Here is a 440,160-nt window from a genome sequence, read left to right on the forward strand (position 1 = left end):
AGTGCGCCATAGAGCGGATAGGCCTCGTCGACCGCCTTGGCCTCGACCAGCGCCTGGTCCGAGCCGTCGGCAAGCCGCGCCATCGAGCGCATGCTGGCTGTGCGTGAAACGACGCCCAATCCTTCGAGGAAACCGCGCTCGGCCTGGCTGGCATCGCGCTGGTTGATCTGGAATCGGAGGTCGCCGCCGAGCAGCGTCTGGCCCTGGTCGGCGACGCCGGCACTGATCGAACGGGCAACCGAATTGACGCCGCCGATCGCCGCGACACCGAGCGCGATGCAGGCAAGGAAGATCAGGAAACCGGACAGGCCGCCGCGCATTTCCCTGAGCGAGAAGCGGACCGCGAGCTTCAGCGTCTGCGCCAGCGGCATCAGGCGGTGACCTTCAAGGGCGCCGGCGCTTCGATCCGGCCGGAGCGCATCGACACCTGGCGCGAGCAGCGCGCCGCGAGTGCGGGATCATGGGTGACCAGCACCAGCGTCATGCCGCGTTCGGCCGCTTTGGCGAACAACAGGTCGGCGACCTGCCGCCCCGTCACCTGGTCGAGATTGCCGGTCGGCTCGTCGGCGATGAGGATGCGCGGCGACGGCGCCAGCGCCCGGGCGATCGCCACGCGCTGCTGTTCGCCGCCGGAGAGCTCGCCGGGATAATGGGTGACGCGGTCACTCAGGCCCACCGCCGCCAGTTCGCGCGCCGCCACCGAAAACGGATCGGCATGGCCGGCCAGCTCCAGCGGCACCGCGACATTTTCGAGCGCCGTCATGTTGGGGATGAGATGGAAGGACTGGAACACAATGCCAATGTTTCGGCCACGAAACGAAGCAATCTGATCCTCGCTTTTGCCGTTGAGCAACTCGCCAGCGATTCGTACCGTACCCGAATCGACCCGCTCCAAGCCTGCCAGCACCATCAGGAGAGTCGACTTGCCGGATCCCGACGGGCCGACGATGCCGGTGGCCTCGCCGCGCGCCACCTCGAGGCTGACACCCTTCAGCACGTGGACGGACGAAGCGCCTTCGCCGAGCGTCAGCGATACGTCTTTCAGCGCGATGACGGCTTCTGTCAAAATGAAAGCGTCCTATATCAGGGATGAAGGCTCTGCTTGCCGGAAGCCGTCGCCCGGAAGAATGTTTTTGTCATATGGGGCCTGCCGCATGTCTTTCAAACGCCAGATAGCCGCAGGGCTCATCCTTTTCCTCGCCCTTTGCGGCGCCATTTCGTCGGCACAGGCCAGGCCCTTCAAGATCGTCGGCTTCGGTGACAGCCTGATGGCGGGCTTTGGCCTCGGGCCCGGCGAGGGTTTCACCGACAAATTGCAGGCCGCGCTTCGGGCCAAGGGCCATGATGTGACCGTCGCCAATGCCGGCGTTTCCGGCGACACCACCAGCGGCGGCCTGGCGCGGCTCGACTGGTCGGTGCCGGACGGCACCCAGCTGGTCATCCTTGAACTCGGCGCCAACGACATGCTGCGCGGCGTCGCGCCCGATATCGCCAGGAAGAACCTCGACGAGATGCTGGGCAAGCTCAAACAGCGCAAGATCGCCGTGCTGCTCGCAGGCATGCGCGCCGCGCCCAATCTCGGGGCCGACTATCAAAACGCCTTCGACGCCATCTTTCCCGACCTGGCGAAGACATACGACGTTCCGCTCTATCCGTTCTTCCTCGATGGCGTCGCCGGCCAGCCCGGCCTGCGGCTCGAGGATGGCCTGCACCCGAACGCCAAGGGGGTCGACCAGATGGTCGAGCGCATCCTGCCGACGGTCGAGAAGGCCATGGCGGCGGTGCCCGGAGGTTCGTGAGGCGGGATAAAATGTCTTCCCCAGCGGAAACTTTTAACAAAGCGTGTGACCAATAAACCTCTTGCTCCATTCGACTATCGATGATTCGCTAGGGATGAAAGTTCGATTCGAGGAAGGGAGGCTCTTCATGCCGCGTCTTTTCACCGCCCTCGAAATACCGCGTGATGCTGCCCTTTCGCTGTCCCTGCTCCGGGGCGGCCTGCCCGGGGCCCGCTGGATCGATGTCGAAAACTACCATCTGACGCTGCGCTTCATCGGCGATGTCGAGGGCCATGTCGCCGACGAGATCGCCAACGCGCTGGACCGCGTCCACCGCCCCTCCTTCTCGCTGACCTTGTCCGGCGTCGGCGCTTTCGGCCAGAAAAAGCCGCATGCGGTCTGGGCCGGCGCTTCCGCCTCGCCCGATTTGGCCGCACTTCAGGGCGAGATCGAGCGCATCTGCCAGCGGCTCGGCATTCCCGCCGATCCGCGCAAGTTCATGCCGCATGTAACCCTTGCGCGGCTGCGCAATTCGACCCCGCTGGACGTCGCCCAGTATCTGTCGGCGCGCGGCAATTTCTCGACGCTGCCCTTCCGCATCGGCCGCTTCGTCTTGATGTCGTCGCGCGATTCGGTCGGCGGCGGCCCCTATATCGTCGAGGAAGCCTGGCCGCTGTCGGGCACCGACGCCCGCGCCGCCAGCCGTGTCGCCAGCGCCTCCGACGCTTCGCGGATCATGCGGTAGACCTCGGCAAAAGCCTCCGGCCCGTCATAATAGGGATCGGGCACGTCGCGCGCCTGTCCATGCGCGAACTCTAAAAACAGGTGCACTCGGTCCCGCGCCGGCGCCAGCGCCTTGAGATCGGCGACATTCGAGCGGTCCATGCCGAGGATCAGGTCGAAACGCGAGAAATCCTCCGGCCTGACCTTGCGCGCCCTCTGCCCGGAAATGTCGATGCCGTGGCGCAAGGCAACCGCGATCGAGCGTGGGTCGGGCGCCGAGCCGACCTCCCAGCCGCTGGTGGCGGCCGAATCGAGCAGTATGTCCCGGCCCCGGCCACGCTCGGCCCAGACGCTGCGAAACACGCCTTCGGCCAATGGCGACCGGCAGATGTTGCCGAGGCAGACGAAGAGTATGGAATTTATCGGCTTTTTGCTCATGCGATATGCGCCGTTTGTGCATTTGAAGCCCCAAAACCGCAAAGCACTTTTGGGCGATTTGCAGTATGGTGAGGGTCAAATTCGAAATAGCACGGGAAATCATCATGACGAGAGAAAAACTCAGCAAGGACGCCATCACTGCTGCCCTTGCCGAACTCGGCGGCTGGTCGCTGGCCACGGACGGCGCCTCGATCCAGCGCAGCTTCGTCTTCAAGAATTTCTCCGAAGCCTTCGCCTTCATGACCCGCGTCGCGCTGGCGGCCGAAAAGATGGACCATCATCCCGACTGGTCAAACGTCTACAAGACCGTGGACGTGACGCTGAACACCCATGACGCCGGCGGCGTCACGGCGCTCGACATCGCGCTGGCCAAGAAGATGAACCGCTATTTCGGCGACTGAGTGTACGCTTCGCCGTCAGCGGCGACCCCAAATCGGCACCCCGCATCTTGCAGCCGGGTCCGGCTTTCACCACATTTTCCCAGCGAGACATGCGCCAGGACGCGCACGCAAGGAGTGATTGATGGCGCAACAACCCGGTTTTGATTTCTTCGGCTTTGGCGACAGGTTGGGCGGCGAGGGCGAGGTGCGCGAGAAATTATGGCGCACGGCCAAGAAGGCCGCGCGGCAGATCCCGTTCATGGAAGAGGTCGTCGCCGCTTACTACTGCGCCATGGACAAGAACACGCCGCTGCGCGCCAAGGGTATATTGGTGGCGGCACTCGGCTATTTCGTGTTGCCCTTCGACCTCATTCCCGACTTCGTCTTCGGGATTGGTTTCACCGACGACATAGCCGTGCTGACCGCCGCGATCACCGCCGTCAGCGCCCACATCACGCCGGCGCATCGGCAGGCCGCCAAGGACGCCATCGCCGACAAGGGCTGAGCACCTTCAAAATGGTACGCGCCCTGTGGGCAGGGCGTTTGGAGGCCAAGCTGAAAAGTCAAACTCTTGCCGCTTTCGTGGCCTCCAAGTCGCCGAAGGGACGTCGCGCCGGCCGCTGACAAGGCGACGGCGCGGGAATGGCGGCGGTTTCCTGGGGTGAGCGTCCTTTTGTTGAGGGAAATTCACCGTTTGGTAACCCAGATTAAATCAAAATGAAGCGACGGCAGGACGCCATGCGGCCCGCCTCCGCACCATTTGGAATACGGGAAAGACAATGCGCGGATTGATAGCACTCGTTTCGAGCCTGGTCCTGGCGGCCTCGGCAGCGCCGGCACTGGCGCAGCAGGCGACCAAGATCGGCCAGCACAATGCCTGGGGCACCTACAGCTATCAGGCGCAGGGCGGCAAGGTCTGCTACGTGCTCACCGTGCCGACCGACAAGCAGCCGCCGACGCTCGACCATGGCGACATGTTCTTCTTCGTCAGCCAGCGGCCCGGCCAGCAGGTGTCCTACGAGCCGCAATTCATCGCCGGCTACAATTTCCAGGAAGGCTCCAAGGCCACTGTCACCATCGACAAGAAGTCCTTCTCGATGTTCACGCGCGGCAAGTCGGCCTGGGTCGAGAACGCCGCCGAGGAACCGGTGCTGATCGCCGCCATGAAGACCGGCACCGACATGAAGGTGACGGCGAAGTCCGGCCGCGGCAATCCCACCTCCTATGTCTTCTCGCTGAAGGGCATTTCAGCCGCGCTGACATCGATCGCCAAGTGCAAATAGGCGAAACCCGTTTTTAGACGAAAGGCCGGGCCGCAAAGTCCGGCCTTTTTGCTTTTCAGCCGTGGCCCGATTCTGGCGCTGTCTCTGCCCGACGCCGCCGGATCGCCTCGGCCATGAAGACGCGCGACAGCGCGGGATAGAGCGGCTCGTGCGAGATCATGCGTGCCGTGCCATAGCCCAGCATCGAGGCCAGCATCAGTGCAATGACATTGTCGTGATTGCCGGTCATCTCCAGGATGATGACGAAGGCCGTCATCGGCGCCCGCACGACGCCGGCGAAATGGCCGAAGCCGCGAATTGGGCTCAGCTAGGCTAGAGGTCATGGTCACCTGGCACTCGCATGCGGCCGATCTGTGAGGTGAGATAGCTGCCGCGCGTCCGACTCGCGCGCTTGCTCGGGCCGAAGCCACGTGGGGCCGGCACCGGACGCCCCGCCGGCTCTCGCCGACGGGGCGGTGGCATGACTACATGGCCATTTTTTCACATTCGGCCTGGGCCTTCTTGGTCGACGTATCGATCATGTAGGCCTTGCCCTTGGCGTCGGTGATCATCATCATGCAGTGCTTGATCGGCTTTGCCATCTTCATCATCTCGGCGCCCATCTTTGCGTCCGGCATCATGGTGCCCATGTGTCCATCGGGCATGATTGCCATCACCTCCCCGCCTTTCATCATGGTCATTGTGCCCATTGCGTCTTCGGCAAAAGCCTGCGGGGTGGACAAGCCGACGAGGCCGGCAATGACAGCGAGCTTGATCGAGTTCATTCAGCATACTCCCATTTTGCAAGGGCGTGGTTGCCCCCTTCAGCCTTCGAAGGCGGCAAGGGAATCGTTACGTCAACACGACTATGTGATCGGCTCGCGCGTGGCGGGAAGATTGGGCGCAAGGCTGCCAGTCGGTCGTAGCGGGCTGTTGTCGTGTGACAAACTGGTTGGTCCGATGAACTCTCGGTTTAAACGGCAGAGACCGTCTGTCGATCAGAACATTCGCGATCGAAACACTGACGGCCCACTCGGGGTTGTGTTCGCCACCGCATGACTCCGCCCTCAACCTGTGCTATGCGCCGCGCTTCAGTTCCCGGCACGATGGATGAAATCGGCCGCAAACAGCTTATATCAGTGCGACCATGACCCTTTCCTTCGACCTCACCACTGAGGGTGCCCGCGACGCGTTGCGCGCCCGCGCCACGCCCGAGAAGCCGTCGCTGATCGGCCTGACCCGCGCCGAGCTTGGCGAGGCGCTCGTCGCGTCCGGCATCGTGCCGGAGCGCCAGGCAAAGATGCGCGCCCAGCAGCTCTGGCACTGGATGTATGTGCGCGGCGTCTCTGACTTTGCCGGCATGTTCAACATTTCCAAGGACCTGCGCGCCGAACTCGACAAGCATTTTACCGTCGCCCGGCCCGAAATCGTCGAGGAACAGATTTCTTCCGACGGCACCCGCAAATGGCTGTTCCGCTTTCCGCCGCGCGGCGCCGGCCGGCCGGTGGAGATCGAGACCGTCTACATTCCCGAGGAAGGCCGCGGCACGCTCTGCATCTCCTCGCAGGTTGGCTGCACGCTTACCTGCTCGTTCTGCCACACCGGCACGCAGAAGCTGGTGCGCAACCTCACCGCCGAGGAAATCCTGGCGCAATTGCTCACCGCCCGCGACCGGCTCGGCGATTTCCCCGACCGCGACACGCCGGACGGTGCCATCGTTCCGGCCGAGGGCCGCAAGGTGTCCAACATCGTCATGATGGGCATGGGCGAGCCGCTCTACAATTTCGAAGCGGTGAAGAAGGCGCTGCTGATCGCGTCCGACGGCGACGGGCTTTCCTTGTCGAAGCGGCGCATCACGCTGTCGACCTCCGGCGTCGTGCCCGAAATCTTCCGCACCGGCGAGGAGATCGGCGTCATGCTGGCGATCTCGCTGCACGCCACCAATGACGATCTGCGCGACCTGCTGGTGCCGATCAACAAGAAGTATCCGCTGAAGGAACTGATCGCCGCCTGCCGCGCCTATCCCGGCCTGTCGAACGCCAAGCGCATCACTTTCGAATATGTGATGCTGAAGGACGTCAACGATTCCATCGAGGACGCCAAGGGCCTGATCAAGCTGCTCAAGGGCATTCCGGCCAAGATCAATCTGATCCCGTTCAACCCGTGGCCCGGCACCAACTACCAGTGCTCGGACTGGGAGACGATCGAGAAATTCGCCGACTACATCAACAATGCCGGCTATGCCTCGCCGATCCGCACGCCGCGCGGCCGCGATATCCTCGCCGCCTGCGGCCAGCTGAAGTCGGAATCCGAGCGCATGCGAAAAGTCGACCGGCTGGCGCTGGAAGCCATGATGATCGCGGGGCACGGCGAGGCGTGAGCCGTCTCGTCGCCGGACTCAAGCGCTTCATCGTCATAGCCGTCGGTTATATCGCCGGCGTGCTGACCTCTATCCTGGTGCCGGTGCTGCTGATCACGCTTCTGGAAGGGATCGAATACGGCAACTGGTCCATGGTATACACCTTCGACTGGCTGGGTTCCTTCCCGCTCGCCGTGTTGACCGTGGCGGTCTGCGCGCTGCTGATCGTCGGTCCGGCGATCCTGGTCGCCGAATGGCTTGCGCTGCGGGGATGGTTCTATTTCGCCGTCATGGGGGCGGTCACCTCCATCGCCTTTGGTGTTCTTGTCCCGGGCTCGGCCGGAGGCTTTGTTTTCAATCCGGGCTTTCTCGGATTCCTGGCCACGGCCGGCACCGCCGCCGGTTCGGTCTACTGGCTTCTGGCCGGGCGCAGGTCAGGCCATCTTGCCAAGCGAAATCCCCGATGACCCGCATCGTTTCCGATCTCGTCCGCTTTGCCATGATCCTGTTCGGCTATGCCGTCGCGTCGCTGGCGGCGAGCGCTTTCCTCAACATCCTGTTCCTGGCCTCGCTCGGCTATACGCCGGACCATACGCACCCGACGGCGACGGCATCACTGTATTTCTCGATACCCTTCGTCGCCTTGTTCGTCGCCTATTTCGCCTTCCTGCCTGCGGTGATCGTCATCCTGGTTGCCGAAATCCTCGGCCGGCGCGACTGGTTGTACTATGCGCTGGGAGGAGCGGTGGTGGCAGCCGTCTTCCTCGGCCTCGTCGACCACGCGCCCGATTCCACCTTCGCGGTCACCGACACCAGCGCCATGATGGCGGTGATCGGCGGCGGCATGGTTGGCGGCATCTTCTACTGGCTGAGCGCCGGCCGCTGGGCCGGAAGCTGGTGGAAGGACGACAGCGCTTCTACTTCGCCTGGGCCGTCAGGATCTTGAGCGCGAAGGCCGAAAACACGCCGGCGAAGAGATAGTCGACCACACGCGTGACGCGCGGGCTGGCCTTCATCGCAGCGGAAAACTTTTCCGCAGCCAGCACCATCGGCGCCGTCACCGGGATCGACAGCACGATGAACATCGAGCCCAGGAAGAACAGCTTGCCCGGCGCGTGCGGATCATGCGCGGAGACGAACTGCGGCAGGAAGGTCATGAAGAACAGGATGATCTTCGGGTTGAGCAAATTCACGCCAAGCCCCGCCGCCCAACTGCGCAACAGCGAGATTTGCGGGCCTGTCTTCTTTTCCGGCGAAAACGCCGAGCCCTTGGCGATCGCCTGCCAGGCCAGGAAGACGAGATAGCCGGCGCCAAAAATCTTCAGCACGAAGAAGGCCATCGGCGAGGCGACGATCAGCGCCGAGACGCCGACCACCACCAGCGTGGTGTGGATCAGCGTGCCGCACAGCGCGCCGGCCATCGAGGCAAAGCCGGTGGCACGCCCCTGGCTCAGCGTGCGCGAGACGAACAAGGTCATGTCGGGACCGGGCGTGATCGCCAGGATGACCGTGGCGATGGCGAACTGGATCAACGTAGCGGTGTCGGGAATGAAGGACATGGACGGCTCCGGGGAACGCGCGAGCCTATACAAGATGCGCTGTGCCGGCGCCAGATGAAGCGGTGGTCCAGCATGGCAATCGCTTCGGCACTACAGTTTCCAGCTTGTTGCGGACCACAATGTCGAAGGCGTTCGGAAAGGGCGAGACGAGAGCATCAGCCGGCGGCAGCCAGCACCCTGACAGGTTCCTCGAAGGCGGGCGGGCCGTCCTGAGGGACAGGACCCCCGATGAGCAGGATCTGATCGATCGGCTTGGGGCGGCCGAGGAAATAACCTTGCGCCTCGTTGCAGCCCTCGACCTGCAGGATGGTAAGCTGGACGTGGGTCTCGACGCCTTCGGCAAGCACGGGAATGTCGAGGCTGCGCCCCAATGTCAGCACGGCGCGGATGATCGCCTTGGCCTGTGGGCTGCGTTCGACATCGGCCATGAAGGAGCGGTCGAGCTTGATCTTGTCGAACGGGAACGAGCGCAGCGTGTCGAGCGAGGAATAGCCGGTGCCGAAATCGTCGATCGCGATCGTGACGCCCAGCGCCTTGATCTGGCGCAGCACGTGCAGCGTCCGCACCTTGTCGGCGACGATCGTCGATTCGGTCAGCTCGAGCTCGAGACGCTTCGGCGACAGGCCGGTTTCGACCAGGATCTGATGGACGAGCGTGGCGAGATCGGCATGGGCGAACTGCACCGGCGACAGATTGACCGCGATCTTGTGGCCATTGTCCCAGGAGGCCGCCTGACGGCATGCGGTGCGCAGCACCCATTCGCCGATCGCCAGGATGGAGCCGTTCTCCTCGGCGATCGGAATGAATTCGGCGGGCGGAACCATGCCGTGCACCGGATGGGTCCAGCGCAGCAACGCCTCGTAGCCGCAGGTGGCGCCGGTCTGAACCGAGGTCTGCACTTGATAGTGCAGCGAGAGCTCGCCGCGGTCGATCGCCTGGCGAAGATCGGTGGCCAGCGCCCGGCGCGCCCGCGCAGTCTCGTCCATGGCCGATTCGTAGAAGCAGACGGCCCGCGTCACGTCGTTCTTGGCCCGGTACATAGCCAGATCCGCATTGCTGACCAGCCTTTCCCGGTCGGCCCCGTCACGCGGATAGACGGCGACGCCGATGCTGGCGCCGGTGATGGTCTCGAAATCGTCGATCTGCAGGGGCTCGAACAATGATTTTTCCAGCCGCGATACCAGGCCGAGCAGGTCGTTCTGGTCCTTGAAGCGCTTGATGGCAGCAAACTCGTCGCCGCCGAGCCGGGCGACGAATTCGCCGTCACCGGTCAGCTTCGCCAGCCTGCGGGCAATGATCTTGAGCGCCTGGTCGCCGGCGGCATGTCCCCTGAGGTCGTTGATTTCCTTGAAACGGTCGAGATCGATGACGATGACGGCGGTCATCGTCTCCTCACCCTCGCGCGCCCGCTCGATCTCGTGGTCGAGGCGGTCGTTGAAGGAGACCCGGTTGGCAAGGCCGGTGAGCGCGTCGTTGAGGGCAAGATGCTGCAGCCGCTCGAAGCTCTCGAGCCGGCCACGCTCGTCGATCAGATAGCTGGCGAAGCCGGTGGCCGCGACGATCAGGCCGACCACGGCGACGGCGACGGCCATGGCTTCGAGGATATCGGGATTGGTGCCCGTGGTGATGAAGGAGAGCGGCGTCACCGCCACCGCCGCCATCGCCGTGAAATGCAGGCCGACGATCGCCAGCACCAGAAGCCCGATGCCGAGATAATGCGACCAGCGGTAAGGCCGGCGCACCGCATGGCCGACCGCCACGGCCGAGAATGCCATCGCGATCAGCACCGAAGCGACGACATAGCGGGCGTCCCATTCGACGATGCCGGCCACGTGATAGGCCATCATGCCGGTATAGTGCATGGCCGAAATCGCCAGGCCGACGGCACAGCCGCCCCATTCCGGCGCCAGGCCGCGGCCTTTGTCGAGCGCAAGGCCGAAGCCCGCCCCGGTTCCGACCATGGCGATGACCAGGGATATCATGGTGAGCGCCGGATCGAAGGTGATCGGCGCGCCGGGCTGATAGGCCAGCATGGCGATGAAATGCGTACACCAGATCGAGGAACCGGCGGCGACCGCGGTCAGGAACAGCCATCCCCGCATCTGCACACCGACGGTTTTCCTGGCGCGGTCCAACAGACCGATCGTCACCCAGCAGCCGGTGACGCACATCAGCGCCGCCAGCAGGACAAGCCACAGATTATGCTCCGTGACGATGCATGAGATAACGCGCATCAAGAATGGTCCAAGCCCGAGGACACCCGCAATGAGCGGGCAAAGCTGCATCGGCCGGTTGCATGGCCGTGCAGTTCTGTCCCGCTGGTTTAGCGGCAGGACATGAAAACTTGCTTAAATCCAGGGCAAAAATGCAGCCCATGATTGTAGCAGGTTGTTTCCCCAGGGGCATAATCCCGAACCAAAGGACCGCGCCAGCGAAAGGTGGGAACCGGTTTTCTCGGACGGATGGTTTCGGTTTGTCCAGAGATTATGCCCAACAAAGAGATGGATCGCCGCCTGCCGCGCGCTGGATCAGCAGTCTGGCGCCGCGCGTGCTTGCTCGCTTTGCCGTTCCTGCTAAAAGGCGCTCCGACAATGCGTGACGCCCGTGCCCAGGCGTCCGTCACCGACGGAGCAGAAATGTCCAAGACCAAAGACGTCAAGAAAGTCGTGCTCGCCTATTCCGGCGGCCTCGACACATCCATCATCCTGAAATGGCTACAGACCGAGCTCGGCGCCGAAGTCGTCACCTTCACCGCCGATCTCGGCCAGGGCGGCGAACTGGAGCCGGCGCGCCAGAAAGCCGAGATGATGGGCATCAAGGACATCCGTATCGTCGATGTGCGCGAGGAATTCGTCTCCGACTTCGTCTTCCCGATGTTCCGCGCCAACACCGTCTATGAAGGCACCTATCTGCTGGGAACCTCGATCGCGCGGCCGCTGATCTCCAAGCACCTCGTCGAGATCGCCAAGGAGACGGGCGCCGACGCGATCGCGCATGGCGCCACCGGCAAGGGCAATGACCAGGTCCGTTTCGAGCTGTCGGCCTATGCGCTGAACCCGGACATCAAGGTCATCGCACCGTGGCGCGACTGGTCGTTCAAGTCGCGCACCGACCTGATCAACTTCGCCGAGCAGCACCAGATTCCAGTGGCCAAGGACAAGCGCGGCGAGGCGCCGTTCTCGGTCGACGCCAACCTGCTGCACTCATCTTCCGAGGGCAAGGTGCTGGAAGATCCTTGGAGCGAGCCGCCGGAATTCGTCCACCAGCGCACCGTCTCGCCGATGGATGCGCCGGACAAGGTCACCGAGATCGAGATCGAATTCCTGAAGGGCGATCCCGTCGCGCTCAACGGCAAGAAGCTGTCGCCGGCGACCATGCTGGCCGCGCTTAACGATCTCGGCCGCGACAATGGCATCGGCCGGCTCGACCTGGTCGAGAACCGCTTCGTCGGCATGAAGTCGCGCGGCGTCTACGAGACGCCCGGCGGCGCCATCCTGATCGTGGCCCACCGCGCCATCGAATCGATCACGCTCGACCGCGGTGCCGCGCACCTCAAGGACGAGTTCATGCCGCGCTACGCCGAGCTCATCTACAACGGCTTCTGGTTCTCGCCCGAGCGGCTGATGCTGCAAGCGATGATCGACAAGAGCCAGGAAGACGTCGAAGGCACGGTGCGGCTGAAGCTCTACAAGGGCAATGTCATGGTCACCGGCCGCAAGTCGAAGAAGACACTCTATTCCGACGCACTGGTCACCTTCGAGGACGACCGCGGCGCCTACGACCAGAAGGACGCCGCCGGCTTCATCCGCCTCAATGCGCTCAGGCTGCGCACCCTGGCCGCGCGCAACCGCAAGGGCTGATATCGAGACAGCAGCCAAACGCTATCAATCATACCTAAGAAACCCGACGGAGACGTCGGGTTTTTATTTGGTTCTTCTAATATAAGAAAAATGAAGTCGCCCGAACTCGGTTCGTGTTTGACCTTTTGGCGGCATCATCTAAGTTCGCTTGTGGGTTTAGGGGGTTTTTGACGGTGAAGAATAGTATTTCTCTTCTGCTTGGCGTGGTCGTCGTCTTGGCGGTATGCCAGTCCTCACAGGCTGGCGCGAAGCGTGACCCGAAGGCGGATATGAACGAATGTATCGCCTCCGCCCGCACGCGGGACCTTACGTTCAAGCATGACATGGCTTTGTTCATGGGCGTCTCGCAGGAGCGCATGCCGGCTTTGTTCTGCCAGCGCCTCGCCGATGGGATACGCAGCGGCCGCATCAGCTATTCCGACATAAACAGGCTGCAGCTCGACCAGCCGACCGAGATATGGAAGGTCATAAAGGGCAGGTGACGGTTGCCGCATCGGAACCGCAGGTGGGAGCCGGTTTTTCTGCGCCCGAGCGGGGTGCGCCTTCCCGGCAAATGGCTGGCGGCGCTGCTTCTGCTGCCGAGTCCGGCGACGGCCTCGGCCGAAGATTTCGCGCCGGCCTCGCTCGACCTCGCAGCGCTGATCCAATGCAAGGCAGACGTGCCGACCTATAACAGCTTTGCTCTTTGGCTGGCTGGGGAGCCCGCCGCGGCGGGCACGCTTGGCTGGAAGGAGGTTGCATCGGGCAATCCATTCCTCAGCCAGTATCAACTGCCTGCCCCGATCCATGTCTTCGGGCGTGAGACGGGGACAATAGTCTTCACCGCGACAGGGCCGATGGCCGTGCTTGACGGCATTGCCCCGCTCGACCTCGCCCGGCAGCTCGACGTCCCGACGACGGTCTCAACGCCGGACAAATTCTTGGGCGAGAAGGTCGTGGCTGAAAGCACCGAGGATACCGGCGGCGTCAGTCTTGCCACGCGCATCACGCTCAATGTCTCGACCGTCGATACCCATCCCGGCAAGACGCTAGCCGGCTGCTCCTACGCGATTGACGTGAAATAGGGACCAGACCCGGCGGTCCCGTTCCATCAACAAAAAGCCCGGCGCATGGCCGGGCTTTTCGTCGAACAGAGGCTTCAATCAGCCGCCGTCGATCGCGTCGGCGATGCGGGCGATGGCCTGCTGATAGACGCTTGCGGAATTCCAGCCGGCAATCGCGCCCATATTCGCGCTCGCGCTCGCGCCGGCCCGCCAGCCATGGCCCTTGAGGAAGTTGGCGGTGGAAGCCAGTGCTGTCGCCTTGTCGCGCAGGTTTCCGCTGCCGACTGCATATTTCAAGACATTTCCAGGCAGGAACTGCGTATGGCCAACCTCGCCATGCATGGCGCCGACCGACGAGGCGGTCAGCGCGCCGCGATCGACCAGCTTCAGGGCCGCAATGGCATGTGGGTGGAAGTAGTCTGGACGGCGGCAATCATAGGCAAGCGTCAAGATGGCCGAGACCGTATTCTGGTTGCCCATCGAGGCACCGAAGCCGGTCTCCATGCCCCAGATGGCAAGCAGCACACCCGGCGACACGCCGTAATTGGCTTCGATCTGGCTGAACAGCGCCGCGTTCGACTTCTTCAGCGACCGGCCCTTGGAAATGATCGCCGCCCCGCCACGACGCTTCATGAAGTCTTCCACCGAGCCGCTGAAGGCCTTGTGGATGGCGCGGTCGGCCGAGATCGTCCTGGTTGCATAGGTGGCGCCGGCCAGCGCGGCCAGCCCCTTCGAACCGACACCTTCGGACTTGGCGTCCGCGGCAAAATCCTGTTTCCAGGCATCGAAGCCAGCGCCGGTCTTGCCGCAACTGGGCGCCGCCAGTGCACCCGTCGCCAGCCCAAGCACAGCCACCACCGCTGCCGCTAAAATCCTACCGTTGGCAAGAAATGCCATGTTGTTCTCCTGGTTGCCTGATTCACGTCCCATCTGCGAATTTGCCAGCGAAACGCGCATTTGTCACCGTCTGCGCCGCAATGCTGGCGAATGCCGGGGAATTTGCCTACGATCAAGTGATTATTGTGGCGGGGTCGAAATAGCCATGGGACCTGCGGCGGCGAAGCGGTCGCAAGACAGGTCGCCGCCCAGCTTGCGGCGAATTGCTTCGAGACATGCGGAACACCGGCCGGCGATTGGCGTTAGGCACTGCCGCCGCACACTTATATGCTGGCTCTGATGGTTTGAGACCGACATGAAACTCTTCGACTGCCCGCATTGCGGCCACCGTCTCTACTTCGAGAACGCGCAGTGCCTGAATTGCTCAAGCCTCGTGCTTTACGATCCCGAACATGCCCGCTTTGCCCTGTCGGGTGTCGACGGCATCTTCCAGTGCACCAATGCCGATGAATGCGCCTGCAACTGGATGGCCGAACCGGGACATGGGTTTTGCCGCGCCTGCGGGCTGAACCAGCTGATCCCCGATCTCTCCGTCGACGGCAATCGCCGCCGCTGGATCCGGGTCGAGGCGGCGAAGAAGCGCGCCATCTATTCGCTGCTCGCCTTTGGCCTGCCGGTGGCGCCCAAGCAGAACTCGACGGACGAGGTGGGCCTCGCCTTCGACTTCCTCGCCGACCCGATCGGCGGCGGCCCTGGCGGCGAACGCATCCTCACCGGCCATGACAACGGCCTGATCACGCTCAATGTCGCCGAGGCCGATTCCGCCGAGCGCGAGAAGCGCCGCATCGAGATGGGGGAGAATTATCGAACGCTGCTCGGCCATTTCCGCCACGAACTCGGCCATTACTACTGGGACCGCCTGATCCGCGATAATCCGCAAAGGCTGGACGCTTTCCGCGCTTTGTTCGGCGACGACCGCGCCGATTACGAACAGGCGCTGAAGGCCTATTACGCCAATGGCGCCGCGCCCGACTGGCAGCAAAACCACATCTCGGCCTATGCCACCTCGCACCCCTGGGAGGACTGGGCCGAGACCTGGGCCCACCATCTGCACATCACCGACACGCTGGAGATGGTCCATGCGCTGAACTTTCCGCTCGGCCGGCTGGAGACGGTGGAAGCCAACGAGTTGCCCAGAGGCGACACCGGCGGCGAACTGCAGGCCGCCCCTTCGGAGCCCGCCAACGCACCCGAGCCGTTCGAAAAGATCCTTGCCCGCTGGCTGGTACTGTCGGAGGCCTCCAACTCGATCAACCGCTGCATGGGTCTGCCCGACCTCTATCCCTTCGTCATTTCGGACGTGACGGCGCGAAAACTGGCCTTCGTTCACGAGCTTCTGACCGGTCTGCCGAAAGACGCGCGAACAAATCGTGAGTTGGCGCAGGCGTTTTAGCCGGAACGCATGCGCCGCTGCCCCGTTCTCACCCCCGAGGGACCATGAAAACGGAGAGAAAACCATGAAATCCCTATTGTTTCCCGCGATCGCCGGGATGATGACCGTGATGTCGGGTGCCGCATTTGCCGACACCGCCGTCTCAGCCGTCACCGATCTCAACGTGCGCGCCGGCCCCGGGCCGCAATATCCTGTCATCGGCGTGCTCGCCGCTGGCCAGTCGGCGACGCTCAATGGCTGCATCGAAAACAGCAAATGGTGCACCATCGCCGAAGCCGGCGGCCAGGGCTGGGTCTATTCCGACTATGTGACGGCCGATTTCAGCGGCAGCCGGGTGGTGCTGACGCAGCGCCCGCACGGCTCCGCCGTCGCCATAGTCTCGCCGCCGGAAGACATCGGCAGCACTTCGAACGACTATACCGGCGCGATCATTGCCGGCGGTCCGGTCGAGGGTGATTTTCCCCCGCCGCCGGCCGAAGTCCGCACCTATGTCGACACGCATCGCCTCGACCCCGTCTATCTCGACGGCGAGGTGGTGACCGGCGCGACCTTGCCCGACACGGTCGAGCTGCGCGAAATTCCCGACTACAACTACCGCTATGTCTATGTGAACGGTCAGCCGGCGCTGATCGATCCGCAGACGCGGCGCATCATGTACGTGGTGCGTTGACGGAGACCCGCGGCACCCGAGCAGCGCCCGGGTGCCGCACGGCGTCTATTCGCGCATTGATCCCTGACGAATAAGCCTGTGAACTATTTTTTACGCATAACTTGACATATCAGCATTGTGAACTATAGTTCACAGGTGATCGAGGTTCGCCAAACAACCGCTTTTCGCGACTGGCTCAATGGCCTGAGGGACAAGCGAGCCGTCGAAAAGATTGCTATCCGCATCGCCCGTATCCAGTCCGGCCTTATGGGCGATGTGAAGTACTTCGATGGCATCGGCGAACTTCGGCTGGATTTTGGGCCAGGATACCGGCTCTATTTCGTCAGACGCGGCAACGAAGTCATCATCCTGCTTTGCGGCGGCGACAAGTCCGGCCAGGATCGCGACATCAAGAAGGCCATCCAGATGGCCAAGGAGCTATGATCATGGCGATCGAAACCATTCCCTTTGATCCCGCCGAACATCTTGGCAGCGCCGAAGGGCAGGCTGAGCTGCTGGCCGACGCTTTTGCGAGCGGCGAGCCCAGCTATATCGCGAACGCGCTTGGCATCGTTGCTCGGGCGCGGGGTATGACTGCGGTTGCAAAGGAAGCGGGCGTCACCCGTGAAGCTCTCTACAAGGCACTGAGGCCCGATGGCGACCCACGCCTTTCGACGCTGCTGGGGGTCACCAAGGCGCTCGGGGTGAAGATCACAGCCAAGCCGGCCAGCTGATACGGGCGTCTTGGCGGGACGCCTTGTCAGGCAAAATCGGCATCCAGCAAGCCACTGCCATGGTTGCCATACGCCTTGTTGACCGGCCCTTGTCTTGACTCCGCGGTCGATTTCCTGTCTACACGCCTCGAATTCCGCGACGAGTATCCCTCCGAGCAAGCCGACCAGGACGCCGAAGCCTCTTTGAGGCCAAGTGCTGTAAATCGATCCTGGAGGCCAACACCCGGCAGCGCTGAGCGCCCCCGGGTGCTTTTTGGTTTTGGGCTTTGCTTTTGATTGGACAGTTGGCGCGAACGCATTACCTCTCGGGCACCATCCGGGTGCCAGGGAAAAAGGAAACAGAATGTTTGAATCGCTGCAGGAGCGCACAAGAGGCGTGGAGGGCCATCGGCCCGACAGGGATCGCTATGAATCCAAGGCGCTCTCGCACGGCGGGTTGACCAATGTTTGAGTCCCTACAAGAGCGCCTTGGCTCCATCCTGAACGGCCTCACCGGCCGCGGCGCGCTGTCGGAGGCTGATGTCTCGGCGGCCCTGCGCGAGGTGCGCCGTGCGCTGCTCGAGGCCGACGTGGCGCTGGAAGTGGTGCGGTCCTTCACCGATAAGGTGCGCGAAAAGGCTGTCGGCGCCGCGGTGCTGAAGTCGATCAAGCCCGGCCAGATGGTCGTCAAGATCGTCCATGACGAACTGGTCGACATGCTGGGCGCCGAGGGCGTCGCCATCGACCTCAATGCGCCGGCGCCGGTCGTGATCATGATGGTCGGCCTGCAGGGCTCCGGCAAGACGACCACTTCGGCCAAGATCGCCAAGCGGCTGAGCGAGCGTCAGAACAAGAAGGTTCTGATGGCCTCGCTCGACACGCGGCGTCCCGCCGCGCAAGAGCAGTTGCGCCAGCTCGGCGAGCAGGTCAAGGTCGCGACGCTGCCGATCATATCAGGCCAGAACCCGGTCGACATCGCCAAGCGCGCCGTCCAGGCGGCCAAGCTCGGCGGCCATGACGTCGTCATCCTCGACACCGCCGGCCGCACCCATATCGACGAGCCGCTGATGGTCGAGATGGCCGACATCAAGAAGGTGTCGAGCCCGCACGAGATTCTGCTGGTCGCGGATTCGCTGACCGGCCAGGACGCCGTCAACCTGGCGAAAAGCTTCGACGAACGCGTCGGCATCACCGGCCTGGTGCTGACCCGCATGGACGGCGATGGCCGTGGCGGTGCCGCCCTTTCGATGCGCGCCGTCACCGGCAAGCCGATCAAGCTGATCGGTACCGGCGAAAAGATGGACGGGCTGGAGGAATTCCACCCCAAACGCATCGCCGACCGCATCCTCGGCATGGGCGACATCGTTTCGCTGGTCGAGAAGGCCGCGGAAAACATCGACGCCGAGCAGGCGGCGGCGATGGCCAAGAAGATGCAGTCGGGCAAGTTCGACTTGAACGACCTCGCCCAGCAGCTTCAGCAGATGTCGAAAATGGGCGGCATGGGCGGCATCATGGGCATGATGCCCGGCATGGGCAAAATGAAGGACCAGATGGCCGCCGCCGGTCTCGACGACAAGATGTTCGGCCGCCAGCTCGCCATCATCTCCTCGATGACCAAGGCCGAGCGCGCCAACCCTGATATGCTCAAGCACTCGCGCAAGAAGCGCATCGCCGCCGGCTCCGGCACCGATGCCGCCGAGATCAACAAGCTGCTCAAGATGCATCGCGGCATGGCCGACATGATGAAGGCGATGGGCGGCAAAGGCAAAGGCGGCGGCCTGATGCGCGGCATGATGGGCGGCCTGGCCTCCAAGATGGGCCTCGGCGGCATGATGCCCGGCGGTATGGGCGGCATGGGTGGCATGCCCGATCTCTCCAAGATGGACCCCAAGCAGCTTGAAGCCTTGCAGAAGCAGGCGCAGGCCGCCGGCCTCGGCGGCATGAAGGGCCTGCCTGGCGGCCTTCCCGGCGGCGGTGGCCTGCCCGGCCTGCCCGGCGGCATGAAAGTTCCGGGGCTTCCCGGCCTCGGCGGCGGCGGACTGCCTGGTCTCGGCAAGAAGAAGTGAGGACGCTATGAACGAAGAAAAGGACATGGCCGACGCCCGCGCCATCCTGGCCGGCTACCGCGCCTCGATCGACAACATCGATGCCGCCCTCATCCACATGCTGGCCGAGCGCTTCCGCTGTACCAAGGCGGTCGGCGTGCTGAAGGCCGAGCACGGCCTGCCGCCGGCCGACCCGGCGCGCGAGCAGCAGCAGATCGCCCGTCTTCGCCAACTGGCCAAGGATGCGCATCTCGACCCCGATTTCGCGGAGAAATTCCTCAACTTCGTCGTCCGCGAAGTGATCCGCCACCACGAACAGATCGCCGCTGCCAACGGCGTGATGAAAACCGGCTGAAAATCTCAGTCAAACATATCAAACCAAATCAGAGCTTTAGGAGATAAAGAAATGGCACTGAAGATCAGACTGGCCCGTGCGGGCTCGAAGAAGCGTCCTTACTACCACGTCGTCGTCGCCGACGCCCGTTCGCCGCGCGACGGCCGGTTCATCGAGTCGCTCGGCTCGTGGAACCCGCTGCTGCCGAAGGACGGCGAGCGCGTCAAGGTCGATGCCGACCGCGTCAAGCATTGGCTGTCGCATGGCGCCCAGCCGACCGACCGCGTGCTGCGCTTCCTCGATGAGGCCGGCCTTGCCAAGCGCGACGCCCGCTCCAACCCGAAGAAGGCCGAGCCGGGCAAGAAGGCGCAGGAACGCGCCGCTTTGCTGAAGAAGGCTCAGGAAGACGCCGCCGCCGCCGTGGCGGCCGCTGCCGCGGCTCCCGCCGAGGCGGAAGCCGCTACTGCCGAATAAATATTGCTTCATCGCATCGACAAAACGGCGGGCCTGTGCCCGCCGTTTTGCTATTCCAGACTTCGCGTAGCCTGATCAGTAGCCGCTCGGGCAGCGGTCGACATAGACACGGCCGTGACGGTCTCGGTAGCGGCATTGGCCGCTTTCGCTGGCGTGCCCAATCAGGGCACCCGCAACGGCGCCAACCGCACCGCCGACGACTGCACCCTGGACCGGATCTCCGGCCACGGCTGCGCCGATCGCGGCACCACCAAGGCCGCCCACAGCAGCGCCTTTCTCTGTTTGCGAGCATGCGCCCAGGGCCGTCGCCAATACCAGAATGGTCAAGATTTTCTTCATTATCATTCCTCTCACACGCGGGTCGCCGTCTCGCCGCCAAGTGCTTAACTCGCAGCCGGCTAATTTGATCCGAGAGAGGATGAAGATAGCGACGCCGCTCGCTCAGGCGACTTCCGGCGAGCGGCTGTGTGCAATCGGATCATGCCTCGGTGTTGCGCTTCAGATTGGCGAGGCCGACCTCGAAATCCCGGCCGATCAGTGTGTCGAAATTCATGAACAGGCCCATCAGCTTGGCGATGAAGGGCCGGCTGCCGCGCATCGCCCAACTGACGGCGGTGTTCTCGCCCGATGGCGTCAAGGTGAAGTCGACACTGTTGTTGGCGCGGAACGGCTTCTCGAAATCGAGCTTGAGTGAAACCAGCGACGACGGCACCGAATTGACGATCTCCATGCGCCCTTTGCCGGCCTTGCCATTGCCTTCCCAGGCATAGACGGCGCTCTTGCCGCTTTGCGCGCCGGAGAGCGTGCGCTTCATGTCGGGGTCGAGTTTTTCATAAGGCGACCATGTCGGCCAGCGGCTGAAATCGTTGATCAGCGGGAAGATCGCTTCCGGCGAAGCCTTGATGGTGGCGGTGCGGGTGGTGACGAAGTCATTGGGCCGGGTTGCGGCATAGACGAGGACGGCGGCGATGATGACGACCAGGATGATGAGGATGGTGCTGAACATTTTTCTCTCCCTAAGCAGAAAAGTGTGAAGCGGTTTTCCCGGGAAAAGCGCATAGCGCTTTCCCTAGGGAATTGCGTCAAAACAGTGAAACTATCGGCTGAATGGGATCAGCTCGCGCACCCTGGGGTTGCGCAGATAGAGGCCACCCCACAGGATGATGCCGAGATAGACGCCGAACAGCGTGTGCGAGAACAGCGGATTGCCGATCCGCGCATTGGTGGCGATGGCCCCGCCCATATAGGCGGTGAGCAGGATGGCGCCGAACACCGAAGTGCGCGGCAAGGCGTAGAGCGCCGTTGCGGTCAGGCCTATGACGCCGAGCAAGCGCGCGACATTCGGATCTGCCGGCCAGCCCAGCGGCACCATCGTCTGGGTGACGATGTCGAGCGGCGGCAGCTTGATGGCGCCGTCGAAGATCATGAACAGGATGATGAGGCCGCTGAGCACGCGGCCGGTCCACAGGGCGCCGGACGAGACAAGCGCGGTTTCGGAAATGCTCATTGGTGGTCCCTCCTGATGGTTCGAACCCCTTTCGCCGGGGTCAAACCAAGGACGCGGCATGAGGCGGCAATCCTACAGGGGGCTGGGCTTTTTCGGTCCGTCCTTTGGCCGGCAGGCAAGCCGGACCGGATTTCAGGAGAAATAAAACTTCTCGGCCGGAAGCATTTTTGGCGGCGTTTCCCCCAGCGCCTCGAACACCGAGATTTCGCAAACGCGGCACAGGCCGTCGAGCGCGAGGTCGTTGGCTTCGGTGCCGAACGGGTCCTCGAGCTCCTCCGAAAGTGCGTCGAGGCCGAAGAAGGTGTAGGCGATCAGCGCCGTGAACAGCGGCGTCGCCCAGCCGGTGGTCGAGATCAGCCCGATCGGCAGAAGCAGGCAGACGATATAGGCCGTGCGGTGCACCAGCAGCGTATAGGCGAAAGGCAGGGGCGTACCGGCGATCCGCTCGCAGCCGGCCTGGATAGCTGACATCGACGCCAGCCTTTCATCGAGGATGCGGAAGCCGATCGGATCGACGTCGCCCGAGCGCCGCTGCGCATTGGCGCGGCGGCCCATGCGCCTAACCATCTCGTCGGCCGGATTGGCGAAATTTGCGACCGCCTCCGCCTCAGTGTCGATGAAGGCGCGGGCGTCCTTGATGCTGTCGATCTTGCGCAACTGGCCGCGCAGGAAGTGGCAGAAGGCCAGCGCCTCCATCAGCAAGGCGCGCTGTTCGGCCGGGTCGGGAATGAGACTGGTCGTGGCGCGCGCCAGATTGCGGATTTCGAAGACCAGCGCGCCCCACAGCTTACGCGCCTCCCACCAACGGTCATAGGCGGCGTTGTTGCGGAAGGACAGATAGATCGACAGCGTCACGCCGACCAGGCCGAACGGCGTGATGTTGAAGACGCCGAGATCGAGCTCGAACCATCGCGCCAGAGCCAGGATGACCGCCGAATAGATGGCGAACCCAAAAATCTGCGGCAGGATGCGCGGCACCACGGAGCCGCGCATGATGAAGAACAGCTGCAGGAAGTTTGGGCGCGGGCGAACGATCATGGACGGCCTTTCACGGACCGGCGTCGGCCCTCAGCTTCTGTATTGTGCGATGCGACAGGCCCGCAAGCCCAGCCGCCAGCGACATCGCCATGTCGTGCGCGTTGCGCCGGCTATCGGCATGTGCGGGTTGCGGATATTAGGGAGCCTGCTGACCATTCCCATTCAGGCGAGAGAAATGACCGGCGAGACCGATCTGAAGACATTGTTGGCATCCATGACGCCGGAATTGCTCGACGGCATCCATGTCTTCGCCACGCTGGCGCCGGGCATTTCCCCACCCGATGGCCTCGACCCGGTGATGGTGTTTCGCGAGCGCGAGGGCACGACGCTGATCGTGACGGAGGACGCGGCAAAGACAGCCGGGCTGGCCGCCTCGTTTCGCTGCCGGATGATCACGCTGAACATCCACTCATCGCTGGAAGCCGTCGGCTTCCTCGCCGCCATCACCACGCGCCTCGCCGCCGCCGGCATGGGCGTCAATCCGGTCTCGGCGTTTTATCACGATCATCTGTTCGTTCCGGCGGAGCGGGCGGAGGAGGCGTTGGGGCTGCTGCGCCAGCTCGCCAAGGACAGCGCTGGCTGAAATTAGAGTCTGCGGACATACAAGATATCAGGCAGACCTTCCTCGTTGGTCGTGCCGTCGCCGAACGCTTCCGCGCGAAAGCCATGGCGCTCGTAGAAGCGCCGGGCTCCGGTGTTGGATTGGAAGCAGTGCAGTTTCGCGACCGGCAGGGCAGCGGTGGCGTCGATCAGCAACCGGCTGCCGATGCCTTGTCCTGTCCAGGTCGGGTCGAGATAGAGTTGTTCCACCCATTCGTCGCTGACGGCGATGAAACCGATGATCTGCTCGCCCGCTTCGGCGACTGTCGCCTGCTGCCGTGGCAGCACGATATCGCGGATGAAAAGAGGTCTTCGACCGGCGTGTGGATGACCGGCATCCAGTCGAAGGAAGCAAGTGCTGCCCGCATGATTTTTGCAATGGGAGCAGCGTCCGAGCCGATGGCCGGACGCAGAGTGACAGGCCGAGTACCGTTCATAAGTAAGCTCAATCTGAGGGGCAGGTGCGCGCTTTCCCTTCTCCCCTTGTGGGAGAAGGTGGCCTCACGAAGTGAGGTCGGATGAGGGGTGTTCCAGCTTGGCAATGACGGCACTCCGTCACGCACCCCTCAACCGTCTCGGCGCTGCGCGCCGATCCACCTTCTCCCACAGGGGGAGAAGGAAAGGGCGCCATAAGCCCGCGACTGCGGGCCGCCGGTCGTCCGGCGCCCTCGCGGAGGGCCCGCCGCGGCAGCGGCGATACCGCCCGTGAGCGAAAGCTAAACCGCCGTCAGGCCGCCTTCTTCTTCGGCTGGATCAGGCCGCGCTCGACCAGGAGCTCGGCGATCTGCACGGCGTTCAGCGCCGCGCCCTTGCGCAGATTGTCGGAGACGACCCACATCGACAGGCCGTTGTCGACGGTCGAATCCTCGCGGATGCGCGAGATGAAGGTGGCATCCTCGCCGGCCGATTCCAGCGGCGTGATGTAGCCGCCGTCCTCGCGCTTGTCCAAGACCTGGCAGCCGGGCGCGTCGCGCAGGATATCGCGTGCCTCGTCGGCGGTGATCGGCTTCTCGAACTCGATGTTGACCGCTTCCGAATGGCCGATGAACACCGGCACGCGCACGCAGGTCGCCGTCAGCTTGATCTTGGGATCGAGCATCTTCTTGGTCTCGGCGACCATCTTCCACTCTTCCTTGGTGAAGCCATCGTCGAGGAAGACGTCGATATGCGGAATGACGTTGAAGGCGATGCGCTTGGTGAACTTCTTGACGTCGACCTGGTCGGCGACGAACACCGCGCGGGTCTGCGTGAACAGCTCGTCCATGCCTTCCTTGCCGGCGCCCGACACCGACTGGTAGGTGGCGACGACGACGCGCTTGATGGTGGCGAAGTCATGCAGCGGCTTCAGCGCCACCACCAGCTGCGCCGTCGAGCAGTTCGGGTTGGCGATGATGTTCTTGCGCGTGAACAGCGAGATCGCGTCCGGGTTCACTTCCGGCACGATCAGCGGCACGTCCTGGTCGTAGCGGAAGGCCGACGAATTATCGATGACGACGCAGCCCTGCTTGCCGATCTTCGGCGACCATTCCTTGGAGACGTTGCCGCCTGCCGACATGATGCAGATGTCGGTGTCGGAAAAATCATACTGGTCGAGCGTCCTGACCTTCAGCGTGCGGTCGCCGAACGACACTTCCGTGCCCTGGCTGCGCCGCGACGCCAGCGCCACGACTTCGCTTACCGGAAAGCCGCGCTCTTCCAGTATGTTGAGCATTTCCCGGCCCACATTTCCCGTGGCGCCGACGACTGCAACCTTGAAACTCATAAAGATCTCCTGTCCCTCTCCGCTTGGTTTGTTGGAGAAAACCCGCCGGCCAATGCGGGTTCCGTCCCCCGGGCCGAACCCGGGAGAGGGTGGTTAGGCCAAGGGAATCACACCGTTTTGGTGGTGGTTTTGGTGGTGGTTTTGGCCATGGTTTTGCTGGAACGGACGGACACGTCTAAGCGCCCGGCCCAATGCTTTACATTGTGGCTGGGGGCGTCGAATGCAAGAAGAGCCATCAAAAGGCCGCGCATCGAAAAACGATCCCGTTCGAAGCGGGCTTTTACGCGGTTTGCGGCAGGAGTCAATTGGCGGCCTCTCTTCCTTCTCCCCTTGCGGGAGAAGGTGGCCTCGCGAAGCGAGGCCGGATGAGGGGTGCTCCAGCTTGGCGCCGACGGCACTCCGTCACCCACCCCTCAACCGTCTCGGCGCTGCGCGCCGATCCACCTTCTCCCACAAGGGGAGAAGGAAGAACCGGTGCGGCTCTCCCTGTACAAGAGCGACGCCAAGAAGTACGAACGGCCAAGATTGTTTGGCTGGCGCGGCGCCGGCCCCGGCTCGTGCTCCATGATGAGCGCAGACCCCTGAATTCCGAAAGAGCGAGATGTCCAACTTTGAAGGTATCGTCCCGGCGCTGGCACAGGCGCTGGAAAAACGCGGCTATTCCGAACTGACGCCGGTGCAGAAGGCCGTGCTGGAGCTTGGCCAGGCCGATGCGCTGGTCTCGGCGCAGACCGGTTCGGGCAAGACCGTGGCCTTCGGCCTTGCCATGGCGCCGACGCTGCTCGACGGCGCCGAGCGCTTTGGCGCGGCCACGGCACCACTGGCGCTGGCGGTGGCGCCGACGCGCGAGCTGGCGCTGCAGGTGACGCGTGAACTGGAATGGCTCTACGAGCCGACCGGCGCCACCGTGGCGTCCTGCGTCGGCGGCATGGACATGCGCACCGAGCGCCGCGCGCTGGAGCGCGGCGCCCATATCGTCGTCGGCACGCCCGGCCGCCTTCGCGACCACATCACACGGCAATCGCTCGACATGTCGGCGCTCAGGGCCGTGGTGCTCGACGAGGCCGACGAGATGCTCGATCTCGGTTTTCGCGAAGACCTTGAATTCATCCTCGACGCCGCCCCGGCCGAACGCCGCACGCTGATGTTCTCGGCCACTGTGCCGCGTTCGATCGCCACGCTGGCCCAGGGCTATCAGCGCGATGCCGTCCGCATCTCGGCCGCCGGCGAGGAAAAGCAGCATCTCGACATCGAATACCGGGCGCTCAGCGTCGTCCAGGCCGACCGCGAGAACGCCATCATCAACGTGCTGCGTTTCTATGAGGCGAAGAACGCGCTGGTGTTCTGCAACACGCGCGCCGCCGTCAACCATCTCACCGCGCGTTTCAACAACCGCAATTTTTCCGTCGTCGCGCTGTCGGGCGAGCTCAGCCAGAACGAACGCAGCCACGCCCTGCAGGCAATGCGCGACGGCCGCGCGAAAGTCTGCATCGCCACCGACGTCGCCGCACGCGGCATCGACCTGCCCAATCTCGAACTGGTCATCCACGCCGACCTGCCGACCAATCCGGAAACGCTGTTGCACCGCAGCGGCCGCACCGGACGCGCCGGGCGCAAGGGCGTCAGCGCGCTGATCGTGCCGGGCAGCGCCCGCAGGCGCACCGAACGGCTGCTGCAGAATGCCGGCCTCAAGGCAACCTGGGCAAGTCCGCCCTCGGCCGACGACGTGATCCGCCGCGACGACGAGCGCATCCTCGCCGACCCGGCTTTCGGCGAGCCGGTGAAGGACGATGAGCGCACCTTCATCGACGCGCTTCTCGCCAAGCATGGCGCCGAGCAGGTGGCCGCGGCCTTCGTGCGCCAATGCCGCGCCAGCCGCTCGGCGCCCGAGGATCTGATGGACGTCGCGCCGTTCGCGCCTTCGCGTGAAAGGCCGGCGGGCGACAAATTCGCGCCGCGCGACGAGGCGCCGAGCCGCCGTGACGATTTCGGCGCCAGCGTCTGGTTCTCGCTGTCGGTCGGCCGCCGGCAGAATGCTGAGCCACGCTGGCTGATCCCGATGCTGTGCCGCACCGGCAGCATCTCGAAGCGCGAGATCGGCGCCATCAAGATGCAACCGGAAGAAACCTTCGTGCAGATCGCCGCGGACTGGGCCGAGCGTTTTCTCACCGCCATCGGTCCCGACCGCAAATTGCAGGGCAACATCGTGGTGAAGCGGCTGGACGACACGCCGGACCTGTCGCGGGCCGGCTATCAGCCGCCGAGCCCCGACAAGAAGCCGCATCGCGGCAAGGCGCCGTTCGACCCGAGCGCGCCGAAGCGCAAATTCGAAAAGCGTGCACCGGCTTCAGCCGACCAGCGCCCGGCAGCCGCGCATGAGGCAAAGCCGTGGGCGAAAAAGCCGGGTAAGCCGAAATTCGACAATGCCGGCCCGCCAAAGCACAAGAAGGCGAAGCGGCCCTCGTAAGATCTACAAGCGTCGGGACGCGCTCGCCTGCAAGCCGGCCTTGATGGCGGCCCAGCTTGCCGATGCCGGTGTCGGTCGGTGGTTTTGGGCGATGCGCTCCACCAGCGAGGAGCGCCAGGCATGGTCGTCGGCCATCTTGCGGATCGCGGCGTACCAACCCTGCTGGTCTTCGGAACCGATCGCCGGCATCAGCCCGCCGCTCGCCTCGATCAGCGACGGTGTGGTCGAGACGATGACCGGAACGCCGAAATCGAGACATTCCGAGGCGCCGTAGCCCCACCCCTCTATATGCGAGGGAAAGACGCCGAACGTGGCGCTGCGGTAATATTGGATGAGCTGCTCGTCGCTGACCAGTCCGGTGAATGTGACCGACTGGAGCAGCTCGGGATGCGCCTTCAGATAGGCGCGCAGCGGCTCGATCATCCAGCCCCAGCGTCCGGCGCAGACAAGCCTCGGCAGCTTAACGCCTTCCTCCCTTGCCTGCTGCCAGATCCGTGCCAAGAGGATGTGGTTCTTGCGCACTTCGATGGTCGAGCAGTAGAGCACGAACGGCTCGGCGGCCTCGATGCGCGAGGTCTTGCCCATGCGCGATGCCGTCTCGTGCAGGATGGATGGCATCGGAAAGCGATACACCACCGGTGCGGCGATGCCCGCCTTGCGCATATGTTCGGTCAGCGTCGCGCCGACCTCGTCGGAGGCGCAGAACGCCGGGGCACCGCTGCGCACGAGCTGCTCGAGATAGGAGCCGAAGCGGCGCTCGCTGGTGCTCGAGCCGAGCAGGTCAGGGCGCAATGCCGGGATGATATCGTGGCACAGGAAGGCAAGCTTGCCGGCGGCGCCAGAAACGGCGGACCGGTCCTCCTGCGTCAGGATGTGATGACTGATCAATACAAGGCCGGGTTCCGTCTCGGGGGCCTGGCTCGGAGCGTCCTGGCGTAAACCCGACCGGATCCTCGCCCGCTGGTACAGACGATAGGCGCGGATCAACAGCCGCGTCGCCTGGTAAGTGGTCCCCTTGCCGCCGTTGGTCACCGTCTTGGCCAGGTGGCTGTCCGTCTCAGGCCTGTCCCAAGGCTGCTGCCGTACCGCCTCGAAGGCCTGCGACAGCGCCGCGCGCTTTCCCGGCCATGGTTTGACACGATGCGGGGAAATCTCGCCCGCCGCGACATGGTCCAGTTCATAGGGAGCAAGCGGCCGGAACCGGCCTTCCCAGGGCCTGAACGCCACCACCTGCACAGCCGGGTCGGGATCCACCAACGCCGCGTTGACGAGAAAGCTTTCCACCCGCGGAATGCCCGCCAGGCCCTTGCCGGGCGGCCAGAACATCAGGCCGGTGGCGTCGATGGCTAGTGTAGGAGGATTGACAACCTGCCCGCCCTCGGTCGCGGCGCTGGCATCAGAATGCTCGACTGTCATTGTCTGCCTTGGCGAAGACGGCTGCACGTGAACCTTATGCTTGATTTGCCGCTGATATGGTAGCCACGGCGCGGGGCCTTGCCCGCAGGCTCGGCCTTGTGCCACACCTTTGCAGGGACGTGGCGATAAAGGGGGCGGGTGATGCGCGGCGAAGTGCTCCACTATGACGAGGACCAGGGTTTCGGCTTCATCACCGGAGCCGACGGCAACCGCTACACCTTCACCCGCGAGAACCTTCGCCGGCAAACTACGATGCCCAAAGGGACGGCGGTCGAATTCCAGGCGGGCGGCGGCCAGGCGCGCGACGTTTTTCCGATCGCCGCCCAGGCCGCAAGTCCGGCCGCCGACGCCGCCACCAGCGCCGCACCGGCGCAAGCCGGCCCCGCACCTGCGTCCGGCGCAGCGCAGGCACAGAATTTCGGCCGGGCCGCCGAGCCGGCCGAGCCTACCGATCTCTGGGGTTACTTCTGGCGCGGCGTGACGCAGAACTACTTCAATTTCGCCGGCCGCGCCCGGCGCAAGGAATATTGGGGCTATTGCCTGTTCTGGACGATCGCGTTGCTGGTGATCATCGGCGTCGGCGTTTTCACCGATGCCGAGATCGGCAATTTCGACAGTTCTGAGGTGCCGGCGATGACGGTCGGGCTTTTCGGCATGTTCCTGCTGGCCACCTTCCTGCCCAGCCTGGGCATGATCGTGCGCCGCCTGCACGACCTCGGCCTGACCGGCTGGCTCTGCCTGCTCATCCTGATCCCGACCTTCGGCAGCCTGATCATCCTGGTCTTCGCACTGATCCCGACACAGGGACGCGAAAACCAGTGGGGGCCGGTGCTGGCGGGGGTCAGGGTTTAGCGACGTCGGCGGCATGCCGTTCGGAACTGCATAAAAACAATGAGTTGATACCATCCAGGCGGAGCAGCAAGATTCCTATTGCAATTTAGTCTGTGCACAGATAATCTGTGCGCAGATCGAATAATCGGTCGACCAGGATGAATGGAGCCAAGACAATGTGGAGCAATGAATACACCGCGATTTCCTCGCTTCCCGCAGCCGCCATCTGGAATGCGCTGAAGGCCTTGCATGAAGGTCGCCTGACCTATGAAGGGTCCGACACTTTCGTGCTGCATGGCCCGTTCGCCAAGGGCACCCGTGTTTCGGTGACGCCGGTCGGGCAAGACACGTTTGAATCGACCATCGTCGATCTCGTCGATAACGTCACCTATGCCGACGAGACCACGTTCGGCGACACGAAATTGCTGTTCAGGCATACGCTGGTCCCCGTCGAAGGCGGCACGCAGGTGACGCACCGGCTGGAAATTTCCGGCCCCTCGGCAGCCGAGGTCGGACCCGAACTCGGCCCGCAGATCAGCGGCGATTTCGACGTGTCGATGGCTAAATTGTTCGAGCAGGCGAAGGAGTTGGCGAACGGTGGCTGATGGACAGGATTTGAAGACGCGTTTCAACGGACCTTCGGAGAGCCCCGGCTTGTTGCTTTGGCGAACCACCATGCGCTGGCAGCGCGTCATGACGGCGGCATTGGCGCCGCTCGACCTGACGCATGTCCAGTTCGTGCTGCTGGCCTCGGCCATGTGGCTCGGCCGCAATGGCGAGCCGCCCAACCAGGTGCAACTCGCCGCCCAGGCCGGCACCGAGGTGAAGATGACCTCGGATGTCGTTGCCCGGCTCGAGGCCAAGGGGCTGATCGCACGGGAGGCCGACCCCGGGGATTCCCGCGCCAAGGTGATCCGCGTCACCCCGACAGGGGCGGCCGCCGCACAGCGCGCCATCGTCGCCGTCGAGGCCGCCGACGCGGCCTTTTTCGAACCGGTGGACGAAGCGCAACTGGTCGGCCTACTGCGGCAGCTGGCCGGCGAGATACGCTGAGCGGGCCGCCCTGGAACTATCCCAGGAACTTGGCGATGATCGCGTCGCCCATTTCGACCGTACCGACCTCGGTCATGCCCGCGGACAAAATATCCTTGGTGCGCAGGCCCTGGTCGAGCACGGCGGCGATGGCGCCTTCGAGCCTGTCGGCTTCATCGACCATGCCGAAGGAATAACGCAGGCACATGGCGAAGGAAGCGATCATGGCGATCGGGTTGGCGATGCCCTTGCCGGCAATATCGGGCGCCGAGCCGTGCACCGGCTCGTAGAGCGCCTTGCGCTTCTTGGTCTTGACGTCGGGCGCGCCGAGCGAGGCCGACGGCAGCATGCCGATCGAGCCGGTCAGCATGGCAGCGATATCGGACAGCATGTCGCCGAACAGATTGTCGGTGACGATGACGTCGAACTGCTTTGGCCAGCGCACCAGCTGCATGCCGCCGGCATCGGCCAGCATGTGGTCGAGCTTGACGTCGGAATAGCGCGCCTTGTGGGTCTGGGTGACGACCTCGTTCCACAGCACGCCCGACTTCATGACGTTGCGCTTTTCCATCGAGGTGACGTGGTTCTTGCGGGTGCGCGCGAGCTCGAAGGCGACGCCTGAAATGCGCTCGATCTCGAACGTGTCGTAGACCTGAGTGTCGATGCCGCGCTTCTGGCCGTTGCCGAGATCGATGATCTGCTTGGGCTCGCCGAAATAGACGCCGCCGGTCAATTCGCGCACGATGAGGATGTCGAGGCCTTCGACCACCTCCTGCTTGAGCGAGGAGGACGCCGCCAGTGCCGGATAGCAGATCGCCGGGCGCAGATTGGCGAACAGCTCCATGTCCTTGCGCAGCCGCAGCAGGCCGGCCTCGGGGCGCATCTCGTAAGGCACCGCATCCCATTTCGGCCCGCCGACGGCGCCGAACAGCACCGCGTCCGCCGCCATCGCCTTGGCCATGTCGGCATCGGAAATCGCCGCACCATGCGCATCATAAGCACAGCCACCGACCAGGCCCTCATCGGTGGCGAAGCCGCTGCCGAGCTTTTCGTTCATGGCCGATATCAGCTTCTTGACCTCGGCCATGGCCTCGGGGCCGATGCCGTCGCCGGGGAGCAGGAAAAGATGCTTCGTTGCCATGGAGAAAACCGTCCTGGAAAGATTTGAACCGCGGCCTTGCTAAACGCCAAGCGCTTGCGGCGCAAGCCTGCGCTTGAGAAGCGCATTCACCGATGCGAGAGAATGTTGACCAGCCGGCCCAGCGGATCGCGCACATAGAAGCGCCGCACCCCCCATGGCTCATCAGCCGGGCCGTATTCGATGGCGAAGCCGGCGGCCTTCATGCCTTCGAGTGCTGCCTCGACATCGTCGACCTCGATCGAGAGATCCGGCACCGGCGTGCCGGAGCCGCCTTGCGCCATGAAAGAGACCTGCACCTGCATCTGTTCCCCGGAACCGTAGGTGGCGATCCAGCCCTGATCCATCAGCACGTCGAGGCCCAGCACGTCATGGTAGAAGCGTCTCGCCGCTGCCGCATCCTGCGTCTCGATATTGGCCACGATGCGCCGGACCTTCATGGCCTTGCTCAGCCTCCCGCAGCCGAGCGCCGCAGCGCCGTGACTTCGATCTCGATCTTCATTTCCGGCTTGTTGAGCTGGCAGACGATCATCGTCGCCGCCGGCCTGATGTCGCCGAATGTCTCGCCGAGGATCGGGAAGACCACATCCACGAAGGCCTGGTCGGTGATGTAGTAATGCGCCCGCACCACGTCGACCATGTCGAAGCCGCCATCGGCCAGCGCCTTGCCGATCGTCGCCAGGCAATTGCGCGTCTGCGCCTCGACCGTCTCCGGCATCGTCATCGTCGCGTAGTCGTAACCGGTCGTGCCGGACACGAAACACCAGTCGCCCTGCACCACCGCGCGCGAATAGCCGGCGGTCTTTTCGAAGGGCGAACCGGTGGAGATCAGTTTGCGCATGAGGGCCTCGCAGTTGTTTCGGCCATTCTGAAACGCGCGAACGATCCCGTCGTGAGCCAGGGAGCATAGACTGGCGGTGCAAGACTTTGATGTTGGCGGGACAGCACCCCCCTCTGGCCTGCCGGCCATCTCCCCCACTTGGGGGGAGATCGGACATCCCGCCGGCTTTCGCCAATCTCATATGTTGAAGAATGTGCAGAGCGCCCGAAACAGCCAATCTCCCCCCTCGTGGGGGAGATGTCCGGCAGGATAGAGGGGGGCGCGAAGGATCGCGGCCTCGCGGAAGGGGCTTAGGCTAATTCCCCGCCCCCTGCGCGTCGTCGAGCGCCTTCTTGATATCCGCCGGCCAGTCCTTCACCGGCGGCCAGGCCTGCGGCTCGCCATTGTCGCCGCGGCGGGCGAAGTAGAGCTTGTGCTTGGCCGGGTCGACCGCCATGAAGCCGTCATTGCCGCCGCAGTCATGTGGCACGCAGCCGCTGGCGTAGAAGGCGCCGGAAGCGGTCTTTTCCGTGCCGCCGCCGACCAGCAGGCTAGTCGCCATGTCGGGCATGTCCTTGCCGAGCAGTTTTCCGGCTTCCTTGTAGACCGCCTCGTTGTGGAAGGCGTCGATGATGTTGTCGTATTTCGACGGGTCGATGTCTTTCCAGTCGGTCCCGGGTTCCGGCATATAGGTCAGATTGCCGGAGGTGGTCAGCCCACCCGTCGGCGACCATTGCAGCGCCGGCTTCTCATCGCCCGGCAGCAGATAGGGCACGAAATAGATGGCGTCGTCGGCGATAGCGGCCGGCGGCGCGCCGCATTCGTCCTGCTCGACCGTGGTGGTCTGGATCGCGCCGTCTTTCGGCTTCCACACGATGACCTTGGCCGGGCCGCATTGGTTGCCGCCGTCGCCGACGTCGACCAGCGCGACGTTGACGTCGCCGATCTTGACCACCTTGTCGAAAAAGACGTCGTAGTTGCTGGCCAGTTGCTTGCCGTCATAGGACAGCACCTTCTCGCCATCCTGCTCCGGCTGCGTGATGGTCAGCTGGCCGCCCTCGAACGCTATCGGCCCCTGATTGCCGTCGGCGGAGGCAGTGTCGCTGCCGGCCTCCTGATCCTGCGCACCCTGGTCGGTCGCTCCTTGGCCAGCCGCCGGCTGGTCGGCCGGCTTCTGGGCTGCTGCGGGTGTCTGCTGGGCGGCAGGCGTTTGCGTCTGTGCAAATGTGCTCGCGACGGGCACCAGCAACAAGGCCAGCCCGCAAACCCCAGCAAGAAGCGAACGTGCCATGACTGTCCCTCCTTCAGTCGCCACGAGCCCGGCCTGAAAGAGCCGGGCCTATCCGTCAGACGGTGCCGTTCAGGCCCAGGGGCGCTGTTCGGCGTTCTTCTTCTCGAATGAGGCGATGGCGCCGGCCTTCTCCATGGTCAGGCCGATATCGTCGAGCCCGTTGAGCATGCAGTGCCGCTTGAAGTCGTCGAGGTCGAACTTGACCACGCCGCCATCCGGCCCGCGGATTTCCTTGGCTTCGAGGTCGATCGACAAAGTGGCGTTGGAGCCGCGCGAGGCGTCATCCATCAGCTTCTCCAGATCCTCGGGGCTGACGGTGATCGGCAGCACGCCGTTCTTGAAGCAGTTGTTGTAGAAGATGTCGGCGAACGAGGTCGAGATGATGCAGCGGATGCCGAAATCGAGCAGCGCCCACGGCGCGTGCTCTCGGCTCGAGCCGCAGCCGAAATTGTCGCCGGCGACGAGGATCTGTGCCTTGCGGTAGGCCGGCTTGTTGAGCACGAAATCCGGGTTTTCTGAACCGTCGTCCTTGTAGCGCATCTCGGCGAACAGGCCGGTGCCGAGCCCGGTGCGCTTGATCGTCTTGAGATAATCCTTGGGGATGATCATGTCGGTGTCGACATTGACGATCGGCATCGGAGCGGCGACGCCGGTGAGCTTGGTGAATTTTTCCATGGCTTTGGCCCGTGTTTTCGTTGCGGGGGATTTGCTGAAGCTCCGTTTACACAAAGCCGAGGGCAAATAAAAGGCAACTGTTCGTGCGCGCTGGCACAAGGGCACTACGCGAAAGCGGCTTCGAATTCGCGGGCTGATGGTGCACTCTTGCTGGCATGGCTGAAAACTCCCACATTCTCTACGCCCGCGAGACCGCGCTCGGCATCGCCGAATTCCGCAAGGTGCTGGTGGAATCCGGTCTCGGCGAGACACGGCCTGTCGATGATCCCGCCAGGCTGCAGGCGATGCTTTCCGGCGCCAATCTTGTCCTGACCGCCCGTCTCGACATCGAGGGCAAACCGCTGATCGGCGTGGCGCGCGCCGTCACCGACTTTGCCTGGGTCTGTTACATATCCGAGCTCGCCGTCTCCCAATCGGCGCAAGGGCTCGGCATCGGCAAGGGCTTGATGGACGAGGCCCGGCGGCAGCTTGGGCCGTCGGTCGCCATCAGCCTGATCTCCATGCCTGATGCCGTCGGCTTCTACGAGCGCATCGGCATGAAGCGCATGGCCGACGCCTTCTGGTTCTCCCGCAAAAGCTGATTTTTTCTCCTGGCCGCGTCAGGTGGCGCGGTCTTGCCGCTTGACATGCAACCAAATGGTTGCATATTAAAGCCATGAGCATGGATGACGTCTTTCGCGCCCTGGCCGACCCGACGCGCCGGCAATTGCTGGACAACCTCCATGCCCGGAACGGGCAGACGCTGAACGCGCTTTGCGCGGAGATGGACATGACGCGCCAGGCGGTGACCAAGCACCTGGCGATCCTGGAGGAAGCCAACCTCGTCACCACGCTCCGCAAGGGACGCGAGAAGCAGCACTACCTCAACCCGGTTCCGATCAACGAGATCGCCGAGCGCTGGATCGGCAAGTTCGAGCGCCATCGGCTGGATGCATTGAGTGATCTGAAGAAACGCCTCGAAAGGGAAGACTGATGAGCAACAGCTTCGTTTACGTGACCTACATCCGCACCACGGCCGAAAAACTCTGGGAGGCGCTGACCGACCCGGAATTCAACCGGCAGTTCTTCCTCTGCTCCTATCAGGAGAGCGAGTGGAAGGTCGGCTCCAGCTGGAAACTGATCTTCCCCGACGGCCGCGTCGCCGACTCGGGCGAGATCCTCGAGATCGACCCGCCGCGACGCCTGGTCATCAAGTGGCGCAATGAATGGATGCCGGAGATCAAGGAAGACGGCTACACGCGCTGCACCTTCGCCATCGAACAGGACGGCGAGTTGATGAAGCTTGCCGTCACCCACGAGGCCGACGGGCCGCACCGGCTGATCCCGAATGTCAGCAAGGGCTGGCCGCTGGTGCTGGCGAGTCTCAAGAGCCTGCTCGAGACCGGCAAGGGTTTCGAGCGCCCGCCGTCGAAAGGGTGAAAGGCTCGTTTCGATACCGAAACAAGTTTTTGATCGGAGGCGTCGATGATGCACGTTCGCAATGTGCAGAGCATGACCAATGGCGAGACGATCATGGCATCCGCCGAGATCGAAGCGCCTGCGGAACGCATCTTCAAGGCGTTGGTCAGCAACGAGGTCGAGCAATGGTGGGGGTCCTCCGACACCTACCGGATGGCCGACTGGTCGGCCGACCTCCGCGTCGGCGGCCGCTGGACCGTTGTCGTCCGCACGGCCGACGGCAGGGACCTGCCGGCCGGCGGCGAATTCCTCGAGATCGAAGCGCCGCGCCGGATCGTGCAGACGCGGGCCTATGTTTCGGACCATCCGACGCTTGGCCGGCGGCAAACCACGGTCGCCTGGCTGCTGCAGCCGACCGCCACCGGCACGCGCCTCACCATCTGCCATGGCGGCTTTGCCGGGCTAAGCGATGCGGCGGCCGAGCATGCCGAGGGCTGGGGCCGGGTGCTGGTCTGGCTGCAGGACTATGTCGCGGCTGGGAGGCTGGCGGCGGCTTAGACGCCTCTTCCTTCTCCCCTTGTGGGCCTGTTGCGTAATTCGCTGGTTGTGATTCTCTGAGAGGGAGCTCGGAGGAATCGCGATGGCGGTGAAGCAGACTGGACAGTTGAGCTTGGCGGAGGCCTTTCTGGGCCACAAGCTGACGGGGGGTTCTTCGCCACTCGACCGTCTGTCGGGTCTGGTGAAGTGGTACCGGTTCGAGAAGCTGCTTAATGCGCTGCGCGATGGTGGACCGGGTCGAGCTGCCTGGCCGCCGCTGGTGTTGTTCAAGGCACTGTTGCTGCAATCGCTCTACGGACTGTCGGATCGCGAGTTAGAGGAAGCGCTGGGCGATCGGCTGTCGTTCCGGCGCTTTGCTGGGCTGGGGCTGGACGATACAATCCCCGACCACACGGTGCTGTCGCGTTTTCGCAATCTGCTTGTCAGCGAAGGGCTGATGGAGAAGCTGTTTGGCGAACTGGACCGGCAGTTGGAGAAGGCCGGCGTGATCCTGAAGCGCGGTACGATGCTGGATGCCACGCTGATTGATGCGGTCTCGACGCCGCCGACACCCGAGCGGCCGTCGCAGGATACGGACGCCCGCGTCACAGCACGCAAGGGCAAGAGCGGCCTTACCTTCGGCTACAAGGCTCATGTCGGGGTGGATGAAGGCTCTGGCCTGATCCGCACGGTGATCACGACACCGGCCAACGTCAACGACACGGTCGTGGCTGATCACTTGATCTGCGGTGATGAGAAGACGGTATGGGCAGACGCAGCCTATGACACCCATGCCCGCCGTGCTCGGCTCAGGGCGGCCGGCAAGAAGGTGCGCATTGCACGGCGCCCCAACAAGCATCATGCGCTGCCGCCGCGGCTCAAGCACTACAATCGCCTGATCGCCAGACGGCGAGCAGCGGTGGAGACCACCTTCGCCACGCTCAAGAACCGCATGAAGCTGACCACGATCCGCTACATCGGGTTGGCCAAGGCTGCTGGTCAGGTGACAATGGCGGCCATCGCTTTCAACATGCGCCGATGGGCCGCCATCACGGGATAGGTGCGTCCACAATCCGGCCAGCCAAGGCCGAACCGCCACCTCAAACATCGAAACCAGACCTCAACCCCTAAGAACCAGCAATAGCCCGCTGATCCTGTTCCCCCGCCGTTCCTCCCAGTAACTGCGCAACAGGCCCACAAGGGGAGAAGGAAGAGCGACCGCCGCTCAGGGCGTCCGAATGAACTCCGCGAAGGCCGTGAGCGCATTGCGCATCGCCAACACGTTTCCCGGCTCAGCCAAAATAGCCTCCACCTCCGGCGGCCTCTTGCCGAGCAGGGCAATTTCCAGCCCGTCCTCATACATCGCAAACGACATCGTCCGCATGATCTCGGCCAGCGCGGCGCGGGCATAGAGCGAGCGCGGCGAGGCGTGCACTGGCATGGCGGGCTTGGCGACGGCGGCGTCGCGCGAGACCAGCCAGTCGAGTGCATTCTTCAGCCCGCCCGGCACACCATGGGCATATTCGGGACAGGAGACGATGATGCCGTCGGCGGCGGTGACGGCGTCGATCAGGTCGGCTGCTTCGCGCGGCGTGCGCTCGCCCTCGTCGTCGGGGTTGAAGATCGGCAGGCGGCCGAGCCCGTCATAGACGGTGACGCGGCAGCCTGCCGGCGCGTTGCGCGCCAGTGCTGCGACCAGGGCCGAATTGGTGGAGGCCGCGCGCAGGCTGCCGGAGATGGCGAGGATGTTCAGCAAGGTGGGTGAAGCCAGTTCGGACGAATCGCGTCCGCAAAAGCCTACCACATGGTCTGCTTGTAATCGTCGTCGAGCCAGCGATCGGTCGCCTCGACGGAATCGGCGAGCGCCAGTTGGTCGCGCAGGATCTGGCCGAGTGTCGGCAGCGTCGCGCGGTCGTACCAGGTGTCCGGCTTCCACAGATCGGAGCGCATGAAGGCCTTGGCGCAATGCATGTAGGCGGCCTTGACCGTAACCACGACGACGCTCTGCGGCTCCTTGCCGTCGACGGCGAGGCGCTCGCGCAAACCGGCGTCGACGGTGATGCGGGCATCGCCGTTGACGCGCAGCGTCTCGTTCATGCCGGGGATCAGGAAGAGCAGCCCGACCGAAGGATTGCGCAGGATGTTCTCCAGCGTATCCAGCCGGTTGTTGCCGGGCCGGTCGGGGATGGCGATGGTCCTGTCGTCGAGAATGGCGGCGAAACCGGGCTTGTCGCCTTTAGGCGTCACGTCGGCATTGCCTTCGCCGTCTGATGAGCCGATCAGCACGAAGGGGCTCTTGCCGATGAAGGAGCGGCAATGGCCGTCAAGCGCCTTCAATTCCTTGCGGATCGAACCGTCGGTGGGCCGGGGCGTCTTGTAGATCGTCCGCAATTCCTCGCGCGTGGTGATGAAGTCCATCTCGCCCCTCTTCATCTGACGCAATCCCAGACGGAAACCGCTGGCTACTTTTTCTGGAATTGCTCTATTCGCCGGCCTGCTCTTCCTCGGGTTTTTCCTCAAGCGAGTGACGCATAATCAGCGGCATCTGGCTGAAGGTGAACAGCAAGGTGATGGGAACTGTGCCCCAGAACTTGAAATAAACCCAGGTCTCTTCCGAAAAATTGCGCCACACCACCTCGTTGAGCACGGCCAGGAATAGGAAGAACAGCCCCCACCGAAAACTCAGCTTGCGCCAGCCCTCGGCATCAAGCTGGAAGGCGGAATCAAGGACATAGCCGAGCAGCGACCTGCCGAAGGCGAGCCCCCCGAGCAGCGTGACGCCGAACAACGTGTTGATGATGGTCGGCTTCATGAAGGCGAAGGTCTTGTCTTGCAGGTAGAGCGCCAGCGCGCCGAACCCGAAAACGACGATCGCCGACACCAGCGGCATGAGCGGCAGGCTGCGCGTCAGCGCCCAGGACGCGCTAAGCGACAGTGCCGTCGCGACCATGAAAAATGCGGTGGCGATCAGGATTGGCTCGCCGAGATGGGTCAGGATCGGGAACTTTTCGGCCAGCCATTCACCGCGGATCGTGGTGAAGAAGAACACCAGGCCGGGCCCAAGCTCAAGCAGCAGCTTCAAGCCGGGGTTGATCGGCCTGCGGCGTGGGTCTGACGGGTCGCGTTCGAGGATGTTCATAAAAGTCCTTCTTGCGCATGATCTGGCCGAAAACTAGGCCGTTTCAAGAGATCATGTCTTGTTTCAAGCCACTCCAGCGATCGCCCTGGCGAATTCGCTTGCGGAGAAAGGTTCGAGGTCGTCGACCTGTTCGCCGACGCCGATGAAATAGACCGGCAATTTGTGCTTTGCCGCGATCGCCACCAGAATACCGCCGCGCGCCGTGCCGTCCAGCTTGGTCATCACCAGGCCGTTGACGCCGGCGATGTTGCGGAAGATTTCGACCTGGTTGAGCGCGTTCTGGCCGGTGGTGGCGTCGACCGTCTGCAGCACGGTGTGCGGCGCTTCCGGATCGAGCTTGCCGAGTACGCGAACGATCTTTTCCAACTCCGCCATCAGTTCGGTCTTGTTCTGCAGGCGGCCGGCGGTGTCGATGATCAGCACGTCGGAGCCGGCTTCTTTTGCTCGTTCGAAGGCGTCGTAAGCGAGGCCGGCAGCATCGGCGCCGATCTTGGAGGCGATGACCGGCGATTTCGTCCGCTCGCCCCAGATCTTCAATTGCTCGATCGCGGCGGCGCGGAACGTGTCGCCGGCGGCGAGCATCACCGACAGGCCGCCGTCGGTCAGTTTGGCCGCCAGCTTGCCGATGGTCGTCGTCTTGCCAGTGCCGTTGACGCCGACCACCAGGATGACATGCGGCTTGTGCGAGAGGTCGAGCTCCAACGGCCGGGCGACCGGGGTCAGCACCTTCTCCACCTCGGCCGCCATGACGGTGCGGACATCCGTATCGGAGACGTCCTTGCCGTAGCGGCTGGCGGCCAGCGCGTCGGTGATACGAAGCGCAGTTTCCATCCCCAGGTCGGCGCGGATCAGCACGTCTTCCAGGTCCTGCAGCGTTTCCTCGTCCAGCTTGCGCTTGGTGAAGACGCCGGCAATGTTGCCGGTCAGCTCGCGCGACGAGCGGGCAAGCCCGTCCCGCATGCGCTGGAACCAGGAGCGCCTCGGCGCCGGCTCCGGCGCCTTCACCGGCTCTGCCTTCTGCTCGACTTTCTTGGTGACGATCACCTTGCCGGCAGCGGGTTTCGGCTCCTGCAAGGGTTGAGGAGCCGGTGGCGGGATGGGATGCGGCTCGGGCGCGACCTCAGCGATGACAGGCTGCGGCGCGACCGGTGCAGGCTTTACCTCCCCCTCGATGGGGGAGGTCCCGAGCGTAGCTCGGGGGTGACTGGCGCCAGCGTCGGCGCCATCACCCCACCCCAACGCTTCGCGTCGACCCTCCCCATCGAGGGGAGGGTGAGGAGCTCTTCCTTCTCCCCGTCTTTATACGGGGAGAAGGTGCCGGCAGGCGGATGAGGGGCGGCGCTAGCCTCGGAAGTTGGCTGCACGACAGGTGAAGCCGGTGGCGGCACCTCGATCGGTGTTGGCGTCTCCGTTGGAACCTCGGGTGGCGCGGGCACTTCGATCGGCGCCGGTTCCGGCTGCCTTTCCGGACGCGGCGGCGCAATCTCCGGCTCGGCTGGCGCGGGAGCCGGGACTTCTTGCGGCTGCGGCTCAGGGACGGGTTCCGGAGCGGCCGGGGAAGCGGAATTTCCGCGGGTGCCGGCGGCTCCGGAGGCTGTGGCGCGGGTGCCGGCTCCTCGACCGGCGCCGGCTCAGGCAGCGGTTCCGGTTCAGACGGAACGGCCGGCTCCGGCTGAGCCGGAATGGTCGGCGCGGGCTCGGGTGTTGGCTCTTCGGGCGCCGGCTGAGGCGCGCCCTTTACCTCCCCCTCGATGGGGGAGGTCCCAAGCATAGTTTGGGGGTGGGGGTGACTGGCGCCGGCGTCGGCGCTGTCACCCCTCCCCGCCACTTCGTGGCGACCCTCCCCATCGAGGGGAGGGTGGGGTGCTGGTTCTGGCTCGGTCGGCGCTATCGGCGCAAGTTCCGCCTCAGGCTGCGCCTCGTCGCGCTTCAAGAACTCCGGAACGACCTGTTCGGCTGCCGGCTTCAGCGCATCGAGCTGGTCCCATTTGATGGGCGGCAGCGGGGCGGTCTCGTCAACGCGCTCCTCGACGACCTCTTTCTTGCCGAACGAAAATATCTTCTTGAAAAAACCAGCCATGCTTTGCGTTTCTCAGGCGGCGCGTGCGGCAAGCGGGGCTGCGGTCAGCCTGATACCATCGTGGCCAGTAATTGTCGCTTCGACGATCTCGCCCGGCGCGCCCGTGCCGAGCGCGGCGAGCGTGAAACCTTCGGTGCGGCCAAGCCCATCGCGCTCGATCAGGATCGACTGGCGCGTTCCGGGCAGCGAGGACAGATGGCGCCGATACGCGGCTTCGCCGGCGGCGCGCAGCCGGGCAGCGCGCTGCTTGACCACCTCGCGGCGGACCTGCGGCATGCGCGCGGCGGGCGTGCCTTCGCGCGGTGAAAACGGGAAGACGTGGAGGTGGGTCAGGCCGCATTCCTCGACGATTTTTAGCGAGTTCTCGAACATGTCGTCGGTCTCGGTCGGGAAACCGGCGATGATGTCGGCGCCGAAGACGATTGCAGGGCGCAATTTGCGCACGTCCTCGCAGAAGCGGATCGACTGGTCGCGCAGATGGCGGCGTTTCATGCGCTTCAAGATCATGTCGTCACCGGATTGCAGCGACAGATGCAGGTGCGGCATCAGCCTGGGTTCGGTGGCGATGGCGTCGAGCAAATCCTCGTCGGCCTCGATCGAATCGATCGAGGATAGCCGCAGGCGCTTCACGTCGGGCACCTGTTTCAGAATGGTCTTGACCAGTCGGCCGAGCTTGGGCGCCCCCGGCAGATCGGCGCCGAAGCTGGTCATGTCGACGCCGGTCAGCACGATCTCGGCGTAGCCGTTGCCGGCCAGCCGCTTGACCTGCTCGACCACGGCGCCCATCGGCACCGAGCGCGAATTGCCGCGGCCGTAAGGGATGATGCAGAAAGTGCAGCGATGGTCGCAGCCATTCTGCACCTGGACGAAGGCGCGGGCCCGGCCCTCGATGGCGTCGACCATGTGAGAGGCCGTCTCGCGCACCGAAAAAATGTCGTTGACGCGGGCCTTCTCGGTGTCGTTGACGCCGAAATCCGGCAGCGCGCGGTACGAATGCGCCTTAAGCTTCTCTTCATTGCCAAGGACGAGATCGACCTCGTCCATGGTGGCGAATTTTTCAGGCTCGGTCTGGGCGGCGCAGCCGGTGACGATGATGCGCGCCTGCGGATTGTCACGGCGCGCCTTGCGGATCGCCTGCCTGGCCTGGCGCACCGCCTCGCCGGTGACGGCGCAGGTGTTGAAGATCACGGCGCCACCTTGCAGCGCGCCGAGACCGGCACTTTCGGCCTCGCGCCGCATCACTTCAGATTCATAGGTGTTCAGCCGGCAGCCGAAGGTCACCACGTCAATGCGGCTGGGGGCATCGGAAAGGGAGCCGTCGACATCAGGGCTCTTGGACAGAGCAACCGACATCAGGCCGCGCTTTCGGTGTCGCGGGCCCAGGCGCCGGTCGAGGGATCGAAACTGCCGGAAAATTCCCATTCGGCCGCACCCGTCAGGATGACGTGGTCATCGTCGCGCCATTCGACATGCAGCGTGCCGCCGCCGGGGGTCAAAAGGTTGACGCTGCGGCCGGTGCGCCTGGTGCGGGCCGCGGCGACCACGGATGCGCAAGCGGCTCAGCCGCAGGCCTTGGTCAGGCCGGCGCCGCGCTCCCAGGTGCGGATGATCATGGTTTCGGGCGAGGTCACCTGGGCGATGGTGATGTTGGCGCGCTCGGGAAAGATCGGGTGGTTTTCGAGCAGCGGGCCGAAGCGTTCGAGTTCGTAGGACCAGACGTCGCGGTCGACCCAGAAGATGGCGTGCGGATTGCCCATCGAGACAGCGGAAGGCGAATGCAGCACCGGCGCGTCGATCGGGCCGATCTGCAATTCGATCATGCGGGTGTCGCGGAATTCTTCGGCCAGCGGAATCTCCTGCCAGCCGAAATGTGGGATACCCATGTCGACTGAGATCGAGCCATCGGCATGTTCCCTGGCATTGAGAATGCCGGCGCGGGTTTCGAAGGTGAAGGTCTTTTGCCCGGTCTCGGCGGCGAGCGCCTGGACGACGCAGCGCATGCCGTTGCCGCAGGCCTGTGCACTGGTGCCGTCGGAATTCAGGATGTCGACATAGTAGGCGGTGCCTGCTGTCTTCGCATCATGGATCGCCATGATCTGGTCGAAGCGGGTCGCGGCATCTCCGTTCAGCGCAAGGGCGGCGGCCGCCGTTACCTGATCGGCACGGCCGCGCATATCGGCAACGATGATCTCGTTGCCGATGCCGTTCATCTTGGCGAAAGGGGCAGTGCTTGCCATTGCTCCGCGAAATTCCGTGTCTGTTTGGCGCTATATGGCGGAAACGGGCGGGAATTACCAGTGCGCAGGCATGTTCAGTCACGGCGAAGGTGCCGGACCTAGTCACGGCGGAGATGCCGGACTTAGGTCACGGCAAAGATGCCTAGCACCACCAGCAGGAAGATGACGAGAACGATGCCTAAAGCGCGTCGCGTTGAAACGGATTCATGCGACGCGCTTTAGATCTCTGCATGTCGTTCTCCAGATCTCTGCATGTCGTTCTCCCAAAACCGAGATCACTTTTGGGCGACATGCATTAGCCGGCGATCTCGATATCGGTGCTGAACGGCGCCGTCTTGGTCGAATTCTGGTCATGCATGAGGAAGTTGCACTTGTATTTCCCTGCCGGCAGGCCATCGAGGGACAGGTCGAGTTTGAAGAACAGTTCGCGGTTGTGCGAGCGGGAAGCGACCTGAACGCTGCCGATCTTCTCGAAGGTGCCCAAAGCTTCGCCCGTGTCCGAAAGCACGGTGAGGTCGACGGAAAGCGCGATCTGGCTGTTGCCGAGGCCGTCCGAGCCATAGCCATAGCCGACCGGCTCCATATAGAGCACGACCTTCTCGCCGGGTTTGTAGATGTGATTGGCACGCTCGCTGTAGATGCCGAAGCCGCCGGCCGAATCGACCTGTTTGACGTTCTCCACGGCGAGCGGCATCGCTTGCCACAGCGCCTCCTCGGCGCTGTGGAATTTCTCCAGTGCGCCGGCGCCGTCGCCCGCTTGCAGCGCCTTTTCGGCATCGGCGGCGCGATCGGCGATTTCACCCGCGAAGGCCGCCGGCGCCGAAATTGCCAGTGCCATCAGTGCTGCAACGATCGATTTCATCTCAGGTCCCCTTTTTTGCTGGCCGGACCATCGGCGAAAATGATGGTGCCGTAAATGGCCAATGCGCACTTCAGCCGTGCTCGATCTCCGGGACGTCCCAGATTTCGCCGGGCCGCAAGGCGCGAAAGCGCTCCTGTGGCAGCCCCTCTGCCTCGAGCGCCTCTGCCAGTTTGCGGGCCGGCTCGTCCATCGGTTCGTCGGTGAGCTGGAAACTGCCCCAGTGGCAGCCGGCGGCGAAGGCGGCCTTGCACAGCTTCATGCCTTGTACCGCTTCCTCGGGATTCTGGTGCTGCGGCGCCATGAACCATCGTGGCTCATAGGCGCCGATCGGCAGGATGGCGAAGCGGAAGCCGCCATGTTTGTCCGCCATCAGCCGGTAGTTGATGCCGTCGTGGAAGCCGGTATCGCCGGCGAAATAGAGTTTGCCGCCCGGCGTCTCGATGACGAAGCCGGCCCACAGTGCCATGCGGCGGTCGCGGGCGCCGCGCGCCGACCAGTGATGCGCCGGCTCGATGTGGATAAAAAGGCCATTGCCGATATCGACCCTGTCACCCCAGTCATGCGCCGACAGCCGCATATCGGGAACCGCCTCCCGGATCAGCACATCGTTGCCGAGCGGCGTCACCACCAGCGGATCGTGCTTTTCCTTCAACCGCTTCAACGTGGCGAGGTCGAGATGGTCGTAATGGTTGTGGCTGACCAGCACGAGGTCAATCGGCGGCAGGTCGCCGAAGGCGATGCCTGGCGGATTGACGCGTTTTGGCCCGGCGAAGGAAAACGGCGAGGTGCGTTGCGACCAGACCGGATCGGTGAGGATGTTCAGCCCGGCGGTCTGGATCAGCAGCGTGGAGTGACCGACCATGGTCACGATCAGATCAGAGCCGTCTACCCGCGCGGCCGGCTTTACCTGCGGAAAGAGGCTCGGACTGGTCGCCGGCCATTTCGCGCGCTGGCCGTTGAACTGCCATTTCAGCAGATCGGTGAAGCGGCCGGGCATCTGGCCGCCGGGATTGAAAAACAAGGTGCCATCGAAATGGTCGCTGGGCGGACCGCTGTAATAGCGGTTGGTGGCTCTCTTCTCGCGACCAAGGTCTGTGCTCCAGCGGATTCCGGCAGCTAGACATAGGTTCTGAGCCGGTTGGCGCAAGCATTTGCGGGGCGAAAGCGGAAACGAGCGCTGTAGTGGCCGAGATCCCCGGACTTGAGCGACGAGGCAGATACGGCAGGTCGAGATTGCGATAAATTTGCAACAATCTTGCCGCAAACCCTATTTTAACCATATCGGGTTGAAATTTCGCCACCTTCTCCATCTTGGTGGAGGGTGATATTGCGCGGACGGCATCCCCCAAGCCGGATCCGACGGAGGTTGTAATGAATTTTTCGAAAAGCGGTCTGGTGGCCGTATCGCTGGCTGCGCTCGTTGCGAGTGGCTGCTCGACCACACGCTTCTCGTCGATGGACGACCAGCAGCCGGCGCCGCTGCAGCCGGCGCCGGCCGGCCAGGTGACCTCCAACCAGCTGCCGCCGCCGGCCGCGCCCGGAACCACCGACCCGTCGAAATTCCCGACCGCACCGGCAAACACGCAGGTTGCGTCCTTGCCGCCTGACGGCGCGGCGCCCGCCGGCGCCTCGGATCTCAACGCGGCAGCCGTCGCTGGCGTCTGGAACGCCAGCGTTTCCGGCCAGAACTGCAAGATCGCGACGCCGCAGACGAAGTTCGGCGCCGGCTTCCGCGCCGGGCCGCTGCATTGCCCGGCACCGATCGACGGCATCAAATCGTGGAACGTCGCCGGCAAGCAGCTGACGCTTTATGATGAGAATGGCGGCTCGCTGGCGCGGCTCTATTCCTCGGGCGGCTCGAAATTCGATGGCCAGACTTCCAACGGGCAGCCGATTTCGCTTACAAGGTAAGCCAGATATGCCGATATTCAGGTGATGCCGGCCTGCGAACGGCGGGTTTCCGCTCCGGTTCTCGAAAGCCGCCATTCTCGACTCGGCCTGACCTGAATCTCAACACACCTAGTCCTCCCCGGAGCATCCTGTTCTGAACAACGACGTGACCGATGCATCTGCGTGACGGCCTCCAGACCCATGCGACCGTCAGGCAGCGCTACGACCATCTGGTGGAAACCGGCGCGGTCGAACGCGACTTGGCGCAGGAACGCATCGCCGCCGCGCTCGACCGGCTGACCGATGAAATCTCGGCCAAACGGCTGGCGCACAAATCGAGTGCGCTGGGCTGGCTGTTCGCCCGCAAGCGCGAGACGCGGGACATCGTCAGGGGTCTCTACATCCATGGCGGCGTCGGTCGCGGCAAGACCATGCTGATGGACATGTTCTTCGAGCTGCTGCCAGTCCGGCGCAAGCGCCGCGTCCATTTCAACGACTTCATGGCCGATGTGCAGGACCGCATCCAGAAACACCGGCAGGCGCGCAAGAATGGCGACGCCAAGGAAGATGACCCGATCCCGCCGGTGGCCAAGGCACTGGCCGAGCAGGCCTGGGTGCTGTGCTTCGACGAATTCTCGGTCACCGACATCGCCGACGCGATGATCCTGTCCAGGCTGTTTTCGGCGCTGTTCGCCAATGGCGTGGTACTGGTCGCCACCTCGAACGTGGCGCCGGAAAATCTCTACCGCGACGGGCTCAATCGCCAGCTGTTCCTGCCGTTCATAGGCATCCTGGAACGGCACACCCACATTCTGTCGCTCGACAGCGACAAGGATTACCGGCTGGAAAAGCTCGCCCGAACGCCGGTCTATGTCACGCCGGCCGACGACGCGGCCGACCGGGTGCTCGATGAGGCCTGGCGGACGATGACGCGCGGCGCGCCGACAGCCGCGACCTCGCTGACCCTGAAGGGCCGGCCAGTGGTGGTGCCGGCCGCGGCCGGCGATGCGGCGCGGTTTTCCTTCGCCGATCTCTGCGAAAAACCGCTCGGCGCACGCGATTTCCTGGCCATTGCGGGGCGCTTCTCGACTGTCTTCATCGATCACATCCCGGTGTTGGGCGAAGGCAAGCGCAACGAGGCCAAGCGTTTCATCCTGTTGATCGACACGCTCTACGACCACCATATGCGCCTGGTGGTGAGCGCCGAGGCCCCGCCGCAGGAGCTTTATCTCGCCAAGCGCGGCGTCGAGGTGTTCGAGTTCGAGCGCACGGCATCGCGATTGATCGAGATGCAGAGCCGCGACTGGCTGGAAGACTGGGCGGAGCGGCGGAAGGCGAAGGCGACCGAACCGGAAGGCCGGTACGGCGAGCCTCCCGTCGCCAGAGCCTGAACCCTTCAGGCGGTCGGCAAACTGCCGGCTACAACTGTGTAGTGATCGACGAATTCGGATTTCTCCAGGAGATAGCGATCATCTTCCGGGTAGTAGCGGGCCAGTTCCGGCGCGTCGCCGGCAAAGCCTCGGACGGCGTCCATTGATGACCACCAGCTCAACGTGACGATCTCCGTCGTGCCGTCGCCACGATCACGCATAAGCATCTGGAAGCCGCGATTGCCTGTCGTGGCCGCGTAATCGAGGCCCCCGGTCCTCCCAACATAGGCGGCATAGGCAGCGCGATCCTGTGTGCGGATGATGGATGACCAGCGACGCAGAATGAGAGGTTCTGTTTCGGTCATGGCTAAACTCCTTGTTGTCGTGGCCGCAAAGCGACCCATCTGCATGGTCTAGAGCCTGTAAACGTACATCACGAACGGCTCGGCCACTGAATCGCGCGATTCGTAGAGCGCTCGGGCCGCGAGATTATCTGGCTCAGTGCCGACCCAGGCCTCTTCGCAGCCATGCTCCCTGCCGATCGCGAACATCGCGTCGAGCATCTTTCGCGCAATGCCCTGGCGCTGGAATGCGGGCGATACGCCGACCTCGTCGATGTAGAGTTCGCTGACCTTGTCGGGATGGCGGTGGATCACCGCCGCGCATTGTCCGACAATCAGGCTGTCAGCCAAGGCCACGATCATGAAATGGCCTGGTTGCCTGAGATAGGCTGCCAATCGATCTGGCCTGACCGGCTCGTCGAACACATCCTCGGCAACCGGCATCACAAGGGCGTCATCACCTTCTGATTGACACGGTCATTGTGTAAATTCTCCCAAGTCGGCTTACAAACTTTGACGTTTACGTAAATCCCAAACCATCTAACCGATTGAAAATGCTCACTCCAAAATAATCGTTTGAATTTATCTTGCACCGGGGCTATTGGGTGCGGCGAAATCTCACGGGTTTCCGCAGCATTCCGGCCTCTTCCTCGATGCCGTCATCAAGTCGCTAAAGACTTGAGGCACCGTAACAGACAAAGGGAAAATATCCTCACATGGCACGCAACAAGATAGCGCTTATCGGCTCGGGCATGATCGGCGGCACGCTGGCCCACATGATCGGCCTCAAGGACCTCGGCGACGTGGTTCTGTTCGATATCGCCGAGGGTATTCCGCAAGGCAAGGGGCTCGATATCGCGCAGTCGTCGCCGGTCGATGGTTTCGACTCCCGGCTGACCGGCGTCAACGACTATGCCGGCATCGAGGGTGCCGACGTCTGCATCGTCACCGCGGGCGTGCCGCGCAAGCCAGGCATGAGCCGCGACGACCTGCTCGGCATCAACCTCAAGGTCATGGAACAGGTCGGCGCCGGTCTGAAGAAGTACGCGCCAAAGGCCTTCGTCATCTGCATCACCAATCCGCTCGATGCCATGGTGTGGGCGCTGCAGAAGTTTTCCGGCCTGCCCAAGACCCATGTCGTCGGCATGGCCGGCGTGCTCGACAGCGCGCGCTTCCGTTATTTCTTGGCCGAGGAATTCAAGGTTTCGGTCGAGGACGTCACCGCCTTCGTGCTTGGCGGCCACGGCGATTCCATGGTGCCGATGATCCGCTATTCCACGGTCTCGGGCATTCCGTTGCCCGACCTCGTCAAGATGGGCTGGACCTCGAAGGAAAAGCTCGACCAGATCGTGCAGCGCACCCGTGACGGCGGCGCCGAGATCGTCGGCCTGCTCAAGACCGGCTCGGCCTATTACGCACCGGCCGCCTCGGCGATCCAGATGGCCGAAGCCTATCTCAAGGACAAGAAGCGCGTGCTGCCCTGTGCCGCCCACCTCTCCGGCCAGTATGGCGTCAAGGGCACCTATGTCGGCGTTCCCGTGGTGATCGGCGCCGGCGGTGTCGAGCGCATCATCGAGATCGACCTCAACAAGAGCGAACAGAAGATGTTCGACAGCTCTGTGGCGACCGTGCAGGGCCTGACCGAGGCCTGCGTCAAGATCGCGCCGCAGCTCGCCTCGAAGTAAACCCCAGCCAAAAGACAACCCCGGCAAAAAAGACTTGGAGATCGTTCCCAATGAACATCCATGAATATCAGGGCAAGGCGCTGCTGAAGAGCTTTGGCGCGCCGGTGGCCGAAGGTGTGCCGGTGTTCAAGGCAAGCGAGGCGGAAGCCGCCGCCAAGGCGCTGCCCGGCCCGCTTTATGTGGTGAAGAGCCAGATCCATGCCGGCGGCCGCGGCAAGGGCAAGTTCAAGGAACTGTCGCCCGACGCCAAGGGTGGCGTGCGGCTGGCCAAGTCGGTCGCCGACGTCGTCGCCAACGCCAACGAGATGCTCGGTCACACGCTGGTGACCAAGCAGACCGGCCCGGCCGGCAAGCAGGTCAACCGCCTCTATATCGAGGACGGCGCCGACATCGAGCGCGAGCTCTATCTGTCGATCCTGGTCGACCGCTCGGTCGGCCGTATCGCCTTCGTCGTCTCGACCGAAGGCGGCATGGACATTGAGGCGGTCGCCCACGACACGCCGGAAAAGATCATCACCGTCGCCATCGACCCGGAAAAGGGCGTCACATCAGCCGATCTGAAGGCGCTCAACGGCGCGTTGAAGCTCGACGGCGACGCGGCCAAGGACGGCGATACGCTGTTCCCGATCCTCTACAAGGCCTTTGTCGAGAAGGACATGAGCCTGCTCGAGGTCAATCCGCTGATCGTCATGAAGAACGGCCGGCTGCGCGTGCTCGACGCCAAGGTGTCGTTCGACAACAACGCGCTGTTCCGCCACCCGGACGTGCTCGAACTGCGCGACACCACCGAAGAGGACGAGAAGGAGATCGAGGCGTCGAAATACGACCTCGCCTATGTCGCGCTCGACGGCAATATCGGCTGCATGGTCAACGGCGCCGGCCTTGCCATGGCGACGATGGACATCATCAAGCTCTATGGTGCCGAGCCCGCCAACTTCCTCGATGTCGGCGGCGGCGCGTCGAAGGAGAAGGTGACGGCGGCGTTCAAGATCATCACCAAGGATCCGGCCGTCAAAGGCATACTGATCAACATCTTCGGCGGCATCATGAAGTGCGACATCATCGCCGAGGGCGTCATCGCCGCGGTCAAGGAAGTCGGCCTGAAAGTGCCGCTGGTGGTGCGCCTCGAAGGCACCAATGCCGAGCTTGGCAAGAAGATCATCAACGACAGCGGCCTCAACGTCGTGTCGGCCGATGATCTCGACGACGCGGCCAAGAAGATCGTGGCGGCGGTGAAGGGCTGAGCCTGTGCCCCCGCGCAAGATAAACCTCGTCGAGGCGGCGGACGCGAAGATCAAGAAGGTCTTCGATCCGCATATCGCCGGCGACGTCAATGACAGCCAGGCGAAGGTTGCCAAGTTCGGCGAGATTTTCGACTGGCATGCGCATGATCATGAGGACGAAGCTTTCCTCGTGCTGCGCGGTCGCATTGCTATCGATTTCCGCGACGGGCCGGTCGAGCTTGGCGAGGGCGATTTCATCGTCGTGCCGCGCGGTGTCGAGCACCGGCCGCGTTCGCTCACCGCCGAGCCTGTGGTGCTGATGTTCGAGCCGTCGACGACGCTCAACACCGGCAACGCCAAGAGCGATCTCACCGTCACCGATCTGAAGCGGCTCTGACCGATGAACGCTGCGTCCTTCTCATCGCTTTCCGCCGATCACCAGCGCCTGCAGGCGCTGGTCGGCGCGTGGCGCGGCGAAGAAGAGGTGGCGGACACACAATGGGCCGACGGCGGCCCGGCGACTTCCGAAGTGCTGGCAGAGGCTCAGTTCGGCGGCCTGTTCGTGGTGCAACGCTATCGCCAGCGCCGCGACGGCACGATTTCCTTCGGCGCGCACAGCGTGTTCGGCTTCGACCAGCAAAATGCCGTCGTCACCATGCATCAGTTCGACTCGATGGGCTTCGTGCCGGCCTCGCCGGCCACAGGCACGTGGACCGGCAGCGAGCTCAATCTGGAGCGATCGTCGCCGCGCGGCTCCGCACGCGTGACGTATATTTTTGACAATGCCGACACCTACCGCATGCGACTGCATTTCAAACCCGCCGGCAGCGATGGCTGGCAAGACATGGTGAGCGGCGTCTACCGGCGCGTCTCGCCTTCCTCGATCAACAGTCTTTAGAAAAGGGCTCCGATGTCCATTCTCGTCGACAAGAACACCAAGGTGCTGGTGCAGGGCCTGACCGGCAAGACCGGCACGTTCCACACCGAACAGGCGCTGGCCTATCACGGCACCAAGATGGTGGGTGGCATCCATCCCAAGAAGGGCGGCGAGACCTGGACCGGGTCGAAGGGCGAGAGCCTGCCGATTTTCGCCACCGTCGCCGAGGGCAAGGAAGAGACCGGCGCCAACGCGTCGGTCGTCTATGTGCCGCCGGCCGGTGCCGCCGAAGCGATCCTGGAAGCGATCGAGGCGGAGATACCGCTGATCATCTGCATCACCGAAGGCATTCCGGTGATGGACATGATCAAGGTCAAGGCGCGGCTCGACCGCTCGACTTCGCGACTGATTGGCCCGAACTGCCCGGGCGTGCTCACCCCCAACGAGTGCAAGATCGGCATCATGCCCGGAAACATCTTCCGCAAGGGCTCGGTCGGCGTTGTTTCGCGCTCGGGAACTCTTACCTATGAGGCCGTGTTCCAGACCACCAATGTCGGCCTCGGCCAGACCACCGCCGTCGGCATTGGCGGCGACCCGGTCAAGGGCACCGAGTTCATCGATGTGCTCGAGATGTTCCTGGCGGACGACGAGACCAAGTCGATCATCATGATCGGCGAGATCGGCGGTTCGGCCGAGGAAGACGCCGCGCAGTTCCTCAAGGACGAAGCCAAGCGTGGCCGCAAGAAGCCGATGGCCGGCTTCATCGCCGGGCGCACGGCGCCGGCCGGCCGCACCATGGGCCATGCCGGCGCGGTCATCTCCGGCGGCAAAGGCGGCGCCGAGGACAAGATCGCGGCGATGGAATCGGCCGGGATAAAAGTATCGCCCTCGCCGGCACGGCTGGGTACGACCTTGGTCGAGGCGATCAAGGGTTAAAGTGAGTAGCGAGTAGTGAATAGCGAATAGGGAAGAACAGGGTAACGAGGCGAGCACGGGAAATCCCTACTCGCTATTCGCTACTCCCTATTCGCTCCAACAGGAGACGGAGCGCGGCTCCGCTGAAACGACATGGCAAGACAAGATCAGGCCAACGACCAATTTTCGCTCACCTCATTCCTCTATGGCGGCAACGCCGATTACATCGACGCGCTCTATGCCGCCTATGAGGACGACCCGGAATCGGTCAATCCGGAGTGGCAGGAGTTCTTTGCCGGGCTGAAGGACGATGCCGGCGATGTGCGCAGGAATGCCAAGGGCGCTTCCTGGGCCAAGCCCTCCTGGCCGCTGCAGGCCAATGGCGAATTGGTGTCGGCGCTCGACGGCAATTCGGGCATTGTCGAGAAGCATCTGGAGAAGAAGGTCAAGGACAAGGCGGTCACCAACGGCGTCGTGCTCTCCGATGCCGACGTGCACCAAGCGACGCGCGATTCGGTGCGCGCCATCATGATGATCCGCGCCTACCGCATGCGCGGCCATCTGCACGCCAATCTCGACCCGCTCGGCATCGCCAAGCCGCTCGAGGACTACAACGAATTGTCGCCGGAGAATTACGGCTTCACCGCAGCCGATTACGACCGGCCGATCTTCCTCGACAATGTGCTCGGCCTCGAATTCGGCACCATCCGGCAGATGCTGGAGATCCTCACCCGCACCTATTGCTCGACGCTTGGCGTCGAATTCATGCACATCTCCGATCCCGAGGAGAAGGCCTGGATCCAGGCGCGCATCGAGGGCGCCGACAAGGAAATCTCCTTCACCGCCACCGGCAAGAAGGCGATCCTGCAGAAGCTGGTCGAAGCGGAAGGCTTCGAGCAGTTCATCGACGTCAAATACAAGGGCACCAAGCGCTTCGGCCTCGACGGCAGCGAAGGCCTGATCCCGGCGCTGGAGCAGATCATCAAGCGCGGCGGCCAGCTTGGCATGAAGGAGATCGTGCTCGGCATGGCGCATCGCGGCCGGCTGAACGTGCTTTCCCAGGTGATGGCGAAGCCGCACCGCGCCATCTTCCACGAGTTCAAGGGCGGCTCGGCCGCCCCCGACGAGGTCGAAGGCTCGGGCGACGTGAAGTACCATCTCGGCGCCTCGTCGGACCGCGAGTTCGACGGCAACAAGGTGCATCTGTCGCTGACCGCCAACCCGTCGCACCTGGAAATCGTCGATCCCGTCGTGATGGGCAAGGCGCGCGCCAAGCAGGACTATCTGTTCGGCCGCGGCCGCGAGGAAATCGTGCCGCTGGAGGAGCGGGCCAAGGTGCTGCCGCTGCTGCTGCACGGCGACGCCGCCTTCGCCGGCCAGGGCGTGATCGCCGAAATCCTCGGCCTGTCGGGCCTGCGCGGCCACCGCGTCGCCGGCACGCTGCACTTCATCATCAACAACCAGATCGGCTTCACCACCAATCCGCGCTTCTCGCGCTCGTCGCCCTATCCGTCGGATGTGGCCAAGATGATCGAGGCGCCGATCTTCCACGTCAATGGCGACGATCCGGAAGCCGTGGTCCACGCCACCAAGGTGGCGATCGAATTCCGCATGAAGTTCCACAAGCCGGTGGTCGTGGACATGTTCTGCTATCGCCGCTTCGGCCACAATGAGGGCGACGAACCGGCTTTCACCCAGCCGATCATGTACCGCAACATCCGCACCCATAAGACGACGGTGCAGATCTATGCCGAGCGGCTGATCGCCGAGGGCCACATCACTCAGGCCGAACTCGACCAGATGAAGGCCGACTGGCGCGCGCATCTGGAATCCGAATGGGAAGTCGGCCAGCACTACAAGCCCAACAAGGCCGACTGGCTCGATGGCGCCTGGTCTGGCCTGCGCACGGCCGACAACCAGGACGAACAAAGGCGCGGCAAGACCGCCGTGCCGGTCAAGGTGCTGAAGGAAATCGGCAAGAAGCTGACCGAGGTGCCGAAGGGTTTCGAGGCGCACAAGACCATCATCCGCTTCCTCGAAAACCGCCGCGAGGCGATCGAGTCCGGCGAAGGCATCGACTGGTCGACGGCCGAGGCGCTGGCTTTCGGCGCCATCCTGCTCGACGGCAATCCGATCCGCCTGTCGGGACAGGATTCCGAGCGCGGCACCTTCTCGCAGCGCCATTCGGTGCTCTACGACCAGCGCGACGAGACCCGCTACATCCCGCTCAACAACCTCTCGGCGGCACAGGCCGGCTACGAAGTCATCAACTCGATGCTGTCGGAAGAGGCGGTGCTGGGCTTCGAATATGGCTACAGCCTGGCCGAACCGAAGGCGCTGACCTTGTGGGAAGCGCAGTTCGGCGACTTCGCCAACGGCGCCCAGGTGGTGTTCGACCAGTTCATCTCGTCAGGCGAGCGCAAGTGGCTCAGAATGTCGGGCCTCGTCTGCCTGTTGCCGCATGGCTATGAAGGCCAGGGTCCGGAACATTCCTCGGCCAGGCTCGAGCGCTTCCTGCAGCTTTGCGCCGAAGACAATATGCAAGTGGCCAACTGCACCACGCCGGCCAACTACTTCCACATCCTGCGGCGGCAGCTGAAGCGCGACTTCCGCAAGCCGCTGATCCTGATGACGCCGAAGTCGCTGCTGCGCCACAAGCGGGCGGTGTCGACGCTGCCGGAAATCTCGGGCGAAAGCTCGTTCCACCGGCTGTTGTGGGACGACGCCCAGCTGTTGCCCAACCAGGCGATCAAGCTCACCAAGGACAGCAAGATCCGCCGCGTCGTGCTGTGCTCGGGCAAGGTCTATTACGACCTCTATGAAGAGCGCGAGAAGCGCGGCATCAACGACATCTATCTGCTGCGCGTCGAACAGCTCTATCCGTTCCCGGCCAAGGCGCTGATCACCGAACTGTCACGTTTCCGCAACGCCGAGATGGTGTGGTGCCAGGAGGAGCCCAAGAACATGGGTGCCTGGTCGTTCATCGACCCGTATCTGGAATGGGTGCTGGCACATATCGACGCGAAGCATCAGCGGGTGCGCTACACCGGCCGGCCGGCGGCCGCGTCGCCGGCGACCGGCTTGATGTCCAAGCACCTTGCCCAGCTCGCCGCCTTGCTCGAAGACGCGCTCGGCGAATAAAGAACAGAACCGACAAGAACGGACAGGCACAATGGCTACCGAAATCCGCGTTCCCACTCTCGGCGAATCCGTCACCGAGGCGACCATCGGCAAATGGTTCAAGAAGGTCGGCGATGCCATTGCCGTCGACGAGCCGCTGGTCGAGCTCGAAACCGACAAGGTGACGGTGGAAGTTCCAGCCGCCGCCGCCGGCACGCTGGGCGAAATCACCGCCAAGGAAGGCGAGACGGTCGCTGTCGGCGCTTTGCTGGGTTCGATCTCGGCAGGCGGCGCCGCTGCCCCGGCGACCAAGCCGCAGGCGGTGTCGCAGGCCTCGTCGCCGGATGCGGCGCAGACCACCAAGCAGGCCGCGGCCGAGACAGCCAAGATTGCCGGCGATGCCGGAGCGGTCGAGCCGCGCTCGATGCCGCCGGCGCCGGCCGCGGCAAAACTGATCGCCGAGAACAATTTGTCGGTCGACCAGCTTTCCGGCTCGGGCAAGCGCGGCCAGGTGCTCAAGGGCGACGTGCTCGACGCCATCTCCAAGGGTGCTCCGTCGCAGCCGGCCGAGACGCCGAAGGCGGCTCCGGCACCTGCACCGATCGCCTTGCGTGCGCCATCGTCCGGCGACGATGCCTCGCGCGAAGAGCGCGTGCGCATGACCAAATTGCGCCAGACAATTGCGCGCCGCCTGAAGGAAGCGCAGTCGACCGCCGCCATGCTCACCACCTTCAACGAGGTCGACATGTCAGCGGTGATGGCGCTGCGCACCAAGTACAAGGACGTGTTCGAGAAGAAGCACGGCGTGAAGCTCGGCTTCATGGGCTTCTTCACCAAGGCCGTCACCCACGCGCTGAAGGAAATCCCGGCGGTCAATGCCGAGATCGACGGCACCGACATCATCTACAAGAATTTTGCTCATGTCGGCGTCGCCGTCGGCACCGAGAAGGGCCTCGTCGTGCCGGTCGTGCGCGATGCCGACCAGATGTCGATCGCCGAGATCGAGAAGGAAATCGGCCGGCTGGGCATCGCCGCGCGTGACGGCAAGCTGTCGGTCGCCGACATGCAGGGCGGTACCTTCACCATCTCCAATGGCGGCGTTTACGGCTCGCTGATGTCGACGCCGATCCTCAACGCGCCGCAATCGGGCATTCTGGGCATGCACAAGATCCAGGACCGGCCGGTCGTGGTCGGCGGCCAGATCGTCATCCGGCCGATGATGTATCTGGCGCTGAGCTACGATCACCGCATCGTCGACGGCAAGGAAGCGGTGACCTTCCTGGTGCGCGTCAAGGAAAGCCTGGAGGATCCGGAACGGCTGGTGCTTGATCTCTAGTCGGAGCTGATCCGCAATGGGCGGCTGGCCGGGATGGTTCAGGTTCAGGTTGGGCCGCCTGCTACGAGTTTTTCGACCAGCTGCCTCGACCGCTGTTCCTTCGCCGGCGACATCGACTGAATGGGATTCGGAGCCGGCGAGCAGCAATCTCGGTGTGTTCGCTCTCAGCGAAGCTGAGATGGCGGAACGGAAAATCATTGTCACCGTGATCGGCGAACTTGAGCTCCCGACTGGCGAAATCGTCGCTTGCGATCCACTGATTACAGGACTGGAACGGCCTGTGTTTAGCCGCAAGGTCAGGCCGGGACGCTACCCGGTCACGTTGCTTGAGGCGCGGAGTTACGTTGCTGCGGCGGTCTTACGGTTTGGCCCCGGCCTACCGGTGAGCTGGGAATTGGCCACCTTCACCAGCAATGGTGGATCGGCCTGGAAGTCTGGATTTATTGTCGATGACGCTGTTGCTTCGTTCATGGACAGGTCGTTTCTGACGCTGATGTCCGACCCGGAGGAACTCGACGGCTATCTTGCTGACGTTGCATGCTCGTTCGACAGGTTCCGCATGGATAATCCGGTTGATGAAAATCCGCTTAATGTAGCCATGTTCAACACGGGCTGGGGTGATGGGATTTACTATTCCTTCTGGGGACTGGACGCGGCCGGCGAGCCGCTGGTCTTGATGACCGATTTCGAAGTGCTCGAAGACGCCGATGGCCGGGGGAGCGATCAAACCAACTGATGACAAACGTTGCTCCGCCCATGATTGGATTTATAGCAGGCTCGCTGGCTTTTCTGGCAGCGTGTTCCGCGGCTTATGCCGCCTGCCCGATCGAGCTCGCCGTCTATGGCGATACCCAAAGCGGCAGCGAGATCGATTTTACCCCGACCGGCACATCGGCTCTCGTCACTAACAGCTTCCGCATGATCCTCGACAACAATGTGGTGCTGAACGGCATTGTGATGTGGAGCTCGGGTGAAGCGCGGCCGAACGGTTCCTTGATGTACAAATGCCCCGAGGGCGACGTCACTGGCGGCGAACTGCCGCCTGCACGCTGTGGAACGGTGTGATCTATACGTCGGATGACAAGGGCGATATCGGGCTTTTGCCGGCGCAAGGCGTCGATGCGCCGAAGACACTGATCCTTCCAGACCTCGGGCCGTCATTGCGGCATTCGGTGGCCTATGGCGGCAGCGGATTCTCGAAAGTGCCGTCGGATGTGTTTACGCTGAAGGGATGCCAGGAATGAGCGAGGCGCAAAAGGTGCTGCTGGTCACCGGCGGCAGCCGCGGCATCGGCGCCGCCGTCTGCCGGCTGGGGGCGAAGGCCGGTTATCGCGTGGTGGTCAACTACGCCTCGAACCAGGCTGCTGCCGACGCGCTGGTCGGCGACATCAAGGCCGCCGGCGGTGACGCTTTTGCGGTCAAGGGCGATGTCGGCAGCGAGGCCGATATCCTGGCTATCTTCGAGGCGGTGGACCGCAACTGGGGCCGGCTCGACGCCTTCGTCAACAATGCCGGCATTGTCGACGCCAAGGCGCGTGTCGACGAGATGAGCGCCGCACGGCTCGAGCGGATGATGCGCATCAATGTCGTCGGTTCCATCCTGTGCGCCCGCGAGGCGGTCAAGCGCATGTCGACGCGCCATGGCGGCAAGGGCGGATCGATCGTCAACATCTCCTCGGCGGCGGCGGTGCTCGGCGCACCGGACAATTATGTCGACTATGCTGCCTCCAAGGGCGCCATCGACACGTTCACCATCGGGCTCGCCCGCGAGGTGGCGCTGGAAGGCATCCGCGTCAACGCGGTGCGGCCGGGCATCATCGACACCGACATCCATGCTTCCGGCGGACAGCCGGACCGGGTGGCGCTGATCCAGGACACGCTGCCGATGAAAAGAGCAGGCACCGCGGATGAAGTCGCGGCAGCGATTCTCTATCTTCTATCCGACGCCGCATCCTATACGACAGGCGCGATCCTGAATGTCAGCGGCGGCCGCTGAGCGCCAAGCAAAGGGAAACAAACATGGCTTATGACGTCGTTATCATCGGATCGGGACCCGGCGGCTATGTCTGCGCCATCAAGGCGGCGCAGCTTGGGCTGAAGGTTGCGGTGGTCGAGAAGAACGCCACCTTCGGCGGCACCTGCCTCAACATCGGCTGCATCCCGTCGAAGGCGCTGCTTCATGCCTCCGAAATGTTCGCCGAGGCCGGCCATTCCTTCGACACGCTGGGCGTCGAGATCCCGGCGCCCAAGCTCAATCTCAAGAAGATGATGGCGCACAAGGATGCGACGGTGGCGTCCAACGTCAACGGCGTCGCCTTCCTGTTCAAGAAGAACAAGATCGACAGCTTCCGCGGCACCGGCAAGGTGGTCGCGGCGGGCAAGGTCTCGGTCACCTCCGAGGACGGCAAGGTTGAGGAGATCGAGACGAAAAATATCGTCATCGCCACCGGCTCGGATGTTGCCGGCATTTCCGGCGTCAAGGTCGATATCGACGAGAAGGTCATCGTGTCGTCGACCGGCGCTTTGTCGCTGGAGAAGGTTCCCGGTCATCTCGTGGTGGTCGGCGGCGGCGTCATCGGGCTCGAGCTCGGCTCGGTCTGGGCGCGGCTCGGCGCCAAGGTCACCGTCGTCGAGTTCCTCGACACCATCCTCGGCGGCATGGACGGCGAGGTCTCGAAACAGTTCCAGCGGCTGCTCTCCAAGCAGGGCTTCGAGTTCAAGCTCGGCGCCAAGGTCACCGGCGTCGCCAAGGCCAAGAAGGGCGCCAGCGTCACCTTCGAGCCGGTGAAGGGTGGTGCTGCTGCCGAGACCATCGCCGCCGATGTCGTGCTGATCGCCACCGGCCGCCGCGCCTATTCCGACACTCTCGGGCTGAAGGAAGCCGGCGTCGACGTCGATGAGCGCGGCCGGGTCAAGACCGATGCGCACCTCAAGACCAACGTCCCCGGCATCTATGCCATCGGCGATGTCATCGCCGGGCCGATGCTGGCGCACAAGGCCGAGGACGAGGGCGTGGCGGTGGCGGAAACCATCGCCGGCCAGGCCGGCCATGTGAACTACGAGGTCATTCCGAGCGTCGTCTACACCAGCCCCGAAATCGCCTCCGTCGGCAAGACTGAGGAAGAGCTGAAGAAGGCCGGCATCGACTACAGGATCGGCAAGTTCCCGTTCACTGCCAATGGCCGCGCACGCGCCATGCTGCACACGGACGGTTTCGTGAAGATCCTCGCCGACAAGCAAAGCGACCGCGTGCTCGGCGTGCACATTGTCGGCTTCGGCGCCGGCGAGATGATCCACGAGGCGGCGGTGCTGATGGAGTTCGGCGGCTCGTCCGAAGATCTCGCCCGCACCTGCCACGCGCATCCGACGATGTCGGAAGCGGTGAAGGAAGCGGCGCTGGCAACCTTCTTCAAGCCGATCCACATCTAAAGGCGTCCAACGCTTCGTCATCCCATGGCGGAGCAAGGAGCGAAGCGACGCGGCGCAGACCCCTGGAGCTGCTCCGCAGCCCAAGGGATCCATGCCGTGACTTCAGAGCGTCGCGGCGGTCCAGAGTTCTACTCCGCTGCATTGGTTGATGTCGCGGCATGGATCCTCGGGTCAAGCCCGAGGATGACGAATGTGCGGAGTGCCTGGCACCAGAGCTTCCAACGGCCATCGCCCCAAAAACAAAACGGCCCGCCTTTCAGCGGGCCGTTCGTATTCGATATCGCGCCGATCAGTTGGCCGGAGCAGGAGCCGGTGCTGGCGCAGGAGCCGGTGCCGGTGCCGGTGCCGGTGCCGGTGCGGGCGCAGGTGCCGGAGCGGGTGCTGGGGCAGGTGCCGGAGCGGGCGCAGGTTCGGCTGGCTTCATCGGTTCTGCCGGCGCGGGCGCCGGAGCCGGTGTGCTGGCCGCTGGCGGCTCGGCGGGTGCCGGATGTTCGCCGCTTCTGCCGAAAACGTAATACGCGACAATCGCCAGGATAACGACGACCAGCGCAATCAGCCAGGGGCTGCCGCCCCCGCCGCTTGGCCTGGGAGTGTCGTTCGATGGATTCGCCATAAAAGTGTCCTCCGTGGATGAAAATGATCAATCAACAGCCATCAACGCGCAACCGTTGAATGGGTTTCACGCTAGCGAAGGAAAGCGCCGGAAACGCGGCGTTTTGGTCCCCCCGCTGCCATCCGACTCAATTGACGGCGGAGACAGTATAGCCGGCTTTGCGTAAATCTCGACAAGTCCCTCAGGACTGAAAGGTGGCGCCTCCCGCCAGCTTGATTCGAGCACTGATGCCTCGCCGGACTGGCGGCGTTTCGCCACGCAGCGAGCCAAACCAACCGATGCTATCGTTGGTTGTGAGGGAGTTGCCGCTATGACACCCACTGCACAGCCTTTTCCTGATCCCCAAGGCGCTCTTGCCGGCGCTCAGTTCGCCGATCGATATGTGCTGACGACCGAGGGTCTTGCCCTGACTGCCATTGGCGCGGCCGAGCGCGCCCTGGGGCGAACCCCGCTGTGGGTCGGCCGGCTTACGGCGCTGCGCAACCTCGCTGTCAGGCCATTTGGGCTGAAAGGCGGGGCTGACCCCGACGCACCGCCGGAAAGCAGGATCGGCATATTTCCGCTCATCAGCCAGGCGCCCGGCAGGGTCGTCCTTGGCCTGGACGACCGGCATCTCGATTTCCGCATCCTGGTGGAGGTGAACGACCTCGGCGCGGGCCGGCAGGAGGTGGCTGCGTCGACGATCGTGAAGACGCACAATCTGTTTGGGCGGACCTATCTCGCCATCATCATGCCGTTTCACCGGATCATCGTTCCGGCGATGCTGGCTCAGGTCTTGATCAAATAGGGGTTAAAGCCCGACTGCCGTGACAGTATAGCCGGCCTTGCGGAAATCCTCGACCAGTCCCTGCGGACCGGGAAGGTGCAGCGCGCCGACCGCCATGAAGGCATTGCCTTTGGCCAGGATCGGTTCGGCATGATCGACCATCACCTTGTTGCGGCTGGTGATCATGGTCTCCTCGAAGGCGGCATAGCCCGAGGGGTCGTTCTGCTCGTCCGGCATGGCGGCGCGGAACAGCGGCCAGAACATGCCGGTATCGCCGCGCTGGTAGAGCACGATCATGGTCTCGTTGATGTCGTTGACCTTGTCGCCGAGCTTCAGCGTGTCGACCAAGCCCTTCATGTGAAAGGCGAGCGGCAGCGAGGCCATGGCGCGCAGCTGGCTTTCGGCCGTTTCCAACCCTTCCACCGGCTTGCCGGCGGCCTTGGCACTTTCGGCCAGCTTGACGTCGAGCACCGGCTCCCCGCCAGACTGGCGGGCGAGTTCGCAGGCCGGAAGCGCCATCATCGCCGACAGCATCCACGGCTTCATCTTGGCGACCGTCGCCGGCGGGATGCCACGGGCGTCCAACGCGGCATTCATCGCCGCCGCTTCATCCGGCGTCAGCAAGGACGACAGCGTCGTGGAATCGGTGAACATCATCAGGTCCGGCTCTTTCAGCATCGCCGTCATCATCTTCTGCTTGTCGAGCACGTCGGTGGTTTCGATGATGAGGGTGCCGGCGGCGTTAAAGGCCTTCTGCGCTTCTGGCGGCAGCGTGGTGACGCGCGGGTCGGTCATGTGCATGGTGCCGAACAGATAGGATGGCTGTTCGCCCGATTTCTCCAGCTTCCACAGCAGGCCCTTGCCATTCAGCGTCGCGGCGGCTTCGGCCTCGATCTTGCTGTAGGTGGCAGGGTTGCTCTTCTGCAGGGCCGACAGCATGTCGGCGCCGCTGCAGGTCGGGACTTCCGCATGCGCCCTGCCGGCCGCGAACAGCAGGACGGCAAGGAATGACAGGAAAAACAGCACGTTGAGCGCGACAAGCAGCTTCAGCGAGATGGAAGCTGCGCGGTCGGCGATGGCAATGACACGTTTCATGGCCCCTTTCTAAGGGTGAAAAGCGGCAAAACGGTTAATTGGTAGGTCGAAATTGAAGGGGTTACGCCCTTGGATGGGCCGATTCGTAGATTTCGAGCAGCCTTGCGGTGTCGACGCCGGTGTAGATCTGTGTCGTCGACAGGCTGGCGTGGCCGAGCAGTTCCTGGATGGTGCGCAGATCGCCGCCGCGGCCAAGCAGATGGGTGGCGAAGGAATGGCGCAGGGCGTGCGGTGTCGCGGTATCGGGCAGGTTGAGCGCCGAGCGCAGTTTCGCCATGTCGCGCTGGATGATGGCCGGATTGAGCGGGCCGCCGCGCGCGCCGCGAAACAGAAGTTCCTTGGGGTCGAGATGGTAGGGACAGAGCCGGCGGTATTCGGCGATTGCCCTGAGCGCCACCGGCAGCACCGGCACCAGCCGCGTCTTGCCGCCCTTGCCGGTGACGCGCAGTACGGTATCGGCCTCCGAGGCCAGATCGGCGGCCGACAGGCCGAGCGCCTCGGAAATGCGCAGGCCCGAGCCATAAAGCAGCGTCAGCACGGCGGCGTTGCGGGCGGCGATCCAGGGTTCTTCGGCCAGTTGGCCCTCCACCGACACGACCTGTTTGGCGTCGCTCGCCGTCAGTGGTTTTGGCAGCGATTTGGGCTGGCGCGGCGCGCGAAGTGCTGCGGCACCAGCCGCATTGGCGAGACCTCGCCGTTCGAGAAACCGCAGCAGCGAGCGGATGCCGGCCAGCCCACGGCCAAGCGTGCGGGCACCGGCGCCGGCGTTGCGGCGGGCGGCGAGGAAGCCGCGCAAATCGGCCGGACGCAGATTGGCGATGTCGGAAATACCGGGCGAGCCGCCGCAATGGCCGGTGAGGAAATGCAGGAACTGGCGCGTGTCGCGTTCATAGGCCTCGACGGTCTCTGGCGACAGCCGGCGCTCACGCGCCAGCATCTTCAACCAGCTTTCGCGCGCCGCCTGGAGATCGGGTTTCGCCGGGATGAGGAATTCCTGCATGGCGGCATTTTCGGGGATTCGGGTTAGGAAGCGGTGAAGAGCGCGTCATTGAAATGACAAGGGGTGATCATTGAAATGACGCCGGGCTGGGGCTAGAGCAGGCCAAAGGATATTTCGCCATGAGCAAGCCGCAAAACCCAGTCCAGATGGCCGTGATCGGCGCCGCCCACGGCATCAAGGGCGAACTCAGGGTGAAAACCTTCACCGGCGAGCCGATGGCGCTGGCCGATTATGGGCCGCTCTATGCCAGGGATGGCCGTGCCTTCCAGATCATAGACATCAGGCCTGCCAACACGGTCGTCGTGGTGCGTTTTAAGGGCATCAGCGACCGCAATGCCGCCGAAGCGCTCGCCGGCACCGAACTGTTCGTCGACCGTTCGATGCTGCCGGACGATGGCGAGGAGGACGAATTTTACCATGCCGACCTGGTCGGACTGGAGGTTCGCGACGACACCGGCACTGCGCTAGGCAAGGTGGTCGCGGTGCATAATTTCGGCGGCGGCGACATTCTCGACGTGACGCTTGCCGGCCGCAAGGGCGTGCTGATCCCGTTCACGCAGGCCGCCGTGCCTGATGTGTCGATCGCCGAGGGCTTTGTCCGCGTCGACCCGGCGGCGGCCGGACTTATCGAGGACGAGGACGGCGATGCGCCGCGCGACGACGATTTCGACCCCAAGGGCAGGCCGCGCGGACCGCGCGACGCCGGGGGTAACCGGTGAGTTTTGCCGCGTCGGTACTGACGCTCTATCCCGAAATGTTTCCCGGCGTGCTCGGCCTGTCGCTGGCCGGGCGGGCACTGGAGGCCGGTACATGGTCGCTTGCAGCGATCCAGATCCGCGATTTTGCCACCGACAAGCACCGCACCGTCGACGACACGCCTGCCGGCGGCGGCGCCGGCATGGTGATGCGCGCCGATGTGCTGGCCAGGGCAATCGACCATGCTTCGCCGGCAGGCGATGCGCGTCCGCGGCTTTTGATGAGCCCGCGCGGCAAACCGCTGACCCAGGCGCGGGTGCGCGAGCTTGCCGCCGGGCCGGGCGCCGTCATCCTGTGCGGCCGCTTCGAGGGCGTCGACCAGCGGCTGATCGAGGCCCGTGGCCTGGAAGAGGTCTCGATCGGCGATTTCATTCTCTCCGGGGGCGAGCCGGCAGCACTTGTGCTGCTCGACGCCGTGGTGCGGCTGTTGCCCGGCGTGATGGGCAATGCGGTGTCCGGCGAGGAAGAAAGTTTCGAGAATGGCCTGCTCGAACATCCGCACTACACGCGGCCGCAGGAGTTCGAGGGGCGGGAGATTCCCGAGGTGCTGATTTCGGGCAATCACAAGAAGATCGCCGCATGGCGGCGGGAGCAGTCCGAGCGGCTGACCAGGGAGAGACGGCCTGACCTCCTCAGCGCTCAGCCCTTGCCGAAGTAGTAAAAGGCGAGAAACAAGCCGACGGCGACGACGAAGCCGCGCACGACGTTTTGCGGCACGCGCTTGGCGATCCACACGCCGGCATAGCCGCCGAGCGCGCCGCCCGGGATCATGACGATCGCCTGCGGCCAGGCGACGACGCCGCCCGAGACGAAGACGATGATGGCGACCGCCGCGATGACCACGGCCAGCATGTTCTTCAGCGCGTTCAGCCGGTGGTAGTCGCCGGACTGCGTCAGGCCGAGCGTCGCCAGCATCATCACGCCCATGCCAGCGCCGAAGAAACCGCCATAGATGGCGGTGACGAACTGCGCCAGCGAACCGGCGAGCGAGCCGACCGCCGCCTCATGGCCGGGCTTTGGCGCTGGCTTCAGCCACGGCCCAGCGGCAAACAGGGCGGTTGCGCCCAACAGCAGCCACGGCACCAGGGCGCGGAAGGACGGGTTGGACAGCGCCAGCAGGATCAGCGCGCCGGCCAGTGCGCCGATCGCTGATATGGCGCAAAGCAGTAGGGCACCGCGCCAGAAGTGACGGATGTCGGTCCAGTAGGCGAGTGTCGAGGTGATATAGCCCGGGAATTGCGTGACCGAGGAGGTGGCGTTGGCGACGATCGGCGGCACGCCGGCCAATGTCATGGCGCCGAAGGTGATGAAGGTGCCGCCGCCGGCGACCGCGTTGGCGGCGCCTGAAAGAAAGCCTGCAAGGAACAGCAGGATGGCGTCGAAGACAGACATGGAATGCCACCGCGGAAAACTGTGCTATGTCAGGCTTAGAAAGCCCCAGAGAGCGGCGCAACCCGGCACGAAGCGATTACGATGGTGCCATGCCGGCAAAAAAGACTCGTGCGCGGGCGTGACAAAGCGCCGAAATAGCTGTATGTCGCCGCCGAACCGGAAGAAGAATCTGCCGGACCCGTCAACAATGACGGTGTAGTCGCCCCTGTCCGATGTCTTGGAGACAAAATGTCTCAGGGACAAAGGACATAGCCGAGCGGTCAATGGAACTGCAAGGCGAGTGTCGGACGCTCTGACTGTCGGAAGAACAAGAAGTGGATTACCCAAGATGGATATCATCCGTCAGCTCGAGGCCGAGCAGGCCGCCAAGATCGAAGCCAAGCGCAAGCTCCCCGAATTCCAGCCCGGCGACACCGTGCGCGTCCAGGTCCGCGTGACCGAAGGCACCCGCACCCGCGTCCAGGCCTATGAGGGCGTCGTCATCGCCCGTGCCGGTTCCGGCTTCCAGGAAAATTTCACCGTCCGCAAGATCTCCTATGGCGAAGGCGTCGAGCGCGTGTTCCCGGTTTTCTCGCCGATGGTCGAGGGCGTCGAGATCGTACGCCGTCGGCAAGGTGCGTCGCGCCAAGCTCTATTACCTGCGCGATCGTCGCGGCAAGTCGGCCCGTATTTCGGAAAACACCGGCGTGCGCGCCCGCAAGCTCAACGATGAGGAGCGCGACGCGCTGAACGCCGAGAAGGCCCGCATCGAGGCCGAGAAGGTCGCCGCTGCCCAGGCGCTGGCCGCCGAGACGGCCGCCAAGGAAGCCGCCGAGAAGAAGGCAGCCGCCGAGGCTGAGGCCGCCAAGGCTGCGGAAGCGACTCCGGCCGAATAAGACTTCGGAAATCCCATTCAAAAAGGCGGCTTCGGCCGCCTTTTTTCGTTTCACCAGACTGTGAACGCTTTCATGCCTGGAAACTGGATCAGGGTGTTGACGTCATATTATCTTGTGTACTAAATAATCGTGCACAAGATAATTGGAGATTTGATATGGCACTCTACACCACACAGGCTCACGTCACCGGCGGCCGCGCCGGCCATGGCGAGACCAGCGACGGCCTGCTCAAGGTCGATCTGGCTTTGCCCAAGGAACTCGGCGGGCCAGGGGGCGCCACCAATCCCGAGCAGCTTTTCGCCATCGGCTACGCTGCCTGCTTCGAAAGCGCCATTCGCTTCGTCGCGCGCAAACAGAAGCTGCCGCTCACGGATGCGGGGGTAACGTCGACCGTTAGCCTGCTTCCCAATGGCGAGGGTTTCAAGCTCGGCGTCGCCCTCGCGGCGGAGACAAAAGGCCTTGATCAGGCGGCGGCGGAAGCGCTTGTATCGGAGGCACACAAGATCTGCCCTATTCGAACGCCATCAGGGGCAATGTCGAGGTGGCGCTTTCGGTAAAGGCGGCATGACGGGAAAGACCACAAACAGCGCCAGCGACGTCCCGGCGGAGGCCGCCGGGACGGTGAGGGTTCCGCGACTCGACCAGCAGCTCTGCTTTGCGCTCTATTCGGCGAGCGGGCTGATGACCAAGCTCTATCGGCCGTTGCTCGATCCGCTCGGCCTGACCTACCCGCAATATCTGGTGATGCTGGCATTGTGGGAACGCGCGCCGAGCACGATCGGCGCGCTTGGCGAGGCGCTGGGTCTCGATTCCGCGACGCTGACGCCGCTGCTCAAACGGATGGAGGCGGGCGGGCTCCTTACCCGTCGCCGCGACGCCGCCGACGAGCGCCGCGTGCTGGTCGAGCCGACGGCCAAGGGCCAGGCGTTGCGCGCGCGCATCAAGGATGTGTCATCAGCCCTTGCTTGCAGCGTGCCGCTCGAGCCTGGCGAAGCGAAAGCCCTGCACGCGACACTCACCCTGCTCGTTGCCGGTATGCGCAACGCTGTGGCGGAAGACGCCTCGGCGGATGCGGAAGCGCTGGTTCCTGGCTCGAGATAAGCAGATCATCCGGAAATCCTTGGATTGAGGGCATTGGAATCCCTTTTCGCGCGCGCTGACGCAGCGGACCGTCTTGCATGACGCATGCGGAAAGCTAAAGTCGGCGCCGGATTTTCCTGTAAGCCCATCCGGGCGCTTTCAATTTTCGGGAGTGTGTCATGACCAAGTCGAAACTGCTGCTGGCCGGCCTGCTTGCCCTTGTGCTGGCGCCCGTTGCCGCCTTTGCGCAGGCGCTGCCCGATCTCGGTGGCAAGAAGGTCGTGGTGGTCACCGAAAACGCTTATCCGCCGCTGCAGTTCATCGATCCCAAGACGGGAAAACAGATCGGCTGGGAATATGACGCGATGAACGAAATCGCCAAGCGGCTGAATTTCAAGGTCGAGTACCAGAACACCTCCTGGGACGCGATGATCCAGGCGGTTTCCGACAACCAGTACAACATCGGCATGACCGGCATCACCATCAAGGACGACCGCAAGGAGAAGGTCGATTTCTCCGACCCCTATATGCGCTCGGAGCAGTTCATGCTGGTGCGTGGCGACGAAAGCCGCTTCACCGACGCCAAGACCTTCGGCGCCTTCAAGGACGGGCTGATCGGCGCGCAGCCCGGCACCACGCCGTTCTACACCGCCGTCTACAGCGTGCTCGACGGCAATGAGCAGAACCCGCGCATCAAACTGTTCGAGACTTTTGGCGCGACCGTGCAGGCGCTTAAGGCGGGCGACGTCGATGTCGTGCTGACCGACGGCACCGCCGGCAAGGGCTATGTCGATGCATCCGAGGGCAAGCTGAAGCTGATCGGCGGCCCGCTCGGCACCGAGGATTTTGGCTTCATTTTCCCGAAAGGGTCGGACCTGGTGAAGCCGGTCAACGCCGCGATCGCCGCGCTGAAGGCGGACGGGACGCTCGATGCGCTGAACAAGAAGTGGTTCCTTGACTACAAGATGGGGCAGTAGGTCCTGTTGTTGACGGGAGTGCCCGTGCGGGAAATCACGCTGAGTTTGCCCTTGAGCACCCCCCTCTGCCCTGCCGGGCATCTCCCCCGCAAGGGGGGAGATTGGCTGTTCGGCCGACGGCGCGCTCCAGTCGACGTTGATGGTTGGCGAAAGCCGATCAAACATCCGATCTCCCCCCTTGCGGGGGAGATGGCTGGCAAGCCAGAGAGGGGTGCCTTAGCGCTACCCTTTCGAGACTTCCATTCCGGCGACATCGCCTGATGGCACCGCCTTCGTCCTCCACCACCAAAGCCGAATTCCCCTGGTGGCTTGCCGTTGCCGCCGTCCTTGCATTGGCGGCGGCCTTGTTCATTGCGGCCAGCGATCTCTATGCCCAGGTCTTCGCCACGGTCGCCAAGGGCATCGGCATCACCGTCTTCGTCACCGTGGTGGCTTTCGCGCTGGCGTCGATCATCGGTCTCGGCATCGCGCTGATGGGCTTGTCGGGCTCGCAGTGGCTGCGGCAGGTTGCGCGTTTCTATGTCGAGATCATTCGCGGCGTGCCGATCCTGGTGCTTTTATTCTGGATCGCCTTTGCCGGCGCGCCGGCCTTCGTCGCGGCCTGGAATGCGCTGACCGCGCCGTTGCAAAGCGCGGGCTATTTCGGTGAGCTTCTGGTGCGCGACGTGTCGCTGTTGTGGCGCGCCATCATGGCGCTGACGATCGGCTACTCCGCCTTCATCTCCGAGGTCTTTCGCGCCGGCATCCAGGCGGTCGAGAAAGGCCAGATCGAGGCGGCCAAGGCGCTCGGGCTGAGCCGCGCGCAACGCTTCCGGCTGATCGTGTTTCCGCAGGCGATCCGCACCATATTGCCGCCGCTCGGCAATGATTTCGTCGCTTTGGTCAAGGATTCCTCGCTGGTCTCGGTGCTCGGCGTCGCCGACATCACGCAGATGGGCAAGGTCTATGCCGCCGGCTCGTTCCGCTTCTTCGAGACCTATTCGATCGTTGCCTATATCTATCTCATCCTGACCGTCGGCCTGTCGCTGGCGCTCAGGGCGCTGGAGCGGCGCCTGCGCCGCCAGAACGAGGAATAGTTTTTGGGCAAAGACAGGGTTACGATCCTGTCCGCATGGAGGGAGGTCTCATGATCGTCGACCAGGCCAATGCGGCGCTGGATTCCGTCTATGGCGCCGACACGCCGGAAACGCTGGCGCAAGCCTATGCCGCCTGGGCCGCGACCTATGACAGCGAGACCGCTTCGCTCGGCTATTTGCTGCCGTTCCTGATCACCGCGTGGGTGGCGCGCCATGTGCCGGCCGGCGAAGGGCCGCTGCTCGACGCCGGCTGTGGCACCGGGCTGTCAGGGCCGTCGCTGAAGGCGCTGGGCTACGGCGCCATTGCCGGGCTGGATCTCTCGGACGACATGCTGAAGATCGCCGGCAGCCGCAATGCCTATAGTGAGCTGAAACAGGCGATGCTGGGCGGCCCGCTGCCCTGGCCGGACGGGTATTTCCGCGCCTTCTTCTCGACCGGCGTGTTCACCATCAGCCACGCGCCGGCGTCGGGCCTGCACGAACTGGTGCGCATCACCAAAAAGGGCGGCCATGCCATCTTCACCGTGCGCGACCAGGTGTTTGAAAGTGGCGGTTTTCAGGCTGTGTTTGATGAGCTGGAGCAGGCAGGCAAATGGCGTCTGGTCGAGCAAAGCCCGTGGTTCAGGTGTTACGCCATCGCCGAGCCGGATGCGCTGGTGAAGACCTTTGTGTTCGAGGTGATGTGAGCGCAGAGTTTCTCGACCTTGGCTCCTTTCCTCTCCCTCCGGAGGGGGGAGAGGTGGCGCTGCGAAGCAGCGACGGAGTGGGGGAAGCCGGCCCTCAAATGCGCTGCCGCCGACAACTCGCCACAGAGCCTCGATCAAGCCGAGGCATTGCCCGACTTGAAATAACAATGGCCGTGCCAGGTCGACCCCCACTCCGTCGAGCTTCGCTCGACACCTCTCCCCCGATCGACGGGGGAGAGGAAAGGCGCGAGTTTGCCGACCTTGGTGCCCTTCCTATCCCCCGAAGGTGCGAGGGTGAGGAACGCGGATTATGCGAAGCCACGCCGCAATTGCCGAAAAGCCAAAACATTGGTATGAGCCACGCCATGGAAGAGCTTTTTGGCGATCCGGCTTACAAGGGGTTCGTGCTGCAGGACAGAAAACGCCTGCCGTCGCGCTTCTCCGCGCGCGTCAGCGGCGCTTTGACCAGCCGACTTAGCTAGGCCGACCTGTCCAGGTCGTTGCGCCGGACCAAGACCTGCCGGCTTCTGCTCTTTCCCATTCTCATATCGACGGATTTACGCACATGAGCGCACCGCGCACCCTCTACGACAAGATTTTCGACGACCACGTCGTCGACCGCCAGGACGACGGTACCTGCCTGCTCTACATCGACCGCCACCTCGTCCATGAAGTGACCAGCCCGCAGGCCTTCGAAGGCCTGCGCATGAGCGGCCGCAAGGTTCGGCATCCGGAAAAGACGCTGGCCGTGGTCGATCACAATGTCTCGACCTCGCCCGAGCGCAAGTTCGGCATCAAGAACGAGGAAAGCCGCATCCAGGTCGAGGCGCTGGCCAAAAACGCCAAGGATTTCGGCGTCGAATATTATTCCGAGAACGATATCCGCCAGGGCATCGTCCACATTATCGGCCCCGAGCAGGGCTTTACCTTGCCCGGCATGACCATCGTCTGCGGTGACAGCCACACCTCCACGCATGGCGCGTTCGGCGCGCTGGCTCACGGTATCGGCACGTCGGAAGTCGAGCATGTGCTGGCAACGCAGACGCTGATCCAGCGCAAGGCCAAGAACATGCTGGTGCGCGTCGATGGCCAGTTGCCGGAAGGCGTCACCGCCAAGGACATCATCCTTGCCATCATCGGCGAGATCGGCACTGCCGGCGGCACCGGCTATGTCATCGAATATGCCGGCGAGGCGATCCGCGCGCTGTCGATGGAAGGCCGCATGACGATCTGCAACATGTCGATCGAGGGCGGCGCGCGTGCCGGCCTGATCGCGGCCGACGAGACCACCTTCGCCTATGTCAAGGATAAGCCGCGTGCGCCGAAGGGCGCTGCCTGGGATGCCGCGCTCGCCTACTGGAAGACGCTGCAGTCCGATGAAGGCGCGCATTTCGACAAGGTGATCGTGCTCGACGCGGCCAAGCTGCCGCCGATCGTCTCCTGGGGCTCCTCGCCCGAGGATGTCGTCTCCGTGCAAGGCATCGTGCCGAACCCGTACGATATCACCGACGAGAACAAGCGCACCTCCAAGCAGCGCGCGCTCGACTATATGGGCCTGACGCCGGGAACCAAGATCACCGACATCGCGCTCGACCGCGTCTTCATCGGCTCCTGCACCAATGGCCGCATCGAGGATCTGCGCGCCGCCGCCAAGGTGATCGAAGGCAAGACCGTCAATCCGCGCGTCAACGCCATGATCGTGCCGGGCTCCGGCCTCGTCAAGGAACAGGCGGAAGCCGAGGGTCTCGACAAGATCTTCCTCGCCGCCGGTTTCGACTGGCGCGAGCCGGGCTGCTCGATGTGCCTGGCCATGAACGACGACCGGCTGAAGCCGCATGAACGCTGCGCCTCGACCTCGAACCGCAATTTCGAGGGCAGGCAAGGCTTCAAGGGCCGCACCCATCTGGTGTCGCCGGCCATGGCGGCGGCGGCGGCGATCGCCGGCCACTTCGTCGACATCCGCGACTGGAAGTAACCTCCAGCCAGCACGCTCCGATGATTGCCAGACCCCGGACCGCCTTGCGGTTCCGGGGTTTTTCACGCGTGCGGCCGACATATTCGCCCGCGCTTAACCGCTTGTTTGGGCTTGCGCCCTAAGCTCTTCCCTGACGTCAAGCGAGGGGAAGTCACCGTCTTTTGGACACCGGCCTGTTCATAGCGCTGCTCAATCCGACGATCGCGCTGGCGCTCGGCTCGGCCTTCATCGTGCTATGGGCCTATCAGCGCCACCGGCCTTACCTGGCCGTGCTGGCACTCAGCTATTGTGTTTCGGCGCCCGGCTTTCTGTTCCAGTATTTCACCTTGCCCGTCGGCATGGTGCTGACCAAGCTGGTGTCCAACATCTGCTTCACCATCGCCGGCTGCTGCCTGTCGGGCGCCATCGTCGCCCGCTATGGCCGCAAGGTGCCCTATGTGGGGATCGGCGTGTTGGCCGGTGGCGGGCTGGCGTCGCTGTGCTGGTTCCTGTTCGTCGCGCCGGATCTCACCTGGCGTATCCTGGCGATGAATTTCGCCTTCGGCGGGCTCAGCCTTCTGGTCGGCGCCGAACTCAGGCCGGTGCGCAACAACGGCCCGACCGAGAAGATCCTGTTCGTGCTGTCGCTGCTGTCGGGCCTCAACTTCTTCGTGCGCACGCTTGTCGTCGTCATCGCGCACGGGCCGTTCACCAGCTATGACGGATTCTATGGCTCGTCCTACTGGACGACGGCGCTGCTGTCGCATGCGCTTTTGTCGCTGCTGATCGCGCTTTGCCTGTTCAGCGCCGCGGCGCTCGACGTGATGAAGGCGCTGAAGGCCGAGACATATACCGATCCGCTGTCGGGCCTGCTCAACCGGCGCGGCTTCGAAGAGCGCGCCGAGCTCCTGTTGCAGCGTTGCGCGGCGGCGAAGTTTCCGGTCGCGCTGGTACTGGCCGACCTCGATCATTTCAAGGCACTCAACGATGTGCACGGGCATGCGGCAGGCGATCGGGTGATCGCCGACTTCGCCGCCAAGCTGCAGGCGGCCACCGGCGCGCGCGGGGCCGCCGGGCGCATCGGCGGCGAGGAATTCGCCGTGCTTCTACCGCTGAGCGATCTCGCCGCCGCGCGGCTGTTCGCCGAGGCGGTGCGCACCCTCTACTCGGCCGGCGGCGTCGACGGACTTCCCCCCGGCACCAAGGTCACCGCGAGTTTCGGCGTAGCGGCCCGCAGCGGCGAGGAAGCGCTGCAGCCCTTGATGCGCCGTGCCGACGAGGCGCTTTACAAGGCCAAGAAGAACGGCCGCGACAGCGTGCGCCTGTCCTACGAACGGCCCGAAACGCTGTTCGTGCCGGAACAGCCCAAGACCGCCTGACACCGGGCTTTCCAGCCCACGTTAACGTCTTTTTCGCCCGTCGATGTTTAGCTGCGGCACGGGGTGCGAAAGAGATGAGCGGCGCGAACTTCATCCTGCTGATCAATCTGTCGGTTGCCGGCCTGCTGGCGGCATCCTTCATGGCGGTCGCGTTCCACGATGTCGGCCGCGTCCCGGCTCGCTGGCTGGCGTCCGGCTATCTCCTGGGCATGGTCTATTTCGCCATCGAATTCAGCATTCCCGCCTTTACGGATGCGCGGCCGGCGGTGGTCGCCGCCTTCGCCGTCTTCCTTGGTGCCACCATAGCCTTCAATGTCGGGCTCGCCCGCAAATACGGCATCGCGACGCCATGGCCGCCGATGCTGTTCTTCCTGCTCGCCGCCACCATCGCCGTCTATTTTGTCCAGGACCTGCCGCGCCAGTCGCTGGCCCGCATGATGGCCTACCAGCTTCCCTATGCCGTCATGCAATTCGTCGGATTGGCCATCGTCTGGTCGTCCAGGCAAAGGCGTGGCCGGCTCGATCGCATCCTGATGGCGGTGCTGGCCGCCAGCGGTGTGCAATTTGCCTCAAAGCCGTTCATCGCGCATGCGCTCGGCGGTTGGGGCGCCAATCCGCAGGCCTATCTGCAAAGTGGCTACGCGCTGGTGTCGCAGTCGCTCGGCACCGTCTTCGGCCTGGCGCTGGCGTTGCTCATCCTGGCCATCCTGGTTCGTGAGGTGTTGGCCGACGTGACGTCGAAGTCGGAGACCGATACGCTTTCGGGACTGCTCAATCGCGGTGCTTTCACCCGCCAGGCCGAGCAGGCCGTGCTTGGCGCGATGCGGCAAGGCGTTCCGGTCGCGCTGGTCATCGCCGATCTCGATCATTTCAAGAGCATCAACGACAATTTCGGCCATGCCTCCGGCGACCGCGTGATCGAGACCTTTGCCGGTTTCCTGCGCGAGGCCGCCGCCAGGCACCATGTCGCGGGCCGTATCGGCGGCGAGGAATTCGCCATCATCCTGCCGGGGGCCAATCTTGCCGCCGCCCGGCTGTTCGCCGAGGGCACGCGCAGCGCATTTGGCGCGCTGCCCATCGATGGTCTGCCGCCGGACAATCGCTGCACCGCGAGTTTCGGCATCGCCGAACTTCATCCCAGTGAAACCATTGCCGACCTCATGCGGCGCGCGGATGAGGCGCTTTATCTGGCGAAGAATGCCGGGCGCGACTGCGTGCGCGCTTCAGCCGGGCTGGGAGGCGAGTGGCCGTCCAACGCGATCATCATCAACTCCAGATCGGGATGACGTTGGTTGAATCGTCATCCTGATCTAACTCTTTCTTGGAGCATGATCTCTTCCGAAAACCGGTTCCCACTTTTCGGGATCATGCTCTAGCGGCAGGGGCTGAGTTCCGGCATTTCGCCGTCGGAAAGCCCGTACATGTAGCTGCGGCCTTTGACGAACACCGGCGGCCGGTAGCAATCGCTGTAGCCTGATATCTCGTCGGATTCGTTCTGGTAGATCACCTTGGGCTGGCCGGCACTGGTGTAGTCGGACAGCTGCTTGGCCAGCTTGCCCTCGCCGACGATGATGCGCTTGTAGCCGGCGGCGCTGTCGATGACGAGATTGCCGAAGGAATCGGCGTAGACGCGATCCTGGTGGCGTCCATCGGCCAGCGTGGGCGTCGCCAGGCCGGCGACCGAGGCCACCACAATGAGCGCAGCAAGGCGCAATCTGCTCGAGTTTAAACGCATGGCGTTTTCCTTCTTTGAGGCCAAAGCGCGTCGCGACGCGCTTTTATCTCTTGTTTGGATGCATGTCGTTTGTCCCAAAACCGCTGACGCACTTTTGGGCGACATGCATGGCTCCTCGAATCAGAAATTAACCTTTTCTTAACCTTTGTTAAGAGGCCGGCGCGCTGCGCGGCGATGTCTCGGTAAACATGGTTAATTTCCGACTGGAGGGAAAACCCGTCGGCCATCATTCGGCCATGCTTGGACGCACCATCGCGGCCGGCATCGAATGGATTCACAAGGTGGCGTTGGGGCAACCTTGATCTTGGCGCAGCATCGTGGCTAGTCTGCCGCGCGGGAGGACAGCATATGGCGTTACGCCGGACGGTTTGGGTGTCCGTTTTCCCGTTTCTGGCCATCGTTGCTGCCTGTGTGCCGCAGGATGGCGCGCCAAAGGCGGCCAGTACCGTCTCGCCTGCGCCGGCGCAGCAGCCCATCGCGGCCGCCGCTCCTCCGGCATCCGCGCCTCCAGCACCGGCAACCAAGATCACCACCGATCTCACCGCGCCGCGATCCGGCATAGGTACGGCCACCTACAGATGCGGCAACAACGGCATGATCACCATCCAAAATCTCGGCACGGCGTTGCGTGTGGTCGGGGCCGACGGCGCGACCGAGGAGTTCGCAGCGTCGCCCGCCAATCAGTCCAGCCGCTACCAGGAGGCCGCCACGCATGACGCAATCGTGATCGACGGGCGTGAGGCGCTGGTGATGAAGAGAGGCTCGACGCCGCAGACCTGCAAACGATAGTGCGAATCGCAACACAGCCGGGCTCTGGACCAGACATGCTGCACTGCAGCGATATAGAGCCGGCTGCAAGCCATCAACCCCTAATCGATTGAAGCCCGAGCCTGCCTTTTTGTCAGACTAAATGACTTTTCCAAAACGATTTTCTGGCTTTGACGCGGTGCAAAAAGAGCATTAGAAACCGGCTGTCCGAAGTCGCAACCGGAAGCGGCAATGCCGCATTCCCACCTGAGGCTCCAGAGACGCCGAACCTGGGGGAGCCATGAGCAAATCACCAGCCACCCGCGAATTCGCCAGACGTGAACGGCCGCTCTCGCCGCACCTGACGATCTACCGGCCGCCGATCACGATGACGATGTCGATCATCCATCGCATCACCGGCGGGGCGCTTTATTTTGGCACGCTGCTGGTCGCCGTCTGGCTGATGGCGGCGGCAAGTTCGCAACCGGTTTTCGACGGGGTCAACTGGGCCTTCGGCACCTGGCTCGGCCGGCTGATCCTGTTCGGTTACACCTGGGCGCTGATGCACCACATGCTGGGCGGCGTGCGCCACCTGGTCTGGGACACCGGCACCGGCCTCGAAAAGCACACTGCCTCGAAGATCGCCTGGGCGACACTGGTCGGCTCGGTCCTGCTCACCCTGCTGATCTGGATCGCCGGCTATATGGCGCGAGGAGCCTGACCATGAGCGGCAACAAAAATACCGACATGCGCACGCCGCTGGCGAGAGTCCGCGGTCTTGGTTCCGCCCGTGAGGGCACGGGCCATTTCTGGCGCCAACGCCTGACGGCTATCGCCAACATTCCGCTGACGCTGTTCTTCGTCGGGTTCCTCATCGCGCTCAACGGCGCCGGCTATACGGAAGTGCGCGCGGCACTTGCCAATCCGTTCGTGGCGCTGATGCTGGCCCTGGTGCTCATCTCAGGGCTGATCCATATGCGGCTCGGCATGCAGGTGATCATCGAGGATTACGTGACCAGCGAAGGCCTGAAGCTGGCGACGATCGCGCTCAACACATTTTTCACAGTAGCGGTCGGCGTCGCCTCGATCTTCGCCCTGCTCAAGCTGGCATTCGGAGGCTGAGTTGGCCAAGGACGCGAAATCAGCCAACAAAGCAGGCTATAGCTTTGTCGACCACAAATTCGATGTGGTGGTCGTCGGCGCCGGTGGTGCCGGCCTGCGCGCCACGCTCGGCATGGCCGAGCAGGGCCTGCGCACCGCCTGCATCACCAAGGTGTTCCCGACCCGCTCGCACACCGTTGCCGCGCAAGGCGGCATTGCCGCTTCGCTGTCCAATATGGGTCCCGATTCCTGGCAGTGGCACATGTACGACACCGTCAAGGGCTCGGACTGGCTCGGCGATGTCGACGCCATGGAATATCTGGTGCGCGAAGCACCGGCGGCGGTCTACGAGCTCGAGCACTATGGCGTGCCGTTCTCGCGCACCGAAGAGGGCAAGATCTACCAGCGGCCGTTCGGCGGCCACATGATGAATTACGGCGAAGGCCCGCCGGTGCAGCGCACCTGTGCCGCCGCCGACCGCACCGGCCACGCCATCCTGCACACGCTCTACGGCCAGTCGCTGAAGAACAACGCGCAGTTCTTCATCGAGTATTTCGCGCTCGACCTGATCATGGAGCCGGACGGCACCTGCACCGGCGTCGTCGCCTGGAATCTCGATGACGGCACCATCCATCGCTTCTCGGCCAAGATGGTGGTGCTGGCGACGGGCGGCTATGGCCGCGCCTATTTCTCGGCAACTTCGGCGCACACCTGCACCGGCGACGGCGGCGGCATGGCGGCACGTGCCGGCTTCCCGCTGCAGGACATGGAGTTCGTGCAGTTCCACCCGACCGGCATCTATGGCGCCGGCTGCCTGATCACCGAAGGCGCGCGCGGCGAGGGCGGCTATCTCGTCAATTCCGAGGGCGAGCGCTTCATGGAGCGCTACGCGCCGTCGGCCAAGGACCTTGCCTCGCGCGACGTCGTCTCGCGCTGCATGACGCTGGAAATCCGCGAGGGCCGCGGCGTCGGCAAGAAGAAGGACCACATCTTCCTGCATCTCGACCACCTCGATCCGGCCGTGCTGCATGAGCGGCTGCCCGGCATTTCGGAATCGGCCAAGATTTTCGCCGGCGTCGACCTGACCAAGGAACCGATCCCGGTGCTGCCGACGGTGCACTACAATATGGGCGGCGTGCCGACCAATTACTGGGGCGAGGTACTCGAGCCCGACGGCAGAGAACCCGGACCGGGTGTCGCCCGGTCTGATGGCGGTGGGCGAGGCGGGCTGCGCCTCGGTGCACGGCGCCAACCGGCTGGGCTCGAACTCGCTGATCGATCTGGTCGTGTTCGGCCGCGCCGCGGCGATCCGCGCCGGCCAGGTCATCGACCGCAAGTCGGCGATCCCTTCGCCCAACGAAGCCTCGGTCGAAAAGATCATGGATCGCTTCGACGGGCTGCGCCACGCCAATGGTTCGACGCCGACGGCGGTGCTGCGTGAAAAAATGCAGAAGGCGATGCAGGAAGACGCTGCCGTGTTCCGCACGCAGGAATCGCTGGAAAACGGCTGCAAGCGCATTTCGGAAATCTGGGCGAGCTCAAGGACATCAAGGTCTCAGACCGCTCGATGATCTGGAACTCCGACCTGGTCGAGACGCTGGAGCTGGAGAATTTGATGGCCAATGCCATCACCACCGTCTACAGCGCCGAGGCCCGCAAGGAGAGCCGCGGCGCGCATGCGCGGGAAGATTTTGCGTCGCGCGACGACGCCACCTGGCGCAAGCATACGCTGGCGCGGCTCAGCGAGGACGGCAAGGTGACGCTCAGCTACCGGCCGGTGCACACCGAGCCGCTGCTGGCCGAAAAGGACGGCGGCATCAGCCTCGCCAAGATCGCGCCGAAGGCCAGGGTGTACTGACGATGGCGCTGGCGGCCACGGGATATTCCGGCAAGCCCCTTCCGGCCAAGCTTGGCCTGAAGGATGGCATGACGGCCGCCTTCATCGCGCTGCCGCCGGAGCTCGATGAATTGGTTGACGCCGTCGATTTTGCCGAGGTCGACCGGCTTGCCGAATGGTCCGACATTTCGGGCAGCCATCAGAGATACGACGCGGTGCACGCCTTCACCCGGCATCGCGCCGAGATCGAGGATCGCCTCGGCGATGTCGAGGCGGCGATCAAGCGCGACGGCATGGTCTGGGTGTCGTGGCCGAAGAAGGCGTCGAAAGTGCCGACCGACGTCACCGAAGGCGTCGTGCGCACCGAAGCGCTGAAGCGCGACCTTGTCGACGTCAAGGTCGCCGCCGTGAATGAAATCTGGTCCGGGCTGAAGCTCGTCATCCGAAAGGACCTGAGGTAATGGTCGAACTGACGCTCCCCAAGAATTCGAAGATCCAGCAGGGCAAAACCTGGCCAAAGCCGGAAGGCGCCACCAATCTGCGGGAATACCGCATCTACCGCTGGTCGCCGGACGATGACGAGAACCCGCGCATCGACACCTATTTCGTCGACATGGACGATTGCGGGCCGATGGTGCTCGACGCGCTGCTGTGGATCAAGAACAAGATCGACCCGACGCTGACCTTGCGCCGATCCTGCCGCGAAGGCATTTGCGGCTCCTGCGCGATGAACATCGACGGCTCGAACACGCTGGCCTGCACCAAGGGCTGCGACGACATTTCCGGCGCCGTGAAAGTCTATCCGCTGCCGCATATGCAGGTGGTCAAGGACCTGGTGCCCGACCTCACCAATTTCTACGCCCAGCATGCCTCGATCGAGCCGTGGCTGAAGACGGTGTCGCCACAGCCGGCCAAGGAATGGCTGCAGAGCCATGAGGACCGCGAGAAGCTCGACGGGCTCTATGAGTGCATATTGTGCGCCTGCTGCTCGACCTCGTGCCCGAGCTACTGGTGGAACGGCGACCGCTATCTCGGCCCGGCGACGCTGCTGCAGGCCTATCGCTGGCTGATCGACAGCCGCGACGAGGCCAAGGGCGAGCGGCTCGACAATCTCGAAGACCCGTTCCGGCTCTACCGCTGTCACACCATCATGAATTGCGCCCAGACCTGCCCCAAGGGCCTCAACCCGGCCAAGGCGATCGCGGAGATCAAGAAGATGATGGTGGAGCGCCGGGTCTAACCGCGATCGCTTTTCCTTTTGCGCGCCTTCGGCGACGCGGCTGCGGAGATCAAGAAGATGATGGTGGAGCGCCGAGTCTGACGCCGAAACTACCCGCTGACTTTTCGCCGGACGCCGTCGCGGCCCTCCGCGAGCGCCTCGATCTGGTGCGAAGCCAGGGTGTAAAAATCCTGTTCGCCGTCGAAAGCGGCAGTCGCGCCTGGGGCTTTCCGTCTCCGGACAGCGACTATGACTGCCGCTTTGTCTATATCAGGCGCGTGTCGGATCACCTCGTGCTGCAACAGCCGCGCGACGTCATCGAGTTTCCGATTGAAGGCGAGATCGATGCCGGGGGCTGGGATCTGCGCAAGGCCTTGCTGCTGGCGCTCGGCGGCAATGCGGTCATCGTCGAATGGGCAAAGTCACCCATCGTCTATGAGGAAGTCCCGGGATTTCGCGCGCGCCTTCTCGACCTGCTGGCCGAGATCGTCGATCCGGTAAAGGTATCGCAGCACTATCTCGGTCTGGCGCGCTCGCATGTCGCCAAGATCGGCAGTTTTTCCGGCGAGGTGAAGCTGAAGAAGCTGTTCTATCTGATCCGGCCGTTGGTGGCCCTGGACTGGATGGGACAGCGCGGCTTTGCCGGCCTGCCGCCGATGAACCTCGGCGAATGCCTCGACCAGACGGACGTGCCGGTGCCGGCAGCAGAGGAAATCCGCGGCCTGATCGAGCGGAAAAGCCAGACGCGGGAGATGGGGTCCGGTCTCATCCCGACCGCCATCGCGCGCTATCTCGAAGCCCGCTATGGTCACCACGCAATGAACCTTGCCGCCACGGTCAGGGACGATGCCCGCCAGGCACGCAAACATGCCCTTGCAACCGCGTTTTACCGCCGGGAGGCTGAACACCTTCCATGAGCGATCTTCCCATCCTCTCCATCGAACCGGGTGTGCTCGGCTGCCTGATCCAAAGAAGGAACTGACGCCGGATCCGCTGACGCTCAATGCCGAGCGGGCACCATGCAGAGGATGGTGCGAGCCGGGGATGGCAACCGACGGAGATTCACCAGGCGCCCGAGCTGCTTGAGCAGAAGGGCTGGTGTCGCCGTTGTTCGGCTCGCATGTCGAACGCCATCCGTTCAGATGGCTCTGCAGTTCTCGCTGACTGCGCCTTGCCTGGCATGCTCTTGTTGGGTGGCGGCCGACCGCGCCTGATCGTTGTTTCCAGACATGCCGCTCGCCATGGTCGAGGCTTTTTCGGCGACCTTATATTAGAAATCGTGCAAGCAATTGATTGCTTTATGCGCGAAGCCTGCAGCATTGCCTTAGTATAGTCTTAAGTGGTTCTCGATATTCACTTGCGAGATTGTCGCTCGAGAGCAAAGTGATGCACGGCTTTATCGTGAATCGGTACTCAGTATCCGGACCATTGATCAGCGTAGCAACCGTGGGATCGCTCACCTGGCTTGTGTCGCTGATCCATTTTCAAGAGAAGGGGCTGCTTGCGGCTGTCGGCTTGGGAATCTTAATTGCGCTTGTCTTGATGGATAGGTTCCGGGACAAGGGGGCGGATCAGCAAAAAACCGGGTGGTTCAGGCTCTATTTTTCGCTTTTCCCCGGCCTTCTATTCCTTGTCTATATCTATATCGAAAGCGCCTTCGGCTATTTTGACTGGGGTGCGATGTTGATGCATGTCGATGCGGGCATCCTGACGCCCGGTGTCGTTGTTGAATATCTGATGCATACCGGCAGCACGATACTGGTCATTGCGGTCGTTCTTTTCGGCCTAGCCGCATTGAAGGCGCGCGGCACGCTGACACGAGGATTGGACGTCGCCTTGATGGCATTCTTCCTGGCGGCGAACCCGATGCTAACGCGCCCGATCGTGGCGGCGATGCATTCCAATCCGTTGCATGATTTCCTCGCCACGCGGTTCGTCGATATCACGCCGTTGACAAAACCGGAGGCAGGAACGGCGTCCGTGCCGGCCGCGCCAAAGAACCTCGTCCATATCTTCGTCGAGAGCGCCGAGCGCACTTACCTGAACAAGGCGGAGTTCGGCGACGTCATGGATCCGCTGCTCGAATTCGACAGACGCGGTCTTTCGGCGACGAACATGGTGCAGCTTGCCTACACCAACAATTCCATGGCCGGGATGGTGGCGGCGAACTGCGGAACGCCGTTGCTGATGACCTATTTCACAACGCGCCAATATCTGGAGGAGAATTCGCAATTCCTGCCGGGCCTGACATGCCTGGGTGATGTTCTAAGGGCACGAGGCTATCGGCAGAATTTCATTTCCGGTTGGCCGCTCGGCTTTACCGGTCAGGGGGCGTTCTACGCCTCCCATGGCTACTCGTCACTTTTTGGGGGAGCCGAGGTGGTGGCCGGTGTCGGCGGGCCTGGCAGTTCATTCGGCGCCGATGACGCCCAGGTTCTGGATATGAGCTTCGACGTTTTGCGGCGTGCGCAGCAAGACGGCCGGCCGTTCTCGCTGACGATCGCCGTCAGCGGCGGGCATGCGACGGATGGCTACCTGACCGACAAATGTATCGGCAAGACGGGACTTTCCCCACAGGCCCCAAACATTCTCCATGCCGTGAAATGCACGAACATGCTGATCGCGGACTTCATCCACAAGGCCGAGGCCGAAAGTCTGATGGCAGACACCGTTCTGGTGCTGCAAAGCGATCATCTCAGTGCGCCAAGCACTGTGACGGATCGTTTGAACAAATATGAACGGCGCAACTTTTTCTCCCTGTCGGGCGCCGGCATTCCTGCCAAAGCGTATGCCGGGCTTTCGGGCACAATCGACATATTTCCGACCATTCTGGACGCGATGGACGTGCCGCTGGCGAATGACCAGGCTGCCTTTGGCGTTTCGCTACTCGGGGATCGACCGACGCTGACCGAGGTGTTTGGACAAGCCCAGTTCGACGAAGCGATCTATGCCGAGGACGTGCTCGTCAGATCATTCTGGAAGCTGAAACCGTCACGGACGGACGTCGCGTCCGAAGTTGAGTTGGACTAGCGCGTTTCACGGGCCGTGAAACGCTCTATCTCCGCTACGCACTTCTCCTGAAATTGCTGTAAATGCCAAGGCGCGCGCCATGCATATGCGCCGGATGCCGGATCGCACCTTGAAATCCGCGGCTGATCGAGCGGAAAAGGCAGACGCGAGAGATGGGGTCCGGTCTCATCCCGATCGCCATCGCATGCCATCTCGAAGCGCGTTATGGTCACCACGAAATGAACCTTGCCGCCATGGTCGGGGATGAGGCACACCAGGCACGCCAACACGCCCTTGCAACCGCGTTTTACAGCCAGGAGGCCAAACAACTTTCATGAGCGAAGACCTTCCCATCCTCTCCCCCATCGAAGCGCGCGTGCTCGGTTGCCTGATCGAGAAGAAGGAGCTGACGCCCGATGTCTACCCGCTGACGCTCAACGCAGCACTTGCCGCCGCCAACCAGAAGACGGCGCGCGAGCCGGTGATGGCGCTGGAACCGACAGAGGTGCACCGGGCACTGAAGCTGCTCGAGCAGAAGGGGCTGGTGCGGCAGATGTTCGGCTCGCGCGTCGAGCGCTATGAGCACCAGATGGCGCAGCGCTTCTCGCTGACCACGCCGCAGACCGCGTTGCTCGGCCTGCTCTTGCTGCGCGGGCCGCAGACCGCGCATGAGCTCTTGGCGCGCGCCGAGCGCATGGCGCGGTTTTCGTCGATCGAGGATCTGCGCGCTGAACTCGACATGCTGATCGGCCGCCGGCCGCCGCTGATCCAGGAAATCCCGCGCGGGCCGGGCCAGCGTGAGGATCGCTACGTGCATCTCCTCGCAGGAGCTGTGGACGTTGCAGCCCTTTCGGCCCAGCGCAGTGCGCCGGCCATGCCTCACTCCGAGCTGGATGCGAGAGTGGAGGCGCTGGAGCAGGAAGTCGCCGCTCTGCGCGCCCGGCTCGACGCGCTGGGCGGTTGAGGCGGCCAGCGATCCAGACGTAGCCGCGCCGGGGCGATTGTCCGTAACGAAAACGCCGGCTCTCAGGCCGGCGTTCGTCACTTCAGGGCCGCCTTGCTCAGCCGAGCTTGGCGTCGAGCGACACCTTGATCGCACCGAGCGCCTTGGAGACCGGGCATTCGGCCTTGGCCTTCTCGGCCAGTTCCTTGAATTTCGCCGCATCGATGCCGGGCACCTTGCCGACCAGCGTGATCGCGCTGCCGGTGATGCCGGTGCCTGGAACCAGTGTCACCACGGCCTTGGCGTCGAGTTCGGCCGCGGGCGTGCCGTTCTCGGCCAGGAAGTGCGAAAGCTGCATGGCGTAGCAGCCGGCATGAGCGGCCGCGATCAGCTCTTCCGGATTGGTGCCGGATTTGCCGCTTTCATCCTCAAAGCGCGCCTTGAACGAATAGGGCGTGCCCTTGAGCGTCCCGCTCTGGCTGTCGAGCGTGCCTTTGCCTTCCTTAAGATTGCCTTTCCAGACGGCGGTTGCGGTGCGGTCCATGAAGTCCTCCTTGGTTGTCTTGAACTTGGCCTGAGTGGCATCCGGTCAACTATAGCGCGGGCGCGCTCGAAGACCACTGCGCTGTTTGGACCACGGCACGATGACGGCTCATCGCTTCCGGAAAAATATTCGGGGCCTCAAAAAATATCCGGGCAAAAATGTCGGCTTCCATCCGGCCGGGCGTCCTGCGGGCGGTCACGGGATTGTGGCCGGATGGAGGTTCACATGGACAATCTGTTTTTCGCGCTGTGGAAGAGGCCAGGCCGCAGGCCTGAGCGACAGGAAGACTTCTGGCTGGATCCGCCGGCGCCCGTCTTCGGCAGGCTGCTGGCGGCGGTCGCCATCATCGGCGTCGCGGCATGCCTTCTCGACCATGCGGCGGCGGTCGAAGGCAAGGCTGACACGCTCGTTGCCGCATCCTATGGTTCGTCGCAGCAGGGGAGGCCGCAATGAAATATGTCTGCCTGGTCTATGGCGAGGAGAACGACCTTTACGCGCTCACCGCCGAGAGGGGGGCCAAGCTCGATGCCGATTCGCTGGCCTATAACGAGGTCCTGGACCAGGAGGGCAAGTTGATCATCGCGCAGGCGCTGCAATCGGTGAGGACGTCGAAGTCGGTGCGACGGCGCGAGGGCAAGCGCCTTGTCATCGACGGCCCCTTCGCCGAAACCAAGGAACAGCTGCTTGGATTCGTCATGGTCGAAGCCGACACGCTCGACGAAGCGCTGGACATCGCCGCCCGCATTCCGCTGGCTGAACTCGGCACGATCGAAGTGCGGGCGATCTACGACATACCGGGGTCATAGGCGGAGGCTGGCTTGGCGGCGTGAGCCGACTTGTTTAATCGCCTAAGCTTCACCAGCCGCAAATTGAATTTTCTTGGCCAGGTCAACTCTCGCGTGTTGAAGCAAGGCGACAGTTCTCTTATCGTCGCGCGGGTTCCTGGGGGGATTTCGACATGCCTTTCCTGATTGCGATCCTTGGCGCGCTCGGAGCGGCGGCGTTCTGGTGGTACCGGATGAAGGCCATGAACGACGCCGCGCGCGAGGTCGCCGATGTCGTCGGGCGCGTGCAAGGCAACATCCGGCGCAAGAAGCTACGCAAGCAGGCCGCCCTGTCGCCGCTGACGGCGATCGACGATCCGGTTGTGGCTGCCGCGACGCTGATTACGTCAATCGTCTCCGAAAATGGACCCATCCTGCCGCAGCGCGAGGCTGTCATCCGTGCTGTCATTTCCGAGATCGCCGACAAGAAGAAGACCGATGAAGCGGTGATCTATGCCAAATGGGCGGCGTCACAGATCGACGACACCACCGTCGTCATCGACAAGCTGGCGCCGTTCCTGCGCGAGCGTCTCGATGTCGGCGAGCGAAATGACCTGCTGCAGATGGTCAACCGCGCCGCCCAGGGCGGCGAGAAGCGCCTTGAGATCGCCGATCAGCGCATGCTGCGGCTGCGGCAGAAGCTGGGTTTCGAGGTGAACTAGGGTGTGCTGATATTCAGGTGAGGCCGGCCTGCAAACGACGGCCTCCTGCGCGTCCGGTGCTCACGTACTTAAGTACGCTCCGCTCCGGTTCTCGGAAGCCATCGTTTTCGACTCGGCCTGACCTGAATCTCAACACGCCCTGGCGTGTGCGTGAGACAGCTAGATCGCCTCGCCCTTCAGCAGCCGCGGCGTGCCGGCGGACAGCCCCGATGCCTGCCGGATAAAAAACGCCTTCAGGCGCGGCATGCGCTCGACGAGGCCGAGGCCGATGTCGCGGACGGTGCGCAGCGGGGTGATGTCGTTGGAAAACAGCCGGTTGAGCACATCCGTGGTGACGCCCATCTGCACCGTGTCGAAACGGCGCCATTGCTGGTAGCGTTCGAGCACGTCCAGCGCGCCGATGTCCTGGCCGAGCCGGTCGGCCTCGACGATCACCTCGGCAAGTGCCGCCACATCCTTGAAGCCGAGATTGAGGCCCTGGCCGGCGATCGGATGGATGCCGTGGGCGGCGTCGCCGGCAAGGGCCACGCGCGGCGCGACGAAGGCGCGCGCGATGGTGAGGCCGAGCGGCCAGGCGCGCGGCTTGTCGGCAACGCGGATCTCGCCGAGCTTCAGGCCGAAACGCTGTTCGAGTTCATGCTCGAAGACGAGATCGTCGCCTTCCACCAGCGTTTTGGCATCTTCCGCGCGTTCGACCCAGACGATCGACGAGCGGTTGGTGCCGTCCTCGTCGGGTTTCAGCGGCAGCGTGGCGAAGGGGCCGGCGGGCAAAAAGTGCTCCTCGGCGCGGCCATTGTGCGGGCGTTCATGCGCCACGGTGCAGACGATGCCGGACTGGCCGTATTCCCATTTCACCGTCTTGATGCCGGCCATGTCGCGCAGCTTCGAGTTGACGCCGTCGGCGGCGACCAGGAGCCGCGCCGTCAGCGCGGCGCCGTCGGCCAGATGCACCGTAATGCCGGCGCCATTGGTCTCGAAACCCTGCACCGCGACGCCTTCGATGATGTCGATGCCGAGCTTTTCGGCTCTGGCGCGCAAGGCGCCGTTCAGCGACTTGTTGGCGACCATATGGGCGAAGGGCTCGCCCGGCGCCACTTCGCCGCCGAAGGTCAGGAAGACCGGGCGCACCGGATCGGCGCTGCGCGAATCGGTGATGATCATCTCGGTGATCGCCTGCGCCTGCGGCGCGATCTCGGCCCAGACGCCGAGCTGGTCGAGCATACGGCAGGCGGCCGCCGCAATGGCCGAGGCACGGCCATCCCGTTGCCACGCGCCGGCGGGCGCGGCATCGACCAGTGCCACGGCCAAATGCGGCCGCGCCTGCTTCAGCGAGACGGCGGTGGCCAGGCCGACATAGCCGGCGCCGGCGACGAGAACATCGAGCCCGGATCTGGTCTTGGCGTCCGCCTTGCGTTCCATTGTCTTGGCTCCTTGCGCGCCGGCCGCGGCTGGCGCCCTTGACGGCTCGTTCTTCCTGTCGGAAACCGCCATAGCAATTTTGCGGCGAGGTCACAAAACATGACGGCGGCGATCGACGAGCTTCTGCGCATTCTCGACCTCGAGAGGCTGGAACACAATCTGTATCGTGGTCGCAGCCCCCAGGTGGAGTGGCAGCGCGTGTTCGGCGGCCAGACCATCGCGCAGGCGCTGGTGGCGGCGCAGCGGACGGTGGAGCCGGACCGCTTCGTGCATTCGCTGCACGGCTATTTCATGCGACCGGGCGACATCAGGGTGCCGATCATCTACGAGGTCGACCGCATCCGCGACGGCGGCTCCTTCACCACCCGCCGCGTGCTGGCGATCCAGCATGGACAGGCGATCTTTTCGTTGGAAGCCTCGTTCCAGGTCGATGAGAAGGGGCTGGAACACCAGTTCGCGCTGCCCGACGACGTGCCGCCGCCGGAAGGGCTGCAGACGCAGCGGCAGCTGCTCGAAAGGGCCGAGCGTGTGCCGGAGGCGGTGCGCCGCTTCTGGGCGCGCGAGCGGCCGCTGGAGCTCAGGCCGGTCAATCTTCAGCACTATGAAAGCCGCGACAAGCTGCCGCCCCGGCAGAATGTCTGGATCCGCCTTGCCGGGCCGGTTCCCGACGATCGCGCGCTGCAGTCGGTGCTGCTCGCCTACCTCTCCGACATGACGCTGCTCGACACCTCGACCTTCGCGCATGGGCGCGGCCTGTTCGATCCCGACATCCAGGCGGCGAGCCTCGACCATTCGATGTGGTTCCACCGGCCGCATTCGCTCGACGGCTGGCTGCTTTATGCGCAGGACAGCCCGTCGAGTTCGGGATCGCGCGGCTTCAGCCGCGGCACGCTCTATGCGCGCGACGGCACGCTGATCGCTTCGATGGCGCAGGAAGGGTTGATCCGGCTCAAGCGTTGAGCACTCCGAGTCTTGTTTGAGCAGGAACACTGGACAAACGAAAACCGTTTGTCCGAGAAAACCGGGTTCGCCTTTTCGGGACCATACCCAAAGCCGGCAAATTAGGCATTTTCGAAAAATTGCATAATTTTTAAGCATGTGGCGTGCCGCAGGCACCGGCACCGGCTGGCTTCGGCCACCCCATTCCCTTTGTTTACAACAGGTTAACATGCTGCTTCGGCACTTGGCACGGAGCTTGAATCCTTGGGGGCACTCTCCGGCTCTTTGGGATCGGTGAAGTCGTGCAAACGCGGGGGACCGCAACAGCAAAGGGTGAAACCTTATGAAAATCGTGATGGCAATCATCAAGCCGTTCAAGCTGGACGAGGTACGCGAAGCGCTTACCGCCGTCGGCATCCAGGGCCTGACCGTCACCGAAGTCAAAGGCTACGGGCGTCAGAAGGGACATACGGAAATCTATCGCGGAGCGGAATACGCGGTCAGTTTCCTGCCGAAGATCAAGATCGAGGTCGCGGTCAGTGCCGACACGGTCGACAAGGCCGTCGAAGCCATCACCGCCGCGGCCAAGACCGGCCAGATCGGCGACGGCAAGATTTTCGTTTTCGGCATCGACCAGGCGGTGCGCATCCGCACCGGCGAAACAGACACCGACGCGCTCTGAGCGGCGAACACGTATTCCAATGGAGAGTTCAATGAATATTTCTTCCACCTTGAAGACGACGGGACGGGCGGCCCTTCTGGGCTCGCTTGCTCTCGCAGCATTGGGCAGCGTCGCCGCCTTCGCGCAGGAAGCAGCTCCGGCCGCCGCCGCTGCCGCGCCGGCTGCCGCTCCCACCCCGGTGCTCGACACCGGCAACACCGCCTGGATGCTGACCTCGACGGCGCTGGTGCTGATGATGACCATCCCGGGCCTGGCGCTGTTCTACGGCGGCATGGTGCGCAAGAAGAACGTGCTCGCCACCATCATGCAGAGCTTTGCCATCACCTGCCTGGTGACGGTGCTGTGGTTCATGTTCGGCTATTCGCTCGCCTTCACCACCAATGATTCCGCCAGCTTGAACAACTACATCGGCGGCTTCTCGAGATTCTTCCATCACGGCATCACCGTCTCCACGCTGTGGCTTCCAGGGGTCTCCAACATCCCTGAATTCGTCTTCTCGATGTTCCAGATGACCTTCGCCATCATCACGCCTGCCCTCATCGCCGGTGCCTTCGCCGAACGCATGAAGTTCTCGGCGCTGCTGCTCTTCATGGCGCTGTGGCTGGTGTTCGTCTATTGCCCGATCGCGCATTGGGTATGGGGCGGCGGCTTCCTTGGCGCGGCTGGCGTTCTCGACTTCGCCGGCGGCACGGTCGTCCACATCAACGCCGGTGTCGCGGGTCTGGTCTGCGCGCTGGTCCTGGGCAAGCGCGAAGGCTACGGCACCACCAACATGGCGCCGCACAACCTGGTCTATTCAGTGATCGGCGCTTCGCTGCTGTGGGTCGGCTGGTTCGGCTTCAACGCCGGTTCGGAACTGGCGGCCGATGGTCTTGCCGGCGCCGCGATGATGAACACGCAGGTCGCCACCGCTGCCGCGGCGCTGGCCTGGATGTTCGCCGAATGGATCGTCGCCAAGAAGCCGTCGGTGCTCGGCATCATCTCGGGTGCCGTCGCGGGCCTCGTCGCGGTGACGCCGGCTTCCGGCTTCGTCAACCCGACCGGCGCGTTCATCGTCGGCATTCTCGCCGGCGTTATCTGCTACCTCTCGGCGGTCAAGCTCAAGCATGCGCTCGGCTATGACGACTCGCTCGACGCCTTCGGCGTTCATGGTATCGGCGGTATCGTCGGCGCACTGCTCACCGGCGCGCTCGCCGATCCGGCGATCAATGCGCTCGGCAAGGACGCTTCGGTCGGTAAGCAGCTCTATGGTATCGCCTTCACCATCCTGTGGACGGCGGTTGCCACCTTCGTGATCCTCTACATCGTCAAGGCGCTGGTCGGCCTGCGTCCGACGATCCAGGATGAGGTCGAAGGCCTCGATATCTCCCAGCATGGCGAAGTGGTGCCGTAAGGCCAGCCTCGCCAACGGGGCCGGCGGAACCCTCCTCCCGCCGGCCCCATGATTCCCTCACGCAATTCCAGGAAACCCGCAATTTGGCTTTCCCTGGAACTGCTCCAAAGATCCCGTCGTGACGTTCTCGAAAGAGGCTCACGCATTGAGGCCCGGAGCGATCCGGGCCTCTTTTTTGGCAAATTCGTCCTGATTGAGATCAACTTTGCGCAGTCACGTTCGCGTGAGGACGCTGTTCGAGGAAACATCGACCGGCCTAGCCCCGAACTGTGGATGCGATCGTCGTTCTGACGCTCGTGTGTAAAAAACACAGGGAAGGAACTTCTTATGAACTTCAAGAACATCTGCCTCGGAGCACTTGCTCTTTCCATGGTCAGCGGCGTTGCATTTGCCGGTGCACTCGATGAGCCGGACAATATGGCGCCGTTCTTCACCGATTCCAGCATGAAAACCATGAAGCCGATGGCGGAATTCAAGGCCGCCTTCATGGCCATGCCGATGGAAAAGCAGGAAGCAATGAAGAAGGAATGCCAGGATGCAGCGATGAGCAAGCCGCACGCCGAGTTCTGCGCCAACGTGCATATGCTCGGCGGTGCGAACTGACATAAACCTAGACCGGCTCCAGTCAGTTCGGTCTTTCGTCATCCTATTAGTGAGATGGTGGGCTTTCTAGCCCGCCATTGCTTTTTCCAGTTCTATTATAGTCGGACCTTGCCTTAAGTTGCTTAGAATCCTATTATTGGACGGCACGTATTTTTGAGGCAATCAGATGCCAAAATATTCGACGCTCATGATATTGCTGTCTAAGCTGTTTATCGCGATTAGTTTTAGTGCGTTTTGCGTTCTTGCTTCCTATATAGCCGCCAAGTTCGTGTACTCGGGGCAAATGGAATTCCAACTTTTGGAAAAATTTGGACTTGATCTGAGAGATAGATCTCGAGAAGATCGCTCTTACGATTTGATATATTCCGATCATAATTCGGTAACTTCATGGCTATTAAATTGTGTTGGTGCTTCGAAATTCGATGACCTTCCTGAAGAATCTAAACAATTTCTTACGCCATTTATATTCCTTAGTTACAACGATGAAAACACTTCTAAATTGAGGCCATTCTTTGCTGGAGAGCGTGTCTTGGGTGCTTTGAGCAAGGATATCACCATGAAGAGAGTTTATTGGAGTGCGCAGGCCAACGGCGCATATTCTCAGTGGCAATTTGCGACTTGGATTACGATCTCGATCGGTATGTTAACAACGATTTTCGTTAGTTTAAGCACAACCGAATTTGGTCGAGGCGAGGGCACTACGCAGCGCGTAGTTCGCACACTTGCTGTCGTTTTTCCGGCGCTTGGCACCGCAGCCGCAGCGATTGTGGGGTTCTATGGCCCTCAAGCTGATTGGAGCCAAGCATCGAGATCACTTGCCAGTCTCTCCCAACTGCATGGCCAGTTGGCGATAGAGATTTGGAAACAGAATTGCATCAAATCGCCTGGTGATCAAAACGAAATAGATCTTAAGCCACTATTGGAAGGATGGTCTAAGCGGTACATCGACATAGAGACGCTTTCCAACACCTCTAATACCGCGGCTACTACGACACCAGGAACCTCTGACAATTCATCAGACAAGTCACGGGTTGCTCCGTAAGTTTCTATTTGAGTTAGATAGGAGGCTCCAGGCGGCTGCGGTAGCCATCCTCATACACTTGGCCCTCTGGCTTCAATTCGGATTTGCATGCGGATGTTGGCGATAGGCCGATCCGAAATATCCTCGAAATCCGAGGCGATTGGTATCGAGTCTTAGTGGGTAGAGGCCCTTAGGGTTCCCAACCTCTTATAGTTAATGCGCCCTTAACCTTCCCAACGATAGTCTGGCATCCGAATCTGCCGGAGTGCGTCATGTGCTGCGGCCAGGCAATCACTGACGGGGAAGAGCATGCGTTCAGGGGCTTCAGCACCGCTCGCGCTGACCGATACGGGGCACGGCATCCAGGCTTTCGCACGGCGCCAGGTCGGCCGGCTGGTCGGCGCCGGCCTGTTCCTGGCCGTAGCCTTCGGGGTCGCCAGCCTCGCCACCTGGAACGTCGCCGATCCAAGCTTCTCGCACGCCACCAGCAACACCGTCACCAACGCCATGGGCTATGCGGGTGCCGTGTTCTCCGACCTTGCCATGCAGTTCTTCGGCCTCGCCGCGGTTGCGGCGCTGGTTCCGGCTGTGATCTGGGGGTATCTCTTGTTTTCGGCGCGCGGCGTCGACAGACTGCCCAAGCGCGGACTGTTCTGGTTCGGTTTCGCGCTGCTCGCCGCCGCGATCGCCGGTTGCATCGTGCCGCCCAAGACATGGCCGCTGCCCACCGGCCTCGGCGGCGTGTTCGGCGACATGGTGCTCAAGATTCCCGGCGTGCTCATCGGCGGCTATCCGACCGGGCTGATCGCCAGCGTGCTCGCCGTCTTGCTGGCGGCGCCGACGCTCTGGCTTTTCGCCTATGGCTCGGCGCTGATCGGCCGCAAGAACGGCTTCGCCGTGATGGAAGAGCCGGCGGCGGCGGATCCGCGCGAGGACGATCTTCTGTTCGACAATGACGAGGATGAGGGCGACGAGGGCATATTAGCGCTCGGTGCCATCACCCATTGGTGGCTGTCGCTGCGCGCGTGGATGCATCGCCGTGCGGTGCGCCGTAGGCAGGAGCGCGACGAGTACGAGCCGGAGATGGAGCCGCGCTCCACCGCTTGGCGGCGCGCCGCCGAACGGGTCGAATCGGCCGAGTTCGCCGAACAGCGGATGAGCCCGGATGGCCGCGCTCGCGTCGAACCGGAATTCTTCGCCGCCATGGTCAATGACCGCAGCGTATCTGTCGATCCGGACGATGACGATATCTTCGACCGCGACGACGTGGATTTCGACGACGAGCCCGTCACCCAGCGCCGTGGGGCCCCCGCGGCCAAGGTGCAGCAGTTCCGCTCCGATGCCGCAACCCGTGTAGAGGCGCCGGCGCCGCGCCCGGCTCCAGGCGCCCGCGTCCAGCGCGAGGCGCAGACCTCGCTGATCGGCTCGGACAAGTTCGAGATGCCGTCGCTGCATTTCCTGTCCGAACCGAAGAACGTCGCGCGAGACCCAAGTCTCTCCAAGGATGCGCTGGAACAGAATGCGCGCCTGCTTGAGGGCGTGCTGGAGGATTTCGGCGTCAAGGGCGAGATCATCGCCGTACGTCCCGGTCCGGTGGTCACCCTCTATGAGCTCGAACCGGCGCCCGGCATCAAATCATCGCGCGTCATCGGCCTTTCCGACGACATCGCCCGCTCGATGAGCGCGATCGCCTGCCGCGTCGCCGTCGTGCCGGGCCGCAATGCCATCGGCATCGAACTGCCGAATGCAAAGCGCGAAACCGTCTACCTCCGGGAGATCCTGGCCAGCCGCGATTTCGAAACCACCAAGTCCAAGCTGGCGCTGGCGCTGGGCAAGACCATCAATGGCGAGGCGGTCATCGTCGACATCGCCAAGATGCCGCACGTGCTGGTCGCCGGCACCACCGGCTCCGGCAAATCCGTTGCCATCAACACCATGATCCTGTCGCTGCTCTACAAGCTGACGCCGCAGGAATGCCGGCTGATCATGATCGACCCGAAGATGCTGGAACTTTCGGTCTATGACGGCATCCCGCATCTGCTGACGCCCGTCGTCACCGACCCGAAGAAGGCCGTGGTGGCGCTGAAATGGACCGTGCGGGAGATGGAGGACCGTTATCGCAAGATGTCCAAGGTCGGCGTGCGCAACATCGACGGTTTCAACGCCCGCGTTCAGCTGGCCGAAAAAAAAGGCGAGAAGATCTCGCGCACCGTGCAGACGGGCTTCGATCGCCAGACCGGCGAGGCGATCTACGAGACGGAGGATCTCGATCTCGAGCCGATGCCCTATATCGTCGTCATCATCGACGAAATGGCCGACCTGATGATGGTCGCCGGCAAGGACATCGAGGGCGCGGTGCAGCGCCTGGCGCAGATGGCGCGCGCCGCCGGCATCCATGTCATCATGGCGACGCAGCGTCCGTCGGTCGACGTCATCACCGGCACCATCAAGGCCAATTTCCCGACCCGCATCTCCTTCCAGGTGACGTCGAAGATTGACAGCCGCACCATTCTGGGCGAGCAGGGCGCCGAGCAGCTGCTCGGCATGGGCGATATGCTCTACATGGCCGGCGGCGGGCGCATCCAGCGTGTGCACGGCCCGTTCGTCTCCGACGACGAGGTCGAGAAGATCGTCGGGCACCTGAAGCTGCAGGGCGTGCCCGAATATCTCGACGCCATCACCGAGGATGACGACGAGGATGATGACGAACCGTCCGGCAAGGGCGGCGGATCCGGTGGCGGCGGCGGTGGCAATTTCGAGGATTCCGACGATCCGTACGACCAGGCGGTGGCGGTGGTGCTGCGCGATGGCAAGGCGTCGACCAGCTATATCCAGCGCCGTCTCGGCATCGGCTACAACCGCGCCGCCTCGATCATCGAGAAGATGGAAAAGGAAGGCATTGTCGGCCCGGCGAACCACGCGGGAAAACGCGAGATCCTGGTGCCGACCGAAGACGACAAATTCTGATGGGAAGCCGGCCGCAACTTTGAACCCTGCGGCGCGTTGAACCTGAACTTTGCAGCGCGTTGACGTGAGTATCCGCCAAACTTCAGCCCAACTGGGGGCTCAGGACAACGATAGATACAGGAATCACCACGAGAGTGACCGCCATGAAAAACGATCTTTCCGCACTCGGCAATTTCGCCCTGACCCGCCGCCAGCTGCTTGGCCTCGGCCTTGTTGCTGCGGGTGCCACCGCCCTCAATGTGGTGCCCGGCTTCGAATTGCTGGCCTCGGCGCAAGCCGCCGTGCCCGCCGCCGCGCAGAAGATCGCCGACCATTTTTCCTCGGTCAAATCGATGAGCGGCGAATTCGTCCAGTTCGGCCCCAAGGGCGAGCAGACCGGCGGCAAGTTCTTCCTCGAACGGCCGGGCAAGATCCGCTTCAACTATGACGGGGCGTCGAACTTCAAGGTGATCTCGGACGGCAAGTCGGTGGTCATCCTCAACAAGAAAATGAACACGTCCGATCTCTACCCGCTGTCGAAGACGCCGCTCAAGCTGCTGCTCGACGACCGCATCGACCTCTCCGGCGACCGCGTCAAGAGCGTCAAGGAAGAGGACGACCTCACCACCATCAAGCTTTCCGACAAGTCGGTGTTCGGCAATGCGATGATCACCATGATGTTCGATCCGAAAACCTACGATCTGCGCCAGTGGACCATCACCGACGCACAGGGCAAGGACACCACGGTGATGATCTTCAACACCAAGGAAGGCGTCAGCTTCGCGCCCGACACTTTTGCGATCGATTACACGGCGAACCGCGAGCTCAACACCAAGACGCGGTAGACCGATCGCTCCAATAGCTGTGGAAAGTAATGGGCCGCGACTCGCCGAGCGCGGCCCGGCTTGTATTTGCAGCCTTCGGCTGGCAGGTTCCCGGGACTGACTCCGTCAATAGGCGTCTTCTCCGCCAGAGCCCACCGGTCTGGCCGGACACACGCTGTCCTGGATTGCGAATGCCCTTTTCGATTGCCACCTGGAACATCAACTCCGTTCGCCTGCGCATGCCGATCGTCGAGCGACTGCTCGATGAATACGCCCCCGATGTGCTCTGTCTGCAGGAAACCAAAGTTCCCGATGAGCTGTTTCCCGAAAAGGCGTTCCGCAGGCTCGGCTACCAGCACATCGCCTTCCATGGCCAGAAGGGCTATCACGGCGTCGCGACGGTGGCGCGGCGGCCGATCGAGGTGGTCGAAAAGCGCCGCTTCTGCGAGATCGAGGACAGCCGGCATTTGTCGGTGACGGTGCGCGCCGGCGGCAAGACGATCCTGCTGCACAATTTCTACGTTCCGGCCGGCGGCGACGAACCCGATCCCGAAATCAACAAGAAATTCAAGCACAAGCTCGATTTCGTCGCCGAGATGAACGCCATCCGCGCCGAGCATAGCGAGGTGTCCGCCTCGGTGCTGGTCGGCGACCTCAACATCGCGCCGCTCGAGCATGACGTCTGGTCGCACAAGCAATTGCTCAACGTGGTCAGCCACACACCCATCGAGACCGAAAACTTCGAGGCGATGCGGCTCGCCGGCAACTGGGTCGACCTGATGCGGCTCGACGTGCCGCTAGACCAGAAGCTCTACACCTGGTGGAGTTATCGCGCGCAGGATTGGGAGCTGTCCAATCGCGGCCGGCGGCTCGACCATGTCTGGTCGTCGCCCAACCTGGTGCCTGATTTCGCCGGCTACGAGATCCTGCGGGCGGCACGCGGCTGGGAGCGGCCGTCGGACCATGTGCCGGTCATCGCGCGGTTTGATCTCGATTAGGTATGTCGAAGCTCCTGCAATTCGTCATCCCAGGGTCTCCGCGACGGAGCTTCGCTCCTGCTCCGCCCTAGGATGACGAAGGCATCGGTGCCTCAGCCGGAAAACCGCGGCCCCAGCTCTTCGATGCGACGGATCATGGCCTGGAATTCCTCGGAGATGCGCTTGTGCAGCTTCACCGCCACTTCCGGATATTCCTCCAGGATGCGGCGGAACATCTTGCGGCTGAGCCTGATCACTTCCGAGTCGATTTCGGCCGACGCGCTGGTCAGCCGGTTGGTGTCGGCGATCAATGCCAGTTCGCTCAGGATGGTGCCGGGGCCGGCGCTGCCGATCGGGATGCGTTGGCCACCCTGCTCGCGATAGAGCACGATGCGTCCGCTGACCACGACATAGGCCGAATCGGCCTCGTCGTCCTCGCGGTAAAGCTTGTGGTTGGCCAGCAGCAGGGTGTTCTCGGCGCCGAAGGCGAGCAGGCGCAGCTGTTCCTGCGTGAAACCCTGGAAGAGGGTCACGGCGGACAGGATGCGGATGTCGTCATCCAACGCCATCTCTAGCTGCGTCCCCGAACGGTCAGTCCAATCCCTCCTTCACGAGCAGATCCCGAAAATCTCCTCCAACAGGATCGCACCCGAAAGCGGCCCCGCCCTGACCGCGCATTGGATAATGAAATGTTTAAGGAACCAGCTTGTAGCCACCGCTTTCTGTCACAAGAATTTCCGCATTGGAAGGATCGCGCTCGATCTTCTGGCGCAGCCGGTAGACATGGGTTTCCAGCGTGTGCGTGGTGACGCCGGAATTGTAGCCCCAGACTTCCTCCAGCAGCACGTCGCGCGTCACCACCTTCTGGTCGGCGCGGTAGAGATATTTGATGATCGAGGCTTCCTTCTCCGTCAGCCGCACCTTGGCGCCACGCGGGTCGATGAGCAGCTTCTGGCTGGGCTTGAAGGTGTAGGGGCCAACCGAGAAGGTGGCATCCTCGCTCTGCTCGTGCTGGCGCAGCTGGGCGCGGATGCGCGCCAACAGCACCGCGAAGCGGAACGGCTTGGTGACATAGTCGTTGGCGCCGGCCTCGAGACCCAGAATCGTGTCCGAATCGGTGTCGTGGCCGGTCAGCATGATGATCGGCGCCTTATAGCCGCCCTTGCGCAGGATCTTGACGGCCTCGCGGCCATCCATGTCGGGCAGGCCGACATCCATGATGAGCAGGTCGATGAGGCCGCCGCGCGCCGCAGTGACGCCTTTTGCCGCAGTCGCTTCCTGCAGCACGTCGAATTCCTCATAGAGGGCGAGTTGCTCGACCAGTGTGCCGCGCAGGTCGTCATCGTCGTCGACGATCAGGATGGTGCGTGAAGTCATGGATCAATCCGTTGTTTTGAAAAGTGAATTCATTTGACCGCTGCGTATTTATGCGGAAGCTGGCCAACACAATAGCCGATCACAGTGATTTGTTCCGTGGCACGATCATACAAGAAAAAACGCGATCGCAATGCAGCCGGCGCAATTTTGCCAAAACGGCTGCGTGTGCTCATCGTGCGGGCAAGGCCCGGCCATCCAACACAGGGCCTGCTGCAGGCCGGAAAAACAGTGTTTGCCTGCGCGCTGGGGCGCGGCGGCATATCGGCCGACAAGCGCGAGGGCGACGGCGCCACGCCGCTTGGCTCGATGCGGATCCTGTCGGGTTATTTTCGGGGAGATCAGTTTGCCGATGGCCGCAGGACCCGGCTGGCGATGACGCCGATCGGACCCGATCTCGGCTGGTGCGAGGTGCCGGACGACCGCAACTACAACAGGCCGGTCAAGATCCCCTATGGCGCGAGCCATGAACGCATGCGGCGCGACGACCGGCTCTACGACGCCTGCCTGGTGCTCGACTGGAACATTTCGCCGCGCCGCCGCGGGCGCGGCAGCGCCATCTTCTTCCACCTGGCACGCCCAGGCTTCACCCCGACGCAAGGCTGCGTCGCGGTGACCGCGCGCACAATGGCACGGCTGTTACCGCTGCTTTCGGATAGGACGGTGGTGAGGGTGGTGAGGTAGGGAATAGGCAGTAGGGCAGTAGGGCAGTAGGGCAGTAGGGCAGTAGGGCAGTAGGGCAGTAGGGCAGTAGGGCAGTAGGGATTGTCTTCCGGTGCCCTGACTTTTCCTACTGCCGTACTGCCCTACTGCCTTATTCCCCTATCTCCGCCCCGGCTTCTGCCAGCCTGTGCCGAGCAGGCCGATTTCGCGGAGTTCCCGGTCCATCACCTGTGCGATATCCCGGCGTTCGGCGCCGATGTCGCGCAACTGGCTCTCGGAGAGACCCTCAACAGTCTCGTGCGGAAGCCGGGCGGCGACCCGCGCCTGGCGCAGCCAATCGATCGCGGCGGACAGCCAAGCTGCAATGCCGGCGTGGGATTTGAGGGTGGTGTGGGACTTCAGAGCGATGTCGGTCATGGCTTTATCCGGTTTCTCCAGATATCAAATCTGGTTTGAAGGTGTTTCGATGGTCCAATCATGCCGGATTGAAAAATAAACGGGAAACGAGTAGTTCTTTTCAGATCATCAAGTTTTATTTGGAGATCGGATGTCTCGCCTCCTGCCCGGAACGCGCGCATTGAGGACCTTCGAGGCGGCGGCACGTCACCTCAATTTCACCCGCGCCGCCGACGAGCTTGGGCTGACGCCCGCCGCGGTCAGCCATCAGGTCAAGGAGATCGAAGATCAGCTCGACCTGGTGCTGTTCACGCGCACCAGCCGCACCATGCGGCTGACGGAAGCGGGAAACGTGCTGTTCGAAGCGTCGATCGACGCCCTTGACCTGCTCAACCGGGCGGTGTCCCGGGCCCGCAAGATGACGCGTGGCACAACGCTCTTGAAAGTGACGCTCGACGCGCAGTTCGCGACGAAATGGCTGATGCGGCGCATCGACGATTTCCGCCGTCAAAAGCCGGGCATCGAATTGCGCTTCGACATCACCTACGATGTCAGGGATTTCGAGCGCGACGACGTCGATATCGGCATTCGCTTCGGCACCGGCAAATATCCGGGCCTTCGCACGCACCGGCTGTTCGACAACATCATTATCCCGGTGTGCAGCCCGGCGCTGCTCGCTTCAGGCCCGCCGCTCAATGAACCGCGCGACCTTTTCCGGCACACACTCGCGCATATCGAATGGTCGCGGCAAGGCGTTACCTGGCCGAACTGGAGCATGTGGATGCAGGCAGCCGGCGTCGACGATTTCGATGACAGCCGCACCCTCGTCTTCGGCTCCTCGACCGACGCCACGCAGGCGGCACTCGACGGCAATGCCGTGGCGCTGGCCGACTTTGCCATGGTGGCCAACGATTTGTCGCAGGGGCGCCTCGTCCGCCCCTTCGAGCTCGGCATCAAGGTCGCGCCGGAGTTCGCCTATTTCCTGGTTTATCCGGAAACTGCGAAGGACGACGCCCGCATCGTCGCGTTTCGCGAGTGGCTTCTCGAGGAGGCGGCAAAGCCGCATAGCACGGAGGCATGAGCCGGCCGCGCCGAGCCCGGTCTTTCGGTCACGACCGGGCGTTGTGGCCGAAGATCATGCGGGTGTATTTCTTCCATCTCCATTTCACGGTTTTGTACAAACGCGGATAGTTTTTCGCCGAAATGGACGTCTGGAAGGCGCCGTTTTCGCTGCCTTGTTCGACAATGGGCCGTTCGAACCACAGCATCTCGATGCCGAGCTTCTCGTCCATCTGTTCGACCTGGTGGTCGATCGAGGTGTATATCTTGTTCTGCTCGATCCAGGCGCAGCGGGCTTCGGCGACCGGACGGGTGATGAGGTAGGAATCGGTGCATCTGGCGTGCAGTGCCGGGTAGAGCCTTTGACCCTTCCGCAATTTCCAGCTCGGCGTGTAGTAGTTGCTGCCATTGCCGAGATAGATGACGGCCTTGCGCGCGGGGCTGCCGAGTTCGGCAAGCCCCTGCCGGAACTTGGCGACGAAGTCGCGGGCGAGGAAGACGTCGTCCTCGAACACCAGGCAATAGGGCAAGTCGGTCTCGAGGAAATCCCGCCATATGCCGACATGTTCAGCGCCAGCGAGACGGCTGGCGGGTGGGTAAAGGCGGGGGCGACCAGCTCGTCGCGGATCTCCGGGGTGATGTCGGGCCGGTCCCAGTCCGTGTAGAAATAGACCGGCACGCCGCGCCGCTCGAATTCGCGGACAATGTGGCGGCGCCGGTCGTCATAGCCCTGCTTGACGTGGCAGATCCGGGTGAACACCTGGTCGCGTGGAAATCCGGATTCGTCTGCCATCGTCAATGCACCGCCTCAGCTTGCCGCGGCGCCGAACCAGCCGATCACCGCGCCGATGATCAGCAAGACACCGAGCCAGTGGCCGCCGTCGATGAGGGTCAGGTCCCAGCCGAAATTCTCGTAGCGGTGGTTGACCGAAAGCGTCGTGGCGACGAAACCCAGCCAAAGCACGAAGCCGAAGACAAGTCCGGCGAGCAATGTCGGCTCACCGCCGGTCATCGCGCCGACAACCAGCGCCATGATGTAGGCCATGACCAGTTCGGCGATGAAGCTGATGACGAAAGGCAGCGGTGATTTCTTCATCGTCGCCGGATCGAGCTTGGCGGCCTTCAGCCACGGCTTGCTCAGCGCCATGTACCAGGCCGCGCCGAACAGCCAAGCCACGACGGCGGCGGCGATGACGGCCAGCCAGTTCACTGCAGAAAAATCCATGAGCTTCCCCCTCCTGACGCAGGCCATGTGACATCTTTTTTGTTTTGACGCAATTCCGGACGGAAAACCGCTAAGCACTTTTCCTGGAATTGCTCGATGCACGTTGTATCAGGCGCTTCGGCGATGGCGTCAAGCAAAGCGCCAGACGGTGGTGCGCTTGACCAGGGAATCCTCCAGCGCCCGGGTGACTTCCACCTCATAGACAGCAAGCGGCTCCAGCCCTGTCTTGGGCATATAGGACCGGCCGGGATCGCCGACGAAGATCTCGGCGCCGCGCGCCTTGAGCGCCGCAAACCACGGCATCAGGCTATCTGCGAAGGATTTGTCGTAGAAAACGTCACCGGCCAGCACCACGTCCCAGCCCGCATCGGTGCCGATGCAGTCTGTGCCGAGGAAGCCGATCCCGACGCCATTGGCCTCGCTGTTGAGGCGGATCGCGGTGGCGCAGAACGGGTCGATGTCGGCGGCGATCACCCCGGCAGCGCCCGCCTTGGCGGCAGCGATGGCGACGAGACCGGAGCCCGAGGCAAAGTCGAGCACGCGCTTGCCCAGCACCGTGTCGGGATTGTCGAGGACATAGCGGGCGAGGCCCTGGCCGCCGGCCCAGGCAAAGGCCCAAAAGGGCGGCGGCAGGCCGATCTCGACCAGCTCGTCCTCAGTCCGCTGCCAAAGATCGTGTGCCTCATCGGCAAGGCGCAGCAGAATCTAGGCACATGCGGCGGCGCCATCAGCGCCGTGTTGTCGAGGATGAATTGCTTGGCGCTGTGCGGGGTGAGGGCCGTCACGGAGCAGGCGTCAGGCCGCCCATGCGGCAGACTTCCTTCCATTCGGCCGGGGTGACCGGCTGCACGGAAAGCCGCCCAAGCCGCACCAGCGCCATCTCAGCAAGCTTCGGATTGGCTTTTACCTGTTCCAGCGTCGGCGGGTTCGGCACATCGCGAACCGCGCGGATGTCGACGCATTCCCAGCGCGGATCGTCGGAAGTGGTATCCGGATGGGCCAGCGCGCAGACTTCGGCGATGCCGACGATGTTGAGCCCCTCATTGGAGTGGTAGAAGAAGCCGAGATCGCCGATCTGCATGGCCTTCATATTGTTGCGGGCGGCGTAGTTGCGCACGCCGTCCCATTGCGTGCCGGCCTTGCCCTTGGCTTTCAACGCCTCGAACGAGAAAACCGAGGGTTCTGATTTGAACAGCCAGTAGTTCATGTTTTCTCCTCCTTGCGGTCCAGGTGCGGACGACCGGAATTAACTAGCCGCCGGCTTGTTGAACGTCCAGTTCCACTGGCGGATTTCGACGCATTCGAACAGCCCGGCCTTGGCATAGGGGTCGGCTGCCGACAGGGCCTGCGCCGCGGCCAGGTCCGGCGCCTCGACGACCACGAGGCTGCCATTGGGCTTGCCGTCGGCATCGAGGAACGGACCGGCAAAAGCCAGTTTCTTCTCCGCATTCAGCCCTTCGAGAAAGGCGACATGCACGGGCCGCGTGTCGAGGCGGATCTGCAGGCTTCCGGGCTTGTCCTTGCAAACAAAAGCAAACAGCATGGTCTTCTCCTGGTTCTTGGGATTGAGGTTGGGGGGATCAATCGTTGGTTTCGGTCTTCAGCGGCCGGGTCATCAAGGTGGTCACGGCCTGGCGGATGGTGATGGTGCCGTCCAGTATGGCCGCCACGGCGGCTATGATCGGTGCGTCTATGCCGCGCTCGGTGGCGATGCGGGCGGCGATCGCCGCTGTCGGCACGCCCTCGGCCAGCGGCAGCCCGGCAAGCGCCTTGCCTTGCCCGAGCGCCAGCCCGTAGGCGAAATTGCGCGATTGCGCCGACGAGCAGGTCAGCAGCAGGTCGCCAAGGCCGGAAAGCCCCATCAAGGTCTCGGGCCTGGCGCCGAAGGCGGCACCGATGCGGCGCAGTTCGACGAAGCCGCGCGTCACCATGGCGGCCTGGGCGCTGGCGCCGAGCCCGGCACCAGTGACGGCACCGGCAGCGATGGCAAAGACATTCTTCAAGGCGCCACCGATCTCGACGCCGATCAGGTCGTCGCTCGAATAGCAGCGCAGGTTTTCCGCCGAAAAGCGCGCGGCGAGGCCGGCCGCCAGGCGCTCGTCGCCGGCGGCCACCACCACCGCCGTCGGCAGGCCGCGGGCAACGTCGGTGGCAAAACTCGGGCCGGACAGCGCGGCGACGGGGTTTCGCGGCAGAATCTCTTCGACGATTGCCGACAGCAAGTCGCCGGTGTCGCGCTCGATGCCCTTGGCGCAGAGGACAAGTGGGATGCCGGTTGGCACATGATCCTTCGCCGCCGTCAGCGTCGCCCGCAGCGATTGCGCCGGCGTCACCGCCAGCACGCAATCGGCCCCGGCGAGCGCTGCCGCAATGTCGGATGTCGCCTCGATGCCTGGCGCAATGGCAATGCCGGGCAGGTAGCGCGGATTCTCGCCACGGCCGATCGCCGCCACGGTTTCCGGGTCGCGCGCGAACATGCGCACCGCATGGCCGGCGCGCAGCATGGCCAGCGCCAGCGCCGTGCCCCAGGCGCCGCCGCCGAGCACAGTGACGCGCCAGCCGCTTTTGCCCGGATTGCTGTTGGTCATGCCTTGGCTCCGCGCCGGCCGGAACCGACCATCGGCGCCGAGATGCTGTCCAGTGGCCAGCGCGAGCGCGGCACGAAATCGAAGCCGTTCTCCTGCGCCATGCCTTCGCGCAGCCGTTCGATACCGGCCCAGGCGATCATCGCCGCATTGTCTGTGCAAAGCTTCAGCGGCGGCGCGACGAAGGTGAAACCGGCGTCAGTGCAGAGCCGTTCCAGCGTCGCCTTGATGGTGCGGTTGGCGGCGACGCCGCCGGCGACGACCAAAGCCGGGTTTTTCGTGCCGGGGAATGTTTGGCTGAATCGTGCCAGCGCGCGCGAGACGCGGTCGGCGAGCGCATCGGCGACCGCCGCCTGGAACGAGGCGCAGATGTCGGCGACGTCCTGGTCGCCCAGCGGCTCGATCGCCGTTGCCGCCTGGCGCACGGCGGTCTTCAGGCCGGAGAAGGAAAAGTCGGGCTGCGCCGAGCCCTTCATCGGCCGCGGGAAAGCAAAGCGTGAGGCATTGCCCGTCAGTGCCGCCTTCTCGACATCGGCCCGCCGGGATAGGGCAGGCCGAGCATCTTGGCCGTCTTGTCGAAGGCTTCGCCGAGCGCGTCGTCGATGGTGGTCGCCCAGCGCTGATAGTCGCCGACGCCGCGCACGGCCAGGATCTGCGTGTGACCGCCGGAGACGAGCAGCAGCAGATAGGGGAAATCGAGCCCGTCGGTCAACCTTGCGGTCAAGGCGTGGCCTTCGAGGTGATTTATGGCGATCAGCGGCTTGCCTGCCGCCGCGGCGATCGCCTTGGCCGTCATCAGCCCGACAATCAGCCCACCGACCAGGCCGGGGCCGGCGGTGGCGGCGATGGCATCGATATCGGCAAGGGTCGTGCCCGAATCGGCAAGGGCCGCCTCGATAATGCCGTCCAGCGCCTCGACATGGGCGCGCGCGGCGATCTCGGGCACGACACCGCCAAAGGCGGCATGCTCCTCGATCTGGGAAAGCACGATGTTGGACAGGATTTTCGGCGCGGCGTCGCCCTCCAGCGCCACGACGCTGGCGGCGGTCTCATCACAACTCGTCTCGATGCCCAGAACGCGGATCAATTCGTCGCTATCCCAAGAGATTGTTTATCGAGCCTTTCCCCTTTAGGAGAAAGCCCGGAAAAGGCCTCGGTTATTCCAGCCGCATTTCTGCGACGCCAAGTGGCTCCACTTGGCTGCAAAATGCTCCGGCCGGGGGTTATCACGGACCGCGCGTCATGCAAACAACCTTGAAAATCGGAACACGCGGCAGCCCGCTGGCGCTGGCACAGGCGCATGAAACACAGGCGCGGCTGATGGCCGCGCATGGCCTGCCGGCGGAGGCCTTCGAAGTGGTCGTCATCTCGACCAGCGGCGACCGCATCCAGGACCGGCCGCTGTCGGAAGCCGGCGGCAAGGGCCTGTTCACCAAGGAAATCGAGGAAGCGCTGCTGGCGGGCGCGATCGACATCGCCGTGCATTCGTCGAAGGACATGCCGACGCAACTGCCGGACGGCCTGGAGCTTTCCGCCTTCCTGCCGCGCGAGGATGCGCGCGATGCCTTTGTCGGCAAGGCGGCGAAGACGATCGCCGAACTGCCGCGCGGGGCCAAGGTCGGCTCGTCGTCGCTCAGGCGGCAGGCGCTGATCCGCCGCATGCGGCCGGATCTCGACGTGGTGATGTTCCGCGGCAATGTGCAGACGCGGTTGCGCAAGCTCGACGAAGGGGTCGCCGCCGGCACCATCCTCGCCTATGCCGGGTTGAAGCGGCTGGGCCTAGAGCATGTCGCCACCGATCTGATGCCGCTCGACATTTTTCCGCCCGCACCCGGACAGGGCGCGATCGGCATCGAGACCCGGATCGGTGATCGCGCTGTCGAGAAGATGCTGGTGGCCATCCACGATGTGCCGACCGGACAGGCGCTCGCCTGCGAGCGCGCCTTCCTGGCGGCGCTCGACGGTTCCTGCCGCACGCCAATCGCCGGCTATGCCTTGATCGAGGCCGGAAAGCTCTCTTTCGCCGGCCTGATCATCTCGCCCGACGGCACGCAGTCGCACACGGTCGAACTGCAGGGACCAGCGCAGGATGCCGCCCGCATCGGCGATGAAGCCGCACGGACGGTGCGGGCCAAGGCCGGCGAAAAATTCTTCGACGGCTGGCTCTGAACATGCTTCGCGTCCTGGTGACCAGACCCGAACCGGGCGCCTCGCGCACGGCCCGGCGGCTTCAGGAGACAGGCTTTCAGCCGATCGTTCTGCCGCTGACCGAAACCGTGGCCTTGCCTGTCGATACCAGGCTGATTCCAGATGACGCTGTCACCGTTGCCGTCACCAGCGCCAACGCTGTGCGCCATGCCTCAAAGGAGGTGATCGCGGCGCTGGCTGCTCTGCCTTGCCATGCCGTGGGCGCCAAGACCGCCGAAGCGGCGCGCAAGATGGGGTTCTCTTCGGTCCTTGAAGGCTCCGGCGATGCCGAGGTGCTGGCCGATGGCATTGCGGCCGCGGTTCCCGGCAAGGCCATCGTCTATCTCTGCGGACGCGTGCGGTTTCCGGTGTTCGAGCAGAGGCTGGAAGCGGCTGGAGTCCAGGTCCGCGCCGTGGAGACGTATGACACGCTGCCGGTGCGGCATTCGGACGAGACCATCCTTGCGCTTCTGTCCGGCCAGCCGGTCGATGCGGTGCTGCTCTATTCGGCCAAGGCGGCCGCCGCGCTCCAAGCCCTGGTCAACCGGCCTGCCCTGCAAGGAGCCTTTGAAAAGACACAGGTTTTCGCTCTTTCCGCGCGCATCGCGGCTGCTTTCGACGACGGTGCCGGCAAAGCAATCCGTACCGCCACGCAGCCCGATGAGGAGGCGCTGCTGGCGCTTTTGCGGGTGCTGCCCTGAGCCGCGTCATCACACCGCCCCTTTTCACCGCTTGGTGATGTGCTAGACCCTTTCTGAACCATCACGCGCCGGCAGGCGTTGAGACGAAGCGAAGTTTGCGGAGCCCAGGCATGGTCAAGACGCCGAAGATGCGACACTCGAAAAGCCGCCGCGAGCCGGTGACCATCGATCTCGAGCCCGGTGCCGTCTCACGCGTCGTTGACGAGGATGCCGCCAAGGATGCAGCCCAGACCGATGAGGCGAAGGCCGAGGACACCGCTGATGCCTCGCAGCCCGAGAACTCCGGAAGAGCCGGTGCATGCCGACCAGACCGACCTTGAGCCTTGGGAGCACACCGATGCCGCCGCAGGGCAGGCCGGGGCAGGGCCGTCTACGGAGGCCAAAGCCACTGAACCTGAGCTGCCCTATCCCGGTTCGGATGCGCCAGCCGATCGCGCCACGGCCTCCGATTACAATTTCGAGGATGCCTCGGCGAAGCGCGCCGATGACAGCAAGGCAAAAACCGGGACACGCGACGAAAGGATGGCGCCAACACCGCCTCCGGCAAAGCGTGGCGGCCTCAATGGCATCGCCGCCGGCATTGTCGGTGGTGTCATCGCGCTCGCCGGTGCCGGCGGCCTGCAATTTGCCGGCCTGCTTGGTGCGCCGGGCTCCGGCGCGGGCGTCTCGCTCGACGGCGTCAATGGCGAGATCGCTTCGCTGAAGAGCGAAATCGCCGGGCTGAAGGAAACTGGCGGCAACAACGATGCAGCGGCCAAGGTGGTCGGGCTTTCCTCTGGCCTGGAGCAGGTAAAGGCCGATGTCGCGGCGCTGAAATCGGCGGTTGAAAAGGGCGGCGCGGGCGACAATGCCGGGCTTGCCGCCCTCGGTGACAAGGTCAAGCAGATCGAGACCGCGGTCGCCGCCCTCGGCAAGGCCGGCAGTGCGGCGCCGGTCGATCTCGGCCCGCTCAACGAAAAACTCGCCAGTCTCGACGCGCTGGTGAAATCGACAGGCGAGGCGGCGAAGGTCTGGGATGGCCGGCTGACCGCGCTGGAACAGTCGGTGTCGCAGCTTTCCGGCAAGGTCGACGCGCAGGCGTCGCAGCCGAAGATCGCGCTCGCCATCGCCGCTTCGGCCTTGAAGTCGGCGCTCGAACGCGGCGCGCCATTCTCGGCCGAACTCGATACGCTGGCCGCGATTTCGCCCAATGCGCCTGAGATCGCGACCTTGCGGCCCTATGCCGAAAAGGGCGTGCCGACCCGCACCGAGATCGCTGCGCAGATGGACGCCGCCGCCAATGCCATGGTCGCCGCGGCCACGCCAGTCGATGAGAATGCCGGCTTCCTGCAGAATCTGATGTCGAGCGCCGAATCGCTGGTCAAGGTGCGGCCGATCGGCGCCGTCGAGGGTCCCGGCGCGCCGGAAACCGTGGCGCGCATGGAGGTGGCGGTCACCCAGGGCGACTATGCCAAGGCGCTCAGCGAATACAATTCGCTGCCTGAAGCCGTGAAGGCTGCAGGTGCCGATTTTGCCGGCAAACTGAAGGCGCGCATCGAGGTCGAAACCCAGGTCGACGCGCTGATCTCCGGCGCGATGAAGGCATGAGGGCAAAACGATGATCCGCCTGCTCGCCTTCCTCATCGTCGTTTTCGCGCTCGGGCTGGGTTTTGCCTGGCTGGCCGACCGGCCGGGCGACATGGTCGTCACCTTCAACGGCTATCAGTACCAGGTCAGCCTGATGGTGGCGGCGGTTGCGGTCGTTGCCGTCGTCGCCGCCGTGATGATTCTGTGGTGGCTGATCAGGTCGCTGTGGAACAGCCCCTACACCATCTCGCGCTATTTCCGCGTCCGCCGCCGCGACCGTGGCTATCAGGCGCTGTCGACCGGCATGATCGCCGCCGGCGCCGGCGACGGTGCGCTGGCCCGCAAGAAGACCAAGGAAGCGGCCAAGCTGATCCGCTCCGACCAGGAGCCGCTGATCCATCTGCTCGAGGCACAGGCATCGCTGCTCGAAGGCGACCATGAAGGTGCGCGGCAGAAGTTCGAGAGCATGCTCGACGATCCCGAAATGCGGCTGCTCGGCCTGCGCGGGCTTTATCTCGAAGCCGAGCGTCTCGGTGACCGCAACGCTGCTCGGCACTATGCCGGCCGTGCCGCCGCCGTTGCGCCGCAACTGGCCTGGGCGGCCGAATCGACGCTGGAGGAATTGACCGCGCGCGGCGACTGGGACGGCGCTTTGAAACTGGTCGATGCGCAGAAGTCGACACGGCAGATCGAGCGCGACGCCGCCAACCGCCGTCGCGCCGTGCTGTTGACCGCCAAGGCGCAATCGCTCGCCGACAGCGATCCCACCGCTGCCAGGACAGCGGCACTCGAGGCCAACAAGCTCAGGCCGGATTTCGCTCCGGCCGCCGTTGCCGCCGCCGCGGCGCTGTTCAAGCAGAACGATGTGCGCAAGGGCTCCAAGGTTCTGGAGACGGCGTGGAGGGCCGAGCCGCATCCGGAGATCGCCGAGCTCTACACCCATGCAAGGCCGGGCGACGCGGTGCTCGACCGCCTCAACCGGGCGAAAAAGCTGCAGGAGATGAAGAAGAACCACGCCGAATCGTCGATGACGGTGGCGCGTGCCGCGCTCGACGCGCAGGACTTTTCGACCGCCCGCCGCGAGGCCGAGGCGGCGATCCGGATGGACCGCCGCGAGGGCGCCTATCTGCTGCTGGCCGACATCGAGGAGGCCGAGACCGGCGACCAGGGCAAGGTGCGGCAGCTGCTGTCCAAGGCGGTGCGGGCGCCGCGCGATCCTGCCTGGGTCGCCGATGGCGTCGTGTCGGAGCGCTGGGCGCCGGTGTCGCCGGTCACCGGCCGGCTCGACGCCTTCGAGTGGCGCGCGCCGATGGAGCGGCTTGGCCAGTTGATCGACAGCCGCGACGATGCGCCGGATGCCGCCGTTGTGGCTATCGAAGCGCCGGCCAGGCCGGTGTCGGAAAAGCCGATCGCTGTCGTCGATCCTGCGGTCTCGGGCAGCGAGACAACGGGCAAGGGAACCGATAGAAGCGAAGATCAGGTCACGCCGGTGACTGCGGCTGCGTTCGCGGCGGTGCCGGCTGATGCCGAGGCGGTCGAGCCGGCGGAAGAACTGGCGCGCTTGCCGGACGATCCCGGCGTCGATCCGGACGAGGAAGCGGAAAGGTCGCCGCGCCGGTTCCGGCTGTTTTGATTTTGGCCTTCGGGTGATTGACTTGGCCCTTGGGCCGTTTGGGAATGGATTGATGTTCGAACGCGTTCTGTCGTTTCTCAGGGATTTGCCGGCCGGCGCCGGCGCGCAGGCCAGCACGGACGATCCGCGTGTCGCCGCGTCGGCGCTGCTCTACCATGTGATGAACGCCGACGGCGTGCGCCAGGATGTCGAATGGGAGCGGTTCAAGGCGGTGCTCTCCGAAAGTTACTCGATCAGCGGTGCCGAACTCGAAGCGCTCGTCGCCGCCGGGGAGCGCGCCGACAATGAGGCGATCGATCTCTATGCCTTCACCAGCGTGCTCAAGCGCCATCTCGACGCGGACGGGCGCAAGGCCTTTATCGGCCTGATGTGGGAGATCGTCTACGCCGATGGCGAGCTGCACGAGCTCGAGGACAATACGGTCTGGCGCGTCGCCGAGCTGATCGGCGTCGAGCGTCACGACCGGGTCGAGGCGCGCCGCAAGGCGGCGGCGCATGCCCCGGGCGCGCGTGGAATTTCGAGCGACGAATAGACGGGATCTCGCCTGACGATGCCGCGCAGAACGAGTTCGAAGCCAAAAATCCTGATCGTGCTGCATCAGGAGAATTCGAGCCCCGGACGCGTCGGCCACATGCTCATCGAAGAGGGTTTTGAGCTCGACATCCGCCGCCCGCCGCTGGGCGACGCCTTGCCGGAGACGCTGGATGGCCATGCCGGCACGGTGGTGTTCGGCGGGCCGATGAGCGCCAATGACGAGGATGAGTTCGTCCGCCGCGAGACCAACTGGCTGGAAATTCCGCTCAGGGAGAACCGCCCATGCCTCGGCATCTGCCTTGGCGCACAGATGCTGGTCAACCATCTCGGCGGCAAGGTCGAGGGTCACGGCGAAGGGCTGGTCGAGATCGGCTGGTATCCGCTCAAGGCGACCGAAGCCGGCAGGAAACTCATGCACTGGCCCGAAATGGTCTACCAGTTCCACCGCGAAGGCTTTTCGCTGCCGCGGGACGCGACGCTGCTGGCGACGGCGGAGACCTATCCCAACCAGGCCTTCCGCTATGGTGACAATGCCTGGGGCATCCAGTTCCATGGCGAACTGACCCGGGTGATGATGCAGCGCTGGGTGGTGCGCGGTGAGCATCGTTTCGAGTTGCCGGGCGCCCAGCCCGGCCGCGATCACCTCGGCGGCCGGCTGATCTGGGACATGCATCTGAAGCGCTGGCTGGACGAGTTTTTGCGCATGGTGTTCGGCAGGCCGGCGGTGCGATAGCTCCATCGCAATTGCGGACGGAGAACCGTTTCGCGTTTTTCTAGGGTTCGAGCACCGGCCGCAGAAAGCTGCGCTCATAGCTGAGAATGCTGCGATTGCGCTTTTCCGTTTCAAACACCTCCTGGCATTCCGGGTCGGCCGCCATCCGCTTGCGATACTCTTCGTAGTCGGCAAGGCTCGGAAAGCTGAACATGGCATAGGCGACATTGTTCGCTCCTTCGCTCGGAAGGAAATAGCCGTGATGGTTTCCGCCGAGGCGATTGACCAGACCGATCCAGCGGCGGCCATATTCTTCAAACTCGGCAAGCTTGTACGGGTCAATGACATATTTCAGGTAACAGGTGATCATGGGAGTTCCTGTGACAGGGTGATGTATCTTGCTGACCGTCAGCGAGCGTCAGTTCCGGCCGTTGAGGTGGCGTACTTTGCGCAGTTGCGGGAACAGCACCATCCACAGCCCGGCAACCGCGATCGCGCCGATGCCGCCGATGACGACGGCCGGAACCGTGCCGATCAGCGCCGCCATGGTGCCGGCGCGGAATTCGCCGACTTCGTTGGATGCGCCGACGAAAACCTGGTTCACGGCGTTGACGCGGCCGCGGACATGGTCGGGCGTCCACAACTGGATCAGCGTTTCCCTGATGTAGACGCTGAACATGTCGGTGGCGCCGAGGAAGACAAGTGCCGCGATCGACAGCCAGGTGATGGTCGACAGGCCGAACAGCACGGTGAAGGCGCCGAACGACGCGGCGGCGGCCAGCATGATCATGCCGGCGTGGTTGCGGAGCGGATGGCCGGCCAGCCAGATGGCGACGCAGATGGCGCCGACGCTGGGCGCAGAGCGCAGCAGGCCGAGGCCCCAGGGGCCAAGCTGCAGGATGTCGCGCGCATAGACCGGCAACAGCGCCGAGGCGCCGGACAGAAGCACGGCGAAGAGATCGAGCGAGATGGCGCCGAGCACGATCTTCTCGCTCCAGATGTAGCTGAACCCGCCAAACAGGTTCTGCAGCATCGGCTTCTCGGTCTCTGTGCGTTGCGCAGGCTTTGGGATGGTGAAGATCAGCAGTCCCGACGCAAGCATCAGCACGGCGGCGGTGCCATAGGCCGCCTCCGCCGACACGCCGTAGAGCAAGCCGCCGGCGACCGGACCGACGATGGTCGCCGTCTGCCAGGCGGACGAGTTCCAGGCGATGGCGTTGGCGAAATCCTCCGGCGGCACCAGATTGGCGAACAGCGAGGCCGATGCCGGGCCGAAGAAGGCGCGCGCCACGCCGAACATGGCCAGCACGCAGAAGATCGGCAGCGGTCCGCTGATGCCATGCAGTGTCAGAGCGAGCAGCGCCAGGGCGCAGGTCGCCTCCACCACCACCGCCAGCGCCATGATCAGGCGGCGGCCGAAGCGGTCGGCGACGACGCCGGTGACCAGCACCAAAAGCAGCGAGGGCAGGAACTGGACGATGCCAACCAGGCCGAGGTCGAAGGGATCGCGCGTCAAATCATAGATCTGCCAGCCGACGGCGACCGAGACCATCATGGTGGCGAAGGTGGTGAGGAAGCGCGCCGCCCAATAGCTCAGGAAGGAGCGGTGGCGAAACGCGGCATAGCGCTGGTCCGGCGAAGTTTGTGCGGCAGTCATGAAATGAGGCCCCGTTGCGATGGCATTGATCGGCGGGGCACTTCCCGAATGGGCGCTGGTCCGACCAATGGAACGTCTAACAAAGTTCGCGGCGGGATGTGCGTTAAAATCAGGCCTGGATCAAGGGATTTTCAGCCTGCTCCGCCCGTCGCACAAGGAAGTTACTGCCGAAGTGCTGCCGAAATGGCTTCGAGCCCGCCTCGCAACTCGGCTTCCGTCGGCCAGCCGAAGCCGACGCGGAAGAAGCGCTTTTGCATTTCGAACCAGTGGCCGGGCCCGACATAGGTGCCGTGGTCTTCCAGCAGGTTGACATAGAAGCGGTCGAGGTCGAAACCGGGTTCGACGTTGAGGCGCGGGAAGCCGACGACACCGCCTTCGGGCCTGATCCAGTCGACCAGCGGCTCGCGATCGATCCAGGCCTGGACGATGTCGCGGCGCTTGGCCATTTCGGGCAACAACGTCGCCAGGAACGCGTCCCGCCGTTCCAGCATGCCGCGGGCAATGCCTTCGTCGATGACACTACCGCAAATGCCGATCTGTTCCTTGGCGGCGAGGAATGTCTCCTGAAGCGCCGCATCCCTGGTGATCAGCCAGCCGATGCGGATGCCGGGAATGCCGAAGGCTTTCGACAGGGACGAGACGCTGATCGCCTTCTTGCTGAGCGAGGCCGCCGACGGCAGGCGCCGGCCATAGGAAAGGTCGCGATAGGTCTCGTCGACCAGCAAATGGCAGTTTCTGGCCTCCGCGAGCGCCACCAGCGCATCGAGATCGGTGCGCGACATCATCGTGCCGGTCGGGTTGTGCGGACAAGTAACGCTGATCAGTTTCGTGTTCGGCCGCATCGCCGCCTTGATGGCCTTGACATCGATGGCAAAGCCGTCCTCGAAAGCGAGATCGACAAAGCTGATGGCGCAACCGATCGCGCGGGGGGTTTCGATGTTGGTGGCGTAGTTGGGCCTGATGACGACGAGGTGATCGCTGGCCGACAGAAGCGACGTCGAGATGATGAACAGCGCGCCGGCGGCGCCGGCGGTAACCAGGACATCACCGGGCGAAACGCCGGCATCCTGCGCTGCGATCAGCGCGCGCAACTCCTTGTCGCCGCGATGCTCGCCATAGAACAGCGTCAGATCGGGCAGCGACAGGCCGATGTCGGAAAGCTTCTGGTCGGCGATCGAGCTTTCGGAGAGATTGAAGCGGATGCGGTCGTAGCCGTATTCCTCCGGCGCTTCCTTCTCGATCACCATCCTGGTGTAATTCATGGCTTCCCCCGCATCACCTTTGTCTGGGGTATCCAAGCCATAAAAACATGAAGCCTGCCAAGGCGGTTTCGCCGGCAGGCTTCTGCTCCAGTCGTCCTAAATATTGGCTCAGGCCGAATTGCTCAGGCCGCAACCTTGGCCTTCCGGCCCTTGGCCTTGACGGGCACCACCTCGACGGCCTTGCGGCCGAGGCCGATCGACTTCGCCAGTTGCGAGCGCGAGGCCGCGTAGTTGGGGGCAACCATCGGATAGTCCGCCGGCAGGCCCCATTTGGCGCGGTAGGCGTCCGGCGTCAGGCCGAAATGCACGCCGAGATGGCGCTTCAGCGATTTGAACTTCTTGCCGTCTTCGAGGCAGATGATGAAGTCCGGCGTCACCGACTTCTTCGGGTTGACCGCGGGAACCAGTGGTGCTGCCACCGGCACGGCCGGCTTGCCGAGCCCGCCGATCGAGGTGGCGACGCTGGCGATGAGGTCGGCCAGACCGGAGGCGGGCAGGCGGTTTTTCTCAACGTAAGCGGACACGATGTGGGCGGTCAGTTCGAGAAGGTCGATGCGGGCGTCGTTGCTGTCGTCGGTCAATGTTTCCTCCGTCTATGGTGCACGGCCTCGAAAATCGGGAGCGTTTTCGAAAGGACGAGGCACAAAAATCAAAAAATGCTGAAGCGTCTTTAGCGTGTTCCGCGGAGCACGCCGGACAGTGCGCAAAATTCCTAGTCGGCAAATCTGCGCAACGCAATGATTAAGCGCGGCGACACACATTATTTTGAACAACTATACTAAACTGTAATAATATCAGACGATCAGGGCCTTGTCTCGCCACAGACGAAATCCGCCTTCGAAGGCGCGTGTGTTGTCACCGCGCCTGGAGTCGGCCGGTAACTCGTCGAGCTTGTCGACATTGCCGCCACCAATGACGACATAGTCTGGCTGCAGGGCGGCGCGCAGCCGGCTGACGACGTCGAAGACATATTTGCGCCACTTCTTCTTGCCGCGCTTTTCCAGGCCGCGCTCGCCGACATAGTCCTCGAAGCTTGCGCCCTTCTTGTAGGGAAGATGGGCGAGTTCCATCGGCTGGCCGACATTGTCGAGGATCATCGCCGCACCGAGGCCGGTTCCCAGCCCGAGGAACAGCATGCGCCCGCCTTCATAGCTGCCGATGGCCTGCATCAACGCATCATTGACCAGCTTGACCGGCTTGCCGAACTGCGCGGCGAAGTCGTAGCCGGCCCAGCCCTTGCCGAGATTCATGGGGTCGAGCACCGGCTTGTTGTGACGCACCGGGCCGGGATAGCCCATCGAGATGACGTCATAGGACAGGCCTTCGGCGAGCTTCTTCACCGTGTCGATCATCTGCTGCGGCGTCAGGTCCGGGCCGGAATCGGCCCGGCGCTCGGCGCCGCCGTTGCTGGTCAGGATCTTGACGTGCGAGCCGCCAATATCGATCGCCAACACGATCTTCTCGGCATCGGATGCTGTCTGCCTCACCGCCTTGGCCATCGCGTCCCCTCCAGTCATGCCACTGGGTCGATCCAGCCATTGGGCGGTCCGAAGCCGGCCATGGCGTCCGCAGGCCCCCATGTCTTGGGCTCGTAGAGATGCGGCGGCGTGGTGTCGCCGAGGACCGGCCCGACAATGCGCCAGGCGAGCTCGGCCGCGTCCTGGCGCGTGAACAGTTGGCCATTGCCGTTCATGGCGTCGCCAATCAGCCGTTCGTAAGGCGGCATGTCGCTCTTGCTGTCGTCGAGCGCCGTCAACTCCACCTGCTCGCCGACCATGTCGTCGCCAGGCGCCTTGCGCTGGGCGCCGATGGCGATCACCACCTGCGGGTCGATACGGAAGCGCACGTAATTCTGGTCGGCGGGCTTGATAGGGTCGAAGACGTCGAGCGGCGGCCGCTTCAGCCGCACCACCACCTCGGTGACATGCACCGGCATGTTCTTTCCGGCGCGGATGAAGAACGGCACGTCCTGCCAGCGCCAGGTGTCGACGAAGAAGCGCACCGCCGCGAAGGTCTCGACCGGCGAGTTCGGCTTGACGCCGGGCTCGGCGAGATAGCCGGTGAACTGGCCGCGCACGACATCGTCCTTCGTCAGCGTCCGGATCGCCCTCAGCACCTGGACCTTCTCGTCGATCAGATCGTCGGCGGAACGGCCGACCGGCGGCTCCATGGCCAGCAGCAAAAGGATGTTGAGCAGGTGGTTCTCGATGACGTCGCGGATGCAGCCGACATCGTCATAGAACTTACCGCGCCCTTCGATGCCGAAATCCTCGGCCATGGTGATCTGCACGCTCTCGACGAAATTGCGGTTCCAGATCGGTTCGAGCAGGGAATTGGCGAAGCGGAAATAGAGCAGGTTCTGGATCGCTTCCTTGCCGAGATAGTGGTCGATGCGGAAGATCGACTGTTCGTCGAACACCAGATGCAGCACCCGGTTCAGCCAGCGCGCCGATTGCAGATCGTGGCCGAACGGCTTTTCCACCATCAGCCGCGCGCCATGCGCGGTGCCGGATTGCTCCAACCCTTGCACGACCGTCTCGAACATGGTCGGCGGCACCGCCATGTAGTGCAGCGGCCGCTGGGCGCTGCCGAGCGCTGTCTTCAGCTTCTCGAAAGTGGCCGGATCGCGGTAGTCGCCGCTGACATAGCGCAGCTGCGAGGCGAATTTGGCGAACACCTTCTCGTCGATCTTGCCCAGCGCATTGACGATGCCGTCGCGGGCGCGGTCCTGCAACTGCTTCAAGTCCCAGGCGTCGAAGGCGACACCGATCACCGGTTCGGTGAGTGTGCCCTTGGCCACCATCTGGTACAGCGCTGGAAATATCTTCTTGTGGGCGAGGTCGCCGGTGGCCCCGAAGAGCACTAGTGTGTCGGACCGTTCCTGGCTCATGCGTGCGTCTCCCGCTGTGGCGTCACTTGCCGGCCTTCGGCTTTTCGACATGGCCGCCGAAGGCGTAGCGCATGGCGGACAACAGCTTGTCGGCGAATTCTGATTCGCCTTGCGAGGAGAAACGGTCGAACAACGCCGAGGACAGCACCGGCGCCGGCACGCCGGTGTCGATCGCCGCCTTCAGCGTCCAGCGGCCTTCGCCCGAATCCGAAACCCGGCCGCCGAACTGCGCCAGGCCCGGATCGCTCTTCAGGGCGCCGGCGGTCAGGTCGAGCAGCCACGAGCCAATGACGCTGCCATGGCGCCAGACCTCGGCCACCTGCGGAAGGTCGATGTCGAACTGGTAATATTGCGGGTTTTCCAGCGGGCTGGTCTCGGCGTCCGCCGTGCGTTGCCGCTTGCCGGCATTGGCCGATTTCAGGATGTTCATGCCTTCTGCATAGGCGGCCATGACGCCATACTCGATGCCATTGTGCACCATCTTGACGAAGTGGCCGGCGCCGCTCGGTCCGCAATGCAGATAGCCGAAGGGCGCGGTGCCTGCGGCCTTGTCCGGGGTCGGCGCGCCGGCATCGGCGCCCGGCGCCAGCGTGGCGAAGACCGAATCGAGGTGCTTCACCGCTACGTCGGGACCGCCGATCATCAGGCAGTAGCCGCGTTCCAGGCCCCAGACACCACCGCTGGTGCCAACATCGACAAGATGGATGCCCTTGGTGGCCAGTTTCGCGGCCTGGTCGACGGCGTCGTGATAGTAGGAATTGCCGCCGTCGATGACGATGTCGCCGGGCTCCATCAGGGCCGACACCTGATCGATGATCTTGCCGGTGATGGCTGCCGGCAGCATCAGCCAGACGCAGCGCGGCTTGGCGAGTTTGCCGACGAATTCCGTCAGCGATGCCGCCCCGAGCGCACCGTCGCTGACCAGCGCGGCGACGCTTGCCGCGTTGATGTCGTAGACGACGCATTCATGGCCGTCGCGCATCAGGCGGCGGACCATGTTGGCGCCCATCCGGCCCAGTCCCATCATTCCGATCTGCATGGTTTCGTCCCGATTGCTTGAGGAAAGAACAAATCTATCGGCCCCGCTGCTTCAGTCATGACGCGTCAATGCCGACGCTGAAGTCGACATTCTCCCAACGCATCGCATCGGGCCAGAAAAAAGTGAAGACGAGGGTGCTTCCCGGCTCCAGTCCGGCGACCGGCAGGTCGGCCAGATGGACGCCGAAAGCGTTTTCCCTGGTCTTGTGGTCCTGGATCGTCAGCCAATTGTCGCTGCTCCAATGGACAACGCCGGGCGCCGAAAGCTCGACGCGCAAAGCCTTGCCGGCCGGGATGGAACGGATCTTGCTGTTGAAGCGCCATATTCTGAGCGGCGAGCTTGTCTTGCCCTTGATATAGCGCTCGACGCCTTGCGGCGGCATGTCGAAAACCGTGCCGTCGCGCAGCGATCGCAACAGCTTGATGTGCTCGGCATGCGCCCAGACCAGCGGCATGGCGCTGCCGGACGGTTTGCCAAGCCACAGCTCGCGGTCCGGCACGTCCAGGCTGTCCCAGACCTGTTCCGGCAGCAGCCCGCCTATACCCGCCGAGCGCTCGAAGGTCTCGAGAAGCTGCGCGGCTTTCTCCTTGCGGCCAGCCGCCAGCTCATAGTGCGCCCGCTCGCCGGTGAGCAGGGGCCAGGCGCGGCCCTGGCCGGTGCCGTCAAAAGGCGTGCCATCCTCGTGCTCGCCATAGCCGTCGCCGGTGTAGCGGTACCAGACCGGGCCTTGCGGCAGGTCGCAACGCAAAAGGGCGTCGACGGCCTTGACGGTATCGACGATGCGCGGATCGTCGGCCGCCCTGAGGCCAAAGCGGACCAAGGCCAGGGCGTCTGGGCTGATGATGGCTTCCGCCGGTTTGTCGGTGTCGCCCGGCGGACGATTCTTGATCGGCACGAAGCCGTCCTTCGGCGCGGCGGCGCCCGCATCGTCCGGCGGCGCGATGCGGACATAGTAGCCTTCGACGCCTGTCTCGATGCACCCCTCAGTGCCCGTGACGTACGTCCAGCGTTCGACCTGATCGTTCCAACAGTCGGCGATTTCGCGCAGGTAGTTTGCCGGCTCACTCTTTCCGACGACATCCAGCATGTCGGCGGCGGCAAGCAGCGCGGCGATCTCGACGGCCAGCGTGAACGGGCTGTAGCCGGCGTCTTCCTCCCAGCGGTCCTCGCCGGTGACGGGGCCGTTGCGCACGACATAGGAGGCCGCGCTTTCGATCATCGCCAGGAAATCGGCGAGTTTTGTGCGCGGCAGGTGGCCGGCGCGGCGCAAGGCGTCGGCCAGAAGCAGCGGAAAGGCGCATTCATCCATCTGGATGCCGGGCCAATAGGCGGTGCCGTTTGACCAGACATTCTGCGGCCAGTGGCCGTCGGGCTGCTGGATCGAGCGCAGATAGGTCAGGATCTGCAGCGCCTGCTTGCCGTCGCCGGCGGCAAGGAAACCGCCGGCGGTCTCGACCAGGTCGCGCGGCCAGACCAGATGGTAGCCGCCGAGATCGTCGTCGCCCTTGTTGAAGCCCCAGGGGATCGACAGGCTGGCAACGGCGGCACCCGGTCGCGCGACCGAGAGATGCGAGGCCAGAACCGCTGTGCTCACACGATAGGTGTTCAGCCCGGAGGCGGTGTGGCGGTCGAGCTTCTCGAGCCCGGCCTGAAATGTCCGCCAGTTCTCGACATAGGTCGCGGCGGCGGCTTCGAAACCCTGCTTGAGACTGGCCAGCGCCAGGTCGGCGGCTGCTTCCGGCGACGCGCCGAAGCCGAGCGCCAGCAAGGCCGTGGTTTTGTCGGCCGAGAAGCCGATCTCGCCGGTCAGCGCGACATTGCCGTCTTCCGCCCGTTGGCAGGAGGGATCGAGCGCACCGCCGTTCTGCAATTGCTGCCATCCGTCGGAAAAGCCGACATAGCCGGCCGAACAGCTATGCCAGGGCAGCGAGGAGGCCAGCGCCAGGGAGACGCCGCGCCCCGTCGCGAAGAGCATGCGCTGGCCCTTGTGCTCGCCGGCCCAGGCCGTGTTGCCCATGCCGGCGTTGACGAGGTGCGGCGCAAGCAGCGCGTAGACCTGGTAGTCGGCCGCCGGACCTTTCAGCGGTACGAATGCAATCTCCTGCAGCAGGACAGGCCGGTTCGGATCCGTAATGATGCGCTTTTCGATACGGTAGGCGCCGTCTGTCGCGGTGTTGGTCAGCCTGTAGCCCGGCACACCGTCCTCGAAGGGCGCGACTGCGTGCGCGGCGTCGCGCTTTTCTTCCGAGAAATAGCCACCGGGGCCGGTGACGATCAGCTCCATGTCGCGCGTACAGGCGCTGTCGAGACGCGGATAATAGATCTCGTTCAAGATGCCGTGACTGATCGTGAACCACAGCGGGCTCTTGGCTGAAAACGCGGTGCCGACGCCACTCTTGGCGCTTGATGTCCAGCGGGCCGGTATTCCGGGCGCGCCTTTGGCAACGGTCGGCGTTTCTGCCATCAATTGGCCTCCTGTCGTGCTCCTAGACCATGTGCCGGCGGCTTTTTCAATCATTGCACCGCAAGTTGATCGAAGGCATGCCAGCCTTTGCAGTTGACGGCTTGCGGTTCGTCTGAATTTGTCTGACAATAGATAAAAAACAGGGACTGCGCGTAATCATCATCAGGCAAAACTAGCAACTTTGGGAGGAAATCATATGAAGAAACTGCTCGTTCTGGGTGCGCTGGCGGCTATGCTCGCCTCGGGCACGGCACTTGCCGACACCAGTGGCAAGAAGATCGCATTCTCCAACAATTACGCCGGCAATTCGTGGCGGCAGGCGATGCTCGACAGCTATGGCATCGTCACCAAGAAGGCGGTTGAAGACAAGATCGTCGGCGCGGCCGACATCTTCACCACCGCCGACAAGGAAGTGCCGACGCAGGCGGCGCAGGTGCAGAACCTGATCCTGCAGGGCTATGACGCCATCGTCATCAATGCCGCCTCGCCGGACGCGCTCAATGGCGCCATCAAGCAGGCCTGCGATGCCGGCATCACCGTCGTCTCCTTCGACGGCACCGTCACGGAGCCCTGCGCCTACCGCGTCGTCGTCGACTTCAAGGATATGGGCAAGCAGGAAGTCGAGCAGATGGCCAAGTTCCAGCCCAAGGGCGGGAACCTTCTGGAAATCCGTGGCCTGGCCGGCACGTCGATCGACGATGCCATCCATGCCGGCATCCTCGAAGGCGTCGCCGCCCATCCCGAGTTCAAGATCGTCGGCTCGGTGACCGGCGACTGGGACCAGACGACGGCGCAGAAAGCGGTTGCGACCATCCTGCCCTCATTGCCCGACATTGTCGGCATCGTCGATCAGGGCGGTGACGGCTATGGTGCCGCACAGGCCTTCGCCGCCGCTGGCAAGCCGCGTCCGACCATCATCATGGGCAACCGCCAGGACGAACTGAAGTGGTGGAAGGAACAGAAGGACAAGGACGGCTACAAGACCTGGTCGGCTTCGATCGCGCCCGGCGTGTCGTCGCTCGCCTTCTGGGTGGCGCAGCAGGTGCTCGATGGCCGCAAGGATATCCCGCACGACCTGCTGGTGCCGTATCTGGCCTTCACCCAGGACGATTTCGAGGCAGCCCTGCCGAAGATCAAGGAAGGCGGCGTCGCCACCCACGAATACACGCAGGAAGACGCCCTCGCGGCGATCAAGGCCAACATTAAGTGAATGTCGCGCCGGCGTTGCCCTTCGTACCATCGCGCGGATATCTCTAGGCATGCCTGAAGGGAACGCTGACATCATCAGACTGAGCGGCGCCGAAAAACATTTCGGCGCCGTTCGCGCGCTGGGCGGTGTGGACTTCCATGTCCGGCCCGGCGAATGCGTCGGCCTGGTCGGCCACAATGGCGCCGGCAAATCGACGTTGATGCATATGGTAGCGGGCACGCTCACGCCCGACAGTGGCACCATCGGCGTGCATGGCGGCATCGAGGACAACTACTCGGTGTCGCGGGCGCAAAAGCTCGGCATACGCTGCGTGTTCCAGGAACTGTCGCTGTGCCCCAATCTCAGCGTCGCCGAAAACACGCGCATCAACCACGCGTCACTCTCGGGCCTCGGCTGGCGGCGCAAGGCGGCAGCACTCATCACCGCCAAGCTTGACGAAATCTTTCCGGATCATGGCATCTCAGCCTGGGACATTGTCGGCAACCTGTCGATCGGCCGGCGCCAGATGGTCGAGGTGGCGCGCGCCTTCACGGTGACGCAAGACCGGCTCGACCTCGTCATCCTCGACGAGCCGACGTCATCGCTGGACGCGCACACGGCCGGCCAGTTGCTGGCCTTCGTGCGCCGCTTCGTTGCCGGCGGCAAAAGCTGCATCCTGATCTCGCATGTGCTGGGCGAGGTGCTGAAAAATGCCGACCGCATCGTGGTGATGCGCGACGGCAAGGTGGTTGTCGCTGATGCGGCAAATGCCTTCGACCGCGACCGGCTGGTGACGGCGATGGGCGGGGCGGAGGCACGGCAGAAGATCGCGGCGGCGATTGCCGCCGCCAAGCCGGCGGCCAGTCCGCTGCGGGTGCGGGCGCGTCCCGCCGCGCAGAAGGACGGCGCCGACCTTGTCGCCCGCGCCGGCGAGATCATCGGCCTTGCGGGGTTGGCGGGACACGGCCAGACCGACCTGCTGCTGGCGATTTTCGCTGCTGCTTCCCGCGCCAGGACCGGCATCGAAGTGACCGCGCCAGTGGCGCTGGTGGCCGGCGACCGCCAGTCGGATGGCATTTTCCCGCAATGGTCGATCGCGCAAAATATCGGCATCCGTTCGCTGGCGCGTTTGCGCAATGGCCTGTTGATCTCGCCGCGGCGCGAGGCCGAACTCGCCGAGGCCTGGCAGAAGAAGATCGGCATCCGCACGCCCGACATGAACAACAACATTTTTTCGCTGTCGGGCGGCAACCAGCAGAAGGCGCTGTTTGCCCGCGCGCTCGGCTCGGATGCGGAAATCGTGCTGATGGACGATCCGATGCGCGGCGTCGATATCGGCACCAAACTAGAAGTCTACGACCTCGTGCGCGAGGAGGCTGGCCGCGGCCGCACCTTCCTCTGGTACACCACGGAAACCGAGGAACTCGACAATTGCGACCATGTCTATGTCTTCAAGAACGGCCGCATCGTCGCCAATCTGGGTCGCGACGAATTGACCGAAGAGAAGATCATCCAGTCCTCGTTCGGCGACGCGGCCTGAGATGACCGCCGCCAGTCTCGACACCACTGCCAGGAGTTCCGCCGAGCGCGGCGCGCTGGCCCGTGCCCGCCTTTTGCGCGGGCTCTTGCCGGCGCTGTCGCTGGCATTGGTGCTGCTCGCCATTGCCTGGCTCAACCCCCGCGCCATCAGCTACTTCGGCTTCAGCCTGATGCTGAACCTGGCGATCCCGATCGCACTGGCGACGATCGCGCAGATGTTCGTCATTGCTGGCAATGAGCTCGACCTGTCGATCGGCACCTTTGTCGGTTTCGTCGGCTGCGTCACCGCGACCTGGCTGAAGGAGGCGCCGCTCATCGGCGTCGCCATCCTGCTTGGCTCGATCGGCATCTATGCGCTGCTTGGCGCGCTGATCCATCTGCGCAATCTGCCGTCGATCGTGGTGACGCTCGGCATGAGTTTCGTCTGGCAGGGGCTCGCCATCCTCGTCCTGCCCAAGCCCGGCGGCAAGGCGCCGGACTGGCTGCTGGCGATCATGTCGTTCAAGCCGCCTTTCATTCCCTTCCCGATCATCGCGGCGCTGCTGATCGGCCTCGTCGTCCATTTCGGCCTGATGCGCACCTCCTATGGCGTGATCCTGCGCGGCTCCGGTGGCAATCCGGCCGCGCTCAAGCGCGCCGGCTGGTCGCTGCTCAAAACCAAGATCGTGCTGTTTGCGCTGGCCGGCCTGTTCGGTGTGCTGTCGGGCATGGCGCTGATCGGCATCACCACCTCGGCCGATGCCAATATCGGCAATGGCTATACGCTGCTGGCGATTGCCGGCGTCATCCTCGGCGGCGGCGAATTCGTCGGCGGGAGGGTGTCGCCGATCGGCGCGGTGATCGGCGCGCTCACACTGGCGCTGGCGGCCTCGCCGCTGCTCACCTTCATGCACATTCCGCCGGACTGGCAGGTGGCCGCCAACGGCGCCATCCTGATCATCGTGCTGGCGGCGCGGGTGCTGATCAGCCGCAGGGAGAGGTGAGCGATGATTTTGGTGAAATCGCTGGCCGGCAAACCCTGGATCTGGTCGTTCATCGGTGCGCTTGTCGTGTGGTTGGCGACGATCATCTTCACCGGCGGCTATGGTGCCGGCGGCATGGTCACGGCAGCCCTTTCGTTGGCCGTGTTCACGGTCATCGTCGGCGTCGGCCAGATGTTCGTCATCACGCTTGGGCCGGGCAATGTCGACCTGTCGCTGCCGGCCAACATCGGCCTCGCCAGCGCGGTTGCCATGAAGGTGATGGCCGGCAGCGATTCCATGATCGTCGTCGGGCTGCTGGCAGCACTCGCCTGCGGTGCAGCGATCGGCGCGGTCAATTACCTGCTGATCTGGGCGCTGCGCATTCCGCCGATCATCGCCACTCTGTCGGCGAGCTTCATCATCCAGTCGATCGACATCAGCTATGGGCGTGGGCTGCAGATCAAGCCGCCGCCGGGCTTTGCCGATTTCACCAATTGGCAGATACTGGGCATTCCCGTGCTGGCGGTGCTGACCGTGCTGTTCACCATCGGTGCGGCCATCGCCTTGCAGCGCATGATCTACGGCCGCTCGGTGCTGGCGATCGGCCAGAACATCCGCGCTGCCTGGCTCGCTGGCGTCAATGTCGGCCGCATCCGCTTCATCACCTACACGCTGTCGGGGGCGCTCGGCGGCATCGATGGCGCGCTGCTTGCCGGCTATTTCCGCGGCGCCAATGTCGATATCGGCAATGAATACCTGCTGGCCTCGATCGCCGTCGTTGTCATCGGGGGCACGTCGGTGGCCGGCGGCAAGGCCAATGTGCCGGGAGTGTGGGGCGCGGCGCTGTTTCTGGTGCTGCTGCTCACCATGCTCAACACATTCGGCGTCAGCGCCGGCGTGCGGCTCCTGCTGACGGGGCTGATCATTGTCGGGGTGATTACGGCGGCGGGTGGCGAGAAGGCGGTGCGGTAGTGTGAAGGATCACGACGCGTTCACGGAGCCCCCGGACAATCGTTAGGCCAGCCCAACAGCGGGTTCCCATTCGCGGCGGAGCCTAGTAAACCCTTCCGCGATCTCAGTCGGTCCCGGGAGGGCTCTGCTTGTCCAGTTCTGTCAGCGTCGTGAACGACAATGGCGTCGCCATCGTCACCATCGACAATCCGCCGGTCAACGCGCTGAGCTTTCATGTCCGCGAGCCGCTGATGCAGGCGCTCGTTGCCTTGCGCGATGACGCGTCGGTGGCGGCCATTGTGATTGCCTGCGCTGGACGGACCTTCGTCGCCGGCGCCGACATCACCGAATTCGGCAAGCCGGTGCAACAGCCCGATCTGCGTGCCATCGTGGCGATGTTGGAAACCATCGCCAAGCCGACGGTTGCCGCCATCCACGGCACGGCGCTCGGCGGTGGGCTGGAACTGGCGCTCGGCTGCCATTTCCGTGTCGCCGATGCCGGCGCCAAGCTCGGCCTGCCCGAAGTCAAGCTCGGCATCTTGCCAGGCGGTGGCGGCACGGTGCGGTTGCCGCGTCTTGTCGGCGCGGTGAAGGCCCTGAAGATGATTGTCTCGGGTACGCCGATCGGCGCGACCGAAGCGCATGCCGGCGGTCTGGTCGATGCCGTTTTCGAAGGCGATCTGACCACGCACGCCGTGAACTTTGCCCGCGAAATCGCCCGCAAGGGTGGTCCGTTCACGCCGGTGCGTGATCGCGATGACTTGCTTGGCGAAACGGATCTCACGGCTTTCGATGCCGAGGCGGCGGATCTCGCAAGGAAAGCGCGCGGGCTCGAAGCGCCGGTCGCCTGCGCGCAAGCGGTGCGCAATGCCGTCACGCTGCCCTTCGACGAAGCGCTGGCGGCGGAGCGCGTGCTGTTCGCAAAACTGGTCGCCAGCGACCAGTCGCGGGCGCAGCGCCATCTGTTCTTCGCCGAACGTGAGGCGGCAAAGCTTCCCGGCAAGGACACGCCCAAGCGCAGGATCGCGCGCGTCGGCGTCATCGGCGCCGGTACGATGGGCGGCGGCATCGCCATGGCCTTCGCCAATGGCGGTTTCTCGGTCACCTTGCTGGAGACCAGCGCGGAAGCGCTGCAGCGCGGGCTGGGCACGATCGAGAAGAACTATGCCGTTTCCGTTTCGCGCGGTTCCTTGACCGAAGACGCCAAGCATCAGCGGCTCGCCCAGTTCAAGGGCTCGACCGACTATGCCGATCTCGCCGAATGCGACCTGATCATCGAGGCGGTGTTCGAGGACATGGCGGTGAAGAAGGAGGTGTTCGGCAGGCTCGACGCCGTGACCAAGCCGGGCGCCATCCTCGCCACCAACACCTCCTATCTCGACATCAACGAAATCGCCGGCTCCATCTCGCGACCGCAGGATGTGCTCGGCCTGCATTTCTTCTCGCCGGCCAATGTCATGAAGCTGCTGGAGATCGTGCGCGCCGACAAGACCGCGCCGGATGCGCTGGCGACCGTCATCGATCTGGCACGGCGGATCGGCAAGGTGGCTGTCGTCGTCGGCGTCTGCCACGGCTTCGTCGGCAACCGCATGCTGGCCGCGCGCGGTTCGGAATCGGAAGCGCTGCTGCTGGAGGGCGCGACACCCAGCCAGATCGACAAGGCCTTCACCGATTTCGGCTGGCCGATGGGGCCGTTCCAGATGGGCGATCTCGCCGGCCTCGACATTGGCTGGCGCAACCGCAAGGCACGCGGCCTGACGGCCGTCATCGCCGACACGCTGTGTGAGCAGGGGCGTTTCGGCCAGAAGACCGGCCGGGGGTTCTACCTCTACGAGGCTGGCGCGCGGGCAGGCGTTCCCGATCCCGAGGTGGAGGCGCTGATCCGCGCCAAAGCTGCCGAGCGCGGTATCGCGCCGCGCGCGATCAGCGCGGACGAAATCATCGAGCGCACGCTCTATCCCCTGGTCAATGAGGGGGCGAAAATCCTCGAAGAGAAGATCGTGGCGCGGGCCTCGGACATCGATGTCGTCTGGGCCAATGGCTACGGCTTTCCGATCGGCAAGGGCGGGCCGATGTTCTGGGCTGGCCTGGAAGGGGCGGCAAAGATCGTCGAACGGCTCGAGCATTGGCACCAGCAGACCGGCAAGGATGTGTTCAGGCCGGCACCGCTGCTGAAGCGGATGGCCGAGACAGGTTCCTGGGATGGCGACGCGTCAGCCTGATCAAACGACCGCTGAAGGCCGTGGCAATTACCGGATCCGCGCGTCGATGATCTCGACGAAGCGGGCGAACAGGCCGGCCTGCGACTTGATCTTGAGCTTGCGGTAGATGTTGCGGCGGTGGACTTTTACCGTGCCCGGCACGATGCGCATGGCCCGGGCGATCGATTCCGTCGAGTGCCCCTGCAGCACCAGGTCGACGACATGCTTTTCGCGCGGCGTCAGCGACAGGCTCTTCCAGATATGGGCGCGGTCGAACTCGTTGACCGGAGCGAGTGTCTCGTCCTGCTTGGCTTCAGCCGGCTCGTCGGCGGGAAGGGCGGGCCAACGCAACCTGATGAAATTGATCACCGCCGGCGCCATGTCGCGCAGCAGCCTGGCATCGGCGGTGCCGAACGGCCCTGAAGCGTGCAACCGCATCAGCGACAACACCAGCGCGTCCTTGCCCGGCAGCGGCACGAAGAAGCCGACCTCCTCGGCCAGTTTCGTCTGGCTGTAATAGGAGCGAAAATACTCGCTGGCGTAGAAGCGATCCGGTGCCAGTTCACGCATGCGCCAGAACCCTTCCTTGCGCTCGACCGCCGCGTGATGGAACGGGTCGAGCAGATAAGGTCCTTCCTGGTAGAGCGCGACGAAGACATGGCTCTCCGCCGGCGAAAAGGTTTCGAACAGCAGCGGCGGGCGCGAGGCGCCGCGATAGCCAAAGATCACGCAGTGGTCGAAGCCGACATGCTGGCGCAGCCAGTCGACCATCGCCTTGCCGAACTGATCGCCGCTCGCCTCCCGTGTCGCAGCGACAAGGGCGGCGAGCCGGCTGTATTCGTCGCTGCGCGATGCGCTCAATCCATACCCCCTTAAACGAGAAAATAGATCAGATATACCACCTGCGAGGTATATACTACCAGCCATTGGCTCTGGTAGCGTTCTCAAATTGCCCTGTTGCTGGAGCCACAGCCTTTGACCGCAGTGCCCGACATCGAGTTTCGCGGCGTCACCAAGCGGTATGGCGCGGTGACCGCGGTCAGCGGCATCGATCTCGCTATTCCACCCTCCGCCTTTGTCGCCCTGCTCGGACCGTCCGGCTGCGGCAAGACGACCTGCCTGCGCATGATCGGCGGCTTCGAGCAACCGAGCGAAGGCCAGGTGTTCATCCGCGGCCAGGACATGGCCGGCACGCCGCCCTACAGGCGGCCAGTCAACATGGTGTTCCAGCAATATGCGTTGTTCCCGCATCTCGATGTGGCAGCCAATGTGTCCTACGGGCTGCGCCAGGCACGACCGCGCCTGTCGTCGCAGGAGATCGACCGGCGGGCCGGCGAAGCGCTCGAAATGGTGCGGCTTGCCGGCTATGGCGGCCGCAAGATCCACGAACTGTCCGGCGGCCAGCAGCAGCGTGTCGCGCTGGCGCGCGCTCTGGTCAACAAGCCGGCCGTACTGTTGCTCGACGAGCCGCTGGCGGCGCTCGACAAGAAGCTGCGCACCGACATGCAGATCGAGCTGCAGAACCTGCAGCGCGAGATCGGCATCACCTTCGTGCTGGTCACCCACGACCAGGAAGAAGCGCTGTCGATGAGCGATTTCGTCTGCGTCATGAATGGCGGCCGCATCGTCCAGCTCGGCCAGCCGAGCGAGATCTATGACGAGCCGGCCGATCTGTTCGTCGCCGATTTCGTCGGCAAGACCAATCTGCTGAGCGGCACCGTCGCCGGGCATTCAGGCGATCTGGTGGACGTGGCGCTGGCCGACGGCACCGTCATTACGGCGCGCAAGCGGACCGCCTTGCGGCAAGGCGAGACCGTTTCGGTCAGCCTGCGCCCGGAATCGCTCAGCCTCGGCGCTCCGCAAAGCGGCCCGCTCAAGGGCATCGTTCGCAACCGCATCTTCCTGGGCTCGACCGCGGAATACGCCATCGAGGTCCAGGGCATCGGAACGCTGCTGGCCAAGGCCGATCACCTGATCGGCCAGGGCAATCTCTTCAAGCCGGGCGAACCCGTCGCCATCGGCTATGCCTTGGGAACGCCGCTGGCGTTTCCGGAGACCAAGAACAACGGGACCAACCAGAGGGTAAACCAAAATGTCGAAATCATATCGTGACGGACTGCCGATAAGCCCCGAAAAATTCGTCGACCAATTGATGCGCCTCAAGCGCGGCTCGATCGGCCGCCGCGACTTTCTTGGCCTCACCGGCCTTGGCATTGCCACAGCGGTGATGGCGCGCGAGATCGGCATCATGCCGACGCCGGCCTTTGCCGCCGAAAACCTTGGCGACCGCATGTCGATCGCCACCTGGCCGAACTATCACGACCCGCAGACCTTCGAGAATTTCAAGAAGGACACCGGCGTCGCCGTAGAGGTCAACGTGTTCGGCTCCAATGAGGAGATGCTGGCCAAGCTGCAGGCCGGCGCCTCGGGCTGGAGCCTGTTCGTGCCGACCAACTATACGATCTCGACCTACAAGAAGCTCGGCATCATCGAACCGCTGGATATGGCGAAGCTGCCGAATTTCGACGGCACGCAGGAAGACCCGCGCTTCACCTCCGAAGGCACGATCGACAAGGTGATCTACGCCGTGCCGAAGAACTGGGGCACGACCGGCTTTGCCGTCAACACCAAGAAGCTGGCCAAGCCGATGACGAGCTGGAAGGAGTTCTGGGACACGGCCATGGCCGAAGGCGACGGCCGCACCATGGTGCACGACTATCAGCTGACCACGATCGGCAATGCGCTGAAATATTATGGCTACTCGTTCAACTCGCTCAAGCAGGACGAGCTCGCCAAGGCCGAGGAACTGCTGCTGAAGGTCAAGCCGCATCTGTTCGCGGTCTCGTCGGACTATCAGCCGGGCATGCGCGCCGGCGACGCCTGGATGACCATGTGCTGGACCAATGACGGCGCGCAGCTCCATCGCGACATCCCGGAGATCGCCTATGTGCTGGGCAAGGAAGGCGGCGAGATCTGGACCGATTTCTACGCCATCCCGAAGGACGCGCCGAACAAGCCGGCCGGTTATGCCTTGCTCAACTACCTCATGAACCCGCAGGTCGCGGTGAAGGAGCATCTTGCCAACGGTGCGCCCTCGACCGATGCGCGCGTCAACAAGCTGCTGCCCAAGGAAGTGCTCGACAATCCGATCCTCTATCCGGCGGCGGATTTGTTGACGCCGCTCGAATTCGGCGCGGCGGCAACGCTGACCGATCCGGGCCGCGCCGAACTGATGGCGCGCTTCAAGTCGGCCTGAGGATCGGCCTGACGCAGACAGAAAACCGGCGGGCACGGGTCCGCCGGCATCGGGGCGGTTTTCAATGCACGGCAACAGATTTCGTCACAATTTCCTGACCGCCTTGCTGCTCGCTCCGGCAACGGCGTGGCTGGTGGTGTTCCTGGTGCTGCCGTTCATCGCCATAGCCATCTTCAGCGTCGGCGAGCGGGCGCCGGAGGGCGGCTATCAGGCCGCCTTCACGCTGGCGCAATACGCCAATTTGCCGGCGCGGGCGACCGCGTTCTGGAACACGATGGTGCTGGCGCCGGTGGGCGCGCTCGCCTGTCTGCTGGTCGCCTATCCCGTCGCCTACTACCTTGCCTTGCGTGCGCCTGCGCGCTGGCGGCTGATCCTGCTCGCGCTCGTCGTCATTCCGTTCTGGACCAGCCTTCTGATGCGGACCTATGCCTGGATGTACATTCTAGGCGGACGCGGCATTCCCGCTCTTCTCGCCTTTGTCGGCATCGAGGATGTCAGGCTGATCAACACGCCGGGCGCTGTCCTGCTCGGCATCGTCTATGGCTATCTGCCGCTGATGATCCTGCCGATCTATGTCAGCCTCGAGCGGCTCGACCGCAGGCTCTTGGAGGCTTCCGCCGATCTTGGCGCGACGCCGCTGTCGACCTTTCTGGGGGTGACCCTAAAGCTGTCGCTGCCGGGTGTGATGACCGGTTTCTCGCTGGTGATGATCCTGCTGCTCGGCGAATATCTGATCCCGACGCTGCTTGGCGGCGGCAAGGTGTTCTTCATCGGCAACGCGCTGGTCGATCTGTTCCTGCAGTCGCGCAACTGGCCGTTCGGCTCGGCAATCGCGATCACGCTGGTGGCGGTTTCGGTGGTGGTGCTGATTGCCGCCAACCGCATCTCGACCCGGGTCTCGGGCGCACGCCGGGTGGATCTGATCTGATGCGCGCCTTCGTCACCGCCGTCTTTGCCTTCCTCTATCTGCCGATCGCGCTGGTCGTGCTGTTCTCCTTCAATGCCGGCCGCCATGCCAGCGAGTTCACCGGTTTTTCGGTGCAGTGGTATGGCACGGCACTGTCGAACCCGTTCCTGGTCGAAGCGCTGAAGAACAGCCTGTTCATCGCCACCACCAGCGCCTTGCTGGCGGCGGTGTGTGGCACGGCGGCGGCACTCGGCCTGGCGCGCGTTGGTGTGCGAACCCGCGCCGTCTTCGACGCACTGCTCGGTGCTGCGATAGTCGTCCCCGGCGTCGTCATCGGCATCTCGACGCTGGTCGCGCTCGTTCAGCTGTTCGGCGTGGTCAACCCGTTCCTCGCCTCGATCTGGCCGGGCGATCAGCCGCCCAAGCTGTCGCTTGGCTACGGTTCGATCATCGCCGCGCACGGCCTGTTTTCGATGGCGCTGGTGACGATGATCGTCAGCACGCGGCTCGGCAGTCTCGACCGCAATCTGGTTGAGGCCTCCAGCGATCTCTACGCGACGCCGCTAACGACGTTCCGCTCGATCGTGCTGCCACAGATCATGCCGGCGGTGGTTGCCGGCTTCCTGCTCGCCTTCACCTTCTCCTTCGACGATTTCATCGTCGCCTTCTTCGTCGCCGGCGCGCAGACGACGCTGCCGATCTATGTCTTCGCGTCGATCCGGCGCGGGGTGACGCCGGAAATCAACGCCATCGCGACGATCGTGCTCGTCGCTTCCGTGCTGCTCGTGGTGCTTGCCCAATGGCAATTGCGCCAGCGCAAGCCGTCCAACTGAAAGCCACATCATGATCCTCAAAAACCGCATCGCCGTGGTGACAGGCGCCGGTTCCGGCATCGGCCGCGCCGGCGCCATGATCATGGCCAGGGAAGGCGCGATGGTCGTCATCGCCGACAGGGATCAGGCCAGCGGCGAGGCGACGGCTTCGGATATCCGCGCGGCGGGCGGCAGTGCCGAGGCAATTGCCACCGACGTTTCGGATGACACGGCGGTGGACGAGTTGATTACCGGCGCGCTCGGCAAATACGGCCGCATCGACATCCTGCACAATCACGCCGGCATCCAGGTCGGCGGCACGCTGACCGAGGTCGGGACCGACGGCATGGACGCCTCCTGGCGGATCAATGTGCGGGCGCAGTTCCTGGCGGCGCGGATCGTCATGCCGTCGATGATCGCGCAAGGCGGCGGCGTCATCCTCAACACGGCTTCCAATTCGGGGGTGTTCTACGATCGTGAGATGATCGCCTATGCGACATCGAAACATGCGGTGGTGGCGATGACGCGGCAGATGTCGCTCGACTATGCCCGGCACAATGTGCGCGTCAACGCGCTCTGCCCGGGCTGGGTCGACACGCCGTTCAATGAACCGTTCATCGCCCAGATGGGCGGACGCGAGGCGATCGAGACCTATGTCCGCACCAAGATCCCGATGGGGCGCTGGGCGAGTGCGGAAGAGATCGCCGAGGCGATCCTGTTCCTGGTCTCCGACCGCTCATCCTTCATGACCGGCCAGGCGCTGGTGATCGACGGCGGCGAAAGCATCGGCTGAGGTGGCGTCTCGGCTTTGGTCAGACGTGCTTGCGGCCGCCGGTCTCGCGGAACCAGCTGTCGGGGTAGGGATACCACCATTCCTGGATCGCCGGCTTGTGGTCGATGATGACCATTTTCGAGCGGCGGAAGGCGTCGAGCCCCTGCCGTCCCAGCTCGCGGCCGAGGCCTGATGCCTTCCAGCCGCCGAACGGCAAGGCGTCATTGTCGATCAGCGGATTGTTGACCCAGACCATGCCGGCCTCGAGCCGTTCGGCCGCCTCATGCGCTTCGGCGAGATCGGTGGTGAAGACGGAAGCGCCGAGGCCGAACGGGCTGTCATTGGCAAGCCGGATCGCCTCGTCGAAATCCTTCACCCGGCAGATGGCGGCGACCGGGCCAAAGCACTCTTCGCGCACGATCGCCATGTCAGGGGTGACGCCGGTCAGGATTGTCGGCTCGTAGAACCAGCCTGTGTTGTGCATCGGTGGGATGCGCCCGCCGGTGACCGCCTTGGCGCCGTGAGCAATGGCGTCATCGACAAGGCGCATCACCTTTGTCCGCGCGCTTTCACTGACCAGCGGGCCGATCTCGGTCTTGTCCATGCCGTTGCCGATGCGCAGCGCTCGCGTCTTCTCGGCGAACAGCTCGACAAAGCGGTCATGCACGGCATCGACGACGAAGAAACGCTCGGCCGAGGTGCAGACCTGGCCGGTCAGATGGAAGGCGGCGGTGACGCTGCCGGCCGAGGCGACCTCCAACGGGGCGTGCTCACTGATGATCAGCGGATCGCTGCCGCCGGCCTCGATGACGCAAGGCTTCATGCGCTCGGCGCAGGCGACCGCCACCGCCTTGCCGGCGGCGACCGAGCCGGTGAAGGCGACCGCGTGGGTGCGATCGGAAGTGATCAGAGCCTGCGCCGTGGCCGCCCCACCGGGCAGGCAGGAGACGAGGCCTTCGGGCAGGGAGCGGAACACGGCCATGTAGTCCAGTGTCGACAGCGTCGTCGCCTCGGCCGGCTTGACGATGCAGGCATTGCCGGCGGCAAGCGAGGCGGCCACCGTCCAGCACATCAACAGGATCGGGAAATTGTAAGGCATGATGTGGACGGAGACGCCATAGGGCTCGTAGCGCGCATACTGGAACGAGCCGGCCTGCGTCGTGCCGGCGATCTTGCCGGCATCGTCCCGCGCCATCTCGGCATAGTAACGGAAGATCGGCGCGCAATTGGCGATCTCGCCGATCGCTTCGGGATAGGGCTTGCCCATCGCGCGCACCATCAGTTCGGCGCAGCGCGTGAAATCGGCCGCCTCGATGGCGTTGGCGACGACATGGAGGTGTTTTGCCCGGCTCTTGGCATCGAGCTTTTTCCAGGCGGCTTGCGCCTTGGTTGCCGCAGCGACCGCCGCGTCGATCTCGCCGTCGCTGGCCGCCGCGATCGCGCCGACCGTTTCCAGCGTCGCCGGATCGATCACCGGTTTGCTTACGCCGGCCATCGGCCGGTAGTCCGGATTGACGAAGAAGGTCGGCCGGTCAGGGGAGAAATGCATTTTCGTCCTCCTCCACGTATGGAGCCTTTTTCGAGAATTCGCCCTGCCGAGGCAGATGGCGCGGCTTTCGGGGTCGACACCGTCGACGAGCGCAGCGGACATTTAGGTCCGTGAGCACCGGAAGCGCAGAAAGCCGCGTCAGGTGTCCGGCAGGGTAGAATTATCGGAAAGGGTCAGCGGATCATGTAGACCTTCTTGATCGTCTCGTGGACGGTGCAGACGCCCTTCCAGTCCTGCGGAAAGAACGCTGCCGTGTCCGGCTCGATCTCGATGACTTCGCCCGACTCGTGCACATAGGTGCAGCGACCTTCGAGGAAGTGGCAGAACTCGTCGCGGGTGACGTGGCAGTGCCATTTGCCCGGTGTGCAGACCCACAGCCCGCATTCCGAGCGGCCTTCCGGTCCCTTGTAGAGCAGCTTGCCCGAGGTGTGGGACTGGCCCTCGATCATGGTCGGGATGACGCCCCAGTCGACGAGGTCGGTGACTGCGAGCGGCGATTGCATGATTGGCGTGGTCATATCGATTTCCTTGAAAAATGCTCACCGGCACATGAAAGCCTTGGTCAGCGTTTGCGTGATGATGGAGATGCCGGTCCAGCCGGCGGGAAAGAACACCAGTGTGCCGGCCGTGACCCGAATCTCTTCGCCATTGTCATGGACATAGCTGCCGTGACCCGACAGGAAGTGGCAGAATTCGTCGGCGGCAAATGTTACCTTGCGGGTGCCTGGCGTGCAGGACCACAGGCCGCACTCGCTCGATCCGTCCTGGTTCTGCGACAGGATCTTGCCGGAGGCGCGCGGCTCCCCGGCAAGCGTGTTGCTGCCCGCGCCCCAATCCTCCAGTTCAACGGCCGAGGCCTGCGGCCAATGCGGTGTCGACATGTCGTGTAGCTCCGTTGCTGTTCAGGCCAGCATGTAGACGTTGCGCATGGTCTCATGCACAGTGCATTCGCCCGTCCAGCCGGCGGGGAACAAGACCACGGTCCCGGCCGACACTTCTATCACTTCGCCGACATCCGAGCGGTAGGTCGCCCGGCCGGCGACGAAATGGCACAATTCGTCGCGCGGGATCGAGAGCCGCCAGCGGCCGGGCGTGCACACCCAGATGCCGGATTCCGGCTGGTTGGGTCCCTTGTGCACAAGCCGGCCGGTCGAGTGCGAGGCGCCTTCCAGTGCGTCGGGCTGGGCGCCCCAGTCGACGAGATCGGTGCGGGTGGAGGCCTGGTGGAGGTGCGGAGCGGAAGAGGTCACAGCAGCGCCTCCAGCAGCCCTGCAGCCTTCTCAGGCCCATTCTGCGCGTGCATCTGCGCCGAAGTCTTCGCCAGCTTCGCGTTCATTTTGGGATCGGTCAGGCAGGCTTCGATCTTCGCGACCAGATCGGCATCGCTCCAGTCATAGCGCGGCATGCCGAAGCCGTGGCCGGTCTCCTCGACGCGGGTGGCGTTGTCGTGGCCGTCCCAGACATAGGGCATGATGATCGCCGGCTTGCCGAAATAGAGGCACTCGGTGAACGAGTTGTTGCCGCCATGGTGGATGACGGCATCGACCTGCGGGATCACCGAAGGCTGCGGGAACCAGCTCTCGACGATGACGTTGCCGGGCACATCCGTATACTGGTCCTTGTAGCCGCCGACATTGACCAGCGCGCGGTAGCGCGTCTTGCCGATCGTGGCGATGATGCGCTTCAACAGCTCGACATCGCCCGCACCCAGGCTGCCGAAGGAGACATAGAGCAGCGGCCCGTCATTGTTTTGGGCGAAGGTCGGTATCGCATAAGGCTTCTCCTGCCGCACGCAGCCTTCGAGGTACTGGAACTTTGCCGGATCAAGCGGATGACGGCGCTTGAATTTTGCCGCCTCGGGATAGAGCAGCAAATTGAGATAGGGCGACGCCTCGAAGAACTGGCCGACCGGATAGGCCGCCTCGTTGTTGGCCTTCAGGAAGGCATTGAAGTCGTCGTGGATCGGCTTGATCACCGCGTTGAAGTGGTCGCGGTAGCGCTGATGTCCGGCATGGTCGTTCTCGCCGCAGCCTGAGAGATGCGGCGGGATGTCCTCGTCCTCGATCTCGTTTTCCGAGCAGGAGATGACGCGCACCCATGGCTTGCCGAACTGTTTTATGGCCGGAAACAGGATGACGTTGTCGACGCAGATCACGTCGGGCTTGATGGCGGCCAGCACGCCCGGCAGGTCCTTCTGCGCCCATTTGGCGCTGTCGACGATCGCGGTCCAGCAATCCTTCACATAGTTGTCGACCTGGTCGTAGGGCGATTTGCGGAAATTCGGGATGTGGCCGTTGATGAAATCCTCCCAGAACTTCGCCATCTGTTCGGGCGGCATCGGTTCGGACAGGTTCACCGGATGCGCCTCGAAGCCGTAGCCCCTGTAGACCTCGACAAAACCGGGATCGGAGAGGAACACAGCCTTGTGGCCGCGCGCCTCGACGGCTTGCGCGATGCCGACGGAATTGAGCGCCGGGCCGTAGGCCGCTTCGGGAAAAAACGCGATCGTCTTCTGCGCCATCAAGCTTCTCCTCTATTCCTCAAAAATTCTGACATCGGTGGCATCCCAGCCGAGTTCGATCTGGTCGCCTGACGAAACCGGCCTGCGGTCGGCGGCATCGGCAGTGACGCGCACCAGGAACGGTTTTGGCGACAGCGGTGTGCGGACATGCAGCTGCAGGTCGAGGCCGTGATAGGCCAGCGCCTCGACGGTGCCGGTCGTGCGGTTGGCGGTCTGAGCCTCTGGAAACAGTCGGATGCGCTCGGGCCGCACCGAGGCAACCGCCGATGTGCCCGGTGTGAGCGTGGCGGGCACCTTGCCGGCAATGCGCGCGCCGTTCGCGGCCAGCACGCCATCGGCCGACGCCTTGCCGGGGATAAAATTCATCACGCCGATGAAGTCGGCGACGAAGCGGTCGGCGGGATGCTCGTAGACCGCGTGCGGCGTGTCGCATTGCAGCAGCTTGCCGTCTTTCAGCACGGCCATGCGGTCGGCCATGACGAGCGATTCTTCCTGGTCGTGGGTGACGATGACGAAGGTGATGCCGACCTCGTGCTGCAGGCGTTTCAATTCCAATTGCATGGCGCCGCGCAGCTTCTTGTCGAGGGCGCCGAGCGGCTCGTCGAGCAGCAGCAGGCGGGGCCGCTTGACCAGGGCGCGGGCGAGCGCGACGCGCTGCTTCTGGCCGCCCGACAGTTGTTCCGGCTTGCGGTCGGCGAAGGGGACGAGTTCGGTGGTCGCCAGGATGGCGTCGACGCGCGCGCGGATTTCCTTAGCCGGCAGCCGTTCCATTTCCAGGCCATAGGAGACATTGGCGCGCACGCTCATATGCGGAAACAGCGCGTAGGACTGGAACATCAGATTGACCGGCCGCTTGTTGGGCGGGGTCCTGGCGATGTCCTTGCCGTCGAGCAGGATGCGGCCGTCGCTCGGCGTCTCGAAACCGGCGAGCATGCGCAAGAGCGTGGTCTTGCCGCAGCCGGAGGGGCCGAGCAGCGCGAAGAATTCGTTCTCCCGGATATCGAGCGAGATGCCGTCGACGGCGGTGACGCGGCCGAAATTCTTCGACACATGATCGATGGCCAGCAGCGTGCGCGGTTCGCTCATTGGCCGATCATTCCCCGGTTAAGCCGCTGCGACAGGGTGAGCGCGGTGATCGAGACCGCCATGACGATGGTCGCCAGCGCGTTGATCTCCGGGGTGATGCCAAAGCGGATCATGGCGTAGATCTGCATCGGCAGCGTGGTCGAGGCGCGGCCGGCGCCAGCGGTGAAGAAGGCGATGATGAACTCGTCGACCGACATCGTGAAGGCAAGCAGCGCGCCGGCGATCACCGCTGGCAGGATGACCGGCAAGGTCACGCGCCGAAACGTGGTGAGCGCGGAGGCGCCGAGATCGGCGGAGGCCTCGACGATCGACCAGTCGAAGCTCTTCAGCCGGGCACGCACCACCGAGCAGACGAAGGCGAGGTTGAAGACGACATGGGCGAGGATGATGGTGTGCAGCCCCATGGTCAGGTTGAGCATGGAAAAGAACGACAGCAACGCGATCGCCAGCACGATGTCGGGATGATCATCGGCGCGAAGATCAGGGCTTCGAGGCCCTTGCCATATTGCCGGCGCATCTCGACGCCGATTGCCAGCAGTGTGCCGAGCAAGGTTGCGATTGCGGTCGAGACCAGGGCGACGATCAGCGTGTTGAGCGCGGCGGACAGGATCGCGGAATTGTGGGCGAGTGAGACATACCATTTCAGGGAGAAGCCCGACCATGCCGTGGGCAACCCGCCTTCATTGAAGGACAGCGCCACCAGCACGGCGATCGGGATGTAGAGGAAGGCGAAGACGAGGCCGAGCACGAGCCAGAGCGTGCGCCGCGTGGCAGGGGAGCGCTCAGCCATCGGCGTTACCTCTTGCCTCAGCCGCACGCCCAGCGGCGCGATTGGCAGCCATCGCCTGCGCCATCAGCACCAGCAGCATGATGGCGATCAGCGCCATCGCGAGTGCCGCGCCGAACGGCCAGTCATTGGCGGTCAGGAACTGGTCGTAGACGAGGTTGCCGATCATCTGGAAGCGGCCGCCACCGAGCAGCGCCGGTGTGACGAAATTGCCGATCGACAGCACGAAGACGAAGACCGCGCCGGCGGCGATGCCGGGCACGGTCAGCGGCAAGATGACACGACGGAATGTGGTGGCGGCGGAAGCGCCGAGATCGCGCGAGGCTTCGGCGAGTTCCGGGTTGAGGCGCGACAGTGGCGCGTAGCAGGCGAGGATGACGAAGGGCAGATAGTTGTAGACCAGGCCGGCGATGACTGCGCCTTCCGTATAGAGCATCGACGGCGGCTCGCCGGTGTAGCCGAACCAGCGCAGAAGCTGGGTGATCAGGCCTTCGCGGTTGAGCAGCACGATCCAGGCATAGGTGCGGATCAGATAGTTGGACCAGAACGGCAGCACGGCAAAAAACAGGAACACCGGCTGCCAGCGGCGCGGTGCCGCAGCGATGGCATAGGCGGCGGCATAACCGATCACCACCGCGATCAGCGTGGCCGTGCCGGCGATACGCGCCGATTTCAGGAAAATGCCGGCATAGAGCGGGTCGAAGACCAGCCCGAAATTCTCCAGCGTGAAGGTGTAGTCGATGCCGCCATATATGCCGCGCCGGAAGAAGGCGAGCGCCAGCACCAGCGCGCAGGGAATCACCATCAGCGCGGTCAGCCAGACCAGCGCCGGGGCCATCAGCAGGGAGGAACGAAGTCGGGTCTGGGACAATTTCTCGGGTACCGCTCAGGGCCGGCGGCAGAAGCACCGCCGACCGTGATGTCTACGCCGCCTACTGCGCGGCCTTGATCTCGCTGACGATCTTGGAATAGTCGCGCTGGGCTTCGCCGACATCACGCAGCTGCTCGAACTTGACGAGGTCGGCTACCGGCATCGCCATGTTGGGGAATTTGGCCAGGAAATCGGCCGGCAGGCTTTCCATGGCCGGCTTGTTCGGCACCTTGTAGTCGATGTTCTGCGCCGCCCAGGCGTGGTTCTTGGCGTCAAGCATGAAGTTGATGAACTTGAAGGCGTCGTCCTTGTGCTCGGATGCCTTCATCACGACCATCGTGTCGACCCAGAGATCCGAACCTTCCTTCGGAATGACGTATTTGATCTCCGGCTTTTCAGCGATGCCGTAATTGCACCAGCCGTCCCAGGCCTGCACCATCAGCGCCTCGCCCGACACCAGCTTCGAATAGAAGGTGGTGTCGTCATAAGCGAGCAGGGTTTTCTTGGCCGAGATCAGCAGGTCCTTGACCTCGGCCATCTTGGCCGGGTCGGTCTCGTTGACGGAAAAACCCTTGTCGAGCTGGCCGGCGGCCAGCAGCCAGCGATCGGTCGCCAGCATGGTGGTCTTGCCCTTCAGTGCGTCTGAAGGCACGAGCAGGTCGCTCCAGCTCGTCGGCGCTGTCTTGACCAGGTCCGAGCGGTAGCAGAGGCCGGTCGTGCCCCAGGTGTAAGGCACGGAGAAGGTGTTGCCGACATCGTGCGGCAGCTTGGTTGCTTCCGAGTAGAGGTTGGCGAGGTTGGGGACCTTGGCGTGGTCGATCGGCTCGGTCAGGCCGAGCTTGTTCAGCACCTCGGCGAAGGGCGAGGAAACGAAGACCACGTCATAGCCCTTGCCGCCGGCGGCGATGAGCTTGCCCATGATCTCTTCATTGGTGGCGTGCACCACCACTTCGCCGGAGACGCCGGTGGCGGTCTTGAAGGCGGCCATGGCGTCGGGCGCCATGTAGCCGTCCCAGTTGGAGATGACGAGGTCGGCGGCCATCGCCGGCGCCGACAGCGCCAGGGCAAGGCCGACAGCGATTGAAGAGACCTTGAGCGCACGGCGCCGCGGGCTGGTAGCGGTCATGGCAAACTCCCATTCCGGTTGATCTTCGAATTCTGTGCTGGACCGGGCGCGACCCATGCCGCTGCTTTCGATCCTGTTCCCTCGGTCTTTTTTCTCGCCGATTGCATAGACAGTACTATTGCAGAAAAAAGTACGTCAATCCATAATTTGTCAAGCGACCGAGGAATCTGGCCGATTGCGTCCGCGAGGCCGATCGGTCAAATCATGTAGGTCACGTCCGCCCACCGAGATTTGTCATGCAAGCCGCAGCCCGACGACCTCGCACCAACCATCTCGATCTGGCGCAGCGCATCCTCGATGTGGCGCGTCAGCGCGGTTTCGAGCCCGGCGCGCGCCTACCTGAGCAGCAGATCGCCTCGCTGTGCAATGTCTCGCGCACACCGGTGCGGGCCGCACTCAGCCTGCTCGCGGAGCGGGGCGTCGTGCGTTGGGAGGCCGATACCGGCTATCATCTGGCTGTGGACCTTACCGCACAGTCGGCCCTATCAGCCGAATTGCCTGCCGCGGAGGAAGACGAGCTCGCCGAAGCGATTCTGCGCGACCGGTCGGCGCGGCGATTGGACCAGACAGTGACCGCCGCAGGCTTGATGCGACGGTACAGTGCCGAGAGAAAGACGGTACTAAAAGCGCTTAATAAACTGACGGAAGAGAATCTTCTGGACCGCGCGCCCGGCCAGTCCTGGCTTTTCCGGCGCACCCCCGACGATCCCGAGGCGCAAGGCGAAAGCTATGAGTTCCGCTTGCTGCTGGAGCCGGCGGCGATCCTGACGCCGGGGTTCCGGCTGGACGGCGCGCGGGCGGCGGCGTTGCGGCAGGGCATGGACGCGCTGTCGGCGCAGCCGGATGCGGCGTTCGACACGCGCGAATTCCAGCGGCTGGACATGGATTTCCACGGCATGATCGCCGAGGGCTGCGCCAACCGCTTCATCGCTGACGCGCTGGCCGATCACTTGAGGCTGCGCCGGCTGCCGGGCATCTATGCCGGGGTCAACGTCTTCCGGCTGCGGCAATCCTTGCGGGAGCACCTGAACATACTCGACCATCTCGAAAGCCGGCAGTATGAGGTGGCTGCCGATCTGCTTCGCATCCACCTGCGGCTCTCCCGCAACCAGCGACCGCAAGCGGCCAGCCGCGGCGCCCCCGCGCTGTTCGGCATGATCAGCCGGCCGGAATGACGAGGATTAATTGACGCGTAAAGCCAGCCCGACCATCGCGCTGTTTCCCGAAGCAAGCTTCGGCGCTGCGTTGAATTGCGTCGGCATTGCGCAGGCCTTGCGTGCCCGGGGCGCCCGGCCGGTCTTCATCTGCCATGCCGGTTTCTCCGGCGTCTTTGCCGACTATGGTTTCCAGGAATACCAGCTGCCGACCGACGAGCCGCTGAGCGACAGCGAGCGCCAGAGCTACTGGCAGGCTTTCGTGCGCCGGCACCTGCCGCATTTCCGGCTGAGCCCGATCGACCAGCTCGAAACCTATGTCGCGCCGACCTGGCAAGCGATCGTCGACACGGCGGTCAATGCCGAGGCGCCGCTGCGCCAATTGCTGGCGCGACTGAAGCCCGACGCGGTGGTGCTCGACAATGTCATCATGTTCCCGGCTATCGCCGCCGCCAGCTGTCCCTGGGTGCGCGTCGTCTCCTGCGCCGAGACCGAGCTGCCCGACGCTGAAGTGCCGCCCTACCTTTCAGGGATGGGCGCGGACGACCCGCAACGCTCGGCGTTCGAGGCGCGCTATCTCTCGGCCTCGTCGCCGGCGCATGACCGCTTCAACCGTTTTCGCGTCGATGCCGGCCTGGCGCCATTGCCGAAAGGCCTGTTCCTCGAAAGCTCGCCCGATCTCAATCTGCTGTTGACGCCGGCGATCGTGCGGCGCGAACGGGCCGAGCCGCTTGATCCCCAGCGCTTCGTCTATCTCGAAGGCTGCGTGCGCTCGGAAGGGCCGTTCGAGGTGCCGGTGTTTCCGCGCAACAAGGGACCGCTGGTCTATGTCGCCTTCGGCAGTTTAGGGGCCATGGATGTCGGGTTGATCGAGCGCATGCTTGCCGTGTTCGACCGGCTGCCGGCGCGTTTCATCGTCAATGTCGGCGGCCTGCGCGACGCCTATCGCGCGGTGCCCGACAATGTCTATCTCGACGCCTGGTTTCCGCAGCCATCCGTGGTGGCGAAGTCGGACCTGTTCATCCATCACGGCGGTAACAACAGCTTTTGCGAGGCGCTGCGTTTCGGCGTGCCGTCGCTGATCATGCCCTATTGCTGGGACGGACATGACAATGCGCGCCGCGCCGAAGAGACCGGCACCGGCGACCATATCGGCCGTGACGGCTGGACCGAAGGAGTATTGGAGAGAGCCATTCTCGGCCTGCTGGCCGACGACGCCATGCGCGCCCGCCTGAGGGACAATGCAGCCCAGATGGCGCTGAAACCCGGAACGGACGTGGCCGCGCAAGCCATACTCTCCCTGATACGGACTTGAACGAAATGCTCGACAAGAACACGAATACCGCGACCAACGATCCCAAGGCCTGGCTGGCACAGCACGGCATCAACGAAGTCGAATGCCTGGTGCCCGACATGAACGGCGTGCTGCGCGGCAAGGCGCTGCCGGCGGCCAAATTTCTCAAGGCGCTGGAAGACCGCGCGCTCTATCTGCCGAGCAGCGCTTTCCTGGTCAGCATCGACGGCCGCTATTCCGGCTCGATCGACGAGGGTTTTGCCTATTCGGACCCGGACATGCGCATGGTGCCTGACGTTTCGACGCTCTGCCTGGCGCCGGGTGCCGGGGCGGGGAAGGCCTATGTCTTCGCCGACGCCTTCCACATGGACGGCAGGCCATGGATGGCCTCGCCGCGGCATGTGCTGCGCGCCGTGCTCGATCTCTACCGCCAGCGCGGCTGGCGCGCGGTGGTGGCGCCGGAGGTCGAATTCTATCTCACCGCGCCCAACCCCGATCCGGACCGGCCGCTGACCGCGCCGGTCGGCGCCAATGGCCGCGCCGAGGGCGCGCAGCATCCCTATGACATGGTGGCACTGGAAGAATTCGAGCCGGTGATCCGCCGCGTCTATAACTATGCCGCGGCCGCCGGCCTGCCGCTCGACACGCTGATCCATGAATCGGGCACGGCGCAGCTGGAGATCAACCTCCTGCATGGCGACGCGCTGCCGCTGGCCGACCAGGTGCTTTTGTTCAAGCGACTGACGCGCCAGGCCGCGCAGCAATGCGGCATGCACGCCACCTTCATGGCCAAGCCGATCGCGGCGCAAGCGGGCAGTTCGATGCATCTGCACATGTCTGTTGTCGACGAGGCGGGCAATGCGCTGTTTGCCAGCGCTGACGATGCCGACACCGAGATGTTCGGCCATTTCATCGGCGGCCTGCAGAAATACGTGCCGGAGATCATGCCGCTGTTCGCGCCCAACGTGAATTCGTTCCGCCGGATACGGCCGAACCACAGCGCGCCGGCCAACATCGAATGGTCGCATGACAATCGCTCCTGCGGCCTGCGCGTGCCGGCCGGTGGCCGCGCGGCGCGGCGCGTGGAGAACCGGCTGCCGGGTGCCGATTCCAATCCCTATCTGGCGATCGCCGGCTCGCTGCTCGCCGGCTATCTCGGCGTCGAGCAGAAACTGGCGCGCTCGGCCGAGGCTTTAGGCAACGCCTACAAGATCAAGAGCACGCTGCCGAAAACCATGGAGGAGGCGCTCGACCGCTTCACGGCTTGCGAGCCGGTGCGCAAACTGCTCGGCGAGGACTTCTTCCAGACCTATCTGCGCGTCAAGAGCGTCGAACTCGACCTGTTCCAGAGCGTGGTGACGAGCTGGGAACGCGACCATTTGCTGCTGAAGGTGTGATCATGGCATCTTCAACGGGTTTCAATTCCGGCCTCGATATCGGCAAATCCTATTATGTCGCCACCGCCAATCCGGCGCCGGACCATCCGGCGCTTGTCGGCGATGTCGAAGCCGACCTGGTGGTTGTCGGCGGCGGCTGCACCGGCCTGTCGGCCGCCCTTCACGCCGCCGAGCGCGGCCTGAAGGTGGTGCTGCTCGAAGGCGGCAAGATCGGCTGGGGCGCATCGGGCCGCAATGGCGGCCAGATGATCCCCGGCCTGCGCAAGGGCGCCAAGGGCCTGGTCAAGCTTTACGGCCCCGAGCGGGCGAAGGTGCTGTTTGACCTTGCCTTCGAGGCGCGCGGCCTGGTGCTCGACATCATCGAGCGCCATGCCATCGACTGCGATCTGCGGTTGACCGGCCATCTGGTCGGCGCCGTCAACGGCTCCGATCTCAAGGATTTGGAGGAAGAGGCCAAGTGCCTCGAGAGCGTGATGAAATTCCGCGATGTCGAGATCCTCTCGGCGGCGGACGCCCGCGCCAAGGTCGACACATCATATCACGGCGCGATGTACGAGCCGCTTGGCGGCCACATGCATCCGCTGAACTACACGCTCGGCCTTGCCCGTGCGGCAGTGGCCGCCGGCGTGGTCATCCACGAGAATTCGGTGGCTGTGAAACTGGAGCGCGAGCCTGCGATCCGGGTCTCGACCTCAAAGGGGTCGGTGCGCGCCAAACATGTCGTGCTGGCGGGCGATGCGCTGCTGCATGGGTTGGAGCCGCGCGTCAACAGCCGCATCATGCCGGTTGGCAACTATATCGTCGCCACCGAGCCGCTGGAGGGCACGCGCAACGTCATCCCGGCCAATGTCGCGGTGTCGGACACGCGCTTCGTCGTCAATTACTACCGCATGTCGGCAGACGGCCGCCTGCTGTTCGGCGGCGGCGAGCGCTACACGCCATCGCCGCCGGCCGACATAGCCGGCTTCGTGCGGCCGCATATGGAAGCCACCTTCCCGCAACTCAGGGGTTGCCGCATCGATCATGCCTGGGGAGGGCTGGTGTCGGTGACGACATCACGGCTGCCGCATGTCGGGCACTATGGCGAGGTCTATTTCGCGCATGGCTATTCCGGCAAGGGCGTCATCCTGTCGACGCTGTCGGGCAAGCTGCTCGCCGAAGCGATCACCGGGGATGCCTCGCGACTGGATCTGTTCTCGACGCTGACCCCGCTGCCGTTCCCCGGCGGCACGGCCCTGCGTGGGCCGCTCTATGTGCTGGGCATGTTGTGGTACGCGATGCGGGATCGGATCAAGCATTGAGGTCGCGAGAAGCGACCTAAACCACGAAGAAATCCTCGATGCGCTCTCTGGCCCCAAGCAGCGCCGGCAGGATTTCCCGTTCCATCTCCGCGACCGAAAATCGCGCCGACTGGGTCGAGACATTGATCGCCGCGACCGTGCTGCCAGCGCGGTCGCGGATCGGCACGGCGATGGAGCGCAGGCCGAGCTCCAGCTCCTCGTCGACGATCACAAAGCCGTTCGCCTTCGCCTTGCCGATGGCCTCGGCCAGCAGCCCGATGTCGGTGATCGTCTTCGGCGTCCGTCTTTCGATGGTCGCCTGGTGCAGGAATTTGTCGAGGTCCCCTGGCGCCAGGCCGGCGAGCAGCATGCGCCCCATCGAGGTGCAATAGGCGGGCAGCCTGGTGCCGACATCGAGCGACACGCTGAGGATGCGGCGGCCGGGGATGCGGGCGACATAGACGACATCCTGGCCCGACAGGATTGCCGCCGAACAGGCCTCGTTCAGTTGTGCCGCAACGGTCCGCATGATCGGCGCGGCGAAGCTCCACAGCGAGCCGCCACCGAGCCAGGTGCGGGCGACGGTCAGCAGGCGCGGTGACAGCGAGAACATGCGGCCGTCCTGGGTGGCATAGCCGGTGGCGACAAGCGTCAGCAGGAAGCGGCGGGCGCCGGCACGGGTCAGGCCGGCTTCCTCGGCCATCTCGGTCAGCGTCATGCCCTGGGGGTGGCGGGCGAGAATCTCCATCACGGCAAGGCCACGCTCCAGCGAGCCGACATGGTCACGGGAAGCAGCCTCTTCGTCCATCTCACCTCCGCCAAACGGCATCGTCGCCAGGATTGACTCCGCGTCCTCACTCAGCGTAGAAAGTTTCGCATACAATACATAAGTTCGCAATACGAACTTTTTGAATCCGGAGCCCGATCGATGGTCAAGTTCCTGCCGCTCAAACAGGCCGTGGCCGAGAATTTGAACGATGGCGACTCCGTCGCCTTCGAAGGCTTCACCCATCTGATCCCGACAGCCGCCGCGCATGAGGCGATCCGCCAGGGCTTCCGCGACCTGACCCTGATCCGCATGACGCCGGACCTGATCTACGACCAGATGATCGGCATGGGCATGGCGAAGAAGATTCTCTTCTCCTATGTCGGCAATCCCGGCGTCGGCCTGCTGCGGCGCGCGCGCGATGCCATCGAGAACGGTTTCCCCCGGACGATCGAGGTCGAGGAGCATAGCCACGCCGGCATGGCCAATGCCTATGAGGCGGGTGCGGCCGGCCTGCCCTGCGCGGTGTTCCGCGGCTATCGTGGTGCCGGCCTGGCCACGGTCAATCCGAACATCAAGTCTGTCACCTGTCCGTTCACTGGTGAGGAGCTGGCAGCCGTGCCTTCGATCCGGCCCGATGTCACCTTCATCCATGCGCAGAAGGCCGACAAAAAAGGCAATGTGCTGGTCGAAGGCATTATCGGCATCCAGAAGGAAGCTGTACTGGCGGCCAAGCGCGCCGTGGTGACGGTGGAGGAAGTGGTCGACAATTTCGACGATCTGCACCCCAATCTGACCGTGCTGCCGCGTTGGACGATCGCGGCGATTTCGGTGGTGCCTGGCGGTTCGCATCCGTCCTACGCGCACGGCTATTATGCCCGCGACAACGCCGCCTATCTCGAATGGGACGAGATCGCTGCCGACCGCGGGAAATTCCAGGCCTGGATGCAGGCAAACGTCATCGAGAAGAACGCCGGTGACTTCGCGGCCCGAGTCGACCATCTGAGGAAAGCGGCATGAGCGAGTTCGGCTTCACCCCCAACGAGATGATGACGATCGCCGCCAGCCGTGCGCTGCGGAATGACGATGTCTGCTTCGTCGGCATCGGCGCGCCGTCCGCCGCCTGCAATGTGGCGCGGCTGACGCATGCGCCTGATATCACGCTGATCTACGAGAGCGGCACGATCGGCACAGCACCTGACGTGCTGCCGCTGTCGATCGGCGATGGCGAGTTGTGCGAGACCGCCGTCACCACCGTCGCCGTGCCGGAAATGTTCCGCTACTGGCTGCAGGGCGGCCGCATCTCGATCGGTTTCCTCGGCGCCGCACAGCTCGATAAGTTCGGCAACATCAACACCACGGTCATCGGCGACTATGTCCACCCGAAGACCAGGCTGCCCGGCGGTGGCGGCGCGCCGGAGATCGCGACCTCGTCGAAGGAGATCTACATCACCATGGCGCAGACCAAGCGCGGCATGGTCGAGAAGATCGACTTCTTCACCTCCTTCGGCCATGGCGAGGGCGGCGATCATCGCCAGCGGCTGGGTATCGATACCGCCGGCCCGACGCTGCTGATCACCGATCTCGCCATCTGGAAGCCGGATCCGGTGACGAAGGAATTCACCGTTGTGTCGCTGCATCCCGGCGTCACCCGCCAGCAGGTGCAGGAGAGCTGTGGCTGGGTGGTTAAGTTCGCCGAGGCGCTTGACGAAACGCCGGCGCCAAGCGAACTCGAACTCAATACATTGCGCGACCTGCAGGCCCGCACCAAGGCGGCGCATGAGGGAACCGGAAAAGCAAAGGCTGCATGACATGGCCGAGGCCTATATTTGCGACTATATCCGCACGCCGATCGGCCGCTTCGGCGGCTCGCTGTCCTCGGTGCGCGCGGACGATCTTGGCGCCATCCCGCTGAAGGCGCTGGTCGAGCGCAATGCCGGCATCGACTGGCAGGCGGTGGACGACGTCGTCTATGGCTGCGCCAACCAGGCCGGCGAGGACAACCGCAACGTCGCGCGCATGGCGCTGCTGCTGGCCGGGCTGCCGAAGGAAATCCCGGGCTCGACCGTCAACCGCCTGTGCGGATCGGGCATGGATGCGCTGACCATCGCCGCCCGCGCCATCAAGGCCGGCGAGGCGGAGTTGATGATTGCCGGCGGCGTCGAATCGATGAGCCGGGCGCCCTTCGTCATGCCCAAGGCCGATACGGCGTTTTCGCGCAATGCCGAAATCTACGACACCACCATCGGCTGGCGCTTCGTCAACCCGCTGATGAAGAAGCAGTATGGCGTCGATTCGATGCCCGAGACCGGCGAGAACGTGGCAGAAGAATTCGCCGTCACCCGCGCGGCCCAGGACGCCTTTGCCGCGCGCAGCCAGGACAAGGCCGTTGCCGCCCAGGCCAATGGTCGGCTGGCGAAAGAGATTACGGCGGTGACCATCCCGCAGCGCAAGGGCGATCCGGTCATTGTCAGCAAAGATGAACATCCGCGCGCGGGAACCACGGTGGAGGCGCTGGCCAAGCTGCCGACGCCGTTCCGCCCGGGCGGAACGGTGACAGCCGGCAATGCCTCCGGCGTCAATGATGGCGCGGCGGCGCTGATCGTTGCTTCGGAAGCGGCGGTGAAGACATACGGCCTGACGCCGATCGCCCGCATCCTTGGCGGCGCTGCCGCCGGCGTGGCGCCGCGCATCATGGGCATCGGTCCGGCGCCGGCGACGCAGAAACTGTGCGCGCGGCTTGGCCTGACGCCGAAGCAGTTCGATGTCATCGAGCTCAACGAAGCCTTTGCCTCGCAAGGCATCGCCGTGCTGCGCCAGCTCGGCATCGCCGAGGATGCCGAGCACGTCAACCCGAATGGCGGCGCCATCGCGCTCGGCCATCCCCTGGGCATGTCGGGCGCCCGCATCTCCGGCACGGCGGCGCTGGAGTTGCGCGAGCGCGGCGGCCGCTATGCGCTTGCCACCATGTGCATCGGCGTCGGCCAAGGCATTGCCATCGCGCTCGAACGGGCCTGAGCCATCGCTCTCCTGACTGGGCCAGGAGAGCGGACACGATCGCAAATTTGACCATGTGGACAAAAGTCCACACCCGTTCCATAGTTCCTCGTCTGACATTTCTAGGAACAGCCGGCTCGACACGGCTGTCGAACAGAGGGGAATGCAATGGAAAACCGGAAGAACAAATTCCAGATAAAACGCGAAGGGATTTCGCGTCGCAATGTGCTGGAGCTGGGCGCGCTTGGCCTGGCAGCCGCGATGCTGCCGGGCGCCGCCTTCGCCAAGGACAAGAAGCTGAAAGTGGCGGCGATCTTCGCCACGCCGATCGAGGAGCCATGGGACAACCAGATCCATGTCGCCCTGCAGAAGGCGCAGAAGGAACTCGGCATCGAATACAAATGGTCGGAAAAGGTGCAGACCGCCGACTTCAGCCGCGTCATGCGCGAATATGCGCAAGGCGGCTACCAGCTGGTGCTGGGCGATGCCTTCGCCGCCGAACGCGAGTCGCGCCGCACGGCAAAACAGTTCCCGAAGACCGCCTTCCTGTTCGGTTCCGGCGCCGGCCCGGCTGAACCCAATTTCGGCGTCTTCGACAACTGGATCCACGAGCCGGCCTATCTCTCCGGCATGATCGCCGGCAAGATGTCGAAATCGGGCACGGTTGGCGCCGTGGCGGCGATGGGCATTCCGGAAGTGAACCGGCTGGTCAACGCCTTCTTTGCCGGCGCCAAGGAGGTCAATCCGAACGTCAAGAAGAAGGTCGCCTTTATCGGCTCCTTCTTCGATCCGCCCAAGGCCAAGGAAGCGGCGGTGGCGCAGATCGATGCCGGCGTCGACGTCATCTATGCTGAGCGCTTCGGCGTCATAGAGGCGGCGGTCGAGAAGAAGATCCTCGCCATCTCCAACATGTCCGACCAGTCGAGCCTCGGACCCGATACGGTCATCACCGGCCCGGTCTGGGATATGTATCCGACGGTCGAGCAAGCGATCAAACTGGTCAAGGCCGGCGTCTACACGGCGCAGGACTATGGCGACTTCTCGCGCATGGCCAAGGGCGGTTCGTATCTCGCCCCCTACCACAAATTCGACAAGACACTGCCGGCCGAGGTCAAGGATCTGGTCGAGAAGAAGAAGGCCGAGATTCTGGAAGGCAATTTCCGGGTGGATGTCGACGAGAACACGCCGGTTTCGGATTAGGGCGGATATCCCTCCCCCTTGAGGGGAGGGTGGCCCGCAGGGCCGGGTGGGGTCCGCCGCGCCGCGCTCCATCTTGTTAAGTCATAGGTTGAGGCAGCCGAGGTGACCCCTCCCGCCTCGCTTCGCTCGGCACCCTCCCCTCGAGGGGGAGGGGCATCTCCGCAGGAGTCCCCTTGCCCGCCCCACTCATCGAAATGCGCGGCATCACCAAGAGCTTCGGCGCCGTCAAGGCGAACGAGGCTGTCGACCTCAGCGTTGCGCCGGGTGAGATCCTCGGCCTGCTGGGCGAGAACGGCGCCGGCAAGACGACGCTGATGAATGTGCTGTTCGGCGCTTATGCGCCGGATGCCGGCGAATTCTTATCCAGGGCAAGAAGGTGCGGATCACAAGTTCGGCCGATGCGCTGGCCGCCGGCATCGGCATGGTGCACCAGCATTTTCATTTGGCGCCAAGGCTCACCGTACTGGAGAACCTGCTGATCGGTATTCCCGGCAAGAGCGGCCGTATCGACCGCGCCGGCGGGCTGGCGCGGCTGGCAGAAATCGGCCGCCAACATGGCCTCACACTTGATCCAGACTTGCCGGTTTCGGCACTGTCGGTCGGCGAGCAGCAGCGGCTCGAAATCGTCAAGGCGCTGTTTCGCGGCGCGAAGCTCCTGATCCTCGACGAACCGACCGCGGTGCTGGCGCCGAGCGAAGTCGACGGGCTGTTTTCGGCGCTGCGGTCGATGGCCGCGCAGGGCCTTGGCATCATCTTCATCTCCCACAAGCTCAATGAAGTGCGGGCGCTGACGCATCGCTGCACGGTGCTGCGGCTTGGCCGTGTCGCCGGCCGCGTCGATGATCCCGCCAACACGACATCGGCCGCCATGGCGCGACTGATGTGCGGCCACGAGATCGTGCCGCCGGCGCGGGGGCCATCGACGCCTGGCGAAGCTGTGCTGACGCTCGACGGCATTTCCACCTCGCACCACTCGGGCACGGCGCTGCGCGACGTGTCGCTAGCCGTCCGCGCCGGTGAAATCCTCGGCATCGCCGGTGTGTCGGGCAATGGCCAGCGGGCACTGGCGGAGGTGATCTCCGGCGTGCGCGCACCCGATGCCGGCCGGATGACGATTGCCGGCCGGAAGGTCACGCGGTTCTCGCCGCGCGAGGTGCAGGCGCTCGGCCTCGGCCGCATCCCGGAAGACCGCATGACCACCGGCTTGGTGACCAATCTGCCGCTCGCCGATTCCATGGTGCTGCCGCGCATCGGCACGGAGGCGTTCAGCAGCAAGGGCCTGCTCAAGCCTGACGCGATCCGCGCCTTCGCCGAAGAACAGATCAAGGCCTATGATATCAGATGTCCCGGGCCGATGACGCGGGCCGGAGCGCTATCGGGCGGCAATCTGCAGAAGGCGCTGCTGGCGCGCGAGCTCGCCTTCGATCCGAAGGTTCTGATCGTCTCGCAGCCGACGCGCGGCCTCGACATCGGTGCAGCGCGCTTCATCCACGAAAAGTTCCTCGACATGCGCGCCAAGGGCTGCGGCATCATCGTCATCGGCGAGGATCTGGAAGAATTGCTGGTGCTCTGCGACCGCATCGCCGTGATGTATGAGGGCCGCATCGTCGGCACGCTCGACAGCGCCGATGCCACGATCGCGCGGCTCGGGCTGCTGATGACCGGGGCGGAGGGCCGTAGCTGATGTTTCGCCTGGAAGTCCGGACGTCAACGCCCGCCTGGTTCAACCTGGCGCTGCCGCTGCTGGCGATCGCGGCGACGCTCATCCTGTGCAGCGGCCTGATCGCGCTGGCCGGCGCCGGTGTGCTCGAATCCTACGGCGTGATGTTCACGGCTTCGCTCGGCGACAGTTACGCCATCACCGAAACGCTGGTGCGCGCCGCACCGATGATCTTCACCGGGCTGGCTGTGGCCGTCGCCTTCCGCGCCAAATTCTGGAACATCGGCGCCGAGGGCCAATTGCTGGCCGGTGCGGTGGCGAGCTGCTTTGTCGGCGCCATCCCGATGCCGGGAGCGCTCGCGATGTTGTTGATGGCAATCGCCGGCGCCGCTGCCGGGGCCGTGGTCGCCCTGGTGCCGGCGACACTGCGCGTCAAATTCAAGGTCGACGATGTCGTCAGCTCGCTGCTGCTCAACTCGGTCATCTACTATGCGCTGATGGCGCTGATCGAGGGGCCGTGGAAGGACAGTTTCAGCGGCTATCCGATCTCGCCGCCGATCGAGGATTCGGCCAATTTCCCGGTGCTGATCGAAGGCACGCGGCTGCATCTCGGCGTCATCGTGGCGCTGATCGCCGCACCGTTGATCTGGTTCCTGATCGCGCGCACGACGCTCGGTTTCCGGATCAGGGTCACCGGCGAGAATCCGGAAGCCGCGCGCTATGGCGGCATCCATGTCGAGCGGGTGCTGCTCTCGACCGCGCTGCTGTCCGGCGCGCTGGCGGGGCTCGCCGGCGTCGGCGAGGTCGGCGGCGTGCATTTCCAGGTGATGAGCGACATTTCGCCTGGCTATGGCTATTCCGGCATCGTTGTTGCCATGCTGGCGCGGCTCAATCCGCTTGGTGTCGTGCCGGCGGCTATCTTCCTGGCCGCCGTGATGACAGGGGCCGAAGCAATGTCGCGCGCGACCGGCGTGCCGGCCTTCCTCAGCGATGTCATCCAGGGCACCGCACTGCTTGCCATGCTGGTGGCGCTGCTGTTCACCGCCTATCGCATTCGCCGCGTCGGGGCTGCCCGATGAGCGCGGTGTTCGAACAGATCTTTCAGGTCGGCTTTTTGGCCGCCATCATCCGCATTGCCACGCCGCTGGCCTTTGCCACGCTCGGCGAAATGTTTTCCGAGCGCGCCGGCGTGCTCAATCTCGGCATCGAAGGCATCATGCTGCTCTGCGCCATGACCGGCTTCACCGCCACCAGCCTCAGCGGCAGCTTGTGGCTCGGCGTGCTGGCGGCAGTGCTGACCGGCATGCTGATGGGCGCACTGCATGCGCTGTTCACGGTGGCGCTGGGCTTGAGCCAACATGTCTGCGGCATCGGCGTGACGCTGTTCTCGTCGGGCCTTGCCTATTTCCTCTACCGTCTGATCTTCGGTCAGCAATCGGTGCCGCCGAGCATCAAGGGGTTTCAGACGCTGCCGATACCCGTCCTCTCCGACATTCCGGTGCTTGGGCCGGCGGTGTTCAACCAGTTTGCACTGGTCTACATAGCGATCATCGCCATACCGCTCGCCGCCTTCGTGCTTTACCGCACGCCCTGGGGCCTGTCGGTGCGCATGGTCGGCGAGAACCCGCGCGCGGCAGACTCCGCCGGCGTCAGCGTCATTGCCACACGCTTCCAGGCCGTCATCCTCGGCGGTGCGCTGATGGGGCTGGCCGGAGCCTTCCTGTCGATGGCGCAGTTCAACGCCTTCACCTTCGGTGTCGTCTCCGGGCGCGGCTGGGTGGCGATCGCGCTGGTGGTGTTCGGCCGCTGGGACCCGTGGCGCTCTGCGGGTGCGGCGCTGCTGTTCGCCTTCGTCGATGCCTTGCAGCTGCGCATGCAGGCGAGCGGGCTCGGGCACATCCCCTACGAAGCGTTCCTGATGCTGCCGTTCATCTTCACCATTGTTGCGATGGCGGTCATGTCGCGCAACGCGGTCGCGCCCTCGGCGCTGTTGAAGCCGTTTCGAAGGGAAGAGCGGTAGTCGAGTAGGACTTGACGGCCTTTCCTCTCCCTCCGGAGGGGGGAGAGGTGGCGCTGCAAAGCAGCGACGGAGTGGGGGAACCACTGGGCAACCAAGGCGCAAGAGTCTTCCTGCACTGCGCCAAGGGTCGACCCCCACTCCGTCGAGCTGCGCTCGACACCTCTCCCCCGATCGACGGGGGAGAGGAAGGGCGCCAAGCTGTCCTTGGTACGCCTCACATCGCCGTAAAGCCATTATCCACGAACAGATGCGCGCCGTTGACGAAGCTCGACTCATCGTTCGCCAAATACAGCGCGGCCTTCGCTACCTCCTGCGGCTCGCCGATCCGCCCCTGCTGCGCTGCGAGTGCCGCATCGGAAACATCGACGCCGAGCTTGCCGAGATCGGCGACCTCGCGCAGGCCGTGCGGCGTCCTGATAAAGCCAGGGCAGACGGCGTTGCAGCGGATGTTGCGGTCGCGGAATTCGACGGCGATGGCGCGGGCGAACATGTGGCAGGCGCCCTTGGTGGTGTCGTAGAGCACCTCCATTGGTGTGGCCGCCACCGCCGAGATCGACGAGGTGCAGACGATCGAGCCGCCGCCGGCCGCGATCATGCCGGGCAGTACGGCGCGCGTCATCAGGAACATCGAGCGGACATTGACGGCGTGCAGCCAATCCCATTCCTGCACCGTCGTCTCCAGGAACGGCTTTATCACGATGGTACCGGCATGGTTGAACAGCACCGTGACCGGTCCGAGTTCTCCGTCGCGCCTTTCACTGCCGCTTCGACCTGCGCTTCTTCGGATACGTCGGCGACGAAATGCTCGGCTATGTGTCCCCGCGCACGTATCGCCGCCGCGGTGGCGGCGGCCGCATCGCCATTGCGGTCGATGATCGCGACCTTGGCGCCTTCGGCCGCGAAGAGTTCAGAAGCCGCGCCGCCCATTCCCGTTGCGCCGCCCGAAATGATGGCGACCTTGCCGGCCAGTCTATCGCCCATGCTTTTTACTCCCCTGTCGACCCATTTCGCGTTTGGACGATGCTACCGCGCCCGCATCAGGCGGCCAATGGACGAATTGGGTGCAGCGGAAACAAGGGCATAGGTCCATTCGACGTGCCTGGGGGCAAATGCCAATGGCCCGCCGATCGATCGCACGACAGGCGATCCCAGCAATTCACAACCAACTTAGCCCGAAAAGTGAGAAAATTATTCTGCCTATCGCTCAAAAATAGCAATCGACAAAGTCTACAAGTTTTATAGATTAACCAGCGAGACGGAGGTCGATATGTCCTATATCCAGAACGCTCAGACTGACAGCAGCGGCCAGAGGCTTGCCAATGCCCAGACCTTTCGCCCGGCCTATGCCGGAGCGTTCGCCTATCTCGTCTTTGCCCTCGCGTTTGTGTTCACCGGGGCCGTCGTTCTGGGCCTCATTCCCTAAGGCGCAAGATCGACAGGGGTTAGTTGCCCCGCTGTATCAAGGCAATCGGAGTTGAATGAACCGGATCCCGGTGCGTTTGCGCGCGGCCGTGGTTCGAATTTCACCGCATCCATGATTCCAGCGATGGAGGAGATGACAATGCCGATCGAATTCACGCATGTCCCCGGCAAGACCGCCGATGCCGCCGTTCCCTTCTTCTACGACTTTGCCGAGACGGCGATCAAGCTCGGGCTGATCGAGGACGGCGGCTTCCAGAAGATCGTCGTCGACGATCCGGCCGGTCTGCTGACCAATATGGATCTTGGCGCCCAGGTGCTCAATCGCACCGCGTCGCTGGAAGTCGTGCTGACCCATTGGGCCGGGGTGATCGAACCGACGGTGGCGGCGCGCCAGCTGGCATCGATAGATCGAAAAAGCGGCGGACGGCTGGCGCTTCGCATGATCAGCGAACCGTTGAACGATGACGACGCCGAGACACGGCCGGTCGGGCACACGGTCGTCTGGCAGCGCATCGATGAGTATCTGGTTCTGCTCAAGCGGCTGTGGTCGAACGACCGGCCTTTCGATCACGAAGGCGCGTTCTACAGCATCAAGGGCGGCTATGTGCCGCGCAAGGGTCCGCACGGCGCCGACCTGACCATCCGCATGGGCGGGCAATCGGGAACGGCGCTGAAAGTGGCCGGCCGGCATGCCGATGTCTTCGAACTGGCGCCGGGCTCGATCGACGAGGTCCGGCAGTTGATGGAGCGGGTGCGCGGTGCCGCCGCCGAACATGGCCGGGCCGGCAAATTGCGCTTCGCGCTTCCGGTGCGGATTCACCGGGGCGCTTCGGCCGCCGGCCACAAGGCGGTCGACCTGTCGGGGCCGCCGGCTCAGGTGGCGCTGTCGCTGCTTGCCTATGCCGGGCTCGGGATCGACGAATTCATGATCGTCGGCGTCGACACGCCGCGCGAGATCGCGACGGTCGGCCGCGAAACGATCGCCCTGCTGCGCAATTCGCTGGCGCGCCGCGAACATGATGCCTTCCAGCCGGGGGCCTATGCGCCTCGCGCCGGGCTGGGGACGCGGGCAACCGGCTGAAGCCCGTCGATCTCCTGTGGTCTAACGCCTGTCGCCAAGCCGCGACAGGCCGTCGATGACGGCGGTTGAATCAGCCAACACGCCGAAGACACCGTCCTCGACCGTCACCATGTGCAGCGCCGCCTCGTGGGCTCGTCTGTCGCCGCTGGCGCAAGCGTCCGAGATTGTCAGGCACTGAAAATTGCGGTCGCAGGCCTCGCGCAGCGTGGTGTGGACGCAGACGTCTGTCGTGCAGCCGGAAAACATCAGATGCGTGATGCCTTGGGCGCGCAGCACAAGCTCGAAATCCGTATAGGTGAAGGCGCTGTTGCAGGTTTTGTCGACGATGATGTCGTCAGGCGCGACATCGATCTCCGGGACGATCTGGAATCCCGCGCCTGAGCGCAGCAGGATGTCGGTGCCGTCGAGACCGGAGCGCTTGCGGCGCCATTTCTCGTAGGGCGTCATGTCGGCCATGTCGGCGCGATAACCCTGCCTGGTGTGGATGATCCTGACGCCGGCTTTGCGCGCGGCTGATATCAGACGGTTCACGGTGGGCAGGATCGCCCGCAGCGGCGAGGGATCGTAACCCTTTCGGGCGAAATAGCCTGATGTCGACAGGAAATCCTGCTGCAGGTCGATGACGACGAGCGCCGTGTTTTCGGCCACCAGTCTGCCGTCATACGGGAAGTCGAAGGGCGTTGCCTTGATCATTGGTGGCTCCCTGTTCCCGGGTCACGCTAACTCTTTGTTTAGGCGCAATTCCGGACGGAAAACGTTTCACACTTTTCCTGGAATTGCTCTAGCGATTCCGCATCAAGACGACGAGCCGCAGACGTGGTGGTTCGGCCGGCGCCTGGTGCCGCGGCGCGGTTCGCTGTGTGATCGACGATTCCCTCGGCGCTACGGCTATGGTGCGATCGGTGCCATCAGGCTTTGAATGCGCGTCAACAATTTGTTGAGTGTTGTAGTCATCTTCAATGTTGACTAGTAAGGTCATGTTTCATAGTCAAACCGGCACCTGCCTGCCGCAGCCTGAACCGGAAATGCGGCCGCACCGGAGAAAACCATGACCGTGGCTGGAGCCGAGACTGCCTTTCAAATCGACGCGGTGCGGTTTGCCGTCGGCGAGCGGACGCTGCTCGGTCCGGTTTCGCTCGAACTGCAGCGTTCGCGCGTCTATGGGCTTATCGGCCACAACGGTTCGGGCAAGTCGACGCTGATCAAGCTCTTGGCCCGGCAGCAGCCGGCAAGTTCGGGCGCCATCACCTTCGCCAGGCGGCCGCTGCCGCAATGGGGCGCCCGTGAGCTCGCCCGGGCGCTCGCCTATCTGCCGCAGACGACGCCGGCGGCAACGGGCCTCACGGTGCGCGAACTCGCGACGCTCGGGCGCTATCCCTGGCATGGCGCGCTTGGCCGCTTCAGCGCGGAAGACAGGCGGCATGTCGAGGAGGCGCTGGTGCTGACCGACATGGAAGGCTTCGCCGACCGTCTGGTCGATGAACTGTCCGGCGGCGAGCGGCAGCGCGCCTGGCTTGCCATGCTGGTGGCGCAGAATGCCGGCGTCATGCTGCTCGACGAGCCGATCTCGGCGCTCGACATCGCCCATCAGGTCGAGGTGCTGGGGCTGGTCAAGGAGCTCAGCCGCAAACGCGACCTGTGCGTCGTCGTCGTGCTGCACGATCCCAACATGGCGGCGCGCTATTGCGACGAGCTGATCGCGCTCAAGGACGGCAAGCTGCTGACCCGCGGCACACCAGGCGAAATCATGCGGGGCGACGTGCTCAAAGGCATTTTCGGCGTGGAGATGGGCGTGTTCGCGCATCCCCTCACCGGCCAGCCCGTCGGCTACGTGCAGTGACGAGATTTGATGCGGTGGCGGAAGCGGCTGGCCGCTGTCAGAACAAGGAAGAAGCTGTTGTCTAGAACTCGTTTGTTGGCGGCGTTGGTCGCATCGGTGATCTTGGCATGCGGCAACGCCTTGGCCCAGGAGCAACCGGCTGGCGCCGCCCCGGCGGCACCCGCCGCGCCCGCGCCGATGGCACCTGGTGCTCCACCCGCACCAGCGCCTGTCGTATCGGCACCCTCTACACCAGCGCCCACCACACCGGCTGCAGCACCAGCCACGATGGCACCGGCGCAGCCAGCCGGCCAGCCGGTCACGGCGGCGCCGGCCGGAGCCGCACCAGCGGGGGCGATGGAACTGAACCTGCCGCACGATTTGTCGCCATGGGGCATGTTCATGGCCGCCGACATCATCGTGAAGGCGGTGATGATCGGACTGGCCTTCGCCTCGCTCGTCACCTGGACGATATGGCTGGCCAAATCACTGGAGATTTTCGGCGGCAAGCTGCGTATCAGCCGTGCCGTCCGCGCGATCGGCGATGCCGCGACGCTGAAACAGGCGAGCCGCGCGCTCGACCGCAGCGGCGGCCCGGGCGCGCTTCTGGTGCGGGCGGCCGAGGAAGAGACTGCGCTCTCGGCCGGTGCGCTCGACCATGTCGGCGGCGACGGGCTGAAGGAAAGGGTCTCTTCGCGCCTGTCGCGCATCGAGGCGGCGGCGTCGCGGCGCATGTCGCGCGGCACCGGCGTGCTGGCGACGATCGGCTCCACAGCACCCTTCGTCGGCCTGTTCGGCACGGTCTGGGGCATCATGAACGCCTTCATCGGCATTTCGCAGGCGCAGACCACCAATCTCGCCGTCGTCGCGCCGGGCATCGCCGAAGCGCTGCTCGCCACCGCCATGGGCCTCGTCGCGGCAATTCCGGCGGTGGTTATCTACAACGTCTTTGCCCGCTCGATAGCCGGCTACCGGCAGATCCTCGCCGATGCCTCGGCGGGCGTCGAGAGGCTGGTCAGCCGTGACCTGGATTTCCGCACGGTCGCGCCGGCGACGGCGCTGGCGGCGGAGTAGCGTCGCCATGGGAAGCCGAATCCGACAGACCATGGACGACGATCTCGAGGAGAGCCACGAGATCAACGTCACGCCCTTCATCGACGTCATCCTGGTGCTGCTGATCATCTTCATGGTCGCCGCACCGCTGGCGACAGTGGACGTCAATGTCGACCTGCCGGGGTCGACGGCGACGCCGGCGCCCCGGCCCGAAACGCCGCTGTTCCTGACCCTGAAAGATGATCTCACGCTGGCGATCGGCAACGATAGCATGCCGCGCCCGGCCTTCGCGGCCACGCTGGAAGCCAAGACCAAGGGCGACAAGCAGACGCGCATCTTCCTGCGCGCCGACAAGGCGGTCGCCTATGGCGACCTGATGGAGGCGATGAACCTGTTGCGCGGCGCCGGCTATCTGAAGATCGCGCTGGTCGGCCTGGAGACGGCGCCGGCTGCCGATGCACCGGCACCCGCGCCAGCGGGAACCGCCGCGCCATGACGCCGTCCGCCGCCTTGCCCACGCTACAGCTGTCGCGCTTCGGCTGGCGCGATCTTGGCCTGTGGACAGGTGCGGCGGCGCTGGTGCTTGGCGCCCATGTCGCGGTCGCCTATGCGGTGCAGAGCTTCAGTCCGATCGAGATGGATGGCGGGCCGCCGCCGGCCCCGGTGATCGAAATGGCGCCGATGGTGGTGACGCCGGCAGTGCCCGTACAGGCCGCGATGCTGGATGCGGCGATGCCCGACCAGACCGAACCCGTCGAGGAGACCGAAAAGATCGCCGAAGCCGAGCCCGAGAAGGTGACCGAACAGGCCGAGCCGACCGCCGAACAACCGGAAACGGTGCCGCCCGACGAGACGCAGCCGACCCAGACAGCCGGGGCCGAACCGGTCGATCAGCCGCCACCGGATGCGGTCATTCCCGACGTTGTCGAGGCCGCCGCGCCGGAGGTTGTCGTTCCGCTGCCGCAGCCGAAGCCGGTCGAAGAGCCCAAAGAAAAGAAACTGGTCCAGGCCAAGGCGAAAAGGCCTGTCGAAAAGCCCAAGCCACGGCCAAAGAAGGAAAAGGCCGAACCGGCAAAGACCGTCGCCACCGCAAGCGCTGAGACAACGCCGGCGGCCAAGACGGCAGCGCCGAAATCGGCGGCGGGGGTTTCGGGCGTCAGCCCGGCCAAGTGGGAAGCCCGGCTGACGGCATGGATCAACCGGCACAAGCGTTATCCCAGTGCTGCGAAATCCAGGGGCGCGCAGGGCAATGTGAACGTGACCTTCACGGTGGATACGTCCGGCCGGGTGATGTCGGCCCGCGTGGCCCGTTCTTCAGGCGATCCCGACCTCGACCGCGCCGCGCTCGCCGTGCTGCAGGGCGCAACGGTGCCGGCACCGCCGCCGGAACTCGGCGCGCGCGTCAGCCGCACGGCGCCGTTCGTGTTCAATTTGCGGAATTAGAGCAAGGGCTCGGCCTGACCAAAGACTGGTATTGTCCGACCTTCGTAAGAAACCGCAGTCAGTGGCTCATCGACTGGCACAGCGCTTCGACCTGCTCCAGATAGAAGCGGCATTTCGTGCGCAGGATCCTGAGGTTCGGATCGTCGGCGCCGTTGATCTCGATGGTCTGCATCATGAAGTCGAAATGGACGTGAAAGGCATCCGCCGCGCCCCAGAGGCTGTCGGCCTGCCAGGTGTCGGCCATCGCCATGGAAATCAGCTGCCGGGCCTCGACGCACGCGGCATCCGGCGATGCCGGCCGGCTGGCGATCAGGACCTGGAGCCGACCAAAGACGCTGTCCCTGGCGTCGGCGCTCCTGATGGGTGCGATCATGTTCATCGGCGGGTCCCCCTCGAATCTCTATGCATAATGTCCTTTTGCGGGCTGCTGGCGATCAAGGCAGGGATCGCGGCGGTGTCGGACGGCCGGCCCCTGATGATGTTGGCAGTTTCAGCGTCGGCCTGCTCCAGCCAGTAGACCATGTTGGGGCGGTCAAGGTCGGCTGCGGCCTTTTTCAGGGGCGGCAGCAGGCTTTGCAGCGCACAGATGGTCTCCCACCGGTTCGGCCGCGAGCCGGCCGGCGCGCACAGAACCGACGGTTGCATTCGCTACGCTCTCCTTGGCAGAGCGTGGCTTTCCTTTGCATTCGGCTTGGGATGCATCGGGTTGCCGCTGAGCTGCGCATGCCTTGCCGGCCGCGCGCCGCGCAGGACATCGAAGGCTTCGGCATAGGCCATGCCCAAGAGATAGGAGATCATGGGAAAACGGCTTGCTTCGGCCATCTGCACCAGCTCATTGCTCATCGATGCGATATATTGAAGGCTATCGATCTCTGACTGACGTAGGGTCTGATTTGGCACGTTCTTCTCCTGTCATCTGGTGGAACTCAGGGAACGCGTACTGGTTGCACTGGACATTATAAGATGGCTAATTAATTGACTGACCCACCGAATGCGGGCTTGGTTCCGGGGTTGAAAGTGTCAACGCATAGATGGGTGCGTCGGTAAGGCGGTCGAGGCCGAGAAGGCGCTTGATCGCTGAATGGCTGAGCGCTGCCGTGGGGCAGGCCGACAGACCATGCCTGGTCGCCGCCAGCATCATGTTCTGGCCGATATGGCCGGCCTCGATCAGCACGACGCGATAAGCGTTGGCATCCTCATATTTCCACATGGTGCGGTCGAGCCTGGCGCAAAGCAGGATCAGGCAAGGCATGGCGTCAGCCCATTCTTGCCCGCCGACCAGCTCGGAGATCTTCGGCAGATGGTTGGCCGAGATTCTGCCGAGGTCGTGATCGGCGGCCGAATAATGATAGACGCCGGGCTCCAGACCCTCGACGCCAAGCGCAACCACATAGGCCTCATAGGGGTTCCGGGCGCCGCCAGAAGGGGTCATGCCCAGCGGCAGGGTGCCGACGCAGTTGCTGGTCTCGCCGGTAATGCCCATGCCGGCGAACAGGCAATCGGAAAGCTGCTGCGCAGTGATGGTGGGGGCGGCCGCGGTGCGGTTGGTGCGGCGCCGCGCCATCAGCGTCAGGAGTTCGTTGTCGTCGAGTGCGTTGGGCAGCCGTATGGCGCCGGCGACATTCTTGAGCATGAGGTCGGGTTGCGCGACATGGCCGGCGCGTTCGATCTGGCGTGCCTCGGCCTGTTCAATGGTCATGAACTCCGCGTCCTGGACGCAGAAGTGCATCAGCGCGGTCGGGATGCCCCAGCTCCACTGTCCGGAGAATTTTGTTTCCTGTTCAGCCAGCGGCGAACCGGCGGTGACCAGGGCGGAAAAATCAAGCAATTGCGGGACGACGGCATTGAGGTCGGATTTCGACCATCCGTGGGTGCGTGCGATTTCGGCTGTGGAGGCCCATTCGTCCCAGGATGCAAGAAGGCCGATCACCTCGGGGCTGCATTCGAAGACGCTTCTGGTCAGGAAGTTGCAGGCCGTGACCTTATTGGTCCCGGGGTAGAAAACAAGCGTTTTTGAAGAGCGCATTTTCATGATGCTGAATGCCGTTTTGTGAATGTGAGGCGCCGACAAGCGAGAGCCGATCGGCGCCGAACGACTTCAGCGCTTGTTGTAGTGCATGCCCTGCGAGAAGAAGACGGTCTGCGTGCCCGCGGCAACCGTCAGCTTCGGGGCATTGTTCACTTTCTTGGCCATTTTCGTCCCTTTCCCGACCCCCCAATGGGATCTGTTGAAAGATCCCCACAGCGGGATCCGCATGAAGAAAGGTAAGGTCGAAAGAGTTAATGGTTTGTTAAAATTGTAGTAAAGCCAACGTGATCTAAAATATCTTTCTTGGTGGTAAAGTCTAAAAAATCGATTTTGCTCAAATATGGAGTAGGCAATCGCTAGCATACGCTTTTTCGGGATAATCTTATTCTTATTTAGCGTAACCGATCCGCTAGCCCAGCCCGTCCCGGGCAAGGCTGACGACGAGCTGATCGATGCCCGGGTCGTCAAGCTTGATGACATGCGCCATGCGGATCGCATGGCGTGGCCGAATACCGGACATATCCTGCCGCATGATGACTGATACGAATGCCGGCCCAGCCTCGGTCAGAAGCATGGCCTTGCCCGTCAGCACCGGTTCGGAGATGGGCGCCCACTGCACGGAGATTAGCGACGGTTCGCCGGTCTGGCGGCGGTTGACGCCGCTGAAATAGATCCAGTTCAGGCGTGAGATCGCCACGCCATAGTGGTTGCCGCGTGCCCGCGCCCATGTCGAGCCACGGCGCTCCGACCATCCGGTCACCCTGCGGAATGTGACCAGTTCGGCCTCGCGCCGCACGAAGGTCACCGACCGCATCAAGAGGTCGGAACGGGTGGGGATGGAAAAGTAGGTGAAATAGGTGCCGCCCGCGATCGATGGGGCGGGTGGGCGGATCATCTGGTTGAACAGGCTTTCGGAAATCGGCGGCAGGCCGGGATCCCTGGGCTCGGGGGTACCAGGATCCTGGTAGAGTTCCGCTTCGTCGATGCGGAAGTAGTCGCAGATCAGCTTGGCAGTGGCTTTGTTCGGAACGGTCTGCCCCTGCAGGTAACGCTCGAACTGCGTGCGGTTGATCCCCAACTCACGGCATACCGCGCTAACGGAGGCATGGTCCTTGCAGAGCCGTCTGAGATTTGCAGCGAGGTTCTCGCGAATGGACACGTCTTTGCTTTCACAGGCGAATTCTTCATTTCGACTCAGGAATCCATATAGCGCCTTCGGTCGCCCCCGCCGAAACGCCTTGTCACAACACACAGAAAAAACTGATTTGGGAACGCCAGTCTAATGGGACGGCTTTCAAAAAAAATAGCGCCGATTCCGGCAGCGGCCATCGCCATAAGTCCAATTGACAATTGCCTTGCCGCGGAGATGGCGAAATCACCCATGGCTTTTTCCGGGGGGCTTTGGCGCCGAACGCCGCATCGCGGTGTATAGGATGGTGCTTGCGCCCTGGTGGCGCAGCAGAACGGCGGAAAAAACCGATTGTTCCGATGGTGGAGCTGAGGTCCACCGAACTAGCGTTTCCGGGCGTCCCACACCGTCTCCGCTTCCATTGAAAATAATGTGCTTTTCCCGTTGAGCGTCTAGGACCGTCCCATATTGTATTGTACTATCCCCACTTCGAAATGGGGATAAAAGTGGGGATGGATGGCCCGGACGCTTCACAAACTCTCTGATGTCGCCGCGAAAGCTGAAAAGGCGCCTGGTCGTCATAGCGACGGCGGCGGCCTCTATCTGTGGGTTTCCCCTACCGGCTCCAAGTCCTGGCTTTTCATGTGGACCAAGGATGGCAAACGGCGTGAGATGGGCCTGGGCGCCTATCCCGTCGTCACGCTTGCTAAGGCCCGAGGTAAGGCTAGCGAGTGCCGCACTGCGGTTGAGGAAGGCCGCGATCCAATCGCAGAGAAGGCGAAGGAAGCAGAACCGACTTTTGGCGAGTGCGCCGACAAGTACATCGCCACCGTGAAATCCGAATGGCGAAACGCGAAACACGAATATCAGTGGAACCAGACACTCACTAGCTTCTGTGGCAGTCTGAGGCCTAAGCGCGTCTCCACCGTTACAACCGAGGACGTGCTGAAAGTCCTGTCGCCGATCTGGCAGCAGAAAGCCGAAAACGGCATCGAGGCTTCGCGGTCGGATAGAGCGCGTTCTTGAATTCGCGAAGGTGAAGGGTTGGCGATCGGGCGAAAACCCCGCAGCATGGCGCGGCAATCTGCGAAACCTCTTGCCTAAGCGCCAACGGCTTCAGCGCGGTCATCAGCCGGCAATGCCCTATCAGGATATCCCCGCATTCGTGACACGGCTCAAGGCGCTTGAGGCAACTTCGGCTCGGGCCTTGGAGTTCACCGTCCTGACTGTTGCAAGATCCGGCGAGACTCTTGGAGCGAAGTGGAACGAAATCGACTTCAAGGGCAAGCTCTGGAACGTGCCCAAGGAGCGCATGAAAGCCGGTGAACCGCATACGGTACCGCTGTCTACGCGAGCTTTCGCGATCCTGGAGGCGCTGTACGAGCATCGGGGGGAGGGCGAGTATATTTTCACCCGAGATGGTGAGAATGCGCTTTCCGACATGTCGATGATGATGCTGTTGCGCCGAATGAAGCTGACCGAGATCACGGTGCATGGCTTCCGATCTGGCTTCCGCGATTGGTGTGGTGACGCCACCACGTTTCCAAGAGAAGTTGCCGAGGCGGCCTTGGCTCACAAGGTGGGGGATGCTGTGGAGCGGGCGTATCGCCGGTCCGATGCGCTGGAGAAGCGCCGCAAGCTCATGCAAGCATGGTCGGATTATCTTGCTGCGGCCAAAACCGGAAACGTGGTGAAACTAACTCGGGTCCGAAAGGGCTAGAACGAACCCGCAGGGATAGGACGGCCATCCGACAAGCCGGTAACACCACCGGTTTCCCTGCGGCCTCTGTGGTGCATTCGCAAAGGTGTTGCGATGACGGCCGACCCACTATCGGATGACCAAGAACGAGAGCGCCTCTTGGAAGCGGTCCTTCACGGCAAGAAGCCCAAGGATGCTGAGGCTGAAGCGGCGCGGCTCGGGATACCTCCGCTAAAAGCCTTTCCAGATCCAAAGCTGTTCGACCCAATGTCCCAGCAGACCTGGACATTAATTATGGCGATCGCTTGGATCTCGTGGAGAACGCCGGCAGCAGTTCGCGAATGCTGGGACGAATACCGAGAGAATTGCACTGTCTGGGAGCGCCACGATTGGAGGGTACCTTCCGAAACGGGCGAGCCAAAATTGATCAGGGGATGGTCACTCGTGCCCTGCAAAATGATGACGCTTCTCCGGTTAAGGACAATCGTTCAAACCATAACCAATCAGCGATACGCGAATCCGCAAACTCCCACGACGGCATGGTTTAGTGGATTGCCTGAAGACGCAGAGCATTCTTTGAGTGTGGCCGAGGCGGAGAATGAGCTTTGGCGATATCTGGGCGATGAATCACTTTCAGCGACAGCCGTTGGTAATTCTTCCGCAGGCCGCCCGATCCCAATACCGTCTTACGAATGGGCGTACCTTAAACCAACGACTAATGGAGATTTGAGCTTTAGAGATGCCGACGTGGGTGAGCGGAGTGTCGCACCATCTCAAGTCGAGTATTATGATGTCAGGTTTCGTCGCGCGGACCTTTGCCGTCTGTGGCCCAACCCGATCCTGCCGACTGCTAGCACCAAGACCCGGCGGCATTCTGCTGGCGCTCTTCAGGCGTGGTGCAAAGACAAAGTAGATTGCTTCCTGGCGCGAAATCAGAAGTCGTGGAACCAGGAGGAGCTTTGGCTTGAGGTGAAAACTAAGCTTGGGGACGTGCCGCGTCCTAAATTTCGCGCGGCTTGGAAGGCTGAGGCCATTAGATTGCCCAACTGGAATAAAAAAGGCCCTAGAGAACCGCGAAAATCTAATTCGGCCAAATAATTCAAGCGGCCGATTTGCCGAATTCGACGGCCGAATTTCCGGCCTCAATATTCTCCGTATGCACCAACGTCCCGGTGCGATTACGGAGAAATAAATGACCAAGATCGCAGTTTCAGTAGAGGAAGCCGTCGAAATGTCCGGCATCAGCCGGAGCGGCCTCTACAAGATGTTCCAGGCGGGCAAGCTTAAACCCCGCAAGAACGGCAAGCGCACTCTGGTACTAGTTTCTGAACTCAGCGCCCTCATCGAAAATCTGCCGGTGGCAGCGTAAGAGGGCGCGTCAAATGATCAAAGAAAAAGCCGCCGGCTCGTCGAGCCAAAGCGGCTTGGTAGTCAATGATGTAGCAATCAACTTCTACCAAGCCCCCACTGGAACTTCAATTGAAATCGACGATGGCTCGTATGCCATTGCAACGGTTGCCGCCCGCTTTTCGCTCTCGGCGAGCCTCGCATTCGATGTCTGCCGCATGGCAGGGCTAGGGGTGCGCGGATGAGCCGGAAAACAAGCATTGCCGAGTATCGGAAAAGACAGCCGGCACTCACTGCAGAACGCGCTCGTGAATTGCTGATCTACGATCCCGAAACTGGCGCGCTCCGGTGGCGCGTCCCGAGAGGCGTCGCAAGCGGCGCCCTGGCAGGAACCAGGACCGCTGACGGCTATACCCAGGTCGAAATCGATTACCGGCTATACCGTGCTCACCGCGTCATCTGGCTGATGATGACGGGCAAATGGCCGAAGCATCTTGTCGATCATCGAAACGGCAGGCGAGCCGACAATCGGTGGAAAAACCTGCGTGAAGCCACCCCCTTGCAAAATGCCAGGAACCGCAAGCTGGGGAAGTCCAACACGAGTGGCATTGTCGGCGTGTCCTTCATCGCTAGCCGGAAGAAGTGGCAGGCGTTTATCGGTCTCGACAACCAGATCGTAAAACTGGGCCACTTCGAAGACAAAACCGACGCAATATCAGCTCGGCGAGAGGCAGAGCGCCACCATTATGGCGAGTTCGCCTCAGAGCTTTCATGCGGAGGTGCCGTCTGATGAGCGGTCGCACCTTCACCAAAGTCGCGCCGGCCGTTTGGCGGTCCCGCCGTTTCATCGGGCTGCCTGACGAAGCAAAGGTCGGCTTCCTCTACCTGCTGAGTAATGCGCATGTGACCAGCGCGGGGGTTTACGAACTCCCGCGCGGTTACGCCTGTGCTGATCTCGGCTGGACAGAAGCAGCATACGAGAGCGTTCTCAAGGAACTCATCGAGGTGGGGCTGATCGACCATGATCCCGATCGCGATGTGATTCTGATTGAACGCTGGTTCCGCCACAATCCGCCGACAAATGATGACCACGCCACCGGCACGCGCCGCCGGCTCCAGGCAATCGAAAGCGACAAGCTGCGAGAGAAGGCGGTGGCCGCGTTCGATGAGGCCAACGAGGTCAGAATTCAGCGTGAGTCGCAGAAGGCGGCTGAGAAGGCTGCTAAGGCCGCAGGCAACGCCAAATCGGTCTCCCAGATCATCGGCAACACGTCGCGGCTGATGGGCACGAGGATCATGCAGGGTGGCTCATGACACCCTGTAGACACCCTGTAGTGACCCTGTCCACACCCTGTATAGGGGTGGTTTCACACCCTGTGACACCCTGTCCACACACCAAGACCAAGACCGAGACCTTAGACCGAGACCTTAGACCGGGAGGAAATCGCGAAGGCCGAGTCCGTCACCAACGTCGCAGGGCTTTGGAGGGAAGAGGTGCCAAGATCGAACGTCAGCGCCCTCCCATCGAAACTAGGCGTTTCGTCGGTAAGCGGTCTACCTGGCGTAAGCTAACTACCGCCGGCCAAGCGGTCGACGGCGTCGACCACAGTTCTTATCCTGCTGCGCAAGGCGAGATTTTCGGCCAACATTTCTTCGGTCCGTTTGAGCGCGAGCTCGGTTCGCTCGATGCGCTCCCTGGCATTGGCGAGTTCAGCATCGGCCGCCATCCCGTGGCCGTGGGTTTCCAAGTTGTACATCATGAATAGCTAACTCATGGCCGAGCGGTTCGTTCCCCTTGACCAGGCTTCTCACATTGCAGGTAGGCTTGTGGCTATTGGGAAAAGACGGTTAGATTGGGAATGAGACTTTTGCACTTCAGCGCCATAACGATAAGCACCCTGGGACTTGGTGTCGTCGCTACCGAGGCGAAGCCGGTTCAACTGACCGCCGATCAAATCGGAGTCGTAGAGCAGACCATAAGATCCCTGCTGAAAGACCAAACGAACGTAACATTCGGCAAACCCGGTGCGACTACATCTTCAACCGGGTCAGTCATCGTTTGCGGTAGGTATAATGCAAAGAGCGGCTTTGCAGGCTATTCCGGCGAGACTGCCTATAGGGGCCAGTTCGATAGCGCTGACACCGGGACAAAATACCTGCCAGCCTTCGACATTATCACAATGCCTGAAAATCAATCAGAAACCGACGATCTGATAAAGCGCTGCGCCAGTTTAGGCGTCGATGTGCCGCCGATCGGCAAATAGCCTTGTCTCATCGGCCGCAACCGCAGAGCCGTTCAGGCACTTTCTTGCATATGCTGGGGCTCTCGCAGGACATAACCCCGCCCCCAAACGGTCTCGATGAAGTTCTGGCCGCCGGAAGCAGCGGCAAGCTTTTTGCGCAGTTTGCAGATGAAGACGTCGATGATCTTCAGTTCCGGCTCGTCCATGCCGCCATAGAGGTGGTTAAGGAACATTTCCTTGGTCATCGTGTTGCCCTTGCGCAGCGAGAGCAGCTCCAGAATCTGGTATTCCTTGCTAGTCAGGTGTACGCGCTGGCCGCCGACCTCGACGGTCTTGCCGTCCAGGTTCAACACCATATCGCCGGTGGTTATGACGGACTGGGAATGCCCCTTCGAACGCCGTACAACTGCATGGATGCGGGCCACCAGTTCGTCCTTGTGGAACGGCTTGGTCATGTAGTCGTCGGCGCCGAAGCCGAGGCCACGCACCTTGTCTTCTATGCCGGCCATGCCGGACAGTATCAGGATCGGGGTCCTCACCTTGGAAAGGCGAAGCGTCCTCAAGACTTCGTAACCCGACATATCGGGCAGAGTCAGATCGAGCAGAATGATATCATAGTCGTAGAGCTTGCCGAGATCGACGCCCTCTTCACCCAGATCAGTCATATAGATATTGAAACGTTCCGACTTCAGCATCAACTCGATGCTTTGTGCAGTTGGTCTGTCGTCTTCAATCAGCAGAACGCGCATCTTATTGCCTTCTGGGGTGACGGCGGCTCGTGGACTGCCTGAGACCGTGAGCGCTGAGTAGTGGCCGAAGCTGACATCGAATGGTTAACAAATCCTCACTTCGCGCAGTGCCCTGCACCAATCGTTAACGATAAGTGCATTGGCCAGAGGATATGCCGTGCAGACAGTTTCCCTAATTCCCGGTGCTCCGGACGCTAAACCATTTCTCAAGGTGGTGTCTGGATTTCGAAAATTATTTGCGAGTGCGTGTGATTTTAGGAATATTTTTGCGTTTTTGACACCGCGCGCCCAAGGCTGCCGTTCAAAATGGACACCCGGAGATACGGTGGGATACCCGGGGACGCACTAGGACAAATCATTGAAATTATTGGCTAAATTTGCGCCAAAGGATGCTTTCGGCTAGGGTGCTGTCACTACATTTGCGGCTGATTTGGCCGTTCTGAACCCTAGGATTGGCCAAGTGCTGGTTTGCATTCGAAGAAATGGGGAGCACCGGGCCGTGGCCCCTGGCTACGTACCCAGGAGAGGCGAGCGCCTTAAGCGAACCGTTCTGAAATCGACGGTCCAGGACAGGGTTATTGCCGCCGGCAAATGGCCCGAAGCATTTGCCGTGCTGATGGCCAATCCAGTCCTGTTTGCGCGCTGGTTCGTACCGTGTCGGCCGGCAGTCTATTCCGACGATCCGGACACGGTGAAGGTGATCCAATCTCTCGGCCTAGACCCCGCAGAGATTCTTGCGCCGGAGACGGTGTAGCAATGCCCCGCAACGGATCTGGCGTCGCGACGCAGCCACCCGGCACAGCCGGCGTGCCCAATACCCCCATCCAATCCGGCCCTTACAACACATTGACAGCCGACGTTTATAACGAACTGACCAACAGCTTGCCGATCGCCGGAACGAAAGCGATGGGTGCTAATCTTCCAATGGGTGGGAACCAGGTCGTCAATGCCGCCGACCCGACATCGGCTCAGGCGCTTGCAACGAAAAATTACGTCGATACGACATTCGTTGCCAAGGCTACCGCCCGAGAAGTCCTTACTGCTGCTCGCACCTACTATGTCCGAACCGACGGCAATGACAGCAACACCGGTCTTGTCAACAGCGCGGGCGGCGCTTTCCTGACCATCCAAAAGGCCGCCAACGTTATCGCTGCGCTTGATTGCTCTACTTTTCAGGCGTTCGTACAGGTTGTTGACGGGACATACACTGCCGGTACTTCCCTTCCTCCCTATCTCGGTTCCTTGCCGCCAGTAATTAAAGGCAACAACGCCACCCCCGGAAATGTGATTATCAGCACGACCGGCGCAAATTGCTTCACCAATGCCAGCGGGCAAACGTGGAGTGTCCGCGACATGGAATTGCGGTCGACGACGACGGGCATCCATCTGTCATCGACGAGCGGGCTTATCCAGTATCAGAATATTCGCTTCGGAACGTGCGCCGAGGGTCATATTTTCGCCTTCGGCGGCAAATGCCAGGCTACCGGTGCATATTCGATCGTCGGCAATGCGCAGTTTCATATGGCTGCAGTAAACGGCAGCGTTGTGGCTAATGGCATAACCGTCACGCTATCAGGCACGCCAGCATTCTCCGATGTCTTTGTCCGAGCCGGGCGGGCTGGTGATATCGATTGCTTCTCCAGCGCTTTTTCTGGGTCCGCAACGGGTCAGAGGTATGACGCCCTCACTGGCGGCGCGATCTTCACCAATGGCGCCGCCATTACTTATTTCCCCGGGAGCGTTGCCGGCGTGGCTAGGCTTGGAGGGAATTACTTCTAATGGGCGCCTTCAAATCAGACGACCTCGCCGGCTTCTGGATCAAGGCCACGGTTTCCGCTGGCGTGCCGACGAACGCCGCTAGCTTCAATGTTGGCAGCATCACCGATACTGGCTTAGGCATTCTGACCGTCACACTGACGACGGCCTTTTCGACGGCCAACTGGTGCTGTCAATGCGCGGCCGAACTTACGGCGACAACCTACGCCGTTGCCAATGCGCGGCGCACCAATATCAGAAACGCAGCGCAGGCGGCGGGCAGCGTGGCAATCGACTGCATCGATAACACGGCAACAACCAACTTGGCCGCCGATCCTACGGCTTGGCATGTGGCCGGATGGGGGACGCAATGATGGATGCTTCGGCAATAGTCGCGGTCAGCTTTCAGGACGGAAGCGTTGGCCGGATGCAGCTTTCGGCGGATCGGCCGATGAGGAGATCCAGGTGCAAGTCGACCAAAATACCGAGACCTGGGCCGCCATCGGCCTGAAGGCGGTTTCGTGGCATCGCTGCGAGTTGACCGATTTCCCGGTTGATCACCATGATTTCCGCAATGCATGGACTGTCGCTGACGGTAAGATTGTGGTCGATCTGGAGAAGGCCAGGGAAGTCACCAGACAGCGCCTACGGGCGGAACGTGCGCCGGTCCTCGCAGAAAAAGATATCGACGCGTTCAAGGCCATGGAAGCCGGGGACACTGCAGCATTGGCCGTGGTCTCTGCCGAAAAGCAGCGCCTGCGCGACATCACCCAATTGCCGGCGATCGAGGCCGCAAAAACCATCGCTGACCTGCGAGCGGTAAAGCTCGGTGGTCAGCAGTCCCCGGCGCTCGACCTCAACCCCTCAACTATCCTCGCGCCGTAAGGAAACACCTCAAATGCGCCTGACTGATCAGATCATTGTGCGAATGTCCCTGAGGAAAAGCGCCACCTTTTCGCAGTCGCCCGCTCTCGTCACATGACGCTAAGCGAGCTGATCCGCCGTGCTGGCAAATTGTGCGAAACGGGCGCCCTCTAAGATGGCCAACTGGTGGGACTCTTCGCCTGTTGTAGTGCCGCAGGTGCCGACAACTCCGGCGTCGGCGAATGACAGCGATCAGTGGTGGAGCGGGTCTCCTGTCGTCGGCTCTCCCAGGCTTGTTCCGGTCGACCACGACCCTTGGGCGCCGCAAAATATTCCCGCGCCTCCGCCCGGCTTTGTTCTCCAGTCGGCGCCTGCCGATGGCAACTCGTCGAGCGGCCAAGGTCCGGACATTCCTGCTCCGCCTCCCGGCTTCAAGCTCGTACCAGTCGACCATGATCCGTTTGCCGAGCCATATGGTGCTCCGCCTCCGGGCGTCATCATCCATGGCGCTACCACGGACTCAATCTCCGATCGGCCGGACCTCTCAATCGTTCGTCCGAGCGACAATGGCGGCGACCGAAACACGGCTATTCAGGATATGGCGCTGCTCAAGCGAGCCAGTTCTGGGCTCGACAGTACGCGCGCCCTCGCCCCCACATTCCAGGGCGTTTCCCTTGGCGGCGGCGACGAGGCGGTTTCAGCTGCTGCTGCGGCTATCGCGGCGGCCAAAGGGAACAATTTTCAGGATAACTACGATGTAAATCAAGCCGCTCAAAAACAGGTGCTGGATCGCCAGTTTGCGGAACACCCTTATCTTTCAGCAGGTGGACAGTTGGCGGGCGCTTTGCTTCCGGGTCTTGGCGGTGCCGCACTGGCGTCCTCAGGCGCGCGGATCCTTGGCGGGGGCATCTTGCCGGTGCTGGGTGCAAACGGCGTTGTAGGTGCCGGCATGGGCGCTATCCAAGGCGCTCTGAGTGCCGACCCCGGCAATCGCCTGGCAGGCGCGAAGACAGGCGGCGAATGGGGTGGCGGACTCGGCGTTGCAGCTGTTCCGGTTGGATCTGTCGTAGGAAAACTCGTCGGCGCGGGCGCGCGAAAGGTCATCGACGCTTACTACGGCTTGATGCACGGGGGAATTGTCCCGGGACAAGCCGCGAAATCCCTTGTGGCCAACCTTGCTCGACAAGGCGACACCGTGTCCTCCGCTCTACAGAAACAGGCGGATCTCGGGCCGGGTGCAGTGTTGGCTGACACCGGGCCAGCCGCGCAAGGCCTCGCGGCTCGTATGGCGACGACTGAGACCGACGTTTCGCCTCAGATGGCTCAGAACCTCGCGGCCAGAGCGGACCAATTCGCACCACGCATCAATTCCGCGGTGGATTCCGCAGCTGGGCCGGATATCAACGCTCCTGCGCAAATGAGCGCCCTCAAGGCGACCACGGCGGCAAACGGCGCGGCAAATTACGCGAAGGCAGCAGCGAATACGACGCCGATCGATGTAACTCCTGTGATCGCGCAGATTGACTTCGCAGGTTGTTCCAAGCCAGATGGCGGGGAATGCGATGGATCCTATTTCCAGCGCTCTCCTGAAGGCTCGCAGCTACATCGCCGGCAATAACTTGAGCAAAGGCAGCCTGGAGGTCCTGCACCGCGCACAGGACGCGATTGATGATGCGGCTTCGTCTGCCTTCCGCAGCGGCGACAACGCGCAGGCGCGCGCCCTGTGGGGCGTCAGGACGAAGCTCTTGAACCAGATGGACGCGGCGAATCCCGAGTATGCTGCGGCCCGCTCTCAGTATGCGTCCGACAAGAGCATCGAAAACGCTTTCGAAAATGGCCGCTCGATCTTTGCCCCACGGGTGGATGGCAAAGTCTACGATCCAGATTTGCTTAAGTCCCGCCTGGCCTCGATGTCTCAGCCCGAGAAGGACGCTTTCCAACTCGGCACGCGCAAGGCGCTGACGGACACCATGGGCCAAGCGCGAACCGATGCGGCCGGCGTCAAGACGCGCCTTGCGAACGAAAACGGCTATGCCACTCAGAAGCTGAGGCAGGTAATCGGCGATCCGCAGACCGATAGCCTACTCAAGGAACTCGACAGCCAAGCCGCAATGCAGGCGACGAACAATGCCGCTTTGAACGGCTCAAAGACCGCGATGGCCACTGCGGCCGATGCGGATATTCCGCAACCGAAGTTGCTCAACCAGGCAGGAGCGGCAGCGGGCGGACATGGCGGTGGGGCTCTTTCCGGTGTCCTCATTGGCGAGCAACTTGCAACCTCCCTCGGTTTGCCACCGGTTCTAGGATCTGTGGCCGGCCTTCCGGTGAGTTGGCTTGCCGGGAAGGGCTCCCGCATGGTGGCAGATGCAATCAACTCCGGACGCGCGGCAGCCAATACCGTCGCTAGGTCGAGCATGGCGCAGGTTCTTACGTCACCAGCACAAAAGAACGTTACGGACGCGCTCCTCGCCTATGAACGGTCGTCGCCTGTAGCGTCCGCTATGAGCGAGAAAGCCAAGATGATTGCGCGGGCTATGATGATGGAGGGTGGCGCAAATGGGCAGACACTAGCGCCCGCTATCGTGCCTCGCCCGACGCGCAGCTTCCAATTGCCATGGTAGGTGGCCGGCACGTCGATTGCGGATATAGCCAACAGCCATCATGGCGACGAATGCCGCAATCATCACGCCGAAACCGGGCCAGCCAAACGCCTGGGAGGTCCAATTGGTGATGGGCCGAAGGACAAGCCCGACGACCCACATCATCGGAATAAAAACGGCAAGGCAGAGCGCGTAGTAAAGCCATCTCGGGATCATGGCCGAGAACATAGGAGAGAATCGATGAAATCGGAAAGAGATGAAGGTGATCCAGTCAACGCGGCCCAATGTTGTTTTCAGTGAAGTTTCAGCGGATTGCCGTTTTGCGACCCGACATGCTTCACCAGCTTTTCTAGGAAGAATCCGTGCGGCCCTGCTCGTAGTTCTGACGGCATATCGTCCAATATGACCTGCAAGCTTCCTTTCAGTTTCTGCTCGTCGATCGCCCCCTGTTCGATCAGCGAAAAGATTATCGCGTATAGCGCCCCGAAGAGCCCCGCACCTTCGTCGGTCGGTTTCCAGTCCATTCGCTTCTCCTGAAAAGAGGATCATGCCGTCAGGATTTGGAAGAGTCGAGAACGCGCGTTTCAATACTCCGTAAAGGCGACAAGGAACTGAGAATGGCCAGACCAAGTGAATTCACCAATGAGATAGCCACCGCAATCTGCGAAAGGTTGGCGGAGGGGAAAAGCCTTCGTTCGATCTGCCTTGCGGACGACATGCCCTCTAAGACAACAGTGCTGCGCTGGCTACTCGATCCAGATCGCTCCGAATTTTGTGACCAGTACACGCGTGCGCGTGAGATCCAAGCCGACATTCACGTCGATGACATGGTGGATATCGCCGACGATGGCAGCAACGATTTCAGCACCAAGGAAAATGCGGACGGATCGACCTATCAGCAGGTCAACAGCGAGCATATCCAGCGGTCGCGCCTCCGCGTCGATACTCGCAAATGGGTTGCGGAGCGCATGCGGCCCAAGAAATACGGCAACAAGGTAATGACCGAGCTGTCAGGCACGGTCGAAACTTCAATCGGGAGTCTGCTCGCAGCCGTGGACGGAGCCACAAGGGGCCTCCCGGGCGGAAAGTGACACACCTCACGTCAAAATGATTGGCCTTCACGGAGATACGTCTTTGAACACGGTCGTTCCGCTCAAGAAACAACCCGCCGCCTCGCCCAGAATGGCGCCGATATGTCAGTGCCGGCCATCTCGCCCGAGAAGGCTGAGCGCGAAAAGGCAACACTGGCCAAGCACTATGCTCGGCGCAGAAAGGCGCCCGTCGTACCCCGGATCAAGGTTTCCGGCATCCAGATAACGAACGACCATCCCGACCAAGATGTCGGCTGCGCTCTGCTGAAGGAAGCAATGGGCACCACCAGCGACGATTTCGCAAAAGGCATGATCGGGCAACTGGTCAACATCGGCAGCCAAGGCCAGGTAGTGGACGAATCCGGCACCAACTTCGCCCTTGCAATCGTTGGCGGCATTGCACCTCAGGACCAGGTCGAGGCGATGCTGGCCGCCCAGATGGCAGCGGTGCATATGGCGACAATGACCTTCGCCAGGCGGCTTGCGAACGTAGACACCATTCCGCAGCAGGACAGCGCAGAGAAGACGTTCAACAAGCTCGCACGCACCTTCTCCGCCCAGGTAGAGGCGTTGAAGCGCTATCGCAGCAAGGGCGAGCAGCGAGTCATTGTGGAGCGCGTCACCGTCGAGAAGGGTGGGCAAGCCATTGTTGGCAACGTCGCCCACGGGGGTGGGGTGGGTCAAGAAAATGACCGGTAACCGCATGCAAAGCGCCCACGCTGCCCCGAGGTGCCACGCCAAGAGCAAGCGCAGTGGCGTGAAGTGTCAGGCTCCTGCTGTTCGGGGAAAACAAGTCTGCCGCATGCATGGAGCGCGAGCTGGAGCACCCAAGGGGTCCGCTCACGGCCAGTACAAGCACGGTCGATACACGTGCGAGGCAGTGGCCGCCCGGCGCGCTTATGCCGATCTCGTGGCCTGCGCAAACGAAACGATCCGCAACATTACCGGAGGCGCTTATGAATGACGAGCTTCAGCGACCGACTGCCAGCGGAGATCTTCGACGGGCAACCAGCGTAGCGCAGGAGATGGCTTCGGCGGTTCGGCTAAATTCCCTGGGTGCGCCAACGCAGGGCGATCACCTGCTGAAGTTGCTGGTTAGCCTGATTGGTTCACGATCTGAAACCCCGGCCGACGCACTGGCCTTTGCGGCCACGGCGCGCGCCTTGCTACCGTTGGCATTCGCATCTGTTAATGATGCTGGCGAGCGCATGGCGACCGAGTGCGTCCACCACCTGATTGATCGCACTATTGAAACCCTGGAGAGCATTTCCGGCCTTCGGGCCGAAACATTCACCGGAGCGGGGCCGGCGGTGAATTAAGGTTGCTGTTTACTTGTCAAAGCCTGACATTTCGGCCCCCGCTAGCGCCGTTCGCACCCTGCTCAGGAGATATCGGATCAACGCATTTCGAGGGCCTGGCGCTCGCCGAACGACGCGTTGCTCCGATAATATGACTGGTAGGTGCGACAGCGTTCGTGATCATGGAAAGTTGTGTAGACCGCATATTCGCCTGTGAGTTTAAACACGATGCCGTTTTCATTCTCAGGCGTAAAACTCGCAGACCTAAGCCTGAAAACCGATACATCACCCATGTCGAATTCTGGTCGCGGCGCATTGGTCGCGCCTGGGCTCTGATCATAACCCGACGAAAAAGCATAGAACCGAGCCATGGCATGTTCTATTTTCGCTCTGAAAGCTCGGTCCTTTTGCGCCCTAACGGACTTGGACAGGACTTCATATTCTTGGTCATCAAACACCTGATTCGTCTTTTCTCCACCGAATATCGTACGGCGCAAGATCAACATTTTTGAAATCTCAACGTACCTATCCGCCACCTCGTCTTCAGAGAATGAGAACATTGCTGCCTCGTACGGCACAAAATGTCTGGTCCCCAGTAATTCGAACTCTCGGTAGTATTTGAATTTCTGGGTTATCGAATGGAGATCCGCATTGCGCCGCTCGGGATCGGCGGCGACAATCTCCCTCTGATATCGCCACGCCTTGTCATAGGCCGTGAGCATCGTATCCGGGTTGCTTACCATAAGAATATTCGCCATCTCGCGGCGTAGAACCTCAAGATAACGGCCTTCTGCCTCTTCAACGTTTCGCTTGAGTTCGTAAGTGGACGGTTGTTCCAATTCCGCCTTGTCTTTCCTGGCTACCCAAGCGGATCTACCGCAAAGCACGCCAACGCAGAAACCACCAATCAAGCCTATTCCAACGGCGTCGATCATTTGGTCTGTTCCTGTGGACTAAATTATTTCTGGCTAGTAGACATCAAGCGCAACAGCACAGCAAGAACGTTTACAGCGGGCCCGCGATCGGCGCCCGGTGTTCTTCACATGCATTCCTGACTACGAGGGCCAGCAGCGGGAGCGGAACCGCGACTGGAAGCCGGCGTTCGATCGTTAGTTCGATAATAATTCCAACTTGTTGCAAAAGTAGCGCAGACTCTCGGCTAAAAAATGGGCAAAGCTGTACCTGGTCATTGGAGACGACGGCATTGAAACTCGCTCTCATCTGTTCCGCTGCGTTCCTGGCAGCATCTTCGCCAGTCTTGGCGGCCGACCTCGTTGAGCCGGTGGCCGCAATGCCATACTCATGGACCGGCTTCTATGTCGGTGCTCAAGTTGGAGGCGCATGGAATAACAGCCGTTGGTCGCCAGTAAGCACTCCGGGCTTCGTTCCCTTCAATACAAACGGGTCGGGAGTCGTGTACGGCGGCCAGATCGGCTACAATTATCAGATCAACCAATTCGTTATTGGCATCGAGGGTGACTTCGCAGGCTCGACTGTCAAGGGCGACGACCAATGTTCGACCACCGCAGGTACAAACTGCGAGACCAAGCAGGACTATCTGGGTTCGGTGCGCGGACGCCTTGGCTACGCAGTTGACCGTTTCCTGATCTACGGCGATGCCGGTGTTGCCTTCACGAAATACAAATTCGCGGAGACCGATTTTCCGCAGTCGTTTGGTGGCGGGGCAAGGGTCGGCTGGACGGCAGGCCTCGGCGCTGAATATGCTTTCACCGACCATTGGACCGCTGGCGTTGAATGGAACTATTACGATTTCGGCTCGAAAGATGGCGCGAGCAGCCTGATTCCGGCCAACGTGCTCAGCGCTCGCGAGACCGAGAACACTGTCGTCGCCAGAATTAACTACAAATTCTGAGATACGTGTCGGACACTTAAGCCGAGTTCTTTCGCCAGGCGATAGTGCAGGCGAATTCTTGCCCGCACGCTCCAACGGACGCACGAAGCGCTGTTGAAGACTGTAACATCACCGGCGACGATGCACCGTTCATCCGATGGAATGGGACAGGGGCCGGCGCGGCCGCCTAGATGACCCGCCACGGATCTTCGGTTCGCAACCAACCCCTCCGCCGCTCGTTGCTCGTTGACCTATGCTGGCTGATCCTAGCACCCAGACCATGGCCCGCTGCCGAAAGATGGCGGCAATTTTAGCGTTAGCTTGACAACCGTCATGGGCCGAAGGCACCTTGGTGCAGAGGGAGAAACACAGGGGATAATCGTGAAGAAGTACGAGAAGCCGACACTCATCAAGCATGAGCGCCTTTCCGAGGTCACTGCGCAGGTAGTGACATCGAGACCCGTCGCCTAACGACAATCTGACGGACTATCTGACGCGCCCGCTGGCTCCGGCCGGCGGGCTTTTTTATTTGCTCGGCCGTCGCGCAGGGAATTTGAGAATCGTGGCGTCCGGTGCCAGCTCCAGCGGATCATGCCCCGGCTCTTCGTGCCAGAAGACCTGCCTGCGCGGAACAAATTTCGCGCATTGAAGTTAGGTAGGGGCTGGTTAAGGGGGACTCCGCGATGCTTCTTGCCTTGGACGACGCGTTATCGACGGCTGTGTTGGCCGGCAGAGGAGCGGATGCGGAAATCTTCGGCGTGATCGATCTCACCAGTAAAACCGAAACCCGGATCAGCGCCATCAGCTTGGGGCGGGCCATCCAGTTCGTCGCCAACGCATCCGTGCTTGGCTACGATGTTCGCGGCGCAATGGTCGTGTACGGGGAACCTGGAACGCCTAGCTTGAGGGTCTGGGACTGCGAACATCTATGGACGCAATATGGTGGCGCTCTGCTCCAGCCTCCCGAGCACAAGCGTTAAATTCGCTTATCCGTAAGGCGAAGGTGCTTATGCCGTGGCGGGGGACCATTATTCACCACCCGGGGCGACTGTCCCGGAGACAATGCCCGGCTCTAAACTCGGCCCAGAACGGGGCACTCGGGATTCTTCGGCGATCATCAGAAGCGCCTCCAATGTGACTGCGATTCCGGACATCAGCGCGGAAATATCAGTGTTCCCACCGGGCAACGCTAGTTCGTTCGCCCTACATTGCATGCTCGCGCTCAGTTCCTTGAGTTTCAGGCGCAGGTCGTCGTCCATAGTCACTCTCCGGTTTTAGGCCCGCAGAGGAACGCTCCTACGGACAACCAGTTCCGGGCGTTGTGATCGTGGTCAGCTATTCAAACCCGCGTATTTCCAACGGTGACGCCTGGGCCTGAACAGGTCAATGTGATGGGCAGAGGATGCCCAGACGCATAGACCGTAGGCCGTCGCGAAGGAGATCAGAAGGGCGGTCGCGATAGGTAGACGGTGCATGGCTGGGCTGGTCCTCTTTGTTGCAGACCCGCCTACAACCCCCTGCAACCGGATGAGTTCTCCATAAAATGTTTACCTTAGCCGCATGGTTAAAGAACGGGGTAGGCGATCGGCCGCGTGCTAGCTCGCCCACTCCGTTCGCCACTTCAAGTCGATGCCCTGGGTCAAGACCTCGGCTTCATAACCATGTGAGGCGGCAATTCTCGGAGCCTTGCCAACACATCATCGCTTTTGGAATCGTACGGGTATTCCTTCCCGTCGTAGCGGACGTTCCAGCGATCACCTTCCTTGAAGACGTAATACTTCGCACCCGCCATCGGATCTCCCACCGAACACGCGTGGGACATTGCTTAATTAGCAAACCACGGCGGTGACCTCTCTTCAAGCTTGCACCCGTTCAGAGGGCTTGGCGCCCTGGGCGTCACTGGCATGGCCGCCGCCGCTCCGGCGTCGCTGGTCACCGCCTACTGGACAGACATTTGGCGCATGCTGCGCGGCGGTGAAGGAAGTTAAATTCTTGACGTTCTAGTCCACGCTATATCCCGAGGGTCAGTGCAACACACAGAGCCGGCACGACAACAAGGCCGATCGCCATGACTACTACAAAGACAACGCCAAGTCGCTCCGTTCGTCTGACAAGATCCTCAATCTTGTCGTCCTCCGCAGAAAAGACGTGGCCCAGCACCGACGAGGTATCTGGAGCAGGGGTATTGTTATCATTTGCGGCATGACCTGCGCCGTCATGGGCTGTGGTTCTGTCGACAAAGGTCACTGCCTGCCTCGCTTCTAAGGAATCCACTAAGAGTCGCATCCATGACAGGGCGCGCGCCGTCCTCCAAGGGCGGCGCCAAGGGTGCGGTCGTAACGTGCTTGCCGGGCTTCCGTTGCGGGACAGGGACTTCAGTCGGGGGCTCCCCGGACCTTAGCCTCACAGCGGAACGCAAATGCGTGGGCGCCGTTGCTCAACCGTCATAAACTGAAATTGGAGAGCAAAATCATGGCCGACGGCCCTACAGTTGTAAATTCGGGAGGTGGCGGCGGCACTGCGGTCGCCATTGTTCTCGCCATCATAGCAATCGTCGTTTTGTTGATATTCACCGGCGTTATCAACGTCCACGGTGGTGGCGGACAGGACATCAACGTAAAGGTTGAAGCGCCCAAGGTTGAGGCGCCCAAAGTCGAGGCGCCCAAGGTTGAAGCTCCTGCGAAGCCAGCAGCTCCGGCACCGGCTGCCAATGGCGGCTAAAGATTACACAGGGCCGCCAACTAGTTTTGTGCGGCCCGACGCCTATCGCCGCTAATGACAGGAGTGAGGGATAGACAGCCCGTTGGGGTGGTATGAAAGCCGATGAAGCTATTGCTCTGCGCCTTTGCAGTCCTGCTTTTCACGGCCATCGGTTTTTGGCTGGTGGCCGAATTGCTGATTTCCGGACGGTCGTTTTCTTGAGATCGTTATCTTGAGACGGCAGGGAACATGATGATCTTAGCGCCGTCTTCAGGGTCCAGCGGTTTGTGCCCTGGCCCTTCATGATAGAGAACCTGCCGCAAATCGCGCTGATCAACCGACTGTCCGCAGTGGGGACAGGCCCGGCGCGCTGCCCTGGCGCTTGCGGGGAATGGGCGGGCCAAGGTCTGATAGCTTCGTCATTTTGCAAAGTCTTTCCGTGTTTCGGCCACGCTAAACTCGTAGATCGCCCCTTCACGCTCCTCGACGACGCGATACCAGTACGGTTGTAAGCCTCGACGTGAGACGGGCCGGCCGGCGATCCTTTCGGCTGCCTTTGGGGGATTTTCGTCCTCCACACTTTCGCAGGATAGAACTTCGTCACCGTACATTTTTTCTACCTGATAGACCGGCATGACTACCCGTCCTTAAGTGCTTTGGCTTCCCGCTCCAGGGTGTCGCGATCATTGCCGTGCTTTGCGATCAGCTCCCGGACCTGTGGGATAGACAGGCCGAATTTGCTGGCGAAATAGCCGACCTCGTATTCCTGGTCCCCGCTCACTTGGCTTCGGTCCTGATAGCCAAGCTTGTTCTTGTCGTCAGTCATCGTGGTTCTCCCAGCCTGCCATCGACCGCAACGTGCGCCACGCCGATTTGTTTCGCTGGGCATTTCCAATGTCGGAACTATTTTAGCAAAGGCTTATTTAATGGCTTGGCTTGTGTGAGTTCCGTATATGCGTTTGAAGTTCGTCGCGCCGTTGATGCCGACCCTTGTTGAGCAGCCTCCCGAAGGTGACGGCTGGATTCACGAGGTCAAGTTCGACGGATATCGCTCGCAAATGATCATCGACGAAGAGGGGACACGCATCTACACGCGCAACGGCCACGACTGGACGGCCAAATATCGCGACCTGGTGCAGGAGGCGAAGACCCTCGGCGCCGAAAGCGCCATCGTCGACGGTGAGATCATCGTGCTGAACGAAGCCGGCCTGTCCGACTTCGGCGAATTGCGCAAGGCGATCACGCGGCGGCAGCATGACCTGTATTTCGTCGCCTTCGACCTGCTGCATCTCAATGGCCACGATCTGCGCGACTTGGCGCTCGAGGAGCGGCGCGAGATCCTGGCCAACATGATCGAGCCCGGCGGCCGCATCCAGTTCAGCGAGCCTCTGCCCGGCGAAGCCAAGGCGATCTTTCATCTGCTCGACAAAGCCGGCCTTGAAGGAATGGTATCGAAGCGGCGCGGCAGCAAATACCGCAGCGGCCCGTCGACGAACTGGTTGAAGGCGAAATGCTATTCCGTTGATGAGTATGATCTGCTCGGCGTCGAACGCGAGGCGGGAAAGCCTGCCTTCGCCTTGATGGCGGATCGGGTGACCGGGCGCTATGTCGGTTCGGCCTTCATCAATCCCAGCCGCGCGATCCGCGAACGGCTATGGCAGCGCGTCCAGGAGCACGCCGGCTCAGCGCCGAAGGGGATGAAGCGGCCGGCGACGCAATGGGTCAAGCCGGGCATCATCGGCCGCGTGAAGCACTTGCGCGGCGAGGAGGATTTGCGGCACGCTTCGTTGCAGGATTTTCGCGAGGAATGATAAGATGAGCGGCAATCCGGATGATTCACCAATTGAACGACGCTCGCATCTCCGGACGGCTGTTCTAAAAGATGGGGCCATCATCACCGAAGATGTGAACATCGCTTGCTCCGTCAGAAATCAGCACGCCCATGGTGCGGAGCTACGAGTGGAGCCGGGCGTGGTTGCTCCCGAGCGGTTCGTCCTGCACGTCCATGCAGATGGTGTCGAATATCGTGCCGTGGTGCGGTGGAGAAGGAACGAACGGCTTGGCGTGCAGATTTATTGAAGGATGCTGGCACCTCCGGCGCAAGGGTAAGGGCTAGTCCGCCAAGAACGGCTTTCCTTGACCGCTGGTTTGACTCGAACCTGTGAGCAATTCACGGACCCAGTTGAGAAGGTCGAGGCGGTCCGAGGTATTGGTGTCGTCGTCCTGTACCGCGCTATAGGCCCGCTGGAAGCGTTCCAGAACGCGGTCCGTGAATTCGGGATCGGTTGTGCTGATCTCTTGAATTAGACAGGTGACCAGGATCGCAATCCCCACCTTGGTGTCCTGCAATTGGTCGTCGATCGTGCTGTTGGATGCCATCATCACTTCCTTGGTGCCCAGCGCGATTTGAGCAATTTTGTAAAAGCTCAGCAACATTAGAACACTCCGCCTCGGGTTTCAGCGCTGATCTCGGCTACGCGCGCCAAAGGCTTTCGCTCGATCCGCAGAAGAATCCGGCGGGGCGGAGGATGGTCGTCACCGGTTAAGCGAAAGCGCCGAGCTTCACGCATTTGCGCAATATTTTGATAGCGCAGCAATTTTATGAAAACTCCGGCCCTACGGTTGCATCAGGGCAGGACCGTACTGGGCCACAACTTCTCGCAGTCTTTTGCCCTCAGGCTGGGGTGCCCGGTTCTGAAGGAGGACGAAACGTGAGCACGCGCGGCGTGGATGGAACGAGTTGTCGTTTCCTTCGTTCGCTTGGACATCGAGGGCCAAGGCATGCGCGATCCGTTCTTTGGGGAACCCGTGATCATTGAGGCGGCGACGCCGGGCGCGTATCGCACAATCGTCAGCGTGTCTGAGGCGGCGATTTTTATGATGGAGCGATGGCCCGCCGAGCACGGGTCGCTCTACCGAGCTGCGCTGCAAGCCTGTACAGGTCAGATCAATACCTCAGAAGAGATCGAAATGGCCCGCCAGGCCTTTCTCGCTGCGGTACAAGAAGCCGGCATGGTGGTCTTGCAATCTGAACCAAAGCCACAGGCAACGCGTAGAACTCCATCAAATCTAAACTTAGCTGGAAACGGTAAGCGGAAGAACCGGGCGAGGATGGAAGAAGAGGAGGCCTTTCTTGTCCGGTTCCTCGCGCGCGAGACGGGAATTACCGAGGCGCAGGCCAGAGAACTCATCAACGTGGTTGGCACCGACCGTTCGTCCTTGCTCCGCGAGGCCAGGCTATTGAAGGGGCAACATTAGGCCAAATGAGCACGCGCGGCGTAGACTTCCTCGACAAATGGCTTGCCAACAACGTCCCCGAGACGACGAAGGCAGATGTCATCTCGGTTGACGAGCTTACCAACCAGCTGTTGGCCGACGCCGGAGCGATCGGTATCAAGCGCATAGAGATAGACGAGGAAGTCGACAGCCTCTACCGCACGATCCTCGATGCTATCGTGCACTACGACCCGGGACTGCCCGAATGAGCGCCCGTGGGATGGACTTCCTCAACAATTGGGTGGCGGAACATTTGCCGATTGCCAGCACAGGCGACCCAATCGCCGCCAGCGACTTGGCAGATCAAATGATGAAAGCCGCCCAGGAAGCAGGGATCAAGCCTGACGAGATCAATGAAGAGGTCTGGAGCGTTTTCGAAGTCATCTTCGAGGCGTTACATCGACACGACGGCAGCCGAACGGGTTGACTCGTTCCCAGTCCGTTCCGAGATGTGATGGTTTATGCACAGATTCGACGCACCCATAAAACTGTCAGGGTGTAATTAAGGTCTCGCTCACGGCCCAAGCGCATCATCGCCATGTGGCCATCTCCATGGCCCTGTCCCTACGCTTTAGCCCGACGCCATACCCTCGGCGGCGGGCTTTTTATTGACTGGCAGTGCAGCAGTAGGAATATTGTCCTTGGGTGGGGCGACTCTCAAAAGGTGTCGCGATGGCTAGGACGAAACTTTCAAAGGAACTCTCTCAAGAAGAGATTGACCGCTTTCCTGGTGGCTGCGGAGGCGCTACACAAAAGCATCGTACAACCGCTGCTGTCGCCAAGCCCCACTTCAACACCGCCTGTAAGAATATGTTATTATATCAGCACGTTAGGCGCGCGCCGGCGCGTGTTACCACTACATTTTGGGGATGATCTCAGGCGAGTTGTTCGTCGAGGTTGTGTGGCAGAGCGATGCCAGCTGCCTTGAAGACGTTGCCCACTTGGCCCGTAACGTGGGTTCTGGTGGTGACGATGCGACCATCCTTTTCGATGGTGGCTTCCTGGAGGCGGTCGAGATCGCGTAGAAGCGGCTGCCATTCGGGCGTCAGGCCTTTGGCCCGGCAGAGGCGGTACAGTTCCTTGCTGAGTACGAGCCCCAGGAACGAGCAAAACACATGCCCGCGGATGGCGGCATCGGATTGGTGGAAGATCGGCCGGGTATTGAAGGTTGCCTTGGCGGCGCGGAACAGGCTCTCGACCTCGAGCAAATCGCGATACCGCAGCACGGCCTGGAGCGGGGTCACCTTCGCGTTGGTCCGCACCACGGTGATGCCGTCGTACCGGGCTTCCTCGGCAAGCTTGCCGACATCGATCTTGAAGTTCTTGCCGCTGGCCTTGAGGTAACGCCGGTAGGCCGAGTTGCCGACCAGTGCCTTGTCGCCCTTCTTGAGCTGTGCCTCGAGGCCGGCGATGATCGCCTGGCGGTCGGCCTTGTCCTTCTCGGCCTCGGCGTCATTGCGGCTGACGATATAGCGGTCTTTACCGACCTTGACCTCTTTGACCCACAACTGAGTTTCACCGCGCTGGCGCTCGAGAACGAGCGGAACCATCGGTGCCGCGTCATTGAGCACGACGTTGTGGATCACGCTGCTCGAGCGTTCGCGGGCCCCCAGAATGTATTCCATGCCCAGCTTTTCGAGCGCGGCGATGGTATCGGCGCTGATCATGCCGCGATCGGCGACAACGCAGGCGCGTGTGACGCCGAAGCGCGTTCGCAGCCGATCGACCACCGGCAACAGGACGGTCACGTCAGCGGTGTTGCCAGGCACCATCTCGGTGCAGATCGGCCGGCCCTCGGCATCAACGACCAGCGCCAGGATCATTTGCGCCAGATCGGGGCGGAAGTCCTTGGAATGCCCGCGCTTGCCCAGCGTCTCGCCGCCCGCGCCGTAGAAGGACAACGAGGTGGTGTCCATGAACACAAGGCTGAGGTCGGTGAACAGGTCCTGCCGGCGCGCGAAGAGCTTTTCCTCGATCGCGTCTTTCACGCAGCGCGCCACCAGCGCGCCTTGCGCCTTTTCGCCGAGTTCCTCGCCCAGCCACGCCATTGCCCGGTAAAAGTGATGGAGCGCCAGACCCTCGGCGCCCTCGATACCATAATCGGCCATCCAGTTCGCGCAGTCGCGGTCCGAGCCCGAGACGAACAGCCGATGCAGCGTGCCAACGAACACCGCCCGTTCCACCGCAAAGCCGAACTGGCGCCCTTCCAGCACCTCTTCCAGCACCCCGCCGATCCCGAGCCGCTCCCACAGCCGCCCGAACAACAGCGGACCGCCGATGCGGCGAGAGGCAATTCGCCCCGCGTCAATGTCGGACAGGATGAGGCTGCGTTCGCCATGGCGCGCAATCGAAGCCGCCAATCTGTCAAGTTCGCCGCTGGCAACCAGCGCATCCTTGCGGCCCAGCGCCTTTATCGTGCGCTGGCGAACGGTTTTGCCGTCGCGGACACTTTCCACGAGGTAGAGATAGCGGTGGCCGCGCGCGACTCTCTCGACGACAAACATGCCAGCGTTGTTAGTGAATAAATGCCGTCAAATCCATACAGAACCGGGATGACAGCACAAATGTTGTTACCACACATTTTCGCGCCGAAAACTCAAGGCGAGTGAATTCAATAGCTTAACGGACAGCGTTCGCCATCCGTTCACCTCCAACTGTTCAAGTCGGGCCAAGCAGCGCTCATTACCGTGCCCTTCAGTCCGCCCACGAAGCGCTGTTGAAATCGATCGTCGTGGTCACCGGCAGGGATGCTCCGTTCATTCGATGGAACCTCACGGGACCTGCGCAAAAGCATATCGGAACCTAACCGCGTGCGTGCTAGCCTTGCCCGATGGCCACGCGGCGCTACGATATCAAAGAAGAACACGACGGATCGTGGGCTGTCGTCGACGTATTCACGGGCCTTCCGTATGAGCGCGGCGCGCTGGCGCTAGAAGGAATGTCGCTTCTGCAGGCTATCGACCTGGCCGACTTTCTAAATTCCTTGGACAGAGGACGGCGAGCGTCACGCGGTGATTTCAGGCGGTAGGGCCAGACGGCCCCTACCGCACGTTTCGCAGCGCCAGCACCGCTTCGACTAATGTCTCGCGATCATTGCCAAGTACCCTGATCAGATCGCGCAGTTGTTCACGAGTGATGCCGTTTTCCACGGCAAAAACCGCATCCTCATGAACCTCGACGACTTCGCGCTTCGGCTGCTTTTTGGTCATGAACCCCACCCCTGGTTGCGACCAATTTAGCGCAAAGGCGATATTTCGTCGACCACAAATAACGAAGCGGCCCGGCAGTCGTCGTTGGGGTGTTGTATTGACTGGCCGCCGGGCCTGGCCGACTCATCCGCGGCGAGCCGACCAGCGCGACCGTAATATTAGCAGGTCTGCAACATAACCCCGCGCTGGCGTTTTCCCCCGGTATCGTCCCATTTTGGGACGGGCGTTCTGGCATTGCTCTTGCGTCGGACAGTGTGCCGGTTGATCCCGGTCCTGATCGCGTACACTGATCAGGTTGTAGGCTCGCCGGGCTTGAGGTTGTTGGGGTCTTCGTCCGGCGAGCTTGCCGTCTCAGGGCTTTTGTTTTGAAGCTCTGTACTCAGCTTCCCACGGCAACGCGTCGAAGTCGGGCTTGTGGCCTCCGGCTCGGTATGCGTCCTGGGCGATGTAACTGGCTTTGGCCCGCTCCACGATGCAGGCAAACGGTGGATTCCCCGGGCATCGGTAAAGGCCTACTGCTCTTTCCATACGAGAAGGTGTCCCACGGATGCTCACGCATGTCGCCGTTCATTGTGATGAAGGCAACAGGAAGACGATTGCAGCGGCCCGGCGCGCACTTGTCGGGCAGTAGCGCACCGGACCTAACCGGCGAGGCTTCGAGGGGCGGGCGCCGGCTGGCAAATATATGTGCCAATGCTAATATATAAGAAGCATGCGAATGAAGGAACCAAGGGCAAAGGCCAGCGGATGACCGATAGGCCCGTCACTAACCTACATCGTGGGCGTGTTCCGCACTTCCCCGTCCCGAATTTGAAGTGAAGGGCGCCGCCCGGTCCCCGGACGACGCAGCTTCAAATGCTAAGCGACCAAACGGATTGTTGTGCGCCGCTTTTTTGTGCTCCGAAACCATACAATGGCAAGCGCTTTGAAGAACGGCAGCTTGTGCGCGTGCGCGTAAACCTTGGCGTCCTCTTCGGCGGTAAGATAGAGGTTTGCCATGGTCTTGGTAAGCTCCTCAGGATCGAACCGCTGGTTGAATTCTTTGTGGGTCATTAGCAACTCAGCAGCTCTGATCTGGGGGCTGGTGATTGGCGCAAAATCCGCGTTCGCTAGAACCTCCAATATCCGGCGCGCACCCACTGCCGTTTGGCGGTTAACGAGGCCGCTGATTGTTGCAATGGCGATTGTTTCACGAGCGCGATATTTCGAGGCGGCCGGCGGCGTAGTGATAACCTTTATGCCGGCTCTGGCGCACACCAATTCAACCGTCATGGCATCCTCGTCACCAGATACGACTGCTGCCTGATGAAGCTGAAGCGGGGTAATTCCGACCCGCTGGGTATTCTGGCCAACGAACGCGGCCGCCTGCGCCTGGTTGTCAGGTGCATCGACAATCATCACCGCTATCATGCCAACATGCGGATTGCTCGCCGCTGCAATGGCGGTGTGCTGGCCATCGAGGACTTTCAAAACTGTCGCACCGTTTTCGTCGAGAGCGTAGGCGCATACCGGAGGCTTGAATTTCGTCCAACAGAACTGCTCGACGATCTTGCGGATTTGCTTACGTCCGCGCTCGCTCACTTGGCGCTGGTAGCTGTGATCTACGTAGAGCGTTGTCGGGTCTACGCGCTCGCAAATCGGCTCGCCAGTCTGCGGTAAATTCGGCGAAAGGTCTGTGATCTTGATAGCGAGTATCGGCTTCAACTTTTCCATGGGAACTGCCTTCTGCGAACGCCCTTCCTGGGCAGGACCGCACACTCACGAGCGGGTAAGAAAGGGTTCGCAGGCAGGCGGACCAATCGCCACTTTACCAAAGTCGACCCCACAGAATCCTTGCTAACAACCCACGGATGGCCGAAAATTTGGTGAAGGAATGGTTGAAGGCCATTGCCAGCATGGTCTTTTCCGGCACAGTTTCGTGAGCCTTCCAAGCGGGTAAAAACTCACCTTGGCCGATATCAGCCGCTTCGCGAGGAGATGGACAATCAGGACCTTCATCAACGGAACAGAGGATGAAACCGTACGTTCTGTGTTGAACAAGGGAGCAAACGAAATGATACGCAAAATCGCAATCGCTACGGCGCTTATCAGTCAGTTTACTATGTCGGCTTTTGGGGCCACCGAACAGTGGTGGGTGGCGAAAGACGCTGTCTCGAAGCAGTGTGAGGTTGTCACGAAGAAGCCAGACGGGACCCTTGTGATCGACCTGGCGAAGACCACATACAAAAGCGAGGCGGAAGCGAATGCTGCAATGAAAAAAATGCCACGCTGCAAGAAATAATTATATTCGACGAATTATCTGACCAGTTCGAACGATCTTGAACGTACTATCGTCGATCTGTACGATGTCAAAGCCTTGCAACGTGCTGTACTTTTTCGACCCCTTTGCCGATTGAGGCGGCCCGCTTACCGGCCGCAATTCTACAATCGTAAGGCGCTCGATAACGGTATGCGCAGTCCCGTAATCGGCTTTCGCTTGGAAGCGGCCCGATTCAATAATCCTCATAAGCCTCACTCCCTATCGGGTGGGCTGAATTCTCTAGCTACCCGGACCCGCGTTGTCGCCGACTTGAAAAACAATTCCTCGTTGTCATTGTCATAAACAGTCATTTCCCACTGCATCCTTTTCGGCGGTATAGGACAGCGGCCAGCCGAAACGCGCGCTGGTGAGCAGTTCAGAGATAGCGCAGACCGAGGCTGTCGAGCCGCTTCTTCTGACGTCGTAGCCGGCGGAGCAAAAGCCGCAATGGACGCGAAGGGCGGTTAGGATCACAACGGCCAGGACACAGCCGCCGCCCAATGCCGCAGTCCCCGCAGAAGGAGCCTCCGTCCGGTAGATGGCATATACGACGATCCCGATCGCCCAGGCAGCGGCTATCACCGCGTAGGCGACGAATCCGCCGCACTGATCCTCAAGGTGAAGTTCCTCGTACATCATATGGCGGGAAACCTGCTCGATCGCGTAGTCATCCCAAGGGTCGCGCTTCGGCGGCCCTGTAGGCCTCGCTGGCATCGGAGCATTCAACTGAGCCTCGACATCATCCCAATTTGGCTCGTCCATACTAGGCCCTCCCTGTTCATTTCGGGCAACGTGTCACACGATCCCTATCCGAAGCCGGCAAAGGATGGAGTATTCGCAGTATACGCGCAAGCTTCGCCCCGGAAGGGCGCAGATCATGCTGCGTAATGTTACGCGGCGGCTAGAACATCACTCAATGTCCCATCGTCAGGATTTATCACGTCTACTCGACCAGAGGATCCTAAAGAGATTTCGCAGACGATATGCGCCCGATCGCTTGAGAATAAAGCATTCAAAATCAGCGCTGTGCCGGTTGGCAGTGGCGGCTCGGCATCTTCCCTCATTCTCTGAACGTGCGGCGTCGAGGAGAGCATGCTCGATAGCAGACCTTTTACGGGCCTCAGGAACAGCAATTCCAAAGTACATTGCCGCAACAGCAAGACCAGTTGCGAGCGTAGAGATCGAGATCACCATCGGCACCGTGACCTCCTTCATTTCTTAAGCCTCACCCCGGCGCCGCCGCCGTTTTCTGGGATGAAGACGACGCCAGCCGTCTCCAGCGCGCTCTGTACTTTTGAAACGGTGTCGAGCCCGCTAACAAGAATCTCGGCGCCTCGCGCTTCCATATTGCGGATCGTATTCACGTTGACGCCGGATCGGACTGCAAGCTGTTCCTGATTGAGAGACGCCAGCGCCCGCGCCGCCTTCAACTGATTGCCCGTTCGAAGGCTCATTGTGTTTTTTACCTATTCCAGTGTTGACGTCACCTAATGGCGATGGTACATAATGCATTAGGTGAAATACACAAGCAATAGGTGCCGCCTTGGTTAATCGCTCGCAGATCATGAAGGCAGCCTGGGCCAAGTGGAGCGCCCATTTCTCGGCGCGCCCTCACCTGGTTCGCAAGCTCAACCGGTCTGACTTCGGCTTCTATCTGGCTCAGGCGTGGAGGGAAGCCAAGGTGACGAGGATGACCGAGACAGAAAACCGCGCCGAGCGCATCGCCGTCGAGATCGATCGCCTGAAATACCAGTCCCTCCGGGTCAATATCGAACCACGTCGTCGTCAACTCCAAACAGAGCTTACCGCGCTCGCCGGATAAGCGAGCTAACCGCAAAATCGTCAGGAGACCCCAAATGCCGAACACCTCTGTTCGGCAACCGCCGAAGGCATGCCCACTCTCAACCGTCGCACCGCCCTTGCCGTCACCAGCGCAGGGATCGTCTCTGCGATCACCGTTCTTTCGACGCCTGCCAAGGCTATGCCCGCCGAGGCCGCGCCAGTCTCCACCGAATTGCTGGCGTTGATTGATGCCAAGCATGCCGCATAGGCCCGTTTCGAAGAGGCGATCGATCGCGCCACCCCTCTGGAAGACGCGTATTTGCCAAAGGGGAAGGAACTGTATGTTCCGCTGTCGATCGGAGGCGGGCAGTCGCACAGCCTTCGCTATTCGGAACTGGAGCGGGTGGAAGACGATCTGCGCGACGACATCAAGCGCCGCTACCGTGAGCAGGCGCAGAAATTGATCGCGTTGCATAAGGTCGCCCCCGATCTTGCGAAGCAATCAACCGCAGCGCTCCGAAACGCTGAGCAGTTCGATCTGCGGGCATTGAAGCGCCTCATCAAGGAAGAGCGCGCAAGGCGCACCGCTGTCGGCCTTGAGCAGGCTCTTCAAGAGCGCGACGCGGCTTCCGACGCCGAGCGCAGTTCGATCAACGCCGTCTGCGCCTACCGGTGCACCAGCATGGAAGAACATCGGATCAAGGCAGAATTCTTGCTGGAATTCTGCACTGGCCGATATGGCGACCTCCAGTCTGAAGACATTGACACGCTGCTCTGGTCGTTCCTGCCGGTCGAGGCATTGGAAGCTGCCATTAAGGCTTCGGAAGGCGGTGCCGCATGAGCGCCGCCCCAGCCCGCAATGAGAGTTTCGACGCGGTCAGCAGCATGGAAAAGCCGTTGGCGGTCGCCAAGGATTTGGCGGTCGCGCTTGCGATGCTCGCGGAGACAATGGGCGACGACCAAGGCGGTGTTGTCCAGCGGCTTGCATGGCTGGCGGGGAGAGCATCGCAGCAGCCGAAGCTCTTCGCTGCGACTTGTTCCGGCTGACGCACCCCAGGCGCGAGCACTTCGAAAAGACTGGATGGCCAGGCGACGAGAAAGTCGGGAGTGCATGAAGATGAAGACCGTTCTCAATCCCAAATATCCCGGCTCGGAAGCGGTCGACGAGGTCGATCACGCCCTAGATCTCCTACGCGTGGCGCGGCTGGCGATCTGCGCACATGACACCGATCCGTCCAACGTCTCGAACGAGGACATTGCGTCAATCGGCTACGTGCTGATCTATGCGATGGATATCCTCAAGCCCGTCCGCGAAATGCTGAACACGCAAGGGGCGGCGGATATGAAGGCGTTCCGCGCCGCCGCTGGCAACGCCTGAAAGTCAACACTCTGTTGGCTCTTTGGCCCGCTGCTTCGGTGGCGGGTCTTTAAGTTGGACGCCGTCGGAACAAAGAGAATGGCTATTTAGTTTCAGGTGACGGAGGAACTGATGCCAAATCAAGCCAAAGAGCCACGGCCGGCACCCGACCCAAATAACAGGCCGGTCGTTCGATGACGAAGCAGCCCCGGAGCCTAAACATATCGATCCGCCTCCGCGAGACGTGCTAGAGGCGAGGCACCGGTGCCAATCCAAACGGCAGATAAAATTCCTAGCCGCGTTTGAAATTACACGGCGCGCTTGTCGCGTTCGGCCTCGCCGTCCTATAGCTTACCGGAAAAGCATGTGCCGGGGCGTGCGTATGGCAGAGTCATTGATCTTCATCGCTCCCGATCCCCTTCCATGTCGCGTGGACCTGCCGATAGTCGCAGGAAACCTTGGGCCGGGAGTTCATCCTAGTTCGAGGGGTTTCCGCTCACTAAAGGATGCGTTGCTGTACTAGATCCCACAGCCACTTGCGCTTGTCGCCCTTCATTGTGATGAAGCTTTCAGCCTCTAGGAGCGTCACGGGCGCGCGTTTCTGCCGGCCGCTGTCCTACACCGGCGAAGCGTCTTCCGCGGCCTGGCGCCCGCCTACGCCTGGCTCGGCTCTTAATTGTGGTTGTCCAACAAGAGAGCAAGCTTTCTGGTTGCGGCGCTTTCTAAGATCAGTTCCTCCAAACCGCTGTCGCCGACGTGCGATTTGTTGACGCGACGCCTGATTACACGGAGCGCTTCAGATATCGAAACTGCGGTGGTCTTCGCGTGATCATCCAGATATCGGCCGACTTCAATCACGGCATCTGCATCGATGTCGAATGGTAATTCTCGCATGGCACCCTCCCGCGGCGAACCTTACGAGAGCGTACAACTGCCAGCCGAAACACAGCATCATCAATAAGGATGAAGCCCGCGCTTCAATGTTCCACTGTCTTCAACAAAGCCACGCCAGCACCTCTCGCGCCATCGGAACAAAGACCGCCAACCCGCTGCCTCAAGGTGGCGGGCGTTCGCTATTTTTGGGGGCTATCATCGGGATCAGCGGGCGCTTCATCCTGAAGGGCGATCGCTTCGCCGACTATCGAGTCGCGAAGAGCGTTGCGCCGTTGAAGTCCCTAAAGTAATAGCTCTCCGGCGAACAAGGGACCAATCAGCCTATGACCGACGACACTGACAACAGAGCAGCGGAACTCATCGAGCTAACCGCAGATATTGTCTCCGCCTACGTAAGCAAGAACCCCGTGCCGGCTACTGGCCTGCCGGACCTAATTGCATCCGTTCACTTGTCGCTGTCCGGACTTGGCGGACCGATCGCGCCTGCAGTCGAAGCGCCCACCCCTGCGGTAAACCCCAAGAAATCTGTGTTCCCCGATTTCATCATCTGCCTCGAAGACGGCAAAAAATTCAAATCCCTGAAGCGCCACCTACGGGTCGATTTCGGCATCACGCCAGACGAATATCGATCTAAATGGAGCCTGCCGCGCGACTATCCGATGGTGGCGCCAAATTACGCGGCGGCACGCTCCGCGCTTGCAAAGGCTAGCGGTTTGGGCCGCAAGGCTGCTCCCCTTAAAGCACCTGCCAAGCGGAAGGCCAAGTCGTAGTCCATCACCACATGACGTCGCGGAAAGACTCAGATATGTCCGAAAGGCGCGACGGACCTATACCGTCTGGCCCGGCGCTGCGCCTTCCGCTCCCACTTGGTGCTGCCGAGCACGTTCGATAAGCGCGAACAGTGCACCGCCGCCATAACCGAACATCAGAAACAGCCGACCCCGACAGGCTGGTCGCTGCAATGCATATCAGCGCCTCACCGTTCACCGACAACGGGTCAGCAGAGTAGGCAGTGAGAGTGCAAAAAAAGGCCCGTACCTAAAGTACGAGCCCAATCACTACGGGACCCGGCAAAGGGCGTGAGAGCTACCGGGCGCCACATCACGTTATTCTCAGCCGCCCATCTTCTTCGCCATCGCGCAGAAATCCGCGTGCGACTTGTTAATCGTGGTATCGCCGCAGTCTTTCAGCACCGCTTTCTGCTCGTCGGGTTTCATGGCCGTCCATGCGGTCTTGAAATCCTTTTCCGACCTCAACGTTTTCATGCCGGCATCGGTGAAAAATGGCGACATCTTTGCCGGATCGTCAAGCGCGGATGTATTGCCAGCGGCGAGCGCTGAGCCAGTCATCATTGCAAGCGCAATCACGCCCATCGTGAGCATCTTGATGTTCATTTGAATATCTCCCTTGGTCCACACAAACGTGACCGCAAGAGCAACGTGCCTCCCCGACCCCAGTTCCAGCGCCAGCAAGGCTTATTTTGCAAGGTCTTGACGAAGGCGAATGGTTGGTTCGCGGTGGCGCCCCGAAAAGCCACCTAGTTCCCAACTGGCGTTGACTATTTTCCCAGAATAGCGAAAAGCCCGCGCCTCTGGCGGAGAACGCGGGCCGATCGGAGGCCCGATCTTCGGCAGGCGATGGAGGGCACCACCTTACCGCCAATGCACAATTAGAGATGACTAATGTTCCGTCAAGCTGCGGCAGCGCATATCCACCGCGCTCGTCAGTCAGCCAAGCCGGCATCGCTTGCGGGGCGGTTCAGCGGTGCTAAAATGGACACGCGGCGGTACCCCTATTGACAGGACAACCCCTGTTGACGATGTCGCAGTGACCGACGCGGGCACTGTCGTCACCGGAGTCCGCGTCGGTCATTTGATGGCCAGCTAGCGCCGCCATCGACCAACCGAAATGGCCCGCGCCCATTTGCAGCGGACGCGGGCCGACCAAAGATCATGCCGAATTTTTGGCCAGCGGCCGGAACCGGTCAGAACCTCCCGCCGGCTATTCAATTAGCTTGCGCTGAAATAGTTCCGGGAACTTTACTTGGGGCCTTTTTGACCCGCGCCCCTGTTGCAGGACGCGGGTCGACCAAAGGAGGGACCTTGGCCGGCGCCAGGACCGCTGAAGAGCCCTGCCACCGTGGCTCAACCTGCCCTGAGCGTCGAGGTTCCGGACCCCAAACGAAAAACCCGCCGTCCCATTCACGGCAATGGCGGGCCGTCCCTAGGGATTAACGGGACTTGCGAGGGCGTTGGTGGACCCCTGCCGGTGAAAAGAACTATTAGAGATGACTAATGTTCCACCGGCTTATGAAAATGGGCCTTCTAGACTAGCGCGTCTTCGGCTATCTAACGCCCGTCCTTTGCCGTGCCCGTAGGCGTTCGGGCTAAGCGTCGGCGAATAGATCAGCCCGACCCGCTTCCCCCCGATTGCGCTTCCATTAGCTTGCGTGCATATTTTGAAGGGCCGGGTATCTCCATTCCCGGAAGGCCCGGTTGACGTTCCCCCTGTGTCACCCATAGCTGTGCGGCAGCCGGGCCACTCCGGTCATTCCGCCACGCCGGCCACACGATGAACGATCGCGTCCAGGATCGCTTCATAGGCGCTGCCAATGTCTTCCTCGATTTCAACGCTCCCGATTCCTAACGCTTTGGCGTCGGCGAATAGCTTTTGCGTCAACTCGGCAACCGAGATAACGTCGGCGCCGACCGTGTCGGGGACGTTGGCCACAGCCCATTTGTACAAAAAGTCTGTGCCGCGCGTGCTCATCCAAACCAGCCAAACGTTACGCTGACCATCAACACCGCAAACAGGATTGAGAGTGGCACTGCGACGAACAGTCCTACCTCCAGAAATCGAGTCTCTTTGTCACTGAACATTAGGCGCGCCTTATGGATTCTTCGTTGAAACCACAAGGCGCGAACCCCTGTTTCGGTTCCGCCCACTTTCATCGACAATGGCTCTGCCGAGTAAAAATGCTGTCGCCAGGCCAGCCCGCTGCGGGGGGGCATCGGGCTGTTGGGTGTTCATACCCAATGAGCAGCGAAGGGCTAAGAGAAGTCGTTGCTCTTGATCAGCCTATGAGACCGACCGCAGGTGCGCGACTTACGGATTCGTAAGAAGATTCCTCAAGCCCACCCGTGAGGGGCGAAGCTTGCGCGCGGTTGCCTTGCGCTTCCATTAGCTTGAGCGCATATTTCGTCACCCGGTGAACCTGCGCCGTAAGCCGGTCAGGCGACCCCCGCCCGGAGGCGAACCATGGCCATGTATCTCACGCGATTCAGCTACACGCCCGAGACCTGGGCGCGCTTGATCAAAAACCCCGAGGATCGACGCGAGGCGGCTCGTTCGTACATCGAGTCGGCGGGTGGAAAGCTTCACGGGTTCTGGTACGCCTTCGGAGAGCACGATGGCTGGAATCTGTGGGAGGCGCCAGATAACGTTTCGATGGCATCTGTCGTGCTTGCCATCGGTGCGGGCGGAGCGCTCAGCGCATGCGAGACCACCGTCCTCCTAAGCGTCGAAGAGACGATGGAAGCCCTTGGGAAGGCGAAATCAATCCGGTATCGCCCGCCGGCATCGTAAATGGCGGCCCAGAGCCCCGCCAGCGCGCGTGCAGCGAGTGAACGTGCGCCGGCGCGCGTTCGCTGGCCACCTCTACACCGCCGAAGCGTCCCGCGCGTGCGTGGCGTATAATAATCGGACACTAGTTGCATAAAGATCGTTGCGCGAGTGACGCATTTCTCGCTCGATCTCAAAAGGGAGGCTGGACATGAGGCCCTTCACAACCGTTACCGTTGTCCTCCTCATTTTGATGGCCCTAATGCATGCGCTACGGCTCTGGTTAGGCTGGAAGGTCACTGTAAGTGGCATCACCATCCCCATGTGGGCGAGTGCGGCAGGCTTCTTTGTCACTGCAGGACTGGCGATAGGGCTCTGACGCGAAAGGCAATAGAGTTCGGTCGGGAATCGCTGTGGGCACCAAGTGTTAGGCTCCATTCACTAGGATGCGATCTCGGCATCCTGCATCGCCAGAAGGTCGAATGGCTCGGCGAAGCCGGGCAATGCCTCAATGCGACCGGCCCAGGCAACGATGCTCGGCCACGCCGCGAGATCCCTGTTGCTCAGGCGCGCGAAAGCGACCTCGCCGTAGCAGCAGATATCGGCAATCGTCGCCGTGTCGCCGACGAGGAAGCGATGGCCCGAGAGATGGGCGTCGAGGATGTCCAGAGCAGCCCTACCCTTGCGGTCAAACTCTGCCACGAGCACCGGATCGAACGAGAGCGGCAACAAGTTGCGACGGCCCAGTTCGATGCTATACCAAGCATAGAGCGGCGGCATCAGCCGGTCGGCGTCCCAAAACAGCCACTCCCGGACGTGTTGGCCCGCTTCGACATTGGCCGCGCCAAAGCAGCCGAGCGTGTCCGCCAAGTATTCCAGGATTGCCGCCGACTGTACGAAGACCCGGCCGTCATGCTCGATCACCGGCACCTGACCCCAGCGGGATAGAGCACGGAATTCGGGAGTCAGGTGCGTGCCGCGCTGGAAGCTGATGTATCGAAACGTGAAGCCGGTGCGGCACAGGCGCAGCATCAGCGCGATCCGGTAGGTCGGTAGGGAATGCGGGCTACCATGTAGCGTGAACCTGCCGCTCATCGCCTCCTCCTGCGCTCATGACATGATCAAACGGTCGAGACCATCATAACGCGGGTATTTTCGGGCGTCTTGTCGAGCGGAGCCGGGCACCAAATGTTAGATTCCTACCACTAGACGAGGTAACGCATAGGCCGAACAGATGAAGGAGAAAGCTCTGGTCACCTTTCGGCAGCGGGCATGGTGGTCTGCCCGGTCTGAGCGGTAGCGAAGATCTGGGCAGGCATTGCAGCGGGTTCGCTACCGTGGTTTGCTGAGCCGGGGCGTGGGTGGGCACTATTGGCAAACATTAGATACTACGTGTCGAAAGACGCGGACCGGTGGAAGATCCGGTACGAGGACAAAGAATATCCTTATGACACGCACACGGCAGCGTTGATCGCCGCTATCAAGGCTGCGAAAGGCGCCGTCTCCCATGGGTATGCTGCCGAGGTCCTGGTGCAGGGCATCGACGGCAAATGGCGCACAGAATGGTCTGACGGGGATCAGCGCTGAATCCTCGCACAGAGTATTCCGAAAATTGCTGAGCTTTTACAAAATTGCTCAAATCGACATGGCCGCCGGCGCCAGGAGGCCGGTACTCGCCGAGGTAGAACCGTCCGTCAATGGGATGCGAGGAAATTTGACAATGTTGCTGTGCTATCAAAAAATTGCGCGATTACGCGCTTCGGCGCTTTCGCTTAAGTCCGGGCGACGACCACCCTCTGCCCGCCGGATCCTTCTTGGGATCGAGCGAAAGCCCTTGGCGCGCGTGGCCGAGATCAGCGCTGAAACTCCGGGCGGCCTCGACGCTGGATCGTCAGCCGCGATCATCTAAAGTGGGGATAAAAGTGGGGATAGAATGACTCCTTGAGAAATCATTCTTTAGATTCAGCATCTTGGGATGTTCCGATGGTGGAGCTGAGGAGGATCGAACTCCTGACCTCGTCATTGCGAACGACGCGCTCTCCCAGCTGAGCTACAGCCCCGTCCAACGGATGGCGCATTTATCGGGCGCGACAGATTTCTGTCAAGGCGGCGTTTTGCCGAAATTTCCCCCTCACCAATCGCCGCCTGCCGTGCGGAACATGGCCGGCCCTTGCCGGTCGGGCCGGCAGTGGCTACATGTCGCGCATTCGCAAGGAGCAAGAGATGATCGCAGTTTTTTACACGCTGCATACCGCAATCAACATCTATTGGTGGATCATAATCGGCGCGGCCATCTTCTCCTGGCTCTACGCTTTCAACGTTGTCAATTCGCGCAACCAGGCCGTCAATTCGATCGGTACCATGCTATATCGGCTGACCGAGCCGGCGTTACGGCCGATCCGCCGGTTCCTGCCCGATCTCGGCGGCGTCGATATCTCGCCGATCGTCCTGCTGCTGGCGCTGACATTCATCAGCGTGTTCTTGAATTACACCGTCCAGCCGCTGTTTGGCATCGGCCCGATGTGAGCTCCGCCGCCAGTTCATGCTTTCGTACCCGCGAGAACGGGATTGAGCTGTTTGTCCGGCTGACACCAAAATCCTCAGTGGACAGGTTGGAAGGTGTCGAAACATCGGCGGACGGGCGAAGCCATTTCAAGGCGCGGGTCCGTGCCGTGCCGGAAAACGGCGCCGCCAATCAAGCGCTGCAGAAGCTGGTCGCCAAGACGCTGGGCGTGCCGGCATCGGCTGTTTCGGTGGTCGCCGGCGGCACGGCCCGGCTCAAGACGCTGCGCATAGCGGGCGATCCGAAGGCGCTGGCACGGAGCATCGAAGCGCTCAGCGGCCAATCCTCCGGCTGACGTTCAATCGCCCAACGGCAGCCTTGGATCATCGACCTTCAGCGTGTTCACGCTCTGCTTGATGCGGCGCAAATTCTCCAGCACCTTCGGGCCGCGCGTCTCGGCAACCGATGTCACGATCATGTCAACGATCGCCAGCAGCGCGTAACGCGACGATGTCGGCTTGTAGATGTTGCCGTCCTCGAGCGGCTGCAAATGGATGACTGTGTCGGCGGCCTTGGCCAGCGCCGAATCGGGCGCGGTGATGGCGACCGTGGTGGCGCCATATTGCTGGGCAACCTGCACCGCCTCGATGACCGAGCGGGCATAGCCGGACACCGAAAAAGCGACCACGGTTGTGTCCGGAGTGGCGACGGCGGCGTACATGCGCTGCAACTGGCCGTCGATCTGCGCCAGCACCGGCAGGCCGAGCCGGAACAGCCGGTTCTGCATCTCGGTCGCCATCATCGAGGAGATGCCGCCGGAGCCGATGCACAGCACATTGCCCGATGTCGCAAGCCGCTCGGCGACGGCGACCAGCGTCGTCATGTCGAGGTTCTCGCTGGCGCGCTGGATGGCCGAGATCGCCGCTTCGGTGATGGCCGAGGCGATGCGCTGCTCGCGCGCATCCCGGCTCAGCGGTTCGGGCGACAGATACTGGCCGCCAATGGCGATGGCCTGCGCCAGGTAGAATTTGAAATCGCGCAGCCCCTCGCAGCCGAGATTGCGGCAGAAGCGGGTCACCGTCGGCTCGCTGACGCCGACGCGCGCGGCGATCTCGGAGATTGCTGCCTTGGAGGCAAAGTCGAGATCAGAAAGCACAAGGCTGGCCAGTCGGCGGTCTGACTTGGTGCCGTCCTGCGCCATCAGCTGCAGCCGCGTGATGATGTCGGCCGGCGTCTTCATTTTTGTCGCTTCGTATTCATGCCATTGCCTTCGCAGGGGTAGGCGTTATAGCGGCAGGCCGGTCGTCTTGTCGAACAGATGGATGTTGCCGGGATCGACCGAGACCGGCAGCAGGTCGCCCGGCCTGACCGGCACCCTGTCGCGGAACACGGCGCGTACCGTATCCGTGCCGATCGCGCCATAGACATGGGTTTCGGAGCCGGTCGGCTCGACGACATCCACCTTGAGCGCCATGGCGTCGGCGGCCGCGCCGATGATGAAGTGCTCGGGCCGGATGCCAGCCTCCACGGCACTGTCCGCCGGCACCGCCTTGCCGGCAAGCGCAAGCCGCCCGCCACCGGCCGATTCGAACCAGGTTTTTTCAGACGTTGCCTTGAGAGCCCCGGAGACAAAACTCATCGACGGCGAGCCGAGGAAGCCGGCGACGAATTTGTTGGCCGGCCGGTCGTAAAGCTCGAGCGGCGCGCCGACCTGCTGGATCCGGCCACGGTCCATCACGACGATGCGGTCGGCCATGGTCATGGCCTCGATCTGGTCGTGGGTGACGTAGACGATGGTGGATTTCAGCCGCTGGTGCAGCGCCTTGATCTCGACGCGCATCTGCACGCGCAATTGCGCGTCGAGATTGCTGAGCGGCTCGTCGAACAGGAATACCGAGGGTTCGCGCACGATGGCGCGGCCCATGGCGACACGCTGGCGCTGGCCGCCCGAGAGCTGGCGGGGATAGCGGTCGAGATAGGAGAAGAGGTTGAGCACCCCGGACGCCTTCTTGACCTTGTCGTCGATCGCGGCGCGGCTCTCGCCGCGGATCTTTGGGCCGAAGCCGATATTGCCCGAGGCTTTCAAATGCGGGAACAGGGCATAGGACTGGAACACCATGGCGATGTTTCGCTGCTGCGGCGGCAAATCGTTGGCGCGTGTGCCGCCGATGAGAAGATCGCCCGAACTGATCGTCTCCAGGCCGGCCAGCATGCGCAGCAGGGTCGACTTGCCGCAGCCGGACGGGCCGACCAGCACCACGAACTCGCCGCTCTTGATATCGAGATCGATGTTCTCGAGAATCTTGTGCTGGCCGAAGGATTTCGACAGGTTGCGAAACAGGACGTCGGTCATGGTCACGCTCCCAATATATCGTCGATGAACGGCAGGCAGCCGGCGGTCAGTCCGGCGTCCACCGGCATCACCACGCCTGTTACGCCCGACGCGCGGTCCGAGGCAAGGAAAGCCACCGCTTCCGCCACTTCCGAGGCATTGACGATGCGGCCGAGCGGATAGAGCCGCTTGAGCTTGCCGAGGATCTCCGGGTCCTTGGCCAGGCGATGGTCCCAGGCAGCGGTGCGGATCGATCCGGGACAGACGACATTGGCACGCACGCCGCTGCGGCCAAGCTCGACGGCGATCGATTTGGCATAGGCGTTGATGCCGGCCTTGGCCGCGGCATAGGCCGGGTTGCCGAAATGCGCGATGGCGTTGACGGAGGAGATGAAGACGACGCTGCCTGAACCGCGCGCCGCCATCGCCTTCACGATCGGGTCGGCGAAAATCATCACCCCGGTCAGATTGAGGTCGAGTTCGTGTTCGATCTTGTCGGCGTTGAGCGCGGAAATCGTCTCGGCGCGCGTCCAGCCGGCATTGTTGATCAGGATGTCGGGCACGCCGTCCTGGTCGAGTATAGCGGCGATGCCCGCCTCGATCGAAGCCCGGTCGAGAAGGTTGAAGACATGGCGCGACGCAAGCTGCGGGCTTGCCAGCGCTTCCTCCGACCGGTCGCAGCCGACCACGCGGGCGCCCCTGCCCGCCAGCAATGCGACGATCGCCGAACCAAGGCCGCCGCCGGCACCGGTGACGACGACAGTGCGGCCTTCGAATTCGGCTTTCGAAACCACGGCGCTTGCTCCTCCCGCAGGTCAGGCAGATGCCGGCAGGCTACTGAAAGGAATGTAATTAAGCAACACGATAATCCGCTTGCATGCCGCAAATTCCTCGATAATGTAGGAAAGTCACATAAATCTTGTGCCCGCCATCGGCACAAGGAGCGCAAATACTGGGAACAAATGGGAGAGATCAGATGAGCCTTGCCAAATGGACTGTCGGCCTGATGGCCGGAATGAGCATGCTGGCCTTCGCGGCGCAGGCGAATGCGGGTGAAGTGCGCGTCACCGTCGCCGAATACAGCGCCAAGACCGGTCCGTATTTCGAAGCGGTCAAGAAGGAATTCGAGGCCAAGAACCCCGGCATCACCGTCAAATTCGAAGTCGTGCCGTGGGATGTGCTGTTGCAGAAGCTGACCACCGATATCACCGCCGGCACCAATGCGGATCTGTCGATCATCGGCACGCGCTGGCTGATCGACTTCGTCCAGCAGGACGTCGCCGAACCGCTCGACGGCTACATCACGCCTGACTTCAAGGGCCGCTTCATCGACACTTTCCTGTCGCCCTCAATCATGGGCGGCAAGACCTACGGCCTGCCGATCGCGGCCTCGGCGCGCGCCATGTATTACAACAAGGAGCTGTTCGAGAAGGCCGGCATCGCCAAGCCGCCGGCAACCTGGACCGAGCTGCAGGACGATGCGCGCAAGATCAAGGCGCTGGGAACCGGCGCCTTCGGCTTCGGCCTGCAGGGCAAGGAGATCGAGACCGACGTCTATTACTACTACGCCATGTGGTCGCAGGGCACCGAGATCCTCAACAAGGATGGTACGTCGGGCCTCGGCACGCCGGGCGCGCTCGAAGCCGCCAAGCTCTACAAGTCGATGATCGACGAGGGGCTGACCGAGCCCGGCGTCACCTCCAACAACCGCGAGGATGTGCAGAACCTGTTCAAGCAGGGCAAGGTCGGCATGATGATCACCGCGCCCTTCCTGTCCAACCAGATCAAGGACGAGGCCCCGACCCTGAAATATGGCGTGGCCGCCATTCCGGCCGGCCCGACCGGCGCGCGCGGAACCTATGGCGTCACCGATTCCATGATCATGTTCAAGAACTCCAAGAACAAGGATGAGGCGTGGAAGCTGATGGATTTCCTGTTCACCACGGAGCAGCGCGCCAAGTTCACGCAAGGCGAAGGCTTCCTGCCGGTGAACAAGGAAGAGGCCAAGATGGATTATTACGTCAACAATGCCGATCTCGCCGCCTTCACCGCACTGTTGCCCGACGCCCGCTTCGCGCCGGTCATTCCGGGCTGGGAAGAAGTCGCCCAGATCACCTCGGACGCCATGCAGAAGATCTATCTCGGCGGCGACCCCGAGGCAGGTCTGAAGGACGCGGCGGCGAAGGCCAATGCAGTGCTGAAGAAGTAGCTCAACAAATAGGGCGTATCTCCCTGCGCCCGTGGCGCGCCCCAGACTCAGGCGGGGCGCGCCACTCCCTTGCAGACTTGAGCAGAAAGATAGATCGGCGATGTCAGCGCCGCCTCAGCCAGGCTCCTTTCCTCTCCCTCCGGAGGGGGAGAGGTGGCTCGGCGAAGCCGAGACGGAGTGGGGGAACCACCTGGCAAATGCCGCGAACGGACATAGGAAAGGTACTAGGCACAAGCATCGCCTCGCCTTACGCCCAAGGGTCGACCTCCACTCCGTCGAGCTTCGCTCGACACCTCTCCCCCGATCGACGGGGGAGAGGAAGGGCTCCCTTCCGCAACTGCTGCGGAGGACGGGCAGGCAGGTGAGGGGCGGCGCAAACGCCGGGAAAGAGTTTGAAGCCGAGAGCCTAAGAAGACCAAGTCAGTTAGCCAGGCTGGCAAGCCAGCACTACGGATGCCTCGCAACGCGGTACAAACCAGCCGATGCAAAATCGTTTCCTGCCCTATCTCCTGACCTTGCCCAGCCTGTTCCTGGCGGCGGTGGTCATCTTCTGGCCGGTCTGGGACCTGATCCAGATCTCGACGCATGACGTCAACCGCTTCGGCCAGCTGCGCGAGTTTAGCGGCCTTGCCAATTTCGCCGCCCTTGCCGCTGATCCCGATTTCGTCGCGGCACTCTGGCGCACCGGCCTTTGGACCGTGCTGGTGGTCGGCGGCGCGCTGCTTTTGTCGGTGCCGGTGGCGATGATCCTCAACACCGATTTCTACGGCCGCGGCATCGCCCGCGTCATCATCATGCTGCCCTGGGCGGTGTCGCTGACCATGACGGCGGTGGTCTGGCGCTGGGCGCTCAGCGGCGAAAGCGGCATGCTGAATTCGGCGCTGCTCGGGCTTGGCCTGATCGACCACAACATCCAATGGCTGGCCAGTGCCGAGACGGCGTTCCCGATGCAGGTGGTGATCGGCATATTGGTGACGGTGCCGTTCACCACGACGATCTTCCTCGGCGGCCTGTCGTCGATCCCGGACGATCTCTACGAGGCGGCGGCGCTCGAAGGCGCGACGCCGCTGCAGCAGTTCCGCGAGATCACCTTTCCGCTCTTAAAACCGTTCATCAACATCGCCATCGTGCTCAACACCATCTATGTCTTCAATTCCTTCCCGATCATCTGGGTGATGACACAGGGCGGGCCGGCCAACTCGACCGACATCCTGGTCACCCACCTCTACAAGCTCGCCTTCCGCATCGGCAAGCTGGGCGAGGCCTCGGCGGTGTCGCTGGTGATGTTCGCCATATTGCTGGTCTTCACCATGATCTATGTTCGCCTCGCCATGCGGGAGCAGCGCGCATGACAAGCAAACTCAAACGCACTGTCATCGCCTGGCTGCTGCTGGCGCCTTTGATCGTGGTGACGATCTTTCCCTTCGCGGTGATGTTCCTCACCGCGGTCAAGCCAAGGCAGGAGGTGCTGTCGCCGACCTGGTGGCCGAGCGAGTTCCGCTGGTCGAATTTTGCCGACATGTGGGTGGCGACCGGCTTCGGCCAGGCGCTGGCCAATTCGCTCTATGTCTCGGTCATCGCCACGGTCGGCGCCATCCTCATCTCGGTGCCGGCGGCCTACGCCATGTCGCGCTTTCGCTTTACCGGCTATGGCGCCTTCCGCCAGTTCCTGCTGATCTCGCAGATGATCTCGCCGATCGTGCTGGTGCTCGGCCTGTTCCGGCTGATGGCTGCCTGGGGGCTGGTGGAAAGCACCACGGCGCTCGGCTTCATTTACATGGCCTTCAACGTCGCCTTCACCGTGTGGATGCTGCAGAGTTATTTCGACACCATTCCGCGCGACCTCGAGGAGGCGGCCTGGATGGAGGGCGCCGGCCGCTGGCTGACCTTGCGCAAAGTGTTCCTGCCGCTCTGCCTGCCGGCGATCGCGGTGACGGCGATCTTCACCTTCATCAACGCCTGGAACGAGTTCGTCGTCGCGCTCACCATGCTGCGCAGCCAGGAAAGCTACACGCTGCCGATCCAGGTGTTTTCCCTCGTCGCCGGCCGCTACACGATCGAGTGGCACCACGTCATGGCGGCGACGCTGCTGGCGACGCTGCCGGTGGCGATCCTGTTCATCTGGCTGCAGCGCTACCTCGTGCGCGGGCTGGCGCTCGGGGCCGTTAAATAGACTTTGCATCCCACGGAGCTTACATGCGCATCTTCACCGCCTCGCTGGCGACGGAAACCAACACCTTCTCGCCGGTGCCGACAGACCGGGCCTCGTTCGAGATGGCGTTCTATGCCGGGCCGGGCAAGCATCCGGACACGCCGACGCTGTGCTCCTCGCCGATCGTCGCCTTGCGCCGGCGCGCAGCCAAGGAAGGGCTGACCGTCATCGAAGGCACCGCGACCTGGGCCGAGCCCGGCGGCCTGGTGCAGCGGCAGACTTTTCGAGGCGCTGCGCGACGAAATTCTAGACCAGCTCAAGGCGGCACTGCCGGTCGATGCGGTCATCCTCGGCCTGCACGGCGCCATGGTGGCGCAAGGCTATGACGATTGCGAAGGCGACCTGCTGGAACGTGTGCGGGCAATCGTCGGGCCTGATGTGGTGGTCGCCTCGGAGTTCGATCCGCACAGCCATCTGACGCCCAAGCGCGTGGCGGCGTCCGATGTCATGGCCTATTTCCTCGAATTCCGCACACCGATTTCTACGAGCGCGGCGAGCATGTCGTTGAGCTTGGCCTGGCCGCCGCGCGCGGCGAGATCAAGCCCGTCATCTCGACCTTCGACTGCCGCATGATCCAGGTGCTGCCGACCAGCCGCGAGCCGATGCGCTCCTTCGTCGACCGCATCAAGGCGCTGCACGGCAAGGACGGCGTGCTGTCGGTGTCCGTCGTCCACGGTTTCATGGCCGCCGACGTGCCCGAAATGGGTACGCGCATCCTCGTCGTCACCGACAATGACAAGGCCAAGGGCGACGCGCTGGCGGAGCGGCTGGGGCGCGAGCTTTACGCACTGCGTGAAAAGACGGCGATGACGATGCTGGATACCGCCGACGGCATCGACCGGGCGCTGGCCGTGCGTGCGGAAAGACAGGACAGACCGGTGATCATTGCCGACATCTGGGACAATCCCGGCGGCGGCGTTGCCGGCGACGGTACGGTCGTGCTGCGCGCCATGCTGGAACGTGGCCTGAACAATGTCGGTGTGGCGACGATCTGGGATCCGATCGCCGTGACCTTCTGTCAGGCGGCGGGCGAGGGAGCCGTCATCGATCTGCGCTTCGGCGGGAAGGCCGGGCCATTGGCCGGCGAGCCGATCGATGCCCGCGTCAAGGTGCTGAAGGCCGTCTCTGAGGGATGGCAGAGTTTCGGGCCGAGCCGGGTGACGCTCGGGCCGACAGCACTGGTCCGCATCGAAGGCACCGAGATCGACATCATCCTCAACACCAACCGCACCCAGACCTTCGAGCCGGACATCTTTTCAAACATCGGTGTCGATCCGCTTAGCAAGGATATCTTGCTGATCAAGTCGACCAACCATTTCTACGCCGGCTTCGAGCCGATCGCGGCGGAGATCATCTACGTCACGGCGCCGAGTTCGTATCCGAGCAATCCGGCGATGACGGATTACAGGAAGCTGACGCGGCCGGTGTGGCCGAGAGTGGCGGATCCGTGGAAGGCGTAGGGTTCTCCCTTCTCCCCTTGTGGGCCTGTTGCGTAATTCGCTGGTTGTGATTCTCTGAGAGGGAGCTCGGAGGAATCGCGATGGCGGTGAAGCAGACTGGACAGTTGAGCTTGGCGGAGGCTTTTCTGGGCCACAAGCTGACGGGGGGTTCTTCGCCACTCGACCGTCTGTCGGGTCTGGTGAAGTGGTACCGGTTCGAGAAGCTGCTTAATGCGCTGCGCGATGGTGGACCGGGTCGAGCTGCCTGGCCGCCGCTGGTGTTGTTCAAGGCACTGTTGCTGCAATCGCTCTACGGACTGTCGGATCGCGAGTTAGAGGAAGCGCTGGGCGATCGGCTGTCGTTCCGGCGCTTTGCTGGGCTGGGGCTGGACGATACAATCCCCGACCACACGGTGCTGTCGCGTTTTCGCAATCTGCTTGTCAGCGAAGGGCTGATGGAGAAGCTGTTTGGCGAACTGGACCGGCAGTTGGAGAAGGCCGGCGTGATCCTGAAGCGCGGTACGATGCTGGATGCCACGCTGATTGATGCGGTCTCGACGCCGCCGACACCCGAGCGGCCGTCGCAGGATACGGACGCCCGCGTCACAGCACGCAAGGGCAAGAGCGGCCTTACCTTCGGCTACAAGGCTCATGTCGGGGTGGATGAAGGCTCTGGCCTGATCCGCACGGTGATCACGACACCGGCCAACGTCAACGACACGGTCGTGGCTGATCACTTGATCTGCGGTGATGAGAAGACGGTATGGGCAGACGCAGCCTATGACACCCATGCCCGCCGTGCTCGGCTCAGGGCGGCCGGCAAGAAGGTGCGCATTGCACGGCGCCCCAACAAGCATCATGCGCTGCCGCCGCGGCTCAAGCACTACAATCGCCTGATCGCCAGACGGCGAGCAGCGGTGGAGACCACCTTCGCCACGCTCAAGAACCGCATGAAGCTGACCACGATCCGCTACATCGGGTTGGCCAAGGCTGCTGGTCAGGTGACAATGGCGGCCATCGCTTTCAACATGCGCCGATGGGCCGCCATCACGGGATAGGTGCGTCCACAATCCGGCCAGCCAAGGCCGAACCGCCACCTCAAACATCGAAACCAGACCTCAACCCCTAAGAACCAGCAATAGCCCGCTGATCCTGTTCCCCCGCCGTTCCTCCCAGTAACTGCGCAACAGGCCCCTTGTGGGAGAAGGTGGCCTCGCGAAGCGAGGTCGGATGAGGGGTGTTCCAGCTTGGCGCCATCGCTTGCAAAGCCACGACCGGGTTCCTCGCCAACGCCTCACTCCGCTGGAACACCCCTCATCCGCCTCGGCGCTGCGCGCCGATCCACCTTCCCCCACAAGGGGGAAGGAAGAAGGCGCTACACCAGCCCGCGCTTCACCATCATCGCTTCCGGCGACGGCATCTTGCCGCGAAACGCGGTGTAGAGCTCTTCCGGGTCCTTCGAGCCGCCGGCGGCGTAGATGTTCTTGCGCAGCCGTTCGGCCAGCGCCGGATTGAAGGGATCGCCGGTCTCTTCGAAGGCGGCGAAGGCATCGGCGTCGAGCACTTCCGACCACATGTAGGAATAGTAGCCGGCGGAATAGCCGTCGCCCGAGAAGACATGGCCGAAATGCGGGGTGCGGTGGCGCATGGCTATGGTGTCGGGCATGTCGAGCTTGTCGAGCGTTTCGGCTTCGAAACGAAGCGGCTCGGCAGGAGCATCGGGCCGAGCGTGATAGGCCATGTCCATCAAGGCGGAAGACGTGAATTCCACCGTGGCGAAACCGGCGCCGAAGGTGCGCGTGGCCAGCATCTTGTCGAGCAGCGCCTTCGGCATCGGCTTGCCGGTCTTGACGTGCAGCGCGTGCTTTTCAAGCACCGCCGGCACCGTCAGCCAGTGCTCGTAGAGCTGCGAGGGCAGTTCGACGAAATCGCGGCTGACGGAGGTGCCTGACACCGATGGCCAGGTGACATCGGTCAGCATGCCGTGCAGCGCATGGCCGAATTCGTGGAACAGCGTTTTTGCCTCGTCGACCGACAGCAGTGCCGGCTCGCCGGCCGGCGGCTTGGCGAAGTTCATGATGTTGTAGATCACCGGCTTCGAGCCGTGGCCAAGCTTATAACCGGACTTCAGCGCACTCATCCAGGCGCCGGAACGCTTTGAGGGCCGCGCGAAATAATCGGCGAGGAACAGGCCGCGCTCGCTGCCATCGGCATTTTTCACGACGAAGACGCGCGCGTCCGGGTGCCAGGCGACGATGCCCCGTTTCTCCTCGAAGGTGATACCGAAGAGCCTTGTCGCCACGTCGAAGCAGGCGTCGATGACGCGGTCGAGCTGCAGATAGGGCTTCAGCTCCGCCTCATCGAACGCGAATTTTTCCGCGCGCAGCTTCTCCTGGTAGAAACGCCAGTCCCAGGCGGCGAATTTCTCGTTGCTGCCGGCTTCCGCCGCCAGCCGCTCCAACTCCTTCTGGTCGGCTGCGGCCTTCTCCAGCGCCTTTTCCCAGACCGGATCGAGCAGATCGTGCACCGCCTTCGGCGTCTTGGCCATGGTGTCGTCGAGCTTCAGCGCGGCGAAGGAGGCGTAGCCGAGCAGTTTTGCTTTTCGGCCCGCAGCCGCAGCATGTTGCGCACCACTTCGGTGTTGTCGCTGGCGCCGCCATTCTGCCCGCGCATGGTGAAGGCGCGGAAGGCGATCTCGCGCAGGTCGCGGCGTTCCGAGAAGGTGGTGAACGGCTCGTAGATCGAGCGCGACAAAGTGACGGCATAGCGACCCTTCTGGCCGCGCATCTCAGCGGCTTCGGCCATCGAGCTCTTCACAAAGTCCGGCAGGCCGGCAAGGTCGGCTTCGTCGAGGAACAGCGCCCAGTCGCGTTCGTCGGCGAGCACGTTCTGGCCGAAGCTGGTGCCGAGCGATGACAGCTCTTCGCTGATCTTCGCCAGCCGCTTCTTGCCTTCGGCATCGAGCTTGGCACCGGAACGGACGAAACCCTTCCAGGTCTTTTCCAACACCCGCAAGGTCTCGGCGTCGAGACCAAGGCTTTCGCGACGCTGGTAGAGGTCGTCGATGCGGGCAAACAGTCTCTCGTTCATCGAGATCGCCGAGAAGTGCCTCGACATCTTTGGCGAGATGTCGCGCTCCAGCGCCTGGATGGTGTCGTTGGTGTAGGCGCCGGCCCGACACCAGAAGATCGACGAGACATGATCGAGCGCTTCGCCGCCGAGTTCCAGCGCGGCAAGCGTGTTCTCGATGGTCGGCGCATCCGTGTTGCCGGTGATCGCCTCGATTTCCGCCTCATGCGCTTTCAGCGCCGCGTCGAAGACCGGGGAAAAATCGTCGTCGCCGATATGGGCAAAGTCGGGCAGGCCGAGCGGCCCTTGCCACGTGGTCAACGGATGGGCGGCAAGGTCGACGGCTTTCGTGGAGGGCATGGAGGGTCTTTCGCTAGGCATCAAGGAGGGAGGGTGTCACCGATGTAGGGCGCGGTCCGCCGGCCCGCAATATGGCAGTTGGCCGATCCGGCTCAATAGGCTTCGCAGTTTTCGGCGATGGCTGCCTGCGAGCTGGCGGTGATGCGGTTGTCGGCCACCGCGAAGGTTTCCTGCATCAGCATGTCATTGTCAGGGAAGTCGTAGCAGGCGATCACCGTGGTGACGCCGCCCTCGCTCTTCTCGATCCGGTGGCGGATCGCGGCGCCCGCAACCGCGCCTTTCCATTCATCGAGCGAGGCGATGAATTCCTGCTTGCTCTGGACGACGCCGAGGTCGTCGAGCTTGATGCGGACGTCGTCGGCAAGCAGGTCGGTGAGTTCGGTGCGGTCGGCGACCAGCAGCGCCGAGTACCAGCGGCTGATGATGGCACCGTCATCGGCGCGGGCGGCAACGATCGCTATCAGCAGCGCGACGGCGGTGAAGACGACCGAACGGACGTTCCCCACCTGGCGCGCCTTACCGTTCATTCCAGCACCGGCCGCTCGAAATCGCCGGTCTCCTTGTTCATCACCCAGAGTTCGCCGGTCGAAATGTCGAACCAGGCGCCGTGCAGCGACAGCCGCCCCTTGCCCTCGAGGATGGAGACGCAAGGGAAGGTCCTGAGGTTGGCGATGGAATAGCGGATCGAGATGCGCTCGAGGGCCGTCTGGCGCTCCGTTGCCGTCATGAAGGTGCTGGAAGAGACCGTTTCAGCTGCCGGCGCGATCAGGCTCATCCATTTGCCGATGAAGTCGCCGGGAGACAGCGGCGCGGCATTGGGGTCGAGCGCGGCGCGGATGCCGCCGCAACGGCCATGGCCCATGACGACGATGTTCTTGACCTTCAGGCTCTGCACCGCAAATTCGAGCGCCGCCGAGGTCGAATGGAACTCGCCATCCGGCTCGTAGGGCGGCACCAGATTGCCGACATTGCGCAGCACGAAGAGTTCGCCTGGCCCGGCATCGAAGATCGCTTCGGGGGCCGAGCGGGAGTCGCAACAAGCGACGATCATCGTCTCCGGGGCCTGCCCCTCGCGGGCGAGTTCGCGATAGCGGCCGCTCTCGGTGAGGTAGCGGCCATTCATGAAATTGCGGTAGCCGGCGAGGAGGTGATCGGGAAGATGAGGCATGGGCGGCTAAGGCCTTTCCGGGGTTGGAGGCGGCAGCTCTTTGCGGTCGAGAAGGCTCTAACGGTAAAAGCCTGTCGCGAGCAATGCAGAATTGTGGGGGCTGGCTATAAATGCCATGCGCATAAGCGGGACGTCCGCCGATACTGTCATGCCCAGATGGCGACCGGTATGCCAAAACCGTCAGTGAGCGGCGGGTCCGGAAACGACCTGGCCTTGCCGCTGGCGATGCGGCCGGCGATCAGCATCATGACGGCCGCATCGAGTAAATCATCCGCGGCGGCACCGCGCGGCGGTGGCTGGTCGAGGAAGCCCATGTCATAGCCGTGCCGGCACAGCAGCGCCTTGCGCTCCGCCATGCCGGCCGGATCGACGGCGCCCTTTATCTTCTTCGGCAACTGCATGGCCCGGTCGGCATTCAGGCGGTAGAAGGCGACTTCCGGATGCGATTCGAAGATTCGGCCGCGCAGGTCGGGCCGAGCGATCAGCAAGGTGTCGATCTCGCGGATTTTCGAGAAGATACCGAAGGCCTGGATGGAAACGCCGCGCGGCGGGTCGGATGTCGCCCTGGCCACCTCGCTTGCCCTGCGATGCGCGGCGTACCAGGCTTCGACGGTGGTGAAATCGCTCGTGTCGGCATAGAGCGCGGCGCGGGACGGGATCGAGAAAACGCTGGATTGGCGTGCCCCGAGCAGCGGCCTGACCAGCGCCTCCGGTCCACGCCCGCCTTTGCTGGAAAATTCGGCAAGCCAATCGGCATGTCGACGGCGACGATCGCATCGTCGGGGCAGGCCGCAAGCAGCGCCGCGAAACTGGCGAAAACCTCGACGGAGGGCGTTGAGCCGGGTCCGCGCCGCACGGCGATCCAGCCGGCCTTGCAGCCGTCGGCGCCGACAAGCGCGACCTCAGAGATCACGCCCGGCGGTCCCGCCCCGGATGCGTGAGGTGGCGCAGCTGCACCATGGCCATCGGGTGCGACAGGCTCTGTGCGTCGGTTTCGAGCTGCAGCTCGTCGCCGCCGCGTTTTGCCGTGCGCGCCAGGATCTCGTAGACCGCCGCCGTGGTCGACTGCAGCGCCTTGATCGGCGGCTGGCCGGAGAGGATGCGGGCGAGGTAGACGGCAGCCGTCAGGTCGCCCAGGCCGTTCGGCGGCTTGTCGATCAGCCGGTGCTCGGCGAGCAGCGCCTGGGTGCCGTCGAGCAGCAGATTGCCTGTGCCGCCAATCATCATCGACTGCGCCGAGGTGACCAGCATCGTCGACGGTCCGGCATGGAGTGCGGCCGAGATCACCGATTTGAGGTCGGGCAAGGGAACACCGGCCATCCATTCCAGTTCGTAGCGGTTGGGCGTGGCAATGTCGGCGATCGGCATCAGCAGGTCGCGCATGGCGGCGGCGGTGGGCTCGGGCACGTAGAGACCGCCGGAATCACCCATCACCGGATCGCAGATATAGACGGCATCAGGCGTCCTGGCCTTGACCGCCGCGACCAGCGAGGCGACGGCCTCAGCCTGGCCGGCCTCGCCGAGATAGCCTGACAGCACGGCGCCGACCTCGCCCAGCCATGACGCCCGCTCCAAATCGGCCATCAGCGCCTTGAACTGGTCGAGCGGCGGCACGATGCGCGTCGCCCGACCATGGCCGGGATGCCAGGGCAGGATGACCGTTGGCACCGCCCAGACCGGAAAGCCCAGCGTCTCCAGTGCGAAGACAGCGGCGCGATTGCCGACCGAGCCACGCGCGACATGGCTGGAAATGACGATGACCGCACGCGGCGCGTCGGGTTTTTCGGCGCTCATTGTTTTTGATTCCTAGCTGCCCCGGGTGAGGAAAAGCACGAGCCAGACCATCAGGCCCAGCGCCAGAAGCAGGCCGAGTATCCTGCCAATGCGCGTGCCCCAGACTTCGATCGGGTCGGTACGGTCGGCGTCGGCCGCGCCAACATGGTCGCGCATGCCTTTCGTCGTCCGCGCCACGAAGGAGGTGCCGGCCGGATCGGTCTCCTGCGCGACGCGCTCGAGGATACGGCGCGATTCCCTGTCGCTGTCCTGGCGTTCCGCCATGATGATGTCCCGTTTTGACCAGACCTTATCGCGTTCGCGCGGCCAATCACAGGGCCTTGCGAGGCGCGGGGCGATCCGGGTCGGCAGTTGCCGCCCGTGGCCGTTTTCTTGCGCGCTCATTGTGGTAATGCTTCGCATGCAACTTCTACCGAGGGACCCCATCATGCTTGCCCAGCGCCTTGCTCGACCATCGACATTCCGCACGCTGCCCGCCTTCCTGATGATGGCAATCGTGCTGCCGCTGCTCGCCGGCTGCGGCTACAACACGATCCCGACAGCGGAGGAAAACGCCAAGGCGGCATGGAGCGAGGTGTTGAACCAGTACCAGCGCCGCGCCGACCTCATCCCCAATCTGGTCGAAACGGTTAAAGGCTACGCCTCGCATGAAAAGGACACGCTCGACGCGGTCGTCGAGGCGCGCGCCAAGGCGACGCAGATCACGGTGACGCCGGAAACGCTGAAGGATCCCGAAGCCCTCAAGAGGTTCCAGGATGCCCAGGCCGGGCTGACCAGCGCGCTGTCGCGGCTGATCGCGGTGTCGGAGGCCTATCCCGACCTCAAGGCCAACCAGAACTTTCTCGCGCTGCAAGCCCAGCTCGAGGGCACCGAGAACCGCATCGCGGTGGCACGGCGCGACTACATCCAGGCGGTCAGGGACTACAACCTCACTCTGAAGACGTTCCCGTCAGTGCTGTGGGCGACCTTCTGGTTCCGCAGCAACGAGCCCTTCGCCAATTTCACCGTCGACGAAGACAAGATGCAGCCGCCGAAGGTCGATTTCGGCACGAAGCAGGGCGGGTGATAGCCGGAGCCAACCGTCGTGATCTTGCGGGCCGATGAGGGACGGCGTCTGGGTCGCCTTGTCGCCGTTGTGCTGTTCGTCCTGGCGCTTCCGTTCGCGGCCCTCGCCGCGGACCTGCCGGCGCTCACCGGCCGCGTCGTCGACAATGCCGGCATCATCGATGCTGGCACCAAGGCGGCGCTGACGCAAAAACTTGCCGCCTTCGAGACCAAGGGCTCCGACCAGATCGTCGTCGCCACCATCCCCAGCCTCGGCGGCGAGGAGATCGAGCCCTACGCCAACCGGCTGTTCCGCTTCTGGAAACTCGGCCAGGCCAAGGAGAACAACGGCGTCCTGCTGCTGGTCGCGCCGAACGACCGCAAGATGCGCATCGAGGTCGGCTATGGGCTGGAAGGCACGCTGACCGATTTGCACACCAAGCTGATCATCGAGAACGACATGGTGCCGGCGTTCCGCGCCGGCGATTTTTCCGGCGGCATCTCCAAGGCCGTCGACGACATGATCATGGTGCTGGAAGGCAATCCGGAAGAGCTGGTGGCGCGCGGCGAACGCAACCAGCAGCCACCCATCAACACCGACAATTTGTTCTTCGCGGTGTTCATCGGCATCTGGGCGATCATCTTCTTCGGCAGCATCGCGGCCTCCATCCTGCCGCCGATCTTCGGCCAGAAGCTCGGACCCGGCCGCTATCGCTGGCTCGGCATGACCTTCGAGCCTGGCCGGCGCTCCTCATCCGGTGGCTGGTCCTCGGGCAGTTCCAGCGGTGGCTGGTCTTCAGGTGGCAGCGGTGGTGGCTTTTCCGGCGGTGGCGGTTCGTCCGGTGGCGGTGGCTCCTCGGGAAGCTGGTAAGGGCATGACGACACGCATCATCAGTCTGTTGAGACCTGGCTATCTTAAGCGGGCGATCCATGCGCTCCTGGCTACGCTGGCGCTGCTTTTGTCCTGCTTCGCGGTTTTCGCCGCCGAGTTGCCGGCGCTGACCGGCCGCGTCGTCGACAATGCCGGCATCATCGATTCCGGCACCAAGGCGACGGTGACGCAGAAGCTTGCCGACTTCGAGAAAAGGGCTCCGACCAGATCGTTGTGGCGACCATTCCCAGCCTCGACGGCGAGGAGATCGAACCCTACGCCAACCGGTTGTTCCGCTTCTGGAAGCTCGGCCAGGCGGGTGAGAACAACGGCGTGCTGCTGCTGGTGGCGAAGAATGACCACAAGATGCGCATCGAGGTCGGCTATGGGCTGGAAGGCACGCTGACCGACCTGCACACCAAGTTGATCATCGAGAACGACATGGTGCCGGCCTTCCGCGCCGGCAATTTCTCCGGCGGCATCTCGAAGGCTGTCGACGACATGGTCATGGTGCTCGAAGGCAATCCCGAGGAGCTGGAAGCGCGCGGCAAGCGCAATCCCGCCGACAGCAGCACCCCCATGGACCCGATCGTTACGATTTTCCTGATCCTGTGGGCGACGATGTTCTTCGGTGGTCTGGCGATGGCGTTCCTGCCGCCGATGTTCGGCACAAAATTGTCGCCGGGCGTATACAAATGGCTGGGCATGACGTTTCGTTACGGCCGGGGGCCGAGCGGATCGTCGTCGGGCTCCAGCAGCTGGACATCGGGTTCGTCAAGCAGCGGCTGGTCGTCGGGAAGCTCCGGCAGCAGCTGGTCGTCCGGGTCGAGCAGCAGCGGCGGCGGGTTTTCGGGCGGCGGCGGCTCGTCCGGCGGTGGCGGTTCTTCAGGAAGCTGGTGAGACAATGGCAACACGACCGATCAGTCCCGAAGATCACGAACGCATCGCCGACGCGATCCGCGCCGCAGAAACCAAAACCGATGGCGAGATCTACTGCGTCGTCGCGCATGCCAGCGACGGCTATTTCGCGCCCGCCGCCTTGATGGCGACGCTAGGCATGCTGATCGTCAGCCTCGCCGTCGCCTATGGGCTGGAGGCGTGGTGGCTCACCATCCGGCTGCCGCATTTCGTCATCGCGCAATTGTTGGCGCTGGCCTGCGTGATGGCCCTGTTGTGGGCGATCCCCGGCCTGCGCATCCATATGGTGCCACGGCGGCTGCGCTATCAGGCGGCGCACGCCAATGCGATCAAGCAGTTCCTCGCCCGCAACGTCCACCGCACCACGGCGCGCACCGGCGTGCTGGTCTTCGTCTCGATCGCCGAGCGCTATGCCGAGGTGGTCGCTGATTCGGGTATCGACGCCAAGGTCGGCCAGCATGTCTGGGACGGCGTGGTGCGTGACCTGACGGCGCATGCCGGCGACGACCGGCTTGCCGACGGTTTCGTCAAGGCGATCGAGCAGGTGGGCGCGGTGCTGGCCGAGCATTTCCCGGTCACCTCGGGCGATACCAATGAGCTAGACGACCATCTGGTCGAAATCTGAAAAGCCCGCCTGCAAACGCTACTCAGCCGGACGCCTGACGCGGCTTTCTGCGCTTCCGATGCTCACGGACCCAAAAGTCCGCTGCGCTTCGGTTCTCGAAAGCCACGCCATCCGTCTCGGCTGAGCGCGTTTTCAGACGGGCTTTGCGTCATGTTAGCAATGTCAGGATCGGCTGTGAGAAAGCGTTTGGCGGGCCACGCGGACTCTTGCAATCGGGCGATGCGGGTTTATGGTTAACAAATCATGAATACGCTGACGATCGACATCCGGAAAGCCGACCCGCGCGATGCAGGCGCCATTGCCGAAGTGCATCTGGAAGCCTGGCGCGGCGCCTATTCCGGCATCATTCCCCACCGCACGCTAACGTCGATGATCAATCGTCGCGGCGCCGACTGGTGGGCGAATGCGATTCGCCGCGCCGCCACCGTGCTGGTGGTCGAAATCGGCGGCACGATTGCCGGCTATGCGACGATCGGCAAGAACCGGGCCCGGGAGCTCAAGCAGCAAGGCGAGATCTACGAATTGTACCTGCGCCCGGAATATCAGGGCATCGGTCTCGGCCGGCGGCTGTTTTCGGCAGCCAGGGCGCGTCTGGCCGACCATGGCCTGAAAGGCATGGTGGTCTGGGCGCTGGAAGACAACCAGAACGCACTGGCCTTCTATGCCGGCGCCGGCGGCCGCGATGTCGCCGAAGGTGTCGAGATCTTCGAACAAAAAGCGCTGAAGAAGGTCGCCTTCGTCTGGGAATGACAGCCCGGGGATGATCGCGAACCGCAAGGTCGGTACGCGGTGCGTGTCCCAGTGAAATCACGACGCTGAAACATCTTGTGCCGATGATTGAACGCATCGGATCGTATCGCGTCTCGCCTGACGTCCGGGAATACGATTCGCCGCATTGCGCCATTCTGCGCCGCCCGCTATCTCCTCCCCATCGAGAGAGGGACAAAGCCATGCGCATTGAAGCCATAGCCATCGGAAAGAATCCGCCTGAGGACATCAACGTCATCATCGAGGTGCCGATCGGCGGCGAGCCGATCAAATACGAGATGGACAAGGAGGCCGGCACACTGTTCGTCGACCGCTTCCTGCACACCTCGATGCGCTACCCCGGCAATTACGGCTTCGTGCCGCACACGCTGTCGGGCGACGGCGATCCGATCGACGTGCTGGTCTGCAACACGCGTGCCCTGGTGCCGGGCTGCGTCATCAATGTCAGGCCAATCGGCGTGCTGGTGATGGAAGACAATGCCGGCCAGGACGAGAAGGTCATCGCCGTGCCGTCGCCGAAGCTGACGCTGCGCTACGAGAACGTCACCGAATACACGCATCTGCCCGAAATCACGCGCCAGCAGGTGCAGCACTTCTTCGAGCACTACAAGGATCTCGAACCCGGCAAATGGGTCAAGATCGAAGGCTGGCACGATTCCAAATATGCCAAGAAGATGATCGTTGACGCGATCGAACGGGCGAAGAAGAGCAAGTAGCGGTCAGTTATCGACGCGGCCAAAGGGCGGCACGTTGCCGATGACGGTGTGCCTGTCCTTACCGCAGGCGAAGGTTCGCGCCTTCTCGTCGGCGAGTTTTCGCGCCTGATCGTTGGCTTGCGGGTTGCCGGTAGCCAGCACGAGGCCGACCGTGCAGCTTTCTCGCGCGTCCATCTGGCCGACCTTGGCAACGAGCAGCACGTCGGTCGATTTGTTCTCGTCGTCGCCATTGCTGATCGTGCGGCGGTGGATGACCGCGAAGGGCACGGCCTTGTCGCCATTGGTTTCAATGCGCCATTCGACCTTGGCTCCGGACGAATTGAAGCCTGAAAAACTCTCCCAGACGGACGTCATGTCGCCGCCGGGCGGAAAACCGTAGAACAGCGATTCACGGGCGTCGTCATAGGTGATCAGCACGGGATAGCCGCGATAGCCCGAGCAGGCGAGATCGGCCCAGTCGCCATCGCCTTCTCCGGCCTGTGCGTAGGTCACGCAATCCTTCTTCGAGTCGAGGTCGGTGTAGGCGCTTGAAATGTCGCCGGCGTGAGCTGCCTGGCAGAGACCGGCAATCGCAAGCGGGATCAGAACGGCACGCATGGCGGACACCTCCGGTTCGGCCGGAGGAGCGTACCGCCAATCGCTATTTCTTCAAGCTCGCTTCGATCAGCAGATCGGCGTTGCGGGCGACCGACTGCGCCGGACCGCCGAGGCCGAACAACTGGCCGCTGATATAGGCGCCCTCGATCAGGAGCAGCAGCCCGTCGCCCAGCGTGTCGGCGTCTTGTGCGCCCATTGCGGCGGCCATGGCGCGCAAGCGCCGGCGCAGTTCCTGCTTGTTGTTCTCGCTGACGACGCGCGCCGGATGGCCATGCTCGGGATATTCCACCGCCGCATTGGTCATGCCGCAGCCGCGATAGTCGGGTTTTTGCGTGCGCTTGCCGACCCGGGTCAGGAAGGCGCCGATCTGCGCACGCGGATCGCCGGGATGGGCAGCCACGGCCTCATCGAAACGCTCCCAATATTCACGGTCGTATTGCCGGAGGTAGGAAGCGGCCAATTCGTCCTTGGAGGGAAAGCTGCGGTAGAGGCTGGGTTTGGTGACGCCGGCGCGTTTGACGATCTCGTCGACGCCGATTGCCCTGATACCGCGCCGGTAGAACAGGTCATACGCTACGTCGAGGATCTTCTTGGCCGCCTTCGGCGGCGTCGATGCATGATCGTCGCTGATGGTCAGTTCAATATTTTTGTCAGTTGGCATCATGGAACTCGATTGACAGTGTTACCGATCGGTACGTATACAGGCTCCCATCTTGCAACGTACCGGTCTGTAACATGATAGCTCAGTCCCGTCCCTTTGGCCAGCGCTACGCTTTCGTCGTGGTCGGCGTCATCTTTCTCTGCCTGCTGGTCGCGGCGGGGCTTCGCTCCGCACCCTCGGTCATGATGTTGCCGCTGGAAAACAGTTTTGGCTGGCGGCGCGACGTCATCTCGCTGGCCGCCGGCGTCGGCATCCTGCTTTATGGTCTGACCGGTCCGTTCGCCGCCGCGCTGATGGAGCGGATCGGGCTGCGCCGCACGCTGATCGCATCGCTGGTCGTGATGTCGGGCTCGACCGCTCTCAGCCTGCTGATGACCAAGCCCTGGCATCTCTTCATCACCTGGGGTGTCTTCTCCGGCATTGGCTCGGGGGCTGTCGCCAGCGTTCTCGGCGCCACCATCGTCAATCGCTGGTTCAAGACCAATCGCGGTCTCGTCATGGGTCTGATGTCGGCCTCCAGCGCGTCGGGCATGCTGGTGTTCCTGCCGCTGATCGCCGCGTTGGCGCAATCGGGTGGCTGGCAGCCGGTTGCCGTTGCGGTCGCGGTCGCCACCGCGGCTATGATACCGCTGGTCTGGCTGCTGGTGCCGGAGCGGCCGGCCTCGATCGGCATGGTCCGTTATGGCGCCGAGGCCGATGACGTGCCGCCGACATCGCCGGCCTCGCAAGGCAATTTCCTGGCGCACACGCTCAACACGCTGCGCCGCGCCGCCGGCACCAGGGTGTTCTGGTACCTGTTCGCCACCTTCTTCGTCTGTGGTTTCACCACCAACGGTCTGGTCGGCACCCATTTGATCGCCTTCTGCGGCGACATGGGCATCGGCGAGGTGCAGGCCGCCGGTCTGCTGTCGATGATGGGCATTTTCGACCTGATCGGCACGACGCTGTCGGGCTGGCTCACCGACCGTTTCGATCCGCGCAAGCTGCTCGGCGTCTACTACGCCATTCGCGGCCTGTCGCTGATCTACCTGCCCTATTCCGGCTTCTCGGCAACCAGCCTGATCATCTTCGCCGTGCTCTACGGCCTCGACTGGATCGCCACCGTGCCGCCGACGCTGCGGCTCGCCAATGAAGCCTTCGGCGACCGCAGCGGCCCGATCGTGTTCGGCTGGATCGTCGCCGGCCATCAGGTGGGGGCTGCCACCGCGGCAGCCTTCGGCGGCACGATGCGCGAACTGCAGGGCAATTACGAGTTGGCCTTCCTGATCGCCGGCATGACGGCGATCGCGGCGGCCTGTATCTCGCTGCTGATCAACACCAGCCGGCCGGCCTTCGACCCGGAACCACAGCCGGCTTGAGGCTGCTCTTTCCCTTCTCCCCTTGTGGGAGAAGGTGTCGCCGAAGGCGACGGAGAGGGGTGCTCCAGGGAATACCAACGCCTCACTCCGCTGGAACACCCCTCATCCGACTCGGCGCTGCGCGCCGATCCACCTTCTCCCACAAGGGGAGAAGGGAGGAGGCTAGCCACCTGTCCACTGTTATAAAAACTTCATAGTTCCGAGATGCGGCTGAAACATTGAGGCCGGACCTTGATGGCGACGTTCAAAGCCATCCAGGAGACAGCCATGAACAAGCTTTCCATGACCCGCCGCGCCTTCGTCACCTCCGCAAGTGCTGCCGGTCTGCTTGGCGCCTCGGGTCTCGCGCTGCCCTACTATTCCCGCGCCAGCCAGCGTCCGGCCTTCACCCATGGCGTCCAGTCCGGCGATGTCGATGCCGCCAGCGGCATGGTGTGGACGCGCACGGATCGACCGGCGCGCGTCATGTTCGAAGTCTCGTCGACGGAAAGCTTTGCCAATGCGACGCGTCTGGCGCCGCTCGATACCTCGCCCGCCAGCGACTACACGGTGAAGCGGCTGCTCACCGATCTCGCCTCCGACCAGGACATCTTCTACCGCATGGTCGCCGCCGATCTCTCCGACATCAATGCCGTCTCAGAGCCGATCGTCGGCCGTTTCCGCACCGCGCCGTCGTCGAAGCGCGATGTCAAGTTCGCCTGGTCGGGCGATACTGCCGGCCAGGGCTGGGGTATCGACGAGACCGGCATGAAAACCTACGCCACCATCGCCAAGCACACGCCGGACTTCTTCCTGCATTCGGGCGACACCATCTATGCCGACGGCGCCATGAAGGACGAGGTCGACCTGCCCGGCGGCGGCAAGTGGAAGAACGTCGTGCTCATCGACGGCAAACGCAAGGTTGCCGAGACGCTGGACGAATACCGCGACCAGTGGAAGTACAACATGATGGACAAGAACGTGCTGGAACTCAGCGCCATCTGCCCGACCTTCTACCAGTGGGACGACCACGAGGTGCTCAACAACTGGTCGGACTCGAAGGACCTTAGCAAGGACGACCGCTACAAGGAAAAATCCATCCACGTGCTGGCGGCGCGGGCGGCGCGCGCCTTCCACGAGATGACCACCATCCGTTACGAGCCGGCGGAACCGGGCCGGGTCTACCGCAAGATCTCGCATGGGCCGCTGCTCGACGTCTTCTTCCTCGACATGCGCTCCTATCGCGGCCCGAACGGCGCGAACCTGCAGGAAACCCTCACACCGCAGTCGCGCATGATCGGCGAGGAGCAGTCGAAGTGGCTGAAGCGGGAACTGGCCAACTCCAAGGCGACCTGGAAGATCATCGCCGCCGACATGCCACTCAGCCTCGTGGTCTGGGACGACGCGGCGAAGAAGGTCGGCTTCGAAGCCGTCAGCAACAACGACAACGGCAAGCCGAAGGGCCGCGAGATGGAATTCGCCGACGTGCTGCGCTTCATCAAGACTGTCGGCGTCACCAACACGGTGTGGCTCACCGCCGACGTGCACTATACGGCCGCGCACTACTACAACCCAGACAAGGCGCAGTTCCAGGATTTCAATCCCTTCTGGGAATTCGTCTCCGGCCCGATCCACGCCGGCACCTTCGGCCCCAACGATCTCGACATGACCTTCGGTCCGGAGCTGAAATTCATCAAGGCGCCGACCGCCGAGCAGGGCCAGAACCTGCCGCCGTCGGCCGGCCTGCAGTTCTTCGGCCTTGTCGATATCTCAGGCGCGACCGAGCAACTCACAGTGCGGCTGATGGATCGCGACGACAACGAACTCTACAAGGTCACACTCGATCCGGTACGATCGGCGTAAGCGCCCGCAATCATCAGTCCGGGTAGCAGACCATCGGAATGTTTGGCCACACGGCACTGTCGCAGTTGGCGCTGGCTTGTCTCTGCTTGAAGGCGGTGCTGACCGGTCCCGTCACCATCGGGTCAACGCCATCAGGCGCATCGGCAAAGGCCTGCTCCGCGGTCTGGGTGTCGGACTGCGCAACGGCGCGCGCGCCCTTCTGCGTCGCGGCAGCCGACTGCGCGGCGTTGGCCGCCAGCAGCAAGGCAAAGGCCACCGAAGCGATGAGTGGCCAAAATCGGTTGAGTTTATCGGTCATGATGGTCGAACTGCTCGGGCCCTGAATGGTTCCCGCCTTGGTTAACAAAATCATCTCACACGCAGATGCTTAAGATTTGATGAGTATTTGGTGTCGCGCGTCCCCTTTCGCAACTGCGAAAAACCCTGTATGAGCCGCGCAACCGAAAGAGGCAGCGCCTTTGGCCTGCTGCCTGCAACGCTTCCGAGACCCAGAACATGAAACTCCGTAATATCGCGATCATCGCGCACGTCGACCATGGAAAGACCACCCTTGTCGACCAGCTTTTGAAGCAGTCCGGCTCCTTCCGCGACAATCAGCGCGTCGCCGAGCGCGCCATGGATTCCAACGACCTCGAAAAGGAACGCGGCATCACCATCCTGGCCAAGGCGACCTCGGTCGACTGGAAGGATACCCGCATCAACATCGTCGACACGCCCGGCCACGCCGATTTCGGCGGCGAGGTCGAGCGCATCCTGTCGATGGTGGATTCGGCCATCGTGCTGGTGGATGCCGCCGAGGGCCCGATGCCGCAGACCAAATTCGTCGTCGGCAAGGCGCTCAAGGTCGGCCTGAAGCCGATCGTCGTCATCAACAAGATCGACCGCCCGGACGCCCGTCATGTCGAAGTGGTCAACGAGGTGTTCGACCTGTTCGCCGCGCTCGACGCCACCGACGAGCAGCTCGACTTCCCGATCCTCTACGGTTCGGGCCGTGACGGCTGGGTTTCGGAAAATCCGGAAGGCCCGAAGGACCAGCAGCTGGCGCCGCTGTTCGATCTCGTCATCAAGCATGTGCCGGCGCCGACCGTCCATCCCGGCCCGTTCCGCATGATCGGCACCATCCTGGAAGCCAACCCCTTCCTCGGCCGCATCATCACCGGCCGTATCGAGAGCGGCACGCTGAAGGCCAACCAGGCGGTCAAGGTGCTGCACCATGACGGCACCCAGATCGAAACCGGCCGCATCTCGAAGATCCTGGCTTTCCGTGGCCTCGAGCGCCAGCCGATCGAGGAAGCCCAGGCGGGCGACATCGTCGCCATCGCCGGCCTGTCGAAGGGTACCGTCGCCGACACGTTCTGCGATCTGGCGGTGACCGAGGCGCTGCATGCGCAGCCGATCGATCCGCCGACCGTGACCATGTCCTTCCTCGTCAACGACTCACCGCTCGCCGGCACCGAAGGCGACAAGGTGACCAGCCGCGTCATACGCGACCGCCTGCTGCGCGAGGCCGAAGGCAATGTCGCGCTGAAGATCGAGGAATCGCCGGACAAGGATTCGTTCTTCGTCTCCGGCCGTGGCGAATTGCAGCTCGCCGTGCTGATCGAGACGATGCGCCGCGAAGGTTTTGAAATCGCCGTGTCGCGTCCACGCGTCGTCATGCAGAAGGGCGAGAACGGCGAATTGCTGGAGCCGGTCGAGGAAGTCGTCATCGACGTCGACGAGGAGCATGCCGGCGTCGTCGTGCAGAAGATGTCGGAGCGCAAGGCCGAGATGGTCGAACTGCGCCCCTCCGGCGGCAATCGCCAGCGCATCGTCTTCCATGCGCCGACGCGCGGCCTGATCGGCTACCAGTCGGAACTTCTGACCGACACGCGCGGCACCGCCGTGATGAACCGGTTGTTCCATGCCTATGAGCCCTACAAGGGCGAACTGCCCGGCCGCACCAACGGCGTGCTGATTTCCAACGAGCAGGGCGAATCGGTCGCCTACGCCATGTGGAACCTCGAAGATCGCGGCCCGATGGTCATCGATCCGGGCGTCAAGGTCTATCAGGGCATGATCATCGGCATCCACTCCAGGGACAACGACCTCGAAGTGAACGTGCTGAAGGGCAAGAAGCTGACCAACATCCGCGCTGCCGGAAAGGACGAGGCGGTCAAGCTCACCCCGCCGATCCGCATGACGCTGGAGCGCGCCCTGGCCTGGATCCAGGACGACGAGCTGGTCGAGGTGACGCCGAAGACCATCCGGCTGCGCAAGCTCTATCTCGATCCGAACGAGCGCAAGCGTTTCGAGAAGTCGGCCAAGGCGGTCGGCGCGGCGTAATTTTTTCTTCTGACGATTTCTGAAAGGGCGGAGCATCAAGTGCTCCGCCCTCTTTCGTTCATCCGCCGGCCGCGCGGATGATGGCTTGGTGATCCGGTTCGCCGGCCAGATCGATGCGGACCGTCATTCCCTGACGGGCCGGCTTGCGCAAGGCTTTGACGCCGTCCGGATCGACGGCCAGCCGGCGCCGTTCCTCCAGCATCTGAAGCCGCGAGCGCGAGATGCCGAGTTCATTGGCAAGCAAGCGGTCGAGCCGGAGCGATGTCGGCATTTCCATCCCAAGCAGGAGTTCCAGGGCCGCTGCGTTGTCCCTGGCGCCGCCAAGCAATCGCTTGTGCACGGCGACATCGGGAAACTCCTCGACACGCCCCACCTGGCTGCGCAGGGCGACGGTGTCGAAGGCATGGCGCCGCGCCAGCCCCGGATCGTTGCTTTCGAGCGCCTGCAGCAGCGCCGGCTCGATGTCACGGCGGTTGCAGCGTTCGAAAATGCCGAAATTCCAGGAATTGTCGCAATCGACGCAGCGGTAGATCAGCCAGACGTCGATGCGCTTGCCGTTGGCGTTGACGCGGAATTTTCCGCTGCAGCGATAGGCCTTCACGCCGCCGCAGCGATTGCAGTTGATGAGCGGTTGAGGTGCGATTTGGGGCGCGATCGCCCAGTGGATGCACAGAGTAGAAGACATGCCGGTAAGCCCTTCCCGTCGGGAAGTTCATCAGGTCGGCACGATCGAGATGCCCATGCGGGCGCGGCGTGGCGGTAGGCTGCGGAGATGGTGAAGTCAGATGTCGCTGGCGGGAAGCGCGCGACAGCGGTTCAGCAGTGCCAAACCGGTCTCGAACCGCCGCCCAGAGGAACACATGAAAATGAAACAGGCACCGCGAATACGGCGCCATGCAGTGTCGGGGGAGTTGACGAGACCGGCGGTTACTGAGGCAAAGTGAAGCTCGAAATTGTTTCGCGGCGGGTCTTCTAGCCGCAGCCAATGAGGACTGCAAGGGTGCCAGTGGCTTCAAACGAATGACGGCTTCCAACGTGTCTGGAGACGGGGAGGCGTGACTGGCGGCGACGCCGGCGATCGGTGCTGGTGACATGTCCAGCGCGAAATTACCGTCGGCTCCAGACACTTGCGATCACCCTTCTGATGACGCTGGTGCCCAAGGGGGGTATGCTCTCTATGTCTTCAATGGTCCGCAAGACCGAATAGTGGTCGATCTTTTCGGAGTAACGTCCTGGTTCGATTCCAGAACCGTAGAATACAGTAAATATATGATTCTCTGTATGGTAGTCGTCTTCATCGAAAGTTACTATCAAAAGGCTGTTGTTTTTCTTCGCCCAGGCGGCATAACCACCGAGGTGAGTTTTCAACCAGGTGTCAGCCGTCTCTATTGTGCCGTCATGCATGTCATTTTCGAGATTGGGGATCACGAAACTGACGGATGGCAGCTTCGCGTAGTCGCGAGGGAGGTGGGCAAGAGACTTCTCAAATCCCTTCGCGTCGGCAAACGATTCCCAGGGATTATGTTTTCGCGGCGATCCGGCTTCGACGTAGCCCGTAAATGTCTTGCCGTGAGCCCGAAGACGAGCGGCCAGGTTCGGCGCAGCAAAGCCGTGCATGCCGTCGTCATGGACGCCTTGTGTCAAGCCGCTGAACAGCGCGAAGTAATTGGGTTGGCTGGGGTGAGCAACCCCGTAGGATCGATCGAACAGCGCGCCGCCTTTTGCCAACCTATTCAGATAGGGAGCCGCTCGTCCCGCCAGGGAAATCTGCTCAAAGGTGTGGTTCTCCATGATCACGACAACGACGTGATCATATTTCGGCGGCTTCCTTGACGATGCTACGGCCTGGGGCGCTCCGCTCAGCGCCATGCTGGCTACTAGGACAGCCGGCATGGAGAATCGTCGAAACTCCGTGCGCCAACTTTGCACAACCACGAAAACTCCTCCTCCCGCCTGCTCGGCAAGATCAACCTGACTGCAAGTCAGGCATGGCAGTCAAGGGCATGGCCGAATGCGGAGCCGGTCTGGGATCTGCTGGCGCCGACGTTGCAAGCGGTGATGTCGATCGGATATCCTCCGCCCTTCAACCGCTTGGAAGGCAGTGCCATGCACCTCACCTCGCTCCTGATCTTCGCCGCCGCCTTGTTTGTTGCCGCCGGTTCGCCCGGCCCGTCGATCGCGGCCCTCGTCGCGCGCGTCATTTCGAAGGGCTTTCGCGATGTGTTTCCGTTCCTGCTCGCCATGTGGATCGGCGAGGGCATCTGGCTGTCGCTGGCGGTGTTCGGACTGGCCGTGGTGGCGCAGACTTTTCACTTTGCCTTTGTTGTCGTGAAATGGGTTGGTGTCGCCTATCTCGCTTACCTTGCCTGGAAGATGTGGACGGCGCCTGTCGATGCCAAAGAAGGCGAGATGCCGCGCGAGGATTCGGCGATAAAACTGTTCTTCGCCGGCATGGCTGTCACGCTCGGCAACCCCAAGATCATGATGTTCTACCTGGCACTGCTGCCGACCATCATCGACCTCGCTTCGGTCAGCATCGTCGGCTGGATCGAACTGACGGCGACCATGGCGGTGGTGCTGATCGCCATCGATCTCGCCTGGGTGCTCGCCGCCTCGCAGGCGCGCAAGCTCTTAAAAAGCAAGCGCGCCATGAAGATCGCCAACCGCGTCAGCGCCACGACCATGGCCGGTGCCGCGGCGGCGATCGCGGCACGGTCCTGAGGCGAGGCGTCAGCCCATCATATTGATGATCGGTGCGATCTCGACGTTGCAGTTTGGCATGGCCAGCATCGGGCAGCCCTTGGCCTTCTCGGCGGCATCGTTGATATCCCTGGCCTCGATGATGGAGTAGCCGCCGGTCGGGTTGCTGCCGCCGTTGTTTTCTATCTTGCCGCCAGGCAGGACAGTCTTCGACATGCCGACCGGATTGCCTGGGTCGACAACGGCCGAACCGAGCTTTCCAAACCAGCCTGTCCAGGCGTCGGTCATCGCCTTTTGCTCGGCTTCGCTCGTCGGCATCTTGCCGGAGCCATGATAAACGTAGAGAAATTTCGCCATGTTCTCCTCCCTTGATGAGCGGCATCGAACCGGCATGCGGTCATGCCGCCTGCCGATCATCGGACCAAACTGGCAAACAAGCAACGGGAATGCGTGGCCGCTAGATACGGCGTGATGGGCCATTGGATGCGATCCCTTATCGCGCCATCGCGTGGTATTCGTCGTTCGGCCGCATATCGATCGCCGCTGCCACCCGGTTTGACATGTTGAAGAAGGCGGCGGTGGAGGCGATGTCCCAGATGTCGCGGTCGCTGAAGCCTGCCGTGCGGAGCGCGGCCCGGTCGGCCTCGATAATCTTGGCCGGCTCTTCGGTCAGCTTGACGGCGAATTCGAGCATTGCTGTCTGTTTCGGGGACAGATCGGCGGCGCGGAAATTCATCACCATCATCTCGCCAAGCGCCGGGTCGCCGGACAGCTGGCGCACCGCGGCGCCATGCGCGGTCAGGCAGTAGTAGCAATGGTTGATCGAGGAGACGGCGACCGCGATCATCTCGCGCTCCAGCTTCGACAGATCTGACTCACCCAGCATCAGGTCGTTGTACATGTCGGTGAAGGCGCGCAGCTTCTTGTCGTCGAAGGCGTAGGCCTTGAGCACGTTGGGAACCAGGCCGAGCTTCTCCTCGCATTTGGCGAAATAGGTTTTCGTCGCCTCGCTCAACTCTCCCGGGGCCAGATCGAGTGCGGTGATTTTGCCGGTCATGGGTCGTTTCTCCTCTTTGGGCGGCGGCTTGCCGCCGAATTCGGATAATTCTTGGCAAGCCGTCAAACCTTTGTCGCCAAACAGCGGTCATCTGCTACGATAGTCGTAAAAGCATTCGACGGGAGGGAATAGCGTCATGGCCAGCGTGAAATCCGCAGCGAAGCCGAAGAAAAAGCCACATCAGCGGCAAAGACCGAGGAAAAGCCATCAAGGCTTGCCGATTACCTGCTCGCCCGCGCGCCGGCCGAAGACATTGCCGCCTATGACGTGTCCGCCCTCGAACGCGCCGCCGACCTCGCCGGCCAGGCGGTGGCCGGCCACAAGAAGGGTGAGTGCGTCGTTGCCGTGGAGACCGATTCGGGCGTCGTTCGCGAAGGCCGTCCGGTGACGGTCATAACCGTCGTCAACGACAACATGCCGTTCCTGTTCAATTCCATCCTCGGCGAGATCACCGAGACATCAGGCGAGCCGACGCTCGTCACCCACCCGGTCATCACGGTGCGCCACGGCAAACGCGGTGTCGAGGAAATCCTCGGCGACGGCAATTTCGCCAAGGACGATGGCAATCATGACCGGCTGAGCGTCATCCACGTCCATATACCGCGGCTGACGGCGGAGGCGGCGAACGGCTTGACCGAGCGGCTGCGCAAGATGCTCGGCCAGGTGCACGCCGCCGTCAACGATTGGAAGCCGATGCTGGCCCGGCTTGACCAGGCGATCTCGGAATTCCGCTATTCGGCGGTGCCGCTCGACAAGAAGAGCGTCGCCGAGGCGATCGCCTTCCTGGAATGGCTGCGCGACGACAATTTCACCTTCCTCGGCATGCGCGAATTCAAATACACCGGCGGCGAGGAAAGCGGCAATCTGGAGCGCGCTGACAAGCCCGGCCTCGGCATTCTCTCTGACCCCGACGTGCTGGTGCTGCGGCGCGGCACCGAAGCGGTGACGACGACGCCAGAGATTCGCGCCTTCTTGCATGGACCGGAGCCGCTGATCGTCACCAAGGCCAATGCCAAGTCGTCCGTGCATCGCCGCATCTATCTCGATTACATCGGGGTCAAGACCTATACCCCGAAGGGCGCGCTTGCCGGCGAGTTGCGGATCGTCGGCCTGTTCACATCGACCGCCTACACGCGCTCGGTGATGAAGATCCCGTATCTCCGGTCGAAGGCCGAAACCATCATCGCCAAGTCCGGCTTCGATCGGCACGATCACTCCGGCAAGGCGCTGATCAACGTATTGGAGAGCTATCCGCGCGACGAGTTGTTCCAAGTGCCGGTGCCGATCCTGCGCAAGCACGCCGCGGCCATTCTCGGCCTGATCGAGCGGCCGCGCGTTCGGGCGCTGGTGCGCGCCGACCAGTTCGATCGCTTCGTCTCGATCCTCGTCTTCGTGCCGCGCGACCGCTATGACAGCGTCGTGCGCGAGAAGGTCGGCACGTATCTGAAAACCGTGTTCGAGGGCCGGCTGTCGGCCTATTACCCGGCCTTCCCCGAAGGCGGGCTGGCGCGCGTGCATTTCATCATCGGCCGCTCCGGCGGCAAGACGCCTAAGGTCGAGCAGGCGACGATCGAGGCGGCGATCCGCGACATCGTGCGGACCTGGGAGGATGCCCTTTCCGACGCGGCGGATGCCGATGGCGGCGACCAGGCGTTGAAGGCCATCGCCGCAAGGCTGCCGGAAAGCTACCGCGATTCGTTCAGCGCCGCGGTAGCGCTGGTCGATGCCGGGCGCATCGCTGGGATCAGCGCCGACAATCCGATCGCCATCGACTATTACCGCCACGCCGAGCAGAAGCCGCATCAGGCGGCGCTGAAGATCTATCACCATGGCAGCCCGGTGGCGCTGTCGCGGCGCGTGCCGGTGCTGGAAAACATCGGCTTCCGCGTCATCAGCGAGCGCACCTTCGAGGTCGGCGACGACCAGTCCGGCATGGTCTTCATCCACGACATGGAGCTGGAGAACAGCTACGGCAAGCCGATCGACCTTACCGATGGCGGCGCGCTGTTCGAGGATGCGTTCCTGTCGGTGTGGCGCGGCGATGTCGACAATGACGGCTACAACGGGCTGGCCCAGACCGCCGGCCTGTGGTCCGGCGAAATCACCATCCTGCGCGCCTATGGCCGCTATCTGCAGCAGGTAGGCATTCCGCAAAGCCAGGATTTCATCGCTGCGGCACTCAACCGCTATCCCGAGATCGCGCGCGGCCTGCACGCGCTGTTCATCGCCCGGCTCGGGCCGACGGCCGAGACGGAAGGCGTGGTGGCGGCAAAGCACCTCAAGGCCAAGATCAAGGACGCGCTGGAAGATGTGCCCAACATCGATGACGACACCATCATCCGCCGCTACCTCAATCTGATCGAAGCCTCGCTGCGCACCAATCATTTCGTTGCCGACACGAAGCAGAAGGGCCAATCGCTGGCGATCAAGCTCGAATCGCAGGCGGTCGAGGGCCTGCCGGCGCCACGGCCGTGGCGCGAGATCTTCGTCTACGGTTCCGAGGTCGAAGGACTGCATCTGCGCTTCGGCCCGGTGGCGCGTGGCGGCCTGCGCTGGTCGGACCGCGCCCAGGACTACCGCACCGAAGTGCTCGGCCTGGTCAAGGCGCAGCAGGTCAAGAACGCCGTCATCGTGCCGGTCGGCGCCAAGGGCGGCTTCTTCCCCAAGCGCCTGCCGGCGGGCGGCAGCCGCGACGCTATCTTCGAGGCCGGCACCTCGGCCTACAAGAATTTTGTGTCCAGCCTGCTGTCGATCACCGACAATATCGGGCTGGATGGTGTCATTCCGCCGGCTGGCGTCATCAGGCGCGACCAGGACGATCCCTATTTCGTCGTCGCCGCCGACAAGGGCACGGCGACCTTCTCCGACACCGCCAACGCCATCTCCGAGAAGCATGGCTTCTGGCTCGACGATGCCTTCGCCAGCGGCGGCTCGGCCGGCTACGACCACAAGAAGATGGGCATCACCGCCAAGGGCGCCTGGGAAGCGGTCAAGCGGCATTTCCGCGAGATCAACCGCGACATCCAGACCTCGCCCTTCACCGTCGTCGGTGTCGGCGACATGTCGGGCGACGTGTTCGGCAATGGCATGCTGTTGTCGCCGCAGACAAGGCTGATCGCCGCCTTCGACCATCGCGACATCTTCATCGATCCAGATCCTGACATGGCGGCCTCGATGGCCGAACGCGAGCGCATGTTCGCTTTGCCACGTTCGAGCTGGCAGGACTACGACAAGTCGAAGCTGTCGGAAGGCGGCGTCATCGTCTCGCGCAGCCAGAAGTCGATTACCTTGCCGCCGGCGGCAGCGGCGGCGATTGGCCTGGCGAAGACCACCGCCACGCCGGCCGAGATCATGACCGCCATCCTCAAGGCGCCGGTCGATCTTCTGTGGTTCGGCGGCATCGGCACTTACTCGAGGGCCTCCACCGAAACCAATGCCGAGGTCGGCGACCGCGCCAATGATGCCATCCGCATCACCGCGCTCGACGTGCGCGCCAAGGTGATCGGCGAGGGCGCCAATCTCGGCGTCACGCAGCGCGCCCGCATCGAGTTCGGCATGAATGGCGGGCGGTGCAATTCCGACGCCATCGACAATTCCGGCGGCGTCAACTGCTCCGACGTCGAGGTCAACATCAAGATCGCTTTGGCGTCGGCCATGCGCAAGGGATCGCTGACGCGCCCGGCCCGCAACAAGCTGCTGGCGGAGATGACCGACGAGGTCGGCGGGCTGGTCCTGTCGAACAACTATCAGCAGACGCTGGCACTTTCGATCGCCCGCAAGCGCGGCCTTGCCGACATTGCACATCAAAGCCGTTTCATGACGGCTTTGGAAGCGCGGGGCCTGCTCGACCGCGTGGTCGAGACGCTGCCGTCACCGGCCGCACTCGCCGAGCGCGAGGCGCGCGGCGAGCCGCTGACCCGGGCCGAGCTCGGCGTGTTGCTCGCCTATGCCAAGATCGTGCTGTTTTCCGACATCGTCGCCAGCGACGTGCCGGACGACGCGCATTTCGACCGCGACCTGATGGGCTATTTCCCCGACCGGATGGCGAAGAAATACGCTGCCGAGATCCATGGCCACAGGCTGCGCCGCGAAATCATCGCTCGAGTCGTTGCCAACGACCTCGTCAATCGCGGCGGCCCGTCCTTCGTCAACCGGCTGCAGGAAGCCACGGGGCGCACCGCCGCCGATGTGGTGCGCACCTTCGCCGTGGTGCGCGACGGCTTTGCGCTGCCGGCGCTCTACCGCGAGATCGACGCGCTCGACAACCAGATCGATGGCCAGGTGCAGCTCGATCTCTACCAGATGGTCAGCCGGCTGATCTATGTCACCAGCGGCTGGTATCTGAAGAACGATGCCGGCACAGCACCTCTCGGCCAGCGCATCGCCGAACTGCAGGAAGCCCGCAAAGCGCTGGAGCCCAAGCTCGTTTCGCTGCTGCCGGCTTTCTCGCGCGAGCGGATCGAGGAGAAGCGGCACGGGCTGTTCAAGGCCGGCGCGCCGGAGCAGCTGGCCGAGCAACTGGCACTGAGCGAGGTGGCGGAACTGATCCCCGACATCGCGCTGACCGCGCGAATGGCAAATGCCGACATCGTTGCCGCGGCCAAGGCGTTCTTCGCCGTCAGCGATGCCTTCCGCATCCCGCGTGTTGAAGACGCGGCGCGCTCGATCACGCCGTCGGACTACTATGATCAGCTCGCGCTTTCGCGCGCCACCGACACGATTGGTGCTGCACGGCGCGGCATTGCGGTGGCGGCACTCACCGGCCATGCCAAGACGGCCGATCCGGTGGCGGCCTGGCTGGAAGCCGGCGGCGAGCGGGTGGCACGCATCCGTGAGCGGCTGCAGGCGCTGACCGAAGGCGGCGACATCACCGTGTCGCGGCTGTCGGTGGCGTCTGGGCTGATGAGCGATCTGACGGGGATGTAGAGACGGGATGTCATTGGGCAAGCTTTGGGGCGAGCGGTCAGTTGGGCATTCCTTGCGGCCGCTCGGCCTTGAGATGACCCCCCGGCCATGAGCGAAGACATCTACGACCCACAATTCGTCAAAGGTGTCTTCGACCGCTGCTCCGGCCAGTACATCACGTTCAGCTGGATATGTTCATTCGGCTTTACCGAGCGCTGGCGCCGACAATGCGTCGAGTTGATGCCCGAGCCGCCTGCTCCGGAGCCGAAGGGCTACGACCTGATGGCCGGCACCGGCGAGGTCTGGCCGCATCTACTCAAACGCTTTCCCGGCATAGGGGCGATAACAGCCGTCGATATCTCATCGGGCATGCATCACCGCGCCATGGAGCGCCTGCACGCGCATCGCGCCCACAAGATCGCCTTCATCGAGGACGACGTTCTGGCCAGCGACCTGCCGAAAGAAAGCGCCGATTTCATCATTTCCACGTTCGGACTGAAGACCTTCAATGGGGAGCAGCATGCGAAGCTCGCAAAGCTGGTCGCGCACTGCCTCAAGCCCGGCGGCGTCTTCTGCATGATCGAGGCATCCGACCCTCGGGGATGGTGGCTGAGGCCGCTCTATCTCTTCCATCTGAAGGTCATGCTGCCACTGGTCGAAAGAACGCTGCTCAGGGGGGCGCAGGATTTCGCGAGGATCGGCACGTATTCGACGAATTTCGGCGACGCCTCGGCTTTTGCCGAAATACTGAAAGGCCAAGGGCTGGACGTCGCGTTTAAACGCTTCTTCTTCGGCTGCGCTACAGCGGTTGCGGGCAGGAAGCCGGCCGCATTTGCGCCGTCATAAAAAAAATGCAGACATGGCGCCCGATACGGGCGCGGCCGGGGGAATCATCATGGCGGTAGAGACAGTGCAGCGTGCGTCCGGGCGCGGCATCTGGGGATGGATGTTCTTCGACTGGGCGGCGCAGCCGTTCTTCACGGTCGTCACCACCTTCATCTTCGGCCCCTATTTCGTTTCGCGCATGGCTGGCGATCCCAACACCGGCCAGGCGGTCTGGGGCTATGGTATCGCCGCGGCCGGGCTGGTCATTGCCGTGCTGTCACCGATCCTCGGCTCGATCGCCGATCAGACCGGGCCGCGCAAGCCGTGGATCGCCTTCTTCGCGGCGATCAAGATCACCAGTCTCGCTCTGCTCTGGTTTGCCGCACCCGGCTCGAACCTGTTCCTGATTGTGGCTTTGTTCTCGCTGGCTTCGGTGGCGGCGGAATTCTCCACCGTGTTCAACGATTCGATGATGCCGCGGCTGGTGCCGAAGAGCGAGATCGGCCGCATCTCCAACACGGCCTGGGGGCTCGGCTATCTCGGCGGGATGATCGCGCTGATCTTTGTCGTCACCTGCCTCGCCGGCTCGCCGGAGACCGGCAAGACGATCATCGGCATCACCCCGCTGTTCGGGCTCGACCCGCATCTGGGGGAAGATGCGCGCGCCACCGGGCCGCTGTCGGCCGGCTGGTATTTCCTGTTCATCCTGCCGATGTTCTTCTTCACTCCCGATGCGATCAAGGGCATTCCGATCGGGCCGGCGGTGCGCGAGGGCCTGTCGGAGCTGAAATCCACGCTGGCCGAGGTGCGCAAGCGCGGCGGCATCTTCCGCTTCCTCGTCGCCCGCATGATCTACCAGGACGGCGTCAATGCGCTGCTGGCGCTCGGCGGCACTTTCGCGGCCGGCATGTTCCACTGGTCGATCACCGAGATCGGCATGTTCGGCATCATCCTCAATATCGTCGCCATCTTCGGCTGCTGGATCGCGGCCCGCCTCGACACCGCGCTCGGCTCCAAGGCGGTGGTGATGATCGCGCTGGTCATGCTGTCCATCGCCACCATCGGCGTCATCTCGACCGGCCCAGGCTTCACGCTGCTCGGCCTGATCCAGCTCTCGACCACCGATTCCGGCGGCCTGTTCGGCACGGCGGCCGAGAAGGCCTACATCCTATACGGCCTGCTGATCGGCCTCGCTTTCGGCCCGGTGCAGGCGTCGTCGCGCTCCTACATGGCACGCAGTGTCACGGCGGCGGAATCCGGCCGCTATTTCGGCATCTACGCGCTGGCCGGCCGGGCAACCAGTTTTCTGGCGCCGTTCCTGGTGGCGACGATCACCGCGCTCAGCGATTCGGCACGGCTCGGCATGGCGGTGATCATCCTGTTCCTGGCGATAGGCATGGCGATTTTGGTCAAGACGCCATATCCGGCGGATCAGCCGGTGGAATAGTAGCGCCTCTTCCTTCCCCCCTTGTGGGGGAAGGTGGATCGGCGCGTAGGCCGAGACGGATGAGTGGTGCGTGACGGAATGAGGCGGTGGCGATTTTGACCTTATCGCCAAGCTGGAACACCCCTCATCCGACCTCGCTTCGCGAGGCCACCTTCTCCCACAACAAGGGGAGAAGGAAGAGGGCGCGCTCAGTGCCGGAAATGTCTCACGCCCGTAAACACCATGGCGATGCCGTGCTCATCAGCCGCCGCGATGACGTCCTTGTCGTTCATCGAGCCGCCCGGCTGGATCACGGCGGTGGCGCCGGCTGCGACCGCGGCAAGCAGGCCGTCGGCGAAGGGGAAGAAGGCGTCGGAGGCGACCACGGAGCCCTTGGTCAGCGGTTCGGCCATGCCCGCGGCATCGGCCGCGTCGAGTGCCTTGCGGGCGGCGATGCGGGAGGAATCGACGCGGCTCATCTGGCCGGCGCCGATGCCGACGGTGGCGCCGTCTTTTGCGTAGACGATGGCGTTTGACTTGACGTGCTTGGCGACGCGGAAGGCGAATTTGAGATCGGCCATCTCGGTCGGCGTGGGCGCGCGTTTGGTCACCACTTTCAGGTCGAGATCGTCGACCACGGCGTTGTCCCTACCCTGGACGAGCATCCCGCCGGCAACGGACTTGACCGTCGTGCCCGCCGAACGGGGGTCGGGCAGGCCGCCGGTGACCAGCAGGCGCAGGTTCTTCTTCGCGGCCACGATGGCCGCGGCTTCGTCGGTCGCATCGGGCGCGATGATGACCTCGGTGAAGGTCTTCACGATTTCTTGCGCCGCTTCCGCGTCGAGGGTGCGGTTTAAGGCGACGATCCCGCCGAAGGCCGAGACCGGGTCGCAGGCGAGCGCCTTGGCATAGGCTGCTTTCAGCGAGGCGCCCTCGGCTACACCGCAGGGGTTGGCGTGCTTGATGATGGCGACGGCGGCGGAGCGGGCAGGATCGAACTCGCCAGTCAGTTCGAAGGCGGCGTCGGTGTCGTTGATGTTGTTGTAGGACAGCTGTTTGCCCTGTAACTGCCGCGCCGTGGCGACGCCCGGGCGCTTGTCGCCATTGACGTAGAAGCCGGCGCCCTGGTGCGGGTTTTCGCCGTAGCGCATCACCTCGGTCAGCCTGCCGCCGAAGGCGCGCCAGGTCGGATGCTCGATCTCCAGCGCCTCGGCGAACCAGCCGGAAATCGCCGCGTCATAGCTGGCGGTGCGGGCAAAGGCCTTGGCCGCCAGCTTCTTGCGGAAATCCAGCGACAGCGAGCCGATATTCATCTCCAGCGCGTTCAGCACCGAGGCATAGTCGCCGGGGTCGGTGACGATGGCGACATAGGCGTGGTTCTTGGCCGAGGCGCGGATCATCGCCGGGCCGCCAATGTCGATGTTCTCGACGATCGATGCGTAATCGGCGCCGGAGCGGCGGACTTCCTCGAACGGATAGAGATTGGAGACGAGGAGGTCGATCGGCTCGATGTGGTGTTTGCGCATTGCCTCAGCATGTTCGGGGTCGTCGCGCACGCCAAGCAGCGCGCCGTGCACGGAAGGATGCAGCGTCTTGACGCGGCCATCCATGATCTCGGGAAAACCGGTGAGCTCGGAGACGTCGCGCACCGCCAGGCCGGCCTCGGCGATCGCCTTGGCGGTGCCGCCGGTCGAGACCAGTTCGACACCGGCCGCGGCCAGGGCCCTGGCGAAGTCGATGAGGCCGGTCTTGTCGAAAACGGAGAGCAAGGCACGGCGGACGGGAACGAGATCCGGTGCGGGAATGTTCTTGGCGGCGACGGCCATGGGCTGGCGGCCTTTCACGGCTGGTGTGGTGGATGCCGCGCCGTAGCACATGACATCGTGAAATCAAACTGGCACTGGGCCGCCTCAGTTGTTTTCGGGATAACCGGCGATGCTGGTGCGCGTCAGCTGCCAGTGGACTTCGGACACGTCGGACGCCTTGAAGGCAAGCACGACCTGCCGGCTGCGGCGCGGGCCGCCAAGACCGGCGAAATAGATCGATTCCTCGACCTCGGGCACCACTTCGCTTGCCGTGAATACCCAGCTGTCGGCCTGATCGGCGGTCAGCACCAGCCGGTCGTGCTCGTCCTGCAAAAGGTTGATGTCGGGATGGACATGGAAGCGTACGGTGATGAAGTCGCGGCCATTGTTGCGGATCGCGGCATTGCCGGGGCGCTGGAACCGGTCCCTGCCGGCCAGCACATTGCCGTTCGTCGACAGTTTCAGCTCGCGCTCATGCAGGAAGCCGAAACGCGGGACATAGCCGTCATGGCGGGCGATAAAGCCCTGGACGCCCTTCTGGTCGATGCGCTTGCACTGCACTTGCTGCGGGCCGCCGATCAGCGGCGAACCGAGCAGGTCGTTGACGCGTAGCGAATGGCTGAACCGCGCCGACGAGGTGTCGTTGATGGTGGCGGTCGAGTGCGCGGCGGTGGCGCGGGCCAGCGGCCGAAACTCGGCGGCGCCATAGGTGTCGATGCCGGCATTGACGATGTAGTGCTGGCGGCCGGACGACAGTTCGAAGGCGAGGCAGCCGGCGTGCGCGGCGTTGGAAACGTCGACCGGCGGCGGCAGGCCGGTGTCGGCGATGACGGTGACGCCGCCCATCGACAGCCGCTCATAGCCCGAATGCGGCGCGTGCAGCAGCGGCGCGCCGGCGGTGTCGTCATGGCGCAATATGGTGGCGATGCGGTCATGGATGGTGGCGCCCATGCCGTTGAAGCGGGCGAGGCTGCCATCCTGGTGGCGGAAGAAGCGTAGCGCCGGCAGCATGCGGTCGATGGCGCCGATCAGCGCCTGCGGCGGGGTTTCCGCCTGGTTGGCGTAGGTCTGGCGCAGTGGCAAAAGGTCGGCGAGGATTTCCAGCACCGACATTGGATTGCGCGAGATATGGCCGCCATCGGCGAGGATCTGGCGGTTGAGTTCCTCGGCGAGATTGCGGGTGGCGCCGCGCAGCGCCGAAGCCGGCGCCGGCAGGGACAGCGCCGCGAAGGCAAGTGCGATGCGGGCACGCAGTCTGTCCTTGCCGTCGGGCATTTCACGCGCCATCGACCTGAGATAGCGGATCTGGACGGCCAGCGACTTCAGGAAGGCGCGGTAGAAGGGGAACTCGGCGCCCTGCAGCACGACGGAGGAATGCTGCAACCAGGCGATGATGCGCTTCGCCGTCGTGCCGGGCTCCCAGGCAATGCCGGCAATGTTGTTGCCATGCATGGCGATCCAGTCGGACACCAGGGCACGTGCATTGGCAGCGGCAAGCTCGGTGCCGGCGGCACGCATGTGGCGCAGCCAGCGAAAGCCATGCAGCGTCTTTTGCCAGCCATGGTTGGGCACGTTGATCTGGAAAGGCGACTTACCGCCGGTCTCGACCAGATGCCCCGACAGGGGATAGCGGCCGTAATAGATCTCGAGCGCGATCTGCGGGTCGGCGAGGCGCAGGTCCGGCGGCGCGATCAGGACGCGTTCGGGCGTGCGGCCGGAATAGCGCCAGCGATAGACCGGCCCGGCACGCAGGCGCCGGCGCGTCTTGCGCCAGAACTCCTTCGCGACCAGCGTCCATAGACGCGTCGTGTTGCCGGCAGCAAGTGCCAAAAGCCCTCCTGATCGTCCTCTACCCCGGTGCGGAGTTTACATGATTGAACGAGTCGTGCGAAGGCGAATTCCTGGGAACGGGTCTGGTGCCCCATACCCTCCCTAAAAAAGTCAGCAAATACGGATGGTTAATTCGTTAGTCGGCTCGTCGCATGCGTGCGGCGAAGAAGCCGTCCAGGCCCGAGCGCTCCGGCGCGCCGAGGTCGAGATCGGCGGGCGTGGTGCGCAGCGTGCCTCGTGCCGTCAGGAACGGATCGATGCCGGCGACCTCGCTCTGCCGCAACGGATCGTCGACGACACCAGGCGTCCCTTTGAGGAAGGCGCGATAGAGATCCTCGCCTTCGAGCGGGTCGAGCGAACAGTTGGAAAAGACGATGCGGCCGCCGGGTTTGACCAGTGTGACGGCGCGGGCGAGCAACCGCGCTTGCAGGTCGGCGAGCTTTTCGACATCGGCCGCTGTCTTGGTCCATGGCACGTCGGGATGCCGGCGCACCGTGCCGGTCGACGAGCAGGGCGCATCGAGCAGCACGGCGTCGAACAGCTCCGCCGGCTCGTATTTGAGGAGATCCGCCTGGACGATGTTGGCCGACAGGCCGAGGCGGGCGAGATTCTGCGTCAGCCGGGCCAAGCGGTTCTTCGAGGTGTCGACCGCCGTGACCCTGGCGCCGGCCAGGATCAGCTGGGCGGTCTTGCCGCCGGGCGCGGCGCAGAGATCGGCAACGCGCAATCCCCTGACATCGCCGAACAGTTTTGCCGGCAGACTGGCCGCCGCATCCTGGACCCACCAGGCGCCTTCCGCGAAGCCGGGCAGTTCGGTGACGGCCCCGGCAAGGTTTTCCACGCGCACCGTGCCGGTCGGCAGCACAATACCGCCGAGTTTTTCAGCCCAGAGTTCGGGATCGGCCTTGACCGAGAAGTCGACCGGCGCCTCAACGCGATGGGCTTCGAGAATCTGCCTGGCCTTATCAGGGCCATAGGAGGCTTTCAGCCGGTCGGAAAACCATTTTGGCGCTTCGTCGGTGGCGGCAAGAGCCTTCGGCAGTTCAGTGACCTTGGCACGTGCCAGGGTGCGCAGCACGCCATTGACCAAGCCGGAAAAGCGCTGCGTGCGCGGATCGGACTTGGCGTGTGTCACCGCGAGGTCGACAGCGGCGCTGTCGGGAATGTCGAGGAACAGGATTTGCGCCGCCGCCACATGCAGTATGTGCGACAAAGCGGTGGCGTTGGGCGGCAGCGGCTTTTCCAGCCTGCGCGCCAGCAGGCCTGATATGGTCATGCGGAAGCGCAGCGCTGTGACCAGAATGGCGCGCACCAGGCCACGGTCGCGCAAATCGAGCGCCTTGTATTGCGGGTGGCCGTTCTCGTGGTCGGTCAGGCCGTCGAGCGGCGTCCTGGCGTCGATGACGGCGGCCAGCAGCCGCGCTGCCGCCTTGCGGGCGGCGAGGCCGGCGACGAATTCGCCGCCGTCTCTATGATCCTGATCGCCTGAACCTGTGCGTCGGGGTCCCGCCACGCTCACGACCATCGGCCTTTAGGCCCGGTCGGGTTGCGTCCCCATGGGTTGGGCTTCGGCGCGGCCGGCTCCGCCGGCTGTTCTGCTTGAGGCGCCTGACCCCACGGGCCGGACGGCTGTTGCTCCTCGGCCTGCCGAGGCGCCGGCGCCGGGCGCGGAGCGGCCTGGGTGCCGCCGCCTGCCATCTGCCGTGCCATCTCCTGCAAGGCGGCGATGCGGTTGTCGGTGCTCGGATGGGTGGAGAACAGATTGTCCATGCGCTCGCCGTGCAGGGGATTGATGATGAAGAGATGCGCCATCGCCGGATTGCGCTCCGCATCGGGGTTGGGGATGCGTTCTGCTCCACGGGCGATCTTGTCAAGCGCCGATGCCAGCCACAGCGGGTGTCCACAGATTTCGGCGCCGCGCCGGTCGGCCTCGTATTCGCGGGTGCGGCTCACCGCCATCTGAACGATCATCGCGGCAAAAGGCGCCACGATCATCGCCGCCAGCACGCCGACAAAGCCGAACGGGTTGTTGTCGCGATTGCCGCCGAGGAAGAAGGCGAAATTGCCGAGCATCGAGATGGCGCCGGCAAAGGTGGCGACGATGGTCATGGTCAGCGTGTCGCGGTGCTGGACGTGCGCGAGCTCGTGCGCCATGACGGCCGCGACCTCTTCATGGCTCAGCCGCTGCAACAGGCCCGTGGAGGCGGCGACCGCCGCGTTCTGCGGACTGCGGCCGGTGGCGAAGGCGTTGGGCTGCGGATTGTCGATCAGATAGGCTTTCGGCATCGGCAGCCCGGCCTGCTTGGCCAGTGCCTGGACGATGGCGTAATATTCAGGCGCGTTCTTCTCGTCGACCTCGACGGCGCGGTTCATCGACAGCACCATCTTGTCGGCGTTCCAGTAGCTGAACAGATTGGTACCGGCGGCGATCACCAGCGCGATCATCATGCCGCCCGAACCGCCGATCAGGAAGCCGACGCCCATGAACAGCGCCGTCATCGCCGCAAGAAGCATAGCGGTGCGAAGGGTGTTCATCGTCTGCTCCTGTCGTGTCGGTGGCAAAAAGGGGTCGATCGTCTTGGGTTCATGGCTATATGATGGGAAACGCCTGCCCCTGTTTCAATCTTCGGGGAATATCGCATGACCGACGAAACCAGTAAAACGCCCGCCGGCCGGGATGACGGCGCGCCGTCAAAAGAACTGACGCCCGCCGCCCGCCGCGCGCTGGCGGAAGCCGATGCACGGCGGCAAGACTATCGCCAGAAGGAAGCCGCGCTGCCCCGGGAAATCGGCGGCCGCGGCGGCAAGGAACCCGGCCGCTACGGCGACTGGGAAGTCAAAGGCCTCACCAGCGATTTTTAGAGTGTGCCGATATTCAGGTGATGCCGGCCTGCAAACGGTGGTTGCCCGCGCTCCGGTGCTTCAAGCAGCGTTGCGCTGTGGTTCAAGCGCAATCCAGCCGCGTTCGTCGATGGTGATGCCGACATTGTCGTAGCCAGCGATCGCGGCATGCTGCGTTTGCATCGGGTGCGAATGCGTGGCGTTGATCACCATGACCGCGGCTTGCGCAGCCTCGGCCGCCGCGATGCCGGCCGGAGCGTCCTCGAACACCAGGCAATCGCGCGGGTCGACGCCGAGCCGTTCGGCGCCAAGCCGAAAACAATCGGGGGCCGGCTTGCCACGGGAAACGTCTTCCGCCGCAACGATGACCGCGGGGACAGGAATGCCGGCAGCCTCCATGCGTGCAAGCGCCAAGGAGCGTGGCGCCGAGGTGACGATCGCCCAGCTTTCGCCTGGCAGCGCCTTGAGAAAGGCCACGGCACCGGCGATCGGGACAATGCCGTCCAGATCGGCGGCCTCGGCCTTCAGCAGCAGGTCGGCCTCATGCGCCGGGTCGACGCCTGGAAGGGCAAGGTTCGTGATGGTCTCGATCGCCCGCACGCCGTGGATTGTCGGCAGGAAGGCGGCGACGTCGAGGCCATGGCGGCGCGCCCAATCGCTCCACACCCGCTCCGCCGAGGCGATGGAGTTGATCAGCGTGCCGTCCATATCGAAAAGGAAGGCCGCGAATTTTCTGCCAGCAAACATGATTTTCCTTGAAATCCGGGAGAGTGTGTCGAGGGAGGGTGCAACCGTAACGTCAAGGTGCGGCCATGGAAAGGCACGCGGGCGTATTTTGCGGGCGATCCAGGGAACCACAGCCAGCTTGCGGCGTTTGAGCAAAACCGTTTTTCAAAACGATCGAAGGGGGACTGCGATGCTGATCCGGCTCGGCTACGAAATCGCCATTGAATGCACCGAGGCCACTCCGGTGATTTCGCTGCTCGAGATCCACAAGGACAGGCAGGCCGACATCAAGCGGCAGACGCGTGTCCTGACCTCGCCATCGGTGCCGACCAGGCTCTATCATGACCTGCATGGCAATGGCTGCCGCCGCTTCACTGCACCAGCCGGCACCTTTCGCATCCTCTACGATGCAGTGATCGAAGACAGCGGCGAGACGGACGAGGTCAACACGCTGGCCGGGGAAATGCCGGTGGCCGAACTGCCCGACGAGGTGCTCGGCTATCTCCTCGGCAGCCGCTATTGTGAGACCGATCACCTCAGCAGTCTCGCCTGGCAGCTGTTTGGCCATCTGCCGCCCGGCTGGGCGCGGGTGCAGGCGATCGTCGATTATGTCCACAACCGGCTGTCGTTCGGCTACGGCTATGCCCGTTCGACCCGCACGGCGGCGCAGGCGCATGAGGAACGGGTCGGCGTCTGCCGCGACTTCGCCCATCTGGCGATCACGCTCTGCCGCTGCATGAACATTCCGGCGCGCTATGTGAACGGCTATCTCGGCGACATCGGCGTGCCGATCGATCCGGCGCCGATGGACTTCTCGGCCTGGATGGAAGTGTTCCTCGACGGCAAGTGGTACACGTTCGATCCACGCCACAACCAGCCGAGGACCGGCCGCGTCGTCATCGCGCGCGGTCGCGACGCCACCGACGTGCCTTTGCTGCACAGTTTTGGCCCACACCGGCTCAGCCTGTTCAAGGTGTGGACCTATGAGCAGGAGGGCAGATTGTTCAATCCGCCCCATCACGGCATCGACAGGACGGTCAGCGCACAGATGCTGGCGTAGTCCTTGGCCGTTTCGCGTTCCACAATCGCGGGTGGTCCGCTTCGGTACATAGACCTGTGCCGCAACAGGACGGCGCGGAGCATTCCGCGATTGCTTCGGTTCGAGCATGGTAAGCGGTTGGTAGACACCGCAGAATCAGCGGTTTGCCGTTTACCAGTCGTTCACCTTTGCACGCGGCGAAATCCAACAAAAACAATGCCTTGAGATCAGTCGTCCGGTTCTGGCGGATAAACGGCGTCGTCCGGCTGGAATCCTGCATTGCCCTCATTGCGGCGACGAGGCCGAGGCATGTGGAGGCTGTTGGATGCGAAATTACGGGGGTCTTGTTCACGCGGTCGGCGGGTTCGCCAGACACAGCGGTGGAAATTTCACAATCCTGTTCGGCTTTGCTGCCTCGGTCTTGGCGCTGGCCGCCGGCTTCTCGGTCAACATCTCGCAGCTCTACAACGCCAAATCGAGCCTGCAGGGCGTTGTCGACGCCGCGGTGACATCGACGGCGCGCGACCTGACGACCGGGGTCATCAAGGAAGCCGATGCCAGCAAGGCTGTGCAGGCCTTTCTCGTGGCCAACAGCATGGCGGGCATTCTGCAGCCCGACCAGATCGTGCTCGACAAGCTTGTCGTCGACAGGACCGCCAACACGGTGCAGGCGGACGTCCATGTCGATGTCGCCATGTTCTTCCCGGTCTTCGGCATGGGCGACACCAAGCGCGTCACCGCGTCGACGACATCGCTTTATTCGGACAAGACCATCGAAGTGGCGATGATGCTCGATGTGACCGGATCGATGGCCGCCAACTGGTGGGCCAAGACCGACAAGATCGGCGATCTGAAAACGGCTGCTTCAGCGGCTGTCGAGGACCTGCTCGACAACAACATCGACCCGAAGAATCCGCGCGTACGCGTGGCCATTGTTCCCTATGCAGAAGCGGTGAATACAGGCGGCCTCGCGGACAGCGTTTTCGTCGAGCAGAAGGGTGGGTCGGATCTGCCGCCACCAGTGGACACGCCGATCCAGGTGGACTCATCCACGCCCACGCGGCCCGACAACTGCGCTACCGAGCGCAAGGACAAGGACGGCTATGCCGATTATTCGTCCGACGGGCCGTCGGCGCCGCGCCTGAACAATCAGGGCAAGACCTATCTCGCCAAGATCAATCGTGACGATCGCATGGGAAGCTGCCCGAAGCCGGAGCTCATCCCGCTCTCGGCCGACAAGCAGAAATTGCTGAACACCATCGCGAGTTTCAAGGCCGGTGGCGTGACCGCAGGCGGCATCGCCGTGCAATGGGGCTACTACATGCTTTCACCTAGCTGGCGCTCGACCATTGTCGACGTCAGGCTGGGTGCCGGTCCCGCCAATTTCGACAGCAGGAAAGTCGGCAAGGTCGCCATCCTGATGACGGACGGCCAGTTCAACACAGCCTTTGCCGGTGGGCGCGGTGCGCCCAGATCACAGAACGCCGGGCAGATGTCGCGAAGCAATGCCGAAAACATTTGCGACAACATGAAGCGCGACGGCATCGAGATCTTCACCATCGGCTTCGACCTCGACGATCCGTCGATGACATCGACCGAGCGGGATCAGGCGAAAAGCGTGCTCCAGGATTGCTCGACGGCGGACACGTCCACTCTGAAACATTATTATGAGGCGGCCACGGGTTCCGAGTTGAACGACGCGTTCAATGCCATCGTGCAGAACATCGAGCGGCTGACCATCGCCAAGTAAATCCTGAACGCCAGATGGTCCTTGCCGTGTTGGCTAAAAGGAAAAGGCCGCCGCTTCTTTCGAAGCCGGCGGCCTTCCGTGTTTCCGTCCATGGCGCGGCCTGTGGCGGCAACCCCTTCGGGTTACCTGCCGCGCATCTCGCGCCTTAACGGGAAGACTGCTTCCCGAAAGTGCAATCCGCTGAGGCCACGTTCTGGAAAACGAAATCACTCGACATCGGATCACCTCCTTTCGATTTGTTGAACACATCCTCATGATGGGGTGCGTTGCAGCAAATGACAAGATGCCGGGCTGAAAAAGGCGCGCCCTGCCGGATCAGCATGCTTCGGCTTGCGATCCACGGCTCAAACGGACAACATGGCGCTATCGGGTCACGGGAGGGACCATGGACGCCACCGAAAGAGCCGCGCGCATCGTTCGAACCGTGATCGAGGCGCTGAAGCCGGGCTTTGCCGTCCGGCTGTGGACCGGGGAACGGATCGGTCCCGCCGGCGGTCCGGTGCTTGCCATCAACGATCAGGACATCGTCTGGCAGTTGGCCCGCCGGCCCAACTTCACGACGCTGCTGGAGATGTGGGTTTCCAGGACCATCGACGTCGAGGACGGGTCGCTGTTCGATCTCTACGCCTTGCCTTCGAAGGGAAAGCTGAGGTTGAAGGCGTTGCCGAAACTGGCGATCCTGCGCGACCTGCCCGCCGTGCTGTTCTCGCGACGGCAGATGACGAAACGCGCCGATCTGGCTGGACGCAATCCCTTCGTCAGCGGCTCCAACAAGCAGGCGATCGAACATCATTACGATATCTCGAACGCCTTCTACCGGCTCTTCCTGGACGAGCGCATGGTCTATACCAGCGCCTATTTCACCGATTTCACCAATGGCATCGACCAGGCGCAGAGGGACAAGCTCGACCATATCTGCCGCAAGCTCAGGCTGAAGCCGGGCGACCGGCTGCTGGACATTGGCTGCGGCTGGGGCGCGATGCTGATCCATGCCGCCAAGCACTATGGCGCCATCGGTCAAGGTGTGTCGCTGTCCGAGGAACAGACCCGGCTGGCGCGCGAGCGCATCCGCGCCGAAGGGCTGGAGGACAGGATCACCATCGACATAAAATCCTACACCGAGCTTGACGGCAGCTATGACAAGATCTCGTCGATCGGCATGTTCGAGGCCGTCGGCCTCGCCAATCACGCCACCTATTTCTCGACCGTCCACCGGCTGCTGAAGCCGGGCGGCATCTATCTGCACCACGCCATCACAAGGCGTGGCAAGGGCGGCACGCGCAAGACTTTGCGCAAGGGCGCGGAATACAAGGCGCTGATCAAATACATCTTTCCCGGCGGCGAGGTCGATACGATCGGCATGACGCTCGGCAATCTCGAGGCGCACGGCTTCCTCGTCGCCGACGTCGAGAATCTGCGCGAACATTATGCCCGCACCTGCAGGCTATGGGCCGAGCGGCTGCAGGCCCGCTTCGACGAGGCGATCGCCGAGGTCGGCGAACCCAAGGCGCGGCTGTGGCTGCTGTATCTCACCGGCTGCTCGATCACCTTCGATCGCGGCTCGGCGCAGATTTTCCAGACCGTCGTCACCAAGCGGGCGCGGGGGCCAAGTGGCCTGCCGCCGACGCGGGCGGATCTGTATCGGTAGCGGGAGCCCCTTTGTTTTGACGCAATTCCGGACGGAAAACCGCTTCACACTTTTCCTGGAATTGCTCTACTCGGCGATGCCAAGTGAGGCGATGTAGGCCGCCGAGGCCGGGATCTTGGACTTGTCCCTGATCTCGATGATGAGGCGCGGATTGCTGTCGAGCCTGGCGAGCGCGGTAAAGACCGAGCGCCATGGAAGCATGCCTTCGCCGAGGCTCCAGTGACGATCGGCGTAGCCATCAGCATCTTGCAGGTGGATGTGCTGCAGGCGATTGCCGGCGGCATGTACATAGTAATCGACCGGCGGAGCACCGGTCGAGCCATGGGCATAATAGGCGTGGCCGGTGTCTATCGAGACGGCGACCGCCGGGGAGTTGAAGCTGTCTGCCAACGCCACGCGGATATGCGGATCCTTGTCCTCGATGTTCTCCAGAACCATCGTGCAGCCGATGTCCTCGGCCCGCTTGACGGCATCGCGTAGAGTGCGTTGGCAATAGTCGATGATTTTCTCGCGCTCGCCGGGATTGTTGTCGAGATTGTTATAGGACCAGGTCGTATAGGGGCTGTGGACGACCATCTGCGTGGCGCCGATGGCAGCGCAGACCTCGATGCCCTGGACCAGACGCTTGCTGACGACATCGCGAATATCAGGGTCCTGCGAAGCAATGGTGAAGCCCCAGAAAGGTCCGTGAATTCCGAGGCGCCCCTGATGGCCGTCGAGAAGTTTTCTGGCGCGGGCGGCGAGCGGTGCCCAGTCGCCGTTGAGAACGCTCGCCTCGGCAAAGCTCTGCAATTCCAGGTCACGCTGTTTTTCGAAGAGCCAGTCGCGATGGATTTCGAGGTCGTCAAGGGTCATGGCAGCGCCAAGAACGGGCAGGGAAGTCATCGGGACTCCGATTGGTGGGATTTCAAGGTGTCGGGCAGCAGGACGGGATCGCGTCGGGGGCTGTATGACGCCGTTTTCTGTCAGGCGTATTACACGTTGCACCAAGCTTGCAGGGAGGTGCAGAGATCATACCGTCGCTACACGGCGCGGCGTTGGCGGTATGATTTAGATGAAGCGCATCGGCGCGCCGATCTCGACGCGGGCCGGTCGGTCGACCGTGCAATAGACGCCGAGATTGTGCGCGTTGTGGCGCACCAGATTGCGCAGGATACCGGGATCGGTGTCGAAGCCGTCCTGGGCGATGATGGTGAAGCCGCAGCGGCGGCATGGTTCGGAGATGGTCAACAGCAATTCGCCGATGGCGAGCTTGCGGCCGATCCATTCCGTCTCCGGAAACGAGCCTTCGACCGCCGTCATGTCGACGACGATGTTGGGCCGGAAGCGGCGCGGGTCGGCGGCGCCATCCGGATGCAGCGCCTTCAGCCGCGCCAGCGACGCCGTGGTCAAAAGGTGGATCGGCGCCTTGGTGTAGCGGGCGGCGGTGACCGGACCGGCATAGGCCGGCGGCGCATTCTCCTGGCCGAACGGCCGGATCGAGGCGGCGAAGCCGAGATAGGCCGATAGGGCGCGGTCGCATTCGGCGCCGGGTGCGCTCAGCCAGTCGCCGTCAGGGACGGCGATCTCCAGGTCGCGATCATTGGCCAGCCGGGTGCGGATGCGCGGCACCTTGTGCCATTTCGCTTCGCGGTCGGGCCGGGCAATCTCATTGTCCGAGCTATCGACGAGGCCGAACATGCGGTCGCCGGCCATGCCCGTCGGTCCAACCACGACGGCGTCCTGACGCTCGCCGGCGAGCGAACTCGCCGGATAGCGCCACAACTGGATGACAGCGCCCAATGCCGCCCCGTCCCGCATCAGCCCTTCTTGTTCTGCCGGTTGGCGATGAGGTCGTCGACGACGGCCGGATCGGCAAGCGTCGAAGTGTCGCCGAGGGCGACATAATCGTCCTCGGCGATCTTGCGCAGGATGCGGCGCATGATCTTGCCGGAGCGGGTCTTGGGCAGGCCCGGCGCGAACTGGATCTTGTCCGGCGAGGCAATGGCGCCGATCTCCTTGCGGACATGGGCGACGAGCTCCTTGCGCAGCTCCTCCGTGGGTTCCTCCCCCTTCATCAAGGTGACGTAGCTGTAGATGCCCTGGCCCTTGATGTCGTGCGGATAGCCGACGACGGCGGCCTCCGAAACCTTGTCGTGGCTGACAAGTGCGGATTCGACCTCGGCCGTGCCCATGCGGTGACCGGAGACGTTGATGACGTCGTCGACGCGGCCGGTGATCCAGTAATAGCCATCGGCGTCGCGGCGGCAGCCGTCACCGGTGAAATACTTGCCCTTGTAGGTGGAGAAATAGGTTTGCACGAAACGGTCGTGGTCGCCATAGACGGTGCGCATCTGGCCCGGCCAGGAATCGGTGATGCAGAGATTGCCGTCGGCGGCCCCCTCCAGCACCTTGCCTTCGCCATCGACCAGCTGCGGCTTGACGCCGAAGAAGGGACGCGTCGCGGAGCCTGCCTTCAAGTCGGTCGCGCCGGGTAGCGGGGTGATCAGGATGCCGCCGGTCTCGGTCTGCCACCAGGTGTCGACGATCGGCACCTTGCCGTTGCCGACGACGTTGAAATACCACTCCCAGGCTTCCGGGTTGATCGGCTCGCCGACTGAGCCGAGCACGCGCAGCGATTTGCGCGACGTCTTCTTCACCGGGTCGTTGCCGGCGCCCATCAGCGCGCGCAATGCCGTCGGTGCGGTGTAGAAGATGTTGACCTTGTGCTTGTCGATGACTTCCCAGAAGCGCGACTGCGACGGGTAATTCGGCACGCCCTCGAACATCAGCGTGGTGGCGCCGTTGGCGAGCGGCCCATAGACGATGTAGCTGTGGCCGGTGACCCAGCCGACATCGGCGGTGCACCAGTAGATGTCGCCGTCATGGTAGTCGAAGACATATTGGTGCGTCATCGAGGCATAGACGAGATAGCCGGCGGTGGTGTGCAGCACGCCCTTCGGTTTGCCGGTCGAGCCCGATGTGTAGAGGATGAACAGCGGGTCTTCCGCCTTCATCTTTTCGGGCTTGCACTCGGCCTTCACCGACGCGACCTCGTCGTGATACCAGACGTCGCGGCCATGTGCCCAGCCGATCTTGCCGCCAGTGCGGCGCACGACGACGACATTCTTCACCATCACGTGCTGCCTGGCGGCGATGTCGATGGCCTTGTCGGTGTTGTCCTTCAGCGGAATCGGCTTGCCGCCACGCAGGCCTTCATCAGCGGTGATGACGAAGGTCGATTCGCAATCGACGATGCGGCCGGCCAGCGCGTCCGGCGAGAAGCCGCCGAAGACGATCGAATGGATGGCGCCGATGCGCGTGCAGGCCAGCATGGCATAGGCGGCTTCCGGGATCATCGGCATGTAGATGGTGACGCGGTCGCCCTTCTTGACGCCGTGCTTCTTCATCACATTGGCGAGCCGGCAGACATGCTCGTAAAGCTCGTTATAGGTGATCTTCTTGTCGTCGTAGGGGTTGTCGCCTTCCCAGATGATGGCGGTCTGGTCGCCGCGCTTCTTCAGGTGGCGGTCGATGCAATTGTAGGAAACATTGGTCAGCCCATCCTCGAACCATTTGATCGAGACCTTGCCGTCGAAGGAGGTGTTCTTGACCTTGCTGAAGGGCTTGAACCAGTCGATGCGCTTGCCGTGCTTGCCCCAGAACTTGTCCGGGTTCTTGATGCTGTCGGCATACCATTTGAGATACGTGTCGTTGTCGATCAGCGCATTCTTCTTCCACGCCGGCTGGACGCGATGGACATGAACCTCGGACATTCCTGATTTTCCTCCCGAACCAATCCGCCGGCTTGAAACGCCAGCGGGATCGCGGCGAAGCAGCCGCGAATTCGGCGGCATTATTACCAGTTCCGCCGTGACGGCAACATTAGACGTTGGATTCGCGCGGCTGGATGCCGCAGGGAGCTTTTCCACGGCTGTCAGCACTCGGGCAGGTCCGCTGCTAACTGTATGTTTTCGCGTCGAAAAGTCTGTTTCGATCAGAAAAAATCAATAGACAGTTAAGCAACAGCGCGCACAATGTTGCGTTGGGAGGCGAGGTTAATCAACCTGGGGACCGCAATGCGCGACCATGCCGAAATGGACCTGATGCTTAGGGGTTATGGCCTAACTACGGCCAAGATTCTCTATCACTTTCCCGATCATCCACATCTGCTGCAGAGCTTCATCTGGCAGGACTACGACCTGGCGCCAGAGTTTCCGGTGCTGATCCGGTTCATCGATTTCTGGAAGGCCAAGCTGGACGGGCCGTTGCACTCGGTCGTCTACACGCACCAGAAGCTGATCGCGCCGAATGAATGGCGCAAGGTGGATGGGGAGTTCGTGCTGCATTAGGGCATGCCGATATTCAGGTGAGGCCGGCCTGCGAATGGCGGCTTCCTGCGCTTCCGGTGCTCACGTACTTTAAGTACGCTCCGCTCCGGTTCTCGGAAGCCACCATTCTCGACTCGGCCTGACCTGAATCTCGACACGCCCTAGCTTCGGCGCGCGGTGGTCACACCGCCGGCGGGTTCAGCCGGGCAAAGCCTTCCTGGCGGCGATAGGGGAAATACGGGTAGGGCGCGGTGACTTCGCTTGTGGCGTCGAGTTTTTTCACCTGTTCCGGCGTCAGCGACCAGCCGACGGCACCGAGGTTCTGGCGCAGTTGTTCCTCGTTGCGGGCGCCGATGATCACCGACGACACGGTCGGGCGCTGCAACAGCCAGTTGATGGCGATCTGCGGCACGGTCTTGCCGGTTTCCTGGGCCACCGCGTCAAGCGCATCCATCACCCGGTAGAGATGTTCGTCCTCGACCGGCGGGCCGAAGCTTGCCGTGTCATGCAGCCGGCTCTTTTCCGGTAGCTTCTGGCCGCGGCGGATCTTGCCGGTGAGCCGGCCCCAGCCGAGCGGGCTCCACACCAGCGCGCCGACGCCCTGGTCGAGGCCGAGCGGCATCAGCTCCCATTCATAGTCACGGCCGACCAGCGAATAGTAGACCTGGTGCGCAGCGTAGCGGGGGTAGCCATGCTTGTCGGCCTCGGCCAGCGACTTCATCACTTGCCAGCCGGAGAAATTGGAGACGCCGACATAGCGCAGCTTGCCGGCGCGCACGAGGTCGTCCAGCGTCGACAGCACCTCCTCGATCGGCGTGCCAGCATCGAAGGCGTGCAGTTGCAAGAGGTCGATGTAATCGGTGCCGAGGCGCTTCAGTGCGGCGTCCACGGATTTGATCAGCCGCGAGCGGGAAGAACCGTAGTCGGCCGGCCCGTCGCCCATCGGCAAGGACGTCTTGGTCGAGATCAGCACGGCATCGCGGCGGCCTTTGATCGCCTCGCCGAGCACTTCTTCGGATGCGCCGTTGGAATAGACGTCTGCTGTGTCGAACAGATTGACGCCGGCGTCCAGGCAGATGTCGATGAGCCTCCGCGCTTCGACGGCGTCGCTGTTGCCCCAGGCGCCAAACAGCGGGCCGGAGCCGCCAAAGGTTCCGGCGCCGAAGGAAAGTGCAGGCACCTTGAGGCCCGATGCGCCCAAACGTCGATAATCCATTTTCTTACTCCTGGTGGTTTGGAAAGAGGTGTCGAAAAAATTCGGTCCGCCGACGAGCGTCAGGACCGGACGGAGACAGGCGCGCCGAGCGCGTTGGTGCGATCGAGGCGCAGGGCCAGTCCGGCCACGGCGAGCGCCGCGACCGGCAGCAATGCGGCGACCCAGGTGAGCGAACCCAGCCCCATTCCATGGGCGATAACCGCGCCGCCAAGCCACGCACCGGCGGCATTGCCAAGATTGAAGGCGGCGATGTTGAAGGACGAGGCGAGGCTCTGGCCGGCGCCTTGCGCCTTTTCCAGCACCCACATCTGCAGCGGCGCCACGGTGGCGAAGGCGGCGGCGCCGAGCAGGCCGACATAGATCACCGCCATGACCTGGCTGTGGATGGCAAAGCTCATGGTCGCCAGCACCAGGGCCAGCACCACGAGGCTGCCGAGCACCGCCGGCACCAGCCAGCAGTCGGCGACCTTGCCGCCGGCGAGATTGCCGGCGATGAGGCCACCGCCGAAGACGAGCAGGATCGGCGACACGGCCGCTTCCTTGAAGCCGCTGATCTCGGTCAGCAGCGGCGCGATGTAAGTGAAGACGGCGAAGATGCCGGCATAGCCGAGCACGGTGGTGGCAAGGCCGAGCAGAACCGGCGTGCGGCGCAGCACGGCAAGATCGGCGCGCAGGTCGCTCTTCTCGGGCGCTGCCTGGCTGCGCGGCACCAGCGCCAGGATAACGGCGAAGGCCGCCAGGCCGACCGCGGTCACGGCCCAGAAGGTCGCGCGCCAGCCGAAGGCCTGGCCAAGCCAGGTGCCGAAGGGCACGCCGAGGATGTTGGCGATGGTGAGCCCCGTGAACATCAATGCAATCGCCGAGGCCTTCTTGTTGGGCGCGACCAGGCCGGTGGCAACGACAGAGCCGACGCCGAAGAAGGTGCCATGGGCAAAGGCGGTGATGATGCGGGCGCCCATCAGCGTCCAGTAGTCGGGGGCCAGCGCACAGGCGAGATTGCCAAGCGTGAAGATCGCCATCAGCGCCAGAAGCACGGTCTTGCGCGGCCAGTTGCCGGTGGCGATGGTGAGCAGCGGCGCGCCGATGACGACGCCCAGCGCATAGCCGGAAATCAGCTGGCCGGCGGCCGAGATCGAGACGCCGAGATCCTTGCTGACATCGAGCAGCAGACCCATGATGACGAATTCGGTGACACCGATGCCGAAGGCGCCGGCGGCGAGGGCATAGAGAGCAAGAGGCATGGCGGTTCCCACTTCGAAGACGGGCCGTTAAGGCGACGAGCGCCTTGTCCAATCCGCGCCCCGACCCGAAAGATCGTGTTGCCACGCTCTGTGAACCAGACTTGCATTGGGCACATTTTCTGTGAAATAGATTCACAGATGGCCAGGCCCGACATCAACCGCTCCGGCGAGATCGAAGTTTTTGTCCGCGTCGTCGAGGCGGGCAGCTTCTCGGCCGCGGCACGTGCGTTGCGCATGACCCCGTCGGCCGTCAGCAAGCTGATCGCGCGGTTGGAAGCCAGGCTCGGCGCGCGGCTGGTCAGCCGCTCGACGCGCAAGCTGCAGCTGACGCCCGAGGGAACGGCCTTCTACGAGAGCGGGCTGCGCATCCTGGCCGATATGGCGGCGGCCGAGCACGAAGCGGCCGCGGGAGCGGCGCCGCGCGGGCGGCTGCGCGTCAATAGCTACGTGCCCTTCGGGGTTCATCGGCTGATCCCGCTCTTGCCGCGCTTCCTCGAGCGCTATCCCGAGATTTCGGTCGATCTGGTGCTGACCGACAGCGTCATCGACCTAATGGCCGAACGCGCCGATGTCGCCATCCGCGCCGGGCCGCTCGGCGAATCACGGCTGGTGGCGCGTAAGCTCGGGCAGAGCCCGGTGGTGGTGGTTGCGGCCCCGTCCTACCTTGAGGCGCATGGCACGCCGCTGACCCCGGCCGATCTCGACAGCCACAACCGCATGGGCTTCGGCTTCGTCAGGCATATCGATGGCTGGCCGTTCCGCGACGCGGAAGGCCGCGCGGTCATAGTCCCGATCACCGGCAACACGCTGGTCAGTGACGGTGAGGCGATGCGGCTGATGACGCTGGCCGGAGCCGGCATCTCCCGGCTGGCGCGCTGGCATGTCGCGGCCGATATCGCCGCCGGGCGGCTGGTGGCGCTGCTGGAGGATTTCAATCCGGGCGACGAGGAGGCCACGCACGCCGTCTATGTCGGCCAGGGCCAGCATCTGCCGGCACGGGTGCGGGCCTTTCTCGATTTCCTGGCCGAGACTGTGCGGCTCTGACGAAGCGCGGTTTTCAAGGCCTGTTCGACAACCCGGCAGGGGCAGGATATGGAATCCTGTCCGGTCGTCGCGGGCGCCTCGCGTCAAGGCACCGGGAGCGTTGGCAATTCAGGAGGCGTGAATTGATCCGCTTGTCCTTGGTCACGGCATCGCTGCTTGCCATAGCGACAGGGCTGCATGCCCCGACGATCTCCGAGGCTGCCGAGGTCTCGAAAGCAGGCGTGTCTGCTGCAAGCGCCGGAAATGACGACGTCAAGCAGTTCGTCTCGGTGGTTCTGGCGGAAACGGAGGATTTCTGGGGCGCCACCTTCAAAGCCGGCGGATCGACCTATGAGGAGCCCAAGCTGGTGCTGTTCACCGGCTTCATCGCTACAGCATGCGGTGCTGTTTCCGGGACATCATACTGCGCGGCAGACCACAAGATTTATCTCGATCCGGCGTTCCCCGAACTGCGAGAGGTCGGTTTGACAGGAGATTTCGCCAAGGCGTTGATTGTCGCCCGAGAGGTTGCGTACCACGTGCAGAACATCTCGGCCGTTTCGCCATCGGCTGTAACCGACGGGGACCAGCAAGCCGCCATCATCCGATCGGAACAGGTCGAACTGCAGGCCGATTGTTTTGCCGGACTGTGGAGCCGCTATGTTCAGGACAAGGGGTTGTTAGAAGACACCGATCTGGCCCAAGCCAGGGATCTGCTGCGATCTCTCGGCGACGATCAACCCGCCAATGCCTCCGGAAATTCGACGACCAAGAGGTACGGCACCTCAGAACAGAGGATCCGCTGGTTTGATCGAGGCCTTGCCGGAAAAGCGATCGCGGACTGCAACACTTTTGACAATCCGCTTTGATACCGAGCCTATCCACCTCCGGGTGAGGTGCGCCATCATCAGGGGATAGCCTTCAAGGCTTTCCTGATCTTTTCAATGACGGTGCCGATGTCCGATCGCCCAGAAGTGTATTCCCCATCCGGGTCATAATATGCGTCCCGCAGCCGCTCCAAACGAGCAATGACGGCGGCTCCGTAGTCATGCGCCGTACCAGCGACGATGACCTTTTCAAATTCGTCTCGCGCGGCACTGACCGCACCGACGCAGACTTTCCAATCGTAAGGGCTGGCGGAAGCCGCCGCCTGGCGATCAGCCATGATCGCGACAATCCTGTCTCGAAATTCCTCGGCGGATGGTACCATCATCGCCCCTGATGCTGCTCCGGTGTTATGATGGTAGCTGCGAATCCGCATCCGGTACAAGCGACGCGTGCGGCTTGACGAGCGTGAAAAAGCCGCGTGCCCCGAGGGACACGCGGCTTTCCTGAAAATCGTGTGGAGCCGGTTAGGCCTTCGGCGTGAAGGGGGCCGGGCGGCGGCCAGCTGCCTGGCGCTCCAGCATCCAGCCGGGATATTCGGCCGGCAGCGCGCTGACCTCGTCCAGTTTCGCGAGATCGTCCGCATCGAGCTTCACGTCAGCTGCGGCAAGGTTCTGCTCCAGCTGATCCATGCGGCTGGCGCCGATGATCACGCTCATCACGAAAGGCTTGGCCAGGACATAGCCGAGCGCCACGGTGGCGACGCTGACGTCATGCTTCTTTGCGATCTCGCGCATGACGGCGACCGCCGCCCAGGCGCGGTCCTCGTTGATTGGCGGGAAGTTGAAGGACGCGCGGCGGCCCTCGCCATTGCCGGGCGCGCCGGGGCCGTATTTGCCGGAGAGCAAGCCGCCGGCCATCGGCGACCACACCATCAGGCCGAGTTTTTCCTCATTGATGAGCGGAACGATCTCGCGTTCGAGATCGCGGCCGGCGATCGAATAATAGGACTGGATGGTTTCGAAACGGGCGAAGCCCTTGCGGTCGGCGATGCCGAGCGCCTTGGCGATGCGCCACGCCGCCCAGTTGGAAACGCCGACGTAACGAACCTTGCCGCTGGCAACGAGATCGTCGAGCGCCCGCAGCGTCTCGTCGATCGGCGTCACCGCGTCGGTACCGTGCAGCTGATAGAGATCGATATGGTCGAGCTGCAGCCGTTCGAGGCTGGCATCGACCGAATCCATGATGTGGCCGCGCGACGAGCCGCGTTCGTTCGGACCCTGGCCCATGGCGCCATGCACCTTGGTGGCGATGATTACGCTCGACCTGGCGACGCCGAGATCACGCAACGATTGGCCGAGCAGGCGCTCGGACTGACCGAAGGAGTAGACGTCAGCCGTGTCGAAGAAATTGACGCCGGCGGCGATCGAGCGGCCGACAATCTCATTGACGCCCTTCTGGTCGAGGCTGGCGATCAGGCCCCATTGGGCATTTTCGCCGGCGGCACCGAAGGTCATGGTGCCGAGGCACAGTTCGGAGACGAACATCCCCGTATTGCCAAGCTGGTTGTAGCGCATGGTGAAAGCTCCAGGAGAATTGTGATGACACAAAACAAATAGGAACGGAACGTTTCGTTTCCAGTGGTGGCGCAATGATGGACCGGTGCTGGCTCAAAACCGTCGCCAATCCCCAACACCGGGTCACCAGCATCGTTGCGGGCGGGGGCAGGCTTTCCAGGGATTAGGATCGAGTGTCGAAGGCGTCGAGTTTCAGCCGCGCGGCATGGTTTTCAGACCAACGAATAATCTCGTCGAAAACGGGGCGAAGGGCGAGTGCGACGGATGTGAGTTCATACTCCACACGCGGCGGCACTTCGGCGTAGCAGGTGCGGATCAAAAGACCGTTTTGCTCGAGATCGCGCAACTGCGCGGTGAGCATGTGTTGCGTGATGCCTGGTATTGCTCGTCGCAACTCGCCGAAGCGCCGCTTGCCGTGAACGAGCTGCCAGAGAATCTCGCCTTTCCACTTCCCCGTCAGAATCCGCATCGCGGCGTGGAAGCGCTCCATCGGCTGTCCGCGACACTCTTCGGCAGGCGCTGAAGCCGTCATTTCCTCAATAGTCTGCATTTTCATCCTATATCATAAAAATCATCGTACTTGCCAATTCAATATTAGATCACAAAATTTGCGGCGGTAAAGGGATTGGCTCTGCCGTCCTCATTTAACGAGCGAACAGGTGAAAGACGTGAGCGTGGAAGTGGCAAACGAAGAGCGTGTCGGGGAGCGAAAGGTTGGTGACGTCGTCATTTACGGGGGCGGCATTGCAGGGGCTCTCCTCGCGCAGCAATTGTCCGCCACTGCCAAGGTGATCCTGGTCGATCCGCTCGATTATTTCGAAGTGACGATGGCTGCACCGCGCAATCTGGTAAAGCCCGATTTCTCCAGGCAGTCCATCATGCCCTTTGCAAAGGCTCTTCCTCGAGTCGATCATGTCGCCGCTCGCCTGACGGAGCTTACCAGCGAGGGCGGTATCGTCGAAGACGCTTCCGGCCGGAGGCTTCTCGTCACTGGGAAGGCTGCCGTCCTGGCCACGGGGAACCGCTTCGCCAACGAACTGGTGCGCGGCCAGGAGGGGAGCGGTGCCGACCGCCATGCGTTCTATCAGAGGTTCCATGACCGCCTTGCAGGCGCCAAGCGCATTCTTCTAATCGGCGGCGGGCCTATTGGTGTCGAAGTCGCCGGTGAGATTACCGAAGCATGGCCGCACAAGCATGTCACATTGGTCGAGTCCCAGCCACGCATCTTGCGAGGCACTTCCGAAGCCGCCGCTGCTCGCGCCGCTGCCATTCTGGAAAGGCGGGGTGTGACTATCCTGACGGGACAGCGCATCGATGGGCTTTTGTCCAATTTGCAAGACGTGTTTGCTGGCAGTGGCGAGGTTACCACCGACGCCGGTCAGGTCATCGCTTACGACCTCGCAATACTGTGCATTGGAGGGCGGCCGAACACCGCCTTCATGAAGCAAAACTTTGCGAGCCGGCTCACACCAGACGGCCACGTCAAGGTGGCAGCGGACCTCCGGGTGAAAGGAGAAAGAAGCATCTTTGCGCTCGGTGACATTACTGATCTTGCTGAAAACAAGATGGCGTTTCACATCAGGGGACACGTCAAGGTCGCAGCCACCAACATTCGCTCCATTCTGGCTGGCAAGTCGCCCTCTCTGCCCTACAAACCACGAACCGGCGATCCGACGATGGTCGTAACGCTGGGTAGCCGAACCGGCGTTGCGCACCTTCCCCTGTTTGGCCACACGCGGTGGTCATGGCTTGTCCGCAAAGTAAAAGCCGAGCACATGCTGGTGCCGAATTATGCGAAAATATTCTCGCGCTAACGCGATCTACCGGCTGCCGAAGATCGCCGAGCCGACCCTGACGCTGGTGGCGCCGAAGGCGATGGCTGTCTCATAGTCGCCGGACATGCCCATCGACAGCTTTTCGACGCCTGCTTCGCGCGCCAGTTTTTCCAGTAGGGCGAAATGCGGGCCGGGGTTCTCGTCGGCCGGCGGGATGCACATCAGGCCTTCGATGACGAGGCCGTGGACATCGCGGCAGCGGGCGACGAAGGCCACCGCGTCGCGCGGTTCGATGCCGGCCTTCTGCGGCTCCGAGCCGGTATTGACCTGGACATAGAGTTTTGGGGCGCGGCCTTGCCGGGCGATCTCCTTGGCGAGTTCGGCGGCGATTTTCTCGCGGTCGACCGTCTCGATGACGTCGAACAGCGCCACCGCCTCCTTGGCCTTGTTCGATTGCAGCGGACCGATCAGATGCAGCTCGATATCGGCAAAGGCCTGCTTCAGCTCAGGCCATTTGCCTTGCGCCTCCTGCACGCGGTTCTCGCCGAAGACACGCTGTCCGGCGTCGATCACCGGCTGGATGTCGGCGGCATCAAAAGTCTTGGAGACGGCCACCAGTGTCACCGCGCCGGCCTCGCGGCGCGCCTCCTGCTTGGCGGCGGCGATCTTCGCCTTGACCGCGAAAAACTGCTGAACAGTGTCACCCATATGCAAATCCCGCTGTTTTGACCCGCGTTTTTAGCCGCCGCGATGCCCATATGGTTGACGGGTTTGCCAAACCATGGTGAACACCCGGACCACATTCCCTGAACCGCACAGCCAGTCGCCCGCGGTTCGCGCCTGCTTTTAAGTGAAAAACGTCCAATGGCAACCGAACGATACAATCCGCGGGCGTCAGAGCCCAAATGGCAGAAGGCCTGGGCCGAGAAGAAGCTGTTCGAAGCGCGCAATGACGACCCGAAGCCGAAATACTACGTGCTCGAGATGTTCCCCTATCCGTCGGGGCGCATCCATATCGGCCATACCCGCAACTACACGATGGGCGACGTGGTGGCGCGCTACAAGCGGGCCAAGGGGTTCAACGTGCTGCACCCGATGGGCTGGGACGCCTTCGGCATGCCGGCCGAGAACGCGGCGATGCAGAACAAGGTCCATCCCAAGGAATGGACCTACCAGAACATCGCCACCATGCGCGAGCAGCTCAAGGTCATGGGCCTGTCGCTGGACTGGGCGCGCGAATTCGCCACCTGCGACGTCGACTATTACCACCGCCAGCAGATGCTGTTCCTCGACTTCGTCGAGAAGGGGCTGGTGACGCGCAAATCCTCCAAGGTCAACTGGGACCCGGAGGACATGACGGTGCTCGCCAACGAGCAGGTCATCGACGGGCGCGGCTGGCGCTCGGGCGCGCTGGTCGAACAGCGCGAACTGACGCAGTGGTTCTTCAAGATCACCGATTTTGCGCAGGACCTGCTGGATTCGCTCGACGGCCTCGACGAATGGCCCGAAAAAGTGAAGCTGATGCAGCAGAACTGGATCGGCCGTTCGGAAGGCCTGCTGATCCGCTGGCCTCTGGCCTCGGATGTTGCCGGCGAGCATGAGCTGGAAGTCTACACGACGCGGCCCGACACCATTTTCGGCGCGTCTTTCATGGCGATCGCCGCCGATCATCCGCTGGCCAAGAAAGCTGCCGAGACCAATCCAGAACTGGCGAAGTTCATCGAAGAGGTCCGCCATATGGGCACCTCGGTAGCCGCACTTGAGACGGCCGAGAAGAAGGGCTTCGACACCGGCATCCGCGTCGTTCATCCGTTCGACGACAGCTGGACGTTGCCTGTCTATGTCGCCAATTTCGTGCTGATGGAATATGGCACCGGCGCCATTTTCGGCTGCCCGTCCGGTGATCAGCGCGACCTCGACTTCGCCAACAAATACGGCCTGCCGGTGATACCGGTGGTGATGCCGGAAGGCGGCGATGCGAAGACCTTCCAGATCATCGAGGAGGCGTATGACGGCGACGGCGTGATGATCAATTCACGCTTCCTCGACGGCATGAAGCCGGACCGCGCTTTCGACGAGGTGGCGAAGCTCTTGGAGCAGAAGACCATCGGCAACCGGCCGATGGCCGAGCGCAAGGTGAATTTCCGCCTGCGCGACTGGGGCATTTCGCGCCAGCGCTACTGGGGCTGCCCGATCCCGATGATCCATTGCGAGGATTGCGGCGTGGTACCGGTTCCCAAGGCCGACCTGCCGGTCAAGCTGCCGGACGATGTCGATTTCGACCGGCCGGGCAATCCGCTCGACCGGCATCCGACCTGGCGGCATGTGAAGTGCCCGCAATGTGGTGGCGATGCGCGCCGCGAAACCGACACGATGGATACGTTCGTCGATTCGTCCTGGTATTTCGCCCGCTTTACCGCACCCTGGGCGCATGAGCCGACCGATCCCAAGGCGGCCAATGAATGGCTGCCGGTCGATCAGTATATTGGCGGCATCGAGCATGCGATCCTGCACCTGCTCTATTCGCGCTTCTTCACCCGCGCCATGCGCGAGACCGGCCATGTCGATCTGGCCGAGCCGTTCAAGGGCCTGTTCACACAAGGCATGGTGGTGCACGAGACCTATCGCGCCGGTTCGGCTTCGAACGGCCGTTGGCTGGCGCCGACCGAGGTGCGGCTGGAGGGCGTCGACGGCGAACGTCGTGCCTTCGATATAGCCACCGGCGAGCCCGTCACCATCGGCCCGCTGGAGAAGATGTCGAAGTCGAAGAAGAACACGGTGAGCCCGGAAGACATTACCGACGGCTACGGCGCCGACACGGCGCGCTGGTTCATGCTGTCGGATTCGCCGCCCGAGCGCGATGTCGAATGGACCGATGATGGCGCCGCCGGCGCGCATCGCTTCATGCAGCGCATTTGGCGTCTGGTGTCGACGGCGGCCGAGACGCTGACGGGCGTCAAGCCAGCCGCGGCTGACGCTGGCGAGGCGGGAGCGGTCTCGAAGGCCACGCACAAGATCCTGAAAGCGGTCGGCGAGGACATCGAGAAGCTCGGCTTCAACCGTGCCATCGCCCGCATCTATGAGCTGGCCAACGTGCTGACCACGCCGCTCAACCAGGTGGCGGAAGGCAAGGCCGATCCGGCACTGCAAGGCGCCTGCCGCCAGGCGGTCGAGATCCTGGTGCATCTGATCGCGCCGGTGATGCCGCATCTGGCCGAAGAGTGCTGGGAGACGCTCGGCGGCACCGATCTGGTCGCCGAACGGCCATGGCCGGTCTTCGATCCGGCGCTGGTCGTCGACAATGAAGTGACCTATCCGGTACAGGTCAACGGCAAGAAGCGGGGGGATTTGACAATTGCCCGCGACGCGGACCAAGGTGCGGTCGAAAAAGCGGTATTGGCTCTCGACTTCGTGCAGAAAGCGCTCGAAGGTAAGGCTCCGCGCAAGGTGATCATCGTGCCGCAGAGGATCGTCAATGTCGTTGCCTGATCGGGAAAAGACGGAGCTGCGCCGCTTGCTGCGCCGCGTGGCGCTTGCCGGCCTTGTCGGCGCGCTGGCGTTGGTTTCGGCCTGCACGGTGCGGCCGCTCTATTCCAACGCGCCGTTGTCGACGGGCTCGACCGCCAATACCGAACTGGCGTCGATCGCCATCAAGCCGGTCAAGACGCGTTATGCCCAGCAGGTGCGCAACAATCTGATCTTCGGCTTCGGGCGTGGCGCCGGCGAACCGGCTTCGCCGCTTTATTCACTCGATCTCACGGTGACCGAAGCCGTCGATTCGGCAGCGCTCGTGCAGGTTGGAACCGACGAAGACGAGCCGACCGCCGGTTCTGTGACGCTGAACGCCAGCTATGCGCTGACCGATATGAAAACCGGCGCCGTCATCACGGTCGGCAAGCGTGCGATCACCTCGTCCTTCGACAGGCCGCGCCAGGAATTCGCTTCGTACCGGGCGCAGATCGATGCCGAAAATCGCGCCGCGCGCGAACTGGCCGAGGCCCTGCAATTGTCCATCGCCCAGGATCTGGTCCGGCACGGCAAGGCGGCCAGCTAGCGCCGCTTTCGTTTAACGGAAGATACCCTCTCGATCCTGATGTCTGGCCGCCTTGCAGTGGTCGGATTTTCAGCTCACCTTTTAGCGCGACGCATTGGACGTGCGAGTGATCGCCGAATGACGATCGGCTGCTCGAATCCGGATCTCCACACATCGCTACGAAAGATGCGTTTCGGTCGCTCCAAAGGGGCCGACGGGAAGCAACTGTTAACCACTCGCTCCCTATGTCTCAGCAGACATTTCAGAGTGAGTCTTGAGAATGGAATCCAAGCGTTTTCCTCGGGTCAATTCATTGAAGCCAGCTTCGCCCGACGACCCCGAGAGAAAGCGTTTCAACGGTCAGCAGCCCGGCGCGACCAAGGCCAGCAATCTCCCGCCACCTGTTGATCTCGGCGGCAATGAAAGCCCTGCCTGGCAAGAGTATTTCTTCCTGGCGCCCAATGTGCGGTTTACGCGTACGCCGGATTACGAAGCCAAGACGCACCGCCCGGAGCGCGACCAAATTGCCGCCGAGCAAAATGAACCACTGGCGCCGCCGGCGCCGTCGGCGATGGCAAAATCCACCACGGCGTCCCACGCCGCCTTGCCCCCGCAGACGAGCCGCCGCCCTCCTGCCTCGTCCGTGCCATCTATTCCAGCCGGGCATACCAGCGAAAAGGCACGGGCTGTTGCGCCGATTGGTCCGAGGACGGCCGCGCCGGTACGGACATCCGCATCGGCGGCGTCCGCCCAGGGAATGGCTGCGCCGGTCAAGACACCAGGCCGCGACAACGTGCGCTGGCCCTTTCTGTCGGATCACGTTTTCTTCGAACTGATGGCGCCCTACATGATCGAAGGTTCGTCACCGGCGCCGCGGGCTGCCCCGGTTCCGCGCGCGGCCACGTCGATTGCCGCGGGACGGGCCGGCGTCCGCGCCGCGCCCACTGCCGATCCGACCGCGTTGTTTCGTGTGATCGAATGCCTTCCAGGCCAGCAGACTCCGTCTGTTCTGCCGGAGGTGCGGCCGGCCAACTCGAACGAAGCCGTGGTCCAGCCGGTGGCGAGCAGCGCACCGCGACGGGCCCAGGTGGCGGTTGCAGTTCCCGCCATTGCCAGCAACGGCGCACCGGCGCAGGTCGCGCAGGTGGCGCAAGGCGCGGAGGAGCGTGTGCAGGCTCCGGCCGTGCGCGTGTCAGCGCCACTGCCCAAGGCCGGCAAGATCGTGCCGGCCACGACAGGCGAGGCGTACGAACTTCCCTCGGAAGAGCTGCTGCAGCAGCCGCCGGAAGGGCAGGGCTTCTACATGTCGCAGGAGCGGCTCGAGCAGAATGCCGATCTTCTGGAAAGCGTGCTCGAGGATTTCGGCGTGCGCGGCGAGATCATCCACGTCCGCCCGGGTCCGGTCGTCACCCTCTATGAGTTCGAGCCGGCGCCGGGCGTCAAATCGTCCCGCGTCATCGGTCTCGCCGATGACATCGCCCGCTCCATGTCGGCGGTTTCGGCGCGCGTCGCCGTGGTGCCCGGCCGCAACGTCATCGGCATCGAGCTTCCGAACGAGACGCGAGAGACCGTCTATTTCCGCGAGCTGATCGAATCGCAGGGTTTCCGCAAGACCAGCTGCAAGCTGGCGCTTTGCCTCGGCAAGACAATCGGCGGCGAGCCTGTCATCGCCGAGCTGGCGAAGATGCCGCATCTGCTGGTCGCCGGCACCACCGGCTCCGGCAAGTCGGTCGCCATCAACACCATGATCCTGTCGCTGCTCTACCGGCTGAAGCCGGAAGAATGCCGGCTGATCATGGTCGATCCCAAGATGCTCGAGCTCTCGGTCTATGACGGCATTCCGCATCTGCTGACGCCCGTCGTCACCGACCCGAAGAAGGCGGTCACCGCGCTCAAATGGGCGGTGCGCGAGATGGAGGACCGCTATCGCAAGATGGCGCGGCTCGGCGTGCGCAACATCGACGGCTATAATGAACGCGCCGCCCAGGCTCGCGACAAGGGCGAGGCGGTCGTCATGACGGTGCAGGCCGGCTTCGAAAAGGGCACCGGCGAACCGCTGTTCGAGCAGCAGGAAATTGATCTGGCGCCGATGCCCTATATCGTCGTCATCGTCGACGAGATGGCCGACCTGATGATGGTCGCCGGCAAGGAGATAGAAGGCGCCATCCAGCGCCTGGCGCAGATGGCGCGCGCGGCCGGTATCCATTTGATTATGGCGACGCAGCGCCCCTCGGTCGATGTCATCACCGGCACGATCAAGGCCAACTTCCCGACCCGGATTTCCTTCCAGGTCACCTCCAAGATCGACAGCCGCACCATCCTGGGTGAGCAGGGCGCCGAGCAGCTGCTCGGCCAGGGCGACATGCTGCACATGATGGGTGGCGGGCGGATTTCGCGCGTGCACGGCCCCTTCGTTTCCGACGCGGAGGTCGAGCATGTCGTGGCGCATCTCAAGGCGCAGGGCCGCCCGGAATATCTGGAAACGGTGACCGCCGACGAGGATGAGGAAGAGGTCGACGACGACCAGGGCGCGGTCTTCGACAAGGGATCGGTCGCGACCGAGGACGGCGATTCCAGCTATGACGAAGCGGTCAAGGTGGTGGTGCGCGACAAGAAGTGTTCGACGTCCTACATCCAGCGCCGCCTCGGTATCGGCTACAACCGCGCCGCATCCCTGGTCGAACGCATGGAGAAGGAAGGGCTTGTCGGCGCGCCCAACCATGTCGGCAAGCGCGAGATCATCATGGGCCGGCGCCCGCAGGCAGCCGCGCCTGAAGACGAGGGCACCGATTGATCGACCGCCCCTCGGCGGCGTGGCTTCTTCCGACTCGCAATAAAAAAGGCCGGTCGCCCGGCCTTTTCTTATTGAAGCGATGCGACCTCAGCCGATCTTCTGGCCGGTCTTGGCCCAGTCGGCGAGGAACTGTTCCAGGCCCTTGTCGGTCAGCGGGTGCTTGACCAGCGCCTTCAGCGTCGCCGGCGGCGCGGTGATGACGTCGGCGCCGATCAGCGCTGCCTGCTTGACGTGGTTCACCGTGCGCACCGACGCGGTCAGGATCTCGGTCTGGTAATCGTAATTGTCGTAGATCTGCCGGATCTCCTGGATCAGCTCCATGCCGTCCGAGCCGGTGTCGTCGATGCGGCCGACGAAGGGCGAGATGAACGAGGCGCCGGCCTTGGCGGCGAGCAGCGCCTGGTTGGCCGAGAAGCACAGCGTGACGTTGACCATGCGGTTCATCTGGGTGCGGATCGTCTTGCAGGCCTTCAGGCCGTCCAGCGTCAGCGGCACCTTGATGCAGACATTGGGCGCGATCTTGGCCAGCACCTCGGCCTCGGCCATCATGTCCTTGTACTCGGTCGCCACGACTTCCGCCGAGACCGGACCGGCGACGATATCGCAGATCTGCTTGGTGACGTCGGCGATCTTGCCGCCGGATTTGAGGATCAGCGACGGATTGGTGGTGACGCCGTCGAGCAGTCCCAGATCGTTGAGTTCACGGATATCCTTGATGTCGGCGGTGTCGACAAAAAATTTCATGACGGGTCTCCTGAAGATTCTTATGTGCATGCCATGCACATTCGGGGTCGGCCTTTGATCTAGACCAAAGTCAGGGCAAGGTCACGCCTCATGATCGAAGATTCGCCCTTTGTCGCAGCCGCACCGGTGCTGGTGCCGATGCCTGCCGAACGCCCCTACACCTATGCCGTGCCGGCCGGCATGCGCGTGGTGCCGGGGTCGATCGTGCGCGTGCCGCTCGGGCCGCGCCAAGTCGCCGGCATCGTCTGGGACGGCGCGGTCGAGAATATCGATGCGAAAAAGCTGCGCCCGATCGAACAGGTTTTCGATTGCCCGCCGATCGACCGTTCGATGCGCCGTTTCGTCGACTGGGTGGCGCAATACACGCTGTCGGCGCCGGGCATGGTGGCGCGCATGCTGCTCCGCGCGCCGGAGGCCCTTGACCCGGAACCCTGGATCGAGGGGCTGCAGCGAACGCTCCTCGTTCCCGACCGGATGACGGATGCGCGGGCGCGCGTGCTGGAGACGGCCGAGGGCGGGTTGGCCTGGACACGCTCGGGTCTCGCCCATGCGGCCGGCGTGTCGTCGACAGTGATCGAGGGGCTCAAGGCGCAAGGTGTGTTCGAGACGGTGATGATCCCGCCGCGACCGGTGGTCGCCGCACCTGACTCGAGCTACGCCGTGCCGGAACTGATGCCGGACCAAAGCGAGGCCGCATCGATGCTGCGCGCCAATGTCGCGGCCGGCGTCTTCAATGTCGCGCTGCTCGATGGTGTCACCGGGTCGGGCAAGACGGAGGTCTATTTCGAGGCGGTGGCGGCCGCGCTCGACCAGGGCAAGCAGGTGCTGATTCTTTTGCCGGAAATCGCGCTGACCCACGCTTTCCTCGAGCGTTTCCAGCAGCGTTTTGGCGCCAAGCCGGGCGAATGGCATTCGGACCTGCCACCCAGGATGCGCGAAAAAGTCTGGCGGCAAGTGGCTGAGGGCACGGTGCGTGTGGTTGCCGGCGCCCGCTCGGCGCTATTCCTGCCGTTCAAGGAGCTTGGCCTGATCGTCGTCGATGAGGAGCACGACCCCGCCTACAAGCAGGAAGACCGTGTCTTCTACAATGCGCGCGACATGGCGGTGGTGCGTGGCCATATCGGCAGCTTTCCGGTGGTGCTGGCGTCGGCGACGCCTTCGGTCGAAAGCCGGGTCAATGCGAGCCAGGGTAAATACAACAGGGCCATTCTCTCCGCCCGTTTCGCCGAGGCCGCACTTCCGCAGCTGAAGTCGATCGACATGCGACGCGCGCCGCCGGCGCGTGGCGGCTTCCTGTCGCCGGTGTTGATCGACCATATGCGCAAGACGTTGGAGAAGAAGGAGCAGTCGCTCTTGTTCCTCAACCGGCGCGGCTATGCGCCGCTGACGCTGTGCCGCGTCTGCGGCCACCGTTTTGGCTGCCCGGTCTGCTCGGCCTGGCTGGTCGAGCACCGCTTCCGCGGCCAGCTTGTCTGCCATCATTGCGGGCACAATGAGCGCCGCCCCGAAGCCTGCCCGGAATGCGGCACGCTCGATCATCTGGTCGCCTGCGGGCCGGGCGTCGAGCGCATCGCCGAGGAGGTCGTCACGCATTTTCCCGATGCGCGCACCATCGTCTTGTCGTCCGACCTGATGGGTGGGGTGCGGCGGCTGCGGCTGGAACTGGAGGCGATCGCTGATGGCGAGGCCGACATCGTCATCGGCACGCAACTCGTCGCCAAGGGGCACAATTTTCCCAACATGACGCTGGTCGGTGTCGTCGATGCCGACCTCGGCCTTGCCAATGGCGATCCGCGTGCCGCCGAGCGCACTTTCCAATTGCTGAGCCAGGTCACGGGCCGCGCCGGCCGCACAGGCAAGAAGAGCCTCGGCCTGCTGCAGACTTTCCAGCCCGACCATCCGGTGATGCGGGCGATCGTCTCCGGCGATGCCGAAGCTTTTTACGAGCGCGAAATCGCCGAGCGCGAACGGGCGGCCTTGCCACCGTTCGGCCGGCTGGCCGGCGTCATCGTCAGCGGCGTGACGCGAGCCGAAGCCGAAGGCCATGCACGCGGCCTGCGCCGCGCCGCGCCCGAGTCGTCAGACCTGTTCGTGCTAGGCCCCGCCGAGGCACCGCTGTCGCTGCTCGGCGGCCGCCACCGCTTTCGCCTGCTGATCCAGGGCGAACGGCGCGCCGACATGCAAGGCTTTATCCGCGCCATGCTGGCCAACGGGCCGAAACAGCGCGGTTCGGTCCGGGTGCAGGTCGATATTGATCCGCAGAGCTTTTTGTAAGGTCGCGATATCGGCGATACGCTGCAGGCCAGCGAGAAACGGAAGATCACATGAAAACCCTTGGCCTTCTGGGCGGCATGAGCTGGGAATCGACCGCCATCTATTATCGGCTCTTGAACGAGATCGTGCGCGAGCGCCTCGGCGGGCTGCATTCGGCCAAACTGCTGCTCTGGTCGTTCGACTTTGCCGAGATCGCCGAGCGGCAGCATCATGGCGATTGGGATGGTGCCGGCGTGCTTCTGATTGAGGCGGCGCGGAAGCTCGAGGCGGGCGGTGCGGAAGGGCTGGTTCTGTGTACCAACACCATGCACAAACTGGCCGACCAGGTGCAGGCGTCCGTATCTATCCCGCTGATCCACATCGCCGATGCCACCGCGATGGCGATCAAGCGTGCCGGCATGCAGCGCCCGGCGCTGCTGGCGACGCGCTTCACCATGGAGCAGGATTTCTACAAGGGCCGGCTCGCCGACAAATACGGCCTGTCGCCCATTGTGCCCGATGCCGCCGGGCGCGACATGGTGCATCGCGTCATCTATGACGAGCTCTGCCAGGGCATCGTCACCGACGCTTCGAAGGCGGCTTACATAGAAGAAGCCGAACGCCTGCGCCGCGAAGAAGCCGCCGACAGTATCATCATGGGCTGCACCGAGATCACCATGCTCATCGGCCAGGACGATTTCGACATTCCGGTCTTCGACACGACGCGCATCCATGCCGAGGCGGCCGTGGAATTCGCGCTGGGTTGATGCGCCCTCCTAAATTGCCGGCCACCATCTGGCGCGCTTCTTTTCCTCCGCTAGAATGCCCGGGATTTCAAAACAGGCATTTCGAGGGGACAAGATGGATTTTGCGCTTCCATGGCCGACGAGCCAGGGCGAATGGCTGGCCTGGTCGAGCGCCGTCTTCACCGTGCTGCTCGGCCTTCTGTTCTTCTTGGCACCTAGCCTCGCCTTCCGCATCCTGCGCCTGCAGGCCAAGCCGGAGAAAGCGGCGGCGATCGCCGAGGGGCGCGGCAGGATGTCGGGCTTTTATCTCGGCGTCGGCCTGTGCTGCATCCTCTTGGCGCAGCCATTGGTTTACATGGCGCTCGGCTTCTCCTGGTTGTTCACCGCCTTCGGCCGGCTGCTGTCGATGATGTCGGATGGCGCCAACACACCTTTCAATTGGGTTTCCATTGTGGTGGAATTGGTCTTGGCGGCATTGCCGCTCGCCTTTGCCTTCGGCTTTGTGCCCTGAATCCAAGGGTATTCCGGCGCATAAGGCGCGAGTCTTTCGCCGGATGCGACAATAGTGCCTGAAAAGCATGCGGAACGACGCATTGCGGTCTTAAAATGCCTGTGCTAGACGGCAATCGACTTTCGGCCGGGGATAGCGGAAGCCGCGCCTCCGTGCTTGAAAAAATGCAGTAAGGTCAAAGATTTAGCCAGAGTTTTTGCTCGCGCCAACAATCTGCGGCCTGTCAGACAAGAGAAAAGACGGTCCGTGGCTCAATCGTCATCGCCAATCTCAGGTGTCGCAGAACGCTATGCGGGTTCGCTGTTCGAACTCGCCCTGCAGGCAAATTCCGTGGCCAAGGTCGAGGCCGACCTCAACAGTTTCGAGGCTATGCTCGCGGGCAGCGCTGACCTGACCCGGCTGATCAACAGCCCGGTGTTCTCCAGCGAGGACCAGGCCAAGGCCATCGCGGCGATCGCCGACAAGGCCGGGATCACCGGTCTCGCCGGCAACTTCCTGCGAGTCGTCGCCCAGAACCGCCGGCTGTTCGCCGTGCCCGGCATGATCAAGGCGTTCCGCCAGATATCAGCCGAACATCGCGGCGAGACCTCTGCCGAGGTAACGTCGGCTCATGAACTGACGGCTGCCCAGCAGACCGAACTCAAGGCTGCGCTGAAGAGCGTTGCCGGCAAGGACGTGGCCATCTCCGTCACCGTCGATCCGTCGCTGCTCGGCGGGCTGGTGGTCAAGATGGGCTCGCGCCAGATCGATACGTCGCTCAAAACCAAACTCAATTCGCTCAAGCTTGCACTGAAAGAGGTCGGCTGATGGACATCCGCGCCGCGGAAATTTCCGCAATTCTGAAAGACCAGATCAAGAATTTCGGCAAGGAGGCCGAGGTCTCCGAAGTCGGACAGGTGCTGTCCGTCGGTGACGGTATCGCCCGCGTCTACGGCCTCGACAATGTCCAGGCTGGCGAAATGGTCGAATTCCCCGGCGGCATCCGCGGCATGGCGCTCAACCTCGAAGCCGACAATGTCGGCGTCGTCATCTTCGGCGCCGACCGCGACATCAAGGAAGGCGACATCGTCAAGCGGACCGGCGCCATCGTCGACGTTCCGGTTGGTCCGGGCCTGCTCGGCCGCGTCGTCGACGCGCTCGGCAATCCGATCGACGGCAAGGGCCCGATCAAGGCGACCGAACGCAAGCGCGTCGACGTCAAGGCGCCCGGCATCATCCCGCGCAAATCGGTGAACGAGCCGATGTCGACCGGCCTCAAGGCCATCGATGCGCTGATCCCGGTCGGCCGCGGCCAGCGCGAGCTGGTCATCGGCGACCGTCAGACCGGCAAGACCGCCATCATCCTCGACACGATGCTCAACCAGAAGTCGGTGCACGACAACGGTCCCGAGAAGGAAAAGCTCTACTGCGTCTACGTCGCCGTCGGCCAGAAGCGCTCGACCGTCGCGCAGTTCGTCAAGGTGCTGGAAGAGCGCGGCGCGCTCGAATATTCGATCATCGTCGCCGCCACCGCTTCCGATCCGGCGCCGATGCAGTTCCTGGCGCCGTTCGCCGGCGCCACCATGGGCGAATATTTCCGCGACAACGGCATGCACGCGCTGATCAGCTACGACGATCTGTCGAAGCAGGCTGTCGCCTATCGCCAGATGTCGCTGCTCTTGCGCCGCCCGCCGGGCCGCGAAGCCTATCCGGGCGACGTTTTCTACCTGCACTCGCGCCTGCTTGAGCGCGCCGCCAAGCTCAATGACGATCTGGGCGGCGGATCGCTGACCGCGCTGCCGGTCATCGAGACGCAGGCCAACGACGTGTCGGCCTATATCCCGACCAACGTGATCTCGATCACCGACGGTCAGATCTTCCTCGAAACCAACCTGTTCTTCCAGGGCATCCGTCCTGCGGTGAACGTCGGTCTGTCGGTCAGCCGCGTCGGCTCGGCCGCGCAGATCAAGGCGATGAAGCAGGTTGCCGGCTCGATCAAGGGCGAGCTCGCGCAGTATCGCGAAATGGCGGCCTTCGCGCAGTTCGGCTCGGACCTCGATGCCGCCACGCAGCGCCTGCTCAACCGCGGATCGCGCCTGACTGAACTCCTGAAGCAGCCGCAGTTCTCGCCGCTGAAGACGGAAGAGCAGGTCGCGGTGATCTTCGCCGGCGTCAATGGCTATCTCGACAAGCTGCCGGTCAACCAGGTCGGCAAGTTCGAGCATGGCCTGCTCAGCCACATGCGTGCGGCCGGCAAGGACGTTCTCGACGCCATCCGCAAGGAAAAGGCGCTGTCGGACGATCTGCGCGCCAAGCTGAAGGCCGAGATCGACGCTTTCGCCAAGACCTTCGCCTGAGCGAAGCGCCAGTCCGGATGAGACAAGACGGGATCAGGTTTGAAGCATGCCTTCATTAAAAGACCTTCGTAACCGTATCGCCTCGGTCAAGGCGACGCAGAAGATCACCAAGGCGATGCAGATGGTCGCCGCGGCGAAGCTGCGCCGTGCGCAAGAGGCCGCGGAAGCGGCGCGCCCCTATTCGGAGCGCATGGGTTCCGTGCTGGCCAACATCACCCAGGCGATCGGTGGCGGCGGCGATGCCCCGGCGCTGATGACCGGCACCGGCAAGGACGACGTGCATCTGCTCGTCGTCTGCACCGCCGAGCGCGGCCTGTGCGGCGGCTTCAATTCGCAGATCGCCCGTCACGCCCGCGACCATATCCGCCGGCTTTTGGCTGACGGCAAGCAGGTCAAGATCATCTGCGTCGGCAAGAAGGGTTTCGACATACTGCGCCGCGACTATGCAGCGATGATCCTCGATCGTATCGACCTGCGCGAGGTCAAGACGCTCGGCTTCGTCAACGCCGACGCGATCGCCAAGAAGGTCATCCACCTCTTCAACGAAGGTGCCTTCGACGTCTGCACGCTGTTCTATTCGCAGTTCAAGTCGGTGATCAGCCAGGTTCCGACCGCGCAGCAGATCATTCCGGCCGGCGTCGCTTCGGCTCCCGCCGAGGCGGTGGATGGCGGCAATGCCGTCTACGAGTATGAGCCGGAGCCGGGTGAAATCCTGTCCGACCTCATCCCGCGCAACATCTCGGTGCAGGTTTTCCGGGCGCTGCTCGAAAACGCGGCCGGCGAGATGGGCGCCAAGATGAGCGCCATGGACAATGCGACGCGCAACGCCGGCGAGATGATCAACAAGCTGTCGATCACCTACAACCGCCAGCGGCAGGCGCAGATCACCAAGGAACTGATCGAAATCATTTCGGGCGCCGAGGCGCTCTAGACGCGGTTCGCGGGTCAATCTGCCCGCGACCGGACCGCGTGAGAAACAAAGGACGAAAAGGGTAAAGACGATGGCGAAAGCAGCGACCCCCAAGACGGCAGCCCCCAAGGCCGCAGCCGCGAAGACCGCAGCCCCCGCGAAGGCGGCCAAGGCTCCAGCCGCAGCCGCTAAGGCAGATCCGGCCAAGACGGCGGCAGCGCCCGCCAAGGCCGCCGCGGCCAAGACCTCGGCCGTTGCCACCAAGGCAACCGGCGTTGTCGGCAAGGTCCGCCAGGTCATCGGCGCCGTCGTCGACGTGCAGTTCGGCGATCACCTGCCGCCGATCCTGAATGCGATCGAGACCACCAATGTCGGCAACCGCCTGGTGCTCGAAGTTGCCCAGCATCTCGGCGAGAACACCGTGCGCTGCATCGCCATGGACTCCACCGAAGGCTTGGTGCGCGGCCAGGAAGTGCGCGACACCGGCGGCCCGATCTCCGTGCCGGTCGGCCCGGGCATGCTCGGCCGCATCATCAATGTCATCGGCGAGCCGGTCGACGAAGAAGGCCCGGTCGACGCGACCGAGATGCGCTCGATCCACCAGCCGGCTCCGGCCTATGTCGAGCAGTCGACGGAAGCGCAGATCCTGATCACCGGCATCAAGGTGCTCGACCTGCTGGCGCCTTACGCCAAGGGCGGCAAGATCGGCCTGTTCGGAGGCGCCGGCGTCGGCAAGACCGTGCTGATCCAGGAACTGATCAACAACATCGCCAAGGCGCATGGCGGCTATTCGGTGTTCGCCGGCGTCGGCGAGCGCACCCGCGAAGGCAACGATCTCTATCACGAGTTCATCGAATCCGGCGTCAACAAGAAGGGCGGCGGCGAAGGCTCCAAAGCCGCGCTGGTCTACGGCCAGATGAACGAGCCGCCGGGCGCCCGTGCCCGCGTCGGCCTGACCGGCCTGACGGTTGCCGAATATTTCCGCGACCAGGGCCAGGACGTGCTGTTCTTCGTCGACAACATCTTCCGCTTCACGCAGGCGGGTTCGGAAGTGTCGGCTCTGCTCGGCCGTATCCCGTCGGCCGTCGGCTATCAGCCGACGCTCGCCACCGACATGGGCGCGCTGCAGGAACGCATCACCACCACCACCAAGGGGTCGATCACCTCGGTGCAGGCCATTTACGTGCCGGCCGACGACTTGACCGATCCGGCGCCGGCGACCTCGTTTGCCCACCTTGACGCGACGACGACGCTGAACCGCGCCATCGCCGAGAAGGGCATCTATCCGGCCGTCGATCCGCTGGATTCGACCTCGCGCATGCTTGACCCGCTGGTTGTCGGCGACGAGCACTATGCCGTCGCCCGCCAGGTGCAGTCGATCCTCCAGCGCTACAAGTCGCTGCAGGACATCATCGCCATCCTGGGCATGGACGAGCTGTCGGAAGAGGACAAGCAGACGGTCGCCCGCGCCCGCAAGATCGAGCGCTTCCTGTCGCAGCCCTTCTTCGTCGCCGAAGTGTTCACCGGCGCGCCGGGCAAGTTGGTCGATCTCGCCGACACCATCAAGGGCTTCAAGGGCCTCTGCAACGGCGACTACGATCACCTGCCGGAAGCCGCCTTCTACATGGTCGGCGGCATCGAGGAAGCAGTCGAGAAGGCACAGCGCCTGGCGGCTGAAGCGGCATAAGAAGCGAATAGCGAATAGGGAGTAGCGAATAGGGCAAGGTGAGCCGAGCGAGTTTCTTCCCTACTCGCTACTCACTATTTCCTACTCGCTAAAGTGATCATGGCTGAAGCTTTCAAATTCGAACTGGTCTCGCCAGAGCGCCTGCTGGTTTCCGAGCAGGTCGAATCCGTCGTCATTCCCGGCGCCGAAGGCGAGATGACCGTGATGGCGCATCACGCGCCGGTCATGACCACCATCAAGCCGGGTGTCGTCACGGTGAAGACCGCCTCGGGCGGCGAAGAACGCTATGTCGTGTTTGGCGGCTTCGCCGACATCGTTCCGGCCGGCTGCACGCTGCTGGCGGAATCGGCTGTCGCGGTGAAGGATGTCGATCGTGCCGATCTCGCCCGCCGCATCCAGGAAGCTAGGGAAGACGCCGCCGACGCCAAGGACGACCAGGCGCGCAGCAAGGCCGAGCAGTTCCTTAGCCAGCTCACCACGCTGGAAGGCGCGATCATCCCGGCCTGAAATCCGCACTAAATGACTTGATGAAAAGCGGGGGTTGCCCCGCTTTTTGTTTATATGCCCAAGGCTGCGAAGGCCAGTGTCGGACCATCGCGTCGCAGGTGGACCAGATGCACCGCCGTGAGTTCAATCAGCGTCTGGCGCTCGGCGTGGTCCCCAGCGAAGCCGGCAAGGTCGAACACCGCCGTCACGGTCTCGTTCGCCGGTAGCTGCTGGTCCAAAAGCGCCGTCAACGCTACATCGAGCGGATCGGTGAAATGGCTTTCGGGCAAGGTTTTTCCACGCGCGGCGCAGGCAGCGATCCAGGCCGCCACCACCAGCGTGAGATGTACGAACTCGGTGCCAGCTTCGAGGCACTCGATAGCGGACGCGATGATGCGCTGTGGCAGTTTCTGGCTGCCATCATTGGCGATCTGGGCGGTGCGGTGGGCGAGTGCGGTGTTTGAAAAGCGCTCGGCAAGCTCGGCTGTGTAGGTTGATGTATCGAGCCCGGCATCCTCCGGCAATGTCGGGATGGCCTCGGCCCACAGCCCGTCGACAAATTGCCGGATCGCCGGATCGGCGAAAGCGCGGTCCACGGTGTCGTGGCCGCTGAGCAGGCCGAGATAGGCGATGCCTGAATGCGCGCCGTTGAGCAGCCTGAGCTTCATGTCCTCGAAGGGGCCGACATCGCCGACCATTGTGACGCCAAATTTTTCCCAGGCCGGCCGTCCCGCCGGAAAATTGTCTTCGACCACCCATTGGCGGAAGGGCTCGGTCATCACAGGCCAGGCATCGTCGATGCCGAGTTCGCCGGCGACGCGCGCCCGATCGACGTCCGTGGTTGCCGGCACGATGCGGTCGACCATGCTGGAAGGAAAGGCGACCTGGTCGGTGATGTAACCGACGAGGGCGGCATCGCCGGTCGAGCCAAGGCTGGCGTCGCGCAATGCGGCGAATTCAGTCAGCAGCCGATGCAAAGTTGCGCCATTGGCGGGCAGGTTGTCGCAACAGAGCACGGTGAACGGAGGGGTACCGGCGGTCCGTCTCCGGGCAAGCGCCTCGGAGAGGAAACCGTGCGCGGTTTTCGGCATTTGCGGATTTGCCAGATCGTGGATGATGTCGGGATGGGCGGCGTCCAATCCGCCGCCCGCGGCCCTGAGATAGGCCTTTTCGGTGATGGTCAGCGTGACGATGCGGGTGCGTGGATCGGTCAGCGCGGCCAGCACCGCACCAGGGTCTTCCGGCGCCACCAGCATCGACTGAATCGAGCCGATGACGCGCAGCTCCTCCTCGCCACTGCTGCGGATCGCCAGCGTGTAGAGCCCGTCCTGCGGCGCCAGTGCATCGCGCGTGTCGGGGCTGCGCAAGGAGACGCCGATGATGCCCCACTCCGTTTCGCCCGCCGCCAGGCACTCGTCAACATAGGCGGCCTGATGGGCGCGATGGAAGGCGCCGACGCCGAGATGCACGATGCCTGGGGCAACCTTGCCGCGGTCATATACGGGGATTTTGGTCCCGGCGGGCAGCTTCTGAAGCGTGGCGTCGGACAGATGGCTTCTGGTCATCACCATACCGGGAACTGGGGACTTTGGATAACAGGCGGCGTAACACCTGTTTGCGGCAGCCGCAAGGATGCCGCTTTGCCAGCACACATTGACTTCGCCTTGGCCCGAACGTACCGGTATCCAGACTGGAAGGAGCCGCTTTCCCATGGTCGCGCTGACCGATCCGGACCTGCTGTTTCCCTCCGAAGCGCATTCGCGCTCGCTTGCCCGCGACCTCTACGCCGGCGTCCAGAACCTGCCCATCGTCAGCCCGCATGGTCACACCGATCCGCGCTGGTATGCGCTGAACGAGCCGTTCCCGGATCCGGCGCAATTGCTCATCGTGCCCGACCACTACATCTTCCGCATGCTGTTCAGCCAGGGCGTGCGGCTGGAAGATCTCGGCGTGGCGAACCTGGATGGCGCTCCGGTGGAGACCGACGGCAGGACGATCTGGCGGCGCTTTGCCGAGCACTATTACCTGTTTCGGGGCACGCCGACCCGGCTGTGGCTCGACCATGTGCTGGCGCATCTGTTCGGCATCGAAGAGCCGCTGAATGCCGCGACAGCCGACCGCCATTACGACACGATCGCGACGGTGCTGCAGTGGGAGAATTTCCGTCCCCGCGCCTTGTTCGAGCGCTTCAACATCGAGGTCATCGCCACGACCGAAGGCGCGCTCGACGATCTCAAATGGCATAAGATGATCCGCGACAGCGGCTGGGAGGGCCGCGTTGTCACCGCCTATCGTCCAGACGCGGTTGTCGATCCCGATTTCGAGGGGTTTTCGGCCAATCTCGATCGGCTCGGCGAGATCACCGGCTGCGACACCGGCAGCTGGGCCGGTTATCTCGACGCGCATCGCCAGCGGCGTGCTTTCTTCATGAGTTTTGGCGCGACCTCGTCCGACCATGGCCATCCGACGGCCGAGACCGCCAACCTTTCCGACGCGGCGGCGCAGGAGCTGTTCAACCGCATCCGCCGCGGCTCGGAGGACGAGCGCGAGCATAAACTTTTCCGCGCCCAGATGCTGACCGAGATGGCCAAGATGAGCCGGGATGACGGGCTGGTGCTGCAGATCCATCCCGGCTCCTGGCGCAACCATTCGCCTGACGTTTTCCAAAAGTTCGGTCGCGACAAGGGGTTCGATATCCCGACGCGGACCGACTATGTGACGGCGCTGAAGCCGCTGCTCGACTGCGTCGGGCTGGAGCGTGACCTGACCGTCATCCTCTTCACGCTCGACGAGAGCAGCTATGCGCGCGAACTGGCGCCGCTGGCCGGTGTTTACCCGGCGCTGAAGCTCGGGCCGGCCTGGTGGTTCCACGACAGTCCGGAAGGCATGCGCCGCTTTCGCGAGATGACGACGGAGACGGCCGGCTTCTACAACACTGTCGGCTTCAACGACGACACGCGCGCCTTTCCCTCGATCCCGGCTCGCCACGATGTGGCGCGTCGCGTCGACTGCGCCTTCCTCGCACGCCTCGTCGCCGAACACCGGCTGCGCGAGGACGAGGCGCATGAGCTGGCAGGGGAATTGGCCTATACGCTGGCGAAGAAAGCCTACCGGCTCTGACGCATGCGTCCGCGATGAGGAGATGACGATGACGAAGATCTTCGCGCATGCCGGCGAGGGTGCTTGGACGCCGACGCCGGATGGCAACAGGCGGCGCGTTCTCCTCTCCATCGATGAGTTGATGCTGGTCGAATTCGGCTTCGACAAGGGCGGCGTCGGTGCCCTACATTCCCATCCGCATGTGCAGTCAAGCTATGTCGCCGAAGGCCGCTTCGAGGTGACCATCGACGGGCGGACGGAGATTCTTGAGGCCGGGGGCAGCTTCATCGTGCCGTCCGGTCTGGTGCATGGCGTCAAGGCGCTGGAAGCGGGGCGGCTGGTCGACAGTTTTACGCCGCACCGGGCGGATTTTCTCGCCTGAGGGCAGCAGCGGCCGACTTCGCGCTCTCTTTCGAAATGAAAAACCCGCACCTCCAAAGAGGCGCGGGTTTGTTGCCTGGGCGCCCGTGGCGCCGCGGTACTCAAAACATCACCGCAGGATCGGAACCTGCTGGATCATGGTGAATATAAACTTAATGCGCGGAGGTCACGGCGGTTGGTCAGGTGATCCGCTGAAGCAGGCCGAAAAGCCGCTCGAACGCCTTGCCATAGGGCGGGCGCAGCAGGGCGCCGGCGCTCAGGCGCGACTGCAGGAAAACCGGCTTCTCCTTGCTGAAGGTGCGGAACCCCCATTCGCCGTGATAGGCGCCCATGCCGCTGGGGCCGACACCGCCGAAGGGCTGGTTCTCCTGCACCAGATGCAGCATGCAGTCGTTGATGGTGACGCCGCCGGCGATCGTCTCGCGCAGGATGCGCTGGCGGTTGGTGCTGTCGTTGCCAAACCAGTAGAGCGCCAGCGGCCGGTCGGCCTGGTTCACATGGCTGATTGCCTCATCGACGGTGGCGTATTCGACGATCGGCAGCACCGGACCGAAAATCTCCTCGCGCATCAACCGCAGGTCCGGGCCGGCGTTGCTGACCAGGGTCGGCAGCAGCTTGCGGCTCGCGGCGCCGAATTCTTCGCCGGCCGGGTTGATTTCGGTGATTTCGGCGCCGGCGTCACGGGCTTCCGCGATCATGGCGCGCAGGCGCTGAAAGTGGCGGTCGCTGATGATGGCGGTGTAGTCGGGGTTGTCGCGGAGCGTTGGGTAGAGCCGCGCCACCGCGGTTGCGAGCTTGGCCGCGACCGTGCCGGCCTGCCCCTTCGGCACCAGCAGATAGTCCGGCGCGATGCAGGTCTGCCCGGCATTGAGCAGCTTGCCGTAGGCAATGCTGGCTGTCGCCGCATCGAGATCGCAGGAGGGGTCGAAGATCGCCGGCGACTTGCCGCCGAGTTCGAGCGTGACCGGGGTCAGGTTGGCGGCAGCGGCGATCGCGACTTGGCGGCCGACCGCGGTCGAGCCGGTGAACAGCAGATGATCGAACGGCATCGCCACGAAGGCCTTGCCCATCTCGGCATCGCCGGTGATGACGCTCAACTCGTCCGGGGCGAAATGCTCGCTGGCCAGTCTGGCGAGCAGCTCGGAAAAAGCTGGTGTCAGTTCGGAAGGCTTGACCAGCACGCGGTTGCCAGCGGCGAGCGCTGCCGTGACCGGCGCGACGGCAAGCTGGAAGGGGTAGTTCCAGGGCGAGACGATGCCCACGAGACCAAGCGGCTGCGGCAGCAGGCGATTGCGGCCCGGCAAGAACGGCAAGGTGGTGGCGACACGACGCTCCCGCATCCAGCCTTTCAGATGAGACAGCGTGTGGCGGATGCCGGCGCGCACGACGAACAGTTCGGCAAGGCGCGTCTCATGCGCCGAGCGGCCGCCAAAGTCGGCATCGATCGCCGCGCAAATGTCGGCCTCATGCTGCTCGGTCAGCGCCAGCAAGCGTTTCAGGCGGTCTTTCCGCACACCCAGATCGGGAAAGGGCTGCTTCTCGAAGGCCGTGCGCTGCAGCTGAAACCGTTCGCCGAGGACATCCTGTCTCACCTGCAGCATCGTGCCCTCCCTGGCTCGCCTGGCCAAGCTTACATCCTGACGTGAAGGAATCCAGCGGGGGTGGAGGTGTCGCTGGGGAAGGTGTGCCTTCGCCAGCCACGACCAATCAGTCCGCCGTCAACATGGGAGGACCGTTCCGGTTGTGTTCCGAAGGCAGCTGCGCTACTCCGAAGCATCACGCGGAGAGTCTCTTGATCGATTCCCATATTCTCTCCAATTCCGGAAAATTTGCTTCCGATCCGGTGTCATCCTGATGTCGGCGCAGACAGCCAGCATTCGGGCCGAGGATCCCAAGCGGCGCGTCCTGAAGGACGTGTTCGGCTTCGACGATTTCCGCCCCGGCCAGGCCGATGTCATGGATGCGCTGCTCGGCGGGCGCCATGTGCTGGCCGTCATGCCGACGGGTGCCGGCAAGTCACTCTGCTACCAGGTTCCGGCGCTGGTCATGGGCGGGCTCACCCTCGTCGTTTCGCCGCTGGTGGCGCTGATGCAGGATCAGGTCGCCGCCTTGCGGCTGGCGGGCGTCGGCGCCGATACGATCAATTCCTCGCTCGACCGTGAGGCCAATGTCGCCGCCTGGCGACGCGTGGCATCAGGCCAGACGCGGCTGCTCTACCTGGCGCCGGAGCGGCTGATGACCGAGCGCATGCTCGAGGCGCTTTCCAGGCTCGAAATCAGCCTGATCGCCATCGACGAGGCACATTGCATCTCGCAATGGGGGCCAGCGTTTCGGCCCGAATATGAAGACCTGTCGCGTTTGCGGCACATCTTCCCCAACGTGCCGATCATCGCGGTGACGGCGACGGCGGATGAAAGCACGCGCAGCGATATCGAAGCGCGGTTGTTCGCGGAGCGGGTGGAAACGCTGGTGCTGGGTTTCGACCGGCCCAACATCAAGCTCGCGATCGAGTCCAAGCAAGACAGCAAGCGGCAATTGCTGCGTTTCATCGAGCGCCACTCGGGCAAGAGCGGCATCGTCTACTGCCTGTCGCGCAAGAAGACGGAAGAGATGGCGGCCTTCCTCGAGAAGAACGGCGTCACCGCGCTCGCCTATCACGCCGGCATGAGCAAGGAGGCGCGCGAGGCGAACCAAAACGCTTTCATGACGCTGTCCGGCGTCGTCATGGTGGCGACCATCGCCTTCGGCATGGGCATCGACAAACCTGACGTCGCCTATGTCTTCCACACCGATATGCCGGGCAGCCTGGAGGCCTATTATCAGGAGATCGGCCGCGCCGGCCGTGATGGGCGCAAGGCCGAGGCGCACATGCTTTACGGCCTTGGTGACATCCGCATGCGGCGGCTGTTCATCGACGACGAGGATGCAGCGGTGGAGCACAAGAGGCGTGCGCACCGCCGGCTCGACACGCTGATCGGTTATTGCGAGACGGCACAGTGCCGCCGCCAGGTGCTGCTTGGCTATTTCGGCGAGGAAGCCGAGCCTTGCGGTAATTGCGACAATTGCGTCGACCAGGTGCCGCGCGCCGATGGCGCTGCCGAGGCGCGCATCATCCTGGCGGCTGTCGCGCAGAGTGGCGAGCGCTTCGGCGCCGCCCATGTCATCGACATCCTGCTCGGCCATGAGACCGAGAAGATTTTGGCCAGGAGCCATCAGAGGCTCGCCTGTTTCGGCAGCGGCGCGGCGCATAAGAAGGATTTCTGGATGTCGCTGATCCGACAGCTCGTGGCGAACGGTTTCCTGGAGCCGGATCCGAGCGGCCATGGCGGCCTTGCCATCGCCGAGAAGGGCCACGCGCTTGACCGTGGCGAGGAGCCGTTCCACTACCGTGTCGAGATGCGCAGCCGCGCCTTGCGCAAGATGCGAGCGGCCGAGGGTTCGGGTGCCGAAGGCGTCGACGCTTCGCTGCTGGCCACGCTGAAATCCCTGCGGCTGCGCCTGGCCAAGGAGCGCCAGGTGCCGGCCTATGTGGTGTTCTCCGACCGCACGCTGATCGACATGGCCGAACGCCGCCCGAGTGATCTCGACGCTTTCGCCGAAGTGAATGGCGTGGGGGCTGCCAAGCTCAAGGAGTTTGGGGCGATTTTTCTGAGCGCTATTGCGGCGCATCGGTCCGACTGAAGTCGAGGCAAGGAATTTTCCAATAGGTTCTCTATGCGAGGCCGTATCTCAAGATTAATATTGCTTTTTTTATTTTATATTGAGTATAGTTACTTTGTGTGCAACCGAGCTGATATAGACTGGCGCTATAGAGCGTTAGATATTGGAATGTCGACGATGGCAGGCAAGTTCGATATCGCGAGTCTTTGCGCGCTTTACGACCGCGGACGACTGGTGCCGTTTGTCGGATCGGGCATGAGTAGCCCAACTGTGCGAGTTGGGAAGAATTGGTCACGGGGCTGGAGCGGCTAGCCAAGATCAAAGTCGCTTCACAGAGGAAGAATTTCATTCGGCGTGCCTCGATAGCGCTGCAGGTGCTTCGGCAGCAGGGGGACGATGTTCCCAAGGCGGTGTCGAAGTCCATCTATCGGTCTGGCGTGGAGATCGTCCCGTCGCAGACGAAAGAGTTAGCGTCCCTGTTCTGGCCGTTGGTGTGCACGACCAATTACGATGATCTGTATCTCCGAGCCAAGCTGGAAGCGAAGGGTTATGTTCCAAGGACTTTGGGTCGTTCGGAGGCGCACTGCCGAGAACTGCTGGAGCACTTGAGTTTTCCGGCCAGTGAAATCGTGTGGGCGCTTCAGGGTTTCCTGCCGCGGCTGAACGGCTCTCTTAAGGAGAAGATCGGTCAGGACGTCCCGCTCGCTCAGTTCGCCGAGGAGCTGGTGGTCGGACACGATGAGTACCGGAAGGAGGCTCATCGAGCGCCGCATTTCCGGCGCAGCTTCGCAGAGTTGTTTCGGACCCGGTCGCTGCTCTTTCTGGGATCGGGACTCGGCGAGCCTTATTTCCTATCACTCTTTGACGAAATCATCGAACTCACCGGACCGCCGGCGCAGCCGCACTTCGCGCTTATCCAAGAAGGCGAAGTGGATTCGGAATTCCTGCAAAAACAATACCACATTCTCTGCAATACCTACCCAGAAGGCCGGCACGAGTACGTCGTCGATTTTTTGAAAAAGCTTTCAAGGCGGGTGGATGCGTCGCGCGTTCGGCCGAGCCGTTGGGGGTTCCGTCTCGCTTCGCCATCAAAGATCAAGCGCGGAAACGAAGTAGATGATCAATTTACCTGCGTCCGAGGCAGTCTGCCCAGCAAATCCAAAATCCCCAAAGATGAAGTGCTAGCGATTAGCTGCGGGCGCGGCCCAGCGAAGGCCGACGCAACGAGCGATTCGGATCGTGGCAGACCTCTTTTCGGCAAGGTTGGCGAGAAGATGCGGGGCCTCAAAAGTACCTGGGAGAGTGATTGGATCGTTACATGGGAGGGCTTCCCGCAGGTCTACGGAATCGTCGCACGAGACATGGGCCCCGACGAGTCATCAAGAGATAAAAGAAGCGCAGAATCGATCCTGGTCGCATTTAAAGATTTTCTTCTGCGGATGCATGAAAAGCGGGTGCGGCAGGTTCATGTTCAGCTTCTGAGCGCCGGTCGTGGCCGGGTGTTCAGCCCTGGGTCTCCATTAGTCAGATGGCGCGCGCCTATGGGGAGGTCTTTCGCGATATCCGAAAGAGGACACCCGGCGACCCGCCCCGGGTTACGGTCTACCTGGTTGACCCGGGGGTGGTCGCACTGCTTCAGGGCGGGTACCTTGACCTGGTTCAACAATTGCAAGGCGCGCCACTGCGGATCACTGTAGAGGTTATCGACGCGTTCGGGCGCGCGGAACGCCATCACCAGATCGTTCCGGCTACGGCTCGCCTTAAATCCCTGATCGGCCCCGTCGGTTCGCGTCAGCCGCTGGTTAGTGCCCGCCCGCTTCCGCGTCTGCGGTACGCTCCGGAGCCGCTTGATAAGGTGATCAACCTCAACGTCCGCGCTTTCGGGCTCGTTAGTGGCAGCACGCTGTTTTTGGACTATCGGAGATGATTCGTAGGGCACCAGCCCAACGCTCGGCCTGAATACCCGCCCTCGCAAATCGTCACATCTGTATCGACATGCCGCCATCGACGGTCAGGACATGGCCGTTGACGAAGGAAGCCGCGTCGCTGGCGAGGAAAAGGGCGGCGCCGGCGATCTCCTGCGGCCGCCCCCAGCGCTGTAGCGGAACACGCTGGCGCGCGAAGGCAACCAGATCGGGGTTTACCGCCATCGCGGCATTGGTCTCGGTGGCGAACATCCCCGGCGCGATGGCGTTGCTGGTCACGCCGTGGGCGCCATATTCGACGGCGATGCTGCGCATCAAGCCGGTCAGTCCTTGCTTGGCGGCGGGGTAGATGGCGTCGCCGGGCCGCGCCATCTCGCCGACGATCGAGGTCACCGCGATCAGCCGGCCATGGCCCTGGGCCTTCATGATCTCCGCCGCATCGCGCGACAGCGAGATCGCCGACAAAAGATCCGTCCTGATCAGGTCAAGGATGTCGTCGTCGTTGAAGGCGGCAAGCGGCCGCCTGTCGCGGGCGCCGACATTGTTGACGAGGATGTCGAGCCGGCCTCGGGTCTTACTGATCTCTGCGATCATCGCGCGGCCCGCCCCGATGTCGGCCACGTCGAAGACCGCAGCCTGCGCACTGCCGCCATTTCCGGTGATGGCGGCGACGGCGCCGTCGAGCGTCGCTTCGGTGCGTCCGCTCACCACGACATGGGCTCCGGCTTCAGCAAAGGCGCGCGCGATCTCGAAGCCGAGGCCGCGTCCGCCGCCGGTGATCAGGGCCACACGCCCCTCCAGGGAAAATCGATCGAAAATGCTCAAAACAGGCGGCCTCTGCGCACATGGGACGGGTGCCGATCCCATGCGGCAATCGGCGGCTTGTTGTCAGCCTATCGTTCAATCGAAGCCGGTCAAATGAACTTAATGCGCGGGCGAATGCGTTTCGCAAGGGAGTTCTGGTCCCATGTGATGGTCTCCGATCGCGCGCTGATCGACATGGCTGAACCACCCGACGTCAATGGCGTTCGTGTCGCCACGCTTAAGGCGTTGGGCGAGGTTTTTCCGGGCGCGATCGCGGCGCATGAATCCGAAGCTCGACGGCACTATTTTTTGCAGACTGTGCCACTTTTTTATGCACTACTTGGTTCATATGGTCGGTTACTTCTATGATCCTGTTGCCGGCAAGCAACAACCCAAGATGAAAAGCCCGCGGCGCGAATGCCGCTCTTGCTCTCCCAGATGTCTGGGCTCTCTACTGCAAGAGGCGCACGGATTCTCGTTCAAAGCCTTCATAATCATGATGAGACATGCCTTGGGTCGTTGCAGTCGGCGCACCTGGCCGATGTTGTTGTGCCGGTAGGGCGCGCGACGGTTTTTTGAGGGCAAGGCATGTCTGGCGTGACATTTCCGGGGGCGGCTCGTCGATCGGGCCGTGTAAAAGTTCTTCTTGCCACAACGTCCGTAACGGCTCTGCTGCTGGCCACGCTGCCAGCGGCAGCCGATAGTCTGCTGGTCGGCAGTGGCGGCGACGGCGGCACTAGCGGCTGGGGCAATGGCGGCGGTGGCGGCATCGGCGGCGGCGGCGGCGGCATTGGGGCACAATTTTCCGGAGGCACTGGCGGCGGTATCAGCGGCGTCGGAGGCGGTGGTGCAACGGCTGCCGCGGGCGGCGGCGGCGGTGCGCTTGGCGGCGCCGGCGGTACCGGCGGGCACCCTGCCGGCGGCGCGGGCCCTGCTATCGTCAACCCCGGTGGCGCTGCTGGCGTCAACCCGGATGGATCGGGAGCCAACGGTGCTGGCGGCGGCCTTGGCGGTCTCTTGGGTGGCGGCGGTGGTGCAAATAACAGCGGCGGCGGCGGCGGCGGCGGCAAAGTGGTCGATGGTGACGGCAACGACATTTCGGGCAAGACGCCGGATGCCGGTGCGAGTGGCCCCTCTTCGCTTATTCTGACCAACAGCGGAAGCTACGAATTCGTCGGCGTGGGCGGCGGCGGCGGCGGCGGTAGCTGGGACCGCACTGGCGGTGACGGATCCGCGGGTGACCTTACCGTCTTTGGTGTCACGCTGACCGTGAACCGCTCGATTCTGGTTGGCGGCGGCGGCGGCGGCGCGGGCGCCTTCGGTGTCGGCGGGGTTGGTGGTGCCGGCACGGTTTTGCTGGAGGACGGCGCCAGCCTTTCTGTAGGCGAAACGCTGCTGGTCGGCGGGATGGGCGGCAGCGGCGCCTCATGGTACACTGCGGTAGCCGGGGGCGGAGCGGGCGGCAGCGGTGCCGTTACGGTCGACTCCACCTCATCCATCGCCATCGGCAGTGGGGGCGCAATTATCCTGGGTGGCACCGGAGTTCCGGGAGTTCTCGTCGGTTCGTATCTTGGACCCAGTGGCGCCGGTGGCGCAGGCACGCTGAACCTCGCGGGTGCGTTGAATTTCCAGAGCGGCGGCAGCTTTACCATCAATGCCACAGGCACGTTCAATCTCGGCAATGCGGTTGCGAATGGGACTGTCGCCGGGACGATTTCGGGCCTGTCCAGCCTGACCAATAACGGCGCGATCAATTTCAACCAATCGAACGCCGTCACGTTCTCACCCGCCATAAGCGGCGACGGCACGGTGACCCAGAACAGCGGCGGCACCGTTCTTGATGGTGCCAACACCTACACCGGCGCGACGACGGTGAATGGTGGCGTCCTGTCGGTGAACGGGTCGATTGCATCGTCCGTGCTGACGACGGTCAACAGTGGCGGCACGCTGGGGGGTACCGGCACGGTTGGCAACACAACGATCGTGGGCGGCGTTCTGGCGCCAGGCAATTCGATCGGCACCATCACGGTCGCCGGGAACCTCGTGTTCGGCGCGGGCTCCACATACAGCGTCGAGGTTTCGCCTGTTACGGCCGACCGCACCAACGTTACCGGCACGGCCGACCTCTCGGGCGGCACGGTGGCGGTGACCTACCTGCCGGGCACTTTCGTGGCCAAGAGCTATACCATCCTCCATGCCGACGGGGGACTGGGCGGCACTGCATTCGCGGGTATCGACGCCCCGACGCTGCCGGGCCTTACAAGCAGCCTCGTCTATGACTACACCGCGAACGACGTCTATCTGCAGACGACCGCCGTGCCGACCATGGGCGCCGGGCTCAACGAGAACCAGAAGAGCGTCGATACGGCACTCCTCGATTACTTCGACCGGACCGGCTCATTGCCCGGCGCGTTTGCCGGGCTTGACGCGAACGGGCTTTCCCAGGTGTCGGGCGAGGTGGCGGCCGGTGCCGCCAATGCCGGCATCGACAGCGCCGACCAGTTCATCAATGCGCTCGATGCCCAGGCAGGCCAGGGCGCGGCGGGTCCGGCCGGTGGCGGCGGGGCGACGGCCTATGCGGAAGACAGGGCAGCCGGCGACAAGGACCAGTTTGCCTCGCTCGGCATCAAGGCCAGCCACAATGCCGACCTGGTGGGGTCTGTCTTCGCCAGCCGCTGGCAGGCATGGGGCGCCGTCTATGGTGGTTCGCAGAAGATCGGCGGAGATGCCGGCGTCGGCTCGCACGACACGAATTCGGATATCTTTGGCATCGCCGGCGGCATCGTCAGGAACTGGGGCGACACGCGCCTTGGCGTCGCCATCGGCGGCGGTTCGTCCAGCTTCTCATTGTCGGATGATCTCGGCTCCGGCCATGCCGACACTTTCAATGTCGGCGTGTTCGGCCGGCAGGGTTTTGGCGATGCCTATATCGGCGGCGTGCTGGCCTACGGGTTCAACGACACCAACACCAGCCGGGTGGTGCCGGGCGACACGCTGGAGGCGTCCTTCAACGCGCAGACCTGGTCGGGACGCGTCGAGGGCGGCTATCGCTTCGCCACGCCGGTTGCGGTGCTGACACCCTACGCCGCCTTCCAGGCCACGGCCTATCATTTGCCGGCTTATTCCGAGACCAGCGCCGGTTCCGGCGACTTCGCGCTCGGTTACGGATCGCAGACGACCACCGCGACGCGTTTCGAACTGGGCCTCAACCTCGACAAGGACATCCCGCTGCGGGATGGCGCGAAGCTGACGCTGTCGGGCCGCGCCGCCTGGGCGATCAACGGCGGCACCGACCGCAGGGTGACGGCGACGTTCCAGGGCCTGCCCGGCGCAACATTCACCATCGACGGGGCCGAGCCGGACACCAACGCCGCTCTCCTCAACACCAGCGCGACATACACAACAAGCTCCGGCCTGTTTGCTTCGCTCGGCTTCCAGGGTGAATTCTCCGGCAATGTCCAGAGCTATGCCGGCAAGGCAAAGATCGGGATCAACTGGTAAGCGATCGAGATCAACTGGTAGCCATCGGGATCAGCTGGTCGTCCGCAACCCGGCATTTGCGGAGTTCGCCATGAGCGGCCCAGGCCAAGCCTCACGGCCAGGCGTGTTGCATTGAATTGACCGACAGCCAGGCCATTAGCGGCAGCGCCAGCACGAGCGCCAGGCGTAGCGCTGCCGATCGAGCTTTGTCGAAATCACCTCGTCTCAGCCGCAGCCATGCCTGCACGGCGGCGCCAAGCGGGAGCAGGGCGTAGAGGCCGGCCAGAGCCCACAGGAGTTGCTCGCCGGTCACCGGAACGCCGCCCTGTCTGAGCGCGTCGCCGATGGTTGCTCCCGGTACTGCGACGAAGAAGGCTCCGGCGATCGCAAACAGGAAGCCGATCATCGACCCGGAAACGCTGTCGCCGACAGCGCGACCGCCACCGCCAGCAGGATGAGCAAGATGATGAAGGCGCGCTGGGTCACTGCCTGGAAGCTCCGTCCGTCGGCAAACCGATAGCAACAGAGGCTTAGAAATCCGTTCGCGCCAATCGGTTCGGACGGCCTGCACGGCTCGTCATCTATCCCGGTAGAGGATCATGCCGGCGTGGTGCAGGATCCCGTCGATGAACTCGCCGTCCGCTGTGAAGCCGGTGTCGTCCCAATAATCGATGTGATTCCCCGTGACGAGATAGCGTCCCAGATAAGCACGCTCGCGTTTGCCCCTGGCCTCGACATAGCGGCGGTCGGCTAAAAGTTCGTGGCGGATGGTGCGGTCGGCCGTGACCCACATGCCGACATAGGGATGGTTGTTCATCTGGTCCTCTGTGGTTGTGACGCCGAGCGGCGCCATGCTCAGTGCGCCGCCCGTGTCGGACGCACGACGATCTCGTTGACGTCGACGTCATCGGGCTGCTCGATGGCGAAGCGCACCGCCCTGCCGATGGCATCCGGTTGCAGCGCGATCGCGCGGTACGTTTTCATCGCTTCAGCGGCAATCGTATCGGTGATGGTGTCGGCCAGTTCGCTTTCGACAACGCCGGGATGGATGCAGGTGACGCGGATGTCATCCCTCTCCTGGCGAAGACCGTCGGAGATCGCCCGCACCGCATATTTGGTGGCGCAATAGATAGCCGCTGTCGGCGAGACGGTGAGCGCACCCACGGAGGCTATGTTGATGATGTGGCCGGCTCCGCGCGCCGTCATCTGCGGCAGCACGGCGGCGATCCCGTGCAGGACGCCCTTGATGTTGACGTCGATCATGCGGTCCCACTCGTCGACCTTCATCGACGCCATCAGCGACAGCGGCATGATGCCGGCATTGTTGATGATGACGTCGACCTGCCCCCAGGCCTGGCGCGCGGCTTCCGCGAAGGCGGCGACATCGGTCCGGTCGGTCACGTCGAGCCTGCGGGTCATCACCTCCCCACCTTTCGCGCGGATCTCGCCCGCCAAGTCTTGCAGCCTGTCGATGCGGCGTGCACCCAGCATCAGCCTGGCGCCGGCAGCCCCGAGTTCGCGGGCAATGCCGGAGCCGATCCCGCTGGAGGCTCCAGTGATGAGAACGACCTTGTCGAGAGCCATTGCAAAAATCCTTTCGTCTTCAATGGGATCAAGATTGCCAAGGATTTACGTCTCCGCCACTGTCGCGATAAGACATCCAATTGTTGTCGCCATGGAAAGCTGAGGTAACCAATGCTGCCCGATTTCAATATGCTTTCGGTGTTCGCACTCGTTGCCGAGGAACGCAGTTTCCGCGCGGCGGGCGAGCGGCTCGGTGTCAGCCGGTCGGCCGTCAGCCAGACGATCCGGCGGCTCGAGGAAAACCTCGGCATCGCGCTGGTTTCGCGGACGACGCGCAGCGTCAGCCTGACCGAGGCTGGAGAGCAATTGTACGAAGACGTCGCGCCGGCCATCGCCGACATGCGTGCAGCGCTCAGCCAGACCGAACAGTGGCGCGACCGGCCGCGCGGGCAATTGCGGCTGGCCGTCTCCTCGATCGCCGAGCGCTTCCTGTCGGGACCGTTTCTCGCCGGCTTCACCGAGGCCAATCCCGAAATCCAGCTTGACATCATGGTGACCGACGAGGAGTTCGATATCGTCGCCGAAGGCTATGATGCGGGCGTGCGGCTGGGAGAGGTCATCGAACAGGACATGATCGCGGTGCCCGTAGCGGGTGACGAGCGGCAACTGACGGTCTGCTCGCCCGCCTATCGCGACCGCTTCGGCATTCCCGCGCATCCCGCCGACCTTGCCGGGCATCGCTGCATCGGCTGGCGGCCCTCACCCAAGGCGGTTCCCTACCGCTGGGAATTCGCCGAGGACGGCAAGGATTTCAGCGTCGCGGTCGCGCCCGAAATCACCACCAACGACATGGCGCTGATGATCAAGCTGGCCGTGGCCGGCGCCGGCATCACCTTCGGCATGGAGGAGAGTTTTCGGCCGTTTGTCGAGCGGGGAGAACTGGTCCCGCTGCTGGAGGACTACTGTCCGCGCTTTGCCGGTTTCTATCTGTATTATCCAAGCCGGCGCAACGCCGCGCCGAAATTGCGCGCGCTGGTCGAGCATCTGAGGCGCTGCAAAGGATGACCGCAATGGCATCTGGCGGCGAGATACGCGCAGCCAACTTTGACAAACTTTGCCAAAATATGCCATATTGTAGTGACTGGAGACCGCTATGGCGACGATGAACGTGTCCTTGCCTGATCCCATGAAAGACTGGGTCGAGGCGCAAACCAAGACAGGTCGCTATGCCAATGCCAGCGACTATGTGCGGGATTTGATCCGCCGGGATCAGGAGCGCAATGACAAGATCGCGGCCATGCAGCGCTTTGTCGATGACGGTCTGAAAAGCGGCATCGGCACTCGTTCCAAAGACGCGCTTTTTGCGGAGGCGCTGACGCGTGCCAATGCGCCGCGCGGCAATGGGTAGTGGGATTCCGCCTTTCCCTGGCGGCGGAAGACGACATCATCGCCATTGCCGAACAGGGCGTGCGCCTGTTCGGCGCAGCGCAGGCCAGACTGTATCATGAGCAGTTGTTTGCGATGCTCGATCTGATCGCTGCGAACCCTCGCATGGCCCGGGAGAGGTATGAGATATCGCCGCCTATGCGCATCCACCCGTTCAAGGCCCACCTTGTCGTCTACCGGATCGAAGCGGATGGCGATATTCTCATTGTCCGAATACGACACGGACACGAGGATTGGGCGAGCGATATTCTCTAGGTCGGCTCAGGTCAAAGACTGCCGCCCGGAGTCGGCTAACGCCAAAGGCACACCCGGACGTCATTTCCAATATAGCACGCGCCTTCGCGGTGAAGTGCCCCCCAATCTTGTCCGTCGCCGTGGGTGTCGCGAATATCCCCGTTCGCGTAGCCTGCCCAAGAATCTCCGTCCTTGTACACAACCGCCCAGTAATCCTTGGACATTTCACCGGCCCCACTATGGGTGTCGGGATAGTCGATACCTGCGAAAACCTGATGAGGCCCCTGAATATTGAAATCGCCGCCCTTCTCGATTTGATAGGAGCATTTTCCGGATATGCGGGTCTCACCCTGAACGACAAGCAGGCAGCGGCCCCATTTATAGCCGCTCGGCAAACGATGCTGTGCTTGCGCATGCGAAGGCGAAAAGGAAGCCGCAATTGCAAAGGCAGTCGCTATAGTTCGCCCGAGCATCTGATCACCCGTTGTGAAACAGCCGATCCAGGGAGCGACCGGACACTGTTGGATTCCACCTGCAGCGCATGTCGAAACGGTCCCGCGCAGGTTGGGTCCCTTAGAGATCCTGTTATTTATCGATCATAGTCGGATTTTTGTCACGTGACATGTGCGCTGCCACACGGCGGGGTACGGATCGTTTGTCGATCCGACATAGATATCGCCGTTACGGAGGTGCAGGAAATAGACGTACCACATGGTCCCCCTACGCTACTTCGCAGCTTCGGGCGACACTCCTACGCCCGATTGCGGTTTCGGGTGGCCTGCCACCCGAAACCCACAGGGCGCAGGGTGGCGGAGAGGGAGGGAAACTCTCCCCGCATCATTGTACTCCTTGCAGGCCTTGACTTTCATGCCGTTGCGCCTCCCTAGTGGGGGACCAGAGTGGGGGACCGATGGCCAATCCAAGGCAATTCGTAGAGTGGCACGGCCAGCAATGGCGCGTTGTGGTGAAGGTTCCGGCCAAGCTACGCGACATCATCGGCAGGACCAAGCTCAAGCAGCCGCTGCATACGGCGGACCTCAAGCAGGCCAACGAGCGGAAGTGGGCCGTTGTGGAGCGCTTCAAGGCCATTCTTGCGGCTGCCGACCGGGCGCTGGCCACCAACGATCCGCTTGAGGCCGAAGCGCTCCGCAACCGCCTGCATAAGGATGAGCAAGGGACGCAGGATCACATTCATGACCGTGCCACCCAGCTAGAGGCAACACATGGCCTCGACCGCGCCAAGGCATTCTATGAGGTGGCCAGCGGACAGGTGACCCCGCTCGACCACCACGCCGACGCCTTCAAGGCGTACAAGGCGACTTACAGCATGGCCTCGACCCAGGACTTCGAGCGAGTGCTGGGCTGGCTTGCGGATTGGCTCAAGACCGACCACCGAGCCGCCAGCATCGAGGCCGTGACGAGGCAGACAGCGGGACGCTTCATTGACGGGCATCTCACCATCGGCAGAAGCCGCGCCAAGGCCGCCGCCTATCTGGGCTTCCTTCGGGAGTACTGGAAATGGCTCAAGCAGCGCGGCCATGTGAGTGATAACCCTTGGGTTGGCCAAGACCTCCCAGCCGCGCTCCGCCCAAGCCGGGACGCCGATCCAGATGGCGACAAGCGGGCCTATACCGACACCGAACTGGCCAGGCTCATCTATGGCCCATCCAGCGACCGCCTTGCGGACCTCATGCGCATTGCTGCCTTGAGCGGAATGCGGATCGAGGAGATATGCCAGCTTCGCGTGGTGGACTGTGAGGGCGGCTTCAACATTCGAGCCGGCAAGACGGATGCGGCCAAGCGCCAAGTCCCCATCCACACCGCGCTTGCGGAGATCATGGCGAGGCGGACCAAAGGCAAGCAGCCCAGCGACTTCCTGATTGACGGACTGCCTGATGTTCCCGCCTCAAGGGAAAGCCGCTCCGATCCCGCCTCCAAAGAGTTCACGCGGTATCGCCGCAAGGTGAAGGTGGATGAGCGGCCCAACGGCAAGGCCAAGTCCAACGTAGACTTCCATTCGTTCCGCCGCTGGTTCATCCGCAAGGCCCGCAATGCCATGCAGGAGGGCAACGCCGGGTTTGACGAATGGACGTTCCCAGCCGTGATCGGCCACACCGAAAGCGAGCGGCCCAAATCCCTCGACCTCGCCATGATGGGCTACGCGGGGAAAGACCCAGAGAAAGCGAAGCGGGCCTTGGTGGAGGCCGTCAAGCTGCCATCCCATCCACCGCCAGAAGGAGCCGACCACAATGACCACTGACACACTGCCGACCGCCACCGCTTTGGCCGATCCCGCCCCCGCCATCAGCTTCGCGCTGGACCATCTGGAGCCCTTCGAGCTTGCCGACTTCCTGCGCGATCATCGAGACGGAAAAGACCTTGAGCCATGGCTGGACGGGGTTCGCCGTGATCGCCTGATGGCCCCCGATATGGCCGCGTAAGGCGAAAAACCCAATGAAAACAGCAATCAATTCCCTCGTACTTAGACCCCCAGGTTCCATAGGGTAGAGGACTAGAGGGCACCCGGTCTCAGTCCCGAATAGCCCACGTACTTAGGGGGCCGCCTTTAGGTAGAGAGGCCCATGGAGGCATCTGCCTCAGGCACTCAGGGCGAATAACTCAATGAAATCAACAATCAATGCCCTTGTACTTAGACCCCAAGGTGTTCCATAGGGTAGAAGCCTAATAGGGGACGTACTTAGACCCCCAGGTGTTCCCTAGAGGGGAAGGGGAGGGACTGCTCCTCCTCTCCCCTTTAGCCGCTCGGGTCTCTCTCCGGGCATAGTGCTCAAAGTGACTGCCTTGAGTACCGGCATGTTAGCCATCGGGTAGTAAGGGGAGATGAGGGAGCAAGGCCGCTCCCCTCTTCAAGGCCACCATGAGGTACGCTCACCGCCCGCTCCGGGTAGCTCACTGGACGCCATTCGGGTGCCGATCACGCGAGCGCTCCAATATACGTGACAGCAGACGCGATTTCCCCCCATGGCCCGCCAGATGGGACCCTAAATGAATGGTGGGTGGGTGGCTCTCTGGCACCGGGCAGCGGCGCATCGGGTTCCGCTTCCGGGCATCCATTCGGTCGCAGGGGAGATGATGGAAACCAGCCCCCTTCCTGATGGCCCGTCTCATTAGGGCAAGCCCATATGAGTCTCGCAAAGAGCCGTCTAAACAGTCTCACATAAGTAGTCTCTTGACATTTCGGCGGTTAGTCTCACATAATAGTCTCACATGATCGCCTTTGGGAGACACAGTGTCATGACCACCTCCGCACTAGTCGGCTACGCCCGCACCTCCACCACTGACCAAAAGGCTGGCCTTGAAGCCCAGCTTCGCGACCTTGAGCAAGCGGGATGCACCAAGGTGTTTCGCGAAGAGATTTCCTCTGTAGCGACCAATCGGCCACAACTTGCCGCCGTCCTTGAATGGGTGCGTGAAGGCGACACGTTGGTTGTGACTAAGCTGGACCGGCTAGCACGCTCCGTGGCTGACCTCGTGTCGATCACAGCGGCCTTGAAGGCAAAGGGGGCAGGCCTTCGCATCCTGGCTATGAACCTTGACACCGCCACTCCCACGGGAAAGCTGATGTTGAACTTGCTGGGCTCAATCGCGGAGTTCGAACGGGAGCTAATGCTTGAGAGGCAACGCGAGGGGATCGCGAAGGCCAAGGCGGATGGCAAGTATGCTGGCAGGCAGCCCACCGCCCGCGCAAAGGCAGGCGAGGTGATGCGACTGCGTGCGGACGGGAAGTCAGTGGGGGACATCGTGGCGGCCCTAGAGATTAGTAGGGCTTCTGTCTTTAGGATATTCGCGGAGAACGGGGAGAAGGCCGGTGAAGGGAGCTAATCATGTCCCAGTCCTACTATGGGTCGGTTGAAGTGGGGCCGCACTGGTGTGGAGATGTTCTTTTTGAGAGCGTTGCCGAACGGGAAAAGTTGGCTGGAGAGGTGATTGCCCATTCACAAAAAAGCTCGGCGATTAGAGCCCAGGTTATGCGTGACAATCCCGGTCTCGACCTAGACGAGGAGCCGTCTCTAGCCACCGTAACGGCGATTGCGGAAGAGAATCGTCGAGACGCTTTGCGCTCTCACGAGAGGGCGGCGGAAATCTGGGAAGAGATTCTCCCCGCGACTGGCCAAATCATGGCGCTACTGCACGCGTTGCCGGCTGATCGAAGGCTGTGGGCTCTGGCCCAGGTTGTCGGCGATACGGTCTCGCAAATGTCTGAGACAAAAAGGACGCTATCGTCCGGCACCAATATCTCGATGATTGCACATGCCAGAAGATTGGCGAGGTCTTTGGGAGACGTGAGAGCAAAGGGGCTATGCGGGTGGCCTAGCAATGGGCGGGTCTTTGGGCCACATTTGAAGCCATGTGCAACCTCTACAACATCACCACGTCGCAAGAAGCCGTCCGCCAATGGACCCGGACTTTGCGGGACATCTTGGGCAACCTTGAGCCGTCCATAGACATCTATCCCAATCGCCCTGGCCCCGTGGTCCGCAATGCGCTGGACGGGAAGCGGGAGCTGGCAAACTTGCTGTGGGGCATGCCGACTGAGCCCGATCAGGTCAAAGGCAACGCCGACTCCGGTAGGCAGAACATACGCAAGACGAACTACTTTTACTGGCAGCAATATTTGGGCGTCGAGCATCGCTGCGTGGTGCCTGTGACGAGCTTCGCGGAGCCCAGCCCCGTTGACATGAAGGACCCCGAAACCGGCGTCAAAAAGAACTACTGGTTCGCCATCAACGAAGACCGCCCATTGTTCTTCTTCGCTGGCCTGTGGACGCCTTGGCATGGGGTCCGCAAGGTGAAAGACGGTCCCGGCGACCATGAGGTTTTTGGCTTCCTCACCACCGAACCCAACGCCCTCATCAAGCCGATCCACGAGAAGGCCATGCCGGTTATCCTTAGGACGCAAGAGGAGACCGATGCGTATTTCAGTCGATCGTGAGCACGGATTTCACCGCATCGTGAGCGCGCATTTCGCGGGATCGTGAGCAGCGATTTCAGACGATCGTGAGCAGCCTCCTCGAAGGTTGTGGACGCTTCGGCCGACATCTCAACCGGGCTACAGGTTGCCTCGTCAATGCAACGAGGAAGCCTGATGCCAACCCAGAGATTGTCGATGCGCCGGATCAGAGAAGTTTTACGTCTAAGGCATGTCCAGGGCCTGACCGAACGCGTCATCGCGCGCACGCTCGGGGTGAGCAATGGCGTCGTGCATGGTTACCTGCGGCGTGCCCGTCTTGCGGGGCTGAGCTGGCCGTTGCCTGAAGGGATGGATGACGAAGGCCTTGAGCTGCTTCTCTTTCCGGCACCGAAGGCGGCGTCGCAAAGCCCTCGGCGGTCCGTTCCCGACTGGAACTATGTGGAGAAGGAGTTGCGCCGCCGCAGCGTCACGCGGGTGCTGCTGTGGGAAGAGTATCGTGCCGCCAATCCAGACGGCTTTGGCTATACCTGGTTTTGCACGACCTTCGAGGCCTGGAAAGGGCGCGCGCGCCCGACGATGCGCCAGACGCACCTGGGCGGCGAGAAGGTGTTTGTCGATTTCGCTGGCGATACCATCGACATCTTCGACCCCATCACCGGCGAAGCGCGTCCCATGAAGCTGTTCGTCGCAGCGATGGGCGCCTCGAACTATACCTACGCCGAGGCGTGCCCGAGCGAGAGCCTGCCCGACTGGATCGGCCTTCACACCAACCTGTTCCGGTTTCTAGATGGCGTGCCGAAGTTCGTGGTCTGCGATAATCTCAGGGCCGCCGTCACCAACCCCGACCGCTACGACCCCGGTCTCAACCGGACCTATGCGGAGATGGCGAGCCATTACGGCACCGCAGTTCTCGCAGCCAGGCCGAGACGCCCGAAGGATAAGGCAAAGGTCGAGGTCGCCGTGCAAATTGCCCAGCGCTGGGTCCTAGCGCGGCTGCGCAACCAGCGCTTCTTTTCCCTGGCGGAGCTGAACGCAGCCATCCGCCTGCTCGTCGCCGAACTCAACGCCCGCCAGATGCGCGGCTTCGGCTCCAGCCGCGCCGAGCTCTTCGCCGAGATCGACAGGCCGAAGCTGGGAGAACTGCCGGACCAGCCATACGTCTTTGCGCGCTGGAAGCGTTGCCGCGTCGCGCCCGACTATCACGTCGAGGTCGACGGGCACTGGTATTCCACGCCCTACCGCCTCATCCGCGAGCTCGTCGATGTGCGCATCGCCGACAACACCGTCGAGATATTCCACAAGGGGCAGCGCATCGCCAGCCACGCCCGTGCGCCCAACCGGCGCGGCCACACCACCGTTGCCGATCACATGCCGAGCGCGCATCGCCGCTACGGCAAGTGGACGCCGGGGGACTGATCGCGGCCGGCGAGAAGATCGGTCCCGCCACCGCCGCCTTCTTCCAGGCTGTCATCGCTGACCGGCCGCATCCCGAACAGGGCTTTCGCACCTGTCTCGGCATTCTGGCACTGACCAAGAGCTACGGCAACACGCGCGTCGATGCAGCCTGCCAACGCGGCGTCCTAATCAAGGCACGCTCCGTCGCCTCGATCCGTTCGATCCTCAAGAACGGCCTTGATCGGGCCTTCCTCGACGAGACGCCCGACCACCAACCCCTGCGCCACGGCAACATCCGCGGTCAGGGCTATTTCCACTGAACCATGGAGTTCTCAATGCTCGCCCATCCCACCCATGAACGGCTGATCGCACTCGGCTTGACCGGAATGGCCAAGGCCTTCGAGGAGCAGCGACGATCACCGGATCTCGATGCCCTGTCGTTCGAGGAGCGCATCGGGCTTCTTGTCGATCGCGAAGCCGCCGAGCGCGACACCAAACGGCTCACCACACGCCTCAAATTCGCCGCGCTGCGCCAGAGCGCGTGCGTGGAAGATGTCGATTTGCGCACCCCGCGCGGCATCGACCGCGCCGTCTTCGCCCGGCTCGTCGCCGGCGACTGGATCGATCGCCATGAGAATCTGCTGGTCACGGGCGCAACCGGCTTGGGAAAGAGTTGGATTGCCTGCGCGCTCGGCCACAAAGCCTGCCGCGACAATCGATCGGTGCTCTATCATCGCGTCCCGCGCCTCTTCGAGGCGCTCGCGCTGGCTCGAGGTGACGGACGCTATGGTCGCCTGCTCAAGACGCTCGGGCGCGTTCAACTCCTCCTTCTCGACGACTGGGGCCTGTCTGTTCTCAACGCGTCCGAACGGCGCGACCTCCTGGAGATCCTCGACGATCGCCACGGCCGAGCATCGACCATCGTCACGAGCCAAATTCCCGTGGAACTCTGGCACGACGTCATAGGCGATCCCACCCTCGGTGACGCGATTCTGGATCGCCTCGTTCACAACGCTCACCGCCTTCAACTCACCGGAGAAAGCATGCGGAAACACAGTGCCCGCGCCCGCCCTCTTGACGGCGCCTCAAACACCTGAATCAATGAACACGTCGGTCGAAACGGCAGCTCATGATCGCGCGAAATACCTGCTCACGATCAAATGAAACGAGCGCTCACCATCGCCTGAAACGGCTGCTCACAATCAGCGAAATGCGCAGAGACCGAGACGTGGCTTACCGCACCTTGGTCGGAAGCGAAGCGGCTACAGCGCACGGCCCCGGACGATGCCCTTGTGATTGTCGAGAAGCCGGCCACACAGATTAAGTTTCCGCAACAGGGACCGTCACAGGCATCGGGCGGGCAGATGTCGCTGTTGTAGAGTCGCGAGATTTCTGTCGCCGCTTCTTAAATTCCTCAAATCGATCTCTGTATGAGAACAGATAGTCCATGATGGCATTCGTGAATTCCAAGATATCTTTTGCGTCATTCTGCTTGATCGATAGTCCCACTCCATGGGCGGCCTCATTGCCAGCTGCCCGCATCAATTCGGACCACTCAAATAGCCGATCATCAATCATCTTCTCTGTGTGCATCTTTTGAAGTGATTGGGCCAAGGTGCGCTCCGTGACACCGTGAGCCGCACAGATGCCCTCTAGTGACTTGCGGCACATGATCGCCGACGCCGTATAGGCGCTTGCTCTGTAGCAATTGCACGCTTCATCAAATGCCAGCCGGATGTCCTGTGGGGCATTCGGATTGACGCGCAGATCGGTCGTTGGGAAGATCAACTGCGGAGTATCCCATATGTCTCCCGCTGCCATGTTTCCTACGTTTGTTTGCCGCACCAAGATGGGAGACAGGCATTCGGAACACGCAAGCATCGAAAAAAGAGACGACGGGCCGCTGCCATCCGATAGACGCTCGAAGCACCCGCAGACCTTTGCATCGACGTGTCTTCGGCATTCCATGCACTCAATGATCATTGCTTTAGATCCCAGACATTCACTGTTCTTCATCCCGCCAAACCACCTTACGCACCATGCGGATTTCAACAAGGCGCCTCACGCGTATCTTCATGCTCTCCGAGGCGCTTGGGAGTAGGATATCCACGTCAAGGTCTCGGCGGCTGCACCGCTCGCAACGCATGTGCCGGTCAACGTCCCAAAATGGAATGTCCCCCACCAGCTTGGCAAGGTCCCCAGGCAGATAGTGGCGCGTGATGTTGCAGTTGAAGCATCGGACGCGGATCAGTTGACCAACCTCATGCGCTCGGCACAGCGTTTGCACAAGGCGGCGGGGTTTTCTTGGCTGCTCTGGCATGAGCAAAAATAGGAATGAGTTCCTCGCCGAGTCAATTCGCTCTTGACATCCGTGTTCTCTTTTTGTTCACTGTGGCCATGCAGCGTTGGGAGTAATTGCCATGGACCGCATAGTGACACTCAACAATCGCCAAGAAGCCGCCCTCCAGGCCCACGCCGAGGATTTCGTCGCAGTCCACAAGGGCGACGTGATGAAGGCCCTCAAGGAAATGATCGTGCTCAACGGGCACCTTCAAGAGCGGCTTGACGCGCTTACCTCACCACGCCGCGCGACCCGCTAGGAGGAACCGCAATGGGAACGATGCACTTTGACGCCGAGGCCAAAGCCGAGTTGCATTCGGAGGCCGTGAAGCTCATCGCCCGGTACGATAGCCCCCTTGAGACCGTTAAGGCGCTCATGGCCTACAACTGCGAGCTTGAGACCCAAATACTCGCCATCGCCCACCGGCATCCGGGGATAGTTTCCATTGGGTACGACGATACGCCGCCTGTTGTAGGATGATGGTTGTGGATTTGCGAACGGCGCCTGTGCGACCTGACACCCGGCAGCTTGAGCTATTCGCGGCCTAAGCAGATGACTCCTAAGCGAGACAACCCACCTCCGCCGTCCGATAGTTGGGACCTTGCCGCCGATGCAGCCATTGCGTCCCACGGTGGAGACCCTAGGGAGACCGTGAAGACGCTTCTTGCCACCAATGCGGCGTTGGAGCGTGAGGTGGCTCTATGGGCTCCTGCGGTGAGCTATGGCTTCAGCCGAGGGTGGCATAGACGCCAGCGCGGCGGGACCGAGCAATAAACCTCTCAGGAAGGGCACCTCCATGTCGGATAGCCTGCTACCGCAACAGAAAGCCCCGAAGCTGATCGTCGTCACCGCCTTTGACCGCGATGAGACCGGCGACCTCCAGCCTGTCTTTGGGCCTGCCGAGCAGCAGACCGAGGAGCGGGCAATAAGGACCGCAAAAGGCCTCGCGACGAAGCATGCCGGCGTCATTGCGTGGTCGCGTGATGCCAATCCCTCGCTTGGCGAATACGGGGAACCCACGACGCTCTTTGTGGGCGGCGACGTGCCGGACATGGAGTGATGGACGAGTGGACGAGTGGACGAAGGAGCCTAACATTGGCCCTACTTGACGTTGTCCAATAACCTTTGAAATTCCTCGTCGGAGATTTTCTTCTGAGGCTTTGCAGGGGGTTGGCTAGGCGCTGGTTGGTTGGCTTGCCATTGAACTGTTGTGATGGCCCAAGGTCCGCATACGGGCCCAACTAGAATTTCACCGCCTCTGCACAACGATACGTTGCCCGTCAACGTGTTGACCCGCCAAACAAACCCATTGCCGGCGGATGACACTGCATAGCGAGGGAGAAATGCCACTCCCATTATGGCAATCACTGCGCAACCCGCTATTCCCTTCCAAATGATTTGACCTCTGGATATCACAGCCATCCTCCCAACTCCGCCTGCGGTTCGCCCCCGCAAACTTCCTTGACCCGAGATCGGGGAGTTGGAAAACCAAGCCTAGGCCGGTCCCTACGGCCTTTAGTTCCGAAGAACCTGGACATACGCCGCAGGCTCCCCGACCCAAAAGTCGAGGTCGGCATCATTCCGGTCGATGCCGTACCGCTAGGCTCAGGGTTTCCACGCCCCGGAACGCCGCGTCTGCGCTCAGGAGGAGGCTTACCGAAGTTTGGAGTCGCTGCCAACTGTGTGTGCGGCTGTTGTCCCTATGGTGAGCCGGAAGTGCTCTGAGTCCTGTGTTCCGTGATGGCCTCGCTCTCCCATCGTCAAACATGCCGGTCACACCCATGTCGATGCTGGGTTGGGCCTGCTGCTTGTCGAAGGCTGGCGATGAACCGTCCGGTCAGCGGGAGCGCCGACACCCTCGCGCAAGCCCGGGAACTGGCTGACCCCTCGGGGGCGGACGGTGATGCTGCCCGCTGCCATGCAGGTGCCGTGCCCCGTGCGCGATGTTCTACGACTCCCTGCGCCAAGCGGAGGATAGGGGGGTGGGCATGGGGGTCTTCGAGAGGTGGTCTCTAGGGGGATGGTCGGGAGTGCTCTTGGGGGGTGCTCTTGATGGGTGCTCTTAGGGGGTGCTGTTGGGGGGGTGCTGTTGGGGTGAGACTAAGTATAGACCATGGCGCACCCCTTGGTAGTGACTATGCTGTGCCAGTTGGTGCCCTTAGGGAGGTGCATACCTGAGGTTAATGGGGTGTGTTGCCTTGAGGTGCAGCCCACACCTTCTCTATATGGTGGACAGTGATGGGCGGTATCCCGGCTTTTTACTGAATAGATCAGAAATTCTCTCGAAAACGACCTTAATTATGACTTAATATATTGCTTTCTGGAGGGTCCACCCTCCATAAGAAAGGAAATTCATTATGGAATCTAACGTACCGGTCGCGACCTTCAGGGACGCGCCATTAATTACCCTCGACCGTCTCAAAGCTGGCTGGGCGCAGGCTCTGGCAATCCTTCCAGAATGGGCGAGCTTTCATGTTTTCCTGCCCGACCGTGTGGCCGTTGTCGTGGGCAACAAGCATCGAATCCCAATGCTTCTGCCGCCCCTAGAACTGGCGGTGCTCGCGGAGACGACACGCCTTGGCCACGGCGTAGTGACCAATGCAAACGGCAACCGTCCGGGTGCCCGAACATACGCAAAGTTGTCCTTGAAGGATGCGGCGGACCGCAACCCAACCGTGAGGCGGTATCTGTCCGGTGCGGACGAGGGCAGTGCCGTAAAAGCTCTAGAAATCGAAACCGACTACAGCGCCACCAACGGCTACTTTGTGCCTGATGGTCATGCCAAACGGGCTGCTCGTGACGAAGTCATGGTGCATGTCAAAGCCCTCGCGCAATCTCGCCTTTCGGCGCACGAGGCCGAAGCATACCTAGCAAATCTTGCCGAACTACTCGAAGCCCTGGACGCTGGTGAGCAGGTTTGGCAGGACGCCGCCGAATAGCCTTGAGTATCGCGAGCGGACCTTTTGGCGATGGCGTCGCCCATTGTTCGGTTCCGGGATGTCGGCGGCCAACAGCGCTGGCAACTGGGACCGGACGTGCGTCGTTTCATTGTCGCTACCACGTGCAGCACAAGGCCCGTCATGGGTCCCATTGGTGCAAGACCTACCTAGCGAGGGACCTTAGACCGTATGCCATAGCCGCATCCGACTGGCTTCTTGACCCACGAAACGCTTTTGCAACGGCAACAGCATGGGCCGAGCTTAGCCGGGCATTAGCGTTCTCGGGTCGAGTTGACCCCGCTATGAACTTGCGTGGGCAGCCAGCCGCCTACAGGGCGCATGTCGCATTCGCGCGGCTGCGTGAGGCAGGCATTGAGCCCCGCCGCCTGTTGGCCGTCTATCTGGGCGTGAGTGCCCTTATTGAGGATGACTTTGGGTCTCATCGCACTCGCGAGTTCAGAATCGTCCAGGCGGCCAAGGCGGTCCATCGGTTAGCGAGCGGCACGCATAGGCGGTGGGAAATGTTCAACCCGTTGGGTCCTGCGGTCCATACGGAGCTTCATGCTTACCCGCGATCATCCGGCATCGTGCTCCGAAAGATTGGGGAAACACTGGAAAAGGCTGGGGAGCCACTTGCTCGCGAAGCAGTCCCGGAAATCATCGCCATTAAGGCAAACCGGTTTGGCGTTCATCCCTCTCATCTTCCCGATTGGCGGCCACCTTGGGACACGCGAGCGCGGTAGCGGATGGTGCGCGAATGCAAACAATCGAGTGATGTGGTTGAGCCATCCGGGTGCTCACATGTTGGAAGCCAACGGTTGCCCAGAGTGAGCTTAAGTCCCCCCATATGCCTTGTGGCTCCCTGATGCCTCCTCTCAGCAGCCGAGCAAAGGCAAGACTTAGAGCCAAGGGAGATGGAGATGGATCAATTGCTCCCCTCACCACCCCAGACATTTTGTTTGACCCTTGGGCAACTTCAAGCGGCCCTAAGCTTTCCGCCATCGCCGCCGAGGTGACGCAAGCCGTTCTTGATGCCACCTCCAAGGAAGCCGGAAGCCGCGTAAGGAAACCTAAGGCCGAAGTGGTGGAGAGGACGGGAATGGTTGTCTCCTCCATCATAGCCAACCTAATGCTCCTCCATGTCGACCACAGGTGGGGGCAGTATCTCGCCTTGCCGATGAAGCACTCCGCATTGACCCGCTATGATCGCCTTGGCTTCGGCATCATGCCCAAGGTGGTGGAGGGGATGGAGAGGGCCGGGCTCATCATGCAGCATCCACCCGTGACCCATGTGCGGAGGACAGGCATTGAGGCCGCTGGGTGGCTTAGGACTGCCATCAAGGCCCCTTGGGTCCATGTTGCGGACATAGGGCGGTCGGAGGGCGAGGAGGTCATCAGGCTCTCAGCTAGGGCAGGCAGGGACTCTTACGGCAACAGGCTGCCTTCCGTCTTGGTGGACTATGAGGACACTGAGGAGACAGTAAGGCTGAGGGGGGAGATGGATGAGATCAATGCCTTCCTCGCCACCCAACGCATTGAGGTCCATGGGGAGCCTCAGGCTGCCTACAAGCTAACTCGTCGCTTCCTCTTGCGGTCGCCATCAGACCCCACCGCGTTCAACCTCCATGGGCGGCTTTACGGTGCCTTCTGGATATCGATGCCAAAGGCCCAGAGAGGTGGCCTTACGATCAACGGGGAGCCCATCGCGGACCTCGACTATGCCAGCATGTTCCCGAGACTAGCTTATGCCCGCGTGGACACCGAGCCGCCTACAGGGGACCTCTACGCCATCCCAGGTCTTGAGGGGCATCGAGCAGGGGTCAAGGCGGGGCTTTCCGCTCTCCTCTCGACTGAGACCGAGATGACCCGGTTGCCCCCCAAGGTGAAGGAGATGTTGCCGACTGGTTGGACAGCTTCAAGGTTCCGCGAAGCCATCGCCGAGAAGCATTCTGCCTTGGTGCCGCTCTTCGGCAAGGACATTGCCATTGACCTGATGTTCGCCGAAAGCACCATCTTGGTTGCCGTCTTGCTGCGGCTGGCGCGGATGGGGATAGCGGCCCTCCCGATGCATGACGGAATGATGGTGTCACGGAGCAATGCCGAGCGAAGCGAGTTCGAGATGCGGCATATCGCTTGCAACATGGTTGGCTTGGAGATGCCCACCGTAAAGAAGTAGTTTTCACACAGTGAGCAAGCAATAATGGGGCGAGGCAATTCGGATCGACTCAGTTAGAAGAATCTAGCGTGAGAAGTGAAAAGGATGCGGTGTTAATCCAATGGCAACAATGACTGCATTAGGAATTCTGGGCGTGCCTGCCTGCCCACGCTGCAACAGGGCGAATCCCGCATTCACAATCGTTGGCCAGATAGCCAGTCTGAGAATGGCTAACCACGCCCCCGGCCAGGGAGTTATCTTCGCTGGACTCTACCGCTGCACCACGTGTGGACTGACAGTTTTGGCCGAGAGCGGCGTTGTAGCAGAACAGCAACCACCTGCACAGATTCAGATTCAAAACTTGCTGCCGGAAGCTCAGGATATTGATGCCCATGTCACTGGCAAGCCAAGGCAGTTTCTTTCGGATGCTCTTTCATCATTAAACGCTCCCACCGCCTCCATCATGGCTTCATGCAGCGCAATTGATGCGATGCTTAAAGAGAAGGGCGTGGGACGTGTCGATGCCAGCGGCAAGGAGCGCAGTCTCTATAAACGAATTGAGGATGCAGTGACTGTCGGCGTGCTAACGGCTGATATGGCGCAATGGGCGCACAAAGTTCGCCTAGACGCAAACGATCAGCGCCACGCAGATGACAACGCGCCAATCCCAACCCAAACACAGGCGAAAGATATATTCGAGCTCGCTGAAGGGCTGAGCGAGGTGCTGATAGTTTTACCGGCAAAAGTAGCAAATCTTGGTCAGCCCCCTAACAGCGGAACGCCCTAATTTGGGGCACCAGTGTGGGGCACCGACGCTTCCGGGAGACTGCGTTACCACAATAAAATCAATTGGTTGTGGCGAGTTATGGAAAGTGGCGGAGAGGGAGGGATCGAACCCCCGATGGGCTTGCACCCATGCCGCATTTCGAGTGCGGTGCATTCGACCACTCTGCCACCTCTCCGCGGTCATGGTCGGCCGTTGCCGGCGCGGCGCACTAGATAACGGCTGAACGGGCAGGTTACAAGGCCAAATCCGCCGATATTTGGCTTGCCGGACAAGTGGCGGATTCAAGGCGGTGTTTACCGTCGAGCCCATACGGTTTCACGGCCAGCCATGCCTCCCATCTCCAGGCGACGGTAACGCTGGGTCGTCATGTTGACACGACAAGTGGTTGCCCGCCAATGACTAGGCCCGGCAACGGCCGTTTGCCTTGACTCCAACTCAACCTTCGGTTAGGGACAGCGCGCAATCGGCGTGGAGGGTTCTTCCGCGCCGCTTGTTTTTTGAACCCGCAGACTGACAAAAAGACGGCCGAACCGCCTCAGGCGGTTCATCGAGGCCGACCGAACAGCGAAAGGCAAAAAATGTTCGCAGTCATTAAAACGGGCGGTAAGCAGTATCGCGTTGCCGCCAACGATCTCCTGAAGATCGAAAAAGTCGAAGCCAATGTCGGCGATATCGTCGAGATCGGCCACGTGCTCGCGCATGGCGAGGGCGAGAATGTCACGTTCGGCGCGCCGTTCGTCGATGGCGCTCTGGTCACCGCCGAAGTCGTCGAGCAGGGCAAGAACCGCACGGTCATCGCTTTCAAGAAGCGCCGCCGCCAGAATTCGCGCCGCAAGATCGGCCATCGCCAGCTTCTGACCACCGTGCGGATCGCCGAGATCCTGCTGGGTGGCGCGAAGCCCGCCAAGAAGGCCGCCGTGAAGGCGGAAGCCAAGGCTGAGGTTGCTCCCGAGGCTAAGGCCGAGGCCGCGCCGAAGGAGGCCAAGGCCAAGAAGGAAGCTGCCCCCAAGGCAGAAGTGACGGCCGAGACGGCCGCCGCACCGCTGTTCAAGGCGCCGAAGGGCGAGCCGGACGACCTGACCGTGATCAAGGGCATCGGCCCGGTCGCCGCCAAGGATCTTAACGAGCAGGGCATCATCACCTTCGTGCAGCTCGCCAAGCTGACCGACAAGGATGTCGCCAAGATCGACGAGCACATGCCGTTTAGCGCCGACCAGATCAAGGACTGGCGCGAACAGGCCAAGGAACTGGCGAAGAAGTAATTTTTCCGGCGAAACATCCGCCGGATCGGACTTGAAACGGAACGCGAACGCGTTCATAAGGCCTTTTAGGCGCCTTGCGGCGCAACGGAGTTAGTTAGATGGCACACAAGAAAGCTGGCGGCTCGTCGCGCAACGGGCGCGACTCGCATTCCAAGCGTCTGGGCGTGAAGAAGTTCGGCGGCGAAGCCGTCATCCCGGGCAACATCATCATTCGTCAACGCGGCACGACCTGGCATCCCGGCGTCAATGTCGGCATGGGCACGGACCATACCCTTTTCGCGCTCGAATCCGGCGCCGTGACGTTCAACAAAAAAGCCAACGGCCGAACCTACGTATCGGTCAACCCGATTACCAAAGCCGCGGAGTAGCCGGTTCCGCACTAGAACACCGGCGCCCATCTCGGGAACCGGTGTCTGGCAACGCCAGGAAAAGGATCAGGGGAGATGGGTTTCCATCTCCCCTTTTTCTTGTGCCTGGAGGACTTTGAAATGGTTGCCGAAGCGGAAGACTCAGAAGACGAAAGTTACGCGATAGACTGCCCGGTGCTGGTCACCGAGCGGCTGGTGATGCGGGCGCCGAGCGAGAGCGACATCGCGCAACTGGTCGAGCTTGCCGACAACCGTCATGTCGCCGAAATGCTGGCGCGCATGCCGCACCCCTATGGCGAGGCCGAGGCCCGGGCTTTCCTCGCCATGACAAGGTCGCGCCGCGCCGGCATCGCCTATGCGCTGACGCTGGCCGGCACCGACACGTTCGTCGGCTGCGCCGGGCTCAACACCACCGATCGCGGGCTGGAGCTCGGCTACTGGATCGGCGAACCCTACTGGAAGCGCGGCTATGCGACGGAAGCGGCCCACGCGCTGGTCGACCTCGCCTTCCAGAAGACGTCGGTCCAGGTGCTGCATGCCTCGACGCGGGTCATCAATCCGGCCTCGCGCCGGGTGATCCACAAGTGCGGCTTCCAGTATGCCGGCCAGGGCATGCTGAATTCGATCGTCGCCGGCCAGGTGCCGGTCGAGCGCTACAGGCTGGATCGCAAGACGTGGATTAGCCTGCGCAACTGGGTGCATTTTTGATCGATGACGTCGGTCAAGCCAATGGTCGATGACAGCAACGATATTGAAACGATCGCGATCGCGCCGATAACGCCGGATCATATCGAAAGCTTTCATCGCGCGCTTGATCTCGTTGCGCGTGAGCGGAAGTACCTGTCTTTCCTCGAGGCGCCACCACTGGATCAAACCCGGCGATTCGTATTGGACCGTATCGCGGCAGGCGATCCAGGTTTCGTCGCCGTGGTTCGTGGCGGGGTTGTCGGTTGGTGCGATATCTCACGCCATGACCGGCTCATCCATGCCCATCGCGGCAGCCTCGGAATGGGGATTGTTGCCTCCCATCGCGGGCGTGGCCTCGGACTGCGGCTTATCAACGCGACCTTGGCGCAGGCACGCAAGGTGGGCTTTGTCCGCGTCGAGCTGTCCGTGCATGCCGACAATGCCCGCGCCATCGCTCTCTACGACAAGGTCGGGTTTGTCAGGGAGGGTGTGCAGCGCGACGCTATCTGTATCGACGGGCAATACGGCGATACGATCATGATGGCGATCGTCCAGCGCGAAAACGCAGCCGGATGAAGAGCCATCAGCCCAGTTCGGCCCACACCGGCAGATGGTCCGAACCGGTTGCCTGGTGGTCGACCCACAGGCGCTGCAGCGATCGGGCAAGCGACGCGCTGGTGAAGACATAGTCGATGCGCTTGTGGCGGCTGGCGTTAGCGGGGTCCTTGGGGTCGGCCCAGCTGGCGAGATCCTCGCCGGTGGCATTGAGGCGCACGGCGGCATCGACGGCGAAGTCGGCGGTCAGCGGCATGCCGAATTGGTGGTCCGGCCGGCCGGCGAGTTCGACATATTCGGGCGAGCCGGCCAGCATGTTGAAATCGCCCATCGCCACAAAGGCCTCGGGATGCGGCAATTCCGGCAGGCCGATCTCGGCGACGCCGGACAGCGCGCCGCCTTCAAGCGCATAGTTCAACAGGCGCCGGCGCAGGAACTGGATCTGGCTGGTGCGTTCGACCGGACTGCGGTGATCGAGATGAATGGAATAGAAGCGGATGAAACCAAGCGGCGTCTCGATCAGCGCTTCCAGCGCGCCGCGCTGGAAGTTCATCATCTCGAAGCTGCGGCTGCGCGGCAAAAGCAGGTTGCGCGACAGATGAATGGGCGTTTTCGACAGCATCATGTTGCCGAGCTGGAAGGTCGTGGTGATGGCACGGCCGTTCTCGATGCGCGAGCCGATATTGGCCTCGAAATTGCTGCCATAGACGGCGAAATAGTCGGGCAGTGCCTCGCCGATCTCGGCGACCATGTCGCGCCCGCCGTTTCTCGGATTGTTGCGGGTGACCTCCTGCAGCGCGATCACATCGGCGCCGCGCACCGCCTCGGCAATGCGCGCGACATCATAGTGGCCATCAAGACCGATGCCGTACTGGATGTTGTAGGTTACAAGCTTCATAGCAACATCTCTCCGGCCGGCCCCACGCGGCCATTGTCACAAAACGGTCTCGCCCTTGACCGCGCCTTGGTTTAGAGCAAGGCCCAAGGTTTAGAGCAATGCCGCAAGGCCAATAAAGAAACTGCAATCTCATGAAATTTCTCGATCAAGCCAAGGTCTATGTCCGCTCCGGTGACGGGGGCGCCGGTTCGGTGTCGTTCCGGCGCGAGAAATTCATCGAGTTCGGCGGGCCGGATGGCGGCGATGGCGGGCGTGGCGGCGATGTCTGGCTGGAAGCGGTCGACGGGCTGAACACGCTGATCGACTATCGCTACCAGCAACATTTCAAGGCCAAGACCGGGGTCCACGGTATGGGCCGCAACATGACCGGCGCCAAAGGCGCCGATGTCACGCTGAAAGTGCCGGCCGGAACGCAGGTGTTCGAGGAAGACAATGAGACGCTGATCTGCGACCTCACCGTGGTCGGCCAGCGCTTCCTGCTCGCCAAGGGCGGCAATGGCGGCTTCGGCAACCAGCATTTCAAGACCTCGACCAACCAGGCACCGCGCCGCGCCAATCCCGGCCTTCCCGGCGAAGAACTCAACATCTGGCTGCGGCTGAAGCTGATCGCCGATGCCGGGCTGGTCGGGCTGCCCAATGCCGGCAAGTCGACTTTCCTCGCCGCCGTCACCGCAGCCAAGCCAAAGATCGCCGACTATCCGTTCACGACGCTGCATCCCGGCCTCGGCGTCGCCCGTATCGATGCGCGCGAATTCGTCATCGCCGACATTCCAGGTCTCATCGAAGGCGCGCATGAGGGGGTGGGCATCGGCGACCGGTTCCTCGGCCATGTCGAGCGCACACGCGTGCTGCTGCATCTGGTTTCGGCGCAGGAGGAAAATCCGGGCAAGGCCTACAAGACCGTGCGCGCCGAGCTCGATGCCTATGGCAATGGGCTGATCGAGAAGGTCCAGATATTGGCCCTTTCGCAAGTCGACACGCTCGATGCCGATGCGCGCAAGAAGAAGGTCGCTTCGCTGAAGCGCGCCGCCGGGCGTGCGCCGATGCTCCTGTCCGCCGTCACCGGCGAAGGCGTCGAGGCGGTGCTGCGGGCGCTGATGACAGTGATTGCCGAGGCGCGCGCGGAGGCTGCGCCCGTGGTCGAGACGCGCTGGGAAAAGTAAGGCCATGCAGTCGCTGAAAAAATACCGGCGCATCACCGTCAAGATCGGCTCGGCATTGCTCGTCGACCGCGCGAGCGGCCTGAAGCGTGACTGGCTGGCTTCGCTCGCCGACGACATCGCCGTGCTGGCTCAAGGCGGCGCCGAAATCCTCGTCGTGTCCTCCGGCGCCATTGCGCTTGGCCGCACCATTCTGGGGTTGGGCAAGCGCGCCTTGAAGCTCGAGGAGAGCCAGGCGGCGGCGGCCGTCGGACAGATTGCGCTGGCCGGCGCCTGGTCGGATGCGCTTGGCAAGGGCGCGCTGAAATCAGGCCAGATTCTTTTGACCCTTGGCGACACCGAGGAACGCCGGCGTTATCTCAATGCGCGGGCGACGATCTCGACGCTGCTCAAGATGAAGGCGGTGCCGGTCATCAACGAGAACGACACGGTCGCCACTTCCGAAATCCGCTATGGCGACAATGACCGGCTGGCCGCGCGTGTCGCGACGATGATGGGCGCCGATCTTCTGGTTCTGCTGTCCGATATCGACGGGCTCTATACGGCGCCGCCGGCGCGCGATCCGCAAGCCAAATTCATTCCGGTGGTCGACCGCATCACGCCTGACATCGAGGCGATGGCGGGAGCTGCCGCGTCCGAACTGTCGCGCGGCGGCATGCGGACAAAACTCGATGCCGGCAAGATCGCCACCGCCGCCGGCACCGCGATGATCATCACCTCGGGCACACGGCTGTCGCCGCTGATGGCGATCGAGCGCGGCGAGCGCGCCACCTTCTTCCGGCCGAGCGCCAATCCGGTCAAGGGCTACAAGACCTGGATCGCCGGCCAGCTCGAACCGGCCGGCCGGCTGACGGTCGATGCCGGCGCCGTTGGCGCGCTCACCTCGGGCAAATCGCTGCTGCCGGCCGGCGTCAAGCTGGTCAGCGGCAATTTTTCGCGCGGCGATACGGTGGCGATCCTGTCACCCGAGGGCCGCGAGATCGCGCGCGGGCTGGTTGCCTATGATGCCGCCGATGCCGTAAGGATCGCAGGCCTGAAGACGGCCGAGATCGAAACCGTGCTCGGTTACGAAGCGCGCTCGGCGATGATCCACCGCGACGACCTCGTGGTGAGTCACGCCGGAGGCGACATAAGCGGAGGATGAGCCATGCTGAAGCTGCATGAACAATCCGGAGACGACACAGTGGCGCTGATGGCCGATATAGGCCGCCGCGCCCGCGCCGCTGCCCGACCGTTGGCCGTCGCGTCGACCGCAGCCAAGAACGCCGCTCTTGCCGCCATGGCCAAGGCCATAATCACCCGCGAGCAGGACATTCTCGACGCCAACGCCATCGACGTCTCGAATGGCGAGGAGTCCGGGCTGTCCGCGTCCTTCATGGACCGGCTGAAGCTCGATCCGGCACGTATCCGCGCCATGGCCGACGGCATCCGCGAAATCGCCGAACTCAGCGATCCGGTCGGCGACGTGATCGCGGCCTGGGAACGGCCGAATGGCTTGCAGATCGAGCGCGTGCGCACGCCGCTCGGCGTCGTCGGTGTCATCTACGAAAGCCGGCCGAACGTCACTGCCGATGCCGGCGCGCTCTGCCTTAAGGCCGGCAATCCGGTGATCCTGCGCGGCGGCTCCGATTCGCTCAATTCATCCGCCGCTATTCATGCCTGCCTGGTAGAGGGGTTGAAGGAAGCCAGCCTGCCTGAGGACGCCATCCAGCTGGTGCCGACCACCGACCGCGCCGCGGTCGGCGAGATGCTGAAGGGGCTAGGTGGTGCGCTCGACGTCATCATTCCGCGCGGCGGCAAAAGCCTGGTCGGGCGGGTGCAGAGCGAGGCACGGGTGCCGGTCTTCGCGCATCTCGAAGGCATCTGCCATCTCTACATCGACCGCTCCGCCGATCTCGACATGGCGGTGAAGATCGCCGTCAACGCCAAGATGCGGCGCACCGGCGTGTGTGGTGCCGCCGAGACGCTGCTGATCGACCGCTCGGTTGCATCAACCCATCTGGTGCCGATCCTTGATGCGCTGCGCGCCGCCGGCTGCGAGATCCATGCCGATGCCGAGGTGCTGAAAGTGTTTTTCGACGCCAAGCCGGCGACCGATGCCGACTGGGTGACCGAATATCTCGACGCCATCATCGCGGTGAAGTTGGTCGACGGCATTGGCGGTGCGATCGAACACATCGAAACCTTCTCCTCGCATCACACCGAGGCGATCGTCGCCGAGGACGCGAAGGCCGTGGAGCGGTTCTTCAACGAGATCGATTCGGCGATCCTGCTGCACAACGCCTCGACGCAGTTCGCCGATGGCGGCGAGTTCGGCATGGGCGCCGAGATCGGCATCGCCACCGGCAAGATGCATGCGCGCGGGCCGGTCGGCGTCGAGCAGCTGACCTCGTTCAAATACCGCGTGCGCGGGTCGGGACAGGTGAGGCCTTGACGCTTTTCGTCGCTAGAGCCTGAGGCGATGCTGGCATCTTCCGAACCGGCGGTCCCCTCTCGTTACCTGAAAATGCCGCATGCCGAAAAAGGCCTGGCTGTCGGTCTGTTCGGCGGTTCGTTCAACCCGCCGCATGCCGGCCATGCGCTGGTCGCCGAGATTGCGCTGCGGCGCCTGGCGCTTGACCAGCTTTGGTGGATGGTGACGCCGGGCAATCCGCTGAAGAGCACGCGCGAGCTGGCGCCGCTGGCTGAACGGCTGCAGCTGTCGGAGAAGATCGCCAGGAACCCGAAGATCAAGGTCACCGCCTTCGAAGCCGCGCATCATGTGCGCTACACCGCCGACACGCTGGCGCTGGTCAAGGCGCGCAATCCTGGAGTCGAGTTCGTCTGGATCATGGGGGCGGACAGTTTGCGCGATTTCCACCGCTGGCAGCGCTGGCGCGAAATCGTGCTGACCTTCCCCATCGCGGTCATCGACCGGCCGGGCGCGACGCTGTCGTTTCTGTCGTCGGTCGTCGCCAAGACCTTCGATTATGCCCGCATCGACGAAGGCGACGCGCCGCTGCTTGCCCGCATGAAGGCGCCGGCCTGGACCTTCATCCACGGCCCACGCTCCTCGCTGTCGTCGAGCGCGATCCGGAAAATGGCGAAAGGGTAGGGCCTCCACGCCAAGGGGAAGGGCCGCGTTTCGCCCGCCCGCCTATGTCGTTTTTACAGCGGCGCCCGCCCGACGGATCGGCGATGCTGGCCCGATATGGCAATTCAAACCAAGACCCAACCCGCAATCGAGCCGGAGCATGGCAGCGCGCCGACGCCGCTGATCGCGATTGCCAGCGTCATCGTGTCGATGGCGCTGATCGCCATCGGCAATGGGCTGATGTTTGCCTACATCCCGGTCCGGCTTGGCGTCGAGGGTTTCGATCCGACCTGGGCCGGGCTGATCGTCACCGGCCTCTCGGCTGGCGGTCTTGCCGGCTGCATCCTGACCGGGCCGCTGGTGCGCAGGGTCGGCCATGCCCGTGCCTTCATGGTGCTGTCGGCGCTGATCGCGCTTTCCAATGCGGCCATCGGTGCCGGACCGCATCCCTTGCTGTGGATCGGCGCGCGCGCCCTCTACGGTTTTGCCATTTGCGGCCTGTTCATCGTCGCGCAGAGCTGGCTGAACGATGCGGTCGCCAATGCCATACGCGGCCGGGTGATGGCTTTCTTCTACGTCGCCTATGTCGCGGGGCTCGGCGTCGGCTATGCGACGCTGGCGTTGGTCGACATCAAAACCGCGGACGCACCGTTGATCGGCATTGTCTTTACCGCTCTGTCGATCCTGCCTGTCGGCATGACGCGGCTGGCGCAGCCGCCAGCGCCGCAGGCGGCCTCGGTGGCGCTGCGCCGGGCCTGGCGGATTTCGCCGGTCGGTGTTGCCGGCATGCTGGCGGTCGGCGGCCTGTCCATGTCGATTTCCGGTTTCGCGCCGATCCACGCCACGGCCAAGGGCTACAGCCAGGCCGATGTGGCATTGCTGCTTTCGGTGATGCCGCTCGGCACGCTGATCCTGCAGCTTCCGTTGGGCTGGATCTCCGACCGCACCGATCGCCGTTACGTGCTGATCGGGGCGTCCGCACTGGCCGCCGCGGCCGGCATGTTCGCGCTCGGTTTCGACGGCGGCGCGCTGCCGGCGCTGTTGGTGATCTATGTCTTGTGGGACGGCGCCTCCGAATCGATCTATTCACTGTCCAGCGCGCACGCTGCTGACCGCGCAGGCAAGGACGACATGGTGGCGCTGTCCAGCTCGCTTCTTTTCGCCTGGTCGCTGTCGGGCTTCATCGTGCCGGGCATCGTCACCGCCCTTTCGGCCGCCTTCGGCACGCAGGCCTTCATCTATGTGGCTGTTGTCATCGCCTGCGCCTTCTGCCTGTTCGTGCTGTTGCGCGTGTTCACAACACAGGCCGTGCCGGCCACTGAGACCGGCAGTTTCGCACCGATGACGGCGCAGGCGCCGCTGCCGGTCGAGCTCGCCTATGCGCCGGACGATACCGCCGGGAAACCGGGCTGATCCCTTGCCGACGGGCTTCATTTCTGATGCCTGGCGAACCTGCTTCTGCGGCTGCGTCTTGAAACTGCAACGGAACTCTGCCTATCTAAGTGGTGTCACCTGCTTTTGGGGGTGATTTGGTTGTTCTTGCTGCGAAAGGAAATACACTGAGAACAGCACTGCGGAAGAAGGCCGATATCATGCCTTCGCCGGCCAGGATCAGCGTAGACGACGCCGTGTCCCGTGCCATCAAGACAGTCCTTGCCAGTCTGGAAGACTCCAAGGCCGAAAATATTGTCTCAATCGACATTCAGGGGAAATCGAGCCTCGGCGACTACATGGTCGTCGCGTCGGGCCGATCGCACCGTCATGTCTCGGCTGTCGCCGACCATCTCCTCAAGGCGCTCAAGGATGCCGGCCTCGGCACCGCGCGCGTCGAGGGACTGTCCGGCGCCGACTGGGTCCTGATCGATTCAGGCGACATCATCGTCCATGTCTTCCGTCCCGAAGTCCGCGAATTCTACAATCTCGAAAAGATGTGGCAGGCGCCGGATCTCGAGGAAGAGACCCTTCATTAAGCTGCCCTGTGTCGTTGCCCAAAACCGGATTTCACCTTTGGGTGACATGCACTAACGGCTTATAGAGGCGGGATGAAGATTTCAGTTCATGCCGTGGGCCGAATGAAAACCGGTCCCGAGCGGGAGTTGGCCGACCGCTATTTCGAACGCTTCGCCAAGAGCGGGCCCGCCGGTTGGGCTCGAATTCGCCGGGATTACCGAGATCGCCGAGGGCCGGTCGCAGAGCGCTACCGAGCGCCAGCGTGACGAGGGCTCGAGGCTGCAGGCGCAGCTGCAGCCGGGCACGGCACTGATCCTGCTCGATGAGCGCGGCAAGAGCCTTTCCTCGCAGGATTTCGCCAATCGTATCGGACAGTTGCGCGACGGCGGGCGCAAGGCGCTGGTGCTGGCTATCGGTGGCGCCGACGGCCACGATCCGTCGCTGCGCGACCAGGCCGAGCTGGTGCTGTCGTTCGGTGCGCTGACCTGGCCGCATCAGCTGGTGCGGGTGATGCTGGGCGAGCAGCTCTACAGGGTAGCGACGATCCTTTCCGGCCACCCCTATCATCGCTCCTGAGCCTGCCGCTACAGTTGCCGCCAGCGGTGATTCGTCGCCCATTGCCCGGATTTCCGCCCCAATGCCGCGCAAGATCGAAAATCTCTAGTTTTATGCATGTCGTTTTCCCAAAAAGGGGACCACTTTTGGGCAACATGCAGTCGGGGACGGGCTCTTCGAATATGGTTGATGATTCGTTAACGAAGCCGCGGATAGTATAGATCGCGAATGTCTGAAGGCTGGAAATCGACACTGGGCCCAACAGCGGGCTCATCAACCGGGCGCTTTGGGCGCGCGCGCTGCGGCATCGCGGCGGTGGCGGTGCTTTTGTCGTTGCATGCCACCCGGGCCGAGAACGCGCTCGACATGGCGCCCGATCCGGACCAGAGCCGCGCCGAGTACGAACAGGTTTCCAAGGAAATAACGCTGTCGTCGGAACGGCTGGCCAAGCTCGCCGCCGATATCGCCGCGGTCAAGAAGGACCATGCCTCTATCACCGCGGCGCTGATCCAGTCGGCGATGACCGAGCAGAAACTTGGCCAGGACATCGAGGACATCGGCGCCAAGCTGGAAGGGCTCAAGGGCCAGCAACAGAAGATCCGCACCTCTCTTGTGGCGCGGCGCGACGTGCTGGCCGAAGTGCTGGGCGCGCTGCAGCGCATGGGCCTCAACCCGCCGCCGGCGATCCTGGTCAAGCCGGAGGACGCGCTGTCGTCGGTGCGCAGCGCCATCCTGCTCGGCGCCGTGGTGCCGGAATTGCGCCAGCAGACCGATAGCCTGCTGGCCGACCTCAAGGAGCAGACCCGGGTGACGGCCTCGATCGAGGCCGAACGGGCGCGGCTGACGGAAGCGGTCGGCGAGCAGGTGGCGGAAAAGAAGCGGCTCGGCATGCTGCTCGAAGCCAAGCAGAAGCTCGAGGCCGATACGCAGGCGCAAATGACGGCCGAGCAGCAGCGCTCCGAGCAGTTGGCGGCCAAGGCTTCCAGCCTGAAGGACCTGATCTCCTCGCTCGAAGCGCAGGCCGACAAGACCCGCAAGGCCGCGGAAGCCGCAAAGGCAGCCGCCGCGGGCCAGCCGGCTGACGATCAGACGGGCGACAAGACGGCATCGCTGGCAGCACTGCCGGTCCCCGAAGGCAACCGGCTCACCGCAGCAGCTCCCTTTTCGGCGCTGCAGGGGCAGATCGCGCTGCCGGTCACCGGCCGCATCAAACGCCGCTTTGGCGCCGATGACGGTAACGGCGCAGTGATGCTTGGAGACATGCTTGCGACACAATCGGGAGCCATCGTCACCGCGCCGGCGGATGGGAATGTGCTTTATGCGGGGCCGTTTCGCTCCTATGGTCAACTCTTGATCCTCAATGCCGGGGACGGCTATCATGTCGTTCTGGCGGGGATGAGCAGAATCAGCGTCGTGACTGGCCAGTCGGTGCTCGCAGGAGAGCCGGTCGGCGCGATGGGAGAGGCCCGGGTGGCAAGCACCTCGGTTTCGAAGAATGGAAATGCCACGCCGGAACTTTATGTCGAGTTCCGCAAGGATGGAAAACCCGTCGATCCGGCCCCATGGTGGGCGGACCGTTTTTCTGGAAGGACGTGAAATGATGCGGAAACTGTCGCTTCTGTTTGCCGGTGCGCTGATGGGCGCCTCCGCCATGAGCCTTGTCTATGGTGCTCCTGGCTCGTCGGCGAACGCTGCGGGATCGGAGACCTACAAGCAGCTGGCGATCTTCGGCGACATCTTCGAGCGGGTGCGGGCACAATATGTCACGCCGCCCGACGACAAGTCGCTGGTCGAGAACGCCATCAACGGCATGCTTTCGTCGCTTGACCCGCACTCCTCCTACATGAACGCCGAACAGGCGCAGGACATGCGCGTGCAGACCAAGGGCGAGTTCGGCGGCCTCGGCATCGAGGTCACCATGGAGAACGACCTGGTCAAGGTGATCACGCCGATCGACGACACGCCTGCCGCCAAGGCTGGCGTGCTGGCCGGCGACTATATCGCCAAGATCGACGGCGAAGAGGTTCGCGGCCTGACGCTCAACGACGCGGTCGACAAGATGCGCGGCCTGGTCAACACGCCGATCAAGCTCACCATCCTGCGCCAGGGCGCCGACAAGCCGATCGAGCTGACGGTTGTGCGCGACATCATCAAGGTCAAGGCGGTCAAGTTCCGGGTCGAGAAAGACATCGGTTATATGAAGATCACCTCCTTCACCGAAAAGACCTATGACGACCTCGAGAATGCCATCGACACCATCAAGAAGCAGGTGCCGGACGACAAGCTCAAGGGCTATGTGCTCGATCTGCGCCTCAATCCGGGCGGTCTGCTCGACCAGGCGGTGAGCGTGTCCGACGCCTTCCTGAAGCGCGGCGAGATCGTCTCGACGCGCGGCCGCGATCCGAAGGACGTCACCCGCTTCGACGCCAAGCCGAAGCAGGTCGACGATGTCAACGGCAAGCCGATAATCGTGCTCGTCAATGGCGGCTCGGCCAGCGCTTCCGAAATCGTCGCCGGCGCGCTGCAGGATCTGCGCCGCGTCACGGTGGTCGGTACGCAGTCCTTTGGCAAGGGTTCGGTGCAGACCATCATTCCGCTCGGCGAGAATGGTGCGCTCAGGCTGACGACGGCGCTCTATTACACGCCGTCCGGCAAGTCGATCCAGGGCAAGGGCATCACGCCCGACATCAAGGTCGACCAGCCGCTGCCGCCCGAACTGCAGGGCAGGGATTTGACGCGCGGCGAGTCCGATCTCAAGGGTCATATCAAGGGCGCCGACGAGAGCTCGACCGGCTCGGGCTCGGCCGCCTATGTGCCGCCGGATCCGAAGGACGATCTGCAGCTCATCTATGCAGAGCAGCTGCTGCGCGGTCAGAAGACCGATCCGGCCTTCCCGCCCAATCCGGAAAAGGCCGTGCTCAACCAGTAACGGCTTGGCCGGCCAGGTCTGGCCGGCTGAACGAAGCAATGCGATGCTGCCGGGACCGAAAGGTTCCGGCAGTTTGATTCGGGGAGGCAAGACAAGGCCTCCAGATTCGGCGCCAGTGGCGCGCCAGGGTTGATGAATTCGCGCATGTCGCCGAAGGGGGTCGCCTTCGGAACCATGCGCTCCGGGGACAGCGCTTGGCTGATATCGGCAAGGACATCGAACGCCCGCTTGGACAGACCGTCCAGGCGCCGCGCGCCGCCGGCAAGGTCAGTGCGGGCGTGATCGTGTCGACAATTGTCGTGCTGGCGGTGGTTGGCGTGTCCGCCGCGATCGCGCTCCGGGAAAAGCCGTTTCGCAAGCCGCAAGAGGTCGCAGTTTCGACGCCGAAGGTGACGGCGGCGGCCGAGCCCGCTGCCGCGCCATCCGCTTTGGCCCCTGTCGCGGCACCAAAGGTTGAAACGCCAACCAAGACCGGTGGTCCGCAGATCATCCATGTGCAGAAGGAGGAGGGCGATGGTCCGCCGCAGGCGGCTATCGTCATTCGCGATCCGTCGAGCATTGGGCAGAACCTGAAGATTGCGCATCTTCCCGACAAGGCGCTGATCGAAACCAGCGACGTCGGACCCTTGCCGATACGCTCCGCCGATGGCAGGCGGCCGTTCGATGTCTATGCACGGCCGTGGTCCGGCGCGCGCGGTGCGCGGGTGGCAATCGTCATCGGTGGACTTGCCGTGTCGCAGACCGGCACCCAGGCGGCCATCGCCAAGCTGCCGGCGGAAGTGACGCTGGCTTTCGCGCCGCAAGGCAACAGCATCGGCCGCTGGATGCAGGCCGCCCGGCAGGGCGGCCACGAGATCGTCATGCAGGTGCCGCTCGAACCGTTCGACTATCCCAACGTCAACCCCGGCCGCAACACGCTGACGGTGGCGGCGAGCGCCGAAGAAAACCTGAAAAACCTGCACTGGGCGCTGTCGCGGACGACGAACTATACCGGTGTCATGAACTATATGGGCGCACGCTTTTCCGCCGACACGGCGGCGATGGAGCCGTTCATGGCCGAACTCGGCAAACGGGGTCTCGCCTATATCGACGATGGCTCGTCGGCGCGCAGCCTGGCGCCCGACCTGGCGCTGAAGGACGGCGTGCCCTTCGTCGCCGGCGACATGGCGATCGACGCGGTGCAGGATCGCGGTGCCATCCTGAAGAAACTGGACAGTCTCGAAGCCACCGCGCGGGCCAAGGGCTCTGCCGTCGGCATCGGCTCGGCCTTCGACCTGACGGTCGACACGGTCTCATCCTGGATTGCCGAGGCCAAGAAACGCGGCATCGAGATCGTGCCGATTTCGGCGGTGGCCATCGATCCGCAAAAGGGTTAGCCATCGGAAGATGGCTGGAGAGACTGACTGATGCCGAAGACGAAGATCGTCGACCGTGAAACGCTGCCCTACCGTCCCTGTGTCGGGCTGATGATCCTCAATGGCGATGGCCTGGTCTGGGTCGGGCATCGCATTGCCGAGCCCGACAGCGAATTCGCGGGCACGACGCAGCTCTGGCAGATGCCGCAAGGCGGCATCGACAAGGGCGAGGAGCCGCTGCAGGCGGCCGAGCGGGAGCTCTACGAGGAGACCGGCATGCGCAGCGTCTCGCTGCTCGCCGAGGCGCCGGACTGGATCAATTATGATCTGCCGGACCACCTCGTCGGCATTGCCTTCAAGGGGCGCTATCGCGGCCAGACGCAGAAATGGTTCGCCTTCCGCTTCCATGGCGATGTGAGCGAGATCCAGATCAATCCGCCGCCGGGCGGCCACACCGCCGAATTCGACAAATGGTCGTGGCGGCCGATGCGGGATCTGCCCGACCTGATCGTGCCGTTCAAGCGCAAGGTCTATGAAGACGTGGTGGCGGCGTTCAGCCATCTGGCGCGCTAGTCCGCAAAACGTTGGCCAAGGTTGCCGCGCCCGTGCGGTGGTCGTATTGATGGCCGATGCAATGAGGGTCGCCAATGAACGACGCCGTCAACCCGACTGCAGCGAAAACCGTCACCGATTGGCCGGTCAGCGAAGCGGCGGCTGGCGCGATCCTGACCATCGATCTCGGCGCGATCCGTGAAAATTACAGGCGGCTGAAGGCACGGCTGGGTGGCGTGCGCTGCGCTGGCGTGGTCAAGGCCGACGGCTACGGCCTCGGTGCCGCCCAAGTGGCATCGGCACTCATCAAGGATGGTTGCGATATCTTCTTCGTCGCGCTGCTGGCCGAAGGCGTCAAGCTGCGCAAGGCGATCGGGGGCGGGCCCGACATTTACGTGCTGAACGGGCTGCCGCCGGGTTCCGAACCGGAAGCGGTGGCAGCCGGCCTCTGCGCGGTCGTCAACAGTGTCGGACAGTTGAAAGCCTGGAGTGCTGCGGCACGCGCTGCCGGCCGAAAGCTGCCGGCGGCGGTTCAGGTCGACAGCGGCATGTCGCGGCTCGGTATGGCGCCGTCCGAAGTCGAGGCACTGGCCGGAGATGCCGATGCTTTCGAAGGCATCGACATCCGGTATGTGATGAGCCATCTGGCCTGCGCCGACGAGCCGCGCCATTCGGCCAATGAACAACAGCGGCAGGCCTTCGAGCGGCTGCGCGCCATGCTGCCCGAGGCGCCCGCCTCGCTTGCCAACTCTTCCGGCATTTTTCTCGGGCAGCCCTACCATTACCACCTCGCCCGGCCGGGAGCGGCGCTCTACGGCATCAATCCCACGCCTGGCGAGCCCAATCCGATGCTGCCTGTCGTGCGGCTGCGGGCCAAGGTGGCGCAGACGCGCCGCGTCGAAAAAGGCACCGGCGTCGGCTACGGCCATACCTATCACGCGGAAGGCCCGCTGAGCCTGGCGACGATCTCGTTCGGCTATGCGGATGGCTGGCTGCGTCGCTCCACTTCGGCGGCGTGGTTCGAAGGGGTGCGCCTGCCTTTCCTCGGCCGTGTGTCGATGGATTCGATCATTCTCGACGTCTCCGCCTTGCTGCCCGGCAAACTGCGCGAGGGCGATCTGGTCGAGCTGCTCGGTCCTTCGCAGAGCGTCGACGATGCCGCCGGCCATGCCGGCACCATCGGCTATGAAATCCTGGCCAGCCTCGGCCCGCGCTTTCATAGGCATTACGTCAATGGATAGCCCTTTGGGCTAGCCTCTTGGCGGGCGCGGCAAAATCCGGCAGACAGGGAATGGCATGCCCGGTGTCCGTGGCGGCGTGGAGCGTGATGCGATGAAGATCATGGTGCTGGGCGGTGGCGTCATCGGGGTGACCACGGCCTATTATCTTGCCAGGGCTGGTCACGAGGTGACGGTGCTCGACCGCCAGAAAGGCCCGGCGCTGGAAACCAGCTTCGCCAATGCCGGCGAGATTTCGCCCGGCTATGCCTCGCCCTGGGCCGGGCCCGGCATTCCGCTGAAGGCGATCAAATGGCTGTTGATGAAGCATGGGCCATTGGTGGTGCGGCCGGCCTTCGACCCGCATATGTGGACCTGGCTGGTCAAGATGCTGCGCAACTGCACGGCCGAGCGCTATGCGATCAACAAGTCGCGCATGGTGCCGCTCGCCGAATACAGCCGCGACACGCTGAAGGCGCTGCGCGAAGCAACCGGCATCACTTATGACGAGCGCACCCAGGGCACGCTGCAGCTGTTTCGCACGCAAAAGCAGCTCGACGGCACCGGCGGCGATGTCGAGGTGCTGAAGAAATATGGCGTGCCCTACGAGATCCTCGACCAGGACGGCTGCATCGCGGCGGAGCCGGCGCTGGCCGGTGTGCGCGAGAAGTTCGTCGGGGGGCTGCGGCTGCCGCATGACGAGACCGGCGACTGCAAGATGTTCACCGAGAAACTGGCCGAACTCTGCGTCGCGCGCGGCGTCACGTTCGAATACGACACGACGATCTGGCGCGTCATCCGCAGCCGCAACCGCATCGCCAATCTCAGCACCAGCAAGGGGTTCAAGGCTTCAGAAGCCTATGTGATGGCGTTGGGCAGCTACTCGGCCGGCTTCATGCGTCGGATGAAACGGTCGATCCCGGTCTATCCGGTCAAGGGCTATTCGATCACCGTGCCGATCAAGGATGCCGCCCTGGCGCCGGTGTCGACCGTGATGGACGAAACCTACAAGGTGGCGATCACCCGGCTTGGCGACCGCATCCGCGTCGGCGGCACGGCCGAGATTTCCGGCTTCGACCTCAGGCTGCATGAATCGCGGCGCCGCACGCTCGAACACTCGGTCGGCGATCTCTTTGCGGGCGCCGGCGCCATGCGCGAGGCGACCTTCTGGTGCGGACTGCGGCCGATGACGCCGGATGGCCCGCCGCTGATCGGCCGCACCGAGCTTTCCAATCTCTTCCTCAACACCGGCCATGGCACGCTCGGGTGGACCATGGCCTGCGGCTCGGCCAAGGTGCTGGCCGACATCATGTCGAACAAGGTGCCCGACATCGATGCCCGTGCGCTGGCGCAGGAACGCTACCTGAAATAGGGGGCGATGGGTCAGAACGCCTGCCTGACCCAAGCCTCGTCAAAGAGCAGCCGATAGGCCCATGGGATCGTTACGTTGGTGGCGACCGGGTTCGAGTGGGCGAGGTAGTCGTCATAGATCGGCTTCATCCTGACGTAGAAGGCGGGATCGAGCACCATCATGCCATTCTCCGAATCGTGGAAGAAGCTGCGGTTGTTGAGGTTGACCGAGGAGATGGCGACCAGCCTTTCGTCGATCATCATGATCTTGGAATGCAGCACCACGTCAGGCGCCTTGAACTCGCGGATGTTGATGCGGTCGCCATATTTCTCGACGAACAGCTTGTTGAGCGCGGTCAGGAACCTGCCGCCAATATCGCCCTTGAGATCGATGCGGCCGACAATGTCGATCCTGACGCCGCGCGCAAGCGCCCGGTCAAAGGCCTGGGCGAGGCTCGGCGTCAAATTGAGGTAGGGGTTGACGATCTGGATGTGGTGCCGGGCGGCATCGACCAGCTCGACGAAATAGGCCTCCAGCGCATGGTCGTCCTCATAGGGCACCGAGATGAAATGCCGGGCATTGCCTCGGGGGCGGCCATTGCCGCGAACCGGGATGGAAAAGGGGCGCGCCAGATTGGTGTCGGCGTCGCGCAACCATGTCGTCGACAGATGCGCGGCAAGCATCTCGACCGTCGCCTTGTCGGCGAACTCGATGTCGAAGTCGCTCCAGTTCGAATAGTAGTTCAGCGAAAGCCCGTCGGTCTTGCCATATTGCTGCAGGTCCGGATAGCGCGACAGGTCGATCGGCTGATGGAACAGGAAGCCATCATGGATGTTACGGCCGCCGATGATGACGCGCGAGCGCGCGGGATCCTCAGCCAGCGTCGCCAGCATCTTGATATGATGGGTCTTGTGCAGTTGTGAGATCTGCTCGTCGATCGGCGCGCCATGATCGGCGCGCCAGCGGTATTCCTGCAGTTCGACATTGGGGAATTCGGCCGCCAGCCGGTGCAGCATGGCGTCGTCCTTCTCGCGCTCCAGCACGTCGGTGACCAGGATGCGCACCTTGGTGCCAAGGGCGGCATGATAGCGGATCAGCCGCTCCATGATGCAGCCGGAGAAGTCGGCCTTGAATTCGAGCGAAGACAGATAGATCAGCTTCAGCCTTGGCGCCCTGGAGAAATCGAGCGGCAGCTCCGGATCGCCTTTGTCTATTGCCGCATCGGACAGTGGCTCGCCCATCAGCGCCTCGACCTTGGCGTTGAAGCCGTCGCGCGACTTGCGCAGCAGCCTGGGCTGGCCGATCGGCAGGGCGCAGGTCTGCGACAGCCAGCGGCTGGCATAGAAGGCGCGCTCGAGGGCGTCGAGGCCGGCGCTGTCGGGGACCGGGCAACGCTCATAGCGGCTGTCGAAGCTGGCGAGTGCGGGATCGGCGGTCTCTTCGCGCCGGATGGTGAGCGGCGCGCCGGCCGGGGCAAGGCCGGAGCGGATTCTTGCCGTGCAGCGCTTCAGGCTGTCGCTGGGAAACAGGCTGACCGTGTCGTCCTCGCCGGATAGGCGAAAGCGAAACGCCGCGCCGGCGGCGATGGTGCGTGAGGCGCCGGCGGCGCGGATCGCCAGAGGACCGTCGCAGGTGGCCTCGATGTCGGCAGGCTGCTGGCCGGCCTGGCGCATGACGATCTCGGTGCTGCGCGCCTGCAGGCCGGAGAAATCGAAAGTCTTGGGGGCCGACGGCCGCGCTGCCGCGTCGATATAGAGCGTCTGCCGCGACACGCGCCAGCGGCCGTCGAAATGGCCCTCGCCGCTGTCGCCACTGGCCGGTGGCAAATGTGGCTTGGCGACCGGTCCTGCCAGTTGCTGCAGCGTCGAATAGGTCGCCTGGAAGTCACTGTTCTGCACGTCGCGGCGGTTGCGCCCGAATGGGCCGGTGCCGTTGGCGCGATCCATGGCGCCGAGTTGGTTGTGGGCGAGCAGCGCCAGGAAGCGTCTTTCGTAGTCGCTGGCGCCGGCATCGCCGAAAAACTGCGACGCCGCGACCTGTGGCCCGGGCGTGCTGGCCGATAGAGAGGGCCGCGTGCAGGCTGCCTGTCCCGGCAGAAGGTCGCAGGCATCGCGGCCCGCGCCGGCGCAGCCGACAAGGGCGATGAGCACCAACCCGAACAAAGCGAGGATGATGGATGCGCGGCGGTTCAACCGGCGGCTCCGGCCTTCATGGCGGTCAACTGCGCCGGATCGCGCGGCGGCATGAAGCCCTGCGGAAACACCCTGCAGACGGGGATGGCGAAGGTGGCGATCAGCAGCTCCGCCTCGCCGCGCATCTTGCGTGGCGCTGTCTTGTCATCGCGGATTGCCCTGGCCGAGGCGACAAGCGCGCCGTCGCAGTCGCAATGATTGTGGCGGGCGATGTAGCAGGCGTCATGGGTCTGGCAGACCGCGTCAAGCCGGTCGACCGGTCGGGCCGACAGATCGCCGGTGCGAGTGCCCGGACCGCAATAATTGCCAATGACGAAAGGCGAGGGGCGCGCCATGGCGTAGCGGATCGGCTTAGGCAATTCGGCTTCCGGCACTTTGGTCCATGGGTTGGCGCAGGCAGACACGAACAGCAGCGGCAGGATGGCAAGAACGGCTCGCATGTCTATCCGCGCCAGCTTTCTGAATGATTTCCCCACCGGGCGATCTAGCCCACGGCTCGGGATCGCACGCCCTGATGCCACACTGGCCGGTTTTGTGGCAAGGAAAAGGCGGCGCGCGTGGCTACCGCGTTGTTGTAATATTGGCATAGTCTAGCTTAAGGGGCGACCCGCCCGGCATTCGGAGGACCAGCACCGGCGATGCGTATCTGTCTTCTCGTTACGACTGTGGGATTTCTGTCCTGCGCAGCGGGGGGCAAACGCCGCCGACAATACGGTTCATGACCGGGATAACTGGGTCTCGTTGACCGTTCCTCAGGAATGGACCACTGAGCTGCCTTCTGGCGAGGCGATGTTGCTGGATATAAAATCCACTGATGAGGGCCTTGACTGCATGGTGTCTGGCTCGCTCTACAACCCCCTCGCACCGGGTTCGCCGTCCGATCCGCGCAAGTTCATCGAGGACTGGTCTATGGACACCTGGACGAGGATGATGGGCAAATCGTTCAGCACGGCCGATTTCAGCAATGACCGGCTTGCAAGGTTTCCAGACGGCTACCCAGTGCGCCATGCTGACTTGGATTTCACCGTTAGCGACGAGAATATCAGCCTGCACGGCCATTCCAGGATTGCGTTTTCAATCCGGGGTGCGCGCTACGGTTATGTCAACTGCTCGTTGATGGCCGGGAGCGCAGAGGAGGTCGCGCAGAGATGGGCCCCATTGGCGGACACGGTCGAGCGTGTGGTGAATTCATTCGTTCTCGACCCGCCTTGAACGGCGCATTGCGGCTGCCGGTTTGCGAAATCAGGTAAAGAGGCTCCGCTCCCGCTCCACCGCCTTGGTGATGAAGCCGGCGACGAGTTGGACGCGGCGCAGCGGCCTGACCGATTCGTGATAGACCAGCCAGTAGGCGCGGCGGATCGGTGCGACCACATCGACGGGCACCAGTTCGGGCATCGACCGGGCGACGAAGGTGTGCAGGATGCCTATGCCGGCGCCCGAGCGCACCGCTTCGGCCTGGCCGAGGGCCGAGGAAATGGCGAAGCTGGTGCGCCAGTCGGCGCTGAATTCGGCGGCGTAGTCGAGTGAAGGGCTGACGATCAGATCCGGCACATAGCCGATGAGCGTGTGCCGAGCGAGTTCGGCCGCCGTTTTGGGCAAGCCATGCGCGTCGGCATAGGCGCGTGAGGCGAACAGGCCGAGCGAGTAATCGACCAGCTTTCCCGCCACCAAGCGACCCTCGGTCGGCCGCTCGACGGTGATGGCGATGTCGGCCTCGCGCCGGGACAGCGAGAAGGAGCGCGGCACCGGCACGAGCTGGATCGTCAGCTCGCGATGCAGCGCGGTCAGTTCGCCGAGGCGCCTGGCGAGGAAGGCGACGCCAAACCCGTCCGGCGCGCCGATGCGCACGGTGCCGGAGATATCGTCACCTTCGCCCGATATGGTCGAGCGCGCGGCGATCATGTCACCCTCCATGCGCTCGGCAATGTCGAGGAAGCGCTCGCCGGCGGGCGTCAACTCGCTGCCGGTGGTCAGGCGGCGAAAGAGTTTCGTGCGCAGCGCGTCCTCGAGTGCTGCGATGCGGCGCGAGACGGTGGCATGGTTGAGCTCCAGCCGCCTGGCGGCGCCGAGGATCTGGCCGGCGCGCGCCACGGCGAGGAAGATGCGGACGTCATCCCAGTTCATCTTACCCTCCCCCTTGTGGGGAGGGTCGATCCGCGTAGCGGAGCGGGGTGGGGGTGACGCTGGCGCCAGACCCCCACCCCGTCGAACGATCTCCGCTTCGCTCCGACCGCTCGCCGACCCTCCCCACAAGGGGGAGGGTGAAGGCTGGGTCCGGCAGGACAGGCGTGACGAAGCTCAACGTTGAGCGTTCCTGGGATGGCATTTGCGACAATTAATGCACAGTCGATGGCTGTTGTCTATTCTGCGCACAACGGTTGCGTTCTCCCTCACGTTGCCTTCGCCCCTGCAAAGGCGGACAATGCGCCCATCACAAACAAGGGAGAGACATCATGATCGAATACGGTCATTTCATCGGCGGCAAGCGTGTCGCCGGCACCAGCGGCCGCAAGCAGGACGTCATGCAGCCGATGGATGGTTCCGTGCGCGGCACGGTGGCGCTGGCCTCGCAGGCCGAACTGCGCGCGGCCGTCGAGAATGCCAAGGCGGCGCAGCCGAAATGGGCCGCCACCAACCCGCAGCGCCGCGTGCGCGTCTTGATGAAATTCCTCGAACTGGTCGCCCGCGACTATGACGAACTGGCCGACATACTGGCGCGCGAGCACGGCAAGACCATCGCCGACGCCAAGGGCGACATCCAGCGCGGCCTCGAAGTGGTCGAGGTCTGCATCGGCGCGCCGCATATGATGAAGGGCGAATTCACCGATGGCGCCGGCCCCGGCATCGACGTCTATTCGATGCGCCAGCCGCTCGGCGTCGTTGCCGGCATCACGCCGTTCAACTTCCCCGCGATGATCCCGCTGTGGAAGATCGCGCCGGCAATCGCCTGCGGCAATGCCTTCATCCTGAAGCCGTCGGAGCGTGACCCGGGCGTGCCGATCCGCATCGCCGAACTGTTCCTCGAGGCCGGCCTGCCGGCAGGCATCCTCAACGTCGTCAATGGCGACAAGGAAGTCGTCGACGCCATCCTCGACGATCCCGACATCAAGGCCGTCGGCTTTGTCGGCTCGACGCCGATCGCCCACTACATCTATTCGCGCGGCACCGCGGCGGGCAAGCGCGTGCAGTGCTTCGGCGGCGCCAAGAACCACATGATCATCATGCCCGACGCCGACATGGACCAGACCGTCGACGCGCTGATCGGCGCCGGCTACGGCTCGGCTGGCGAGCGCTGCATGGCTATCTCGGTGGCTGTACCGGTCGGCAACGACACCGCCAACCGGCTGATGGAAAAGCTGGTGCCGCGCGTCGAGAGCCTCAAGGTCGGTCCGTCAACGGATTCGGGCGCCGATTTCGGCCCGCTGGTGACGGCGCAGGCACTGGAGCGCGTGAAGGGCTATGTCGACACCGGCGTCAAGGAAGGCGCCACGCTCGTCGTCGACGGCCGCGGCTTCAAGATGCAGGGCTATGAGGACGGCTACTATATGGGCGGCTGCCTGTTCGACAATGTGACGGCGGACATGCGCATCTACAAGGAAGAGATCTTCGGGCCGGTGCTCTCGGTGGTGCGCGCGCCGACCTATGAGAGCGCGATCAAGCTCGCCAACGACCACGAGATGGGCAATGGCGTCGCCATCTTCACCCGCGACGGCGACGCCGCGCGTGACTTCGCAAGCCGTGTCCAGGTCGGCATGGTCGGCGTCAACGTGCCGATCCCGGTTCCGATCGCCTATTACACCTTCGGCGGCTGGAAGGCGTCGTCCTTCGGCGACCTCAACCAGCACGGCCCGGACGCGTTCCGCTTCTACACCAAGACCAAGACGGTGACCTCGCGCTGGCCGTCCGGCATCAAGGATGGCGCCGAGTTCGTCATCCCGACGATGAACTGAATTCATCGAGTTAAGGGCGCGGTTTTGGCCGCGCCCTTATTTTTTAAGCGGCATCACACCGTTGGAATCGTGCCACCATCGATGACGTATTCGGCGCCGTGGATCGATGCCGCTCGGTCCGAGACAAGGAATGCCACAAGTTCTGCAACCTCCTGCGGCCATGCCGGCCGGCCGATCGGGATGCCGCCCAGCGCATCCATGATGCCCTGGCGGGCGGTTGCCTCATCCGAACCCGAGTGGGATGCCAGTCGCTTCACCATGGCTTCCGAAGCGGTGGTGTGGATCCAGCCCGGCGCGACGGCGTTGACGCGGATGCCTTTGGCGCCGAGCTCCTTCGACAGCGCCTTGCTGTAGGTTGAAAGAGCTGCCTTGGCCGCCGCGTAGGCGATGGTGGATTCGTGCAGCGGCAGGCGGCGCTGGATCGACGATATGTGGACGATCGCGCCTGCGCCTTGCTCGATCATATGCGGGACAAGCAAGCGATCGAGACGCACCGCCGCCAGCAGATTGAGGCTGAGCTCGTCCTGCCAGAGCTGATCGGTCAGTCGGGCAAATCCGCCGCCGGGGCTTTTCGACCCGCCGACGCTGTGCACGATGATGTCGATGCCGCCAAGCCGTTCCCTGATGGCCGCGGCAACTGTTTCGGTACCCGCCAAAGTACTCACATCGGCCTGCACGAACAACCTCGGCTGGTATGCTTCGGTCGTTGAGCGAGCGGTCGTGAGAACGATCGCGCCTGCCGCAGAGAGCCTGCGCACAATGGCTTCGCCGGCACCCTTGGTACCGCCGGTGACCAGAACGCGCTTGCCGGCGAATTCCCGGTCGTCGATTGCAAATTTCTGAACGATGGTCATGCGCCAATCTCCAGTCGGGCGATCCGGTTGTCGGCCAGCGTGAAGACGTAGTGAAGCGTCGCAGGGCTGCCCGGGAAATTCCCCGACACGATGCCGGCAACCCGCCATGCATCGCCATGGACCGCCGCGTCGGCGACCTCGACGGTCACCCGATATTTGCGTGTCGTCTCCTCCATCCAGGCGCGGATGGCGGCCGGACCCCCATGGGTTTCGCCTTCGTCCTTGACCGTAGCGTCCGACGAGAAAGGCACGAGCATGGCGTCGATGTCATGCCTGTTCTTGGCGGCGAAATAATCGGCCAGCGGCTGCGGAAGGGTTGCGGTCATGGTCTCGTCTCCGGTGCGGGTTGCCGCCTCCAGCCGAGGCCGGCGGCGCTTGTCCGGCTTCTAAAATGAGATATGCTGGGAAAATGACAAGAACCAACGAAAAAGTAAGGTACTTACCTGAAGGTAAGGCTCGGCCCGAAAGTAAGCCCGAGACGCTGACGCCATTGTCGGCGGCAAGCGGCGTCGAGAATGTGCTGCGTATCCTCGAAGGCCGCTGGAAGCTGGTGATCCTGTTTCACCTGTTCGGCGGCAAGGTGCTGCGCTTTTCCGACCTCGAACGGGCGATCCCGGCGATCTCGCAGAAAATGCTGATCCAGCAGTTGCGACAGATGGAGGCCGACGGGATCGTTCGCCGTATCGTGCACCACCAGGTGCCGCCAAAGGTCGAGTACTGCTTGACCGATTGGGGCCAGGCACTGTGCCCGGCTCTCGATGCCTTGCTGAAATGGGCGGCCCTTCGCGAACCCGCGGAAGCTTGATGCGGGTTGTCGTCCTGCAACGCGCCGCGCGCTCCGAAATGCCGCTTGTTTTCGGATCGGGGCCTCACCATATCGATTCCAGGGAATGATAAAGTTCCCCTGACGACAGACCGGAAACCAGAAGGAGTGACGTGATGAAGACGTCGAACCCGGCCTGGAGCGTTTCGGTATATTGAGGCTGCCTCATGTGCCTCCCTTTGCCGGAACGCGAAGGCGAAGGAGGTGCCAGATGGCACACAAATTTTCGTTTCGATGGATCAGGATAGCCGCGACCGGCATCGCGCTGGCGCTGTCGACGCTATCGGCACAGGCGCAATTCATCTGCGGCGGCCACAGTGACCTCGTTGCGGCATTGGCAAAGGCCTTGCAACAAAAGCAGATCGGCTACGGTGTGGTTGGCCAGGCCGCCATTGTCGAGGTCTATGTTTCGGCAAGTGGGACCTGGTCGATGCTGGTGACTGACGTGCAGGGCCGGAGCTGCATTTTCGCGACCGGTGACGGGTGGGAGAATACCGCCGTCACCGCGGCGCAAGGGATTTGATCGCCGGTCAGCGCGTCGCGGCGACCTCGGCATGGCCGCGCAGCAGTGCCATCAGCCGCTTGGCGTCCTTGGCGGCTGCCTCCTCGTCGCCGTCGAGGATAGAGCGGATCAGCGCGACGTGATGCTCGGCTGATTCGGCCAGGCCCGTATCCGCCTTGTAGCGGAACCAGAAGCGGCGGCTGTGGGTCTGCAAGGGGGCGGCCAGCCGGGCGGCGAACGGGTTGTCGGCGGCCAGCGCCAGGGCCTCGTCGAGCGCCTTGTCGGCCTGGATGAAGGCAAGCACATTGCCCGAGATGACCGCCTTCTGCATGGCAAGGGCCGCCTCGTGAAACAGGTCGGCGGCCTCGCGGGTGACGAAGCGGGCGGCCGAGCGGGCCAGCACCACTTCGACGCCACGGCGGGCGTCGAGCACGCGCAGCCAGTCGCCTGGATGCAGCGGCGCGATCGCGATGCCGGCGCGTGGCCGGATATCCAGCAGCCCTTCCCAGGCCAGCCGCTGGATCGCCTCGCGCACCGGCGTGCGGCCGAGCGCCAGCTTTTCGATGAGCGCGCCTTCGGTGACGAAGCTCGCCGGCGCCAGTTCCAGCGTGACGATCATATGCTCGAGCACGCGGTAGGCCCTGGCAGCCGCTGGCTCGGACGTCATGGTTGCTTCCATGGATATCAAAGGCGATCTCCTGATATATCCGGGATATATCATAACAGATTCCGCATTGACAGTGGGTTTCTTAACAGATATACGACTGATATATCAGATGGAGACACGACTATGTGGACTGGAGTTTTCCCCGCCGTCACGACCAAATTCACCGCCGACGACCGGCTCGACCATGCCGAGATGGAGCGCTGCTTCAGCCTGCAGATGGAGGCCGGTTGCGACGGCATCATCGTCTGCGGCTCGCTCGGCGAAGGGCCGATGCTGTCGCCTGACGAGAAGATCGAGGTGCTGAAGACCGCGCAGAAAGTCGCCGGCAAGAAGCCGGTGCTGCTGACGGTCAATGAGGCGGGCACCCGCGAGGCGGCCAGCATCGCCAGGCGCGCCGCCAAAGAAGGCGCCAATGGCCTGATGGTGGTGCCGAGCCCGATCTACCACACCAACGTGGAAGAGACCGTGGCAGCTCTGCGTGCGGTCGCCGAGGCCGGCGACCTGCCGGTCATGATCTATTCCAACCGGCTCGCCTACCGCGTCGACGTCACGGTCGACCAGATGGAGGAGCTGGCGTCGGACAAGCGTTTCGTCGCCATCAAGGAATCCTCCGACGACATCAGGCGCTCGACCGAGATCATCAACCGGCTGGGCAGCCGCTACGACCTGTTCACCGGTGTCGACAACCTAGCCTTCGAGGCGCTGTCGGTCGGCGCCATCGGCTGGGTGGCCGGCCTGGTCACCGCCTTCCCGCGCGAGACCGTCGCCATCTTCCAGCTGATGAGAGAGGGCCGCCGCGAGGAGGCGCTCGCTATCTACCGCTGGTTCCGACCCTTGCTCGACCTCGATGTCTCGACCTATCTGGTCCAAAACATCAAGCTTGCCGAAGTGCTGGCGATTGGTACCAATGACCGCGTGCGCATGCCGCGCCAGCCGCTGTCGGGCGAGCGCCGCAAGGCGGTGGAGAAGATCATAGGGGATGCGCTGGCGGTGCGGCCGAAGCTGCCGTCGCTGCAGACGTCTCCTCGATCGGCGGACGAACTGGTGGCAGCCGAATAAGGGACAGCACTGACGTGCCAGGAAATTCCAAATCCCCGGAACAGGAGCGACGCTCCGCTACTGGGGCACCTTCTCCCCGTTCGCGGGGGGAAGGCGAGGACATCGCCATCATCGGCGGCGGCATCATCGGCATCTGCGCGGCGGCCTTCCTTGCCGAGGCAGGGCGGAACGTTACGGTTTTCGACCGAACCGGCATCTGCGAGGAGACGAGCTCCGGCAACGCCGCCGCCTTCGCCTTCTCGGATGTGCTGCCGCTGGCGCACAAGGGCATGATCAAGAACCTGCCGAAATGGCTGGCCGATCCGCTCGGCCCGCTCAGCATTCCGCCCGCCTACCTGCCGAAGCTGCTGCCCTGGCTGATCCGCTTCTGGCGCGCCGGCGCGGCGGCGAAATACGAGACCAGCCTCGCCGCCCAGGCCGGCATGATGAAGCTCGCCGAAGCGGAGTGGATGGGTCTGCTCGATCGCTCCGGCACAAGGCCGATGCTGCGCGAGGATGGTTCTCTCGAACTTTACGAAAGCGAGGCCGAGTTCCGCGCCGCGCTGCCGGGCTGGTCGGCGCGCGAGCGTTTCGGCATCGGCTTTCGCCATATCGAGGGCGAGAGCCTGGCGGGTTTGCAGCCGGGGCTGTCTCCGCGCTTCATCAAGGGCACCTTCGTGCCGGGCTGGAAGACGGTCGCCGACCCAAAGCTGCTCGGCAAGGCGGTGTGGGCCTACGCCGAGGCCAAGGGCGCCCGCTTTGAAATGGCCAGGATCGACCGGGTCGCGGCGGATCAGGATGGTGCGACGCTGACCCTGGCTGACGGCACGACCAGGCAGGCCAGGCAGCTTGTCGTCGCCGCCGGCGCCTGGTCGCACCTTTTGGCGCGGCAGCTTGGCGACCGCATTCCGCTGGAGACCGAGCGCGGCTACAACACGACCTTGCCCAAGAGCGCGTTCGACGTGAAGCGGCAGCTGATCTTTTCCGGCCATGGCTTCGTCATCACGCCGCTGGAGACGGGCCTGCGCGTTGGCGGTGCCGTCGAACTCGGCGGCATAGAGCGGCCGCCCAATTTTGCCCGCTCGAAGGCGCTACTGCAGAAGGCGCGGCAATTCCTGCCGGGGCTCGATCCTTCGGGCGGTCGCGAATGGATGGGCTACCGGCCCTCGCTGCCGGATTCGGTGCCTGTCATCGGCAGGGCGTCGGGAAGCCTGCCGGTGATCTATGCTTTCGGTCATGGCCATCTCGGCCTGACCCAGGCCGCGGCGACCGGACGGTTGATCCGGGAAATCGTCCTGGGGCAGGTTGCGTCTGTTGATCTCGCCCCCTTCAGTCCACAACGGTTTTGAATTTTTCGAGGAACGACATGGCCAAGAAATCCTTCTTCTGCATCGACGGCCACACATGCGGCAATCCGGTGCGGCTGGTCGCCGGCGGGGGCCCGCTGCTCAAGGGCTCGACGATGATGGAACGGCGCGCGCACTTCCTCGCCGAATATGACTGGATCCGCACCGGCCTGATGTTCGAGCCGCGCGGCCATGACGTGATGTCGGGTTCGATCCTCTACCCGCCGACGCGCGAGGATTGCGACATCGCCATCCTGTTCATCGAAACCTCGGGCTGCCTGCCGATGTGCGGCCACGGCACCATCGGCACGGTGACGATGGCCATCGAACACGGGCTGATCAAGCCGAAGACGCCAGGTGTGCTGAGGCTCGACACGCCGGCCGGCCTGGTTATCGCCGAGTACAAACAGGTCGGCGAGTATGTCGAGGAGGTGCGCATTACCAACGTGCCGTCGTTCCTCTATGCCGAGGGCCTGACCGTCGAATGTCCCGGGCTCGGTGAGATCACCGTCGATGTCGCCTATGGCGGCAATTTCTACGCCATCGTCGAGCCGCAGAGGAACTATCGCGACATGGCTGACCATTCCGCAGGCGATTTCATCGCCTGGAGCCCGGTGGTGCGGCAGCGGCTCAACGAGAAATATTCCTTCGTGCATCCGGAAAATCCCGGCATCAACAAGCTGTCGCACATGCTGTGGACCGGCAAGCCGACAGTGGAAGGGGCCGACGCCCGCAATGCGGTCTTCTACGGCGACAAGGCCATCGACCGCTCACCGTGCGGCACCGGCACCTCGGCGCGCATGGCTCAACTTCACGCCAAGGGCAAGCTCAAGGCCGGCGACGCCTTCGTGCATGAATCGATCATCGGTTCGCTGTTCAAGGGCAAGGTCGAAAAGAGGTCACGGTGGCGGGCAAACCGGCGATCATCCCCTCGATCGGCGGCTGGGCGCGCATGACCGGACTGAACACGATCTTCATCGACGACCGCGATCCGTTCGCGCATGGTTTCGTGGTCAAGTGATCCTGGCAGGCTGCTGATCATCAGCATCGACCGAGACCGCCCGGCGAAACCAGTCGGCGAAGGTGCGCGCGGCTGATGAGGCATCTACCGACATCGTCAGAAAATAGCTCTTGTCGCGGTTGGTCGAGACATCGGACAGAACCACCAGGTCGCCGCGCTTCAGTTCGTCACGAAAGACGTCGACCGGACAAAGCGCGACGCCGTGGCCGGCAATGACCGCCGTTGCGAGAATGTTGAAGTCGGCGAAGACGGGGCCGTTGCCGACATCGACATCGGGAAGGCCGGCCTCGGAGAACCATTCGCGCCAGCCCTGGCGGTTCTCGTCATGCAAAAGGTCGGCGGCAGCGATACCCGAAGCTGTTCGCAGCTGCTGCCTGCCAGCGAGGTAATGCGGACTGCACACCGGTCGGTTGAGGCGTGAAAACAGCTTGAGGCTGGTGACGCCAGGCGTCGGATCGGCTCCGAGCGTGATCAGCACATCGTTCTCGTCATCTCCGAGCCTGTCCTCGGCCTTGGCATAAGCGACCCGCATGCCGATGTCGGGATGGCTTGATGTAAAGTCCGGCAGGCGAGGAACCAGCCAGCGGCTGGCGATCGATGGTATGCAGCCTACGGACAGTGTCACTGATGCCGCATTGCGGCGGACGCGCCGGCATGTGGCGCCGAGTTCGGCAAGGGCGCCACTCGCCGACGCTTGCAGGATCACGCCGGCATCCGTCAGCCGTACTTTGCGCGCGTCCCGATGAAACAGAGGCACGCCCAGCCACTCTTCAAGCCGCCTTATCTGGTGGCTGATGGCCGGATGCGTGACGTGAAGCTCTTCGGCGGCCGCCGAAAAGCTCAAGCGACCGGCGGCGGCCTCGAAAGCGCGGATGGCATTCAGCGGGATATAGTCCATCTGTAAAATTTACTAACACATCAGCTGAGAAGCAATCATTTGAATGTCCATACACATTGCGGCACTCCTGCATCCATTCCATGGCCCTATTGGCATTCCTGGCTCGGGCCACGATCTGCAGGGAAAGAAAGCATGTTCACCAGACAATTGGCTGATGTAGAAAAATCTGACTTCTTCGTGGATTGGGGCAATGGCACCAGCCACCGCCTGCTGACGCAGCGGGACGGCATGGGCTTCACCGTCTGCCACACGGTCGTGCGCGCAGGCAGCGAATCGCGACTGCAGTATCGGCGGCATTTCGAGGCCTGCTATTGCATCGCCGGCGCTGGTGAGGTCGAAGACATGTCCGGCGCGGTGCATCGCATCGAGCCCGGCACGATCTATGTGCTCGACGAACATGACGACCACTATCTGCGTGCCGACGCCTCCGGCGACATGATCCTGGTGAGTGTCTTCAATCCTCCCCTTCAGGGCACGGAACGGCATGCGCTGAGCGAGGACGGGGGATCGGCGTACTGATCCGGAGAGGGCAATTTTCCTTGATCGGCGGCCAGGCAGGCACAGTCGCTTGAATGCGATGCGCACCGACGACCGCGATCCTTTCGAGCATGGCTTTGAGGTCGGTCAGGAGGAATCCTGACCTAGGGGAAAGGAGTGTGGCGAAAAAACGAACCGTGTCAGGAACGCAACGATTCTTCTTATCACCTAATTTTGACGGTGATTTCTTCGAAACGCGGCGCATGATACGGCCGAATCGTCAAAGACATTGCGTTATGCCAATGATAGGGTCCGCGATAGTCCAGGGGTCGGGTGCAAAAAACGGGCGGTCGAAACGACGTGAATCAGAAACACGCGGGGCGGTCAAAAAAATCACGTTGCAATCCGGGCTCGAAACTTTACGACTAGGGGAAATACGAAAAGGAATGCGTCTGCATGGGCGACATTCCAGGGGAGCCATGTACACATGCAGTACTTTGTCCAGCAGCTTATCAATGGGCTGACGCTGGGATCGATCTATGGGCTGATCGCAATCGGCTACACGATGGTCTACGGCATCATCGGCATGATCAACTTCGCCCATGGCGATATCTTTATGGTGGGCGCCTTCTCGGCGCTGATCGTTTTCCTCATCCTTACGGCGCTGTTTTATTCGGTGCCCGTGGTCATCGCGCTGCTGATCATGATGATCGTGGCGATGCTGCTGACCAGCCTCTACAATTGGACGATCGAGAAGGTGGCCTACCGGCCGCTGCGCGGTTCGTTCCGGCTGGCGCCGCTGATCACCGCCATCGGCATGTCGATCGCGCTGTCGAATTTCGTCCAGGTGACGCAAGGCCCGCGCAACAAGCCGATCCCGCCAATGGTCAGCCAAGTCTACAGCATCAACGGCGTCAGCGTGTCGCTGAAGCAGATCATCATCGTCATCGTCACCGCGCTGCTCCTGGCGCTGTTCTGGTACCTGGTCAACAGGACCTCGCTTGGCCGCGCCCAGCGCGCCTGCGAACAGGACCGCAAGATGGCGGCGCTGCTCGGCATCGATGTCGACCGCACCATCTCGATCACCTTCATCATGGGCGCCGCCCTTGCCGCCGTCGCCGGCACGCTGTTCCTGATGTATTACGGCGTCGTTGCCTTCTCCGACGGCTTCACACCTGGTGTGAAAGCCTTCACGGCGGCGGTGCTCGGCGGCATCGGCTCACTGCCGGGTGCCGTGCTCGGCGGGCTGATGATCGGCTTCATCGAGAGCATGTGGTCGGCGTATTTCTCGATCGACTACAAGGACGTCGCGGCGTTCTCGATCCTGGCGATCGTGCTGATCTTCCTGCCTTCCGGCATTCTGGGCCGGCCAGAAGTCGAAAAGGTCTGAGATCATGGCCGTCACCGTATCTCCCGAGCGCGACACCGTCGCCACCCCTGTCCAGCGCGCCCTCAAGGAAGGGTTCTATGCCGGCGCCATCTCGCTTGGCCTGTTCGTGCTGTTCATCGGTCTGAAGACCGGTCAGAACATGTCCAATGAACTGGTCGTGACGACGCGCTGGGGCCTGCTCGCCGCCGTGGTGATCGCCACGGCCGTCGGGCGCTTCCTCTATGTCGCCTATGGCCAGCCCTTCATGGCCAGCCAGAAGATAACCAATGTTGCCACCGGCCTGTTGCCGGCCAGCGTGGCGTCACGATTCTTCCAGTTGCCGTGGTTCGTCGCGGCCGTTGTCGTAGCGGTGCTGCTGTTCGTGTTCAACAGCTCGCTCGCCGGATGGGTGGGAGCAGAACCGGCCGGCTATCTGCAATTCCTGCGCGCCCTGGCGATCATCTATGTGCTGGCTTGCGTGATTTACTACTTCCGCGCCTTCATCCATGCCAACTTCACCAGATTGGGCATCACGGCGCTTGTGCTGTACCCGATCCTCGTGGTCGCGGTGCTGTCGCTGAACGCCTGGTCCATCACCGGCGGGCTGCAGGGGTCGCTGAAATGGGTCGACAATTTCGGCATCCAGATCCTGATCTATGTGATGCTGGCCTGGGGCCTGAACATCGTCGTCGGCCTCGCCGGCCTGCTCGACCTCGGCTATGTCGCCTTCTATGCGCTTGGCGCCTATGCCTATGCGCTTCTTGCCACGCAATACGGCCTGTCGTTCTGGATCCTGTTGCCGGCCGCCGGCGCCATGGCTGCTCTCTGGGGGGTGCTGCTCGGCTTCCCCGTGCTACGCCTGCGCGGCGACTATCTGGCGATCGTGACACTGGCTTTCGGCGAGATCATCCGCCTGGTGTTGATCAACTGGCGTGAGGTCACCAACGGCTCGGCCGGCATTTCCGGCATTCCCAAGGTCAGCTTCTTCGGCCTGATGTCGTTCAACGTGTCGGACCCCAACTACATCGCTAAGGTGCTGGGCATCGCCCAGTCGGGCGCCTACTACAAGATCTTCCTCTACTACCTGATCCTGGGCCTGTGCCTGCTCACCGCCTTCGTCACCATCAGGCTGCGCCGTCTGCCGGTCGGCCGTGCATGGGAAGCCTTACGCGAGGACGAGATCGCCTGTCGCTCGCTCGGCATCAACACCACCACCACCAAACTGACCGCCTTTGCCACCGGCGCCATGTTCGGTGGCTTCGCCGGCTCGTTCTTCGCCGCGCGGCAAGGCTTCGTCAGTCCGGAATCCTTCGTCTTCCTGGAATCGGCCATCATCCTGGCGATCGTCGTTCTTGGCGGCATGGGCTCGCTGGTCGGCATTGCAGTTGCCGCGATGGTGATGATCGGCGGCACCGAGGCGCTGCGCGAACTCGACTTCCTCAAGGAGATCTTCGGGCCGGACTTCACGCCAGAACTCTACCGCATGCTTCTCTTCGGCATGGCCATGGTCATCGTCATGCTGTGGAAGCCGCGTGGCTTCGTCGGCAGTCGCGAACCGACCGCTTTCCTGAAAGAGCGAAGGGCCGTCTCCGGTTCCTTTACCAAGGAAGGACACGGCTGATGAATGCGAACTCGATTCAGAAAGCCAATCCGGGCATGAACGACGCCATCCTCCAGGTCCAACATCTGTCGATGAAGTTCGGCGGCCTGGTCGCCATCGGCGATCTGTCCTTCGCCGCCAAGCGCGGCGAGATCACAGCGCTGATCGGCCCCAATGGCGCCGGCAAGACCACCGTGTTCAACTGCATCACCGGCTTCTACAAGCCGTCGGAAGGCATGATCACGCTCAACCGGAACGATGGCACGAGCTACCTGCTCGAGCGGTTGCCCAACCATGAGATCCCGGCGCGTGCCAAGGTGGCGCGCACCTTCCAGAACATCCGCCTGTTCTCCGGCATGACGCTGCTGGAGAACCTGCTGGTCGCTCAACACAACAAGCTGATGAAGGCATCGGGCTATACGATCCTGGGCCTGTTCGGCTTCAGCGGCTACCGCAAGGCTTCGGCCGAATCGATCGAGCTTGCCAGGCACTGGCTGGAGAAGGCCGATCTTATCGATCGCGCCGACGATCCGGCCGGCGACCTGCCCTATGGCGCACAGCGGCGTCTCGAAATCGCACGCGCAATGTGCACCGGGCCAGAGCTTCTGTGCCTCGACGAGCCGGCAGCCGGCCTCAATCCGAAGGAATCAGCGGCGCTCAATGAACTGCTGATCGACATCAAGAAGACATCGGGCACCTCAATCCTGCTGATCGAGCACGACATGTCCGTGGTCATGCAGATTTCCGACCATGTCGTGGTTCTGGAATATGGCCGCAAGATCTCCGACGGCAGCCCGCAGTCGGTGCGCACCGATCCGCGCGTCATCGCCGCCTATCTCGGCGTCGACGACGAGGAGGTCGAGACCGTGCTGACCGAAGTCGGCGACGAAGACGTCATCGAGCAGCTCGACATAGGCCGGATGCCGCGCATGGCCCGGGGACATCGTCGTCATACCTGGCCGGACCGGTGAGCGACACCGTCGGGCACAGCGAGGGCGAGCGTGTCACCGTGTCGAAGGGTGCTTCGAAGGCGGCGCAGGTCGATGCAAAGGCCAACTTGCCAAGAAAGCCCTCCGAGCGGGCCACGGCCAAGCCGACCGGAAAAGCCTCGACAGCCAAGCCGCGTGGAGGGCGTAAATAATGGCCGGGACAACGCTGCTCGACATCAAGGGCGTGCAAACCTACTACGGCAACATCCGGGCGCTGAACGGAGTCGATGTCACCGTCAAGGAGGGTGAGATCGTGGCGCTGATCGGCGCCAACGGCGCCGGCAAATCGACGCTGATGATGACCATTTTCGGGGCACCGCGCGCCCGCGCGGGCACCATCACCTTCGCCGGCACCGACATTACCCAGTTGCCGACGCACGAGATCGCACGCATGCGCATCGCCCAGTCGCCGGAAGGTCGCCGTATCTTCCCGCGCATGACGGTGATGGAAAACCTGCAGATGGGCGCCAGCCTGGACAACCTCAAGCACTATGACGAGGACGTCGAGAAGGTGTTCGCGCTGTTCCCGCGGCTCAAGGAGCGCATCGCCCAGCGCGGCGGCACGCTGTCGGGCGGCGAGCAGCAGATGCTGTCGATCGGACGCGCACTGATGGCGCGGCCGAAGCTGCTTCTGCTCGACGAACCATCGCTGGGCCTTGCGCCACTGATCGTCAAGCAGATATTCGATGCCATCCGCGAGTTGAACCGCACCCAAGGGCTGACCGTGTTCCTGGTCGAGCAGAACGCGTTCGGCGCGCTGAAGCTCGCCACGCGCGGTTATGTCATGGTCAACGGCAATGTGACGATGAGCGGCACCGGCAAGGAGCTGCTCGCCAATCCGGAAGTGCGCGCCGCCTATCTCGAAGGCGGACACCACTGAGTTTGGAGCGGAATGTGTGCATCCGGTATTCCGCTCCAAGTTGTTTGTTTGTCGCATGACCTTTGTCCGAAAAGTCTGCACCTTTTCGGGATCATGCTAGGGAGACTTCATCATGCAGGGCATTCTCTATGAGGAACCCTCGATCTGGCAGTTCTTGTTCGTCACCTGCCTGCTCGGCGGCTGGGCGGCCTGGATGACCGGCAAGGCCAGCGCCCAGACGTGGCGCAGCTTCATCCAGCTGTTCGCCTATCTGCTGGGTCTCGGCATCGGCATCCGCTTCATCCATCACGCCCTGTTCGGCGGCACGATGTTTTCGCTGCACTACTATATCGTCGACACCATCGTGCTGATGATATTGGGCTTCGTCGGCTATCAATACACACGAACAAACCAGATGGTCACACAGTATAATTGGCTCTACGAAAGAGCTTCAATCTTGAGCTGGAAACCAAAGGGTTGACGTTCATCATTAACGCCGCGTCAGGGATGAATCGGCGTGACAAGTGCCTGAAAATCGGCAAACTATGCTTTCTGCGATAAGGGTGGGCATCGCATGAAAGCTTCATCCACGCCCACTCCGTTAATGGGAGCGTTTAAATGAAAAAGACACTTTTGTCCGCCGTCGCCCTGACCGCGCTGGTCGCGTTCGGTGGCAGCGCGTGGGCTGATGTAATGTTCGGCGTTGCCGGTCCGATCACCGGTCCGAATGCGGCCTTCGGCGCACAGCTGCAGAAGGGCGCCGAAGCGGCCGTCGCCGAGATCAATGCCAAGGGCGGCATCAACGGCGAGCAGATCAAGCTCGAAATCGGCGACGACGTCTCCGACCCGAAGCAAGGTATCTCGGTTGCCAACAAGTTCGTCGGCGACGGCGTCAAGTTCGTGGTCGGCCACTTCAACTCGGGCGTGTCGATCCCGGCCTCGGAAGTCTACGCTGAAAACAACATCGTCGAGATCACGCCGGCCGCGACCAACCCGAAGTTCACCGAGCGTGGCCTGTGGAACGTGTTCCGCACCTGCGGACGCGATGACCAGCAGGGCAGCATTGCCGGCGCCTATCTCGCCGCGAACTTCAAGGACGCCAAGATCGCCGTCGTGCACGACAAGACCACCTACGGCCAGGGCCTTGCCGACGAAACCAAGAAGGCGATGAACGCCGCCGGCGTCACGGAAGTGATGTATGAAGGCATCAATGTCGGCGACAAGGACTTTTCGGCGCTGATCGCCAAGATGAAGGAAGCCGGCGTTACCATCATCTATTGGGGCGGTTTGCACACCGAAGCCGGCCTGATCATCCGCCAGGCGGCTGACCAGGGCCTCAAGGCGACGCTGATTTCCGGCGACGGCATCGTGTCGAACGAACTGGCTTCGATCGCGGGCGACGCGGTTGCGGGCACGCTCAACACGTTCGGCCCGGATCCGCGCCTGATCCCCGCCAACAAGGAACTCGTCGAGAAGTTCCGTGCGCAGGGCTTCGAACCGGAAGCTTACACGCTCTACGCCTACGCTGCCGTGCAGGCGCTTGCGGAAGCAGCAACTGCTGCCAAGTCGAACGATCCGCAGGCCGTTGCCAAGGCGCTGCATGCGAACGGCCCGTTCAAGACCGTGCTCGGCGACCTGTCCTATGACGCCAAGGGCGATCCGACGCTGCCCGGCTACGTCATGTACGAGTGGAAGAAGGGCGCCGACGGCAAGTACACCTACATCCAGAAGATGTAAGCCTGTCGACATCGATCACTATGAAATGCCCGGCGCTTCGCGCCGGGCATTTTTCGTTTCACGGCATGTCGTCCAAAAGCGGCCCCGGTTTTAGGCCGGACGATATGCGGCTTAGCCGGAAAATGATCGCGCCTTGAACGACAGCTCCGGCGCTTTTATGCGCGTTCGAATGAATGCGACCGGCTTTGTCGCAAAGATTCGATTTAAATCGATTGAATCATCTGTCAATTTTGTTTGCGCTGCAGCATTTTCACGCTAATCATTGCTCCGATTTCCCGTTCCTTCCGCTGCTGGAGCCCAGTCCTTGGCCATCACGAAGATCCTCGTCGCCAACCGGTCAGAAATCGCCATCCGCGTCTTTCGCGCGGCCAACGAGCTGGGCCTCAAAACCGTGGCGATCTGGGCCGAGGAGGACAAATACTCGCTGCACCGCTTCAAGGCCGACGAAAGCTACCAGGTCGGGCGCGGCCCGCATCTGGCCAAGGATATGGGGCCGATCGAGAGTTATCTGTCGATCGAGGAGGTGATCCGCGTCGCCAGGCTTTCGGGCGCCGATGCCATCCACCCGGGCTACGGGCTTCTGTCCGAAAGCCCGGAATTCGCCGAAGCCTGTGCGCAAGCCGGCATCACCTTCATCGGCCCGAAGCCGGACACGATGCGCCGCCTCGGCAACAAGGTCGCGGCACGCAACCTCGCCATCGAGGTCGGCGTGCCGGTCATCCCCGCCACCGACCCGCTGCCGGATGATATGGATGCGGTCAAGAAACTGGCCAAGGAGATCGGCTATCCGGTGATGCTGAAGGCCTCCTGGGGCGGCGGCGGGCGCGGCATGCGCGCCATCCGCGCCGAGGCCGATCTCGCCCGCGAGGTCACGGAAGGCAAGCGCGAGGCGAAAGCCGCCTTCGGCAAGGACGAGGTCTATCTCGAAAAGCTGATCGAGCGCGCGCGCCATGTCGAGGTGCAGGTGCTTGGCGACACACATGGCAATGTCGTGCACCTGTTCGAGCGCGATTGCTCGATCCAGCGCCGCAACCAGAAGGTCGTCGAACGGGCGCCCGCGCCCTATCTCGAAATGTCGCAGCGCGAGGAGCTTTGCGGCTACGCGCTGAAGATCGCGCGCGAGACCAGCTATATCGGCGCCGGTACGGTCGAGTTCCTGCAGGACGCCGATACGGGGAAATTCTATTTCATCGAGGTCAACCCGCGCATCCAGGTCGAGCATACCGTCACCGAGCAGGTGACCGGCATCGACATCGTCAAGGCGCAGATCCACATCCTCGACGGCTTCGCCATCGGCACGCCGCAATCAGGCGTGCCGGCGCAGAAGGACATCAGGCTGAACGGCCATGCCTTGCAGTGCCGCATCACCACCGAGGACCCCGAGCACAATTTCATCCCGGATTATGGCCGCATCACCGCCTATCGCGGCGCCACCGGCTTCGGCATCCGGCTGGATGGCGGCACCGCCTATTCCGGCGCGGTCATCACCCGCTTCTACGATCCGCTGCTGGAGAAGGTGACGGCGTGGGCCCCGACGCCGGCCGAGACGATCGCGCGCATGAACCGCGCGCTGCGCGAATTCCGCATCCGCGGGGTCGCCACCAACCTCACCTTCCTCGAAGCGATCATCAACCACCCGAGCTTCGCCGACAATTCCTATACGACGAAGTTCATCGACACGACGCCGGAGCTGTTCCAGCAGGTCAAGCGGCAGGACCGCGCGACCAAGCTCATCAACTATCTGGCCGATGTCAGCGTCAACGGCCATCCCGAGACACGCGGCCGGCCGATGCCGAAGGCCGATGCTGCCGCACCCGTCGTGCCCTACCTCAACGGCAACGTGCCCGGCGGCAGCAAGCAGAAGCTGGACGTGCTCGGTCCGGAAAAATTCGCCGGCTGGATGCGTGAGCAGAAGGAAGTTCTGGTCACCGACACGACGATGCGCGACGGCCACCAGTCGCTGCTCGCCACGCGCATGCGCACGCACGACATCGCCAACATTGCCGGCACCTATGCGCGCGCCCTGCCGCAGCTTCTGTCACTGGAATGCTGGGGTGGCGCGACCTTCGACGTCGCCATGCGCTTCCTCACCGAGGATCCGTGGGAGCGGCTGAGCAAAGTGCGCGAGGCGGCTCCCAATCTGTTGCTGCAGATGCTGCTGCGCGGCGCCAACGGCGTCGGCTACACCAATTATCCCGACAATGTCGTGCAGCATTTCGTCAAGCAGGCGGCCGCCGGCGGCATTGACCTGTTCCGCGTCTTCGACTGCCTGAACTGGGTCGAGAACATGCGCGTCGCCATGGACGCGGTCGGCGCCGAGGGCAAGCTGTGTGAGGCGGCGATGTGCTACACCGGCGACATTCTCGATCCGGCGCGGGCCAAGTACGACCTCAAATATTATGTCGGGCTCGCCGGCGAATTGCAGGCCGCCGGCGCCCACATCATCGCGGTCAAGGATATGGCCGGCCTCTTGAAGCCGGCCGCAGCCCGCGTGCTGTTCAAGGCGCTGCGCGAGGCGACCGACCTGCCGATCCATTTCCACACCCACGACACGTCCGGCCTGTCGGCGGCGACCGTGCTGGCGGCGGTGGAGAGCGGCGTCGACGCCATCGACGCGGCGATGGATGCCTTCTCCGGCAACACGTCGCAGCCTTGCCTGGGCTCGATCGTCGAAGCGCTGAAGGGCACCGAGCGCGACCCGGGCCTCGACCCGCAATGGATCCGCAAAATCTCATTCTACTGGGAAGCGGTGCGCAACCAGTACGCTGCCTTCGAAAGCGACCTCAAGGGGCCGGCCTCGGAAGTCTATCTGCACGAAATGCCGGGCGGGCAGTTCACCAACCTCAAGGAACAGGCGCGCTCGCTCGGGCTGGAGACACGCTGGCACGAGGTGGCGCAGACCTATCACGACGTCAATCTGATGTTCGGCGACATCGTCAAGGTGACGCCGTCGTCCAAGGTCGTCGGCGACATGGCGCTGATGATGGTGAGCCAGGATCTGACCGTCGCCGATGTCGAGAACCCGGCCAGGGACATCGCCTTCCCGGACTCGGTCGTCTCGATGCTGCGTGGCGATCTCGGCCAGTCGCCCGGCGGCTGGCCGGCGGCGCTGCAGAAGAAGGCGCTGAAGGGCGACAAGCCGATCACGGCGCGGCCGGGCTCGCTGTTGAAGCCGGCCGATCTCAAGGCCAGCCGCAAGGAGATTGAGGAGAAGCTCGAGCGCAAGCTCTCGGAATACGAATTCGCCTCGTGGCTGATGTATCCGAAGGTTTTCACCGACTTTGCCGGCGCGCAGGAGACCTACGGCCCGGTCAGCGTGCTGCCGACGCCGACCTATTTCTACGGCATGAAGTCGGAAGACGAGATCTTCGTCGACATCGAGAAGGGCAAGACGCTGGTCGTGCGCTGCCTTGCGATCGGCGATGTCGACGACAAGGGCATGGTCACCGTGTTCTTCGAGCTCAACGGCCAGCCGCGCCGCGTCAAGGTGCCGGACCGGGCGCACGGCGCCTCCGCCGTCAAGGCGCGCCGCAAGGCCGAGCCAGGCAACGAGGCGCATGTCGGCGCGCCGATGCCGGGCGTGGTCTCGGCACTTTCGGTCGCCGCCGGCCAGGCGGTGAAGGCCGGTGACGTGTTGCTCTCCATCGAAGCGATGAAGATGGAGACGGCGCTGCATGCCGAGCGCGACGGCACCGTCGCCGAGGTGCTGGTCAAGGCCGGCGACCAGATCGATGCCAAGGATCTGCTGATCGCGTTCGCTTAAGCGCCTCGCAAGGAACGGCCAGGCTGTCGGCTTCTGTCGGCAGCCCGTGGGGAGCTGTTCGATAACAGCTTGACCCGCCGCCGCCGGTCGGGCATCGAACCGGCTCAAATTTGCCGCCGCCTCTGCCCGAGTCGCGGCATAGAACCAATCTTTGGAGAAAAACATGGCCGACGATATCACCGAGACCAGCCAGACTGTTGCCGCCGGCCAGCTGCGTGCCCTCATCGAGCGCATCGAACGGCTCGAGGAAGAGAAGAAGACGATCGCCGACGACATCAAGGAAGTCTTCGCCGAGGCCAAGGGCACCGGCTTCGACACCAAGGCGATCCGCACCATCATCCGGCTGCGCAAGAAGGACCAGGCCGAGCGCCAGGAAGAGGACGCCATCTTAGATCTGTACATGGCCGCGCTCGGCATGGAATAAAGAGACTGTTTGGAAATTCTACTCCGGCGGCCATCTGATGGCGTTTTCTGCGCTTCCCCGTTCTACTGCGGCGGCGCAGTAGAACTGAGCTCACGTACTTAAGTACGCTCCGCTACGGTTCTCGAAACCACCACCATATGACTCGCCAAGAGCGAATTTCGAAACAGCCTGAGCGTGATGCTTGGAGCGGGCATCGAACCATGAGCGAATTCGACTTTGGCGGTCGCCGCGCCTCGGAGTTCCGCCATCGCGGCTTCTGGTCGCTGTTCGCTGAACGGCATCCGGAAGAAAGAACCCGGCTGGCGCGGCGCGGACCCTGGTTCTGGCAGCGCGGGCTGCCCGACTTCGCCCTGGTCCTTTCCATGTATGTCGCGCCAGCGCAGAACCATGTCGGCGTCTTCTTCGGCCGTAACGAGAAGTTCGGCGCCACGCAAAGCTGGTCGCGGTTGAAGCCGTTCCAGCCGGCGATCGAAGACAGGCTGAAGCTCAGGCCGGAACAAAGCTGCGAGGGCCTCGGCATCAATTCGATGTGGCGGGTCAACTGCTATGCCGAGGACAACTGGCCGGCCATGACCGACTGGCTGGTGACGGAATGCTCGCGCGTCGAGCGTGCCGTCATTGCGGCGGTCGGAAACGCCTGGTCGCAAGTCTGACGGCTTCGCCCGACATGCCGGCCCCGGATTCAGTTCGGCGATGGCTCGCCCCTGCCGATAACGTCCAAATGTTCCTGCAGGGCCAGACGATCAAGCGACCCCATCGGCAGATTGGTGAACACCGCGATGCGGTTGTTCAGCATGCGATAGGCGTCGGCGAAAGCGAGATGCCGCTCGGCTTCCGTGCCACTGGCCTTGGCGGGGTCGGGCACCGCCCAAAGTGCCGTCATCGGATGACCGGGCCAAACAGGGCAGCTCTCATCCGCAGTGTTGTCGCAGACGGTGAAGATGAAATTCATCTGCGGCGCGTCGGGCCCGGAGAACTCATCCCAGCTCTTCGAACGGGCAAAGGACGTGTCGTAGCTCAGGCTTTCCAGCAACTGAAGCGCATAGGGGTTGACGCTGCCTTTCGGTCGCGCGCCAGCGGAATAGGCTTTGAATCGGCCGGATCCGATCCGGTTCAAGATGGCCTCTCCGATGATCGAGCGGGCGGAGTTGGCGTTGCAAAGAAAGAGAACGTTGTAGACATGATCGCTCATTCCGAACCCCTCCATGTTTGCGCAAATGACAGAATGCGATACGGATCACAGCTATGTGATCATACATGGTATGACGACAGATTTCTGCGCCGTCCGAGGTGCTTTTTCGAGACATGCTGAGTTAGCGAAGGCTCGACCGATGGACGATCTCGATGCGCTGGGCGCGGCGCCCGAAGGGGCCAAACGCAACGCCGGCTTCTTTCGCTCGCGTTGGCTTGGCGAGGTCCCGATCGACCGGCTGTTCTGGCGCGACATGATGCTTGTCGGGACGGCCCTCAACATAGCCTCTTCGGCGCTGGCTCTGGTGCTGCTCGGGCTGAAGCTGCCGCTCTGGGCGGTGCTGGCGGTGCATTTTCTGCCGGTGCCCTACAACATCTTTCTCACCATCGCGGTCTGGCGGACGGCCGAGAAATCCGGTGGCGCCAAGGCTTCGCTGGTGATGCTGGGTTCGGCGCTTTGGCTGATCGCGACAGTTGTTGCCTGAAGCGCTCAGCCTGCGCATACGAAAAAGGGCGGCCGAAGCCGCCCTTTGCCGAAAGCTATAAGATGCCGATCAGGCGGCCGGCTCGAATTTCAGCGCCACGCCGTTGATGCAGTAGCGCAAGCCGGTCGGCGGCGGGCCGTCTTCGAAGACATGGCCGAGATGGCTGCCGCAGCGCGCGCAATGGCACTCGGTGCGGACCATGCCGTAGCTGCGGTCGATGGTGTTCTCGACCGAGCCGGGCACCGGGTCGTTGAAGCTCGGCCAGCCGGTGCCGCTCTCGAACTTTAGCTTGGATTCGAACAGCGGCTGGTCGCAGCCGACGCAGGAAAATGTGCCGGCGCGCTTCTCGTAAAGCAGGGCGCAGCTTCCCGGCCGCTCGGTGCCGTGGTTGCGCATGACCGCATATTGCTCCGGCGTCAGCCGGGCGCGCCATTCGGCATCGGTGCGGGTGACGGGTAGGTGTGGGTGTCCATTTGATCTCCTCAGCCTTGCCGGCTCGTTGTTGGTTGCAACCTCATATTCGCACCAACATAGGCATTTGTTACCGGATTTTCTCGCATTTTCGATCGCCTGTCATGAGATGGCCGCGAGATATCGAGCGACCGAGGCGTTGAACGCCGCCTTCCCGCCGCTGATAATATTTAGGTCCCACCATGCGCCGCGAATGTCGTCGAAGTCGAAGGGTTCCAGTGCCGCCGCGATACGGCGCACGGCCGTCGCGTTGAGCGGTATCTGGTTCGGATAGCTGTACATGAAGCTGACATGGCGGCGCGTCGGCGTCACCTGCACGGTGTCGCCGGTCAGCAGGGCGTTGCCGCCCTCGCGCTGCCAGTGCAGCACCTGGCTGCCGGCAAAATGGCCGCCGCAGCGGATGAGTGTCAGCGACGGGTTTATGGCAAGCGTCTCGCCTTGCCAGCTGACGATCGAGGGATGTGGCCGCATGATCCACTGGCGGTCATCGGCATGGAGATAGACCGGCACGCCGCCAAACGCCTCGCTCCATCCGGCCATCGCCGAGTAGAAGTGGCAGTGCGAGATGGCGATGGCCGCCAGGCCGCCGCGGCGGTTGATCTCGGCCACCGCCTCGTCGCTCACCATCGGGATGCAGTCCCACAGAACGTTGCCGTGCGGCGTCTGCACCAGTTGCGCCCGCTGGCCGATGGCGAAGCGCGGCTCGATGCCGAAGCCGAGCACGCCGGCGTCGTCCCTCATCACCAGCCTGTGCCCGGCGGCAAGCTCCTGTGGCATGGTCCAGGCCTGGCCTTCCCAGCGCACAAACTGCCGTTCGTCCTCGCAGATCGGGCAGTGTTGTGGCGGTGTCTCCGTCGCCGCGAACTGGACGCCACACTGCAGGCAGAGGAAGCAGGTCATCGGATCTCCCGTCGATCTCTAACTTTTGTTTTGACGCAATTCCTGTGTGAAAACCGCTTCACACTTTTCCTGGAATTGCTTCAATGTTTTCGAGAAAGCTGCTTCGTCGCGGCTTCGAGCCCGGCGAGCGTCAGCGGGAACATGCGGCCGCCGAAGACGTCGCGGATCATGGCGATGGAATGCGTAAAGCCCCAGTCCTTTTCACTCTCGGGATTGAGCCATACCGCATTCGGCCATTGCTGCAGCAGGCGGCCAAGCCAGACGGCGCCGGCCTCCGGATTCCAGTGTTCGACCGAGCCGCCGGGGTGGGCGATCTCGTAAGGGCTCATCGAAGCGTCGCCGACGACGATCACCTTGTAGTCTGGACCGTATTTGTGGAGAAGGTCGAAGGTCGGGATCACCTCGGCGTGGCGTCGCCGGTTGTCCTTCCACACGCCCTCATAGAGGCAGTTATGAAAGTAAAAATATTCGAGCTGGCGGAATTCGGCCCGCGCCGCCGAAAACAGCTCTTCGACGCTCTTGATGTGGTCGTCCATCGAGCCGCCGACATCGAAGAACATCAGCAGTTTCAGGGCGTTGCGCCGTTCGGGCCGCGTCCGCACGTCGAGATAGCCGTGCTCGGCGGTGGCATGGATGGTGCCGGGCAGGTCGAATTCCTCCTCGGCGCCCTCGCGCACCCAGCGGCGCAGCCGCTTCAGCGCGATCTTGATGTTGCGGGTGCCGAGCTCGACGGCATCGTCGAAATTCCGGAACTCGCGCTTGTCCCACACTTTCACCGCACGCCGGTTGCGGCTTTCGTGCTGGCCGATGCGCACGCCTTCGGGATTGTAGCCATAAGCGCCGAAGGGCGAAGTGCCGCCGGTGCCGATCCATTTCGAGCCGCCCTGGTGACGGCCTTTCTGTTCCTCGAGCCGCTGTTTCAGCGTCTCCATCAGCTTTTCGAAACCGCCGAGCGCCTCGACCAGCTTTTTCTCTTCCTCGGTCAGGTGCTTTTCGGCAAGGCGGCGCAGCCATTCCTCGGGAATATTGGCGACATTGACCGCATCCGCTCCGCCCAGCGCCTCGATGCCCTTGAAGGCATGCGCGAACACCTGGTCGAAGCGGTCGATATGGCGCTCGTCCTTCACCAGAGCAGCCCGGGCCAGGTAGTAAAAACCCTCGACGTCATAGTCGACCAGTCCGGCTTCCAACCCTTCCAGCAGCGACAAATATTCCCGCAGCGAAACGGGGACACGTGCGGCCTTCAGTTCGAGGAAGAAGGGGATGAACATGGTCAGTTATCTATGGCCCTCGATCTTCTCTCGAGCAGCGCTTGCAATGAAGGCGGAACGTGTCAAGCCACGCCGGCCGGCTTCCTCGTCGATCGCCGCCAGGAGACCGGCGTCGAGCGATAGATTGGCCCGGACGGGGCGGCCGGAGTCGATCAGCACCGGTATCATCACGGCGGATTCACCTGAGGCGCTGTCGATTTCACCCTGTTTGAGCAGCTCGGCAACTGTACTGGATCCAGGCAGAGGCAGATGTTTTGCCAAGCGTGCTTCGGCCCATTCGCGCACGGCGGACGTCGCGTCGGCAATGGCCTCTTCGGGGCTTGCGCCGCCACCATGGCAGCCGGGAAGATCAGGCACCCGCACCCCCCAGACATCCCTCGCGCCATCTAGAATTCCGACATAATGCGTCATGCGGTCCGTCCTCAAATCCATCCAGCCAGTCGGGCGATCGACCGGGCGACACCGGGAGATTGTTCACGATGCCGAGGCACGATGATTATCACCTCGGGTCGGTCCGAATGCTCATACTTGTCGTGCTTGCCGCCGCCGACACTTAGCCAACCGTCGCGCAAAAGCCTTGTGACGATCTTGCGCGTATTGGTCTCGATCAGTGGCATCCACACTCCTGATCATGCGCAATATATTGCGCAAAAGCTGCTATTTCAATCGTCAACTTTCTTCACAGCAGGTCGTACTCGATGAAGCCGGTGCGGCGCGCTACGTGGTCGTAGAGCTTGCGAGCCGTTGTGTTGGTCTCGTGCGTCATCCAATAGACGTTCTTGACGCCGTTTTTTTCTGCAGCGTCCTTCACCGCCTTGATCAATGCCGCACCGATGCCCTTGCCGCGCACGTCTGGGTCAGCGAACAGATCCTGCAGGTAGCAATTGTTTTTCTCGGACCAGCCTGAGCGGTGGTAGAGATAGTGGGTGAGGCCGACCGCCTTGCCGTCGAAGGTGGCAATAAAACCTTTCGGCTCGAACTCACCTTCCGTAAACAGCCGCTTCCAGGTGACGGCGTAGACCTCTTCCGGCAGCTTGGTCTCGTAGAAGGTGAGATAGTCGGTCCACAGGCGCTTCCAGTCGGCATGGTCGGACTGCGCGAGCGGGCGGACAATAATTTCAGACATTTCATCTCCTCCGAAGGTTCTGAGCCGAAGCTGCCTTCCTGTCCGACTGGCAGCAACGGTCCACAGAAGGGGAAAGCGCTATTGCTGCCGCCTCGCCATGAAGGCCAGCCGCTCGAACAGATGCACGTCCTGTTCGTTCTTCAGCAGCGCACCGTGCAGTTTGGGCAGTGCGTTTTTCGGGTCGGCGCGCAAATCCTCGGGTGCGATGTCGTCGGCGACCAGTAGCCTTATCCAGTCGAGCGCCTCGGAGGTCGACGGCTTCTTCTTCAGGCCTGGCACCTCGCGGATCTCGTAGAACTGGGTGAGGGCCGCGCGCACCAGGTTCTGCTTGATGCCGGGATAGTGGACATCGACAATCCTGTGCAGCGTGTCGACGTCGGGAAAGCGGATGTAGTGGAAGAAGCAGCGGCGCAGAAAGGCGTCCGGCAGTTCCTTCTCGTTGTTGGAGGTGATGATGACGATAGGGCGGACGGCGGCGCGGATGGTCTCGCGGGTTTCGTAGACGAAGAACTCCATCCGATCGAGTTCCTGCAGCAGGTCGTTGGGGAATTCGATGTCGGCCTTGTCGATCTCGTCGATCAAAAGCACGACTTTCTTGCCCGCCGCGAATGCCTCCCAGAGCTTGCCGCGCTTGATGTAGTTCTTGATGTCATTGAACCTGGCATCGCCGAGTTGGCTGTCGCGCAGCCGCGACACGGCGTCATACTCGTAAAGGCCTTGCTGTGCCCGCGTCGTCGATTTGACGTGCCATTCGATGAGATCGAGGCCGAGTGCCGCCGCCACCTGGCGGGCTAGCTCGGTCTTGCCGGTTCCGGGCTCGCCCTTGACCAGCAAGGGCCGCTCCAGCGCGATCGCCGCGTTGACGGCCACCATCAGATCCTTGTCGGCGACATAGGCCGCCGTGCCTTCGAAACGCATTTTTGCTCCTTGGTTCATTCCGTGAGCGTAAGGACGCCGCCCGGCCTGTGCAAGGGCGCGACGCGGGAGGCGAATAAAGCCGCCGAGGCCACCTGCGTCACTGGCGCTTGACCGATGAGCGGCCTATATTGGGGAGGACGGTCTGTGCTTCCCGGCAGGAGAACATTTTCCCCGGGGCCTTAACGATCCTTAGGGAGCTGTCCCTGGGAAGACCCGTGGGTTTTCTCACACGGCGCCCACCTACTTTGTAGGTTCCCGGGATCGCTCTCTCCACCGGTTGTGTGGATCGTCACTTCTTGCAGCGCATCCATGCATTGCGGTGGATGATGCGGTAGAAAACGTCGCTCCCAAAACGCCATCCGTATCCGGCCTTTTCTATCGTCCGCGCATGACATCTCTCAAAGACCAGAAAAAACAGCTGCGGCTCCAGGCGCTTGGACGCCGCGATGCGCTCGACGAATTCTGGCGGGTGGAGATGGCGCTCGAAATGGCCGAGACGGCGCGCGATCATCTTGCTATCGAGCCCGGTCAGATCGTATCCGGCTTCTGGCCGATGCGTTCGGAAGTCGACGTCAGGCCCTTGATGTTTGCCCTGCGCGAACAGGGCGCCAGGCTTTGCCTGCCGGCCATTCTCGACAAGACCACGATCGTCTTTCGCGAACTGGTGCGCGGCGCGCCGATGGTGGACATGGGCTTTGGCACGGTCGGGCCCCATGAAGAGGCCGAGGTGCTTGATCCCGAGGTGATGCTGGTGCCGCTCGCCGCCTTCGATGCGCGCGGCCACCGCATCGGCTACGGCGCCGGCTATTACGACCGCGCGATCGCCAGGCTCGTCGACAAGGGGCATACGCCCAGGCTGATCGGCATCGCCTTCGACTGCCAGGAGGTGGCGCAGGTTCCGGACGAGAACCATGACGTGGTCATCCCGGAAATACTCACCGAGAGCGGGTTGCGCCGCTTCGGCATCGCTTAAAATATCGCGATCTGCTTAACGCGTTTCCAAGACATACCGGATAGTATTCCTGCAATACAGTCCGGGCCGATGGCGACCATGGTTTTTGTCTTTGCACGCTTCCTGCTGATGCCGTTCGTCCTGATCGCGGTGACGTTGCTGGCGATGGCATTGCACATCATCGGAACCTCCCTGCATCACCAGGCCGCCTGGCAGCAGACGGTTGCCACCGTGACCTCTGTCAGTCCCTACAGCGAAAAGCAGGAAAGCGGCCTCACCACGGATGGCATCAATGTAGCCGTCGCCTATGTGGCCAATGACGCGCCGATGAGCTGGTCCGGCAAGGGAAAGATCATCGGCCTTTACAAGGCAGTCGTGGGCGACAAGGTGGAGTTGTACTACGACCCTGCCGATCCTTCGAAGCTCGATACCGCCGCGATGAAGGGCTGGCGCGGTGGGCTGTTGCTTGTTGCCGTTACGGGCGGTTTCATCGTCTTCTATGTCTGGTTTTTCTGGTTGCGCGGACGGAAGCCGCCGTCGCCGTCGTCGCCTGTTCGCGTCATTGGCGCGGTCGCAAAGCAGGGCCAACAGCAGCGTGGTACTTTCGGTCGGCGTTAGAGGCAGAAGTGCTGACCGAGAGCGAATTGCGCCGGTTCACGGCTTGACGTTTATGCCCGTCTGGCAATACTACTGAATTCCAGTAGGTTGGCATGCTTGAATTCGAGTGGGACGACGAGAAAGCAGCGAGCAATCTTGCCAAGCATGGTGTGGCATTTTCCGATGCCAAGCGCCTGTTCGATGACATTCATGCGCTGCACTATTCCGATCGCTCCATGGGCTACGAGGAGGAGCGGTTCATCGGCATCGGCATCGTCAACGGATTGGTGCTGACGGTGGTTTACACCGAACGCGGCGACCGAATAAGACTGATCTCCGCCAGAAAGGCGACGCGCCATGAGCAGAAAGCATATGACCAAGCACGCAGGGACTGAATCCGAGACCGATTGGGACCGCCTGCGCACGATGAGCGACGCGGATGCGGAGGCTGGCGCTTTGGCGGACAAGGACAATCCTCCGATCGCCACGGATCGGCCGGGCATGGCACCTGTCGCGCGTGTCAAAGTGATCCGCCGGGCTTTGCATCTCACCCAGGAGGAGTTTTCGGTCCGCTATCGCATTCCGCTCGGTACGCTCAGAGACTGGGAGCAAGGAAGAACCGAGCCGGACCAGGCAGCACAGGCCTATTTGCAGGTTATCGCGAAGGAGCCGGAAACGGTATCGCGGGCGCTCGGCACGCGTAGCGCCGCATGAGACTTCTTTTCCTCGGCGACATGGTTGGCAAGACGGGACGCACGGCAGTGTGGGAACAACTGCCCGGGTTGATCTCGGATTTCAAACTCGATTTCGTCATCGTCAACGGCGAAAATGCCGCCGGTGGCTTCGGCATCACCGAAGAGATCTTTCGCGAGACCATCGCGGCCGGCGCCGATGTTGTCACCACCGGCAACCATGTCTGGGACCAGCGCGACGCGCTCGCCTTCGCGCCGCGCGAAGAACGCTTCCTGCGCCCGTCGAATTTTCCCAAGGGCACGCCGGGGCGCGGCTCTGGCGTCTATATCGCCAGGAGCGGGGCTAGGGTGCTGGTCGCCAACATTATGGGCCGGGTGTTCATGCATCCCGAGCTCGACGATCCGTTCCAGGCCGGCGAGCGTGAGCTTGCCGCCTGCCCGCTCGGCGAGCAGGCGGATGCCGTAGTGATCGACTTCCACGCCGAGGCGACCTCGGAAAAGATGTGCTTCGCGCATTTCGTCGACGGCCGCGCCAGCCTGGTCGTCGGCACCCACACGCACCAGCCGACCGCCGACCACCAGATCCTCAATGGCGGCACCGGTTATCTGTCGGACGCCGGCATGTGCGGCGACTACGATTCCTCGCTCGGCATGGACAAGGAAGAACCGCTCAACCGGTTCCTGTCGAAAGTGCCGAAGGGGCGTTTCGAGGCGGCGACCGGACCGGCGACATTGTGTGGGGTTGGCGTCAATATTTCCGATCGTACAGGACTGACCGAGAAGATCGCGCCGTTTCGTCGCGGGCCGAGACTCGAAGAAACGGCTCCATCCTTCTGGTCATGACATTGATATAGGCGCACGCAGTACCTAACTGCCGACGACATCTGCTTCAGATCGTTAAACGAGGGGAAAACGACCTCCATGCAGCTTATCGAATTTCTTGCGCCGCATTTTCAATTCGTCTCCGATCCAACGGCATGGGTCGCCTTGCTGACGCTGGTGGTGCTGGAGATTGTGCTCGGCATCGACAATCTGATCTTCATCTCGATCCTGACCAACAAGCTGCCGGAAGCGCAACGGGCCCGCGCCCGCCGGCTCGGCATTTCGGCGGCGCTGGTCATGCGGCTGGTGCTGCTCGCCACCATCTCGATCATCGTCCAGCTGACGACGCCGGTGTTCACCGCTTTCGGTCACGGTTTCTCCTGGCGCGACCTGATCCTGGTCGCCGGTGGCCTGTTCCTGGTCTGGAAGGCGACCAAGGAGATCCACCACACGGTCGATCCCGACGATCATCAGGACACGATGTTGGGCGGGACGCTGCAGATCAGCCTTGCCGGCGCGATCTTCCAGATCCTGCTGCTCGACCTCGTCTTCTCGATCGATTCCATCATCACCGCCGTCGGCATGACCGACGAGATCGCCATCATGTATATCGCCGTGATCGTGGCCGTCACCGTGATGATGCTGGCGGCGGGGCCGCTCGCCAACTTCATCGCCAAGAACCCCAGCATCGTCATGCTGGCGCTGGGGTTCCTGCTGATGATCGGCATGACGCTGATCGCCGACGGCATGGGCTACCACGTGCCCAAGGGCTACATTTACGCGGCGATGGGTTTCTCGGCGCTGGTCGAAGGGCTCAACATGCTGGCGAGGCGGCGCAAGAAGGCGAAGTCAGGCGACGGGCATTGAATATGACTATCAATGATCTCAGCCAGGATCAGCGCGATCAGTTAGCCAAGCTGGCTGATTTGCCTGACCACAAGATCGACACTTCGGACATTCCGGAAGTGCCGTCCGATAGTTGGTCTCAAGCTCGCCGAAGCATCCATGTTGGCCGCAGGCAGGAAAAGCGACGATCCTGAGCGCCTGCCCGCAGCACAGCGCGGCTGGACGAATTGAGCCGATTTATCTATAAGCCGGCCATTCCGACAGAGACCGCCGTGCTTCCACGGGTTGCACCTGGGACGCTCTGAATTTTGAATTCGAGCATTTTGCAAAAGCGAGGTGATCCACCTGGCCGCGAGATGCTCTAGCTGAGAAGACGACAGGGGTGCCATGGCTGGCCATTCACAGTTCAAGAACATCATGCACCGCAAGGGCCGTCAGGATGCGGTGCGGTCGAAAATGTTTTCCAAGCTGGCGCGCGAAATCACCGTGGCCGCCAAGAGCGGCACGCCCGATCCGTCGATGAATCCACGCCTGCGACTGGCGATCCAGAACGCCAAGGCAGTGTCGATGCCGAAGGACAACATCCAGCGCGCCATCAACAAGGCCTCGATGGGCGATGCCGAAAACTACGAGGCCGTGCGCTATGAGGGCTATGGCCCAGGCGGCGTCGCCGTCATCGTCGAGGCGCTGACCGACAACCGCAACCGCTCGGCGTCAAATGTCCGCGCTGCCTTCACCAAGGCCGGCGGTGCGATGGGCGAAACCGGCTCGGTGTCGTTCATGTGGGACCGTGTCGGTGAGATCTACTACCCGGCATCGGCCGGCAGCGCCGACAAGGTCATGGAAGCGGCGATCGAAGCCGGCGCCGATGACGTGGAGAGCGACGAGGAAGGCCACACGATCTATTGCGCCTTCGAGAATCTCGGCGAGGTGTCGAAGGCGCTGGAAGCCGCGCTCGGCGAGGCGGAATCGGTGAAGCTGATCTGGCGGCCGCAGAACAATGTTCCGGTCGACGAGGAACGGGCGCAATCGCTGATGAAGCTGGTCGCCACGCTTGAGGACGACGATGACGTGCAAAGCGTCTACGCCAACTTCGAGGTCGACGACGAGACCTTGGCCAAGCTCAGCGCGGCGTGATCGGTTGGGATATGAGCAGAGCTCAATCCGAAATGAGCGAGAAGCCGTTGCCCGCCATCCGCATCACCTATTGCACGCAGTGCCAGTGGCTGCTGCGCGCCGGCTGGATGGCGCAGGAGCTGCTCTCCACCTTCGGCACGGATCTCGGCGAAGTGACGCTGGTGCCCGGCACCGGCGGCATCTTCACCGTCTCCTGCAATGATGTTCTCATCTGGGACCGCAAGCGCGACGGTGGCTTTCCGGACGCGGCAAAGCTGAAGCAGCTGGTGCGCGACGTGATCGACCCGGATCGCGATCTCGGCCATTCCGACCGCAAGGGTCACACGTCGAAGGGCACACGCAAAAAGACCCCGCCTGAGCGGAGTTTTTTGCGTTTCGGAAGGCCTGCTCAGAGCAATGCGAAGATAAAGCAGGCCATCGCCACGATGGCGGTGATGGTGCGGACGTGGTTCCACATCACCCATTGGCTCAGATGGTTCGCCCACACGGCGGCGCCGGTGCCGCTGACCGGGTCGACGGCGGCAAGCGCATCGTTGAGCGGCACGTTGAAGACCATGGTCACGATCGGGTTGCCAATCACGTAGATCACCGCGCCGGCGAGCAGCCAGTACGAACCGGACTGGGCCCAGCCCATGAAAGCGGCGGCGATAAGCACCAGGCAGATGAGGCCGGTGCCGAAAAGTGCCGTCATGAAAGTCGGCGTGATTACCGTGATGTTGATCGAATTCATCGCCGCGATGCCTTGCGGGACGGGCAGCCGGGCAAGTGCTGCCATGACGAAGTTGGAAAAGGCGAAGAACACACCGCCGACGACGCCCGAGCCGATCGCGGCGATGATGGTGAGGGCGGGGACAAGCTTGATCATCTCAGTTACTCCAAATGCCGGTTGCGGCGGTTTCGGTTGCGTAGGCGAAAAAGTCTTTCGGTGCACGCCGAGCACGCGCTGGACGCCGTCGGTGAGCGACTCGTTGCGGCCGTCGAGTACCTGGGTGAACAGCTCATCGAGCAGCCAGACGATTTCGGGTGGCAGTTCATGCGACGCGACAGAGGCCGTGAACTCGTCATGCGAAATTCTGACAAAGCGGATGTCGCGCCCTGCTGCCTTGGCAATTTCGGCGACCGCGCCGGCGAAGCTCAACAGCCGCGGCCCCGTGAGCTCATAGAGCTGGCCGACATGACCGGGCTCAGTCAGCACCGCTTCGGCAGCGTCGGCGATGTCGTCGACATCGACAAAGGGTTCGCCGACAGGCCCGACCGGAAGTGCCACCTCGCCCGCCAGCAGCGGCTCGATAAGAAAGCCTTCGCTGAAATTCTGCGAGAACCATGCGCAGCGCAGGATCGTCCAGTCGGCCCCGGAAGCCTTCAGCATCTCTTCGGCGCGCTGCGCCTCGTGCTCGCCGCGGCCCGACAAAAGCACCAGCCGGCGAACGCCATGCCGCACCGCAAGGCGGGCGAAGGCAGCGATCACTTCGGCGGCGCCCGGCACGGCGATGTCGGGGTAGTAGCTGATGTAGACCGCGCTGACGTCCTCGAGTGCGGGGGCCCAGCTTGCGGGGACTTCCCAGTCGAAACGAGGCGCGGCGGAACGGGAGCCGATCCGTACCGGAATGCCGCGCGCCGTCAGCCGCTCGGCGAGACGGCGGCCGGTCTTGCCGGTGCCGCCGAGGATCAGGATTGGTTTGGTTGTCGTGTTGGTCATCTCTGGTTTCCTTGTCTAAAACATGAGCAATCCTCACATTTGCAAAACGTGATAAACCCTCGTATTTTGCGAGTCAAGCCATTACCTCGGCGATTTTGCCGAATGCGTTGTTGGAGACAGTCCATGGAAGGCACGCCGGCCAATGAGCAGATCGCTTCGCCACGGCGGGCGCCAAGCCAGCAGCGCAGCCGCGAGCGGGTGGAGCGCATGCTGGCCGCAGCCTCGGCGCTGATCACCGAGCAAGGCAGCGACGCTATGCGCATGGGCGAAGTCGCGGAACGGGCAGGGGTGTCGATCGGCTCGCTCTACCAGTTCTTTCCCGACAAGCGGGCGATCATCTGGGCACTGGCCGAGCGCTACACGGCCGAAAGCCAGGCCTGTATCTCGGCGGCACTTGCCGATGTCAGTGATGTGGAAGGGCTGAACCAGGCCTTTTCAGAGCTGGTCGATATTTACTACGGGCTGTTCCTGGCCGAGCCGGTGATGCGCGACATCTGGTCGGGCACGCAGGCGGACAAGGCGTTGCGCCAGCTGGAACTCGCCGACAGCCGCGCCAATGCCGAATTCCTCGTGGCGGTGCTGAAGCGCTTGCGTCCCGGCGCCGATCCCGTCGCCTTGGAGACGACGGCGTTTCTCGTCTGGCAAATGGGTGAGGCCGCGGTACGGCTGGCGATCTCGGTCGAGCGGCAGGAGGGCGACAGGCTGGTCGCCGCCTACAAGCGTATGGCGCTCAGGGAACTGGCCGGAGACTGAGTGGCGTTGCGCCTGTTCATTTTCCTCCCGCCGGCAAAGATGTGGCTGGCAAGGATGTGGCCGACATCGCACCGCCTGGCGGCTGGTGCTCAAGCCGCCATGCCTTCGGGCTCAGGCCGGTGATGCGCAGGAACTCGCGATTGAAGTTCGATTTGCTGAGGAAACCGGCGTCGAACATGATGCGGGTGATCGGTTCGTCCGTCGCAGCCAGCAGCCGGCGCGCCTCGTCGATCCTGTGGTTGTTGACATATTGCGACACGCTCGATCCGTGGATGCGATTGATCGCCGACGACACTTGCCGAGCCGGCAGGCCGAGCCGCCTGGCGATGCGCCCAAGGTTGAGATCGACGTCCTTGTAGAGTTCCTTCGACCGCATCAGCGCGTCGACCGCCGCCGCGATCGCGGAATCTTCGCTGGTTGCCTGTGGTGTTTCCACCTGAGGCCGATCCTCTTCGTCCTCGTCCGAAGCAGCGGCTTCGCTGGCGACCGCGGCAGCGCCGCCGAGCAGCAACAGCGCCAGCACGTTGCCGCCGGCAATGACCGCGCCGGAATGAGCACCGCCAGTCCACTGCAGATCGAAACTGATGATGATGTCGGTGATCGGCGACACGAGGATCGCCAGCGCCGTCACCCACAGCGATCGGTAGGATCGCAAGACGCCGTCGAGGCGCGATTCGACGAGGATATCGGGGCCGGCCAACGCAAGCCAAAGAAGTGCCAGCCCATATGACAGGAACACCAGGATGATCACCGGCCCGACCGGCTCGCGCCAGAAGATCAGCAGCAGGGCAACCAGCCAGGCCGGCAGCAGATGCGGCCACAGCCGTGCCAGCCGATGCTCCGAGCGTTCCTTCGTCAGGCTGGTGAAGGCGATCCAGGCAAGCGGCGCGATCAGCGTCGCCATCACCGACAGGAACGGCATGACGACCCTGGCATCATAACCCCAGCGGATGCCGATCAGCACCGACTGCAAGGCGTAGACCGCCATCAGCAGCATGAAGGCGATGTTCTCGCGCAGGTCGGCCTCGTTTCGGCGGATCATCTGTATGAGCAGGATGACGAGCAGCAGGGAGACGACGAACGGCAGGGGAATGAAGATCATGATCGCAAGCGTGGTTCCAGGGCTGGCAGCGACCGACGATGACCTGGATTGCGTTCACGGTCGTCCCGGATCGCGATCGAGGTCGCGGAAATCGACATTCCCGGCCACTCCGACAACGCCACGGTCCAGCCGGGACCGCCACACATGATCGGAGATATCAATGAAATCCGCAATTCTTGGCCTGCTGTCATTTGCCAGCGTAGCGCTTGCGTCACCGGCAAGCGGAGATGCCGGCAAGACGCTCGATCTCACCGGCGTGAACGCCGTCGTCATCTCGGGCGAAGCCAGTTCCGTCAGGCTCACCACTTCGGCCTCGGCGCCGTACCAGGCGACGATCGGCAGCCGCCGCGAAGGCTGGTTCGCGCGCTGGTATTCGAGCTGGTTCGCCAATGACTGCAGCCTTGCCAGCGACATGAAGCTGGAGGCTTCGACATTGCGGATCGACGTTGCCCCCTCCTCATGGCCGGATCCCTCCGACTGCAGGGTCGAGATCAACGCCAATATTCAGCCCGAAAGTTCGGTGTCGATCGACCAGGCGGCGCTGCAGGCCAACATGGCGGGGAATTTCTCGAGCATCGCCATTACCAGCAAGGCGGCCGATGTCTCGCTGAACGGGCATGCCTCGACCGTCGACCTCAAAGGCGACGCGCTGAAAGCCAGTCTCGCTATTGGCAGCGTCAGGCAGGACGAAAACATCGCCATCACCGGCAAGGCACTGGATGCCACGCTGTCTTTCGGCCAGGGGGTTGCGATCAGTTATTCGGTCACCGCCACGGCATCCTTCGTCGACAGCACCATCGCCAACACTGCCGGCGCCAGGCCCTCGGTCATCATCAAGGGCGACTTTGTTCGCGCCACCATTCGTTAAGCAAAAAACCCGCCTCGGAGGCGGGTTTTTGATCTGCGACAATGCCGAAGTTGGCTTAGAGGCCGAAACCTTCGAAACGCTTCTTGAACTTCGACAGGCGGCCGCCGCGGTCGAGCAGGGTCTGCTGGCCGCCGGTCCAGGCCGGGTGCGTGGTCGGGTCGATATCGAGGTTCATCGTATCGCCTTCCTTGCCCCAGGTCGAACGGGTCGTGTATTCGGTGCCGTCGGTCATGACGACCTTGATGGTGTGGTAGTCGGGATGAATAGCGCTCTTCATGGCTCGGTTCCTGGCTTGCCGGCGCGGCTGACGGGCATAAGCCTGCGTCGATGCGCCTCTTTTAAAACTCGAAGCCGCAGCTATTGAGGAGCCACGGCTTCTAAAACGGTCGGCGAGCCTATACATCAGGCGGAATTGAATCACAAGGCCGCGGCAAGCGCATATTGAAGCGCATAAAGCTTAAGCGGCTAGAGGAAACATCGAGATGGCGCAAATCAGCAGCGCAGACGAGCGCCGACGCTCGCTCAAGCCGCTCAGGCGCCTGTTCCCCTATATCACTGGATATCGCACGCTGGTCGTCGGCGCCCTCATCTCGCTGGCCATCGCGGCGGCAACGACATTGGCGCTGCCGCTGGCCGTGCGGCGCATGATCGACCATGGTTTCTCGTCGGCCAGCACTACCTTCATCGCTGAATATTTCGCCGCGTTGGTGGCGATGGCCGCCATGCTGGCGGCGGCATCGGCCTGCCGCTACTATTTCGTCATTACGCTGGGCGAACGCGTCGTCGCCGACATCAGGCGCGATGTCTTTGCCCATGTGACGACGCTGTCGCCTGCCTTCTTCGATACGGCCCAGTCGGGCGAGATCGTGTCGCGGCTTGCCGCCGACACCACGCAGGTCAAATCGGCGGTCGGCGCCACGGCCTCGGTTGCGCTGCGCAACGTTATCCTCGGCCTCGGCGCGGTCGGCATGATGGTCATCACCAGCCCGAAACTGTCCTTCCTGGTCATAGCCGCCATTCCCGTCATCGTGCTGCCGCTGGTCGCCTTCGGCCGTTCGGTGCGGCGCAAGTCAAGGCAGGCGCAGGACACGCTTGCCGAGGCGACAGCCTATGCCAGCGAGCAGATCGGCGCGGTGCGCACCTTGCAGGCCTTCACCAATGAGAAACTGGTCACCGGACGGTTTTCGGGTGCGGTGGAAGCCGCCTTCGAGGCGGCGCGCGCCTCGATCTTCGCGCGCTCCTTCCTCACCTTCTTCGCCATTTTCACCATATTCTCGTCTGTCGTCGCGGTGCTGTGGTTCGGCTCGCGCGACGTGCTCGAGGGCACGATATCGCCGGGCACACTTGGCCAGTTCCTGCTCTATTCGGTGTTTGCCGCCGGCGCGCTCGGCGCGCTCTCGGAAGTCTGGGGCGAGCTCGCACAAGCGGCGGGTGCTGCCGAACGGCTGACCGAGATCCTGGCCGAAAAGCCGGCGATCCAGGCGCCGTCCAATCCGAAGCCGCTGCCGGCGGTTGCCAAGGGCGCGATCGTCTTCGACGACGTCTCCTTCTCCTATCCGGCGCGGCCCGACCGCGCCGCCGTCCACGGCTTGAGCTTTCAGGTCATGCCCGGCGAGACGGTGGCCATTGTCGGCCCCTCCGGGGCCGGCAAGAGCACGGTCTTTTCGCTGATCCTGCGTTTCTACGATCCCGAGACCGGCAAGATCCTGATCGATGGCGTCGACGTGCGCGAAGCCGATCCGGTTTCGGTGCGCGAGCGCATCGCCATCGTGCCGCAGGATGTCACCATCTTCGCGGCGAGCGCGCGCGACAATATCGGCTTTGGCCGGCCAGGCGCCGGCAATGCCGAGATCGAGGCCGCGGCCAAGGACGCGCTGGCTGATGAATTCATCCTCAAGCTCGAGAACGGCTATGACAGCCAGGTCGGCGAGCGCGGCGTGACGCTGTCCGGCGGCCAGCGCCAGCGTGTGGCGATTGCCCGCGCTATCCTGCGCGACGCGCCGATCCTGCTGCTCGACGAAGCCACCTCGGCACTCGATGCCGAAAGCGAGACGCTGGTGCAGATGGCGCTGGAGCGACTGATGCAGGGCCGCACCACCATCGTCATCGCCCACCGCCTGGCGACGGTGCTGAAAGCCGACAGGATCCTGGTGATGGATGGCGGCCGCATCGTCGAGGAAGGCACGCATCAGAGCCTGGTCGCCAAGGGCGGCATCTATGCCAGGCTGGCCAAGCTGCAGTTCGAGACCGGCGCCAGCGCCTTCAGAGGCGCGGCCGAATAGGCTTTCCCGAGCGGTTTCCGGTCGGAAAACCTTTTCGCTGGAATTGTCTTGGCGGGTTAATTCGCCTCGGTTTCGGCATAGCCGAAATTGTAACTCCAGGAGGAATTGTCGCTCATCTTCCTGCGTGACCTCAGATAGGAACCGATATCCTTGGCCGGAACCCGATCGCCGATCGTCTTGAGAAACCAGTCGACCTGAAATTCGGTCGGTGTGCTCGACCAGCGCGCCTTGAAGGCGACATAGGGCGTGATCACGTCGTCGGATTTTTCGGGACCGACAAACGCCGCCTTCAGGTTTTTGACGATGCACTGATGGTGCTTGAAGATCGGGCTGCCAAGCCAGATTGGCCCGGTCCTGCCAACCATGTCCGGCTCCGGCAAATTGTTGATGCCGACATCCGCCTTCAACGGAAAATTCTTGATGAGATCATCGGCGTCGAGGTCCTCGGCCGGCAGCTCGTAGGATTCGACCGTGGTGACGACATTGCCGTCGCGATCGTCATGTGTCGACAACGGCGCCAGGCTGGTCATCCCCGGATACTGCCGGTTGTAATACTGGAGATAGTCGTCGGCGAGCTTGGTGGCCGATTGCGAAACCAGCCTGTAGCGCATTGAGTCGGCATCAGCGTCCCGATAGGTCGTGCTGACCGTCAGCTTGAGCGCCTCGCCTTTGAGTTTGGGAAAATCGAACGCCTCGCTGACGAAGGTGGTCGGCTGGAAGAGCTCCTTGCGCTCCATCCGTTCCATCCGCGCGCTGCCGGCGACGATCGGCAAGGCAAAGCCATAGTCGGGCGGAACAAGGTTCTCGGCGCGGCCACCCTGCAGGTAATTGGTCGCGTCGATCCAGTAGGTCTGGCTTTTGATCGTCGCCTTGACGATGACGTGGTCGAAGGCGCGGATCGTCGGCAGCATGTCGCCAAGCGCCAGTCCGTCATCAAGATCGGTCAAGGCCGGGTCAGCCTGAACGCCGAGCCGGCGCAGGCTGGAGGCAAGAAGCAGCGCCTTGTCCTTGCAGTCGCCGAAGCCACTGGCAATCACGGTGCTTGGGCTGCGGGGAATATAGGATCCACGGCCAATCGACAGGCTGACATAGCGGATGGTGTCCTGGACCAGCCGCATCGCCTCGATCATGCGGTCTTCCGGGTTGGTGTATCTGGTGGCGATGTCATCGAGCTTCGACGCGAAAGCGGCCGGCAATTCCTGGTCGAGCCGATAATAGGGCAACATCGCATCGACGACGTCCTGCCATTTGGCTGTCGAGGAGATCTGGACCGTAGGATAGGTCAGGAAATCCGCGGGCAGGTTTTCCTCGGGCTTGACCGGCGTAGGATTGATGCTTTGCCAGGTATAGGTTTTCAACGCGCCGTCGGTTTTGACATCCGGCTGGATGTCGGTGCGCACCTGGCGGATGTTCAAGGGCTGGTTTGCCGGCCAGACGACCTTCTCGCGGATGAGCGCGATGGGTTCGCCCCAGGCCATGGCGACCGAGTGGAAAAACAGGTCGGCGCCGACGATCGGTGTCCTGACGGTGGTCTTGCCATAGTCGATGATGTCGCCGACACGGACATCGTCGACATTCACGTAAGCCGTGAGCCAGCCGTCGAACAGGCCCTTCTCCGCATCCTTTTCGCGCCGGAACACATCGAAAGTGGCTCCGGGCAGCCGGTCGATGACCACGCCGTCGCGGATGATGTTCAGCCAGTTCATCGTGACCTGCGATGTCGCCGGGTCGAACTCGAAATTGATAGCGGCGCCGCGCTCAAGCCCGGTGCGGTCGACGATCCTGTAGGCATAGTGGTCGAAGGCCTCGATGCCACCGGGCAGCTGCCGGATCTGATATTCCGAGACAAGATTGGAGATGCCGCTTTTGATCCGGCTGTCGAGATGCGGGTCCGCCTTCGGAAGCTCGATCCGGTCGATCCAGCCGCCTGGGCTGCCCTTGTGGATTTCGGCGTCGGCCATGGCCGGGGCGCAGAAAAGCGTAAAGGCAATCAAGACGAAAAGCCGCGTGATCGCAGAAGATGTCACCGGAAGTACCCGCCCTCATGATCCGCACGTCTCGCAATTTCGTCGGATACCACCAGTGATAGAAAAGTAGTGGCGATCCTGCAAGATCGCCGCCAGGCGATGACGCTTCACAGCCAGCCATCCTTGTTCACTGCCGCCGGTCACCCAAACGGGACGGCCGATGTCATCCGCCGTAGCGCTGCTTCAGGTGATTGACGAAATACACGGCGTTGAGCTTTTCGCCGGTGGCGCGTTCGAGCAGCTCCGGCGTCGACCAGCGCGACCCCTGCGACCATATCTTCTTGCGGCGCCAGTCATTGATGGCGGCGAAATTCCCTTTCGCCAGATCGTCATCGGCGGATGGATGCTCCCGCGTCAGCGCCGCCCATTGCTGCGCCGCCATCATTGCACCCAGCGTATAGGACGGGAAGTAGCCGAAGGCGGCACCCGGCCAGTGCACGTCCTGCATCGGCCCGTCGGCCGGGTTGTCCAATGTGGAGAGGCCGAGATAGTCACGCATCTTGGCGTCCCAGGCTTCCGGCAATTCGGCAACTTCCAGCCGGCCCGAGACCAGTTCCTGCTCCAGCTCGTAGCGCAGGATGACATGCAGCGGATAGGTCACCTCGTCGGCGTCGACGCGGATCAGGCCGCGCTCGACGCGATGCACATGCGGCAAGAGATCGTCGAGCGACCAGGCCTCGCCGAGATGCTTTTCCACCACCGGAAGCGCCCAGCGCCAGAAGGCAGGATTGCGGCCGATCTGCTTTTCGACGAACAGGCTCTGGCTTTCATGCACGGCCATGCCGCGCGCCTTGCCGAGCGGCCAGTGCGACCATGCCTTCGGCAGGTTCTGCTCGTAGAGCGCATGGCCGGTCTCGTGCAGCACGCCCATCAGCGCCGACAGGAAATCCGATGTCTTGTAGCGGGTGGTGATGCGCACGTCGCTGGGCACGCCGCCGCAGAAGGGATGGTGCGACACCGACAGCGAGCCATGCGTCAGGTCGAAACCGACCGCCGCCATCATGGCAAGGCCGAGTTCGCGCTGCTTCTCGATCGCATAGGTGCCCGAAAGCGGCTTCAGCGGATGCTTGCGCAGCCGCGCTTCCTGGATCGCCAGCGCCTCCGGCACGAAGCCTTTGAGGAAGGCTTTCAAATCGGCGAAGACAGGGGTGATGTCCACGGTGCGGTTGCCGGGGTCGAATTGCTCCATCTGCGCGTCATAAGGGGCGAGGCCGAGTACGTCGGAGCGCAGGGCCGCCTCTTCGCGCACCAGCGCCACCACGCCCGCGAGCGCCGGCTGGAAACCCGCCCAGTCGTTCTTGGCGCGCAGGTCGCGCCACAGCTGCTCGCAACGCATGCGCGCCGTCGTCTGGCGTTCGACGAATTCGACCGGCAGGCATGTCAGGTTGGTGTATTGCCGCCGCAGTTCGGCGACAGCCGCGCGCTGCTCGTCATCGAGCGCCTCGCCTTCGGCGGCGGCGATCCAGTCGGCGATTTCCGGGGCGGTCGCCCTTGTGTGGTACATGCCGGCAAGTGCCGCCATCGCCTCGGCACGCTTCTCGCCGCCGCCGACGGCCATATGCGTCGCTTCATCGGCGCCGAGGATGGCCAGCGCATGCTCAAGCGCTTCGAGCTTGTGGCCGAGGTCGTCGAGTTTCTGAAAGGACATGGCGGCTTCCGTGATTGAGGACGGCGCGAAAAGACACCAACGCAAAAGCGTTGGCAACCCTAAGAGCAGTTCACCGTTTCACGGAAACGGCAACCTGCTCTGACTCTTTGTTTTGACGCAAATTCCGGACGGAAAACCGCTTCACACTTTTCTTGGAATTGCTCCAGATACCCTCCGGCAGATGCACCTTGCGCGGACGGCGCCACACATGAAATGCTTGCCGGCGACGCATGAAGGGAGAGCAAATGATCGGCAACGTCCTGGTCGGGCTGGTGGCCTTGATCCATGTCTACATCGTCTATCTCGAGATGGTGCTTTGGGACACGCCGCGCGGGCACAAGACATTCCGCCTGACGCCGGAATTCGCCAAGGCCTCGAAAGTGCTCGCCGCCAATCAGGGCCTCTACAACGGATTTCTCGCCGCCGGACTGATGTGGGGGCTCACCCTCGGCACCGCCGGTTTTCAGGTCAAGGTCTTCTTCCTGTTGTGCGTGGCAATTGCCGGCCTCTATGGCGCGGCAACGGTCGGCCGAAAAATCCTGTTCATCCAGACCGTACCGGCAGTGGTCGCCCTGATCGCCATCTGGCTCGGTTGGTAGGCAGGCCGGGCTGATGAGGAAAAAGGACGCCCGCGGATTGGGGTCCCGAAGGCGCCAGGTGGTCCCTTCCTCCTGGACCGTTTCCAGGTGGGATCGCCTCAGCCGTTCGGATAGTTTCCACCGTCGGAGCCGTCACCCATCAGGAAACCGCTGCCGGTGTTGACCCTCAGCCGCTGCTCGACATGGTCGAGATGACGCAAAAGGTCATGATATTGCGCGGCCGGTATTCTGCCGTGATCCGATGCGGCGATCTTCTCGGCGCCCTGGCTGATCTGGTTGGTGCGCATTTCCAGGTGTTCCGCTACGGCCGGGGTAATGTTGTTGGCCTGCCTGGCGTCGACGATGCCCTGGTGAAGACCCTGGGCCTGTTGAATGAGGGCCTCGACACGCGGGCCGGTCATGTCGGTCGGATCGGACGCGTCGAGAGCGCCCTTGTGGTGGCCCGCGGCATAGGCGCCAGCGAGCGGGGCGACAATAAGAATTGCGGCAAGCGTTGCAGTCTTGAGAGATGCTGATGTGCGCATGGGGCGCTTCCTCCTGCTAGGAAGGGAGCGGCCTTGCCGCCTCGCCTTCCGACCGTTTGGGTCGTCCAGTTCCGTCGCGTCGCGATGGGAGGCATCGCCGGCGGCTCTCGGCCCTGCGCAGCAAGCTAGGAGCGCTCCGGTGCGAAGTGTAATTAAAAAAAGATAATGTTTTCAGGCCTTGCTGGTCTCGGCCTGCGCCCTAGAGTTGAGCCGGCGAACAAATTCGCGTGAGTTCGCGTGATGAGAAATCAACGTTCGGTGAGCTTCAGTTCAATGCGGCGGTTCTTGTTGCGCGCCTCGTCGGTATCGGCGGGGTCGAGCGGCTGGAACTCGCCGAAGCCGGCAGCGACCAGCCGGTTGGCCGGCACGCCGTTCTCGATCAGGAACTTGACCACCGAGGTCGAACGCGCCGTCGACAGTTCCCAATTGTCGCGATAACGGCCGGTGCCGGAGAGCGGCTTGTTGTCGGTGTGGCCGTCGACGCGCAGCACCCAGTTGATCTCTGGCGGGATTTCCTTCTGCAGTTCGATGATGGCGTCGGCGAGCTTCTTCATCTCGACCTTACCGGCATCGTTGATCACCTCGGAGCCGGTCGGGAACAGCACTTCCGACTGGAAGACGAAGCGGTCACCGACAATGCGGATGTTCTCGCGGTCGGCGAGGATCTCGCGCAGGCGCCCGAAGAAGTCGGAGCGGTAGCGGTTCAATTCCTGCACGCGCTGCGCAAGCGCCACGTTCAGGCGGCGACCGAGATCGGCGATCTTGGTGTTGGAATCGCGGTCGCGGGTCTCGGACACGTTGAGCGCATCCTCGAGCGCCCCGATCTGCTTGCGCAGGGCGGCGATCTGCTGGTTGAGGATCTCGACCTGGCTCAGCGCCTGCTGGCTGATCTGGCGCTGGTTGTCGAGTTCGCCGCCCAACTCCGCAGCCCGCTGGTTGGCGGCATCGCCAGCACCGGCACCTTGCGCCAGCAACTGTTCGAGCCGGCTCTTCTCCGCCTCGGCCGCCGATAGCGACGCCTGCAGATTGGCGAGCGAATCGTCCTTGTCCTGCGCCGTCGAGCGCTCCAGTGCCAGCAACTGGGTCAGTTCGTTGATTTGCGAGTTGAGCCGGTTGAGGACGGTGTCCTTGCCGGAGATTTCACGGCCGAGCAGGAACTGCGCCAGCACGAACACGGTGAGCAGGAACATGATGGCGAGCAGCAGCGTCGACAGCGCGTCGACAAAGCCCGGCCAGTAATCGATGCGGCGATCAGTGCGCCGGCCCCTGGCAAGCGCCATGTCAGTGCACCCCGGGCTTCTTCAGGGCGTCGGCGATCTTTTCCAGCGTGTTGCGCATCGCCTTCTGCTCATCGGACTGGGCCTCGACCCAGTCGCGCATGATCTGCTGCTCGGAGCGCATGTTCTTGACCAGGCCGGAAATGCCGTCGGCGAGATTGGCCATGGCGGTGGCGACGCGCGGATTGGAGCCGCCGCCATTCTCCTGCATGCTGCGCAGCCGTTCCGACAGCACACGAATCTCGTCGGAGGATTCGGTCTTGGCCGTGTCGGAGACGACGATGTCGGAGGAGAGATCAGTGACCGAGGACAGCCAGTTCTCAAGCTCGGTGTAGAAGCGCGTCTGGGCGCGGCCGGCCTGCAGGTCGAGGAAGCCGAGGACAAGCGAGCCGGACAGGCCGAACAGCGAGGACGAGAAGGCCGTGCCCATGCCGGCCAGCGGCGCCGACAGGCCCTGCTTCAGCGAATCGAGCACCGCCGCCGCGTCACCGGTGCCGGGGTCGAGCGATTCGATGGTCTCGCGGATCGAACCGATCGTGTTGAGCAGGCCCCAGAAGGTGCCGAGCAGGCCGAGGAACACCAGGAGGCCAACCAGATAGCGCGAGGTGTCGCGGCTTTCGTCGAGGCGTGTGGCGATGGAATCGAGCATGGTACGCATCGAGGAGGTCGAAAAGGCCATCGACGATGAGCGGCCGATCATCGCCTTCATCGGCGCCAGCAGAACCGGTTCGGTGGTCTCGGAGCCGGCGCGGAAGGAGTTGACCCAGCGCACCTCGCGAAACAGCCGCCCGACCTGGGCAAAGGCAAGCAGGATACCGACCACGAGCACGCCGATGATCAGGCCGTTGAGCCCGGGATTGGTGACGAAAGCCGTTGAGATCTGGCGGGTCAGGATGGCGGCAATAAAGGCGACGATGGCCAGAAAGATGACCATGGTCAGCAGGAAGACCTGCGGACTCGACAATTTATGCGGATCGTAGATCAGAACGTCGGAGCGTCTGCCCATGCCGAAGGATCTGAGAAAAGCCATCCGTGCCCCGTTTCCGATGCTCTATTTGCCTTTACGCAATTCCGAACGGGAAACCGCTCACACTTTCCCTGGAATTGCTCCAGCGCCGCCGATCACGTAGTTCGCGACTCTAAACGGAATTGTGACCAAATTGAATGGCGCTTGGCAATATTGCCGTGGGGCCGGTGTGCCGCGCGTCCGATCGGCGATCGAAACCCAAATCAGAACCGGTTGATGACCAGACAGTCGACCATCGCCGCCAGATGCAGGCCGGCGCCGGTGACGACGAAGCCATGCCACAGCGCGTTGTGGAAGCGCAGTCCCTTCCAGGCGAAGAAAATGACGCCGCAGGAATAGACGATGCCGCCGGCGACGATGAGCACGATCGAGGTCGTCGGCAGCGTCTCGACGAGCGGCTTGACCAGGACGATGCCGCTCCAGCCGATGGCAAGGTAGAAGACGATCGCCAGCCGGTCGAAGCGGCCGGGGAAGAACACCTTGATGGCGATGCCCGTCGCGGCCGCGATCCAAACCAAAACGATCATCCAGCTTGCCAGCGGGGAGCCGTCGAGCTGGGCCAGAAAAGGCGTGTAGGTGCCGGCGATGAGAAGGTAGATCGCGGCGTGATCGAAACGCCGCAGAACCCATTTAGCCGGGGAGGACACCGGCCACAGATTGTAGGCCAGCGACACCGACAGGACCGTAAGCAGCGAAACGACATAGAACGCGGCGGCGATGTATTCGCCCGGCCCGACCCGAAACGCCGCCAGCGCCAGCAGTGCCGAACCGGCCGCGATCGCCAACACGATGCCGACAGCATGGACGATACCGTCGGCGATCAACTCGGCGCGCGAATAGTGCCAGCGCCCGATGAACGGAATGTCGAGTTGCGGCGGTGTGTTGGTCATCGATCGTCCTGCGGTCACCTTTAATCTGTAACCGCCGGATAGTATTTCAAGCTTTGGTTGCGGTTTTGCGACTGCGGCCCTTCAGCGCGCCGAGAGAGGCTTCTTCACGGCCTTCAGCAAAGCGCGCTGTATGACCTCGTTGCCGGCGACCACCGAGCCGTTGTCGAGCATGTCCTGTCCACCGTCCATGTCCGAGACGAAACCACCGGCTTCGCGGATGAGCAGCAGGCCGGCGGCGATGTCCCAGGCCGACAGGCCGGTTTCCCAGAAGCCATCCATGCGGCCGGCCGCGACATAGGCGAGATCGAGCGAGGCCGAGCCAAGCCGCCTGATGCCGGCGACCTCGGCCATGACGTTGCGCAGCTCGACCAGGAAATTGCCATGGTGGCCGCGTCCCAGATGCGGCATGCCGCATCCGATCACGGTGTCGACCAGCTTGATGCGGCTGGCGACGCGCAACCGGCGGTCGTTCATGAACGCGCCGCCGCCGCGCTCGGTCGTATAGAGCTCGTCCATGGCCGGATTGTAGATGACGCCGGCAACGATCTGGCCCTGGCGTTCCAGCGCGATCGAAACGGCAAAAAGCGGAATGCCATGCAGGAAATTGGTGGTGCCGTCGAGCGGGTCGACGATCCAGCGGTGCTGGCTGTCGTCGCCTTCCACCACTCCGCGCTCTTCCATCAGGAAGCCGTAGCCCGGACGTGCTTTCGACAATTCGGCAAACAGAATGTCCTCGGCCTTGCGGTCGGCCTGGCTGACATAGTCACCCGGGCCCTTCAGCGAGACCTGCAAGTTCTGGACCTCGCCGAAGTCGCGCGACAGCGAGCGGCCGGCCTTCATTGCGGCCTGGACCATGACGTTGAGAAGGGCTGAGCGTGCCATCGTTTGTCTTCCTGTGCCCGCGCGTCAGTCGGCGCGGCGCACGTAAGTGATTTCGTTGGTGTCGACGATGATGCGTTCGCCGGCACCGATGAAGGGCGGCACCAGCACTCGGATGCCGTTCTCCAGCACTGCCGGCTTGTAAGAGGATGCCGCCGTCTGGCCCTTCACCACCGGGTCGGCCTCGGTGATGGTCAGCGTCACATAGTCGGGCAGCGAGATGCCGATCGGCCTTTCCTCATAGAGCTGAACCGTCACCATCATGCCGTCCTGCAGGAAGGCGGCGCGGTCGCCGACGAAATCCTTGTTCAGTTCGAGCTGCTCGTAGCTTTGGGTGTCCATGAACACCAGCGCGTCGTCCTGCTCGTAGAGGAAGGAAAAATCCTTCAGGTCGAGGCGGATCTGTTCGACCGTCTCGGCCGAGCGGAAGCGCTCATTGAGCTTGGTGCCGTTGATGAGGTTCTTCAGTTCGACCTGGTTGTAGGCGCCGCCCTTGCCGGGCTTGACGGTGTTGGTCCTGACCGCGACCCACAGGCCGCCATCGTGCTCGATGACGTAGCCGGGACGGATTTCGTTGCCGTTGATCTTGGCCATGATGATGGGATCCGGAATGAGATTTTCGCCTGGACAAGCGATTTAGGGGCTCCCAAGACCACAAATCGCCCGGAGAGGCAAGGGACGCCGGATCGGCTCCAGCCGGCTGGCCGGCATCAGACCTCGATCTTGATGGCTTCGCCGACGGCCTTTGCAATGGCCTCCACAGCCTTCGCCAGCCGGTTGAGGTGCGGGGAGCGCAGTGCCACGACCTGCAATGAAAGGTCTACATTTTCGATATCGACAAGCATGAGGCCGTCGGGAAGTCCGCGCGCCGCGAGCCGCAACGGCATCAGGCTGAGGCCGTGGCCCCGACGGACCCATTCCATCTGCATCGCCGGGTCCTGGATTTCCGCCACCACGACGAACCGATGCCGTTCGCCGCTCAGACTGGAGAGGAGGCTCTGACGCGCGTCGCAGGGCTCGGGGCTAAGAACCCAAGGCATGCGAGTGTCCGTGACATGGGGTTCGGTGCCGCCAGCCTGGGCTATGACGCAGAGACGTTCGGTGCCGAGCGCGTCCGGGCCTTGATGATCGGCAGGTCGCAGAATGATCGCCATGTCGAGCTGACCGCGTTCGAACTGCTCGACCAACTCCGCGCTCCAGCCGGTCTTGAGCCGCAACGAAATTTTTGGAAACGCAGCGGCCGCGCCGGCGATAGCGCCGGCAACGCTTGCATCGGACAAGCCATGCGCCAGGCCGACACGCAGCACGCCTTGTGGCTCGGCGTCGGCGGCGAACGCTTTCAGAGCCTCGACCGAAGCCAGTATGGCCTTTGCCCGCGCCAGCACCTCCAATCCTGCCGCGGTCAGGCGTGGCGGCTTCTGCCGGCGATCGAGAAGCGTTGTCGCGAGCATGTCCTCCAGCCGCTGCATCTGCCGAGTGACGGCAGGCTGCGTCAGCGGCAGACGCTGCGCGACTTTCTGGATAGAACCTTCCTCGGCGAAGAGAACGAGCGTGCGCAATTCTTCCAGCATTCCGAAAATGCTCCAGGTGCATAATCACTCTGATTATTATGAATTTGAAATCACGACGCCGGCAAGCGATTTTCCTTTCGACGGATCTCGAAAAGGAAAGAGAAGACAATGCAAGCAATCGAATTGCAGGCGCCCGGCGGCATCGACAATCTCAGACTGGTCGAGCGGCCGATGCCGGAACCGGGCCGCCAGGAGATGATCATCAAGGTCAAGGCAACCGCGCTCAACTACCGCGACGTGGAGATCGCCCGTGGCAGCTATCACACTGCCTTTGCCCTGCCGCTGATACCGCTTTCCGACGGCGTCGGCGAAGTGGCGGCGGTTGGTGCCGAAGTGACCCGCTTCAAGGTTGGCGACCGCGTTTGCGGCACGTTCTGGCAGCGCTGGGTCGGCGGCAGCTTCGCCATGGCCGAACCGTCCTATCAGCGCGGCGGTCCCATCGATGGGCTGCTCAGCGCGTTCGCGCGGCTGGACGAACAGGCGGCCGTGCTCGCGCCGCCCCATCTGAGCGATGTCGAAGCGGCGACATTGCCTTGCGCCGCGGTCACGGCCTGGCACGCGCTGTTCACCGAAGGCCAGTTGAAGCCGGGCGAGACGGTGCTCAGCCTGGGCACCGGCGGCGTCTCGCTGTTTGCGGTGCAGTTCGCCGCGACCGCCGGTGCACGGGTCATCGTCACGTCAAGCAGCGACGACAAGCTCACACGGGCAAAGGCGCTTGGCGCGCATGACGGCATCAACTACCGCGACAATCCCGATTGGTCGTCGGCCGTGCTGGCGCTGACCGAAGGCCGAGGGGCCGACCACATTATAGAAGTCGGCGGACCACAAAGCTTCGAGCAATCGTTGAAGGCGGCGGCGCGTGGCGCCCAGATCAACGTCATCGGCTATCTCGGCGGCAGCGAGGGAGCGATCAATCCGCTCGACATCTTTCGCCGCCAGGTCACGGCACGCGGCATACCGGTCGGTTCGCGCGAATCCTTCGAGGCGATGAACCGGGCGCTCCTCGTGAACGGACTGCGGCCGGTGGTCGATCGGGTCTTTCCCTGGCTGGAGGCAGCAGAGGCCTACCGACACCTCGAGCACGGATCGCCCTTCGGCAAGGTCGTCCTCGATCACATGCAATAAATCGAGCAGCGGTCGTCAGGGCAGGCGATTTGCCTTCTGCAGGGCCTGCTTGGTCTGGTCGTCGCCCAGCCCTTGCAGGAAATCGTCCATGTCGGGATCGATGAGACCGGCGCGGCGGGCGACGATGTACCAGGCGCCGGCGAGCACGAGGTCCGGGTCGGTGCCGATGCCTTGCATATAGAGCTTTGCCAGGCGGTTCTGGGCGGCGACATTGCCGCCCTCGGCTGCCTGCTTCGTCCAGCCGAAAGCCGATTTCAGGTCGCGGGCGCCGCCGCGGCCCTCGATCATCCAGGCGGCGAGATCGATCTGCGCGGTGTCGTAGTTCTGCCGTGCGGCCTGCGCCAAAAAGCGCCTTGCCTGCACATCGTCGCGCGGCTTGCCGCCGACGCCGTTGGCGTAGATCTGGGACATGGCGTATTGCGCGTCGGCGAGGCCGGTCGCGGCAGCGCGCTCATAATAGGCGGCTGCCTTGGCCAGACCCGCCTCGCCGGGATCCTGCTGGACCAGCATCTGTGCGAAATTGAACTGCGCCAGCTGGTTGCCGGCTTCGGCGGCGGCCTGCATCAGCGCATAGGCCTCCTTCGTGTCCTTCTTCACGTAACGCCCATCGAGCAGCATCAGCGCGTACTGGAATTGCGATTCCGGCACGCCCTGCTCCGCGGCGCTAGCGTACCATTTCGCCGCTTCCGCCGCGTTCAACGGCACGCCAAGCCCACGCGACAGGATTTCGGCCACCAATGTCTGCGCGGCCGGGTCGCCATTCTGGGCGCGCACCAGCGCGAGGTTGTAGGCCGTCTTGTAGAGCCCGCGCTGGAAGGCGCCATAGGCCGCGTCCGCGGGCTTGGCCCCGAAACGGTCTGGATTGATGCTGTCGGCCGAGGGCAGGGGTGCGGGCTCCGCCGTGGTGGCGGGCTGCGGCAGCTGGTTTTCGATCGGCTTGTCGGTGTGCACACCGGCTTCAGGCTTGGGCTGCGGCAAGGGTATGGTTTCGGCGGCGGCGGCCTGGATCATGGCCGCTGCAAGCAAGGCCTGAAGGAGAAGCCTCACCGGAGCCACATCAGTCCTCGAAGCGCGGCGCGGTTTCGTCGAGCAGCGCGTTGGCCTGGCTTACCGCCGCTTGCGGATCGACGCCATCGGCGAAGACTGCGCTCGACAGCGCGACGAACTCGGCGCCGGTGGCGGCCACCTCCTCAATGGAGGCCAGATCGGATCCGGCCATGACGATGCAGGGGATCTGGATCATGTCGGCCCACCATCGCCCCAGCGACAGGTTGCGCGGATGCGGCTCGGGCTTGTTGTCATAGCCAAAGCGGCCGAAGAAGATGTAGTCGGGCCGCGTCTCGCCAAGCTCAAGCGCATCGTCACGTGTCTTGGCGCCGCCGGCGCCGACCATCATTTTCGCCTGGAAATGTTCGATCGTCTCGGCGAGTTCGGCCTTGGAAACCTCGACATGGATGCCGTCGGCTTGGACACGCCCCGCGATGCGGGTGTCGCCGGCGATGACGACCGCCACGCCCGCGGCCTGAGCCGCCGGCACGATCTGCTCGGCAAAAGCCTGGAAGGCGGCTTCGTCCATGCCGTTCTCGGGCAGGATCAGCGAAGCGACGTCGCCACCGTCGAATGCGGTGGCTATACGGGCGGCCGGCACGCCGGGCGGCGCGATCAGCACGATGCGGCAGCGATTTGGGGGTGTGGCGTCGTTCATGGTTCTTCGATCCCGGATTTCGCCTATGCCGGGCGAAGATGGTTGGATTGCGGCATAGAGCAAACTGCCCGCTTTGAACAGGCGGACAGTCGGGATCGCGTTTCCAGACCGCCGGGCGGCCGGTGTGCTGCCCTACTTGACCGGCTCAGGGCTCGCGGCGGACGGTTTCGACTTCCACAAGGTCCAGCCGAGATTCATGCCGGCAGCCGCCGTCAGGATCAAAGCGGCGCCGACGATCTGGCTGAGATGCAACCGATGGCCGAAGGCGGTGACGTCGACCAGGATGGCAACGACCGGATAGATGAAGGACAGCGATCCCTGCAGATGCGTCGGCAGCTTCTGGATGGCGCCGTACATCAATATGTACATCAGGCCGGTGTGGACGATGCCGAGCGTCGCCAGCATGGCCCAGCTCCATGGGTCGGCGGGAAGATGCGAGAGACTGGCGAAGGGCGCCAGCATGACGACGCCGACGCAGACCTGGATCAACGCGATCAAATGCGGCGGCGTGCCCTTGAGCTTCTTGGTGACGACGGCCGCGACGGCCCAGAAGAAGGCCGCGGCCAGCGCCATCAGGATGCCGGCAAAATAGTTGGTGCCGACATCGCCGGCGTCAGGCGCGGCCTCGACGATCAACACCATCCCGGCGAAGGCAATCGTCAGCCATGTCAGCTTGGTCAGCGTCAGCCGCTCGGCGAAGAACAGCGCGCCGAAGCCGACCAGCATGAAGGGCTGGGTGTTGTAGACGGCGGTGGCGATCGAGATCGATGCGCGTGAGAAGGCGCTGAAGAGCAGAACCCAGTTGATGACGATGGCTGCGCCGCCAAGCGCAGCGAGGCCGATGATGCGCAAGGACAGCCTGTCGCGCAGCAGTCCGAGGCAAGCGCAGATGATCAGCAGCGTCATCGCGCCGAACGCGCAGCGCCAGAACACGACATCCATGATCGGCTGGCCGGACATGATGACGAACCATCCGATCGTGCCCAGGATCGCCATTGCGGCCGACATTTCGACCGTGCCGCGTACCGTATCGTTCATGATAAACCTCTGAGTCAGTTGAGGTGACATAATCTCATGCGGAGTGAGCACTTTCCATCTCGTGGAAAAGGCGATATGGGAAATCAGCCTAATTATATTAGGTGACTTTTGCGGATTGGTGAGAAATCTGAAATGCTTGACGATCTTGACCGAAGTCTCCTCGAAATCCTGGTGCGGGATGCACGGACCTCGCTGAAGGAACTGGCTGCCCAGGTCGGTCTGTCGTCGCCGAGCGTTTCGGAGCGGCTGCGGCGGCTCGAGGAGCGCGGCGTCATTCGGGCGTTCACCGTCGAGATCGATCCGCTGGCGCTCGGCTACACCTTGCAGGCGATCGTGCGCATCAAGCCTTTGCCGGGCAAGCTGCACATCGTCCAGAAGCTGATCGAGGAGATTGCCGAGTTCGGCGAATGCGACAAGGTGACGGGCGATGACTGTTTCGTCGCCCGGCTGTTCGTGCGCTCGATCGGCGACCTCGACGGCATTCTCGACCGCATCGCCGACAAGGCCGAGACCAGCACCGCCATCATCAAGGCGCAGCCGATCCGGCGGCGGCCGCCGCCGCTCGGCGCGCCATCAGCTTCATCGTCTTGATCAAAATGCGCTGCAAGCGATGAAGGCGCCGCTGGCCAAACGCGCCGCTGCTTGCATTTGCTGTCGCTCCGCTTGGAATTCTGGGCTATTCAGGCGTTGACGCGCTTTCCCTCCAGACCAGTCCCTCCCCATGTCAGGCCTGCTTCTCGATCCGTGGTTCTACGCGGCCGCAATACCGGCGGTCATTCTGGTTGGCCTGTCCAAAGGCGGCTTCGGCGGTGCTGTCGGTTTCGTCGGCGTGCCGCTGATGGCGCTGACCATCCCGCCGGTGCAGGCGGCTGCCATCCTGCTGCCGATCCTGTGCCTGATGGACATCGTCTCTGTGTGGACATGGTGGGGCGTGTATGACCGCAAGATGCTGGTCGACATGATGCCGGGCGCCGTCATTGGCATCGGCCTCGGCTGGCTGACGGCGGCACTCGTCACCGAGGAGGCGGTGCGGCTGATCGTCGGCGCCGTCGCCATCATCTTCGTGCTGCGCTGGCTCTATCTGCAATTCCGCCACGGTTCCGACCACGCCGCCGAACCCAACCGCGTGGCTGCCGCGATCTGGGGTGCGGTCGCCGGTTTCACCAGCTTCGTCGCCCATGTCGGTGGCCCGCCCTTCCAGGTCTATGCCTTGCCGATCCGCCTCGACCCCAAGGTCCTGTCAGGCACCGCCGCGATCTTCTTTGCCGCGACCAATGCGTTGAAGCTCATCCCCTATTTCGCGCTCGGCCAGTTCGACACCGCCAATCTGACGGCGTCCGCGGTGTTGATGCCGCTGGCGCCGCTGTCGACCATCGCCGGCGCCTGGCTGGTGCGGCGCATGCGGCCCGGATTTTTTATCCGTTCACCTACGCGACCGTGGCGGTCGTGGCGCTGAAGCTTTTGTGGGACGGCATTGCCGGCCTGCTGTAGCAGGCCGGCGGCTTTACTGCCGCATACACCTCATCGCCAGCGTCAGACGGCACTTTCCACCAGCCGGCGGCTTCCGCCGAAGGCCAGCGTGGCACCCGCCACCAGGACCAGGATCATCCCGGCGAGGATGCCGATGTCATGCGTTGTCGGCTTGAGCACCATGTCGGCGACGATCACCAGCATCACCGCATAGTCGAAGCGCGCCGCGCTCATCATGCGCTGGCCAATGGCAAGTACGGAAGGCGTGACGCCCTCCTTGGCGATCATGGCGCCCATGCGCTCGCCGGTCGGCTTGAAGATGAACATACCGATCGAGAAGGTCGTGGCGTAGCCTGCCAGGCCGATGATGATCCACAGGTCAGAGAAACCGACCCAGAAGGCGCACATGATGAGGCCGAAGAGGAGTGTGAGCATCGACATCGGCGCGAAGAAAAGCCCGCCCAGCTGCCCGCTGGCTCGCATCGCCTGAAGCTTGTCCTCGATATTGCCGGCGCGCTCGGCAAGCACACCGAGCAGGAACAGCACGAAGCCGCCGCCGACCCACAATGTGGCTGAGACGATGTGGAGAAATTTGACGATCGAATACCAGTCCATCGGTTGCTCCTGGATATTTCCGGGGTTTCGCGGCGGAGCGGATATGCGCCAGCCGTCAGAGGAGCGGCCGTTTAGCGTGGTGGCTGTTTCGGAACGATGTCGCGAAAAACAGTTTCTGTTTCGGCAGTTTTCTACTGGCGCGGGTCCGAACAACAAGCCGATGCGCGGTTTCATTTTCTGCTATTGTCGGATGCGTCAGGGGAGCGCGACATCGTCTGGAAACACTGCCGATGCTAGTGCGCCGACGCCGGGAGCCCGGCGGCGGCGACAATCGCCTGACGATCAACCCATTCCCGAAAACGGGAAAAGGCAATTCGAGGGGACAAGCATGCAAGGGGTAGCACGGAATTTCTTCACACTGGCCATCATCTATGCGCTGTGCGGGATGGCGCTCGGCATCCACATGGCGATCAGCGAAGACCATGGCCAGATGCCGACCCACGCCCATATCATGGTGGCCGGCTGGCTGATGTCGGCGGTCTTCGCCTTCTTCTATCACCTGTTTCCAACCGTCGGGCAAAAGACGATCGCCGTCGTTCACTTCTGGCTGACCGCGATCAGCGGCATCGGACTCATGATCGGCCTCTTCATTCTGCTTGCCGGCACGCCGGCAATCGAACCCCTGCTGGGAATCGCCTCGATCGGCTTCTACGCAGGCATGCTGCTGTTTGCCTTCATCGCGCTGCCGGTGGTCTGGAAAAAGGCCTGAACTTGATGCCGGCCGAGGTCTCGAGACTGTGCTGTTACGGCACAGGAATGGGGCGTTCAGTCAAAAAACATCGGCGCCGTTAAAGGTTCATTAAGCTTTACAGGCGTTTACTATGCGCATCCAGTGATCTGGATTCTTACCGAGTGGTTGGAGCCACTTTGTTTGACGCCTCCCTGTTAAACTCCTGAGAGCCGCCTTATCCGCGGCTTTTTTTTGTCCGCATTCCGGTGGCACGCCGGGTGTCGGTCCGCTGTTAACCTTCTGTTAAACATGTGCTTGCCTTCACCCCCGGCGAAGCGCATTTTCAAGCTTCAGTTATATAGGGTGCCGGGTGTATCGGCAGTGAACCGAATCGGCCGGTTGCAAGTGCAGGGGCGTAGCAATGAACGAGCCTTCGAAGGGCAGTGCGAAAACCGTTAAACTGGCGGAGCGTCGGGTTTTTTCGCATTCCTTCAAACCGCTTTACCAGGAAGGCATGGGGCTGGTCGAACAGGCGGCTGAATATCTCGACGGCAAGGGCCGGGCCGAGGCCAAGAAACTGTCGCGGCTGGCGGCCACGCTCTACGCGGCCGAATCGATGCGGCTGACGACCAGGCTGATGCAGGTTGCCTCCTGGCTGCTTTTGCAGCGCGCGGCCAATTCCGGCGAAATGACCCGCGACCAGGTCGCTTCGGAAAAATCCAAGGTGCGCCTCGATACCGCTTCCGCGCATGACGAAGCCGCCGGCTGGGCCGAACTGCCCGAGGATTTTCTCGACCTCGTCAACCGCTCGCTTCGCCTGCAGGCGCTGGTGCGCCGCATGGACGACGAGATCTACGGCGCCGGCGCCGTGGTCGACATGCAGCCGATGGGCCGCCGGCCCAATCCGGTTTCGGACCAGATCAGCCTGCTCAACACCGCTTTCGCCCGCAACTGAGCGGCTTCGGAATATTTCCCGGCTCGATAGGGTTCTGTTTCCGGTTTGTTCACATTTCGCTGGCATCGCTGTCCGCCCAGGGGGTAAAGTGACGGCATGGGGGAAGCGATTCGCATCATCGGTATCGATCCGGGGCTCAGGCGCACCGGATGGGGCATCGTCGAGAGCCTCGGCAATTCCTTGCGCTTCGTCGCGTCCGGCACCGTGCGCTCCGAGGACAAGGCGGCGCTGGCGACACGGCTCTGCCAATTGCATGACGGACTCGCCGAAGTCCTGCATGCGGCAATGCCGCATGAGGCGGCCGTCGAACAGACCTTCGTCAACAAGGACGCCGTGGCGACGCTGAAGCTCGGCCAGGCGCGCGGCATCGCCATGCTGGTGCCGGCGCGCGCTGGCCTGGTCGTTGCCGAATATGCGCCCAATGCGGTGAAGAAGGCGGTCATCGGCGTCGGCCATGGCGACAAGAAGCAGATCCACATGATGGTGAAGGTGCTGCTGCCGAAGGCGACGTTCGACACCGAACATGCCGCCGACGCGTTGGCCATCGCGATTTGCCATGCGCATCACCGCCAGAGCGCCGCCTATCGCATGGCGCTTGCCGGCTAGGGATGTTCTTGACTTGTTCACATAGTTGGAATATTTCTTACTTGTAAGAAAGGCGTGTTTGATGCGTGTGACGAGCAAGGGCCAGGTGACAATCCCACGGGATCTGCGGGAGACATTTGGGATTGGCGCCAACAGCGAAGTCATTTTCGGCATTGAGGGCGGCAAGATCACGATCACGCCGAAACATGACAAGGGGCGGCTGGCTGACCGCGAAAGACTAGATCGTTTTCTTGCCGCGCTCGATCGGCTTGAGGGCAGCGGCGATCAAACAATGAATGCCGATGCCGTCATGGCTTTGACCCGGGATCGCTGATCTTGGCGACGCTTGTGGACACCAATGTACTTATCGATGTGGCCGTTCGCGATCCCGCCTGGTCAAAGTGGTCGTGGTCCAAAATGGTGTCTGCTCTTGAGCGGGGCAGCCTGGTCATCAATCAGATCATCTACGCCGAGTTTTCGATGCGCTATGAGGCGATAGACGACGTCGATGATGCCTTGCCTGAAGATGAGTTCCGGCGCGAAAGTCTCCCGTTCGAAGCGGCCTTTGCGGCGGCGAGAGCGTTCTCTGTCTATCGGCGATTGGGCGGACCTCGAGAGAAGGTGATGCCCGATTTCCTGATAGGAGCCCATGCCGCCATCCGAGGCTATCCCATTCTTACTCGCGATCCCGCAGGTTTCAGAAAGTACTTTCCAGATGTCGAGCTCATTACGCCCGATACTCATCCCTAACGGGGGCTGCGTCCAATGATCGGCAAGCTCAAGGGCACGTTGGACGAGATCGACGAGGATCATTGCCTCGTCGACATTCATGGCGTTGGCTATGTCGCCTATTGCTCGGCGCGCACGCTGGCCGCGCTGCCTTCGCCCGGCGAGGCGGTGGTGCTGTTCATCGAGACCTATGTGCGCGAGGATATGTTGCGCCTCTATGGTTTCCAGTCGCAGCTTGAGCGCGAGTGGTTTCGATTGCTGATGAACAATGTGCCGGGTGTCGGCGCCAAGGTGGCGCTGGCCATCCTGTCGACGCTGGCGCCGGCCGACCTCGCCAATGCGATCGCGCTGCGCGACATCGCTATGGTCAGCCGCGCACCCGGCGTCGGCAAAAAGGTGGCCGAGCGCATCGTTACCGAATTGAAGAACAAGGCGCCGGCCTATGCGGGCGCCGCCTCCGGCACCATCGGCCTGAAGCAGGAACTCGGCGAAGGCGTGGCCCCGGCGCCAATCACCGACGCGGTCTCGGCACTGGTCAATCTCGGCTATTCGCGCGACACCGCCGCCAATGCGGTGGCTGCGGCGCTGAAGACCGCAGGCGAGGACGCCGATGCACCGAAGCTGATCCGCTTCGGGCTGAAGGAACTCGCGCGGTGAGGGCTCGCTTGTCCGTTTCCCTGCCATATGCGAGGAAGACAGCATGAGCCTGTCGCCCCGCCTGATCGCCCCCGACAAACGCGGCGAGGATGCCGAGCAGACCTTGCGGCCGCAGACGCTTGCCGATTTCGTCGGCCAGGCGGCTGTGCGGGCCAATCTCAAAGTGTTCATAGAGGCCGCCAAGGGGCGCAACGAGGCGCTCGACCATGTGCTGTTCGTCGGGCCGCCCGGGCTGGGCAAGACGACGCTGGCGCAGATCATGGCGCGCGAACTCGGCGTCAATTTCCGCTCGACTTCCGGGCCGGTCATCGCCAAGGCCGGCGATCTCGCCGCGCTGCTCACCAATCTCGAAGAAGGCGACGTGCTGTTCATCGACGAAATCCATCGGCTGAACCCGGCGGTGGAGGAAATCCTCTATCCGGCGATGGAGGATTTCCAGCTCGACCTGATCATCGGCGAGGGACCAGCGGCGCGCTCGGTCAAGATCGACCTTGCCCGCTTCACGCTCGTCGCCGCCACCACGCGGCTTGGCCTGCTGACCAATCCGCTGCGCGACCGGTTCGGCATTCCGGTGCGGCTCAATTTCTACACGGTCGAGGAACTGGAACAGATCGTGCGGCGTGGTGCCCGCATCCTGCAAATGCCGCTCGGCGACGACGGCGCGCTGGAGATAGCGCGGCGCGCGCGCGGCACGCCGCGCATCGCCGGCCGGCTGTTGCGCCGCGTGCGCGATTTCGCCTCGGTCGCCGGCGATGGTCATGTCGACCGTCTCATCGCCGACGAGGCACTGACCAGGCTCGAGGTCGACGCGCTCGGCCTCGACGCGCTCGACCGTCGCTATCTCTCTATGATCGCCCGCAATTTCGGCGGCGGGCCGGTCGGCATCGAGACCATCGCCGCCGGCCTGTCCGAGCCGCGCGACGCCATCGAGGACATCATCGAACCCTATCTGATCCAGCAGGGCTTCATCCAGCGCACGCCGCGCGGACGCATGCTGACGGCCAATGCCTGGCGCCATCTCGGCCTCGATGCGCCAAAGGACCTGACGCAGCAGCAGATCAACCTGTTCCAGGAAGAATAGCCGCCAAGCGATCAGGCGGGGGTTCCCGGACCAATGATCAAGCATCCGTGAACGGTTTGCGCAAAATCTGCTCGTCTTTGCCGATTTGCCGGCGCAATCCTGGATTTTATCGGCGCTGTCTCGCGGCATGCCGCCGCGATCCACGTGCCGGGGCCAAAGAATGATAACCAGACGCGGGTTCCTGCGCTTCATCGGCGGGTCGTTCCTGACCGCCGCCGCGCTCGGCGCCTATGCGGTCGGCATCGAACCGATGCTGCTGACGCATGTGAAGCGCTATGCGCTGACGCCGCCGCATTGGCCTGATGGCCTGAAGCTGAGGGTTGTCGCGCTCGCCGATATCCATGCCTGCCGGCCTTGGATGACGCAGGAGCATATTGCCTCGCTCTGCGAAGACGCGAATGCGCTACAGCCGGACCTGATCGTGCTGTTGGGTGACTATATTGCGGGCATGCCCCTGGTGACGGGGCCGGTGACGCCATCGCAATGGGCCTCCGCCCTGTCGGGCCTCAAGGCGCCGCTCGGCGTCCTGTCGATCCTTGGCAATCATGATTGGTGGAGCGACGGCTTCGCGCAGCGCGCCGGGGCCGGCCCGATAATCGCGCGCAAGGCCCTCGAGAAGGTCGGTATCCCGGTGCTGGAGAACGATGTCGTGCGCCTGGTGAAGGATGGCCATGGCGTCTGGATCGCTGGCCTGGCCGACCAGCTGGCGCTGCTGCCGACCCGGAAGGGCGACGACTGCAAGGGGTTCGACGATCTCGACGGCACGCTGGCCAAGGTTAGCGATACCGCGCCGATCATCTTGCTTGCCCATGAGCCCGACATTTTTCCGACCGTGCCGTGGCGGGTTTCGCTGACCCTGTCGGGCCACACCCATGGCGGGCAGGTGCGGCTGTTCGGCTACTCGCCTGTCGTGCCGTCGCGTTTCGGCAATCGCTTTGCCTATGGCCATGTCGTCGAGAACGACCGCAACCTGATCGTCTCGGGCGGGCTTGGTTTCAGCATCATGCCGGTGCGTTTCGGCGTGCGGCCGGAGATCCTGCAGATCGATCTCGGTTGATATGAAGGATCGCTTGTCGCCTCTAAGGGAGTGACCGGATCACATCCATCACGTCAGGCTCGGCCTTGTCGCCATTGAAGGCATCGACAATGCCGAAGGCACCGCCATAGCTCCACACCGACCATGAGAAGCCGTGCGCCTCGGCGCGCGCGATCATGTCCTTGACATAGGCGGCGCGGTATTCGGCCGGCATCACATAGGCATTGCCATATTCCTGGCGGATCATGCCGAACTCGCCCAGCGTGATGTTTTCCGGCTTGATGCCATTGGCCTTCGCCCATGCCTCGACCTTGTTGAACGGCGCCTCCATCAGGCCAAGCAGCTTGCTGGGACTGTCCATGCTGGCGACCTGTTCGTCGAGATAGGCCAGCAGGCCGCTCTGCCGCGTCCATGGCGCCTCGGCCTTGATCCGGGCGCGGATGGTGTCGAGTGTCACGTCGAGCTGCGCCTTCGGCACTGATGTCAGCGGATAGGGCAGGCCGGTCACGTAGGGAATAAAATCGCCGGCCCAGGTCGCGCCCTGGTGGGTGAGCAGGAACGGATCGTAGGAATGGAAGGTCCAGATGACGTTGTCGTCGGGGATCGCCTTCGGATCGATCTTCTGCAGGGACGAGGCGGCGGAATAGCAGGCGCCGGTCAGCACCAGCGTCAGCTTCGTCGCCGACGATCGCGCCGCGGCGAACAATTTGCGCTGGCGGTCCGGCCACAGGCTGGTGCCGTCGCTGTCGCAATCGACGATCGGTTCGTTCATCAGTTCGAACGCGACTTGTTTGGGGTCCTCGCCGGCCAGGGTACGGGCCATCGTGCGCACCATGTCGACGTAGCGGTTGAAGGTCTGCCGATCGTCCATCACCTCAGCCATGCCGATCTTGCGGCTGCCGCCGGCCGGGATCAGGTGCATGTCGACGATCACCTTCAGGCCGGCGCGGTTGATCATGCGCACTGAATCCAGCACGCTGGCATAGAGGTCGTCGCGCAGGGCCTCGGTCTGGTCGGACAGGAAAGGCGAGGGGTCGACCGGCATGCGCAGGAAATCGAAACCCGCTTCCTTGAGCGCTCTGAGATCGTCATCCTTGAGGAATTTGCGCCATTCCGGATAGGGCAGGATGGCGTTGCGATCACCCCACTGATCCTCACCGGGCCAGGTGACCCACTGGTCAAGATTGAGGCCGCGCTTCATTGTAAAAGTCGCTGCCTGGCCGGGCAGCGCCAAAGCCACCAGCACCAACAGCGCCGCCATCAAGCTCTTGATCATCGCCGTCAACAGTGCCATCCGATGCTTTGTCGCGCGGGGAACAGGTGCCTCTTCAGGACTTAAAAAGGAAGCGCAATGGGCGATCATGGTGAATCGGCGACGTTGCTGGCCGGGCTTTCCGGCGCGCTGACGGCGTTCGGGCACCGGCTGATGGCGCGGGTCTATTATGCCGACACCGATTTCTCCGGCGTCGTCTACCACGCGCGCTATCTCGAATTCCTCGAGCGCGGTCGCTCCGATTATCTCAGGCTCACCGGCGTACATCACACGGAACTCGCCGACGGCAAGCATGGCGAGAAGATCGTGTGGGTGGTGCGCCGCATGGAGATCGATTTCCGCAGCCCTGCCCGCATCGACGACATCCTGACCGTCGACACCCGCACCGACAGCATTTCCGGCGCGCGCATTTTCATGGCCCAGCAGCTCAAACGCGGCGACGAGGTGCTGGTCGAGGCCAAGGTCGAAGCGGCGATCATCGGCGAGAATGGCCGGCCGAGGCGTTTTCCCAGGGAATGGGTCGCGGCATTCATGCCCAAGTCTGGTGCTTCGGCTGATTGAACGGATTTGCCCGACAGCGGAGCTCGCGCGCATCCGGGAATAGTATGACAGTGTCATACATTGTGCTATAAGGGGTAGGACAAGGAAGACATCGCCATGAGAACCAGCAAACCCATAAGCGTGACGCTTGGACGCCAGCAAAGCAGCCTGGATGCCCGCCTGGCGTCCGGAGCGTACGATTCCGCGAGCGAGGTCATGCGTGCCGCGCTTCGCGCTCTTGACCGCGAGGAGCAGGTCATCGCCGCCATCATGCGAGCCAAGGTGCAGGAAGCTCTAGACGATGCGCGCCCGGATATCCCGGCCGAGGACGTGTTCAAGGCATTGCGCGAGCACCATGCAGACCGCATGAAGGTCGCCAAGCGTGACACATAAGGTCGTTTTCAGACCTTCGGCGCGGTCCGACCTCTTTGCCATCTACAATTACATCGAACAGGAAAGCGGTGCCGCGCGTGCCGGCACCTATATCGACCGCATCGAGGCGGCGTGCATGGCGCTATCGACGTTCCCGGAACGCGGCTCCGTTCGCGACGCCGTCGGCCCCGGAGTCCGCGTCGTTGGCTTTGAACGTCGTGCGTCGATCCTGTTCCGGGTCGACGCAGAGCAGGTGCTCATCCTGCGTGTCCTCTATGGCGGGCAGGACTACCCTCACCACGTGGACGAGACGGACTCCTAGCCTGCGGAAGCGCGTCGGTCCCGCCACCAGGCGCGGCAATGCGCCGCGCCTTATTTACTAACTCATCCTTAACCATAACGGTTCATGAAGAGATTGGTGAAGATTGACGCCATCCAGCGCCTTCCTTTCACCAATATTTGCCCCGAAAAGGCCGCTAACGGCACGGTTGGGGGCGTCCGGTAGCTTCGTGCGAACCGACCACAAGGGATGCCAGGGGCCAGCCGCCAGCTTCGCCCGGAAAATCTTAAGGACGTAACGATGGAAAATATCGCACTCGCCGAACCGGGCGCGCAATTGTCGATTTGGGCGCTGTTCATGCAGGCCAGTTGGGTGGTCAAGCTGGTCATGATCGGGCTGCTCTGCGCCTCGGTGTGGACCTGGGCGATCATCATCGACAAGCTGGTCGCCTATGGCCGCATGCGGCTGGCGCTGAACCGCTTCGAGCAGGTCTTCTGGTCCGGACAGTCGCTGGAAGAGCTCTACCGCACGCTCGCCGACCGCAAAACCTCAGGCATGGGCGCCATTTTCGTCGCCGCCATGCGTGAGTGGAAGAAGAGTTTTGAGAAGGGCGCCAAGACGCCGCTCGGGCTGCAGACCCGCATCGACAAGGCGATGGACCTGGCGCTGACCCGCGAGATGGAGAAGCTGGAGGGGCGTCTCGGTTTCCTCGCCACCACCGGTTCGGCGGCCCCCTTCATCGGCCTGTTCGGCACGGTCATCGGTATCATGACCTCGTTCCAGGCCATTGCCGGCTCCAAGAACACCAGTCTCGCGGTGGTTGCGCCCGGTATCGCCGAGGCGTTGCTGGCGACGGCCATCGGCCTGCTCGCCGCCATCCCGGCGGTCATCGCCTACAACAAGCTGTCATCGGATGCGAGCAAGATCGCTGTGCGCATGGAAGGGTTCTCCGACGAGTTCTCCGCCATACTCTCGCGCCAAATCGATGAAAAAGTCGCGCCGAAGGCCTGAGGAGTAGCTGATGGGTATGTCCGTAGGCATGGTGGGACGCGGCGGGCGCGGCCACAGGCGGCGCGGCCGTCACCATGCGCTGATGTCCGAAATCAACGTCACGCCGATGGTCGACGTGATGCTGGTGCTGCTGATCATCTTCATGGTCGCGGCACCGATGTTGACGGTCGGCGTGCCGATCGACCTGCCGGACACGCAGGCCAAGGCGATGAACGCCGACACGCAGCCGATCACCGTCTCGATCGATGCCACGGGCAAGATCTTCCTGCAGGAAACCGAGATCCCGATCGAGGAGCTGGTGGCCAAGCTGCAGGCGATCTCGAAGACCGGCTACGAGGAGCGCATCTTCATCCGTGGTGACAAGTCCACCGACTACGGCACGGCGATGAAGGTGATGGCCCGCATTTCGGCCGCTGGCTACAAGAACATCGGCCTGGTTTCGCTGCAGGAACAGGATCAATAGACGCGAGATGAAGACCGGCCTCACCACATCGGTGATACTGCATACGGCGGTGCTGGCCTTCGGCCTGTTCACCCTGTCGGCGCCGGCCGCGCTTCCGTCCGCCGATGTCGAGTCCGTCGCGGTCGACATCGTGCCGATGGAAGCCATTGCGCAGACGCTGCAGGGCGACAAGAAGGCCGTGATGCATGAGAAGCCGGCGCCGCTGCCGACGCAGCGTCCGGATATCGTGCCGGCTTCGCAGAAGGTTGGCGAGAACAGCGTCGATACCGACAAGCCGATAACGCCGGAGGCTAAGCCGAAACCGGTCGACACGACCTCGGCCCCGCCGCCAGCGCCGACTCCCAAAGAAAAGCCGAAGACCGAGGACGTGCCTAAGCCGCAGGAAAAGCCCAAACCCATTCCGGCGACGGAAGTGGCGCCTGCGCCGACGCCCAAGGAAGAGGTCAAGCCCGAGCCGGTCAAGCAGACCGAGCCCAAGCCGACGCCGGCCAAGCCGGCGCCGACCCCGCCGCCGCAGGACAAGACCGCCGCGATCGATCCGACGCCCGAGGTCAAGCCGGATGCTGTCGCCGAGGCCATAGCCAAGGATCCGCCGACCGAAGAGACGCAGTTGCCGAGCTCGGCGCCCGCACCGGAAGCGCGGCCGAAGCCGCAGCCGGCACAGGCGGAAAGCGCCAAGGCGCCGGAACGCAAGGACGCCGACAAGCCGGTCAAGGAAGCGTCGTCGAAGCCGAAGTCCGACGACAAGCAGTTCAACGCCGCCGAGATTTCCGCTCTTCTCGACAAGCAGAAGCCGTCGGGCGGTGGCGCCAAACGCTCGACCCAGCAGGCGTCGCTCGGCGGTGACAAGGATCAGGGCCAGAAGCTTTCGAAGTCGGAGCAGGGCGCCCTGGAAAGCCAGTTGGGCGGTTGCTGGACCTTGCCGGTCGGGCTGGAAGGTTCAGAGAATTTCGTCGTCGTCGTGCGCTTCAACCTGGACAACTCCGGCAAGCTCGACGGACGCCCGTCCGTCGAAAAGTCGAGCGGCAACCGGCAGTTCGATGAAAGCGCGGTTCGCGCGGTTCAGAAATGCGACGTGGCCGGCCTGCAGGTTCCTGCCGGCAAGCAGGACATCTGGAACGACATCCGGGTCACTTTCGATCCAAGGGAGATGCTCGGCCTTTAGGCCTGGCGTCCACCAATCAAAGAAGAGAAGCGAGAAGATATGAGATCTTTCCTCAAGCCGCTCCTGACGATTGCAGCCATGGCGCTGGGCATGACGGCCGTAGTCCCCATGCCGGCATGGGCGCTCGTCGAGCTCAACGTCAACAAGGGCAATGTCGAGCCGCTGCCGATCGCCATCACGGATTTCCAGGGTGGCGATGCGCTCGGCGCGCAGATATCCCAGATCGTCACGGCTGACCTCAAGCGCTCCGGTCTGTTCGCGCCGATCGACAAGAGCGCCTTCATCGAAAAGATAACGAACCCGGACGCCGCCCCTCGCTTCGACGACTGGAAGGTGATCAACGCGCAGGCGCTGGTCACCGGCAGCGTCAGCAAGGAGGCCGATGGGCGCATCCGCGCGCAGTATCGGCTTTGGGATACGTTTGCCGGCCAGCAGATGGCCGGCGAGCAGTTCTTCGCCAACGACGCCAACCAGCGCCGTGTCGCCCACATCATCGCCGACGCCATCTATGAGCGGCTGACCGGCGAGAAGGGCTATTTCGACACGCGCGTGGTGTTCATCGACGAGTCCGGCGCCAAGAACGCGCGCAAGAAGCGCCTTGCCATCATGGACCAGGACGGCGCCAACGTCCGCTATCTCTCGGATGGCCGTTCGATCGTGCTGACGCCGCGTTTCTCGCCGAACCGGCAGGAAATCACCTACATGTCGTATGAAAGCGGCCAGCCGCGGGTCTATCTCCTGCAGATCGAGACCGGGCAGCGCGAACTGGTGGGCAATTTCCCCGGGATGACGTTTGCGCCGCGCTTCTCGCCCGACGGCCAGAAGGTGATTATGAGCCTGCTGCGCGACGACGGCAATTCCAACATCTTCGCTATGGATTTGCGCAGCCGCTCGACGACGCGGCTGACCAACTCGACCGCCATCGACACCTCACCCTCCTATTCGCCCGACGGCAGCAAGGTGGTGTTCACCTCCGACCGCGGCGGCCGTGCGCAAATCTATGTCATGGGCGCCGACGGCTCGGGCCAGACCCGCATCTCCTTCGGCGATGGCGTCTATTCGACGCCGGTGTGGTCGCCGCGCGGTGACCTCATCGCCTTCACCAAGCAGACTGGCGGCGAATTCCAGATCGGCGTCATGAAGACCGACGGCTCCGGCGAGCGCATCCTGTCCTCCGGCTTCCAGCAGGAAGGACCGACCTGGGCACCGAATGGCCGCGTCTTGATGTTCTTCCGCGACTCCAATGGCGGCCCAAAGCTGGTTTCGGTCGACCTCACCGGCCGTAACGAGCAGCCAATCCCGACCTCGAATTTCGCGTCCGACCCGGCCTGGTCGCCGCTTCTTGAATAGGAATTGAAGAACTGACGAGCTGAGGAACTGAGGAATGGAGAAGCCGGGGCGCTTCGTCGAGCGTGCGCGAGACTTAGAAGTCTACAAGCGCGCTTACTCAGCTTCTCTCGAGGTGCATCAAGCCACTCTTGGTTTTCCGAAAATTGAGTAGTATGCACTGGCTGATCAGTTGCGCCGCTGGAGTAAAGCGATCTGCGCCAATCTGGCTGAAGGATTTGCCAAACAGAGCCACTCCAAAGCCGAATTTGCTCGTTTCGTTTCGATGGCGATCGGGTCATGCAGCGAAGTGGAGACGTGGATATCCTACGCGTTCGATCTTCAATACATCACGCCGTCCCAACTCGACGCTTGGCGACAATCCTATGCCCAAATCCATGGGATGCTCGTGAGCCTTAGAGAGAGGCTGACCTGAACCCTTTCTTCAATTCCTCAGTTCTTCAGTTCCTCAATTCCTCTTTCTTTCATGTTTTGGCCGCATTTCCGCCTAGGGTCCGCGCCAACTGTGGCTTCATGCCAAACGGCTGCGGACGGGCAGCTAAACCAAATTTTAACCGTGTTTCTTGAATGCCGGTTAACCCAAACGTGGTTACTGGGTGATCAACGAAATCACTCGAATACGATCACTCGAAATACGAAGGAGAGGCGGCATGGGCCGTATCGCAGCACTTACCAGAAACCCGGTCATGATCGCGCTGGTGGCGATGCTCGCCATCGCCGGTTGCGCCTCGAAGAAGACACCGAACAATGCCGCTGACCTTGGCCTCAATGGCGCGGGTGCTGCAACGCCCGGTTCGGCGCAGGACTTCACCGTCAATATCGGCGACCGCATCTTCTTCGACACGGACTCGACCTCGATCCGGGCTGACGCACAGCAGACGCTTTCGCGTCAGGCGCAGTGGCTGAACCAGTACAAGCAGTATGCCATCGTCGTTGAAGGTCATGCCGACGAGCGCGGCACGCGCGAATACAATCTGGCGCTCGGTGCCCGCCGTGCAGCCGCCACCCGCGACTTCCTGGTCTCCAAGGGCGTCGCCTCCAGCCGCCTGAAGACCATTTCCTACGGCAAGGAACGTCCGGTCGCTGTCTGCGACGACATCTCCTGCTGGTCGCAGAACCGCCGCGCCGTCACCACGCTCAGCGGCGCCGGTTCCTAATCGGCAAAAATACAACACAGCTTCGCGAAAGGCGGCCTCCGGGCCGCCTTTTTCATATCCGGATGCTCGAACAAAATTTGGCCGAAGTCTCGCGCCCTGCTATGAGCCGAGGGCGCTTGGCTGGTCCTACTCTGGTTGGAAGGCGCGAAACAGACCAACGACACACGGCGAGAGGCACATGCATTTGAGATCGGTTCTGAGCGGCACGCTTGCGCTGCTGCTCCTTTCAGGCGTCACAGCCCTGGGGGCTAGCGGCACGGGGCAATCAACCGACAGCGGGTTTTCCTTCCATCTGCCCAGCATCGAATTGCCGAAGCTTTTCGGTGAAAAGAAGAAGCCGGATCAGGTTCAGATGGTGCAGTCCGATCCTACTGCCGTCACCAGCCTGGAAGACCAGCTGCGGCAGATGAACGGCAAGATCGAGGAACTCAATTTCCAGGTCTTGCAGATGCAGGAGCAAATCCGCAAGCAGCAGGAAGACAACGAGTTCCGCTTCCAGCAGCTGGAAGGCGGCTCGCAGGGCGGACAGACACCGGCGGCACCGAAGAAGAAGTCCGACGCAACCACCGACACCAACACAGACGTGGCTGCGGCCCCGGCAACCCAGGCGCCGGCCGATGCCGGCGCCGCGCCCGGCAGCGATCAGTCGACGGGCGGCAAGACGGTCGAGGATGTTATCGTCGAATCACCCGAAGGCGATCCTGGCAAGGTGATCCCCGGCACGGGAGCACCGGAAAAGACCTTTGGTTCGATCACCGTCGACAAGAACGGCAATGTGATCGATGCCGGCGGTAACACCCAGTCAACCGCGCCGACGCAAGACGCGGCCCCGGCCACCAAGGCACCGGCCAAGGCCGGCAAGTCCGAGGGCACGGTCGTCGCGGCGCTGCCTTCCACCAAGGACCCGGAAGAACTCTACCGCAATTCCTATCAGTTCATCCTGTCGGGCGATTACAGCACCGCCGAACAGGGTTTCCGCGATCATATCTCCCGCTTCCCCAAGGATGCCAAGACGGCGGACGCGCATTACTGGCTGGGTGAATCGCTGCTTGGCCAGCAGAAATACCGCGACGCGGCCGAAGTCTTCCTCGCCGCCAGCAAGGACTACCCGAAGGCCAAGAAGGCGCCCGACATGCTTTTGAAGCTCGGCGTGTCGCTGGTCGGTCTCAAGCAGCACGACGTCGCCTGCGCCACCTTCAGCGAAGTCGGCAAGCGCTACCCCGATATTTCCAATGCGCTCAAGGAACGCGTCAAGCAGGAGAAGGCCCTGGCTGCGTGCTGATCTTTCTCCCGCATGTCTTATTCCCAAAACCGGGACCACTTTTGGTCGACATGCGTTGATGCTCGAAACCGAGCCTGATCTTTCGACCAGACTTTTTTCGCATATCGATTTTACCCACGGCGCCGTTGCGGCCGTGTCCGGCGGCAGCGACTCGACCGCCCTGCTTCTTCTTCTCAAACAGCATCTCGACCGAACCGCGCCGTCCGCGAAGCTGCTGGCTGCGACGGTCGACCATGGCCTTAGGCACGGTTCGGCAGCCGAAGCGCATGCCGTGGCGCAGCTCTGCGCGGAACGGGGCATTGCCCACCGCACCCTGGTCTGGGCCGGAAGCAAACCATCGACCGGTCTGCCGGCGGCGGCGCGGGAAGCGCGCTACCGTCTGCTGGCCGAGGCGGCGCGCGCGGAAGGCATCGGCCTGATCGCGACCGGCCATACCGCCGACGACCAGGCCGAGACGGTGCTGATGCGGCAGGCGCGGGATGAGGGCCGAGAGTTTGCCGACATGGCAGGCCGCGGGATTGCCGGCATGGCGCCGGCCACCCTCTATGACTGGCGCGAGTGGATCGTCCGCCCGCTTCTGGGCACACGGCGCTCGGCGCTTCGCGATTTCTTGCGGCGCGAGCATGTCGGCTGGGTCGATGATCCGACCAATATAGACGAGGCCTTCGAGCGGCCGCGCGTGCGCGCCGCTCTGGCCGGCGAAACTGTCGGGCGCATCGAGGATGTGCTGCTGCTCGCCGGGCAGGCCGCCGTCGAACGCAAGCAGCTTGGCGCCGGCGCCGCCGATCTGATCCATGGCTTCGCCAGCCAGCCGGGCACGGGCCTCATTCGCCTCGATCCCGCTCTGCTGACCGTGGACGACAATCGGGCGGCCATCTACGCGTTGCGTATCCTGCTGGCCACCGCTGGGGGCGTTGCCTTTCTGCCGGACCAGGCGCGCAGCGAGGCGCTGTTCGGCCGGCTGAAGGCCGGATTTCTTTGCGCCACATTGTCGCGGACCGTGGTCGATTTCCGGCGAACCGGCCTCTTCCTGCGCCGCGAGGCGAGGGGTTTGCCGCAGGCAGCCATGGTCGCCGGCAACACCGTCTGGGACGGCCGCCGCCACATCACATTGAACGACAGGTCAGGCGCATTGTTGATCGCCCCGTTGGGTGCGGCAGCAGCGAAGCGGCTTGCGATCGATGATGGAGCAGCGCCGGCAAGCCTGATGCGCGCCGCACTGGCTGCGGAACCGACATTGCGGCAAACCCTTGAAAACCCTGCTTTGCAGCGGGGCGAACCGGGTTCGCCAGGGTTCGCGGTACAGCCGGTCGTGTCGCCTTTTTCCCGCTTCCTGCCGTCCTTCGATCTGGCGCCGGCGCGGGCCGTCGCCGGGTTGATCGGCGCGTCACCGCTTCCCGCTCTGCCATTGCGCGGCCATAGTGCCGATTGATGGTTGGTCGAAAGCTTAACCCAGACGTGCTGTTCTGCTTGGCAAGGGGAGGCGCTCTCCCTATGTTAGGCCCAAGTTTCCTCTCATGATGCTGTCCGTGTGCGGACGCCAACGGGACAATTGATGAATCCGAACTATCGCAACCTCGCGCTCTGGGCGATCATAGCGGTCCTGCTCATCGCGCTTTTCAATCTGTTCCAGACGCCGCAGACGCGCGGGGCTTCGAGCGATGTGCCTTATTCGCAGTTCCTGCAGGATGTCGCGGCCGGCCGGGTCAAGACGGTGACCATTGCTGGCGCCCGCATCACCGGCACCTACACCGACAATTCCACAAGCTTCCAGACCTATTCGCCCGGCGATCCCCAGCTGGTCTCGCGGCTGCAGGACAAGAACGTCACCATCAACGCGCGGCCTGAAACCGACGGTTCCAATTCGCTCTTCGGCTATCTGATCTCGTGGCTGCCGATGATCCTCATCCTCGGCGTCTGGATATTCTTCATGCGCCAGATGCAGTCCGGATCCGGGCGTGCCATGGGTTTTGGCAAGTCGAAGGCCAAGCTTCTGACGGAGGCGCATGGCCGCGTCACCTTCCAGGATGTCGCCGGCGTCGACGAGGCCAAGGAAGATTTGGAAGAGATCGTCGAGTTCCTGCGCGATCCGCAGAAGTTCCAGCGCCTCGGCGGCAAGATTCCGCGCGGCGTGCTTTTGGTCGGCCCTCCCGGCACCGGCAAGACGCTGCTGGCCCGCTCGGTTGCCGGCGAAGCCAACGTGCCGTTCTTCACCATTTCCGGTTCGGACTTCGTCGAGATGTTCGTCGGCGTCGGCGCATCCCGCGTGCGTGACATGTTCGACCAGGCCAAGAAGAACGCGCCCTGCATCATCTTCATCGACGAAATCGACGCCGTCGGCCGCCATCGCGGCGCCGGCCTCGGCGGCGGCAATGACGAGCGCGAGCAGACGCTGAATCAGCTGCTGGTCGAGATGGATGGTTTCGAATCCAACGAAAGCATCATCCTGATCGCGGCCACCAACCGCCCCGACGTGCTCGATCCCGCGCTGCTCAGGCCGGGCCGTTTCGACCGCCAGGTGGTGGTGCCGAACCCCGACATCGTCGGCCGCGAGAAGATCCTCAAGGTGCATGTGCGCAACGTGCCGCTGGCGCCCAATGTCGACCTCAAGGTCGTCGCGCGCGGCACGCCGGGCTTCTCCGGTGCCGACTTGATGAACCTGGTCAACGAATCCGCGCTGATGGCGGCGCGGCGCAACAAGCGCCTCGTCACCATGGCCGAGTTCGAGGACGCCAAGGACAAGATCATGATGGGCGCCGAGCGGCGCTCGTCGGCCATGACACAGGCCGAGAAGGAGCTGACCGCCTATCACGAGTCCGGCCACGCCATTCTGGCGCTCAACGTGCCGTCGGCCGATCCGCTGCACAAGGCCACCATCATCCCGCGTGGCCGGGCGCTCGGCATGGTCATGCAGTTGCCGGAAGGCGACCGCTATTCGATGAGCTACAAATACATGATCTCGCGCCTCGCCATCATGATGGGCGGCCGCGTGGCCGAGGAGTTCAAGTTCGGCAAGGAGAACATCACCTCGGGCGCGTCCTCCGACATCGAGCAGGCGACCAAGCTGGCGCGCGCCATGGTTACGCGCTGGGGCTTCTCCGACAAGCTCGGCCATGTCGCCTATGGCGACAACCAGGAAGAGGTGTTCCTCGGCCATTCGGTGGCGCGTACGCAGAACATTTCGGAAGAAACCGCGCAGATCATCGACGCCGAAGTGCGCCGCCTGATCGACGAGGCCTATTCGACGGCGAAGTCCATCCTGACCAAGAAGAAGAAGGAATGGATCGCGCTGGCAGAGGGGCTGCTCGAATACGAGACGCTGTCCGGCGACGAGATCAAGCAACTGATCGCCGGCGAGAAGCCCGCGCGCGACCTCGGCGACGACACGCCGCCCAGCCGTGGCTCGGCCGTTCCGAAGTCCGGCGGCCGCCGCAAGAAAGGCCCCGAGCCTGAAGGCGGCATGGAGCCACAGCCGTCGAGCTAGACCAGGGCGGTTGACCGTTTCACCGAACGCAGAAGCGCTCTTACCATTTCGTTTGACGCTATTCCCGACGGGATTCAGGCGAGGCGCTTCAAGTCTTTGTTTTTATGCATGTCGTTGTACCCAAAACTGAACCACTTTTGGGCGACATTGCCTCAGGAGACGCGCCGGACGTACGTTGGAGCGTCATCCTCGGGCTTGTCCCGAGGACCTGCCAACGCAACCGAGTTGACGGTTGCCAACTCATACCGGGGCCCAGATGTCGCCCGACAGCAGATCCTCGGGACAAGCCCGAGGATGATGGCTCAACGTCTGCAGGAAAAACGGTGAATTGTTTATCTGCTGTATTCGATTTTTATGATTCAGCTTTCAGCCGCGCATTGCACAGGCTGTAATAACCGCCGCCCTTCTGGATCCAGCGAAGGCCGTTCAACGTACCCGCCTCCTTGTTGCCGTGGTAACCCTGCAGGCAGGTCTTCATCCGCGCCTTCGCGGGCTTTTCGGTCTTGAACTCGGCGGCGAGGGTGGTCGGGAATGTCACGCCCGCCGGCGCTACAGTGGGGGCGACCGCCGCGTCGGTTTCCTTTTTCGGCTGCGACGCGGTTTTGACGGTATCCGAGCTGACACTCTCCGCAGCGGACGTCGCGCATTTCTCCTTGCGGAAAGCGGCCCAGTCCATGCCGTTCAGAGTGCCGCCTTCCTTGGCTGTCCGATAAGTCTCGCCGCATTCCTTCATCGTCAGTGCGCTTGCAGGGGCGACGCCCCACGCAACCAATGCCGTCACAGCCAATACCGCCAATTTCAAACTGGACATAAGACCCTCCTGGTTGATAACGAGTTCGATGCCTTTCTGTATACTGTTTGTTCCGTATATGTTCAATCGGAATCTTTGCGAGCTACTTGTAAAGCCTGCCGGTGGGAAGTGTGGGCGGGTTGATGATGCCGATCGCTCCCGACAGATGCAGATGCGAGCGGAACCGCAAGCGTCTTCGCGCGCAACAAACGCGCAACAAAAAGGCCCGCGCATCTCACGATGCGCGGGCCTTCTTCTTCAAATAACTAGGCGATCAGCCCTTCAGCTTGGCATTGCACAGGCTGTAGAAGCCGCCGCCTTTCTGGATCCACTTCAGGCCACCAAGCGCGTTGGCGTCCTTGAGGACATAGTACTGGTCGAGGCAGGTGTGCATACGGCCCTTTCCGGGGCTCTCGCTGGCATATTTTGGCGAGATCGCGGACGGGAAGGTGACGCCCTTGGGCGCAACCGTCGTCGGCTTTGCCGGCTCCTTGGTGTAATTTGCCTCGCTTGGAGCAGGCACGCTGTCGTCATCCGAGGCAGCGGCGCCGCATTCGGCCTTGCGGAAGTCGTTCCACTTCTGGCCCTTCAGCGTGTTGGCCGTCTTGGCAGCCTGGTACTTGGCGCTGCACTCGGCCATCGTCAGGCCCTTGCCGGCGGCGGGAGCCGCGGCAGCCTTGGTGGTTGCCGGCTTGGTGGTGTCAGCGGCGGCGGCAGATGCGCCGGCGGCGCATTCAGCCTTGCGGAAGTCGTTCCACTTCATGCCGTTCAGCGTGCCGGCGGCCTTAGCCGCCTGGTACTTGGCGCTGCATTCCTTGGCCGTCAGGCCCTTGGCCGTGCTGTCAGCCGCAGCGGCAGCTGGCTTGGTGGTCTTGGCCGGCTTGGTTTCAGCAGCCTTCTTCGTGTCGGCCGGCTTGGTGTCCGTGGTGGCGGCGGCATCGGTGCCGCACTGTGCCTTGCGGAACTGGTTCCAGGTCTGTCCGGCAAGTGTCCCCGCATCCTTGGCGGCGTTATATTTCGTGCTGCATTCGGCCATCGTCAACGCGTTGGCTGGCGCAGCCAGGAACAACGTCGCTACGGCAAGGCCGGTCAAAGTGGCAAGTCGGTGGATGAGCATAGCGTTTCTCCGTTGCAGCAGCCCATTATACGTTCCTGCGAATCAATAACGCTCAACGATCGGTTGCGCCAGATGCTAAGTGAGGTATATATCGCCGGAAGCTCGGTCCTCCCGATAAGGTGATGAAATCATTGTCCCTTACCGGGTTAAAAACAAGATTTTCCGCGTGCATCTGCGCCGAATAGCTCGCAGAACTGGTATATTGCAGTGCCACAGTGCCAGCATGTTGGGTTGCGGCCTTGTTGTGTGCAGCGCACAACAATGATTTTCTAAGGATTGGTAACATATAATCACACAATGTGATCATGGCGCATCGGCCAATTGTGGCATGAGATGCCGGCAAAAGAACCGTCAGGGACTCTAACTAGCATGGCAGGAAATTACTTCGGCACCGACGGCATTCGCGGGCGCGCCAACAAGTTTCCGATGACCGCTGAGATCGCCATGCGCGTCGGCATGGCCGCAGGCCTTTCGTTCCAGCGTGGCAGCCACCGCCATCGTGTCGTTCTCGGCAAGGACACCAGGCTTTCCGGCTACATGATCGAGAATGCGATGGTGGCCGGTCTTTGCGCCGCCGGCATGGACGTGTTCCTGCTCGGCCCGATCCCGACCCCGGCCGTTGCCATGCTGGTGCGTTCATTGCGCGCCGATATCGGCGTCATGATCTCGGCTTCGCACAACCCCTATTACGACAATGGCATCAAGCTGTTCGGGCCGGACGGCTACAAGCTTTCCGACGAGATCGAAGAGCGCATCGAGAGCATGCTCGACAAGGATATCGATCTGGCACTCGCCGATTCCGACGGGCTTGGCCGCGCCAAGCGCGTCGACGGCGTGCATGACCGCTATATCGAATTCGCCAAGCGCACCTTGCCACGCTCTATGTCGCTCTCTGGCCTCAGGATCGTCGTCGATTGCGCCAATGGAGCCGCCTACAAGGTGGCGCCCGAGGCGCTGTGGGAGCTTGGCGCCGAAGTCGTGGCCATCAATGTCGAGCCCAACGGCTTCAACATCAACAAGGAATGCGGGTCGACCCATCCGGCCGGCCTGCAGAAGAAAGTGCACGAAGTGCGCGCCGATATCGGCATTGCGCTCGATGGCGATGCCGACCGCGTCGTCATCGTCGACGAGAATGGCGCGATCGTCGATGGCGACCAGATCATGGCGTTGATCGCCGAGTCCTGGCACCAGAGCGGACGGCTTGCCGGCGGCGGCGTGGTTTCGACGGTCATGTCCAATCTCGGCCTCGAACGCTTCCTTGGCGACATGAAGCTGCAGCTGCACCGCACCAAGGTTGGCGACCGCTACGTCGTGGAGCATATGCGCGCGCATGGGCTCAATGTCGGCGGCGAGCAGTCGGGCCACATCGTGCTGTCGGATTTCTCGACCACCGGCGATGGCCTGGTGTCGGCGCTGCAGGTGCTGGCCTGCATCAAGCGCCAGGGCCGTCCGGTCAGCGAACTGTCGAAGAAGTTCGAACCGGTGCCGCAACTCCTGAAGAATGTCCGCATCGCCGGTGGCAAGCCGCTCGAGGAAGCTCCGGTCAAGGCCGCCATCGAGGATGCCCGCAACCGTCTCGGCAAGGCCGGGCGGCTGGTCATCCGTCCGTCGGGCACCGAGCCGCTGATCCGTGTCATGGCCGAGGGCGACGATCCGCAGCTGGTCGAGGCGGTCGTCAACGACATTGTCGAGGTCATTTCGGAGACCCGCAGCGCCGCCTGATCTCCAGCGCGCCCGCAGGGCGCGCCTCGCCGCTCCGGTTGCATCGAGCCCGCCCTTCCGGCGGGCTTTTTGTTGGCCGGGAGCCGCCCTCGACTTGTCGAAATCATTCCTGGATTCCTCGAATTTTAGAGATTCGTGGTTAATCGACAGGGTTAAACGCCTTTTAACTTTTCCAATTCATTATCCACGCCTGAAAGCCAATCTCATTCGGCCGCGATCGCGTTCCGAGGGTTCCTAGGGGTGACAAGCATGTTCAATACAGCAAGAAAGGCCCTGTTCGCGCTGCTGTTCGCGGGCCTGGCCTGGCCAGTGTTCGCAGCCGACCTGCCTGAGCCGCAGGTCGAAGAAGCGCCGCCGCCGGTCTATGAGCAACCGGTCGATGTCGGCGGCTGGTACATCCGTGGCGACCTCGACTACCACAAGTCGTACGTAAGCGGCATCGACTACATGACCTACACTGTCGATCCCTGTAACTGTTCGGTGACGCCCGGCGGCAAAAGCTTCGACTACGGCAAGCTCAAGGGCGGCTTCTCGCTCGGCGGCGGCGTCGGCTACAAGATCAGTGATCATCTGCGCGCTGACGTGACCGCCGACTACTGGTTCAAGTCGAACTTCAACGGCGGTACTTCGGATCTCGTTTCGACCTCGACCGAAGTGTCGAAGATGAGCGCCTTCCTGCTGCTCGCCAACGCCTATGTCGACATCGGCACCTGGCACGGCATCACGCCCTATGTCGGCGCCGGTATCGGTGGCGCGCACGTCAAGTGGGATACCGTCAGTGACCCGAACACCACCGAGACCAACCCCGGAGCATCCAACTGGCGCTTCGCCTATGCTCTGATGGCCGGTGCCTCCTACTGCCTGACCGATAAGATCATCCTCGACGCTGGCTACCGCTTCTCCCATATCCAGGGCGGCCGCATGTTCGAATGGGATGTGAGCAGCTCCGGCCCGGGCTTCGACCGTGGCATCAACACCCACGAGGTACGCGGTGGCCTGCGCTATCAGTTCGGTGGCAACAATGGGTGCGCGGCACCGGTGGTGGCCTACCAGCCCGAACCTGAGCCGATCTACACCAAGTAAGAACTTTGCAGCCGCAAATGTAAGCGAACCGCCCGGCTTGACCGGGCGGTTTTCGTTTGTGCTGTCGCCAATGAAGTGCCTGGAAACGAAGGCCAATCTCCGGCGCCGTGCATTAGCTGAAATGAATTCGCTAACGCTCTGTTAGCCTTAACTGCGACTTAACCACTATGGTTAACAATGCTCTCTGAAACGACGGCTGCTGCGTTGATTGTGTTGATTGCAGATGTCGCCAAATCCGGGAGTCGGGGACCATGACACTCACATCGCGTATTGTGCTGGCGCTTGCCGGACTCGGCCTCTTGCCGCTGACACCGGCATTCGCCGCCGACTACGATCCGCCGATCTACGCCGATCAGGCGCCCGACTATGTGCCGGTCGAGGTCGGCTCGGGCTGGTATCTGCGCGGCGACGTCTCCTATCTGGTGCAGAAGAGCTTCAAAAATGGGGATTTCACTTTCCCGTCGGCGATCAACAACGAAAGCTTTAGCGAGAGCGACAACGCGGCCTTCGCGAGCATCGGCTTCGGATATCATTTCAACGATTACCTCCGCGCCGATCTCAACTTCGGCTATTTGCCGGGTAACAAGGCCAGCTTCAGCTATGACGATTCAGCCGTCGTTACACTGCCGACATTGCCGACCCAGGGATCGGGATCGCTGAAGAACTATGCCTTCTCGGGGATACTCAATGGCTATGTCGATCTCGGCACATATGTCGGAATCACGCCTTACCTCGGCGCCGGCATCGGTGTCGTCCGCAGCACGCACAAGCTTTCGGCGAGTTACACGGACAACAATGTCCCCGCCAACAGTTTCGAGCTGCAGGACAATAAGACGCAATACTCCTTGGCCTATACGCTGAATGCGGGCCTTGCGTATCAGGTGACGAAGAACGTTTCCGTCGATCTCGGCTATCAGTATTTCTCCGCCCCGGATGCCGAATATGTGACGGCTGAAAGCCTGACCTCCTTTCCGGTCAAGAAGGGAATCAGCAATCACCAGGTCAAGCTCGGGCTGCGCTACGATCTCTGGTAGGCCTGAGGCAAATCGGGACCTTAGCGGCGGATCCCTGCGGTCCGCCGTTTGCGTTTGAAATCACGCGATCCTGATCGCGGACCGCCGGTATCCCGGCAGCGACAGAAACTTTCCTCTTGACGCCCGAGGTTTGAACGCATATCGCCGTCCGTGGGCCACCCCTCCCCAACGAGGGGCCACTATCTGGAAGGATAGACCACGATGACGACGCATACGAAGCCCGGACTCCGTCCGGCAAACCCCAATTTCTCTTCAGGTCCCTGCGCAAAGCGTCCCGGCTGGTCGGTCGAGGCGCTCAAAAATGCTGCGCTCGGCCGTTCCCATCGCGCCAAGATCGGCAAGACCAAGCTCGAACAGGCGATCGAGCTGACGCGCGAAATCCTCCAGGTTCCGGCGGACTACCGCATCGGCATCGTGCCGGCGTCGGACACCGGTGCTGTCGAGATGGCGCTGTGGTCGCTGCTCGGCGAGCGCGGCGTCGACATGGTCGCCTGGGAAAGCTTCGGCTCCGGCTGGGTCACCGACGTGGTCAAGCAGTTGAAGCTGCCCGACGTGCGCAAGCTCGAGGCCGGCTATGGCGACCTGCCGGATCTGGCCAAGATCGACTTCGACCGCGACGTGGTCTTCACCTGGAACGGTACCACGTCGGGCGTGCGCGTGCCGAACGGCGATTTCATTCCTGCCGACCGCAAGGGCCTGACCATCTGCGACGCCACGTCGGCGGCGTTTGCGCAAAGTCTCGATTTCGAAAAGCTCGATGTCGTCACCTTCTCCTGGCAGAAGGTTCTGGGCGGCGAGGGCGCGCATGGGATGCTGATCCTGTCGCCCCGCGCTGTCGCGCGGCTGGAGAGCTACAAACCGGCCTGGCCGCTGCCGAAAATCTTCCGCCTGACCTCGGGTGGCAAGCTGATCGAGGGCATCTTCAAGGGCGAGACCATCAACACGCCGTCGATGCTGTGCGTCGAGGACTATCTCGACGCGCTCCATTGGGCGAAGTCGATCGGCGGCCTCGATGCGTTGATTGCCAGAGCAGATGCCAATGCCGCCGTGCTCGACGGTTTTGTCGACAGATCGTCATGGCTCGGCCACCTCGCCGTCGATCCGGCGACGCGGTCGAACACGTCCGTCTGCCTGTCCTTCACCGATCCCGATGTGGCGGCGCTCGACGCCGACGGGCAGGCGGCTTTCGCCAAGGGGCTGGTCTCGGCACTCGACAAGGAAGGCGTCGCCTATGACATCGGCTCCTACCGCGACGCGCCTCCCGGCCTGCGCATCTGGTGCGGCGCGACGGTCGAAAGGTCAGATCTCGAAGCGCTGCTGCCCTGGCTCGACTGGGCCTTCGCCGCGCAGAAGGCGTCGCTGAAAGCGGCGGCCTGAGACTCTCCGTGGCGGCCTGCGGGCCGCCCATTCCCGGATCAATCCCCTTTTCAAGGAGGCCGCCATGGCGCCCCGCGTTCTCGTCTCTGATAAACTTTCTCCACCGCCGTGCAGATCTTCAAGGATCGCGGCGTCGAGGTCGACTATCTGCCCGACCTCGGCAAGGACAAGGAAAAACTGCTCGAAGTGATCGGTCAGTATGACGGCCTCGCCATCCGCTCGGCGACCAAGGTCACCGAGAAGCTGATTAACGCCGCCCCGAACCTCAAGGTCATCGGCCGCGCCGGCATCGGCGTCGACAATGTCGATATACCGGCGGCGAGCCGCAAGGGCATCATCGTGATGAACACGCCCTTCGGCAATTCGATCACCACGGCCGAACATGCGGTCGCGATGATCTTCGCGCTGGCGAGACAGATCCCGGAGGCCAACGCCTCGACCCATGCCGGCAAGTGGGAGAAGAACCGCTTCATGGGGGTCGAGATCACCGGCAAGACGCTGGGCGTCGTCGGCTGCGGCAATATCGGTTCGATCGTGGCGACGCGCGGCGTCGGCCTGAAGATGCATGTCGTCGCCTTCGACCCGTTCCTGTCGGACAAGCGCGCCGAGGAGCTCGGCGTCGAAAAGGTCGAGCTCGACGAGCTGTTCGCGCGCGCGGATTTCATCACGCTGCACACGCCGCTGACCGACAAGACGCGCAACATCATCGATGCCGCGGCAATCGCCAAGATGAAGAACGGCGTGCGCATCATCAATTGCGCGCGCGGCGGGCTGGTCGTCGAGGCCGATCTGATCGCGGCGCTGAAGAGCGGCAAGGTGGCCGGCGCCGGCATCGACGTGTTCGAGGTCGAACCGGCCGAACAGAACGCGCTGTTCGGCATGGAAAACGTGGTAGCGACGCCGCATCTCGGCGCCTCGACGGCGGAGGCGCAGGAGAATGTGGCGCTGCAGGTCGCCGAGCAGATGGCCGACTATCTGATCAAGGGTGCGGTCTCCAACGCCATCAACATGCCGTCGATCACGGCGGAAGAAGCGCCGCGGCTGAAGCCCTTCGTCAAGCTCGCCGAAGTGCTCGGCGCCTTTGTCGGCCAGGTCACCGAGGATCCGATCAAGGAGGTCGAAATCCTGTTCGACGGTTCGACCGCGACGATGAACACGCGCGCGCTGATCAGTGCCACCCTTGCCGGATTGATCAGGCCGCAGGTCGCCGACGTCAACATGGTGTCGGCGCCGATCATGGTGAAAGAGCGCGGCATCATCGTCGCCGAGGTCAAGCGCGACAAGTCGGGCGTCTTCGACGGCTACATCAAGCTCACCGTCAAGACCGAGCACATGACGCGGTCGATCGCCGGCACCTGCTTCTCGGACGGCAAGCCGCGCTTCATCCAGATCAAGGGCATCAACCTCGACGCCGAGGTCGGCCAGCACATGCTCTACACCACCAATGCCGACGCGCCCGGTATCATCGGTCTGCTCGGCACGGTGTGCGGCGAGAACGGCGTCAACATCGCCAACTTCCAGCTTGGCCGCAATCGGCCGGGCGGCGACGCCATCGCGCTGCTCTATCTCGATGCGCCGTTCCCGGAAAAGGTGCTGGAGCAGGTGCGGGCGCACAAGTCGATCGACTCGGCCAAGCGGCTGCAGTTCGACGTCGGCGGGATCTGATCCCGGCCGTTTGTGAAGATCAGAAGGCGCGGCCTATGTCGCGCCTTTTGCTGCTCAGCGCGCCCTGGCCGGCGGGGTCATCGCCATCTTGCGCCCGCTGTATTCGGCAAGACCGATGCCGCCCAGCACGAGCACAAGCGCCAGTGCCTGATAGAGCTGGAACGTCTCGCCGACGATCAGCACCGAAAGCAGTGTGCCGAAGATCGGCACCAGATTGATGAACAGGCCGGCGCGGTTGGCGCCGATCAGTTCGTTGCCCCTGATGTACGTTATCTGCGAGATGACCGAGGCGCCGATCGCGGTGTAGACGATGACCGTCCAGCCGCGCGCGTCTGGCACGATGACCTTGCCGGCAGCGACCTCCCACATCAAGAAGGGCAGCGAGGTGATGAGCGCTGCGATCGACATGGCCAGCATCAGGCTCTGCCAGCGCATCGCCGGCTTCAGCCGCAAGCCGACCGAATAGCCGCTGTAAAGGATGACCGCCACCAGCATGATGGCGTCGCCGAAATTGAGCCCGAGTGTCAGCAGCCGGCTCGGATCGCCGTGGCAAGCGGTCAGGATGACGCCGGCAATGGTCAGCACGACGCCTGCGATCTGCGCCCAGTTCACGCGCAGCCGGAAGAAGATGAAATTGGCAACGATGATCAGGATCGGCATCGCCGCCTGTTCGATCGAGACGTTGATCGCGGTCGTGTAGTTGAGCGCCGTGTAGAAGATCACGTTGAACAGCGTGAAGCCACTGGCGCCGAGTGCCGCCAGGATGAGCCAGTGCCTGCGCACCACCGGCCAGTCCTCCTGGATCGTGCGCCAGCCGATCGGCAGCAGGATCGCCACCGCCAGCACCCAGCGCAGGAAGACCAGCATCATCGGCGAGACATGATCGACCGCGAGCTTGCCGGCCACCGAATTGCCGCCCCACAGCAAGGTGGTGAGCAGCAGGAATAAGTAGGCGTGTCGATGCATCGCGCGATTCCGGCCGCGGCGGATGCGCTGCGGTGTTTGCCGGCCTATTGCCCCCGTCAGTCCAAGTAAATGATGTCAAAGCCGAAAATTGTTGTGCCTCAGGGCATTTTCGGCGGCAAAGAAAGGTCGCACTCGCGAGGTCTTGACGCTATAGAGGCCTGTCGTTTCGAACCATATCCAAGCCGCTCGGCGGCGTCTCAAGGGAAAAGAAACATGGCCAATGTGGTGGTCGTCGGCTCGCAATGGGGCGACGAAGGCAAGGGCAAGATCGTCGACTGGCTGTCGGAGCGCGCCGATGTCGTGGTGCGTTTCCAGGGCGGCCACAATGCCGGCCACACGCTGGTCGTCGACGGCAAGGTCTACAAGCTGTCGCTGTTGCCGTCCGGCGTCGTGCGGCAGGGCAAGCTGTCCATCATCGGCAATGGCGTGGTCTTTGACCCGCATGCTTTCGTGGCGGAAGTGGCGAAGCTCAAAGCGCAGGGCGTCGAGGTGACGCCGGATCGCCTGAAAATAGCCGAAAACACAGCGCTTATCCTGTCGCTGCACCGGGAGTTGGACGGATTCCGCGAGGACGCCGCCTCAAATTCCGGGACAAAGATTGGCACGACCCGCCGGGGCATCGGTCCGGCCTATGAGGACAAGGTGGGGCGGCGTGCGGTGCGGGTGATGGATCTGGCGGATTTGGAAACGCTGCCCCTGAAGGTCGACAGGCTGCTGACGCATCACAATGCGCTGCGCCGCGGGCTTGGCCATGCCGAAGTCACGCATGACGCGATCATGGCGGAATTGACCTCGGTCGCGGACGAGATCTTGCCCTATATGGACCGGGTCTGGAAAATCCTCGACGACAAGCGCCGTGCCGGCGAGCGCATCCTGTTCGAGGGCGCGCAAGGCACGCTGCTCGATATCGATCACGGCACGTATCCGTTCGTCACCTCGTCCAACACGGTGGCCGGCCAGGCCGCCGCGGGCTCGGGCGTCGGTCCAGGCGCCATTGGTTATGTCCTGGGGATCACCAAGGCCTACACGACGCGCGTCGGCGAAGGTCCGTTCCCGACCGAACAGAAGAACGAGATCGGCGAGTTCCTCGGTACGCGCGGCCATGAATTCGGCGTCGTCACCGGGCGCAAGCGCCGCTGCGGCTGGTTCGACGCGGTGCTTGTGCGCCAGGCCGTCGCCGTCAACGGCATCAAGGGCATCGCGCTGACCAAGCTCGACGTGCTCGACGGGCTGGACGAGATCAAGGTCTGCACCGGCTATCGCCTCGACGGCGAGATGATCGATTATTTGCCGGCAAGCCAGGGTGCGCAGGCCCGTGTCGAACCGGTCTACGAGACGCTGGAGGGGTGGAAAGGCACCACTGCCGGTGCGCGCAGCTGGAACGATCTTCCGGCCCAGGCCGTCAAATATGTCCGGTACATAGAGGAGTTGATCGGCGCGCCGGTAGCCCTCCTCTCCACCAGCCCGGAACGGGACGACACGATACTTGTGACCGATCCGTTTCAAGACTAGTTTCTGAAGCCCTTCCGGGCATCGCGGCTGATTTGCGGGGGCCGGCGCGGAAGCAAAATACAGGTCGACTGAAGCATGGCAGATTTCGTTGCTGTTCTGAAAAAGGCGCTCGACAAATACGGCGAGCCGACGCCCGAAACGCGCACGCGGACCTACGATGGCGCCCGTTCCGCGCTGGCAAAGAAGCTCGCGGAATATTCGCCGCCGCTGGCCGCCGAGGTCATAGCCAAGCAGAAGCGCTCGCTGGAAGACGCCATTGCCAGCGTCGAGCGCGACTATGCCAAGAGCGTGCCGGAAACGGACCCGCTCGCCGAGCTGGAACACATCTTTTCCTCGATCGACCGCAACAAGAACCAGCCGAGCCACACGCGCCAGCCGGTGAAGGCAGAGCCCGCGTGGCCGGCGCCGCCGGCCGCGAAGCCCGAGCCCTATCGGCCCGCGCCGCCGCCCGTCGCCAAGGCCGAGCCAAGCTGGCAAAAGCCTGTACCGGTGCAGCCGGCGGCCCCCGACCTTGCCGATCATGCCTTGCCGGGCATGGATGCAGACCAGGACGATGACCGCGCCGATGTTTTCCCGAACGATGACGAGCCGGTCGCGGAGGCTGACGCTTTCCCGCGCCTGCGTCCGGCCGAGCGCAAGCGCAGTTATGGCGGGCTGATTGCCGCCGTCGTCGCTCTGCTGATCGTTGCCGGTGGCGGCTATGGCATCTGGCTGAACAAGGATGCCTTCGGCAAGATGCTGGGCCTGGGCGGCAGCAAGGTTGTCGCCAAGACCGAGCCGGTGAAACCGGCGCCGGCCAAGCCCGCGACCGACGCCGCGTCGACGCCACCGGCACCTGCGGCAGGCGCCGAAGCGACGAAATTCACGCAACGGTTGACGCCTGAAGGCGGCGAAACCGACCCCGGTCCGGCGGGTGGACAAACCGGCATAGGCGAGGGTGAATCCGTCGCCGCGCTGACGACGCCGCCATCGGCGACGAATGCGCCGGCCGCGCAGCCACCGGCTGCAGCCACGCCCGCCGCGGCGGCACCAGCCGCGGCCACACCTGCCGCGGCCGCACCCGCGGCAGGCACCGCGCCCGCCGCAACTCCGCCTGCCAACGGAACCGCGCCGGCGGCGCCGGCCGATGCTGCTGCCACGCCGCCACCCGCACCGGCAGGCGCTACGCCACCCGCACCGGCAGGCGCTACGCCCGCAGCACCGGCGGCCGCCGCTCCAGCGACGGCAACCTCGGTGCCGGTCGGCCAGAAGGCGATCTTCTATGAGGAGCGCACCAGCACCGCGCAGGGGTCGGCCGAGCCCGGCAGCATCGTCTGGTCGCTGGTGCAGGAATCGCCCGGCGGTGACCTGCCGCCCGAGCCGGCGATCCGCGCCGAGGCAACCATTCCCGGCAAGGACATCCAGTTGCGCATGACCATCCGCCGCAACACCGACCAGACACTGCCGGCCAGCCACATCATCGAGATGATCTTCCTGACGCCTGACGGTTTTGAGGGCGGCGGTGTCGACAACATATTGCGCGTCGCCATGAAGAGCTCGGAACAGGATGCCGGCAGCCCGCTGATCGGTATTCCGGCCAAAATCGCCGACGGCTTCTTCCTCGTCGCGCTCAACGACACCAAGGCCGACGAGGACGCCAACATGACCCTATTGCGCGGCCAGGACTGGATCGACGTTCCGGTCGTCTACAAGACCGGCCGGCGGGCGCTGCTGACCATGGAAAAGGGCATTCCCGGCGAGAAGGTGTTCGACGAGGCGATCAAGGCCTGGCAGGCGAAGACGGCGGGCTGATAGGACACGCCGTAGAGGCTGCCTTCGCTCAGAAGCCCTGAAACAGCATGTCGAGCGCGGCGACGATGTCGTCGTGGTGCTTCGAAAGGTTCAGCCGACTTTCGCCCAGTTCACTCACTGGGACGGTGGCAATCAGGTGCGTGGCCATGACCAGCTTCCGGCCGTTGATCTCGAAAATCGGATGAAGCTTTCGCATCGGTGGCGGCACTGCTGCGACCGGAAGAAGCGGAACGATCACCCGTGTCTTGAAATTGTCGAGCAGGTCGGATTGAACGTCGAGCAGATAATTGCCTTCGATGCGACTGGCGAAGACGTCGTAGCGCGCCATCAGAACTGCCGATATTCTTCCAGCGGAATACCGTTCTTTTCGACATAGTCGTTCCACGCATCCATCGTGGCCCGGTTCTCAAGCTTCCACAGCCGCGTTTTTTCAGCCGCCACGGCTTCCGCGATGCCAGCTTCCGCGGCGCGTGAGACATTCACGTCTAGCCCCTTGGCTTCCCTCATGAGGTTGGAATCGATCGACAGATTGGCTGGCTGACGGATCGCATTCAAGGCAATCTTACGCATAATAGCCTCCGGAACATGCGCATAATGTATGCGCACTCTCGTACGGAAGCAATAATCGAGCGAGAATACGGGTGATGCGCCCGACCCTCCGCTATGGCTCCGGACGTTCGTCGTTTTCAATCGACAAATCGTTGTCGATTGATTGGCCTTACGGCCGAGCGCTCCTCACCCCTCCATCTCTTCCCGCAGCATCTCCAGTTCCAGCCACTCTTCCTCGAGCGCGGCCAGCGTCGCGCGCTCCTTGTCGAGGGCGGCGATGGTCTTCTGGAACGAGGCCGGATCGCGCTCGTAATAGGCCGGGTCGGCGATGTTGTTCTCCAGCCGCGAGATCGACGCGGTCACCGCCTCGATCTTCTTCGGCAAGGATTCCAAAGCGAATTTCTGCTTGAACGACAGTTTTTTCGCGGGGCCTTTGGGGGCTGCCGGTTCGCTCTTGGCCAAGGCCGGCGTATCGCCGGCTTCGGCCTTGGCGCGAGCCTTGCGGTCATCAAGCCTGGTGCCGCCGCGCTGCGCCAGCATGTCGGAATAGCCGCCGGCATATTCGATCCAGCGCCCGTCGCCATCCGGCGCGATCAGGCTGGTGACGGTGCGGTCGAGGAAATCGCGGTCGTGGCTGACCAGGATGACGGTGCCGGCGAAACCGGCAACCAGTTCCTGCAGCAGTTCCAGCGTCTCCATGTCGAGATCGTTGGTCGGCTCGTCGAGCACCAGAAGGTTCGCCGGCCGGGCCAGCACGCGCGCCAGGATCAGCCGCGCCCGCTCGCCGCCGGACAGTTCGCGCACCGGCGTGCGCGCCTGCTCCGGCTTGAACAGGAAATCCTTCATGTAGGAGACGACATGGCGCTGCTCGCCATTGATGACGAGGTTCTCGCCGCGTCCGTCGGTGAGGTATTGCGCCAGCGTCTCCTGCGGATCGACCGCCTCGCGCTTCTGGTCGAGCGTGGCGATTTCCAGATTGGTGCCAAGCCTGATCGAACCGGCGTCCGGTGCCAATTCGCCGGTCAGCATCTTCAAAAGCGTGGTCTTGCCGGCGCCGTTTGGGCCAACGAGACCGACGCGGTCGCCGCGCTGGATGCGGGTCGAGAAGCCTTTGACCACGGTGAGGTCGCCAAAGCTCTTCTCGATGCTCTTCGCTTCGATCACCAGCTTGCCGGATTCGGCGGCGTCGCTCGCCACCATGGTCGCGTTGCCTTCGGCGCCGCGATGACCGCCGGAAGCGCTGGCGCATGGTCTGTAACTCGCCAAGGCGGCGCATGTTGCGTTTGCGCCGTGCCGTGACGCCGTAGCGCAGCCAATGTTCCTCGCGCACGATCTGGCGGCCGAGCTTGTGCTGCTCGCGCTCTTCCTCTTCCAGAACCAGGTCGCGCCATTCCTCGAAATGGCCGAAACCCTTGTCCAGCCTGCGGGTCTGGCCACGGTCGAGCCAGACGGTGGCGCGCGACACGCGTTCGAGGAAGCGGCGGTCGTGCGAGATGACGACGAGCGCCGAAGAGGTGCGCACGAGTTCCTCTTCGAGCCATTCGATGACCGACAGGTCAAGATGGTTAGTCGGCTCATCAAGCAGCAGAATGTCGGGCTCCGGCGCCATGACGCGCGCCAGTGCGGCACGCCTGGCCTCGCCGCCGGAGAGATCGCCCGGCCGCTCCTCGCCGGTGAGGCCGAGATGCTCCATCAGATAGCTGGCACGGTAGGGATCATCGGCGGGGCCAAGCCCCGCCTCGACATAGGCGCGCACGGTGGCAAAACCTTCCATGTCGGGCATTTGCGGCAGATAGCGGACCGTCGCCGAAGGCTGGCTGAACACCTCGCCGTCCTGCGGCTCGATCAGGCCAGCGGCGATCTTGAGCAGCGTCGACTTGCCGGATCCGTTGCGGCCGACCAGGGCGATCTTGTCGCCGGCCGAAGCCGTCAAGGCGGCGCCGTCGAGCAGCGGGGTGCCGCCGAAGGTCAGTTTTATCCCGTCGAGATTGAGAAGGGGCGGGGCCATGTCAGCTTTCGGGCAAGGGATAGGGATGAGCGAGCAGCAGCGCGCGGCCGTGGCCGAGGGCGATTTCGAGGCTGCCCCCGGTCTTGTCGAACTTGACCTCGTTGGAGATGGTCAGGGACGAGCCGAAAGCCACCTCGACCTGGCTCAGCGGCCATTTCGCGCCGGTGACGGTCAGGCCGGCAAGTTCGGAAAAGCCGAGGATCGAAAACAGGGTGCCGTCGGCATAATCGAAGCCGGCCGTTCCCAACAGCAGAGGGATACCTTCCTGGGCGCCGCTGGTCAGCAGGACGTCCGTTCCGGCCTCGGCCAGGCGCAGGGCGAGCGCCAGATGCAGGAAAGCGTGGTCGGCGCGCTTGCCGCCGAACGCGCCTGCCAGCACAAGGCGGGTCGCGCCGCGCTCGAGGGCTGCGGCGATCGCCAGTTCACCGTCGGTCTTGTCCTTCTCCGCCGGGAAGGTCTGGCGGGGCACGGCAGCGAGGTCGTCAGGCAGATTGGCCGGCACCGAATCGAAATCGCCCACCCACAGTTCGGGCACAAGGCCGAGCAGCCGGGCATGGCCGATGCCGGCATCCGCGGCGATGACGCGCGAGCCCTCGACCTGGCGGTCGAGCCGGGGCGTGCGGATGAGATCGCCGCCAAGCAGGATGGTGAATGTGCTCATATCTGGTGGCCTGTACCAGCCCGGCAGCGGAAACGGAAGGCCGGCAAACTGCCACTTGCGCGGTTCCTCGGCCGGGCCTATGTGTCGAAACGCTCTAACGGGGTGCCGGACGCGATCTTCGCGGACCGGCTGAGAGGCAATCTCGCCAACCCGCTGAACCTGATCCGGTTTGTACCGGCGGAGGGATTAGACGTTTCGGACAGTCCGACGCCTCAATTCCTTTCAATTCGAACGAAGGAGGCGCCGATGCGCACGCTTTTATACGCTCTTGTCTCAGCCACGGTTGTGGCGCTGTCCGGGCCGGCCTTGGCCAAGGACAAGCTCACCGTCTACACTTATGAGAGCTTCACCGCCGACTGGGGTCCAGGCCCGGTGGTGAAGAAGGAATTCGAGGCCGAATGCGGCTGCGATGTCGAGTTCGTCTCGGTCGCCGACGGTGTCGCCCTGCTCAACCGCGTCAAGCTCGAAGGGGCATCGACCAAGGCCGATATCGTGCTCGGCCTCGACACCAATCTCACCGCCGATGCCAAGGCTAGCGGGTTGTTTGCCCGCATGGCGCGGTCTCCGATATCAACGTGCCGGGCGGCTGGACGGACGATACGTTTGTGCCCTTCGACTACGGCTATTTCGCTGTTGTCTATGACACGCAGAAGCTGAAGACGCCGCCCAAGAGCCTGAAGGAGCTGGTCGAAGGCAGTGCCGACGACAAGATCGTCATCCAGGATCCGCGCACCTCGACGCCGGGCCTCGGCCTGCTGTTGTGGGTGAAGTCGGTCTATGGCGACAAGGCGCCGGAGGCCTGGGCCAAGCTCAAGACAAAGGTGCTGACCGTGACGCCGGGCTGGAGCGAGGCCTATGGTCTGTTCACCAAGGGCGAGGCGCCGATGGTGTTGTCCTACACGACCTCGCCGGCCTACCACATGGTCGCCGAGAATACCGAGCGCTATCAGGCGGCTTCGTTCGAAGAAGGTGAATATCTGCAGATCGAGGTCGCCGGCATCACCACGACCGGCGCCAAGAACCCGCTGGCGGCAAAATTCATCGCCTTCATGACCGGACCGAAATTCCAGGACGCCATCCCCGAGACCAACTGGATGTTCCCGGCAGGAAAGACCGACAAGCCGCTCAACCCGGCCTTCGACAAACTGGTCAAGCCGACCAAGACCTTGCTGTTCAGCCCCGAAGAGGTTGCCGCCAACCGCAAGGCCTGGGTGGATGAATGGCTGGCGGTGATGAGCAAATGAGCGCGCTTCTCACCCTCCCCCTTGTGGGGAGGGTCGATCCGCGAAGCGGAGCGGGGTGGGGGCTGCGACGCTGAGCACGGCCTCACCCCCACCCCGGCTCGCGGACACCGCTTCGCGGCATCCGCGTTCCGACCCTCCCCACAAGGGGGAGGGTGGAAGGCGCGCGTCCGACCCCCGCATCAGCGCCGGCATCATCGCGCTCGCCGCGATCACACTGCTGATCGGCGGCGCGTTTGCCGGGTTGCTTGTCGAAGGCGCTTATGACCTTTCGGGCGCCTGGGCAGCTTTCGATCCCTATCTCCTACGTGTCGTGCGCTTCACGCTCTGGCAGGCCGCCCTCTCGACCCTGCTTTCTGCCGGCCCGGCGCTGTTCGTGGCGCGTGCTTTGTCGCGGCATCCGCGCTTTTTCGGCCGCGCCTTCATCCTGCAGCTCTTCGCCGTGCCGCTGGCGCTGCCGGCGATCGTCGCGGCGCTTGGCATCCTCGCGCTTTACGGCCGCGCCGGCTATTTCGCCGGCCTGTTCAGCGCCGTCGGCGGCCAGGGCTGGCCAGGTATCTATGGCCTGTCCGGCATTCTCGTCGCCCACGTCTTCTTCAACCTGCCGTTGGCAACGCGGCTGTTCCTCGAGGCGCTGCAGACCATCCCTGCCGACCAGTGGCGGCTGGCGAGCCAGCTCGGCATGGGGGCGCGGCCGGCGTTCCGGCTGATCGAATGGCCGACGCTGCGCGCCGCTCTGCCCGGCGTCGCCGGGCTGGTCTTCATGCTCTGCATCACCTCCTTCACCATCGTTTTGACGCTTGGCGGCGGGCCGGCCGCGACGACGCTGGAGGTCGGCATCTATCAGGCGCTGCGCTTCGATTTCGATCCCGCGCGGGCGGTGACACTGACATTGCTGCAGATCGCCTTGACCTTCATCGTGGTGCTGGCGCTGACGCGGCTTGGCGTCAATGTCGTTGGCGACACCAATCTGCCGGTGGCGCAGCGCCGCTATCTCTCGGTCAACAGGACCGAAGCGTCGCTGAACGCCGCGCTCATCGTGCTGGCGCTGCTGTTCGTTGTCGGGCCGATGGCGGCCACGGTGATCGCCGGTTTAGGGGCCGATCTCGGCCGGCTCGCCGGCGAGGCGGCCGTGCGGCAGGCAACGCTGACCAGTGCGATGCTGGCCTTCCTGTCGGCGCTGCTTTCGGTGATGCTGTCCCTGGCCCTGACCATGGCACGCCGGGCGCTGGCGCTGAACCGCCGCGCCGGTCCAAAAACACTGCTCGAACATACCACCGACACCGGCGCCAGCTTTGTCTTGGTCGTGCCGCCCATCGTCATCGGCGCCGGCTGGTTCCTCCTGCTGCGCCATGCCGGCGACGTCTTTGCCATTGCGCCGGTCATGGTCGTCACGGTCAACGCGGTGATGGCGATGCCCTTTGCACTGCGTGCCGTCCGCCCCGCCTATGATGCGGCGAGCGAGCGTCACGAACGGCTCTGCGCACAGCTTGGCATTTCCGGCTGGGCCAGGTTGCGTCTGGTCGACTGGCCGTCATTGCGGCGTCCGCTCGCCACCGCTTTTGCTTTCGCCATGGCGCTGTCGCTCGGCGATCTCGGTGTCATCGCGCTGTTCGGCAGTGATTCCGTGCAGACCTTGCCCTACCTTCTCCTGGCGCGCATGGGCAGCTACCGCACAGAGGACGCCGCTGGACTGGCGCTGTTGCTTGGCCTGGTCTGCCTCGCTTTGGTGCTGGCTGCGGATTGGCTGGGAAGGGAAAAGGTCCGCAATGTCTGACGGGGCGGTGGACAGGAAGGGCGTTCCGGTACGGCTGGACAAGGTCTCGTTCAGCTATGGCGAGGCGCCGATCGCCTTCGATGTCGCGTTCGCCGCGGCGGAAATCACCGCCATTATGGGGCCGAGCGGCTCGGGAAAGTCGACGCTGCTCAACCTCGTCGCCGGCTTCGAGACGCCGCAGTCCGGCCGCGTGCTGATCGGCGGGACGGATGTCGCCGCCGTGCCACCGGCCGCACGGCCGGTGTCGATGGTGTTCCAGGAAAACAATCTTTTTGCCCATCTTTCCGTCGAGCAGAATGTCGGGCTCGGCCGCTCGCCATCGCTACGGCTGACCGAGGCCGATCAGGCCGCCATCGCCGAGGCGTTGGAACGCACGGGCCTTGGCGGCAAGGAAAAACGCTTGCCGCGCGAACTTTCCGGCGGCGAACGGCAGCGTGTTGCCTTGGCGCGCGTGCTGGTGCGCGATCGCCCGGTGCTTCTGCTCGACGAACCTTTTGCTTCGCTGGGGCCGGCCTTGCGCGACGACATGCTCGATCTGGTTGCCGGCTTGCATGCCGAACGTGGCATGACAGTGCTGTTCGTCACGCATCAGCCTCAGGATGCCCACCGAATCGGCCAGAATGTGGTGTTTCTGGACAATGGCACAGTCGCCGCCGTCGGCAGCGCGGACGATTTCTTTGCCGGGGCTGGTCCGGAGGCGTTCCGGCGCTATGTCGGTGAAAGTGCCGGGAATGCGGTATCACGAGATATTGCCCGGAAGCCGACATAATTTACGGTCAAACCGGCCTCAGGCGATGGGGCGCTTGCTTGCCATGGCAGACGTAGTGTGGCTAGGTCGGCCCTACTGGTCGGCACAAGCCGTGATTTGCCTACAGCATCCGCCGCACGCCCCGAGGGACGCGCGACGGATGCTGTAGAAGTTTGTTTTTAGCGCATGACGGGTTCCGAGGATCGCCCCCGATTTTCGTGGTCATGCGCCGGGACCTGAAAGGAAGCCGTTCTGGCGATCGGCGTCGACAAGCTACGAATGAATCCGCTGGCGCGCTTTCTGGCGCTGGCCGGCTTTGCCGTGGCCTTGGCAAGCTGCCAGATGTTCACGCCTCCGGAAGTCCAGGAGTCCGGCTTCCAGCCGTCCGACAGGCCGATCACGGTCGACAATGTCGGCGCAAACAACAAGCTCGCGGAACTCGCCAAGGCGCAGCATCCGCGCATCCTGGCCACCTACGGCGGTGAGTATTCCGATCCCAAGCTCGAGCGAATGGTTGCCAAGGTGGTCGGCAATCTGACCGTGGTGTCGGCGAACCCGACCCAGACCTATCGCATCACCATCCTGAATTCGCCCAACGTCAACGCCTTCGCGCTGCCGGGCGGCTATCTCTACATCACGCGCGGCCTTTTGGCGCTCGCCAACGATTCGTCCGAACTCGCCGCCGTCATCGCGCATGAGATGGGCCACGTCACCGCCAATCACGGCCTGCAGCGTCAGCAGCTGGAGGCCGAGGAAGGTCTGGCGACCAAGGTGGTCTCGGATGTGCTTGGCGACAGCCCGACCGCCAAGGCGGCGCTCATCCGCGGCAAGCTTCGACTGGCGCAGTTCTCGCGTAACCAGGAACTGGAGGCCGACGCCATCGGCATCAAGTCGATCGGCGAAGCCGGCTACGATCCCTATGCCGCCGGCCGCTTCCTGCAGTCGATGTCGGCCTATACCGATTTCCGTTCGATCAGCGGCGCCACCGATGCCAGCCTCGACTTCCTGGCCACCCACCCCAACACGCCGCAGCGCATCGACCTGGCGCAGCGCCATGCCCGCCAGTTCGGCGCGCCCGGCGTCGGCACGCGCGACCGCGATTCCTTCCTCGCCGGCATAGACGGCCTGCTCTATGGGGACACGCCGGAAGAAGGCTATGTGCGCGGCGAGACCTTCCTGCATCCAGGCCTCGGCGTGTCGTTCACGGTGCCGGACGGTTTCATCATCGACAATTCGGCGGCGGCGGTGACAGCGACCGGGCCGGGGGACATAGCGATCCGTTTCGACGGTGTTTCGATCGACAAGAACCGCGCCCTGACCGACTACATCAGAAGCGGCTGGGTGGCCGGTCTCGACGACAGCACCGTCAAGCAGGAAACCATCAACGGCAATGAGGCCGCGACCGCGCATGCCAGCGCGGAAGGCTGGCAGTTCGACATCGCGGTGATCCGCGCCGGCGGCCAGGTCTACCGGCTGCTCACGGCGGCACCGTCGGCCAGCACCTCGCTGGAAACGGTGGCGCGCTCGGTCAGCGGGTCGTTCCGTATCCTCAGTCCTGCTGAAAAGGCGGCCTTGAAGCCGCTACATATCCGCGTGCTCACCGTGCAGCCGGGCCAGACCATGGGCTCGCTCGCCGCGCAGATGGTCGGCGTCGATCGTAAGCTCGACCTGTTCCGTGTGCTCAATGCGCTGTCTCCGGGGGCCGCGGTTTCGGCCGGCGACAAGGTCAAGATCGTCACCGACAAGTAAGTCGGTATCGGCGTTCAGGCGGCTGCGGAATAGTCAGTTTCGACACTGCCTGTGCGGCCATGGCGTCGCTGTCGTCAGCCGGCACTGTTGCCACCGCCGGTGCTGTGGTCAGAGTGGTCGCCGCCATTGCCGCCACGCCAGGGCGCTGGTCCGGTTTCGCCTGGCACTATCGGGGCCTTTGGCTTGCCGATCTTCGGCGGCGGCGCTTTTGGCACAGGTGTACGGATCACCTTTATCTTCGTGATGATTTTCGTCACCACCTTGGGCGTGCATGCCGCGACCGTCAGCGTGCTTGGCCTGGGCGAAAGACCGAGAATGCCCATCGAATAAGCCTCTTGCCGTTCAATGCCAGCCTTGAGGAAAGCCAAGGCACGGGCCGGATCGGCGGGCACGCCATTGCGGCCGTCTTTGAAGATCATCGCAAGATCATTCATGGCGCTGATATGCCCCATCGCTGCTGCCGTGAGCATGAGGTCAAGCCCTTTGCCGGTATCGCGCTGCACGCCAACGCCATTGAACAGGGCGCGGCCCCACGCGCTCATGGCGTAGGGGTCGCCCCTGTCGGATGCCTGCGAATAGAGACCATTCGCTTGCGTGGCATCCACCGGCGTGCCTATTCCCGAGGAGGCGAGGTAGCCGAGTTCGTAGACGGCGCGGACGTGTCCCTTGTCGGACGCTTCGTGGATGGCCTTCCTGGCCTCGTCGATGTTGCCGGCGGCCAGCAGCGCCCGCCCGAGCTCGTAACGGAAGCGGGCGACATCGGGATAGGCTTTCACGGCCGCCTCGCAGGCTTCGACCGCGCCGTCTGCGATCTCGTTCGATAACCGGCCGGGGACGACGCCTTGCAGGTCGAGCGGCTCGCCGGCGGCCTGGTCGCAGGGGTCGACGCTCGGCGACAGCTTCATCGTCGCCCGTTTCGACGCGTCGCCGGCGCGGATCTGAAAGTCAATCTCGACGGGAGCCGTCGAGCCGATCTGCGGCTCGTAGCGCAACTGGTCGACTTCAGCGGCTATCAGGCTCGACTGCGGCGACAGGACGCGATCCGGCAGGGACAGCGTTCCAACTGTCGGATAGCTGGCGAGTTTGATCGAAACATCCTTGGCCGGAAAATCCAGCTTCAGCGCAACCGGTCCGACGCCGATCGGGACGCTGATGTCGCGATTTTCGATAGCTTCGGCGGCTGCGGCGGCCTGGGTTCCGCGCTCCGCCACCTGCTGGTTTTGCTGGGCGTCGGGCGCCGGCAGCGCCGGTTGCTCCGCCGCGCGCATCAGCACGACATCGTCGATCAGCGAGGAATTCTCCCACGGAACCTGCCTGCCATTGGTCGCCTTGACCACATCGCGGCGCACGGCGGCCATGACGGCGCGGATTTCCTGGTTCGCCGCCAGCGCGCGGCGGGAAAAGGCCGATGAGAAGGGGCTGAGATCGCCGGACCCGTCATAAGCGACAGCGCCGGGCTCGGTGGCAAAGGCAATCAGCTCATTCTGCGAGCCTGTTACCTGCGCGAGCCCGGTGCCGCCGGAGACGATCAATTGGTCGCGCAGCCAGTAGTCCTTGCGCGGAAACGGATCGTTGCGGCAGGCATCGAGGATGATCATCTGGATTTTCGACTTCGCGCGCAATTGCTGCAGCACGTCGTTAAGCCTGATTGTCTGGACCTCCATGTCGGCCGCATCCTTCAACGACGCGTCGACCGGGATCAGAAAATTCTCGCCGCCGATCTGAAAGCCGTGGCCGGAATAATAGACGACGGCGAGATCGGCGCCGTCGGCGGCGGCCAGATAGTTGCGGAACTTCTCTTCGAATTGGAGCTTGGTCACGTCCTTGGCGACGAACACGTCGAAGCCAGCCTGCCGGAACGTGTTCGAAACGTCCTCAGCGTCCTTGTCCGGATTCTTGAGCGTCGGGATTTCACGGTACTGCGAATTGCCGATCACGAGCGCAACCCTTCGATCGGCGCGAGCCTCGAACGCCGAGAGGCTCATGAGGATCAAGGCAGCGAGGAACGCGTAGCGTTTCAGCATGGCAAAACCCACCTTCGTTCTGGTCCGGTAGCCTAGAGAGGCTTTTTGCCATGCCTGGATCTGTTAGAGAAATCACAATTCGCAGGTTTAAAAAGAATAGAATCCCCCACGCTGGTAACATATGTTATTTAAGATAAATCCTATATTTTAAATCTCGAATCTCTGTATTAGAGCGGTTCGCATTTAGGTTGACTTGTATCCGGCGCTTTCGATGTAGTTGTTACATTCATTTGAGGTGACGACGTCGAGGGTGCTGGCGATGGCGCTGTGTACGGCCTGGATGCTTCGCTTGGCGGCACGTCGCATGCAGTGCTTGAGCTTGGCGAAGAGCTTCTCGATTGGATTGAGATCTGGACTGTAAGGCGGCAGGAAGAAGAGCCGCGCACCGGCGGCCCTGACGATGTCGCGGACGGCTTGGCCCTTGTGAGATCCGAGATTGTCGAGAATGACGATGTCACCCGGCTTCAGGGTCTTGATGAGTTCGGTTTCGACATAGACACGGAAGGCCTGCGCATTGATGGGTCCGTCAATGACCCAAGGCGCCTCTACCCGATCATGCCGCAGTGCGGCGATGAAGGTCATCGTCTTCCAATGACCATATGGCGCGTGAGCCATCAGCCGCTTGCCGCGCACACCCCAGCCGCGCAACGGCGCCATGTTGGTCTTGACCCACGTTTCATCCAGGAAGACCAGGCGCGTTGGGTCAATGCGGGTCTGATAGCGCATCCATTGCGTCCGCCGACGCATCAGCTTTGGCTTGAGTTGCTCAGCCGGCAGAACGGTTTTTTTTAAAACTCTTGCCCTCGCGATGCAGGAAGCGACCGACGCTGGCAGGGTGGATGATGAGACCCCGGTCAGCCAGTGCGGCCGTCAATTCATGAAGCGTTATGTTGGCATCCCGCTCGACCTCGCTCAGGACGAAGGCACGATGCTCCCCGTCAATCAGATAGGGTCGATGACCGCCCATCTTGCCGGGTGCCGCACTGCCCAGCCGACGCTTGCGCGCCGCCCACTTGATCACGCTCGAAACTGCCACCTTCAGTGCCGCGGCCACCTCTCGGCTCGTCTCGCCTTCTTCAAGGCGAGCCAACGCCCGTTCCCGCAAATCCATCGAATAAGGCTTGGCCATCTGTCCCGACCTCCAACGGTCAGAACATCGAATCTGATTTGCTCAGTCTTGGGAATCCCGATTCAGACAAAACGCGAACCGCTCTAGCGTCAAGCGGCTGTCGCCAGAAATTCCGGGTTCTGTTTCACCAGCGCGACCTTGAGCTTTTCCATGGCGCGCGCCTCGATCTGGCGGACGCGTTCCTTGGAAATGCCCAGCGTTTCGCCGAGGGCTTCGAGCGTGGCGCCCTCGTCGGTAAGCCGACGTTCCTCGATGATGCGAAGCTCCCGGGCATTGAGGGCGGCGAGAGCCGCTTTCAGCCAAAGTGAACGACGCGCGACATCGATCTTGTCGCCGACGATCTCGTCGGGCAGGGGTTCGTCCGAAACCAGGAAATCCATCCGCTCGGTGGCGCCCGCATCATCGGCAAGCGGCGCATTCAGGGAGGAGTCGGGCGCCGACAGCCGTGAATCCATCATCGCCACATCGGCCTCGGAGACGCCAAGCGCAACCGACACCTCTCGGTAGAGCGTTGTGTTGGAGAGCGGCTCCGCGCCATTCGCCAGCCGGGCACGCAGGCGTCGCAGGTTGAAGAACAGGGCTTTCTGCGCGGAACTCGTTCCGCCGCGCACGATCGACCAGTTGCGCAGGATGTAATCCTGCATCGAGGCGCGGATCCACCATGTCGCATAGGTCGAAAACCGCACTTCGCGCTCGGGCTCGAAGCGGGCGGCGGCTTCCAACAGGCCGACATGGCCTTCCTGGATCAGGTCGCCAAGCGGCAGGCCGTAGTGACGGAATTTGGAGGCCATGGAAATGACCAGCCGCATATGGGCGACGGTGATGCAGTGCAGCGCGTTCTGGTCGTTGTCTTCCTTCCAGAGCAAGGCCAGCCGATGTTCCTCATCGCGTTCGAGGTAGGGAGCCTTCATTGCCGCGCGGACCATGATCCGTCCTGCTGTGTCTTCCATCATGAGGCGCTCCCTGGCTCAGGCGATATAACCGACGTTACGAACTGGCAGGGCACCGGTTGAAATCGCGGCGTCGCGCCCTAGAACAGCCAAAACTGCCATGCGCGAGAAAGGTTCCGCTGGCGCGGGCAGGCGCGTGATGCCGTCCGGGCGATTTCGATGCGGTTGCCGGGAGCTTTCAAACGTTGCGAAAAATCGCTTTTAGAGAATTTGGTTTCTGGACTTCTTTGTTTTTGAAAATTGGTTCCTTATTCTTTCGACCGGCATCTGTCATTTTCCAGTCCTCACAACAAGCCTGACATCAGGCCAAGGACGGGATCACAAAAAAATGAAATGGCTCAAGTCGCTTATCGTCGCCGGAACGCTGCAGGCCCTGGCGGTCACCGCTGGCCACGCCGGCGCCAATCTCGACCAGATCAAGCAGGCCGGCACCTTCAAGGTCGGCACGGAGGGCACCTACGCACCCTTCACCTATCATGACGCTTCCGGCGCGCTGGTCGGCTTCGACGTCGAGATCGCCAAGGCAATCGCCGACAAGCTCGGCGTCAAGGTCGAGTTCCTCGAAGGCAAGTGGGACGGGCTGATCGCCGGTCTCGACGTCAGTCGTTATGACGCCGTCATCAACGAAGTCGGCATCACCGACGCGCGCAAGGCCAAGTACGATTTCTCCGATCCCTACATCGCCTCCAAGGCGGTGCTGATCGTGCGCGGCGACAACGCCGACATCAAGACCTTCGCCGACCTCAAGGGAAAGAAGTCGGCGCAGTCGCTGACCTCGAACTTCGGCAAGCTGGCCGAGACGAACGGCGCCGAGCTGGTCGGCACCGACGGCTTCGACCAGTCGATCCAGCTGCTTTTGACCGGCCGCGCCGACGCCACCATCAATGACAGCCTGTCGTTCCTCGACTTCAAGAAGCACAAGCCCGACGCCAATGTGAAGATCGCCGCGCAAGAGGAAAACGCCGACCATTCCGGCGTCATCGTGCGCAAGGGCGATCCGGAACTGGTCGCCGCCATCAACAAGGCGCTGGCCGACATCAAGGCCGACGGCACCTACAAGAAGATCGCCGACACCTATTCGGCCAGGACGTTTCGAAGTAACTTTTTTGAGTGGGGCCGGCCCCGGTCCCGCAAAGCACTCAGCGGCGAGCGTCTTTTGACGGCTCGCCGCTTTTGTCGTGATATGGCTGACGCATTCGCGCTTCGATGAAGCCACCTCGACCATCCCGGAGGGTCTTTCGTGCCGCACTGGCTGCAACTGATGCTCGAGTCGCTGCCTTCGCTGCTCTGGGCCGCCCTGATCTTCACCGTACCGTTGACGCTGTTGTCCTTCGTCCTTGGCTTGACCGTCGGCCTCGGTGCGGCGCTTGGCCGGCTGTTCGGGCCGAAGCCGCTGGTCATGCTCGTGCGCTTCTATGTCTGGATCTTCCGCGGCACGCCGCTTTTGGTGCAGCTGTTCCTGATCTTCTACGGTCTGCCGTCGGCCGGCATCCTGCTCGACGCCTTCACGGCAGCGTTGATCGGCTTCACGCTCAACATCGGCGCCTACACGTCGGAGATCATCCGCGCGGCCATCGGCTCCGTGCCGAAAGGCCAGTGGGAGGCCGCCTATTCGATCGGCATGACCTGGAGCCAGGCGATGCGGCGCACCATCCTGCCGCAAGCTGGGCGGGTCGCGGTGCCGCCGCTCTCCAACACCTTCATCTCGCTGGTCAAGGACACGTCGCTCGCCGCCGCCATCACCGTGCCGGAAATGTTCCAGGCGGCGCAGCGCATCGTCGCCACCACCTATGAGCCGCTGATCCTCTATGTCGAGGCGGCGATCCTCTATCTGGCGCTGAGTTCGGTGCTGTCGGCCTTGCAGACGCGGCTGGAAACCCGGCTCAACCGCTATGGCGGCTTCCTGGAGGCACGCTCATGATCGGCCTCACCAACATCGAGAAGCGCTTCGGCGACAATCTCGTTCTGAAGGGCGTGACCGTCGTCATTGCCGAAGGCAGCGTCACAGCGCTTGTCGGCCCATCGGGCGGCGGCAAGAGCACGCTGTTGCGCTGCATCAACCTGCTGGAGATCCCGACCTCGGGCACGGTGCGTATCGGCGACGAGACGCTCGCGTTCCGCCCGGGCGTCAAGGTGCCGGCCGCCGACATCAGGCGGCTGCGCCTGCAGACCGGCATGGTGTTCCAGAATTTCCAGCTGTTCCCGCATCGCACCGCGATCGAGAATGTGATGGAGGGACTGGTGACGGTGCTGAAGTGGTCGCCTGAGAGAGCCCGAGAGCGGGCGCTCGCTTTGCTGGAAAAGGTCGGGATGGCGCACAAGGCCGATGCCTGGCCGGCGACGCTGTCAGGCGGCCAGCAGCAGCGCGTGGCGATCGCCCGCGCCTTGGCGCCGTCGCCAAAGGTGCTGCTGTGCGACGAGCCGACTTCGGCGCTCGACCCGGAACTGGCGCAAGAGGTGGTCGATGTGCTTGGCAAGCTCGCCAGCGAAGGCACGACCATGGTGATGGCGACGCATGATCTGCGCCTTGCCTCCAAGATTGCGCAGGAGGCGGTGTTCCTCGATGCCGGCGTCATCGTCGAAAAGGGGCCGTCCGCCGTGCTGTTCGGCAATCCGGAGCGTGAACGGACCAAACGCTTTATCGCGACGCTGAAGCAGGAGGCGGAGAAGGAGGGCGGCGGCCAGGCGTAGGCGCGGCCCTTGCCTTGTCCGAGAAACAAAAAACCCGGCGCGAGGCCGGGTTTTTCGTGAACTTAAAGGCTCAGAACTCAGGCAGCTTCTTCCTGCTCGGCTTCCTCATTGTCGGCCTTGGCGCCACGCTTAGGGCCCTTGTTGAGGTTGACCTCGATCAGGCGCACGGCTTCGGTTTCCGACATGCGGTTGACGGCCGCGATCTCGCGGGCCATGCGGTCGAGTGCCGCTTCGTAGAGCTGACGTTCGGAATAGGACTGCTCCGGCTGGTTGTCGGCGCGATAAAGGTCGCGCACGACTTCCGAGATCGAGATCAGGTCGCCGGAATTGATCTTGGCATCATATTCCTGGGCGCGGCGCGACCACATGGTGCGCTTGACGCGGGCGCGGCCCTGCACAACCTTGAGCGCGCGCTCGACATAATCCTCTTCCGACAGCTTGCGCATGCCGATGGAGGTCGCCTTGGCGACCGGCACCTTCAGGCGCATCTTGTCCTTCTGGAAGTCGATGACGAACAGTTCCAGCTTGTGGCCAGCCACTTCCTGCTCGTCGATCGACACGATCTGGCCGACGCCATGCGCCGGGTAGACAATGTACTCGCCGGTCTTGAAACCATGACGCGCACCAGTGGACTTCTTCTGCGGGGTGATCGTTGCCATTACGCCCTGAACTCCTTGTTGTGGGCCGGCGGCGGTGCCGGCTGAACTCGTGCGACCGGGGAAACCGATCGTTAGCCGCACAACAGATGAACCCACCGGAAAGGCCGGGACCGGCAAACCGCACGAATTGCGACCGCCTGGCCCAGATCGCTCTGGTCCGGAGTGGGATCTTCACCTTTCAGTGATTTGGGGCGTCTGCGCCATAAATCGACGTTGTGTCACCGGCATGTTTGGCTGATGTAACACAAAAAGTCGGAAGAATCAAGGTTTTGCTGCATTCGCGAAGGCCACAACCAATCGCCGCCTGTCAAGGCGGTTAATCCAGCGTGCCTGTTACGCAACGTCATACAAGCCTTTACGGCCGTATTGTCAATCGCCTTCGCCAGGCTCGGCCGAGAAGTATTTCTCGAACTTGCCCGCCTCGCCGTCGAAGGTCTTGGCGTCGGCCGGCGGTTCCTTCTTGGCGGTGATGTTGGGCCATTTGTCGGCATATTCGGTGTTGATCTGCAGCCATTTGTCGAGGCCTGGCTCGGTGTCGGGCTTGATCGCGTCAGCCGGGCATTCGGGCTCGCAGACGCCGCAGTCGATGCACTCGTCGGGATGGATGACGAGCATGTTCTCGCCTTCGTAGAAACAGTCGACCGGACAGACCTCGATGCAGTCCATATATTTGCACTTGATGCAATTGTCGGTCACGACATAGGTCATCGGTCGGCTCCGGGATGTCCCAGCTTAATGGGCCAGTTTTCTTGGGCTTTTTCCGTGAGGTAACGCCTTTGTCCGTCGCTTGCAAGGGTTGCCATGCCCGGCGGCTTCGGCGTTTCCGAAAAGGAATTCCAGACTGCAGGTGCGGCGAGGGCGTGTGACGTCCCGGGAGCATCTTGTTTGGCGGGTTCGGTTCCGTTCGGCGTCCGCCGTTGGCCTGGGATCGCTACCCGCGTTCCGGCCGGTCTCACTCTTCGCCAATCAGGCGGTCGGTCTGCCGGCGTTCTCTCTTGGTCGGGCGGCCGCTGCCGGCCTCGCGCAGCGCTGGAATAGCATCGGGAAGCGCCTCGCCCTTCGGTGTGGGCGGCGGCGACATGTCCTCATAGAGGGTGCGGGCTTCCTCCGCCGGGCCGCGCCTGACACCGGCGCCGAGCACCTTCCAGACGAAAATGCGCCGGTCGAGCGTGATGGTCAGCACGTCGCCCGGCTTGACCTGATCGGAGGCCTGCGCTGCTTTGTCGCGATTGATGCGCACGCGTCCGGCGACGACCAGCTTCGCCGCCAGCGAGCGCGATTTCACGGCGCGCGAGAAGAACAGCCATTTGTCGATGCGCTGGCGGCCTTCGGCAACCATCGAACCCTACCGAGCCTACTTCTTCAGCTGGTCGCGCAAGGCGGCGAGCTTGGCGAAGGGCGAGTCCGGATCGAAGCGCACCGGACGTTCCTCGCGCGGCTTCGGCTGGAAGGCCGGCTTTGCGCCGCCCTTGCCGCGATCGGGACCGCCCTTGCCCTCGGGCCGGCCACCCTTCCAGTCGGGACGGCCTTCGCGGCGGTCGGGACGCTCGCCTTGCGGGCGGGCATCGCGCCGCTGTTCGCCTTCGGCTTGCGGCTTGGGCTTGAACTTCGAACGGTCGAAGCGCGGCTTGCCGGCGCCGTCGCGCCGCCCTTCCTGGGCGGGACGGTCTCCAGGTGCGGCTACTGCCTGCGCGCCGGCGGCGTCGGCCGGTGCATTGTTCGGCCGCGCGCTTGTCCGTTGCGCTGGCGGTTGTTGCGGCCTTCGTGATGACGGGGGCGCTGTTCGAACCGGCCCTGGCGCCACAGCAGGATCGGCTTGGGCGCTTCGGCCACTTCACCCTCCCCCTCGTGGGGAGGGTCGGCGCGCAGCGCCGGGGTGGGGGGAGCGGCGGTACCGTCAGCACTGCCGGCATCAACTGCCGCGTTGGTTTCGGCAGCACTGCTTGCGTCGTCAGCGCCATCACCCCCACCCGCGTCGCTTCGCGCCGCGACCTCCCCCATCGAGGGGGAGGTAAGGGCAGCGTCGACGCTTTCGGCGACGGTGACGTCAGCGATGGTTTCCGCCACGGGCTCGGGAGCAGGTTCAGCAGCGGCTTCGGCGACAGGCTCCGTTGCAGGCTCTTCGGTGGCCAGGGCCGGAGTGTCCGATTGCTCTTCCGTGACAGGCTCAGCCGCCGTCTCCGCGATGACCGCGGCGGGGACTTCGACGGCGGCCTCGGCAGCAGCCGGTTCCGAACCCTCAACTGCCGCCTCCGCAGCCGCATCCGAAGCGGCGGCTTCCGCCGCCTTGGCCTGCTCGGCGCGCGCAGCTTCGTCCGCCGCAAGCTTGGCTGCGGCGGCTTCCCGCGCGGCATTGTCCTGCGCTTCCAGCCGTGCCTTGACCTCGGACGCCGGCTTCGGCTCGGCGCGGTAGCCCAGGCCTTTCAAGATTTCTTCCATGTCGTCGGCGGTGGCGCCGAGGATCGACATCATCGGCGGCGTCACCATGAAGGACTGGCCGTCATAAGCGCCGTCCGGACGCTGGCCGAGGCCAGGCTTCCAGTTGGTCGCCGGACGGATGAGATCCGCCAGCCGCTCCAGAATGTCGATGCGCACGGCGCGGCGGCCGAGATTGCGGTAGCCGGCAAGCTTGTAGAAGGCCTTGTCGAAGGCTGGATCGATGACCACGGAGGTGCGGCCCGACGCCAGCGCATGGACCACGTCGCCGAAGCCAGGCTTGTCCTTGCCGTCGTTCTTCAGCGCCCACAGCAAGGTCACCAGCCCGGCAGGGGCCGGCTTGATCAGCGCCGGCACGAAGACGTGATAGGCGCCGAAGCGCACGCCAAGCCGGCGCAGTGCCGCGCGGCCTTCCTGGTCGAGCGACTTCATCTCTTCGGCGATGTCGCGGCGGTTGATGAGGCCGAAATTCTCGACCAGTTGGAAAGCGATGCCACGGCCGATGCCGGAAATCTGGTCGGCGTTTTTCAGGTCGACCAGCGGCCTCAGCAGCGACTCGATCTGGAAATTGACGAAGCGTTCGGCGCGCGCGGCGACCTTGTCGCGCGCCGGGCCGGTCAGCTGTTCGTCGGCCAGCAGAACCAGACGCGGCTTCAGCGCGTCCTCGCCGGAAACCAGCGTCCCGATCGGTGCGCCGATCCAGCGCAGCGTGCCGTCCGAGCCGAGCGCCAAGTCGCCATTGGCGCAGGCGCCAAAACGTTCGGCACGCGCCTCGAATTCGGCGGCCAGCGCCTTTTGCGCGGCCGTTCGCACGGCCTTGGCGTCTTCGCCGCCGGCGGTCTGATCGGCGGTGAAGCGGAACCCTTGCAACTCACCGACATGATGGCCTTCGACAAGGACGGTTCCGGTAGGACTAATTTCGGCTTCAGGCATGGTATTTTCTCTAAGGCGCCGCATGAGGACGGAAGTCCTGCGGTCTACGAAGCGTTTCGTCAACCGCTCATGCAGCGCATCCGACAATCTGTCTTCGATTTCGCGCGTCTTTTCCTGCCAGTGTGCCTGATCGGCCAGCCAGCCGGGCCGGTTCGACACGAATGTCCAGGTGCGGATCTGGGCGATGCGGTGCGACAGCGTGTCGATGTCGCCCTCGGTGGTGTCGGCGCGGCGCACCTGTTCGGCCATATAGTTTTCGTCGACATGGCCGTGGCGGGCGAGGTCCATGTAGATCGAGGCGATGAGGTCGGCGTGCTGGGCCGGCGCGATCTTCCTGTAGTCGGGGAGAGCGCAGGCTTCCCACAGCAGCGCCACGCGCGTGGCATCGGTGGCAAGCGCGCGGATATCGCCGTCGCGGGAGAGATATTCGAGCGCCTGTGCGTCGACCGCCGGCAGCGCGCGCGTCAGGCCCTCGACCGGCGCGTTGGTCTCGATCGAGCGCTTCAGCGCATCGAGGCTGGCGAAGTCGAAATGCGCGGTGCGCCACTGCAGCACCTTCACCGGCTCGAAATCATGGCTCTCGATCTTCTTGACCAGATCCTCGTCAAGCGGGTCGACCTGGCCGGTGACGCCAAAGGTGCCGTCGCGCAGATGCCGGCCAGCGCGGCCGGCGATCTGGCCAAGCTCGGCCGCCGTCAGGTTGCGATACTGGTAGCCGTCGAATTTGCGGTTCTGGGCAAAGGCGACATGGTCGAGATCGAGGTTGAGGCCCATGCCGATGGCGTCGGTGGCGACGAGATAGTCGAC

General features: G+C 63.0%; 442 protein-coding genes, 2 tRNA genes, 1 other RNA gene, 28 pseudogenes and 1 riboswitch (2 of these 474 cut by a window edge). Of the genes and pseudogenes, 291 read left to right on the forward strand and 182 right to left on the reverse strand.

Annotated elements, in window-relative coordinates; genetic code table 11:
• Positions 1 to 371, reverse strand: the 5' end (the start) of a protein-coding gene (locus AC0V8S_RS05230) for an ABC transporter permease (protein ID WP_475437049.1). The gene continues 2,179 nt to the left of window position 1, outside the view; the window shows 371 of its 2,550 coding nt (coding positions 1-371); the start codon lies at positions 369 to 371; the stop codon falls past the left edge of the window.
• The gene (locus AC0V8S_RS05235; RefSeq protein WP_095202667.1) at positions 371 to 1,066 is read right to left on the reverse strand and encodes an ABC transporter ATP-binding protein; all 696 of its coding nucleotides are present in this window, start codon (positions 1,064 to 1,066) and stop codon (positions 371 to 373) included. The genes AC0V8S_RS05230 and AC0V8S_RS05235 overlap by 1 nt, the downstream gene beginning before the upstream one ends.
• Before the next feature lie 88 nt (positions 1,067 to 1,154).
• Here AC0V8S_RS05235 and AC0V8S_RS05240 point away from each other — a divergent pair, with 88 nt between their 5' ends.
• Positions 1,155 to 1,799, forward strand: a complete 645-nt coding sequence (locus AC0V8S_RS05240; protein WP_475437050.1) for an arylesterase — start codon at positions 1,155 to 1,157, stop codon at positions 1,797 to 1,799.
• Between the two features lie 127 nt (positions 1,800 to 1,926).
• Positions 1,927 to 2,523, forward strand: a complete 597-nt coding sequence (gene thpR / locus AC0V8S_RS05245; protein ID WP_475437051.1) for an RNA 2',3'-cyclic phosphodiesterase — start codon at positions 1,927 to 1,929, stop codon at positions 2,521 to 2,523.
• On the opposite strand, the gene AC0V8S_RS05250 is transcribed toward thpR, so the two are convergent.
• Positions 2,427 to 2,939: a low molecular weight protein-tyrosine-phosphatase gene (locus AC0V8S_RS05250; protein WP_475437052.1), complete on the reverse strand. Its 513-nt coding sequence runs from the start codon at positions 2,937 to 2,939 to the stop codon at positions 2,427 to 2,429. The genes thpR and AC0V8S_RS05250 overlap by 97 nt on opposite strands.
• A gap of 104 nt (positions 2,940 to 3,043) precedes the next feature.
• Here AC0V8S_RS05250 and AC0V8S_RS05255 point away from each other — a divergent pair, with 104 nt between their 5' ends.
• The 3 genes from AC0V8S_RS05255 to AC0V8S_RS05265 all read left to right on the forward strand — a co-directional run bounded on the left by AC0V8S_RS05255 (position 3,044) and on the right by AC0V8S_RS05265 (position 4,602).
• A complete protein-coding gene (locus AC0V8S_RS05255; RefSeq protein ID WP_475437053.1) occupies positions 3,044 to 3,340 on the forward strand; it encodes a 4a-hydroxytetrahydrobiopterin dehydratase in 297 nt (98 codons plus the stop codon).
• 121 nt (positions 3,341 to 3,461) lie between these two features.
• Entirely contained in the window at positions 3,462 to 3,824 is a 363-nt protein-coding gene (locus tag AC0V8S_RS05260) for a YkvA family protein (protein ID WP_475437054.1), read from the forward strand.
• 274 nt (positions 3,825 to 4,098) lie between these two features.
• Complete coding sequence (locus AC0V8S_RS05265) at positions 4,099 to 4,602, forward strand: invasion associated locus B family protein (protein ID WP_183464370.1); 504 nt, start codon at positions 4,099 to 4,101, stop codon at positions 4,600 to 4,602.
• Positions 4,603 to 4,657: 55 nt separating this feature from the next.
• On the opposite strand, the pseudogene AC0V8S_RS05270 reads toward AC0V8S_RS05265, so the two are convergent.
• Together AC0V8S_RS05270 and AC0V8S_RS05275 are read right to left on the reverse strand one after the other, a co-directional pair.
• A pseudogene (locus AC0V8S_RS05270) lies at positions 4,658 to 4,888 on the reverse strand (chloride channel protein); the annotation flags it as partial.
• A 178-nt stretch (positions 4,889 to 5,066) separates the two neighbouring features.
• Positions 5,067 to 5,366: a hypothetical protein gene (locus tag AC0V8S_RS05275; RefSeq protein WP_095202661.1), complete on the reverse strand. Its 300-nt coding sequence runs from the start codon at positions 5,364 to 5,366 to the stop codon at positions 5,067 to 5,069.
• Positions 5,367 to 5,728: 362 nt separating this feature from the next.
• Between AC0V8S_RS05275 and rlmN the strand changes: the two genes are divergently transcribed.
• From rlmN to AC0V8S_RS05290, 3 genes are read left to right on the forward strand one after another with little or no spacing between them, the layout of a single operon-like run.
• On the forward strand, positions 5,729 to 6,961 hold the full coding sequence (gene rlmN / locus AC0V8S_RS05280; RefSeq protein ID WP_095202660.1) for a dual-specificity RNA methyltransferase RlmN: 1,233 nt from the start codon (positions 5,729 to 5,731) through the stop codon (positions 6,959 to 6,961).
• Positions 6,958 to 7,407 carry a hypothetical protein gene (locus AC0V8S_RS05285; protein ID WP_475437055.1) on the forward strand — a complete coding sequence of 150 codons (450 nt, stop codon included), beginning with the start codon at positions 6,958 to 6,960 and terminating at the stop codon, positions 7,405 to 7,407. Before rlmN ends, AC0V8S_RS05285 begins: the two co-directional genes overlap by 4 nt.
• On the forward strand, positions 7,404 to 7,886 hold the full coding sequence (locus AC0V8S_RS05290) for a hypothetical protein (RefSeq protein WP_475437056.1): 483 nt from the start codon (positions 7,404 to 7,406) through the stop codon (positions 7,884 to 7,886). Before AC0V8S_RS05285 ends, AC0V8S_RS05290 begins: the two co-directional genes overlap by 4 nt.
• Here AC0V8S_RS05290 and AC0V8S_RS05295 read toward each other — a convergent pair.
• Together AC0V8S_RS05295 and AC0V8S_RS05300 are read right to left on the reverse strand one after the other, a co-directional pair.
• Positions 7,858 to 8,499 (reverse strand): LysE family translocator, encoded by a 642-nt coding sequence (locus AC0V8S_RS05295; protein ID WP_096451763.1) that lies wholly within the window; start codon positions 8,497 to 8,499, stop codon positions 7,858 to 7,860. The two genes, AC0V8S_RS05290 and AC0V8S_RS05295, sit on opposite strands and share 29 nt — an antisense overlap.
• A 155-nt stretch (positions 8,500 to 8,654) precedes the next feature.
• Positions 8,655 to 10,733 (reverse strand): putative bifunctional diguanylate cyclase/phosphodiesterase, encoded by a 2,079-nt coding sequence (locus AC0V8S_RS05300; protein ID WP_183464366.1) that lies wholly within the window; start codon positions 10,731 to 10,733, stop codon positions 8,655 to 8,657.
• Positions 10,734 to 11,135: 402 nt separating this feature from the next.
• Here AC0V8S_RS05300 and AC0V8S_RS05305 point away from each other — a divergent pair, with 402 nt between their 5' ends.
• The 3 genes from AC0V8S_RS05305 to AC0V8S_RS05315 all read left to right on the forward strand — a co-directional run bounded on the left by AC0V8S_RS05305 (position 11,136) and on the right by AC0V8S_RS05315 (position 13,423).
• Positions 11,136 to 12,359 carry an argininosuccinate synthase gene (locus AC0V8S_RS05305; protein WP_183464365.1) on the forward strand — a complete coding sequence of 408 codons (1,224 nt, stop codon included), beginning with the start codon at positions 11,136 to 11,138 and terminating at the stop codon, positions 12,357 to 12,359.
• Positions 12,360 to 12,628: 269 nt separating this feature from the next.
• Complete coding sequence (locus AC0V8S_RS05310; RefSeq protein WP_244661907.1) at positions 12,629 to 12,841, forward strand: hypothetical protein; 213 nt, start codon at positions 12,629 to 12,631, stop codon at positions 12,839 to 12,841.
• A 54-nt stretch (positions 12,842 to 12,895) separates the two neighbouring features.
• Positions 12,896 to 13,423: a hypothetical protein gene (locus tag AC0V8S_RS05315; RefSeq protein WP_475438577.1), complete on the forward strand. Its 528-nt coding sequence runs from the start codon at positions 12,896 to 12,898 to the stop codon at positions 13,421 to 13,423.
• 78 nt (positions 13,424 to 13,501) lie between these two features.
• On the opposite strand, the gene AC0V8S_RS05320 is transcribed toward AC0V8S_RS05315, so the two are convergent.
• On the reverse strand, positions 13,502 to 14,299 hold the full coding sequence (locus AC0V8S_RS05320; protein ID WP_475437057.1) for a lytic murein transglycosylase: 798 nt from the start codon (positions 14,297 to 14,299) through the stop codon (positions 13,502 to 13,504).
• Between the two features lie 295 nt (positions 14,300 to 14,594).
• Here AC0V8S_RS05320 and AC0V8S_RS05325 point away from each other — a divergent pair, with 295 nt between their 5' ends.
• The 7 genes from AC0V8S_RS05325 (at position 14,595) to rpsP (ending at position 19,907) form a co-directional block, all read left to right on the forward strand.
• A complete protein-coding gene (locus AC0V8S_RS05325) occupies positions 14,595 to 15,692 on the forward strand; it encodes a zinc-binding metallopeptidase family protein (protein WP_475437058.1) in 1,098 nt (365 codons plus the stop codon).
• A 64-nt stretch (positions 15,693 to 15,756) separates the two neighbouring features.
• Positions 15,757 to 16,362, forward strand: coding sequence for a DUF1236 domain-containing protein (locus AC0V8S_RS05330; protein ID WP_475437059.1), 606 nt, complete (start codon positions 15,757 to 15,759; stop codon positions 16,360 to 16,362).
• A 117-nt stretch (positions 16,363 to 16,479) separates the two neighbouring features.
• Positions 16,480 to 16,785 carry a type II toxin-antitoxin system RelE/ParE family toxin gene (locus AC0V8S_RS05335; protein WP_475437060.1) on the forward strand — a complete coding sequence of 102 codons (306 nt, stop codon included), beginning with the start codon at positions 16,480 to 16,482 and terminating at the stop codon, positions 16,783 to 16,785.
• A 2-nt stretch (positions 16,786 to 16,787) separates the two neighbouring features.
• Complete coding sequence (locus tag AC0V8S_RS05340) at positions 16,788 to 17,075, forward strand: addiction module antidote protein (protein ID WP_475437061.1); 288 nt, start codon at positions 16,788 to 16,790, stop codon at positions 17,073 to 17,075.
• Between the two features lie 443 nt (positions 17,076 to 17,518).
• Entirely contained in the window at positions 17,519 to 19,120 is a 1,602-nt protein-coding gene (ffh, locus tag AC0V8S_RS05345) for a signal recognition particle protein (RefSeq protein WP_475437062.1), read from the forward strand.
• A 7-nt stretch (positions 19,121 to 19,127) separates the two neighbouring features.
• Complete coding sequence (locus AC0V8S_RS05350; RefSeq protein ID WP_475437063.1) at positions 19,128 to 19,454, forward strand: chorismate mutase; 327 nt, start codon at positions 19,128 to 19,130, stop codon at positions 19,452 to 19,454.
• 51 nt (positions 19,455 to 19,505) lie between these two features.
• Complete coding sequence (gene rpsP / locus AC0V8S_RS05355; RefSeq protein WP_010912392.1) at positions 19,506 to 19,907, forward strand: 30S ribosomal protein S16; 402 nt, start codon at positions 19,506 to 19,508, stop codon at positions 19,905 to 19,907.
• Between the two features lie 75 nt (positions 19,908 to 19,982).
• Here rpsP and AC0V8S_RS05360 read toward each other — a convergent pair whose 3' ends face one another.
• The 4 genes from AC0V8S_RS05360 to AC0V8S_RS05375 form a co-directional block, all read right to left on the reverse strand.
• The gene (locus AC0V8S_RS05360) at positions 19,983 to 20,246 is read right to left on the reverse strand and encodes a YMGG-like glycine zipper-containing protein (protein ID WP_183464358.1); all 264 of its coding nucleotides are present in this window, start codon (positions 20,244 to 20,246) and stop codon (positions 19,983 to 19,985) included.
• Between the two features lie 139 nt (positions 20,247 to 20,385).
• Positions 20,386 to 20,913 carry an SRPBCC family protein gene (locus AC0V8S_RS05365; RefSeq protein WP_183464357.1) on the reverse strand — a complete coding sequence of 176 codons (528 nt, stop codon included), beginning with the start codon at positions 20,911 to 20,913 and terminating at the stop codon, positions 20,386 to 20,388.
• Between the two features lie 90 nt (positions 20,914 to 21,003).
• On the reverse strand, positions 21,004 to 21,414 hold the full coding sequence (locus tag AC0V8S_RS05370; protein ID WP_183464356.1) for a DoxX family protein: 411 nt from the start codon (positions 21,412 to 21,414) through the stop codon (positions 21,004 to 21,006).
• A 132-nt stretch (positions 21,415 to 21,546) separates the two neighbouring features.
• A complete protein-coding gene (locus AC0V8S_RS05375; RefSeq protein WP_183464355.1) occupies positions 21,547 to 22,452 on the reverse strand; it encodes a bestrophin family protein in 906 nt (301 codons plus the stop codon).
• Between the two features lie 175 nt (positions 22,453 to 22,627).
• Here AC0V8S_RS05375 and AC0V8S_RS05380 point away from each other — a divergent pair, with 175 nt between their 5' ends.
• On the forward strand, positions 22,628 to 23,035 hold the full coding sequence (locus AC0V8S_RS05380; protein ID WP_475437064.1) for an ACT domain-containing protein: 408 nt from the start codon (positions 22,628 to 22,630) through the stop codon (positions 23,033 to 23,035).
• 2 nt (positions 23,036 to 23,037) lie between these two features.
• Here the strand turns inward: AC0V8S_RS05380 and AC0V8S_RS05385 are convergent, their stop codons facing one another.
• The 3 genes from AC0V8S_RS05385 to AC0V8S_RS05395 form a co-directional block, all read right to left on the reverse strand.
• Complete coding sequence (locus AC0V8S_RS05385; protein WP_475437065.1) at positions 23,038 to 23,340, reverse strand: N-acetyltransferase family protein; 303 nt, start codon at positions 23,338 to 23,340, stop codon at positions 23,038 to 23,040.
• Between the two features lie 439 nt (positions 23,341 to 23,779).
• Positions 23,780 to 24,814: an aspartate-semialdehyde dehydrogenase gene (locus AC0V8S_RS05390; RefSeq protein WP_056574440.1), complete on the reverse strand. Its 1,035-nt coding sequence runs from the start codon at positions 24,812 to 24,814 to the stop codon at positions 23,780 to 23,782.
• 107 nt (positions 24,815 to 24,921) lie between these two features.
• Positions 24,922 to 25,119 carry a hypothetical protein gene (locus AC0V8S_RS05395; RefSeq protein ID WP_183465335.1) on the reverse strand — a complete coding sequence of 66 codons (198 nt, stop codon included), beginning with the start codon at positions 25,117 to 25,119 and terminating at the stop codon, positions 24,922 to 24,924.
• A 296-nt stretch (positions 25,120 to 25,415) separates the two neighbouring features.
• On the opposite strand from AC0V8S_RS05395, the gene AC0V8S_RS05400 reads away from it, so the two are divergent.
• Positions 25,416 to 27,281 (forward strand): DEAD/DEAH box helicase, encoded by a 1,866-nt coding sequence (locus AC0V8S_RS05400; RefSeq protein WP_475437066.1) that lies wholly within the window; start codon positions 25,416 to 25,418, stop codon positions 27,279 to 27,281.
• 3 nt (positions 27,282 to 27,284) lie between these two features.
• On the opposite strand, the gene AC0V8S_RS05405 is transcribed toward AC0V8S_RS05400, so the two are convergent.
• Entirely contained in the window at positions 27,285 to 28,697 is a 1,413-nt protein-coding gene (locus AC0V8S_RS05405; protein WP_475437067.1) for a glycosyltransferase, read from the reverse strand.
• A gap of 141 nt (positions 28,698 to 28,838) precedes the next feature.
• Here AC0V8S_RS05405 and AC0V8S_RS05410 point away from each other — a divergent pair, with 141 nt between their 5' ends.
• The 3 genes from AC0V8S_RS05410 to AC0V8S_RS05420 all read left to right on the forward strand — a co-directional run bounded on the left by AC0V8S_RS05410 (position 28,839) and on the right by AC0V8S_RS05420 (position 30,581).
• A complete protein-coding gene (locus AC0V8S_RS05410) occupies positions 28,839 to 29,549 on the forward strand; it encodes a DUF805 domain-containing protein (RefSeq protein ID WP_475437068.1) in 711 nt (236 codons plus the stop codon).
• A gap of 155 nt (positions 29,550 to 29,704) precedes the next feature.
• A complete protein-coding gene (locus tag AC0V8S_RS05415; protein WP_140891644.1) occupies positions 29,705 to 30,133 on the forward strand; it encodes an SRPBCC family protein in 429 nt (142 codons plus the stop codon).
• 49 nt (positions 30,134 to 30,182) lie between these two features.
• Positions 30,183 to 30,581, forward strand: coding sequence for a MarR family winged helix-turn-helix transcriptional regulator (locus tag AC0V8S_RS05420; RefSeq protein ID WP_475437069.1), 399 nt, complete (start codon positions 30,183 to 30,185; stop codon positions 30,579 to 30,581).
• Positions 30,582 to 30,597: 16 nt separating this feature from the next.
• Here AC0V8S_RS05420 and leuB read toward each other — a convergent pair whose 3' ends face one another.
• The 5 genes from leuB to leuD form a co-directional block, all read right to left on the reverse strand.
• On the reverse strand, positions 30,598 to 31,701 hold the full coding sequence (gene leuB / locus AC0V8S_RS05425; protein WP_475437070.1) for a 3-isopropylmalate dehydrogenase: 1,104 nt from the start codon (positions 31,699 to 31,701) through the stop codon (positions 30,598 to 30,600).
• Between the two features lie 86 nt (positions 31,702 to 31,787).
• Entirely contained in the window at positions 31,788 to 32,138 is a 351-nt protein-coding gene (locus AC0V8S_RS05430) for a VOC family protein (protein ID WP_475437071.1), read from the reverse strand.
• 8 nt (positions 32,139 to 32,146) lie between these two features.
• On the reverse strand, positions 32,147 to 32,539 hold the full coding sequence (locus AC0V8S_RS05435) for a RidA family protein (RefSeq protein ID WP_475437072.1): 393 nt from the start codon (positions 32,537 to 32,539) through the stop codon (positions 32,147 to 32,149).
• 295 nt (positions 32,540 to 32,834) lie between these two features.
• Positions 32,835 to 33,809 (reverse strand): hypothetical protein, encoded by a 975-nt coding sequence (locus AC0V8S_RS05440; RefSeq protein WP_475437073.1) that lies wholly within the window; start codon positions 33,807 to 33,809, stop codon positions 32,835 to 32,837.
• 69 nt (positions 33,810 to 33,878) lie between these two features.
• Positions 33,879 to 34,484, reverse strand: coding sequence for a 3-isopropylmalate dehydratase small subunit (gene leuD / locus AC0V8S_RS05445; protein WP_475437074.1), 606 nt, complete (start codon positions 34,482 to 34,484; stop codon positions 33,879 to 33,881).
• Between the two features lie 155 nt (positions 34,485 to 34,639).
• Here leuD and AC0V8S_RS05450 point away from each other — a divergent pair, with 155 nt between their 5' ends.
• The 5 genes from AC0V8S_RS05450 (at position 34,640) to AC0V8S_RS05470 (ending at position 37,479) form a co-directional block, all read left to right on the forward strand.
• Positions 34,640 to 35,065: a GNAT family N-acetyltransferase gene (locus tag AC0V8S_RS05450; RefSeq protein ID WP_475437075.1), complete on the forward strand. Its 426-nt coding sequence runs from the start codon at positions 34,640 to 34,642 to the stop codon at positions 35,063 to 35,065.
• 80 nt (positions 35,066 to 35,145) lie between these two features.
• Entirely contained in the window at positions 35,146 to 35,457 is a 312-nt protein-coding gene (locus AC0V8S_RS05455; protein WP_475438578.1) for an ArsR/SmtB family transcription factor, read from the forward strand.
• Positions 35,457 to 35,903: an SRPBCC family protein gene (locus AC0V8S_RS05460; RefSeq protein WP_475437076.1), complete on the forward strand. Its 447-nt coding sequence runs from the start codon at positions 35,457 to 35,459 to the stop codon at positions 35,901 to 35,903. Before AC0V8S_RS05455 ends, AC0V8S_RS05460 begins: the two co-directional genes overlap by 1 nt.
• A gap of 45 nt (positions 35,904 to 35,948) precedes the next feature.
• The gene (locus AC0V8S_RS05465; protein ID WP_475437077.1) at positions 35,949 to 36,440 is read left to right on the forward strand and encodes an SRPBCC family protein; all 492 of its coding nucleotides are present in this window, start codon (positions 35,949 to 35,951) and stop codon (positions 36,438 to 36,440) included.
• Positions 36,441 to 36,522: 82 nt separating this feature from the next.
• Positions 36,523 to 37,479 (forward strand): IS5 family transposase, encoded by a 957-nt coding sequence (locus tag AC0V8S_RS05470; RefSeq protein WP_183458334.1) that lies wholly within the window; start codon positions 36,523 to 36,525, stop codon positions 37,477 to 37,479.
• Between the two features lie 165 nt (positions 37,480 to 37,644).
• Here the strand turns inward: AC0V8S_RS05470 and AC0V8S_RS05475 are convergent, their stop codons facing one another.
• The 8 genes and pseudogenes from AC0V8S_RS05475 to AC0V8S_RS05510 all read right to left on the reverse strand — a co-directional run bounded on the left by AC0V8S_RS05475 (position 37,645) and on the right by AC0V8S_RS05510 (position 45,758).
• Positions 37,645 to 38,175, reverse strand: a complete 531-nt coding sequence (locus AC0V8S_RS05475) for an NADPH-dependent FMN reductase (RefSeq protein ID WP_183464342.1) — start codon at positions 38,173 to 38,175, stop codon at positions 37,645 to 37,647.
• A gap of 41 nt (positions 38,176 to 38,216) precedes the next feature.
• Complete coding sequence (locus AC0V8S_RS05480; protein WP_183465079.1) at positions 38,217 to 38,837, reverse strand: pyridoxamine 5'-phosphate oxidase family protein; 621 nt, start codon at positions 38,835 to 38,837, stop codon at positions 38,217 to 38,219.
• A 64-nt stretch (positions 38,838 to 38,901) separates the two neighbouring features.
• A complete protein-coding gene (locus AC0V8S_RS05485; RefSeq protein WP_475437078.1) occupies positions 38,902 to 39,558 on the reverse strand; it encodes a septation protein A in 657 nt (218 codons plus the stop codon).
• 63 nt (positions 39,559 to 39,621) lie between these two features.
• Positions 39,622 to 40,602: a signal recognition particle-docking protein FtsY gene (ftsY, locus tag AC0V8S_RS05490; RefSeq protein ID WP_210308081.1), complete on the reverse strand. Its 981-nt coding sequence runs from the start codon at positions 40,600 to 40,602 to the stop codon at positions 39,622 to 39,624.
• Positions 40,603 to 41,650: 1,048 nt separating this feature from the next.
• Positions 41,651 to 42,991, reverse strand: coding sequence for a tRNA (N(6)-L-threonylcarbamoyladenosine(37)-C(2))-methylthiotransferase MtaB (mtaB, locus tag AC0V8S_RS05495; protein WP_183464340.1), 1,341 nt, complete (start codon positions 42,989 to 42,991; stop codon positions 41,651 to 41,653).
• Positions 42,991 to 43,875: pseudogene (dapF, locus tag AC0V8S_RS05500) on the reverse strand (diaminopimelate epimerase). Before dapF ends, mtaB begins: the two are co-directional and overlap by 1 nt.
• A gap of 295 nt (positions 43,876 to 44,170) precedes the next feature.
• Positions 44,171 to 44,737, reverse strand: a complete 567-nt coding sequence (locus tag AC0V8S_RS05505) for a hypothetical protein (protein WP_183464338.1) — start codon at positions 44,735 to 44,737, stop codon at positions 44,171 to 44,173.
• Between the two features lie 70 nt (positions 44,738 to 44,807).
• Positions 44,808 to 45,758 (reverse strand): MBL fold metallo-hydrolase, encoded by a 951-nt coding sequence (locus AC0V8S_RS05510; protein WP_475437079.1) that lies wholly within the window; start codon positions 45,756 to 45,758, stop codon positions 44,808 to 44,810.
• A gap of 350 nt (positions 45,759 to 46,108) precedes the next feature.
• Here AC0V8S_RS05510 and AC0V8S_RS05515 point away from each other — a divergent pair, with 350 nt between their 5' ends.
• Both AC0V8S_RS05515 and zapE read left to right on the forward strand, forming a co-directional pair.
• Entirely contained in the window at positions 46,109 to 46,648 is a 540-nt protein-coding gene (locus tag AC0V8S_RS05515; protein ID WP_475437080.1) for a protease inhibitor Inh/omp19 family protein, read from the forward strand.
• A gap of 152 nt (positions 46,649 to 46,800) precedes the next feature.
• Entirely contained in the window at positions 46,801 to 48,018 is a 1,218-nt protein-coding gene (gene zapE, locus AC0V8S_RS05520; RefSeq protein WP_475437081.1) for a cell division protein ZapE, read from the forward strand.
• A gap of 5 nt (positions 48,019 to 48,023) precedes the next feature.
• Here zapE and AC0V8S_RS05525 read toward each other — a convergent pair whose 3' ends face one another.
• Together AC0V8S_RS05525 and AC0V8S_RS05530 are read right to left on the reverse strand one after the other, a co-directional pair.
• Positions 48,024 to 48,362, reverse strand: coding sequence for a hypothetical protein (locus AC0V8S_RS05525; protein ID WP_475437082.1), 339 nt, complete (start codon positions 48,360 to 48,362; stop codon positions 48,024 to 48,026).
• Between the two features lie 48 nt (positions 48,363 to 48,410).
• Positions 48,411 to 48,734, reverse strand: coding sequence for a GNAT family N-acetyltransferase (locus tag AC0V8S_RS05530; protein WP_475437083.1), 324 nt, complete (start codon positions 48,732 to 48,734; stop codon positions 48,411 to 48,413).
• A gap of 320 nt (positions 48,735 to 49,054) precedes the next feature.
• On the opposite strand from AC0V8S_RS05530, the gene mdh reads away from it, so the two are divergent.
• From mdh to AC0V8S_RS05595, 13 genes and pseudogenes are all read left to right on the forward strand, one after another.
• Entirely contained in the window at positions 49,055 to 50,023 is a 969-nt protein-coding gene (mdh, locus tag AC0V8S_RS05535) for a malate dehydrogenase (protein ID WP_183464332.1), read from the forward strand.
• 50 nt (positions 50,024 to 50,073) lie between these two features.
• Positions 50,074 to 51,267 carry an ADP-forming succinate--CoA ligase subunit beta gene (gene sucC / locus AC0V8S_RS05540; protein ID WP_183464331.1) on the forward strand — a complete coding sequence of 398 codons (1,194 nt, stop codon included), beginning with the start codon at positions 50,074 to 50,076 and terminating at the stop codon, positions 51,265 to 51,267.
• A 4-nt stretch (positions 51,268 to 51,271) separates the two neighbouring features.
• Positions 51,272 to 51,643, forward strand: coding sequence for a cupin domain-containing protein (locus AC0V8S_RS05545; RefSeq protein ID WP_475437084.1), 372 nt, complete (start codon positions 51,272 to 51,274; stop codon positions 51,641 to 51,643).
• A gap of 3 nt (positions 51,644 to 51,646) precedes the next feature.
• A complete protein-coding gene (locus AC0V8S_RS05550; RefSeq protein ID WP_183464329.1) occupies positions 51,647 to 52,144 on the forward strand; it encodes a DUF1579 family protein in 498 nt (165 codons plus the stop codon).
• A gap of 12 nt (positions 52,145 to 52,156) precedes the next feature.
• On the forward strand, positions 52,157 to 53,059 hold the full coding sequence (sucD, locus tag AC0V8S_RS05555; protein WP_183464328.1) for a succinate--CoA ligase subunit alpha: 903 nt from the start codon (positions 52,157 to 52,159) through the stop codon (positions 53,057 to 53,059).
• A 132-nt stretch (positions 53,060 to 53,191) separates the two neighbouring features.
• Complete coding sequence (locus AC0V8S_RS05560; protein ID WP_475437085.1) at positions 53,192 to 56,179, forward strand: 2-oxoglutarate dehydrogenase E1 component; 2,988 nt, start codon at positions 53,192 to 53,194, stop codon at positions 56,177 to 56,179.
• A gap of 31 nt (positions 56,180 to 56,210) precedes the next feature.
• Complete coding sequence (odhB, locus tag AC0V8S_RS05565) at positions 56,211 to 57,494, forward strand: 2-oxoglutarate dehydrogenase complex dihydrolipoyllysine-residue succinyltransferase (RefSeq protein ID WP_475437086.1); 1,284 nt, start codon at positions 56,211 to 56,213, stop codon at positions 57,492 to 57,494.
• A 16-nt stretch (positions 57,495 to 57,510) separates the two neighbouring features.
• Positions 57,511 to 58,230: a DUF4241 domain-containing protein gene (locus tag AC0V8S_RS05570; RefSeq protein ID WP_475437087.1), complete on the forward strand. Its 720-nt coding sequence runs from the start codon at positions 57,511 to 57,513 to the stop codon at positions 58,228 to 58,230.
• A 20-nt stretch (positions 58,231 to 58,250) separates the two neighbouring features.
• A pseudogene (locus AC0V8S_RS05575) lies at positions 58,251 to 58,738 on the forward strand (hypothetical protein).
• Positions 58,735 to 59,490 (forward strand): SDR family oxidoreductase, encoded by a 756-nt coding sequence (locus AC0V8S_RS05580; protein WP_475437088.1) that lies wholly within the window; start codon positions 58,735 to 58,737, stop codon positions 59,488 to 59,490. Before AC0V8S_RS05575 ends, AC0V8S_RS05580 begins: the two are co-directional and overlap by 4 nt.
• 23 nt (positions 59,491 to 59,513) lie before the next feature.
• Positions 59,514 to 60,923 (forward strand): dihydrolipoyl dehydrogenase, encoded by a 1,410-nt coding sequence (gene lpdA / locus AC0V8S_RS05585; RefSeq protein WP_475437089.1) that lies wholly within the window; start codon positions 59,514 to 59,516, stop codon positions 60,921 to 60,923.
• Between the two features lie 96 nt (positions 60,924 to 61,019).
• The gene (locus tag AC0V8S_RS05590; protein WP_475437090.1) at positions 61,020 to 61,460 is read left to right on the forward strand and encodes a hypothetical protein; all 441 of its coding nucleotides are present in this window, start codon (positions 61,020 to 61,022) and stop codon (positions 61,458 to 61,460) included.
• Positions 61,461 to 61,846: 386 nt separating this feature from the next.
• Positions 61,847 to 62,323: a DUF2867 domain-containing protein gene (locus AC0V8S_RS05595; protein ID WP_475437091.1), complete on the forward strand. Its 477-nt coding sequence runs from the start codon at positions 61,847 to 61,849 to the stop codon at positions 62,321 to 62,323.
• Positions 62,324 to 62,326: 3 nt separating this feature from the next.
• Here the strand turns inward: AC0V8S_RS05595 and AC0V8S_RS05600 are convergent, their stop codons facing one another.
• Entirely contained in the window at positions 62,327 to 63,397 is a 1,071-nt protein-coding gene (locus AC0V8S_RS05600) for a TraB/GumN family protein (protein ID WP_475437092.1), read from the reverse strand.
• A 61-nt stretch (positions 63,398 to 63,458) separates the two neighbouring features.
• Positions 63,459 to 64,397, reverse strand: a complete 939-nt coding sequence (locus AC0V8S_RS05605) for a tyrosine recombinase XerC (RefSeq protein ID WP_475437093.1) — start codon at positions 64,395 to 64,397, stop codon at positions 63,459 to 63,461.
• A 119-nt stretch (positions 64,398 to 64,516) separates the two neighbouring features.
• Between AC0V8S_RS05605 and rimM the strand changes: the two genes are divergently transcribed.
• A complete protein-coding gene (gene rimM, locus AC0V8S_RS05610; protein WP_475437094.1) occupies positions 64,517 to 65,116 on the forward strand; it encodes a ribosome maturation factor RimM in 600 nt (199 codons plus the stop codon).
• Positions 65,113 to 65,811 carry a tRNA (guanosine(37)-N1)-methyltransferase TrmD gene (trmD, locus tag AC0V8S_RS05615; RefSeq protein WP_475437095.1) on the forward strand — a complete coding sequence of 233 codons (699 nt, stop codon included), beginning with the start codon at positions 65,113 to 65,115 and terminating at the stop codon, positions 65,809 to 65,811. Before rimM ends, trmD begins: the two co-directional genes overlap by 4 nt.
• Here the strand turns inward: trmD and AC0V8S_RS05620 are convergent.
• A complete protein-coding gene (locus AC0V8S_RS05620) occupies positions 65,793 to 66,545 on the reverse strand; it encodes a sulfite exporter TauE/SafE family protein (protein ID WP_475437096.1) in 753 nt (250 codons plus the stop codon). The genes trmD and AC0V8S_RS05620 overlap by 19 nt on opposite strands.
• A 328-nt stretch (positions 66,546 to 66,873) precedes the next feature.
• On the opposite strand from AC0V8S_RS05620, the pseudogene rplS reads away from it, so the two are divergent.
• From rplS to AC0V8S_RS05665, 9 genes and pseudogenes are all read left to right on the forward strand, one after another.
• Positions 66,874 to 67,420 (forward strand): annotated as a pseudogene (rplS, locus tag AC0V8S_RS05625) (50S ribosomal protein L19).
• A gap of 155 nt (positions 67,421 to 67,575) precedes the next feature.
• A pseudogene (locus AC0V8S_RS05630) lies at positions 67,576 to 67,988 on the forward strand (organic hydroperoxide resistance protein).
• Positions 67,985 to 68,521, forward strand: coding sequence for a MarR family winged helix-turn-helix transcriptional regulator (locus AC0V8S_RS05635; RefSeq protein WP_475437097.1), 537 nt, complete (start codon positions 67,985 to 67,987; stop codon positions 68,519 to 68,521). Before AC0V8S_RS05630 ends, AC0V8S_RS05635 begins: the two are co-directional and overlap by 4 nt.
• Before the next feature lie 158 nt (positions 68,522 to 68,679).
• The gene (locus tag AC0V8S_RS05640) at positions 68,680 to 69,477 is read left to right on the forward strand and encodes a transporter substrate-binding domain-containing protein (protein ID WP_096451656.1); all 798 of its coding nucleotides are present in this window, start codon (positions 68,680 to 68,682) and stop codon (positions 69,475 to 69,477) included.
• 260 nt (positions 69,478 to 69,737) lie between these two features.
• On the forward strand, positions 69,738 to 70,553 hold the full coding sequence (locus tag AC0V8S_RS05645; protein ID WP_183464316.1) for an amino acid ABC transporter permease: 816 nt from the start codon (positions 69,738 to 69,740) through the stop codon (positions 70,551 to 70,553).
• Positions 70,554 to 70,603: 50 nt separating this feature from the next.
• Positions 70,604 to 71,239 carry a class I SAM-dependent DNA methyltransferase gene (locus tag AC0V8S_RS05650; protein ID WP_475437098.1) on the forward strand — a complete coding sequence of 212 codons (636 nt, stop codon included), beginning with the start codon at positions 70,604 to 70,606 and terminating at the stop codon, positions 71,237 to 71,239.
• Between the two features lie 565 nt (positions 71,240 to 71,804).
• A complete protein-coding gene (gene leuC, locus AC0V8S_RS05655; RefSeq protein ID WP_475437099.1) occupies positions 71,805 to 73,214 on the forward strand; it encodes a 3-isopropylmalate dehydratase large subunit in 1,410 nt (469 codons plus the stop codon).
• 161 nt (positions 73,215 to 73,375) lie between these two features.
• Positions 73,376 to 74,572: a GGDEF domain-containing protein gene (locus tag AC0V8S_RS05660; RefSeq protein ID WP_475437100.1), complete on the forward strand. Its 1,197-nt coding sequence runs from the start codon at positions 73,376 to 73,378 to the stop codon at positions 74,570 to 74,572.
• 74 nt (positions 74,573 to 74,646) lie between these two features.
• Positions 74,647 to 75,858, forward strand: coding sequence for a GGDEF domain-containing protein (locus AC0V8S_RS05665; protein ID WP_475437101.1), 1,212 nt, complete (start codon positions 74,647 to 74,649; stop codon positions 75,856 to 75,858).
• A gap of 86 nt (positions 75,859 to 75,944) precedes the next feature.
• Here AC0V8S_RS05665 and AC0V8S_RS05670 read toward each other — a convergent pair whose 3' ends face one another.
• The gene (locus AC0V8S_RS05670; protein ID WP_475437102.1) at positions 75,945 to 76,307 is read right to left on the reverse strand and encodes a hypothetical protein; all 363 of its coding nucleotides are present in this window, start codon (positions 76,305 to 76,307) and stop codon (positions 75,945 to 75,947) included.
• A 348-nt stretch (positions 76,308 to 76,655) separates the two neighbouring features.
• Here AC0V8S_RS05670 and AC0V8S_RS05675 point away from each other — a divergent pair, with 348 nt between their 5' ends.
• The 9 genes and pseudogenes from AC0V8S_RS05675 to AC0V8S_RS05715 all read left to right on the forward strand — a co-directional run bounded on the left by AC0V8S_RS05675 (position 76,656) and on the right by AC0V8S_RS05715 (position 85,184).
• Positions 76,656 to 77,096: a hypothetical protein gene (locus AC0V8S_RS05675; protein ID WP_183464311.1), complete on the forward strand. Its 441-nt coding sequence runs from the start codon at positions 76,656 to 76,658 to the stop codon at positions 77,094 to 77,096.
• 259 nt (positions 77,097 to 77,355) lie between these two features.
• Positions 77,356 to 77,775, forward strand: coding sequence for a succinate dehydrogenase, cytochrome b556 subunit (sdhC, locus tag AC0V8S_RS05680; protein WP_475437103.1), 420 nt, complete (start codon positions 77,356 to 77,358; stop codon positions 77,773 to 77,775).
• Positions 77,776 to 77,777: 2 nt separating this feature from the next.
• Positions 77,778 to 78,176 carry a succinate dehydrogenase, hydrophobic membrane anchor protein gene (gene sdhD / locus AC0V8S_RS05685; RefSeq protein WP_475437104.1) on the forward strand — a complete coding sequence of 133 codons (399 nt, stop codon included), beginning with the start codon at positions 77,778 to 77,780 and terminating at the stop codon, positions 78,174 to 78,176.
• A 1-nt stretch (position 78,177) separates the two neighbouring features.
• Positions 78,178 to 80,013 (forward strand): annotated as a pseudogene (gene sdhA, locus AC0V8S_RS05690) (succinate dehydrogenase flavoprotein subunit).
• A gap of 2 nt (positions 80,014 to 80,015) precedes the next feature.
• The gene (locus AC0V8S_RS05695) at positions 80,016 to 80,453 is read left to right on the forward strand and encodes a DUF3052 family protein (RefSeq protein ID WP_183464307.1); all 438 of its coding nucleotides are present in this window, start codon (positions 80,016 to 80,018) and stop codon (positions 80,451 to 80,453) included.
• The gene (locus AC0V8S_RS05700; protein WP_010912301.1) at positions 80,453 to 81,232 is read left to right on the forward strand and encodes a succinate dehydrogenase iron-sulfur subunit; all 780 of its coding nucleotides are present in this window, start codon (positions 80,453 to 80,455) and stop codon (positions 81,230 to 81,232) included. Before AC0V8S_RS05695 ends, AC0V8S_RS05700 begins: the two co-directional genes overlap by 1 nt.
• Before the next feature lie 146 nt (positions 81,233 to 81,378).
• Positions 81,379 to 82,128: a nucleotidyltransferase domain-containing protein gene (locus tag AC0V8S_RS05705; RefSeq protein ID WP_475437105.1), complete on the forward strand. Its 750-nt coding sequence runs from the start codon at positions 81,379 to 81,381 to the stop codon at positions 82,126 to 82,128.
• A gap of 469 nt (positions 82,129 to 82,597) precedes the next feature.
• Positions 82,598 to 84,241 carry a sulfatase-like hydrolase/transferase gene (locus tag AC0V8S_RS05710; RefSeq protein WP_475437106.1) on the forward strand — a complete coding sequence of 548 codons (1,644 nt, stop codon included), beginning with the start codon at positions 82,598 to 82,600 and terminating at the stop codon, positions 84,239 to 84,241.
• A 313-nt stretch (positions 84,242 to 84,554) separates the two neighbouring features.
• Entirely contained in the window at positions 84,555 to 85,184 is a 630-nt protein-coding gene (locus AC0V8S_RS05715) for a YceH family protein (protein WP_475437107.1), read from the forward strand.
• 97 nt (positions 85,185 to 85,281) lie between these two features.
• On the opposite strand, the gene AC0V8S_RS05720 is transcribed toward AC0V8S_RS05715, so the two are convergent.
• Positions 85,282 to 85,707: an OsmC family protein gene (locus AC0V8S_RS05720; RefSeq protein WP_069090493.1), complete on the reverse strand. Its 426-nt coding sequence runs from the start codon at positions 85,705 to 85,707 to the stop codon at positions 85,282 to 85,284.
• A gap of 225 nt (positions 85,708 to 85,932) precedes the next feature.
• Here AC0V8S_RS05720 and AC0V8S_RS05725 point away from each other — a divergent pair, with 225 nt between their 5' ends.
• From AC0V8S_RS05725 to AC0V8S_RS05735, 3 genes are all read left to right on the forward strand, one after another.
• Positions 85,933 to 86,160: a hypothetical protein gene (locus tag AC0V8S_RS05725; protein ID WP_183464304.1), complete on the forward strand. Its 228-nt coding sequence runs from the start codon at positions 85,933 to 85,935 to the stop codon at positions 86,158 to 86,160.
• Positions 86,157 to 86,513 (forward strand): YciI family protein, encoded by a 357-nt coding sequence (locus AC0V8S_RS05730; RefSeq protein ID WP_475437108.1) that lies wholly within the window; start codon positions 86,157 to 86,159, stop codon positions 86,511 to 86,513. Before AC0V8S_RS05725 ends, AC0V8S_RS05730 begins: the two co-directional genes overlap by 4 nt.
• Positions 86,514 to 86,665: 152 nt before the next feature.
• Positions 86,666 to 87,193 carry a hypothetical protein gene (locus AC0V8S_RS05735; protein WP_475437109.1) on the forward strand — a complete coding sequence of 176 codons (528 nt, stop codon included), beginning with the start codon at positions 86,666 to 86,668 and terminating at the stop codon, positions 87,191 to 87,193.
• Positions 87,194 to 87,352: 159 nt separating this feature from the next.
• On the opposite strand, the gene AC0V8S_RS05740 is transcribed toward AC0V8S_RS05735, so the two are convergent.
• Complete coding sequence (locus AC0V8S_RS05740) at positions 87,353 to 88,612, reverse strand: ubiquinone biosynthesis hydroxylase (protein WP_095202808.1); 1,260 nt, start codon at positions 88,610 to 88,612, stop codon at positions 87,353 to 87,355.
• A 99-nt stretch (positions 88,613 to 88,711) separates the two neighbouring features.
• Between AC0V8S_RS05740 and tesB the strand changes: the two genes are divergently transcribed.
• The 8 genes from tesB to AC0V8S_RS05780 all read left to right on the forward strand — a co-directional run bounded on the left by tesB (position 88,712) and on the right by AC0V8S_RS05780 (position 98,018).
• Complete coding sequence (gene tesB / locus AC0V8S_RS05745) at positions 88,712 to 89,572, forward strand: acyl-CoA thioesterase II (RefSeq protein ID WP_183464301.1); 861 nt, start codon at positions 88,712 to 88,714, stop codon at positions 89,570 to 89,572.
• A gap of 322 nt (positions 89,573 to 89,894) precedes the next feature.
• Positions 89,895 to 90,233, forward strand: coding sequence for a P-II family nitrogen regulator (locus tag AC0V8S_RS05750; RefSeq protein ID WP_010912291.1), 339 nt, complete (start codon positions 89,895 to 89,897; stop codon positions 90,231 to 90,233).
• Between the two features lie 31 nt (positions 90,234 to 90,264).
• Positions 90,265 to 91,626 carry an ammonium transporter gene (locus AC0V8S_RS05755; protein WP_475437110.1) on the forward strand — a complete coding sequence of 454 codons (1,362 nt, stop codon included), beginning with the start codon at positions 90,265 to 90,267 and terminating at the stop codon, positions 91,624 to 91,626.
• Between the two features lie 327 nt (positions 91,627 to 91,953).
• Positions 91,954 to 92,229, forward strand: coding sequence for a hypothetical protein (locus tag AC0V8S_RS05760; RefSeq protein WP_096451620.1), 276 nt, complete (start codon positions 91,954 to 91,956; stop codon positions 92,227 to 92,229).
• Positions 92,230 to 92,395: 166 nt separating this feature from the next.
• The gene (locus AC0V8S_RS05765; protein ID WP_475437111.1) at positions 92,396 to 93,271 is read left to right on the forward strand and encodes a hypothetical protein; all 876 of its coding nucleotides are present in this window, start codon (positions 92,396 to 92,398) and stop codon (positions 93,269 to 93,271) included.
• 288 nt (positions 93,272 to 93,559) lie between these two features.
• The gene (locus AC0V8S_RS05770) at positions 93,560 to 96,217 is read left to right on the forward strand and encodes a DNA translocase FtsK (RefSeq protein WP_475437112.1); all 2,658 of its coding nucleotides are present in this window, start codon (positions 93,560 to 93,562) and stop codon (positions 96,215 to 96,217) included.
• 143 nt (positions 96,218 to 96,360) lie between these two features.
• Positions 96,361 to 97,041 carry an outer membrane lipoprotein carrier protein LolA gene (locus AC0V8S_RS05775; protein WP_475437113.1) on the forward strand — a complete coding sequence of 227 codons (681 nt, stop codon included), beginning with the start codon at positions 96,361 to 96,363 and terminating at the stop codon, positions 97,039 to 97,041.
• A gap of 170 nt (positions 97,042 to 97,211) precedes the next feature.
• Positions 97,212 to 98,018, forward strand: a complete 807-nt coding sequence (locus tag AC0V8S_RS05780) for an exodeoxyribonuclease III (RefSeq protein ID WP_183464297.1) — start codon at positions 97,212 to 97,214, stop codon at positions 98,016 to 98,018.
• A 92-nt stretch (positions 98,019 to 98,110) separates the two neighbouring features.
• Here the strand turns inward: AC0V8S_RS05780 and AC0V8S_RS05785 are convergent, their stop codons facing one another.
• Complete coding sequence (locus AC0V8S_RS05785; protein ID WP_183464296.1) at positions 98,111 to 98,566, reverse strand: Crp/Fnr family transcriptional regulator; 456 nt, start codon at positions 98,564 to 98,566, stop codon at positions 98,111 to 98,113.
• Positions 98,567 to 98,690: 124 nt separating this feature from the next.
• Positions 98,691 to 99,374: a response regulator transcription factor gene (locus AC0V8S_RS05790; protein WP_027053190.1), complete on the reverse strand. Its 684-nt coding sequence runs from the start codon at positions 99,372 to 99,374 to the stop codon at positions 98,691 to 98,693.
• Positions 99,375 to 99,518: 144 nt separating this feature from the next.
• Between AC0V8S_RS05790 and AC0V8S_RS05795 the strand changes: the two genes are divergently transcribed.
• Complete coding sequence (locus AC0V8S_RS05795; protein ID WP_183465075.1) at positions 99,519 to 100,055, forward strand: L,D-transpeptidase family protein; 537 nt, start codon at positions 99,519 to 99,521, stop codon at positions 100,053 to 100,055.
• Positions 100,056 to 100,193: 138 nt separating this feature from the next.
• Here the strand turns inward: AC0V8S_RS05795 and AC0V8S_RS05800 are convergent, their stop codons facing one another.
• Positions 100,194 to 100,451, reverse strand: a complete 258-nt coding sequence (locus AC0V8S_RS05800; RefSeq protein WP_183464295.1) for a hypothetical protein — start codon at positions 100,449 to 100,451, stop codon at positions 100,194 to 100,196.
• A 130-nt stretch (positions 100,452 to 100,581) separates the two neighbouring features.
• On the opposite strand from AC0V8S_RS05800, the gene gcvA reads away from it, so the two are divergent.
• Entirely contained in the window at positions 100,582 to 101,511 is a 930-nt protein-coding gene (gene gcvA, locus AC0V8S_RS05805; RefSeq protein WP_475437114.1) for a transcriptional regulator GcvA, read from the forward strand.
• Positions 101,512 to 101,539: 28 nt separating this feature from the next.
• Here gcvA and AC0V8S_RS05810 read toward each other — a convergent pair whose 3' ends face one another.
• The 7 genes and pseudogenes from AC0V8S_RS05810 to tsaD all read right to left on the reverse strand — a co-directional run bounded on the left by AC0V8S_RS05810 (position 101,540) and on the right by tsaD (position 106,383).
• On the reverse strand, positions 101,540 to 102,019 hold the full coding sequence (locus AC0V8S_RS05810; RefSeq protein WP_475437115.1) for a hypothetical protein: 480 nt from the start codon (positions 102,017 to 102,019) through the stop codon (positions 101,540 to 101,542).
• Between the two features lie 278 nt (positions 102,020 to 102,297).
• The gene (locus AC0V8S_RS05815; protein ID WP_183464292.1) at positions 102,298 to 102,714 is read right to left on the reverse strand and encodes a DUF1761 domain-containing protein; all 417 of its coding nucleotides are present in this window, start codon (positions 102,712 to 102,714) and stop codon (positions 102,298 to 102,300) included.
• A 129-nt stretch (positions 102,715 to 102,843) separates the two neighbouring features.
• A pseudogene (locus AC0V8S_RS05820) lies at positions 102,844 to 103,541 on the reverse strand (class I SAM-dependent methyltransferase).
• Positions 103,496 to 103,921, reverse strand: a complete 426-nt coding sequence (locus tag AC0V8S_RS05825; RefSeq protein ID WP_019861976.1) for an EVE domain-containing protein — start codon at positions 103,919 to 103,921, stop codon at positions 103,496 to 103,498. The pseudogene AC0V8S_RS05820 and the gene AC0V8S_RS05825 overlap by 46 nt, the downstream one beginning before the upstream one ends.
• A 39-nt stretch (positions 103,922 to 103,960) precedes the next feature.
• On the reverse strand, positions 103,961 to 104,257 hold the full coding sequence (locus AC0V8S_RS05830; RefSeq protein ID WP_475437116.1) for a YciI-like protein: 297 nt from the start codon (positions 104,255 to 104,257) through the stop codon (positions 103,961 to 103,963).
• Between the two features lie 37 nt (positions 104,258 to 104,294).
• Positions 104,295 to 105,302 carry an NAD(P)H-dependent glycerol-3-phosphate dehydrogenase gene (locus AC0V8S_RS05835; RefSeq protein ID WP_475437117.1) on the reverse strand — a complete coding sequence of 336 codons (1,008 nt, stop codon included), beginning with the start codon at positions 105,300 to 105,302 and terminating at the stop codon, positions 104,295 to 104,297.
• Positions 105,299 to 106,383, reverse strand: a pseudogene (gene tsaD / locus AC0V8S_RS05840) (tRNA (adenosine(37)-N6)-threonylcarbamoyltransferase complex transferase subunit TsaD). Before tsaD ends, AC0V8S_RS05835 begins: the two are co-directional and overlap by 4 nt.
• Before the next feature lie 158 nt (positions 106,384 to 106,541).
• Between tsaD and hemC the strand changes: the two are divergent.
• The 6 genes and pseudogenes from hemC to AC0V8S_RS05870 all read left to right on the forward strand — a co-directional run bounded on the left by hemC (position 106,542) and on the right by AC0V8S_RS05870 (position 112,653).
• A complete protein-coding gene (hemC, locus tag AC0V8S_RS05845) occupies positions 106,542 to 107,468 on the forward strand; it encodes a hydroxymethylbilane synthase (RefSeq protein ID WP_183464289.1) in 927 nt (308 codons plus the stop codon).
• Positions 107,469 to 107,470: 2 nt separating this feature from the next.
• A complete protein-coding gene (locus AC0V8S_RS05850) occupies positions 107,471 to 108,187 on the forward strand; it encodes a uroporphyrinogen-III synthase (protein ID WP_183464288.1) in 717 nt (238 codons plus the stop codon).
• 110 nt (positions 108,188 to 108,297) lie between these two features.
• Positions 108,298 to 109,774, forward strand: a pseudogene (locus AC0V8S_RS05855) (COG4223 family protein).
• 10 nt (positions 109,775 to 109,784) lie between these two features.
• Positions 109,785 to 111,386 carry a heme biosynthesis HemY N-terminal domain-containing protein gene (locus tag AC0V8S_RS05860; RefSeq protein ID WP_475437118.1) on the forward strand — a complete coding sequence of 534 codons (1,602 nt, stop codon included), beginning with the start codon at positions 109,785 to 109,787 and terminating at the stop codon, positions 111,384 to 111,386.
• Positions 111,387 to 111,438: 52 nt separating this feature from the next.
• Positions 111,439 to 111,918, forward strand: a complete 480-nt coding sequence (locus tag AC0V8S_RS05865) for a tellurite resistance TerB family protein (RefSeq protein ID WP_183464286.1) — start codon at positions 111,439 to 111,441, stop codon at positions 111,916 to 111,918.
• An 18-nt stretch (positions 111,919 to 111,936) separates the two neighbouring features.
• Positions 111,937 to 112,653: a glutamine amidotransferase gene (locus tag AC0V8S_RS05870; protein ID WP_475437119.1), complete on the forward strand. Its 717-nt coding sequence runs from the start codon at positions 111,937 to 111,939 to the stop codon at positions 112,651 to 112,653.
• Between the two features lie 40 nt (positions 112,654 to 112,693).
• On the opposite strand, the gene AC0V8S_RS05875 is transcribed toward AC0V8S_RS05870, so the two are convergent.
• The 8 genes from AC0V8S_RS05875 to AC0V8S_RS05910 form a co-directional block, all read right to left on the reverse strand.
• Positions 112,694 to 113,002, reverse strand: a complete 309-nt coding sequence (locus tag AC0V8S_RS05875) for an NIPSNAP family protein (protein ID WP_475437120.1) — start codon at positions 113,000 to 113,002, stop codon at positions 112,694 to 112,696.
• Between the two features lie 48 nt (positions 113,003 to 113,050).
• Positions 113,051 to 114,289 carry an MFS transporter gene (locus AC0V8S_RS05880; RefSeq protein WP_475437121.1) on the reverse strand — a complete coding sequence of 413 codons (1,239 nt, stop codon included), beginning with the start codon at positions 114,287 to 114,289 and terminating at the stop codon, positions 113,051 to 113,053.
• 161 nt (positions 114,290 to 114,450) lie between these two features.
• On the reverse strand, positions 114,451 to 115,551 hold the full coding sequence (locus AC0V8S_RS05885; protein WP_475437122.1) for an aminotransferase class I/II-fold pyridoxal phosphate-dependent enzyme: 1,101 nt from the start codon (positions 115,549 to 115,551) through the stop codon (positions 114,451 to 114,453).
• A gap of 122 nt (positions 115,552 to 115,673) precedes the next feature.
• Complete coding sequence (locus AC0V8S_RS05890) at positions 115,674 to 116,132, reverse strand: Ros/MucR family transcriptional regulator (RefSeq protein ID WP_095202756.1); 459 nt, start codon at positions 116,130 to 116,132, stop codon at positions 115,674 to 115,676.
• 213 nt (positions 116,133 to 116,345) lie between these two features.
• Positions 116,346 to 117,050: an ROK family protein gene (locus tag AC0V8S_RS05895; RefSeq protein ID WP_475437123.1), complete on the reverse strand. Its 705-nt coding sequence runs from the start codon at positions 117,048 to 117,050 to the stop codon at positions 116,346 to 116,348.
• Between the two features lie 14 nt (positions 117,051 to 117,064).
• Positions 117,065 to 118,441 carry a glucose-6-phosphate dehydrogenase gene (zwf, locus tag AC0V8S_RS05900; RefSeq protein WP_475437124.1) on the reverse strand — a complete coding sequence of 459 codons (1,377 nt, stop codon included), beginning with the start codon at positions 118,439 to 118,441 and terminating at the stop codon, positions 117,065 to 117,067.
• A 22-nt stretch (positions 118,442 to 118,463) separates the two neighbouring features.
• Complete coding sequence (gene gnd / locus AC0V8S_RS05905) at positions 118,464 to 119,480, reverse strand: phosphogluconate dehydrogenase (NAD(+)-dependent, decarboxylating) (RefSeq protein ID WP_475437125.1); 1,017 nt, start codon at positions 119,478 to 119,480, stop codon at positions 118,464 to 118,466.
• Positions 119,481 to 119,535: 55 nt separating this feature from the next.
• Positions 119,536 to 121,944: a glucan 1,4-alpha-glucosidase gene (locus AC0V8S_RS05910; RefSeq protein WP_475437126.1), complete on the reverse strand. Its 2,409-nt coding sequence runs from the start codon at positions 121,942 to 121,944 to the stop codon at positions 119,536 to 119,538.
• Positions 121,945 to 122,140: 196 nt separating this feature from the next.
• Between AC0V8S_RS05910 and AC0V8S_RS05915 the strand changes: the two genes are divergently transcribed.
• The 5 genes from AC0V8S_RS05915 (at position 122,141) to AC0V8S_RS05935 (ending at position 128,807) form a co-directional block, all read left to right on the forward strand.
• Positions 122,141 to 123,154, forward strand: coding sequence for a substrate-binding domain-containing protein (locus tag AC0V8S_RS05915; RefSeq protein ID WP_475437127.1), 1,014 nt, complete (start codon positions 122,141 to 122,143; stop codon positions 123,152 to 123,154).
• A gap of 49 nt (positions 123,155 to 123,203) precedes the next feature.
• A complete protein-coding gene (locus tag AC0V8S_RS05920; RefSeq protein ID WP_475437128.1) occupies positions 123,204 to 124,673 on the forward strand; it encodes a sugar ABC transporter ATP-binding protein in 1,470 nt (489 codons plus the stop codon).
• Position 124,674: 1 nt separating this feature from the next.
• Positions 124,675 to 125,655, forward strand: a complete 981-nt coding sequence (locus AC0V8S_RS05925; RefSeq protein ID WP_475437129.1) for an ABC transporter permease — start codon at positions 124,675 to 124,677, stop codon at positions 125,653 to 125,655.
• A gap of 3 nt (positions 125,656 to 125,658) precedes the next feature.
• On the forward strand, positions 125,659 to 126,606 hold the full coding sequence (locus tag AC0V8S_RS05930; RefSeq protein ID WP_475437130.1) for an ABC transporter permease: 948 nt from the start codon (positions 125,659 to 125,661) through the stop codon (positions 126,604 to 126,606).
• Between the two features lie 128 nt (positions 126,607 to 126,734).
• Complete coding sequence (locus tag AC0V8S_RS05935) at positions 126,735 to 128,807, forward strand: 3-hydroxyacyl-CoA dehydrogenase NAD-binding domain-containing protein (RefSeq protein ID WP_475437131.1); 2,073 nt, start codon at positions 126,735 to 126,737, stop codon at positions 128,805 to 128,807.
• Positions 128,808 to 128,834: 27 nt separating this feature from the next.
• Here the strand turns inward: AC0V8S_RS05935 and AC0V8S_RS05940 are convergent, their stop codons facing one another.
• Positions 128,835 to 129,647, reverse strand: coding sequence for a helix-turn-helix transcriptional regulator (locus AC0V8S_RS05940; protein ID WP_475437132.1), 813 nt, complete (start codon positions 129,645 to 129,647; stop codon positions 128,835 to 128,837).
• A 114-nt stretch (positions 129,648 to 129,761) separates the two neighbouring features.
• On the opposite strand from AC0V8S_RS05940, the gene AC0V8S_RS05945 reads away from it, so the two are divergent.
• The 5 genes from AC0V8S_RS05945 (at position 129,762) to AC0V8S_RS05965 (ending at position 134,554) form a co-directional block, all read left to right on the forward strand.
• Complete coding sequence (locus AC0V8S_RS05945) at positions 129,762 to 130,898, forward strand: ABC transporter ATP-binding protein (RefSeq protein WP_475437133.1); 1,137 nt, start codon at positions 129,762 to 129,764, stop codon at positions 130,896 to 130,898.
• Entirely contained in the window at positions 130,879 to 132,042 is a 1,164-nt protein-coding gene (locus AC0V8S_RS05950; protein WP_475437134.1) for an ABC transporter substrate-binding protein, read from the forward strand. Before AC0V8S_RS05945 ends, AC0V8S_RS05950 begins: the two co-directional genes overlap by 20 nt.
• 64 nt (positions 132,043 to 132,106) lie before the next feature.
• The gene (locus tag AC0V8S_RS05955; RefSeq protein WP_475437135.1) at positions 132,107 to 132,970 is read left to right on the forward strand and encodes an ABC transporter permease; all 864 of its coding nucleotides are present in this window, start codon (positions 132,107 to 132,109) and stop codon (positions 132,968 to 132,970) included.
• Positions 132,970 to 133,782 carry an ABC transporter permease gene (locus tag AC0V8S_RS05960; RefSeq protein WP_475437136.1) on the forward strand — a complete coding sequence of 271 codons (813 nt, stop codon included), beginning with the start codon at positions 132,970 to 132,972 and terminating at the stop codon, positions 133,780 to 133,782. The genes AC0V8S_RS05955 and AC0V8S_RS05960 overlap by 1 nt, the downstream gene beginning before the upstream one ends.
• A 10-nt stretch (positions 133,783 to 133,792) precedes the next feature.
• A complete protein-coding gene (locus AC0V8S_RS05965; protein WP_475437137.1) occupies positions 133,793 to 134,554 on the forward strand; it encodes an SDR family NAD(P)-dependent oxidoreductase in 762 nt (253 codons plus the stop codon).
• Positions 134,555 to 134,573: 19 nt separating this feature from the next.
• On the opposite strand, the gene AC0V8S_RS05970 is transcribed toward AC0V8S_RS05965, so the two are convergent.
• From AC0V8S_RS05970 to AC0V8S_RS06010, 9 genes and pseudogenes are all read right to left on the reverse strand, one after another.
• Complete coding sequence (locus AC0V8S_RS05970; RefSeq protein WP_475437138.1) at positions 134,574 to 136,082, reverse strand: aldehyde dehydrogenase family protein; 1,509 nt, start codon at positions 136,080 to 136,082, stop codon at positions 134,574 to 134,576.
• A gap of 173 nt (positions 136,083 to 136,255) precedes the next feature.
• Complete coding sequence (locus AC0V8S_RS05975; RefSeq protein ID WP_183464266.1) at positions 136,256 to 136,600, reverse strand: cupin domain-containing protein; 345 nt, start codon at positions 136,598 to 136,600, stop codon at positions 136,256 to 136,258.
• Positions 136,601 to 136,621: 21 nt separating this feature from the next.
• Complete coding sequence (locus AC0V8S_RS05980) at positions 136,622 to 136,963, reverse strand: cupin domain-containing protein (protein ID WP_183464265.1); 342 nt, start codon at positions 136,961 to 136,963, stop codon at positions 136,622 to 136,624.
• 21 nt (positions 136,964 to 136,984) lie between these two features.
• Entirely contained in the window at positions 136,985 to 137,332 is a 348-nt protein-coding gene (locus AC0V8S_RS05985; RefSeq protein WP_475437139.1) for a cupin domain-containing protein, read from the reverse strand.
• On the reverse strand, positions 137,329 to 138,603 hold the full coding sequence (locus tag AC0V8S_RS05990) for a glycosyltransferase (protein WP_475437140.1): 1,275 nt from the start codon (positions 138,601 to 138,603) through the stop codon (positions 137,329 to 137,331). Before AC0V8S_RS05990 ends, AC0V8S_RS05985 begins: the two co-directional genes overlap by 4 nt.
• A gap of 12 nt (positions 138,604 to 138,615) precedes the next feature.
• A complete protein-coding gene (locus AC0V8S_RS05995) occupies positions 138,616 to 139,689 on the reverse strand; it encodes an ABC transporter ATP-binding protein (protein WP_475437141.1) in 1,074 nt (357 codons plus the stop codon).
• Positions 139,686 to 140,479: pseudogene (locus AC0V8S_RS06000) on the reverse strand (ABC transporter permease). Before AC0V8S_RS06000 ends, AC0V8S_RS05995 begins: the two are co-directional and overlap by 4 nt.
• A complete protein-coding gene (locus AC0V8S_RS06005) occupies positions 140,472 to 141,314 on the reverse strand; it encodes an ABC transporter permease (protein ID WP_475438579.1) in 843 nt (280 codons plus the stop codon). Before AC0V8S_RS06005 ends, AC0V8S_RS06000 begins: the two are co-directional and overlap by 8 nt.
• A gap of 94 nt (positions 141,315 to 141,408) precedes the next feature.
• The gene (locus AC0V8S_RS06010; RefSeq protein ID WP_475437142.1) at positions 141,409 to 142,473 is read right to left on the reverse strand and encodes a polyamine ABC transporter substrate-binding protein; all 1,065 of its coding nucleotides are present in this window, start codon (positions 142,471 to 142,473) and stop codon (positions 141,409 to 141,411) included.
• Between the two features lie 236 nt (positions 142,474 to 142,709).
• Between AC0V8S_RS06010 and AC0V8S_RS06015 the strand changes: the two genes are divergently transcribed.
• The 4 genes from AC0V8S_RS06015 to AC0V8S_RS06030 are packed head-to-tail and all read left to right on the forward strand — an operon-like array spanning position 142,710 to position 147,619.
• Positions 142,710 to 143,648, forward strand: coding sequence for a GntR family transcriptional regulator (locus AC0V8S_RS06015; RefSeq protein WP_475437143.1), 939 nt, complete (start codon positions 142,710 to 142,712; stop codon positions 143,646 to 143,648).
• A 10-nt stretch (positions 143,649 to 143,658) separates the two neighbouring features.
• Positions 143,659 to 144,942 (forward strand): nucleotide disphospho-sugar-binding domain-containing protein, encoded by a 1,284-nt coding sequence (locus AC0V8S_RS06020; protein WP_475437144.1) that lies wholly within the window; start codon positions 143,659 to 143,661, stop codon positions 144,940 to 144,942.
• Positions 144,943 to 144,947: 5 nt separating this feature from the next.
• Positions 144,948 to 146,318, forward strand: coding sequence for a glutamine synthetase family protein (locus AC0V8S_RS06025; protein WP_475438580.1), 1,371 nt, complete (start codon positions 144,948 to 144,950; stop codon positions 146,316 to 146,318).
• 2 nt (positions 146,319 to 146,320) lie between these two features.
• Positions 146,321 to 147,619, forward strand: a complete 1,299-nt coding sequence (locus AC0V8S_RS06030; protein WP_183464261.1) for an NAD(P)/FAD-dependent oxidoreductase — start codon at positions 146,321 to 146,323, stop codon at positions 147,617 to 147,619.
• 16 nt (positions 147,620 to 147,635) lie between these two features.
• On the opposite strand, the gene AC0V8S_RS06035 is transcribed toward AC0V8S_RS06030, so the two are convergent.
• Complete coding sequence (locus tag AC0V8S_RS06035) at positions 147,636 to 148,406, reverse strand: IclR family transcriptional regulator (RefSeq protein WP_475437145.1); 771 nt, start codon at positions 148,404 to 148,406, stop codon at positions 147,636 to 147,638.
• Positions 148,407 to 148,526: 120 nt separating this feature from the next.
• On the opposite strand from AC0V8S_RS06035, the gene AC0V8S_RS06040 reads away from it, so the two are divergent.
• From AC0V8S_RS06040 to AC0V8S_RS06075, 8 genes and pseudogenes are all read left to right on the forward strand, one after another.
• Complete coding sequence (locus tag AC0V8S_RS06040; protein WP_475437146.1) at positions 148,527 to 149,384, forward strand: CoA transferase subunit A; 858 nt, start codon at positions 148,527 to 148,529, stop codon at positions 149,382 to 149,384.
• Positions 149,381 to 150,175 (forward strand): CoA-transferase subunit beta, encoded by a 795-nt coding sequence (locus AC0V8S_RS06045; RefSeq protein WP_475437147.1) that lies wholly within the window; start codon positions 149,381 to 149,383, stop codon positions 150,173 to 150,175. Before AC0V8S_RS06040 ends, AC0V8S_RS06045 begins: the two co-directional genes overlap by 4 nt.
• Position 150,176: 1 nt before the next feature.
• Entirely contained in the window at positions 150,177 to 151,382 is a 1,206-nt protein-coding gene (pcaF, locus tag AC0V8S_RS06050) for a 3-oxoadipyl-CoA thiolase (protein ID WP_475437148.1), read from the forward strand.
• Between the two features lie 147 nt (positions 151,383 to 151,529).
• Positions 151,530 to 152,561 (forward strand): BMP family protein, encoded by a 1,032-nt coding sequence (locus AC0V8S_RS06055; protein ID WP_475437149.1) that lies wholly within the window; start codon positions 151,530 to 151,532, stop codon positions 152,559 to 152,561.
• A gap of 194 nt (positions 152,562 to 152,755) precedes the next feature.
• Positions 152,756 to 153,180, forward strand: a pseudogene (locus AC0V8S_RS06060) (ATP-binding cassette domain-containing protein); the annotation flags it as partial.
• 261 nt (positions 153,181 to 153,441) lie between these two features.
• Positions 153,442 to 154,245: an ATP-binding cassette domain-containing protein gene (locus AC0V8S_RS06065; RefSeq protein WP_475438581.1), complete on the forward strand. Its 804-nt coding sequence runs from the start codon at positions 153,442 to 153,444 to the stop codon at positions 154,243 to 154,245.
• Positions 154,245 to 155,300 carry an ABC transporter permease gene (locus AC0V8S_RS06070; RefSeq protein WP_475437150.1) on the forward strand — a complete coding sequence of 352 codons (1,056 nt, stop codon included), beginning with the start codon at positions 154,245 to 154,247 and terminating at the stop codon, positions 155,298 to 155,300. The genes AC0V8S_RS06065 and AC0V8S_RS06070 overlap by 1 nt, the downstream gene beginning before the upstream one ends.
• A complete protein-coding gene (locus tag AC0V8S_RS06075) occupies positions 155,297 to 156,241 on the forward strand; it encodes an ABC transporter permease (protein ID WP_183464253.1) in 945 nt (314 codons plus the stop codon). Before AC0V8S_RS06070 ends, AC0V8S_RS06075 begins: the two co-directional genes overlap by 4 nt.
• Positions 156,242 to 156,455: 214 nt before the next feature.
• Here AC0V8S_RS06075 and AC0V8S_RS06080 read toward each other — a convergent pair.
• Positions 156,456 to 157,222, reverse strand: a pseudogene (locus tag AC0V8S_RS06080) (SDR family NAD(P)-dependent oxidoreductase).
• A gap of 286 nt (positions 157,223 to 157,508) precedes the next feature.
• On the opposite strand from AC0V8S_RS06080, the gene AC0V8S_RS06085 reads away from it, so the two are divergent.
• A complete protein-coding gene (locus tag AC0V8S_RS06085) occupies positions 157,509 to 157,664 on the forward strand; it encodes a hypothetical protein (protein WP_010912229.1) in 156 nt (51 codons plus the stop codon).
• Between the two features lie 138 nt (positions 157,665 to 157,802).
• Entirely contained in the window at positions 157,803 to 158,744 is a 942-nt protein-coding gene (locus AC0V8S_RS06090; RefSeq protein ID WP_183464251.1) for an LLM class flavin-dependent oxidoreductase, read from the forward strand.
• A 21-nt stretch (positions 158,745 to 158,765) separates the two neighbouring features.
• On the opposite strand, the gene AC0V8S_RS06095 is transcribed toward AC0V8S_RS06090, so the two are convergent.
• The gene (locus AC0V8S_RS06095; protein ID WP_183464250.1) at positions 158,766 to 159,437 is read right to left on the reverse strand and encodes a cysteine hydrolase family protein; all 672 of its coding nucleotides are present in this window, start codon (positions 159,435 to 159,437) and stop codon (positions 158,766 to 158,768) included.
• Positions 159,438 to 159,792: 355 nt separating this feature from the next.
• Here AC0V8S_RS06095 and AC0V8S_RS06100 point away from each other — a divergent pair, with 355 nt between their 5' ends.
• The 4 genes from AC0V8S_RS06100 to AC0V8S_RS06115 are packed head-to-tail and all read left to right on the forward strand — an operon-like array spanning position 159,793 to position 163,059.
• Entirely contained in the window at positions 159,793 to 160,584 is a 792-nt protein-coding gene (locus AC0V8S_RS06100) for an ATP-binding cassette domain-containing protein (RefSeq protein WP_183464249.1), read from the forward strand.
• Between the two features lie 57 nt (positions 160,585 to 160,641).
• A complete protein-coding gene (gene exbB, locus AC0V8S_RS06105; RefSeq protein WP_183464248.1) occupies positions 160,642 to 161,637 on the forward strand; it encodes a tonB-system energizer ExbB in 996 nt (331 codons plus the stop codon).
• A gap of 7 nt (positions 161,638 to 161,644) precedes the next feature.
• The gene (gene exbD, locus AC0V8S_RS06110; RefSeq protein ID WP_183464247.1) at positions 161,645 to 162,112 is read left to right on the forward strand and encodes a TonB system transport protein ExbD; all 468 of its coding nucleotides are present in this window, start codon (positions 161,645 to 161,647) and stop codon (positions 162,110 to 162,112) included.
• Positions 162,109 to 163,059 (forward strand): TonB family protein, encoded by a 951-nt coding sequence (locus AC0V8S_RS06115; protein WP_475437151.1) that lies wholly within the window; start codon positions 162,109 to 162,111, stop codon positions 163,057 to 163,059. The genes exbD and AC0V8S_RS06115 overlap by 4 nt, the downstream gene beginning before the upstream one ends.
• A 58-nt stretch (positions 163,060 to 163,117) precedes the next feature.
• On the opposite strand, the gene AC0V8S_RS06120 is transcribed toward AC0V8S_RS06115, so the two are convergent.
• The 6 genes from AC0V8S_RS06120 to AC0V8S_RS06145 all read right to left on the reverse strand — a co-directional run bounded on the left by AC0V8S_RS06120 (position 163,118) and on the right by AC0V8S_RS06145 (position 166,471).
• Positions 163,118 to 163,438, reverse strand: a complete 321-nt coding sequence (locus AC0V8S_RS06120; RefSeq protein ID WP_183464245.1) for a hypothetical protein — start codon at positions 163,436 to 163,438, stop codon at positions 163,118 to 163,120.
• Positions 163,435 to 163,704: a hypothetical protein gene (locus AC0V8S_RS06125; RefSeq protein WP_475437152.1), complete on the reverse strand. Its 270-nt coding sequence runs from the start codon at positions 163,702 to 163,704 to the stop codon at positions 163,435 to 163,437. The genes AC0V8S_RS06120 and AC0V8S_RS06125 overlap by 4 nt, the downstream gene beginning before the upstream one ends.
• A 3-nt stretch (positions 163,705 to 163,707) precedes the next feature.
• Positions 163,708 to 163,959, reverse strand: a complete 252-nt coding sequence (locus tag AC0V8S_RS06130; protein WP_183464243.1) for a hypothetical protein — start codon at positions 163,957 to 163,959, stop codon at positions 163,708 to 163,710.
• A gap of 67 nt (positions 163,960 to 164,026) precedes the next feature.
• The gene (locus AC0V8S_RS06135; RefSeq protein WP_244661898.1) at positions 164,027 to 165,085 is read right to left on the reverse strand and encodes a SagB/ThcOx family dehydrogenase; all 1,059 of its coding nucleotides are present in this window, start codon (positions 165,083 to 165,085) and stop codon (positions 164,027 to 164,029) included.
• Positions 165,086 to 165,497: 412 nt separating this feature from the next.
• The gene (locus tag AC0V8S_RS06140; protein ID WP_095204337.1) at positions 165,498 to 166,247 is read right to left on the reverse strand and encodes a helix-turn-helix domain-containing protein; all 750 of its coding nucleotides are present in this window, start codon (positions 166,245 to 166,247) and stop codon (positions 165,498 to 165,500) included.
• A 35-nt stretch (positions 166,248 to 166,282) separates the two neighbouring features.
• A complete protein-coding gene (locus AC0V8S_RS06145) occupies positions 166,283 to 166,471 on the reverse strand; it encodes a hypothetical protein (protein ID WP_183464240.1) in 189 nt (62 codons plus the stop codon).
• A 262-nt stretch (positions 166,472 to 166,733) separates the two neighbouring features.
• Between AC0V8S_RS06145 and AC0V8S_RS06150 the strand changes: the two genes are divergently transcribed.
• From AC0V8S_RS06150 to AC0V8S_RS06180, 7 genes are all read left to right on the forward strand, one after another.
• A complete protein-coding gene (locus tag AC0V8S_RS06150) occupies positions 166,734 to 167,243 on the forward strand; it encodes an integrase arm-type DNA-binding domain-containing protein (RefSeq protein WP_475437153.1) in 510 nt (169 codons plus the stop codon).
• Positions 167,227 to 167,937 (forward strand): tyrosine-type recombinase/integrase, encoded by a 711-nt coding sequence (locus tag AC0V8S_RS06155; RefSeq protein ID WP_475438582.1) that lies wholly within the window; start codon positions 167,227 to 167,229, stop codon positions 167,935 to 167,937. Before AC0V8S_RS06150 ends, AC0V8S_RS06155 begins: the two co-directional genes overlap by 17 nt.
• Positions 167,938 to 168,030: 93 nt before the next feature.
• A complete protein-coding gene (locus AC0V8S_RS06160) occupies positions 168,031 to 169,014 on the forward strand; it encodes a hypothetical protein (protein ID WP_475437154.1) in 984 nt (327 codons plus the stop codon).
• A gap of 94 nt (positions 169,015 to 169,108) precedes the next feature.
• On the forward strand, positions 169,109 to 169,285 hold the full coding sequence (locus AC0V8S_RS06165; protein WP_475437155.1) for a helix-turn-helix domain-containing protein: 177 nt from the start codon (positions 169,109 to 169,111) through the stop codon (positions 169,283 to 169,285).
• Positions 169,286 to 169,298: 13 nt separating this feature from the next.
• Positions 169,299 to 169,508: a hypothetical protein gene (locus AC0V8S_RS06170; protein ID WP_475437156.1), complete on the forward strand. Its 210-nt coding sequence runs from the start codon at positions 169,299 to 169,301 to the stop codon at positions 169,506 to 169,508.
• Positions 169,505 to 170,053: an HNH endonuclease gene (locus AC0V8S_RS06175; RefSeq protein WP_475437157.1), complete on the forward strand. Its 549-nt coding sequence runs from the start codon at positions 169,505 to 169,507 to the stop codon at positions 170,051 to 170,053. Before AC0V8S_RS06170 ends, AC0V8S_RS06175 begins: the two co-directional genes overlap by 4 nt.
• Positions 170,053 to 170,577: a hypothetical protein gene (locus AC0V8S_RS06180; RefSeq protein ID WP_475437158.1), complete on the forward strand. Its 525-nt coding sequence runs from the start codon at positions 170,053 to 170,055 to the stop codon at positions 170,575 to 170,577. The genes AC0V8S_RS06175 and AC0V8S_RS06180 overlap by 1 nt, the downstream gene beginning before the upstream one ends.
• A 254-nt stretch (positions 170,578 to 170,831) precedes the next feature.
• On the opposite strand, the gene AC0V8S_RS06185 is transcribed toward AC0V8S_RS06180, so the two are convergent.
• Positions 170,832 to 171,011, reverse strand: a complete 180-nt coding sequence (locus tag AC0V8S_RS06185) for a hypothetical protein (RefSeq protein WP_475437159.1) — start codon at positions 171,009 to 171,011, stop codon at positions 170,832 to 170,834.
• Positions 171,012 to 171,122: 111 nt separating this feature from the next.
• Between AC0V8S_RS06185 and AC0V8S_RS06190 the strand changes: the two genes are divergently transcribed.
• Positions 171,123 to 171,527: a hypothetical protein gene (locus tag AC0V8S_RS06190; RefSeq protein ID WP_475437160.1), complete on the forward strand. Its 405-nt coding sequence runs from the start codon at positions 171,123 to 171,125 to the stop codon at positions 171,525 to 171,527.
• 32 nt (positions 171,528 to 171,559) lie between these two features.
• On the opposite strand, the gene ctrA is transcribed toward AC0V8S_RS06190, so the two are convergent.
• A complete protein-coding gene (gene ctrA / locus AC0V8S_RS06195; protein ID WP_475437161.1) occupies positions 171,560 to 172,255 on the reverse strand; it encodes a response regulator transcription factor CtrA in 696 nt (231 codons plus the stop codon).
• 499 nt (positions 172,256 to 172,754) lie between these two features.
• Between ctrA and AC0V8S_RS06200 the strand changes: the two genes are divergently transcribed.
• The 6 genes from AC0V8S_RS06200 (at position 172,755) to AC0V8S_RS06225 (ending at position 177,495) form a co-directional block, all read left to right on the forward strand.
• Entirely contained in the window at positions 172,755 to 173,009 is a 255-nt protein-coding gene (locus tag AC0V8S_RS06200) for a hypothetical protein (protein WP_475437162.1), read from the forward strand.
• A gap of 2 nt (positions 173,010 to 173,011) precedes the next feature.
• A complete protein-coding gene (locus AC0V8S_RS06205) occupies positions 173,012 to 174,034 on the forward strand; it encodes a hypothetical protein (protein WP_475437163.1) in 1,023 nt (340 codons plus the stop codon).
• Positions 174,034 to 174,384, forward strand: a complete 351-nt coding sequence (locus AC0V8S_RS06210; RefSeq protein WP_183464230.1) for a hypothetical protein — start codon at positions 174,034 to 174,036, stop codon at positions 174,382 to 174,384. The genes AC0V8S_RS06205 and AC0V8S_RS06210 overlap by 1 nt, the downstream gene beginning before the upstream one ends.
• Before the next feature lie 91 nt (positions 174,385 to 174,475).
• Positions 174,476 to 174,895, forward strand: coding sequence for a hypothetical protein (locus AC0V8S_RS06215; protein ID WP_475437164.1), 420 nt, complete (start codon positions 174,476 to 174,478; stop codon positions 174,893 to 174,895).
• Between the two features lie 577 nt (positions 174,896 to 175,472).
• Complete coding sequence (locus AC0V8S_RS06220; RefSeq protein ID WP_475437165.1) at positions 175,473 to 176,492, forward strand: hypothetical protein; 1,020 nt, start codon at positions 175,473 to 175,475, stop codon at positions 176,490 to 176,492.
• A complete protein-coding gene (locus AC0V8S_RS06225) occupies positions 176,437 to 177,495 on the forward strand; it encodes a hypothetical protein (protein ID WP_475437166.1) in 1,059 nt (352 codons plus the stop codon). The genes AC0V8S_RS06220 and AC0V8S_RS06225 overlap by 56 nt, the downstream gene beginning before the upstream one ends.
• A gap of 272 nt (positions 177,496 to 177,767) precedes the next feature.
• Here AC0V8S_RS06225 and AC0V8S_RS06230 read toward each other — a convergent pair whose 3' ends face one another.
• Complete coding sequence (locus tag AC0V8S_RS06230) at positions 177,768 to 177,998, reverse strand: hypothetical protein (protein ID WP_183464227.1); 231 nt, start codon at positions 177,996 to 177,998, stop codon at positions 177,768 to 177,770.
• Positions 177,999 to 178,091: 93 nt separating this feature from the next.
• Between AC0V8S_RS06230 and AC0V8S_RS06235 the strand changes: the two genes are divergently transcribed.
• From AC0V8S_RS06235 to AC0V8S_RS06245, 3 genes are all read left to right on the forward strand, one after another.
• Complete coding sequence (locus AC0V8S_RS06235; protein WP_183464226.1) at positions 178,092 to 178,565, forward strand: terminase small subunit-like protein; 474 nt, start codon at positions 178,092 to 178,094, stop codon at positions 178,563 to 178,565.
• A 102-nt stretch (positions 178,566 to 178,667) separates the two neighbouring features.
• A complete protein-coding gene (locus AC0V8S_RS06240; RefSeq protein WP_475437167.1) occupies positions 178,668 to 179,264 on the forward strand; it encodes a hypothetical protein in 597 nt (198 codons plus the stop codon).
• A gap of 257 nt (positions 179,265 to 179,521) precedes the next feature.
• Complete coding sequence (locus AC0V8S_RS06245) at positions 179,522 to 179,884, forward strand: hypothetical protein (RefSeq protein ID WP_475437168.1); 363 nt, start codon at positions 179,522 to 179,524, stop codon at positions 179,882 to 179,884.
• A 77-nt stretch (positions 179,885 to 179,961) separates the two neighbouring features.
• Here AC0V8S_RS06245 and AC0V8S_RS06250 read toward each other — a convergent pair whose 3' ends face one another.
• Positions 179,962 to 180,798, reverse strand: a complete 837-nt coding sequence (locus AC0V8S_RS06250; protein ID WP_183464223.1) for a hypothetical protein — start codon at positions 180,796 to 180,798, stop codon at positions 179,962 to 179,964.
• Between the two features lie 269 nt (positions 180,799 to 181,067).
• Between AC0V8S_RS06250 and AC0V8S_RS06255 the strand changes: the two genes are divergently transcribed.
• Positions 181,068 to 181,736, forward strand: coding sequence for an outer membrane protein (locus AC0V8S_RS06255; protein WP_475437169.1), 669 nt, complete (start codon positions 181,068 to 181,070; stop codon positions 181,734 to 181,736).
• Between the two features lie 662 nt (positions 181,737 to 182,398).
• Entirely contained in the window at positions 182,399 to 182,695 is a 297-nt protein-coding gene (locus AC0V8S_RS06260) for a hypothetical protein (protein WP_183464220.1), read from the forward strand.
• A 48-nt stretch (positions 182,696 to 182,743) separates the two neighbouring features.
• Here the strand turns inward: AC0V8S_RS06260 and AC0V8S_RS06265 are convergent, their stop codons facing one another.
• Positions 182,744 to 182,974, reverse strand: coding sequence for a hypothetical protein (locus tag AC0V8S_RS06265; protein ID WP_475437170.1), 231 nt, complete (start codon positions 182,972 to 182,974; stop codon positions 182,744 to 182,746).
• 751 nt (positions 182,975 to 183,725) lie between these two features.
• Positions 183,726 to 183,962 carry a hypothetical protein gene (locus tag AC0V8S_RS06270; RefSeq protein ID WP_475437171.1) on the reverse strand — a complete coding sequence of 79 codons (237 nt, stop codon included), beginning with the start codon at positions 183,960 to 183,962 and terminating at the stop codon, positions 183,726 to 183,728.
• Between the two features lie 225 nt (positions 183,963 to 184,187).
• Here AC0V8S_RS06270 and AC0V8S_RS06275 point away from each other — a divergent pair, with 225 nt between their 5' ends.
• A complete protein-coding gene (locus AC0V8S_RS06275; RefSeq protein WP_475437172.1) occupies positions 184,188 to 184,436 on the forward strand; it encodes a hypothetical protein in 249 nt (82 codons plus the stop codon).
• 398 nt (positions 184,437 to 184,834) lie between these two features.
• Here the strand turns inward: AC0V8S_RS06275 and AC0V8S_RS06280 are convergent, their stop codons facing one another.
• Together AC0V8S_RS06280 and AC0V8S_RS06285 are read right to left on the reverse strand one after the other, a co-directional pair.
• Positions 184,835 to 185,050 carry a hypothetical protein gene (locus AC0V8S_RS06280; RefSeq protein WP_183464214.1) on the reverse strand — a complete coding sequence of 72 codons (216 nt, stop codon included), beginning with the start codon at positions 185,048 to 185,050 and terminating at the stop codon, positions 184,835 to 184,837.
• A 2-nt stretch (positions 185,051 to 185,052) separates the two neighbouring features.
• Positions 185,053 to 185,241 (reverse strand): DUF3606 domain-containing protein, encoded by a 189-nt coding sequence (locus tag AC0V8S_RS06285; RefSeq protein ID WP_475437173.1) that lies wholly within the window; start codon positions 185,239 to 185,241, stop codon positions 185,053 to 185,055.
• Positions 185,242 to 185,368: 127 nt separating this feature from the next.
• Between AC0V8S_RS06285 and AC0V8S_RS06290 the strand changes: the two genes are divergently transcribed.
• Entirely contained in the window at positions 185,369 to 186,226 is an 858-nt protein-coding gene (locus AC0V8S_RS06290; protein WP_475437174.1) for an ATP-dependent DNA ligase, read from the forward strand.
• A 4-nt stretch (positions 186,227 to 186,230) separates the two neighbouring features.
• Entirely contained in the window at positions 186,231 to 186,494 is a 264-nt protein-coding gene (locus AC0V8S_RS06295) for a PilZ domain-containing protein (RefSeq protein ID WP_183464211.1), read from the forward strand.
• Between the two features lie 33 nt (positions 186,495 to 186,527).
• On the opposite strand, the gene AC0V8S_RS06300 is transcribed toward AC0V8S_RS06295, so the two are convergent.
• Positions 186,528 to 186,851: a hypothetical protein gene (locus tag AC0V8S_RS06300; protein ID WP_183464210.1), complete on the reverse strand. Its 324-nt coding sequence runs from the start codon at positions 186,849 to 186,851 to the stop codon at positions 186,528 to 186,530.
• Positions 186,852 to 187,196: 345 nt separating this feature from the next.
• On the opposite strand from AC0V8S_RS06300, the gene AC0V8S_RS06305 reads away from it, so the two are divergent.
• Genes AC0V8S_RS06305 through AC0V8S_RS06315 form a run of 3 tightly spaced genes read left to right on the forward strand, consistent with a single transcriptional unit; the run spans position 187,197 to position 188,118 of the window.
• Entirely contained in the window at positions 187,197 to 187,673 is a 477-nt protein-coding gene (locus AC0V8S_RS06305; protein WP_183464209.1) for a DUF982 domain-containing protein, read from the forward strand.
• Between the two features lie 5 nt (positions 187,674 to 187,678).
• The gene (locus tag AC0V8S_RS06310) at positions 187,679 to 187,900 is read left to right on the forward strand and encodes a DUF768 domain-containing protein (protein ID WP_183464208.1); all 222 of its coding nucleotides are present in this window, start codon (positions 187,679 to 187,681) and stop codon (positions 187,898 to 187,900) included.
• Between the two features lie 11 nt (positions 187,901 to 187,911).
• The gene (locus tag AC0V8S_RS06315; protein WP_475437175.1) at positions 187,912 to 188,118 is read left to right on the forward strand and encodes a hypothetical protein; all 207 of its coding nucleotides are present in this window, start codon (positions 187,912 to 187,914) and stop codon (positions 188,116 to 188,118) included.
• Positions 188,119 to 188,566: 448 nt separating this feature from the next.
• Here the strand turns inward: AC0V8S_RS06315 and AC0V8S_RS06320 are convergent, their stop codons facing one another.
• The 3 genes from AC0V8S_RS06320 to AC0V8S_RS06330 all read right to left on the reverse strand — a co-directional run bounded on the left by AC0V8S_RS06320 (position 188,567) and on the right by AC0V8S_RS06330 (position 192,613).
• The gene (locus tag AC0V8S_RS06320) at positions 188,567 to 190,195 is read right to left on the reverse strand and encodes an IS1634 family transposase (protein ID WP_475437176.1); all 1,629 of its coding nucleotides are present in this window, start codon (positions 190,193 to 190,195) and stop codon (positions 188,567 to 188,569) included.
• Between the two features lie 537 nt (positions 190,196 to 190,732).
• A complete protein-coding gene (locus AC0V8S_RS06325; protein WP_183464206.1) occupies positions 190,733 to 190,900 on the reverse strand; it encodes a hypothetical protein in 168 nt (55 codons plus the stop codon).
• Between the two features lie 858 nt (positions 190,901 to 191,758).
• Complete coding sequence (locus tag AC0V8S_RS06330; RefSeq protein WP_475437177.1) at positions 191,759 to 192,613, reverse strand: hypothetical protein; 855 nt, start codon at positions 192,611 to 192,613, stop codon at positions 191,759 to 191,761.
• Positions 192,614 to 192,848: 235 nt separating this feature from the next.
• Between AC0V8S_RS06330 and AC0V8S_RS06335 the strand changes: the two genes are divergently transcribed.
• On the forward strand, positions 192,849 to 193,181 hold the full coding sequence (locus AC0V8S_RS06335) for a hypothetical protein (protein ID WP_244661897.1): 333 nt from the start codon (positions 192,849 to 192,851) through the stop codon (positions 193,179 to 193,181).
• A 315-nt stretch (positions 193,182 to 193,496) separates the two neighbouring features.
• Here AC0V8S_RS06335 and AC0V8S_RS06340 read toward each other — a convergent pair whose 3' ends face one another.
• Positions 193,497 to 193,961: a hypothetical protein gene (locus tag AC0V8S_RS06340; RefSeq protein ID WP_475437178.1), complete on the reverse strand. Its 465-nt coding sequence runs from the start codon at positions 193,959 to 193,961 to the stop codon at positions 193,497 to 193,499.
• 449 nt (positions 193,962 to 194,410) lie between these two features.
• Complete coding sequence (locus tag AC0V8S_RS06345) at positions 194,411 to 194,653, reverse strand: hypothetical protein (protein ID WP_475437179.1); 243 nt, start codon at positions 194,651 to 194,653, stop codon at positions 194,411 to 194,413.
• A 110-nt stretch (positions 194,654 to 194,763) separates the two neighbouring features.
• Here AC0V8S_RS06345 and AC0V8S_RS06350 point away from each other — a divergent pair, with 110 nt between their 5' ends.
• The 5 genes from AC0V8S_RS06350 (at position 194,764) to AC0V8S_RS06370 (ending at position 196,359) form a co-directional block, all read left to right on the forward strand.
• Complete coding sequence (locus AC0V8S_RS06350) at positions 194,764 to 195,021, forward strand: hypothetical protein (protein WP_475437180.1); 258 nt, start codon at positions 194,764 to 194,766, stop codon at positions 195,019 to 195,021.
• Positions 195,022 to 195,090: 69 nt separating this feature from the next.
• Positions 195,091 to 195,249, forward strand: coding sequence for a hypothetical protein (locus AC0V8S_RS06355; protein WP_475437181.1), 159 nt, complete (start codon positions 195,091 to 195,093; stop codon positions 195,247 to 195,249).
• A gap of 51 nt (positions 195,250 to 195,300) precedes the next feature.
• On the forward strand, positions 195,301 to 195,822 hold the full coding sequence (locus AC0V8S_RS06360; RefSeq protein WP_475437182.1) for a hypothetical protein: 522 nt from the start codon (positions 195,301 to 195,303) through the stop codon (positions 195,820 to 195,822).
• Complete coding sequence (locus AC0V8S_RS06365) at positions 195,819 to 196,028, forward strand: hypothetical protein (RefSeq protein ID WP_475437183.1); 210 nt, start codon at positions 195,819 to 195,821, stop codon at positions 196,026 to 196,028. The genes AC0V8S_RS06360 and AC0V8S_RS06365 overlap by 4 nt, the downstream gene beginning before the upstream one ends.
• Before the next feature lie 70 nt (positions 196,029 to 196,098).
• Positions 196,099 to 196,359, forward strand: a complete 261-nt coding sequence (locus AC0V8S_RS06370) for a hypothetical protein (protein ID WP_475437184.1) — start codon at positions 196,099 to 196,101, stop codon at positions 196,357 to 196,359.
• A 651-nt stretch (positions 196,360 to 197,010) separates the two neighbouring features.
• Here the strand turns inward: AC0V8S_RS06370 and AC0V8S_RS06375 are convergent.
• Positions 197,011 to 197,232 (reverse strand): hypothetical protein, encoded by a 222-nt coding sequence (locus AC0V8S_RS06375; RefSeq protein ID WP_258589702.1) that lies wholly within the window; start codon positions 197,230 to 197,232, stop codon positions 197,011 to 197,013.
• 323 nt (positions 197,233 to 197,555) lie between these two features.
• On the opposite strand from AC0V8S_RS06375, the gene AC0V8S_RS06380 reads away from it, so the two are divergent.
• Complete coding sequence (locus AC0V8S_RS06380) at positions 197,556 to 198,002, forward strand: Ros/MucR family transcriptional regulator (protein ID WP_475437185.1); 447 nt, start codon at positions 197,556 to 197,558, stop codon at positions 198,000 to 198,002.
• 342 nt (positions 198,003 to 198,344) lie between these two features.
• Here AC0V8S_RS06380 and AC0V8S_RS06385 read toward each other — a convergent pair whose 3' ends face one another.
• The gene (locus AC0V8S_RS06385) at positions 198,345 to 198,626 is read right to left on the reverse strand and encodes a hypothetical protein (RefSeq protein WP_475437186.1); all 282 of its coding nucleotides are present in this window, start codon (positions 198,624 to 198,626) and stop codon (positions 198,345 to 198,347) included.
• Between the two features lie 1,153 nt (positions 198,627 to 199,779).
• The gene (locus AC0V8S_RS06390) at positions 199,780 to 200,001 is read right to left on the reverse strand and encodes a DUF768 domain-containing protein (RefSeq protein WP_475437187.1); all 222 of its coding nucleotides are present in this window, start codon (positions 199,999 to 200,001) and stop codon (positions 199,780 to 199,782) included.
• A 489-nt stretch (positions 200,002 to 200,490) separates the two neighbouring features.
• Here AC0V8S_RS06390 and AC0V8S_RS06395 point away from each other — a divergent pair, with 489 nt between their 5' ends.
• The gene (locus tag AC0V8S_RS06395; protein WP_183464196.1) at positions 200,491 to 200,817 is read left to right on the forward strand and encodes a GYD domain-containing protein; all 327 of its coding nucleotides are present in this window, start codon (positions 200,491 to 200,493) and stop codon (positions 200,815 to 200,817) included.
• 417 nt (positions 200,818 to 201,234) lie between these two features.
• Here the strand turns inward: AC0V8S_RS06395 and AC0V8S_RS06400 are convergent, their stop codons facing one another.
• Positions 201,235 to 201,888, reverse strand: coding sequence for a glutathione S-transferase family protein (locus AC0V8S_RS06400; protein WP_475437188.1), 654 nt, complete (start codon positions 201,886 to 201,888; stop codon positions 201,235 to 201,237).
• Positions 201,889 to 202,185: 297 nt separating this feature from the next.
• Between AC0V8S_RS06400 and AC0V8S_RS06405 the strand changes: the two genes are divergently transcribed.
• Entirely contained in the window at positions 202,186 to 202,380 is a 195-nt protein-coding gene (locus AC0V8S_RS06405; RefSeq protein WP_183464194.1) for a DUF2188 domain-containing protein, read from the forward strand.
• A gap of 397 nt (positions 202,381 to 202,777) precedes the next feature.
• Here AC0V8S_RS06405 and AC0V8S_RS06410 read toward each other — a convergent pair.
• Positions 202,778 to 202,853: transfer RNA gene (locus tag AC0V8S_RS06410), tRNA-Ala, on the reverse strand.
• 163 nt (positions 202,854 to 203,016) lie between these two features.
• Between AC0V8S_RS06410 and AC0V8S_RS06415 the strand changes: the two genes are divergently transcribed.
• Complete coding sequence (locus AC0V8S_RS06415; RefSeq protein WP_096458128.1) at positions 203,017 to 203,319, forward strand: YggT family protein; 303 nt, start codon at positions 203,017 to 203,019, stop codon at positions 203,317 to 203,319.
• Positions 203,316 to 203,651 carry a DUF167 family protein gene (locus AC0V8S_RS06420; protein WP_475437189.1) on the forward strand — a complete coding sequence of 112 codons (336 nt, stop codon included), beginning with the start codon at positions 203,316 to 203,318 and terminating at the stop codon, positions 203,649 to 203,651. Before AC0V8S_RS06415 ends, AC0V8S_RS06420 begins: the two co-directional genes overlap by 4 nt.
• A 3-nt stretch (positions 203,652 to 203,654) precedes the next feature.
• On the opposite strand, the gene AC0V8S_RS06425 is transcribed toward AC0V8S_RS06420, so the two are convergent.
• The 3 genes from AC0V8S_RS06425 to AC0V8S_RS06435 are packed head-to-tail and all read right to left on the reverse strand — an operon-like array spanning position 203,655 to position 206,422.
• A complete protein-coding gene (locus AC0V8S_RS06425) occupies positions 203,655 to 204,536 on the reverse strand; it encodes a MurR/RpiR family transcriptional regulator (RefSeq protein WP_475437190.1) in 882 nt (293 codons plus the stop codon).
• A gap of 45 nt (positions 204,537 to 204,581) precedes the next feature.
• The gene (locus AC0V8S_RS06430; protein ID WP_475437191.1) at positions 204,582 to 205,649 is read right to left on the reverse strand and encodes an ABC transporter ATP-binding protein; all 1,068 of its coding nucleotides are present in this window, start codon (positions 205,647 to 205,649) and stop codon (positions 204,582 to 204,584) included.
• Between the two features lie 2 nt (positions 205,650 to 205,651).
• On the reverse strand, positions 205,652 to 206,422 hold the full coding sequence (locus tag AC0V8S_RS06435; RefSeq protein WP_475437192.1) for an SDR family NAD(P)-dependent oxidoreductase: 771 nt from the start codon (positions 206,420 to 206,422) through the stop codon (positions 205,652 to 205,654).
• A gap of 182 nt (positions 206,423 to 206,604) precedes the next feature.
• Here AC0V8S_RS06435 and AC0V8S_RS06440 point away from each other — a divergent pair, with 182 nt between their 5' ends.
• From AC0V8S_RS06440 to AC0V8S_RS06460, 5 genes and pseudogenes are all read left to right on the forward strand, one after another.
• Positions 206,605 to 207,837 carry an ABC transporter substrate-binding protein gene (locus tag AC0V8S_RS06440; RefSeq protein ID WP_475437193.1) on the forward strand — a complete coding sequence of 411 codons (1,233 nt, stop codon included), beginning with the start codon at positions 206,605 to 206,607 and terminating at the stop codon, positions 207,835 to 207,837.
• 482 nt (positions 207,838 to 208,319) lie between these two features.
• On the forward strand, positions 208,320 to 209,189 hold the full coding sequence (locus AC0V8S_RS06445; RefSeq protein WP_475437194.1) for a carbohydrate ABC transporter permease: 870 nt from the start codon (positions 208,320 to 208,322) through the stop codon (positions 209,187 to 209,189).
• Positions 209,186 to 210,010 (forward strand): carbohydrate ABC transporter permease, encoded by an 825-nt coding sequence (locus AC0V8S_RS06450; RefSeq protein WP_475437195.1) that lies wholly within the window; start codon positions 209,186 to 209,188, stop codon positions 210,008 to 210,010. Before AC0V8S_RS06445 ends, AC0V8S_RS06450 begins: the two co-directional genes overlap by 4 nt.
• Positions 210,011 to 210,033: 23 nt before the next feature.
• Positions 210,034 to 211,509, forward strand: a pseudogene (locus AC0V8S_RS06455) (M81 family metallopeptidase).
• An 80-nt stretch (positions 211,510 to 211,589) separates the two neighbouring features.
• A complete protein-coding gene (locus tag AC0V8S_RS06460) occupies positions 211,590 to 212,546 on the forward strand; it encodes an IS5 family transposase (RefSeq protein ID WP_183458334.1) in 957 nt (318 codons plus the stop codon).
• Between the two features lie 317 nt (positions 212,547 to 212,863).
• Here the strand turns inward: AC0V8S_RS06460 and AC0V8S_RS06465 are convergent.
• From AC0V8S_RS06465 to AC0V8S_RS06490, 6 genes and pseudogenes are all read right to left on the reverse strand, one after another.
• Positions 212,864 to 214,917, reverse strand: a pseudogene (locus tag AC0V8S_RS06465) (M3 family metallopeptidase).
• A 92-nt stretch (positions 214,918 to 215,009) separates the two neighbouring features.
• Positions 215,010 to 215,444 (reverse strand): nuclear transport factor 2 family protein, encoded by a 435-nt coding sequence (locus tag AC0V8S_RS06470; protein ID WP_475437196.1) that lies wholly within the window; start codon positions 215,442 to 215,444, stop codon positions 215,010 to 215,012.
• Complete coding sequence (locus tag AC0V8S_RS06475) at positions 215,441 to 216,085, reverse strand: carbonic anhydrase (protein WP_095204325.1); 645 nt, start codon at positions 216,083 to 216,085, stop codon at positions 215,441 to 215,443. The genes AC0V8S_RS06470 and AC0V8S_RS06475 overlap by 4 nt, the downstream gene beginning before the upstream one ends.
• A 146-nt stretch (positions 216,086 to 216,231) precedes the next feature.
• Positions 216,232 to 216,998: pseudogene (locus AC0V8S_RS06480) on the reverse strand (DUF429 domain-containing protein).
• Positions 216,995 to 217,879 carry a pyridoxal kinase PdxY gene (pdxY, locus tag AC0V8S_RS06485; RefSeq protein WP_475437197.1) on the reverse strand — a complete coding sequence of 295 codons (885 nt, stop codon included), beginning with the start codon at positions 217,877 to 217,879 and terminating at the stop codon, positions 216,995 to 216,997. The pseudogene AC0V8S_RS06480 and the gene pdxY overlap by 4 nt, the downstream one beginning before the upstream one ends.
• Before the next feature lie 12 nt (positions 217,880 to 217,891).
• On the reverse strand, positions 217,892 to 218,143 hold the full coding sequence (locus tag AC0V8S_RS06490) for a hypothetical protein (RefSeq protein ID WP_475437198.1): 252 nt from the start codon (positions 218,141 to 218,143) through the stop codon (positions 217,892 to 217,894).
• Between the two features lie 163 nt (positions 218,144 to 218,306).
• Between AC0V8S_RS06490 and AC0V8S_RS06495 the strand changes: the two genes are divergently transcribed.
• The 6 genes and pseudogenes from AC0V8S_RS06495 (at position 218,307) to ppa (ending at position 222,821) form a co-directional block, all read left to right on the forward strand.
• Complete coding sequence (locus tag AC0V8S_RS06495; protein WP_475437199.1) at positions 218,307 to 218,945, forward strand: LemA family protein; 639 nt, start codon at positions 218,307 to 218,309, stop codon at positions 218,943 to 218,945.
• 48 nt (positions 218,946 to 218,993) lie between these two features.
• Positions 218,994 to 219,794, forward strand: a complete 801-nt coding sequence (locus AC0V8S_RS06500) for a TPM domain-containing protein (protein ID WP_475438583.1) — start codon at positions 218,994 to 218,996, stop codon at positions 219,792 to 219,794.
• A gap of 4 nt (positions 219,795 to 219,798) precedes the next feature.
• Positions 219,799 to 220,694 (forward strand): annotated as a pseudogene (locus tag AC0V8S_RS06505) (TPM domain-containing protein).
• A 4-nt stretch (positions 220,695 to 220,698) separates the two neighbouring features.
• Positions 220,699 to 221,337 carry a TPM domain-containing protein gene (locus AC0V8S_RS06510; RefSeq protein ID WP_183464180.1) on the forward strand — a complete coding sequence of 213 codons (639 nt, stop codon included), beginning with the start codon at positions 220,699 to 220,701 and terminating at the stop codon, positions 221,335 to 221,337.
• Between the two features lie 243 nt (positions 221,338 to 221,580).
• On the forward strand, positions 221,581 to 222,087 hold the full coding sequence (locus tag AC0V8S_RS06515; RefSeq protein ID WP_010912199.1) for a GNAT family N-acetyltransferase: 507 nt from the start codon (positions 221,581 to 221,583) through the stop codon (positions 222,085 to 222,087).
• Positions 222,088 to 222,287: 200 nt separating this feature from the next.
• Positions 222,288 to 222,821 carry an inorganic diphosphatase gene (ppa, locus tag AC0V8S_RS06520; protein WP_095204318.1) on the forward strand — a complete coding sequence of 178 codons (534 nt, stop codon included), beginning with the start codon at positions 222,288 to 222,290 and terminating at the stop codon, positions 222,819 to 222,821.
• Between the two features lie 3 nt (positions 222,822 to 222,824).
• Here ppa and AC0V8S_RS06525 read toward each other — a convergent pair whose 3' ends face one another.
• Together AC0V8S_RS06525 and AC0V8S_RS06530 are read right to left on the reverse strand one after the other, a co-directional pair.
• Positions 222,825 to 223,418, reverse strand: coding sequence for a hypothetical protein (locus tag AC0V8S_RS06525; RefSeq protein ID WP_475437200.1), 594 nt, complete (start codon positions 223,416 to 223,418; stop codon positions 222,825 to 222,827).
• 43 nt (positions 223,419 to 223,461) lie between these two features.
• The gene (locus AC0V8S_RS06530) at positions 223,462 to 224,079 is read right to left on the reverse strand and encodes a TetR/AcrR family transcriptional regulator (RefSeq protein ID WP_475437201.1); all 618 of its coding nucleotides are present in this window, start codon (positions 224,077 to 224,079) and stop codon (positions 223,462 to 223,464) included.
• A gap of 74 nt (positions 224,080 to 224,153) precedes the next feature.
• On the opposite strand from AC0V8S_RS06530, the gene AC0V8S_RS06535 reads away from it, so the two are divergent.
• The gene (locus AC0V8S_RS06535) at positions 224,154 to 225,437 is read left to right on the forward strand and encodes an MFS transporter (protein ID WP_475437202.1); all 1,284 of its coding nucleotides are present in this window, start codon (positions 224,154 to 224,156) and stop codon (positions 225,435 to 225,437) included.
• 267 nt (positions 225,438 to 225,704) lie between these two features.
• The gene (locus AC0V8S_RS06540; protein ID WP_475437203.1) at positions 225,705 to 227,279 is read left to right on the forward strand and encodes an alkaline phosphatase D family protein; all 1,575 of its coding nucleotides are present in this window, start codon (positions 225,705 to 225,707) and stop codon (positions 227,277 to 227,279) included.
• Positions 227,280 to 227,292: 13 nt separating this feature from the next.
• On the opposite strand, the gene AC0V8S_RS06545 is transcribed toward AC0V8S_RS06540, so the two are convergent.
• Positions 227,293 to 227,577, reverse strand: a complete 285-nt coding sequence (locus AC0V8S_RS06545) for a hypothetical protein (protein ID WP_244571407.1) — start codon at positions 227,575 to 227,577, stop codon at positions 227,293 to 227,295.
• 197 nt (positions 227,578 to 227,774) lie between these two features.
• Between AC0V8S_RS06545 and typA the strand changes: the two genes are divergently transcribed.
• Positions 227,775 to 229,604: a translational GTPase TypA gene (gene typA, locus AC0V8S_RS06550; RefSeq protein WP_095204316.1), complete on the forward strand. Its 1,830-nt coding sequence runs from the start codon at positions 227,775 to 227,777 to the stop codon at positions 229,602 to 229,604.
• Positions 229,605 to 229,662: 58 nt separating this feature from the next.
• Here the strand turns inward: typA and AC0V8S_RS06555 are convergent, their stop codons facing one another.
• The 3 genes from AC0V8S_RS06555 to AC0V8S_RS06565 all read right to left on the reverse strand — a co-directional run bounded on the left by AC0V8S_RS06555 (position 229,663) and on the right by AC0V8S_RS06565 (position 231,712).
• On the reverse strand, positions 229,663 to 230,289 hold the full coding sequence (locus AC0V8S_RS06555; RefSeq protein WP_475437204.1) for a DUF1062 domain-containing protein: 627 nt from the start codon (positions 230,287 to 230,289) through the stop codon (positions 229,663 to 229,665).
• Positions 230,290 to 230,711: 422 nt separating this feature from the next.
• Positions 230,712 to 231,539 carry an alkaline phosphatase family protein gene (locus AC0V8S_RS06560; protein ID WP_475437205.1) on the reverse strand — a complete coding sequence of 276 codons (828 nt, stop codon included), beginning with the start codon at positions 231,537 to 231,539 and terminating at the stop codon, positions 230,712 to 230,714.
• Between the two features lie 47 nt (positions 231,540 to 231,586).
• Positions 231,587 to 231,712, reverse strand: a complete 126-nt coding sequence (locus AC0V8S_RS06565; RefSeq protein WP_475437206.1) for a hypothetical protein — start codon at positions 231,710 to 231,712, stop codon at positions 231,587 to 231,589.
• On the opposite strand from AC0V8S_RS06565, the gene AC0V8S_RS06570 reads away from it, so the two are divergent.
• Complete coding sequence (locus tag AC0V8S_RS06570; protein WP_475437207.1) at positions 231,711 to 232,325, forward strand: LysE family translocator; 615 nt, start codon at positions 231,711 to 231,713, stop codon at positions 232,323 to 232,325. The two genes, AC0V8S_RS06565 and AC0V8S_RS06570, sit on opposite strands and share 2 nt — an antisense overlap.
• A gap of 9 nt (positions 232,326 to 232,334) precedes the next feature.
• On the opposite strand, the gene AC0V8S_RS06575 is transcribed toward AC0V8S_RS06570, so the two are convergent.
• Entirely contained in the window at positions 232,335 to 232,661 is a 327-nt protein-coding gene (locus AC0V8S_RS06575; RefSeq protein ID WP_095204347.1) for a YciI family protein, read from the reverse strand.
• 136 nt (positions 232,662 to 232,797) lie between these two features.
• Positions 232,798 to 233,361 carry a peroxidase-related enzyme gene (locus AC0V8S_RS06580; RefSeq protein WP_475437208.1) on the reverse strand — a complete coding sequence of 188 codons (564 nt, stop codon included), beginning with the start codon at positions 233,359 to 233,361 and terminating at the stop codon, positions 232,798 to 232,800.
• Between the two features lie 136 nt (positions 233,362 to 233,497).
• On the opposite strand from AC0V8S_RS06580, the pseudogene AC0V8S_RS06585 reads away from it, so the two are divergent.
• The 3 genes and pseudogenes from AC0V8S_RS06585 to AC0V8S_RS06595 all read left to right on the forward strand — a co-directional run bounded on the left by AC0V8S_RS06585 (position 233,498) and on the right by AC0V8S_RS06595 (position 240,538).
• A pseudogene (locus AC0V8S_RS06585) lies at positions 233,498 to 238,287 on the forward strand (NAD-glutamate dehydrogenase).
• 87 nt (positions 238,288 to 238,374) lie between these two features.
• Positions 238,375 to 239,112 (forward strand): class I SAM-dependent methyltransferase, encoded by a 738-nt coding sequence (locus tag AC0V8S_RS06590; protein WP_183464170.1) that lies wholly within the window; start codon positions 238,375 to 238,377, stop codon positions 239,110 to 239,112.
• 49 nt (positions 239,113 to 239,161) lie between these two features.
• Positions 239,162 to 240,538, forward strand: coding sequence for an MFS transporter (locus AC0V8S_RS06595; protein WP_183464169.1), 1,377 nt, complete (start codon positions 239,162 to 239,164; stop codon positions 240,536 to 240,538).
• Between the two features lie 188 nt (positions 240,539 to 240,726).
• Here the strand turns inward: AC0V8S_RS06595 and purH are convergent, their stop codons facing one another.
• The 4 genes from purH to htpX form a co-directional block, all read right to left on the reverse strand.
• Positions 240,727 to 242,343: a bifunctional phosphoribosylaminoimidazolecarboxamide formyltransferase/IMP cyclohydrolase gene (gene purH / locus AC0V8S_RS06600; RefSeq protein ID WP_475437209.1), complete on the reverse strand. Its 1,617-nt coding sequence runs from the start codon at positions 242,341 to 242,343 to the stop codon at positions 240,727 to 240,729.
• A gap of 84 nt (positions 242,344 to 242,427) precedes the next feature.
• Entirely contained in the window at positions 242,428 to 244,152 is a 1,725-nt protein-coding gene (locus AC0V8S_RS06605) for a heparinase II/III family protein (protein ID WP_475437210.1), read from the reverse strand.
• 136 nt (positions 244,153 to 244,288) lie between these two features.
• Positions 244,289 to 245,677 carry an RsmB/NOP family class I SAM-dependent RNA methyltransferase gene (locus tag AC0V8S_RS06610; protein WP_475437211.1) on the reverse strand — a complete coding sequence of 463 codons (1,389 nt, stop codon included), beginning with the start codon at positions 245,675 to 245,677 and terminating at the stop codon, positions 244,289 to 244,291.
• Positions 245,668 to 246,687: a zinc metalloprotease HtpX gene (gene htpX, locus AC0V8S_RS06615; RefSeq protein WP_475437212.1), complete on the reverse strand. Its 1,020-nt coding sequence runs from the start codon at positions 246,685 to 246,687 to the stop codon at positions 245,668 to 245,670. Before htpX ends, AC0V8S_RS06610 begins: the two co-directional genes overlap by 10 nt.
• Before the next feature lie 105 nt (positions 246,688 to 246,792).
• Between htpX and AC0V8S_RS06620 the strand changes: the two genes are divergently transcribed.
• Positions 246,793 to 247,014, forward strand: a complete 222-nt coding sequence (locus tag AC0V8S_RS06620) for a DUF1674 domain-containing protein (RefSeq protein ID WP_475437213.1) — start codon at positions 246,793 to 246,795, stop codon at positions 247,012 to 247,014.
• Between the two features lie 60 nt (positions 247,015 to 247,074).
• Here the strand turns inward: AC0V8S_RS06620 and AC0V8S_RS06625 are convergent, their stop codons facing one another.
• The gene (locus AC0V8S_RS06625; RefSeq protein ID WP_475437214.1) at positions 247,075 to 247,740 is read right to left on the reverse strand and encodes an HAD-IA family hydrolase; all 666 of its coding nucleotides are present in this window, start codon (positions 247,738 to 247,740) and stop codon (positions 247,075 to 247,077) included.
• 169 nt (positions 247,741 to 247,909) lie between these two features.
• Between AC0V8S_RS06625 and AC0V8S_RS06630 the strand changes: the two genes are divergently transcribed.
• The 3 genes from AC0V8S_RS06630 to AC0V8S_RS06640 all read left to right on the forward strand — a co-directional run bounded on the left by AC0V8S_RS06630 (position 247,910) and on the right by AC0V8S_RS06640 (position 252,156).
• Positions 247,910 to 248,779, forward strand: a complete 870-nt coding sequence (locus AC0V8S_RS06630) for a transglutaminase-like domain-containing protein (RefSeq protein WP_475437215.1) — start codon at positions 247,910 to 247,912, stop codon at positions 248,777 to 248,779.
• Positions 248,780 to 249,083: 304 nt separating this feature from the next.
• On the forward strand, positions 249,084 to 250,508 hold the full coding sequence (locus AC0V8S_RS06635) for a pilus assembly protein TadG-related protein (protein ID WP_475437216.1): 1,425 nt from the start codon (positions 249,084 to 249,086) through the stop codon (positions 250,506 to 250,508).
• Between the two features lie 385 nt (positions 250,509 to 250,893).
• Positions 250,894 to 252,156, forward strand: a complete 1,263-nt coding sequence (locus AC0V8S_RS06640; protein ID WP_475437217.1) for a class I SAM-dependent methyltransferase — start codon at positions 250,894 to 250,896, stop codon at positions 252,154 to 252,156.
• A gap of 66 nt (positions 252,157 to 252,222) precedes the next feature.
• Here the strand turns inward: AC0V8S_RS06640 and AC0V8S_RS06645 are convergent, their stop codons facing one another.
• The 3 genes from AC0V8S_RS06645 to acs form a co-directional block, all read right to left on the reverse strand.
• Positions 252,223 to 253,041 (reverse strand): sugar phosphate isomerase/epimerase family protein, encoded by an 819-nt coding sequence (locus tag AC0V8S_RS06645; protein ID WP_475437218.1) that lies wholly within the window; start codon positions 253,039 to 253,041, stop codon positions 252,223 to 252,225.
• Between the two features lie 165 nt (positions 253,042 to 253,206).
• Positions 253,207 to 253,956 (reverse strand): MOSC domain-containing protein, encoded by a 750-nt coding sequence (locus AC0V8S_RS06650; RefSeq protein ID WP_475437219.1) that lies wholly within the window; start codon positions 253,954 to 253,956, stop codon positions 253,207 to 253,209.
• The gene (acs, locus tag AC0V8S_RS06655; protein WP_475437220.1) at positions 253,956 to 255,911 is read right to left on the reverse strand and encodes an acetate--CoA ligase; all 1,956 of its coding nucleotides are present in this window, start codon (positions 255,909 to 255,911) and stop codon (positions 253,956 to 253,958) included. Before acs ends, AC0V8S_RS06650 begins: the two co-directional genes overlap by 1 nt.
• A gap of 303 nt (positions 255,912 to 256,214) precedes the next feature.
• On the opposite strand from acs, the gene AC0V8S_RS06660 reads away from it, so the two are divergent.
• Positions 256,215 to 256,487, forward strand: coding sequence for an usg protein (locus AC0V8S_RS06660; RefSeq protein ID WP_095204298.1), 273 nt, complete (start codon positions 256,215 to 256,217; stop codon positions 256,485 to 256,487).
• A 160-nt stretch (positions 256,488 to 256,647) separates the two neighbouring features.
• Here AC0V8S_RS06660 and AC0V8S_RS06665 read toward each other — a convergent pair whose 3' ends face one another.
• Both AC0V8S_RS06665 and AC0V8S_RS06670 read right to left on the reverse strand, forming a co-directional pair.
• Positions 256,648 to 257,682: an aldo/keto reductase gene (locus tag AC0V8S_RS06665; RefSeq protein ID WP_475437221.1), complete on the reverse strand. Its 1,035-nt coding sequence runs from the start codon at positions 257,680 to 257,682 to the stop codon at positions 256,648 to 256,650.
• 59 nt (positions 257,683 to 257,741) lie between these two features.
• On the reverse strand, positions 257,742 to 258,923 hold the full coding sequence (locus tag AC0V8S_RS06670; RefSeq protein ID WP_475437222.1) for an MFS transporter: 1,182 nt from the start codon (positions 258,921 to 258,923) through the stop codon (positions 257,742 to 257,744).
• Between the two features lie 138 nt (positions 258,924 to 259,061).
• Between AC0V8S_RS06670 and AC0V8S_RS06675 the strand changes: the two genes are divergently transcribed.
• Both AC0V8S_RS06675 and AC0V8S_RS06680 read left to right on the forward strand, forming a co-directional pair.
• Positions 259,062 to 259,967 carry a LysR family transcriptional regulator gene (locus AC0V8S_RS06675; RefSeq protein ID WP_475437223.1) on the forward strand — a complete coding sequence of 302 codons (906 nt, stop codon included), beginning with the start codon at positions 259,062 to 259,064 and terminating at the stop codon, positions 259,965 to 259,967.
• A gap of 221 nt (positions 259,968 to 260,188) precedes the next feature.
• Positions 260,189 to 260,815: a neutral zinc metallopeptidase gene (locus tag AC0V8S_RS06680; RefSeq protein ID WP_475438584.1), complete on the forward strand. Its 627-nt coding sequence runs from the start codon at positions 260,189 to 260,191 to the stop codon at positions 260,813 to 260,815.
• Between the two features lie 38 nt (positions 260,816 to 260,853).
• Here AC0V8S_RS06680 and AC0V8S_RS06685 read toward each other — a convergent pair whose 3' ends face one another.
• From AC0V8S_RS06685 to AC0V8S_RS06695, 3 genes are all read right to left on the reverse strand, one after another.
• A complete protein-coding gene (locus AC0V8S_RS06685; protein WP_475437224.1) occupies positions 260,854 to 261,111 on the reverse strand; it encodes a hypothetical protein in 258 nt (85 codons plus the stop codon).
• Between the two features lie 187 nt (positions 261,112 to 261,298).
• Positions 261,299 to 262,348, reverse strand: coding sequence for an aldo/keto reductase (locus AC0V8S_RS06690; protein WP_475437225.1), 1,050 nt, complete (start codon positions 262,346 to 262,348; stop codon positions 261,299 to 261,301).
• Between the two features lie 163 nt (positions 262,349 to 262,511).
• On the reverse strand, positions 262,512 to 262,898 hold the full coding sequence (locus AC0V8S_RS06695; RefSeq protein ID WP_475437226.1) for a winged helix-turn-helix transcriptional regulator: 387 nt from the start codon (positions 262,896 to 262,898) through the stop codon (positions 262,512 to 262,514).
• A 109-nt stretch (positions 262,899 to 263,007) separates the two neighbouring features.
• On the opposite strand from AC0V8S_RS06695, the gene AC0V8S_RS06700 reads away from it, so the two are divergent.
• Complete coding sequence (locus tag AC0V8S_RS06700) at positions 263,008 to 264,162, forward strand: NAD(P)/FAD-dependent oxidoreductase (RefSeq protein WP_475437227.1); 1,155 nt, start codon at positions 263,008 to 263,010, stop codon at positions 264,160 to 264,162.
• 6 nt (positions 264,163 to 264,168) lie between these two features.
• On the opposite strand, the gene AC0V8S_RS06705 is transcribed toward AC0V8S_RS06700, so the two are convergent.
• Positions 264,169 to 264,831, reverse strand: a complete 663-nt coding sequence (locus tag AC0V8S_RS06705; RefSeq protein WP_475437228.1) for a YggS family pyridoxal phosphate-dependent enzyme — start codon at positions 264,829 to 264,831, stop codon at positions 264,169 to 264,171.
• A 156-nt stretch (positions 264,832 to 264,987) separates the two neighbouring features.
• Between AC0V8S_RS06705 and leuS the strand changes: the two genes are divergently transcribed.
• The 3 genes from leuS to AC0V8S_RS06720 all read left to right on the forward strand — a co-directional run bounded on the left by leuS (position 264,988) and on the right by AC0V8S_RS06720 (position 270,950).
• The gene (gene leuS / locus AC0V8S_RS06710; RefSeq protein ID WP_475437229.1) at positions 264,988 to 267,612 is read left to right on the forward strand and encodes a leucine--tRNA ligase; all 2,625 of its coding nucleotides are present in this window, start codon (positions 264,988 to 264,990) and stop codon (positions 267,610 to 267,612) included.
• On the forward strand, positions 267,599 to 268,177 hold the full coding sequence (locus AC0V8S_RS06715; protein WP_475437230.1) for an LPS assembly lipoprotein LptE: 579 nt from the start codon (positions 267,599 to 267,601) through the stop codon (positions 268,175 to 268,177). The genes leuS and AC0V8S_RS06715 overlap by 14 nt, the downstream gene beginning before the upstream one ends.
• Positions 268,178 to 268,436: 259 nt before the next feature.
• Positions 268,437 to 270,950, forward strand: a complete 2,514-nt coding sequence (locus AC0V8S_RS06720; protein WP_475437231.1) for a DNA translocase FtsK — start codon at positions 268,437 to 268,439, stop codon at positions 270,948 to 270,950.
• 87 nt (positions 270,951 to 271,037) lie between these two features.
• Here AC0V8S_RS06720 and fsa read toward each other — a convergent pair whose 3' ends face one another.
• The gene (gene fsa, locus AC0V8S_RS06725; protein ID WP_475437232.1) at positions 271,038 to 271,694 is read right to left on the reverse strand and encodes a fructose-6-phosphate aldolase; all 657 of its coding nucleotides are present in this window, start codon (positions 271,692 to 271,694) and stop codon (positions 271,038 to 271,040) included.
• A 90-nt stretch (positions 271,695 to 271,784) separates the two neighbouring features.
• Between fsa and AC0V8S_RS06730 the strand changes: the two genes are divergently transcribed.
• The 8 genes from AC0V8S_RS06730 to AC0V8S_RS06765 all read left to right on the forward strand — a co-directional run bounded on the left by AC0V8S_RS06730 (position 271,785) and on the right by AC0V8S_RS06765 (position 280,644).
• Complete coding sequence (locus tag AC0V8S_RS06730; RefSeq protein ID WP_475437233.1) at positions 271,785 to 273,968, forward strand: primosomal protein N'; 2,184 nt, start codon at positions 271,785 to 271,787, stop codon at positions 273,966 to 273,968.
• 50 nt (positions 273,969 to 274,018) lie between these two features.
• The gene (locus AC0V8S_RS06735; RefSeq protein WP_183464134.1) at positions 274,019 to 274,714 is read left to right on the forward strand and encodes an aspartate/glutamate racemase family protein; all 696 of its coding nucleotides are present in this window, start codon (positions 274,019 to 274,021) and stop codon (positions 274,712 to 274,714) included.
• Between the two features lie 94 nt (positions 274,715 to 274,808).
• The gene (locus AC0V8S_RS06740) at positions 274,809 to 275,204 is read left to right on the forward strand and encodes an AGROH133_08824 family phage infection protein (protein WP_064981315.1); all 396 of its coding nucleotides are present in this window, start codon (positions 274,809 to 274,811) and stop codon (positions 275,202 to 275,204) included.
• A 246-nt stretch (positions 275,205 to 275,450) separates the two neighbouring features.
• The gene (locus AC0V8S_RS06745; RefSeq protein ID WP_475437234.1) at positions 275,451 to 276,011 is read left to right on the forward strand and encodes a F0F1 ATP synthase subunit delta; all 561 of its coding nucleotides are present in this window, start codon (positions 275,451 to 275,453) and stop codon (positions 276,009 to 276,011) included.
• Entirely contained in the window at positions 276,011 to 277,540 is a 1,530-nt protein-coding gene (gene atpA, locus AC0V8S_RS06750; RefSeq protein WP_115140939.1) for a F0F1 ATP synthase subunit alpha, read from the forward strand. The genes AC0V8S_RS06745 and atpA overlap by 1 nt, the downstream gene beginning before the upstream one ends.
• A 46-nt stretch (positions 277,541 to 277,586) precedes the next feature.
• Complete coding sequence (locus AC0V8S_RS06755; RefSeq protein ID WP_095204820.1) at positions 277,587 to 278,471, forward strand: F0F1 ATP synthase subunit gamma; 885 nt, start codon at positions 277,587 to 277,589, stop codon at positions 278,469 to 278,471.
• Between the two features lie 70 nt (positions 278,472 to 278,541).
• Positions 278,542 to 280,137, forward strand: coding sequence for a F0F1 ATP synthase subunit beta (gene atpD, locus AC0V8S_RS06760; RefSeq protein ID WP_183464130.1), 1,596 nt, complete (start codon positions 278,542 to 278,544; stop codon positions 280,135 to 280,137).
• A 99-nt stretch (positions 280,138 to 280,236) separates the two neighbouring features.
• Positions 280,237 to 280,644: a F0F1 ATP synthase subunit epsilon gene (locus AC0V8S_RS06765; RefSeq protein WP_183464128.1), complete on the forward strand. Its 408-nt coding sequence runs from the start codon at positions 280,237 to 280,239 to the stop codon at positions 280,642 to 280,644.
• Positions 280,645 to 280,694: 50 nt separating this feature from the next.
• On the opposite strand, the gene AC0V8S_RS06770 is transcribed toward AC0V8S_RS06765, so the two are convergent.
• A complete protein-coding gene (locus AC0V8S_RS06770) occupies positions 280,695 to 282,194 on the reverse strand; it encodes a mannitol dehydrogenase family protein (RefSeq protein WP_475437235.1) in 1,500 nt (499 codons plus the stop codon).
• A gap of 139 nt (positions 282,195 to 282,333) precedes the next feature.
• On the opposite strand from AC0V8S_RS06770, the gene uxaC reads away from it, so the two are divergent.
• Both uxaC and AC0V8S_RS06780 read left to right on the forward strand, forming a co-directional pair.
• Positions 282,334 to 283,743, forward strand: a complete 1,410-nt coding sequence (gene uxaC / locus AC0V8S_RS06775; protein WP_475437236.1) for a glucuronate isomerase — start codon at positions 282,334 to 282,336, stop codon at positions 283,741 to 283,743.
• A gap of 22 nt (positions 283,744 to 283,765) precedes the next feature.
• Positions 283,766 to 284,104, forward strand: a complete 339-nt coding sequence (locus tag AC0V8S_RS06780; protein ID WP_183464124.1) for a cupin domain-containing protein — start codon at positions 283,766 to 283,768, stop codon at positions 284,102 to 284,104.
• Between the two features lie 178 nt (positions 284,105 to 284,282).
• On the opposite strand, the gene AC0V8S_RS06785 is transcribed toward AC0V8S_RS06780, so the two are convergent.
• Complete coding sequence (locus AC0V8S_RS06785; RefSeq protein ID WP_475437237.1) at positions 284,283 to 285,704, reverse strand: coniferyl aldehyde dehydrogenase; 1,422 nt, start codon at positions 285,702 to 285,704, stop codon at positions 284,283 to 284,285.
• A 253-nt stretch (positions 285,705 to 285,957) separates the two neighbouring features.
• Here AC0V8S_RS06785 and recQ point away from each other — a divergent pair, with 253 nt between their 5' ends.
• Both recQ and AC0V8S_RS06795 read left to right on the forward strand, forming a co-directional pair.
• Positions 285,958 to 287,784, forward strand: a complete 1,827-nt coding sequence (recQ, locus tag AC0V8S_RS06790; RefSeq protein WP_475437238.1) for a DNA helicase RecQ — start codon at positions 285,958 to 285,960, stop codon at positions 287,782 to 287,784.
• Positions 287,785 to 288,050: 266 nt separating this feature from the next.
• A complete protein-coding gene (locus AC0V8S_RS06795) occupies positions 288,051 to 289,460 on the forward strand; it encodes an SIR2 family NAD-dependent protein deacylase (RefSeq protein ID WP_475437239.1) in 1,410 nt (469 codons plus the stop codon).
• 282 nt (positions 289,461 to 289,742) lie between these two features.
• Here AC0V8S_RS06795 and AC0V8S_RS06800 read toward each other — a convergent pair whose 3' ends face one another.
• Positions 289,743 to 290,513 carry an SDR family oxidoreductase gene (locus AC0V8S_RS06800; RefSeq protein WP_183464118.1) on the reverse strand — a complete coding sequence of 257 codons (771 nt, stop codon included), beginning with the start codon at positions 290,511 to 290,513 and terminating at the stop codon, positions 289,743 to 289,745.
• A gap of 57 nt (positions 290,514 to 290,570) precedes the next feature.
• Between AC0V8S_RS06800 and AC0V8S_RS06805 the strand changes: the two genes are divergently transcribed.
• Together AC0V8S_RS06805 and AC0V8S_RS06810 are read left to right on the forward strand one after the other, a co-directional pair.
• Entirely contained in the window at positions 290,571 to 290,861 is a 291-nt protein-coding gene (locus AC0V8S_RS06805) for a hypothetical protein (RefSeq protein WP_475437240.1), read from the forward strand.
• A 219-nt stretch (positions 290,862 to 291,080) separates the two neighbouring features.
• A complete protein-coding gene (locus AC0V8S_RS06810) occupies positions 291,081 to 293,993 on the forward strand; it encodes an autotransporter outer membrane beta-barrel domain-containing protein (RefSeq protein WP_475437241.1) in 2,913 nt (970 codons plus the stop codon).
• Positions 293,994 to 294,084: 91 nt separating this feature from the next.
• Here the strand turns inward: AC0V8S_RS06810 and AC0V8S_RS06815 are convergent, their stop codons facing one another.
• From AC0V8S_RS06815 to AC0V8S_RS06825, 3 genes are all read right to left on the reverse strand, one after another.
• Complete coding sequence (locus AC0V8S_RS06815; RefSeq protein ID WP_475437242.1) at positions 294,085 to 294,378, reverse strand: hypothetical protein; 294 nt, start codon at positions 294,376 to 294,378, stop codon at positions 294,085 to 294,087.
• 171 nt (positions 294,379 to 294,549) lie between these two features.
• On the reverse strand, positions 294,550 to 294,825 hold the full coding sequence (locus tag AC0V8S_RS06820; protein ID WP_475437243.1) for an Atu4866 domain-containing protein: 276 nt from the start codon (positions 294,823 to 294,825) through the stop codon (positions 294,550 to 294,552).
• A gap of 2 nt (positions 294,826 to 294,827) precedes the next feature.
• Positions 294,828 to 295,556: an SDR family oxidoreductase gene (locus AC0V8S_RS06825; RefSeq protein ID WP_475437244.1), complete on the reverse strand. Its 729-nt coding sequence runs from the start codon at positions 295,554 to 295,556 to the stop codon at positions 294,828 to 294,830.
• Positions 295,557 to 295,667: 111 nt separating this feature from the next.
• On the opposite strand from AC0V8S_RS06825, the gene AC0V8S_RS06830 reads away from it, so the two are divergent.
• From AC0V8S_RS06830 to AC0V8S_RS06840, 3 genes are all read left to right on the forward strand, one after another.
• Positions 295,668 to 296,561, forward strand: a complete 894-nt coding sequence (locus tag AC0V8S_RS06830) for a LysR family transcriptional regulator (protein ID WP_475437245.1) — start codon at positions 295,668 to 295,670, stop codon at positions 296,559 to 296,561.
• 88 nt (positions 296,562 to 296,649) lie between these two features.
• Positions 296,650 to 296,904 carry a type II toxin-antitoxin system ParD family antitoxin gene (locus AC0V8S_RS06835; protein WP_183464104.1) on the forward strand — a complete coding sequence of 85 codons (255 nt, stop codon included), beginning with the start codon at positions 296,650 to 296,652 and terminating at the stop codon, positions 296,902 to 296,904.
• Positions 296,904 to 297,197 (forward strand): type II toxin-antitoxin system RelE/ParE family toxin, encoded by a 294-nt coding sequence (locus AC0V8S_RS06840; RefSeq protein ID WP_183464102.1) that lies wholly within the window; start codon positions 296,904 to 296,906, stop codon positions 297,195 to 297,197. The genes AC0V8S_RS06835 and AC0V8S_RS06840 overlap by 1 nt, the downstream gene beginning before the upstream one ends.
• A gap of 35 nt (positions 297,198 to 297,232) precedes the next feature.
• Here AC0V8S_RS06840 and AC0V8S_RS06845 read toward each other — a convergent pair whose 3' ends face one another.
• Positions 297,233 to 297,649: a hypothetical protein gene (locus tag AC0V8S_RS06845; RefSeq protein ID WP_475437246.1), complete on the reverse strand. Its 417-nt coding sequence runs from the start codon at positions 297,647 to 297,649 to the stop codon at positions 297,233 to 297,235.
• Between the two features lie 437 nt (positions 297,650 to 298,086).
• On the opposite strand from AC0V8S_RS06845, the gene AC0V8S_RS06850 reads away from it, so the two are divergent.
• From AC0V8S_RS06850 to AC0V8S_RS06880, 7 genes and pseudogenes are all read left to right on the forward strand, one after another.
• Positions 298,087 to 299,436, forward strand: coding sequence for a DUF6538 domain-containing protein (locus AC0V8S_RS06850; protein WP_475437247.1), 1,350 nt, complete (start codon positions 298,087 to 298,089; stop codon positions 299,434 to 299,436).
• On the forward strand, positions 299,426 to 299,617 hold the full coding sequence (locus tag AC0V8S_RS06855; protein ID WP_475437248.1) for a hypothetical protein: 192 nt from the start codon (positions 299,426 to 299,428) through the stop codon (positions 299,615 to 299,617). Before AC0V8S_RS06850 ends, AC0V8S_RS06855 begins: the two co-directional genes overlap by 11 nt.
• Before the next feature lie 814 nt (positions 299,618 to 300,431).
• Positions 300,432 to 301,019, forward strand: a complete 588-nt coding sequence (locus AC0V8S_RS06860; RefSeq protein WP_475437249.1) for a recombinase family protein — start codon at positions 300,432 to 300,434, stop codon at positions 301,017 to 301,019.
• Positions 301,020 to 301,545: 526 nt separating this feature from the next.
• On the forward strand, positions 301,546 to 302,130 hold the full coding sequence (locus AC0V8S_RS06865; RefSeq protein WP_475437250.1) for an SOS response-associated peptidase: 585 nt from the start codon (positions 301,546 to 301,548) through the stop codon (positions 302,128 to 302,130).
• A gap of 153 nt (positions 302,131 to 302,283) precedes the next feature.
• A pseudogene (istA, locus tag AC0V8S_RS06870) lies at positions 302,284 to 303,824 on the forward strand (IS21 family transposase).
• 15 nt (positions 303,825 to 303,839) lie between these two features.
• Positions 303,840 to 304,601 (forward strand): IS21-like element helper ATPase IstB, encoded by a 762-nt coding sequence (gene istB / locus AC0V8S_RS06875; protein ID WP_475434929.1) that lies wholly within the window; start codon positions 303,840 to 303,842, stop codon positions 304,599 to 304,601.
• Positions 304,602 to 304,721: 120 nt separating this feature from the next.
• Positions 304,722 to 304,883 (forward strand): annotated as a pseudogene (locus tag AC0V8S_RS06880) (SOS response-associated peptidase); the annotation flags it as partial.
• On the opposite strand, the gene AC0V8S_RS06885 reads toward AC0V8S_RS06880, so the two are convergent.
• Positions 304,825 to 305,520 (reverse strand): DUF4145 domain-containing protein, encoded by a 696-nt coding sequence (locus tag AC0V8S_RS06885; protein WP_475437251.1) that lies wholly within the window; start codon positions 305,518 to 305,520, stop codon positions 304,825 to 304,827. The pseudogene AC0V8S_RS06880 and the gene AC0V8S_RS06885 sit on opposite strands and share 59 nt — an antisense overlap.
• A gap of 404 nt (positions 305,521 to 305,924) precedes the next feature.
• Between AC0V8S_RS06885 and AC0V8S_RS06890 the strand changes: the two genes are divergently transcribed.
• From AC0V8S_RS06890 to AC0V8S_RS06915, 6 genes are all read left to right on the forward strand, one after another.
• Positions 305,925 to 306,104, forward strand: coding sequence for a hypothetical protein (locus AC0V8S_RS06890; protein WP_475437252.1), 180 nt, complete (start codon positions 305,925 to 305,927; stop codon positions 306,102 to 306,104).
• A gap of 11 nt (positions 306,105 to 306,115) precedes the next feature.
• On the forward strand, positions 306,116 to 306,325 hold the full coding sequence (locus tag AC0V8S_RS06895) for a hypothetical protein (protein WP_069090389.1): 210 nt from the start codon (positions 306,116 to 306,118) through the stop codon (positions 306,323 to 306,325).
• 316 nt (positions 306,326 to 306,641) lie between these two features.
• Entirely contained in the window at positions 306,642 to 306,905 is a 264-nt protein-coding gene (locus AC0V8S_RS06900) for a hypothetical protein (RefSeq protein ID WP_032933762.1), read from the forward strand.
• A gap of 1,297 nt (positions 306,906 to 308,202) precedes the next feature.
• The gene (locus AC0V8S_RS06905) at positions 308,203 to 308,784 is read left to right on the forward strand and encodes a hypothetical protein (RefSeq protein WP_475437253.1); all 582 of its coding nucleotides are present in this window, start codon (positions 308,203 to 308,205) and stop codon (positions 308,782 to 308,784) included.
• Between the two features lie 865 nt (positions 308,785 to 309,649).
• Complete coding sequence (locus AC0V8S_RS06910; protein ID WP_475437254.1) at positions 309,650 to 310,960, forward strand: hypothetical protein; 1,311 nt, start codon at positions 309,650 to 309,652, stop codon at positions 310,958 to 310,960.
• A 280-nt stretch (positions 310,961 to 311,240) separates the two neighbouring features.
• Positions 311,241 to 311,726, forward strand: a complete 486-nt coding sequence (locus tag AC0V8S_RS06915) for a DUF4145 domain-containing protein (protein ID WP_475437255.1) — start codon at positions 311,241 to 311,243, stop codon at positions 311,724 to 311,726.
• Between the two features lie 86 nt (positions 311,727 to 311,812).
• Here AC0V8S_RS06915 and AC0V8S_RS06920 read toward each other — a convergent pair.
• A tRNA-Ser gene (locus tag AC0V8S_RS06920) sits at positions 311,813 to 311,901 on the reverse strand.
• A 403-nt stretch (positions 311,902 to 312,304) separates the two neighbouring features.
• Here AC0V8S_RS06920 and AC0V8S_RS06925 point away from each other — a divergent pair.
• From AC0V8S_RS06925 to AC0V8S_RS06940, 4 genes are all read left to right on the forward strand, one after another.
• Positions 312,305 to 312,988: a 50S ribosomal protein L21 gene (locus tag AC0V8S_RS06925; protein ID WP_475437256.1), complete on the forward strand. Its 684-nt coding sequence runs from the start codon at positions 312,305 to 312,307 to the stop codon at positions 312,986 to 312,988.
• Positions 312,989 to 313,086: 98 nt separating this feature from the next.
• Complete coding sequence (rpmA, locus tag AC0V8S_RS06930) at positions 313,087 to 313,356, forward strand: 50S ribosomal protein L27 (protein WP_010912120.1); 270 nt, start codon at positions 313,087 to 313,089, stop codon at positions 313,354 to 313,356.
• Between the two features lie 120 nt (positions 313,357 to 313,476).
• On the forward strand, positions 313,477 to 314,064 hold the full coding sequence (locus AC0V8S_RS06935) for a GNAT family N-acetyltransferase (RefSeq protein WP_183464096.1): 588 nt from the start codon (positions 313,477 to 313,479) through the stop codon (positions 314,062 to 314,064).
• A 3-nt stretch (positions 314,065 to 314,067) separates the two neighbouring features.
• Positions 314,068 to 314,619, forward strand: a complete 552-nt coding sequence (locus AC0V8S_RS06940; protein ID WP_432421247.1) for a GNAT family N-acetyltransferase — start codon at positions 314,068 to 314,070, stop codon at positions 314,617 to 314,619.
• Positions 314,620 to 314,626: 7 nt separating this feature from the next.
• On the opposite strand, the gene AC0V8S_RS06945 is transcribed toward AC0V8S_RS06940, so the two are convergent.
• Positions 314,627 to 315,496 carry an endonuclease/exonuclease/phosphatase family protein gene (locus AC0V8S_RS06945; RefSeq protein WP_183464094.1) on the reverse strand — a complete coding sequence of 290 codons (870 nt, stop codon included), beginning with the start codon at positions 315,494 to 315,496 and terminating at the stop codon, positions 314,627 to 314,629.
• A 131-nt stretch (positions 315,497 to 315,627) separates the two neighbouring features.
• Between AC0V8S_RS06945 and obgE the strand changes: the two genes are divergently transcribed.
• The 13 genes and pseudogenes from obgE (at position 315,628) to AC0V8S_RS07010 (ending at position 329,659) form a co-directional block, all read left to right on the forward strand.
• Positions 315,628 to 316,659: a GTPase ObgE gene (gene obgE / locus AC0V8S_RS06950; protein ID WP_475437257.1), complete on the forward strand. Its 1,032-nt coding sequence runs from the start codon at positions 315,628 to 315,630 to the stop codon at positions 316,657 to 316,659.
• 4 nt (positions 316,660 to 316,663) lie between these two features.
• Positions 316,664 to 317,800: a glutamate 5-kinase gene (gene proB, locus AC0V8S_RS06955; RefSeq protein ID WP_475437258.1), complete on the forward strand. Its 1,137-nt coding sequence runs from the start codon at positions 316,664 to 316,666 to the stop codon at positions 317,798 to 317,800.
• Positions 317,801 to 317,803: 3 nt separating this feature from the next.
• Complete coding sequence (locus AC0V8S_RS06960; protein WP_183464090.1) at positions 317,804 to 319,090, forward strand: glutamate-5-semialdehyde dehydrogenase; 1,287 nt, start codon at positions 317,804 to 317,806, stop codon at positions 319,088 to 319,090.
• 72 nt (positions 319,091 to 319,162) lie between these two features.
• The gene (locus tag AC0V8S_RS06965) at positions 319,163 to 319,750 is read left to right on the forward strand and encodes a nicotinate-nucleotide adenylyltransferase (RefSeq protein ID WP_475438585.1); all 588 of its coding nucleotides are present in this window, start codon (positions 319,163 to 319,165) and stop codon (positions 319,748 to 319,750) included.
• A gap of 96 nt (positions 319,751 to 319,846) precedes the next feature.
• The gene (locus AC0V8S_RS06970; RefSeq protein ID WP_475437259.1) at positions 319,847 to 321,142 is read left to right on the forward strand and encodes an MFS transporter; all 1,296 of its coding nucleotides are present in this window, start codon (positions 319,847 to 319,849) and stop codon (positions 321,140 to 321,142) included.
• 179 nt (positions 321,143 to 321,321) lie between these two features.
• Positions 321,322 to 321,699 (forward strand): ribosome silencing factor, encoded by a 378-nt coding sequence (gene rsfS / locus AC0V8S_RS06975; RefSeq protein ID WP_023777607.1) that lies wholly within the window; start codon positions 321,322 to 321,324, stop codon positions 321,697 to 321,699.
• A 72-nt stretch (positions 321,700 to 321,771) separates the two neighbouring features.
• Positions 321,772 to 322,255 (forward strand): annotated as a pseudogene (gene rlmH, locus AC0V8S_RS06980) (23S rRNA (pseudouridine(1915)-N(3))-methyltransferase RlmH).
• Positions 322,256 to 322,462: 207 nt separating this feature from the next.
• Positions 322,463 to 323,830: a murein hydrolase activator EnvC family protein gene (locus tag AC0V8S_RS06985; protein ID WP_183464084.1), complete on the forward strand. Its 1,368-nt coding sequence runs from the start codon at positions 322,463 to 322,465 to the stop codon at positions 323,828 to 323,830.
• 1 nt (position 323,831) lies between these two features.
• Entirely contained in the window at positions 323,832 to 325,163 is a 1,332-nt protein-coding gene (locus AC0V8S_RS06990; RefSeq protein WP_475437260.1) for a S41 family peptidase, read from the forward strand.
• 194 nt (positions 325,164 to 325,357) lie between these two features.
• Entirely contained in the window at positions 325,358 to 326,539 is a 1,182-nt protein-coding gene (locus AC0V8S_RS06995; RefSeq protein ID WP_475437261.1) for a divergent polysaccharide deacetylase family protein, read from the forward strand.
• 30 nt (positions 326,540 to 326,569) lie between these two features.
• Entirely contained in the window at positions 326,570 to 327,091 is a 522-nt protein-coding gene (locus tag AC0V8S_RS07000) for an RNA pyrophosphohydrolase (protein WP_183464078.1), read from the forward strand.
• A 74-nt stretch (positions 327,092 to 327,165) separates the two neighbouring features.
• On the forward strand, positions 327,166 to 328,311 hold the full coding sequence (gene alr / locus AC0V8S_RS07005; RefSeq protein WP_183464076.1) for an alanine racemase: 1,146 nt from the start codon (positions 327,166 to 327,168) through the stop codon (positions 328,309 to 328,311).
• Positions 328,312 to 328,402: 91 nt separating this feature from the next.
• Complete coding sequence (locus tag AC0V8S_RS07010) at positions 328,403 to 329,659, forward strand: D-amino acid dehydrogenase (protein WP_475438586.1); 1,257 nt, start codon at positions 328,403 to 328,405, stop codon at positions 329,657 to 329,659.
• An 11-nt stretch (positions 329,660 to 329,670) separates the two neighbouring features.
• Here the strand turns inward: AC0V8S_RS07010 and AC0V8S_RS07015 are convergent, their stop codons facing one another.
• Both AC0V8S_RS07015 and AC0V8S_RS07020 read right to left on the reverse strand, forming a co-directional pair.
• Positions 329,671 to 331,830, reverse strand: coding sequence for a phospholipase D-like domain-containing protein (locus tag AC0V8S_RS07015; protein ID WP_475437262.1), 2,160 nt, complete (start codon positions 331,828 to 331,830; stop codon positions 329,671 to 329,673).
• Positions 331,827 to 332,270: a hypothetical protein gene (locus tag AC0V8S_RS07020; RefSeq protein ID WP_475437263.1), complete on the reverse strand. Its 444-nt coding sequence runs from the start codon at positions 332,268 to 332,270 to the stop codon at positions 331,827 to 331,829. The genes AC0V8S_RS07015 and AC0V8S_RS07020 overlap by 4 nt, the downstream gene beginning before the upstream one ends.
• A gap of 301 nt (positions 332,271 to 332,571) precedes the next feature.
• On the opposite strand from AC0V8S_RS07020, the gene AC0V8S_RS07025 reads away from it, so the two are divergent.
• Entirely contained in the window at positions 332,572 to 333,042 is a 471-nt protein-coding gene (locus tag AC0V8S_RS07025) for a hypothetical protein (protein WP_475437264.1), read from the forward strand.
• Positions 333,043 to 333,072: 30 nt separating this feature from the next.
• On the opposite strand, the gene AC0V8S_RS07030 is transcribed toward AC0V8S_RS07025, so the two are convergent.
• Positions 333,073 to 333,954 carry a LysR family transcriptional regulator gene (locus AC0V8S_RS07030; RefSeq protein WP_475437265.1) on the reverse strand — a complete coding sequence of 294 codons (882 nt, stop codon included), beginning with the start codon at positions 333,952 to 333,954 and terminating at the stop codon, positions 333,073 to 333,075.
• 329 nt (positions 333,955 to 334,283) lie between these two features.
• Between AC0V8S_RS07030 and AC0V8S_RS07035 the strand changes: the two genes are divergently transcribed.
• A complete protein-coding gene (locus tag AC0V8S_RS07035) occupies positions 334,284 to 335,780 on the forward strand; it encodes a CoA-acylating methylmalonate-semialdehyde dehydrogenase (protein ID WP_095201085.1) in 1,497 nt (498 codons plus the stop codon).
• Positions 335,781 to 335,833: 53 nt separating this feature from the next.
• On the opposite strand, the gene AC0V8S_RS07040 is transcribed toward AC0V8S_RS07035, so the two are convergent.
• Entirely contained in the window at positions 335,834 to 336,634 is an 801-nt protein-coding gene (locus tag AC0V8S_RS07040; protein ID WP_475437266.1) for an SDR family oxidoreductase, read from the reverse strand.
• Entirely contained in the window at positions 336,631 to 336,960 is a 330-nt protein-coding gene (locus tag AC0V8S_RS07045) for a nuclear transport factor 2 family protein (protein WP_475437267.1), read from the reverse strand. Before AC0V8S_RS07045 ends, AC0V8S_RS07040 begins: the two co-directional genes overlap by 4 nt.
• 155 nt (positions 336,961 to 337,115) lie before the next feature.
• Between AC0V8S_RS07045 and AC0V8S_RS07050 the strand changes: the two genes are divergently transcribed.
• Positions 337,116 to 337,439: a winged helix-turn-helix transcriptional regulator gene (locus tag AC0V8S_RS07050; protein ID WP_179298008.1), complete on the forward strand. Its 324-nt coding sequence runs from the start codon at positions 337,116 to 337,118 to the stop codon at positions 337,437 to 337,439.
• A 229-nt stretch (positions 337,440 to 337,668) separates the two neighbouring features.
• Positions 337,669 to 337,980: a hypothetical protein gene (locus AC0V8S_RS07055; RefSeq protein WP_183464057.1), complete on the forward strand. Its 312-nt coding sequence runs from the start codon at positions 337,669 to 337,671 to the stop codon at positions 337,978 to 337,980.
• 7 nt (positions 337,981 to 337,987) lie between these two features.
• Here the strand turns inward: AC0V8S_RS07055 and AC0V8S_RS07060 are convergent, their stop codons facing one another.
• Complete coding sequence (locus AC0V8S_RS07060) at positions 337,988 to 338,680, reverse strand: GntR family transcriptional regulator (RefSeq protein ID WP_475437268.1); 693 nt, start codon at positions 338,678 to 338,680, stop codon at positions 337,988 to 337,990.
• Positions 338,681 to 338,749: 69 nt separating this feature from the next.
• On the opposite strand from AC0V8S_RS07060, the gene AC0V8S_RS07065 reads away from it, so the two are divergent.
• The 3 genes and pseudogenes from AC0V8S_RS07065 to AC0V8S_RS07075 all read left to right on the forward strand — a co-directional run bounded on the left by AC0V8S_RS07065 (position 338,750) and on the right by AC0V8S_RS07075 (position 342,031).
• Complete coding sequence (locus tag AC0V8S_RS07065) at positions 338,750 to 339,685, forward strand: dihydrodipicolinate synthase family protein (RefSeq protein ID WP_475437269.1); 936 nt, start codon at positions 338,750 to 338,752, stop codon at positions 339,683 to 339,685.
• A 14-nt stretch (positions 339,686 to 339,699) separates the two neighbouring features.
• Complete coding sequence (locus tag AC0V8S_RS07070; RefSeq protein WP_475437270.1) at positions 339,700 to 341,013, forward strand: NAD(P)/FAD-dependent oxidoreductase; 1,314 nt, start codon at positions 339,700 to 339,702, stop codon at positions 341,011 to 341,013.
• A 17-nt stretch (positions 341,014 to 341,030) separates the two neighbouring features.
• A pseudogene (locus tag AC0V8S_RS07075) lies at positions 341,031 to 342,031 on the forward strand (4-hydroxyproline epimerase).
• Here AC0V8S_RS07075 and AC0V8S_RS07080 read toward each other — a convergent pair.
• Entirely contained in the window at positions 342,024 to 342,929 is a 906-nt protein-coding gene (locus AC0V8S_RS07080) for a LysR substrate-binding domain-containing protein (RefSeq protein WP_475437271.1), read from the reverse strand. The pseudogene AC0V8S_RS07075 and the gene AC0V8S_RS07080 overlap by 8 nt on opposite strands.
• Positions 342,930 to 343,061: 132 nt before the next feature.
• On the opposite strand from AC0V8S_RS07080, the gene AC0V8S_RS07085 reads away from it, so the two are divergent.
• From AC0V8S_RS07085 to AC0V8S_RS07130, 10 genes are all read left to right on the forward strand, one after another.
• Positions 343,062 to 343,448: an ectoine synthase gene (locus tag AC0V8S_RS07085; protein WP_095201092.1), complete on the forward strand. Its 387-nt coding sequence runs from the start codon at positions 343,062 to 343,064 to the stop codon at positions 343,446 to 343,448.
• Between the two features lie 445 nt (positions 343,449 to 343,893).
• A complete protein-coding gene (locus AC0V8S_RS07090; RefSeq protein WP_095201093.1) occupies positions 343,894 to 344,796 on the forward strand; it encodes a branched-chain amino acid ABC transporter permease in 903 nt (300 codons plus the stop codon).
• A 4-nt stretch (positions 344,797 to 344,800) separates the two neighbouring features.
• Positions 344,801 to 346,396, forward strand: a complete 1,596-nt coding sequence (gene livM / locus AC0V8S_RS07095; protein ID WP_475437272.1) for a high-affinity branched-chain amino acid ABC transporter permease LivM — start codon at positions 344,801 to 344,803, stop codon at positions 346,394 to 346,396.
• A complete protein-coding gene (locus AC0V8S_RS07100) occupies positions 346,396 to 347,346 on the forward strand; it encodes an ABC transporter ATP-binding protein (RefSeq protein WP_475437273.1) in 951 nt (316 codons plus the stop codon). Before livM ends, AC0V8S_RS07100 begins: the two co-directional genes overlap by 1 nt.
• Positions 347,347 to 347,515: 169 nt before the next feature.
• Complete coding sequence (locus AC0V8S_RS07105) at positions 347,516 to 348,244, forward strand: ABC transporter ATP-binding protein (RefSeq protein WP_183464041.1); 729 nt, start codon at positions 347,516 to 347,518, stop codon at positions 348,242 to 348,244.
• A gap of 112 nt (positions 348,245 to 348,356) precedes the next feature.
• Complete coding sequence (locus AC0V8S_RS07110) at positions 348,357 to 348,704, forward strand: DUF6867 family protein (RefSeq protein ID WP_183464039.1); 348 nt, start codon at positions 348,357 to 348,359, stop codon at positions 348,702 to 348,704.
• 137 nt (positions 348,705 to 348,841) lie between these two features.
• Complete coding sequence (locus AC0V8S_RS07115; protein WP_095201098.1) at positions 348,842 to 349,960, forward strand: branched-chain amino acid ABC transporter substrate-binding protein; 1,119 nt, start codon at positions 348,842 to 348,844, stop codon at positions 349,958 to 349,960.
• Positions 349,961 to 350,264: 304 nt separating this feature from the next.
• Entirely contained in the window at positions 350,265 to 353,723 is a 3,459-nt protein-coding gene (pyc, locus tag AC0V8S_RS07120; protein WP_183464037.1) for a pyruvate carboxylase, read from the forward strand.
• Between the two features lie 163 nt (positions 353,724 to 353,886).
• On the forward strand, positions 353,887 to 354,147 hold the full coding sequence (locus AC0V8S_RS07125; RefSeq protein ID WP_027053014.1) for a DUF2312 domain-containing protein: 261 nt from the start codon (positions 353,887 to 353,889) through the stop codon (positions 354,145 to 354,147).
• Between the two features lie 200 nt (positions 354,148 to 354,347).
• Positions 354,348 to 354,800, forward strand: coding sequence for a hypothetical protein (locus AC0V8S_RS07130; protein ID WP_475437274.1), 453 nt, complete (start codon positions 354,348 to 354,350; stop codon positions 354,798 to 354,800).
• A gap of 29 nt (positions 354,801 to 354,829) precedes the next feature.
• On the opposite strand, the gene AC0V8S_RS07135 is transcribed toward AC0V8S_RS07130, so the two are convergent.
• On the reverse strand, positions 354,830 to 355,339 hold the full coding sequence (locus tag AC0V8S_RS07135; protein ID WP_475437275.1) for an arsenate reductase ArsC: 510 nt from the start codon (positions 355,337 to 355,339) through the stop codon (positions 354,830 to 354,832).
• A 139-nt stretch (positions 355,340 to 355,478) separates the two neighbouring features.
• Between AC0V8S_RS07135 and AC0V8S_RS07140 the strand changes: the two genes are divergently transcribed.
• Entirely contained in the window at positions 355,479 to 355,823 is a 345-nt protein-coding gene (locus AC0V8S_RS07140; RefSeq protein ID WP_183464031.1) for a hypothetical protein, read from the forward strand.
• A gap of 69 nt (positions 355,824 to 355,892) precedes the next feature.
• Here the strand turns inward: AC0V8S_RS07140 and msrB are convergent, their stop codons facing one another.
• The 7 genes from msrB to AC0V8S_RS07175 all read right to left on the reverse strand — a co-directional run bounded on the left by msrB (position 355,893) and on the right by AC0V8S_RS07175 (position 360,509).
• On the reverse strand, positions 355,893 to 356,219 hold the full coding sequence (gene msrB, locus AC0V8S_RS07145; RefSeq protein WP_475437276.1) for a peptide-methionine (R)-S-oxide reductase MsrB: 327 nt from the start codon (positions 356,217 to 356,219) through the stop codon (positions 355,893 to 355,895).
• A gap of 177 nt (positions 356,220 to 356,396) precedes the next feature.
• Entirely contained in the window at positions 356,397 to 357,194 is a 798-nt protein-coding gene (locus tag AC0V8S_RS07150; protein WP_475437277.1) for an MBL fold metallo-hydrolase, read from the reverse strand.
• Between the two features lie 80 nt (positions 357,195 to 357,274).
• The gene (locus AC0V8S_RS07155) at positions 357,275 to 358,465 is read right to left on the reverse strand and encodes a vWA domain-containing protein (protein ID WP_475437278.1); all 1,191 of its coding nucleotides are present in this window, start codon (positions 358,463 to 358,465) and stop codon (positions 357,275 to 357,277) included.
• A gap of 6 nt (positions 358,466 to 358,471) precedes the next feature.
• Positions 358,472 to 358,876: a type II toxin-antitoxin system HicB family antitoxin gene (locus tag AC0V8S_RS07160; RefSeq protein ID WP_032932100.1), complete on the reverse strand. Its 405-nt coding sequence runs from the start codon at positions 358,874 to 358,876 to the stop codon at positions 358,472 to 358,474.
• 11 nt (positions 358,877 to 358,887) lie between these two features.
• Positions 358,888 to 359,082 (reverse strand): type II toxin-antitoxin system HicA family toxin, encoded by a 195-nt coding sequence (locus AC0V8S_RS07165; RefSeq protein WP_095201105.1) that lies wholly within the window; start codon positions 359,080 to 359,082, stop codon positions 358,888 to 358,890.
• A gap of 62 nt (positions 359,083 to 359,144) precedes the next feature.
• On the reverse strand, positions 359,145 to 359,591 hold the full coding sequence (locus AC0V8S_RS07170) for a GNAT family N-acetyltransferase (protein ID WP_183464025.1): 447 nt from the start codon (positions 359,589 to 359,591) through the stop codon (positions 359,145 to 359,147).
• A gap of 78 nt (positions 359,592 to 359,669) precedes the next feature.
• Positions 359,670 to 360,509: an AAA family ATPase gene (locus AC0V8S_RS07175; RefSeq protein WP_475437279.1), complete on the reverse strand. Its 840-nt coding sequence runs from the start codon at positions 360,507 to 360,509 to the stop codon at positions 359,670 to 359,672.
• Between the two features lie 136 nt (positions 360,510 to 360,645).
• Here AC0V8S_RS07175 and ssrS point away from each other — a divergent pair.
• From ssrS to AC0V8S_RS07225, 10 genes and pseudogenes are all read left to right on the forward strand, one after another.
• A non-coding RNA gene (gene ssrS, locus AC0V8S_RS07180) (6S RNA) lies at positions 360,646 to 360,801 on the forward strand.
• 96 nt (positions 360,802 to 360,897) lie between these two features.
• The gene (locus tag AC0V8S_RS07185) at positions 360,898 to 361,482 is read left to right on the forward strand and encodes a 5-formyltetrahydrofolate cyclo-ligase (RefSeq protein WP_183464022.1); all 585 of its coding nucleotides are present in this window, start codon (positions 360,898 to 360,900) and stop codon (positions 361,480 to 361,482) included.
• A gap of 69 nt (positions 361,483 to 361,551) precedes the next feature.
• Positions 361,552 to 362,079 (forward strand): DUF3592 domain-containing protein, encoded by a 528-nt coding sequence (locus tag AC0V8S_RS07190; RefSeq protein ID WP_475437280.1) that lies wholly within the window; start codon positions 361,552 to 361,554, stop codon positions 362,077 to 362,079.
• Positions 362,080 to 362,171: 92 nt separating this feature from the next.
• Positions 362,172 to 362,453: a BrnT family toxin gene (locus tag AC0V8S_RS07195; protein WP_095201109.1), complete on the forward strand. Its 282-nt coding sequence runs from the start codon at positions 362,172 to 362,174 to the stop codon at positions 362,451 to 362,453.
• A gap of 31 nt (positions 362,454 to 362,484) precedes the next feature.
• Positions 362,485 to 362,772, forward strand: coding sequence for a helix-turn-helix domain-containing protein (locus AC0V8S_RS07200; protein WP_095201110.1), 288 nt, complete (start codon positions 362,485 to 362,487; stop codon positions 362,770 to 362,772).
• A complete protein-coding gene (locus AC0V8S_RS07205) occupies positions 362,769 to 363,593 on the forward strand; it encodes a TIGR00282 family metallophosphoesterase (protein ID WP_019861780.1) in 825 nt (274 codons plus the stop codon). Before AC0V8S_RS07200 ends, AC0V8S_RS07205 begins: the two co-directional genes overlap by 4 nt.
• A gap of 78 nt (positions 363,594 to 363,671) precedes the next feature.
• Positions 363,672 to 364,439, forward strand: coding sequence for a TerC family protein (locus AC0V8S_RS07210; protein ID WP_183464016.1), 768 nt, complete (start codon positions 363,672 to 363,674; stop codon positions 364,437 to 364,439).
• Between the two features lie 2 nt (positions 364,440 to 364,441).
• Entirely contained in the window at positions 364,442 to 364,612 is a 171-nt protein-coding gene (locus AC0V8S_RS07215; RefSeq protein WP_475437281.1) for a hypothetical protein, read from the forward strand.
• A 193-nt stretch (positions 364,613 to 364,805) separates the two neighbouring features.
• Positions 364,806 to 365,555, forward strand: coding sequence for a YebC/PmpR family DNA-binding transcriptional regulator (locus AC0V8S_RS07220; protein ID WP_010912066.1), 750 nt, complete (start codon positions 364,806 to 364,808; stop codon positions 365,553 to 365,555).
• Between the two features lie 32 nt (positions 365,556 to 365,587).
• Positions 365,588 to 365,872, forward strand: a pseudogene (locus tag AC0V8S_RS07225) (Rdx family protein); the annotation flags it as partial.
• 71 nt (positions 365,873 to 365,943) lie between these two features.
• Here AC0V8S_RS07225 and AC0V8S_RS07230 read toward each other — a convergent pair.
• Both AC0V8S_RS07230 and AC0V8S_RS07235 read right to left on the reverse strand, forming a co-directional pair.
• Positions 365,944 to 366,420 (reverse strand): anthrone oxygenase family protein, encoded by a 477-nt coding sequence (locus tag AC0V8S_RS07230; RefSeq protein ID WP_475437282.1) that lies wholly within the window; start codon positions 366,418 to 366,420, stop codon positions 365,944 to 365,946.
• Position 366,421: 1 nt separating this feature from the next.
• Positions 366,422 to 367,254: pseudogene (locus tag AC0V8S_RS07235) on the reverse strand (NAD(P)H-binding protein).
• A 123-nt stretch (positions 367,255 to 367,377) separates the two neighbouring features.
• Here AC0V8S_RS07235 and AC0V8S_RS07240 point away from each other — a divergent pair.
• Positions 367,378 to 368,007, forward strand: coding sequence for a TetR/AcrR family transcriptional regulator (locus AC0V8S_RS07240; protein WP_183463997.1), 630 nt, complete (start codon positions 367,378 to 367,380; stop codon positions 368,005 to 368,007).
• A 16-nt stretch (positions 368,008 to 368,023) separates the two neighbouring features.
• On the opposite strand, the gene AC0V8S_RS07245 is transcribed toward AC0V8S_RS07240, so the two are convergent.
• Positions 368,024 to 369,109: an AraC family transcriptional regulator gene (locus tag AC0V8S_RS07245; RefSeq protein ID WP_475437283.1), complete on the reverse strand. Its 1,086-nt coding sequence runs from the start codon at positions 369,107 to 369,109 to the stop codon at positions 368,024 to 368,026.
• Between the two features lie 160 nt (positions 369,110 to 369,269).
• On the opposite strand from AC0V8S_RS07245, the gene AC0V8S_RS07250 reads away from it, so the two are divergent.
• Positions 369,270 to 369,977: a hypothetical protein gene (locus AC0V8S_RS07250; protein WP_475437284.1), complete on the forward strand. Its 708-nt coding sequence runs from the start codon at positions 369,270 to 369,272 to the stop codon at positions 369,975 to 369,977.
• A 55-nt stretch (positions 369,978 to 370,032) separates the two neighbouring features.
• Here the strand turns inward: AC0V8S_RS07250 and rpmE are convergent, their stop codons facing one another.
• Positions 370,033 to 370,254 (reverse strand): 50S ribosomal protein L31, encoded by a 222-nt coding sequence (gene rpmE, locus AC0V8S_RS07255; RefSeq protein ID WP_010912060.1) that lies wholly within the window; start codon positions 370,252 to 370,254, stop codon positions 370,033 to 370,035.
• 205 nt (positions 370,255 to 370,459) lie between these two features.
• On the opposite strand from rpmE, the gene AC0V8S_RS07260 reads away from it, so the two are divergent.
• Positions 370,460 to 372,259 (forward strand): ABC transporter transmembrane domain-containing protein, encoded by a 1,800-nt coding sequence (locus AC0V8S_RS07260; RefSeq protein ID WP_475437285.1) that lies wholly within the window; start codon positions 370,460 to 370,462, stop codon positions 372,257 to 372,259.
• A 56-nt stretch (positions 372,260 to 372,315) separates the two neighbouring features.
• Here the strand turns inward: AC0V8S_RS07260 and AC0V8S_RS07265 are convergent, their stop codons facing one another.
• Positions 372,316 to 374,286 carry a DUF3857 domain-containing protein gene (locus AC0V8S_RS07265; protein ID WP_475437286.1) on the reverse strand — a complete coding sequence of 657 codons (1,971 nt, stop codon included), beginning with the start codon at positions 374,284 to 374,286 and terminating at the stop codon, positions 372,316 to 372,318.
• Positions 374,287 to 374,449: 163 nt separating this feature from the next.
• Entirely contained in the window at positions 374,450 to 375,934 is a 1,485-nt protein-coding gene (locus tag AC0V8S_RS07270; RefSeq protein ID WP_475437287.1) for a carboxypeptidase M32, read from the reverse strand.
• Between the two features lie 245 nt (positions 375,935 to 376,179).
• Here AC0V8S_RS07270 and AC0V8S_RS07275 point away from each other — a divergent pair, with 245 nt between their 5' ends.
• Complete coding sequence (locus AC0V8S_RS07275) at positions 376,180 to 376,533, forward strand: DUF1304 domain-containing protein (protein WP_475437288.1); 354 nt, start codon at positions 376,180 to 376,182, stop codon at positions 376,531 to 376,533.
• Positions 376,534 to 376,631: 98 nt separating this feature from the next.
• On the opposite strand, the gene AC0V8S_RS07280 is transcribed toward AC0V8S_RS07275, so the two are convergent.
• The 7 genes from AC0V8S_RS07280 to AC0V8S_RS07310 all read right to left on the reverse strand — a co-directional run bounded on the left by AC0V8S_RS07280 (position 376,632) and on the right by AC0V8S_RS07310 (position 382,701).
• Positions 376,632 to 377,057 (reverse strand): hypothetical protein, encoded by a 426-nt coding sequence (locus AC0V8S_RS07280; protein WP_475437289.1) that lies wholly within the window; start codon positions 377,055 to 377,057, stop codon positions 376,632 to 376,634.
• 248 nt (positions 377,058 to 377,305) lie between these two features.
• The gene (locus AC0V8S_RS07285) at positions 377,306 to 378,337 is read right to left on the reverse strand and encodes a peptidoglycan -binding protein (protein ID WP_183463977.1); all 1,032 of its coding nucleotides are present in this window, start codon (positions 378,335 to 378,337) and stop codon (positions 377,306 to 377,308) included.
• A 1-nt stretch (position 378,338) separates the two neighbouring features.
• Entirely contained in the window at positions 378,339 to 379,364 is a 1,026-nt protein-coding gene (locus AC0V8S_RS07290; protein ID WP_475437290.1) for a MotA/TolQ/ExbB proton channel family protein, read from the reverse strand.
• 200 nt (positions 379,365 to 379,564) lie between these two features.
• On the reverse strand, positions 379,565 to 380,251 hold the full coding sequence (trhA, locus tag AC0V8S_RS07295) for a PAQR family membrane homeostasis protein TrhA (protein WP_475437291.1): 687 nt from the start codon (positions 380,249 to 380,251) through the stop codon (positions 379,565 to 379,567).
• Between the two features lie 81 nt (positions 380,252 to 380,332).
• A complete protein-coding gene (locus AC0V8S_RS07300) occupies positions 380,333 to 381,133 on the reverse strand; it encodes an inositol monophosphatase family protein (protein ID WP_475437292.1) in 801 nt (266 codons plus the stop codon).
• 24 nt (positions 381,134 to 381,157) lie between these two features.
• Positions 381,158 to 381,724 (reverse strand): elongation factor P, encoded by a 567-nt coding sequence (efp, locus tag AC0V8S_RS07305; protein ID WP_019861758.1) that lies wholly within the window; start codon positions 381,722 to 381,724, stop codon positions 381,158 to 381,160.
• 116 nt (positions 381,725 to 381,840) lie between these two features.
• Positions 381,841 to 382,701: a LysR family transcriptional regulator gene (locus AC0V8S_RS07310; protein WP_475437293.1), complete on the reverse strand. Its 861-nt coding sequence runs from the start codon at positions 382,699 to 382,701 to the stop codon at positions 381,841 to 381,843.
• 108 nt (positions 382,702 to 382,809) lie between these two features.
• Between AC0V8S_RS07310 and AC0V8S_RS07315 the strand changes: the two genes are divergently transcribed.
• On the forward strand, positions 382,810 to 383,826 hold the full coding sequence (locus AC0V8S_RS07315; RefSeq protein WP_475437294.1) for a zinc-dependent alcohol dehydrogenase family protein: 1,017 nt from the start codon (positions 382,810 to 382,812) through the stop codon (positions 383,824 to 383,826).
• Positions 383,827 to 383,841: 15 nt separating this feature from the next.
• On the opposite strand, the gene AC0V8S_RS07320 is transcribed toward AC0V8S_RS07315, so the two are convergent.
• The 3 genes from AC0V8S_RS07320 to AC0V8S_RS07330 all read right to left on the reverse strand — a co-directional run bounded on the left by AC0V8S_RS07320 (position 383,842) and on the right by AC0V8S_RS07330 (position 386,569).
• Positions 383,842 to 384,882 (reverse strand): tetratricopeptide repeat protein, encoded by a 1,041-nt coding sequence (locus AC0V8S_RS07320; RefSeq protein WP_183463966.1) that lies wholly within the window; start codon positions 384,880 to 384,882, stop codon positions 383,842 to 383,844.
• A 1-nt stretch (position 384,883) separates the two neighbouring features.
• Positions 384,884 to 385,531, reverse strand: a complete 648-nt coding sequence (locus tag AC0V8S_RS07325; protein ID WP_475437295.1) for a thiamine phosphate synthase — start codon at positions 385,529 to 385,531, stop codon at positions 384,884 to 384,886.
• A 132-nt stretch (positions 385,532 to 385,663) separates the two neighbouring features.
• Positions 385,664 to 386,569: a DMT family transporter gene (locus AC0V8S_RS07330; RefSeq protein ID WP_183463962.1), complete on the reverse strand. Its 906-nt coding sequence runs from the start codon at positions 386,567 to 386,569 to the stop codon at positions 385,664 to 385,666.
• Between the two features lie 132 nt (positions 386,570 to 386,701).
• Here AC0V8S_RS07330 and AC0V8S_RS07335 point away from each other — a divergent pair, with 132 nt between their 5' ends.
• Positions 386,702 to 387,160, forward strand: coding sequence for an Lrp/AsnC family transcriptional regulator (locus AC0V8S_RS07335; protein ID WP_095201140.1), 459 nt, complete (start codon positions 386,702 to 386,704; stop codon positions 387,158 to 387,160).
• Positions 387,161 to 387,290: 130 nt separating this feature from the next.
• A pseudogene (locus AC0V8S_RS07340) lies at positions 387,291 to 388,060 on the forward strand (sulfite exporter TauE/SafE family protein).
• Positions 388,061 to 388,102: 42 nt separating this feature from the next.
• Here the strand turns inward: AC0V8S_RS07340 and AC0V8S_RS07345 are convergent.
• Complete coding sequence (locus AC0V8S_RS07345; RefSeq protein ID WP_475437296.1) at positions 388,103 to 388,654, reverse strand: DUF2269 family protein; 552 nt, start codon at positions 388,652 to 388,654, stop codon at positions 388,103 to 388,105.
• 328 nt (positions 388,655 to 388,982) lie between these two features.
• Between AC0V8S_RS07345 and AC0V8S_RS07350 the strand changes: the two genes are divergently transcribed.
• The 8 genes from AC0V8S_RS07350 (at position 388,983) to AC0V8S_RS07385 (ending at position 394,388) form a co-directional block, all read left to right on the forward strand.
• Positions 388,983 to 389,363, forward strand: a complete 381-nt coding sequence (locus AC0V8S_RS07350; RefSeq protein WP_475438587.1) for a hypothetical protein — start codon at positions 388,983 to 388,985, stop codon at positions 389,361 to 389,363.
• Positions 389,364 to 389,745: 382 nt separating this feature from the next.
• Positions 389,746 to 390,279 (forward strand): protease adaptor protein RcdA, encoded by a 534-nt coding sequence (gene rcdA / locus AC0V8S_RS07355; protein WP_096451211.1) that lies wholly within the window; start codon positions 389,746 to 389,748, stop codon positions 390,277 to 390,279.
• 96 nt (positions 390,280 to 390,375) lie between these two features.
• Entirely contained in the window at positions 390,376 to 390,885 is a 510-nt protein-coding gene (gene ruvC / locus AC0V8S_RS07360; protein WP_140892609.1) for a crossover junction endodeoxyribonuclease RuvC, read from the forward strand.
• A gap of 61 nt (positions 390,886 to 390,946) precedes the next feature.
• Complete coding sequence (locus tag AC0V8S_RS07365) at positions 390,947 to 391,198, forward strand: AbrB/MazE/SpoVT family DNA-binding domain-containing protein (protein WP_013529138.1); 252 nt, start codon at positions 390,947 to 390,949, stop codon at positions 391,196 to 391,198.
• 2 nt (positions 391,199 to 391,200) lie between these two features.
• Positions 391,201 to 391,614 carry a type II toxin-antitoxin system VapC family toxin gene (locus tag AC0V8S_RS07370; protein WP_183463956.1) on the forward strand — a complete coding sequence of 138 codons (414 nt, stop codon included), beginning with the start codon at positions 391,201 to 391,203 and terminating at the stop codon, positions 391,612 to 391,614.
• A 15-nt stretch (positions 391,615 to 391,629) separates the two neighbouring features.
• Positions 391,630 to 392,250, forward strand: a complete 621-nt coding sequence (gene ruvA / locus AC0V8S_RS07375) for a Holliday junction branch migration protein RuvA (protein WP_183463954.1) — start codon at positions 391,630 to 391,632, stop codon at positions 392,248 to 392,250.
• 43 nt (positions 392,251 to 392,293) lie between these two features.
• Positions 392,294 to 393,331, forward strand: a complete 1,038-nt coding sequence (gene ruvB / locus AC0V8S_RS07380; RefSeq protein WP_475437297.1) for a Holliday junction branch migration DNA helicase RuvB — start codon at positions 392,294 to 392,296, stop codon at positions 393,329 to 393,331.
• A gap of 160 nt (positions 393,332 to 393,491) precedes the next feature.
• Complete coding sequence (locus AC0V8S_RS07385) at positions 393,492 to 394,388, forward strand: metallophosphoesterase (protein WP_475437298.1); 897 nt, start codon at positions 393,492 to 393,494, stop codon at positions 394,386 to 394,388.
• A gap of 22 nt (positions 394,389 to 394,410) precedes the next feature.
• Here AC0V8S_RS07385 and AC0V8S_RS07390 read toward each other — a convergent pair whose 3' ends face one another.
• Positions 394,411 to 395,661 (reverse strand): glycoside hydrolase family 5 protein, encoded by a 1,251-nt coding sequence (locus AC0V8S_RS07390; protein ID WP_475437299.1) that lies wholly within the window; start codon positions 395,659 to 395,661, stop codon positions 394,411 to 394,413.
• 57 nt (positions 395,662 to 395,718) lie between these two features.
• Here AC0V8S_RS07390 and ybgC point away from each other — a divergent pair, with 57 nt between their 5' ends.
• The 12 genes from ybgC to ftsH all read left to right on the forward strand — a co-directional run bounded on the left by ybgC (position 395,719) and on the right by ftsH (position 406,741).
• Positions 395,719 to 396,201 (forward strand): tol-pal system-associated acyl-CoA thioesterase, encoded by a 483-nt coding sequence (gene ybgC / locus AC0V8S_RS07395; RefSeq protein ID WP_475437300.1) that lies wholly within the window; start codon positions 395,719 to 395,721, stop codon positions 396,199 to 396,201.
• Between the two features lie 96 nt (positions 396,202 to 396,297).
• Positions 396,298 to 396,573 carry a type II toxin-antitoxin system ParD family antitoxin gene (locus AC0V8S_RS07400; RefSeq protein WP_475437301.1) on the forward strand — a complete coding sequence of 92 codons (276 nt, stop codon included), beginning with the start codon at positions 396,298 to 396,300 and terminating at the stop codon, positions 396,571 to 396,573.
• Positions 396,563 to 396,874 (forward strand): type II toxin-antitoxin system RelE/ParE family toxin, encoded by a 312-nt coding sequence (locus AC0V8S_RS07405; protein ID WP_475437302.1) that lies wholly within the window; start codon positions 396,563 to 396,565, stop codon positions 396,872 to 396,874. Before AC0V8S_RS07400 ends, AC0V8S_RS07405 begins: the two co-directional genes overlap by 11 nt.
• Positions 396,875 to 397,132: 258 nt before the next feature.
• Positions 397,133 to 397,843, forward strand: coding sequence for a protein TolQ (gene tolQ, locus AC0V8S_RS07410; protein ID WP_023766137.1), 711 nt, complete (start codon positions 397,133 to 397,135; stop codon positions 397,841 to 397,843).
• 10 nt (positions 397,844 to 397,853) lie between these two features.
• Entirely contained in the window at positions 397,854 to 398,306 is a 453-nt protein-coding gene (gene tolR, locus AC0V8S_RS07415; protein ID WP_183463941.1) for a protein TolR, read from the forward strand.
• A gap of 7 nt (positions 398,307 to 398,313) precedes the next feature.
• Positions 398,314 to 399,471, forward strand: a complete 1,158-nt coding sequence (tolA, locus tag AC0V8S_RS07420; protein ID WP_183463939.1) for a cell envelope integrity protein TolA — start codon at positions 398,314 to 398,316, stop codon at positions 399,469 to 399,471.
• Positions 399,472 to 399,510: 39 nt separating this feature from the next.
• Complete coding sequence (gene tolB / locus AC0V8S_RS07425; protein ID WP_183463937.1) at positions 399,511 to 400,821, forward strand: Tol-Pal system beta propeller repeat protein TolB; 1,311 nt, start codon at positions 399,511 to 399,513, stop codon at positions 400,819 to 400,821.
• Between the two features lie 169 nt (positions 400,822 to 400,990).
• Positions 400,991 to 401,233 (forward strand): four helix bundle protein, encoded by a 243-nt coding sequence (locus AC0V8S_RS07430; RefSeq protein WP_475437303.1) that lies wholly within the window; start codon positions 400,991 to 400,993, stop codon positions 401,231 to 401,233.
• A gap of 235 nt (positions 401,234 to 401,468) precedes the next feature.
• On the forward strand, positions 401,469 to 401,975 hold the full coding sequence (pal, locus tag AC0V8S_RS07435) for a peptidoglycan-associated lipoprotein Pal (RefSeq protein ID WP_183463933.1): 507 nt from the start codon (positions 401,469 to 401,471) through the stop codon (positions 401,973 to 401,975).
• 178 nt (positions 401,976 to 402,153) lie between these two features.
• Positions 402,154 to 403,257, forward strand: a complete 1,104-nt coding sequence (ybgF, locus tag AC0V8S_RS07440) for a tol-pal system protein YbgF (RefSeq protein ID WP_475437304.1) — start codon at positions 402,154 to 402,156, stop codon at positions 403,255 to 403,257.
• Positions 403,258 to 403,315: 58 nt separating this feature from the next.
• The gene (gene tilS, locus AC0V8S_RS07445) at positions 403,316 to 404,689 is read left to right on the forward strand and encodes a tRNA lysidine(34) synthetase TilS (protein WP_475437305.1); all 1,374 of its coding nucleotides are present in this window, start codon (positions 403,316 to 403,318) and stop codon (positions 404,687 to 404,689) included.
• 123 nt (positions 404,690 to 404,812) lie between these two features.
• Positions 404,813 to 406,741 carry an ATP-dependent zinc metalloprotease FtsH gene (ftsH, locus tag AC0V8S_RS07450; protein ID WP_183463920.1) on the forward strand — a complete coding sequence of 643 codons (1,929 nt, stop codon included), beginning with the start codon at positions 404,813 to 404,815 and terminating at the stop codon, positions 406,739 to 406,741.
• A 352-nt stretch (positions 406,742 to 407,093) separates the two neighbouring features.
• Here ftsH and AC0V8S_RS07455 read toward each other — a convergent pair whose 3' ends face one another.
• Positions 407,094 to 407,552, reverse strand: coding sequence for a hypothetical protein (locus tag AC0V8S_RS07455; RefSeq protein ID WP_183463918.1), 459 nt, complete (start codon positions 407,550 to 407,552; stop codon positions 407,094 to 407,096).
• Positions 407,553 to 407,805: 253 nt separating this feature from the next.
• On the reverse strand, positions 407,806 to 408,648 hold the full coding sequence (locus AC0V8S_RS07460) for a hypothetical protein (RefSeq protein WP_475437306.1): 843 nt from the start codon (positions 408,646 to 408,648) through the stop codon (positions 407,806 to 407,808).
• A gap of 369 nt (positions 408,649 to 409,017) precedes the next feature.
• Between AC0V8S_RS07460 and glmM the strand changes: the two genes are divergently transcribed.
• The 5 genes and pseudogenes from glmM to serA all read left to right on the forward strand — a co-directional run bounded on the left by glmM (position 409,018) and on the right by serA (position 415,529).
• A complete protein-coding gene (gene glmM, locus AC0V8S_RS07465; protein WP_183463914.1) occupies positions 409,018 to 410,370 on the forward strand; it encodes a phosphoglucosamine mutase in 1,353 nt (450 codons plus the stop codon).
• Between the two features lie 249 nt (positions 410,371 to 410,619).
• Entirely contained in the window at positions 410,620 to 411,453 is an 834-nt protein-coding gene (locus AC0V8S_RS07470; protein WP_183463912.1) for an outer membrane protein, read from the forward strand.
• Positions 411,454 to 411,704: 251 nt separating this feature from the next.
• The gene (locus AC0V8S_RS07475; RefSeq protein WP_475437307.1) at positions 411,705 to 412,487 is read left to right on the forward strand and encodes an outer membrane protein; all 783 of its coding nucleotides are present in this window, start codon (positions 411,705 to 411,707) and stop codon (positions 412,485 to 412,487) included.
• Between the two features lie 201 nt (positions 412,488 to 412,688).
• Complete coding sequence (locus AC0V8S_RS07480; protein WP_475437308.1) at positions 412,689 to 413,864, forward strand: phosphoserine transaminase; 1,176 nt, start codon at positions 412,689 to 412,691, stop codon at positions 413,862 to 413,864.
• A gap of 64 nt (positions 413,865 to 413,928) precedes the next feature.
• Positions 413,929 to 415,529, forward strand: a pseudogene (gene serA / locus AC0V8S_RS07485) (phosphoglycerate dehydrogenase).
• A gap of 54 nt (positions 415,530 to 415,583) precedes the next feature.
• On the opposite strand, the gene AC0V8S_RS07490 reads toward serA, so the two are convergent.
• Positions 415,584 to 416,495: a DMT family transporter gene (locus AC0V8S_RS07490; protein ID WP_475437309.1), complete on the reverse strand. Its 912-nt coding sequence runs from the start codon at positions 416,493 to 416,495 to the stop codon at positions 415,584 to 415,586.
• A gap of 213 nt (positions 416,496 to 416,708) precedes the next feature.
• On the opposite strand from AC0V8S_RS07490, the gene AC0V8S_RS07495 reads away from it, so the two are divergent.
• Both AC0V8S_RS07495 and AC0V8S_RS07500 read left to right on the forward strand, forming a co-directional pair.
• A complete protein-coding gene (locus tag AC0V8S_RS07495) occupies positions 416,709 to 418,007 on the forward strand; it encodes an adenylosuccinate synthase (RefSeq protein WP_475437310.1) in 1,299 nt (432 codons plus the stop codon).
• A gap of 75 nt (positions 418,008 to 418,082) precedes the next feature.
• Positions 418,083 to 419,798, forward strand: a complete 1,716-nt coding sequence (locus tag AC0V8S_RS07500) for a hypothetical protein (protein WP_475437311.1) — start codon at positions 418,083 to 418,085, stop codon at positions 419,796 to 419,798.
• Positions 419,799 to 419,826: 28 nt separating this feature from the next.
• On the opposite strand, the gene AC0V8S_RS07505 is transcribed toward AC0V8S_RS07500, so the two are convergent.
• From AC0V8S_RS07505 to AC0V8S_RS07520, 4 genes and pseudogenes are all read right to left on the reverse strand, one after another.
• Positions 419,827 to 420,126, reverse strand: a complete 300-nt coding sequence (locus AC0V8S_RS07505) for a CcdB family protein (protein ID WP_183463906.1) — start codon at positions 420,124 to 420,126, stop codon at positions 419,827 to 419,829.
• Entirely contained in the window at positions 420,126 to 420,368 is a 243-nt protein-coding gene (locus AC0V8S_RS07510; RefSeq protein ID WP_056576468.1) for a type II toxin-antitoxin system CcdA family antitoxin, read from the reverse strand. Before AC0V8S_RS07510 ends, AC0V8S_RS07505 begins: the two co-directional genes overlap by 1 nt.
• 165 nt (positions 420,369 to 420,533) lie before the next feature.
• Positions 420,534 to 422,355 (reverse strand): annotated as a pseudogene (locus AC0V8S_RS07515) (ABC-F family ATP-binding cassette domain-containing protein).
• Position 422,356: 1 nt separating this feature from the next.
• On the reverse strand, positions 422,357 to 423,016 hold the full coding sequence (locus AC0V8S_RS07520; RefSeq protein WP_183463902.1) for a thiamine diphosphokinase: 660 nt from the start codon (positions 423,014 to 423,016) through the stop codon (positions 422,357 to 422,359).
• 88 nt (positions 423,017 to 423,104) lie between these two features.
• A riboswitch (TPP riboswitch) is annotated at positions 423,105 to 423,219 on the forward strand.
• 43 nt (positions 423,220 to 423,262) lie between these two features.
• Between AC0V8S_RS07520 and thiB the strand changes: the two are divergent.
• The 4 genes and pseudogenes from thiB to AC0V8S_RS07540 all read left to right on the forward strand — a co-directional run bounded on the left by thiB (position 423,263) and on the right by AC0V8S_RS07540 (position 428,531).
• A pseudogene (gene thiB, locus AC0V8S_RS07525) lies at positions 423,263 to 424,260 on the forward strand (thiamine ABC transporter substrate binding subunit).
• A gap of 178 nt (positions 424,261 to 424,438) precedes the next feature.
• Positions 424,439 to 426,034, forward strand: a complete 1,596-nt coding sequence (gene thiP / locus AC0V8S_RS07530) for a thiamine/thiamine pyrophosphate ABC transporter permease (RefSeq protein WP_475438588.1) — start codon at positions 424,439 to 424,441, stop codon at positions 426,032 to 426,034.
• Positions 426,027 to 426,803: a thiamine ABC transporter ATP-binding protein gene (gene thiQ / locus AC0V8S_RS07535; RefSeq protein ID WP_095201176.1), complete on the forward strand. Its 777-nt coding sequence runs from the start codon at positions 426,027 to 426,029 to the stop codon at positions 426,801 to 426,803. The genes thiP and thiQ overlap by 8 nt, the downstream gene beginning before the upstream one ends.
• A gap of 258 nt (positions 426,804 to 427,061) precedes the next feature.
• Positions 427,062 to 428,531, forward strand: a complete 1,470-nt coding sequence (locus AC0V8S_RS07540; protein WP_475437312.1) for a M48 family metalloprotease — start codon at positions 427,062 to 427,064, stop codon at positions 428,529 to 428,531.
• Positions 428,532 to 428,605: 74 nt separating this feature from the next.
• Here the strand turns inward: AC0V8S_RS07540 and AC0V8S_RS07545 are convergent, their stop codons facing one another.
• From AC0V8S_RS07545 to AC0V8S_RS07555, 3 genes are all read right to left on the reverse strand, one after another.
• Complete coding sequence (locus AC0V8S_RS07545) at positions 428,606 to 430,555, reverse strand: caspase family protein (protein ID WP_475437313.1); 1,950 nt, start codon at positions 430,553 to 430,555, stop codon at positions 428,606 to 428,608.
• A gap of 183 nt (positions 430,556 to 430,738) precedes the next feature.
• Positions 430,739 to 431,684, reverse strand: a protein-coding gene (locus AC0V8S_RS07550) for an IS630 family transposase (RefSeq protein ID WP_183458765.1) whose coding sequence is annotated in 2 segments (ribosomal slippage) — positions 430,739 to 431,344 and positions 431,346 to 431,684 — 945 coding nt in all. Because the reading frame shifts where the segments join, the coding sequence is not laid out codon by codon here.
• A gap of 89 nt (positions 431,685 to 431,773) precedes the next feature.
• Positions 431,774 to 432,637, reverse strand: a complete 864-nt coding sequence (locus tag AC0V8S_RS07555) for an RNA polymerase factor sigma-32 (protein ID WP_095201179.1) — start codon at positions 432,635 to 432,637, stop codon at positions 431,774 to 431,776.
• A 325-nt stretch (positions 432,638 to 432,962) separates the two neighbouring features.
• Between AC0V8S_RS07555 and AC0V8S_RS07560 the strand changes: the two are divergent.
• From AC0V8S_RS07560 to AC0V8S_RS07570, 3 genes and pseudogenes are all read left to right on the forward strand, one after another.
• Positions 432,963 to 433,735: pseudogene (locus tag AC0V8S_RS07560) on the forward strand (amino acid ABC transporter substrate-binding protein).
• A 139-nt stretch (positions 433,736 to 433,874) separates the two neighbouring features.
• Entirely contained in the window at positions 433,875 to 434,555 is a 681-nt protein-coding gene (locus tag AC0V8S_RS07565) for an amino acid ABC transporter permease (protein ID WP_095201181.1), read from the forward strand.
• The gene (locus AC0V8S_RS07570) at positions 434,552 to 435,325 is read left to right on the forward strand and encodes an amino acid ABC transporter ATP-binding protein (protein ID WP_475437314.1); all 774 of its coding nucleotides are present in this window, start codon (positions 434,552 to 434,554) and stop codon (positions 435,323 to 435,325) included. Before AC0V8S_RS07565 ends, AC0V8S_RS07570 begins: the two co-directional genes overlap by 4 nt.
• A 77-nt stretch (positions 435,326 to 435,402) precedes the next feature.
• Here AC0V8S_RS07570 and AC0V8S_RS07575 read toward each other — a convergent pair whose 3' ends face one another.
• The 4 genes from AC0V8S_RS07575 to AC0V8S_RS07590 all read right to left on the reverse strand — a co-directional run.
• Positions 435,403 to 435,984, reverse strand: coding sequence for a CarD family transcriptional regulator (locus AC0V8S_RS07575; protein ID WP_010911999.1), 582 nt, complete (start codon positions 435,982 to 435,984; stop codon positions 435,403 to 435,405).
• 369 nt (positions 435,985 to 436,353) lie between these two features.
• Positions 436,354 to 436,692 carry a ferredoxin FdxA gene (fdxA, locus tag AC0V8S_RS07580; protein ID WP_095201183.1) on the reverse strand — a complete coding sequence of 113 codons (339 nt, stop codon included), beginning with the start codon at positions 436,690 to 436,692 and terminating at the stop codon, positions 436,354 to 436,356.
• Positions 436,693 to 436,936: 244 nt separating this feature from the next.
• On the reverse strand, positions 436,937 to 437,323 hold the full coding sequence (locus AC0V8S_RS07585; RefSeq protein ID WP_183463888.1) for an RNA-binding S4 domain-containing protein: 387 nt from the start codon (positions 437,321 to 437,323) through the stop codon (positions 436,937 to 436,939).
• 341 nt (positions 437,324 to 437,664) lie between these two features.
• On the reverse strand, positions 437,665 to 440,160 hold the 3' portion of the coding sequence (locus AC0V8S_RS07590) for a helicase-related protein (protein WP_475437315.1). 672 nt of this gene lie beyond the right edge of the window; 2,496 of the gene's 3,168 nt are visible here — the last part of the coding sequence; the start codon falls outside the window, past its right edge; the stop codon is at positions 437,665 to 437,667.

The organism is Mesorhizobium oxytropidicola, from assembly GCF_056174625.1.

Bases quoted from the DNA above. Each gene is read 5' to 3' on its own strand.
- AC0V8S_RS05240 (WP_475437050.1), top strand. From the start codon at position 1,155: ATGTCTTTCAAACGCCAGATAGCCGCAGGGCTCATCCTTTTCCTCGCC.
- thpR (WP_475437051.1), top strand. From the start codon at position 1,927: ATGCCGCGTCTTTTCACCGCCCTCGAAATACCGCGTGATGCTGCCCTT.
- AC0V8S_RS05250 (WP_475437052.1), bottom strand. From the start codon at position 2,939: ATGAGCAAAAAGCCGATAAATTCCATACTCTTCGTCTGCCTCGGCAAC.
- AC0V8S_RS05255 (WP_475437053.1), top strand. From the start codon at position 3,044: ATGACGAGAGAAAAACTCAGCAAGGACGCCATCACTGCTGCCCTTGCC.
- AC0V8S_RS05260 (WP_475437054.1), top strand. From the start codon at position 3,462: ATGGCGCAACAACCCGGTTTTGATTTCTTCGGCTTTGGCGACAGGTTG.
- AC0V8S_RS05265 (WP_183464370.1), top strand. From the start codon at position 4,099: ATGCGCGGATTGATAGCACTCGTTTCGAGCCTGGTCCTGGCGGCCTCG.
- AC0V8S_RS05275 (WP_095202661.1), bottom strand. From the start codon at position 5,366: ATGAACTCGATCAAGCTCGCTGTCATTGCCGGCCTCGTCGGCTTGTCC.
- rlmN (WP_095202660.1), top strand. From the start codon at position 5,729: ATGACCCTTTCCTTCGACCTCACCACTGAGGGTGCCCGCGACGCGTTG.
- AC0V8S_RS05290 (WP_475437056.1), top strand. From the start codon at position 7,404: ATGACCCGCATCGTTTCCGATCTCGTCCGCTTTGCCATGATCCTGTTC.
- AC0V8S_RS05295 (WP_096451763.1), bottom strand. From the start codon at position 8,499: ATGTCCTTCATTCCCGACACCGCTACGTTGATCCAGTTCGCCATCGCC.
- AC0V8S_RS05300 (WP_183464366.1), bottom strand. From the start codon at position 10,733: ATGCGCGTTATCTCATGCATCGTCACGGAGCATAATCTGTGGCTTGTC.
- AC0V8S_RS05305 (WP_183464365.1), top strand. From the start codon at position 11,136: ATGTCCAAGACCAAAGACGTCAAGAAAGTCGTGCTCGCCTATTCCGGC.
- AC0V8S_RS05310 (WP_244661907.1), top strand. From the start codon at position 12,629: ATGAACGAATGTATCGCCTCCGCCCGCACGCGGGACCTTACGTTCAAG.
- AC0V8S_RS05320 (WP_475437057.1), bottom strand. From the start codon at position 14,299: ATGGCATTTCTTGCCAACGGTAGGATTTTAGCGGCAGCGGTGGTGGCT.
- AC0V8S_RS05325 (WP_475437058.1), top strand. From the start codon at position 14,595: ATGAAACTCTTCGACTGCCCGCATTGCGGCCACCGTCTCTACTTCGAG.
- AC0V8S_RS05330 (WP_475437059.1), top strand. From the start codon at position 15,757: ATGAAATCCCTATTGTTTCCCGCGATCGCCGGGATGATGACCGTGATG.
- AC0V8S_RS05340 (WP_475437061.1), top strand. From the start codon at position 16,788: ATGGCGATCGAAACCATTCCCTTTGATCCCGCCGAACATCTTGGCAGC.
- ffh (WP_475437062.1), top strand. From the start codon at position 17,519: ATGTTTGAGTCCCTACAAGAGCGCCTTGGCTCCATCCTGAACGGCCTC.
- AC0V8S_RS05350 (WP_475437063.1), top strand. From the start codon at position 19,128: ATGAACGAAGAAAAGGACATGGCCGACGCCCGCGCCATCCTGGCCGGC.
- rpsP (WP_010912392.1), top strand. From the start codon at position 19,506: ATGGCACTGAAGATCAGACTGGCCCGTGCGGGCTCGAAGAAGCGTCCT.
- AC0V8S_RS05360 (WP_183464358.1), bottom strand. From the start codon at position 20,246: ATGAAGAAAATCTTGACCATTCTGGTATTGGCGACGGCCCTGGGCGCA.
- AC0V8S_RS05365 (WP_183464357.1), bottom strand. From the start codon at position 20,913: ATGTTCAGCACCATCCTCATCATCCTGGTCGTCATCATCGCCGCCGTC.
- AC0V8S_RS05370 (WP_183464356.1), bottom strand. From the start codon at position 21,414: ATGAGCATTTCCGAAACCGCGCTTGTCTCGTCCGGCGCCCTGTGGACC.
- AC0V8S_RS05375 (WP_183464355.1), bottom strand. From the start codon at position 22,452: ATGATCGTTCGCCCGCGCCCAAACTTCCTGCAGCTGTTCTTCATCATG.
- AC0V8S_RS05380 (WP_475437064.1), top strand. From the start codon at position 22,628: ATGACCGGCGAGACCGATCTGAAGACATTGTTGGCATCCATGACGCCG.
- AC0V8S_RS05390 (WP_056574440.1), bottom strand. From the start codon at position 24,814: ATGAGTTTCAAGGTTGCAGTCGTCGGCGCCACGGGAAATGTGGGCCGG.
- AC0V8S_RS05400 (WP_475437066.1), top strand. From the start codon at position 25,416: ATGTCCAACTTTGAAGGTATCGTCCCGGCGCTGGCACAGGCGCTGGAA.
- AC0V8S_RS05405 (WP_475437067.1), bottom strand. From the start codon at position 28,697: ATGACAGTCGAGCATTCTGATGCCAGCGCCGCGACCGAGGGCGGGCAG.
- AC0V8S_RS05410 (WP_475437068.1), top strand. From the start codon at position 28,839: ATGCGCGGCGAAGTGCTCCACTATGACGAGGACCAGGGTTTCGGCTTC.
- AC0V8S_RS05415 (WP_140891644.1), top strand. From the start codon at position 29,705: ATGTGGAGCAATGAATACACCGCGATTTCCTCGCTTCCCGCAGCCGCC.
- leuB (WP_475437070.1), bottom strand. From the start codon at position 31,701: ATGGCAACGAAGCATCTTTTCCTGCTCCCCGGCGACGGCATCGGCCCC.
- AC0V8S_RS05430 (WP_475437071.1), bottom strand. From the start codon at position 32,138: ATGAAGGTCCGGCGCATCGTGGCCAATATCGAGACGCAGGATGCGGCA.
- AC0V8S_RS05435 (WP_475437072.1), bottom strand. From the start codon at position 32,539: ATGCGCAAACTGATCTCCACCGGTTCGCCCTTCGAAAAGACCGCCGGC.
- AC0V8S_RS05440 (WP_475437073.1), bottom strand. From the start codon at position 33,809: ATGGCACGTTCGCTTCTTGCTGGGGTTTGCGGGCTGGCCTTGTTGCTG.
- leuD (WP_475437074.1), bottom strand. From the start codon at position 34,484: ATGGAAAAATTCACCAAGCTCACCGGCGTCGCCGCTCCGATGCCGATC.
- AC0V8S_RS05450 (WP_475437075.1), top strand. From the start codon at position 34,640: ATGGCTGAAAACTCCCACATTCTCTACGCCCGCGAGACCGCGCTCGGC.
- AC0V8S_RS05455 (WP_475438578.1), top strand. From the start codon at position 35,146: ATGGATGACGTCTTTCGCGCCCTGGCCGACCCGACGCGCCGGCAATTG.
- AC0V8S_RS05460 (WP_475437076.1), top strand. From the start codon at position 35,457: ATGAGCAACAGCTTCGTTTACGTGACCTACATCCGCACCACGGCCGAA.
- AC0V8S_RS05465 (WP_475437077.1), top strand. From the start codon at position 35,949: ATGATGCACGTTCGCAATGTGCAGAGCATGACCAATGGCGAGACGATC.
- AC0V8S_RS05470 (WP_183458334.1), top strand. From the start codon at position 36,523: ATGGCGGTGAAGCAGACTGGACAGTTGAGCTTGGCGGAGGCCTTTCTG.
- AC0V8S_RS05480 (WP_183465079.1), bottom strand. From the start codon at position 38,837: ATGGACTTCATCACCACGCGCGAGGAATTGCGGACGATCTACAAGACG.
- AC0V8S_RS05485 (WP_475437078.1), bottom strand. From the start codon at position 39,558: ATGAACATCCTCGAACGCGACCCGTCAGACCCACGCCGCAGGCCGATC.
- mtaB (WP_183464340.1), bottom strand. From the start codon at position 42,991: ATGTCGGTTGCTCTGTCCAAGAGCCCTGATGTCGACGGCTCCCTTTCC.
- AC0V8S_RS05505 (WP_183464338.1), bottom strand. From the start codon at position 44,737: ATGAAATCGATCGTTGCAGCACTGATGGCACTGGCAATTTCGGCGCCG.
- AC0V8S_RS05515 (WP_475437080.1), top strand. From the start codon at position 46,109: ATGAATTTTTCGAAAAGCGGTCTGGTGGCCGTATCGCTGGCTGCGCTC.
- zapE (WP_475437081.1), top strand. From the start codon at position 46,801: ATGCATCTGCGTGACGGCCTCCAGACCCATGCGACCGTCAGGCAGCGC.
- AC0V8S_RS05525 (WP_475437082.1), bottom strand. From the start codon at position 48,362: ATGACCGAAACAGAACCTCTCATTCTGCGTCGCTGGTCATCCATCATC.
- mdh (WP_183464332.1), top strand. From the start codon at position 49,055: ATGGCACGCAACAAGATAGCGCTTATCGGCTCGGGCATGATCGGCGGC.
- sucC (WP_183464331.1), top strand. From the start codon at position 50,074: ATGAACATCCATGAATATCAGGGCAAGGCGCTGCTGAAGAGCTTTGGC.
- AC0V8S_RS05550 (WP_183464329.1), top strand. From the start codon at position 51,647: ATGAACGCTGCGTCCTTCTCATCGCTTTCCGCCGATCACCAGCGCCTG.
- sucD (WP_183464328.1), top strand. From the start codon at position 52,157: ATGTCCATTCTCGTCGACAAGAACACCAAGGTGCTGGTGCAGGGCCTG.
- AC0V8S_RS05560 (WP_475437085.1), top strand. From the start codon at position 53,192: ATGGCAAGACAAGATCAGGCCAACGACCAATTTTCGCTCACCTCATTC.
- odhB (WP_475437086.1), top strand. From the start codon at position 56,211: ATGGCTACCGAAATCCGCGTTCCCACTCTCGGCGAATCCGTCACCGAG.
- AC0V8S_RS05570 (WP_475437087.1), top strand. From the start codon at position 57,511: ATGGGCGGCTGGCCGGGATGGTTCAGGTTCAGGTTGGGCCGCCTGCTA.
- AC0V8S_RS05580 (WP_475437088.1), top strand. From the start codon at position 58,735: ATGAGCGAGGCGCAAAAGGTGCTGCTGGTCACCGGCGGCAGCCGCGGC.
- lpdA (WP_475437089.1), top strand. From the start codon at position 59,514: ATGGCTTATGACGTCGTTATCATCGGATCGGGACCCGGCGGCTATGTC.
- AC0V8S_RS05595 (WP_475437091.1), top strand. From the start codon at position 61,847: ATGACACCCACTGCACAGCCTTTTCCTGATCCCCAAGGCGCTCTTGCC.
- AC0V8S_RS05600 (WP_475437092.1), bottom strand. From the start codon at position 63,397: ATGAAACGTGTCATTGCCATCGCCGACCGCGCAGCTTCCATCTCGCTG.
- AC0V8S_RS05605 (WP_475437093.1), bottom strand. From the start codon at position 64,397: ATGCAGGAATTCCTCATCCCGGCGAAACCCGATCTCCAGGCGGCGCGC.
- rimM (WP_475437094.1), top strand. From the start codon at position 64,517: ATGAGCAAGCCGCAAAACCCAGTCCAGATGGCCGTGATCGGCGCCGCC.
- AC0V8S_RS05620 (WP_475437096.1), bottom strand. From the start codon at position 66,545: ATGTCTGTCTTCGACGCCATCCTGCTGTTCCTTGCAGGCTTTCTTTCA.
- AC0V8S_RS05635 (WP_475437097.1), top strand. From the start codon at position 67,985: ATGACGGGAAAGACCACAAACAGCGCCAGCGACGTCCCGGCGGAGGCC.
- AC0V8S_RS05640 (WP_096451656.1), top strand. From the start codon at position 68,680: ATGACCAAGTCGAAACTGCTGCTGGCCGGCCTGCTTGCCCTTGTGCTG.
- AC0V8S_RS05645 (WP_183464316.1), top strand. From the start codon at position 69,738: ATGGCACCGCCTTCGTCCTCCACCACCAAAGCCGAATTCCCCTGGTGG.
- AC0V8S_RS05650 (WP_475437098.1), top strand. From the start codon at position 70,604: ATGATCGTCGACCAGGCCAATGCGGCGCTGGATTCCGTCTATGGCGCC.
- leuC (WP_475437099.1), top strand. From the start codon at position 71,805: ATGAGCGCACCGCGCACCCTCTACGACAAGATTTTCGACGACCACGTC.
- AC0V8S_RS05665 (WP_475437101.1), top strand. From the start codon at position 74,647: ATGAGCGGCGCGAACTTCATCCTGCTGATCAATCTGTCGGTTGCCGGC.
- AC0V8S_RS05670 (WP_475437102.1), bottom strand. From the start codon at position 76,307: ATGCGTTTAAACTCGAGCAGATTGCGCCTTGCTGCGCTCATTGTGGTG.
- AC0V8S_RS05675 (WP_183464311.1), top strand. From the start codon at position 76,656: ATGGCGTTACGCCGGACGGTTTGGGTGTCCGTTTTCCCGTTTCTGGCC.
- sdhC (WP_475437103.1), top strand. From the start codon at position 77,356: ATGAGCAAATCACCAGCCACCCGCGAATTCGCCAGACGTGAACGGCCG.
- sdhD (WP_475437104.1), top strand. From the start codon at position 77,778: ATGAGCGGCAACAAAAATACCGACATGCGCACGCCGCTGGCGAGAGTC.
- AC0V8S_RS05695 (WP_183464307.1), top strand. From the start codon at position 80,016: ATGGCGCTGGCGGCCACGGGATATTCCGGCAAGCCCCTTCCGGCCAAG.
- AC0V8S_RS05700 (WP_010912301.1), top strand. From the start codon at position 80,453: ATGGTCGAACTGACGCTCCCCAAGAATTCGAAGATCCAGCAGGGCAAA.
- AC0V8S_RS05710 (WP_475437106.1), top strand. From the start codon at position 82,598: ATGCACGGCTTTATCGTGAATCGGTACTCAGTATCCGGACCATTGATC.
- AC0V8S_RS05715 (WP_475437107.1), top strand. From the start codon at position 84,555: ATGAGCGAAGACCTTCCCATCCTCTCCCCCATCGAAGCGCGCGTGCTC.
- AC0V8S_RS05720 (WP_069090493.1), bottom strand. From the start codon at position 85,707: ATGGACCGCACCGCAACCGCCGTCTGGAAAGGCAATCTTAAGGAAGGC.
- AC0V8S_RS05725 (WP_183464304.1), top strand. From the start codon at position 85,933: ATGGACAATCTGTTTTTCGCGCTGTGGAAGAGGCCAGGCCGCAGGCCT.
- AC0V8S_RS05730 (WP_475437108.1), top strand. From the start codon at position 86,157: ATGAAATATGTCTGCCTGGTCTATGGCGAGGAGAACGACCTTTACGCG.
- AC0V8S_RS05735 (WP_475437109.1), top strand. From the start codon at position 86,666: ATGCCTTTCCTGATTGCGATCCTTGGCGCGCTCGGAGCGGCGGCGTTC.
- AC0V8S_RS05740 (WP_095202808.1), bottom strand. From the start codon at position 88,612: ATGGAACGCAAGGCGGACGCCAAGACCAGATCCGGGCTCGATGTTCTC.
- tesB (WP_183464301.1), top strand. From the start codon at position 88,712: ATGACGGCGGCGATCGACGAGCTTCTGCGCATTCTCGACCTCGAGAGG.
- AC0V8S_RS05750 (WP_010912291.1), top strand. From the start codon at position 89,895: ATGAAAATCGTGATGGCAATCATCAAGCCGTTCAAGCTGGACGAGGTA.
- AC0V8S_RS05755 (WP_475437110.1), top strand. From the start codon at position 90,265: ATGAATATTTCTTCCACCTTGAAGACGACGGGACGGGCGGCCCTTCTG.
- AC0V8S_RS05760 (WP_096451620.1), top strand. From the start codon at position 91,954: ATGAACTTCAAGAACATCTGCCTCGGAGCACTTGCTCTTTCCATGGTC.
- AC0V8S_RS05765 (WP_475437111.1), top strand. From the start codon at position 92,396: ATGCCAAAATATTCGACGCTCATGATATTGCTGTCTAAGCTGTTTATC.
- AC0V8S_RS05770 (WP_475437112.1), top strand. From the start codon at position 93,560: ATGCGTTCAGGGGCTTCAGCACCGCTCGCGCTGACCGATACGGGGCAC.
- AC0V8S_RS05775 (WP_475437113.1), top strand. From the start codon at position 96,361: ATGAAAAACGATCTTTCCGCACTCGGCAATTTCGCCCTGACCCGCCGC.
- AC0V8S_RS05780 (WP_183464297.1), top strand. From the start codon at position 97,212: ATGCCCTTTTCGATTGCCACCTGGAACATCAACTCCGTTCGCCTGCGC.
- AC0V8S_RS05785 (WP_183464296.1), bottom strand. From the start codon at position 98,566: ATGGCGTTGGATGACGACATCCGCATCCTGTCCGCCGTGACCCTCTTC.
- AC0V8S_RS05790 (WP_027053190.1), bottom strand. From the start codon at position 99,374: ATGACTTCACGCACCATCCTGATCGTCGACGACGATGACGACCTGCGC.
- AC0V8S_RS05800 (WP_183464295.1), bottom strand. From the start codon at position 100,451: ATGACCGACATCGCTCTGAAGTCCCACACCACCCTCAAATCCCACGCC.
- gcvA (WP_475437114.1), top strand. From the start codon at position 100,582: ATGTCTCGCCTCCTGCCCGGAACGCGCGCATTGAGGACCTTCGAGGCG.
- AC0V8S_RS05815 (WP_183464292.1), bottom strand. From the start codon at position 102,714: ATGGATTTTTCTGCAGTGAACTGGCTGGCCGTCATCGCCGCCGCCGTC.
- AC0V8S_RS05825 (WP_019861976.1), bottom strand. From the start codon at position 103,921: ATGAACTACTGGCTGTTCAAATCAGAACCCTCGGTTTTCTCGTTCGAG.
- AC0V8S_RS05830 (WP_475437116.1), bottom strand. From the start codon at position 104,257: ATGCTGTTTGCTTTTGTTTGCAAGGACAAGCCCGGAAGCCTGCAGATC.
- AC0V8S_RS05835 (WP_475437117.1), bottom strand. From the start codon at position 105,302: ATGACCAACAGCAATCCGGGCAAAAGCGGCTGGCGCGTCACTGTGCTC.
- hemC (WP_183464289.1), top strand. From the start codon at position 106,542: ATGCAAACAACCTTGAAAATCGGAACACGCGGCAGCCCGCTGGCGCTG.
- AC0V8S_RS05850 (WP_183464288.1), top strand. From the start codon at position 107,471: ATGCTTCGCGTCCTGGTGACCAGACCCGAACCGGGCGCCTCGCGCACG.
- AC0V8S_RS05860 (WP_475437118.1), top strand. From the start codon at position 109,785: ATGATCCGCCTGCTCGCCTTCCTCATCGTCGTTTTCGCGCTCGGGCTG.
- AC0V8S_RS05865 (WP_183464286.1), top strand. From the start codon at position 111,439: ATGTTCGAACGCGTTCTGTCGTTTCTCAGGGATTTGCCGGCCGGCGCC.
- AC0V8S_RS05870 (WP_475437119.1), top strand. From the start codon at position 111,937: ATGCCGCGCAGAACGAGTTCGAAGCCAAAAATCCTGATCGTGCTGCAT.
- AC0V8S_RS05875 (WP_475437120.1), bottom strand. From the start codon at position 113,002: ATGATCACCTGTTACCTGAAATATGTCATTGACCCGTACAAGCTTGCC.
- AC0V8S_RS05880 (WP_475437121.1), bottom strand. From the start codon at position 114,289: ATGACTGCCGCACAAACTTCGCCGGACCAGCGCTATGCCGCGTTTCGC.
- AC0V8S_RS05885 (WP_475437122.1), bottom strand. From the start codon at position 115,551: ATGAATTACACCAGGATGGTGATCGAGAAGGAAGCGCCGGAGGAATAC.
- AC0V8S_RS05895 (WP_475437123.1), bottom strand. From the start codon at position 117,050: ATGGCCAAGGCGGTGAGGCAGACAGCATCCGATGCCGAGAAGATCGTG.
- zwf (WP_475437124.1), bottom strand. From the start codon at position 118,441: ATGAGCCAGGAACGGTCCGACACACTAGTGCTCTTCGGGGCCACCGGC.
- gnd (WP_475437125.1), bottom strand. From the start codon at position 119,480: ATGCAGATCGGAATGATGGGACTGGGCCGGATGGGCGCCAACATGGTC.
- AC0V8S_RS05910 (WP_475437126.1), bottom strand. From the start codon at position 121,944: ATGGCAGAAACGCCGACCGTTGCCAAAGGCGCGCCCGGAATACCGGCC.
- AC0V8S_RS05915 (WP_475437127.1), top strand. From the start codon at position 122,141: ATGAAGAAACTGCTCGTTCTGGGTGCGCTGGCGGCTATGCTCGCCTCG.
- AC0V8S_RS05920 (WP_475437128.1), top strand. From the start codon at position 123,204: ATGCCTGAAGGGAACGCTGACATCATCAGACTGAGCGGCGCCGAAAAA.
- AC0V8S_RS05925 (WP_475437129.1), top strand. From the start codon at position 124,675: ATGACCGCCGCCAGTCTCGACACCACTGCCAGGAGTTCCGCCGAGCGC.
- AC0V8S_RS05930 (WP_475437130.1), top strand. From the start codon at position 125,659: ATGATTTTGGTGAAATCGCTGGCCGGCAAACCCTGGATCTGGTCGTTC.
- AC0V8S_RS05950 (WP_475437134.1), top strand. From the start codon at position 130,879: ATGTCGAAATCATATCGTGACGGACTGCCGATAAGCCCCGAAAAATTC.
- AC0V8S_RS05955 (WP_475437135.1), top strand. From the start codon at position 132,107: ATGCACGGCAACAGATTTCGTCACAATTTCCTGACCGCCTTGCTGCTC.
- AC0V8S_RS05960 (WP_475437136.1), top strand. From the start codon at position 132,970: ATGCGCGCCTTCGTCACCGCCGTCTTTGCCTTCCTCTATCTGCCGATC.
- AC0V8S_RS05965 (WP_475437137.1), top strand. From the start codon at position 133,793: ATGATCCTCAAAAACCGCATCGCCGTGGTGACAGGCGCCGGTTCCGGC.
- AC0V8S_RS05970 (WP_475437138.1), bottom strand. From the start codon at position 136,082: ATGCATTTCTCCCCTGACCGGCCGACCTTCTTCGTCAATCCGGACTAC.
- AC0V8S_RS05975 (WP_183464266.1), bottom strand. From the start codon at position 136,600: ATGACCACGCCAATCATGCAATCGCCGCTCGCAGTCACCGACCTCGTC.
- AC0V8S_RS05980 (WP_183464265.1), bottom strand. From the start codon at position 136,963: ATGTCGACACCGCATTGGCCGCAGGCCTCGGCCGTTGAACTGGAGGAT.
- AC0V8S_RS05990 (WP_475437140.1), bottom strand. From the start codon at position 138,603: ATGGCGCAGAAGACGATCGCGTTTTTTCCCGAAGCGGCCTACGGCCCG.
- AC0V8S_RS05995 (WP_475437141.1), bottom strand. From the start codon at position 139,689: ATGAGCGAACCGCGCACGCTGCTGGCCATCGATCATGTGTCGAAGAAT.
- AC0V8S_RS06005 (WP_475438579.1), bottom strand. From the start codon at position 141,314: ATGGCCCCGGCGCTGGTCTGGCTGACCGCGCTGATGGTGATTCCCTGC.
- AC0V8S_RS06010 (WP_475437142.1), bottom strand. From the start codon at position 142,473: ATGACCGCTACCAGCCCGCGGCGCCGTGCGCTCAAGGTCTCTTCAATC.
- AC0V8S_RS06015 (WP_475437143.1), top strand. From the start codon at position 142,710: ATGCAAGCCGCAGCCCGACGACCTCGCACCAACCATCTCGATCTGGCG.
- AC0V8S_RS06025 (WP_475438580.1), top strand. From the start codon at position 144,948: ATGCTCGACAAGAACACGAATACCGCGACCAACGATCCCAAGGCCTGG.
- AC0V8S_RS06030 (WP_183464261.1), top strand. From the start codon at position 146,321: ATGGCATCTTCAACGGGTTTCAATTCCGGCCTCGATATCGGCAAATCC.
- AC0V8S_RS06035 (WP_475437145.1), bottom strand. From the start codon at position 148,406: ATGGACGAAGAGGCTGCTTCCCGTGACCATGTCGGCTCGCTGGAGCGT.
- AC0V8S_RS06040 (WP_475437146.1), top strand. From the start codon at position 148,527: ATGGTCAAGTTCCTGCCGCTCAAACAGGCCGTGGCCGAGAATTTGAAC.
- AC0V8S_RS06045 (WP_475437147.1), top strand. From the start codon at position 149,381: ATGAGCGAGTTCGGCTTCACCCCCAACGAGATGATGACGATCGCCGCC.
- pcaF (WP_475437148.1), top strand. From the start codon at position 150,177: ATGGCCGAGGCCTATATTTGCGACTATATCCGCACGCCGATCGGCCGC.
- AC0V8S_RS06055 (WP_475437149.1), top strand. From the start codon at position 151,530: ATGGAAAACCGGAAGAACAAATTCCAGATAAAACGCGAAGGGATTTCG.
- AC0V8S_RS06065 (WP_475438581.1), top strand. From the start codon at position 153,442: ATGTGCGGCCACGAGATCGTGCCGCCGGCGCGGGGGCCATCGACGCCT.
- AC0V8S_RS06070 (WP_475437150.1), top strand. From the start codon at position 154,245: ATGTTTCGCCTGGAAGTCCGGACGTCAACGCCCGCCTGGTTCAACCTG.
- AC0V8S_RS06075 (WP_183464253.1), top strand. From the start codon at position 155,297: ATGAGCGCGGTGTTCGAACAGATCTTTCAGGTCGGCTTTTTGGCCGCC.
- AC0V8S_RS06085 (WP_010912229.1), top strand. From the start codon at position 157,509: ATGTCCTATATCCAGAACGCTCAGACTGACAGCAGCGGCCAGAGGCTT.
- AC0V8S_RS06090 (WP_183464251.1), top strand. From the start codon at position 157,803: ATGCCGATCGAATTCACGCATGTCCCCGGCAAGACCGCCGATGCCGCC.
- AC0V8S_RS06095 (WP_183464250.1), bottom strand. From the start codon at position 159,437: ATGATCAAGGCAACGCCCTTCGACTTCCCGTATGACGGCAGACTGGTG.
- AC0V8S_RS06100 (WP_183464249.1), top strand. From the start codon at position 159,793: ATGACCGTGGCTGGAGCCGAGACTGCCTTTCAAATCGACGCGGTGCGG.
- exbD (WP_183464247.1), top strand. From the start codon at position 161,645: ATGGGAAGCCGAATCCGACAGACCATGGACGACGATCTCGAGGAGAGC.
- AC0V8S_RS06115 (WP_475437151.1), top strand. From the start codon at position 162,109: ATGACGCCGTCCGCCGCCTTGCCCACGCTACAGCTGTCGCGCTTCGGC.
- AC0V8S_RS06120 (WP_183464245.1), bottom strand. From the start codon at position 163,438: ATGAACATGATCGCACCCATCAGGAGCGCCGACGCCAGGGACAGCGTC.
- AC0V8S_RS06125 (WP_475437152.1), bottom strand. From the start codon at position 163,704: ATGCAACCGTCGGTTCTGTGCGCGCCGGCCGGCTCGCGGCCGAACCGG.
- AC0V8S_RS06135 (WP_244661898.1), bottom strand. From the start codon at position 165,085: ATGCGCTCTTCAAAAACGCTTGTTTTCTACCCCGGGACCAATAAGGTC.
- AC0V8S_RS06145 (WP_183464240.1), bottom strand. From the start codon at position 166,471: ATGGGTGATTTCGCCATCTCCGCGGCAAGGCAATTGTCAATTGGACTT.
- AC0V8S_RS06150 (WP_475437153.1), top strand. From the start codon at position 166,734: ATGGCCCGGACGCTTCACAAACTCTCTGATGTCGCCGCGAAAGCTGAA.
- AC0V8S_RS06160 (WP_475437154.1), top strand. From the start codon at position 168,031: ATGACGGCCGACCCACTATCGGATGACCAAGAACGAGAGCGCCTCTTG.
- AC0V8S_RS06165 (WP_475437155.1), top strand. From the start codon at position 169,109: ATGACCAAGATCGCAGTTTCAGTAGAGGAAGCCGTCGAAATGTCCGGC.
- AC0V8S_RS06170 (WP_475437156.1), top strand. From the start codon at position 169,299: ATGATCAAAGAAAAAGCCGCCGGCTCGTCGAGCCAAAGCGGCTTGGTA.
- AC0V8S_RS06175 (WP_475437157.1), top strand. From the start codon at position 169,505: ATGAGCCGGAAAACAAGCATTGCCGAGTATCGGAAAAGACAGCCGGCA.
- AC0V8S_RS06180 (WP_475437158.1), top strand. From the start codon at position 170,053: ATGAGCGGTCGCACCTTCACCAAAGTCGCGCCGGCCGTTTGGCGGTCC.
- AC0V8S_RS06190 (WP_475437160.1), top strand. From the start codon at position 171,123: ATGAGACTTTTGCACTTCAGCGCCATAACGATAAGCACCCTGGGACTT.
- ctrA (WP_475437161.1), bottom strand. From the start codon at position 172,255: ATGCGCGTTCTGCTGATTGAAGACGACAGACCAACTGCACAAAGCATC.
- AC0V8S_RS06205 (WP_475437163.1), top strand. From the start codon at position 173,012: ATGCCCCGCAACGGATCTGGCGTCGCGACGCAGCCACCCGGCACAGCC.
- AC0V8S_RS06210 (WP_183464230.1), top strand. From the start codon at position 174,034: ATGGGCGCCTTCAAATCAGACGACCTCGCCGGCTTCTGGATCAAGGCC.
- AC0V8S_RS06220 (WP_475437165.1), top strand. From the start codon at position 175,473: ATGGCGCTGCTCAAGCGAGCCAGTTCTGGGCTCGACAGTACGCGCGCC.
- AC0V8S_RS06225 (WP_475437166.1), top strand. From the start codon at position 176,437: ATGGATCCTATTTCCAGCGCTCTCCTGAAGGCTCGCAGCTACATCGCC.
- AC0V8S_RS06230 (WP_183464227.1), bottom strand. From the start codon at position 177,998: ATGGACTGGAAACCGACCGACGAAGGTGCGGGGCTCTTCGGGGCGCTA.
- AC0V8S_RS06235 (WP_183464226.1), top strand. From the start codon at position 178,092: ATGGCCAGACCAAGTGAATTCACCAATGAGATAGCCACCGCAATCTGC.
- AC0V8S_RS06240 (WP_475437167.1), top strand. From the start codon at position 178,668: ATGTCAGTGCCGGCCATCTCGCCCGAGAAGGCTGAGCGCGAAAAGGCA.
- AC0V8S_RS06245 (WP_475437168.1), top strand. From the start codon at position 179,522: ATGAATGACGAGCTTCAGCGACCGACTGCCAGCGGAGATCTTCGACGG.
- AC0V8S_RS06250 (WP_183464223.1), bottom strand. From the start codon at position 180,798: ATGATCGACGCCGTTGGAATAGGCTTGATTGGTGGTTTCTGCGTTGGC.
- AC0V8S_RS06260 (WP_183464220.1), top strand. From the start codon at position 182,399: ATGCTTCTTGCCTTGGACGACGCGTTATCGACGGCTGTGTTGGCCGGC.
- AC0V8S_RS06265 (WP_475437170.1), bottom strand. From the start codon at position 182,974: ATGGACGACGACCTGCGCCTGAAACTCAAGGAACTGAGCGCGAGCATG.
- AC0V8S_RS06275 (WP_475437172.1), top strand. From the start codon at position 184,188: ATGGCCGACGGCCCTACAGTTGTAAATTCGGGAGGTGGCGGCGGCACT.
- AC0V8S_RS06280 (WP_183464214.1), bottom strand. From the start codon at position 185,050: ATGCCGGTCTATCAGGTAGAAAAAATGTACGGTGACGAAGTTCTATCC.
- AC0V8S_RS06285 (WP_475437173.1), bottom strand. From the start codon at position 185,241: ATGACTGACGACAAGAACAAGCTTGGCTATCAGGACCGAAGCCAAGTG.
- AC0V8S_RS06290 (WP_475437174.1), top strand. From the start codon at position 185,369: ATGCGTTTGAAGTTCGTCGCGCCGTTGATGCCGACCCTTGTTGAGCAG.
- AC0V8S_RS06295 (WP_183464211.1), top strand. From the start codon at position 186,231: ATGAGCGGCAATCCGGATGATTCACCAATTGAACGACGCTCGCATCTC.
- AC0V8S_RS06300 (WP_183464210.1), bottom strand. From the start codon at position 186,851: ATGTTGCTGAGCTTTTACAAAATTGCTCAAATCGCGCTGGGCACCAAG.
- AC0V8S_RS06305 (WP_183464209.1), top strand. From the start codon at position 187,197: ATGCGCGATCCGTTCTTTGGGGAACCCGTGATCATTGAGGCGGCGACG.
- AC0V8S_RS06310 (WP_183464208.1), top strand. From the start codon at position 187,679: ATGAGCACGCGCGGCGTAGACTTCCTCGACAAATGGCTTGCCAACAAC.
- AC0V8S_RS06315 (WP_475437175.1), top strand. From the start codon at position 187,912: ATGGACTTCCTCAACAATTGGGTGGCGGAACATTTGCCGATTGCCAGC.
- AC0V8S_RS06320 (WP_475437176.1), bottom strand. From the start codon at position 190,195: ATGTTTGTCGTCGAGAGAGTCGCGCGCGGCCACCGCTATCTCTACCTC.
- AC0V8S_RS06325 (WP_183464206.1), bottom strand. From the start codon at position 190,900: ATGACCAAAAAGCAGCCGAAGCGCGAAGTCGTCGAGGTTCATGAGGAT.
- AC0V8S_RS06330 (WP_475437177.1), bottom strand. From the start codon at position 192,613: ATGGAAAAGTTGAAGCCGATACTCGCTATCAAGATCACAGACCTTTCG.
- AC0V8S_RS06340 (WP_475437178.1), bottom strand. From the start codon at position 193,961: ATGGACGAGCCAAATTGGGATGATGTCGAGGCTCAGTTGAATGCTCCG.
- AC0V8S_RS06345 (WP_475437179.1), bottom strand. From the start codon at position 194,653: ATGAGCCTTCGAACGGGCAATCAGTTGAAGGCGGCGCGGGCGCTGGCG.
- AC0V8S_RS06350 (WP_475437180.1), top strand. From the start codon at position 194,764: ATGAAGGCAGCCTGGGCCAAGTGGAGCGCCCATTTCTCGGCGCGCCCT.
- AC0V8S_RS06355 (WP_475437181.1), top strand. From the start codon at position 195,091: ATGCCCACTCTCAACCGTCGCACCGCCCTTGCCGTCACCAGCGCAGGG.
- AC0V8S_RS06365 (WP_475437183.1), top strand. From the start codon at position 195,819: ATGAGCGCCGCCCCAGCCCGCAATGAGAGTTTCGACGCGGTCAGCAGC.
- AC0V8S_RS06370 (WP_475437184.1), top strand. From the start codon at position 196,099: ATGAAGACCGTTCTCAATCCCAAATATCCCGGCTCGGAAGCGGTCGAC.
- AC0V8S_RS06375 (WP_258589702.1), bottom strand. From the start codon at position 197,232: ATGCGAGAATTACCATTCGACATCGATGCAGATGCCGTGATTGAAGTC.
- AC0V8S_RS06380 (WP_475437185.1), top strand. From the start codon at position 197,556: ATGACCGACGACACTGACAACAGAGCAGCGGAACTCATCGAGCTAACC.
- AC0V8S_RS06385 (WP_475437186.1), bottom strand. From the start codon at position 198,626: ATGAACATCAAGATGCTCACGATGGGCGTGATTGCGCTTGCAATGATG.
- AC0V8S_RS06390 (WP_475437187.1), bottom strand. From the start codon at position 200,001: ATGAGCACGCGCGGCACAGACTTTTTGTACAAATGGGCTGTGGCCAAC.
- AC0V8S_RS06395 (WP_183464196.1), top strand. From the start codon at position 200,491: ATGGCCATGTATCTCACGCGATTCAGCTACACGCCCGAGACCTGGGCG.
- AC0V8S_RS06400 (WP_475437188.1), bottom strand. From the start codon at position 201,888: ATGAGCGGCAGGTTCACGCTACATGGTAGCCCGCATTCCCTACCGACC.
- AC0V8S_RS06415 (WP_096458128.1), top strand. From the start codon at position 203,017: ATGATCGCAGTTTTTTACACGCTGCATACCGCAATCAACATCTATTGG.
- AC0V8S_RS06425 (WP_475437190.1), bottom strand. From the start codon at position 204,536: ATGAAGACGCCGGCCGACATCATCACGCGGCTGCAGCTGATGGCGCAG.
- AC0V8S_RS06430 (WP_475437191.1), bottom strand. From the start codon at position 205,649: ATGACCGACGTCCTGTTTCGCAACCTGTCGAAATCCTTCGGCCAGCAC.
- AC0V8S_RS06440 (WP_475437193.1), top strand. From the start codon at position 206,605: ATGAGCCTTGCCAAATGGACTGTCGGCCTGATGGCCGGAATGAGCATG.
- AC0V8S_RS06445 (WP_475437194.1), top strand. From the start codon at position 208,320: ATGCAAAATCGTTTCCTGCCCTATCTCCTGACCTTGCCCAGCCTGTTC.
- AC0V8S_RS06450 (WP_475437195.1), top strand. From the start codon at position 209,186: ATGACAAGCAAACTCAAACGCACTGTCATCGCCTGGCTGCTGCTGGCG.
- AC0V8S_RS06460 (WP_183458334.1), top strand. From the start codon at position 211,590: ATGGCGGTGAAGCAGACTGGACAGTTGAGCTTGGCGGAGGCTTTTCTG.
- AC0V8S_RS06470 (WP_475437196.1), bottom strand. From the start codon at position 215,444: ATGAACGGTAAGGCGCGCCAGGTGGGGAACGTCCGTTCGGTCGTCTTC.
- AC0V8S_RS06475 (WP_095204325.1), bottom strand. From the start codon at position 216,085: ATGCCTCATCTTCCCGATCACCTCCTCGCCGGCTACCGCAATTTCATG.
- pdxY (WP_475437197.1), bottom strand. From the start codon at position 217,879: ATGAGCGCCGAAAAACCCGACGCGCCGCGTGCGGTCATCGTCATTTCC.
- AC0V8S_RS06490 (WP_475437198.1), bottom strand. From the start codon at position 218,143: ATGGCGGAACGCCAGGACAGCGACAGGGAATCGCGCCGTATCCTCGAG.
- AC0V8S_RS06495 (WP_475437199.1), top strand. From the start codon at position 218,307: ATGCTTGCCCAGCGCCTTGCTCGACCATCGACATTCCGCACGCTGCCC.
- AC0V8S_RS06510 (WP_183464180.1), top strand. From the start codon at position 220,699: ATGGCAACACGACCGATCAGTCCCGAAGATCACGAACGCATCGCCGAC.
- AC0V8S_RS06515 (WP_010912199.1), top strand. From the start codon at position 221,581: ATGAATACGCTGACGATCGACATCCGGAAAGCCGACCCGCGCGATGCA.
- ppa (WP_095204318.1), top strand. From the start codon at position 222,288: ATGCGCATTGAAGCCATAGCCATCGGAAAGAATCCGCCTGAGGACATC.
- AC0V8S_RS06525 (WP_475437200.1), bottom strand. From the start codon at position 223,418: ATGCGTGCCGTTCTGATCCCGCTTGCGATTGCCGGTCTCTGCCAGGCA.
- AC0V8S_RS06530 (WP_475437201.1), bottom strand. From the start codon at position 224,079: ATGCCAACTGACAAAAATATTGAACTGACCATCAGCGACGATCATGCA.
- AC0V8S_RS06535 (WP_475437202.1), top strand. From the start codon at position 224,154: ATGATAGCTCAGTCCCGTCCCTTTGGCCAGCGCTACGCTTTCGTCGTG.
- AC0V8S_RS06540 (WP_475437203.1), top strand. From the start codon at position 225,705: ATGAACAAGCTTTCCATGACCCGCCGCGCCTTCGTCACCTCCGCAAGT.
- AC0V8S_RS06545 (WP_244571407.1), bottom strand. From the start codon at position 227,577: ATGACCGATAAACTCAACCGATTTTGGCCACTCATCGCTTCGGTGGCC.
- typA (WP_095204316.1), top strand. From the start codon at position 227,775: ATGAAACTCCGTAATATCGCGATCATCGCGCACGTCGACCATGGAAAG.
- AC0V8S_RS06555 (WP_475437204.1), bottom strand. From the start codon at position 230,289: ATGTCTTCTACTCTGTGCATCCACTGGGCGATCGCGCCCCAAATCGCA.
- AC0V8S_RS06570 (WP_475437207.1), top strand. From the start codon at position 231,711: ATGCACCTCACCTCGCTCCTGATCTTCGCCGCCGCCTTGTTTGTTGCC.
- AC0V8S_RS06565 (WP_475437206.1), bottom strand. From the start codon at position 231,712: ATGGCACTGCCTTCCAAGCGGTTGAAGGGCGGAGGATATCCGATCGAC.
- AC0V8S_RS06575 (WP_095204347.1), bottom strand. From the start codon at position 232,661: ATGGCGAAATTTCTCTACGTTTATCATGGCTCCGGCAAGATGCCGACG.
- AC0V8S_RS06580 (WP_475437208.1), bottom strand. From the start codon at position 233,361: ATGACCGGCAAAATCACCGCACTCGATCTGGCCCCGGGAGAGTTGAGC.
- AC0V8S_RS06590 (WP_183464170.1), top strand. From the start codon at position 238,375: ATGAGCGAAGACATCTACGACCCACAATTCGTCAAAGGTGTCTTCGAC.
- AC0V8S_RS06595 (WP_183464169.1), top strand. From the start codon at position 239,162: ATGGCGGTAGAGACAGTGCAGCGTGCGTCCGGGCGCGGCATCTGGGGA.
- purH (WP_475437209.1), bottom strand. From the start codon at position 242,343: ATGGCCGTCGCCGCCAAGAACATTCCCGCACCGGATCTCGTTCCCGTC.
- AC0V8S_RS06610 (WP_475437211.1), bottom strand. From the start codon at position 245,677: ATGGTCGTGAGCGTGGCGGGACCCCGACGCACAGGTTCAGGCGATCAG.
- htpX (WP_475437212.1), bottom strand. From the start codon at position 246,687: ATGAACACCCTTCGCACCGCTATGCTTCTTGCGGCGATGACGGCGCTG.
- AC0V8S_RS06620 (WP_475437213.1), top strand. From the start codon at position 246,793: ATGACCGACGAAACCAGTAAAACGCCCGCCGGCCGGGATGACGGCGCG.
- AC0V8S_RS06625 (WP_475437214.1), bottom strand. From the start codon at position 247,740: ATGTTTGCTGGCAGAAAATTCGCGGCCTTCCTTTTCGATATGGACGGC.
- AC0V8S_RS06630 (WP_475437215.1), top strand. From the start codon at position 247,910: ATGCTGATCCGGCTCGGCTACGAAATCGCCATTGAATGCACCGAGGCC.
- AC0V8S_RS06635 (WP_475437216.1), top strand. From the start codon at position 249,084: ATGCGAAATTACGGGGGTCTTGTTCACGCGGTCGGCGGGTTCGCCAGA.
- AC0V8S_RS06640 (WP_475437217.1), top strand. From the start codon at position 250,894: ATGGACGCCACCGAAAGAGCCGCGCGCATCGTTCGAACCGTGATCGAG.
- AC0V8S_RS06645 (WP_475437218.1), bottom strand. From the start codon at position 253,041: ATGACTTCCCTGCCCGTTCTTGGCGCTGCCATGACCCTTGACGACCTC.
- AC0V8S_RS06650 (WP_475437219.1), bottom strand. From the start codon at position 253,956: ATGCGGGACGGGGCGGCATTGGGCGCTGTCATCCAGTTGTGGCGCTAT.
- acs (WP_475437220.1), bottom strand. From the start codon at position 255,911: ATGTCCGAGGTTCATGTCCATCGCGTCCAGCCGGCGTGGAAGAAGAAT.
- AC0V8S_RS06660 (WP_095204298.1), top strand. From the start codon at position 256,215: ATGCGCGACCATGCCGAAATGGACCTGATGCTTAGGGGTTATGGCCTA.
- AC0V8S_RS06665 (WP_475437221.1), bottom strand. From the start codon at position 257,682: ATGGATTATCGACGTTTGGGCGCATCGGGCCTCAAGGTGCCTGCACTT.
- AC0V8S_RS06670 (WP_475437222.1), bottom strand. From the start codon at position 258,923: ATGCCTCTTGCTCTCTATGCCCTCGCCGCCGGCGCCTTCGGCATCGGT.
- AC0V8S_RS06675 (WP_475437223.1), top strand. From the start codon at position 259,062: ATGGCCAGGCCCGACATCAACCGCTCCGGCGAGATCGAAGTTTTTGTC.
- AC0V8S_RS06685 (WP_475437224.1), bottom strand. From the start codon at position 261,111: ATGGCTGATCGCCAGGCGGCGGCTTCCGCCAGCCCTTACGATTGGAAA.
- AC0V8S_RS06690 (WP_475437225.1), bottom strand. From the start codon at position 262,348: ATGCGCTACAACCAGCTTGGCAATACGGGGATGTTCGTCTCCGAACTG.
- AC0V8S_RS06695 (WP_475437226.1), bottom strand. From the start codon at position 262,898: ATGCAGACTATTGAGGAAATGACGGCTTCAGCGCCTGCCGAAGAGTGT.
- AC0V8S_RS06705 (WP_475437228.1), bottom strand. From the start codon at position 264,831: ATGGGTGACACTGTTCAGCAGTTTTTCGCGGTCAAGGCGAAGATCGCC.
- leuS (WP_475437229.1), top strand. From the start codon at position 264,988: ATGGCAACCGAACGATACAATCCGCGGGCGTCAGAGCCCAAATGGCAG.
- AC0V8S_RS06715 (WP_475437230.1), top strand. From the start codon at position 267,599: ATGTCGTTGCCTGATCGGGAAAAGACGGAGCTGCGCCGCTTGCTGCGC.
- AC0V8S_RS06720 (WP_475437231.1), top strand. From the start codon at position 268,437: ATGGAATCCAAGCGTTTTCCTCGGGTCAATTCATTGAAGCCAGCTTCG.
- fsa (WP_475437232.1), bottom strand. From the start codon at position 271,694: ATGAAATTTTTTGTCGACACCGCCGACATCAAGGATATCCGTGAACTC.
- AC0V8S_RS06730 (WP_475437233.1), top strand. From the start codon at position 271,785: ATGATCGAAGATTCGCCCTTTGTCGCAGCCGCACCGGTGCTGGTGCCG.
- AC0V8S_RS06735 (WP_183464134.1), top strand. From the start codon at position 274,019: ATGAAAACCCTTGGCCTTCTGGGCGGCATGAGCTGGGAATCGACCGCC.
- AC0V8S_RS06740 (WP_064981315.1), top strand. From the start codon at position 274,809: ATGGATTTTGCGCTTCCATGGCCGACGAGCCAGGGCGAATGGCTGGCC.
- atpA (WP_115140939.1), top strand. From the start codon at position 276,011: ATGGACATCCGCGCCGCGGAAATTTCCGCAATTCTGAAAGACCAGATC.
- AC0V8S_RS06755 (WP_095204820.1), top strand. From the start codon at position 277,587: ATGCCTTCATTAAAAGACCTTCGTAACCGTATCGCCTCGGTCAAGGCG.
- atpD (WP_183464130.1), top strand. From the start codon at position 278,542: ATGGCGAAAGCAGCGACCCCCAAGACGGCAGCCCCCAAGGCCGCAGCC.
- AC0V8S_RS06765 (WP_183464128.1), top strand. From the start codon at position 280,237: ATGGCTGAAGCTTTCAAATTCGAACTGGTCTCGCCAGAGCGCCTGCTG.
- AC0V8S_RS06770 (WP_475437235.1), bottom strand. From the start codon at position 282,194: ATGGTGATGACCAGAAGCCATCTGTCCGACGCCACGCTTCAGAAGCTG.
- uxaC (WP_475437236.1), top strand. From the start codon at position 282,334: ATGGTCGCGCTGACCGATCCGGACCTGCTGTTTCCCTCCGAAGCGCAT.
- AC0V8S_RS06780 (WP_183464124.1), top strand. From the start codon at position 283,766: ATGACGATGACGAAGATCTTCGCGCATGCCGGCGAGGGTGCTTGGACG.
- AC0V8S_RS06785 (WP_475437237.1), bottom strand. From the start codon at position 285,704: ATGCTGCAGGTGAGACAGGATGTCCTCGGCGAACGGTTTCAGCTGCAG.
- recQ (WP_475437238.1), top strand. From the start codon at position 285,958: ATGTCGGCGCAGACAGCCAGCATTCGGGCCGAGGATCCCAAGCGGCGC.
- AC0V8S_RS06810 (WP_475437241.1), top strand. From the start codon at position 291,081: ATGTCTGGCGTGACATTTCCGGGGGCGGCTCGTCGATCGGGCCGTGTA.
- AC0V8S_RS06815 (WP_475437242.1), bottom strand. From the start codon at position 294,378: ATGATCGGCTTCCTGTTTGCGATCGCCGGAGCCTTCTTCGTCGCAGTA.
- AC0V8S_RS06820 (WP_475437243.1), bottom strand. From the start codon at position 294,825: ATGGCGCCGCTCGGCGTCACAACCACAGAGGACCAGATGAACAACCAT.
- AC0V8S_RS06825 (WP_475437244.1), bottom strand. From the start codon at position 295,556: ATGGCTCTCGACAAGGTCGTTCTCATCACTGGAGCCTCCAGCGGGATC.
- AC0V8S_RS06830 (WP_475437245.1), top strand. From the start codon at position 295,668: ATGCTGCCCGATTTCAATATGCTTTCGGTGTTCGCACTCGTTGCCGAG.
- AC0V8S_RS06835 (WP_183464104.1), top strand. From the start codon at position 296,650: ATGGCGACGATGAACGTGTCCTTGCCTGATCCCATGAAAGACTGGGTC.
- AC0V8S_RS06845 (WP_475437246.1), bottom strand. From the start codon at position 297,649: ATGCTCGGGCGAACTATAGCGACTGCCTTTGCAATTGCGGCTTCCTTT.
- AC0V8S_RS06850 (WP_475437247.1), top strand. From the start codon at position 298,087: ATGGCCAATCCAAGGCAATTCGTAGAGTGGCACGGCCAGCAATGGCGC.
- AC0V8S_RS06855 (WP_475437248.1), top strand. From the start codon at position 299,426: ATGACCACTGACACACTGCCGACCGCCACCGCTTTGGCCGATCCCGCC.
- AC0V8S_RS06860 (WP_475437249.1), top strand. From the start codon at position 300,432: ATGACCACCTCCGCACTAGTCGGCTACGCCCGCACCTCCACCACTGAC.
- AC0V8S_RS06865 (WP_475437250.1), top strand. From the start codon at position 301,546: ATGTGCAACCTCTACAACATCACCACGTCGCAAGAAGCCGTCCGCCAA.
- istB (WP_475434929.1), top strand. From the start codon at position 303,840: ATGCTCGCCCATCCCACCCATGAACGGCTGATCGCACTCGGCTTGACC.
- AC0V8S_RS06885 (WP_475437251.1), bottom strand. From the start codon at position 305,520: ATGAAGAACAGTGAATGTCTGGGATCTAAAGCAATGATCATTGAGTGC.
- AC0V8S_RS06890 (WP_475437252.1), top strand. From the start codon at position 305,925: ATGGACCGCATAGTGACACTCAACAATCGCCAAGAAGCCGCCCTCCAG.
- AC0V8S_RS06895 (WP_069090389.1), top strand. From the start codon at position 306,116: ATGGGAACGATGCACTTTGACGCCGAGGCCAAAGCCGAGTTGCATTCG.
- AC0V8S_RS06900 (WP_032933762.1), top strand. From the start codon at position 306,642: ATGTCGGATAGCCTGCTACCGCAACAGAAAGCCCCGAAGCTGATCGTC.
- AC0V8S_RS06905 (WP_475437253.1), top strand. From the start codon at position 308,203: ATGGAATCTAACGTACCGGTCGCGACCTTCAGGGACGCGCCATTAATT.
- AC0V8S_RS06910 (WP_475437254.1), top strand. From the start codon at position 309,650: ATGCCTCCTCTCAGCAGCCGAGCAAAGGCAAGACTTAGAGCCAAGGGA.
- AC0V8S_RS06925 (WP_475437256.1), top strand. From the start codon at position 312,305: ATGTTCGCAGTCATTAAAACGGGCGGTAAGCAGTATCGCGTTGCCGCC.
- rpmA (WP_010912120.1), top strand. From the start codon at position 313,087: ATGGCACACAAGAAAGCTGGCGGCTCGTCGCGCAACGGGCGCGACTCG.
- AC0V8S_RS06935 (WP_183464096.1), top strand. From the start codon at position 313,477: ATGGTTGCCGAAGCGGAAGACTCAGAAGACGAAAGTTACGCGATAGAC.
- AC0V8S_RS06940 (WP_432421247.1), top strand. From the start codon at position 314,068: ATGACGTCGGTCAAGCCAATGGTCGATGACAGCAACGATATTGAAACG.
- AC0V8S_RS06945 (WP_183464094.1), bottom strand. From the start codon at position 315,496: ATGAAGCTTGTAACCTACAACATCCAGTACGGCATCGGTCTTGATGGC.
- obgE (WP_475437257.1), top strand. From the start codon at position 315,628: ATGAAATTTCTCGATCAAGCCAAGGTCTATGTCCGCTCCGGTGACGGG.
- proB (WP_475437258.1), top strand. From the start codon at position 316,664: ATGCAGTCGCTGAAAAAATACCGGCGCATCACCGTCAAGATCGGCTCG.
- AC0V8S_RS06960 (WP_183464090.1), top strand. From the start codon at position 317,804: ATGCTGAAGCTGCATGAACAATCCGGAGACGACACAGTGGCGCTGATG.
- AC0V8S_RS06965 (WP_475438585.1), top strand. From the start codon at position 319,163: ATGCCGCATGCCGAAAAAGGCCTGGCTGTCGGTCTGTTCGGCGGTTCG.
- AC0V8S_RS06970 (WP_475437259.1), top strand. From the start codon at position 319,847: ATGGCAATTCAAACCAAGACCCAACCCGCAATCGAGCCGGAGCATGGC.
- rsfS (WP_023777607.1), top strand. From the start codon at position 321,322: ATGCCTTCGCCGGCCAGGATCAGCGTAGACGACGCCGTGTCCCGTGCC.
- AC0V8S_RS06985 (WP_183464084.1), top strand. From the start codon at position 322,463: ATGTCTGAAGGCTGGAAATCGACACTGGGCCCAACAGCGGGCTCATCA.
- AC0V8S_RS06990 (WP_475437260.1), top strand. From the start codon at position 323,832: ATGATGCGGAAACTGTCGCTTCTGTTTGCCGGTGCGCTGATGGGCGCC.
- AC0V8S_RS07000 (WP_183464078.1), top strand. From the start codon at position 326,570: ATGCCGAAGACGAAGATCGTCGACCGTGAAACGCTGCCCTACCGTCCC.
- alr (WP_183464076.1), top strand. From the start codon at position 327,166: ATGAACGACGCCGTCAACCCGACTGCAGCGAAAACCGTCACCGATTGG.
- AC0V8S_RS07010 (WP_475438586.1), top strand. From the start codon at position 328,403: ATGAAGATCATGGTGCTGGGCGGTGGCGTCATCGGGGTGACCACGGCC.
- AC0V8S_RS07020 (WP_475437263.1), bottom strand. From the start codon at position 332,270: ATGCGAGCCGTTCTTGCCATCCTGCCGCTGCTGTTCGTGTCTGCCTGC.
- AC0V8S_RS07030 (WP_475437265.1), bottom strand. From the start codon at position 333,954: ATGAACTGGGATGACGTCCGCATCTTCCTCGCCGTGGCGCGCGCCGGC.
- AC0V8S_RS07035 (WP_095201085.1), top strand. From the start codon at position 334,284: ATGATCGAATACGGTCATTTCATCGGCGGCAAGCGTGTCGCCGGCACC.
- AC0V8S_RS07040 (WP_475437266.1), bottom strand. From the start codon at position 336,634: ATGACCATCGTTCAGAAATTTGCAATCGACGACCGGGAATTCGCCGGC.
- AC0V8S_RS07045 (WP_475437267.1), bottom strand. From the start codon at position 336,960: ATGACCGCAACCCTTCCGCAGCCGCTGGCCGATTATTTCGCCGCCAAG.
- AC0V8S_RS07055 (WP_183464057.1), top strand. From the start codon at position 337,669: ATGGCACACAAATTTTCGTTTCGATGGATCAGGATAGCCGCGACCGGC.
- AC0V8S_RS07060 (WP_475437268.1), bottom strand. From the start codon at position 338,680: ATGATATATCCCGGATATATCAGGAGATCGCCTTTGATATCCATGGAA.
- AC0V8S_RS07065 (WP_475437269.1), top strand. From the start codon at position 338,750: ATGTGGACTGGAGTTTTCCCCGCCGTCACGACCAAATTCACCGCCGAC.
- AC0V8S_RS07080 (WP_475437271.1), bottom strand. From the start codon at position 342,929: ATGGACTATATCCCGCTGAATGCCATCCGCGCTTTCGAGGCCGCCGCC.
- AC0V8S_RS07085 (WP_095201092.1), top strand. From the start codon at position 343,062: ATGTTCACCAGACAATTGGCTGATGTAGAAAAATCTGACTTCTTCGTG.
- AC0V8S_RS07090 (WP_095201093.1), top strand. From the start codon at position 343,894: ATGCAGTACTTTGTCCAGCAGCTTATCAATGGGCTGACGCTGGGATCG.
- livM (WP_475437272.1), top strand. From the start codon at position 344,801: ATGGCCGTCACCGTATCTCCCGAGCGCGACACCGTCGCCACCCCTGTC.
- AC0V8S_RS07100 (WP_475437273.1), top strand. From the start codon at position 346,396: ATGAATGCGAACTCGATTCAGAAAGCCAATCCGGGCATGAACGACGCC.
- AC0V8S_RS07105 (WP_183464041.1), top strand. From the start codon at position 347,516: ATGGCCGGGACAACGCTGCTCGACATCAAGGGCGTGCAAACCTACTAC.
- AC0V8S_RS07110 (WP_183464039.1), top strand. From the start codon at position 348,357: ATGCAGGGCATTCTCTATGAGGAACCCTCGATCTGGCAGTTCTTGTTC.
- AC0V8S_RS07115 (WP_095201098.1), top strand. From the start codon at position 348,842: ATGAAAAAGACACTTTTGTCCGCCGTCGCCCTGACCGCGCTGGTCGCG.
- AC0V8S_RS07125 (WP_027053014.1), top strand. From the start codon at position 353,887: ATGGCCGACGATATCACCGAGACCAGCCAGACTGTTGCCGCCGGCCAG.
- AC0V8S_RS07130 (WP_475437274.1), top strand. From the start codon at position 354,348: ATGAGCGAATTCGACTTTGGCGGTCGCCGCGCCTCGGAGTTCCGCCAT.
- AC0V8S_RS07135 (WP_475437275.1), bottom strand. From the start codon at position 355,339: ATGAGCGATCATGTCTACAACGTTCTCTTTCTTTGCAACGCCAACTCC.
- AC0V8S_RS07140 (WP_183464031.1), top strand. From the start codon at position 355,479: ATGGACGATCTCGATGCGCTGGGCGCGGCGCCCGAAGGGGCCAAACGC.
- msrB (WP_475437276.1), bottom strand. From the start codon at position 356,219: ATGCGCAACCACGGCACCGAGCGGCCGGGAAGCTGCGCCCTGCTTTAC.
- AC0V8S_RS07150 (WP_475437277.1), bottom strand. From the start codon at position 357,194: ATGACCTGCTTCCTCTGCCTGCAGTGTGGCGTCCAGTTCGCGGCGACG.
- AC0V8S_RS07155 (WP_475437278.1), bottom strand. From the start codon at position 358,465: ATGTTCATCCCCTTCTTCCTCGAACTGAAGGCCGCACGTGTCCCCGTT.
- AC0V8S_RS07160 (WP_032932100.1), bottom strand. From the start codon at position 358,876: ATGACGCATTATGTCGGAATTCTAGATGGCGCGAGGGATGTCTGGGGG.
- AC0V8S_RS07165 (WP_095201105.1), bottom strand. From the start codon at position 359,082: ATGCCACTGATCGAGACCAATACGCGCAAGATCGTCACAAGGCTTTTG.
- AC0V8S_RS07170 (WP_183464025.1), bottom strand. From the start codon at position 359,591: ATGTCTGAAATTATTGTCCGCCCGCTCGCGCAGTCCGACCATGCCGAC.
- AC0V8S_RS07175 (WP_475437279.1), bottom strand. From the start codon at position 360,509: ATGCGTTTCGAAGGCACGGCGGCCTATGTCGCCGACAAGGATCTGATG.
- AC0V8S_RS07185 (WP_183464022.1), top strand. From the start codon at position 360,898: ATGACATCTCTCAAAGACCAGAAAAAACAGCTGCGGCTCCAGGCGCTT.
- AC0V8S_RS07190 (WP_475437280.1), top strand. From the start codon at position 361,552: ATGGCGACCATGGTTTTTGTCTTTGCACGCTTCCTGCTGATGCCGTTC.
- AC0V8S_RS07195 (WP_095201109.1), top strand. From the start codon at position 362,172: ATGCTTGAATTCGAGTGGGACGACGAGAAAGCAGCGAGCAATCTTGCC.
- AC0V8S_RS07200 (WP_095201110.1), top strand. From the start codon at position 362,485: ATGAGCGACGCGGATGCGGAGGCTGGCGCTTTGGCGGACAAGGACAAT.
- AC0V8S_RS07205 (WP_019861780.1), top strand. From the start codon at position 362,769: ATGAGACTTCTTTTCCTCGGCGACATGGTTGGCAAGACGGGACGCACG.
- AC0V8S_RS07210 (WP_183464016.1), top strand. From the start codon at position 363,672: ATGCAGCTTATCGAATTTCTTGCGCCGCATTTTCAATTCGTCTCCGAT.
- AC0V8S_RS07215 (WP_475437281.1), top strand. From the start codon at position 364,442: ATGACTATCAATGATCTCAGCCAGGATCAGCGCGATCAGTTAGCCAAG.
- AC0V8S_RS07220 (WP_010912066.1), top strand. From the start codon at position 364,806: ATGGCTGGCCATTCACAGTTCAAGAACATCATGCACCGCAAGGGCCGT.
- AC0V8S_RS07230 (WP_475437282.1), bottom strand. From the start codon at position 366,420: ATGATCAAGCTTGTCCCCGCCCTCACCATCATCGCCGCGATCGGCTCG.
- AC0V8S_RS07240 (WP_183463997.1), top strand. From the start codon at position 367,378: ATGGAAGGCACGCCGGCCAATGAGCAGATCGCTTCGCCACGGCGGGCG.
- AC0V8S_RS07245 (WP_475437283.1), bottom strand. From the start codon at position 369,109: ATGATCTTCATTCCCCTGCCGTTCGTCGTCTCCCTGCTGCTCGTCATC.
- AC0V8S_RS07250 (WP_475437284.1), top strand. From the start codon at position 369,270: ATGAAATCCGCAATTCTTGGCCTGCTGTCATTTGCCAGCGTAGCGCTT.
- rpmE (WP_010912060.1), bottom strand. From the start codon at position 370,254: ATGAAGAGCGCTATTCATCCCGACTACCACACCATCAAGGTCGTCATG.
- AC0V8S_RS07260 (WP_475437285.1), top strand. From the start codon at position 370,460: ATGGCGCAAATCAGCAGCGCAGACGAGCGCCGACGCTCGCTCAAGCCG.
- AC0V8S_RS07270 (WP_475437287.1), bottom strand. From the start codon at position 375,934: ATGTCCTTTCAGAAACTCGACGACCTCGGCCACAAGCTCGAAGCGCTT.
- AC0V8S_RS07275 (WP_475437288.1), top strand. From the start codon at position 376,180: ATGATCGGCAACGTCCTGGTCGGGCTGGTGGCCTTGATCCATGTCTAC.
- AC0V8S_RS07280 (WP_475437289.1), bottom strand. From the start codon at position 377,057: ATGCGCACATCAGCATCTCTCAAGACTGCAACGCTTGCCGCAATTCTT.
- AC0V8S_RS07285 (WP_183463977.1), bottom strand. From the start codon at position 378,337: ATGGCGCTTGCCAGGGGCCGGCGCACTGATCGCCGCATCGATTACTGG.
- AC0V8S_RS07290 (WP_475437290.1), bottom strand. From the start codon at position 379,364: ATGGCTTTTCTCAGATCCTTCGGCATGGGCAGACGCTCCGACGTTCTG.
- trhA (WP_475437291.1), bottom strand. From the start codon at position 380,251: ATGACCAACACACCGCCGCAACTCGACATTCCGTTCATCGGGCGCTGG.
- AC0V8S_RS07300 (WP_475437292.1), bottom strand. From the start codon at position 381,133: ATGGCACGCTCAGCCCTTCTCAACGTCATGGTCCAGGCCGCAATGAAG.
- efp (WP_019861758.1), bottom strand. From the start codon at position 381,724: ATGGCCAAGATCAACGGCAACGAAATCCGTCCCGGCTACGTCATCGAG.
- AC0V8S_RS07310 (WP_475437293.1), bottom strand. From the start codon at position 382,701: ATGCTGGAAGAATTGCGCACGCTCGTTCTCTTCGCCGAGGAAGGTTCT.
- AC0V8S_RS07315 (WP_475437294.1), top strand. From the start codon at position 382,810: ATGCAAGCAATCGAATTGCAGGCGCCCGGCGGCATCGACAATCTCAGA.
- AC0V8S_RS07325 (WP_475437295.1), bottom strand. From the start codon at position 385,531: ATGAACGACGCCACACCCCCAAATCGCTGCCGCATCGTGCTGATCGCG.
- AC0V8S_RS07330 (WP_183463962.1), bottom strand. From the start codon at position 386,569: ATGAACGATACGGTACGCGGCACGGTCGAAATGTCGGCCGCAATGGCG.
- AC0V8S_RS07335 (WP_095201140.1), top strand. From the start codon at position 386,702: ATGCTTGACGATCTTGACCGAAGTCTCCTCGAAATCCTGGTGCGGGAT.
- AC0V8S_RS07345 (WP_475437296.1), bottom strand. From the start codon at position 388,654: ATGGACTGGTATTCGATCGTCAAATTTCTCCACATCGTCTCAGCCACA.
- AC0V8S_RS07350 (WP_475438587.1), top strand. From the start codon at position 388,983: ATGCAAGGGGTAGCACGGAATTTCTTCACACTGGCCATCATCTATGCG.
- rcdA (WP_096451211.1), top strand. From the start codon at position 389,746: ATGAACGAGCCTTCGAAGGGCAGTGCGAAAACCGTTAAACTGGCGGAG.
- ruvC (WP_140892609.1), top strand. From the start codon at position 390,376: ATGGGGGAAGCGATTCGCATCATCGGTATCGATCCGGGGCTCAGGCGC.
- AC0V8S_RS07365 (WP_013529138.1), top strand. From the start codon at position 390,947: ATGCGTGTGACGAGCAAGGGCCAGGTGACAATCCCACGGGATCTGCGG.
- ruvA (WP_183463954.1), top strand. From the start codon at position 391,630: ATGATCGGCAAGCTCAAGGGCACGTTGGACGAGATCGACGAGGATCAT.
- ruvB (WP_475437297.1), top strand. From the start codon at position 392,294: ATGAGCCTGTCGCCCCGCCTGATCGCCCCCGACAAACGCGGCGAGGAT.
- AC0V8S_RS07385 (WP_475437298.1), top strand. From the start codon at position 393,492: ATGATAACCAGACGCGGGTTCCTGCGCTTCATCGGCGGGTCGTTCCTG.
- AC0V8S_RS07390 (WP_475437299.1), bottom strand. From the start codon at position 395,661: ATGGCACTGTTGACGGCGATGATCAAGAGCTTGATGGCGGCGCTGTTG.
- ybgC (WP_475437300.1), top strand. From the start codon at position 395,719: ATGGGCGATCATGGTGAATCGGCGACGTTGCTGGCCGGGCTTTCCGGC.
- AC0V8S_RS07400 (WP_475437301.1), top strand. From the start codon at position 396,298: ATGAGAACCAGCAAACCCATAAGCGTGACGCTTGGACGCCAGCAAAGC.
- tolQ (WP_023766137.1), top strand. From the start codon at position 397,133: ATGGAAAATATCGCACTCGCCGAACCGGGCGCGCAATTGTCGATTTGG.
- tolR (WP_183463941.1), top strand. From the start codon at position 397,854: ATGGGTATGTCCGTAGGCATGGTGGGACGCGGCGGGCGCGGCCACAGG.
- tolA (WP_183463939.1), top strand. From the start codon at position 398,314: ATGAAGACCGGCCTCACCACATCGGTGATACTGCATACGGCGGTGCTG.
- tolB (WP_183463937.1), top strand. From the start codon at position 399,511: ATGAGATCTTTCCTCAAGCCGCTCCTGACGATTGCAGCCATGGCGCTG.
- pal (WP_183463933.1), top strand. From the start codon at position 401,469: ATGGGCCGTATCGCAGCACTTACCAGAAACCCGGTCATGATCGCGCTG.
- ybgF (WP_475437304.1), top strand. From the start codon at position 402,154: ATGCATTTGAGATCGGTTCTGAGCGGCACGCTTGCGCTGCTGCTCCTT.
- tilS (WP_475437305.1), top strand. From the start codon at position 403,316: ATGCTCGAAACCGAGCCTGATCTTTCGACCAGACTTTTTTCGCATATC.
- ftsH (WP_183463920.1), top strand. From the start codon at position 404,813: ATGAATCCGAACTATCGCAACCTCGCGCTCTGGGCGATCATAGCGGTC.
- AC0V8S_RS07455 (WP_183463918.1), bottom strand. From the start codon at position 407,552: ATGTCCAGTTTGAAATTGGCGGTATTGGCTGTGACGGCATTGGTTGCG.
- AC0V8S_RS07460 (WP_475437306.1), bottom strand. From the start codon at position 408,648: ATGCTCATCCACCGACTTGCCACTTTGACCGGCCTTGCCGTAGCGACG.
- glmM (WP_183463914.1), top strand. From the start codon at position 409,018: ATGGCAGGAAATTACTTCGGCACCGACGGCATTCGCGGGCGCGCCAAC.
- AC0V8S_RS07470 (WP_183463912.1), top strand. From the start codon at position 410,620: ATGTTCAATACAGCAAGAAAGGCCCTGTTCGCGCTGCTGTTCGCGGGC.
- AC0V8S_RS07475 (WP_475437307.1), top strand. From the start codon at position 411,705: ATGACACTCACATCGCGTATTGTGCTGGCGCTTGCCGGACTCGGCCTC.
- AC0V8S_RS07480 (WP_475437308.1), top strand. From the start codon at position 412,689: ATGACGACGCATACGAAGCCCGGACTCCGTCCGGCAAACCCCAATTTC.
- AC0V8S_RS07490 (WP_475437309.1), bottom strand. From the start codon at position 416,495: ATGCATCGACACGCCTACTTATTCCTGCTGCTCACCACCTTGCTGTGG.
- AC0V8S_RS07495 (WP_475437310.1), top strand. From the start codon at position 416,709: ATGGCCAATGTGGTGGTCGTCGGCTCGCAATGGGGCGACGAAGGCAAG.
- AC0V8S_RS07500 (WP_475437311.1), top strand. From the start codon at position 418,083: ATGGCAGATTTCGTTGCTGTTCTGAAAAAGGCGCTCGACAAATACGGC.
- AC0V8S_RS07505 (WP_183463906.1), bottom strand. From the start codon at position 420,126: ATGGCGCGCTACGACGTCTTCGCCAGTCGCATCGAAGGCAATTATCTG.
- AC0V8S_RS07510 (WP_056576468.1), bottom strand. From the start codon at position 420,368: ATGCGTAAGATTGCCTTGAATGCGATCCGTCAGCCAGCCAATCTGTCG.
- AC0V8S_RS07520 (WP_183463902.1), bottom strand. From the start codon at position 423,016: ATGAGCACATTCACCATCCTGCTTGGCGGCGATCTCATCCGCACGCCC.
- thiQ (WP_095201176.1), top strand. From the start codon at position 426,027: ATGTCTGACGGGGCGGTGGACAGGAAGGGCGTTCCGGTACGGCTGGAC.
- AC0V8S_RS07540 (WP_475437312.1), top strand. From the start codon at position 427,062: ATGAATCCGCTGGCGCGCTTTCTGGCGCTGGCCGGCTTTGCCGTGGCC.
- AC0V8S_RS07545 (WP_475437313.1), bottom strand. From the start codon at position 430,555: ATGCTGAAACGCTACGCGTTCCTCGCTGCCTTGATCCTCATGAGCCTC.
- AC0V8S_RS07555 (WP_095201179.1), bottom strand. From the start codon at position 432,637: ATGATGGAAGACACAGCAGGACGGATCATGGTCCGCGCGGCAATGAAG.
- AC0V8S_RS07570 (WP_475437314.1), top strand. From the start codon at position 434,552: ATGATCGGCCTCACCAACATCGAGAAGCGCTTCGGCGACAATCTCGTT.
- AC0V8S_RS07575 (WP_010911999.1), bottom strand. From the start codon at position 435,984: ATGGCAACGATCACCCCGCAGAAGAAGTCCACTGGTGCGCGTCATGGT.
- fdxA (WP_095201183.1), bottom strand. From the start codon at position 436,692: ATGACCTATGTCGTGACCGACAATTGCATCAAGTGCAAATATATGGAC.
- AC0V8S_RS07585 (WP_183463888.1), bottom strand. From the start codon at position 437,323: ATGGTTGCCGAAGGCCGCCAGCGCATCGACAAATGGCTGTTCTTCTCG.